We start from the raw sequence: 461,373 nt of genomic DNA on the forward strand, positions 1-461,373 counted from the left end.
ATCTCCTCGCTGTGCAGGCGTTGCATAGCCTCGATAACATGCCTTGATACGCTCTCAATGTGCGCCATTGCCGCTGCTTTACAGTGTTTGTGGTTGCGCGTACTCAATGCTGCAATTATCTCATCATGTTCGCCGGTTACGTCAGGCAGGTGCGCCTGAAAGCCACAACTTTGAACAATGAAAAAGTCTGAAAGCTCGAAATTGGCCATCTGCCGTGTCGACACGATAGGTGACCGTGCCATCGCATGGAGAAGCCGGTGGAAGTCAACGTTCAGGTTTCTATAGCTCTCCGAGGCATCACTGTGGGCTGGGTTGATCCGTGCGATTTGCTCATTCAGCTCTTGAAGCCTTGCGACCTCCATAGGTGTTCCGCGCTCTGCTGCAAGGCTTGCGATCAGGCCTTCGGTGTTGGCGAACATTCGATAGAAATCAGCAACCTCATCTGGGCTTGGTTGCACCACTTGGCAGCCAACCTGCGCAATGATTTGAACAAATCCCCGCTCTTGCAGGCTGTTCAGCGCCGTCATTATGGGCTGACGACTGACTCCCGTCGATTCGCCAATTTCCTTCACGAAAATTTTTTCACCAAAGCGATAACGGCGGGTTAGCAAGCGCTGCAAAATTTCTTGATAGATCGCGACTTTTTTGTTTGGCGTGTGCATAGGTCTTCGGTAGGTGAGGTGCAATCGAGGGGGAATGCTCATTCGCCCACTTTAGTGCGCAAAGTCTTGATCTACAAGGGACGCAGATCCAGAGCGGCTTTCGTGGCGAGCAACGGTCGCCTAACTGAACGTAAATCAGTTGACAGTGATATCTTGCATGCTAGCATGCTAATTAAGAAATATAAAAGCAGATGAACTGCCACGCGGAGTATTCAGGTATGAGAAATGCCTTGCGACTGCCCCATATAGCTGCCCTAGCTACGGCTCAATCGCCGCCCACCTTTGAGCATGAAGCTTACGTAAGGGGGCTTATCAAAATCCAAGATCCCTCAAGGCAGTCCCGAACGCCAAGTTAATTGCGCGCCAGTGTCTCTAAATAATGTGTGTGCACAAAAGCCGGCCTTTTTTGGCAGAGTTTCGTTCGACTTAATAAAAATAAGGAAAGTCCAATGGGTATTCGCTCAGGTAAAGATTTTATAGCTGGTCTTAGAGAGAATCGTCGCGATGTGTGGGTGAACGGGGTTCAAGTAAGTGATGTTACGACCCACCCTGCATTCAGCGGTGCAGTCAAGCAATTAGCCCAGCTTTACGACATTCAGCATGATCCCGAGCTTCAAGAAAAAGTGACTTATGTCGTCCCCTCCACCGGACAACGTGCAGGCATGGCCTTCCATCCTGCGCAAAACGTCGAGGATCTGACTAAGCGTCGTGAAGCATACAGAGTGTGGGCTGAAACGAATTTTGGGCTAATGGGCCGCTCTCCTGATTTTATGAACGTTACTCTCTTGGCGTTCTGGGAGGCACGCGATACTTTCGCTGAGGGTGGGCAGCAGTACGGTGAAAACATCGAGCGTTACTACGAATATATTCGTGACAATGATCTGTTCTTAAGCCATGCACTAATTACGCCTCAAAATGACCGTTCTAAACAGTCTTCGCAAATGGGCAACATGCACCTTAGGGTTGTACGCGAAAGTGCTGAAGGTATCTACGTAAGCGGAGCCCGGATGATCGCGACGCTGGGGCCGGTTTCAGACGAAATGGTCATGTACAACTTGCCATCGTTCAAAGCGGGTGACGAGGATCATGCCTTGGTATTTGCCGTACCGACCCACATTGAAGGCCTTCGACAAATCTGTCGCGACCCTTACTATGTTGAGGGGCGCACGAGCTTCGATCACCCGCTTTCAACGCGCTTTGAAGAAAACGATTCTCTGCTGGTATTCAACAATGTGTTTGTGCCTTGGGAGCGTGTTTTCTGCTACCGAAATGTTGAGCTCTCAAACCGCCTCTACGCCAGTACTGGCGTGCGTAATCACACGGCACATCAAACCAATACCCGTGCATTGGTGAAGATGCAGTTTTCCGTCGGGCTTGCCATGGCCGTAGCGCGCTCCATCAAAGCCGATCAATTCCTTCACGTACAACAGATGTTGGGCGAATGCCTTGGTTATATCGAGCAGGTCAAGAGTGCGTTAGTGCGTGCAGAGGTTGAGGCCCAGCGGACGTCTCGTGGAACGCTACAGCCGAATCTCGCACCGCTACAGGCCATTCGAACCATGTTGCCTACGGCCTACCCGAGGGTGATTGAAGTACTGCAAACGATCGGTGCGGGTGGTTTCATGTTGATGCCGAGCGCTGCGGACTTCCAAGCGCCGGAAATTGCAGATGATCTGCATGCTTACTACCAAGGCGCCGATGGCATGCCGTCCCTGGAGCGCGTGAAGCTCTTTAAATTGGCCTGGGATCTCGCAGGGGAGGCGTTCGGTCAGAGGCTTGTGCAGTACGAGCGTTATTATGCTGGCGATCCTGTACGAAACCTTGCCATGAACTACCTGAGTTCCAAGGATCCGAATCCTATTAGGCTGGTGAACCAAGCGTTGCAATTAGCAGGCAATCCAGAGCCAGCCTCGGATCTGTAATAACACTGTAAGCGGGCGCAGAAGCGTCCGCATCTACTTAATTAAAATCCAAGACTTTATTATTCGAGGTCGGATATGACGCAGCTCAATATTGGCGTGGCGCCTGGAGTTAGTACAACTGAATTCAGAGGGGCTGTGGGCCAATTTGTCACGGGAATAACTGTTGTTTCGGTTCTTGATGAGCATGGGCGGCCATACGGAATGACCGCTAGTTCTTTTTGCTCCCTTTCTCTTAATCCTCCGTTGATCCAATGGAGTGTTACGACCGAGTCTTTTTCATTTTCGAAGTTTCAGCGTTCGAAGTATTTTGCGATAAATATTCTAGCCTCTGATCAAGAGGATGTTTCGAGAGATTTCTGCAAGCCAATAGATCGTTTTGCGACAGTTTCATCCACATCTGGCCTACACGGTTTGCCGCTCATAGATAACTGTCTGGCGTGGCTAGAATGTGAAGTAGAAAAAACGGTTGTCGGCGGAGATCACACAATCTTCATTGGTCGGGTTATCAGAAGTCGCGTCTTCGACAAAACCCCTTTACTGCATTGGAGGGGTAAACACATTCCATTGGAGGCGTAGCCTAATAGTTGAAATCAGTATGGGTGCCAAAATTCTGAAACGATGACTAATATAAAAACAAGATAGGGCGTCAGATGAACGATTATAAAAATGTTATTGGGTGGGCATCATTGCCCATCGCATTTTCTATTTGCGGCATTGCCAGCGCTCAGGGATTTTTTGAAGATAGCAAGGCCACAGTTACGCTGCGCAACTACTATTTTGATCGTGATTACAAAGGAACAACCCCGCAGAGCGCCGCTCGGGAATGGGCGCAGGGAGGGATATTAAAATTTACCTCCGGATTCACACCTGGCGTCGTTGGCTTCGGGCTTGATGCAGTTGGAATGATGGGCATCAAGCTGGACTCGTCGCCTGATCGTTCTGGTACTGGGCTTTTACCTCGAGATGCACGCACACGCAGAGCGCCTGATGAGTATTCAGAGTTGGGCCTTACCGCTAAAGCAAAGGTGTCGAAGACCGAGCTGCAGGTAGGCTCAATCTCAACGTTTCTCCCCATTGCTTTCGCTAGCCCAACGAGACTTCTTCCCCAGACTTTCCGAGGGGCCTACATCCGCTCCACCGACATTGATAAATTTAGTCTGCATGCAGGGTATCTGGATCGCATCAACTATCGGGACTCAACTGACTACCAGAAAATGTCAGTGGCTTCGCCGAACCGCCGCTTCATACCCACCGCCGAGTCAGACAAGTTCATTTTCATGGGGGGGGACTACCAAATCACCCCTGCGCTGAACTTGAAGTATTTCTATGCCGAGCTGGAGGATATCTACCAGAAAAACTACCTAGGGTTTGAGCATTTTTGGCAAGTCGGTGGGGGCAAGCTGAAAACGGATTTTCGGTTTTACCAGACTGATGAAAGCGGCCAGGGGCGCGCAGGTAAGGTCGATAATACGAATACCGGGATCATGTTCACGTATACCTACGGTGCGCAAAGCTTCGGTGCTGGATACATGCAACTTAATGGTGATACCGCGATGCCCTATCTGGCGGGTACTGAGCCGCTGGTTGTAAGTGAGGGGTTTCTTAGCTCTGAGTTCCTCAACCCCAAAGAACGCTCTTGGCAGGCGCTTTACAGCTATGACTTCGCCTCATTCGGCATGCCGGGTCTCAAAGCAACCACTCGATACATCAAGGGCTCCAATATCGATCTGCCCACTCTCGGTGGTCAAGGTCTTACTGAAAGTGAGCGATACCTTGAACTCAGCTACGCGTTTCAAGGCAGCCTAAAAGGCGTAAGTGTGCGTGCAAGGCACTCTCTATACCGAAATGACTTCTCTAGCGCCGCCAGCGTGCGCGATGACAATGAGACGCGAATCAATATCGATTACACGAAGAGCCTTTGGTAGCAGGGTGACCTGTACCAGCCCAATTTAAAAATAATAAGTGGAGAAGGTTATGACCGAGTCAACTGAGCTGCAGCTTGACATAGCGATCAAGCGCAAAACCGCTTACCGCAAAATTTGGTGGCGCATAATACCTTTCTTGTTCATCTGCTACGGCGTGGCCTTCATTGATCGAATCAATCTAGGCTTCACCAAGCTGCAGATGAGTGAGGAGCTTGGCATCAATGCTACGTGGTTCGGGATTGCAGCCGGTGCTTTCTTCATTACCTATGCATTGTGTGAAATGCCAAGTAATGCACTTTTAGCGCGATGGGGCGCCAGACGAACTTTTTTGCGCATCATGTTCTTGTGGGGGCTAGCGACGGTCGCCACTGCATTCGTTACCAGCGTTTCTCACCTCATCACCCTGCGTCTGCTGCTGGGAGCCTTTGAGGCGGGCTTTCTACCCGGCATCATTCTCTATCTGACGTTCTGGTTTCCTTCTTCTATGAGGGCTCGTGTCACGGCAGTTATTTTTGTTGCCAACGCGGTAGCTGGCTCTGTTGCGTCTCCATTGAGCGGTTGGATCATCACTTATATGGATGGGGTGGGAGGGCTATCAGGATGGAAATGGGTGTTCGTCGTCGAAGGTGCGCCAGCTTGCTTGCTGGGTATCCTATGTTTTTTCGTACTGCGTGATCGCCCCGACGACGCGACCTGGTTGACGGATGACGAAAAACGACTGGTGAAGGAAGACCTGGCAAAGGACGAGATTCCTGAGGAGCAGCACTCCATGGGGGTTATGAGGAACATTCTTTGTAACCCGGTCAACTATTTAGTGGCTTACCTGTTTTTTACCGCAGCGTGCAGCAACTACCTGTTGTTTTTTTGGCTTCCCACGATCGTTAAGGACTCCGGTGTGAATTCCCTTGTGGATGTCGGTTTCCTGTCTGCGATTCCCCTGCTTTTCGGATTCGTGGGGGCTATCGCACTAAGCTGGAGTTCAGACGTGTTGAGTGAGCGACGGTGGCACCTCGTGTTGTGCTTTGGTTTGATCAGCTTTGGTTTGGTGGCAGGAACCATCGCTCAAACGCTTCCTTGGATGCTGTTCTTCTTCGCCGTGGCGAGCTTCGGTACGGGGGCAAGCGGACCTTTGATTTGGTCACTACCGCCTGGATATCTGGATCGTAAATCGGCCCCATTGGGGATCGCATTTATCAGCACGCTGGGTAACGTCGCAGGCTTCGTTAGTCCTCCGGTCCTGGGCTACATCAAGACGGCAACGGGGAGCTTGAACCTCGGAATTATCGGCATCGCGATGTTGGGTCTGACCGGCGCAGTGCTCACGCTATTTGCACTGTCCCCCGCAGTAGTAAGGGTCAAGAAATCTATCGACTCACCTTCTGCGGTTTGACGAGTACCCTCGGAATTTATATCTATAAGTTCGATAGATTTATTGACTACATATTCATTTATTAGCACGTACCAAGCATTGACTCGCTAACCGTATAAGCTTAGCTTGCATGCTAGCATTCCAATAAAAAGGTTCGTCTACGCGGACCGCACAAATGCCTTACGGCAATGCACTTAGGAGGTCGATGTGAAGCAATCCCAAGAAACGGTTAAGTCTCAGGCTGCTGCAACAGAATCCAACACCACTGCCGCCCACGTTCTGGCTGCTGCACTGCGCCGTCATGACGTCACTCATGTGTTCGGTCAATCCATTCCAGCCGCTTTTTTTGTTATCGCTCATGAATATGGTATTCGCCAGGTTGGCTACCGTACCGAAAACGCCGGCGGTGCAATGGCTGATGCCTATGCTCGTGTGAGTGGGAAAGTAGGTGTAGTGGCTGCGCAAAACGGCCCAGCAGCGACCCTATTGGTCGCCCCCCTGGCGGAAGCATTGAAAGCGTCAGTTCCAATGGTTGCGATCGTTCAAGATGTGCCTATGGGCATGACTGACCGCAATGCGTTTCAAGAGTTTGACCACCTCTCTCTTTTTCAGTCCTGTGCGAAATGGGTTAGGCGTCTGACAGAGGTTAGCCGACTGGATGATTACATTGACCAAGCCTTCACTGCTGCATCCAGCGGTCGGCCGGGCCCAGCCGTACTTATTCTGCCGATGGATCTGTTGCGCAAACCTGCTACATCCAGCCCGGCGCGCACCTCCAATCTTGGGCATTTCCCACTGGATCGCTTCGCTCCCTCGCAGGAGGCAGTGCAGAAAGTTGCCAGGCTGATCACGGCTGCTAACCGTCCGATTATCGTTGCAGGTGGTGGCGTCCATCTGTCTGGAGCGACGGCTAGCATAAATCGCTTGAGCGAGCTGTGCGGCATCCCTGTTGCCACAACCAATATGGGCAAAGGGGCAGTCGACGAAACCGGCCAGCTATCTCTGGGGGTCTTTGGCAACTGCATGGGGCCTGGCACACCCGGCCATGAGCTTGGCCATCATCTGACTGACGCCGACCTGGTTCTGTTGGTAGGTACTCGTACCAATCAGAATGGGACTGACACTTGGAAAGTTGTTCCAAGCGGTGCAACGATCGTCCATATCGATATCGACCCGATGGAAATCGGGCGCAACTATGATTCCGTGCGCTTACTGGGTGATGCGCGACTCACCGTTGACTCGCTCATCCAGGCATTGGCTTCACATGACTTTAGTCACGGTGCTCAACGTACTGCAGCAGTCAAAGCGGAGATTCAAGCTGCTCGACCGCGTGTGCAAGAAGCTCGCGTTGCAATAGGTAGTGGTCGCAGTGGGGCGCTTCGACCGGAGGCTCTGATGGCCGAGCTGGACAAAATTTTACGTCCAGATGACATCGTGGTGGCAGACGCAAGTTACTCCACCAACTGGGTTACCAGCTTCCTCACGTCACGCCGTGCCGGATCTCGCTTTTTGACTCCGCGAGGGCTGGCAGGCTTGGGCTGGGGTTATCCAATGGCGCTGGGTGCCAAGGTGGCACATCCAAATGCACGAGTGATTGCCCTTGAGGGTGATGGTGGATTCGGTCATTGCTGGTCCGAGCTTGAGACCGCGCGGCGCATGAATATTCCGGTTGTTCTCATTGTTCTTAACAATAGCATTCTGGGCTATGAACTTCATGCTGAGCATGTGCATTACGGTGTGCACAGTGATGCCTGCAGATTCCAAGCGGTAGATCATGCTGGCATTGCCCGGGCTGTCGGCTGCTGGGCGGAAACTGTCAGCGATCCTTCCGAAATGGCAGGTGCGTTGGAACGTGCACTCGCTGCCGGTGTACCTGCTCTGCTGGACGTCATGATTGATCCTCACGCGTTTCCACCGCTTTCACTTTTCTGCGGCGACGTGAATCCGGGAAGCGATGAGTTCCTGGAAGTCGGGGGTGTGTCATGAGTAGCACGAATCGAACTGTTTGCTGGGTAACGGGGGCGTCGAGCGGGATCGGGCTTGCAATAGCGGAAGCACTTGTACAAGACGGACATTTTGTTGTGATTTCTGCCAGGGGTGAAGCTGCACTTGCGCAAGCGCTAGAACGCTTGCACACCCTAAGTCCGAACGCTGCTGCTGTAAGCGTTGATGTGACATCTTTCGATGCGGTTCGTAGTGCTGTAGCCCAAATCGAATCTGACTACGGGCCGGTAGGTATCCTAGTGGCGAATGCTGGGATGAACGTGGCTGCTCGCGCTTGGGGAGAGCTCTCCAGTTCAGATTTCGATCAGGTTACACAGATCAATTTGAACGGCGTCTACTACACGATCGACGCGGTGCTCCCATCGATGCGAGAGCTTAAGAGCGGGTTGGTAATCAACATCGCCTCTTGGGCCGGTCGGTTTGTATCGGCTAAGCCAGGGCCGTCCTATAGCGCGGCCAAGGCAGCGGTGATCGCATTGACTACCAGCCTCAATGCTTCTGAATACCAACACGGTATCCGAGCCTGTGCGCTGTCTCCTGCGGAAGTTGCAACGCCTGCCATGTCACGTCGCAAAGTGCCACCCACCGAGGCGGCTTTGTCGAAGATGCTCAAACCTGAGGATATCGCCGCTGCTGTCAGGTTTGTCGCCAATATGCCCCGCCATGTCTGTGTTAACGAGTTGGTTATTTCACCGGTTTGGAACGGGGCATATGGCGCCCCGCAACTCTAAGTGAACTTGATGGATGGCGTTGCCAGTCGCTTCTGGAGAGGTATGTGATGGTTAGCCTAGTTGGCAGTATCGTCGCGGTTGTGACACCCATGTTCGAGGACGGAGGCGTCGACTATGACTCCTTCGCACAGCTTATCGAATGGCATATTGCCGAGGGGACGAATGGCATTTGCGTCGTAGGTACAACCGGAGAATCAGCCATGCTTTCCGTCGAGGAACACATTGACGTATGTGCCTTTGCGGTTCGCCAGGTGGCTCGCCGCGTGCCTGTTATCGCAGGGGCTGGTGCGAACTCAACTAGTGAAGCTATTGAGTTGACGGAACTCGCTAAGAAAATTGGCGCGGACGCTGCGCTACATGTTGCTCCTTACTACGTTCGTCCTACGCAGGAAGGTATGTTTCAACATTTTCGAGCCGTCGCTCAGGTGGTAGACCTTCCTATCGTGCTCTACAACGTCCCTGCGCGAACCGGCGTAGATATTGGGCTTGAGCTAACCCTGAAGCTTGCATGTGAGCCAGGCATTATTGGTATCAAGGATGCTACCGGCAGTATCGAGAGGGCTTCTGAAATTCTTCGCTATAGACCTAGCGGCTTTAGCTTGTATTCAGGTGATGACCTTACAGCTGCGGCGCTAATGCTGCTTGGAGGGGAGGGGACGATAAGCGTTACTGCGAACGTAGCCCCTCGTCTAATGGCTCAGCTGTGTGAGCGCGCATTGGCAGGAGAGGCTAAAGCAGCGTCGGCGCTGAACTTGCAACTGATGCCTCTTCACAAAGCCTTGTTTATTGAGAGCAGCCCTTCGCCGACGAAATGGGCCCTGGGGGAGCTAGGGCTAATCAAGCCCCACTGCCGACTACCGCTGGTTCCTCTTTCTGAAAAGGCAAGGCCGGTTCTCGCATCTGCGATGCGAGATGCCGGGATCGTGAAAGTTAATCACATCACCTAATTACAATAAGGATCTAACCAATGATTGTAGAAATGCGGACTTACACGCTTCTGCCAGGAAAACTTCGTGAATGGTTGCCGTTTTTTGAGAAAGAGCGCTTCCCGATTCAGAAAAAACATCTAGGCAATCTGGTTGGTTACTACACGACTGACACGGGTGAGCTCAATCAAATTGTTCAACTCTGGGCGTACGAAAATTACGCTGATCGTGAAGCCCGTCGTAAGGCGCTCTGGTCTGATCCTGAGTGGACAGATCCATCCAAATCGACCATTAGCGTGATGCAGAAGCAAGAAAGCAAAATCCTGCTGCCCACTGCATTTTCCCCATCTCATTTCTAAATGAGGCGACTCGCTATAGCGGTGAATACATCGGCGACGACAGAGGAAATGCAGTGATGATGCTTAAAGCTCTGGGTTATTTGGGAGTCGATACTACCGACTCCTCAGGTTGGAAGGATTACGGCTCTCGCTTTCTTGGACTCCAGCTCACCGAAACAATGAGTGATGGTATGTCCTTTAGGATGGATGACCGTAAGCAGCGTTTGACAGTCAACGAGGCGAACCGCAACGGCCTTGGTTTCATGGGATGGGAGGTTGCCGATGCTGCGGCTCTGGACCAATTCGCAATGCGTTTGGAACAGGCACAGGTGCGTGTCAATCGCGGTTCGCGCTCGCTTTGTGAGCAAAGGCAGGTCCGGGACCTGATTGTTTTTTCAGACCCCCTCGGCAATCGCATCGAGGTCTATCACGGATTGGCAGAGGCGGGAACGCCTTTCATTCCAGGACGTACGATGCAAGGTTTCCGGACTGGGGACATGGGCATTGGCCATGTGGTCCTCACCGTACCAAGCGCCAAGGATATCTTGCCGTTTTACCGTGACCTTTTGGGGTTTCGTCTGAGCGACTATTTCGAGCGTCCGTTCAAAGCAATCTTTATGCATCTCAACCAACGTCACCATAGCCTGGCAATTCTGGAAACGGGCAAGGTTGGTATCCACCACCTCATGTTCGAAACCTTAAGTCTTGATGATGTCGGGCAGGCCTACGACTTGGCTCTGGTGGATGAGGGGCGAATTGCAACCACCTTAGGAAGGCATACGAACGATCAGGTGGTTTCGTTCTATGCAAAAAGCCCATCCGGATTTCTGGTCGAGTGTGGTTGGGGAGGACTGGCTATCGATCCTGAAACCTGGGAACCCTACGAGGTCGTCCACGGGCCTAGTTTCTGGGGGCATGATCGAGACTGGCTGCCTCCAGAAGGCCAGAAAGAAGCTAGACGTATCAGGATGGCCGCTGCTCAAGATGGCGCCCGCGCCAACGTAAACGTAATTGAAGGGTTGTATAACGCGACGAGAAGGTGACCCGCGTCAGCGTGCAGCATGAGTAAACAATAACTCCGCAATCAATAACAAAATGGAGAATTCATATGACTAATAAAATGCGTGCCGCTCGTCTTCACGATATCGGCTCTCCGATGAGCGTGGACGAAATCGATATCCCTACTCCTGACAGCGATGAAGTGCTTGTACGAGTAGAATCCTGTGGTGTCGTGCCCAACCTTGGCAACGTGATCAAGAACTATCCAACCTGGTTTCCAGACCTGCCGCTGCCGAAGTTACCTGCCATTTTCGGTTTGGACCCAGCCGGTACCGTTGTCGGGGTCGGGAAGCGCGTTTTCAATTTTAAAGAGGGTGACAGGGTCTACGTAAATCCGGCCCGGTTCTGTGGCACTTGCCGCTGCTGCCGCAAGGGTGATCCACTGAGCTGCGAGCGCTTCGGCTACTCGGGTTATTTCGGTTTCTCGCCGGAAGCGAATGATCTTTTGAAGCATTATCCCTACGGTGGTTTCTCGCAGTTTATGACGGCTCCGCAATATAGTCTTGTGAAGCTGCCGGACAACGTAACGTTCGATCAGGCTGCGCGGTTCGGGTATCTGGGAACGGCATACGCTGCTCTCAAGCGTGGTAAAGCGGGCCCGGGAATGACTGTGTTGGTTAACGGTGCAAGCGGGACTCTTGGTCTTGGCGCTGTGCTATTGGCGCTAGCACTTGGCGTCACTCGTATCTTCGCAGTCGCCAGGGATAAAGAGCTTTTGGAGCAAGTTCGCCAGTTGGCCCCTCAGCGAATCGAAACATTCTCAACGTCTGACGGCAAGTCCTTGTCCGAGTGGGCGTTTTCTAATACCAACGGAGCAGGGGTTGATCTCGTTGTCGATACCTTGGGGCCAGGAGCGCCCGCAAGCGCCGTCACTGATGCGATCGATTGCCTGCATCGTGGTGCCCAGGCTGTGCATGTGGGTGGCGTGTCTGAGTTGGTTCCGATGAATCTGTTCAAGCTCATGGCTGCCCAGGTTCAGTGGCTGGGTTCCAATTGGTTCACAGCTGGCCAGGGACAGGATCTTGCTGACATGGCGGAGCGAGGCGTTCTCGATCTGTCGGTATTCGAGACGACCGGTTTTGGGCTGAGCCGCATCAACGAAGCCCTGGATTCCATCGCCGGGCGACATGGTGGATTCACTAACTTCGTTATAAACCCGCAAGCGTAAGCGCGCTCCCCGCGACCGATTCAGCACCGGCCGCGGGGATTTCGGAACAATCGTGGACGACGAAGTGCAAGTGTTGTGGGTCAACATTATGCTTGCATGCTAGCATGTGAGAGGGCATGATGATTACACCAACAACAAAAGCGTACGCATGACGACGAGCGCTACTCGCCCTTTTTAGGGTATCGATGCAGCCTTCACTGCATTCGACTTGGCCGTCGTTAGTGTGCCGAAAACCTTCGGGTTTTTTAGCGCATGACAAGGTGCATGGCTATGAGCGTTTTCCTCCACTGTCTGTCACATACACCTCTGGTCGGCTTAGTCGACCCTTCTCCCGATGTTCTGGCAGAAATTAATGCCGAGATTAATTCCGCCCGTCAGCAGATCGAAGCCTTCGATCCTGAACTTGTAATTCTGTTTGCCCCCGACCATTACAACGGTTTCTTTTACGACATCATGCCGTCCTTCTGCATCGGCACTGCCGCAGAAGCCATAGGCGATTTTGGATCAGCTGCGGGCATCATCTCAGTGCCAGCTAAGGAAGCTGAGGAACTCGCTTTTGCGGTATTAGCTTCGGGTGTAGATGCTGCAGTTTCTTATCGCATGCAGGTCGATCACGGTTTCGCCCAACCACTCGATTTTCTACTAGGTGGCCTGGATCGATATCCCACGATTCCGATTTTCATCAATTGCCTTGCACGCCCGATGCCGAGTTTTCAGCGGGTTCGAATGTTCGGTGAGGCGGTGGGCGCTTATGCCGCTAAAACCGACAAGCGTGTTCTGTTTCTAGGGTCCGGCGGTTTGTCTCATCAGCCCCCGGTACCCGAGCTGGCAACTGCAAACTCGCATCTACGAGAGCGTTTGTTAGGTGGAGGTAGGAACTTACCGCCAGATGAGCGGGAGGCTCGCACGCAGCGGGTTATCAACGCGGCTTTGCTGTTTATTGATGATCAGGATTCCCTTCATCCGCTAAACCCGACTTGGGATCGCTATTTTCTCGACATCCTTCAGGCCGGCGATTTGCGTGAGCTTGATGGTATCGGTGATGACGAACTCTCAGCCATAGCGGGCAAATCCACTCACGAGGTCAAAGCCTGGGTGGCTGCATTCGCCTCTATGACTGCTTATGGTTCTTATCAAACGAGTAATCGCTACTACCGCCCGATCCCAGAGTGGATTGCGGGCTTCGGTGCTTTGAGCGCTCGTCCAATTGCTGATTGAGCGAGTTTGAATTTTTTCCGCTCCTGCGTGTTATCGCAAGAGCCCATCTCCTAATCATATGAGGAAGAAGAGATGACATCTGCCAAGCAAACCTTCACCAATGAAAACACCAGCAAACTGGTTCGCGTTAAAGAAGGCGAACATGAGTTTCAACTGCACTACAACGATGCTGGTGACGGGGCTGAAACAATCATCATGCTCCACGGCTCGGGCCCTGGTGCGAGTGGTTGGGCAAACTTCAATCGCAACATCGATACGTTTGTAGACGCAGGTTTTCGCGTCATTTTGATGGATTGCCCGGGCTGGAGTAAAAGCGATCCGGTCGTCTGTACTGGCTCACGCTCCCATCTTAATGCTGCCGCGCTCAAAGGCTTCGTTAACGCACTTGGGCTTGACCGTGTCCACCTGGTAGGCAATTCGATGGGGGGCCACACAGCGGTCGCTTTTGCGTTGGATAACCCTGAGCGGGTGGGCAAGTTGGTCTTGATGGGCGGTGGTACTGGTGGAGCGAGCTCCTTCGTGCCAATGCCCACAGAGGGCATCAAGCTGATCCAGAGCGTCTATCGCGAGCCCAATATCGAGAATCTCAAAAAAATGATGAAGGTGTTCGTCTACGACAGCAGTGCGCTGACTGACGAACTATTCCAAGGCCGCTTGGATAATATGCTGAGCCAGCGGGAGCACTTGGATAACTTTGTCAAAAGTATCGATGCAAATCCTAAGCAGTTTCCAGACTTCGGCCATCGCCTTGGCGAAATCAAAGCAGAGACCTTCGTCATTTGGGGGCGCAACGATCGCTTCGTCCCGATGGATACCGGGCTGCGCTTGATTGCTGGTATTTCGAATTCGGAACTGCACGTTTTCAACAACTGCGGGCACTGGGCACAGTGGGAGCATGCTGACAAGTTCAACCGTATGGTTCTGGACTTCCTCACCCATTAATCGCTTACCTGGTGTCGGTGACTATGGCTCCTTCAGTCATGACACCAAATACCCCGATGTCCCACACGCACAGCATCGGGTGATTCGTACAGCATGCAATTACGAGGTGTCTTATGAATGTGACCCAGCAGACTCTAGAGCAATTAGCGGGAGCTTTGCGCCAGGCTGAAAGCAGTGGTGAGGCAATTGAGCCTCTACGTGATCAGATTGGTCTTGATAACCGGGAAGCGGCGTACGCCATTCAGCGATTGAACGTGGCCCACGCCAGTGCAGCTGGTCGGCGGGTCATCGGTCGCAAGATCGGCTTAACCAACAAACAGGTTCAGGCCCAGCTTGGGGTCGATCAACCCGACTTTGGCACGTTGTTCGCCGACATGTGTTATGGCGATAACGAAGTCGTTCCCTACGCAAGCCTACTGCAACCAAAAATTGAAGCTGAGATCGCTCTGGTTTTGGAGTCTGACTTGCCTCGAGTCGATACCACATTCGCGGATGTCCTGGCAGCTACCGGTTGGGTGCTCCCTGCGCTTGAAATCGTGGGTAGTCGTATTGAAGGCTGGAATATCCGTTTTGTCGACACGGTGGCTGACAATGCTTCAAGTGGATGTTTCGTATTGGGCGGCCCAGCACGGCGATTAGACGGTTTGGATTTGCGTGAAGCAGAAATGGAAATGACTCGAAATGGTGAGTCAGTTTCAGTAGGTAGCGGCGCGCAATGTCTCGGACATCCGTTGAATGCTGCGGTATGGCTAGCTCGCACTATGGCTCAACTTGGTGAGCCTTTGAAAGCAGGTGACATCATTCTTACGGGTGCCCTAGGGCCGATGGTGCAAGTGGCTTCCGGTGATCGGTTTCAAGCAACGATTAGCGGCGTCGGAAAAGTCGCGGTGGAATTCAGCGCTGGTTGATTGCGCACCTGAGAGATTGAGAGAGCAAAAATCATGAAAAAGCTCAAAGTAGCCATTGTCGGCTCCGGCAACATCGGCACGGATCTGATGATAAAGATCATGCGTAATGCGAAGTATCTGGAAATGGGCGCTATGGTAGGTATCGATCCTAATTCTGACGGCCTCGCTCGAGCGGCACGACTAGGCGTTGCCGTTACGCATGAGGGTGTAGAGGGGCTGACGAAGCTTCCGATATTTGCCGAGATCGACTTTGTCTTTGATGCGACAAGTGCCGGCGCCCACGTGAAGAACGATGCTTTCCTGCGTAGCATCAAGCCAGGTATCCGTTTGATTGACTTGACGCCTGCCGCCATCGGGCCCTATTGCATTCCCGTGGTGAACCTTGAGCAGAACCTCAGTGCGCTCAACGTCAACATGGTGACATGCGGTGGCCAGGCGACCATCCCGATGGTGGCGGCGGTATCGCGAGTGGCAAAGGTTCATTACGCCGAGATCGTCGCATCGATCTCTAGCAAGTCCGCTGGGCCGGGTACGCGTGCGAACATCGATGAGTTCACTGAAACCACCTCTCAGGCTATCGAGGCGGTCGGTGGGGCCGCTCGCGGTAAGGCCATCATCGTAATGAACCCGGCAGAGCCGCCTTTGATGATGCGAGATACAGTGTTCGTTCTTTCGGAAGCTGCGGATAAGGCCCAGATCGAAGCGTCGGTTGAGGAGATGGTCGCTGCGGTACAAGCATACGTTCCCGGCTATCGCTTGAAGCAGAAGGTTCAGTTCGATGAGATTTCGGAACAGGCGCCGTTGAACATTCCTGGGCTAGGAAAATTTCATGGCCTCAAGGTTTCCATTTTTCTGGAAGTCGAAGGCGCTGCGCATTACCTGCCGTCCTACGCGGGCAACCTCGACATCATGACATCCGCAGCGTTGGCAACTGCAGAGCGCATGGCCCAATCAATGACGAGCGTCTGAGGTATATTCAATGAGCATCGATCTGAATAAAAAACTCTACATATCTGACGTTACTCTGCGTGACGGCAGTCATGCGATTCGTCATCAGTACAGCATCCAGAATGTTCAGGACATTGCCCGGGCGCTGGATAAAGCCAAGGTCGACTCCATCGAGGTGGCGCACGGTGATGGTCTTCAGGGCTCAAGCTTTAACTATGGTTTTGCGGCGCACACCGATCTTGAGTGGATCGAGGCTGCAGCTGACGTCATCACCCACGCGAAGATCGCGACGCTGTTACTGCCAGGCATCGGGACTGTCCATGACCTCAAAGCAGCCTACAACGCTGGCGCTCGTGTCGTTCGCGTGGCGACCCATTGCACCGAAGCGGATGTATCCAAGCAGCATATCGAGTTTGCGCGTGAGCTAGGGATGGATACCGTTGGGTTCCTTATGATGAGCCACATGATCGAGCCGGAAAAATTGGCCGAGCAGGCAAAGCTGATGGAAAGCTACGGTGCGACATGCGTTTACATGGCTGACTCCGGCGGTGCCATGAATATGCAGGACATCCGCGATCGGTTCCGCGCTTTCAAAGCAGTGCTCAAACCTGAGACTCACACCGGGATGCATGCTCACCATAACCTCTCGCTGGGCGTAGCTAACTCCATTACCGCAGTGGAAGAGGGGTGTGACCGAGTCGACGCTAGTCTCGCTGGTATGGGTGCAGGCGCAGGCAACGCGCCGTTAGAGGTGTTTATCGCGGCGGCTGAGCGATTGGGCTGGAACCATGGCACTGATCTGTACACCTTGATGGATGCTGCAGACGATATCGTCCGCCCTCTACAAGACCGACCTGTACGTGTAGACCGTGAGACCTTGGCTCTGGGCTACGCCGGAGTCTATTCCAGCTTCCTGCGACACGCCGAGGTAGCAGCTGCAAAGTATGGTTTGAAGACCATCGACATTCTGGTCGAGCTTGGCAAGCGCCGTATGGTCGGTGGTCAAGAGGACATGATTGTCGATGTCGCTCTGGATCTCTTGAAACGTTAAGAATTGGCCGCTTTCAAAGCGGCCTTTTGCTCAATGACAACAATAACAATTGGGTTACTGATATGAACGCCTGCCAACCATTTCTTGTTGATAAAGACTGTCAATGTGTTTCCTTCCGACCGCATCTCTGCCTCTTAAAAACAGCTGTACTGGAGACGCCACACCGGGGAGCAGGTGATGTCTAATCTACCGAATAACACAGCCCGTGGCGGGCTCGTGATCACCATCGCACTGTGCTTCATGGTGGCTCTGATGGAGGGGTTGGATCTTCAGGCTCCGGGGATTGCAGCCCAGGGAATGATGTCTGCATTCGATATAGACAAACTCCATATGGGCTGGGTTTTCAGTGCGGGTGTGCTGGGAATGCTGCCAGGTGCTTTTCTGGGGGGAAGACTAGCTGATCGTTATGGGCGCAAGTATGTGCTCATGGCCTCTGTTGCCCTATTTGGCGTTTTTTCTCTGGTGACAGCGCAGGCGTGGGACTACAACTCGCTCCTTGCGGCGCGGTTCCTCACCGGTGCGGGTCTAGGGGCTTCTCTGCCCAACCTCATCGCGTTGACCTCAGAGGTCGCGGGCCCCAAGTTTCGTGGCACTGCAGTAAGCATGATGTATTGCGGCGTACCGTTGGGTGCAGCCGGAGCCGCGCTAATTGGTGTTAACGATTTCGGCCTGGGGTGGGAATTAGTCTTCTATGTCGGCGGTATCGTTCCTCTGCTGATCGTGCCCTTGCTAGGCGTTTTCCTTCCCGAATCGAAAGCATTTTCTGGGGCGATGCCGGACACGCTAGCGGTCTCGACGCTGCTGTTTGCAGAAGGCAATGCTAAGCCTACGTTACTGCTGTGGGCGAGCTTCTTCTTTACATTGATGGTGACTTACATCTTGATCAACTGGCTGCCGAGCCTTTTGGTCGCTCAGGGGTTTTCGGGCAAAAATGCGAGTTGGGTTGTCCTCACGATGCAGCTTGGGGCCACAATCGGCACGCTGATGCTCGGGGTGCTGATGGATAGAGTGCCGACCTGGATAATGTCACTCATTATCTACATAGGCATGCTCGTAGCGCTAATGGGTCTGTACGTATCGACTACATTGCTCGGAATGCTTGTTGCTGGTTTCCTTGCGGGTATTTTCACCACTGGGGGCCAAAGTGTGTTGTATGCCCTGGCACCCGTATTTTATCCCGTGCGGGGTAGGGCTACTGGAGTCGGCATTGCCGTGGCAATCGGCAGGCTAGGCGCAATGAGCGGGCCCTTGGTTGCAGGTAAAATGCTTGCTCTTGGTACTGGCACTGCCGGTGTGATGCTCTCCTGCGCACCTGGGATAGTGGTAGCGGCCATATCCCTTTGCTATCTGTCGGTGGCCAAGAACCGTAGGTCATACGTGACGCAGGGCTCGGACGTAGAGGTCGTTCACTCATCAAGAACTCAGGCGTCTGCCTAGTTAAATCAGATTTACGATCGATAATCTTGCATGCTAGCATGCAAGATATCAGGACTCAGATTGATCACTGCCAATCCTGAAGTCGATTCCAGGATTGGCCAGATGCTCTAGTCAGACAATAACTACAAGCCTGTCGTAATGGAGACAACAATAATGAACAATTCCCAGCACTTCGATACTGACGTTTTGGTTGTGGGAACAGGGCCTGCCGGCGCTACCACAGCACTCGCTCTGGCCACCTATGGAGTAAGAGTACGAGTTGTCACAATGTTCAATTACCTGGCCAACTCCCCTCGTGCGCACATTACAAATCAGCGCGCCATGGAGGTCTTCCGTGACCTGGGTGTTGAAGATGTAGTGAAGAAACACGCAACGCCATGGGAGCAAATGGGAGATTCCCTGATCACCACCAGCTTGGCTGGTGAGGAAATCGCTCGGATGAGATCCTGGGGGTCAGGCGATGCACGCAAAGGCGACTACATCAAAGGCAGCCCATGCCCAATGGCTGATATCGTTCAGCCGCTCATGGAGCCTATTCTGGTTCAACACGCTGCTGAGCGTGGTGCGCAATTTTCGTTCAACACTGAGTACCTCAATCACGTCCAGGATGAGGACGGCGTAACGGTCACCCTGAAAGATCTGCTCACAGAGCGCGAGTACACGATGCGTGTTCGCTACCTGGTGGGAGCGGACGGTGCGCGCTCGAAGATAGTCGAGCACATCGGTCTGCCTATCGAAGGGGAGATGGCTAGGGCAGGTACTGCCTATGTCGTTTTTAACGCTGATCTAAGTCGCTACGTTGCCCATCGCCCTAGCGTGCTGCAGTGGATTGCGAATCCTGTTGCTGGCTTTGGTGAGATTGGCATGGGCTTGCTTCGCGCGGTCAAGCCTTGGAATCAGTGGATCGCCGGTTGGGGCTTCGACATGGCGAAGGGCGAACCTGATTTCTCTCCAGAACATGTTTTGCAGCGTATTCGTACTCTTGTGGGCGATCCTGAACTCGAAGTAGAGATAGTCAGGAACAGTACCTGGTACGTTAATCAGGCATACGCCTCTTACTACTCCAACGGTCGAGTGCATTGCGGCGGTGATGCGGTGCATCGTCATCCGCCATCAAGCGGCTTGGGTTCGAATACTTCGGTACAGGACGGTTTCAACCTTGCTTGGAAGCTGGCTTACGTTATCAAGGGCTACGCGAACCAATCCCTGTTGGATTCCTACTCCCTCGAGCGTCAGCCCGTAGGAAAGCAAATCGTTATGCGGGCCAACCAATCACGAGTGGATTACGGACCTTTCAAAGAATGCTTCAAAATGAACCAAGGCGTGGACACAGTCGAAAAGTTGCTGAAGCGTATGCGCGAACCGACTGCAGAAGGCGCGAAAACACGCGAGCTTCTTCAGAAGGCTCTCGAACTCAAGGATTTCGAGTTCAACGCTCAGGGCGTAGAGCTCAATCAGCGCTATGAGTCCAATGCAGTTGTTGTTGACGAGGCCGCGGGCGAGGAAGTTTGGGCTCAAGATAAGCAACTCTTCCTACAGGCGACTACCCGACCTGGTGCGAAGATTCCCCATGCTTGGCTCGTCGACAAAAACGGACTGAGAACTTCAACGCTCGATGTCACAGGTAAAGGCAAATTCTCTCTGGTCACCGGCCTTTCAGGCCAGGCCTGGGTCTGCGCAGTGAAGGAGCTCAATCTTCCCTATCTACGCACAGTCGTGACAGGTGAAAAGGGTACTGCTGACGCCTATTTCGATTGGCAGCGCATACGTGAGATCAACGAGGCTGGAGCGATCCTGGTCCGCCCTGATGGCTACATTGCATGGCGCCAATCGGAGGCAGTTTGGAGCGTTCAGGACGCGATTACCCAACTTCAGGATGCTTTGGCGAAAGTCCTAGGTACAGTCTGATTTTGAAGGGGGTGTGATGCGCCCCCTTTATCGGCTTTTCGCGGACCTAATGCTTAAGAGCTATCGCTAGAGACAGTGAGGGAATCGATTGTATGCAGCATATCCTTGGTAAGAATTTCATCGCAGGAACTCGGAGTGGTAAAGGCCCTGCTTCATTACGCAGTATCGAAGCCGCTACCGGCCAGGAATTGGATTGCGTTTTCTTCCAGGCAACACCTCAAGAGGTGGACGAAGCGGCCCGCGCAGCACAGGATGCCTTTCCGATTTTTCGAAACCTTTTACCATCTCGAAGGGCCGAGTTTTTGGAAGCAATCGCACAAGAGCTCGATTTGCTGGGCGACGACTTCATCTCCCTCGTGAGCCGGGAAACAGCATTGCCAGCAGCACGAATCCAAGGCGAGCGAGCCCGTACGAGCAATCAAATGCGGATGTTCGCGAAGCTTTTAAGTAGAGGCGACTACCTCGGCGCTCGTATCGATCACGCCTTGCCAGAACGTAAGCCCGCCCCTCGAGTTGACCTTCGGCAGTACCGAATTGGGGTCGGGCCCGTTGCGGTATTTGGAGCAAGTAACTTTCCGCTGGCATTTTCAACCGCCGGTGGAGATACGGCCGCGGCGTTAGCAGCAGGTTGCCCGGTAATCGTAAAAGCTCACAGTGGACATATGGCCACCGCCGATCTTGTGGGTTGCGCGATTGACCGTGCTGCAAAGCGCACGGGAATGCCCCTGGGCGTTTTCAACATGATTTTCGGCTCAAGGGTCGGAGAAGCGCTGGTTAAGCACCCGGCTGTTCAAGCAGTGGGATTTACCGGTTCACTGTCAGGTGGTACCGCACTCTGCAAGATTGCCTCTGAACGTGCCCAGCCTATTCCGGTGTTCGCCGAGATGTCGAGCATCAACCCTGTGTTCGTACTTCCTGAGGCACTTAAGGTCCGTGGCGCAGCAATCGCCAATGAGCTTGGTGATTCAGTAACGTTGGGGGCAGGGCAGTTCTGTACTAATCCTGGTTTGGTCATCGGTTTGAAATCGCCAGAGTTCTCGCACTTTACTGAGTATTTGGTCCATCGGCTTAACCAAACTCCCGCCCAGACCATGCTTAACGCGGGAGGATTAAGCAGCTATAGCGCAGGCGTCCATAAGCTGCACGCCCACTCTGGGATCACGCATCTTGCTGGTAGACCTCAAACCGCCGGTCTGGCTGAAGCCCAACTTTTCAAGGCCGATGCGGCCCTGTTGATGGAGGGCGACTCCATACTTCAGGAAGAGGTATTTGGGCCGACCACCATATTGGTTGAAGCCGCAGATACTCATGAGTTGCGATCTGTCTTAAAAGCGATTCGGGGGCAGCTAACAGCCACCCTGATCGCCGAAGGTTCTGACCTGTCAGAGCATGAGTGGTTGGTGCCAATGCTCGAAGAGAAGGTGGGTCGTATCCTTGTTAATGGCTATCCTACGGGAGTCGAGGTGTGTGATGCGATGGTTCATGGGGGACCATTCCCTGCAACCTCGGATGCTCGGGGAACCTCAGTAGGGACTGCAGCCATAGATCGATTCCTGAGACCAGTGTGCTATCAGAATTATCCAGATGCTCTATTGCCCGACGCGCTAAAAAATGCGAATCCCTTGGGCATAAATCGTTTGGTCGATGGCGTGTGGTCATCTGCCACAAGCTAGGATTTTGACTCTATAGGCACGCCTGATTACACCCTTGGCGTGCCGCAATGGGATAAGTGTTTAGCCCAGTCACCTTGCGTGATTTCCCCAGATATCAACTGATATGCGGGCAGTTTGCTCGGTATCGTTTGACTGTCGTCTCCCCTTGTCCCGCCAGGCTAGAGCAGCCGTGCTTGCTTAGCAAATGGCTAGGCAGGAGTAGACTTCCGAACTCCAGTATTAAGGGAGGTTGCGTCCGCCTATTTTTAGCGGACGCGATCATCCTTTTATGCTTTTCTCGTGCCGGGCAGCATGCCTTTGAGCACGTCGTCTCGTTCTATGAAGTGATGCTTAAGTGCGATGAGGACATGTCCCCCCACCAAAGCTCCGCAAAACCAAGCGGTATAGGTGTGGATCGCTTTGGCCAAGTCATAAAGACCTTGGTCGGGAGCAACAAGTGCCGGCAGCGCAAAAAGACTGGCTACCATAATTGGTTTGCCGGCAACTGAGCTCCAGTACCAACCCGACAGTGGTAGGCCTATCAGAGCAATCACGTATAGCAAAACGTGGCCTATGAAGGCGCCACGTTTCATCAGCGGACTCATGGTTTCTGGTAATGCTGGGGTGGGGTTGGCAAAACGCCAACCAAGTCTCACGACAACCAGGATGATAATCGTACTGGCTACTGCTTTATGCAGGAAGGTCAACTCATGATGTGCGTTGAGTTCATCGCGCCATTGGGTTGCGAGAAACCCTACGCACCAAGCAAAAATCCAAATTAGCGCCATGCCCCAATGAAGCCACTTAGCTGTGCTTGTATAGCCTGGAAGTTTTGCCATACCCACTTACCTGATCCTAATATTTGTAGATGAAATTATCTTCATAAGACCCTATCTGGAAAAGCGGAATTTCTTGCTCAAATCGATCTAAAAAGTAGATTTCGATCCCGTGGGTCATTAGCTTAGGGACTGAGCCAGTCTTCGATTATCAGTAAGCGTCTGGCAGTTACACATTGTCAGTAATTGATGGCTGCTTGCCTCAGCTGTCGCCTAGCCGCATGACATGGGTAATGAACACTGATCCCGTGCACCAACTATCTAAAATACTGGACGCATTGGACAGTAATTTGCGCTTTTTTCGATGTGTTGTTGAAAGGATGATGTCTGGCAATTCCCACCTCAACCTGGAGAACAGACATGATCGAGCTGCGCCCATTTGAACAACTTGGCAGCGATCACCACGGTTGGCTGAACGCGAAACATCACTTTTCCTTCGCGAGCTACTACGATCCGGATCGTATGAACTGGGGGCGCCTGCTTGTCTGGAACGACAACATAATTGCTCCCAACTCAGGCTTTCCTCCTCACCCCCACAAAGACATGGAGATCATCACCTACGTTAGCCAAGGGGCCATTACCCATCAGGACAACCTGGGTAACAAAGGGCGAACAGTTGCTGGTGACGTTCAGGTCATGAGCGCCGGCACTGGTATCGCCCATAGCGAATACAACCTTGAGCCGGGCATCACCAAGACCTTCCAGATCTGGATCCAGCCAGACCAAACCGGTATGCCGCCATCCTGGGGTACCCGTCCATTTCCCAGCGGTGCTTCCGAAGGGCGTTTTGTCACCTTGGCCAGCGGAATGGAAGGAGATGAGGGTGCGTTGCCTATCCGCTGTAATGCACGTCTTGTGGCGGCAACACTGCAAGAAGGCCAGAGCACCCATTACGCAATCGAACACCATCGCAAAGCGTATCTGGTCGTAGCCCAAGGCAGCATCAAGTTGAATGGTAAAACCTTGAAGGTGGGTGATGGCGCGGCCGTAAGAGATGAAAATTTGCTGGAGTTCAACGCGCTTGAACTCAGTGAAATCGTGATGGTGGACGTCGCATAGGACGGGCCACCGTCGAAATCAGGTCATACACGATCAGTTCTATGACAGAGGTTCCAGCATGGGTTGGCTCAGCAATTTATTCGCCAAGACTGTTGGCGGCAATTCCCCCGTTCCAAACCAAGAGGAAGTAAAGATGGCAAAGGTACTGGTACTTTATTACTCCATGTACGGTCATATTGAGACCATGGCCCAACAAGTCGCCGAAGGAGCACGAGGAGTGCCGGGCGTGGAGGTCACCATCAAGCGTGTGCCGGAAACCATGGACCCGGAAGCGTTCAAAGCTGCTAACGGGAAAGTCGATCAGCAAGCCCAGGTGGCCAGCCCATCCGAGTTGGGCGACTATGATGCGATCATCTTCGGCACCCCGACTCGTTTTGGCAACATGTCCGGACAGATGCGCACTTTCCTGGATCAGACAGGCGGTCTGTGGGCCAAAGGTGCTCTGGTTGGCAAAATTGCCAGCGTCTTCACCTCCACCGGTACCGGTGGTGGCCAAGAAATGACCATCACGTCCACTTGGACGACTCTGGCTCACCACGGCATGATTATCGTTCCCTTGGGCTACAGCACGCCCGCGTTGTTCGATGTGTCGCAAGTTGGCGGTGGCACTCCTTACGGTGCTTCTACCATTGCCGGCGGCGACGGCTCGCGCCAGCCTGATACACGCGAGCTGGAAATCGCTCGTCATCAAGGCGAATACGTTGCCAAACTTGCTTCGAAACTTATTAACGCTTAAGGGTTCAATCGGAGCCTAGTCGTGCTGAATCAGCATGCGCCTTAACCTCAAGCGTGTTCGTAGGCGCAGGTTGCTAGCTTCAGTCAACTGCAGGTTTTACAAGAGCCATCAGAAGCATCCCGGCAACATATCACAATGCTACGACATACTTTGGTTTCAGAAGAACCGGAGTACTGGGGTTGTATGTTCGCTGAGAATGTCTGGCTGGATGCCTAATGTTCGCATGAGTTGTTTAATAAGCTGCGTAGTCGAGCTGCTTAGGCTCATGGAGTAGAAGGTGCTTCCTGATAGCAGGGGCACCTTCGAGCTTTTCTACTGTTAAATACCGTATTACCTGCTTCTCGGGGCAACAGCGCAATGGCTGCTCGTGGGGCTGTGATTGTTCTGTGCCGCGTGGGCTATTGCGTCGCGGCGATATACGCAAGCGTAAGCTCAGCAGCTTATGGTTCAGTTGCAGGAGCGCGCTTGGCCACGGTCTTTTATACCTAGCCGCCGTGAACGTACGGCTGATTGAGCTTGGTCGTTTTGCTGCGAAAATCGCAGGAAATGAGGGGTACAGATTTAATGTCGACCGGCTTCTCCGAGGGTAACCATCGGTGGAGGCTCGGTAGGGCAATGTAATCTGCCCTTTATGGCTTGACGTCGCGCGATCAAAATAGAGGTGGATGCCTTCGCCCTAATGGCTTGGATCAGATAGCTGAGGAGGACGGACGGCCGCAAATTTTTGTTAATGGCGTGCTTGCATGCTAGCATATTAGTGGTGCATCATCATGGCGTATAAAAATAATAGATCGTATGAGAGATGTGCCGTTTCTGATCCTCTTTAGCTAAAGATTGTCTCACTCGCGAGACAACGGACTCGGTTCAGCACTCCACACAACTCCTGTGAGTGGATCGTCTTTTCATACGTTTCAGAGAGAACCTAGAGCGCTCCAACTGCGCCGTACAAGGTGTCTACAGATGACGTCTCACAACGCTCGCTGCTTACTCACGACATTAGTAAAGTCCTCCACTGTGTATTGTGCTTTATGGAACGCTGAGCCAGCGTTGCATTACCTCAGCACTTCGCACGAAAGGTCGATCGAGCTGCCCCCGCAAGCCCTCGAAAATATTTGCCTAGCCAGGCCTCTGCTTCCTCTCTAGTCCCGTTCACCTAAACCAGAAGATATCTACGCGGTGGTTGCTCACCCAGTCGCATGGTGCGTTCTTATCTTGGTATGGAGATATACGTGAAAATCGGTATTCCTCTCGAAACTCTGACGGGTGAAACGCGGGTGGCTGCCACCCCGGAAACCATCAAGAAGCTGATCGGCCAAGGCCATAAAGTCACTGTTCAAAGCGGTGCCGGCATCAAGGCAAGCGTTGTTGACAGTGCCTATGAAGCTGCAGGTGCGATCATTGGCAGCGCCAATGACGCGTTTGGGGCCGAGCTGATCCTCAAGGTGGTCGCCCCCAGCGACAGCGAACTGGCGTTGATCAAGAGCGGCACCGTTCTGGTGGGCATGCTCAACCCGTTCAACAACGAAACCATCGCCAAGCTGGCCGAACGTGGCATAACCGCTTTCGCCCTTGAGGCCGCGCCCCGCACCTCCCGCGCCCAGAGCCTGGATGTGCTGTCTTCTCAAGCGAACATTGCCGGCTACAAAGCCGTGCTACTCGCCGCTCACTACTATCCACGCTTCATACCGATGCTGATGACCGCTGCGGGTACCGTGAAAGCGGCGCGGGTGCTGATTCTCGGTGCTGGTGTGGCCGGGCTGCAGGCGATTGCCACGGCCAAGCGCCTGGGTGCGGTGATCGAGGCTTCGGACGTGCGTCCGGCAGTGAAGGAACAAATCGAGTCCCTTGGCGCCAAGTTCGTCGACGTGCCTTACGAGACCGATGAAGAGCGCGAGTGCGCCGTCGGTGTCGGCGGATACGCCCGCCCGATGCCAGCCAGTTGGATGCAACGCCAGGCCCAGGCCGTGCACGAGCGCGCCAAACAGGCCGATATCGTCATCACCACCGCATTGATTCCGGGCCGCAAGGCACCGACCTTGCTGAGTGCCGAAACCGTCGCGCAGATGAAACCCGGCTCGGTGGTCATCGACCTTGCGGCAGCCCAGGGCGGTAACTGCCCGCTGACCGTGGCCGATCAGGTGGTGATCGAAAATGGCGTGACCATTTGCGGTCCGACCAACCTGGCCGGTGAAGTCGCGGCCGATGCTTCGGCGCTATACGCGCGCAACCTGCTGGACTTCCTGAAGCTGGTCTTCACCAAGGAAGGTCAGTTCGACGTGAACCTGGAAGACGACATCGTCGCCGCGTGCCTGATGTGCCGCGACGGCCATGTCATCCGCAAAAACGCCTAAGCAGGGATTCAGACAATGGAAGAGCTTATCTCCCCCGGTATCTACAACCTGATCATCTTCGTGCTGGCGATTTATGTCGGCTACCACGTGGTCTGGAACGTTACACCCGCACTGCACACGCCGTTGATGGCGGTGACCAACGCCATTTCGGCGATCGTGATCGTCGGCGCCATGCTCGCCGCCGCGCTGACCGTGACACCGCTGGGCAAGACCATGGGCACCCTCGCTGTGGCTCTGGCCGCGGTGAACGTGTTCGGTGGCTTCCTGGTGACGCGCCGCATGCTTGAGATGTTCAAGAAAAAAGCCCCGAAAGCCGTAAAAGAAGAGGCGCCCAAGTAATGAGCATGAACCTGGTAACGACGCTCTACCTGATCGCGTCGATCTGCTTCATCCAGGCCCTCAAAGGCCTGTCGCACCCCACCACCTCTCGCCGTGGCAACCTGTTCGGCATGCTCGGCATGGCGCTGGCGGTGCTCACCACCGTGGGCCTCATTTATAAGCTCGGTGCTGAGCTGGCGACTGCCGGCATCGGCTACGTCATCGTCGGCCTGCTGATCGGCGGCACCGCCGGCTCGATCATGGCCAAACGCGTCGAAATGACCAAGATGCCGGAGCTGGTGGCGTTCATGCACAGCATGATCGGCCTGGCGGCGGTGTTCATTGCCATCGCGGCGGTCGTCGAGCCGCAATCCTTGGGCATCGTCAAGCAATTGGGCGATGCGATTCCGGTGGGCAACCGCCTGGAGCTGTTCCTCGGCGCCGCCATTGGTGCAATCACCTTCTCCGGTTCGGTGATCGCGTTCGGCAAGCTGTCGGGCAAGTACAAGTTCCGCCTGTTCCAGGGCGCACCGGTACAGTTTGGCGGCCAGCACAAGCTCAACCTGATCCTGGGCCTTGCCACACTGGGCCTGGGCCTGGCCTTCATGTTCACCGGCAACCTCGGCGCGTTCGCCCTGATGCTGGCCCTGGCCTTTGTGTTGGGCGTGCTGATCATCATCCCGATCGGCGGCGCGGACATGCCGGTGGTGGTCTCGATGCTCAACAGTTATTCCGGTTGGGCCGCAGCGGGTATCGGCTTCTCGCTGAACAACTCGATGCTGATCATTGCCGGTTCGCTGGTGGGTTCGAGCGGTGCGATCCTTTCGTACATCATGTGCAAGGCGATGAACCGTTCGTTCTTCAACGTGCTGCTCGGTGGCTTCGGCAATACCGCAGACGCTGCTGGCCCCGCAGGCTCCAAAGAAGCCCGTCCGGTTAAATCCGGCTCGGCTGAAGACGCAACCTTCCTGCTGACCAACGCCGACACCGTGATCATCGTGCCGGGCTACGGCCTGGCGGTGGCACGGGCGCAGCATGCGCTCAAAGAGCTGACCGAGAAGCTGACCCACCACGGCGTGACCGTTAAATACGCGATCCATCCGGTGGCCGGTCGCATGCCCGGGCACATGAACGTATTGCTGGCCGAGGCCGAAGTGCCCTACGACCAGGTGTTCGAGATGGAAGACATCAACTCCGAGTTCGGCCAGGCCGACGTGGTGCTGGTGTTGGGCGCCAACGACGTGGTCAACCCGGCGGCGAAGAACGATCCGAAGTCGCCGATTGCCGGCATGCCGATCCTCGAAGCGTTCAAGGCCAAGACCATCATCGTCAACAAGCGCTCGATGGCCAGCGGCTATGCGGGCCTGGACAACGAGCTGTTCTATCTCGACAAAACCATGATGGTGTTCGGTGACGCCAAGAAGGTCATCGAAGATATGGTTAAGGCAGTCGATTGAAACTAATGGCCAAGGATGGCCATCATCCTAACGCCTGCGCACTGAAGAAGCGCGCGGCGTCAGAAAAAATTAATGTTCAGGTCATGTGCTCTAGTAATTGTGGAAAAAATAATAGCGCCTTTAGATTCGTAAGCAAGAGTGAGAAAATAATGAAAATAAAATCTCTTCAGTTGAGCATTATGTTTTACGCAGGGGCTGCCATTCTCTCCGTAGTGGCGGTATTAGTGCTATATGCGCTGATCTCTGGAGAGAAAACCCAGAACTGGATCGGTGATAAAACCCGAGAGGTTTTGGGGGGGGAGGTTAAAGAGCACTTGGTAGGCCTTTCAAAGTATCAGGTTAGCGAAATTCAGAGGCAGTTGGATCAGCCAATTGCGGTCGCAAAAAATCTTGCAAGAGCCAATGTTTTGGCTGCATCCAAGTCTGATGGTGATCGTGAGGCAGAAGGGAAATTGCTCAGTGATCTTGCTCTTGATGCGCTCGTTCAAAACCCACAACTAGTGACTACCTACATAGCCTGGGAACCAGAAGGTATTTTTAAAGAAAGTGCTAATAGCGGTTTGAGCGAGCAAGAGCGCTTCTTGCCTTTGTGGTTTCGCGCTGAAGGCGGTAAATACACTCTATCAAAGCTATATGCTATGGAAAGTGAGGCGCTGCTACCTACGGGTGTAAGAGAGGGCGAGTTTTATTTGTGTCCAAAGGAAAGTCGCTCTGCCTGTGCAACCGATCCTGTAATTTATACTATTAACGGGAAATCGGTACAGTTGACTGCGTTTACCGCTCCGATTCTCGTAAAGGATAAATTCAAAGGTATTGCTGGTGCATCGCTAGATTTGGAGTTCGTCCAAAAAATCCTCGAAAAAGCAAATCGTGAGTTGTATGGAGGGGTGGGTGACATGGCCCTGGTTTCCGGCAACGGCCGTTTCGTAGCGTACACTGGGGACGCTAGTAAAGTAGGGAAATCTGCTAGCGAAACGTTCGGAGCAGAATTGGTTAGCTCATTTTCAACGCTAAGCACTTCAGATGAGAGTTATAGTCTTGATCAGCGAGGTATGATTCAGCTGGCAATTCGTTTTGCCGTTGCCAATACAGCTACGAAGTGGACACTATTGGTGCGACTTCCAGAAAGTGTAGTTTTCAAGAGCGTTAGCGATCTGAAAAATCTCTTGGAACAACACTACATTTCCGAAGCACGCTCAATGGGATTAGTTGGTTTGCTGGTGAGTGGCTTTGGAATTCTGATTGTCGGATTCGTGGCGCGAGGAATCGTTCGTCCACTTCATAATATGCTGGCGATGATAAAAAATATCGCTAAAGGGGAGGGGGATTTAACTCAGCGACTGAGTAGTTCGCGGGCGGACGAGTTAGGGCTTATTGCTCAAGAGTTTAATGTATTTTTAGAGCAGTTACAGACGTTAATTATTAAGGTAGTAGACTCAACCAAAATGATTGCTGACTCAACGTCCGACGGCGCCGCTATGGCGGCGCAAACCCATAAAGGGATGCAGAGCCAGCAGAGTGACGTTGAGCAGATTGCAACAGCAATTAACGAGATGACTACATCCTCGCAGGATGTCGCAGCAAATGCCATGAATGCTGCAAAAGCAACAGGGCGTGCGGAACAAGCGGTAATTGACGGGAAAGTTGCGATGGAGGACGCCGTCGCCGCTATTCACGCGCTCGCTATTCGCATGGAGAACTCTGTCAAAACGGTGAAAGTACTCGAAGAAAGCAGCAACGATATAGGAGCTGTTGTAACTGCGATCCGTGCCATCGCTGAACAAACCAATTTGCTCGCACTCAATGCTGCTATTGAAGCCGCTCGAGCCGGAGATCATGGTCGGGGTTTCGCTGTTGTGGCTGATGAAGTTAGAAGCTTGGCGCAGAAAACCCAGCTTGCGACTGAAGAAGTTAGACTAATCATCGAGCGTTTGCAGGGGGGCAGTCAGTCGGTGACCCAATCAATGCTTGAAAGTCATACCCATACTCAATCATGTTTACAGCAAGCGCAGATGGCCGCGCATACTTTCTTGGGTATCACGGCTTCCGTAAACATCATCAATGAGATGAATAATCAGATTGCTGCTGCTGCAGAACAGCAAAGCCAGGTGGCTGAAGAAATCAATTTCACAATAACAGGAATGGGACAAATTACGGATCAAGTCGCCACAGCGGCCAAGAAAGCGTTGGAGTCAGGATCAACCCTTAATGCTCTATCGGCTGAGCAATGTAGGCTGGTCTCCCAATTCAAAATCTAATTCGCATTGCCTCGGTGACCAAAGTTTGGACTTTGCGGGTTTGATGCCACTTTCCAGTTGTCATCAGCATAGGTTTTTTTGCACTCGAATTTGAGGTTAGGGTTGGTAATTAGGCACGGGGTCTGGATCGTGAACGCTATAGCCTCTGACGGTGCTTCATCACAGGTGTTCTCGACCTCAGATTGTAGTGGTCTAATGAAACCGGACCCACATTTAGGCGAGAATGCTCGCCAGATAGAGGTGGCTGATGACCAAACAACGCCGTACCTTTTCCGCTGAATTCAAACGTGAATCCGCAGGCTTTGTGCTCGATCAAGGCTATAGCCATATCGAAGCCTGCCGTTCACTCGGGGTTGTCGAGTCTGTGCTGCGTCGCAGCGTCAACCAACTTGATGCTCGGGCCTTGGCTTCGCAATATCTGATAGATATGTTCCGCGTATGTCAGATACTCTTGTTTGCGCACGCGGTGGCTCGGTAGGCGGATGTTCGTAGGGCGAGGACAACAGTTCGCTGAGTCGATCACTTAACAAGTTCCAAGCGTGTTTTTTCTCTTCGGCATAATCATGATGCAGGTAGTGCCGCCTCACCCGTGAGCCAGCCAGTACGTGGTTTTGGCAGCGATCTATAACGTCTAGGCTGACACCTAGGGCCTGCATCATAGTCGCGCCTGTGCGGCGCAAGTCGTGAGGCGTCCAGTCACCGTTCTGGCCGTCGGCAAGCACCAGCGTATCGTCATTGCGACGTCGTGAAAGGGGTTTGCGGTTTTTGAATCGGGCCTGGCGGTCGCCGACTTGCTTACTCACCACTTTCACATCCACATGCCCATCCTTCTGCTTGTTCGGAAAGCACCATTGGCTATGTCCAGTCAAAATTTTCAGTTCCTGAAAGAAGTGCAGGGCAAAGGGTGAGAGGAACACATGATGATCTTGTTTTTTGCGTCGGCTGCCTTTGACGTTCCCGCTCGGGATGAACCAGGTATGGTTCTCCAGATCGACATTTTTCCATTCGGCCTGAAGTAGTTCACCGATTCGGCACAATGTTCCCAAACAGATCCAAAGCGCAAGTTGAGACTCTGGTTTCAGGGGACGAATTCCATGGTACTTCTCTCCGGCAGGTAGCGTTGCGTACTCGGCCGTCATTTTCTGAAAGCGTTGGCGTAATTCTTGAAGTTCGGAGGAGGAGAGGATCCGGGTACGTTCTTCCTGATACTCACTGGGTACAAGCTTGTCGATTTCGACCAAGTCTGCTGGATTTCCGTCGATTAGCAGTGCTCGCCATGGCTGGCGTTTCTGGGCCCATCCAAACATCTGGACGATATCCGAAAAAAGGCTGATTGCCTGACGGGTAGCGCCGCGAGCCATGACAGAGCGCACTAGAGCTCGCAGGTCATGTTCAGTGATTGTACTGATGACTTTTGAGCCCGCGGCAGGGTAAAGATCTTTCGCGAACTTTCTCCGGAGCTCTGCATTACCGTCCTTTCGTGCCACACCATCGCGAAGCCACTCATCTGCCAGGTCTAGCAGCGTCAATTCCATTGATTTCTGTTGATCGACTTCTGCGAGTTTTGCCGCCAGCTCCGCTTTTAGTCTCACCTTTTCTGCACGCTTGTGCTCATTAGGATTGATCCCTTTGGCTACAAGGTCTCGTGCTTCGTTGCGCTCCTTGCGGATTTCGGTTAACGACTTGTTTGGCCAAGTGCCGCACGAGAAGCGTGTGTAAATCCCTTCCCAGCGGAACTGGAAGTAAAAGGGGATGGCGATGCCTTTTTTGCGGAGTGATACTCTGCCCGCGAGGCTACCTTCGTCGCGTATGACTATTCCGGCATGTTGTTTAGTCAGTGCTTCCAGTTCCTTGGCAGTGAGCTTGGCCATAATCAACCTCCTGATAGGTTTACTCCCACATTTACTCCCACTGATTCGTCAGCTAAGGGTAGATCAGGATAGAGGTCATTAGAAGGTTTAGCCGCTGAAAGTCCCTATTTTATTGAGCTTTAGGATTCTATAGGAGATCAAGGTAGACCAAAGATGATTGTTGCACAACTGCATGGGGTGCTAGGGGTCGAGTGTTCGAATCACTCCGTCCCGACCATATAATTCAATGACTTAGCCCAACTTTAACGAGTTGGGCTTTTTCATGCGTAGGGACTTTTGCGGGGGGGGGCATCCCGTTTTTCTTCTCAACATATAATTCAAAGGGTTGCGAGACTTTAACTCGCGACCCTTTTTTATGTTTGGTCGTTTTTACCCTTAAAAAACGACTGGCTTTGGGTGGAATCTTCAGCGGGCACTAAGGTCAGAGTTCGTCCATGTTTCAAGCCGGTAAGGCGTCCGTTTTGTCATGCATGGCTGTCGGCGGTCATCTGGGAATGAGCGGGTAGCAGCTCAATAACGTCGCAGAAGAGTTTCCGCTGCTTCCAGTCATTGCGATCGCCAATCACATACAAACGGCGCTTGGCCCGGGTGGCGGCGACGTTGAGCAGGTTAGGCTTGGAAACTGCCCATTCGCGAGCGCCGCCGTTTTCACTGCTCCCACCCAGGACTAGGATGATCACTGCAGCCTCCTTACCTTGCATGGTGTGAATCGTACCGCGCACGATCTTGGCATCTAATCGATCCTTGAGCTGGTTGCGCACGTCCTGAAAGGGCGTGATTACTGCGATGCTATCAAGCGGAACACCGTAGCTATCAAGCAAGGCCAGCAGGCGTTCGAGCGCCTTGCCTTCATTGTCGACCCAATTGCCAGAGGAGCGGCCACTCGCGTGTACCCAGCCGGTGAGTAGGCGGGCAGGAGTTTCTTTGGCGGGTGAGGGCGCGATGGTGCCATAGACCATGGCTCCGTCATAGGCAATGCGATTAGCCAGGTCGAACATCGGTTTGTCACAGCGACGATGCACCACCAGCGGCAGGCCGACCCAGTGTTTCTTGTCCTTGGGACCCGCCATGCGACCCCAAGTGGTGGCCTGGTCGGCCAAGGTTTGGGCTGATTGGCGATTGGGTAGCCAGTGTGTGTCGACTTGATAGCGGGTACGCATGTGTTCGAGCACGGCATCAGATACGGTGACGATCGGCTCCAATTGCAGCGGATCACCGACCAGTACAGCCCGGCGTGCACGCCATAGGGCACCCACTGCAGCCTGGGGTGTAGCCTGACCGGCTTCGTCCACCAGCAGCCAGCCAATCTCTCCGCAGCCAAGGCTACCGAAGGAGCGGGCGAACGAGGCGAAGGTACTGCTGAGCACCGGCACTACCATGAATAGCGAGGCCCATGCTGAACGTGTCACGGCCTTGGATACCCCCCGATAACGACTGCCGGTGAGCGTGCTGGTGATGAAGTCCAGGTTGGCGCGTAAGCGCGAGGCTTCGATCTGGAAGAAGACGCGGTGTAACTTGAGCGCTTCGATGAATACCTTCGCCCGTGCCTGACGCCAGCCTTCGACTAACCATGGTTCGAGCAGCTCGATCTCGCTGCCTCTGCCGATCTGACCTTGTTCGAGCCAGACCTGCAGGTGCTTGGCCTTGCCAGCCTGGGCAATGCTGCGAGCCTTGTCGATCTGCAGGGCGGCGTGGAGCACGGCTTCATTGATCTCCTGTTCGTCCTTGGCCAATTGTTGATTGAGTTCAGTGAGCCGGCCAACTAGTCGCTGCACTTGGCGTTGGGCACTGTCGAAGGCGTCCTTGGCCAAGGTGCGAGTGCTATCAAGCACTCGTTGCCGAGTTGCCCACGTGCGATGAGTACCCCAGAGGCTCAATAGGTTGGCGAGAAAACCCGGCTTTTTTGCAAGGTGTGCTTCAAAAGCCTGGAGTTCGCGTTGCAGTTGCTCGCGAGCGGGCGTGAGCAGCAGCATTTCCAGCGTAGCTTGTTCGTCATCGAGACTGCTGCGCTGGGTCAGGCGGACTTGGCGCTCCTTTTCCTTTTGATGTACTCGGGCTTTGGCGCTGATCACCGCCTGAATCCGTTCCAGAATGTCGCTGACTTGAGCGTGTATCGCTTGTTCGGCGTTCTTGGCGTCCTGATATTGCTTTACGGCGGCGCGCCAGAAATTGGTTTTTTCGGCGGACGAGAGCAACTTCATTTGTGGGACTTGCTCGGACAACCATTCGCGCATGCCCTTGGGAGCTGGCTTGTCTTCCGCGTTGTCCGCTACGGACGCGTCGGGCGTTGGATTGCCGTTGGGGAGATCCTCGTCCAAGGTGTCGTAGTCGAGGGCATCTGGTTGGGAGAGTGTGGATTCGTCCTCGGTCTTCTTCGGTTTGGGTGGACGCTTGCCATAGAAGAAGCGATCGACGAACTGGGTGCGTTTGGTTTTGCTGCCCAATGCCGCGGAGATCATTGCCCAAGCTGGTTTGCCGCTGGTGAGTTCGCCCAGTTCGCTGAAGTATTCGGCATCGGGCAGCCAGGATGGGTCAACCTTATCCTGCTGGGGCAGCTCGAGAGTTACGTTCTCCACGGCACCATTGTTGGAGGAGGCTACCACCATCTCGAAGCCGAACAGGCGAGGGTTGAGTTGATAGGCAAAGCGCTCGCGTCCGCCATCGTTGGCGGATTCGCGACCATCCTGGATGAAGGCGTCCGAGGCCCTGCTCAACGAGGCCAATACGTCGGCTCGTTGTGTCACCACCGCCGCGATTAGGTCGCGGAGTAGGGTGGTCTTCCCGGTACCTGGCGGACCGTTGACGCCCATTATGCCGGTATTGTTGCTGAGGTTTTGGAGCAGACTGTTGACTGCCAATTGTTGGGAGTGCACCAACCCCAGATGCCTTTCGGCAGGCCAGCAGCCGGTCGCATAACGCGAGGGGGCGAGGCGATCAATCAGAGCCATATCTGCTTCGGGCTTGTCGAGGTGCAGGCGCTGGGTGGTGTCGTGATGACTCAGGTAGCGGGCCAACGGCTCGCTGGTTTCACCACGGGTCAGGGCATCAGCCGTGTCGGCCAAATCGCTTAGCAGGAAGCTGTTGAGTGGATCGTCTTCTTGTTCGGGTTTGTTCGGGTCGATCGGTGCTGAGCGGAAGCGATGTTTGCGCGGCTCGTCTGCGAAAAACTCGTCGAGTCCCAAAGTCTGACGAATATGGTTTGTCAGGTGCGACAGGTCTGCGGCGTTGACCACGCCACTGAGCAGGCTTTTAGCCTCTTCGCGGAGGGAGTCCTGGGTCTCTTCGAAGCCGCGTGTCCAGTCTTTCTTGTTGATGGCACAGCCGACGAACCATGCCTCGCTGGATAGCACCAAGCTATCGACCAGCATTATGCCTTGATCGTTGAACTTGAGCGCATACAAGGCGGCGAGCCTTTGTTGTGGCTCCTTGTAGCCTTGGTCGGCGCCGTAAAGAGTCTCTAGCTGACGAGAAACATTCAGGTTGTTGTAGAGGTGTGCGTAGAGCGTGTGACTCCATAAGCGTTTGTTCGGCAGGCGCTGCTGGCTCAGAGGATTGGCTGGCATCCACGGCAGGATTTGGGCCGAGGTGGGTATGTCTTGGAAAAACGGCTGGTAGTCGCTGTCGCGCTTCTTCAGCTTTGGGACTGCCTGAGGTTGCAGCAGTTCGACGGCATGCCAGTAACGCACGATATTTTGCGAATTCATTTACTACGTCCTTGAAAAGCGCGGGGGCTTGGATTCCTGACAGGGAAGGATATCAGGCATGTTGCTTCGCTTCCTGGCGCCGGGCGCGGTTGTCTTGACTCGGTTTGGCATCGTTCAAGTGCAGGCCAGCCGCATTAGTTTAATATTGATCCTCCCAATGCGGTCATCGCTTGACTTGGCCAGCAAAAGCATGACTTTCTCCACAGGCCTTTATCGGAAGCGCCGATACCTGCTTGCTTGGCTTTTACTGGCGAAAAAGGCGGGAGAAGCGTCATACGAAAAAGCCGATCGAAGAGATCGGCTTTTTTACGCCTGCGAAAACCGCTGAGTCGGCTAAATCGTTCAGGGCTTCTTTTCTTCCATCCTATCCTTTGAGCCGCTGGATGTTTGCGCATCCTTATCTGTCTCATGGGACTCTGCACCGGAGTTCGACCCCGACGCTTCTTCACCCTTTTTGTCGGCCTTGTCTTCCTTGGATTCGGTGCCTCCCTGATTGACCCCGGGAATACCCGTAGGCGGAACGGTGCTTCCCGCCATCGACAGCGGTGCGGTGGCAGATAAAAGACTTCCAAGCATGAGGGCTGCAATGGTTCTGTTCATCGTCGGGCTTCCGCGTCAGGTGGATAGACGTTGGAAGTTCTGACGCGGGGTAAAGTGCCGGTCAACTGACGGGCGGGAACTCATAGCTATTCGTTCACGGACGCCCGCTATAGATGTGGTTCAGCAAGAACAGCTCGATGATCGCCACAAAGACGCACGTTACGACAAATCCGCGGGTGAAGACTCTGCGAGGCTTTTGACCGGACGTCTCGAAGCTGCACAGTGATAGCAGGTCTGAGAAAAATTCCAGTAAGCTCATCCGTGTCTGTCCTTCGCTCGATGTTTGTATTGCGGTGTGGCGCAGTTTATCTCAACGGCGTAGTTGATTGCGGCCGCGCTTCACTGCTCTCGCAACTGGCTCCAGTCAATGCCGAACCGTCCGAGGTACTTCCTCAATCGGTCCGCATCGTTGGGCTGCGCCTTGGCCTGTCGCGACACACCGAACAGTCGCCTGCCGGCATCCGACAAGCTGTCTGCCTGTCTGCAAACCTCGAGCACCGCCTTCAATTGCAGCCGATCGAACAGGTCCAGCGTCTGCGCATCGCCCGGCAGATCATTCGTCATCCCGGCCGGTTGCGCCAGGCCCCACGCATACCGCAGCCGATCAATTTCCTCCTCGACCTGCGCTTCATCGATTCGCCCGCTGTCGGCAAGCGTCGCCATGCGCGTGATCGAGGCCGAAAGCTCGCGGAAATTGCCCAGCCACGCAGCTTCCCGTGAGCTGGCGAAACTCAAGTAGCGCCGTCGAGCTTCAAGGTTGAAGCGCACCAGTTGGCCGTGTTCGCGCGCGTGGCGTTCAAGCTCGAAATCGATGTTGGGTTCGATGTCTTCGCGGCGACCCGCCAGGCCCGGCAGGTCGAACGTCCAGAGGTTGATCCGTGCGTAGAGATCTTCCCTGAACAGACCTTCGGCGACGCGACTGCGCAGGTCGCGGTGGGTGCCGGCGATGATCAGGAAGTCGCTGTCGACTTCCTTGTCCGAGCCCAGCGGGAAGAAGCGCTTCTCTTCGATGGCCTTGAGCAGCATCGCTTGTTCATCTGCCCCCAGTTCGCCGATCTCGTCGAGAAACAACATGCCGCCGTCAGCCGCTCGCAGCAGACCATCGCGGGCGTTTTGCGCGCCGGTAAAGGCGCCTTTGACGTGGCCGAACAGCGCGGACATTGCCCCATCGCCACGCAGGGTAGCGCAGTTCACTTCAACGAAACGCCCCTGCATTTGATGGCGACTGCGTTTGAGCTCGTAGATACGTCGGGCGAGAAAGGACTTGCCGGCGCCGGTCGGGCCGATCAGCAGCATCGGCGCTTTGGAGCGGACGGCCACGCGTTCGATCTGCTCGATGGAACGGTTGAACGCGGTGTTGCGGGTGGCGATGCCGGACTTGAGAAATTCCAGGCCTTCCAGACGTTTGTGAGTGAAGCGTGAGGCAATCCGGTCGTAGCGCGACAGATCCAGGTCGATCAGGGCGTGGGTGCCGGTGGCTGGTTCTTCTTCGCTCTGGCGGCGGGCGGGGGAGGTCTGGATCAGGCGCGCGGGCAGGTAGCGCGCCTCGGTCAGCAAGAACCAGCAGATCTGCGCGACGTGGGTCCCCGTGGTGATGTGCACCAGATAGTCCTCACGCTCGGTATCGAAGGTGTACTCGGAGGTGAAGTCGTGAAGTGCGGCGTAGACCTCCTCGAAATCCCAGGGGTTGCGCAACGCCATCGGGTGCAGGCGCACTTCCGTGCCCGGCGACACCTGACGGATGTCCTCGCGAATGCGTTCGGCCAGGCTCGCGTCCCGTGCATCTGTGCCGTGTATCAGTTCCAGGCGATGGATCAATACGTCCGGTTGCTGACACAGGCTCACGCTAGGTCGCCAATGGTTCCAGCGATTGGCGCCTTTGCCTACGCGATCGAGGGTGGCGCCGATGAAACCGATGGCGACGGTGCGCTTGCTGGACATGGATTATCCTGAAAGATAAATGACGATAGACAATGATAGTCTTCGAGGGCGTTATCTGTCGTGACGAAAATTCAGGAATGCTCGTTCTTAAAATAAAACTCTTTAAAATCAAATAGATAAAAATAATTCACGAACGTTTTCAAAAACTGGCACAGCGGCTGCAATACCTCTCGCAACGAACAGGACAACACAGCGAGACGCCACGATGGCCAACTTCAACCTCTTCAATACGCAATCGAAAACCCTGCCGGCGTGCGACACCTTGAATGCTTCCGGAGCCGCGGCTTATGCCTATACGCCCAAGCATCAACTGGCACAGTTGGCAGTCACCGGTTGCCTGAATTCCACCTTTTACGCATCCGCACAAAGTCAGTTGGATCAGGTGTTGAAGCTGGTGGCGGAACTGGACAGCCGCTTCGTGGCGAATGCGGCTCTCTACGCCCGTCAAAAGGGTCATATGAAAGACATGCCGGCGTTGTTGCTGGCGGCGCTGACGGCTCAGCGTTCGGCTTTGGTGCCAGAGGTGTTCGGGCAGGTCGTGGACAGCGGCAAGATGCTGCGCAACTTCGTGCAGATCCTGCGCAGTGGCGCCACCGGTCGCCGCTCCCTCGGCTCCCAACCCAAGCGTCTGGTGCAGAACTGGCTAAACAGTGCAACCGAGCGACAGTTGTTGCAGGCATCGATCGGCAATCAGCCTTCGCTGGCGGATGTGGTGAAGATGGTTCACCCAAAACCGTCCGAGGCCTGGCGCGAAGCGTTTTTTGCCTGGGTGATCGGTAAACCGGTGGATGCACAGGCGTTGCCCGCACTGACTCGCGATTTGCTGGCCTTTCGCAGCGGTGCGAGTGATCAAGTGCCTGAAGTGCCGTTTCAATTGCTCGGTAACGAAACCTTGAGCAAGGAACAATGGGCGGCTCAGGCGCGGAACATGGGCTGGCAGGGCCTGCGCATCAACCTCAATACGCTGGCGCGCCACGGCGCTTTTGAAGTACCGGGTTGCACCGAATATGTGGCCGCTCGGTTGGCGGATCCCGAAGCCGTTGCGAAGGCGCGGGTGTATCCGTACCAGTTGCTGGCGGCGTATCGGATGGTTGGCGATGACGTGCCGGCGCCGATTCGCGAGGCCTTGCAGGATGCGCTGGAGCTGTCGTTGACCAATGTGCCGAAGCTTCAGGGTGCGGTGGTAATTTGCCCGGATGTTTCCGGCTCGATGGGTAGCCCGCTGACCGGTTACCGTCAGGGCGCGACCACCGCGGTGCGCTGCATCGATGTGGCGGCGTTGATCACGGCGGCGGTGTTGCGTAAACAGCCGACGGCGCGGGTGATGCCGTTCGAATGGAAGGTGGTGGATATCACCCTCAACCCGCGCGACAGTGTGATCAGCAATGCTGAAAAGCTTGCGGGCATTTTCGGCGGCGGAACCTGCTGCTCGGCGCCGTTGAAGAAACTGGCGGACAGCAAGGCCAGGGTCGATACGCTGATCATGGTGTCGGACAACGAATCCTGGATCGATGCGCGACGCCAGGGCGCCAGCGAGACGATGCTGCAATGGGAACGGATAAAGCGGATCAACCCCCAGGCACGCCTGATTTGCATTGACCTGCAACCGGGTTGGGCGACACCAGCGGCGGATCGTGACGACATCCTGAATGTCGGCGGTTTCAGTGACGCGGTGTTCGATGTGATCGAGCAGTTCACTGCCGGCCTGTACGGACCGCAGCACTGGGTCGAAGCGATTGAAAGCATGGGATGAGGCGATGAGCCGCCCAATGAATTGATTTGTCACGGGCACTGAATGCCGGTGGGACTACATCCAAGACGTCTCACCAAACCCTTGTCAGTGCTCGTGACGGCACGAATGCCGATGGCTGTACATCTGAGGCCGGCTAACCCCGGTGCGCGGCAACGCGCAACAGTCATCAACCTTTGTCGTGCCACCTTTTTTGAATCTGCCGGCGAACGCCGGTGGAACTACCTGAAGAATCGAGATGATGAAAGAACACACTTACCAACTGCTGGAAGTCGCCAACGGCAAGCCGATCAAGCTCTGGACCGAAGGCGTCCCGGTGGAAAACGAAGCGCGCGAGCAGTTGATGAACACGGCGAAGATGCCCTTCATCTTCAAACATCTGGCGGTCATGCCGGACGTCCATCTGGGCAAGGGCTCGACCATCGGCAGCGTGATTCCCACGGTCGGCGCGATCATCCCGGCAGCGGTCGGGGTGGACATCGGTTGCGGCATGATTGCCGCGCGAACTTCGCTGACGGCGGCCGATCTGCCGGACAACCTGCACGGGCTGCGCAGTGCCATCGAACAAGCGGTGCCCCATGGCCGCAGTTCGACCCGGTCGCGCCGTGACAAAGGCGCCTGGGACGAGATTCCGCAACAGGCCGATCAGGCCTGGGCGGCGCTGAATCCACGGTTCAAGGCGATCACCGACAAGTACCCGAAACTGGCCAACACCAACAACCGCGGGCACCTCGGAACATTGGGCAGCGGTAACCACTTCATCGAAGTGTGCCTGGATGAGGCCAACCGGGTCTGGTTCATGTTGCACAGCGGCTCGCGCGGTGTCGGCAACGCCATCGGCAACCTATTCATTCAGATGGCCCAGGCGGATATGCGTCAGCACATCGCCAACCTGCCGGATCGTGACCTGGCGTACTTCGAAGAAGGCAGCCGGCATTTTGATGACTACGTGGAAGCCGTGGGCTGGGCCCAGGATTTCGCCAAGCAGAACCGTGCGCTGATGATGCAAGCGGTGATTCAGGCCACGCGGCAGATCATCCGCAAGCCATTCGACGTCGCGCTGGAAGCGGTGAACTGCCACCACAACTACGTGCAGAAAGAGCAGCATTTCGGTGAGGACATTCTGGTCACCCGCAAAGGCGCGGTGTCGGCGAAAAAGGGCGAGTTGGGGATCATTCCCGGTTCGATGGGCGCCAAGAGTTTCATCGTGCGCGGTCTGGGTAACGAGGAATCGTTTTGCTCCTGCAGCCACGGTGCCGGTCGGACCATGAGCCGTACCAAGGCCAAAAACATCTTCACCGTCGAAGACCAGATCCGCGCCACCGCGCACGTCGAATGTCGCAAGGACGCTGCGGTGATCGATGAAATTCCGATGGCCTACAAGGACATCGACAAAGTCATGCACGCCCAGCGTGAGCTGGTTGAAGTGCTGCACACCTTGCGTCAGGTGGTGTGCGTCAAGGGATAACGCGTGCCGCAAGGCACGCCGGAACAAGGATTAAAGGACATGAAATTCGAAGAACGTCACCCGCTGTGCAGCGCCATGCGCGCCCGGGTGCTGGAAGAACTGGCGCGCATAGAACGCGAACGCAATGTCACGGTGCTGTATGCCTGCGAATCGGGCAGCCGGGCCTGGGGTTTTGCCTCGCCGGACAGTGATTACGATGTGCGCTTCGTTTATGTAGAGAAACCAGAGTGGTTCGTCCAGGTCGATACGCCAAGTGATGTGATCGAGCGGCCGCTGGATGACGAGCTGGATGTCAGTGGCTGGGAGCTGCGCAAAACCCTCGGGCTGTTGCGCAAATCCAACCCGACCTTGCTCGAATGGCTCGACTCACCGCTGGTTTATCGCAGCGAGACTGCAGCGGTTTCTCAGCTGCGGGCACTGGCCGAGGCGTTCTACAGCCCGCCAGCCGCGCGCAATCATTACCTGTCGATGGCGAAGAAGACCTTCCGTGGTTATCTGCAAGGCGAAAGCGTGCGGTTCAAGAAGTACTTCTATGTACTGCGGCCCCTGCTGGCGGTGCGCTGGATCGATCAGGGACGGGGTCGGCCGCCGATGACGTTCAGCGATCTGCTGAGCACCGTCGATGACCGGGCCTTGCTCGATGAAGTCGATGAATTGCTCGCGCTCAAGCGCAATGCCGACGAGAGCGCCTACGGTCCTCGTCGTCCGGCGCTGCATGCATTCATCGAGGCGGAACTTGAGCGAGCGGTACCGGCACTGCCCCGAACCCGGGAGGATTCGCGCCAGCTCGATCAATACCTGCGGGAAACCGTTGGTTTGTACGCATAAGGAAAAAAATGAAACAGGACGTGATTGAACTGGACGGCGCCATCGGCGGTGGGCAGGTGTTGCGCAGTGCGTTGAGTCTGTCGATGGTGACGGGTCAGGCGTTTCGCATTGAGCGGATTCGGGCCCGGCGCAGTCGTCCGGGCCTGTTGCGCCAGCACCTGACCGCCGTGATGGCGGCAGCGCAGGTCTGCGGTGCAAAGATCCAGGGGGCTGAACTGGGCTCGCAGACATTGAGCTTCGAGCCGGGGCCGATTCGTGGCGGCGATTATCGCTTTGCCATTGGCACCGCCGGCAGTTGCACCCTGGTGTTGCAGACCTTGCTGCCCGCCTTGTTACTGGCGCCGCAAGCCAGCCGCGTGCGGATCAGCGGCGGCACGCATAATCCGCTGGCACCACCGACCGATTTTCTCAGCCGCAGCTGGTTGCCGTTGCTGCGACGCATGGGCGCGGAGGTGGAACTGACGTTGCTGCGCCACGGGTTCGTACCGGCAGGGGGCGGTGAAATCGACGTCAGGGTGCAACCATCGAAATTGTCAGCACTGCACTTGTGTGAGCGCGGTTTGCCGCTTTCGCAACAGGCGTTTGCGCTGACGGCGGGACTGGCGCCGAGTGTCGGTGTCCGCGAGCTCGAAAGGGTGGCCCAGCGATTGAACATGGTGTCAGCAGAATTGAACACCGTCATCCTTGATCCGGCATGTGGACCGGGCAATGTGCTGCTGCTGGAATATGCGTTTGAACACGTCACCGAGGTTTTCAGCGCTTTCGGTCAAGCCTCACTGCGTTCGGAGAAGGTGGCGGACGCCGCGATCGATCAAGCGACCGATTGGTTGCACAACGGTGCGGCGGTAGCGGAGCATCTGGCTGATCAACTGCTGTTGCCGATGGTGCTCGCCGGAGGTGGATCGTTTACCACGCCCAGGATGACCGAGCATTTGCACAGCAACATTTCGGTGATCAAGCGTTTTGTACCGATCCACATCCAGTGCCAGGAAGAAGGCGCAGACCGGTTAAAGGTTGAAGTTCGCGCTCGGGAGCAATAGGCGGCAAATTGCTGGCCCCCGAAAGCTTTCAGTCCCGGCAAACTCGCCTTTTTTCAAAAGGTTAGGTGGGCTATATGCGGACGATTGTCATCACCGTAGCAACGCTTTCCCTCGCTCTGTTCGCGTTGGAGGCCCAGGCCAGGGAGCTGAGCAAGAGCCATCGTTTTGCGTGTACCTGGGGTTCGGAAATTGCCGCCGGTGCGCAACAATCGAAGCTTTCGGGCATTTCTCTTTATGGTGCGCGCAAGCGCTTGCAGGCGCGCAAGTTCCAGCAACCGTGGATGCGCATGACCGCCATGGGCATTACCGAGCAGACCTACGACAGCGCGTCGCGACTCAAGCCGGCGGCCGTCAAGCAAACCTACTACGAGCAGTGCGTTCGCCATGAACTGGCCCAGCGTTGAATGAAAAAGCCCGACCTGAAGAGGTCGGGCTTTTTCATGTCCGCTGCAATGACAGCGTCACTTGTCAGTTTCGCAATTAACCATCCACGACACGCCAAAGCGATCCACCAGCATGCCAAAACGTGCGGCCCAAAAGGTGGCTTCCAATGGCATGTCGACGCGACCGTCCTTGGCCAAGGCGTTAAACACCCGTTCGGCCTCGGCGATGCTGTCGACATTCAGGGAAATCGAGCAACCGCTCATGCCTTGGGTCGGGCGATCGGGGGTGGTGTCCGAAGCCATGAGCATCTGATCGCCGACTTTCAGGCAGGTGTGGATGATCAGGTTGTGGTGCTCTTGCGGTACATGTGCGGCGGCTGGCGTTTCGCCGAAGGTCATCATCGCTTCGAGCTTGCCTTGCAGGCATTGCTCGTAAAAGGTGAAGGCAGCCCGGCAGTCGCCGTTGAAGATCAGGTACGGGTTGATTTTCATGTTGGTGCTCCCGAATAGGCAGTGGAACGCTGCGCGGCCGGGTGTGCCGAAGCAGCGTCATGGATTGACTCCCTCCAGCAAAGCGTTAGATCGCCGGATTTCCAGCCGATGCTGCAAGAATTTCCTTTCGGGGTGACCGATGGTCTGCGGGGGTGGGACGTCAGGAATCGCGCGGATTCTTTTGCACCGCAGCGCCTGCCACTCGGGCAGCAGGTCGGGTTTGCATCAGCGCATCGATCGCCTTGCGATAGTTCTGTCCGCCCAGCGCCATGCTGTTGTTGTGGGTTGCGCCGGGCACCAGCAGCAGGCGTTTCGGTTGCCGGGCGGCGGCGAACAGTTGCTCGCTGAAGCGTGACGGCACGAATGCGTCGGCCAGTCCGTGCACCACCAGCAACGGCATATGGATTTCGGCAATCTTGTCGATGGAGTCGAATTTCTGCGACAGCAACCAGCGCACCGGAAGAGAGGTGTTGGCCACGGCTGCCGCAACATCCGCCAGGGAGGTGAATGTGGATTCGATGACCAGCCCGCGCACCGGCAGTGGGGTGTGATTTCTGGCGGCATTGCGACCGAGTTCGGCAGCCAGGTCGATGGCGACCGCGCCCCCCAGCGAATGCCCGTAGATCAGGCGTTTGTTCGGATCGGGCTGCAGCAGTTGGAAGCGTTCCCAGGCCACCCGCGCATCTTCGTAAACCGTGCTTTCCGACGGCAGGTCGCCGTGGCTCTGGCCGAAGCCGCGATAGTCGATGGCCAGTACCGAATAACCTGCTGAGCGCAATTGTTCGATACGAAACAGCTGCCCGGTGAGGTTCCAGCGCACGCCGTGCAGATAGAGGATGGCCGGTGCATCGGCACGCTCCGCCGGCCACCACCAGGCGTGAATGTTCTGCCCGGCCTTGAAGCTTTTCGGTTGCAGGTCGAGTTCCTGCACGCTGCCGGGCAATCCGTGATACCAGCCGGCGGTGCCCGGTTCGATGCGAAACAGCAGCTTGCGCTCGGTGTGTTCCAGCACGGCACAACTCGCCGGCACGCCGATGATCAGGGCGGCCATGCAGGCGAACGCCAGACGGCGGCGTCGAAGTCGGGTCATGAAGGCAAGGAACATTAAACGTTTCACCAAGGCGCGGACAAAGAACGCTTTTTACCAGATGCCTTGACCCGCGCGTGACATTTTCGACCACCGCACGCCTGCAACGATTACAAAATGCTGCAACGGCTCAGTCGATCTTCAGCACGATCTTGCCGATGTGGTCGCCCGCTTCCATGTGCGCATGGGCCTTGGCTGCGCCGGCGAGCGGGTAGACCTTGTCGATGATCGGCAGGCAACGCCCGGCAGCCAGCGCCGGCCAGACGTGTTCGCGCAATTGATCGGCGATGGCGGCTTTTTCCGCCGAGGTACGGGCACGCAGGAGGGAACCGGTGACCACCGCACGCTTGCCGAGGATGGCCAGCAGATCGATGTCGTTGGCCCGCGCGCCACCTAGGAAGCCGATCATTACCAACCGCCCATCCATTCCCAAGGCGCTGATGTTCCCGTTGAGGTAAGAGCCGCCCATGATGTCGAGGATCACATTGACGCCCTGGCCGGCGGTTTTCTCGGCGATGACCGCGGCGAACTCCTGTTCCCGGTAGTTGATCGCGTCGCCGCCCAGATTGCGGATTGCTGCACATTTGTCGGCGCTGCCAGCGGTGGCGAAGGCTTCGATGCCAAACTCGCGACACAGCATCAATGCGGTGGTGCCGATGCCGCTGGTGCCGCCGTGGATCAAGGCGCGCTGACCTCGGCTGGCGCCGCCGAGGCCGAACAAGTTGGCCCATACGGTGAAAAAGGTTTCCGGAATGGCCGCTGCCTGGATCCAGTCCAGCCCATCGGGGATCGGCAAGACCTGGCCCCCCGGAACCGTGCAGTATTCGGCATAACCGCCGCCATTGGTCAGCGCACACACCCGGTCACCGACCGCGAATGTGCTGACACCGCCGCCGATCGCCACGACCTCGCCGGCCACTTCAAGGCCCGGAATCGGGTTCATGCCGGGCTTCATCGGGTATTTGCCGGCGCGTTGCAGGGCGTCCGGGCGATTGACGCCGGCGGCGTGCACGCGGATCAGCACTTCGCCTTCTGCGACGACCGGCAGCGGCACGCGTCGGGATTGCAGAACCTCGGGCCCACCCGGTTCGGTGATTTCGATTCGGGTCATTTCAGTGGGCAACGTCATTTTCGATTCCTCTTGAAAAAGTGATCAGTAGATGGGAACGCAGTCAGGGCGCAATGATTCCCGTCATTCGGCGCAGCAGCGTTGTTCGACGGAGGAGGGCAGCAATTTCATGGCGTGCTCAAGTATCAGCGCGATCACGATGGCACCGCCGGCAATCACGAAGAGCGGCGCATGTTGTCCGCCCGTGGCGTTGAACAGCGCCGAATAGGCGAAGCCCGCCAGCGCCTGAAACGTGGCGAACGACACCGTGGCCCGGCTCCACGCCACCTGTTGGCGATGGTGATCCGGCACCAGCTCATGCACCCGGGCCAATGCCAGCGGGACAATGCCCGGCGGAAATGAACCAAGGACCACCGCCAGCAGCGCCAACGCCAGGAACGAATGCGAAACCGCCAGCAAACCCAGGGTGATCGCCTGCACCACCAGCACCAGACGAATGCCGGTCCGCGCGCCAAGGTGATCGGCGAGGAAGCCATAACTCACCGGGCCGAAGATGGCACCCAGACCGTACATGACCCAGATCAGCGCGCCGACGTGCGACCCGGCGCCCAGGCCACGGGCGACGTAATCCACCAGAAAGACCATGGCCGGCACCAGCCCGGCGGCCATGAACGCGTACTGGGCAAACAGCAGATAAACAGCAGGCGGTGTCGGTTCGACCGGTTCCACCTGAGCCGTTGCGGTGGTTGCGTGGGGCAGCTCCGAAGGCCAGCCGAACCAACTCAATGCCGTCAGTGCCAGCGACAAAGCGCCCAATCCCAGCCAGGTCGCCTGCAGACCCAACCCCAACAGCAACGGAACAATCGTTCCCGAGCCGGCGATGCCCAGACCGATGCCGAGGAAAATCGCCCCACTGGCCAGGCCTTTGCGTGCGGCGGGTACATGGGGCAGTACGGTCGCGGCCACCAGCACCATGATCGCGCCGCCGGCGATTCCCGACAGCAGGCGCCAGCCGAAATACCAGCTCACCGACACGGGGTACGCACAGGCAAAAAACGCCACGGTCACCGCCAGCATCATCAGGCGCAGAGCGTTTCTCTGGGTGAGCCGGCGTGCCAGCGGTCGGCCGAGGAGGGCGCCGATCAGGTAACCGACCAGGTTGGCCGCGCCGAGATAGACCACATCATGGGCGGAAAACCATTGCGCCTGAATCAGCGAAGGGATCAGCGGTGTGTAGGCGAAACGCGCCAGACCGATGCTGACCAGGCTGGCGCAGAGGCCGGCGAAGATCGCCAGCCAGACACTTGTGTCCGGACGTTCGGGCGAAGCAGTTGAAGTGTGCATGACGGCAATCCTTTGAAAGGTTTATGGCGCCCAGCATATCGGCTATCGTTGCTGCGTTAATGCAGCGAGTTTGCGTGATAGTGATGCGTTTATGCATCAATGGAGAACGCTATGAACTGGGATGATGCAAGGGTGTTTCTAGCGGTCTGCCGCGAGTCGACATTGCGCGGCGCCGCGCGTGTACTGGGCGTGGATCAGGCGACGGTCGGGCGCCGCATCACGGCACTGGAAAAGTCGCTGGGCGCGACCTTGTTCCTGCGCACCTCCGAGGGCTATGCACTGACGGCCGTCGGCGAAGCGGCGCTCAAGTCGGTGGAAAAAATGGAGTATTCGGCGCTGGAGCTGGAACGGCGTATCCAGGGCCTGGACGATCGTCTGACCGGTAGCGTGCGGGTCAGCACCACCGATTCGCTGGCCATCGATTTTCTGATCCCGGCCATCGCGCAGTTGCACGAGCAGCATCCGGACGTGCGCGTGCAACTGGACGCCTCCACGCAAATCCTCAGCCTGGCCAAACGTGAGGCGGACATCGCTGTGCGCAACACCCGTCCGGACAATCCGGACCTGATCGCCCGGCGCATCGCGCGTTGGCCGGTGGGATTGTTTGCCTCGCAGGCCTATGTCGACAGCCATGGGGTGCCGGCGCCGGGCAGTGCGTTCGAGGGCCATGATCTGGTGGTGTACCAGCCGTATCTGCAGGGCAACAAGGATCTGACCCTCGTGTCGGAGCCCATGACTCGCGGGCGGATCGTCGCCGGTCTGAGTTCCAGCCTGCTGGTACGCCGCTCGATTGCCGCCGGTCTGGGGGTAGGAGAAATCCCGGTCTACATGGGCGAGCGCGATGGTCTGGTCAGGTTGTGGCCGGAGCGCACGCGTCCGTTGCCTTATGAAGTGTGGCTGGTGACCCATGCGGATTTACGCCACACCGCGCGGGTCAGAGCGGTGATCGAACACATTGTCGAAGCGTTTGTGCTGGAAAACGAATAGTTGTTCTGCGAAAAAAAAACGGCCTTCATTGAAGGCCGTTTTCTGTGAGCGTTGAAACCACTGCCTCATGGCATTTCCGGCAGTTCCTGCGGGCGCAGATCAAACACCAGGACTTCGGCATCCTGGCCATTGCTCAAGGTCAGCGCCTGTTCTTCACGAACCCGCACGCCGTCGCCTTCCTTCAACTGCACGCCGTTCAGTTCAACGCTGCCGCGAGCAACGTGCACATAGGCGTAGCGGTTGGCGGGCAGCTTGAGGGTGGCGCTTTCCTGGCCATCGAACAGCCCTGCATACACCCGCGCATCCTGGCGCACTTTCAGCGAGCCGTGGCTGCCTTCGGGCGAAATGATCAGTTGCAGGCGGCCGCGTTTTTTCTGTTCGCTGAAGTGCTCTTGCTGGTAGCGCGGTTTGGCGCCGCTGACGTCCGGCACGATCCAGATCTGCAGGAAGTGAACAGGCTTGCTCGCCGAGTGGTTGAACTCGCTGTGAGCCACGCCGCTGCCGGCGCTCATCAGTTGCACATCGCCTGGGCGGATCACCGAACCGGTGCCGAGGGTGTCCTTGTGTTCCAGAGCGCCTTCGAGCACATAGGAGAAAATCTCCATGTCACGGTGCGGGTGCTGGCCGAAGCCCTTGCCGGCGGCGACGCGGTCATCGTTGATCACCAGCAGGTCGGAGAAACCCTGTTCACGCGGGTCACGGTAGCTGGCGAAGGAAAAGGTGTGGAACGACTTCAACCAGCCATGATTGGCCAGACCACGGTCGGAAGCTTTACGAAGGGTCAGCATGATGAAATCTCCTTTCAGGACGTTGATTCGTCCGAGTGAGGAGAAGGTTACTGGTTACTCAGCGATGCAATAAGTAGATGAAAATTGAAATACTGTCCCGTTATGGTTGACAGTTGTGTGCACTGGATCACGCATTCTTTTCCAACGTTTTCACCGTATCTGGCCATAATGCGCAGACTTATGACTTTGCTTGGATTTTGGTGATGCCCACATGAAGACCGTGGCAATGGTGCTGTTTCCGGATTTTCTGCTGCTCGACATGGCCGGGCCGCTGGAAGTCTTTTCGGTTGCCAACCGCTACCTGAAACCGCAAGACCACTATCACCTGACCACCATGGGCACCGAGCGCGGGCCGTTGCGTGCGTCCAATGGCGTCCTCGTGCACACCGATCGGCATATGGACGAAGCCGATGAGCGATATGACTTGCTGCTGGTGCCGGGCGGCCCCGGCGCCTACAACGAAAAACACCCGCCGTTGCTCGCCTGGCTGCAAGGCGCGGTCACGCGCGCCGGGCAATATGGCTCGATCTGTACCGGCGCCTTCGTGCTGGGCCATGCCGGACTGCTCGACGGCTATCGTGTGACCACCCACTGGAATTACACCGAACGCTTGATCAAGGGCTTTCCGAAGGCAAACGTCGCGACCGATCAGATTTTTATTGAGGATCGCAACCTGATCACCTCCGGAGGTGTCACGGCCGGTATCGATATGGCATTGGCGGTGGTCGCTCGCGATCATGGCAAAAAGATTGCCCAGGACGTGGCCAAGGTGCTGCTGGTGGTCATGAAGCGCCAGGGCGGGCAAGCGCAGTTCAGCCCGTTGATGGCAGCGGTGGCGCCCCAGGAAACGCCGATTACCCGGGTGCAGAATCATGTGCTGGAACACCTGGAGGAAGCTTTCACCGTCGAGCGCATGGCAGGGCTTGCGAACATGAGTGCACGGCATTTTGCCCGGGTGTTCGCTCGCGAGGTCAACATGACGCCCATGGAATTCCTGCAAAGCGCGCGCATCGATTGCGCGCGTAACCTGCTGGAAACCAGCGATCTGCCGCTGAAGACCGTGGCCTACAAAAGCGGTTTCGGCAGCGTGCGGCACATGCGGTTTCTGTTCGGCGAAAAGCTCGGGCTGACCCCCACGCAGTATCGCGAACAGTTCAGCTAGAGCGGTTCTGTCCGTTCCGGGCATCCGGATGTCCGTGCTGGACCCCGCGTGGTGGTTGTACCGTCATCGAGGCCTGCGAAGATAACGGACATGAACAGCCTCGACGAATTGAACTCGGCGTCGGTCCTGCGTTTCGGGCCGTACGCGTTCCATTTGCGCCAGCGGCTGATCCTCGAAGGGGATCGGCAATTGCGCATGGGCGGGCGTGCGCTGGACATTCTGCAAGTGCTGGTCGAGCGCGCCGGCCAAGTGGTCAGCAAAGAGCAATTGATCGCGCTGGTGTGGCCGACCTCGGTGGTCGAGGAGATCAACCTGCGGGTGCACATCGCCGCGCTGCGCCGGGCCCTTGGCGACGGCGAAAAAGGCCAGCGCTACATCGTCAATGTGCCGCAACGCGGGTACAGCTTCGTGGCACCGGTGCAGGGCGACAGCGCCGCCCACGTGGTGTTCAAAAACCTGCAAGCGCCCCAACACAATTTGCCCGCACGACTGTCGCCGGTCACCGGGCGCGATTCACTGGTCGGCGGTCTGGTGCGGCAACTGCCGCTGTCCCGGCTCATGACGGTGACGGGGCCTGCCGGTGTCGGCAAAAGCACCGTGGCACTGCGCGCAGCGGAGCTGTTGCTGCAACATTTTCGCGACGGGGTGTGGCAGGTGGATCTGTCGCTGGTCGGCGATGACATCCCGCTCCTCGATCACCTGCTGAAAACCCTCGGCACTGATTTCCCCACATTGGCGGCGCGCCACGCCTTGCTGGTGCTGGACAATTGCGAACACTTGCATGCAGCCTGCCGGAACCTGTTGCAAACATTGCTCGACGCTGCGCCCCGTCTGTCGATTCTTGCCACCAGCCGAGAACCGTTGAACCTGGGTCTGGAAGTCCTCCAGCCACTGTCGCCCCTGACCCTTCCCAAAGCCTTGGCGCTCAACAGTGTCGATGAAGTCATGGGTTATTCGTCGGTGCAGCTGTTTGTCAGTCGCGCTCGCGCGCGTCAACACGGCTTCAGTCTGCGTGGACAGGATCTGGAAACGCTGCGCGATATCTGTCGGCGGCTCGATGGTCTGCCATTGGCGATCGAACTGGCAGCCGCGCAGATCGATGCCTTGGCGCTGGTCGGCCTTCAGACGCAACTGGATCAAGGCCTGCAAGTCCTGAGTCACGGTCGCCGCACCGCCGTGCCACGCCATCAGTCGATGAACGCCGCGCTGGACTGGAGCTATCAGCGCTTGAGCGAGCAGGAACAACGCGTGCTGCAACGCTTGTCGGTGTTCAAGATGGCATTCACTCTCGACGCCGCCATCGGCGTGATCAGTTGCGCGCGACTGCCACCCTCGACGCTGGTGGCAGTGGTTGAGCAATTGGCGGTCAAATCGTTACTGACATCGGACCGATCCAGCGGAACGCTGCGCTATCGAATGCTCAACACCACGCGCCGCTATGCCCGCGAACAGCTGGAGCAGGGCGGCGAACTGAGTGATGTCGAGCGTCGGCACGCGCGCTACCTGGGCCGCACCCGACCGGCCTCAAGCGGCCGACTGAGCGCGCAGTTCGTCGAGCAGTAGACGTACCTTGCGCAAGTCCGGGGTGGCATAACCTTCGGTAAAGCGCTGATAGATCGGTGTCAGCAATTGGAGCGCCTCGCGATAGCGCGACTGGTGCTGCCACAACCGAGCCAGCGACGTTGCGCTGCGCAATTCCCAGGCCAGCGCGCCTTGTGTCCGCGCAATCTCAAGCGATTGCTGCAAGGCGCTTTCGACCGTGTGATGGCAGGGCGATTCAGCCGCCAGCAATCGCTCGGCCCGGGCCCGTAAAATCTCCGCAGTACTCCAGCCCGCCGCACCACTTTGTGCTCGTTCGAGCAACGCGTCATCAACGAAACCCGGATCCAGCGTGACCATGATTTCCCTGACCAGACCGCTGTCGGCCGGCGGGATGGCAGGGGCCTTGTCGGCGTCGATCACCTGCGCGTAGTGCCGCGCCCAGGTGTAGAACAGCAGCACCGAATGCTTCTGCGCCTGTTCGAGCAGCAGTTGCAGCAACGCGCGTGCGTTCTGAACGTCGCCGTTGTAATGGGCGATCAGACACGAGGCGAGTGCCAGGGTGTAGCAGATCGAGGTGCCGTGGTTGATCTGCACCGCGATGTCCAGTGCCTGCCGCGCCGTGCGCCAGGCCTGCTCGGGAAAACCTTGCAGCCACAGCACTCGGGCGAGGACGGTCAGCGAGGCGACGCTCTGGTCGTATTGCACGCCGAAACCGTGAGTGAAACGGTTGAGGTGGCCACTGTGGGCCATGCGTTGAATGACCTGTTCGGCATGGATTCGCGCCTGATGCTGATCGCCGGCGTAATGCAGCGCGAGCACCCGCAAGCGGTGGGTACTCAGGGACAGCTGCGCCTCGCCGTGCACGCCGAGGCTTTCGAATTGCTCGCTCTGCTCCAGCGCCATCTGGTAATGCCCGCAACTGAGATTGACGGCCATGTGCCCCGACACGGCGCGCAACTGACCGGCCATGTCGTCGTGCTGTTGTGCCAGCAGCCGGGCGCTGACGAAGGCCTCGATGGTTTCCGGCGTGCCGCCCCAGGTGTGGTAACAGGCGCTGCCCAGGGCCAGTTTCAAGGCGATTTCCAGTCGCGGGCAGGGCTCGTCGGATGAAGCCAGCAGCGCCAGTGCCCGGCGCACATGAACGCCGTACTCCTTGAGCAAGGACAGTTCCTGCCACAACGGCGCCGAGGTCGCCGTCAGTCGAACGCCGAGCGCGCGCGAGCCTTCGTCATTCAGCGTCCACTCAAGGGCCGCCCGCAAGTCTTCAAGGCCACGGGCGTAACGCTCGATCCAGACTTCAGTCGCCGTGTTCTCCCAATCGGCCTGGGCCTGATGCATCAGCGCCAGACTGCGTTCGGCATGGCGCTCGCGGGTTTCGCCGAGTTCGGCGGCCTGGTCGAGTTTTTCCAGCGCATAGCGGCGAGTCGTATCGAGCAGGCGATAGAACACCTCTTCATCGCCGACTTCGACGTTGAGCAGCGACTTGGCGACCAGTTGCGTGATCGAGGCAAACACTTCGTTCGACTCGATGTGCTGACCGACGATAACCGCCGCCGCAGACTCCAGCGTGAACGCGCCACGGAATACACCCAGTCGGCGCAGGCCGGTCTGTTCGCAGGCATTGAGCAGATTGAAGCTCCAGTCCAGCGTAGCGCGCAGGGTTTCATGCCGGCCAAGATGAGTCTGATTGCCCACCGGCAAACGCCCCTGGAGCTGACTCAGCAAACCCTCCAGCCCAAGACCCGCGACCTGCGCAGCGGCCAGTTCCAGTGCCAGCGGGATGCCGTCCAGCCGCCGACAGATGTCGATGATCAAGGGCAGGTCGGCGTTGCCCGGCTCAAAGTGTTCGTGGGCCGCCATCGCCCGTTCGACGAACAGTTGCAGCGCAGAAAACCCCATCGCCTGATCGCGGTCGAGCACTGCAATCGGTGGCGGACAATCGAGGGATTCCAGACGTTGCACATACTCGCCTTCGGCACGCAGGCTTTCGCGGCTGGTGGCCAGAATGTGCACTTGCGGCGCACCGCGCAGAATGCTTTCACTGAGCAGCGCGACGGCGTCGATCAAGTGCTCGCAGTTATCGATCACCAGTAGCATCTGCCGCTCGCGCAGGCTGTTGATCAGGCAGGCCATCGGCTCGCTGTCATGCAGCGAAAGATCCAGCAGGGCGGCGAGGTGCGAGCAGATCGAGCGGGGATCGTTGAGCGGTGCCAGATCCAGCAGGCGAATGCCGTCGCGATAGCGGCCGATCAACTGTTCGGCGACACGCAGAGCCACGGTGGTCTTGCCGATGCCGCCGGGCCCGACCAGAGTGATGCAGCGCTGGCGCGGCAGTTGCGTCATCAGGCTGTCGACCACCGACTGGCGCCCGATCATCCGCGTGCGCCGCAATGGCAGGTTATGTCGACCGAGGTGGGCGGCGGGGCGTTGTTCGATGGATTGCAGCACGACCGGCGCGACGAAACTGTAACCACGCTGCGCCACGGTGACGATGTAGCGCTGCCCGGCCTGACCATCGCCGAGGGCCTTGCGCAGCGCGGCCATGTGCACCCGCAGGTTGATGTCCTCCACCACGCTGCCCGGCCAGACCCCGGCAATCAGCTGCTGCTTGCTCACCACCTCGCCGGCGTTGGCCAGCAGGATCAGCAGAATGTCCATCGCACGGCGGCCCAGGCGCAAAGGCTGGTCGCCTTCAAGCACCAGCCGCTGGCCGGGGTGGATCCGATAGGGGCCGAAACCGATGGCCTGATTCGGGGAAAAACTCAACCGCTCACTCCTTCGACGTTTTTTATGATCCTGGTCCGCCTCGGTGAAGAGTCCGTGACGGGCAGGGCGGATGGCGACTTGAGGGGCACGCAAGCCGTCTGATCCGCAGTATCCGGGCATATTCCTCAGGATTTGGCGCCAGCGCAATGTGCACGTTGGGCGCGCGTCCGGGAATCGCTCGGCCTCCAGTGCCGTCACCACTGTATTTAAAGGGTGGAAACCGTGCCCGCTGACCCGACAGCCGGGGAAAATTAACAACGATTAACTCGTCCGTGCGGGCTTCAGAGCCAAAACTGCGGGGCAAAGGAATGCATACGTCCGGAGGACGCTGCGATGAGCAAGGTAGTGGTGGTCTATCACAGTGGCTACGGGCACACCCGCGTCATTGCGCAGGCAGTGGCCCAAGGTGTGGAACGCCATTTGGGCAGCACCTGCCTGTTGCTGGCCGTGGAAGACGTGGAAGCCCACTGGGATGACCTGCACCGCGCCGACGCCATCATTTTCGGCGCGCCGACCTACATGGGCAGCGCGTCGGCTGCATTCAAGCAATTCATGGAGGCCACGGCCTCGTTCTACCTCGCCCGGCCATGGCGCGACAAGCTCGCGGCGGGCTTTACCAATTCCGGCAGCCTTTGCGGCGACAAGCTCAATACTTTGCTGCAAATGGCGGTGTTTGCGGCTCAGCATTCGATGATCTGGGTCGGGCTCGATCTGCTGCCGGCGCGTGCGTGCGAAGGTGTGTTCGACGGCCAACTGAATCGCCTCGGCAGCTCCCTCGGCGCCATGTCCCAATCCTGTGTCGAACAACCGCCCGAGCAGGTCCCCCCGCTGGAAGATCAACAAACCGCCGCGCACCTGGGCGAGCGGGTGGCGCGACTGGCGCAGCGGATGGCTCGCGGATGAAACCGCCTCAGCGGTTTTTCATGACCTGACAACGCCACGCAAACGGATTGATCCCTTCGCTGCGGGTGAAGATATGGCAGAAGTGCGCCTGATCGCAGAAGCCGCATTCCAGGCTGATCTGCGTGAGGCTGTGGTTGGTCTGCTGGATCAACAGCTTGGCACGGGCAATGCGCTGGGTACGGATCCAGTCTTGCGGCGAGTACCCGGTGCTGCACTTGAACGCCCGGGAAAAATGACTGCGTGACAGTGAGCAGGCGCTGGCCAGCTCGGTGACTTCAAGGCTGTCGCCGAGGCGTTCGAGGATCAGTTGTTTCACCAGCCGCTCGCGCTGCGGGCTGAGGCCGCCGGTGCTGGTCTTGCGGGGTTCGCTGGCAGGGGCGCGGGCGACGGTTTGCTGTAAGTGAGCCATGGCCTAGGTCCGTGTCGGGGGGGAACGCACGGTCAGCGCTTTCCCTCAGGTCAAAAAAACAACGCTGCGCAGAGGGATTCATTGTTTGGTGAAGGGCGAGTGCTGACGAGTTAAACGTTGTTAATTCCGCTGTCGGCTGCAACTCAGCACACCGTTGCAAGTCGCCATGACGGGAACCGGGCAGGATGGCGAAGATTGGGGGCGGGCCATAAGGGGCCGCAGAATCGGGCTCGGGCGAGAGGATGCATATGAAAGGTTTGTTCAACGGCGTAATCGGCATGGCGGTGGTCGGTGTGATGTCCAGCGCCATGGCGCAGGCACCGCAGGTCGGCACGCAGGCGCCGGGTTATTTCCGGCTGGCGCTGGGCGATTACGAGGTGACGGCGCTGTTCGACGGCTACAACGATTTGTCGCCGAAGCTGTTGCAGGGCATGAGTCAGAGCCAGATTCGCGCGCTGCTGGCCCGTCGCTCGATTGAAACGCCGGGCGTGCAGACTGCGTTCAATGCGTTCCTGGTCAATACCGGCAAACAACTGATTCTGGTGGATACCGGCGCGGGTCAGTGCATCGGCGCCACTGCCGGCCAGCTCTCGGCGAACATGCAGGCAGCGGGTTACAAGCCTGAGCAGGTCGACGCGATTCTGCTGACGCACCTGCACCTGGATCACGTCTGTGGGCTGGTCGACGGCCAGCAACAACCGATTTTCGCCAATGCCACGGTCTACGCCGCCAAGGCCGAAGCCGATTACTGGCTCGATCCGCAGGCCGAGGCCAAGGCGCCGGCCGGTGCCCGGGAGTTCTTCAAGATCGCCCAGGACTCCACTGCGCCTTACGTGGCGGCCGGGCGCTTCAAGACGTTCGCAGAGGGCCAGTCGCCTTTGCCGGGTGTGGTCGAAGCGACACTGGAAGCCGGGCACACGCCGGGCAGTACCACCTACCGTTTCACCTCACAGAACCAGAGCATCGTGTTCATGGGCGACCTGGTGCACAACCTGGCGGTGCAGTTCGATCATCCTGACGTGTCGATCCGCTTCGACGTCAACGGTCAGCAAGCGATCAAGAGTCGTAACGCCGTGTTCAGTGCAGCGGCGGCCAGCAAGACCTGGGTCACGGCTGCGCACTTGCCGTTCCCGGGCATCGGTCACATCACGGCAGTCGACAAGCACTTCCAGTGGGTACCGGTTGAATACGGTCCCTACAAACGCGCGGCCAAAGTGCCGCTGATCGAGTAAAGTGCGCAGCTCCCACGTCAGGCTCAAACAAGGAAAACGTGCCCCATGAACCGAAACGATCTGCGTCGCGTCGACATGAACCTGCTGGTGATTTTCGAAGCGCTGATGTTCGAAAAGAACCTGACCCGCGTCGCCGAAAAACTGTTCATGGGCCAACCTGCGGTGAGCGCGGCGCTGGGCCGCTTGCGCGATCTGTTCGATGATCCGCTGTTGCTGCGCAATGGCCGGGGCATGGAGCCGACGGCGCGGGCGCTGGCGATTCTCCAGGAACTGCAACCGGCGATGGACGTGATTTCCGGTGCGGTCAGCCGGGCCAAGGAATTCGATCCGGCGACCAGTTGTGACGTGTTTCGCATCGGCTTGTCGGACGATGCCGAATTCGGTCTGTTCCCGCCGCTGCTGCGCCAGTTGCAGGAAGAAGCGCCGGGGATTGTCGTGGTGGTTCGTCGCGCCAATTACCTGCTGATGCCGGGATTGCTGGCATCGGGAGAAATTTCTGTCGGCGTGAGCTACACCACCGATCTGCCGGCCAACGCCAAGCGCAAGAAACTGCGCGACATTCCCTGCAAGGTCTTGCGCGGTGACAACCGCCCGGGCCCGTTGACTCTCGACGAATACTGCGAGCGGCCTCATGCGATGGTGTCGTTCTCCGGAGACCTGAGCGGCAACATCGACATGGACCTGGCCAAGGTCGGTCGCAGCCGCCGGGTGGTGCTCGGTGTGCCGCAGTTCAGCGGCTTGCGCGCGCTGCTGGCCGGCACCGAGATGATCGCCACCGTGCCGGATTACGCGGCGTGTGCATTGGTCGAAGGGTGTGCGTTGCGGGCTGAAGATCCGCCGTTTCCGATTGATGCGGCGCAACTGTCGATGGCGTGGAGCGGGGTGCATGACAACGATCCGGCGGAGAAATGGCTGCGTTCGCGGATCAGTCAGTTCATGTCGGTGACGCTGGATATTCCGGCGGTTTAGCGCGGTGTTGAAAGGCGTTTAAGGTTACTTCCGGTAAGCCACAACGCCTTGCGCCTTTGCCTACGTGTACGCCAGAATCCGCCGGCTTGTGCGCCTCTGGGGCGGGTTCTATTGTTTGCCGGTCGCTGAAAAACAGCGATCGGGTTTAGCAGCCCGGATCTACTCTAGACGCACAATGCCGTTCGTTCGTGATCAGGCTCACGCCTGTCCGTTCACGTTATGGCGGCTTTGCGTGGGGCACTTCGGTGCGCCGGGTTCTAGAGTCCTGGTCTGCTAACCCGCGTACGGCCGCCACCTCTTTCGTTTAGCAGCGAAGCGTGGCGCCTCCACTACTCTAGAGGCTTTATCCATGATCAAACCAACACCAAACCCGCCGGAAGTCGATTCGACTTCCCCCTACGAAACCCTCGATTCCAAGAAATTCCACGAAGCCGCCGAACGCGCCCTCGATCACTACCTCAATCCGCTGCTCCCCCGCAAACCGCTGCTCAAACCCAACACCCGCTACCTCATCGCTCCCGGCATCGACAGCGAAGAACTGCTGGCCGACGCCTGCGAAACCCTGACCTCGGCCAAGGTCATGGCCAATGACTTCGCCGGGCTGGTGGACGGCTCGCATCGGCATGTGCTGCTGGGGATTGCGCAGTTGATCATGCTGGGGGAACTGGCCGTGAACCGGGCGCTGGATAATCTGGAAGTGAAGGCTGAGGCGCCCGCTGTAGCCTGATCGCCTGATCGCCTGCTCACCTGATCATTCCCACGCTCTGCGTGGGAATGCAGCCTGCGCCAACTTGCGGAGGTAGGGGCGGTCTGCCAACACCTATCGATTCCCTGTTTACCGCTCGTCTAAATCCCTCCTGTACCTGTCAGATCTGACAGTAGCCAAATTACCCGTTTGATCGCTCAATCACTCCACCGTCCATATCTTTCGGCAGGAGTTCCCGTCATGCTCGTCCAACCCAAAAAAGACACCGGCACCCTCGCCTTGCTCGACCCAGACATCCCCAGCGCCAAGCAGCTGCCGAGCGGAGAATGGGCCATCAACCGCGCCGCCGCACTGCTCAACTCTCCCACTCTGGGTCTCAAGGTGCAGATCCCGGTCTGGTCGAACAAAGATCTGGCCGACAAGGTCGAGCTGCTGCTCAACAACTTCCCGGTCGACCATCAAACCGTTACCCAGGATGCCGAAAAGACCCAGCGCACCACCCTGTTCGTCGCACCGGGTCGTTTTCAGAGCGGCACGTGGGATCTGGCCTATCGGGTGACGCGCTTCAACCAGGCGCCAGAACTTTTTACGCCACCGCTCAAACTCTTGGTCAAACTGGAAATCCCCGCCGGCCAGGACACCGATCCCGGGCAGGGTCACTCCAACCTGCACATGGAGTTCAGGCCGTCGGAAATTGTCCAGGACGGTGTCGACAAGGACACCGCCGAAAAAGGCGTGGACGTTCTGGTCGTGGCCAAACCCGGCAGCAGCTCGAACCTGCCTTACCCCGAAATCGCCGTGGGTGACGTGAGCTGGGTAAGCTGGGGCGGCAAAAGGGTGCCGTCGGATCCGGTCACCCAGGAGCAGATCGACGACCCGCTGAACAACCCTATCGAGGTCCACATCAGCGAGGACGTCATCCTTGAAGCCAGCGACTCAGGGAGCGAAGGGCTGGCGGTGTCGTTCTTCGTCAGAGACTTTGCAGACAACGACTCCGAGGACTGGTGCAAGGAAACGCGCATCGTCGTCGACACCGGCAACTCGCGGCTGGATGCGCCGATTCTTGAGCAGGCCGACGGGAACGAACTCGACGTCGATCAGTTGGATAAAGAGCCATTGTTGCTCCAGGTCTATGCAGCATCGTCCGTTGACTACAACCAGGGCGACACCATCATCATGCACATGCAGGGCACCACCCTCGACGGCGAAAGCATCCAGGTCGATGCCCGCCAGACCATCAACAAAACACCACCGCTGGTGGTCGAGGTGCTGATGGACAACGACGGTGCCCGGGCATTGGCAAAAACCCAGAGTGTGTTTTTCTTCGACCTGGAACGGGACGGCAGCATTATTCAGCGCTCCAGAGGCCGCTTCATCAATATCATCGGCGAGCCCAAACGCCTGGCAGCGCCCAAAGTCGAAAGTGAGGTGGGAGGAGCGCTGAATCCAGACTTGCCGAACGTGATCGTCCGCATCCCCTACGATCCGCTGATCACCCCGGACAACGCCATTGAAATTCACTGGAGCATTGCCCTTGCGGATGGCACCGTTTTCGAGCCCGAGCTGGACTGGATCTCTCCGACCCAACAGGAGGCCGATGACCCCGAGGGCTTCATCGTCCCCATTTCAGGCCCCAAGTACCTGAAACCCGGCGAAGGCGGCACCCTGGTGGTGTCGTACGACGTGCTCAGCGAAGGCGAGAACGACGAGATCGTTCGCAGGCCTTCCCCGCCAGCCTCGCAATTGAACATCGGCGAGCCGAGGCTTGAGCTGGTTCCGGCCATCCTGCTCGGTGAAAAGGACGGTACGTTTGAACCCGAGGATTTGCCCAACGGCATCAGCAAAGTCACCTGCCCCAACCCCGTGAACAATCCGACCCTGCCCAAGGATGTGGTGCACTGGCAATTGTATGATGCCCAGGACAAGTTGCTGTTCAAGGACGACAAGCCCCTCAACTCACTGAGTGCCGGCAAAGACGTGACATTCCTGCTCGATGCGGCGTTTGTACAGCAGCATTTTGAAGCCCATCGAGGTGAACAGTTGAGGGTCCGCTATCACATCGATCGGAATGCGACGGGCAAGCCCAGTTATTCGAATCCGTTGGAGTTCAGTGTTGGCGTGAAACTCGACCTGAAGCCCCCGAAGATCAAGGAGGCCCCCGATGACACTCGCCTGGACCCGATCGACGCCAAGGACGAGTTGACCGCCGTCGTGGACTACGTCGTCATGGCGCTCGATGATGAAATCATTGTCACCTGGAGCGGAGCTGCGGAGACGCCGCCAGGCGGTTCACACACCGCGCCGAAAAAAACCGTCACCGTGCTCGGTCCGCAGGAGATTCCACTGGCCAACAGCGTGGTGGCCTTCAACCTGAACAAGTCGGTGAACGTGAGCTATACGGTCAAGCGCGGCAGCCAGGACCCGCAACCGTCGGACATCAGGTCTCTGATGGTGCTGGCGCTGACGCTGAATCTGTCGCACACACCGAAAATCCTCCAGGCGGCCAACAACGGCGAAGGGCCGGAGCTGGATCTGAACGCCATCAGCACCAACGCGCGCCTGCACAGCCTGAAATGGCCACTGATTGCCCTAGGGCAGTATGTGTGGCTACGGTTCAAAGGCACCAACGCCAATGGCCCTTATGATCGGGTCGTCTGGACAGCGCCCCACTCCAGGGTTATCGATCCGGCATGGATCAGCAGCCATTACGAAGAGGATGTCCTTGCGCCGGTTCTGGCCGAGCTCAAGAACCTCAAGCATGGTACTCCGCTAACGATTGAGTTCAAGGTTGCGTTCGGCGGCAGCCAGGACGAAAACGAAGCAGTGACCTTCCCGGTGCGCACCTACACCATCAAAGCCATCGAGGACAGCAAACCCGCGATCACCTTGGTCAAGGGCTCACCCAGCGGGGACGAGATTCCGCCGGACGGACTCACCGTGGAAACGGCCGTGACCCTGACGGGCACGGCCAGCAAGGGTCAGAAAGTGCAGATTCTGGATGATGACGACGATAAAGGCGAAGCAACCGCAGACCCGGTCACCGGGGTCTGGAGCAAAACGGTCTCCGGGCTGGACATAACACCGCACAGCTTCACGGCCAAGGCGTTGTATGGTTCGGGGCAGGTCTCGGATCCGCGGACCTTCACCGTGACCGCTGCCACTGCGCCAACCATCACCTCGGCTAAAGGCTCACCCAGCGGGGACGAGATTCCGCCGGACGGATTCACCGTGGAAACGGCGGTCACCCTGTCGGGCGTCGCCGCCAAGGGCCAGAAGGTCGATGTGCTGCTGGGCAGCGTGTCCCAAGGTCAGCCCGTGGCCGATCCGGGCACCGGCATCTGGACCCTGCTGGTGACCGGCCTGTTGCCCGGGCCACACCGTTTTACCGCCAAGGCCCGGTACGGGAACAACCCGGTGTCCGACGAACGGGCCTTATACGTATATGGTTTGGTCGCAAGCATCCCTGTCGGCCCTCTTATGCGAGACTTCGCACTCAGTCCAGACGGCAGCTATGTGTACGCCTGTCATAGCAGTGAGGGTGCGATCTCGATCATCGATGCACTCAATCTGCGTGTCATCAAGAAAATTCAGGAGCCCAGAGCAAGTCCGTGGTCTATTGCTGTCAGCCGTGATGGCGCGCGCGTTGTGACCGTCAATCGAAACCCTACGTCTCTTTCGATAATCGATCCTAGGATTCAAGAGATCACCCGCTACATAACGCTTCAAGGGTTTGAGGGCAATGATATTGACCTCTCCTTGGACGGAAATCGCGCTTATGTAGCGCTTTCCGCGGTTACTTACGAAGGTGGCGTCGCGATCGTGGATCTAGTCAATCAGACAACCAACTACGTCAGACTCACGAGCGGACGGGCTGAAAGACTCGCACTGACTCCCGATGGGGCCCGTGCCTTTATCAATAACGCCGATGGCGGCGGTCATACTGTCTTCAACACCCAAAGCAACACAGTTATCAAAATACTGACACTTGAGCAGGGGGGCGGCAGAGGGAAGGTCGCCGTGACCCCCAACGGCGCTTATGCACTTGTGTGTACATTCGGCGGTGACGTGGCGCTCATTGACACTGTGAGTCTGACCGTGAGGGGAAGCATTCGTGTCGGAAAATTCGGGCTTGACTCGGGACACATCGCTGTTCGTTCGGACAGCACTCGTGCGTTCGTGACGCACGACCAAGCGGTCTCGATCATCGATATATCAGCTCTGAGAGTGCTGCACACTATCTACTTCGACGGCATGACCTCCGCCATTGCGCTCAGCAACGACGGGAATCGTCTTTACGTCGGCAACGACACCAAAAGAACGATCATGGTAGTGGACGTGGGATCGTACTAGTAAAGCAAAAATGGGCCTTTACCGCGCCGATGCATCGACTTCGCGACATGTAGCTATGAGTCCGAAGGCGAAGCCTTGCGTCCGATCATTACTCAAGTGTGCGCTTCGTGCCGATCACCGACCTGACTCATCCGATCCGCCTGTTCGTCGGCCCCGAACTGATCACCCAGCCCGGCGGCGGCCCGCTGGTGGTCCGCTACGAGATCCGCGACACGGTCAACAACTGGTCGCTGTATTCGCTCTCGGCGCAGACCGACCTGGAGGACGCGGACAACGCCTTCCTCGCCCCGCAGGTGCTCGATGCCCTGGGCGACGAAGACCTGGCCGAGAAAAGGGGACGCATTTATTTAACACCCCCCAACCCTGAAAACTCGCGCTTCCATTCAACCGGGAGCGCGGGTTTTGTCATTTCGATTCAAGCCAACGTGCTTGTTGAAGTGTGTTTAAGGTTATGTCCGCAAAGCCACGCAACCTTGCGCCTTTGCCTACGCATCCGCCAGAATCCGCCGGCTTGTGCGCCTTGGGGGCGGGTTCTATTGTTTGCCGGTCGCTGACGAATCAGCGATCGGGTTTCGCAGCCCGGATTAATCAAGGCGCCCATCGCGTCATTTCCGTTCAGCAGTGGTTGCTGGTCGCGTAATGGCGGTTGTGCGCGGGATACCTTCGGGTATGCCGGGTTCCTTGATTCCCGGTCTGCGAACCCGCGTACAGCTGCCACCTCCCTTCGTTTCGCAGCGAACCGTGGCAGCTCCATCAATCAGGGAGTTTTACCATGATCAAACCAACACCCAATCCACCCGAAACCGACCCCACCCGCCCTACGAAACCCTCGATTCCAAGAAATTCCACGAAGCCGCCGAGCGCGCCCTCGATCACTACCTCAATCCGCTGCTCCCCCGAAAACCGCTGCTCAAACCCAACACCCGCTACCTCATCGCCCCCGGTATCGACAGCGAAGAACTGCTGGCCGATGCCTGCGAAACCCTGACCTCGGCCAAGGTCATGGCCAATGACTTCGCCGGGCTGGTGGACGGCCCGCAGCGGCATGTGCTGTTGGGGATTGCGCAGTTGATCATGCTGGGTGAACTGGCGGTGAATCGGGTGCTGGATAATCTGGAGTTGAAGACTGAGGCGCCGCTGTAATCTGCTCAGTTCCACTGATCGTTCCCACGCAGAGCGTGGGAACGATCGACGATGCTCTCAAAAAGAGAGCACACCCATCCAATTTCCCCCCGGTCAATCGTTGCACCATGGCCTGCAATGATTGATCAAGGTGGGCTCATGAACGCTGTACAACGCAATGACCAGGCGCAAGATCTCGGCCTGCTGTTCCTGCGGGTCGCCGGCGGACTGTTTCTGCTGTTCGTCCACGGCTTGCCCAAGCTGCTGGACTTCAGCGCGCAGCTGCAACAAATCGAAGACCCGTTCCACCTCGGTGCCCACCTCACTTTGATTCTGGCGATCTTCGCCGAAGTCCTCTGTCCGCTGCTGATCGTCGCCGGGGTGCTGGCGCGTCTGGCGTGCTTGCCTATTCTCTTTGTGCTGCTGGTGGCGCTGCTGCTTGTGCATCCGCAATGGAGTGTGGCCGAAGGGCAGTTCGGCTGGTTGCTGTTGATCCTCTTCACCACTGTTCTGATCGCCGGGCCCGGACGGCTGGCGCTCAATGTTCGTTTGCCCGGAGTACTCCGTTATGCCTGATGCCCAGACCCTGAAAAAACCGGGACCCGAAGAAACCGTGACGCTGATCGTCAAGCACCGGGTCAAGGCCGGTTTTGAGCAGCCTTACGAAGCCTGGCTGCGCAACATTGTCAGCGTGGCGGGGCGCGAAGAAGGGCACTTGGGCGTGGACGTAATGCGCAGCCAGCAGGGCGGGCTCGCACTGTTCACCTGCGTGCTGCGTTATTGCTCGACCGAGGCGATGCAGCGCTGGCTCGATTCGCCGCAGCGTCAGAAGCTGATCGACGAAGCCGCGCCGATGCTCGCCGACGGCGACCAGACCGAAGTCAATGCGGCCAACGAATTCTGGTTCACGCCGCTGGCCGAGGCCGGCTCACCGCCACCGCGCTGGAAGCAGGCTGTAGTGACGCTGCTGGTGATCCTGCCGCACACCTTGCTGGTGCCGCTGATCTGGGGGCCGCTGCTGCAACTCAATGCCTTTCTCTCCAACTACGTGGTCGCCACGTTCCTGATCACCCTGACCATCGTGGTGTCGGTGGTCTACGTGTTCATGCCGCCGGTGACCCGTCTGTTCGCGCCGTGGCTGGAAGCCGGTCAGTCACACAAACACCTCGAATCCAATGCCAACCCGCTGCGCTGAAGCGCTGGGTCCGGGCTCCGTTTCACTTATCTCGAAGGAACTGCGATGAACGCCGATCTGATTCTGTTCAATGGCCAATTTCATACGGTAGACCGCGAAAAACCCCTCGCCAGTGCCGTGGCGATCAAGGACGGTCGTTTCGTCGCCGTCGGTAACGATGCCGAGGCGATGGCCCTCAAGGGCGCCGGCACTCAAGTGGTCGACCTCAAAGGCCGCTGCGTGATTCCCGGCCTCAACGACTCGCACTTGCACCTGATCCGTGGCGGCTTGAACTACAACCTCGAACTGCGTTGGGAAGGCGTGCCGTCGCTGGCCGATGCGCTGCGCATGCTCAAGGATCAGGCCGACCGCACACCGACCCCGCAATGGGTGCGCGTGGTCGGTGGCTGGAACGAATTCCAGTTCGCCGAAAAACGCATGCCGACCCTCGAAGAAATCAACCAGGCCGCACCGGACACCCCGGTGTTCATCCTGCACCTGTATGACCGTGCGTTGCTCAACCGCGCCGCTTTGCGCGTGGCCGGCTACACCCGCGACACGCCGAACCCGCCGGGTGGCGAGATCGTGCGCGATGCCAACGGCAACCCGACCGGCATGCTGGTGGCGCGGCCGAACGCGATGATCCTGTACTCGACGCTGGCCAAGGGGCCGAAGCTGCCGCTGGAATATCAGGTCAACTCGACCCGCCAGTTCATGCGCGAACTCAATCGCCTCGGCCTGACCAGCGCCATCGATGCCGGCGGCGGTTTCCAGAACTACCCGGACGATTATCAGGTGATCGAACAACTGGCCAAAGACGACCAGCTGACCGTGCGCATCGCCTACAACCTGTTCACCCAGAAGCCGAAAGAAGAGCTGACCGACTTCCAGAACTGGACCGGCAGCGTCAAGTTGCATCAGGGCGATGACTTCCTGCGCCACAACGGCGCCGGCGAGATGCTGGTGTTCTCGGCAGCGGACTTCGAAGACTTCCTCGAGCCGCGCCCGGACCTGCCGCAGACCATGGAACAGGAGCTGGAGCCGGTGGTGCGCCACCTGGTCGAACAGCGCTGGCCGTTCCGTCTGCACGCCACTTACAACGAATCGATCAGCCGCATGCTCGACGTGTTCGAGAAGGTCAACCGCGACATTCCGTTCAACGGTTTGCCGTGGTTCTTCGACCACGCCGAAACCATCACCCCGCAGAACATCGAGCGGGTGAGGGCACTGGGCGGCGGCATCGCGATTCAGGATCGCATGGCGTTCCAGGGCGAATACTTCGTTGACCGCTACGGCAAACAAGCCGCCGAAGCCACCCCACCGATCAAGCGCATGCTCGCCGAAGGCGTACCGGTCGGCGCGGGCACCGATGCCACCCGGGTGTCGAGCTACAACCCGTGGACTTCGCTGTACTGGATGGTCAGCGGTCGCACCGTTGGCGGTCTGGCGCTGTACGAAGAGGGTCTGCCACGCAGCACCGCGCTGGAACTCTTCACTCACGGCAGCGCCTGGTTCTCGTCCGAGCAGGGCAAAAAGGGCCAGATCAAGGTCGGGCAACTGGCGGACCTGGCAGCGCTGAGCGCGGACTTCTTCAGTGTCGAAGAAGAAGCGATCAAGTGGATCGAGTCGGTCATGACAGTGGTTGGCGGCAAGATCGTGTACGCCGCTGGCGACTTCGAAGACCTCGGCCCACGTTCGCTGCCGGTGCTGCCGGACTGGTCGCCGGTGGTGAAAGTCCCGGGCCACTGGCGCCCGAATTCGCCCTTGCAGGCCCAGGTTCACCAGTGCGGCGGCCCGTGCGCGGTGCATACCCACAGCCATGAAAAAGCACGGATGTCGAATGCTCCGGTCAGCGATTTCGCCGGTTTCTGGGGCGCGTTCGGTTGCTCCTGCTTCGCGTTCTGATCCTTTTGAAAAAAGCGTCGCTCTGTGTGAGCGGCGCTCCCCGCAATAACCATCCATCGAGGAGTTTCACATGAGCAACGTTCCTTACAGCCGCCTGAACAAAGACGATGCCGTTGTACTGTTGGTCGACCACCAGACCGGTCTGATCTCGCTGGTACAGGATTTCTCGCCGAACGAGTTCAAGAACAACGTGCTGGCACTGGGCGACATCGCCAAGTTCTTCAACCTGCCGACCATCCTCACCACCAGCTTCGATTCCGGCCCGAACGGCCCGATCGTGCCTGAGCTGAAAGAGCAATTCCCGGACGCGCCGTTCATTGCCCGTCCTGGCCAGATCAACGCCTGGGACAACGAAGATTTCGTCAAGGCCATCAAGGCTACCGGCCGCAAGCAACTGATCATCGCCGGTGTGGTGACTGACGTCTGCGTGGCGTTCCCGACCCTGTCGGCCATTGCCGAAGGCTTTGAAGTGTTTGTGGTGACTGACGCTTCCGGCACCTTCAACACCACCGTGCAACAAGCGGCGTGGGCGCGCATGTCGGCTGCCGGTGCACACCTGCTGAACTGGTTCGCTGTGGCCTGCGAGCTGCAGGGTGACTGGCGCAACGACATGGAAGGCCTGGCGAATCTGCTGTCCCAGCGTCTGCCTAACTATCGCAACCTGATCAACAGCTACACCAAGTTCACTGCCCAGTGATTGGTTAAAAAAAATGCCCGCTGAAGAGCGGGCATTTTTTTTGCGGTGTTGGTGAGTGTGTATTTTCACTTCGAAAACCAGCCCTCACCCCAGCCCTCTCCCGGAGGGAGAGGGGGCCAACCGAGGTGTTCTTTCGAGGTACATCGACCTGAAAAATCGAGTCGAACTCAGGACCTGAACTTCATGGAGATCGGCTCCCTTTCCCCCTTGCCCCCCTGGGGGAGAGGGCTGGGGTGAGGGGGTAGATCTTGAAGGTGGCAACGATTCTGAACCCGCAAACATCACCGCTTCTGCAACCACCCCAAAAACCCACCCTTGCGAACCGGCACAGGCTTGGCCATCAACGCCAGCCGACTGTTTTGCTGCCGCACCGCCTGCAACTTGTTCAACGCCCGACCCACTTCACTGCGCTGCTCCATGCACTGGCGGGTCAGGTTCTTGTCGAGGCGATAAATGATCGAAGAGGTCAGCGCGGTAAACGTCGCTTGCGAAGGCGTGTCGGCCAGAATGCTCTGCTCGCCCATGACCTCGCTCGGCCCCATGCGCCCGGCCTCGGTGAAGCCGTTGCCGTCCGGCACGCTGGCGCTGACCACGCCGGTGGCGATGACGAACAGGCTGTCCGGGACTTCCTCCAGATTGAGCACTACCTGCCCGGCGCTGTACTGCTGCGCGACCATCGATTCGGCGAGGCGATCGCGTTCCTCATGGCTCAGCGAGCGGAAGATTTTCACTTCATCGAGCAACGCGCGAGCGCGGGTCGAAGGTTCGATCACGCCATCCGGATGCCGCGAGATGCCGGCGGCTTCGAGGTGGCGGTGGGCGAGGTCGAACAATTGATTGCGCACGTCGCTTTTCTTGCCCAGTTCGGCGATGAAACCGCTGGCCACGTATTCCGACATTTCTTCGCCGGCCTCTTTCAGTACGGCTTTCGGCGCAGGCGACAGCAACAGGCTGCTGCTGCCTTGCAGCGTGCGGTCGAGGGCGTCGAGCACCCGGCGCGGGCGGATGTGGTTCGGCACCTTGATGCTGATCGACACGCCGTGCAGGTTGTTCGGCCGGCTGAGGTTGACGATCTTGGCCTTGGCCGCCACCGAGTTAGGCACCACGGCCAGAGTGCCGCTGCTGGACAGCAGGTGCGTGGCGCGCCAGTTGATGTCGAGCACCTTGCCCTCGACGCCGTCGATGACCACCAGATCATCCACCTGATATGGCTTGGTGGTGTTGAGCACGATGCCGGAAAACACGTCGGCCAAGGTGCTTTGCAGCGCCAGACCAATGACGATCGCCACCACCCCGGAAGTCGCCAGCAGGCCTTTGACCGGCAGATCCAGCACATAACCGGCCGCTGCGACGATGGCCGCCAGAAACACCAGCGCACCGATCACGTCCTGCAGCAGGCGGCCGCTGTGACCGATGCGGCGCATCAGGATCAGACCGATGACTTCGGTCAGCACCCGCGCGGCGTACAGCCACCAGAGAATGCCCAGTGCCGTCGCTCCGAGTTGCGCCACCGGGTCGTCGGCAAAAAGCGGCGCCTGCAATGGGCTGACGCCGGCGTTGATGGCCAGCGCGTTGAAGGCCAGGAACAGCACCAGTCGCACGGCGACCCGTTGCGCGCGATGCTTGAACGGTGCGAGGTGCCAGAGCAAGGTGTCGAGCACCAGCAGCAGAGCGCTCCAGGACAGCAGGTGGGCAGAAAAAAGGCTCATGAGGTGAACTCCGGCGGACACAAAAGAAAACGCCACACCCGAAGGTGTGGCGAGGGGTTGCACTCAGTTCAGGTGGGTCTTGAGTTCTGCCGCGGCCTGGCGCACGGCGGCTTTCACTTCAGGAATTCCGTTCAGCGGGTTGAGCAAACCGAAGTCGTGAATCATCCCGTTGTAGCGCACCGAGGTCACCGGCACACCGGCCGCGTCGAGGTGGCGGGCGTAGCCTTCGCCTTCGTCACGCAGCACGTCGAACTCGGCGGTCTGTACCAGTGCGGCGGGCAGGCCCTTGAGCTGTTCGGCGCTGGCGTTGAGCGGCGAGGCATGGATCTGCGCACGCTCGGCCGGGTTGGTGGTGTAGTTGTCCCAGAACCATTGCATCATGCCCTTGGTCAGGAAATGGCCCTCGGCGAACTGCTGGTACGAGCCGTTATCGAACCCGGCGTTGGTCACCGGCCACATCAGCAACTGGAAGCGCAGGGCCGGGGTTTTCTGCTCCTTGGCCATCAACGCCACGACCGCTGCCATGTTGCCACCGACGCTGTTACCGGCCACCGCCAGACGCTTGCCGTCGACACCGATGTCCTTGCCGTGCTCGGCCACCCATTTCGTCGCGGCGTAAGCCTGATTGATCGCGGTCGGGTACTGCGCTTCCGGCGACGGCGTGTAATCGACGTACACCGCGACCGCGCCAGAACCCACGACCAGATCACGAATCAAGCGTTGGTGGGTCGGGAAGTCGCCCAGCACCCAGCCGCCACCGTGGAAGAACATAAACACCGGCAGCTCGCCCTTGACCTTGGCCGGACGCACCACTTTCAGGTTGATTGTCTGGCCGTCGACCTTGATCGCCTTGTCGCTGACTTCAACACCGGACAGGTCAACCTTCACCGAAGCCTGGGCGCCGGTCAGCACCGCACGGGCGTCTTTCGGGCTCAGTTGCTCAAGGGGTTTGCCACCGCCAGCGGCGAGGGCGTCGAGGAAAGCCTGAGTGTTGTGTTCGACGCCAGTGCTTTCGGCGGCGAAGGCGTTGCCGATGGACAGGGCGAGGAGGGAAGCGACGAGGGTTTTCTTGATGTTCATGTGCAATTCCTTTTTAAGTCGTTTGAGTTTTTGTATGCCTTGGGATCGGGCTGCTGTGGCGCTGGGCTTCAGGCCTCAGCAACACCGTGAGCACAGATTAATGAGGTGCCGGAAAGTGAAAAAGCGGCTATAAAGCGTTTAACTGTCAACCAGAGAGTGACAATGAACCCGTTCGAAGACATGCGTATTTTTTGCCAGGTCATGGACTCCGGCAGCTTCACGGCGGCGGCCGATCAGTTGGGCCTGTCCAAGCAGTTCGTCAGCCGTCGCCTGATGCAACTGGAAGAGCGCCTCGGCGTACGATTGCTCAACCGTTCGACCCGGCGTCTGGACGTGACGCCGCTGGGTCAGAGCTATTACGAATCGGCGCTGCGCTTGCTCGGCGAAGTGGAATCGGTGGAGCAGGGCATTGCCGGGCAGACTGCCGAGCCGCGCGGGGCGATTCGCGTGAGTGCGCCGCTGTCGTTTGCGCTGGCGCATCTGGGCTGTTTGCTGCCGCCGTTTCTGCAGCGTTATCGCGAGGTCACGGTGGAAGTGGACCTGAGTGACCGGCCGGTGGATCTGCTGGGCGAAGGTTACGACCTGGCGCTGCGCATCGGTGTGCTGGAGGACTCGACCCTGATCGCCCGACGCATCGCGTCAATCGAGCGGGTGTACTGCGCCAGTCCTGGGTATCTGGCCGAGCGCGGTACGCCGGTCAAACCGGAAGATCTGCTTGGCCACGACTGCCTGCCTTACGGTCACGGGCGTTCGGTGCAGTGGCGGTTCAACGCGGGGCAGGGCAAGCCGCTGCTGGTGAATGTCACCGGGCGGATGCGCGTCAACAACGGTGAGTTGCTGCGGGATGCGGCGGTGGCGGGGATGGGGATTACTTATCTGCCGACGTTCATCGTTGGCGCGGCGTTGAAGGATGGGCGGCTGGTGCCGGTGCTGGACGAGTTTCGGCCGGAACCGCTGACTCTGTCGGCGGTGTACCCGCAGCATCGCCAGGCGTCGCGGCCGGTGCAGGCGTTGATCGAGTTTTTGCGCGAGCGGCTGGATCAGACAAAAGGCGTTTTGTAGGCGCTACAAAACATTGTGGGAGATTCTATGTTGCAGGGGAACCCTGCAACCTTAAATTCGGTTGGTATTCGCTCTGGTTTTTCATGAGGGCGAATGCCACCCGGCAAAGCTTGCGGGCGAGGATGACCAAGGCTTGGGTTCTGGCTAGACCTCTTGCCAGATAGGAATCATAGAACGGTTTCCAGACAGGGGACCGACAAGCTGCCATAGCTGCATTGTGTGCAAGACGCCGTAATTCCCCGTCACCTTTTTTGCTCAAGTGGCGAGGACTGTGTTTCTTGCCTGAGTCCTTTGCCTTCAAGTCCATTCCCAGAAAGGCGATGAACGCATCGGCGCTGGCGAACTCACCTCGCATATATGTAGTTGCCAGGCCCGTTGCCGTGAGTTCACCAACTCCTTCAATCGCTTTGCAGCGTCTGATGTTTTCACTAATTCCGGCTTCTTGGCTGACTTTACGAAGCAACTCCTGAATGGCCTGATCCAGCTGTTTGAAATGCTTCAACCCATCGGCCAAAAGATCTTCAAGAAGAGGTTCGGTTGACCAGCTCAGCTTGATACTGACTCGGACCTTCATCAGCTGTGCACGCTTGTTAAGCAGACTTTTCAACACTGTGTAGTGCCGCGGTGGTGGGTTCCAGACCCGCAGCCGATGCTGTTCACTGGTTAGATAACGTGCCAGAAGACGTGCGTCACAAGGGTCGGTTTTTGCACGCTGACCGATGCTTTCGCGGTAATGGCTCACCCGGTAAGGGTCCACGATGTAAACCCGATGCCCCATACCATGGGCCAGTTCGGCCGTGTCCAGGTGGTAGAGATTAGTGGCTTCCAGGGCGATTGAGCTTTGGGTGGGCAGGGTCTTCAGCCAATGACCTACAGATGTGCGGTCGTTGTTGATGGCCTGGATGATTTTCAGATCTTCGCGATAAACGACGATTTCGGCCTTGGCCACATCGACACCAATCACCGTTGGCGAGGTAAGGATTGTCATGACGAATCCTCGGAGCTAGGGTTTAAGAGCTTGTCGGGGTCTACCGTAGCGCTGGCTTGCCTCTATCGTCGGTTTTACCGATGAATTCCTTATCGGCGCTTTAGGTAGAAAGGGCGGGACGAGAAGTCTCCCACGGTCCGTACTGGCTAGAGTCGGAATCGAGCTTTTAGTCCCGCCCACCCCTTCAAGTCTAAACATACAAGCGGGCTTGCTCGCGAAAGCGGTGGGTCAGTCAATACAGGAGTGACGGACCTGACGTTTTCGCGAGCAAGCCCGCTCCCACAGGGGTAGGGCATTTCAAAGTGATTTAGTTGGCGCGCTTGTCATCGCCAGGCTCGCCGCCGACATGCACACCGCGATCATCGCCCGGTTGGCCGGCTGCATGCAGGCCATGGTCATCACCGATTTCACCGGCGCGATGTACGCCATGGTCGTCGCCGATTTCACCAGCGCGGTGTACGCCGTGGTCATCGCCGATTTCACCGGCGCGATGCACACCGTGGTCATCTCCGATCTCTCCGGACCGATGCACACCATGGTCGTCGCCGGGTTCAGAATGCGTGCCGCTGCGACCGGATGACGCCGTGTTGCCGGAATGGCCCGAGCCGTGGTCACTGCCGCTGTGGCCACTGTTGCCACCGCCGCCACTGCCACTGTTGCCGCCACTGCCGCTGCCGCCGTGACCCCCACCATTGCCTCCGTTGCCGCCTCCATTACCGCCACCACCGCCACCGCTGCCGCCGCCTCCTCCATTACCGCCACCACCGCCTCCGCTACCGCCCCCTCCATTACCGCCGCCACCCCCACCGTTTCCACCGCCGCCGCCCCCGCCGCTTCCTCCACCACCACTTCCCCCATCCTTGGCCTGAACACTCGACACCCCGGACAGGCTGTCCGGAATCAATACGGTAGACGCCGACAGGACTGCGCCGATGGCCATTGCGAGCACGAGCTTTTGAATGTGCATATCGTTCTCCGTCTTTGTTGTCTTGGTTGGGAACGTGGATGTGGCTTGTTGCGTGTGATCCGACCCGTTCCCGAGGTCAGTGGATACTCGAAGCCAGTTCGAAGATCGGGATGTACATCAGGATCACGATCACCCCGATCAACAGGCCGATGAAGGTCATGAGCAGTGGTTCAAACAGCCTCACGAACCACTCGATCCAGCGGCTGATTTCCTCGTCGTAGAAATCGGCGCTGCGTTCCATCATTTGCCCCAGGTTGCCGGACTGCTCGCCAGCGCGTAGCAGGCGCAGGGACACGGGCGTCACCAGATGATTGAGCTCCAGCGCAGTGGACAACGACTGCCCCTCGCGCACCCGCTCGCAGGCCTGATCCAGGCGTGCTCGCGAGGCCACGGTGAGCAGGCCGCGCACCATGCCCATGGCCGTCACCAGCGGAATCCCGCCTTGCAGCAGAATCCCCAGCGACCGGTAAAACCGCGCCAGCTCATACATGAAAATCCGCTGGTGCACGGCGGGCAGTTTCTCCACCAGCCGATCCAGCCCACGGCGAAACGCCGGTTGTTTCTGCAGCACGGCGAGGGCGATGACGATTGTCGCCAACAGGCCGAAAAACTCGCCCTGATGGGCGTGTAGAAACATGCCGCTGCTCATCAGGATCTGCGACAGCCACGGCAGGTTCGAGCCCAGCCCTTCGAACACCAGGCTGAAGCGCGGCACCACGTAGCCCATCAGAAACAGCACCACGCCACCGCCGACCACCAGCAACAGCAGCGGGTAGATCGAAGCGCTGACGATCTTCTGCCGCACCTCGTCCATGCGCTGGCGATAGCTCACGTAACGGCCCAGCGCATCGCCGACCGCGCCAGTTTTCTCGCTGGACTGTACCAGCGCCACGTACAAGGGCGGGAACACCGCTGACAACTGGCCCAACGCCTGAGAGAACGATTTGCCTTCGTACAGCAGCCGCACCAGCTCGCTCAAGGTTTTGCGGGCGGCGGGGGCGGTTTCTTTTTCGGCCAGGCTTTCCAGCGCATCGATCAGCGGCAGGCCGGCGTTGAGCAGGGTGGTCAGCTCCTGGCTGAACAGCACCAGGTTGAAGGTCTCACGCTTGCTCAGGCGCAACGAACGCCAGTGGCGCTCGGCGTGCAGGCTGACCACGCGCAAGCCCTGATCCTCGGCGATGCGCCGTGCTTCGCTCTGGCCGGGCGCCTCGACGCTCAGCGACACCACCCCGGCCTTGCCCACTGCTTTGAGTTGAAATCGCATGCCGTGTGCTCCGCTTATTGCCAGTTGGTGACTTCGGCATTTTCGCCTTCGCCGCCGGGCTGGCCGTCCTTGCCCATCGAGAGCAGGTCGTACTCGCTGTTTTCGCCGGGATAGCGGTAGGTGTAGTTACGGCCCCACGGATCCTGCGGCAGTTTTTTCTGCAAGTACGGGCCGGTCCATTTGGCTTCGTCGCTCGGTGCGGTCACCAGCGCCTGCAAGCCCTGTTCGGTGGACGGGTAATGGCCGACCTCCAGCCGGTACAGATCCAGCGCCTTGCTCAGGCCTTCGATCTGCGCCTTGGCGACCTTCACTTCGGAACGCCCCAGCTGGGCGAAATATTTGGGCGCGACGATCCCGGCCAACAGGCCGAGCACCACCAGCACCACGAGCAATTCGAGCAGGGTGAAACCGCGTTGGGCACGCGGACGAAAATGCAGCTTCATGATGACCTCCCGTGAGTGGCAGCCGTGTCGCCACAAGGGCTTATGCAATTGCCATGCTCAGCCACCGATAAATTCGGCGGTCGGGCTGAAGCCCTTGTATTACGGGCTTTTCAAGAGTCGGCACAGTGCTTGCGTACGGCTGGTCAACGACGGGTCAGTGGGGCATTTCCCCCAATTTTTCGGGGCCTGTCAGGGGAGGCCCAATGATCCATTCATTCACTGCAGGACTGCTCGGCTGCGTGCTGTCGGTCGGTGCCGCGCAAGCCGATGTCTTCGTTTCCATGGACGCCAAGGGCAGCTACGTGCTGTCGAACGTCCACCGTCCCGGACGCACTTACGAGCGGGTGATTCGCGAGTCCGATGCGCCACTGGTCAGCCTTGACCGGCAACCGCAATTGATCGCCAACCAGCCCTACGCGGAGCTGGTGTCAGCGGCGGCCAGCGCCAATCACCTGCCCGAAGCCTTGCTGCACGCGGTGATCAAGTCCGAATCCAACTACAACCCCGGCGCCACCTCGCCCAAGGGCGCCGGCGGACTGATGCAATTGATGCCCGACACCGCCCGCGAGCTGGGGGTGAAAGACGTCTACGACCCCAAGGCCAACATCCAGGGCGGGGCCAAATACCTCAAGCGCCTGATGACGATGTTCGACAACGACATCGCCTTGGCCGTGGCCGCTTACAACGCCGGGCCTGACGCGGTGCTCAGCCGCGGCCGGGTGATTCCGCCGTTCGCCGAAACCCAGCGCTATGTTCCGAGCGTTTTGCGTCAGTACCGGCGCTTGCAGGGGCTGGCGGTGGATGCGCCGTTGTAAAGCCTTTTTTTTGTAAATCCAGCCCCGGCTTTCCCCACTATCGGGGCAAACCCAAGGGGCCCGGAAAAGTGGGGAAACGGGTGGGGAATATCCCCCGCATTCTCAAGTGACCTGTGTAACTGATTGAGATGGAAGGCAATTTTTTGTGGCATGCGGATTGCTCTCAGGGCTTTAACGAGAATCGTTCCCTGTGAGCACCCACTACGAGGTTTCCGATCATGGTTGGCATTCACCACGCTCCGCCCCTGTTGAACTGGCTGCTGTTGCTGGTCTCGATGCTCAGCGTCGAACTGGCCAGCGCCGCCGTGCGCTGCGAGCGCAATCTGGTGGCCAATGTGGTCGCCTTCGATCAACCGCTGATGTTCAACCGCCTCGGCGCGCAGAATGCCAACGGCATGATGTACGCCCTGCGCCGCGATGTGGTCGATGAGCATGACGTTTCGCTGGCCTACGGCGGCAGCGCGGTGCCGGGCAAGGTCTCGCTGCGTGCCGACAAGCGTCCACGGCCGCTGGTGCTGCGGGTGGCCGCCGGTGATTGCCTGACGATCAACCTGCAGAACCTGCTCGACTACCAGGCCAACCCGAACAAGCATTTCGAAGGGCCTGAAGGCGAGGAGGGCACCGTGAATCCCGGTGGCGCCGATGCTTTCAAAGTCGACGAGCAGGTCGCCGACCGCCATGTCGGCTTCCAGGTCAACGGCCTGCAAGCGGTGAACAGCATCGACGACATTTCCTCCTACACCGGGCGTAACGCCAACACCCTGGTGCCGCCGGGCGCGAGCCGTTCGTACGTGCTGTACGCCGAGCGCGAAGGGGCGTTTGCCGTCAGCAGCCGTGGCGCGACATTCGGTGGGGAAGGCGCGGCCGGCAACACTGCCAATGGCCTGTTCGGCCAGGTCGTGGTGGTGCCGAAGTCGGGACGCACCTATCGCAACACCCTCACCGAAGAAGAAATGCGTCTGGCCACCACCGGCCGTACACCGGCCGGTCACCCCATCGTCGATTACCAGGCCCGCTACCCGCAGCGCGAACCGTGGTTGCGCGAAGGCAAGGCCGGCACGCCGATCATCAGCATGGTCGACGGCAACGAAATCATCTCCAGCGAAAGCGACGCGATCGTCATGGGCAGCAATGCCGATGGCAGTTTTGCCCCCAGCACCTATCCGCTGGAATCGGTGGGCAAACGCAACCCGGCGATCCCCAACCGCCTCGAGCCGTTTCGCGATTTCGCCTCGCAGTTCCAGGACGAAACCGCCGCCACCCAGGCATTCCCCGCCTACTGGGCCGACCCGGTCATGGCCCATGTGCTGGAGCCGACCCGCGACTCGTTCATGATCAACTACGGTTCTGGCGGTATGGGCGCCGAAGTGGTCGCCAACCGCCTAGGCGTGGGGCCGATGCACGATTGCCTGTCGTGCGCCTACGAAGAATTCTTCCTCAGCTCGCACACCGTCGGTGACGTGGCGATGCTGGTGGACGTGCCGGCCAATACCGGGCTTGAGAACATCGCCCCTGGCCAGACACCGAGCGCCGACCAGGTTGGCGTCAAGGCCACCATGGCCCTGTATCCGTCGGAGCCGTCGAACGTCAACCACAGCTACATCGGTGACTTCGTCAAATTCCGCAACACCCACAATGGTCACGAGCAGCACATTTTCCACCTGCACGGCCATCAGTGGCTGTTCAACCCCAATGACGACAACTCCGATTACGTCGACGCTCAAGGCATCGGTCCGGGCGCCGGCTATACCTACGAAATTGCCAACGGCGGCTCCGGCAACCGCAACCGGGTGGCCGGCGATGCGATCTATCACTGCCACTTCTACCCGCATTTCGCCCAGGGCATGTGGTCGATGTGGCGGGTGCACGATGTGTTCGAAGAAGGCACCCGGCTGGAAGTCTCGCAACAGGGCGCCGATGGTTATCACAGCGAACCTTACGCACTGCGCAGCGGTAAACCGGCCGCCGGTGCCCGCGCCTTGCCGGATGGCGAGATCATCGCCGGCACGCCGATTCCTGCCGTGGTGCCGCTGCCCGGCAAAGCCATGGCCCCGATGCCGGGCAAAGTGGTGGTGGTGCCGAAAATCGGCGAAACCCTGGTCGCCGGCCACGATGACGACGATGAGGAAGAAGAGGGCGATGACGACGGCGAACACCACGGCGGTAACGGTGGTTCGCAAGCCATCGGTTCCCTGGCACTGGTCGATCGCAGCGAAGCCAACCGCAACGCCGACGGCAGCCTGAAAAACCCAGGCTATCCGTTCTGGATCGGCGGCATGGAAAGTTCGGTAGGTCAGCGTCCGCCAACCCCACCGCTGGACATGCTCGACGCCGCCACCGCGCAATCGTTGAAAGCCAGCGGCAAAGCGCTGTGGGCCAACCTCGATCCGAATCAGTCCGGCGGCTGGGACGGCGGCTTGCAGCGTCACACCCTCGACGGGGTGTCGGCCGGAGGCGAGGCGCACACCGTGACCACCTCGCTGGACTTCTCCAAGGAAGTCACCCGCGCCAAACCGATTTACCTGCCCGAAGAGGGCACCGAAGTGGAACAGGCCGCGATGGCGTTCCACGCGAAAAAGGATCACCCAAGCTTTGCCTTGCTGCCCGGCAACCAGATCGTGGCCAAGGCTTTCCGCACCAACGGCGCCTTGCCGATGGCCGGCGCACCGTACTACGAACCGTGCATGGACGACCGGCAAAAACGCCTGACCAGCAGCGCCGGCACCGGTGAATTCGCCAGCGGCGATCGGCTGGACGGCATGTCCTTCGTCGGCGCCTCGACCTTCACCGCCGACCGGCCACGGATCTACAAGGCCGCCAACATTCAGTTCGACGCGGTGTACAACAAGGTCGGCTATCACTTCCCGCAAGCGCGGATTCTGGCGCTGTGGGAAGACGCCTGGCCGGTGATCACCAAGCAGCGTCCGCCAGAGCCGCTGGTGATGCGCATGAACACCTTCGACTGCGTGCAATACCAGCAAACCAACCTGGTGCCCGCCACCTACGAGATGGACGACTATCAGGTGCGCACGCCGACCGACGTGATCGGCCAGCACATTCACTTGCCGAAGTGGGACCTGACGGCTGCCGACGGCTCCTCCAACGGCTGGAACTACGAGGACGGCGTGCTCTCGCCGGGTGCGGTTCAGGAACGCATTCACGCGATCCGCGAATTCAATCAGTGCGAGGGCAGTGACCCGCGCGACGGCACCCAGGCGTGCCCGAAAGCCAAGGCGCATCCGTTCTTCGGCCAGTTCGGGCGCAGTGACTGGATGGGCGCACGCACGGCCATGCAGCGCTGGTTCGTCGACCCGGTGGTCAACGCCAAGGGCGTGGATCGCGGGCTGGGCACCATCTTCACCCACGACCACCTCGGCCCATCGACTCACCAGCAGATCGGGCTGTATGCCACGGTGCTGGCGGAACCGGCCGGTTCCACCTGGTTCCACGCCGAAACCGGCGAGCCTCTGTACAGCGGCGCGCGCCAGGACGGCGGGCCGACCTCGTGGCAGGCGGTGATCAATACCGGCGACCTCGACGGCGACGGCAAGAACGACAGCTTCCGTGAGTTCTTCCTCGAATACAGCGACTTCCAGCACGCCTATGAAGCCGGTGTGTACGTGGGCGCCGGCCCCAACGGCGTGCCTAATCCGCAAGCGTTCCCGGCGACCGCCGACAGCTTCCGCTACGCGATCAACCCGCCGGTGCGCAACAACGCCAGCACCCTGCTCGAAGGCGTGCTGGAAGTGCAGGGCGGTCAGGTGCCGGGTTGCCCGAGCCGGCCTTGCCCGCAAGCGATCTCCGTGGATGATCCGGGCATGTTCGTCGTCAACTATCGCAACGAGCCGCTGGCCCTGCGGGTCTACGATCCGAACAAGGTCGGCCCGGACGGCAAGCGCGGCATGCAGGCCGACGGCCTCGGCGGCGATCTGGCCTATGCCATGCAAAGCCGTACCGACCGGGCGATCCCGGCGATGAATCTGGCGCCGAACCTGGTGACGGCCGCCACCGGCCCGACTGGCGGCACCACCCTGTTCCCGCCGCACATCAACAAGGGCGGCAGCGAGCCGGGCGACCCGTTCACCCCGATGCTGCGTACCTACACCGGCGACAACGTGCGCCTGCGGGTGCATGCCGGAGGCCACGAGGAAGAGCACAACGTCACCCTGCACGGCGTGAAATGGCTGCAGAGCGGTTCCGGTTTCGGCAACAGCTCCAACTCTGGCTGGCGCGCCTCTCAGATGATCGGCATCTCCGAACAGATGGGCTTCATCGCACCTGTGTCGATGCTGTCCAGCTCTGCGGCGACCACCGGTGACTATCTGTACTCGATGGACGCTTCGATCGAAGGCTACTGGAGCGGGATCTGGGGCGTGATGCGCAACTACACGGCCAAACGCAATGACCTGTTCGCCATCCCCAACAACCCGAGTCCGGCGGGCATGCGCAACACCGTGGCGTTCGAAGGCAGCTGCCCACGGATCAGCGCCAACCCCAACGGCATCGGCACCCGGCCGACGGTGCAGCGCAACTATGAAGTGGTGGCGGCGCTGGCCAACGACATCCTCGGCAATTCGCTGGGCTTGAGCATCGGCGATTCGGCCGGGCTCGGTCAGCATGTCGGCGGGCCGCTGAATCCGGCGGGCGGCACCCTGGTGCTGAACTCGCGCACGGTGAGTATCCCGCAGGTCACGGTGACTGATCCGGAGGACGGCGAGACCATCACCATCGGTGGTCAGAGCGGGCCGCTGCATGATCCGACGGCGATCCTGTACGTGCGCAAATCCGACCTCGATCCGGTCAGCGGCAAGCTCAAACCCGGCATTCCGGTCGAACCGCTGGTGCTGCGCGCAGCGGCCGGGGACTGCATCAATATCACCCTGGAGAACCGTCTGCCGAGCGTGATGCCCGACCTGACCCAGACCGCGGTGATGCAGGGCATCGTCAAGCGCGATCGCAACAGCGGCCTGGGCTCGACCACTTTCAGCAACAACCTGATGCGGCCGTCCAGCCATGTGGGTCTGCACGCTCAACTGCTGGCCTATGACATCACCAAATCCGACGGTGCCAACGTCGGCGCCAACCCGGTCCAGACTGTGCCACCACGGGTTGGCAGCAGCGGCGCCTACCCGACCCGGACCTATCAGTACTACGCCGGGCACCTGGAGCGTGAAGGCAAACCAGTCACGCAACTGGGGCGCAGTGTCGACAACATCAACGCCACGGCCGTGGAGTTCGGTGGCCTGAACTTCACCCCGGCGGATGTGATCAAGCAACCGCAAAAAGGTCTGGGTGGGGCGATGAGCATCCTGCCGATCGGCGCGACCTGGGTCGACGATGCGCGCAAGGTCAACGCCACGGTCACCGCACCGGGGCAGACGACTTACCGCGACTTCGCGATGGTCTGGCACAAGGCGCTGAACACTCGCTGGGCCAATGGCCGGCCGGTCGAAGGCATCGCGGCCGAGGGCTTCGGTGTGCCGACCGATCCGCAGGACAACTCGAGCATGGCGATCAACTACAAGACCGAACCGCTGTGGTATCGCTTCGGTCTCGCCCCGGATGCGCCGTTCGGTCATGCCGATGGCGCGGGTTACGGCGACATGACCAACGCACACATGGCCTACAGCAATGCGCTGGTGGGGGGCGATCCGCAGACGCCGGTGCTGTACGCCAAACCGGGTCAGCCGTTGCGTACGCACATTCTGATGCCGAGCGGCGGCAGTCGCGGCACGACGTTCCAGCTCGACGGACACGTCTGGTCGCTCAACCCGTTCCAGGCCGAGAAGAGCGACACCGGCGGCTACCCAATGGGCACGCCGGGCGTGGGTTCGGTGCGCTTCGGTTACAACCCGATGTCGATGTACATCGGCGCTCACGAAAGCATCCTGCCGGCGGCGCACTTCAGCTTCATGATCCCGAGCGCCGGGGGCAGCAACGCGATACCGGGGGACTATCTGTTCCGCGATTACGCCGCCTATGGCAACACCTCGGGGCTGTGGGGATTGCTGCGGGTGACCAATGAGCCGGAGCCGGCGCCGCCTGCTCAGTAGGTGCCAATGCGCGACCTGTGGGAACCGGTGAACCCGCTCCCACAGGTGGGGAAAGGTTTGTAGGGGAGAGATGTATGAACAGGATCATCAACATCATCGGCGTCTGCCTGCTGGCGATGGCCGGCGCGCTGCTCACGCTGAGCGAGATTGCCCTGGCGCAAACCGGCGCCGGGCAGGTGCTGACCCGCGACGGCGTGTCGATCGCCTTCGATCTGAAGCCGCTGGCCAGCGACGGTCAGTTGCGTGAGGGCGAGTTCGCCGACGTGCAGTTTCGCGTCACCGACGGTGCGTCCGGCCAGCCGTTGTCCGGTGTGGCGCCGGGGGCGTGGATCGATCCGCAAGCCGTCGCCGCCGACCAGGCCCAGGGCCGTGACCAGAGCTGCAAGTCGCGGGTCGGTACGTTCCTCAAATCCAACATCGGCGCGCGGCCGCTGCTCGACCTCAACAGCTATTTCCTGCTGGTGATGAACCGCGATGCCAGCGTTTCGGTGGTCGATCCGTCAGTGTCGGTCGGCGGCATTACCAGTACTTTGGCGCGGATCGAACTCAAGCAATCGCCGATGGACTGGGTCACGCCCAAGGACAATAAAAAGGTCTTCGTGTCGATGCCGACGGCGGGGGAAGTGGCGGTGATCGACAGCGAGCAATTCAAGGTGATCGACTCGGTGGCCGCCGGCAGCCAACCGGTGCGGGTCGCCCTGCAACCGGACGAGCGCCTGCTGTGGGTCGGCAACAACGCGAGCAAGGCTGAAGAATCCGGCGTAACGGTGATCGACACCCAAAGCCTCAAACCGCTGAAACACCTGGCGACCGGTCGCGGCCACCACGAAATCACGTTCAGCAAGGACAGCCGTTTCGCCTTCGTCAGCAACCGCGACGACGGCACCCTCAGCGTTATCGACATCGCCAGCCTGAGCCTGGTGCAACAGGTCAAGACCGGCTCCAGCCCGTTGTCGGTGGCCTACTCGCCGCTGTCCGGCGCGGTGTACGTGGCCGATGGCAAGGACGGCACCGTCACGGTGATCGACAGCAACAGCCGCGCCGTCCGCCGGGTGATCAAGCTGCAACAGGGCCTCGGCCCGATGGGCTTCAGCGCCGACGGCCGGTTTGGCGTGGTGCTGAACACGGTGGAAAACCGCGCCACGGTGATCGACGCGGCCAACGATTCGGCGATCCATGATCTGGAAGTCTCGGCCGAACCCTATCAAGTGGTGTTCACTCAGGCCTACGCCTACGTGCGCGGACTGGCCTCGCCGAAAGTCACCATGATCAACCTGTCTTCGCTGGGCGAAGGGCGTCAGCCGATTACCCAGGGTTTCGAGGCCGGGCCGCAGCCGCCACGGCTGGCCGGGGACCTGCCGCTGGCGTCGAGCCTCGCGGTATCGCGCGATGACAACGCGGTGTTCGTGGTCAACCCGGTGGACAACACCACCTATTTCTACGCCGAAGGCATGAATGCGCCGATGTCCGGTTACCCCAATCGGGGGCAGATCGCGCGCGCTGCGCTGGTGATCGACCGCAGCCTGCGCGAAGTCTCGCCGGGGCTCTATAGCGCCCGGGTCAAGCTGCCGGCGGCGGGGCGCTTCGACGTGGCGTTCCTGCTCAATCAGCCGAACATCATTCATTGCTTCAGCGCCCAGGTGGCGTCCGACGGCGCGCCGGAAAAACACCTGGGCGCGGCAAAAGTCGAGTTCCTGCTGGACAAGACCGCCGTGGCCCTCAACGACCCGTACGTGGTGCGCTTTCGCATCGTCCAGGGCAAACAAAAAATCCAGCGCAGCGGCGTGACCGACGTGCAGTTGCGCTACTTCCTCGCCCCGACTTCCCGGCCCCGTGAAGTGGCCGCGCTGGAAGTCGCCGACGGCGTGTACGAAGCGCCGGTGACCCTCGACCGCAGCGGCGCCTGGTACCTGCATGTGCGCGCGGCCTCGCTGGGCGCCGGTTTCGACGACAAGACCTTTGGCAGTGTCCGGGTGCTGCCCGGCCAGACTCAGTGACGAGGAAACGACCATGAACCGATTTGCATCCCGTGGCCTGCTGACCCTGTGCCTGTTGGCCGTCGGTATCCAGCAGGCCAGCGCCCACTCGGCGGACGAGCATGCCGGGCACACGGCACCGGCCGCCAACAGCCAGGAGCACGCCCAGGTCAAATTCGCCGACGTGCCGCTGCTCGACCAGAACGGCAAAACCGTGCACCTGGAGCAGGATCTGGTGCACAACAAGATCGTGGTCATGAGTTTCATCTACACCAGTTGCACGACGGTGTGCCCGGTGGTCTCGTCGATCATGGGCAAGGTACAGAAACAGCTCGGTGCCCGGGTCGGCACCGAAGTGCAACTGGTGTCGATCAGCATCGACCCGCAGCGCGACGACCCGAAACGTCTGCAGGATTACGCCCGCACCTTCCAGAAAGGCCCGGGCTGGAGCTGGCTCACCGGTTCGCCGCAATCGATCACCGCCACCCTCAAGGGCCTCGGCAGTTTCAGCGGCGACTTCAAGAATCATCAGCCGCTGATCCTCGTCGGTGACGGCAACAGCCGCCACTGGACGCGCTATTACGGCTTCACCGACCCGGCATTGCTGGCCAAAGAAGTCGAGAAACTCAGCGGCCTGCGCACCCACGCCAAACACACCGCGATTGCCATGGAGCAACAACCATGAGAACCCTGGACTGGCTCACCCTGACGGTGTGTTTCTGGATTTTCAGCGCTATGGCCCTGGCTCACGAAGGCCACGAACAACCTGCACCGGCAACGACAACGACCAGCGCTGCGCCCGCACCGGCCAAAGGCACCCACGACGCGAAAACCTGGTTCACCGACACGCCGCTGCTGGATCAGAACGGCGACGTCCAGCGTTTCTACAGCGATGCGCTGCACAACCGCGTGGTGCTGCTCAACGTGATCTTCACCAGTTGCAATGACGCCTGCCCGCTGATCACCCGCAAGCTCAAGGAAGTCCGCGAGCTGCTGGGCGACAAGGCCGACGGCATCACCTTCATTTCCCTTACCAGTGATCCGCTGCGCGACACGCCGGCGGTGCTCAAGGCTTACACCTTGAAGCAGGGCGCCGATGACCCTCACTGGCTTTTCCTTACCGGCGACAAGGCGCAGATGGACCTGGTGCTGGGCCGCATCGGCCAGATCGTGCCGACGCCCGAGCAGCACTCGACCCAGTTGATCGTCGGCGATGTGGCCAACAAACGCTGGAGCAAAATCCGTCCCGACGCCCCGGCCGCCGCCATTGCCCAGCGCTTGCAACTGCTGACAATGCCTGTGGCCGGCCGCTGAGTCCGCGCCATGAACCTCGGCCGCGTCCTCGCCCTGATCCTGCTCGCTGGCGTCAGCCTCGGCGCGGCCGCGTTGCCGCTGACCGATGAAGAAAGCGCCGGCAAGCGCCTGTACCGCGAAGGCCTGTCCGCCAGCGGCGAGCCGATCATGGCGCGGGTCGGCGCGGCGGATGTGTTGCTGCCGGCCACCAGCCTGCCGTGTGCCAACTGCCACGGTGCCGACGGCCTCGGCCGGCCCGAGGGAGGGGTGCGTCCGCCGGAACTCAACTGGTCGCGGCTGACCAGCATTCATGGCCAGCAACAGATCAACGGCCGCAACTATCCGGCCTACACCGACAGCAGTCTGGCGCGGGTGATCCAGCAGGGCCGCGATCCCGGCAACAATCGCCTCGACCCGAGCATGCCGCGCTTCCTGCTGTCGATGAAGGATCAGCGCAACCTCACCGCTTACCTCAAGCGTCTGGCCGATGACCGCGATCCGGGGCTCGATGACCAGACCTTGCACCTGGGCACCTTGCTGCCCAGCCACGGGCCGCTGGCCGAGGAGGGCGCCACCATCGCGGCGGTGCTCAACGGCAGTGTGGCGCGGATCAATCAGGCCGGTGGCATTCACGGCCGGCAGTTGCGCCTGACCGTGGCCGATCCCGGCCCGGATCGCGCCAGTGCCGAACAGGCCCTGCAACGGCTGATCGAGGAAGAGCAAGTTTTCGCCCTGATCGCGCCGTTGGCCCCGGCGCTGGACAGCGAACTGGCGCCGCGCCTTGAGCAGTCCGGCGTGCCGCTGATCGGGGCCCTGTCGTTGCTCGGCCCGGTGCAGGCCAGCCCGCAGATTTTCGAACCGCTGCCGGGCCTGCGTGAGCAACTGATCGCACTGGCCGACTACGCCACCGCCAGTCTGCGAGTACTGCAAGGGCCGACGCTGATTGCCTATCCCGACGACCCGGCCCAGATGCTGGCGGCGCAGACCCTCGGTCGCTATCTGCAGGAGCACGGCTGGGAAAAAGTCCATCTGCAGGCCTACGACCCGGCGGCGGACAGCTTGCCGCTGGGCTCACGCTCGGTGTTCTACCTGGGCAACGGCGGTGGTTTCAGCCGGCTGGCGGCCGGGTTGCAGAATGCCGGGCAGGTGCCATACCTGTTTGCCGCATCCAGCCAGGTGGCGGGGGATCTGCTGCAAGTGCCGGAGGGTTTTTCCCGGCGGGTGTTTCTGGCGTATCCGTTCGTGCCCAGCGACTGGACCCAGGCCGGGCGCATGGCCCTGACGCTGTTGCGCGAGCATCAAGGCCTCGGCGCCCAGCACGCGGTGCTGCAAGTCGGCGCCTACGCCTCGATGCTGTTGTTTAGCGAAGGCATGAAGCAGGCCGGCCGCGACGCCAGCCGCGAAAAACTGGTGGCGGCGCTTGAAGGCCTGCACGACTTCGACACCGGCCTGACCCCGCGCCTGAGCTTCGGCCCCGGCCGACGATTGGGCCTGAGCGGGGCGCACGTGGTCACCGTTGACTTGCCCGACCAGCGTTTTTTTCTGGTCGCTCCCTACAAACCGATTATTGCCACGCCCTGACCGGAGGCCCTGATCATGAAGCTCAAAACCCTGTGTTGGCTGCTGACAGGCTGGTTGTCGGTGGGAATGGCGAACAATGAACCGGTGGCCGCCCGGGTCAACGGCGAGGCGATTTCCGAGTTTCGCCTGGAACGTTTTTTCGCCGAGTACCTGGAGGATCACGGCCGCGCCGTGGCGAGCATCCGCAACCCCAAGGCCTATAAACAACTGCGTCAGGCCGCGCTGGACACGCTGATCGACAAGGAATTGCTCTGGCAGGAATCGCGCAAGCGCGGGGTGAAGATCGATGAGCAAACGGTGCGCGATCAGGTCGAACGGACTCGTACCGCCATCGGTGGCACCGACAAATTCCTCCAGCGTTTGCAGGACGCCGGTTTCGACGAGGCTTCGTTCACCAAGTACACCCACCGTGAACTGGCGGCGCAGCGGATGTTTGCCGAGCTGACCAAAGTCCAGGCCCCGGACGAGCAAACGGTGCGGGCGTTTTTTGAGGAACACCGCGCTGAAATGGGCGCGCCGGAGCAGGTGCAGGCCCGGCACATTCTGATCAAGGTTGCCGGTGATGCCGATGCCGCCACGGTTGAAGCGGCGCGACTACGCTTGATGCAGATGCGTGCGGCTATCGCAGGGGGGCAAACCTTTGCTAGCGTCGCGCAATCGGGATCGGAAGATGTCACCGCCAGCCAGGGCGGGGACCTGGGATATTTCGCCCGTGGGCAGATGGTGCCGGCGTTTGAAACGGCGGCGTTTGCCCTCAAGCCTGGCGAACTCAGCGAAGCGGTGCGCACGCCGTTCGGCTGGCATTTGATTTTTGTCGAGAACCACAGGGAGGCGGCCGATGTCCCAGAGGAGCAAGGGCTGGAAACAGTCAGGGCGTACCTCGCCCGACAGCAACAGACCCAGGCTCGTCGTCAGGTGCTCGCGCAGTTACGGGCAAAGAACAGGATCGAACGAATTGACGACGACTGAAGGTTCCCCCCCAATAGTGGGGAATGGCTTCGATGCCCATTCAGGTGCTTCCCCGTTTCTGGGGAACGGGGTACCGGGACGAGCGGGCATTTCCATTCAATTCAAGGACATGAAGACAAAAAATTACCGGCATTCAGCCTGGCATGAAGTGTGCGTTACCTCTTGTGAGGCGCACTCCAGCAGGTTCGGGTCATTGAATTTCAATTGCCGGCACTTGAGGTTTCAGGGAGTCCACCTTGGTTAACAAAGTACTGGTTGTCGAAGACGAACAGCTGCTTGCACAGAACCTTCAGGATTATCTGTCGGCGCAAGGGCTGGAAGTCCGGATTGCACATGACGGCGCAGAGGGAATCGGCTTGGCCGAGACTTTCGCCCCCGACGTGCTGGTGTTCGATTACCGCTTGCCCGATATGGAAGGGTTCGAGGTGCTCGACGCGGTCCGCCAGAACAGGACGTGTCATTTCGTGCTGATAACGGGTCACCCGACCGCTGAAGTCTGTGAGCGGGCGCGGCAACTGGGGGTCAGTCACATCCTGTTCAAACCGTTTCCACTGGCGGAACTGGCCCGAGCTGTCTGCGACCTTCTGGGGATCCAGCGCGAAGCGAAACCCGGTGCGAGCCCATCCGAAGGCTTTGTCGAACGACGCCAGAGCAGGACCGAGAGCTTCCCGTTGCAGTTGTACGATGGCAGTTGGGTGCTGGCGGACCGCCGACGAAACCGGTCGGAGGTCATGGCACCGGACGACGATCAAATGCTCACCGGGGAGTAATGGCGCGATAGACGTTCCGGCACTCGCCGAATTCGCCTCCCGCGCCGTCAGGGCCTCAAGCCCCGGGTGTTGGAGAGCAAGCCATGGATCGTCTGTCCGTTGTCGTCGAACCGCTGTCGGTCAATCCTCCGCTGGAGGCCCAGACCCCGCCACGCTTTTCCAGTGAGCAACTGGCCCAGGCCCGGGCACGGGCCAGCACTTCCGGGGAACGGGTGCTCGATGCGCTGGCCGTGCTCTGTGAGCTGGCGCCGATGCCGTTCATTGCCAGCCTCGGCGCCACCCTGCATTACCCGGTGCTCGACACCGACACGCTGTTTCTGGCGACCCCGGTGTTCGACCGGGTCACCCTCGCGCAATGCCTCAAACGTGAATTCATCCTGCTGCGCCATAACGACGAAGTCATCGGCGTGTTCGCCGACCCCTTCGACACGTCGCGCCTGGCCTGGATCGACGAATGCCTGCACGGCGCGCCGCTGTACCTGGTGCACGCCGACGACCTCAAGGCCTATCTGGCCCGCCACGAAGAAAGCTTCCACGCCGTCGAATCGCTCAACGCCCAGGCCGACGCCGGCAGCGAGACCGACACCCTGCAAAGCCTGTCGCTGACCAGCATCAGCGAAGACTCGAGCGTGGTGGTGAAACTGGTCAACTCGACTCTCTACGACGCGCTGAAAATGCACGCCAGCGACATCCACCTCGGCACCACCGGCCAGGGCCTGGTGATCAAGTACCGGATCGACGGCGTGCTGAACAACATCGGCAAGATCCAGGGCAGCGAATTCGCCGAGCAGGTGATCTCGCGGGTCAAGGTCATGGCCGAACTGGACATCGGCGAAAAACGCGTTCCCCAGGACGGTCGCTTCAAGATCGGCATCAGCGGCCGGCAGATCGACTTCCGGGTGTCGATCATGCCGAGCATCTTCGGCGAAGACGCGGTGCTGCGGGTGCTGGACAAACAGGACCTGGCCGACAAGGTCTGCGGCGTGCAACTGCAAGCGCTGGGCTTTGAAGACGAAACCCTGCGCCAACTGCGTCGCCTCGCCGCCGAACCCTACGGCATGGTGCTGGTGACCGGCCCCACCGGCAGCGGCAAGACCACCACGCTGTACGCGATGATCACCGAGATCAACCACGGCGTGGACAAGATCATCACCATCGAAGACCCGGTGGAATATCAGCTGCCGGGCGTGCTGCAAATCCCGGTCAACGAGAAAAAAGGCCTGACCTTCGCCCGTGGCCTGCGCTCGATCCTGCGTCACGACCCGGACAAGATCATGGTCGGCGAGATCCGCGACCCGGACACCGCGCAGATCGCCGTGCAATCGGCGCTCACCGGTCACCTGGTGTTCACCACCATTCACGCCAACAACGTGTTTGATGTGATCGGCCGTTTTACCCAAATGGAAATCGACCCCTACAGCCTGGTCTCGGCGCTCAACGCGATTCTCGCCCAGCGCCTGATCCGGCTGGTGTGCAGCAGTTGCAGCACGCCGGTCAACCCGAGCGATGAAGAACTGCGCGCTTCGGGCCTCGATCCACAGAAAGTCGATCACTACCACTTCGTCCACGGCAAGGGCTGCGGCCACTGCCGGGGCAGCGGCTATCGCGGCCGCACGGCGATTGCCGAGCTGCTGCACCTGGACGACGAACTGCGGCAGATGATCGTCGAGCGCCAACCCATCACCCAGATCAAAGCCCTGGCCTGCGCCCGTGGTTTGCGCCTGTTGCGCGAATCGGCGCTGGAGCTGGTGGAGCACGGTCGGACCACGCTGGAGGAGATCAATCGTGTCACTTTTATCGCGTGATCAATTTATCGCCGTGCTCGGCGCCAGCGGTGTCGGCCTCGGCCAGCGCCGGGGCAGCGACACCCTGTGGCTGGGCAGCGTCGGCTACATCGACGAAGGCTTCCAGAGCTACGCGGTGGCGCTGGACACCCTCGACTGTCTGCTCGGCGAACACACCCGTGCCGGTGCCGAGCTGAGCGTGGTGATCTCCGGCCACTTCAGCCGCTTCTGCCTGGTGCCGTGGAGCGAGCAGATCAGCAGTCCTGACGAACTGCGCGGCTTCGCCCAACTGTGCTTCGAAGACCTGTTCGGCGCCCCGACCCAACCGTGGAGCCTGGTGCTGTCGGCTGAGCCTGCCGGGCATGACCGCATCGCCAGCGCCTTGCCGCAGGATTTGCTGGAACGCCTGCGCACGCTGGTCACGGGTCGCGGTCTGCGCCTGCGCTCGGTGCAGCCGTACCTGATGACCGCGTTCAACCGCTTCGACAAAAGCCTCGATGGCGGCGACTTCCTGTTCATCGTCGCCGAGCCGCAACGCAGCGTGTTGCTGCTGGCAAGGGAAGGGCGCTGGTCGTCGGTGCGTTCGGTGGGCGGCAGCGACAGCGACGCGGCACTCAGCGCGCTGATCGGTCGCGAACGGCAACTGCAAGCCTCCACCAGCGAACGCGCCTTCAACGTTTATCTGCACGCCCCGGCGCGCCTCGATGCGCAACCGGAGGTGGCGGGGGTGCAGTTGCGCACCCTCGAAGACAACTCGATGACCGTGCGTGACGCCTTGTACGTCATGTCCCGGGCGGTGGCCTGACATGCGCGCCTTGAACCTCGACTTCCAGCCTCGTCCGCGTTCCGGCCCGTTGGGCTGGAGCCTGCTCGGCGGCGGTGTGTTGCTCGCACTGGTGTGCTTCGGTGTGCAGCAGCACCTCGGCGAGCAGGCCGAGCAACAGCAGGGTCACTTGCAGCACACCCAGCGCCAGCTCACCGGCGACAGCGGCAGCAAGACAACGCTGAGCCCGGCGGAAACCCGCGAGCAGGCGCAGAACCTCGCCGAAATGCGCAAGGTCTCGCAGCAACTGCGCCGCCCCTGGGAACGCCTGTTCGCCATGCTCGAAGCCATGCCGCGCGACGACATCGCCTTGCTGACCCTGACCCCGGATGCCCGCAAGGGCCAGGTGCGGATCAGCGCCGAAGCGCGGGATCTGCAAGCGATGCTGGATTTCCACAAACGGCTGGAGGCCAGTGACGAGCTGTCCGACGTGTCGCTGCTGAGCCACGAAATCGTCGTCAAATCGCCGGAGCAACCGGTGCAATTCAACCTGTCGGCGACCTGGGAGATAGGCGATGCGAATCCCTAGACTGATCGTTCACGAATACCTGCAAGGCCTCGGCGTTCCGGGCCTGGCCGGTCTGGCGCTGCTGCTGGTCACGCTGGCCTGGGCACTCGGCGGTTTGCTGCCGAGCTGGCAATCGCTGCAACAGCTCAGCCAGCAAACCCGGGAAGCCACCGAATACCTGGCCAAGGTCGAGGACGGCAGCATCGCGCCGCCGGTGGTGCCGCAACGTCAGCTGGATGATTTTCGTAACAAGCTGCCGGCCCAGCCGCAAGCCACCGTCGCCATCGATCGCATTTACGCCTTGGCCGCGCAGGAGCACATCACCCTGGCGCGCGGCGAATACGCCCTCGGCGTCGATCCCAAGACCCATCTGGCGCGCTACCAGATCCTGTTGCCGGTGCGCGGCAGCTACCCGCAACTGCGCCGCTTCCTGCACGCCTTGCTCGGCCAGTTGCCGGCGGTGGTGGTGGAAGACGTCGAGTTTCAACGCAAGAAGATTGCCGACACCGACCTCAGCGGCCGGATCCGTATGACCCTCTACCTGTCGAGGTCGTGATGGACACCAAACGCATAACCGGCTGGGTGGCGTTCTTCGGCGTGGCGGCGGCGCTGGCCTGGTTGCCGGAATATTTCTCGCCGAGCGACGAAGCGGATTCGACCGAGGTCGCCGTGGCCAGCCCGGCCAAAGCCAGCGCCCGTGGCTCCTTGCCCGCCAGCAGCGCCAAGGCGAATGCGGCGCCGATCAAGGACCTGAGCCCGGCCGGCGACCTGTTTGCGAGCAAATCCTGGAAGGCCGCGCCAACCCTGGCGACGGTCACCGAACGAGCGATCAACCCGACCCCGGTGGTGCAAGCCCCGAGCCTGCCACCGGTGCCGTTTCAGTTCGTCGGCAGGCTGCATGACCGCAGCGACCTGCAGGTGTTCTTGCAGGACGGCGAGAAAATCTACGTCGTGCGCAGCGGGGATGTGATCGACGACACCTGGAAGATTGCGGCGATTTCCGATGTGGAACTGAGCCTGGTCTACCTGCCTTTGCATTTGTCGCAGACCTTGTCTGTGGGGAGTACGCAATGAACAGATCCCGTTTGCTGATGAGCCTCGGCCTGTGTGCCGGGCTGGCCGCGTGCAGTTCCGCGCAGGTCGCCAACCAGGAGGCTTCCGACCTGATCGAGCAGGGCCAGTACGAGGCGGGCCTGGCCCGGATCGAGGAAGGCTTGCGGGAAAATCCGCGCGACACCGAGCTGCACCTGCTGCTCAACAGCGGTCGGGCCAAGGCCATCACCGCGCTGCTGACCTCCGGCGACACCGACCGCGCCCGCCGCGATTTCGCCTCGGCCCGCACCGCCTACAGCCGGGTGCTGACCATCGAGCCGAACAACCGCCGCGCCCAGGATGCCCTGCGCCAGCTCGACTACCTGCGCAGCATGGACGAGAAACTCGAACTGGCCCGTGGCGACCTGCGCCGGGGCGACATCTACGGCGCCGACCGCCAGGTCAAACAGATCCTCGAACTCGACCCGAAAAACGACGGCGCGCTGGAGCTGCAAGGCAACATCCGTCTGGTGCAGAGCCGCAACGTGATCCAGTACCCGCAACTGCGCACCCGGCTCGACCGCCCGGTGACCCTGGAATTTCGCGACGCCAACCTCAAGACCATTTTCGAAGTGCTGTCGCAGGTCGCCGGCCTCAATTTCATCTTCGACAAGGACCTGCGTCCGGACATGAAAGCTACGATCTTCGTGCGTGACGTGCGCATCGAAGACGCCGTGCAACTGCTGCTGCAACAGAACCAGCTGCACCAGAAAGTGGTGAACGAAAACACCTTGCTGATCTTTCCGGACTCGCCGCAGAAGCTGAAGGATTATCAAGAGCTGGTGATGCGCACCTTCTACCTGACCAGCATCGACGCCAACACCGCGCTGAACATGATCAAGACCATGCTCAAGACCCGCGACGTGTTCGTCGACGAACGCCTGAATACCCTGACCATGCGCGACACCGAAGACGCCGTGCGCATGGCCGAAAAACTCCTGCAATCACAAGACCAGTCCAACCCCGAAGTGGTGCTGGAAGTGGAAGTGATGGAAGTCGCCACCCAGCGCATTCTCGACCTGGGCCTGCAATGGCCGAACACTTTCGGTGTGATCAACAGCGACGGCACAGGGGTGTCCGTTCTCGATCAACTCAAGGGCATCAACTCCAGCCGGATTTCGATTTCGCCGTCGCCGCAAGCCAAGATCAATGCGCAGGACAACGACATCAACACCCTGGCCAGCCCGGTGATCCGCGTCAGCAACCGCGAACAGGCGCGCATCCACATCGGTCAACGGGTGCCGATCATCAGCGCCACCTCGGTGCCGTCGACTCAGGGCCCGGTGATCACCGAAAGCGTCACCTACCTCGACGTCGGTCTGAAGCTCGAAGTGCAGCCGACCGTGCACCTGAACAACGAAGTGGCGATCAAGATCGCTCTGGAAGTGAGTAACGCCACACCGCTGGAGCCGACCCGCCAAGGGACGATCCCGGTGCAGGTCGATACCCGCAACGCCCAGACTTCCCTGCGCCTGCATGACGGTGAAACCCAGATCCTCGCCGGCCTGATGCGCAACGACCACGGCGCCACCGGCAACAAGATTCCGGGCCTCGGCGACATTCCGGGTCTGGGCCGGTTGTTCGGCAGCAACAAGGACACCATCGGCAAATCGGAACTGGTGCTCTCGATCACCCCCCGGATCGTGCGCAACCTGCCGTACCAGAGCCCGTCGGACATGGAATTCCCCACCGGCACCGAAACCAGCATGCACATCCAGGCGCCGGATCGCTCGCAAAGCTACTCGATGCCAGCGCCTGCCGCGCAGCCTCGTGCAGTCGGTGAAGCGGCCGTGGCCACCACCCGTGTAACCGTCGAGAAGCCTTGATCATGAACGCCTCCCAACGCGGTTTTACCTTGATCGAAGTCGTGGTGACGCTGGCCCTGATCGGCCTGCTGGCCGGCATGGCCGCGCCGCTGACCGAGACCCTGGTACGGCGTGGCAAGGAGCAGGAACTGCGCACCGCGCTGTATCAGATTCGCGATGGCATCGACGCCTACAAGCGTGCCTTCGATGCCGGCTACATCGAGAAATCCCTGAACAGCAGCGGCTATCCGCCGAACCTGAAAGTGCTGGTCGAAGGCGTGCGCGACGTGCGCAGTGCCAAGGGGGCGAAGTTCTACTTTCTGCGCCGGATACCGCGGGATCCGCTGGTGCCGGCCAAACGTGACGACAACGGCGGTTGGGGCCTGCGGGCCTACAACAGTTCGGCCCAGAACCCGCGCGATGGCGAGGACGTGTTCGACGTCTACTCCCTCGCCCGGGGCCGTGGCCTCAACGGCATCGCTTACCGCGAGTGGTGATTCTCATGCGCCGGGAAAAGGGGTTTACCTTGCTCGAGCTGATGGTGGTGATGGCGATCATCGCGACCCTGATGACCATCGCCTTGCCGCGCTACTTCAACAGCCTCGAGGCCTCGAAAGAGACCACGTTGCACCAGAGCCTGTCGGCCATGCGCGAGGCGCTGGATCACTACTACGGCGACACCGGGCGCTATCCCGATTCCATCGAGCAACTGGTGGAGATGCGTTACCTGCGCAACGCGCCGCTGGACCCGATCACCGAACGCAATGACCAATGGGTGCTGATCGCACCGCCGGACGGTGTGGCGGGCGGCGTCGCCGACATCAAGAGCGGAGCTACCGGGAGGGCGCGTGATGGCAGCCAGTATTCCGAGTGGTAAGCACGTGGAGCAGGGTGGGTTCACCTACCTGGGCGTGCTGTTCCTGATCGTGATCATGGGCATGGGCCTGGCCAGTGCCGGCGAGTTGTGGTCGACCGCGTCGCGCCGCGATCGCGAGAAACAACTGCTGTGGGTCGGCACCCAGTACGCCCAGGCACTGCGCAGCTACTACCGCAGTTCGCCGGGCCTGGCGCAGTACCCGAAAGAGCTGGTCGACCTGCTGCAGGACGAACGTTTTCCGGACGCCCGCCACCACCTGCGTCAGCTCTATCCGGACCCGATCGGCGGCGGCGAATGGGCCCTGCAACGGGGTTTCGACGGGCGTATCACCGGCATCAACAGTGCCTCCACCGAGGTGCCGTTGAAGCAGGCGGACTTTCCGTCGCAGTGGTCGGATTTCGAAGGCATGCAGCGTTATTCGGACTGGCAGTTTGTGGCCGAGAAAGCTTTTCTCGACGGCACCAACGGCCCGGCGAAGGGCCAGTCGGCCCTGCCACAGGCGTTGCAGCCATGAGCCGCCACGTGTGGTGCGCGTTGATCCTCGCGGTCGTGGCGTCTTTCGCCAGCGCCAGCGAAGAAGACGAAATGATGGGCTTCATCGTCGACGACACGATCTCGCACATCGGCCACGACTTTTACTACTCGTTCAGCGAACGCCTGCGCGACACCAGCCGGATGGATTTCAACCTGGTGGTGCGCGAGCGCCCCGACGCACGCTGGGGCAGCCTGGTGACCGTCGAATATCAACAACGCCTGGTGTATCGGCGCTTCCTGCCGCCGAACACCGTGGAACTGAAGGACGAGGCCTACGCGGCCGCCGACTCGGTTCGACTGGAGGTCGTCCGGCGCAAGCTGGAAGCCTTGTTGCAGGACACCACCGACCTTGAGAAGGACGAACTATGAACACGACAACGTTCTCACGGCGCAGCGGATTCTGGATCTCGGGGTTGTTGATCGGGCTTGCCAGCGCCGCTGCCGTCCAGGCCACCGAACTGGTCTACACGCCGGTCAACCCGTCGTTCGGCGGCAACCCGCTCAACGGCACCTGGCTGCTCAACAACGCCCAGGCGCAAAACGACCACGACGATCCGGATCTCAAGAAACGCTCGACGGTGGCCGGCACTTCGGCACTTGAACGCTTCACCAGTCAATTGCAGTCGCGGCTGCTGGGGCAACTGCTGGACAACATCTCCACCGGCAACACGGGGAGCCTGTCCACCGACGCTTTTATCGTCAACGTCGTTGATGACTCGGGGGCACTGACGATTGAAGTGACCGACCGGGCGAGCGGCGAAGTTTCCGAAATTCAGGTGAACGGCCTCAACCCATGACGGGATGACGGTTCCGGGGAGCGATGGACATGAAAAAAATAATTGCGCTAGGGCTGATGTTGGCAGCATTACAAGGGTGCAGTCTGCGCGAGCCGATGCCGGCCGAGCAGGACACCGATACCCCGACCCTGACCCCCAGGGCCTCCACTTATTACGACTTGCTGAAAATGCCGCGACCCAAGGGCCGGCTGATGGCGGTGGTGTACGGCTTCCGTGACCAGACCGGGCAGTACAAACCGACGCCGGCCAGCTCCTTTTCCACCAGCGTCACCCAGGGCGCAGCGTCGATGTTGATGGACGCGATGCAGGCCAGCGGCTGGTTTGTGGTGCTTGAGCGTGAAGGGCTGCAGAACCTGCTGACTGAACGCAAGATCATTCGGGCTTCGCAGAAGAAGCCGAATACGCCGGTGAACATTCAGGGTGAGCTGCCACCGTTGCAGGCGGCGAACATGATGCTCGAGGGCGGGATCATCGCTTACGACACCAACGTGCGCAGCGGTGGGGAAGGGGCGCGGTATCTGGGGATCGATCTGTCCCGTGAGTACCGGGTGGATCAGGTGACGGTGAATTTGCGTGCGGTGGATGTGCGTAGTGGGCAGGTGCTGGCGAATGTGATGACCAGCAAGACGATTTATTCGGTGGCGCGCAGTGCGGGGATTTTCAAGTTTATCGAGTTCAAGAAGTTGCTTGAGGCTGAGGTCGGGTATACGACCAATGAGCCGGCGCAGTTGTGTGTGTTGTCGGCGATTGAGGCGGCGGTGGGGCATATGGTGGCGCAGGGGATTGAGCGGCGGTTGTGGCAGGTGGCGGGGGATGCTTCTACGCCTGGGCAGGATGATGTCTTGAATCGCTATTTGACTCAGAACAAGGTGGATCCGGAGGCTGAGTGAACTTGGCTGTTTTTCAGACGCGGGCGTTATTGCGAATGTACCCGGAACCCTGTGGGAGCTGGCTTGCCAGCGATGGCGTCCGGTCAGTCGATGGGGGGGCTTTCTGGCTGGGTACATATCCATTTCTGCGGTAACGGCTGCTTAGGGTTTCGCCCTGACGGCGAGTCACCTTTTCCAAACGCCGAAAAGGTAACCCAAAAGGCTTTACCCTGACGTACGGCCCTCGCTGTGGCTCGGGTTCCTTCGCTCCGGGATTGATCGGGGGCATCGCCTACGGTTTGCTTCGCTGCACCTCCTCTCGATGCATGCGGCTGCGCCGCACGGTCGCTGCGCTCCCACCCCCGGATCAATCCCTCCACTCAGCCTTCCGACGGGCCTTGCGATCAAAAGCGGTACTCGAGCTAACGCTCATCGTTTGGTTTGTTGAGGGCGCAAGGCTGTGTAGATGGGGTTGGTTTTGATTTTTTTGTTTTGAAAGCTTGAGTTCAGCTCGATGGTTCAGGTCGATGTAACTCGAATGAACAACTCGATCGGCGCCCTCTCCCTCCGGGAGAGGGCTGGGGTGAGGGCCAGCGTCCTAAAGTCTGTTTAAAAACGTGTCTGAATACACCGAACTTTCCCACAGGGTTTTCAGGTTGTCCGTCGGAAGCGCGGGCTCTAGCCTGTTTCGGTCGCTGCCAATTCAGCGATCGGGCCTGGAAACCCGCGGGAAAACAGAAACAAACGGCGGCATTCATGACGTATGCTGCGCACCTTCTCTGGTGTGCTCCTTGTTATGGCGGCTGTACGTGGGGACCTTCGGGTCGTCCGGGTTTCTCTGTTCCCCGGGTTTCCAGCCTGCGTACAGCTGCCACCCCTTCGTCCGGAAACCGAATGGGCCAGCTTCATTACTCAAACAGAGAAAAACATCATGTTCAAACCAACACCCAACCCACCCGAAACCCAAGCCAACCCCGAAACCGACCCAACCTCCCCATACACCTCCGCCCACTCCAGAAAACTCCACGAAGCCGCCGAACGCGCGCTCGATCATTACCTCTGCCCCGGCGCCCACATCATGGGCAGCGTCAACGAACCCGCCCCGATGTACCTCGCCAACCCGGCCTACAACACCGAATCCCTGCTCGCCAACGCCAGCGAATCCCTGGGCTCGGCCAGCGAAATGCTCAACAACTTCGCCGCCACCCTCGACCCCGCCCATCGCAAGACCGCGCTGGGCATCGCGCAGATCCTCATGCTGGGTGAACTGGCCGTGAATCAAGCCTTGGATCACGTCGAGTTGAAAGTCTAATCAGCTCAGTATTCATAAATTGGCTGGTAATATTTTGCCTCCGAAGAAAAATCGCGCCTTCGAAGGAGGGCGCGATCTAAAGTCGGGCAGATTTTTTATTTATACAAGAAAACGCCCTGTTGGCATGGTTTCTCATTTCGAGCCTTTGTTTGTCCGAGTCGGGATTGTTCAGACTTTGCTGGGGCTCAATTCGGGGTTGTCTAATACAATAGCTTGATATTGCTCGGATCCGGGGGCGTAGCGCTGATCATATCGATTTTATCGTATGTAATAACTTCGTTTGCACCGCTTTTGTCTGTTGGCCTTTTAATTGTTGCGGAGTTTTGGTCTACCGAGACTAACTCTTCGTATCGATTAGTAGAGCCTGTAGGGAAGTCAAATTTCCCTGCAAGGTACACCTTGTTCCCCACCCCAATGCCGTTCAGTTTTTTTTGTGCTGAAGTGCTATCCATGGCGTCGATTCCAATCTGGAGGATGAGGACATACGGTAAATTTTTTAATGTTCAATGGAACCTGTCATAAATGACAGTGCATTAGAACTCTTCGAAATAAAGAATTGCTATCTGTTATGGTTTCATCACCTACGGTGACTTCTCTTTGGAAAGCGACGGGATGCCGGGTCTTTGCAAGACTGCTCCCGGCATCGCGCAGATTGTCATATTGGGTGAGTCGGCAGTGAATCAGGCGCTGGATCACATCGAGACTGAAATCTAAGCGTCCTTGCCACAGTTGATTAGGGCTACATAGAAAGAGCCGCGACTCCTTGAAAGGATCGCGGTTTTTTTATGAGACAGACTTGGAGCTATTGATCAGCTTCGTGTTTTCGACGTTTGGTTTGAAGCAGCGCATGTATCTCCGCCATCACCTCTTCATGCGGAACACTCGGCCGTGGATCATCAATTGAAGCTTTTATCTTGGCGCGGAACCAGAGGTCGTAGCGTGCGGCCCCTGGGTTATTTGCAAACTCTGAAGTAGGTGGGTAGTAGTGAAAGTACAAGGGGCCTCCGATTAATCGCCTGATAGCCAAAACGGAAGGCACAATGCGCTCACCGCAGGCTGCGTTAATAGGTCCAAAGCCTAAACGTCACACGTCCGACGGCCAACCTGCAAAAGCAGTCAGACAATTCCGCTATTCTTTGCGAAATTTCGCAACTGTTTCACAACAAACTAAACGCACAAAAAGCCGCGATCCCCTTCTTCAAAGAACCGCGGTTTCTTAACACCCAACCCTTACTGCTGCAAGACCGTCGCCTGGTTAGCCGACCCAAACTGCTGAATGGTCGCGGTCTGTGTCATCCCGCTCTGGTCCACGTTGGCAATGTTCCCCGTCCCGCCCTGGGTCACGTACGCCACGTTCATGGTGTCCGCCTGTTTCACGGTGATCATGTTGTCGCTGCCGTACAGCTGCGCGGTGTAGGCCTGGTTGCCGGTGCCGGATTGATCGAATTCGGCGCTGTTGCCCGAGCCGTTCGACGAGCCTTGAACCAGGTTGGTGGTGCCGCGCTGGTCGGCGATGAGGATGTTGTCGCTGCCGTTCTGATCGAAGTACAGCTCGTTGTAGGAATCAGCCTGGCTGACCGTGGTCTTGTTGCCGGTGCCGGTCTGGTGGGTGGTCATGATCTGGCCGATGCCGTCCTGTTTGAAGCTGGCGATGTTGCCGTTACCCGCCTGGGTGACGGTGGCGCGCTGGCTGCTGCCGAACTGGCCGCCTAGTTGCGGGCCTTTCCAGTTGCTGGCGTAGACCTTGTTGTCGTTGCCTACCGAGGTGGCGTTGAGGGTGTGGCTGTCGCCGTTCTGGTAGGTGAAATGCACGTTGCCGTTGCCGACCTGGTAGAGCGCCAGGGTCGAGTTGACCGATTCGAACTGGTCGGCATAGATGGCGTTGGTGTTGCCGACCTGGGTGACGGCGGCGGTGTTGTTTTCGCCGAAGCTTTGGTCGACCACGGTTTCGTTGCTGTCGCCGTACTGGTTGACGGTGGCCTGGCTTGCCAGTTGCGAGTCTTGCCAGATTTCGGTGCCGTTGAGGTTGCCGAACTGGTTGATGGTGATGTTGCCGCCGGTGCCGTTGCGCTGGTCGCCATAGGCGTAGTTGTTTTCGCCGGCCTGGTTGATGCCGATCTGGCCGCCGTTATGCAGCACCTGTTCGGCGGTGCCGTAGTTGGCGGTGCCGTACTGGGTGATCACCGAGCTGTTGCCGGTGCCTTCGTACAGTTGCTCGATGTTGGCTTCGTTGCTGTCGCCGAACTGGAAGGTCTTGCCTTCGCTGCCGTTCTGCGAGTCCTGATAGACGAACGAGAAATTGCCGGTGCCTTGCTGTTGTTGCAGAGCCTGGTTGCCGGCGCCGAAGCCGAGGGACTGGCTGGCGTGGGCGGTGTTGAAGGCACCGGTCTGTTGTTGGGTGATGGTGCTGTTGTCTTCGAAAAGCTGTTCGGCGTAACCGGCGTTGTAGTCGCCGACCGCGTCCTGGGTGATGACGCTGGTGGCGGTGTCCTGCACGGCGGCGGCGTTGTTGCCCTGGCCCAGTTGGGTCTGGGTCGCGGTGCTGAACGGGGCCTGGGTCTGCTTCACATCAGCGATGTTGGCCGTACCGAACTGGCTCTGGGTGGAAAGGCTGTCGTCGGCCATGGCCTGGGCACTGATCATGACCAGGATGGCGGCGGTGAGGGGCGTCAGTTTGAACATGATGAACTCTCCGATGATTGCAGTGCTTAGCGATATTGCTTGACCGAAACGCTCATGCCGTTGCCCGACTGGGTCACGGCGCTTTGCAGCCCCGTGCCGGCCTGCTCGATGCTGGCGTCGTTGTTGTTGCCGTTTTGCGAAATCTGCGCACGGTTGTGGCTGCCGGTTTGCGTGATGGACGCGGCGTTGCCGGAACCGTTTTGCGTAATCAGGGCCATCAGGTCGCTGCCTTGTTGCAGGATGTACGCCTCCTGATTGCTGCCCGACTGCACGATCCTGCCCAGCAGCGACTGACCGTTCTGCGACAGCAGCGCCAGGTTGACCTGGCCGTTCTGGTCGATCAGTGCTTGCTGGCCCACGGGGGGCGGCAGTTCGCCGAGATCGGCGCTGTTGGGCGCCAGGTCATCGTTTTCCATCAGGTCGTCGGCGCGCACGCCCGCACTGACGCACAGGGCGAGCAGGCAAAGCAGGGCGGCGGTCGGCGTGTTCATGGCAAATATCCTGTGGGGCGTTAACCGTTGAGCGTTGCCCCGCCTGCCCGAAAGCAGGCGGGGCGTTGGTTTACAACGTGTTCACCGAGACGGTGCGAACGGTGCCCTGGGACGAGCGGATGGTGGCGGTCGGGTTGGCTGATGGCACGACCAGCGTGTTGTTCAGCGTCAGCCGCCAGCGTCCGGTTACCGGTACCGTGGTGGTGCCCAGCGTTACCAGCCCGGTCGGAGTGGTGACCTGCACGGTGATGGTGTTGCCGGTGGTCACCGACGAGGTGCCGGCGAAGTCCCAGTTGAAGCGGCCGCCGGAACGGGCCTGCACGGTCGAGGTGGTGATCGTGAAGGTTTCCGCTGCTGGCCGTGGTGACACTTGCACCGTGACCGTTGCCGGCGTCGACTGGGCGTTGAAGCTGTCCCGGGCGATGTAGGTGAAGGTCGTGGTGAAGGCCGTGGTCACGGTGGCCGGTGGGGTGTAGGTGATCACCGTGCCGTCAGTGCTGACCGTGCCGCGTCCTGCCGGCGGTTGGGTCAGGCTGGCGACGCCCAGCGGCGTGTTGCCTTCCGGATCGGTGTCGTTGGCCAGGACGTTGATCGGGATCGCGACACCCAGCGTGGCGACGCTGTCGGCGACGGCGGTCGGTGGCCGGTTAGGCGCGACGGTCACCGTCACGGTCGCCGGGTTGGCCGAGGCCAGACCTTTGCTGTCTTGCGCCTTGTAGGTGAAGGTCGTGGTCAACGGTGTCGCCACCACGGCTGGCGGGGTGTAGACCACCGAGGTGGTGCCGCTCAGCGCGACGGTGCCCTGGCCGGCGGCCGGTTGAGTCAGCGCGGTGATGGTCAGCGGCACGTTGTTGTCCGGGTCGCTGTCGTTGGTCAACAGGCTGAGGGTGATCGGCACGCCGAAGCTGGTGCTGCCGGTGTCGGCGTTGGCCAGCGGTGCCTGGTTTTCACCGGTGTCCGGTGCTGCACCGACCACCACCACCGGTTCGGTGTCGCTGCCGCCGGCGGCGGATTTGACCGTGACGGTGGCTGGAGGCTGAGTCAGGTCGGCCACGGTGATTTTTTGCAGGGTGCCGGTTTTCGACAGGCGTCCGTAACCCTGGGCAACCATGTCCGGCACCGCGACTTCATCGGTCGAAGTGGCTTCGATCAACAGGCTGTGGTTGGCCCAGCTGTAGCGGGCGGTCTGGATTTTCACCACGTCGGTGAGCTTGGCCGAGACGGCAGTCGGACGGGTCGTGCCGGCCGGGTTGGTCGCGGTCACGACCACCACCGACGGCAGGGTGCCGGTACCCAGACGCTGGCCGAAGAACAGTCCGTTGTTGTCACCCAGCAGACTGGTCTGGCAAGGCGTCGGTGGTGGGCCGGGCAGCAACGCCACGGTTTCGCGGAAGCACAGGGTCGAGCTGCTGTCAGCCTTGGCGAACACCTCGGCACGCACACCGGCCGAGGTCCGGCGATAGGTGGCGCGGTCGATGGCGACTTGGGTTTGCTGACGATTGTCGAGGACCTTGCCGGCAACGGTGAACAGGTTGGTCTGAATCGAGCCGGCGCCCGACGGACCATCGATCCGCAGGAAGTTGGTGTTGAACGGGCTGCCGGTGACCGCTTCGGTGAGGTTCGGGTCGCCGACGAAGGTTTCGACGCCGCCGGTGTCCGGGTTCACTTCGGTATACGGCCCGTTGATGCTGCGCAGGAATGGGCCGATGGCGCCGTTGAGCGCTCCGCTGAAGTTGCCCGGCGCGCCGATGCCGATGTCCTTGGTGATGTTGATTGCCCGCCGGCCCGGCGTGGTGACGTTGACGGTTTCAACGCCGTACGGGTGGGTGATGGTGTAGGTGCCGGCCACGGGTACGTTCACCCGGATGCGGATCCGCGCGAAGCTTTGCTGATCGCCATCGACCGGATTTTCCGAGGCGAACGCCGCTTCGATGCCTGCAACGTAGGCGTCCACACCGAAACCGGCACCGTTGTTGGGGATCGCGGTTTCAGCCAGGAACCAGAAAGCTTCCGGTGGCCAGTTGTCGGGGAACACCATCGGCAGGCTGTCATCGAACACGCCCGGTTCCGGCAGCAGGGTGCACATGTACGCCGGCGGGGTGCTGGCCGGCACCCGCGAACTGGCGGCGCGCGACTGGCAAAGCTCCATCGACAGTTGATTGTTGTCCTGGTACCACATCGGGAATTTCCCGGTGGCGAAGGTGTAGGGGCCGGGATCGACGGCGGCCAGTTGCGCGAACGCACTGCCGGTCAGCGAGATTGTCAGCCCGAGCGCGTTGAGCGCGAAGCGTGGCCACTTGTTCATGATGCCTCCTGATGCGGATCTGGGCATGTGAGCGTTCATTGCACGATGACCACTTCTTCGGTATCGCTGCCGCCGTTGGACGACGTCACCCGAACCTTGGCCGGTGGAATCGGCGTGATCCCGGTGGCCAGGGTTTTCACCGCGCCATCACCGCCCAGCGCACCGATGGTGGCGCCGGTACCGGAGGTGGCGGTGAGCACCGGTGGCGAGGTTTCGTCACTGGTCGAGGCCACCACGGTCAATTGCCCGGAAGTGAGGCTGTACTCGGCGCGCTGGATCACCACCAGGTCGGTCAGGTTCATGGGCAGGGTGGTCGGCGAACTGGTGGCGATCGCCAGGTGGTTGTCGGCGGTAACCTGCAGCACGGCCGGCAAGGTCGGGTTGACCGCCGATTGCGCGTACCAGCTGCCGGTGCTGTCGGCTTCTGTCATGTTCACCACGGGCGTGCTGCTGGTGATGGCGGCGGTGCCCGGCGCGGGCGGGGCTTTGACGAACACGTCTTGTTGGGCCACTGGTGCGCTTTCGCCGGGCTTGCGCGAGTACGTGCTGCGCTCGGTGATCAGGGGCGTTGGCCGCACCACTGTCGACAACTTGCCGGACACGGCGAAGGTTGTGCTGCGCAGGTCGATGCCGCCCGGGCCTTCGATGCGTACGTAGTTGGTGTTGAACGGGCTGCCGGTCACGGCTTCGTTGAGGTTCGGATCGCCAACAAACTGTTCGGCCGCGCCGGTCAGCGGATTGGTCTCGGTGTACGGCCCGTTGACGCTGCGCAGGAACGGCCCGATGTCACCCTTGAGCGCGCCGTCGTAGGTTTGCGGGGTACCGATGCCGATGTCGCGGGTCATGTTGATGGCGCGCCGGCCGGGGGTATCGACGGTGAACACATCGACGCCGTACGGGTGAGTGATGACGTAGGTGCCGGCGGTGGGCACGTCGACCCGGATGCGGATCCGCGCGAAGCTGACCTGATCGCCTTCCACCGGTTCTTCGGCGGCGAACGCGGCTTCGATGGCGCTGACGTAAGTCAGGTCGATTCCGCGTGCTGCATCGACGACGGTGGTTTCGCCGGTGAACCAGAACGCTTCATCGGGGAAGTTGGTGGGGAACACGATCGGCTGCGCGTCATCGAACACGCCGGGGGTCGGCAGCAGCGAGCACATGTACGACGGGGCGCCGGGTGTGCTCGGCACGCGGGAGCTGAGTGCTTTGGACAGGCACAGATCCAGGGTGCGACCGTGGCTGTCCTGATACCAGCTGGCGAAACCGCCATTGGCCGGTGTGTAGGGACCCGGATCGACGGCGAACAGAGCGGCCTGGGCAATGCCCTGGGCCAAGGCGCTCACGACCAGGACGGTCGCGGTTTTGGACAGTAAAGGGTGCATGAGTTAATCCCTCTATCGAAGTACCTGCCCCGTGGGGTTGGGTCAGTTGCTGAGGGCTGTACAACTTCCATACCAACGACCGGCCAACCGGCGGCAAACGCCCGTGGCGCAAGGGTTCGAGGCTGGGCGCGAGGGAAAGGACGAAGGTCCGGATAGGGCGACTGTCCCCAGCATTGGGGATTGTGGGGATCAATCCGCCAACCCGGATTGTGGGAGCGAGCCTGCTCGCGATGAGGCCGGCACATTTAACATCACCTGGGCAGACACACCGTCATCGCGAGCAGGCTCGCTCCCACAGGGCTTTGTGGATGTTCGGGGGCGGTTGGGGCCCCCGCATCCGGGCAAACACCCAACCGTGGGCTATAACCCTATAGGGACGTTTCGGGAAGTCGCCGCCATGAACATGCAGTCACAATCGCTACCGGTCGAGGAGGGCAGCCAGCGGCTGAACTCGCGCAAGCAGCCGTTCAACCTGTTGCGCTGGTTTTCATTGATCAGCATGGCGGTGATCGGCACCGTGGCGGTGGCGCTTGGGGCGGTGTCGACACGGTTCGTGATCGAAGAAAGCGTGCAGCGCGATGCCCTGCTGACCGCGCAGTTCATTCAGGCCATCGCGTCGGCGGAAGTGCGCCACGTCTCGATTCCCAATATCCGCACCATGGGCGAGTTGCTCGACCCGCGTCAGGACAACGATTTTCCCGATGTCGACCCGCAGGCCCGAGCCAGCGCCAGAGGTGAGTTTCTTGATCACATCGAGCATTTGCCGGATGTGATCCTCGCCAACATTTATGCGCCGGACCGTACCGTGATCTGGTCGACCAACCCGGCGCTGATCAACACCCGGATTCATGCCGACGAAGACCTCGACCGGGCCTTCGATGAAAAGATCCCGGTCTCGGCCAGCTATCACGACATCGACAAGGCCCGTGAAGAACAAAAGTTCGTGGTACCGCCGGAATACATCTTCATCGAAAACTACATCCCGCTGTTCGACGCCGAGGGCAAGAACGTCACGGCGATGGTTGAAATCTATAAAGAGCCCAAAGACCTGATCGCCCGCATGGAGCGTGGGCTGACGCTGATCTGGCTGGCCACCGCGCTGGGCGGCGGGCTGATTTACCTGGGGCTGTACTGGATCGTGCGGCGGGCGGCGATTCTGCTGGCGGCCCAGCAAAAACAACTGATCGCCAACGAAACCTTTGTCGCGCTGGGCGAGATGTCTTCGGCGGTAGCCCACAGTCTGCGCAATCCGCTGGCGACCATCCGCTCGAGCGCCGAACTGGCGCTGGAGTTCGACGCCGGCCCGGCGCAAAAGAACATCAACGACATCATCGGCCAGGTCGACCGCATGTCGAAGTGGGTGCGCGAACTGCTGCAATCGTTGCGACCGCTCAATGACGACCCGGAACCGGTGAACCTGGTGGCGGCGCTGCACGACAGCCTGACGGCGTTCGAGCAGCAGATCGCCAGGGCCGGCGTGCAGGTGGTGTTTCAACCTCAGCAGACGCCGATGGTGCTGAGCCAGCCGGTACAACTCACGCAAATCCTCAACAGCCTGCTGGCCAATGCGCTGGAGGCGATGGACAAGGGCGGCACGCTGACCATCACCCTCGAACCGAGCGACAGCCGTGGCGTGAGCGTCATGCTCAGCGACACCGGCAAAGGCATGAACGAGGAGCAGCGCAGCATGGCGTTCCGGCCGTTCTTCACCACCAAACAGGGCGGCCTCGGCGTGGGGCTGGTGCTGGTCAAACGGATCATGGAGCGCTTCGGCGGCGGGGTGAGCCTGGACAGCCGCGAAGGCGAGGGCACCACCGTTCGTCTGGCGTTTCAGCTCATTCAGTAAATTGGGGTGAACTTTCCCCCAGCAGTGGGTGTCAGGCCCCGGTCACCGGGGAGTGGGGAATGCAACAGCGCGTCCAAGTCCCTGTTACAACTGGAAATGATTTTTTGGCGAGGTAATTGCAAAACACCATCACCCCTTCCTTAGATGAGGCGGCTGATGATGGACAGAGCAATGCGTGACCCCAAAAAACTCTTCCTGTTGACGCCACTGAGCGTCTTCCTGATGTTGGCCCTCGGCCAGATGACCGGGGTTCGGGCGAGCCCGATCGACGACGAGAATCAGCCGGAAGCGTCCGACCCGTCGGCCTATTACGACGAGCCCGCAGACCGCGCCGGCGCCCTCAACGCCATCCTGACGATGCCCGAGGCTAACGAAGACTCCTTCGATCTGCCCGACGGGGTCAAAGGCACGCGGGACACGACGCGCACGGAAAACATCCTGCCGCCCACCGTCCAGACCAGTTTCAATTACCCCACCAACGGCAAGCCGAGCCCGCTGTACGGTGCCCAGCCATTCACTCAGCAACTGGTGCTGTTCGAAGAGTTCGGTCCGGAAAAGCTCGATCCGACCACGCCTGCCGCGCCGCTGGGATTCCCTCCGGCGGCCATCGGCCCGGCGCCGGCGCAAGACCCGAACAACATCGCCCGCAGCGCGCCTCCCGGCACGGCGCTGGATGCGTTTTTGCGTCAACCGGGGCTCACGCCATTTCCGAGTCAGTTCGCCAACACGGTTGACCGCAACCCGTGGCAGGCGCAGATCGAACTGTTTCTCAACCGTCACATCGGTTCCTCCGCCGAAGGCCGGCCACCGGGAAAAGGCTGGGCTCATCAGCGCTGGAACGAGTTCTACCCGCAAGTCGCCTACAAGACCGTGCAGACCGGTGCGCGGCTGAACGGCGGCCTGCGTGACAGTCGGCAGATGCACGGTTATGCGGTGGGCGAGTTCGGCCCCGGCGGTCTGTACCACAACGTCGCAGGCGTGCCGGCGACGGATGGCACAGCCAAGGGTGTCGACCCACGGTTCCACCCGGCGATGCCGGTGCAGGACCACAACTCGGTGTGGACTTTCGACGGCACGCTGCCGCCGAAACTGTTGATGGTGCGCTACGGCCAACCGGTGCTGATGCGGCACTACAACGGTTTGCCGATTGATCCTTCCGCCAACCGTGGTTTCGGTCTGCACACCATCACCACCCATGAGCACAACGGCCACGCGCCAGCGGAAAGCGACGGTTATGCCAACGCGTTCTTCTTCCCCGGCCAGTTTTACGACTATCGCTGGCCGATCCAGCTCGCCGGTTACGACAGCATCAACACCAAGGCTGAAGATCCACGCGCCGCATTCCCGTGCGCACCGGGGGAAACCCTGTGGGTCAACGACCTGCAGCCTGCGAAAAAGACCTGCGACCACGGCACCATCAAGATTCGTGGCGACTGGCGCGAAACCATGAGCACCCACTGGTTCCACGACCACATGCTCGATTTCACCGCGCAGAACGTCTACAAGGGCAACGCGGCGATGATGAACTACTACAGCGCCCTGGACCGTGGCAACGAATCGGTGAACGACGGCGTCAACCTGCGTTTCCCCAGCGGCAGCGCCTTGCCGTGGGGCAACCGCGACTACGACGTCAACCTGGTGTTCGCCGACAAGGCCTGGGATCAGCAAGGCCAGTTGTGGTTCAACCCGTTCAACACCGATGGCTTCATCGGCGATCAGGTGCTGGTCAACTGGCAGTGGAAACCGACCCTCGACGTGCGGGCGCGCAGTTATCGCTTCCGCCTCCTCAACGGTTCGGTGTCGCGCTACTTCAAGCTCGCGCTGGTGCGTGAAGTCAAAGGCACCAGTGGTGAGTTCCAGGGGCCGAGAAACTCCGGTGTGTCGTACAGCCGCGTGCCGTTCCACATGATCGCCAACGACGGCAACATCATGGAACACAGTGTGCCGTTCGACGGCTCGATGGACCTGGATGCCGACGGCGACAAGCAGAACCACAACGCGATCCTGCCGACCCAGGGCATCGCCGAGCGGTTCGACATCATCGTCAACTTCGCGAAAAACGGCATCAAGCCCGGTGACAAGCTGTTCTTCGTCAACCTGCAAGCCCAGGACGACGGCAAGGGCCCGAAAGAAGTAATCCCGCTGGCCGACGTGCTGTCGGAGAAATACCTGGCGGTCATCAAGCAGACCAGCAAAGGCCCGCAATGGGACCGGGGCGACCCGGTGGTCGGCAAGGTCCTGCAACTCAACGTCAAGGCTTATACCGGCCAGGATCTGTCGATGAACCCGGCCGCTTATGAGCCAGCCAAACCGGGCAAGGCCGAAGGCATGGTGATGATTCCGCTGAAGATCCACCGTGACAACGCTGCCGACAAGGCGCTGCTGGCCAAGGCCCTGCACCGGACCTTCATCTTCGGCCGCGCCGACGGCACCGACGAAGCACCGTGGACGATCAAGACCGATGGCGGTTTTGGCTTCCACATGGACCCGCGCCGCTTGAATGCCTCGACCAAACTGGCCAGCGGCCCGACCGACGCCGGGGTCAGCGGAATCGGCACCCTGGAGGTGTGGAACATCAAGGCCGGCGGCAAGGGCTGGAGTCACCCGGTGCACGTGCACTTCGAGGAGGGGATCATCCTCAGCCGTGGCGGCAAGGCCCCGCCTGAGTGGGAAAAATGGGCGCGCAAGGACGTCTATCGCATCGGCTCGGAAGCCGACGGGCTGGACAGCGTGGAAATGGCGATCAACTTCCGCGAGTTCGCCGGGACCTACATGGAGCACTGTCACAACACCCAGCATGAAGACAACTCGATGCTGCTGCGTTGGGACCTGGAAAAACCCGGGCAACTGCAGTTGATGCCGACACCGCTGCCGAGCTGGGATGGCGTGCGTTACGTCAACTCCGCCGCGCTGCCAACCTTCCGCACCGGCGACGGCTTCGGCCCGCAAGTGATCGTGAAACCATGAGCCGGGAGGGAGCCGACATGACCCAGCCAACGCCGCGCTCCCGCGCCCTGGGCATGCATTTGATGCTGGTGCTGGTCACCTGCCTGCTCGGCAGTCAGGTGCTCATCGCCCATCAGGCACAGCCCGACGGCGCCAGTGAATCCGCCACCCCGTGGGGTGGCGACTATTTCCCCAACACCCAGCTGACCGACCAGGACGGTCGGCAGGTGCGCTTTTTCGATGATCTGATCAAAGACAAGGTGGTGGTGATCAACTTCATCTTCACCTCGTGCAGCGACTCCTGCCCGCTGGAAACCGCGCGTCTGCGCCAGGTGCAGAAACTGCTGGGGGACCGGGTCGGGAAAGACATCTTTTTCTACTCGATCACCATCGACCCGTTGAGCGACACCCCCGAAGTGCTCAAGGCCTATGCGCAACGCTTCAAGGTCGGCCCTGGCTGGAAATTCCTCACCGGCGAGTTCGAAGACGTCACCGAGCTGCGCAAGAAACTCGGGCTGTTTATCGAAGGCGTCGACAACGGCCGGACCAAGGATCACAACCTGAGCCTGATCGTCGGTAACCAGAGCACCGGGCGCTGGATGAAAGCCTCGCCGTTCGAGAACCCTTGGATCCTCGCCGACCAACTCGCCAACACCTTGCAGAACTGGAAGCAGGCCAGCAGCGAAGAAAGCTATGCCGATGCCCCGCAGATTCGTCCGCCGAGCAATGGCGAAGAGCTGTTCCGCACCCGCTGCGCTTCGTGCCACAGCCTCGGCCCGCAGGACGGCGAAGGCATCGGCATGCGCAACATCGGCCCGGACCTGATCGGCGTGACCCGTCAGCGTGACCCGGCCTGGCTCAATCGCTGGATCCGCGAACCGGATCGCGTGCTGGCGGAGAAAGACCCGATCGCGCTGCAACTGTTCGAGCAATACGAGCGCATCCCGATGCCCAATCTGCGCCTGGACGAGGCCTCGGCGCAGTCGATCATCGACTTTCTGAGTGCCGAAACCGAGCGTCAGCATCCGTCGGTGCAGCCCTTGGCCGACGGGGCATTGACGCCAGTAAAACCGGGTTCTGCCAGCGAAACGGTGAGTCGTATGCAGTAGCGGCTAAATAGCATCATTGAACCGTGTGTCACGGTCATTGCCACCTACACTCATTCGAGAGGGCGGCTGTAACCGGCTCGATACCAGAACGCCAGGGCATCCCCATGCAACGACTGGAAGAACAGAAAACATCGGCACCGAACCTCGCGCTGGCGGCCATCAAGAGCTGGGGCGGGCAGTTCAATCTGCTGCGCTGGTTTTCGCTGGCGAGTTTTTTCATCATCGCGGCCGTGGCGCTGGGGCTGGGCTACATCTCCACGCGTTTCGTGGTCACCGAAAGCGTGGAGCGGGACGCGCTGCTCACCGCGCAATTCGTGCAGGCTATCGGCGATGCGGAAATGCGCCACGCCAACATCACGCCGCAGCGGACCATGGGCGAGATGCTCGACCCGCGCCAGGATCACAGCTACCCCGACGTTGATCTGCTGGCTCATGCAATGGCCCGTGCTGAGTTTCTCGATCATGTCGAACACCTGCCCGACGTTTTGCTGGCCACGGTGTATGCCCTGGACCGCACGATCATCTGGTCGACCAATCCTGAGCTGATCAACGTCAGGATCGAAGATGACGACGAACTGGACGAGTCGTTCGAAATGAAAGTCCCGGTGTCTTCCAGCTATCACAAGATCGACGATGAAAAACCCGAGCAGCGGCTGTCCCGCGAACCCAAATACCTGTTCATCGAAAACTACATCCCGATGTTCAACGCTGACAAAAGCAAAGTCATCGCCATGGTCGAGATCTACAAGGAACCGGCGGATCTGGTGGACCGCATCGACCGTGGATTCGCCTCGATCTGGGCCGCGACCATCCTCGGCGGTGCGGTGATTTACCTCGGGTTGTTCTGGATCGTGCGGCGCGCCTCGAGCCTGTTGCAGAGTCAGCAACAGCAACTGATCAGCAACGAGACCTTTGTCGCTTTGGGCGAGATGTCTTCGGCGGTGGCCCACAGCCTGCGCAACCCGCTGGCGACCATTCGCTCCAGCGCCGAACTGGCCCAGGAAATCGCCAGCCCCGGCGCGCAGCGCAATATCGGCGACATCATCAGCCAGGTCGACCGCATGTCGCGCTGGGTGCGCGAGCTGCTGGTGTCATTGCGCCCGATGAGTGATGACGGCGAGGCGGTGGACCTGCTGGCGGCGGTCGAGGACACCCTGGGAGCATTTGACGCGCTGATCCGGCGCAATGGCGTCGAAGTGCGATTCACGCCACAAAGTTGCCCGCCGGTCGTCAGTCAAAAGGTGCTGCTCACGCAAATACTCAATAGCCTGTTTGCCAACGCCCTGGAAGCGATGCCCAGAGGCGGCGTGCTCAGTGTCGAGATTGAAACGACGCAGTCCGGTCAGGTGCGCATGACCCTGAGCGACACCGGCAAAGGCATGAGCGCGCAGCAGCAACAACAGGTGTTCAAACCGTTTTTCACCACCAAACAGGGCGGCCTCGGGGTCGGCCTGGCGCTGGTCAAGCGAATCATGGAGCGGTTTCAGGGTTCGGTCGTGCTGACCAGCCGCGAGCAGGAAGGAACCCGCGTCAGTCTCAACTTTAGAGTGGCATCGGGAGGGGAATATGGAACACAGCATTCTGCTGGTCGAGGATGACGAACTGTTGGCCGAAAATATTCAGACCTACCTGGAGCGCAAAGACTTCGAGGTGACGGTCTGCCACTCGGCCGAGGACGCGCTGGGGCAACTGGAAAGCTTCATGCCGGACATCGTCCTGACCGACAACTCGCTGCCGGGCATGAGCGGTCACGATCTGATCCAGAAGCTGCGCATCAGCGCGCCGGACCTGAAAGTGATCATGATGACCGGCTACGGCAACGTCGAAGACGCGGTGGTCGCAATGAAGGAGGGCGCCTTTCATTACGTCACCAAACCGGTTGCGCTGCCGGAACTCAAACTGCTGCTGGACAAGGCCCTGGCCACCGAACGGATGGAGCGCACGCTGTCGTTCTACCAGGAGCGCGAGGCGCAGAAATCCGGGGTGCAGGCGCTGATCGGCGAGTCAGCGCCGATGCTGCATCTGAAGAACACCATCGCTCAGTTGCTCGACGCCGAGCGGCGCATGGCCAACGGCGATCTGCCGCCGGTGCTGGTGGAGGGCGAAACCGGTACCGGCAAGGAGCTGGTGGCCCGCGCGCTGCATTTCGACGGCGCGCGCAGCAAAGGCCCGTTCATTGAATTCAACTGCGCGTCGATTCCGGCCAACCTGGTGGAATCGGAGCTGTTCGGCCACGAAAAAGGTGCGTTCACCGATGCCAAGGACCGCCGGGTCGGGCTGGTGGAAGCCGCTGATGGCGGCACGCTGTTTCTCGATGAGATCGGTGAAATGGATCTGGTGCTCCAGGCCAAGCTGCTGAAGCTGCTGGAGGATCGCACCATTCGCCGGGTCGGCTCGGTGAAGGAGCGCAAGGTGAACCTGCGGGTGATCAGCGCCACCAATTGCAACCTTGAGCAGATGGTCCAGCAGGGCAAGTTCCGCCGTGATCTGTTTTTCCGGCTGCGGATCATTTCGATCAAGGTCCCGCGCCTGTACGCCCGGGGCGAAGACATCCTGCTGCTGGCCCGGCACTTCCTTGCCAGCCACGGCAAACGCTATGGCAAACCGAACCTGCACTTCAGCGACCAGGCCGAAGAGCTGCTGCTCAGTTACACCTGGCCGGGCAACGTGCGCGAACTGCGCAACATGCTCGAACAGACCGTGCTGCTGGCGCCAAACGACACCATCGCCGCGCATCAACTGAACGTGTGCATGAGCCTGTGCGATGAGCTGCCACCGCAACATCAGCATGAGGTGCAGCACCCGCACTTCGAGCCGCGTCCGGCGAGCAACACCGAATCGATGAACCTGCCGGAAGTCGAGCGCGACATGGTGCGCAAGATGCTCGACAAGACCGACTGGAACGTCACCAAATCGGCGCGCCTGTTGGGCCTGAGCCGCGACATGCTGCGCTACCGCATCGAAAAACTCGGCCTCGCGCGGCCGGACAAGCGTCAGTGGTAAACGGCGGTGCTGCTTGGATTCGGCGGGCTCAGGCATTCGAGCACGCACGTCGGGTCCAGCACTTCGTCGTTGACGTAAATGCCGCGTTCGGCATCGTAGGTGCGGATGAATACCCGCACCGTCGCATCGGCTACGGTCGGCAACTGCGAGTCATGGAACACATGGCGATCCGGGATGACGATGAAATCCTGTGGCGGCGTGTCATCGAACGGCCGGGGCGGCTGGGCCGACAGCGACGGTGGAGCAGGGTGGGCAAAGGGCTGGTCCGCCCCGTAGTAGTTGAAGTTGCTGTCCAGCGCCTGCGCCTGGGTGGCGGCGAGCAGACAGGCGGACAACAGCAGTCGATTGAACATTCCCATGGCAGCACCTGTGGAAGCGGATTTCCCCAAGGCTATTAACTATAGCTGCCCATCGAAGCAGGCGTTGTTGCAGGCGTCGGCGGCTTACAAGTTCGCAACAACCTGTTGCGTGCGGCTGAACTAGACTCGGGCCGCTCAATTGTGAGCATCCCCCGGAGTGCGCCATGGAAGTGCCAAACCATAAAAACGCCGTCGAGAGCAATCGTCAGGCGTGGAATGATTCCGCCCGTCATCATCAGGACTCGCCCGATTGGCAGGCCTTGCTGACCGAGGTTACGCAGGCGGATTTTTCCTGCCTCGACGACACCCTGCGCGGTTTGCTCGAGCAGGTCGGTGTCGATGGCAAAGACGTCGTGCAACCGGGTTGCAACAACGGCCGCGAAAGCCTGTCACTGTTCGCCCTCGGCGCACGGAGCGTGGTCGGTATCGATCAGTCGAGCGCGTTTCTCGAACAGGCCCGCGAACTGAACAAGCGTTCGCCGCACAACGCCGAATTCATCGAAGCCGATATTCATCATTTGCCTGAATCGCTGCGCGGCCGTTTTGACGTTGCGCTGATCACCATCGGCGTCCTCAACTGGATGCCCGACATCGGCGAATTCTTCCGCCACGTCGTCTCGACCCTCAAACCGGGCGGACAACTGGTGATCTACGAAACCCACCCGTTCCTGGAAATGGTCGACCCCGAGGCCGAAGACCCGTTTCGCCTCGCCAGCTCGTATTTCCGCGAAGAACCGTTCGTGCAGGAGGAGCCGATCGTCTACGTCGGCAAGGTCGAACAGCCGGCGGCCAAGTCCTACTGGTTTGTGCACACCCTCGGCGCAATCTTCACCGCCGCCCTCGAGGCCGGCCTGAACATCACGCACTTCAAGGAATACCCGCACTCGAACCGGGAAGAAGTGTATGACCAGTACCAGAACCGCGAGGCGCAGATGCCGATGTGTTTTACGTGGGTGGGGGTGAAGCGCTGAGGCAGCTACAAGAGGGGAAGGCGAGAGGCGCTGTCTCTTTTTCGGTGAGTCGGATACGGGCTTGCGTCACGTATCCGATTGCTCGAAACAACTCTTCGTCGTCACCTTCTGCCAGTACCTGAGAGAGGTACTCACGGATGGCATTCAGATCAACCAGCAGTGCCGTCATTTCAAAATCGGATGTGTTTTGTTCCATCGGTTTGTCTCTGCGTTTCTGCATGAATGTATTCATTCACATGATTGCGAGCAGCCAGATGGAGCCGAAACTGAATGTCGCTGGTTCCTGTACGAGCGTAGGAAGATTCTGCGGCGCCGTCCCGGCCGCCGCAGGTTAAACCCGTCAAGCCTGCGCAGCCGCCGTCACCACCGGCCGTCCCGGCTTGCGCAGCGGATCGAGGCGTGAGCCCTCATAGCGGGTTTCGCGGAAGAACCGCCATTTGCCGAACAGGCAATAGACGTGGGTGACGCGACCCTGTTCGTGGTAGCCCATGCGGATGTGCAGTTTCAGCGCGGGAATGTTGTGGGTTTCGCAGACGTCCACCACCTTGTTGCAACCCTGGGCGGCCATGGCTTCCCAGAGGGCGACCTGCACGTCCACCGACAGGCTGCTGCCGAAGTAGGCGCGAATCATTTCACCGCCGAACTCGAAGAACTCGCCGGGTTTGACCGGGAAGGTGCAGCCGTAATAGTGGCGGTCGTGGTAGTCACGAGTGCTGCCCCAGATAAATCCGACCGCATGGCCGTCGGCGTCCAGGTACATGTGCCCGGTGTGGCCCTCGTTGGCCAGCTCGGCCATGGTCTGCACGCGGTCACCGAAGTGTTTGGCGAACGCGCCGGCATTCTGTGCGGTGATGTCGACCTTGCGCAGGCCGTCGTAGGGGCGCAGCTTGTGCGGCGGTACCGGGCTGACCAGGTCGCGCTCCATCCACAACAGCTCCCAATGGAAGAACACGTAGCGTTTCCACAACGTGCCGAAAGTACGGCCCAGGCCTTTTTGCTTGATACGTTCACGCAGCTTTTCAATGACGCTCATGATGCCCTCCGAGGCCGGAGCCCGGGTGTTGTGGATGACGCTGTTGTGGGTATAGATCAAGCCGGCAAATGCATGTCAAAGCGCCGGCTTTGAAAATATTGCAAGTTGTGTAACGGTTCAGATCGCTTCGGCACCCCGCAAAAAATCCTTGTTCAGATCGGCATAGGAAACCCGTGGAACCCCCGTCAGCCGCTGCTCTAGCAAGCGGCTCAGGGACTCTTCGGGTGGCAGATAGGCGTCGCCGAAATCCGCCCCGAGCTGGTTCGGATGGGCGACGATTTCCAGCACGCCGTCGGTCGGCGCGGGGGCGTTGCGCAGGTCCACCGGGGTGCAGACGTAATCGGCCGTGACCCCGGCCAATCCCTGCAATCGGCGGTTGAGCAACCCCTTGAACAGGCGCTTGGGCAGACTGAGGTTTTGCCCCAGGTTGCGCGCCAGGCGCACGGGCACACCTTGATGGGCGGCGAAGCGCGCGACGATCTCGCCGATCGGCCAGATGTTGTGCACGTGCTGATGCGAATCGAGGTGGCTGGGACGCACGCCGTGATCGACGCAGCGCTGCCACTGCGCCTGCAATTCTTCCTGCACCGCCTCGCGGTCTTCGCGGCTCAGCCACAGGCTGTGGCGAGGCAGGTTGAGGTCGAACACGCCGTGGCTGTCGCAGAAGGTGCGGCGCTCGACAATGGCCCGGCTCAAGGGACGGCCGTAGGTCAGGTTGAAATGCAGGCCGATCCGGCCCTCCAGCAGCGGCAGCCGGGCCATGGCGCAGGCCGCTTCGAACGCCGGCATGTTGGCCATGGCGGTGGCGGAACTGATGACCCCGGCCTGGAACGCACCGAGGATCACCGCGTTTTCGTTCGGGCTCAGGCCGAAATCGTCAGCGTTGACTATGACTTGGCGAGGCATGTTCGCCCTCCTTGGTGGGGTTGATCACAGGTGTCGCAATGACCGCCGCTTTGGCCGCCGCACGCTTCGCCCGCCATTGTTGCAACGCAGGTTTGAGCCGGTGCCAGGCGCGCAGCCCCAGCCCCAGCAACAGACCGCTCGGGCGCCACGAGTAGAAGCTCCAGCGCCAGTGCTCCAGTTGTCCGGTCATGCGTTCGTGCAATTGATGGCTGGAGTTTTCCAGGCTGACCCGCGAGGCATCGATCCAGCGCCAGTTGTCGTCCAGCCCCCAGCGAATCCATTCCTCCAGCAACACCCGGCCGCTGCCCAGATCGGCGTATTGCGGCAGGAAGGCGAGGTTGTAATCGTAGAGCCGGCCTTGTTCGAACAGACCGAGCCGATAGCTGATGCAATGTCCGTCCAGTTCCAGCATCACCACGCGCACCCGATCCGAAGCGGCGAGGGCGGTGAAGGCGTTTTCCATGTAGCGGCGGCTGCGGTCGCTGGCAAAGATTCCGACGCCTTCGTCGCCTTTCCAACTGACCGCTTCGACTTCGCTGATGGCCTGCAACAACGGGCCCATGCTGGTCGCGTCGGGCGTGATCCGTCGGACTTCGGCGCCGCACGCGGCAATCCGCTTGCGCGCCCGGCGCAGTTTGTAGCGCGGATCGCCCGAGACTTCCTGGCGGTCAGCCTCGCTGATCAGGTGCACCGGCACCCGGCAGCTCAAGCGACGTTCGCCGGTGGAGCTGTGGGCCATCCATTCGGTGAGCACGCTTTCGGCGCCGACCGGCTCGGTGATTTCATTGAGTTGCAGCAGGGCGTGGGGCACGCGCTGGCGAATCAGTCGCAGGGCCTGGCGCATGTCTTCGGTGTCCAGCCGTGCTAACAACGCAAGGCGATCGGCCAGTGGATAACCCAGATGATGCACCACCCGAAACGGCACGCCGAACAACCGCTCACGGCTCGCCACCAGCGGCAGGCACAGGCGCAATTCGTCCGCTTCCCAACCCAGCAATACGTGCAGCCGCTCGTGCGTGTCGAGCGCCTGCTCTGCCGCACACAGCCAGTCGAGGCTGTTGAACGGTGTGTGATCCGTCACCCGCAAGCGCAGCGCTTCATAGGCCGCCGCCGGGAAGTCGGGTGCGCACAACGAAGTGCGCCATTCGAATCGCGCCATAGGTTCAGGTCACCGTTGCTGTGACAGGTGGACGGGAAGGTTTGCGCAGTGCCTCCAGGCGCGAGCCGCTGTAGCGGGTTTCGCGGTAGAAGCGCCAGCGGCCGAACAGTTTGTAGATGTTCATGATCCGGCCCTGTTCGGTATAGCCCATGCGCAGGTGCAGCTTGAGCGCCGGGATGTTGTGGAACTCGCAGACGTCGACCACCTTGTCGCAGCCCTGGGCGGCCATGGCTTTCCACAGTTCCAGTTGCAGGTCCACCGACAGTTCGGTGCCCCAATAAGCGCGGGTCAGTTCGCCGCCGAATTCGAAGAACTCGCCGGGTTTCACCGGGAACAGGCAGCCGTAGTAGTGCCGGTCGAAATAGTCTTGAGCGGTGCCCCAGATGAAGGCCACCGCATGGCCCTGATCGTCCAGGTGCATGTGCCCGGTGTGATGTTCCCGGGCCAGTTCGGCCATGGTGCCGACCCGGTCACCGAAGTGGCGGGCGAAGGCGCTGACGTTGCCCGGGGTGATCTTCACCACCCGCAACGGCGGGTAGGGTTTGAGGCTGTGGGGCGGCACTGGACTGACCAGGTCGCGCTCCATCCACAGCAGTTCCTGATGAGAAAAGACGTAGTGCTTCCACACCTTGGCCAAGGTGGCCCGCAGGCCTTTGTGTGTGATGTGATCGCGGATTTTTTGCAGAACATTCATGGTCGTGGCTCCTGATGACGTGTCATCGCGCGGCACAGGCCAGCGCGGCCGGACATCAACGGGGCGGTCATGAGGCGCTCCAGCTCAGGGCAAACAGGGTCTGTCCTGGCAGTTCGAAGCGCACGCGGCCGTCCTGGCAGCGAAATGGTGCGTCGCGGCTGCGGTTGTCGGCGCCGAAGTAGCGCAGCGCGCCGTTGTTCAACGGGCATTTCGCGCCCGCGAGGTCGACATGCTGCAAACGCGTGCCCTTGTTCACGCCGAGCAGCCCGCGCTGATCGTCGCCGGCCATCGCCAGCACATCGACTTCGAACGCATCGTTCTCCAGCCACAGCACGTTGTGCAGCCAGTGCTGCTGGATGAACTGCTGGGCCAGGCCCACCGGTTTCAACTCGAAGCGGTCATCGCCCAGCACCCGCAACATGCCTTTGGGGTATTGCGGCTCATCGGCGGCCTGAAACCAGTTGAGCATGGTCAGCAAACCGTCCTGGGAGGCGTTGATCACCACCGAGGCCCACCACAGCGAGGTGAAATGGGTTTCCTGATCGTAGGGGCTCAGGCTCGAGCCGCTGGACAGGTTGGTCTGATCCAGCAGCAAGGCCTTGCGCGGCTGGCCCTTGGCATCGAAGCCAACCAGATCCGCCGCGCGGCGCACGCTGTCGCGGTACACGCGGGTGGCGAGCAGGTCGCGAATCATCCATTCGTGCCAGGCCAGCGCATCGACCTGATCGGCGGATTCGCTCAGCAGGCGTCGCGCCCAGTCGATGCCACGCTTGTTCGCCGCGTTGTCGGCGAACGGGCCGTTGACCAATCGCGAGCTGGCCGGCATTGCAATGCGCACGCCGGCCTTGGCATTGGCCGGATCGCTGCGCACCTGCCGGGCCATGCTGGTGAAGATCGAACGGTATTGCTCGTAGCTCGAATAATTCAGGTTGGGCTCGTCGGCGAACCCGATGTAGTGCGTGCCTTTGCCGCCCAGCGCCCGGGTGCTGGCGAGCCAGGCGTCGAGGCCGTTGTTGCTTTGCACGTCGGCGCGCAGATCGGCCTGACGCTGACTGCCGGCAAGCAAGGTGATGTCCTGACGAATGCCGAACCGGTCCTGATAGACCTGACGAAACGCATCTTCGAAGTGCGGATTTTTTGCCGTCACGTCGACGAACGTGTAGTAACTGGCGGCCGTCGGTTTCAGTGCATCGAGCACCGGATGACTGGCGGGCGGCGGCATCACGTAGGGCAGGGCGATGCCCAGGTCCGGGGTGCGGCCGAGGACTTTGTCGTGCAGGGTCAGGCGCGTCTGGCCGTCGTCTTCACGCAGCGGTTTGAGCTGTTGCGGATTCTGCGCGAACAGATTGGCCGTGCCGTCGAGCCAGAACGCCGCTTTGCCGCTGCCTTGCAAACGCAGGCGCCAGACCTGCTCGCGCTGACTGACGGGCAGCGCGAGCTGATCGAACTGCCAATAGGCGCGATAGGGTTTGAGCGCCAATGTCAGAGGCTGTCCATCGCCGACCCGCTGCGCTTGCAGGGCGCTGACCCCGCCGTGAAACTTGCCCGCCAATATCGCGTGCTCACCGGCGGCGACCTTGAAATACAGTTCATCGCCATTACGGGTTTCTGCACTGAAATGCACCTTGGCCGGGGCAAACAGCGCCACGGTGGTTTCGTCGTGTTCGACCCGGTAACTGCGGAAGCTGTAGCCGGGGATCTCCAGCTGATAACTCGCGGCGCCCGGCGCCAACGGCCAGCTCTGGCTGCCACGGGTTTCACTGGCCTTGATGAAGCGCTCGCCCTGCAATTGGCCCCGGCCGTCGAGCAGGTAAATGTGCTCTTCGTTGGCCTCCGCCTGCCACGCCGGCGCCCAGCGCACGGTCACCGTGTCGGGGCGATCCGCTTGCAGGTACAGACTGCCGTCGCGAATGTCGCCCCAACGCATAGACGCCGCGAAGGCGTCCAGCGACAGGCCGAGACCGAGCAGCAGGGCCAGGCCTTTCATGCTGCCTTCCGACGCTGCAACATCAGCCACATCGGCGTGAGGTCGCTGGGCAGAATGATCAGGGTTTGCCAGAACGCCACGCCGCTCAGCCGGCAGTACAACACCAGCATCGCCACGGTCACCGCCAGATAGGCAATCGACGAAGCCGCCGCCGCGCCGACGATGCCGTAGGCCGGAATCAGCAGCAGATTCAGCGCAAGGTTGAGCAGCGCGCCAAGCCCCATCATCAACGACACCGTGCCGGGACGGTTCTTGCCGATCAGGTCGAGGCGCAGGATGCTCGCGTAACACAGGCCCAGCAGCCCCGGCAGTAACGCCAGCAGCGCCGGATACGCCGGTTGGTAGGCGACGCCGAACAGGGTGACGATCAGCCATTCGCCGATCACGGCCATGGTCAGGCAGGCGCCGAGCATCACCGTGGCGGTCAGGCGCAGCGCCAGCGGGGTGACCTTGTCCATGCCTTCGTCCTGTTGCAGCAGGCGTTTCATCAGCGGTGTGGTCACCGCTTCCGGAACGATCAGCAGCAATTCGGCGGCGGCGCTGGCCATCGCGTAATGCCCGAGGGCGGTGCTGCCGAGCAGGGCGCCGATGAACAGGTAATCGGAACGCAGGATCACTTGCTGGAACAGCAGGTCCGGGTGGCTGCGGGCACTGAAGCGCAGCAGTTCGTTCTGGCTGGCGCGATCCCATTGCAGTTGCAACGGCTGCGCGCGTTTGAGCCAGACCCAACCGGCCAGCACCACCAGACTGATGCCGGCCAGCCAACTGATCAGCGCCGCTTCCAGGGCCGCTTCTTTCCACATCCAGAACAGCGCGAGAAACAGCAACAGCGGCGCCAGGGATTCCACCAGTCGCAAGGCATTGAACGCGACCACGCCGCCGGACGCATTGTGTAAGGTCAGCAGGCCGCTTTTGAGCACGGTCAACGGCACCGCCAGCAGCAACAGCCACGCCAGCAGACCGAGCTGCATCGTCACGTCCAGTTCACTGCCGAACTCGCGCACCAGTGCCACAACCAACAAGGTCAGCAGACCCGCCAGCAGACAACCGAACACCAGCACCTGCGCGAGTAACAAACCCATCGGCCGTTGCTTGGCCGCCTGATAACCGACCGCCGAATTAAGGCCGCCGCTGGTGGCCGCGCTGATCAGGTCCGGCAGAGTGCTGAGCAGGGCGAACAGGCCCCGTTCGCTGGGGCCGAGAATCCGCGCCAGCAGCACATTCCTCAGCAGGCGCAGGGCGATCATCGCCAGTTTGGTGCCCATGCTCAGCGCCAGGTGTTTGAGGTAGTTGCCTCGGCTCATGGCCGCGCTCCACGGTAGATCCGCCACGACAGCAGTTGCGGATTGCGCGCGGTACGCTGACTGACTCCGAATCGCGGCAGGTTCAGCGGATCGCCGGTGCCGCGATAGATGCCGCTGCCGGTACCGAGGGCGAACGGGTAATCGTGATGGGCGATCTGTTCGCGCACCCGCTCGTCGTTGTCGCCGTTGGGGTAGCAATACACCGGCAGCGGCCGGTTGCAGCCATTGAGCAGGGCATCGCGGCTGCGGCTGATTTCTTCGCTCAGGCGCACATCGTCAAGGCCGGTGAGGATGGCGTGACTGGCGCCGTGGGGGCCGAAACGCACCAGCCCCGACGCTTCCATCGCCCGCACCTGATGCCAGTCCAGCGCTTGTGGCAACGACTCCTGCGGACACTCGTCGGTCAGGCGTTCGAGTCTCTTCGGATCGAGCGCCTTGAGGCTTTGCAGATAATGCAACAGGGTCAGACTGCGGCGATCCACATCAATGTCGTCCAGCAGCACTGGCAACGGCTGGCCGGCGGCACGCAGGCATTCGATCAGGTGCGTGCGGGATTTTTCACCATGACTGCCCCACAGGGTTTCGCCGATGCTTTCCCACCAGAAGCGCTGGCGGCTGCCGATGAAATCGGTGGAGAGAAAAATGCTCGCCGGCACCTGATGTTTCTGCAGCAGCGGGAAGGCGTTGGCGGCGTTGTCGCGCCAGCCGTCGTCGAAGGTCAATGCCACTTGCGGACGCTCGGTGCGCAAGGCATTGGGTTGCAGGATCTCCATCAGCGGCACGCAATCGAAATGCTTGCGCAACCACACCAGCAAGTGTTCGAAGGCCTTGGGCCCGACGCACAGTTCGTTGCGGTGCGGCAGGTCGGCGGCGCGGTCGTTGGACAGCACCCGGTGGAGCATCAGGATCACGCCGGCGCCGTGCAGCTGGTTGCGCCCCACGGACGAGTTGAGATAGAGCCAGCCGCTGGTGCGTTTAATCAGTTGCTTGATCGCCATGGCTCGATCCCTCTCAACGGTTTTGGTCAGGGTTCCACTGGGCATAACGCTGGCCGCGAAGAAACTGCCACAGGCCGATGCTCATGCCCGCCAGTGTCACCAGCAGGAACGCCGCAAGGCGGAACGGCTTGGGCAAGCGGTGTTGCGAATCCAGCAGGCCGGCAATCGCGATGGCATAGCCGACCACTTGCGCGATCAGGCTCAGGCGATAGAAACCGTGCTCTTGCCACAGCCAGAAATTGCTCAGCAGCAGCGGCAGCAACAGGATCGGCGCCAGGCGCCGGATCAACTTGTGGCTGATCAGCGCAATCGAATACAGCCCATGCTTGAACGGATTGAGCAGCTCGCTGCGTTGCGCCAGGCTTTGCAGGCCGCCGACGGTGACCCGCTGGCGCCGGCGGAATTGCTTGTCGGCTTCGTCCACGCCGTGGTCGATCACTTGCGCTTCGGGCACGTAGACGATGCGTTTGAATTTCACTGGCGCACAGGTGCTGATGAAGAAGTCGTCGTTGACCTCGGCCGGCACGTTCTCGAACAGTTCGCGGCGCAGGGCGAGCAGGGCGCCGTCGGCGGAGACCATGCAGCCGGTACGGTTCTCGACCCGACGCAACCAGCCTTCGTAGTGCCGATAAAGGCTGTCGCCGATGCTCAGTCCGCCACCGGTGACCGGAATCACCATGTGCCCGGCGCAGGCGCCGACCTGCGAATCGCTCAGGGGCGCCAGCAGGTAGCCGAGGGTTTCCCGCGACCATTGGTTGTCAGCGTCGGTGAACACCAGAATGTCGCCCGTAGCCAGCGCCGCGCCGGCATTCAGCGTGGCGGCCTTGCCCTGGCGGGGCAGGTCGAGCACGGTGATTCGCGGGTCGACAACCTTGTGCGCACAGGCCACGGTGTCGTCAGTGGAACCGTCGCTGGCCAGAATGATTTGCAGGGTCGCCGGCTGATAATCCTGGGACAGCAGCGAGCGCAGCTTGTGTTCGATGTGCCGCGCCTCGTTGTGGGCGGCGATGACGATGCTGACGTTCAGCGGCGGTGCCGGGCTATGGCGCCACGCCGGAAACAGCGGCGCGAGCAGCGTCAGCAGCAGCGGGTAGCCGACATAGGCGTAGGCCGGCAGCAGCAGGCACATCCAGAAAATGAATTCAGCCACGGGCAGGCCTCCTGGCGTTCCAATGACACAGACTGAGAATGAACGCGGCGCCCGCCAGGTGCAGGCGCAGCCAGTGCAGGCCCCACAGTTGCAGGGTCAGGCAGACGTTGTGGTGCTTGGCGCTCTGGCGCACGCTGAGCACCAGCCCCGGCACCAGCGTCAGCATCACCATGATCACGGCGTGATGGGGAAAGCCGTCGAGCAGCGCGGAGATCGCCAGGAAATCGAGAATCCAGACCAGGATCGACAGCATCGGAAACCGCAACAGGCGCAGGCTGAAACCGTGACTGCGCAGCAGTTGCAGGTGGCTGCCCTGACGCCACAGTTCCTTGCCCATCCACTCGCGCCAGTTCATTTCGTAACCCCAGTGCAGGGCCACGCTTTCATTGATCGAGAGCAGCCGCGCGCCGTGTTCGCGCAGGCGCAGGGTGAATTCCTTGTCTTCGCCGGTGCGCAGGGTTTCGTTGAAACCGCCGACCTTGTCGAACCAGCGCCGGCGCATCAGCAGGTTGGCACTGGGCAGCCAGTCGACGACATGGCTGGTGTGCGTGGTCGGGCGCAAGGTGCGGCGCTGCCATGCAGTGGCGTACCACGGTGCGGCGGCGGGAGTGTGCAGGTCGAGACCGAAGACATCGGCCTGGCCACTGGCTTCGATGTCGAACAATGGGCGTAGCCAGTCTTCCGGCATTTCGATGTCGGCATCGATGAACGCCAGCCATTCCCCGGTGGCGATGGCGGTGCCACGATTGCGCAACGCGCCGATCAGCAGGCCTGGCATCACCAGTACGTGGGCGCCGAACTGCCGGGCGATCTGCGGCCCTTCGTCACTCGATCCGTTGTCGACGACAATCAGTTCACACTCGACATCCGCCGCGTGCGCCGCTTTTTGCGCGGCCAGCAAGGTGCGGCCAATGTGCCGGGCCTCGTTGTACATCGGAATGACGATACTGATCCGGCTCATGTCCTGCTCTCCGTCAGCGGTGCCTGCTCGGCTTTGAGGCGCAAGACGCTGGTCATGGCGAGCATGATCCACACGTATTTCTGATTCGGCGCGCTGAGGAACATCAGGAACAGCGTCAGCGACAGAAAACTCACCCCCAGATGGGTCATCAGATCCGCCTGTTGCCAGTCACGCCGCAACATCCACGCCTTGCGCGCCCGCATCAGGTTGTACAGACCCAGCGCGAGCATGCCGACGAACATCAGGCCGGCAGGAACCCCCAGCTCACTGAAGATTTCCAGGTAGGTGTTATGCGCCCGGCGATACAGGTCGCCGATCTTGCGGTTGGCGGAAAACGCCTTGGCGTAGCCGGTGGTGGCGTAGTGCAGCGGAAAGGTGCCGGGGCCGGAACCGAGCAGCGGGTTCTCGCGGATCATCTGGCCACCGACCACGATGTACGAGGCACGGCGACCGAGGGATTCGTCGTTGTGGCCCTTGGCGCCGGCGCTCAACACGCTGAGGGACTGGATGCGCGCAATGTAACCGGCGGGCATCGCGTAGATCGCCAGCGGAATCACGATCGCCGCGCCGAGCATGGCAAACCCCAGATGACGCGGGCGAATCCGCGCCAGTTGCGCGCGGTAGTGCCAGCAACCGATCACCAGACTCAAGGCCAGCACCACCAGCCCGGAGCGCGATTCGGTCTTGGTCATGCCGCCGAGCAACAGCAGGCAGCAACCGCCCCAGAACAGGCGATGCAACAGGTTCGGGCTGCGGATCACCAGCAGCAGCCCCAGCGGAATGGCGAAGGCGATGAGCAGGGCGAAAGCGTTGGGGTCTTCGAGCAGGCCGGCGGCGCGGCCCTGATCCTGGAATTTGGTGGAGAACATGGCCATGGCGCAGGTCGTGCTGACGGCCAGGGTCACCAGCCGGGCGAACAGGTCGAGGTTCAACTCGCGGCCGATCAGCAGGGTGATGACAAACAGAATCAGGCCAACGCTGATTTCCCGCAGATGACCGAGCGACATGCCCATGTCATCGGTGTTGAGCAGGCTCAGAAAGTACAGAACCATGAAGGCGATCAGGAAGCGCCAGATATTGCTGCGCAGGCGATCCGAGGGAATCTGGTGCATCGCCAGTTGCAGCATCAGGATCACCGCCAGCGAAGCGCCGATCAGCTTGCTGCCCGACAGTGAACTGTCCTTGAAGAAACCCTCGAACGGCACCAGGGCGGCGATACCGAGCAGGCCCCAGGTCGGTTTGCGGTACAGCACTGCGAATCCGACCAGGCCGATGACTGCGCCTGGCGCCAGATAGGGCCAGGGACTGGCCAGCAGAGCGATGCAGGCCAGCCCCAGCAGACTGACGATCGAGAGCGGGAAAATCATGCGCGTGCCTCCCGTGCCGTGCGGATGTACAGCTGCGACCAGCGTTCGGCCAGGGCCTTGAGGTCGTAGCGGTCCTGTTGCGTGCGTTTTGCGTTGTCGCGCAGTTGCCGCGCGAGGCCAGGCTCGGACAGCAACGTGTCGAGCTGGCGGGCGAGGGCGGCGCTGTCGGTGGGGGCCGCAAGCAAACCGTTGTGGCGATGCTCCAGCACGTCGGGAATTCCGCCGACGCCGAACGCCACCACCGGCACCCCGGCTTGCATCGCTTCCAGCAGAATCATCGGCGTGCCTTCGGTGCGCGAGCTGATCACCAGCGCATCCAGTTGCTGCCACCAGGGGCGCATGTCGGTCTGGTAACCCGGCAGGCGGATGCGCTGCTGCAAACCGGCGGCGTCGATCCGCGATTGCAAGTCTTCGCGTTCCGGGCCGTCGCCGAGCATCACCGCGTCGAGTTGCGGGTGCTGGTGACATAGCGGGATCAGCGCGTCGAGAAACAGATCCGGGCCTTTCTCACTGCTCAAACGCCCGACGTAACCGGCGAGCCAGCGTGGTCCTGGGGCATCGCAAGGCAGGGCGGCCGCTGCCGGCAATCCGTTGGGGATCACCTGCAATTTTTCCGGGCGTACGCTGGCCTGACGGTGCAGCACCGCGATGCTTTCGGCGACACACACCACCCGATCCACCGACGCCGTGCGGCACAGTTGCAGGCTCAGCCAGGTGTAGAACTTCTGCTTGCGGCTGCGCGGGGTGAAGCCGTGTTGGGTGATGACCAGCGGCAGGCGCAACAGCGTGGCGCCGACCCAACCGAACAACAGCCCTTTGAAATTGTGCGTGTTGATCAACGGACGTTCGCTCCGGCGCTGACGCAGGTGCCGCAGCAGGGCAGCGAGCCCTGCGCAGCCTTGTGCGTCGACGCCAGCCTCGCGAAAGCGCGCGATCAGTTCCGGCGGCGCATCGAGGAACAGCACCTGGTGCTGCCCCGGTGTCGCCAGGCAATGATCGAGCAACATCCGCTCGGCCCCGTAGAAGCCGCCGCTGCTGAGCAAATGCATGATCGGCAGGGCGGCGTTCTGGGTAGGGGACGTGTTCAATTGCGCACCCAGTGCACAAAGCTCGGCACGGTCCAGTTCTTGTGCGGGTTGCTCGGCTGCGCGTTCTGGTCGTTGATCACCAGCAGCACCGGCAGGCCCAGCTCGTGGCTGATTTGCGCCGGGTGTTTGAAGCGGTGATCGAAGAACTCACGCACGTAGACCAGTGCAATCGCCAGCAACAGACCGGTGAACAGCCCGAACGGAATGATCAGCATCGGCTTGGGGAACGCCGGTTCGGTCGGTTCGAACGGCGGGCTCAACACCCGGGCGTTGGACAGGTCATCGCTCAGCGAACGGGTGGTGCTGCTTTCGGCAAAACGCTGGGCGTAGGTCGAGAACGCGGCGTGCAGGGCATCGATCTCGGTGTCCATCTGCCGCAGCTTGCTCTGGGTTTGCTGCAGCTCGTGGATACGGTTCTTGAACTCGGAGATGCGCGCGGTTTTCTGATCGATCACCTGCTGGACCACCGCCAGATCGTTGGTGCGTTCCTGGATACGGTTGCTCACCACCTTGAGAAACTGCTGGCGGGTGCGGGCAATCTGCTCGCGGGTCAGCAACATCGGTTCGCTGCCCGGCTGGAACACCGCCAGATCGTTCATGTAACGGCTGACCTGGGTGGTCAGTTGCTCGCCCATCTGTTTGATTTCCCGATCCTCGAACGCCACGTTGTCGACCGTGGTGGTGAAGGTGTAGGGGAAGGTGTAGTCGTTGAGTTTGCTGTTACTGGCGGCGGCCAGCGCGGTCTTCAGGTACTCGAGCCAGCGCTGGCTTTGCAGCAGGCGGTCGCGATACAGGTTCAGCGCCTGCTCTTCGGTGTTGATCGCGTTGAGGCGGAAGGTGATTTCCTCCTTCGGATCCGACGCGCCGACACTTTCCAGCAACGCCTGGCGATTGCCTTCCAATCCATCGAGACGCACCTGATACAGGTGTTTCTTGGTTTCGTAGAACGATTGCGGCAGGTCGATCGATTGCAGCGCCTGACGGCTCACCAGATAGTTTTGCAGCAGGGCAGAGACGAAGGTCGTGCCTTGATGCGGATCGGGGAAGCTGTAGATGATCGAGATCACGTTGGAACCAGGCAGGGTCTCGATTTTCAGGCTGTCTATCGCATCCTGGGTCAGCGCATCGAGCGCGGTGTCGCGCACCGGATCGGTCTCAAGCCCCAAGGTGTTGCGCACGGGGTTAATCACGTACTGGCGCAGCGGCGAACTGATGTAGCGCTTGAACGGCTCGCTCACCAGTTTGCTGAACATGCCCGGTGAAGGCGTGTATTCGCCCTTGTCACGCAACTCGCTGATGGTCTGACGGATCAGCGCCGGCGAACGCAGGATGTTGCTCTCGGTTTCCATGTCCGCCAGCGATGGCGGGATGAAGGTGGCGTTGTCCACGGTCAGCGACGTGGTGGCGTCGCCCTGCGACAGTTTTTTCGACTGCACGATCACCTGAGCGGTGATATCGAAGCTCTGTTTGAGCAGCAGCGGCAGCACCAGCGCGATCACTGCGAAGATCAGGAAGACCCGTTTCACCAGTTGCTTGTTGGCGAAGAAGATCCTGAAGAACTCATGCAGGTAGTTTTCCTTTGGGTTCATGTCGGTCACCTGAGCTTCAGTTGCTGTCACTGTCTTTGTTGTCGACGCGGTAGCCGAAGCTGAAGCCCACGCCCTGGAACAGCACCACGTCGGCCAGTTGCCGGGCGAGTTCGCCGGCGCTGGCCAGTTTGGTTTTCGGCACATACAGCATGTCGTCCGGTTGCAGGTAGGCGATTTGCGGCGCCTCGCCCGACAACGCTTTCTCGACGTCGTACCGCACCGCCTGCACCTGATTGCCGTTGCGCCGCATGATCATCACCGAATCGAGCCGCGCCTTGACGTTGGTGCCGCGGGCCAGGGTCAGCGCCTCAAGCACCGACACCGGCCGGCGGATCGGGTAGGAACCCGGCTGGCCGACTTCACCCAGCACATAGATTTCGTTGCCGGCGGTGGACTTGAGCAGCACGTCCACGGTCATGCGGCCCGGCAGTTGCGCGTACTTTTTGTTGAGGAAGGCTTCGAGCTGGTTCACGGTCATGCCTTGCAGCGGCACCGCGCCGATTTCCGGGAAGCTCGCGTAGCCGTCGGTGCCGACGGTGATCTCGCGGCTCATGCCGGTGGCCGGGTGGTTGAGGGCGCTTTTCAGGTTCTGCTCGTTGGTCAGCGGGCTGATGATCTGCACCGTCAACTGATTGCGGTTGGGCTGGAACAACTGTTTGCGTTGATAGGCGCGCTGGATTTCCTGGCGCGCTTCTTCGCTGGTCAGCCCGGCGATTTTCACCGAGGTGTTGGCGCCCGGCAGTTCGATGGTGCCGTCCGGCAGCACCAACTGGTTGCCATTGAGCTGGCTGGCAGCAGTGAAGTTAAGGCCGATCTGGTCCCCCGACTGCACGCGATAAGCGTCCGAGCCGCTGGTGCTGATGTGGAAGATCACGTCCAGCACATCCTGCGGGCGCAGGGTCTGCTCGACCTTCGGCATGTCGGTGGCCTGGGCGTTGGCCGGGGTAGCGGTGAGAATATTCACCGGCATGTTCTGGGTTTCGGAGGTGCTCGAGCAGCCTGCAAGCGGCAGCATCAGCAGCACAAGAATCCTGGCGTTCATGGCGTCATCCTTTGCGGTTGCTTACAGGTTTTTGTAGAGCCATTTAGGCATGTAGTACTTGCGTCGGTTGAACACGCTGCCGACCACTTTCGCCCCGGCCTGGGTCAAGCGCTGCACCGCCGCCTGGGCAACTTCCCAGCGAGTGTCTTCGGCGCGTACCACGAACACCACGCCGTCGACCTGGGTGCTGATGACCAGCGTGTCGGCCGCCGAATACACCGCGTCGCCGTCGATCACTACAAAGCGGTACTGGCTGCCCAGTTGATCGAGCAACGGGCTCAGACGCTCGGCGGTCAGGTGCTCCAGGGTGCGGATCGGCCGGCCGTTGGGCAGCACATGGAATGGCAGGCTCGACACCTGCACCACGCAGTCCTGCAACAGCGGCGGGTTGTCCGGGTTGAACAACAGGTCGCGCAGGCCGCGCTCCTTGCTCAGGTTCAGTTGCTGGGTCAGGTTGCTCGCCGACTGGCTGGCGTCGACGTACAACACCTGGCCGCTGCTCATCTGCGCCAGTTGACTGGCCATGGCCAGGGCGCTGGTGGTGGTGCCGGCGCCGGGGTTGGCGGCGGTCAGGAACAGGATCCGCAGATCCAGGTCCAGCACGGTCGAGGTCAGGTTCGACTCGCTGGGGCTGGCGATGCTCAGGCTTTTGTTGGTTGAACCGTCCATTAGCTTGCTCCGTGGCCGCTGAATACTTTGAAGGGGGTTTTCAACAGAATCTTCAGATCAAGCAGTAGGCTCTGCTCGGCGATATAGCTGAGGTCCAACTCAACGCGCTGGTCGAAGTCGATATTGCTGCGTCCGGAGATCTGCCACAGGCCGGTCATGCCGGGGTAGATCGCCAGACGCGCGAGGTGACTGTCCTTGTAGCGGTAGGTGTTGAACGAGGTCGGGCGAGGGCCGACCAGGCGCATGTCGCCGGTCACTACGTTGATCAGGTTGGGCAGCTCGTCGAGGCTGGTGCGCCGCAGGAAGCCGCCAATCCCGGTGATGCGCGGGTCCTGGTCGATCTTGAAGTCGATGGCGTCGGCACCGTGCTTGTTCAGGTGGCGCAGCGACTCTTTGAGCTCTTCGGCATTGGCGACCATGGTCCGGAACTTGTACATGCCGAACTTGCGGCCGCGATAGCCGGTGCGTTTCTGCACGAACATTACCGGGCCTTTGCTGGTGAACTTGATGGCCAGCGCCAGACCGATCAGCAGCGGCGAAATCATCAGCAGAATCATCAGGGCGCCGAGACAGGCGACCACCCTATTGGTGCGCGATAGTTGCCACGGCCGGCCACCTTCTCGACCGGTCATCCAGCCCTGGCCCTGGCGGTGGATCGCCGCGTCGAGGCGCATTCGCTGTTCCGGATCCATGCGTTTGTCACGCACCAGTTGTTGGATCGGTATACCTTTCTCAAGTCCAGTCATGGAGTCCTCCGCTGATGTTCAGCCGCGAACGGCGCGTGGGCGATAGGCAGTGGGGTAGTAATCGCGGAACCAGGCGACAAACCGCCCCAGTCCCTCATCCAGCTCTATCCGGGGCTGAAACCCGGTGGCCTGGGCCAGGTCGCTGGCCTCGGCGCAGGTATTGAGTACGTCGCCCGGCTGCAGCGGCAGCAGCTCGACCACGGCTTTCTGGCCGAGGTGTTTTTCCAGCAGGGCGAGATAGGTTTTCAGCGCCACCGGGTGCTGGCCGCCGATGTTGAACAAGCGCCACGGGGCCATGCTGCTGGCCGGGTCGGGTTGTTCGCGGTTCCACTCGGGATTGGCCCGGGGTGCCCGCTCGATCAGGCGTGCGATGCTTTCGATGATGTCGTCGATGTAGGTGAAATCGCGCTGATGCTCGCCGTAGTTGAACAGCTTCAGTGGCGAGCCTTCGCTGATGGCCTTGGCGAACTGGATCGGCGACATGTCCGGCCGGCCCCACGGCCCGTAGACCGTGAAAAAGCGCAGCCCGGTGCAAGGGATGCCGAACAGATGGCTGTAGCTGTGGGCCATCAATTCATTGGCTTTCTTGGTCGCGGCGTACAGCGACAGCGGGTGATTGACGCCGTCCTGCACCGAATACGGTGTGCGCTGGTTGGCGCCGTACACCGAACTGGACGAGGCGTAGATAAGGTGCTCGACCGGGTACTGGCGGCAGCACTCCAGGATGTTGAGGAAACCATCGAGGTTGCTGTGCAGATAGGCCCGTGGATTTTCCAGCGAATAGCGCACTCCGGCCTGCGCCGCGAGGTGCACCACCACTTGTGGTCGTTCACTGCTGAACAGTGCTTGCAGCGCCGACGCGTCGGCCAGATCAATCGTGGCAAGTTGGAAATCTCCAGTCTGCTTGCGCACCCAGTCCACCCGATCGTGCTTGAGCTGCGGATCGTAGTAGCCGTTGAAATTGTCCAGGCCGATCACCTGATGCCCGTCGCGCACCAGCCGCAGCACGCAATGAGCACCAATGAACCCGGCCGCACCGGTGACGAGGATTTTCATGGCCGCAATCCGTCGGGCGCGATATGGCGCAGACCGATGCCGCTGTAGTGCAGGCCGGCGGCTGCGACTTGTTCCGGGTTGTAGAGGTTGCGGCCGTCGATGATGACTTTCGAGCGCAGCTTGCTGGCCAGCAGCTCGAAATCCACCACGCGGAAATTCTTCCACTCGGTGCAGATCACCAGTGCGTCGGCATCCTCGAGGGTGTCGTCGCGGGTGGCGCACAGGTGCAGGTCATTGCGGTAACCGTAAAGGCGCCGGCACTCGGACATCGCTTCCGGATCGTAGGCCTGCACGCTGGCGCCTTCGGCCCACAGCGCCTCCATCAGATAACGGCTCGGGGCTTCGCGCATGTCATCGGTGTTCGGCTTGAACGCCAGGCCCCAGATCGCGATCGACTTGCCAGCCAGGCCTTGAGGGAATTGCGCCCTGAGTTTGCTGAACAGAATGTGCCGTTGCGCGTCATTGACGTCGGTGACGCTGCGCAGCAGTTTCAATGGCATGCCGTTGTGTTCGGCGGTGTGCAGCAGGGCGCGCAGGTCCTTGGGAAAGCACGAGCCACCGAAGCCGCAGCCCGGGTAGATGAAGTGATAGCCGATGCGTGGGTCGGAGCCGATACCCTTGCGCACCGCTTCGATGTCGGCGCCGAGCAGTTCGGTGAGGTTGGCCAGCTCGTTCATGAAGCTGATGCGGGTGGCGAGCATCGCGTTGGCCGCGTACTTGGTCAGCTCGGCGCTGCGGTTGTCCATGAACATCAGTTTTTCGTGGTTGCGGCAGAACGGCGCGTACAGCTCGCTCATCTGCTCGCGGGCCTGTTCGTCGCGGGTGCCGACGATGATCCGGTCCGGCCGCATGCAGTCGGCGAGGGCGCTGCCTTCCTTGAGAAATTCCGGGTTGGACACCACCCGCACTGCCAGAGCGCTTTTGCCGCGCCGTTGCAGTTCTTCTTCGGCGGTGTGCAGCACCTGATCGGCCGTGCCGACCGGCACCGTGGATTTGATGATCAACGTGCGATCGTCTTCCATGAAGCTTGCGATCTGCCGCGCCACGTTGAGCACATGGCTGAGGTCGGCGGAGCCGTCTTCGTCGGCCGGCGTACCCACGGCGATGAAGATCAGTTCGGCGTGTTCCACCGCATCGCTGGCCTGGGTGCTGAACAATAAACGCCCGGCCTTGATGTTTTCTTCCAAAGTTGCCGAAAGACCCGGTTCGCTAATAGGCGGTACTGCCTGTTGCAGTTGTTTAATCTTGTTCGGGTCAATATCGACGCACAATACGCGATGTCCGACATCGGCAAGTGCGGCTGCTTGTATCAGGCCAACATAGCCCGTACCAAATACGCTCACGTCCATATTGGCGTGCCTCGTAAGACGGTGATGGAAGATTGAAAATGGAACTGTCAAAAGGGGTATAGCGCAGCGTGGGAAAAGCGTGTCAGCAAAATGACATGTTGCAAGGGTATAACACCCCCATTTTTGGGGGCGAAAGGCCATCAAGTGCTTGCTGTAGCTGGATTTGTCCCGTTCTTGACGTGTTCGAAGAAAACGATAAACGGTCGTAGGCCACGTATTTCAAGGGTTTTAACGACTTGGGTGTGTCAGATTTGAGTCAACGTTTTTTTGACGCTTTTTGATTATGACCGACATTTCTTGCGCTTTAATGGCCCGGTGCTAGTGTCAGATTTTGACCGACAAACCCTTGACAACCTCTCGTCGGACGCACTCCGGAATTGCCATGTTTCGATATCTGAAAGAACTGCTTTTAATTATTTATCTATTGCTTTATTCCGAATATTACCTTGACCGTTTAAATGCGATGGGTATTGGTCTGGCAGTCCTTCTTTTTGGCGCGATGTTTTTGACGCTGACTTTCGCATTAATACTGACAGCCTATATACGTCAGACTTTCATTCGGCATTTGTTCGCATTAACCCTGTTTGTTTCGGCGGTGTTCTTCGACGTTTACACGAGGGTCACCGCCGATTACCTGACCTATAGCAGTTTTGTCTCATTGGTGTACTCCGGCGGCTTCATCCAGGAAGCGGCGTATCAGTACCGGGGGGCGATCATCCACGGGCTGCTCAACGGGTTGCTGCTGTTGTTCGGGATCGGTCTCAAGCCCCGGCACACGATCCCGGTGCCCAACGCCTTGCGGATCGCTGCGCCGTTGTGCGGTGTGTTGCTGCTCAGCGCCGTACTGTTCGTGCGCGCCGGGGAGGGCGCGCGCGGGTTGCCGATCATGTACACGCCGCTGGCCTATCTGAACCTGTTCGGCTACGAAGCGCTGCACAACACCGTCGGTCCGCGTGAGCCGGTGACCCTGGCGCGCAATGGCCCGGCGGTCGGCCACGATATCGTGCTGATCATCGACGAGAGCATTTCCGGCAATTACCTGGACATCAACGCGCCGTTCGGCGTGCACAGCAACCTCAAGCAGGCCCGTCCGGGCGTCGAGATCTTCAATTACGGCTACGCGGCGTCCATCGCCAATTGCAGCGCCGACACCAACATCACCCTGCGCTACGGTGGCACCCGCGCCGACTACATGCGGATCAACAGCACGCTGCCGTCGATCTGGCAGTACGCGAAAAAGGCCGGCCTGCGCACGGTCTACATCGACGCTCAGCGCACCGGCGGCAACCTGCAGAACCTGATGAACGATGCCGAGAAAAAGGACATCGACGAATTCGTGCAATTCGACCAGACCAGCGTGCGCGACCGCGACATGGCTGCCGCCGCCAAGCTGATCGAACTGCTCAACGACGGTAAACCGCAGCTGGTGCTGATCAACAAGGTCGGCGCGCATTTTCCGGTACACGACAAATACCCGGACGCCTTCATGGCCTACCGCCCGACCTTGCCCCGCGGGCAGTTCACGGAAGTCGCCGACACCGGTGAACGCACCGGCTTCAACGGCCAGCCGGATGACTGGGTGCTGTATCGCAATGCCTACAAAAACACGGTGCTGTGGAATGTCGGCGAGTTTTTTTCGCGGGTGTTTGCCCAGGCCAATCTGAACAACGCGCTGCTGATCTACACGTCCGACCACGGGCAGGACTTGCACGAACGCGGCAATCCCGGGCTCAACACTCACTGCGGCGGCGACCCGGTGGAGGAAGAAGGGCTGGTGCCGCTGGTAGTGATTCAGGGCGATCAGTTGCAGACACTCGACTGGTCGGCGCAACTGGCGGCGAACAAGGATCGCTCCAGTCACTACAACATCTTCCCGACCCTGTTGCAGTTGATGGGCTACGACCTGCCGGGAATCGAAGCGGTGTACGGCAAACCGTTGAGCGTGGCGACGGCGGACGAATTCACCTTCAACTACCGCTTCAACGCGCGGCTGGGGGCCAAACCCGAGTGGAAGCACATCGATCTGAACAGCATCGTGACGCCGGGTGAAGCGCCGACGAGTGTGGCGGTGGGTCAGTAACGCGTCGGTATCCGCTATCCTTGGCCGACACGGATCGATCGGATGGCGGCATGCTCCAGGTTCAAAACGTCTTCAAAAGCTACCTCACCCCGCAAGGCCCGTTGCCGGTGCTGCAAGGCATCGACCTGACGCTCAGGCCCGGCAGCAGTCTGGCACTGATGGGCGAGTCGGGCAGCGGCAAGAGCACGCTGCTGCACCTGATCGCCGGGCTCGACAAGGTCGACAGCGGCAGCATCAGCAGCGGTGAACATCGGCTCGACCGGATGAACGAGGCGCAACTGGCCAACTGGCGGCGCACCGAAATCGGTCTGGTGTTCCAGCAGTACAACCTGATCGGCAGCCTGCGGATCGAGGACAACCTGGCGTTTCAGGCGCGGCTCGCCGGGCGGCATGACCCGCGCTGGCAGCATCATCTGGTGCAGCGCCTGGGGCTGGGCGAATTGCTCAAGCGCTATCCCGAACAACTCTCCGGCGGCCAGCAACAGCGGGTCGCGCTCGGCCGGGCGCTGGCCGCGCAACCGAAACTGCTGCTGGCCGACGAGCCCACCGGCAGCCTCGACGAAGCCACCAGCGACGAAGTGCTGCGACTGTTGCTGGAATTGCTCGACGACACACCCACCACCTTGCTGATGGTCACCCACAGTCAGCGCGTGGCGGCGCGGCTGGCGGAGCGCGTGGTGCTGTCCAGCGGTCGGTTGACATGAAGGTTTTCCGCCACGCGCTGATGGCGCTGCTCAGTCACTGGCGGCGCCATCCGGTGCAGTTTTTCAGCGTGCTGACCGGGTTGTGGCTGGCCACCAGCCTGTTGACCGGAGTCGAAGCCCTCAACAGTCAGGCGCGGGACAGTTACGCGCGGGCCAGCCAAATGATCGGCGGCGAACCTCAGGCCAGCCTCAGCACGCCGAACGGCGCGACCTTTCCGCAACAATGGTTCGTCGACCTGCGGCGCCTGGGCTGGCCGGTGTCGCCGGTGCTGCAAGGGCGCCTGATGCTCAAGGGCCACGAAAACCAGCGCCTGCAGTTGATGGGCATCGAACCGGTGTCTTTACCCGGTGACAGCGCGGTGGCCGGGCAGGCGATGCCGATTGAACGCGTCGTCGAATTCTTCACCCCCCCGGGCAGCACCTGGATTTCTCCCGAGACCTTGCGGGCGCTGAACCTCGCCGAGGGCGCGACCCCGGCCAGCGAAACCGGCCAGACGCTGCCGCCGCTGCGGGCGCAAACCGACATGGCCCCCGGCGTGCTGCTGGTGGACATTGGCGCCGCTCAGCGCGTGCTCGAACAACCCGAGCAACTGTCGCGTCTGCTGCTGCCGAAGGATTTTCACGCCGACGTCCCGGCCGCGTTCAAAGGCCAGTTGCAGCTCAAAAGCAGTGGCGAGGAAAACAACCTTGCGCGTCTGACCGAAAGCTTCCACCTCAACCTCAATGCGCTCGGGTTTCTCTCGTTCATTGTCGGTTTGTTCATCGTCCACGCGGCCATCGGTCTGGCGCTTGAACAACGCCGGGGATTGCTGCGCACCTTGAGGGCCTGCGGGGTCAGTGCGCGAATGTTGATCGCTTGCCTGATCGTCGAGCTCGGCGCACTGGCGTTGATCGGCGGGCTGTTCGGCGTGGTCAGCGGTTATTGGCTGGCGAGCGTGCTGTTGCCGGACGTCGCCGCCAGCCTGCGCGGTCTGTACGGCGCGGAAGTGGCGGGGCAGTTGCGTCTGAGTTCGTGGTGGTGGTTCAGCGGCATCGGTTTGAGCCTGCTCGGCGCGTTGCTGGCCGGGGCTAACAGTCTGCTGCGAGCGGCGCGTCTGCCGTTATTGGCGGTGGCGGATCCGCAGGCCTGGCATCAGCAACATGCGCGCTGGTTGCGGCGTCAGGGTTGGGTGGCCGGCGTGTGTGCGTCGATTGCCTTGGCGGCGCTGGTGTGGGGCAACAGTCTCGCCAGCGGTTTTGTGTTGATGGCGGGGCTGTTGCTCGGCGCCGCGCTGGCGTTGCCGGTGTTGCTCAGTGCGCTGCTCAACGGTTTGCTCGGGCGCAGCCGTTCGGTGCTTGGGCAGTGGTTTCTCGCCGACTGCCGCCAGCAATTGCCGGCGCTGAGCCTGGCGTTGATGGCGTTGCTGCTGGCGATGGCGGCGAACATCGGCGCCGGCAGCATGACCGCCGGTTTCCGCCAGACCTTCAACGACTGGCTCGAACAACGGCTCACCGCCGAGCTCTACCTGAACCCGAGCAACCCGGCGCAGGCGCGAGAGCTGTCCACCTGGCTCAAACAGCAACCGAGCGTCACCGCGATCATGCCCAACTGGCAGGTTTCGGTGACGCTGCAAGGCTGGCCGGCGGACGTGTTCGGCATCATTGATCATCCGCACTATCGCCAGCACTGGCCGCTGCTCGAATCTCGGGGTGATGACCCGTGGGCGGCGCTGGCCAAGGACGATGCGGTGATGCTCAGCGAACAACTGGCGCGTCGCTTGAAAGTGACGCCGGGCGATCACCTGACGATCCCCACGCCGGGCGGGTCATGGTCGCCGCGTATCGTCGGGATCTACGCCGATTACGGCAATCCCAAGGGCCATGTGCTGGTCAACAGCAATCACCTGTTGCGCGGTTGGCCGCAGCTGACGCCGAACCGCTTCAACCTGCGCATCGACCCGCCGAAGATCCCGGCGCTGCTCACGGCCTTGCAGGCGCACTTCCAGCTCGATGACAGCCGGATCGTCGATCAGGCGCGACTCAAGGGCTGGTCGGTGCAAGTCTTCGAACGCACCTTTGCCGCGACCGCCGCGCTGAATAGCCTGACGTTGGCCGTCGCCGGCGTGGCGCTGTTCATCAGCCTGCTGACCCAGAGCCAGAGCCGCCTCGGCCAGCTTGCACCGTTGTGGGCGCTGGGTGTGACGCGGCGGCAGCTGATGCTGCTCAATCTCGGGCAAACGTGGCTGTTGGCGCTGCTGACGCTGGTGCTGGCCTTGCCGTTGGGCATCGGTCTGGCGTGGTGTCTGGACGCGGTGATCAACGTGCAGGCCTTTGGCTGGCGTCTGCCGCTGCGGGTGTTTCCATGGCAGTTGCTGCAACTGATGGGGCTGGCGCTGCTGGCGACCTTGCTGGCCTCGGCGTGGCCGCTGTATTCGCTGTACCGCACGCAACCGGCGGACTTGCTGAGGACGTTTGCTCATGAGGACTAGGTTTGCGCTGGTGTTTTTGGCGTTGTTGCTCGGTGGTTGCGACAACCCCACAGCGGAGCAGAAGGGTTTCGCCGGCATGGGCGCTCAGGCGCAGGCGTTTACACCGGTGGTGCCGGGGCGGGTGTTCAGCTTCCCGGCGGATCACGGCGCCCATGACGGCTTTCGCATCGAATGGTGGTACGTGACGGCCAATCTCAAGGATGCGCAGGGCAACGATTTCGGCGTGCAGTGGACGTTATTCCGCAGCGCCCTGAACGCCTCGCCGCAGCAACCGGGCTGGGCCAACCAGACGATCTGGCTCGGGCACGCGGCAGTGACCTCGGCCAGCGTCCACCACGCCGCCGAGCGTTATGCCCGTGGCGGCGTCGGGCAGGCCGGGGTGCGTGCGGCGCCGTTCGAGGCGTGGATCGATGACTGGCGTTTCGTCAGTCAGGCGAGCGATCCGCTGGCCGACCTGCAACTCAGCGCCCGGGACAAGAACTTCAGCTACCAGCTGCGCCTGACCTCCAGCCGCCCGCTGGTGCTGCAGGGCGACAAGGGCTTCAGCCAGAAATCCGAACAGGGCCAGGCGTCGTATTACTACAGCCAGCCGTTTTTCCAGGCCAGCGGCACCCTGCAGATCGACGGTCAGACCTACACCGTCAACGGCCCGGCCTGGCTCGACCGCGAATGGAGCAGCCAGCCGCTGACCGCCAACCAGACAGGGTGGGACTGGTTCTCCCTGCATCTGGACGGTGGCGAACACGTCATGCTGTACCGCATGCGCCAGAAGAAAGGGGCGCCGTACCTGACCGGCACGTGGATTGCCGCCGATGGCCAGACCGAAACCCTGCACGCCGAGCAGATCAAGCTGACCCCGCAAGGCACTGCGAAGGTCGCCGGCCGTTCGATGCCGGTGCGTTGGTCGATCGAGATCCCGACGAGGAATCTGCAGATCACCCTTGATGCAATCAACCCCGACGCCTGGATGAACCTGCGCATTCCGTATTGGGAAGGGCCGGTGCGCCTGAGCGGCAATCGGGGCGGGCAGGGCTATCTGGAAATGACCGGGTACTGATTCCGCGCACCGTGCCTGCGAAGGAATCGATTGGAACTCTGTCCAGGATGCCCCCTCTACCGAGGAACATGGCCGAGGATCCGATCCATGAGCGAGGAACTGAAATCTCCAGACCTGACGACCTGGCAGCAAATGTTTGACGATCAGACGTACTGGCAACAATCCCCGGATGCCCATTACTTCGATCTGCAGCGCATTGCTGACGATTTGCTCGGCCAAGGTGCCATCGATCTTGAACAGTGGCAGATTCTCAGAGCCAAGGCCGATGACCTGCACAAGGACTCGCCCGCCATGAACGTCACGCGGGAACTCGACGACCCCGAAGCCTGAGGAGGCCTGGAATGAACACTGTCCCTGATAACGAGCACCCCGACGAACCTCGTCCGCCGGGTGAAACCGAGCGCGACAACGACGCACTGCGTCCCACCGATCCCAAACAGCGGCAGAGCTCCGGGAAAGGCACCGCCAGTGGCGAGTCCACCGCGCAGGACACCGCGCAACGATCGCGGAACAAACCCTGAAGGGCGTCTATGCTCAGTGGCACATCCGTCGCTGACCACGTTGGCGATGGATGCTGCCATCCATCACAGGGAATGTATCGCTTATGAAGCTCCAAGCACTGACGCACGCCATAGCACTTGCCACCGTCCTTTCTACGGCCAGCCTTTCGGCGATGGCTGCCGATATACCGCTGTCGGCCGCTGTCGAGGCCGACCGGGTCACCACCAAAGTGCTGGCGGTTGACCCGGCCAATCATCAAGTGGTCCTGGAAGGCGCGGAAGGTCGCCAGGTGCACATTCAGCTCAGCGACAAGGCGAAAAACCTCGGTAATTTGAGAGTGGGCGATCTGGTACAGATCGAAGTGACCCGCTCTGTGGCCGCTTATCTGGACACCGACGTGGATAAAGGTCTGCCTGGCTCCACCGAGCGCACCGGTGAACTGCGCAACGCCGTGGGCAGCAGCAACCCCGGTGGCGAGGCTTTCCGCCAGGTTCAGGTCCAGTTGAAAATCACCAAAATTGATTTGGCGACAAACCAGGTCACCCTGGAAAACCCTTCGGGCCAGTCGAAAACCCTCAACGTCGAAAAGCCTGAGATTCAGGCCAAACTGAAAGATTTGAAAGTCGGGCAAAGCGTCGTGGTCACTTACACCGATGTATTGAAAGTGACCAGTCAGCATGAAAGTTGAGTATTGACTCTACAGAATGGCTGTTCTTGTACAAGTAATTGTATGAGAACAGTCATATGAGGTATTCGAGGTGGTGATGTCAGAAAGTTTGTCGGGAAATATCGACGAATATTTTCTTTAACTTTTCAGTACATAAATTTCATGTTGAAGCAGGACGACATATCCGCCAATTTCCATTAAAATCCTTCGCGTTCGCCCAGTGTCAGGGCTCTTTACCGGTGCATGGATTGCCAGGCCATTACACTGGGCGAACACCTCCTCGGAGTGGAGGCCAAAGAATTCAGATGCAAAAAGGGCGACTTTGAAGTCGCCCTTTTTTATTGTCTTACGATTTGGCGGGTCGCATGCCCTGTTGTAACTGAAGGCGCTTGAGCGTTTCCTGATACATGGTGGTGCGGCGGTGCTGTTTGCCGTATCCACCGATAGCGGCCACGGTGCCGGCCTGGATGTGATCCAGGTAGCGGAAGATCGTCCGCGGCGAGAGGCATTTGATGCCGTAGCCAAGGCTGCTTAAACGATCCTGCAGCGTGTATCCCGGGACCCGGTCGTCCATCGAAAAATGCAGCCCGTGAGCCTTGATCAACCGAGCATTCCACAAGGTGCAGAAGCTTTTCAGGTGAGTTTCCCGGTAGGGTTTTGGATCTCGGGACGGCAACCCGAAATGCTGTTTTGCCCGGCGGAAATAGTGTTTGAAATAACGAGAAGACAAACGCCAGGTGTCTCTAAGGACGCCTCGATCCAATTGTTCGACGCAACCGACCGCCGCTGTATCCAAAGATTGCATGCACTCATTCATCATCATCGAAAAGACAGTACTGTCAAAAACGAAAGTATCGGTGTGCAGCAAAAACAGGTAATCGGTTTCAACTTTCGCAAGTGCCAGATCAAGTGCCTTGCCATGAGCAATATGCCCCGCTTCCTTGCCGGGAGAAGGGCGCTCGATCAAGTTGATCCAGTCCAGGGACCGCAAGTAAATCAGGCTTTCATCGGCGGAATCGTTGTCCACCACCCACACCGGAATTTGATGCTCCTTGACGTATTGCTGAAGAAACTCCAGGCACATCCGGGTTATTTCCGGCGTCTTGTAATTGACCAATACAAGACTGAAGGCGGGCAGTTGTTTAGAGGTGGAATCGATCGCACTCATGGTCCGGGCTCACTTCAAGTTGAAGGGTTCTGCTGACGGCAATCAGCACACAGAACCGCTGCTTTGTGGCCCGGGATGGTAGGGACGCAACCTTAGTTGAAGCTTAATTTCCGAGCGCCCGGGCCGGGCGACTTGTTACCGCTTGCGACACCGGCGAGGCGCTTGGCGATCAAGCGCGGTTCCACGGTAAGATGCGCCGCCCTTTCAAGTTCAAGGAAAACAACGGCCCGCGCCGTTCGCCAAGGATGAAACCACTTTCCCTCTACCACCCGGCCCTTTACTGGCTGCGCGTGTGGCAAAAAAGACTGTTCCGCCACATCGCCTGGCACTGCTCGAGCAAACGCTACGCGCGGCCTGCCACGACGTCCGGGCGACTGCCTTACCGCTACCTCAAACACACCTCAAAACTGATCCGCAAACTCGGCGACTCCGACCTCGCGCTGCAACACAACAAAGTCATCAACCTCAAACTCGCCGTCGCCGCCATCGACGGCGTCACCATCGCCCCCGGCGAATATTTCTCCTTCTGCCGCCTCGTCGGCCGACCGACCCGCCAACGCGGCTACGTCGAAGGCATGGAACTCTCATTCGGCGAAGCCCGCACCGGCATCGGCGGCGGCATCTGCCAGCTCAGCAACCTCATCCACTGGATGGCCATTCACTCACCTCTGGTCGTCACCGAACGCGCCAACCACAGCTTCGACCCCTTCCCGGACGACGGCCGCGTCCTGCCATTCGGCTCAGGCGCGGCAATCTTCTACAACTACATCGACCTGGTGCTGCACAACCCGACGGATCGCAGCTTTCAGCTGAAGCTGAAGGTCGGGGAGACGCAGTTGGAGGGGGAATTGTTGTGTGATCGGGAGCGGGCTTATCGGTATCACGTGTTTGAAGTGGGGCATCGGTTTGTGCGGGAGGGGGAGCGGGTGTATCGAGAGAATGAGATTTGGCGGGAGGTGAGGGAGAAGGGGCAGGTGGGGGCGTTGGTGGAGAGGGAGCGGTTGTATGGGAATCGGGTGGTGGTTAAGTATGAGGTGGGGGAGCAAGTCATCGAAATGCAGCAGTAGGTTGTGTTTTTTGCCTTAAGGTTTTGAGCCTGTGACGGAAAAACGCAATTACGGGTTTCGGTAGGGATACGTTTCGCCGCATAGGTGAAACGTATCGTCCAGATAATAAACTGTGGAAATCGAGTTTATTACTAGTTCGAGTTCTCCCTTTGATGGGAATAGCAAATAGAACAGTTCAAAGAATAAGTAGTCCTTGATGAGGATTACCGCTACATCTGGATGGTTTTTTATTAAGGTTGAAAATGGCGGGTAATTGCAGTCTCGTAATGCCGGGATGTCGGTGTAGCCTTGTTTGTTATCGTCTTGTATGCATTCGGCGATGAATGCATTTGTCAGCTCGTGGAATTGCTCGGGCAGTTCGTGAGTTTTTATTGATAAAGTATATTTTTTGGTATTTTTGGAGAGCGGTTCACCGAAGCCAAGGCTGCGGTAGGTTACAGAGGTTGGGTCAATAATTTTGTTTTCTGATTTGAAGATCATGATTTTTTAATCGCGGGAGGGAACGAAGGGGATGCTGTATGTACGCAATCGTGGTCGTCTACATAAGTTAAGAAGCTAAGGGCTGTATTGGTTATCCAGAATGGAAAGCCAGTCGTTTCTGAAAGCAATATTTTCAAATCAGATGATGACTGAAGCGTCCAAGCATGGATTTGGTTGTCGAGGACGATTAATGTTGGTTTTTCAGAAGGGTATAGAAGATCGACTTTTTTCCAGAAGTCTGGGTCGTGTTGTTTTGTTACGGATTTTAGATTGAGGGGGTCAAGGGTATTTGTGTTGGAGTAAAAGAAGCGGGTTTTTACGTCTGAGATTATTTTTTCTAATTCATTGTCTTTGAGTTGCTGGGTTTTTAGATGGTTTTTTTCAAGTGCTGATGTGATTTCTTTTTTTAAGTAACTCATTGAGGTGTTCCTGTTGTTTTTTGGAGCGTGAATAGAAGCGAGCCTATTCCTTTTTGTGGAAGTATTTTAATTATTGATTGTAGATTCGATAGCCAGCGCCAAAGTTGCTAGTGGTGTGAGTGTTGCTATATGTGGGGTCGAATAGGCCAGTGAGAGGTGGTTGAGTAGGTTTTTCTCTTGAATTTAGTTTTTCTAAAGATTTTTGAAGCTCGGGGTAGCTTTCTATGTATGTGCAGTCTGATGAGTTAAATTTAAGTGTTATATTGCTGGGTGAAATGAATGCGAAGTTAATTAAAAGCTCCGGGTTCGAAAAGAGTCTTCCGCTGATGTCGTAGATCTTGTCTCCGGTGTTCAATTTTTGGCCGTAGCGTTCGTGGGTCAAATATCCGTGGTCTTGGTTTAATAGTCGTAGTAATTTTTCGTATCCTTTTATTGAATAAAAGGAAATACTGGCTTGTCTTATTATAAGGAAGCCGTCTTCGGTCATGTTCTCCAAAATGGTTGAATTCTGCCTGTTGATCGAATCGATGACTGGCTCGTCGATTAAGTTAAGTACAAAGTTTGATAGCTTAAGGTGAAATTTTTCCCGAGGGCGTTCGATGGGGGGGATGTTGATATAGCTTATGATCCCGCCTGCGTTATCGGAGTCGATCGCGCCAAAGCACTCTGTGATATCAATTGAGAAAATCATTGCGCTCTCCAGCGAGAACTGAATACACCTATAAGATGTTGGATGTAGATGTTTTTAATCTTCTTCATTCCATTCCGCATGGGTCTCAATGGCTATTTTTAGCCATGCGCTAAAGTCAGGATGTTCTCCGTGAAGCTCCCATCCCTCTGAAGCATATGCATGTATTATTAGCACTTTTGGATTGCCGGATAAATCATCTCCGTCAAAGCAAGCAATATCATCATTCGCATTGAATTTAGCGAAAGGAACTAGCGTGCGGTTTGGGTAAAGGTTTTTTAGCGTGTTGTGCCAGTAATTTATTTTTCCCTCTTGATATATTAGTAACCACCAAGGCTCAATGTCCGGTTCAGGTTCCGTAGTCGCGAATTCTATGAATGCACTAGGGAAGTTGAAGTTTTTCAGGTGTTCAATGTTGAGAAAAATTTTCATTTTGCCTATTTGAAAAGGACTGAAAAGGGGAAGAAATTATTTTCTTCAACGAAAGCAAATTCGAACCCCTCCGATTGCAGTTTGGCACCTAGAGCGGGTATTCACAGCGCCATGGCGTGGTGAACAGTTCTGGGTCTATGTTGAGGTTTTCAAGAAGGGAGTTGATTTCCGCTTCAGAGTTCATGGTTTCTATTTTTGCGATAAAAATGTCTCGGTCGTCCACGCCATCGCTTGTTTCAAGTTTTGGTGGGGATTGTAAATATTACTAATGCATGTTGGAAGTTTTTTGATTGGTGGATGAAGTTGTAATATTGATGTGGGTCATTGGTAAGGGGGTATTTGTAGATGGAATATAATGAAATCCATTTTCTTAGTGAATGGTTTTCGGACTCTAGCTCTTGCGCAATGTTGTTATAGCCTGTTCCGTCGAACCCGTTCCATACACTTCTTGGGATACATTTAAGCGCTGTCATTTTTGCCCCTCGAACGGATTCTGAAAAGGGGTAGATTTATTTTCTTTAACGAATAAGAAATCTGCTCCCTTTGATTTAGTTCTATTTAAATTTGCGCGCTGCTGGCTTTTTTTAGAAGGTTTTCAAGTTCAGGATAGGATTCGAGTTCTTCGTGGTTTAGGGAGTTAATAATAGCTTGTATTTTCTTTGCGTATTTATTCTCGATTGGGACTTCACTCCAATCCAGTTCTGAGGCAGAGACTATTAATACTTCGGTAAATGGAGAGTCCAAAAGTTTCTTTAGAATTTCAATTGCCTGAGCCGAGCGATTCTCTCCAAGTGCCGCAGCACTTCGCTCCTGCCAATACTCTTCCCTTGATAGGATCGTGTCGTTAAGCCGGTTCCAGTCTTCAGCGCTGAAATTTCCTAGAACTCCTTTGGCTACCTGCTCTGTAATGTATTCATTCCAGTTGGAATCCTCGCTTTGTCCCAGCCAGTAGTTGTATTCATCGAAAGCCTTGCTATCCATGATTTGTCTCAATTCAAATAGGGCGCGACATAGGTGAGTCGCCAGCTGGGAAGGAGGATGTGATAACGCCGTCGTCTTTGAGTACTTGCCACTGCACGCCGTCAACTGTTTTTGAAAAGGAGACAGATTTATTTTCTTTAACGAAAAAATAAATCTGTCTCCTTTTGGTTCGGTCCCCTTTTGGGTTTGGTTTATATGTTGGTTAGGTAGAAGCTGAGGTCGTTGGTTGAGAGTTCTATAAAGGTCGGTAGCATTAAGTTTTGATTGTGTCCTTCTAGTGATAAGAATATGACGGAGTTTCCAAGCTTTAGCACACCGCATCCGTCGTCAGTAATGGAGGTTAATTCCGCGGTTATGTAAGTTGCATCGGGTTTCGAGCGGATTGATGGAGTGGTTTCCTCTGAAGTCATTATGTTTTTATTCCAAGAAAATTCATCGCCAATGTCCATTTCGATGTCATAGGACTGGTTTTCTTTTGCCTCCGGAGCTATGAGGTTTGAAAAGCCTTTTCCATAGGGGCTTGAAAATTCAATATATATACTCTCGGTGAGAATTTTAATTATGCGTATTATAGTGATTTTCATCTATTTGGTTCCTAGGGGGACGCGAATTACTGTGTTGTCAACGTTCATGACGTTGTTAACTACGTCAAGAGTCCACGTTTCTTCGTGGTAATGGTGCTTGTTTGGTTTGCTATTCATTTCATGAGCACCATAGCGAATACTTCGTTTGCCATCGGCAGATACAATCCTATCGTTATCAGGCAATCCTGTTCTTGGATGGGTATTTGTATAGGGGCCTTCACCTAGGAAATCCTCCCATCGCTTAACAGCATCCTGCGGTTTAACCGGTTTGTTTCCATAGACCTCATTATGGTAACCCTGACCAGGAGGTGATGCCGGTGCGGGTGGAGAAGTAGGTTCCGCACCATGAACGTTGCTTTTAGAAGCATTATCTGGTTTTTCGCTTGGTGGTGATTTTGACTCTGAGCCTGGGCAATTACTGCTTAATCCCAACGGATCCACCCACCCCGTAGGGTTAGGCACGTACTGGTAGCTATTCAACCCACCCGCAAGCTTGATCGGATCCTGCGTCAAAAAACGCCCAGTCCCCGGATTGTAGTAGCGATGCCGGTTGTAGTGTAGGCCTGTCTCTGCATCGAAATACTGACCTTGGAAGCGCAACGGGTTATCGATTTCACTGACGTCCAGCGCCGCGAGGTTGCCGTAGGCGCGGTACTTGGCGGACCACATGATCTCGCCACTGTAGTCGGTGAGTTCCTGCGGTGTGCCCAGATGATCGAGTTGGTAGTAAAACGGCGTTGCCTTGCGCGGGCCTTCGCCGTCGAACATGGCCAGCGGGCGGAAGCTGCCGGGTTCGTAGATGTAAGTGCGATAACGATTGTCGCCGCTTTCAGCGATCAGGCGTTCGCCTTGCCACAGGAACTCGGTAGTTTGGCCGTCGACGGTTTTTTCGATGCGGCGCCCGAAGGCGTCGTATTTGTAGGATGCGGTGCTGCCACCCGGCAGGCTGGCGCCAATCAAGCGGTGCTGACAGTCGTAGCGGTATTCGGTGACGAGTTTCTGGCCAGCGCCACGGCGTTCGCGAATCAGGTTGCCAAAGGCGTCGTAGTCGTAATGGCGATCACCCTGCATCAGCAGGCGGTTGCCTTTGACGTTTGCGAGATTTGCTGTGCCTTCATTGTTCTGACCGAGCAGGTTGCCGGCCGGATCATGAGCAAAGCTTTCCGGTGTCGCGCCACGTACGCTGGTCAAGCGGTCCAGCGGGTCGTAGTGGAAGCTGCGGTTGCCCTTGCGGCTGTCGTCGATACCGGCGAGGTTGCCGTTGGCGTCGTAGTTATAGCGACGCTGGAACAGGTTTTTTTCACGCTGGCTGACGCTGTGCGCTTGCAGGCGACCTTGTTCGTCGTACTGGTATTGGCTTAGCAACAGGCCTTGCTGGCGCTGCTGTTCGCGACCGGCGCTGAATTGGTGGCTGGTCAGGCGTGAGCCATTGAGGTCAATACTGCTAAGGCGTCCACCGGACAAATGGCGGTAGTCGAGTGTGCTGCCGTCGGGGAGGCGGCAGTGACTCAGTTGCCCGACGCTGTCGTATTCGTAACGTGTGGTGCCCCAACCCTGGTGTTCGGTGATCAGGCGATCCTGCACGTCATATTCGTAGGCAAGCGGCCAGTGACCGTCGTCGACATTCACCAAACGGCCAAGGGCATCGTAGCTGTAGTGAATTTCTTCGCCATCGGCGAGGGTTTTCACCAGCAGCCGCCCGGCAGCATCACGCTGATACTCGGTGATCAGTTCGCTGCCGTCGTCGCCGAATTCGGTCTTCTTCAGCAACTGGCCGTTGAGGTCGTATTCGTACGCGGTGCGGCGGCCGTCGAAACCGGTTTCCTGCTGGATCAGGCCGTTGGCGTAGTAGTCGAGCTTGTAGTGCTCGCCTCGTTCGTTTTCGATTTCAGTGAGCAGTAGGCCCGCGTTGTCGTAGCGATAGCGCAGCTGGCTGCCGTCCGGATTGATGCGGCGGCTGACCAGATGCAGGTTATCGGCGTATTCGTATCGGGTGATGCGGCCGAGCTCATCGCGTTCGGCGGTGACGCGTCCGTACGGGTTGTAGGTGAAGGTACGGCTGGCGCCGCCGGGGAGGGTGACCTGAGTCAGGCGGTCGACGGCGTCCCATTGGTAATGGGTGATGGCGCCGAATTCGTCCTGGCGGGTGATCTGCCGTCCAAGTGCATCGTAGCGATACTTGCGCTGACCACCGTCCGGAAGACGTTCCTCCAGCAATTGACCGAGATTGTTCCAGCCCAGTTGATGGCGACTGCCATCAGGGTGATGAATTTCCAGCAGCCGGCCCTGGCCGTCGTAGTTGTAGCGGGTTTTGTTGCCCTGCGGGTCGATTTGCTGGGTGATGTCGCCTTGTTGATTGCGGTCGTACTGCCAACGGGCCTTGCCACGTTTGACTTCAATCAGTTGCCCATCGAAGTAGTTGTAGAGGGTCGGTTCTTCTTCCGGTGGGATGACAGCCATCAATCGCCCGGCATCGCTGTATTGATACTCGGTGATGGCTCCCATTGGATCTTTTACAGCTACCAGACGTCCCTCATCGTCATAGGCATTTTGCGTTTCAGCACCATCGGCAGCGGTTTCACTGATCAGCCGTGCATTTTCGTCATGCACGTAAACCTGTTCACTGCCATCGGCGTTGTGAACCGTAACCGTGCCTTTGTCATCCCACTCGTAGCGAGCTTCCAGTTGCGAATAGTTGGCCCAATGACGTACGCAACGGGAAAGTTTGCCTTCACGCTCCCATTCCCAGAAAAAACTGGCGCCACCGGCCAGTTGTCGCTCGAGAATGACGTGCTGATCGTTGTAGCGGTAATGCTCGGTTTCCCCTGCGGCATTGGATGCCGAGACCAATTGGTTGCGAGCGTTATAGCGGTAGGTGACAAGGTTCTGAATGGTCAGCCAAGGATCCTGGCGCTCACCGCGCTCGTCATACTCAGAACGCTGCTGTTGCTGATCAACGGCAACGATATGGCGATCGTCGTAGCGCAACAGCAACGCGCGGCCCGCACCGTTATCGATGCGCTGGATCCGCCCCACCAGGTCATAGCTGATATGCACCTGATTTCCGTAGGAGTCACTGACCGTCGTCAGTCGGTTTGCGCGGAAGTGATAAAAGCGTGGTTTTGCTCCTGCTTGGGTGAGGATCAGTTCACCCGGCGCGCTGCCCAAATAAATCGCCGCCTGAGCCAGACTGTTGGTAATGGCTGGACGTTGTTCGGTCGGCATCGGGAAGCGGGTCTGACGGTTTTCGTTATCAGTCCACAACACGCCTTCATCGTTGATTTGCAGGCGATGGGATAGGGAGTGGCTCCAGCCATGGCCGAGACGCCCGTCGATTTCAACCGCGCTGCTGCGATAGAGACGTGTCCATTCAATGGGTAGCAGCCCACCCAATACGCCGTCAGTGAGCGTCAGCAATTCCTCGCCGGTAACCATCGATACCGGTTCACCGTTAGTGCAGGTCTTATCGGCGCACTGAGCAGGTTGATCCGCTGGGTTTTTGGACTGGTTGGGCGCGTTGTCTACATTTTCCTGTTGTTGAGCGCGGGTGCTGTTTTCCTTCTTGCCGCGTGCATGAATCTGCGCATCCGTCTCTACAGCACCTCCGGAAACGGGTGGTTTTTTCTTTGGTGGTGTGGCGGTCTCTGCGGGTTTTGGAGGCGCAATTTCTACGCTCGCCTTTCTCGCTTGGTTCAGTGGCGAATTGCCGTTGAGCATCAACGGTTTCGCCGTATCGGCGTGTGCTGTCGCATTCTTCTTGCTGATCTTCATCAGCATCGACGTGAAGTCTTCAATCAGTGTCATGACCTTGCCGCTGTTCCTTGCAGCATTGAGGCCCTTGGTGCCAATACGGACGGCCAAACCGATCCCGCCCGTCAAAACAATACCGATCAGGATGTTCAGCAGTACTTCCGTAGTCAGTTCTGCCAGCACTTCAGTGCAGGTCTGCGGAGGCAGCATTTTGACCCACGCTACGATAGCTGCGACGTAGATCCACATAAGTGGCTCGTCACTGGCGATCAGCAGGGCTGTTTGAATGGCTTCTTTTGAAGCGTTATAGATCTTCTTTATCTGTTCTTCGGTGAAGAATTTTTTGAGTTTTTCGTAGTTTTCCCGAGGGTGTGCAACCAGGTCGTAGAGACTTTTGATGTCCCCCCACAGCCCCATGATCGCCTTGAGGAACCCCTTCCACGCCGACTCCAATTGCTGCAATGCCCGTCCAGCCATGGATGAATTGGTATGCGCTTGCCAAAGTGGCAGAAAGTCGGTGGTCCACTCTGTTTGCAGCCAGCCGCTAAGGTCCCCGATTACGCCTTGATAGGAGTTGAACAGGCTATCGATCTGAGCCTTGGTGGGATTCGGGAAAAAAGTGATTTCATATTGCTGATGCGGTTTGAGGCCAGTGACCTCCAGAATCCCGCTTGGACCGATTTTGACGTTGATCGGTTGACCGACTTCGTTCTTTCCGTAGAGCTTGCCATTCTCCACCGGCACCAGTCGCACCGGCGTATTGCCGATAGGTACAAAACGCGCAGACTCAAAACTATGTACAAGTTTGAGTTTGCCGTTGGCAGGGCAGTTGGCATAAAGGGTATTTTCCTTTTTGCTGTCCTTGTCCGCCGTGCCGACTTCGTCACCGACCTTGAACTGCTGCTCTGCGTCCAGAATACCGCCGTACCAGGCTTCGGCATGCTCGCGATAATCCTTCAGGCACTTCTTGAAGTCGCTGATGATGGCCTGAGCATCAGGCTGTTTTGCATTGAGATTGACAACAATCTCACCCATCAAAATGCTCATACAGCCACCTCACTTTCCAGATGGGCCTTCAGCAGGCCGGTAAAATTTTCTTCCGTGAGTGGCGTGCGTTTTACGAAACGCGCCACTTTCTTTTGCAGGTTCGATTCCGGGAACGAGAAATACAGGTCGGCATGTTCGTCCAGCAGCCACTGCATCATGTTGCCGATCACGGTCGAGGGGTTTTCGGCCATCAGGCTGTCCAGCAGGTCTTTCGGCACCTCCCACCACGGCCAATCCTTCGCCTTCGGCACCACCCTCGGCCCGACTTCCAGGCTCCGTCCATTAATCAGATACCGCTCAAACACCGGCAACACTTCCCCAGCCGTCTCACCCAACCCTTCAAGAATCGGATAGATATGCCGTCCATCCCAAAACCGGAAAAACACTTCGGTCCCGTCCGGCATTTTCACCTGGGTCAAACTGCGCAGATGTTCGAAAACTTCGTTGGGTTCCGAGCGGGAGACCGCCAGCCAGCCCCAGTCGAGGGCGTCGGTTTCGGTGATCCAGGGCAGGAAGGCCGAGTTGGCCTTGAGTTCGGCGACGTATGGCATCACCGGTTGCCAGGTGGAGTAGGGCGTTCCACCCCAGATGGGAATGGCCTGTATGGACGGTTCGCTCTGATATAAGGCCTTGAGCGCTTCGGCATCGCTCGCGGCGCTTATGACCAGATACAAGCGTTCGTCTTTCTGCAGCGGCTGTTGCGCCAGCCAGTCTTTGGGTGTCAGTCGATTAGATGGCACAGGCACCTGCCTTGCATTTTTCGCACTCTTCGCAGAACGGCGCATTACGTTTGAGGGTGTTGATTTGCGCCGGGGTCAGTACGGCACCAGCCTTGTCGGCATCCGCCTGCTTCAACACGCCCGGCATCAGTGGGGCGGCGCCGGTGCCGCTGCCCGGTCCACCACCGGAGTTGATGTTGATCGCCGGCCCGCTCATGGTCACGCCGCCGCCATCGATCTTGATGAAGCTGCCACCGCCGACCAGCGTCAGTTCGGCCCCGGCTTCCAGCACCACCTTCATCCCGCTGCTGAGGTGAATTTCCTGGCCGGCGTCGATGAATTGCCCGGTGCCGATCTTGATGTGCTGGTTCACGCCCACGGTCAGGTGGTCGTTGGCGCGTGCTTCGACTTTGCGGTCTTCGTAAACCGTGTGGTGTTCTTCGGCCTTGAATTCCGTGTAGCTGTTCTTTTCCACGACGTCGTGGCGTTCGTTGCCGACGCGGATTTTCTGGTCGTGTTCGATGTTTTCGTCCCAGTCGCGCTGGGCATGGAGGAAGATCTGTTCCTGGCCTTTCTTGTCTTCGATGCGCAGTTCGTTGAAGCCGCCGCCACCCATCGAGCTCAGGGTCTTGAAGGTGGTGCGGGTCTTGTTCGCCGGCAGGGCGTAGGGGACGGTGTTTTCCTTGTGGTACAGGCAGCCGCTGATCAGCGGCTGGTCGGGGTCGCCCTCGAGGAATGTCACCAGCACTTCCATGCCGATGCGCGGGATGGCGATGCCGCCGTACTGGGCACCGGCCCAGGCGGAAGACACGCGCAGCCAGCAGCTGGTCTTGTCGTCGGCCTGGCCGTCGCGGTCCCAGTGGAACTGGACTTTCACCCGGCCGTATTCGTCGCAGTGGATTTCTTCCCTTTTCGGCCCGGTGACCACGGCGCTCTGGCTGCCGAGGATGCGCGGTTTCGGGTGGCGTAGGGGCGGGCGGTTCGGCACGTCCCACGGGGTGGCCTGAAAGCGGTTGCGGTAGCCCTGATGGAAATCGTCTTTCAGCGCGGTGGTGTCGCTGGTGACCGACTCTTCCAGCACTTGCGGCTGCTTGCCTTCGTGCAGGACTTCGGTGAGCAGCCACAGGTCATTCCACTTGGCCTTCGGGTGTTCTTTGAGTGCGAGGAAATGGCCGCTGACCAGCAACGGCTGGTCGCTCTTGCCTTCGGCGAGCTGGAAGTCGCTGCGGTGGCGTTCGAGGGCGCGTTTGGCCAGGTGCTTGCCGCGCTCGCGGTCGACGAAACGGCCCGGGTAATCGTAGTCCTCGAGGTCGGGCAGGGCGTCGCCGCGGTTTTCGCTTTCCAGCGTCAGGCGCGGTTTTTCGAAGTCGTAGTCGCGGCGGGTGGTGCGGCTGGTACGGGTTTCCAGGCGCAGGTCGAAGCGTTTGATCACCGGGTTGCTGGCGACCATGCCGGAGTCCTGCTGATAGGCCACCGGCGCCAGTTTCTTGAACACCGTCTGGTCATCGCCGAACACCAGTTTGTGGCCCGTGGCGCTGTGCTGGAAGTGGTAGTGAATGCCTTCTTCTTCGCACAGGCGCTGGATGAAATGCAGGTCCGATTCGTCGTACTGCACGCAGTAGATGCGATCGGGGTAGATCGAACCGGTCTGGAACGCGTAGGCGTTGCCCTGGATGCCGTGTTCTTCGAGGACCTTGCCGATGATTTTCGGCACGCTGAGGTTCTGGAAGATTCGCTGGTTGATCCGGTGCGCGAGGTACGCCAGTTGCGGGCGCAGGGTCACGGAGTAGCGCGTCAGGCGCTTGCCGGAATCGCCTTGCGCGGCGCGGTAGATCAGGCCGTGGATACCGCTGCCGTCGGGCGACAGCTGCAGGAAGGCCGGTTTGTGCAGCAGGGTTTCGAGGTCCAGCGACGGCTGCTCACTGACCAGCTCCACCTCGAACACAAAAGGCTGGCTGATGGCTTCCCGACCGGTGAGGGTAAACACCTGGAAATCGGCGGAAAGACCTTCGATGGTCAGGGCAAAGTGGGTTTCATTGGCCGGCGCGAACATCCCTTGTTCCTCGTGCTGTACAGCGGCGTTCGTCGATTACCGTCAAGCGGTTCAACGCACGCGAAATTCTGGAGGGGCGTAAACAACATCGACCAGCAGAGCTGGCCGATGCTTGTAACGATCAGCCGTAATTAAACGACTGGAGCACGCCAGTCATCGGAACCCGAAGTACCGGATACTTCGTGGGTCCAGGTGATTTTGCGGTAGGTGAACTGCACTTCTTCCAGGTGGGTGAAGTGGGCGTTCGATGGATCCTGGCAGTTGTGCATCTTGTTGTTGATGGCGACGATGATCGCGTCTTCCAGTTTGGTGGTGTAGTAGTGCTCTTGGGTGCCTTGAGCCGAAGTGCGGTACCACTGGATAACGATTTCGCTCATGCGCTCGCCGGAGGTCAGAGCGGCTTGCAGCAGTGGCGAAGCCTTGTCGTAGACCTTGGTGATGATCACTGGCTTGTGAACGCGCTGACCGGTTGGCTGACCGGATTGCGGGTCACGCGGGATGATCACGTCGTGGCTGAAAGCCTGAACCATAACCTGGTCTTCGTGGCCTTCCTGGTAGGTGTTGCCAACGGAGTCGGCGGTGAAGGCGCCGGCAGTGATCAGGCCTTGTTTTTCGCCGGTAACCGACATGTACGCTGGTGTTGCCATGGGAGGTGCTCCTTGCGGATAAAGTTAGGGTGCCCGGGAGGCGAAATCGCCCGGTGGGTGCCTGACTGTTATCAAGGAGCGTGCCAGCTTTTGCCACGCCCCCGGGAGCCGGGGACTTGACCGCTTTGTATCGCGGGTTTGAGCGTTTTTTGATCAGCCAGGTAGCTCGAAGTGCGCAAGAAGTTGCGCAGTACTGCGCAACTTCTTGCGCACTTGCCTGGAGCCCTTGAAACACATGGCCTCCAGCGGATTCGGTGAGCATTTTTACAAAACAAGTGCGCAACTTCTTGCGCAGTATGGCCAATCGCCGCTTTTCACGCGGATCGGGCAATTGCAGTGAGGCATTCCTCAATCGAACGTTGCTGGGTTTCGGCATACAGGCCCAACTCATCAATGGTCGAACGCCCCAGGGCCAACTCGAACGCCTGTCGATTGGAATGCTCGCCATAGTGTGTCTGCGCCGCGTCCCCCAGGTTCGACTGAAAAATCCCTGCCGCACTGACTGGCAGGAAATCTTCGTACACCAGCGGTTCGGCTTTCACATAGCCGTCGCGTAATAACCCTTGCAGCGAAGCATCAGCGGGACGACTCGCCGCCAGCCCTTTGTCTGTCAGGAAATACCGGAAATACGCCAATTCCTGCTCGCGCATGCCCTCGAGGCTGTCAGGGAATTCGCTGAAGTGCCGGGCCATCAGCGCGTTGTAGCGTGAGGCGTTGGCTTCGTTGGGGAAATCGCCCAGTTCATCGCGTGCCGCGTTCAGCAGGCGGTCGTACAACGCACGGCCCTTGGGAGTCAGCGCTGCGCCACGTTGTTCGATTTCGCCGAAGCGGGCGCTGTGGCTGCCGCGGGTTTGCGTCTGGTCGGTGAAGGCGATCGGCTCGTCCAGCGCCTTGAAACTGGTCTGACGCAACAGGATCGGATGCTGCCGACGCGGCGGGCCTTCGATCACCGCTTTGGGCGTGATGCCGTGCAGCGGCATCTGCGCCTGGACGATGTCGATGTCCAGCGTGCGCGGGGTCAGGTGGTTGATGTGCGGGCCCTTGAACGCGACGACATCGGCGATCAAGCGATGCTGGGCGCTGAGGGTCTGGTACTGCGCGGCAGTGACGGTGGCGCTGTGGTGCCAGCGAAAAGTCTCCAGCGCTTGCAGGACAAATTCCCCGGCCTCGGACTCATTCAGGCCGCCAGCAGATTCAGCCTGTTCGATCAGCCTTAGCGCCAATGGCGTAAAGATCGAACGCTTATCCAGCACCGATTGCGCGAAGGCCCGCAGCTCAGGATCTTCAATCAACTCCAGTCGCAGCAACGAAGTGAACACCCGGAACGGACTGACCTGCAGCGCATCTTCATGCACCGCCCGGAACGCCGTGGAATGCACCGGCACCCCGGCAGGGGTCAGGTCGTAATAGCCCACCGGTTGCATGCCCATCACTGCGAACAAACGGGCGAGGGTGGCGAGTTCGGTGGCGGTGCCGACGCGGATGGCGCCGTGGCGCTCCATGTCCAGCCGTTCGATTTCGCCGGTGCTGTGCAGTTGACTGGCGACTTGCGGCTCGCGTGCCAGCACGTCGCGGTTGGTCTGTTCCACCAATTCCATCAACGCGCCGTACAGCGGTACTTCTTGGCGGTACATGTCGGACATCGCTTTGGAGAAGCGTTGGCGGATCAGGTCGGGGCTGACGAAAGGCTGCACGGTCATGAAAAAAATTCCTGGCACGGTCACGTAAAGGATGTCGGAAAAGATCGCAGCCTTCGCCGACGCGGGCAAACGAAGAATCCTACGAACTTCATTCTGCCAACGACTGACCGTTTACCTGTCCTGGCGCGAGTTTTCCCCCAGAAACTCCCGATACAGACGTGCCGTGTTCGACGGCTGTTCGACCATCGGCATATGGCCGACGCCGTCCCAGACATCGACCCGCAAATTGCTGATGCCTTTGCTCCACACCGGTACGCTGCTGACGTCGATCAACCGGTCCTTGCGGCCCCAGAGCAACAGCGCCGGGCATTTGATGTCCGGCAGTTTCGGTTCCATCGGCGGGCTGGCGCGAAAATCCCGGAAGATCTCTTCCAGTTCGTCGCGGCATTGTTCGTAGCGCTGGGCGATCGCGTCGAGCACCAGGCCGGGCACCCACGGTGGCGAGGCCATGGTCATCGCATAGAAGCGTCGGAATTCTTCCCGGGAATTGATCAGAAACGGATTGTGCCCACGGGCGAGGTGGCGCTCCATGTCGCTGGGCTCGGGCGCAGTGACGCCCGCCGGGTCGATCAGCGCCACCGAAGCAATGCGATCCGGGTAGGTCGCTGCCAGCCACGCGGCGATGTAGCCGCCCATGGAGTTGCCGATCACATGGACTTTCTCGACGCCGCAAACGTCGAGCAACTGGATCATGCGCTTGGCCTGCACCGGAATATCGTAGCCACCGCCGGCCTTGAAGCCGGTTTCGCCGTGGCCGGCCAGGTCCGGGATGATTACCCGGTACTGCCCGACAAAATGCCGGGCGAAGCGCAGCCACAGGTTTTTTTCAGCGCTGTAGCCGTGCAGCATCAAAATGCTGCTCGACGCTTCATAAGGCCCGCCTTGCCAGGTCGACACGGTCATTTCGGCAATCGGCACTTCAATCTTGTGCAACCGGTACAGCCTGGCCTCCAGGGCCGCGCTCAGATCGTAGAGCCAGTGGCCGACCGCCGGGTAACTCAACCAGCTCCAGGCCACGAAAACCGCGAGGGCGACAAACAGCAAAAGCATCGTGGGTCTTCCTTGTTCAAGACAGAATGTGGTCGGCCGGTTTCAGCGCCCGGGTCAACCGGTGGTAGCTGAAACTGAAGCCGGGGAACATCGCGATCACATGACCGCTTTTGCTTTGATACCAACTGTGGCAGCCGCCGGTTTTCCAGACCGTGCGCTCCATCTCCCGGTGAATCATCTGAGTGTAGGTACGTTCTGCTTCGGGGCGAACCTCGATGCTGCGCAGACCATTGGCCTGCAAGGTGCGGATGCAGTCGAGGATGTAGTTCATCTGCGATTCGATGATGAACAGCGCCGAGGTGTGGCCGATGCCGGTGTTCGGCCCGGTGACGATAAACAGGTTGGGAAAGTCCGGCAGGCTGGTGCCGAGGTAGGCGCGCGGGTACTGCGCCCAGACATCGCGCAGTTGCACGGCGTTTTTTCCGCTGACCGGGTAGGAAATCACGCCGTCGGTGGCGTCGTAACCGGTCGACCAGACGATCAGATCGACGTCGATGTGCTGGCCGTCCGTGGTGACGATGCCGGTTTCGTCTAGGCTGGCGATGCCTTGCTCGCGGCTGTGCAACGTGACGTTGGGCCGGGTCAGTGCCGGGTAGTAGGTGCTGGAGAGCAGCACCCGTTTGCAGCCGATGGTGAAGTCCGGTGTCAGTTTTTTCCGCAACTCGGGGTCAGTCACCTGGCGCTTGAGAAACTTCAGGGCCTGGCTCTGCACCATGTGAATCGCCGGTTTCGAATATTTGAAGGCGATAACCCGGGTTTCGAACTGCCAGTAGATCATCCAGCGCAGCAGCTTGTAGGCCGGTTTCAGACCCAGCAGCCAGCGCTGGAATCGCCCGAACGTACGATCGGCACGGGGCAGCACCCAATGCGCTGTGCGCTGAAACACATGCAATTGGGCGACCTTCGGTGCAATGGCCGGAATCACCTGAGCCGCACTGGCACCGCTGCCGACAATCGCCACGTGTTTACCGTGATAGTCGTAGCTGTGATCCCAATTGTTTGTATGAAAGGTCTTGCCCTGAAAGCGATCCTGGCCGGGAAAGTGTGGGATAACCGGTTGGCTCAGCGGCCCGGTGGCATTGATCAGGAACTGCGCATAAAAAGTGCCTTTGGTGCCGGTGTGTACGGCCCAGCGTTTTTCTGCGTCGTCCCACTCGACGCGCTCGACGTTGGCCTGCAGTTCCACCCGGTCGCGCAGGCCGAAACGCTCGACCACATGGTCGGTGTAGCGGTGCAGTTCCGCCTGTTCAGCGAACATCTGCGTCCAGCGGTAAGGCGCAAACGATAGGGAATACAGCGGTGACGGCACATCCACCGCCGCGCCGGGGTAGGTGTTCTGGCACCAGGTGCCGCCGAAGAAGTCGCGGCGCTCCAGCAAGCGAAAGTCGTCGATACCGGCCTTGAGCAGGTTGACCGCCGCGCACTGGCCGCCAAAACCGCTGCCGATGATCAACACTTGATAGGTCTGCATGGGCCTCCTTCTTAGAGTCTTTTTTCCATTTTCTTCCTTTCATGTATAGCCAATCATTTGCTCGCCGTGTGGTGCTGATGACGGGGTATTCGGCCCGCTGGCCGGTGATGGCTATTTGACGTTGCCCTGATAGACTCCCAATACATCGGGTCTGCGGTCTGCGCAGTGCCGTCGAGTGGTCGAGGCCCCTATGGGAAGAACGGGAGGAAAGGGACTTTCACTGGCCAGGAGGCTCTATACATCGCGAATCCTCGGGCTGGTTCTGGGGCTTTTGTGCGTGAGCGTCGCGATGTATCCACTCGATCCGCCGGCCTGGGTCTGGGCGGTGATGCTGTTCAACGGCCTGGTCTGGCCGCACCTCGCGTATCAATGGGCGCGCCGGGCGAAGGTTCCGTACCACGCCGAACACCGTAATTTGTTGATCGACGCCTTTCTCGGTGGCTTCTGGGTCGCCGCCATGCACTTCAATCCCTTGCCCAGTGCCACGACCATTTCGATGATGGCGATGAACAACGTCGCCATCGGCGGCCTGCGTTTTCTGCTGGCCGGCGCGGCGGCGCAGTTGCTTGGCGTCGGCGTCGGGCTGGTGGTATTTGCCCCCGCGTTCGTCCCGATGACCACGTCGGCACAGCTCTATGCCTGTCTGCCGCTGTTGATGCTGTATCCGCTGGCGCTGGGCTGGATCTGCTTTCGCCAGGCCTACACTCTCGGCTTGCATAAACGCGAATTGCTGGCACTGAGCCGCACCGACAGCCTCACCGGTCTGCTCAATCACGGCGCCTGGAAGGATCAACTGGAAGTCGAGTTTCAACGCTGCAAACGCCAGCAGAGCGGTGCGGCGATTGCGCTGATCGACATCGACCATTTCAAGGCGATCAACGACACCTACGGCCATGTGGCCGGCGATATCGTCCTGCGCCAGCTGAGCAAGATGCTCAAGCAGAACCTGCGCATGGCCGATGTGGCGGGGCGCTACGGCGGTGACGAATTTTGCGTGATCCTGCCGGACTTGCCGCTGTTCAATGCGGTGCAGGCGATGGAAGCCTTGCGTGAGCGTTTTTCCTTTCTGGTGTACGAACAGAACCCGGCGCTGAAAGTCAGCCTGAGCATCGGTCTGGCGGCACTCGATCCGGCCCAAGGCGACGCGACACGCTGGCTCGATGACGCCGACCAGGCGCTGTACGAAGCCAAGGCCGGCGGGCGTAACCGGGTGATTTGCTGCAGCGACGACAAGCCGCGGCGCGAGGTATTCGATTCGGTTTGAACGGATCGGGTGTCGCATCCGGGATGGAGCCTTGGGGCGATGTCAGGTACGGTTCAGTACCCGACACGAAACAAGGATTGATTCATGACGTTCAAATTCCGTCGTTCTCTGCTGGCTGGCCTGTCCCTCACTTTTGCAGCCTCCGGTGTCTTTGCCGAACCGCACAAACAAGTGCTGGCCGATGCCGAGCAATACAAGCCCGAAGCCCTGAAGTTGCTCGAGCGCCTGGTCAATATCGACTCCGGTTCAGGGTATGAGCCGGGGCTCAAGCAAGTCAGCGACATCGCCATCGACGAGCTGAAAAAGCTCGGCGCCACCATCGAGCTGGTGCCCAATACGCCGGAAAAAACCAACCACGTGCTCGCCACGCTCAAAGGCACCGGCAAGGCGAAAATCCTGCTGATGGCGCACATGGACACGGTGTTCAAGGAAGGCTCCGCCGCCGAGCGACCGTTTCACATCAAGGACGGCCGCGCCTACGGGCCGGGGGTGATGGACGACAAGGGCGGGATCGTCGCCGGCATCTACGCGCTGAAAATTCTGAAGAACCTCGACTTCAAGGACTACGCGCAAATCACCTTCCTGCTCGATGCCAGCGAAGAAACCGGCTCGGACGTCGCCACCGACCTGATCAAGAAAACCGCCAAACTTCACGACGTCACCCTCAATCTCGAGCCGGGCCGTCCGGCCGATGGTCTGGTGGTGTGGCGCAAGGGCAGCGCCACCGCGCTGGTCGAGGTCAAGGGCAAGGCCGCCCACGCCGGCGTCGCGCCGGAACTGGGGCGCAACGCGGCGATGGAGGCGGCGCATCAGATCCTGCAACTGGGCAAGCTGGGCGACGAAGCCAGGAAAACCACCATCAACTTCACCGTGCTCAAGGCCGGCGACCGCACCAACGTAATCCCGGATCAGGCCACGGCCAAGGCTGACGTGCGGGCGGCGGTGCCGGAGGAGTTCGACCGGATCGAGAAGGATCTGGCGCGGGTGTCCCAGGACAAGCTGATCCCCGATACCGAAGTGAAGACCTCGCTGCAACGCGGCTTGCCACCGATGCCGCAGACGGCGGAGTCGGATCGTTTGATGGCGATGGCGCAAGGGATCTACGGCGAAATCGGCCGCAAGTTGACCGAAGAAGGCAGCGGCGGGGCGGCGGATGCGAGCCTGTCGGCCGGGGTAGGGACGCCGACGCTGGACGGGTTCGGGATTGTCGGCGGCAACATTCATACGCCGGAGGAATACGCGGAGGTGGAGAGTGTGGCGCCGCGGATTTATCTGTTGTCGCGGATGATTATGGAATTGGCTAAGGGGCGGTGAGCCGGTCGGTGGAGTAGCGGAGTTGGCGGGGTGTCAGGCAGATTTCTCCCTCACCCCAGCCCTCCCGAAACGTCGGACCGCCCGGAGGGAGAGGGAGCTGACCGAGGTGTCTTGCGCTATACATCGACCTGAAACACCGAGTCGATTATGGATTCAGCGCAAATCTTTCACGTCGGTGTATCTCACCAATATCCCCCAATCGGTCCCCTCTACCTCTGGGAGAGGGCTAGGGTGAGGGCCAGATATCAAGCCGAACACTGCCATCAAAACCAGCCCACATATTTCCAAGACCTTTCCTACAACGTACCCTGTTGCCGCGTTTCGGTGCCGACCCCTATAGTCTGGGCTCGCGGAAAAACTCCGCGAACGACCTTGGCCGGTCGCGCAGACAAAACGCAACAGCGTCATCGTCCAGACATTTTCGTGCCTGGATTCGCTTTATGGCAGCTGTGCGCGGGACACCTTCGGGTGTGCCGGATGTGGTCTGCCCGGTCGGCCAACCCGCACACAGCCGCCACCTTCTTCGTTTGGCCGCGAACGGTGGTTGCTCTATTGGAGTTACACCATGACCGATCAAGTAATCCCCCGTTACCTCCCCATCGACACCTACGACGCCGAATCCCCGGTGCTCTTCATCAATACCCAAAAAGAACTCAGCGACATGGCCGCGTGTGCGATGCACCGTTTTGTGGTCGTGCGCGATCTGGCGGACACCTTTTCCAGTCTCGACCTCAAGGGCATTTCCGATTGTGATCTGACGCGCATTACCAGCGCAGTGCATCTGTTGATGCGAGAGGGATGCGCCATTCTGAACGTGATTCAGACGCGGGCATTACAGCGGGAGGAAGGCTTCAAGGCAGCGGTCTAGCGGTATCGCGGCGGGCGCCATGCGAGTGGACTCGTGATGGCGTCGGGCCGCTCTGCCTCTTTGTAGCGTGGTGCGAGGTTACTCTTTGACGCTCATGTATTCCTTGGCCCAGAGGATGTATTCCTCAGGCTGGGTGTAGGTGTGGGTCAGTTCGGTGGCGCTCAGGTCGGAAGCCTGGGTGAAGATCTGGCGTTGTTCGCGCAGGCTGTCGTAGGTCGCCTTGATCGCTGCGAAGTAGGCACCGTGGCCGTCGATGGTCACGCGCACACCCAGTTCGGCCAGGCGTTTGTCGTCGCGCAGCGCCGGGTTGCCGTAGGTCACCAGCATCAGCGGGACGGTCAGGTGTTCGGCGATTTGCTCGAGCTGATCGAAGTCCTGAATACCCACCATGCAGATACCGTCGGCACCGGCAGCCTGGTACTGCTTGGTGCGGCTGATGATTTCCTGGTTCGGCAGGATGCCGGCGTTGGTCCGGGCGATGATTGCCATTTCCGAGTCGACCCGGGCTTCCAGTGCCGCGCGGATCTTGCCGACGCCTTCGGCGACGGTGATCAGGTCGGTGGATTTGCGGCCGAATTGTGCTGGCAGCAGGGTGTCTTCGATGGTCAGCGCGGCGACGCCGGCGCGTTCCAGTTCAACGATGGTGCGCATCACGTTGAGGGCGTTGCCGTAGCCGTGGTCGGCGTCGGCGATCACCGGTAATTGGGCGACGCGGCCGATGCGGGTGGCCTGTTCAGCGAATTCGCTGAGGGTGATCAGGGCAAAGTCCGGAGCGCCCAGCACCTGCAACGAGGCGACCGAGCCGCCGAGAATCCCTACTTCAAAACCCAGGTCAGCGGCGATGCGGGCGGACATCGGATCGAACACCGAGGCGGTGTGATAGCAGGTGTCGGAAGCCAGCAGCTGACGGAAGTTACGGCGCAAATCTTGATGAGAAAGCCTGGTCATACGAGTTCCACCAATACAAAGGAATGGAAAGGCTTGAGCAAAGGTGTCAACGCCGAAGGTGAAAAGGCTATCACGCCAATGGGTCAAGGATCATGACGAATTAACGAGGAAGTTAACCAGGAAAAACCTGTTCAGGCGCTTTCTCTACAGGAATCTGAGCTCAGGCCGCTACCGCCTGCTGCTGTCGATTGGGCAACGGCACTGCCCGCACCGAGTTGCCCGGCTGCAATTGCAGGCGTTTGGCGGTCAGGCGGTCGATCACCAGACTGCTGCCGACCCGGCGTCCCGCCGCCACGGTGATGCGGCAGTTTTCCAGGCGCCGGTTGTGGATCAGCCACAGGGGCGCCTGATCGTCCGGCGTGCCGATGCTCAGGGTCAGTTCCAGGCTGTCGCGCACCGTGCGGATGCTGCGGATCGGCGCCTCGATGACCGGGCCGCCGTCAAATATGTCGATATAACCTTTATGGGCAAAACCCTCGGCCTGGAGGATTTTCAGCGCCGGCTCGGTGTTGGGGTGGGCCTGGCCGATCACGGCCTGGGCCTGTTCGGTGAGCAGGCAGGTGTACAGCGGCTGGCGCGGCATCAGTTCGGCGATGAAGGCCTTGTTGCCGAGCCCGGACAAGTGGTCGGCGTGGCTGAAGTCCATCTGAAAGAAGTGCCGGCCCAGACTGTCCCAGAACGGCGAACAGCCTTGCTCGTCGGCACTGCCGCGCAGTTCGGCGATCATTTTTTCGCCGAACAGGTGCGGGAATTCGGCAACAAACAGCAAACGCCCCAGCGACAGCAGACGGCCATTGCTGCCGTGGCGCTGGTCGTGGCGCAGGAACAGCGAGCACAGTTCCGATTGGCCGGTCAGTTCGTTGTTGAGGAACAGCGTCGGGATCTGCCGCTGAATACCCAGGTCCGGCGCCGAGCTGACGGTCAGCCCGACCCGATAGTTGTACCACGGCTCGCGCAGGCCGACGGCCCCGGCCAGGGCGCTGACGCCGACCACGCGCTGTTCGTCGTCTTCAAGCACGAACAGGTAATCGGCATCGGCCCGCTCGACCTGCTCGGCGAACGCCCGTTGTGCCCAGCGCACCCGGTGGGCCAGGCGATCTTCGTTGGCGGGCAGGGTGGTGAACCCCGGGCCGGCCTGTTGCACCAGCGTCATCAACGCTGGCAGGTCGCTGACTTGAACCGGACGGACAATCATGCTGCAACTCCTTTTGCGCGCCTGCTCGGGCACTGTCGTTGGGTAGGGGCGCGGTTCACAGGGCGATCAACCGGATCGTGCCGCCAGCGCGGACGTTGAGCGCCGCGCACAGGGCCGGGTCAAGCGCCAAGGGCTGACCGGGCTGGAAATCCAGCTCGGCAACCACTGCCCGAAAGCCATGCAGAGCATCGTTGCTCACCAGATAGCGTCCGCGAGCATCGATCAGGGGTTCTTCCTCAACCGTAACTGTCTGGCTCTGCGCGATCGAACGGATGTTGGCGGTGCGTGCATACAAGGTCGGGCCGGCATCGAACAGGTCGATGTAGCTGTTGGTTTCAAAACCTTCGCGCTCGAGGATGTCGAAGGCTTCCTGGCCGTCCGGGTGAATGCGGCCGATGCAGTCCTGCGCCGCTTGCGGCAGCATTGGCACGTAGATCGGGTATTGCGGCATCAGCTCGGCGAGAAACGTACGGCTCTGCAAGCCGCACAGGCGTTCGGCCTCGACGTAGGGCAGGTCGAAGAAATGTTTGCCCAGCGCATCCCAGAACGGTGAATGCCCTTGCTCGTCGCTGTAACCGACGATTTCGGTGATCACCGCTTCGGCAAAACGTGGCGCGTGGGCGGCGATGAACAGCAGCCGTGCCCGCGACAGCAATTCGGAAAACGGCGTGCGCACCAGTGCCGCGTCGATGTGGAAACCGCGCAGCAGTGTGTGCCCGCTCAGGTCGTGACACAGCGACAGCGCCGGCACGCCGTGCTCGATATTCAGCTCCCGCGAGGCACTGGTGAAGTGGCGGTTGCGCAGGCTGTAGAACGGCTCGTTGAAACCTGCGGTGGCGAGAATTTCCGAACAGCCGACCAGTCGATGGCTGTCGATGTCTTCCAGCACGAAGAAGTAGTTCTCCGGGCCCTGAGCGGCCGCATCGCTGTCGAACGAGGCGCAGGACGCGGCGATTTTTTCGCCCAGGCGTTCGCTGTCGTCCGGCAGGGATGTGACGCCTACCAGGCTGTCGCGCGCCAATTGTTGCAATTGAGGCAGGTCGTTTGGCTCGACTGGACGTAAGACCAGCATGGATGCACTCCTGTATCAAAAGGTTCGGCCCATTCGCCGAACCTGACTATCACTGTCGGTTTCCACGCGTTAAAGCGGCGGTCGCCTGATTTGTTGTCAGACGCCGCTCTTTTTCTTGTCAGCCATTGCTCGGGTCAGGCAGCGCGGTACTGGCGCCGAGCTTGTTCAGGAAGAACAGGTACACCAGACCCAGTGCAATCCAGATCAGGCCGAGTTTCTGGGCATCGACGCCCATGTTGTACATGATGGCCGCGACGATGATGAAGCCGATCACCGGGCAGATCAGGTGACGGATCACCTGTCCGGACTTCTGCCGGCGCCAGTAGTAGTTGATCACGGTCAGGTGCAGCAGCATGAAGCCGCTCAGGGCGCCGAAGTTGACCAGCGAAGTCAGGGTGTCCACCGAATTGATGAACAGGTAGCAGATCACCAGCGACAGCACGGCCACCAGATAAATGCTCAGGTACGGCGTGTTGTGTTTCGGATGCACCTTGGCCAGCACTTTCGGCAGCTTGCCGTCGCGGGCCATGCCGAACAGCAGGCGCGAGACCGCGGCTTGCGAAGTGATTGCCACCGCCACGCCCCAGGCCAGGGCCGTGGCCACGCCGGTCAAGGTCGCGAGCCAGCTGCCAGCGGCGATTTCGGCGATTTCATAGAACGCGGTGTCGGCGGATTTGAAGCCCATGCCCGCTGCCAGATCGGTAGCGATCCAGGTTTGTGCGACGAAAATCACCCCCATCACCAACAGAGTGATCAGCGCCGCTCTGCCGACGCTGCGACCCGGATCGCCCTTGATCTCTTCGGCAAGGGTGGAAATCGCATCGAAACCGAGGAACGACAGCACCGCAATCGACACCGCTTGCATCAGCAGGGCGAAGTTGAAGGTTTCCGGGTGATACAGCGGCGCGAGGGTCAACTGGCCGTTACCGCCACCGTTGTGCAGGGCATTCCAGGCGTAGAACAGGAAAATCCCCAGCACCACCAGTTGCGCGAGCAGGAACAGGATGTTCATGCGAGCGGTGAAGGTGATGCCACGCAGGTTGACGAAGGTTGCGCTGACCAGGAACGCCAGAATGAAACCGACTTTCGGGATGTCCGGGTAGAGGTGGTTGAGCGCCATCGCCGCGTAGACGTAAAGCAGCGGCGGAATCAGCAGGTAATCGAGCAGCATCAGCCAGCCGGCGATGAAACCTACGTGTTGATTCAGGCCCCGTTGCGCGTAGGAATACACCGATCCGGCAATCGGAAAGGCTCGGGCCATGCTGCCGTAGCTGAGCGCGGTGAAGACCATCGCCACCATGCCGATGATGTACGCCAGAGGCACCATCCCCGGTGCCTCGGCGTTGACGTAGCCATACACGCCGAACGGGGCGATGGGGATCATGAATATCATCCCGTACACCACCAGGTCGGTCAGTGTCAGGCTACGTTTCAACTCCTGTTTGTAGCCGAACTCTTCTATTTCCATGAAGCGCAACTCCTTGTCAGCCAATCGGTCGTTTTAGTTGTTATATCGGTCCGTCGTTTACAGCATCAGCAGTGGTTACAACATTTTTTACAGCAGTGGTGCCAGATAATTCGCCCAGCGAGAAACCGCTTCCGGGCTGCGCAGAAGGTCGTTGCGCACTTCGATCAACACCGAATCGAGGCCCCGGGCATCGCCATGCACCGGCACGGTCATGTCGCCCAGCGGGTCGATCCTGTACGGCTGGTTGCCGGCGACTTTCAGCGGATGTCGCTCCAGACCGTCGAGCATCCGTTGGGCATAGGCCCTGGCCTGACCGAACAGCACGCCGACTTCCAGCTCCCGCGGCTGGCCGTAATACACCGGGGTGAAACTGTGAATCCCTACCACCCGCACCGGTCGACCTTCGGCCAGACGTGCATCGATCAGTTGTTGCAGGCGCGTGTGAAACGGCTTGAACAGGCACTGGCGACGGTATTCGCGGGTGGCCTCGTCGAGCTCGCGGTTGCCCGGCACCTGGTAGATCTCGCTCTGCGCCGGGATGCTGTCAGGCGCATGCCGGGGGCGATTGAGGTCGATCAGCAGGCGCGAATAGTTGGCGCTCAACAGCGTGGCCCCCAATTGCTCCGACAGTTGCTCGGCCAGCGCCAGGGCGCCGATGTCCCAGGCAATGTGTTCGCGCGCCGCCGTATCAGCCAGGCCCAGATTGTTCAGGGCCTCGGGGATGTAGCGGCTGGCGTGTTCGCACACCAGAATCAGCGGGTGCGTCGAATCTTCACGGCTCAGGTTGTAGACCGGTCGGGTGTACAACCCAAGCTCAACGGATTCAGTACAGGCGTGCATAGTGCTCACAAAGATCAGCGGGCGAGAGCTGTTCCGTCAGCGCCAGTTCCTCGGTTTTAAGGGCGAAAAAAGTATCGAGCAACGCGCTTGGCAGCGCTTCGACCAGCGCTTCACTGCGACGCAGGCAATCCAGTGCCTGGGCCAGGGAGGCGGGCAGGGCAACGATGCCCCGGGCCTTGCGTTGTTCGTCGTTGAGTGAATCGGGGATTTCATCGGTGATCGCGTTCAGCGCCAGACGCTGCTCAATGCCCAGGCGTCCGGCGATCAGCAGCGCAGCCATTGCCAGATGCGGTGAGGCGGTGGCGTCCATGGCGCGGAATTCCAGGTTGTATTGCTTCGCCACGGGCTTGTTGCCCACGCTCACGGTCGGGCAGATGCGCAGCGCCGCTTCGCGATTCTGCTGGCCGAGGCAGGCGTAGGACGCGCTCCAGTGATGCGGTTGCAAACGCTCATACGACACCGGCGTCGGTGCAGTGAACGCACACAGCGCCGGCAAGTAATGCAGCACGCCCGCCGCCCAGTGCTGGCCGAGGGTCGACAGGCCATTGCTGGTGCCGGCGTCGTAGAGCATCGGCTGACCCGCCAGATCGAGCAGGCTGATGTGCAGGTGCACGCCGTTGCACACCGCGTCGGCAGCGGTTTTTGGCGCAAAGCTCAGATCCAGACCCATCTGCCGGGCGATTTCGCGGGTGATCTCGCGCACGTTGACCGCGCGATCCGCCGCCGCCACGCCAAGGGTCGGGCGGCAGGTGATTTCGTATTGGTGCTTGCCGTATTCGGGCAGGAACATTTCCGGCTCGACGCCACCGGCGCGCAACGCGCTGAGCAGCCAGCCGCCGAATTCGGCGCCCTGGCGCTGGGCTTCGAGCGAGAACGCCAGATGTTCGGCAAACCCGGCGTGCAGATTGAATTCGTGTTCGAACGCAGCGTTGACCTGCAAGCCGAGCTCGTCGCGATAGCGCTCGACCTCGTTGCGCATCAGGGTGCGCGGGCACGCCGCCCATGGCCGGCCATCGGTCTCGCGGATGTCGCCATGAATGAAATCCAGCGCCGGCGCTGCGGCGTCCGGGCCGTTGCCGACGGTGACGCGGCTGGCCAGATCGGGAATCAGCCGCAGATCGCCATAAGCGCCCCACGGGCTGGTCGAAGCGATGATGTCCTGCGGCGTCAACGCGCTGTTGGCCGGCACCCAGCCACAACCGGCGGCCTGATAGTGCTCCAGCTCATCGGTGGGAAACGAGCGGCCACGGGTGACGCCGATCAGGTCGGTGGTGACGATGGTGGTCATCGGCAACGGCGACAGGCGTTCGCTCATGGCTGCATCTCCTGCAACCGGCCGAGCACGGTGTCGGTGTCGGTGATCCAGCAGTAGCCCTTGATCGCGTTCAGGCAGGCGTCGTGGCGTGCTTCGGTCCAGGTTGCGCAGGCGTCCGCCACCAGTGTGACGAGGTAGCCACGGTCGGCGGCATCGCGCACGGCCATGTCCACGCACTGGTCGGTGACGATGCCGGCGATGATCAGGTGACGGGTTTCCAGATTGCGCAGCACGTAGTCGATGTTGGTCGAGTTAAAGACCCCGGACGAAGTCTTCGGCAGCACGATTTCGTTTTCCGCCGGGGTCAGTTCGGCGATGACCTGTGCCTGCGGGCTGCCCTTGGGCAGGTGCATGTCCGACAGTTTGTGATCCAGCGAGCGGTCACGGCCATCGGCGGTGAGGCTTTCGATCAGGGTGTGCAGCACGTTCTGCCGAGCGTCGCGGAACGCCTTGAGCAGGCGGACTTGATTGGGCACCACTTGCGAGCGCGTGCGGTTGAGGAAGTACGCGGCGTCCGGGCCTTCGAGGTGCGGGTCGAACTGCGGCTCGAGCCAGGCACGCTGCATGTCGACCAGCAACAGGGCGGTGTGGTCGGTGACAAACGGCAGGTCCCGTGGCGAGCGATGGGGAAGGCTGAACATCCTTATTTATCCTCCAGCAAGTGGGTGTCGAAGTCGTTGCGCAGGGCATCGATGCCTTCCAGGCGATCGGCCAGGTCCGGGCAGCGCAAGGTCAGGCAAGCGATCAGTGCTTCAACCTGAGCCAGCGCCGGGACCATGGTGTCGAACGGCGAGGCCGACTCTACCGGGGCGCTGATGATCATGTCGGCCAGTTCGCGCAGCGGCGAGGCATAGATGTCGGTGAACAGCACGACGCGAGCATTGTTGTTTTTCGCGGCGCTGGCCACGCGCAAGGCCTGGGTCTGGTAACGGCGATAGTCGAACACCAGCACCACGTCCTGACGTTGCAGGTCGAACAGGCGGTCCGGCAGTTGCGCGTTGTCTTCCAGTGCAAAGCAACCGGGGCGCAGCAAGCGCAAATGATTGAGCAGGTAAGTCGCCATCAGACTGCTGAAGCGTCCGCCGAAGCAGTACACCTGGTGCCGGGTGTCGAGCAGCCAGTCGGCGAGAATGCGCACATCTTCCGGTTGGGTCAGGGCCTGGGTTTCGGCCAGTAAATTGTGGCTGTGAGCCAGATAGTGACTCCAGGCGTCGTCCTTGTTCTGATGCGAGCGCGGCTGCAACAGGGTACGCGGCGAGCGCAGGCGATGGTCCATGTCGCTGAGCAGGGCGTCCTGGAATTCGGCATAACCGCCGAAGCCGAGTTTTTTCACCAGCCGCACGATGGTCGGATCGCTGACGCCGGCATGTTCGGCCAGGCGCGCCATCGGGCCAAGCCCGTTGCGTGGATACTGATCGAGCAAGGCGCGAACGACTTTGCGCTCCGACGGCGTCAGGTCAAGGCCGGGGTCGGTGATCAGGTCTCTTAAAGGGGGCATCCGGGCTCCTGCTGGATGGGGTGTTGAATTCGCTTCACAATCCGTTAAAACAGTATTTATGTAACTGACGCTACATGTCTAGCGAATTTTTCGGCGTTTAAATCAAGCCCCAAAATGGGGCGGGATGCCCGTAACGTAAGGGTTACACGGATGTCGATCAGTCTTGTAGTCCATTGCCCATGGTGGTGTCAGACATTGCCGCTTTCATACGCTCGAGTCGCCCAATCGACTTGCCCGAGGCCTCCCGGTTTACGGCACAATTGCCGCTCTATCCGCGATTGCGCCGATGACCGTCCTGTCTTCCAGCCGAGTGATTCCCCGTGCAGACCACCCGTTTGACATTGATCTGCCATGCCAGAACTGTCGCACAAAAATTGGCGTGTTTTCCTACGAACGAACCTGTTGAAGAAACGGCGCTGGCGTCCTGCTCGCTGGCTTCGCGCTTCGATTCAGCTTCGCGCCTGATTTGCGGCCCGGAACTGCGCACTCGCCAGACGGCGTCGTGGTTTGGTCGTGAAGCGCACATTGATCAGGCCCTGCGTGATTGCGATTGGGGACGCTGGCAAGGTCAGTCGATCAAGAATTTGCAGCGGAACGAACCCGAGGCCTTGCAAGCCTGGCTCGACGATCCGCACGCCGCCCCCCATGGTGGCGAGTCGGTGGCGCAACTGCGCGAGCGAGTGGCCGCGTGGCTGGTTTCACTGCAAGCCACCCCGGGGCACGTGGTGGCGGTTACCCATCCGTTCGTGATTCGTGCTGCATTGATGCAGGTCGTGCAGGGCGAGGCGTTTCACAGCCTCGATGTCGAGCCGCTGGCGGCGGTTGATCTGCGGTTTACCGGGCGCTGGCGGCTACGCTTGTCCGGCATGAATCTGGAAGGAGCAGAGCAATGAAGCGATTGCTGGTGATCGGCATCGGTGCCGGCAACCCGGACTACATCACGATGCAGGCGGTGAAGGCGCTGAATCGGGTGGACGTGTTTTTCCTGATGGACAAGGGCCAGAGCAAGGACAAGCTGATCGACCTGCGGCGAGAAATCTGCGAACGCTACATCACCGATCGTACGTACCGTTTCGCCGAAGCCCACAGCCCGGAACGCGAGCGCGGCGATGTGGACTACAACGTCAGCGTCGATGATCTGAACCGCGCCAAGCAACAAACCTTCGAGCGGCTGATCAATGACGAAATGTCTGACGGGCAGTGCGGCGGTTTTCTGGTGTGGGGCGATCCGGCGTTGTACGACAGCACGATTCGGATCCTGCAGGCGATTCTGGCCTCGGGGCGATGTGCGTTTGAATTCGAGGTCATTCCCGGCATCACCAGCGTTCAGGCCTTGGCGGCGCAACACAAGGTGCCGTTGAACACCATCGGCCGCTCGATTGAGATCACCACCGGTCGACGCCTGGCAGCGGGGCAGGTGAGTGACACCGACAGCCTGGTGGTGATGCTTGATGCTGAAGACTCCTACCACCAAGTGGCAGATCAGGAGACAGAGATTTACTGGGGCGCCTACCTCGGCACGCCGGACGAAATCCTCATCCATGGCAAGCTCAACGACGTTGCCGATGAAATCGAGCGGGTGCGCAAGGCCGCGCGGGCCGAGCATGGCTGGATCATGGACACTTATCTGTTGCGCAAGCCTTGATCTCTCGACCAAAGCGTTCGCGATACACCGACGGCGGCACCCCGACCACGCTGCGAAACGCCACACGAAAGCTTTCCACCGAGCGATAACCGCAGCGCAAGGCGATCTGCTCGGTGTTTTGCGGCGTGCTTTCCAGCAATTCCCGGGCTCGGGCCAGACGTTCGTGTTGCAACCAGGCCTTGGGTGACTGGCCGCTGGCTTCGCTGAATTTGCGCAGGAAGGTGCGTTCGCTCATCGCCGCTTCGCTGGCCAGATCGCGCACCTCCAGCGGTTCGTGCAGGCGCTCGCGGGCCCACTGCATCACACGCGACAGATCGCTGCGCGGGGTCGGGCTGACCGGCGTCGGAATGAATTGCGCCTGACCGCCGGTGCGTTGCGGCGACATCACCAGCCGTCGCGCCACCGAGTTGGCGATCTGGGTGCCGAAGTCTCGCGCCACCAGATGCAGGCAGGCGTCGATCCCCGCTGCACTGCCGGCCGAGGTAATCAATTGGCCGGAATCGACGTAAAGCACGTCCGGGTCGACATCGATGGCCGGGAAGCGCTCGGCCAGTTCTGTGGTGTATCGCCAGTGAGTGGTGGCGCCGTGCCCGTCGAGCAATCCGCTGGCGGCCAGCACAAACACGCCCGAGCAGATCGACAGCAACCGGGCGCCGCGTGAATGGGCATCACGCAATGCGTCGAGCAAGACTTCCGGCACCGGCGCATTTCGGTCGCGCCAGCCGGGAATGATGATGGTGCGCGCATTCTCCAACAGCTCAAGACCGCCATCGGCCAGCACCTGGATCCCGCCCATGGCGCGCATCGGGCCTTGATCGACCGCCGCAATGCAGTGCTCGTACCACGGAAAGTCGAACTCCGGCCGGGCCAGGCCGAAGATCTCCACGGCGATCCCGAACTCGAAGGTGCAGAGGCCGTCGTAGGCCAGGATCGCGACCAATCCAGGTGAATCAGGCATTTGGCGGAAAATTCCCGGTGAGTGTCTTGTGCGCCACTGTAGCGGCCAGCGGCGGCTCGATAAAGTCCGTTCATCCCCACAGACAAAGGAGTGATTCAACATGCCCAGCCTGGTTCGCGAAATTCCTGCAGCGCCTTCGGCCATTGCCCTGATGCATTTCAGCAACCGTCTGACCTTCGAAACCGATTGTTCCGACGTCTTCAGCAGCCAGCAGGCCGGCGAAGTCGACTTTGTGCTGGTGGACGTGCGCGGGCCGCTGGCCTTTGAGCGTGGGCATGTGCCGGGAGCGATCAATATTCCGGGGCGTTTGCTTACAGCGGAAGGGCTGGCGGACTACGCGAAAAACACACTGTTCGTGGTTTATTGCGCCGGCCCTCACTGCAATGGCGCCAACAAGGCCGCGGTGAAGCTGGCGGCGTTGGGTTATCCGGTCAAGGAGATGATCGGTGGAGTGACCGGGTGGCTGGATGAAGGCTTTCAGTTGAGTGTCGCGACACCGCGCGTCACCGCCGCACCGATCGCTTGCGATTGCTGATAGCCGGAGGGTTGCCGCTTCGGCGGCAGCTTTTGTCGGCTTTGTCCTACAACCCTTTGCACCGCTCTGGCGCACACTTTTCCCATGTGATGGCACTCGCCGATTTTCTGTAAGTATTTGTCGCTTAAAAACAATTTGCCCCGTGCGCGCCGCCATAGACTGCCGGCCACGTCGGTTTCTTTGTGCTGCACAGCCCAAGGCCGAACCTGACAATCGAAAGCTGCCAATAAAAGCCTCCGCACACGGGAGTAATAAATGAAAAAGCTGGTTATGTTCGGTGCCCTGGCACTGTCGATGTTGTCCCTGACCGCCGTGGCCGAAGACGCCAAGCCGATCCGTATCGGTATCGAAGCCGGTTACCCGCCATTCTCGATGAAAACCCCTGACGGCAAACTGGCCGGTTTCGACGTGGACATCGGCGATGCGCTGTGTGAGCAGATGAAAGTCAAATGCACCTGGGTCGAGCAAGAGTTCGACGGCCTGATCCCGGCGCTGAAAGTGAAGAAGATCGACGCGATCCTGTCCTCGATGACCATCACTGACGACCGCAAGAAAAACGTCGATTTCACCATCAAGTACTACCACACCCCGGCGCGCTTCGTGATGAAGGCCGGTTCCGGCGTGAAAGACCCGCTGGTCGAGCTCAAAGGCAAGAAAGTCGGCGTGTTGCGTGCCAGTACCCACGACCGCTACGCCACCGAAGTGCTGGTGCCGGCCGGTATCGAGCTGGTGCGTTACGGCTCGCAGCAGGAAGCCAACCTGGACATGGTCTCCGGTCGTATCGACGCAATGCTGGCCGACTCGGTCAACCTGAGCGACGGCTTCCTGAAAACCGACGCCGGCAAAGGCTTCGAATTCGTCGGCCCGACCTACGAAGACGCCAAGTACTTCGGCGGTGGCGCCGGTATTGCGGTGCGTAAAGGCGATACCGAGCTGGCGGAGAAATTCAACGCCGCCATCAACGAAATCCGCGCCAACGGCAAGTACAAGCAAGTGCAGGACAAGTACTTCGACTTTGACGTATACGGCCATTAATACGCAGTAAGAAGAAAGTGGCCCCGTTTGCGCGGTGGCCACTTTTTTTTCGCCCGTGATTTATCCTGTCAGCACATTTTCATTGCGGTCATTGCCCCGGCAGCGACCACAGAATTTCCGGAGTTTCCCATGCAACGCATCGATCATCTTCTGCCCTGGAACCACCTGGGCAGCGAACGTTCCCTGAGCGTGTTCCGTTACGGCGCCGGCCCGCGCAAGGTTTACATCCAGGCCAGCCTGCACGCCGATGAACTACCGGGCATGCGCACCGCATGGGAACTGAAAAAACGCCTGGCCGAGCTGGAGGGCAACGGCCAGTTGCGAGGTGTGATCGAACTGGTGCCGGTGGCCAACCCGATCGGTCTCGATCAGCACCTGCAAGGCAGCCACATGGGGCGTTTCGAGCTGGGCAGCGGCAAGAACTTCAACCGCTCCTTCGTTGAACTCAGCGCGCCGGTGGCCGAGCGGATCGGCGATCAGTTGGGCAGCGATGCCGAAGCCAACATCACGCTGATCCGCCAGACCATGGGTCAGGTACTCGACGAACTGCCGGCCCCGGCATCGCAACTGGAAGCGCTGCACCGACTGTTGCTGCGCCACGCCTGCGACGCCGACATCACCCTCGACCTGCATTGCGATTTCGACGCGGCGATTCATATTTACGCCTTGCCGCAACACTGGCCGCAGTGGCAATCCCTGGCCGCTCGACTGAAAGCTGGCGTGGCGCTGTTGTGTGAAGATTCCGGTGGCAACTCGTTCGATGAGTCCTGCTCCACACCGTGGCTGCGCCTCGCACGTATGTTCCCGGGCGCGGCGATTCCACCGGCCAACCTCGCCACCACCCTGGAACTGGGCAGTATGGGCGACACCCGCGTCGATCAGGCTCAGGCCAATTGCGAGGCGATCCTCGGCTTCTTGGCCGAGCAGGGCTTCATCAGCGGCGAATGGCCGAAAGCGCCGGACGAATGCTGCGAAGGCATGCCGTTCGAAGGAACCGAGTATCTGTTCGCCCCGCACCATGGCGTGGTGAGTTTCCTGCGCAATGCCGGGGAATGGGTCGAGCGCGGCGATGCGCTGTTTGAAGTGGTCGATCCGCTGAACGACCGCGTGACCACCGTGCGCGCCGGCACCAGCGGCTTGTTGTTCGCCATCGATCGCGGGCGCTACACCCAGCCGGGCATCTGGCAGGCGAAAGTGGCGGGGCGCGAGCCGATTCGGGTGGGCAAGCTGAGCAACGACTGATATCCCGTCCTCCCGATCACAGTGTTAGGCTCTGCCCCGAACCCTGCACTGTGTGAAGGAAGGCTTATGTTGAAGGTGTTTGCGCTGTTGACGCTGCTGGCGTCCACGGCCGTCCAGGCTCAGACCTCGCTGCAAAACGATCTGCCGCTCAACTACCTGGCCCAGGTGCACCCGGACGCCGAACAGCGTCCGCTGGTGATTTTCCTGCATGGCTATGGCAGCAACGAAGCAGACTTGATCGGTATGAAATTTCAACTGCCCCAGCAGTACAACTACCTGTCGGTGCAGGCACCGATGGCGTTGGGAGAAGGGCGTTTCCAGTGGTTTCGCAAGAAAGGCGAAGGCGCCTACAACGGCGAGACCGATGATCTGAAGGCCAGCAGCCAGAAACTGCGGGCCTTTATCGCCGCTGCGGCGCAGAAATATCACGCCCAACCGGAGAAGGTGTACCTGATCGGTTTCAGCCAGGGCGCGATGATGACCTATGAGGTCGGGCTGCGGCAGCCAGCGGCGGTGGGTGGTATTGCGGCGTTGAGCGGGCGATTGTTGCCGGTGCTCAAGAGCGAGCTGAAGTCAGAGCAACAGCATCCGCCGCTGGACATCTTCATCGGCCACGGCACGGCGGATGACCGTGTGCCTTACAGCGGTGCCACCGAGGCCGATGCGTTGTTGCAGAAGCTGTCGTACAAACCGCAATTTCATGCCTATCCCGGCGTCGGCCACAGCATCAGTGCGGCCGAGCTTCGGGATTTGAACGACTGGTTGCAGCAACTCAATCCCTGAGAATCACTTTTCCTTGAGGATGGTCTTCACCAGCGCTTCGTGACCGCTCTTGTCGCTGGCCCGGGAAATCACCTGGACCAGCGCCATACGCGTGCCGGAACCGGCCAGCAACGTGGTGTTGAGGGTCTGGCCGCCGCCCTGGGTGGCGGTGCTGTCGACTTGGCGCAGGCCCAAGCCGTTGCCTTTCTGGGTCAGGCTCTTTTCGCTGAGCTTGTTGAAGTCCGGCAGGGCCTTGCGCTGGGCGTCGATGAAGTCGGACACCGTGCCGTCGAGGAACGCACTGTCGTTGTCCTTGACGTTGTTGCCTTCGGGAATCTGGTTTTCGGCGGCGATGACCACGGTCTTTGTCGTCTGGTTGGTGTACATCGTGCCTTTGGCACCGGTCGGGCCGGCGGGCAGAGGGTCGGCGACAAAGCCCTTGGGAAGGACAAAACTGAATTTGCCGTCGAGCATCGAGACCTTCTCGGTGACAGCCTTCTCTTTGGCCTTGGCCGCTTGAGCATTGATGGCGCCGAAACCGGCCACCGCCGCCAACAACAGGACGGCGGCTTTCTTGCAAAGCAATGACATTCGAATCTCCGAGGGATGGGTCGCGCTTGGGCGGCGATCATCCCATGGAGGGTGCCTGGCACTCCAGCGCGGTTTGTCCGGTCGGGTTCAGTTCGGCGATGGCGCCGGCGCCGGTTTGGCCAACAGCTGCCGAGTGACGCCGAGCATCGCCACCGAAACGGCCACCGCCACCACGAAACCGCCGAAGCCCAGGTTCGGAACGGTCAGCGCCAACACCAGACAAAACGCCGAAAACGAATACATCCCCGTCGCCGTCGCGCGTAACAACGCGGCGGTAAACGCTGGGCCACGGGTCTGTTGGGAAAACACCGCCATCACGCTGCCGAGCACCGGAAACACGGCGAGCAAACCGCTCCAGCGTTCGCCGACGGTGCTGGCCAGCATGGTTACCACCAGCGTCAGCGCCGCGCCGGCAATCATCCGCCAGACCAGTTTGTCCGATTTCGGCGCCGGACCCCTGACCACCGGTTGCACCTTGGGAAACAGGTACGGCGCGGAAAGTAGGGCGGTCGCAGCAGCGGCGACCGAGAAGGGTAACGACGCCGGAGTCAGCGACAGAATCAGCGCCAGCACGGCCCAGACCGATAAAGAAACTATCAATGCCAGCGGCCAGTTCGCCCGCTGCGCCACCTGCGCATAAGTGACACAAAACGCGATCATCGCAAACATGGCCGACAGCGCCGCGACCGCCGATTGCGCGGCAAACGCCGGCCCTTGCTCGATGGCGAGGAAAAACAGAATCGGCCCGACCACCACCGGCAATCCCGACAGCCACCCGGCGACGCTGGGGCCCCAGCGCTTGCCCGCGAGGGAAATCAGCAGCAGGAAACCGGGAATCAGCAGCAGTTTGAGGATCAGCACGCAGGTGTCTCCGTCGGGTCAATGAGGGCCACGTTAGCATTGTCATTAGCGGATTGCTGCACATGCATGCAATAAATGTATACAAAATCATGGGTGTGATTGCCGACTATGCTCTGGGTATCAGGGTTTACCGGAGTCGATGCCGCGATGAGCAGTACACCGAAGGTGTTGCGTGGATGCTGCGGGATAGGCTTGTGGGCGTTGTTGCTGACCCCCACCTGGGCCAGTTGGCAAGACGTGGTGCCCGGTGCGCAAATCATTGGCACCGGCGATTTCAGCATTTTCGGTTTCGACGTTTACAACGCCCGGTTGTGGAGCGCCGCGCGTCCATTGGCCGATGGTCAGCCCTTCGCCCTGGAGCTGATCTACCGGCGCAGCGTGTCCCGCGAAGATTTGGTCAAAGCCAGCGTCGACGAGATCAAACGCCTGGCAGGCTCCTCCATCAGTTCTGCGCAACTGGCGGTGTGGCAGGCCCAGATGCAGCAATCGTTCGTCGACGTGCAGGCCGGCACGCGGATCACCGGGGTGTATCTGCCGGGGCAGGGCGCGCGGTTCTTTGTTGGCCAACAGTTGCAGCACGAAATCAACGACCCGTTGTTCGCCCAGGCTTTTTTCAACATCTGGCTGGATCCACGCACACGCAATCCCGAACTGCGCCGGCAATTGCTGGGTACTGCCCAACCCTGAACGCAGCACATCGGCGCTTGGGCCTGCCGACTGAAACGTCTAAGCTGCGCCTTTCGACTTGTTTCTGGATGTGTTTGTGAAGTTCAGCTTGCCCAAAATCGCCACGGCGCCGTTCTGCCCGCCGGAAGTGGCCGGAAGTGTCCCGGTCGATCCCAACGCCTCGTTCTTCAAACGCGTGCTGCGCTTTGCCGGCCCCGGTTTGCTGGTGTCGATCGGCTACATGGATCCGGGCAACTGGGCCACCGCCATCGAGGCCGGTTCGCGTTTCGGTTACAGCTTGCTGTTCGTGGTGTTGCTGGCGAGTCTGGCGGGCATGGTTGTGCAATGCCTGTGCTCGCGGCTGGGCATCGCCACCGGGCGCGATCTGGCGCAGCTTTCCCGCGAACGCTACAGCACTCCGACGGCGCGGCTGCAATGGGTGCTGGCGGAAATCTCGATCATCGCCACTGACCTTGCGGAAGTACTCGGCTGTGCGCTGGCATTTCACCTGTTGCTCGGCTGTTCGCTGACGTTCGGCATCGCCCTGACCGCATTCGATACGTTGCTGGTGTTGGCCCTGCAAAACCGCGGTTTCCGCCGGCTGGAAGCGATCATGCTGGTGCTGGTGGGCACTATCGGCGCGTGTTTCTTCGTTGAATTGCTGTTGATCAAACCGTACTGGCCGGACGTCGCCCAAGGCTTCAAACCCTCACTGTCGGCGATCAGCGATGCCGCGCCGTTGTACTTGGCCATCGGCATCCTTGGCGCCACGGTGATGCCGCACAACCTGTACCTGCACACCTCGATCGTGCAGACACGGCTGATCGGCAAGGATCTGGCCAGCAAGCAGGACGCGGTAAAACTGGCGCGTATCGACACCATCGGTTCGCTGGCGCTGGCGTTGTTGGTCAACGCGGCGATCCTGATTCTCGCGGCGGCCGCCTTTCATCAGTCCGGACACACCGACGTGGTCGACATCCAGGACGCCTATCACTTGCTCGATCCGCTGGTGGGCGGCGCGCTGGCCAGTGTGCTGTTCGGCGTGGCGCTGTTGGCATCGGGACAGAGTTCGACCTTCACCGGCACCATCGCCGGGCAAGTGATCATGGAAGGCTATCTGAACCTGCGGATCCCTTGCTGGCAGCGACGTCTGATCACCCGTGGGCTGGCGCTGATCCCAGCGTTCATTGGCGTGTGGCTGATGGGCGACGGCGCGGTGGGCAAGTTGCTGGTGTTGAGCCAAGTGGTGCTGAGCCTGCAATTGCCGTTTGCGCTGTATCCGCTGATTCGCATGACCAACGACAAACGGCTGATGGGGCCGTTTGTGAATCGGTTGCCAACCAAGGTTCTCGCGTGGGGATTGTTTGTGGTGATCAGCGGCGCGAATGCGTGGCTGATTCTGCAGCTAGCGGCCTAGCGGCCAAACGCTTCGACTACAAAATCAATGAACACCCGGGTCTTGGCCGGCAGCAAGGTACGGCTCGGGTAGTACAGCGAAATCGCGCCGGCATCGCATTGCCAGTCGGGCAACAGCCGCACCAGTTCACCGCGTTCGATCTGCGCGCTGACATCCGGCAGCACCAGCATCGTCACGCCCAAGCCCAGCAGCGCAGCCTTGCGCATGGCCATCGGATCATTCAGCACGATGTTCGGGTTGAGCAGGGCGCTGGCCTGTTCGCCGGCCTCGTTGTGCATCTGCCATTGGCGCAGGCGCCCGGTGCGCAGGCCGCGCATGACGATGCCGTGGTGATCGGCGAGATCGGCCGGATGCCGCGGCAGTGTGCGGCCCGCCAGATACGCCGGCGACGCCACCGCCAGCACTTCGGCGGACGACAATGGCCGGGCGACCACGCCGGGCGTCAGTTCGAAGCCGCCACCAATCGCCACGTCGTAGCCCTCGGCGATCAAGTCCACTTGGCGGTTCTCGAAATGCCATTCCGGGCGAATCAGCGGATAACGCGCCAGAAACTCCGGCAGCAGCGGCAGCATGTGATCGATGCCGAACGTCGGCGGCAGGCTGATCTTGAGCACACCCGCCGGTTCGCCGCGCTCGGTCGCCACCGTCGCGATCGCTGCCTGCAAGGCATCGAGGTTGCCCCCGATACTTGCCAGAAAACCTTCACCGGCCTCAGTCAGCGACAGCTTGCGGGTCGAGCGCTGAAACAGCCGCACGCCGAGGTTGCGCTCAAGGATCGCCACGTTGCGACTGACCGCCGCCGGAGTCAGCGCCAGTAACCGAGCGGCGGCGGAGAAGCTGCCGGTCTCGGCGCTGCGAACGAAGGATTCGAGATTGGCGAGGGTTTCCATGGATTTCGACCTGATAGTGATACTTGAAGATCATTCAAGGCATTACCGGCTAATCAAGTGGGAATGGCAAGCGCAAGATTCGTTTCGAGTCTTACCCCACTTTGAGGAGAACACCATGAGCACTATCGGAATCATCGGCGCTGGCGCCATCGGTTCAGCGTTTGCCAAAGCCTTGTCGCGTCAGGGCATCCCGTTGGTCATCGCCAACAGTCGCGGGCCGGAGACCCTGGCTGAACTGGTCGCAGAACTCGGCCCGACTGCCCGTGCCGTTAGTCGTGAAGAAGCCGCCGCCCAGGACATCGTGCTGGTCGCGGTGAACTGGTCGAAACTGCCGACGGCACTGGCCGGGCTGCCGGACTTCGGCGGGCGGATCGTCATCGACGCCAACAACTCGATTGAAGCGCCATCGTTCAAACCGGTGGATTTGCAGGGGCGGCCGTCCAGCGAAGTGTTCGCCGAATGGGTACCGGGTGCGCGGGTGGTCAAGGCGTTCAACCACTTGCTGGCGCGTTTGCTGGAAGCGGATCCGGCGTCGGAGGGTGGCAAGCGCGTGTTGTTCCTGTCCGGGGATGATGCACAGGCCAAGGCGGAAGTGGGTGCGCTGATCGATCAGCTCGGCTTCTTCGGTATCGATCTGGGTGAGTTGAGCGTGGGTGCACGACTGGCGCAGTTCCCGGGCGGGCCGTTGCCGGTGCTGAATCTGGTGAAGTTCGCCTGACGTCCGGGCAAAAAAATACCCGGTGCGACGTGAGTCGTACCGGGTTTGTTGCCAACGGGCAGTGGATGTCGTGGATCCGCCGCCCGCTGTTGAACCTCTTTTGCGTTTAAGTGCGTTCCAGCGCCAGGGCCACGCCTTGACCGCCGCCGATGCACAGGGTCGCCAGACCCTTTTTCGCATCACGCTTGATCATTTCGTGCAGCAGGGTCACCAGCACACGGCAGCCCGATGCACCGATCGGGTGACCGAGGGCGATGGCGCCGCCATTGACGTTGACCTTGTCCAGATCCCATTGCAGATCCTTGGCCACTGCCAGCGATTGCGCGGCGAAGGCTTCGTTGGCTTCGATCAGGTCGAGCTGGCCAATGCTCCAGCCGGCCTTGTCCAGGCAGCGGCGAGTGGCGGACACCGGGCCGATGCCCATGATCGCCGGGTCAACGCCGGCGTTGGCGTAGGCGGTGATTTTCGCCAGCACCGGCAGGCCCAGGGCCTTGGCTTTTTCGGCGCTCATCAGGATCACGGCAGCCGCGCCGTCGTTCAGCGACGAAGCGTTGCCGGCCGTGACGCTGCCGTCCTTCTTGAAGGCCGGACGCAGTTTGGCCAGGGATTCGGCGGTGGTGTCGCCGCGTGGCTGCTCGTCAATCTTGAACGCCACCGGATCGCCTTTGCGCTGCGGGATCAGGATCGGGGTGATTTCATCGACAAAACGACCGGCCTCGATGGCTGCGGCGGCTTTCTGTTGCGAAGCGGCGGCGAAGGCGTCTTGCTGTTCGCGGCTGATCTCGTATTTCTCGACCAGATTCTCGGCGGTGATGCCCATGTGGTAATCGTTGAACGCATCCCACAGGCCGTCGCTGATCATGGTGTCGACGATTTGCGCGTGACCCATGCGCAGACCGGTGCGCGCGCCCGGCATCACATAATTGGCCAGACTCATGTTTTCCTGGCCTCCGGCGATGATCACGTCCGCGTCGCCGCAACGGATCGCCTGGGCGCCGAGGTGCAGGGCCTTGAGGCCCGAGCCGCAGACCTTGTTCAGGGTCATGGCCGGTACGGCGTGGGGCAGGCCGGCCTTGATCGCCGACTGGCGCGCCGGGTTCTGGCCGGCACCGGCGGTCAGCACCTGGCCCATGATCACTTCATCGACCTGAGCACCGTCCAGGCCGGTCTGCTCAAGCAACCGGCGGATGACCGCTGCGCCCAGATCCACGGCGGAGACAGTGGCCAGCGAACCCTGGAAACTGCCGATCGCGGTACGCGTGGCGGCAACAATGACGACGTCTTGCATTTTCGAATTCCTCACTCGGCAGCGAACTGCATTTCTGGTACGTGATCCGGGACGATCAGCTTACCAGCGGTTTTGGCGACGATTTCCTCGACGCTGACGCCAGGTGCGCGTTCCTTGAGGACAAAAGCGCCATTTTCGATTTCCAGGTAGGCGAGGTCGGTCAGCACGCGCTTGATGCAACCGGCGCCGGTCAGCGGCAGGCTGCACTGGCTCAGCAACTTGGACTCACCGTCCTTGGACGCGTGGGTCATGATAACGATGATGTTGTCGGCGCCGGCCACCAGGTCCATCGCGCCGCCCATGCCCTTGACCAGTTTGCCGGGGATCATCCACGAGGCGATGTTGCCTCGCACGTCCACTTCGAAGGCGCCCAGCACGGTCAGGTCGACGTGGCCGCCGCGGATCATTGCGAAGGATTCGGCCGAGGAAAAGATCGAAGCGCCGATCCGTGCGGTCACGGTCTGTTTGCCGGCGTTGATCATGTCGGCGTCGATGGTGTCTTCAGTCGGGAAAGGGCCCATGCCGAGCAGGCCGTTTTCCGATTGCAGCATGACTTCCATGCCTTCGGGGATGTAGTTGGCGACCAGGGTCGGAATGCCGATGCCGAGGTTGACGTAGTAGCCGTCCTGCATTTCGCGGGCGACGCGTTGAGCCATTTGTTCGCGGGAAAGTGCCATGTTCTTGTTCTCCGTCAGCCTGGATTATTTGCGGATGGTGCGTTGTTCGATGCGTTTTTCGAACGTGCCGCAAATGACCCGGTCGACGTAGATGCCGGGCGTGTGGATGTGTGCCGGATCCAGCTCGCCGGGTTCGACGATTTCTTCGACTTCGACCACGGTGATCTTGCCGGCGGTGGCGGCCAGCGGGTTGAAGTTCTGCGCGGTGTGGCGGTAGATGACGTTGCCGAAGTGGTCGGCTTTCCAGCCTTTGACGATGGCGAAGTCGCCGGTGATGGATTCTTCCATCAGGTACTTGCGACCGTGGAATTCACGCACTTCCTTGCCTTCGGCGACCGGGGTGCCGACGCCAGTGGCGGTGAAGAACGCCGGAATGCCGGCACCGCCTGCGCGCATTTTCTCGGCGAGGGTGCCTTGCGGGGTCAGGACGACTTCGATGTCGCCTTTGAGCAGTTGCTCTTCGAACAGTTTGTTTTCGCCGACGTAGGAGGCGACCACCTTGCTGATCTGGCGGTCGGTCAGCAGCACGCCGAGGCCGAAGCCATCGACGCCGCAGTTGTTGGAGACGACGGTGAGGTCGCGGGTGCCCTTGCGCTTGATCTCGGCGATCAGGTTTTCCGGAATGCCGCACAGGCCGAAGCCGCCGGCGATCACGGTCATGCCGTCTTCAAGACCTGCCATGGCTTCCTCGTAGGAATACACGCGCTTGTCGAAACCTGCCATATGCACCTCTTTTATTGTTTGTCGGGCGGCTGGCTAGCCGAGTGACTGGAGTGTCGCGCTGGAGGATATATTTGTTAAGTTGATTTTTAAGGTTGATTGATTGATAAAGCTCATTAAATGTCCGCCTTGGTCGGCGGACGGATGTTCAGCTTAGTCCGTCGAGTAACACAACCATGACCATCAAGCAGATCCGCGCCTTTCTCGCCGTGGCCCAGAGCCTGAGCTTCGCCGTGGCCTGCGAGCGTCTGCACCTGTCGCAGTCGGCACTGAGCCTGACCATCAAGGCGCTGGAAGAAGGCCTGGGCGGGCGCCTGTTCAGTCGCAACACGCGCAACGTGGCGCTGACCCCGGAAGGCGAATCGCTGCTGCCGCTGGCCCGGCGCCTGATCGCCGATTGGGACAACGCCGAAGACGAAATGCGCCAGCGCTTCAGCCTGCAGCGTGGGCGGGTGACGTTGGCGGCGATGCCGTCGTTTGCCGGCAACCTGCTGCCGCCGATCCTCAAGACCTTCCGCGCGCGTTATCCGAACGTCAATGTCACGGTCAACGACGTGATCAACGAGCAAGTGCTGGAAATGGTCCGTGACCGCCAGGTCGAACTCGGCGTGGCCTTCGAGCCGATGCAGAACACCTCGCTGACGTTCACGCCGCTTTACCGTGATCGTTTCGTCGCCGTGGTGCCGCAGGATTCGCCGCTGGCTGATCGCAGTGACATTGATTGGCAGACCTTGCTGCAGGAGCCGTTCATCACCCTGCAACGACCGTCCACGGTGCGTGTGATGCTGGAAGAACACTTGCAGGCTCGAGGGATGAAACTGCCGGTGGAATTTGAAAGCCATCAACTGGCGACGGTCGGGCGGATGGTGGCGAGCGGGCTGGGCGTCAGTGCGGTGCCGGCCTTGTGTGCCGGGCAGATGCGCGAACTGGGCGCGCATTGCCTGACCTTGCACGAACCGGTGGTGGAGCGTGCGATTGGCGTGCTGACGGATCCGGGGAATGAATTGTCGGCGGCGGCGCAGGCGCTTTTTGACATTCTCAAGGCTGAACACTGACTTTGGGAGGTCGCTAAGTCAGACGTTCTGTCAGTAGCGGCAGCAACTGTTCGCACGACGCTTCAATCTTCAAATCCAGCAACTCATCCGCCCGCGTCTTCCCCAGGTTGATCGCAATCAGCGGCTTGCCCCGATCCGCAATCACCCGGCACAGGCGAAACGCCGAATACGCCATCAGCGACGAACCGACCACCAGCATCCCGGCGGCATTTTCCGCCAGCGCCATGGCCCGCGCCGCCGTCGGCTGTGCCACGTTCTCCCCAAAAAACACCACGTCCGGTTTCATCCGCTCGCCTGCGCAATGCGGGCAATGCGGCACCTGAAAGCGCGCCTCGAAAGCCGGGTCGAGCAGGGTGTCGCCGTCCGGTGCCTGCACGGCATCGACGCCCGCCAGATACGGGTTCTGCGTTTCCATCAATTGCTGAATCGAATCCCGCTCGCTTCGCTGCCCGCAATCCAGGCACAACACCCGGTGCAGGCTGCCGTGCAGTTCGATGACATCGTGGCTGCCGGCCTGATCGTGCAGGGTGTCGACATTCTGGGTAATCAGGCCGCCGATCCGGCCGTGGCTTTGCAGACTGGCCAGCGCCTCATGGGCAGCGTTCGGTCGCGCCTGACGTACACGCGGCCAGCCGAGCATGGCCCGGGCCCAATAGCGCCGACGCGACTCCGGGGCGGCGAGGAATTCCTGGTACATCATTGGCTGCCGGCCACGGCGCACACCGTCGCTGTCGCGGTAATCCGGAATGCCCGACGGCGTACTGATGCCGGCGCCGGTCAGCACAATAAAGTCGCCATCGGCCATGATTTGTTGCAGAGAGTCGAGCGGTTCGGGGAGGGGACGGTCGAGCATGATCAGCGCTCCGCAGGCGGTAAGTGCCTTGCAGGTTAGCACCGACAGACGCCTCTTTTCAGAGGCGTCCGCTGCCCGGCGGTTACTTGCGTGCCTCCAGGATCAGGTTGAACGGCGTCTGCGTCGCCCGTCGGAAGTGTTTGAAGCCCGCTTCGGTAAATACCTTGCGCAGGCGCAACTCGCCGGCCTGCGCACCGAGGCCGAGGCCCACTTCCTGGGACAGCGAATTTGGTGTGCAGATGAACGTTGACGCTGCATAAAACAAGCGCCCGACCGGTGTGATGTTTTCGTCCAGGGTGTCGTTGGCAAACGGCTCGACCAGCAGCACCGTGCCGTCGTCTTTCAGGGATTCAAAGGCGTGTTTGGCAGCGCCGACCGGATCGCCCATGTCGTGCAGGCAGTCGAAATAGCAGATCAGGTCATAGTCATCGCCGGGGTAGCTTTTCGCCGTGCCCTGGAAGAACCGCGCGCGACTGCTGACGCCGCCTTCTTCGGCCCGTTGGGTGGCGACGGTGATCGAAGGCGCGTGATAGTCGTAGCCGACGAATCGCGAGTTGGGATAGGCCTGGGCCATGATTACCGTGGATGCACCGTGACCGCAGCCGATGTCAGCGACCTTGGCGCCTTCTTCGAGTTTGGCCACCACGCCGTCCAGCGCCGGCAGCCACTCGGCGATCAAATGCCCCTTGTAACCGGGACGAAAGAAGCGCTCGGTACCGGTGAACATGCACGGATGGTGATCGCCCCAGGGCAGGGCGCCGTTGCCGCGCATGGCTTTGACCAGTTTGTCCTTGTCATGGAAAAACGACGCCACCACGCCAAGCCCGCCGGCCACGTACACCGGCGAGTCTTCCTTGGCCAGGGCCAGCGCCTGTTCTTCCGGCAGACGGAATTTGCCGTCGAGGTGTTCCATGTAGCCGGACGCCGCATGGGCGCTCAGCCATTCGCGCACCAGTCGCGGGTTGCAGGTGGTTTTTGCAGCGAGGGATTCAGGGCTGATCGGCTGACTGTCGGCCATTGCCCGATAGAGGCCGAGTTCTTCGCCGACAATGACATTGGCCAGCATCGCCGCGCCGCCCATGTCGTTGACCAGTTTGCCCATGAATTCGTTGAGTCTGGCCTCGTCCATTTCATGTGCTCCATTGACAGGATCACAGTCCGGTGGCGTTGGGGGTCGAGGCATTCACCACCGGGCGGTGGTCGTGGAAACGGGCAGGGCGACACTGCTGTCCTGCGTCCCCCTCGACTGGGTACTGATTGAGTCTAGCCGCTGTTGGCACCGGTGGGAGCGGGCTGCGTGGATTTCGAGGCTTGTATCGTTGTGTATCGCGACGGTGCGTGGATACACAGACCGACCATTGCAGCGTTGGCCGGACACAGCGCCGATACAAACCTGCGTTGAACTGAGCCGCCCAGCCTGCCAACGAGGTGATTTCCATGAGCGCTCCCATTCAGCTGTCCGTCGAACGGCTGCACGTCAACCAGTACACCAACGGCCTGATCGGCCCAGGCCAGACGATGCGCGGCCCGCTGGCCGACGGCGGCACGCTGGTCACGGGGACGCCGCCGGGGTGCTGGGGGCCGATGATCACGCCGTCATTCGAGGGCGGCCACGAAGTGACGCAACCGGTGTACATCGAAGGTGCCGAGGTCGGCGATGCGGTGGCGATCAAGATCAAACGCATGCAGGTCACGTCCCACTCCACGTCGTCAGGAGTGATGAGTTTTGTTGAAGGGCGATATCACGGCGATCCGTTCGTCGCCAAATACTGCAGCCAGTGCGGCACCGAACACCCGGCGAGCCATGTGGAGGGGATCGGCGAGGAGGCGATTCGCTGCAACCATTGCGGCGTCGAAGTCAGTGCGTTTCGCTTCAGCCACGGTTACGTGATCGTGTTCGACGCCGAGCATCAGGTCAGCCTGACGGTCAATCAGGAGGTGGCGGATCGACTGGCCGGCAAGGCGTCGCAAATGTCCGCATTGCCGGAAATGGCGGCGCAGCACTCGATTCTGTCCCTGGCCCGCGCCGACATGCCCGGTGTGGCGGCGCACATGCGGCCGTTTCTCGGCAACATCGGCACCACGCCGTCGCGGGATCTGCCGGACTCGCACAACTGCGCCGATTTCGGCCAGTACCTGATCGGCGCCCCGCACCGCTTCGGCATGACCCGCGAAGAACTGCACGCGGCCAAGACCGACGGCCACATGGACACCAACTCGATCCGCGAGGGTTGCGTGCTGATCTGTCCGGTCAAGGTGCCGGGCGCCGGGGTGTACATGGGCGACATGCACGCGCAACAGGGCAACGGCGAAATCGCCGGCCACGCTACCGATTGCTCGGGGGAAACCGAGGTGCAGGTGCACGTGGTCAAGGGCTTGAGCCTGGAAGGGCCGATCCTGCTGCAGAACCTCGACGATCTGCCACCGATGGCCCGGCCCATGAGCGCCGAGCAGTTGCGCCATGTCCGCGAGCTCGGCGCCCGTTGGGGTCAGCACGACATTCAGGCCACCGGGCCGATCACCTTCATCGGCAGCGGTGAAAACCTCAACGTTGCGGTGGAAAACGGCCTGCATCGGGCCGCCGCCGTCACCGGCCTGCCATACGATGAAGTGCTCAACCGCGCGACCATCAACGGTTCGATCGACATCAGCCGTTTGCCTGGCACGGTGCGGGTAACGTTCCTGTGCCCGATGGACGTGCTCGATCGCCTCGGCATTGGCGACCTGGTCCGCGAGAAGTACGACCTCGCGTAACTCGCCGCTCACCAAGACGGCAGCGGGTCTGTATCCCACTGTGTACAGACCCGCCGCCGATACAAAACCCGCCACTTCCCGCGCATTGCCCACACAGCCGCGATACACCCTGCGGTTTAACTGAGCCTGTCAGTCGCCACGCCCGGCGACTCCTCAGCAGAGATCTTGCCCATGCAGATTCCCCACCCCACCTTGCAGGCCAGCGTCGGGCTTGGCCTGCGTCGCGGCTTGATGAAAGACCTGCAAGCCGCGCGCACCGGCGATTTCGACTTTCTCGAAGTGGCGCCGGAAAACTGGATCGGCGTCGGCGGTGCCCATGGCGCCGCGTTGCGCGAGCTGGCCGAGCGCTATCCGTTGTCCTGTCACGGGTTATCGTTGTCGCTCGGTGGTTCGGCGCCGCTGGACGTCGATTTTCTCCGGGAAGTGCGGACCTTTCTCGATCATCACAAAGTGCCGCTGTATAGCGAACACCTGAGCTATTGCAGCGACGACGGTCATCTCTATGACCTGCTGCCGTTGCCGTTCACCGAAGAGGCGGTGCACCACGTCGCCGCACGGATCCGTCAGGCCCAGGACATTCTCGGCCGGCGCCTGGCGGTGGAAAACGTTTCCTACTACGCCGCGCCCCGGCAGGACATGGACGAAGTGACCTTCACCAACGCCGTGCTGCGCGAGGCCGATTGCGACCTGTTGCTGGACGTCAACAACGTCTACGTCAACTCGATCAACCACGGTTTCGACCCGCAGACTTTCCTGGCCGCCATCGAGCCGGGCCGGGTAGTCGGGATGCACGTGGCTGGGCACTTTGACGAGTCCGACACGCTGAAGATCGACACCCATGGCGCCTCGGTCAAACCGGTGGTCTGGTCGTTGCTGGCCGACGCTTATGCCCGATTCGGCGCGCAGCCGACGTTGCTGGAGCGGGATTTCAATTTCCCGGCGTTTTCTGAATTGGTGGCCGAACTGCAAACCATTCGCCGTCTGCAAATCGAAGGAGGCCCGCGTGGATAATCTTTTGCGGCAACAACAGGCGTTGACCCGCTACCTGCGCGATCCAGAGCATGAAGCGCCGCCGGCCGACATGAACGCGGCGCGGGTCAATGTCTATCGCGATCTGGTGTTCAACAACGTCTCGCAACTGCTGGGCAGCACGTTTCCGGTACTGATCCGGATCATCGGCCAGGAACGCTGGCGCACATTGATTCGTGGCTTCCTGCGGGACTACCGCGCGCAGACGCCAAAATTCGGCGAGATCGCCGAGGAGTTTGTCGGTTACCTCGCCTCGGATCCGGCCGTGTTGAGCGAGGGTGACTGGCCGGCGTTCCTGGTGGAGCTGGCGCATTACGAATGGGTGGAAATGGTGTTGCAGCAGTCCGATGCCGAACCCTTGCCGGCGAGTGATCCGGCGCAATTGCTGGAGCGGCCACTGCAGGTTTCGGCGTTGGCCTGGCCGGTGGCGTACACCTGGCCGGTGCAAATCCTCAGCCCTGACCATCAACCGTCTACACCACCGGCCCAGCCAACGTTGTTGCTGGTAAGGCGTGCGGTAGATTTCAGTGTGAAGTTTTCCGAGCTGAGCCCATTGGCCTGGCGGTTGTTGCAGCGCATTGGCGAGTTCCCTGCGCTGAACGGTCGTGAACAACTGGAAGGGCTGGCGATGGAGGCGGGTTTGCCGGTAACGGCATCGTTCATGGACAGTGGTTTGGCGTTGTTGCAGCAACTGTATGAGGACGGGGTAATCGGCATCAACTGATCTCACAAACACGACAAATCACATGTGGGAGCGAGCCTGCTCGCGATGACGGTCTGCCAGCCAATGAAGAAGTTGTCTGGACTGACGCCATCGCGAGCAGGCTCGCTCCCACAGGAATTTATGTTTGCTTTAGGTGTGTAGCGGCAATTTCAGCTCCGCACACAACCCGCCACCGTCACGATTGCTCAGCGTCAGCGAACCGCCCAGCGCCAGCGCCAGTTGCTGGGCGATCGCCAGCCCCAGCCCGGTGCCGCCGGTGCTGCGGTTGCGTGAGTTTTCCACGCGGTAGAAGGGCTCCATCACCTGGGCCAGTTCTTCTTCAGCGATGCCCGGGCCGCGATCCATGACCTTGATCGAGAGGCTGCTCTTGTCGCGTTGAATCAGCAGCTCGGCAGCGCCGGCGAACTTCAGCGCGTTGTCGGTCAGGTTGACCAGCACCCGGCGCAAGGCGTGGGGGCGGGTGTCGATGACCGCCTCACTCTTGCCGCTCAATTGCACTTCCTTGCCCATGTCCTGATAGTCGAACACCAGGCTGTCGAGGAACGAATCCAGATTGGTGCGTCGGCTTTCCTCGGTCGAGCCGTGGATGCTGCGGGCATAGGCCACGCCTTCGCGCACCAGATGTTCCATCTCGCCGAGGTCGTTCCACAGTTTGTCTTTCTCGGCCGAATCGTCCATGAACTCCGCCCGCAGCTTCATGCGGGTGATCGGGGTTTGCAGGTCGTGGGAGATTGCCGCGAGCAGTTGCATGCGCTCTTTCAGGTACGCGGCGATGCGCGCCTGCATCGAGTTGAAGGCGCGGGCGGCGTAGGCCACTTCGTTCGGGCCTTTTTCGTCGAGGTTGATCGGGTGGGCGTTGGGGTCGAGGGTTTCCACGGCGTTGGCGAGGCGGGTGAGGGGGCGGATGGCGATGCGTACCGCCAGCCAGGTGCAGGCAAGCATCAGCGCCAGTTGCCCGAGCAATACCACCGGCAGCCATGGCGACAGCGGCACCATCGACGGGCGCACATCGATGGTCACCGGGCTGCCGTCGCTCAGGCGCAGGTGGCCCTGAAAGTGTTTTTTCGGGCCGGGAATATCGGTGAACGTCAGCGGATAGGCCTCGCCAATTGCATCGGTAATCGAGGTGACGGCAATCGGCACGTCCTGCGGATCCAGCGGTGTGCCCGGTTCGCCTTCGCTCAGCAGATAGCCGTAATTCTTGCGAGCCAGGCGTTTGAGCCACATCGGGCGTTCTTCGGCGGGCAGTCGGTCGAGGATGGCAATCGAGGTCGAAACGTCGGTTTCGAGGTTGCCGAGCATGGTGTTTTTCGCGCTTTCGTAGCGCTCGTAATACTGCGCGCCGAACGACAGCGCCTGAGCGAGGATCAACCCGATCAGGAAAATCAGCGACAAACGGGAGGCGAGGGTGCGCGGCCAGCGCAGGGCGACATTCATGCGGGGGCTCCGAGGACTTCGACCGGCAGCGAGAACACATAGCCTTCGCTGCGCACGGTCTTGATGTAGGCCGGTTCACGGGCGTCATCCAGCAGGCGCTGGCGCAGACGGCTGACCAGCAGATCGATGGATCGGTCGAACAGATCGGCGTCGCGACCCTGGGTCAGGTTGAGCAATTGGTCACGGCTCAGCACCCGTTGCGGATGGTCGAGGAAAACCCGCAACAAACGGTACTCCGCGCCACTGAGCGCGACCATAGTGCCGTCCTTGTCCAGCAGATGCCGGGCGGAGGTGTCGAGCTGCCAGCGACCGAACGCCAGCAGCCGGCCGCTTTCGGTCACCACCAGGTTCGGCGGCAGCATCCGGGTGCGGCGCAGCACGGCGTTGATCCGCGCCAGCAGCTCGCGGGCGGCGAATGGTTTGGTCAGGTAGTCGTCGGCGCCCATTTCCAGGCCGAGGATGCGGTCGGTTTCATCATTGCGCGCGGTGAGCATCAGGATCGGCGTGGCCTTGTGTTTGCCCGAGCGCAATTCGCGGCACAGCAGCAGGCCGTCGTCGCCGGGCATCATGATGTCGAGCACGATCAGGTCGACGGTGTTGGCTTCCAGAAAACTGCGCATCTGCCGGCCATCGGCAACCACCGTAGTGCGCAGGCCGTTTTTCTTCAGGTAATTGCCGACCAGTTCGCGAATCTCGCGGTCGTCGTCGACGATCAGGATGTGATCGACATGTTCCATGGGGCCAAACCTCAATCAAAGGGGATTGCCGGGCAGTCTATCGAGCCTGCGCGAGGCCGCCTGCCTGCCTTTGTATTGCAGTGTATCCAGCGCTGTGACGGATACACGCCGACGCAAAAAGCGGATTTTTACAGGGTTTTGTATCGCTGTGTATCTCGGGCGCGCGCGGATACGTAGCGATTTATACACGGCATTTGCCGACACATGCGCGATACCTCGCGAGCTTTAAATGAGCTCCATCGAGGCACACACAGAACGCCTCGGCCCAATCAACGATTCAACCATTGAAGCCCCGAGGAAAACGCCATGAACACCAAGACCAAATCGATTGCTGCCGCTTGCCTGTTTGCCGCTCTGAACATCTGCACCCTGTCGGCCCGCGCCGAAGCCGATGTCACTCCGCAAACCTACTCCTACGGCAGCCACCTGGACATCCAGAAAGTGGTGTCGCTGAAACAGGACAACTCGATGACCTGCGGCATCGTCGACGCCCGCCTGACCTACCTCGACTCGGCCGGCAAGACCCAGGTACTCGACTACCGCAAATTCGCCGACGGCTGCAACGAAGACAACTGATTACCCACCTCTATAAAAGGAACATCGCCATGAACAACGTATCGCGCTATCTGACCGCTGTTGCCTTCTCCCTCGCCGGTGTCGCGGCCCACGCCAACGCTGCCGTCGAACAGAACAGCTGTGGCAGCAGCACCTGCTTCCAACTGGCTCCGGTGGACAAGCCGGGCAGCGAAGGTTTGATCGCCGCCGACGGCGCCAGCCGCACGCCACAGGGCCAGACACTGGCCGCCGACGGCTCCAGCCGTACGCCGCAAGGCCAGACGCTGGCCGAGAACGGTGCCAGCCGTACGCCGCAAAGCCAATGGCTGGATAACCAGACGGCTTGAGGATTGAAGGGGGGCTGCCCGTAACGGTCAGCCCCCGATCCAGTCGACAGACCACCCCTCATTCAAAAGGTGAACCTCATGTTTCTCATCGCTTTCCTGGGCGGTCTGTTGACTGTCCTCAGTCCGTGCATTCTGCCGGTGGTGCCGTTTCTGTTCGCCGGAGCCGACCGCACCCGTTCTTCGATCCTGCTGACTCTCGGCGGCATGGCCCTGACCTTTGCCCTGATCTCCAGCCTGGCGGTGGTCAGCAGCGAGTGGGTGATCGAGGCCAGCAACACCGGTCGCCACATTGCGCTGGCGGTAATGGTGCTGTTTGCGCTGTCGTTGATTTCCGCGCGCATCGGTGACTGGCTGGCGCGGCCCTTTGTGCTGCTGGGCAATCGCCTCGACCCCGACGCCCGGAAAAAGACCGGGCCCATGGCGTCGATCATGATCGGTGTCGCCACCGGTCTGCTTTGGGCGCCGTGCGCCGGTCCGATCCTCGGCGTGATCCTCACCGGTGCCATGCTGCAAGGCGCCAACGCCCAAACCAGCCTGTTGCTGCTGGCCTACGGCGCGGGCAGCGCGCTGTCGCTGGGAACGCTGATCTTCGCCGGTCGCGGTCTGGTCAACCGACTGAAACCGTCGATTCCTTTCACTGGCTGGTTCCGCCGCGGCGCGGGTGTTGCGGTGCTGGCGACGGCGGCGGTGATCGCCACCGGTGCTGACAACGTGCTGCTGGCCAACACCTCGTCACAAGGCGTGGCATCGGTCGAGAAAAGCGTGCTGGAGAACGTGCCGAAAGTGGTGGACTACTTCGTCAGCAAAGTCCGTGCAGACTCGACTGAAGACGAGGCGAGCAAAGGCGCGATGCCGTCGCTGTCCGGTGCGGTGCAATGGCTGAACTCGCCGGAACTGACAGCCGAGTCCCTGCGCGGCAAAGTGGTGCTGGTGGACTTCTGGACGTATGACTGCATCAACTGCCAGCACACCCTGCCGTACGTCAAAGAGTGGGAGAAGAAGTACGGCAAGGACGGCCTGGTGGTGATCGGTGTGCACACCCCGGAATACGGCTATGAGCGGATCATCGACAACGTCAAGGATCAGGTGAAGAAGCTCGGCATCACCTACCCGGTAGCCATCGACAACAACTACGCGATCTGGCGCAACTTCGATAACCAGTACTGGCCGGCGCATTATCTGGTCGACGCCAAGGGGCAGGTGCGTTACACCCACTTTGGCGAAGGCAGTTACCAGGCGCAGGAGCAGATGATTCAGCAGCTGCTCAAAGAGGCCAAGGCGCCTGCTGCGTAAACCGCGAAACTCAATGGCTCACAGGTCGCGCACCATGAGCCATTGTTCGTTACCCCAGGCGTGAAAACGCTCCAGCACCGTCCAGCCGCGTTTGGCGTAATAGTCCTGTTTGCTCTGGGTGTGCAGATAGAAACGCGGCAGGCCCCGTTTTTTCGCCTCCTCAGCAATTCCCTCGATCAGCCTTTCTGCCAGACCCTGACCGCGTGATTCGGGGCTGACCAGCACACAGGCCAGCCACGGCCCCAGATCCGGTCGAAGGGCCAGATCCGCCCGGGCCAGTGCCGCACCGCCCAGCAGTCGATCCCCGTCCAGCGCAATCAGGCAACGCCAGTCGCCATTGGTCTGGCCCTCGGCAAATTCGCGCTGCCAATCGGCCAGAGGTTGCTCGGCATATTCGTAGTGAAACTGGCGGTGGATCCACGCCGCGTAAGTGTCGCTGTGCTGCAGGTGATCGGCGAGCCATTCGAAGCGCAAGGACATGATCGAATTCCGTTCCGGGAGATGGCCTGCATGAGAGCCGATCAGCCGGTGCGCTGGCAACCCCCCGACAGTGTTTCGGGGCCTTTACAAAATCCCGCCATTCATCGGCCAATGCCCGGTTTTACGGGCTCTCCGGACGATTGGCAGGGACGCCGGACAGCGCCCGCGCGATAGTGGGCGAGCAGGGCCGCCAACGGCTCTGCCATCCATAAAAAGAATGCGAGGTTGCCATGCCGAAGTTCGTGATTGAACGCGAGATTCCAGGAGCCGGAAAGCTATCGGAGCAAGAACTCAAGGCCGTATCGCAAACGTCCTGCAACGTGCTGCGTGAACTCGGGCCAGAGGTGCAGTGGCTGCAGAGTTATGTGACTGCCGACAAGATCTATTGCGTGTACATCGCACCCAACGAGGAACTGGTGCGCGAACACGCAAGGCAAGGGGGATTTCCGGCCAACAGCGTGTCCCGGGTGACGAGCATCATCGACCCGACGACCGCCGAGTGACGCTTGACCCTTCTGCCGTGGAGCACCCATTCATGAGTACCCCCATTGATCTCACTGCCCTGAAGGAACGCCAGAAAGTCGCCTGGGCCAGTGGCGACTACGCCGTGATCGGCACCACGCTGCAAATCGTCGGCGAAACCCTCGCCGAAGCCTGCGACCTGCGCTGCGATGAAGAAGTGCTGGATGTCGCCGCCGGCAACGGCAATGCCACGCTCGCGGCGGCACGCCGTGGTTGTCTGGTGACGTCCACCGACTATGTCGCGGCGTTGCTGGAACGCGGCCAGGACCGGGCGCGCGCCGAGCATCTGGAGGTGACCTTTCAGGTCGCCGATGCCGAAGCGCTGCCGTTTGCCGATTCCAGTTTCGATGTGGTGCTGTCGACCTTCGGCGTGATGTTCGCCCCGGATCAGGCGAAAGCGGCCAAGGAGCTGGCGCGGGTCTGTCGCCGGGGCGGACGGATCGGCCTGGCCAACTGGACGCCGGAAGGCTTCGTCGGCCAGATGTTCAAGACCCTCGGCCGCTACCTACCACCGCCACCCGTTGCGCAACCGCCCTCGAACTGGGGCGCGGAAGCCTGGCTGCATTCGCATTTCGACGATCGCCAGTTTCAGTTGCAGGTGACTCGGCGCCACTTCAACTTCCGCTATCGCTCGGCGGCGCATTTCATTGATGTGTTTCGCCACTGGTACGGCCCGGTACACAAGGCGTTCGCGGCGTTGCCGCCGGAGAGCGGTCAGGCGCTGGAGACGGATCTGACGCTACTGATCGATGGGCTGAATCGGGCGGGGTCGGAATCGATGGTGGTGCCGAGTGAGTATCTGGAGGTGGTCATCACTAAACGCTGAGCGTCATGCAAAACAACTGTGGGAGCGAGCAGGTTCGCTCCCACAGGGATCCCGACAGGGCTTCTATTTCAGATGCGCGCTGTCAAACCACTCCAGCGCGGTGCGCCAGATGCAGATGCCGAGAAAGTACGCCGACGCCAGCAGCCACAGGCCCATCACCAGCGGGTTGATCACCGGGTGGTTCAGCACCAGCGACAGGCTGCACAGCAACCAGATCGCCGTCACCGCAATGTTGATCGGCATGAACCGGCGTACCCGGAACGGGTGCAGGAACTTCATGCGGGTCACGGTCAGCAGCGCCAGGCCAATCACCGTCAGGAAGGTGAGCCACGGCCCCGGATCGATGATGTACAGACACAACGCAACCACGTTCCAGGCGGCGGGGAAACCGACGAAATAGTTGTCCTTGCTCTTCATGTTGACGTTGCAGAAGCAGAACAGCGACGACACCAGAATCAGCGACACGGTCAGCAGCAGGGTGTAGTCGGGCAGGGGAATGTAGCGATAGATGAACAGCGCCGGGATGAACACGTAGGTCAGGTAGTCGATCACCAGATCGAGGATCGATCCGTCGAAACTCGGCAGCACCGACTGCACGTTGACCTTGCGCGCCAGCGCTCCGTCGAGGCCGTCGACGATCAGCGCCACGCCCAGCCACATCAGGCAGTGGATCGGCTGGTTTTCTAACAGGGCAAGGGTGGCCAGGAAGGCGGTGACCACGCCGGTCGCGGTGAAACCATGGGCGCCCCAGGCCTTGAGCCTGGCGATGTGGACGGTCGATATCACGAAGGCGTTCTCCAGAAAGTGCAGCAAGCCGCGTAAACCCTTGGGCAGCAAGGGTGGCGACCAACCGGGTCGGGGTTGCAGCTATCGACCGGTCGGGCCGGGTCAAGGTTCACCCATTCTTGAAGATTAGCTGGCCCTGAAAAAAATACCCCGACAGGGCCGGGGCATTTTTATGTGACATCGGTAACCGTCAGAGCGCGGCTTCCGGGTTGCGGCCGAACACCCGGTTGTATTCAGCCTTGGCGGTCTGCTCGGTGAACTCGCCTGACCACTTCGACATCACCACTGTGGCCACGCTGTTGCCGATGGTGTTGCAGGTGGCGATGGCCATCGACATGAAGCGGTAGACGCCGAACAACAGCGCCAGACCTTCCACCGGCAGGACGCCAATCGCTGTGACGGTCGCGGCAAACACCACGAAGCTGCCACCGGATACCGCCGCCGCGCCTTTGGAGGTCACCAGCATGATCGCGATGGTTCCCAGTTGTTGCTCCCAGCTCATCGGCACACCGTAGGCATTGGCGATGAACAGCACGCACAACGACATGTAAATGGACGTGCCGTCGAGGTTGAAGGCATAACCGGTGGGCAGTACCAGGCCGACGCTCTGTTTCGAGCAGCCGAACTTCTCGAGTTTTTGCAGCAGACGCGGCAGGGCGCTTTCCGATGAAGCGGTGCCGAGTACGATGAAAATCTCATCCTTGATGTACTTGAGGAACCGCCACAGGCTGAACCCGGAAATACGGCAGACCGCACCCAGTACGACAAAGATGAAAAACGCCACGCCGACGTAAAACATCAGCACCAGATTGGCCAGTGACATCAGCACCGCCGAGCCGTTGCTGCCAACCGCGTACGCCACCGAACCGAACGCACCGAGCGGGGCGAACTTCATGATCAGGTTGATGAACTCGAAGAAGCACTCCGAGACCCGGCTCAGGCCATCCTCGATCACGCTGCGGCGTTCCGGTTTCAGCGCCAACAGGGCGAAGCCGAACAGCACCGAAATCACCAGCACTTGCAGCAATTGGCCGCCGGCAAAGGCGCCGACGAAGTTGTCCGGGAAAATCCCGTAGATGAAGTCCATGGTCGACGCCGGGGCATGGCCCTTGGCGACGGCGGCACTGGCGGCTGCGGCAGTGGCGCTGCTCGGGTGAGCGTCGTGCATGCCGGAGCCGATATTCAGCAGGTTGCCCCAGAGCAGGCCGATGGCCAGAGCGATGGTCGATACCACTTCAAAGTAGATCAACGCACGCAAGCCGACTTTGCCCACGCGTTTGATGTCGCCGGCCGAGGCGATGCCGTGGACCACGGTGAAAAACACCAGCGGGGCGACGGCGGTCTTGATCAGCTTGAGGAAGATGTCGCCGAGAATCTTGAAGCTGGCCGCCAGTTCCGGTGCGAGGAAGCCGAAGGCAATCCCCAGCAGCATGGCGGCGATCACCTGAAAGGTCAGGTCTTTGTACAGCGGTTTCTTGTCGGGGGTGGTCATGTCTGCGGTCTCGTTGTTGTTATTGGCGAGCGATGGGCAGAGGGCTCGCGCGCGGCGAGCCCGGTGAGGATCAGCGTTTGACCGAACCCTCACGCGCCAGGGCGATGTCGACCATCTGCGGCGCAAGGCCGATGTAGTTGGCCGGATCGGTCAGGCGCTTGAGTTCCTCGACATCCAGTTGCGCGGTGGCCTCACCCTGGGCCAGCAGCGCGTCGAGCAGGCTGGTGCCCTGATCGTTGGCCATGCGGCAGGCGGCGTAGACCACGTCATGCGCAACCTGACGACCGAGTGCCGGCGCCAGCCCCATCATTACGGCTTCGGCGACGATCAGGCCCTGGGTCATGTCGAGGTTTTTACGCATGCGCTCGGTGCGCACTTCGAGGCCAGCGAGCATGAATTTCGCCTGACCCAGCGAGGCAGCGCTGAGCGCGAAGGCTTCCGGGATGGCGATCCATTCGGCTTGCCATGGGCCGGTGGAGCGCTCGAAGTCCTGAATCATCGCGTCGAGCATCAGACCCGCCTGCTGGCGTACGCCTTTGGCAGCGGCATACATTAGCTCGCAGGAAATCGGATTGCGCTTTTGCGGCATGGTGCTGCTGGCGCCACGGCCCTTGACGAAGGGTTCGTACACTTCGCCCAGTTCGCTGGTCATCATCATCATGACGTCGAGGGCAATCTTGCCCAGCGAGCCGGTGACCAGACCGAGGAAGTTCAGGGTCTCCGCCAGACCATCGCGGGCGACGTGCCAGGTGGCTTGCGGCACGCCCAGACCCAGTTCGGCCATCAGCGCTTCCTGCACTTCCAGGCCTTTGTCGCCAAGGGAGGCGAGGGTGCCCGCCGCACCGGCGAACTGGCCGATTTCCACCCGTGGACGCAGCTCCACCAGACGTTCGGCGTGGCGGTCGAACATGCTCAGCCACACCGCGCACTTGTAGCCGAAGGTGATCGGCAGCGCGTGTTGCAAATGCGTGCGGCCGGCCATCGGCGTGTCGCGATAGCGCTTGGCAAGGTCGGCGAGCAAGCCGCGCACCGCTTGAATGTCGCGCTCGACGATGGCCAGCGCAGCGCGGACTTGCAGGACGACCGCAGTGTCCATGATGTCCTGGGTGGTCGCGCCCCAGTGCACGTAACGGCCGGCTTCACCGCAGGTTTTCGACAGCTGCTCCACCAGCGGCAGGATCGGGTAGCCGACGATTTCGGTCTCGTGCTGCATCAGTGCCAGATCGAGCGAGGCATAGGTTGCCAGCTCGGCAATCTGCTCGGCGGCAGCCGCCGGGATCACGCCGCAGCGCGCTTCGGCCCGGGCCAGGGCGACTTCCACTTCAATGTAGCGTTCGATCAGGGCTTGGTCGGAAAACACGCTGCGCATCTCGGCGGTGCCGAACATGTCGCGGAACAGGGCGGAGTCGAAGACAGTGCTGGACATGAGGGAATCCTGAATATGTTTGTTATTGATCGGACATATATATTATGTCCGTACATAATTCTTGCGCCCTCGCTGATACACTGTCAACTCGCTTAACCATCGGGACTGATGAAAGGTATGAACACGCGCTATGCGGTCGTTGCAAAAGATTTGATGGAGGGCATCTCCAGCGGTCGCTATCCGCTCGGATCGTTGCTGCCGACCGAGTTCGAACTGTGCGAGCTGTACGACGTGAGCCGGCACACTGTGCGGGCGGCCATTACGCAGTTGCAGAATCAGGGGCTGGTCTCGCGGCGCAAGCGGGTCGGCACCCGCGTCGAGTCGATCTCGCCCAAGGGCGGGTACTCGCAGTCGCTGGCTTCGGTGTCCGACCTGGTGCACCTGGCGGAAACCCAGATGCGCAGCATTCAGAACGTCTCCCGTTTTGTCGCCGACATTGCCCAGGCCCGACGCCTGGGCATGGAGCCGGGGGAGCATTATTTTTGCGTGTCGAGCATTCGCGTCGACGAGGAGAACCGGCGGGCGCCGCTGTGCTGGACCGACGTCTACGCGCAGGAAACCTATGCCGAAGTCATCGAGCTGGCTGAACAGCATCCGGACGAACTGATCGCCGCCCTGATCGAGCGCCATTTCGGCCGGCACATCGACGTAGTCGACCAGCAGGTGCGCGCGGTGTTGCTGAGTCCGGAGATCGCCAAAAGCCTCAACGCCGAAGCCGGGTCGCCGGGGCTGAACATCATTCGCCAGTACCGTGACGAGGACGGCGCCCTGATGGTGGTATCGGAAACCACGCACCCCGAAGACCGCTTCACGCTGGTGACACAGATGCGCCGGGAAAAGAGTCCGGGTTGATGCCCGGCGTCAGCCCAACGGTGCTGGCACATCGCATCAGGAGGACTATCGTTGCCTGACGCAGTCATACCCCTTTACCTGAGGACGACGTCATGAACACCAGCGATCTGCTCGAACAACTGCTGCGAGGCCAGGCCTCGGCGGGACAACAAGGTGGCGCGTCGGCCGGCGTGGGAGCGGGTGGGCTGGGCGGGTTGCTCGGCGGTCTGCTGGGCGGCGGCAGTGGCGGCGGTTCTGCTGCCGGAGGGCTGGGTGGCCTGGGCGGGTTGCTTGGCGGTGGCGGGGCGCTGGGTGGCGGCACGCAGCGTCGGTCCGGCGGCACCAATTACGCGGCGCTGGCTTCGCTGGGCATGATGGCTTTCCAGGCGTATCAAGCCTGGCAACGCAGCCAGGCGTCCGCCGCGCCGCAGCAAACGCCGCAAACCGCAGACCTGCTGTCCGGCCCGCAAGTCGAAGAGCACAGCCACGCCGTCCTGCGGGCGTTGATCGCGGCGGCCAAGGCTGACGGGCGGATCGACGAATCGGAAAAACACCTGATCAGCAGCGAAATCGGCAAGCACACCGATGACCTGAACCTGCAGCAATGGCTCGACGACGAGGTCGCCAAACCGCTGGATCCCACCGAAGTGGCGCAGGCGGCACAGAACGATCCGGCCATGGCCGCCGAGATGTACCTGGCCAGCGTGATGCTGGTGGACGATCAGCAGGACGCCGAGCGCAATTATCTGGATGAACTGGCAGCGGCGTTGCAGATCGACCCCGAGTTGCAGGTTCACCTCGAACAGCAGGCCAAGGGCACGGCCTGACCCTCTCCTCTCAAAGCCTTCGACCGTGCCGTTCAAGCAAGGAGCGAGCCGAAGGCTCCGTCCGTCAGGGCAATTTTCAAGCCGATTGAATTTTTGACGCGCCAAGCCTCTCTGCTTCATTAGAGGCGAGTGACTGAGCGTCCTGCCAATCGATCGAGAATATTGCCATGACTGTCCTGACTCACCTGCAAGCTGGCCCCGCCCCATCGCGTCCGCTCGACTCTCTGACTGAGTTGCGGCGTATCCATGAAGCACTTTTATCCGATGAACATCCTCAGCCGCTGGCGCGCGCCTTTCTGGAAGATCACCTGCTGCAAGCCGCGCAGTTGGAGGATGAGCTGCCATCGGACCCCGCGCAGTGGCATGCCTGGGTGGCCGAGCACTGTGCCGATGTCGCCCGGCAATACGCCGACTACCTGCAACAACGCAAGGCTGGAGGCGCGCGGCAGTTCTTCAGTTGCAAGGCTCATGCGCTGTATTTCCTGCAAGCGGTGGCGCCGACCAAACTGGTCGATGGCGCCTGGCTCTACGGCTTGCTCGGACAGTGGCGCGATCCGCGTTTCAGCAGCCTGATCAGCACTTATCTGGAAGAACTGGGCGAGGGCAATCCGGCGCAGAACCACGTCGTGATCTACCGCCAGCTGCTCGCCGAACAGGGCCTCGAGCCGAGCAGTCCACTGCCCGACGAACGCTATCTGCAAGGCGCGCTGCAATTGGCCCTGGGTGCCGGCGGCATGGATTTTTTGCCGGAGGTGATCGGTTACAACCTTGGCTACGAGCAACTGCCCCTGCACCTGTTGATCAGCAGTTACGAGCTCAGTGAACTGGGGATCGATCCGTACTATTTCACCCTGCACGTAACCATCGACAACGCCAGCACCGGCCATGCGCAAAAAGCCGTGCAGGCCGTTCTGGATCTGCTGCCTCTGGAGGCTGATCGCCGCGATTTCCTGCGCCGGGTATCGCTGGGCTATCGGCTCAATGACCTGGGACAGGGCAGCCGCGCAATCATCGAGGGGTTCGAGCTGGAGCGCGAACTGTTGGCGATGCTTGAACGCAAGTGTCCGTTCGCTCAACACATGCACTCCGACTATTGCCGCTTCGAAGGCAAGACCGTCAATCAGTGGCTGGCCGATCCGCAGCAGCTGTCCGGGTTCCTGCAGGCCATGCAGGACAAGGGCTGGATCAAGCGCCACGAAGATCCACAGAACAGCCGCTTCTGGCAATTGATCGATGGCGATGGCGCGGCGATGTTCGGCGTGTTCAGCGCCTATGAAAAACAACTGGTGCACGACTGGATAGCCGGTGACTGGATTTCTGCGGACAAAGCCGTCGCATTCCGCCGCCGCCCCTCAGTCCCTGCGCCGATCGAGGTGCCCGAACAGGACCCCGATGTGCAGCGCCTGAATGCGGCACTGCAAGGGCAGGATGCACACACTAGGTTCGCAACGTTGATCCCCTGGCTCGCGCCGGCCCGGCACGCGCATCCGGCCGGGCTGCTTGCCACTCGCCAATTCATCCAACTCAAATCCGGCCTGCGTTAAGGAAATCATCAATGAATCAGGAAGAACGACTGTCTGCCAACGATCTGGTGCTACTGCAACTGGGGCGGCGCCTGCAGGCCGACGGCTATCGTTTCATCACCCCGACGCCGCTGACCCATCAACGGGTCAACCAGCGCGACGAAGGGCAGGCCGCCGATTGCCTGCGGGATGTGTTCGGATGGTCGCGCCCGTTCGAACCGGGCCTGCTGTCTGCCGATGAACAGCGGCAATTGCAGGACGCCCAGGTGATTGATGCGTTCGACGGGCGCTTGAAGAGCCGGGTGCGCTGGTCGAGCCTGGATGACTTGCTGTTCGTGCATTCGGGGTTTCCCACGGATGCCGCCGATTCGGTGTTTTTCGGCCCGGATACCTATCGCTTTGCCCAACTGATCCACAGCCATTTGCAGCAGAACTTTGCGCCTATTCACCGGGCGGTGGACATCGGTTGTGGCGCCGGAGTCGGCGCGATCCTGATTGGCCGTGCCCGGCGCGAAGCGCAAGTGCTGGCGGTGGATATCAACCCCGCTGCGCTGCGCCTGACCACGATCAACGCGGCGCTGGCCGAAGTGGCCAACGTCGAGGTGCGCGCCAGTGATGTATTGCAAGGCGTGGACGGTGAATTCGACCTGATCGTCGCCAACCCGCCGTACATGGCCGATCCGGCCGGACGAGCTTACCGCCATGGCGGTGGGACGCTGGGGGCGGGGCTGTCGTTGCGCATCGTCGAACAGGCGCTCAATCACCTGACCCCCGGCGGTTCGCTGCTGCTGTACACCGGCGTTGCGATGGTCGACGGCCGCGATCCTTTCCTCGACACGGTATTGCCACGGCTGGATGAAAAACGCTTCGGCTGGACCTACCGTGAACTCGATCCCGATGTGTTCGGCGAAGAGTTGCTCAATCCCGGCTATCAGCGCGTCGACCGGATTGCCGTGGTCGCGCTGACGGTGACTCGAACAGGTTGAAACAAGGCAGGTGCAGGATGAGCAGGAATCTCGACGACTACAACCGGATGCGTGACTTCTCGGCGACATCCGAGCCGGCAGCCGACCACCGTCGGGGCAAGAAGCCCGGCGGTGAGCAGGCTTTGCAATTTTGCATCCAGAAGCATGACGCCTCGCACCTGCATTATGACTTTCGCCTGGAACTCGACGGCGCGCTCAAGAGCTGGGCGGTGCCCAAGGGCCCGTCGCTGGATCCCAAGGTCAAGCGGCTGGCGGTGCATGTCGAGGATCACCCGCTGGACTACGCGACGTTCGAGGGCAGCATTCCCGAAGGGCATTACGGTGCCGGCGATGTGATCGTCTGGGATCGCGGCGTGTGGATTCCGCTGGAAGACCCGGAGAAAGCCTACGCCAAGGGCAAGCTCAAATTCGAACTGCGCGGCGAGAAGCTCGCCGGGGTATGGAACCTGGTGCGCACCCACATGCCGGGCAAGAAAGAGCAGTGGTTTCTGATCAAGCATCAGGACAGCGCCGCACGCCCGCAAAGCGATTACGACGTGCTGGTCGCCGAGCCCGACAGCGTGCTCAGCGAGCGCACGATCGTCGACAAACCCCGGCTGAGTGCGAAGCAGGTCAAGCCACTGAAAGGCCCGGCGAAAGCACCGCGCAAGCCAGCTTCCGGCAAACTCACTGGCGCCCACAAGGCGAGTATCCCGGCGCAGTTGAAACCTCAACTGGCGACTCTGGTGGAGAGCGCGCCGGAAGGGGATTGGCAATACGAAATCAAGTTCGACGGCTATCGAATCATGGCGCGTATCGATCAGGACCAGGTGCAGTTGTTCACCCGCAATGGCCATGACTGGACGCACAAATTGCCGAAACAGGCGCAAGCCCTGGCGGCGCTGGGCCTGGAGTCGGCGTGGCTGGATGGTGAGATGGTGGTCGCCGACGCGGACGGCGTGCCGGACTTTCAGGCCCTGCAAAACGCGTTCGATTCGGGACGCAGCGAAAAAATCGTCTATTACCTGTTTGATCTGCCGTATCTGAACGGTGTCGACCTGCGCGAGGTGCCTGTGGAGGAACGGCGTGCTGCGCTGGCGACGGTGCTGAAAACGCATCGAGACCCGCTGCTGCGTTTTTCCGAAGCGTTCGACGAAACACCGCAGGCCTTGCTCAACAGCGCCTGCCAGATGCGCATGGAAGGCCTGATCGGTAAACGCCTCGGCTCGTCTTACGTGTCGCGCCGCAGTAGCGACTGGATCAAGCTCAAGTGCAAGCATCGCCAGGAATTCGTGATCGTCGGCTATACCGATCCGAAAGGCGCGCGCAGTTCGTTCGGCGCGTTGCTGCTGGGTCTGCATGATCGTGACAGCGGCGAGTTGCGGTACGCCGGCAAGGTCGGCACGGGATTCAATGAAACCACCCTCAAGAGCATCCTCGCGCAGTTGAAACCGTTGCGAGTGAAAAAACCGGCAGTGGCCAACCCGCCCACGGGGTTCGAGGCCAAGGGTGTGCACTGGCTCAAGCCGAGTCTGCTGGCGGAAGTCGCGTTTGCCGAAATGACCCAGGACGGCTCGGTGCGTCACGCCGTTTTTCATGGCTTGCGCGAGGACAAACCGGCCAAGGACATCACCGAGGAGCGCGCCAAACCCATGAAGACTTCAAAGACTGAATCTACCGCGCCGTCGCAATCCGGCCTGGCCGACGGCAAGGTGCGGATCACCCATCCCGACCGAGTGATCGACGCCAGCAGTGGCACCACCAAAATGCAGCTGGCCGAGTATTACGCCAGCGTCGCCGAATGGATTCTGCCGCAGCTCAAGGATCGCCCGGTGGCGCTGGTGCGCGCGCCGGACGGTATCGCCGGTGAGCTGTTCTTCCAGAAGAACGCCGAAAACCTGGCGATCCCCGGCATCCGCACGCTGGACAAGGAACTGACCGGCCAGCCGGTGATGCTGATCAACAACGCCGAAGCCTTGATCGGCGCGGTGCAGATGAGCACGGTCGAACTGCACACCTGGAACGCTACCACCACCGATCTGGACAAGCCCGACCGCTTTGTCCTCGACCTCGACCCGGACCCGGCGCTGCCGTGGAAAAGCATGGTCGAAGCCACAGCACTGACCCTGACCGTGCTGGATGAGCTGGGCCTCAAGGCGTTTCTCAAGACCAGCGGCGGCAAGGGCATTCATCTGGTGGTGCCGCTGACCCGCAAGCATGGCTGGGACGAGGTCAAGGATTTCAGCCACGCCATCGTCACGCACATGGCGAAATTGTTACCGGAGCGTTTTTCTGCGGTGTCCGGGCCGAAAAATCGCGTAGGGCGGATCTTCATCGATTACCTGCGCAACGGCTTGGGCGCCACCACCATTTGCGCCTACGCGGCGCGTACCCGTGAAGGGTTGCCGGTGTCGGTGCCGCTGTTTCGGGAGGAGGTCGGCGAGATCAAAGGTGCCGATCAATGGACCGTGCACAACGTTCACGAACGGCTGGCGGACGTGGGCGATGAACCTTGGGCGGATCTGAAGAAAACCCGGCAGAGCATCACGGCCGAGATGCGCAAGCGGGTGGGCATGAAGAAATGATCAGGTGCCGCGCAGCAAGTCGTGGGCGTTGAGCAGATCGAAGGCAACTTGCGGATTGTTTTCCAGGCCACGGCGGATGGCGGCCGGGATGGTTTTTCGGGTTTTGCGGCAGAGCCCCGGAAGCTCTTCGACCTCGATTTCGATGCCGCCTCGCACAGTCCGCACTTCACCGAACTTCGGCGCGATCAGCACACGAATCCCGAGCTGATCGAACATCCTGCCTTGCAACCGCTCGAGGTCGGCGAGGTCTTTGAGGTTTTCCAGACGCTCGAGCAGACGCTTTTCTTCCTCGCGGGTCAGCAACAGGATGCGCACATCCGCGCCGGGCGTATCCAGCAGCGGATCACGCCCGCAGATGCACAGACCCGGCGGGCAAGGGGAGCGGAGTGAGGCGGAAATCGTCATGGCCTCCATCATAGAGGCCGTTCGACGGTTTTGCCCATGGTCGTTCGCCAGCCGTCCATCGGCAGGGCGTAACGGTGGCAAGTCCGTCAGCCACCATCATCGAACGTGCCGTGGTTACTGCGACAGACCTTCGTACTGAACCAGTATGGCGTTGGCCAGCTCTTCATCGCTGGCGTTCAGGCCAGGATTGTCCTGACGCACCTGCTGCAGTACCGATTCGAGGTACACGCCACGGATCGTTCCGCCGCTGGCGACGAATGCCGACAAGTCGTCACGGGCCGGAATCACCATTTTGTGATCCTTGAACGTGGAATACAGCGAGGCGGAAACGCCGGCCGAAGTGGCGACATCCCCCGCATCCACGCGGGCGAAAGCCGAACCGAAAGGCAGGCACAGCATAAGAGACGAAACCAGTAGTAAACGACGCATGACGGTGTTCCTCCAGCAGCGTAAAGCGAAAAGGAAGTACCACATAATGTGAGAGGTGTCGGCGGGCACGGGAGTTCCGTAAGTCGGCTCAGGCCGTAGGGGGCGGAATGAGAACCGTCGCACAGTGCGGCATTTTTACTGGATGTAACGACACACGCTGAGACGCTCTAACGCAGCGGGTTCATGGAAATAGGCTTAACTGAAGCGTTGAACGGCGCCGCGTGGCGCGACCTGGGAGGAAATCACGGTGTCGATCAAACTGCGTTTGGTGTTGCTGATTGCGACCAGCCTGCTGACGGCGCTGATCGTGAGCCTGGTCAGTTATGTGGGCAACCAGCGGATGGCTTCGGCGGTCAGTGACAACGCGGTCAGCATGAGCGCGCTGCGCAACCACATGGAAGCCGACATGATGCACGACGCCCTGCGCGCGGACGTGTATTCGGCGATGCTGGTGGGGCTGGGCAAAAGCACCAGTTCGGCGGACGAGGTGCGCAGTTCGGTCGAAGAGCATGCGGCGCATTTTCGCGAAGTGCTGGGTGAAAACCTCAAGCTGCCGGTCAATCCGACGATCAAGTCCGCGCTCGAGCAGATCAAGCCAAGCCTCGACACCTACGTCAGCGCCGGCGAGCAGATCGTCGGTCTTGCACTGGAAAATCCGGACAGCGCCCAGCAGCAACTGGGGACCTTCAATACCGCGTTCAGCCAGCTCGAAGAACAGATGGCCGCTCTCAGCGAGCTGATCGAAACCAATACCCGACACACCAGCGAAGGCACCGAAGCGGCGATCCACAATGCCAATATCGCCCTCGGCATTGTCCTGGTCGCCAGTCTGTTGCTGCTGTTGGCCCAGGGCCGGTGGGTGATCCTGAGCATCATGGGTCCGCTGAAATCCGCCAGCCGCATCGCCGAAAGCATTGCTCACGGCAACCTCAGCGAGCCGATCGCCGAACCGTCCGGCAAGGACGAAGCCAGTGCGCTGATCCGCACGCTGGCCACGATGCAGCGCGACCTGCGGGACATGATCGACGTGGTGCGACGCAACGCCCACGGCGTCAGCGGCATGAGTGAGCAACTGAGCCACGGCTGCCATCAGGTGGCCGACAGCAGTCAGCAGCAAAGCACCGCCGCCGGGACCATGGCTGCCGCCGCGAGCCAGATGACCGCCAGCATCGAGGAAATCACCCGTCACGCCGAGCGTGCACTGGACATGGCTAGCCAGGCCGAGTCACTGGCGAAGAACGGCGGACAGGTGATCCATCAAGTGGTCAGCGACATGGACGACATCGCCCGTTCCGCCCAGCAATCGGCGCAGGTGATCCGCACCCTGGATCAGGAGTCCGAAGGCATTTTCAACATCATCCAGGTGATCAAGAGCATCGCCGACCAGACCAACCTGCTGGCGCTCAACGCAGCCATCGAGGCAGCCCGGGCGGGCGAGCAGGGCAGGGGCTTTGCGGTGGTGGCCGATGAGGTGCGCAGTCTGGCTGCGCGCACCAGTGCGTCAACTCAGGAAATCGCCGCGATGGTCGCGCGCATCCAGAACAGCACCCGCGAGGCCGTCAGCAGCATGGAGGCGGGCGTCGCCCAGGTCGACAAAGGCATGGCGGTCACCGCCGACGTCGAGCGCGCCATCCGCGAAATCCTCGACGCCACCCTGAGCACCACGCAACTGGTCAACGACATCACCCGCACCATCGGCGAACAGAGCCAGGCCAGCAACGAAATTGCCCATCAGGTGGAGATGATCGCGGGCATGTCGGAGGGCAACAGCAAGGTCATCGGCCAGACGGCCAATACCACGGACGAACTGTCGAGTCTGGCGGGGCGGCTGGCGCAGTCGGTGGATCGGTTTCGGTTGTGAGAGCAGGCTCTGCCGCCGCATTGGCGGCAGAGCTCATGTATCAGAACTTGTACGCCTGACGCCCCACCAGCAACCACTTGCCAGCCTGCTTCTGCCAGATCTGGAAGTTCTCGATTTCCGTCGGCACGACCTCGGTGCCTTTGAGGGCCTGTGCTGAAAAATGATGGCGCACCAGCGCGGTGTCCCCGGACAGGGTGATGGTCTGGTTTTGCATCTCCAGGGTCTTGAACGCGCTCTTGCCGGTTTCGATATCGGCGATGAAGGCTTTCTTGTCCTGGATCTTGCCGCTGGAGTGGCCGTAGGTGAGGTTGTCGGCGGTCAGGGCGTTCAGTTCGGCGACGTCCTTGTGCAGCATCGCCTGGGTCAGGTGGTCGACGGCCTGGGCGACATCCTGTTCCGCCGGGGCGGCGGCGACGTAGCCGCTGAAAACACAGAAAAGACCGAGCAGCACTTTGCTTTTGTTCATGAGGATTCCTTGTTGTTGTAGGTTTCGGAACGACTGGTTTATTTGTCAGTCGTCGTACAACTTAGCAGGAATTCATCGGCGTTAGAAAGCGCTTGAGGAACCAATCGAAAACTATCCGGTCGCGAACAGACGCGCGGGTTTGCCATGACGTGATATTCTTCGCGCCACTTGTTTTGACCCAATTCAGTCTGGTGCGCTTTTCGGCGGGCCAGGCAGAACCCCTGTCGCTCAAGTAGCTGAAGCCAATAATGATAAGAAGTCAGTTCAGAAGGGACATATAACTGAGGTCGACACTGCCTGTCGGCCTTGTGTGCCCACCCGTCAAAATTGAAGTGTGCCGGAACCCGCGACGCTGGCCTGAGTGTCGCGAAAGAGGGGACCTCATACATACAACAGCGGCGGGCGGAAGGCGTTTTATCATAGGTGCAACGGATGTTTAAAAAAGTGAACACAGCCTTGCTGGGGCTGGCTTTGGCGATGGGGATGTCTTCCGCCAATGCCGAGGAAGCAAAGAAAGTCGACGTCCTGCTGATCGGCGGCGGCATCATGAGCACCACCCTGGGTGTGTGGATCAATGAGCTGGAACCGACCTGGTCGATGGAAATGGTCGAGCGCCTCGATGGCGTCGCCCTGGAAAGCTCCAACGGCTGGAACAACGCCGGTACCGGTCACTCGGCGCTCGCCGAGCTGAACTACACCCCGGAAGACGACAAGGGCAATGTCACCATCCCGAAAGCCGTCGAGATCAACGAAGCGTTCCAGGTCTCCCGTCAGTTCTGGGCCTGGCAGGTTCGTCAAGGCGTCCTGAAGGACCCTCGTTCGTTCATCAACACCACTCCGCACATGAGCTTCGTGTGGGGCGATGACAACATCAAGTTCCTGAAAAAGCGCTATGAAGCCCTGCAAGCGAGCCCGCTGTTCGCCGGCATGCAGTACTCCGAAGACCCGGCTGTGATCAAGAAGTGGGTTCCGCTGATGATGGAAGGGCGTGACCCGAACCAGAAAATCGCGGCCACCTGGAGCCCGCTGGGTACCGACATGAACTTCGGCGAAATCACCCGCCAGTTCGCCGGTTACCTGCAGACCAAGCCCAACTTCAACTTGAAGCTGTCGAGCGAAGTGCAAGACATCACCAAGAATGCAGATGGCACCTGGCGCGTCAGCTACAAGAATCTGAAAGACGGCACCAAGACTGAAACCGACGCCAAGTTCGTGTTCATCGGCGCCGGCGGCGGTGCACTGCACCTGCTGCAGAAATCCGGTATCGAAGAAGCCAAGGAATACGCTGGCTTCCCGGTAGGCGGCTCGTTCCTGGTGACCGATAACCCGGCCATCGCCGAGCAGCACCTGGCCAAGGCCTACGGTAAAGCTTCGGTTGGCGCGCCTCCGATGTCCGTTCCGCACCTGGACACCCGTGTTCTGGACGGCAAGCGCGTCATCCTGTTTGGCCCGTTCGCGACCTTCAGCACCAAGTTCCTGAAGGAAGGTTCGTACCTGGACCTGCTGACCAGCACCACCACCCACAACATCTGGCCTATGACCCGGGTCGGCATCAAGGAATACCCGCTGGTCGAGTACCTGGCCGGTCAACTGATGCTGTCGGATGAAGACCGTCTGAACGCGCTGAAGGAATACTTCCCGAACGCCAAAGCCGAAGACTGGCGCCTGTGGCAAGCCGGCCAGCGCGTGCAAATCATCAAGCGTGATGAAGCCGCTGGCGGCGTGCTGAAACTGGGCACCGAAATCGTTGCTTCCAAAGACGGCTCCATCGCCGGTCTGCTGGGCGCATCCCCGGGCGCATCGACCGCTGCACCGATCATGCTGAGCGTGCTGCAGAAAGTCTTCAAGGACAAAGTCGCCAGCCCTGAGTGGCAAGCCAAGCTGCACCAGATCGTTCCAAGCTACGGCACCCAGCTGAACAACGATCCAGCCAAAGTGGCTGAGGAGTGGGCTTACACCGCCAAGATCCTGCAACTGCCAACCCCTCCGGTGATTGGCCAGGTTGCGGCCCCGGCGGCGGACGCCTCGGCTGAAAAAGCCCCGGCGCCAAAAGAAAGCGCTGCACGTGACATGGCTCTTTAATTAGACGCCTGACACACGAAGCCCACTGAACCGGTGACGGTCAGTGGGCTTTTTTGTGTCCGGATTTCAGGCCTTGGCGGCAGCCAGATAAGCCCCCAACCGCCGGCCCATTTCTTCGCCCAACGCCTGCAACCCGCTCAACGGCCGCACCATCACCTCGAACTCGACGATCTTGCCCTGTTCATCGAAACGGATCATGTCGATGCCCTTGAGCTCTTTTGCGCCGACTTTGGCGCTGAACTCCAGCACCACATTAAGGCCATCGGCTGTCGCCAGTTCACGGTGGTATTTGAAGTCTTCGAACACATTGAACACGGTATTGAGGATCATCGAGACCACCGGCGCACCCGGGTAAGGCGTGTGGGCCATCGGCGAGCGAAATACCGCTTTGGGATCGAGCAGCTCTGGCAGGGCCTCGAGGTTGCCGGTGCGGACCATCTCGTGCCAGCGGATCAGGGATTCGGCGGCGTTGGGGTGCAGGTTCAGTTCGGACATGGTTTCACTCCTGTATTTTTGTTGTTCTTGGCGCGGCGCCCATGACTCTAGATCAAAGCGGCGTAATGGAAACCTTCTGTACCGGTCTGAATGTCGACACATGAGTGGGCCAAATCCATCTGATCCGCTTTTTCCTGTTGAATCTGCATCTGTAACCGTCTCAGCCATAGGCCCAAAATACCCTTGCCGTTCAGCCACACGCGAAGAGCTTCATTCCGAAGCGTCCGGTGCGCCGGACATTCAGTATTCAGGAGGCCTTCATGGCTAAGATGGCGATTTTCCTCGGCGGCTTTCTTGTGTTGACCATCATGATTGGCGTTCTTGCCACGATTTCTCCGGTCTGACTATCCGACGTCGAGTTGCGGCATACAGCGCTTTTCGACGTTTTCGGGTGGAACCTGATCAAGGCGCCCCGAACAGCATCGTCCAATACACCCCTCCATCACTGCGCGCCTCACTGGCAAACCCGGCGCCGACCTGGGTGAACATCGGGTTCATCAGGTTGGCGCAGTGTCCGGGGCTGGCCAGCCAGCCGGCCATGGCCTTGCCCGGTGAGCTTTGTCCGGCGGCGATGTTTTCGCCGATCTGCCGGCCACGGTAGCCGGCCGCACGGGCGCGATCTGCCGGGCCGTCGCCGTCCGGGTCGCGGTGAGCGAAGTAGTTGCCGTAGGCCATGGCCTTGCTGTGCCCCTGGGCGGCGGCGCCGAGCGCCGGATTCCAGCTCAAGGGCCGGGCGGCGGCGAAGCGCTGGCGACCACACATTCGCGGTCGGGCGCGGGCGGCGTTGACCTCGGCCAGCAAGGCCTTGCCGACGCTGCGGTTGTCGCCGACACGACTGTCAAGCACCGGCCGGGCCAGCACCACTTGCCATTCGCTGCGGGCGCGGCTGATGCCGATGTCGGCGTATTGACCGTCCAGTAGTGCGCCGCAGTAATCGCTTTGCAGCAGATCGAACGCCTCTTCGGCGTCCTGCGCGCCGACGATCCGGATGCTGCGCACCGCCACGGCCGCATAACCGGAATCCTTCAATCGTTCGCGCAATCCACCGCCATAGCCATAACCGACCGGCAACGCCAGGTTCGACTTCAGCGTCAGCGGCGCCAGCCGTTGGGCCGGGCGTCGGTCACATCGTTGCGGATGGGCGCGGTAGTCATTGATGGCGGCCACCAGTTGCCGCTCGGCGCCGGCGTGGGCAGAGGGCGAAAGCAGGGGAGAAAGGATCAACAGGCACAGCGAAACGAAGCGAGACGAACGAACGGCGTGGCGCATGGGACGCAAAGCTCTGAACAAAGACAAGGCTGAAGGAAAGTGAACCGCAGAACGCGGCGCGGGTAGGACTGGCCTTTTTGCACTTGGTTCACGAGGCGACGCCGGGTTTCTACGGCTGCCGACGAAGTGCTCAGCGATTCAACGCATCCTCGATCCATTGCAGGTATTGCGGCCGTTCGGAAATCGAATTGTGCGCCGCGTCCGCCACCACTTTGAGCGTGGCCACACCGTCGGGAAAACTGTGCAGCAAGCGTTCGGTGCTGGCCCGTGGAATCACCTCGTCATCGCTCGCCGCCAGCAGCAGCGTCGGCACGCGGATGTGCGCCGCGTACTGGCCCGACCGGAAACGATCCTTGAGCAACCACTGCACCGGCACCCACGGGTATTGACGGGCGGCGATTTCCTCGAGGCTGTTGTAAGGCGTGACCAGAATCAACCGTTCCACCGGTCGCTGGCTGGCCAGCCGCACCGCGACGCCGGAACCGAGGCTGCGCCCCAGCAGCGCAATCTGCGGATGACTCGCATGCACCTGATCAAACAGCGCCAGCGCGTCCTCGGCAATCGCCGCTTCGGAGGGCGAACCGCCGCTGCCGCCAAATCCCCGGTAATGCAGCAAATACAACGAATAGTCAGGAAACGCCTCGGAAAACTCCGGCAGATTGCGCGAAACGTCCTCGGCATTGCCACCGAAATAGATCAGTGCTCTGGGGCCGGCACGCTCGCGCACCGTCACGCGGACGTCGGCGTCGTGCATGGCCAGCGTCAACCGTGACTCCGGCGAATCGAGGCTGGCGGGCTGCGGAAAATAAATCAGCGCCCGCTGAAACACGAACAGCGCCGCGCACAGGATCAGGTACACGGCGAGGATCAATGCGACGAGTGACAACAGGGTTCTGGACATTCGACTAACGTTAACCGGGCGCGCAGGTTGGCTGTCGCAGTGTAGTCCAACGGTTTTGCGGGCTGCATCAAAACACAAGGTGCAACAGATCCACGGGGCAAGGGCGCCAGTATGAACCACACTGAGGGATATTCCCGCCGCCGGTTGCTGACGCTGGCAGCCGGGGTGTCAGCGGTTTTCACCTTTGACCGGGCGCTGGCCGCCATTACGTCGCCGAACGCCACAGGAGCCCAGACCATGCAGACCCGCGCCATCCCTTCGAGCTCCGAGCCACTGCCGCTGGTGGGGTTGGGCACTTATCGTGGTTTCGACGTCGCCCCTGGCGATCCGGTCTACAAGCAATTGCCGGCGGTGCTCGGCGAGCTGTTCAAAAAGGGCGGCACGGTGATCGACAGCTCGCCCATGTATGGCCGCGCCGAGGAAACCACCGGTGAATTACTGTCGATCCACGAACCGCGCTCGCCGGCATTTCTGGCGACCAAGGTCTGGACCCGTGGTCGCGAGGAGGGCATTGCGCAGATGGAGCAGTCGTTCAGCCTGCTGCGCACCGAGCGCATCGACCTGATGCAGATCCACAACCTGCTCGACTGGCAAACCCACCTGCCGACCCTGCGCGACTGGAAAGAGCAGGGCCGCATCCGCTACATCGGCATCACCCACTACACGCCGTCGGCGTATGAGGAGGTGGAAGCGGTGCTCAAGGCCGAGCCGCTGGACTTCCTGCAAATCAACTACGCGCTCGATGATCGCGGGGTCGAGAAGCGCATCCTGCCGCTGTGCCGCGAGCGTGGGGTGGCGGTGATCTGCAACCGGCCATTTGGCGGTGGCGACCTGCTCGCGCGGCTCAAAGGTAAACCGCTGCCGGGTTGGGCAGCTCAGGTGGGGGCGAAGAGCTGGCCGCAACTGGCACTGAAATTCCTGCTGGCGCATCCGGCGGTGACCTGCGTGATTCCCGGCACCAGCAACCCGCTGTACATGGCCGACAACGCCGGCGCCGGGTTCGGGCTGATGCTGACCGATGCGCAGCGTCAGCAGTTGATTGCGCTGGTGGACTAGACGGTTTCAGCCTTGATAGCGCAGCGCCGCCAGCAACAATGCAAAAGCCGGCGCTGTCTGGCGCCGGCTCGGGTAGTAGAGGTGATATCCGGAAAACACCGGGCACCAATCCTCCAGTACTTGTATCAGGCGACCTTCAGCCAGACAGGGGGCGACGATGTTCTCCGGGATGTAACTCAGGCCGAAACCGTCGAGTGCGGCGTCCAGTAATGGATAGACGCCGTTGAGGGTGACCTGTCCGCAGACTCGCACCTTCAGGCGTTCGCCATCCTTCTCGAACTCCCAGGCGTATAGACCGCCGTTGGTAGGCAGGCGCAAGTTATTGCAAGCGTGGTCGGTCAGATCACGCGGGGTTTTCGGTACGGTGCGTCTGGCGAAATAGGCGGGCGAGCCGACCACCGCCATGCGCATGTCCGGGCCGATACGAGTGGCGATCATGCCTTGTGCGACATCCTCGCCCAGCCGTACGCCGGCATCGAAACCCTGACCTGCGATGTCGACGAAACTGTAGTCGCAGCTGACTTCGACGGAGATGTCCGGGTATTGCATAAGAAATTCTTTGAGGACCGGTCGCAACAGCCAGTTCAGCGAGTGATCGGTGGCGCTGAGACGGATCTTGCCGGCGGGCGTTTCCCGCAGGTTGCTGAGGGCGGCCAGTTCCGATTCGATCTCTTCGAAGCGCGGGCCGATGGTTTGCAGCAAGTGCTCACCAGCCTCGGTGGGAGAGACACTACGGGTGGTGCGGATCAGCAGGCGCAGGCCCAGCCGGGTTTCAAGGCTGCGGATCGTATGACTGAGCGCCGACTGCGAAACGCCAAGTTTGGCAGCTGCTTTGGTGAAACTGCGCTCACGCGCCACGGCGAGGAAAGCGAGCAGATCACTGGCATTTTCCCGAAGCATTAATGAGTACCCTGCATAAGTTTTTTTGAATTCTAGTCGATTATCTGCAGAGTCGGGCTGGTTAAAGTGGAGGCTGTCCCTTTTCTGGAGAGCCTCAACATGAATCCGATCGCCGCTTCGGCGCTGACCCTTTCCCTGCTGGCGGGCGAAGTCCAGGCCAGCGAAACATCTCGCGTGACCGTTACCCCCAACGGCTCACAACCGTCGGCCAAAGGCCCGAGCGACTGGTTTACCGGGACGGTACGGGTCGATGCGCCGTTCAAGGGCAGCGATGCGGCGCGGATCAGCGGCGCCACCGTGACCTTTGAGCCGGGAGCGCGTACGGCGTGGCACACCCATCCGTTGGGGCAAACGCTGATTGTTACCGCTGGGTCAGGCTTCGTGCAGGAATGGGGGCAGCCGGTGCGGGTGATTCGGCCAGGCGACACCGTGTGGATCGCGCCCGACGTGAAGCATTGGCACGGTGCGGCGCCGACCACGGCCATGACGCATATCGCCATTGCTGAAATGCTGGATGGCAAAGTGGTGGACTGGATGGAGCAGGTGGGAGAGTCGGAGTATCCCGACGTCCGATAATCAACAAGTCGCCCACGGTGAGACCGAACGTCTTCACCGTGGGGCCAGTCCACAAATCAAATCATCTCCGGCAGTGACGCGAGAATCTTGTCCAAGGTAATCGGGTACTCCCGCACCCGTGCGCCCGTGGCGTTGTAGATCGCATTCGCCACCGCCGCACTCACGCCGCAAATCCCCAGTTCACCCACCCCCTTGGCTTTCATCGGCGATGAAATCGGGTCGGTTTCATCGAGGAAAATCACCTCCTGATGCGGGATGTCGGCGTGCACCGGCACTTCGTAGCCGGCCAGGTCATGGTTGACGAAAAAGCCGTGGCGCTGGTCCACCGCGAGTTCTTCCATTAACGCCGCGCCAACACCCATGGTCATGGCGCCGATTACCTGGCTGCGGGCCGATTTCGGATTGAGAATCCGCCCGGCGGCGCACACCGCGAGCATGCGCCGCACGCGCACTTCGCCGGTGGCGGCATCCACCGCGACTTCGACGAAGTGCGCGCCGAAGGTCGATTGCTGATATTGCTTGGCGAGGTCGGCGAATTCGATGCTGTCCTCGACTTCGATCGGGGCGTGTTGCGCGGCGTCACGTAACGGCACGTTCTGGTTGCTCAGCCGCACGTGGCCGTCGACAAACTGCGCTTCACCCGCGTTCATGCCCAGTTTGGTCGCGACCGCTTCGCGCAGCTTCATGCACGCCGCGTAAACCCCGGCGGTCGAGCAATTGGCGCCGAACTGGCCGCCGGAGCCCGCCGACACCGGGAAATTCGAATCGCCGAGTCGCACCACCACATCGTCCAGGCTGACTCCCATCATTTCCGCTGCAGTCTGACCAATGATCGTATAGCTGCCGGTGCCAATGTCGGTCATGTCGGTTTCAACGGTGATCTTGCCGTCGCGCTCCAGTCGTACCCGTGCGCCGGACTTCACCAGCAGGTTGTTGCGAATCGCCGCCGCAACGCCCATGCCGATCAGCCAGCGACCTTCGCGACGGGTGCCGGGCGCCGCATTGCGCTTATCCCAGCCAAAACGCTCGGCGCCGGTTTGCAGGCATTCGATCAGACGCCGCTGGGAGAACGGCCGCTCGGTTTTCACCGGATCGACCTGCGTGTCGTTGAGGATGCGGAACTGGATCGGATCGAGTTTGAGCTGTTCCGCCATCTCGTCCATGGCGATCTCCAGCGCCATCAGCCCCGGCGTTTCACCCGGTGCACGCATGGCGTTGCCTTCCGGCAGATCCAGCGGCGCCAGGCGCATGGTCACCAGGCGATTTTCTGCAGCGTAGAGCAACTGACTCGGCTGCGCCGCGACTTCGACCTTGCCGTCGGCGAGGTTGCCCGACCAGCCTTCATGGGCGATGGCGGTGAGTTTGCCGTCAGCCGTGGCGCCCATGCGAATCCGCTGAATGGTAGCCGGACGGTGGGTAGTGTTGTTGGCGATCTGCGGGCGGGCGAGGGCGACCTTCACGGGCCGGTTCGCCAGACGGGCGCCGAGGGCGGCGAGGATCGCGTCGGCGCGAATGAACAGCTTGCCGCCGAAACCGCCGCCAATGTACGGCGAGATCAGCCGCACGTTTTCCTTGGGCAGGCCGAGGGTGGTGGCGATGTCGCTGACGCTCCAGGCGATCATCTGGTTGGAGGTCCAGAGCGTCAGTTGATCGCCTTTCCAGGCGGCGAGTGTCGCGTGGGGCTCCATCATCGCGTGGGACTGATCCGGCGTGGTGTAGGTCTGATCGAACTGCACGGGTGCAGCGGCGAAGGCAGTCGCGAAATCGCCGTGCTTGACGTCCGGCAGATCGTCTTTCGGCTCCACGCCCTGATCGCGCACGCTGGCCAGATCAAATTGACCTTTGTCGGCGGCGTACTCGACGTTGACCAACTGCGCGGCAGCCCGCGCCTGTTCGAAGGTTTCGGCGACCACCAGCGCTACTGCCTGGTGATAGTGCTGCACTTGCGGCCCGGCCAGCAGGTGCGCGGCGTTGTATTGGCCTTTGCCGAGCTTGCCGGCATTGGCGGCGGTGACGATGGTCAGCACGCCCGGCGCGGCGCGGGCGGCCTCCAGATCGATGCGGGTGATGCGACCCTTGGCAATGGCCGAACCGACCATCACGCCATAGGCCTGATTCTTGACCGCCTCATGTTGCTCGTAGGCGTAAGGCGCCTGGCCGCTGGTTTTCAGCGGGCCTTCGATGCGGTCGGTGGGTTTGCCGATGACGTTCAACTGATCAATCGGGTTGGTCGTGGCGGGCGTGTCGAATTTCATGCTTCGTCCCTCGCTTGGGCCAGCACCGAGGCAATCGTGCGCTCGACCAATGTCACTTTGAACTGGTTATCAGAAGTAGGCGTGGCGCCGTCGAGCAGGCGCGCACTGACGGCTTTCGCGCCTTGCGGCAGCAGCGCTTCCGCCGCTTCGACTCGCCAGGGTTTCGGCGCGATGCCACCGACGGCGATGCGGCCGCTGCCATCCTTCTGCAGGATCAGGCCGACGGAAACCAGCGCGAAGGCGTACGACGAGCGGTCGCGCACCTTGTGATAGACATGGGTGCCGCCCACTGGCGCGGGCAGGGTGACGGCGGTGATCAGCTCGCCCGGCATCAGACTGGTTTCGACATTCGGTGTGGTGCCGGGCAGCTGGTGGAAGTCCGCGATGGCGATGCGCCGCGTGCTGCCGTCGGCCTTGAGCGTTTCGACCTGGGCATCCAGCGCCCGCATCGCAATCGCCATGTCACTCGGATGGGTCGCAATGCAGGCGTCGCTGACGCCGATAATGCCGAGTTGTCGACTGACCCCGCCAATCGCCGCGCAACCGCTGCCGGGATTGCGTTTATTGCAGGCTTGATTGGTGTCGTAGAAATACGGGCAGCGCGTGCGCTGGAGCAGATTGCCGGCGGTGGTCGCCATGTTGCGCAACTGGCCCGATGCACCGGCGAGCAAGGCGCGGGACAGCAGCGCATAGTCTTTCCGGACGCGGCTGTCGGCGGCCAGATCGGTGTTGCGCACCAGTGCGCCGATGCGCAAGCCGCCGTCTTCGGTGGCTTCTATCTGGTCGAGGCCCAGGTGATTGACGTCAATCAGCTGCTGCGGCGTTTCGATGTCGAGCTTCATCAAGTCCAGCAGGTTGGTGCCGCCGGCGATGAAACGCGCACCTTCGATTTGTGCCGCTTGAGCGGCGGCTGCGGCGGGAGAGTCGGCGCGACTGTAATTGAACGCTCTCATGCTGGCACCTCCGCGACTTCGCTGATGGCTTCGATGATGTTCGAGTAGGCGCCGCATCGACAGATGTTGCCGCTCATGCGTTCCTGCAGTTCGCTGGCGATCAGTTGCGGTGCTTCTGTGAGGCTGGCGCTGGCGTGGCTGGGGATGCCGTCACGGATTTCCTGAAGCACCGCCACCGCCGAACAGATCTGCCCCGGCGTGCAGTAGCCGCACTGGTAACCGTCATGCTTGATAAATGCCGCCTGCATCGGGTGCAGGTGGTCCGGCATGCCGAGGCCTTCGATGGTGGTGACTTTGGCGCCGTCCTGCATTACCGCCAGGGTCAGGCAGGAATTGATTCGCCGGCCATCGACGATCACCGTGCAGGCGCCGCACTGGCCGTGGTCGCAGCCTTTTTTGCTGCCAGTCAGCTGCAGGTGTTCGCGCAGGGCGTCGAGCAGGGTGGTGCGAGTATCAACCTCCAGCGCCTGCGGCTTGCCGTTGACTTCGATGGTTACTTTGGCCATGGCCGGTTGCTCCAGGCTGGCCGCGTAGGCCTTGAGGCTGATGAAAGGGGGCATCGCGAACGCGGTTGCGGTCACGGCACCGAGAATCAGGAAACGGCGTCGGGAGATCGCCATTGGCGGATGGTCGTTCATTGGCTTGGCTTCCTCTATCAGGTCGGCAGGGTGTGAAAGACCCGCACGGGTACGCTGGCGTGGTTGCCAGTCTCGCTCTGTTCTAGGAGTGACCACGCTGGAGAGGAAAAGGTTTTCTTTGATTTGCGCATGGCCTCATGCGCACGCTTCATGAATCGACGGAATGAAGGTGGGTGCCTTGGCTGTGAGTCAGATCGCTCTCACAACCGAGGCACCCGCGATCTCAATGCGCGCCGACCACCATGGACGTAAACGGCGCCACATATGCCTGCAACGTCACCAGGCCGCCGACCAGGATTGCCAGCACGATGGAATGGAAGAACACGTAACGCAGGATTTCCCCTTCATGCCCGTACCAGCGTGTCGCGGTCGAGGCGACCACGATCGACTGCGCGTCGACCATTTTGCCCATCACTCCGCCGGAGCTGTTGGCCGCCGCCATCAGGACCGGGCTGATGCCCAGCTGTTCCGACGTCACCCGTTGCAAGCCGCCAAACAGCACGTTGGACGCGGTATCCGACCCGGTCAGCGCTACGCCAAGCCAACCGAGCAAGGTGCCGAACATCGGATAGAAAATTCCCGTGGCAGCGAATGCCAGCCCCATGGTCGCGTCCAGCCCCGAGTAGCGGGTCAGGAATCCCAGCGCCAGCATCGCGGCAATCGTAATCAGCGAGAAGCGCACCACCCACAGTGTGCGAAGGTACTGTTTGATCAGTTGCGGGATCGAGTAGCCCATCAGCAACCCTCCGACAATCGCCGCGAGCAGGATGCCGCTGCCGGTGGCAGTGAACCAGGTGAACTTGTACACCGCCTCTTCAGCTTTCGGCGCGGCGACGACCGGAGGGACTTTTTCGATCTGCAGATGCAGGGAGCTGAAAGTCACGGCCGGGGCGAACACCGGATTGGCCTCGCGCAGCGGTTTGCCCTGCGGATCAAGCCTGGCCGATTGGCTGACGGGATCAATCGCCGGACGGGTGTCGAACATGTTCTTGAAACCCTGGGTGCCCCACGCAAACACGAACACCGTGAGGATGATCCACGGCATCCACGCGCGCATCACTGCCGGGCGCGCCTGATCGCTGAATGCGGCGCTGGCCGTGACCTTTTCTTCTTCGACCTTCGAGTCGTCATGCCGCCCCGACAGCGCGGCCGAGGTGTGGACGGTTGCCGGTTTCCAGACCTTGAGGAACAACGTCAGGCAGGCCATGGAAATCAGCGCGGCGATCACATCCACCAGCATCGGCCCGTGGTAGTTCGAAACCAGAAACTGCGGGATGGCGAAACTGACGCCCGCCACCAGAATCGCCGGCCATACCTCCAGCATCTTTCGCCACCCGGCGAAGGCCCAGATCAGCCAGAACGGCACCAGCACCGAAAAGAACGGCAGCTGCCGTCCCACCATCATCGAGAGCTCCATTTCATCCAGCCCGGTGACCTTGGCCAGCGTAATGATCGGTGTGCCCAGTGCGCCGAAGGCCACCGGCGCGGTGTTGGCGATCAGCGCCAGACCGGACGCTGCCAGTGGCGAAAAACCAAGACCGATCAGAATGGCGCCGGTGACCGCCACCGGCGTGCCGAATCCGGCGGCACCTTCAAAGAAGGCGCCAAAACAGAAGGCGATCAGCAGCAATTGCAGGCGCCGGTCGTCGGTGATGCGGGCTAGCGAATCCTGCAACACCTTGAACGAGCCGTTCTCGGTGGTCAGGCGATGCAGAAAAATGATGTTGAGCACGATCCAGCCAATCGGCAGCAGCCCGTTGGCCGCCCCGAACAGCGCCGCCGAACCGGCCATGTTGGCGGGCATGCCGAAGGCGAAGATCGAGATCAGCAGTGCCGAGGCCAGCGCCAGCAGTGCGGCCAGATGCGCCTTCACATGAAAGAAGGCCAGCGCCGCCAGCATCACCACCACTGGAACGGCGGCCATGATCGTGGAAATCACCGGATTGCCGAACGGGTCATAGACTTGTTGCCAGACCATGTCGCACCTCTACTTGTTGTTTTTGAGGGGCAGATCCTTTGCGCGTTGCAAGCAGTATAGGTGGCATTTGGCCGCCGCTCGGGCGAGGCGGGCGAGGCGATCAACGGTCATCGGCGGTCGGTGAATCATCGTCGTTTTCCCCGGTCGTATCTGCGGCAGCGCACACCGCGCCTCTTCGGTGCGGGCAGCGCTGCCGTTTCCGTCGTCAAGACCTTGGTTTTAGGGAAATTCTGAATGATGCGTGCAACAAGCCTGCTGCTGACCGTTTCCGCCGCTGTACTGCTGGGCGGCTGTGTGGCGGATTTCGATGATGACCATCGCCATGGCCGGCATTACGACCGCGATCATGGCCGTTATTACGATCACGACCGGCGCTGGGACGACCGCGATGACGACCGCCGCGACGGGCGTCGTTATCACCGCGACCGGGATGATGACTGACTGAAACGAAGAGGGCGTTCCCTTGCGGGAACGCCCTCTGGCATTAAAAATGAGCGCTCGCCCGGACGCTGGATCGCGCAGGCACGGAGGCCTCGATGTCCAGCAAATGGGTGGCGAGAATGTCGCTCAGAAAACGGAACTGATCGTTGAGGCCGACCACTTCATTGCTGAAATGATTGCTGGCGGCGGGCATCAACAGATCTTCGAAGGCTTCGTCGAACACCAGCGCTTGTGTCTTGCGCGACACGGCGTGCTGATCGTAGTAGTTGCTGCCGAAGACCGGGAAACTCACGGCGAGGGTGACGGTATTGATCATGATGTGAACTCCTCGTGCTGTGTGTTTCGGATGGGCTAATCGTGCCTTTGGCGAGCAACATGCGGAAGGCAATCGTCGCGATGGTGAATATCGACGGCATTGATGGTTGGACCGGCGCGGCCCTGACCAGCGGATAAACGGCGCACCGCACGCACCTATACTCATGTCATCTCTCTCCGGATTCTTCAGGTCTTGCGATCGAAGAACAGATAAGGACCGCCACCGTGAACCTGCGTGCGCTGCTCGTCGCCGCACTGGTGTTGCTGGCCGGCTGCGCCACCACGGCGCGGGCCCCGGTGACCGCGCCGGCGGTGGTGGTTTCACCGGCGACCTGGCAGCAGATCGACCGGGAAATCGTCAGCGCCTCGAAACAGGCCACCGAGCAGGTCAAGGTGTTCGCCCGTGGCTCGATGGAACATTGGCGCATTCGGGTCTATGAGCAAACTGAAGAAAATTTCATCCCGTGGTTCAGCAGCTACTGGACCCAGGAATGGCTATCGATGAAGGTCAGCTGGTACACGATCAGTGCCAGCGGCGAGCAGGATGCCTCGGCCAAGCGTCTGGCGGCCTATCTGCTGGAGCAATATCAGGAACGGGTGCTGGCGCCGGTGGCGGTGGAGATCGACCCGGACGCGATCCTCGGCCAGTCCACCGCGTTCTACGCGCAACTGATGGCGCAGCAGATGCCGGTCATCGCCCAGCGCCACGGCGTGCCCGTTGCCCAGCTCAACGGGCGGTTGCAGAAAATCCCTGCCATCGCCCTTGGCCCGCCGCCGGCGAGGGATGCTTCGCTGTATCAGGTTGTCAGCACTGAACCGTTGAACACGCTGCCGGCCTACGCGGCGCTGATCGACAAGATTCACACCGACGGCGGCTCCAAAGGCGTGACCTCGACTGAGTCGGCCATGGCGCCGGTGGCCAAGCGTGCCAGCCAGCGCATGGAGGCGGAAATGGCCCCGCGCGGCGCGGCCAGTGCGGTGGCGGCAGCGGCAGGCAAACTGGCCGGGGCGCTGATTTCGGTCGGCGTGGCGGGCGTGCGCGCAATCATTCAGGCCAACGACCGCCCGGACAGCGAAGCGCTGATCCGCAGCAGCCTGGGCAACACCTTCGACAAGGCCTGGCTGAAACTGGTGCAGAACCCGACCACCGGCGTGATGGCCGGCACGCTGCACATGGCGGCGCAGGTCGAGGGTAATCTGGGCGGGCGGGACGAGCCGTCGGTCGGGTTGGGCGTCAACCGTGTCGAATGGCGGCCGCCCGAGTCGACTACTCAGCAGATCGAACCCACCCTGCAAGGAGAATGATCATGGCTTACATCGATGTGTTCGTGGCGCCCGTGCCGAATGCCAATCGCGAGCAGTACAAGAAACACTGCGAAATCGCCGCGAAGCTGTTCAAGGAATACGGCGCGCTGGAGGTGATTCAGGGCTGGGGCGATGACGTGCCGGACGGCAAGGTCACCTCATTCCCGATGGCCGTAAAACTCAAGGAAGGCGAAGTCGTATCGGCCGGTTGGCTGGTCTGGCCGGACAAGGCCACCCGCGACGCCGGCATGGCGAAAATGATGGAAGACCCGCGCATGCAACCGGACGTCAACCCGATGCCGTTCGATGGGCAGCGGATGATCTTCGGTGGCTTCAAGGACATTCTCGAGCCTTGATGCCGCGCTGCCGGGTCACTCCGCCGACGGGGTGATCCGGCAACCTTTGCGGTTGCGGATCTGCTCATCCGTCGGCCGCTCGCGGACGAATTCGAAACGCGGCTCTCCTTCGCTGTAATGCACCAGCCAGCCCCATTCCAGTTCGCTCTCATCCTGCCCGGGATTCGGCGGTCGGGCCCACCAGGGTTCTTTGCTGAGGATCTCGCGCATGACGTCCTCCGGTTGATGGCAATCGTTGAACTATAAACCCCATGCCGAGAGTCGCCAGAAACGGGCGTGTAGAATCCAGGGATCTCGACGAACGAAGGAGCGGGGCCATGACGGACGAAACGCGCGGGGATCAACCGGTCAAGCGGCTGTTCTTCGCCCTGGACTGCCCGCCGGCACAGCGCAAGGCGATTGCCCAGTGGCGCAGCGAGCTGGGTTTGCGTACCGGCAAACCGGTGCCGGCCGACAACTTTCACCTGACCTTGCTGTTTCTCGGCGCGGTGCCGTTGGCGCAGATTGGCGAAGTCTGCGAGGCGGCGGCGAAGGTGCGAACACCGGGGGAGGCGCTGAGGATTTCGCTGGATCGGTTGCAGGTCTGGCGGCGTGCCGGGGTGTTGTCGCTGGCGCCGGAGCAGGCGCCGCAGGGATTGTTGCGGCTGGTTTACGCGCTGGAGCAGGCGATGTTGCCATTCGGGTTTGAAGAGGCGACGCGGGAGTATCGTCCGCACCTGACGCTGGCCCGCGACTATCGGGCGCCGGAACCGGAATCCGCCACTGCGCCAGAGTTTTTCCTGCGTGCTGAGCGTTTTGCGTTGTTCGAATCCCATAAGGGCCGTTATCGCTCGCTGGCCGACTGGCCACTGATCTGAGCCGACAAAAAAAGGCGCCCGAGGGCGCCTGAATTCACCTGAACCGAGGAAGCCAGGTGAGGCCGTTCAGAGCAGGGGGCAGCGGTGGTAAGGCGCTGCGTGAACGGAAATCGATGTGTGTTTATTTGCCGAGTTTCACGCGGGTCCAGCCCCGGGTCATGATCCGTTGCGTGGCAATCGGTTGATCCGGCACCGCATACAGCGTGGCCATCACCGCTTGCGGCGGGTACGAGCCCGGGTCGTTGCGGATCGCTTCGTCCACCAGCGGCGTCGCGGCTTCGTTGGCGTTGCTGTAACCGATGCTGTTGGTGACTTCGGCGATGATGTCCGGGCGCATCAGGAAGTTCATGAACAGGTAGGCGTTCTCGACGTTGGCGGCATCGCGCGGGATGGCGACCATGTCATAGAAACTGCCGGCGCCTTCCTTCGGAATGCTGTAGTCGATCTCTACCTTGTTGCCCGATTCCACCGCGCGGGCCTTGGCCTGCAGTACGTCACCCGAGTAGCCGACGGCCACGCAGATGTTGCCGTTGGCCAGATCGGAGATGTACTTCGACGAATGGAAATACGCCACTGACGGCCGGATTTTCATGAACAGCGCTTCGGCTTCGGCGATGTGCTTCACGTCCTTGTCGTTCACCGGATAACCCAGGTAGTGCAGGGCGGCCGGGAGCATTTCGGTTGGCGAGTCGAGGAAACTGATGCCGCAGGCCTTCAGCTTCTCGGCGTTCTCCGGTTTGAACAGCAGGTCCCAGGAGTTGGTCGGCGCGTTCTTGCCGAGCACTTCCTTGACCTTGTCCGGGTTGAAGCCGATGCCGATCGAGCCCCACATGTACGGGAACGCGTGGGCGTTGTCCGGATCACTGGCGGAGGCGTTTTTCAGCAGCACGGGGTTGAGGTTTTTCCAGTTTGGCAGCTTCGATTTGTCCAGAGTCTGGTAGACCCCGGCCTTGATCTGCTTGGCCAGGAAACTGTTGGACGGTACCACGATGTCGTAGCCGGATTTACCCGCGAGCAGGCGCGCCTCGAGGGTTTCATTGCTGTCGAACACGTCGTAGGTCACGCGGATGCCGGTCTCGTCCTCGAACTTCTTGACGGTGTCCGGGGCGATGTAATCCGACCAGTTGTAAACGCGCAGCACCTTGTCGTTGGCCTGGGCGCCCGTGGCGATTGCGCCCAATAAGGACAGTGTCAGCAGAGTCCTGCCAAACATTTTCATCGGTGAAACTCCATTCTTTTTATTCAAAAGCTTTTAAGCCAAAGCGCAAAGCCGTAAAACGCGACGGCCCTAGGCCGTCGCTGCCACTCGTTGAGGTTGCGGTTGCTGCCACGATTCGTTGGCGGTCTGATCCATCGCTTCCTGAATCGCCCGCTTGCGGTTGGCTTCTGCCTTGCGGCCGAAGTACCAGACCAGGAAGGTCACCAGCGACACTGCCAGCAGAATCAGGCTGGCCACGGCGTTGATCTCGGGCTTCACACCCAGACGCACGGCCGAGAACACTTCCATCGGCAGGGTCGTCGAACCCGGGCCCGACACGAAGCTCGCCAACACCAGATCGTCCAGCGACAGGGCGAACGACATCATGCCGCCCGCCGCCAGCGACGGCGCGATCATCGGGATGGTGATCAGGAAAAACACCTTGAACGGTTTCGCGCCCAGATCCATCGCCGCTTCTTCGATCGACAGGTCCAGCTCGCGCAAGCGGGCGGAGACTACCACCGCCACATAAGCGGCACAAAACGTGGTGTGGGCGATCCAGATGGTGACGATGCCGCGCTCTTGCGGCCAGCCGATCAGTTGCGCCATCGCGACGAACAGCAGCAACAGCGACAGACCGGTGATCACCTCAGGCATCACCAGCGGCGCGGTGACCAGACCACCGAACAGCGTGCGACCCTTAAAGCGCGTTACACGAGTCAGCACGAAGGCGGCGAGGGTGCCCAGCGCTACGGCGGCAATCGCGGTGTAGCAGGCGATTTCCAGCGAGCGCACCACCGAGCCCATCAGTTGAGTGTTGTCGAGCAGGCCGACATACCACTTCACCGACCAGCCGCCCCAGACCGTCACCAGTTTGGAGGCGTTGAACGAGTAGATCACCAGAATCAGCATCGGCAGATAAATGAACGTCAGGCCGAAGATCAACATGAACTTTGCAAAACCGAAGCGTTTCATCCCCGTGCCTCCATCTCTTTGGCCTGGCTGCGGTTGAACAGCAGAATCGGCACAATCAGGATCAACAGCATCACCACCGCCAGGGCGGACGCCACCGGCCAGTCGCGGTTATTGAAGAACTCTTGCCACAGCACGCGACCGATCATCAGGGTCTCCGGGCCGCCCAGCAGTTCCGGAATCACGAACTCGCCCACCACCGGAATGAACACCAGCATGCAACCGGCGATGATGCCGTTCTTGGCCAGCGGCACGGTGATTTTCCAGAAGTTGTTGAAGTTGCTCGAACCCAGATCCTGCGCGGCTTCCAGCAGGCTGCCGTCGTGCTTCACCAGGTTGGCGTAGAGCGGCAGAACCATGAACGGCAGATACGCATACACGACCCCAATGTAGACGGCGGTGTTGGTGTTGAGGATCTCGATCGGGTGATCGGTGAGCCCGGTCCACATCAGGAACGCGTTGAGCAGACCGTTGTTGCTGAGGATGCCCATCCACGCATACACGCGGATCAGGATCGCGGTCCAGGTCGGCATCATGATCAACAGCAGCAGGACGTTTTGCGTTTCCTTGCCGGTCTTGGTGATCGCGTAGGCCATCGGGAAACCGATCACCAGGCACATCAGCGTACTGAGCAACGCCACCTTCAGCGAACCGAGATACGCCGACAGGTACAGCTCGTCTTCGCCGAGCAGGGTGTAGTTGCCGATGTTCAGCAGCAGCTGGAATTTCTGTTCGGCGTAGGTGTAGATCTCCGAGTACGGCGGGATCGACAGCGCGGCTTCCGAGAAGCTGATCTTCATCACCAGGAAGAACGGCAGCATGAAGAACAGGAACAGCCAGATGAACGGGATGCCGATGACGAACTTTCGCCCGCTGGGCACCAGGCGCAGGAATTGCTGATTGAAGGTTCTCATGAGCGCAGTACCACGCCGCTGTCGTCTTCCCACCAGACGTAGACCTTGTCGTCCCAGGTCGGTCGCGCGCCACGGCGTTCGGCGTTGGCCATGAACGACTGGACGATCTTGCCGCTCGGCAATTCGACGTAGAACACCGAGTGGCCGCCGAGGTAGGCGATGTCATGCACCTTGCCTTCGGACCAGTTGTAGCGGGTCTCGGGCTTGATCGTGCTGACCAGCATTTTTTCCGGACGGATCGCGTAGGTGATCGACTTGTCCTGCACCGAAGTGCTGACGCCATGACCGACGTAGATCTTTTGCTGCAAGTCCGGGCTGTGAATGATCGCGTGACCTTCGAGGTCCTCGACCACGGTGCCGTCAAAGGCGTTCACGTTGCCGATGAATTCGCAGACCATGCGGCTGACCGGCGCTTCATAGATGTCGACCGGGCTGCCGATCTGGGCGATCCAGCCCAGGTGCATGATCGCGATGCGCTCGGCCATGGTCATGGCCTCTTCCTGGTCGTGGGTCACCATCACGCAGGTCACGCCGACGCGCTCGATGATTTCCACCAGTTCCAGCTGCATCTGCGAACGCAGTTTTTTATCCAGTGCGCCCATCGGTTCGTCGAGCAGCAACAGCTTCGGCCGCTTGGCCAGGGAGCGGGCGAGGGCCACGCGCTGACGCTGACCGCCGGACAGTTGATGCGGGCGACGCTTGGCGTATTGGGTCATGTGGACGAGGCGCAGCATTTCTTCGACGCGGGCGTCGATTTCGCTGGCTGGCAAACGGTCCTGCTTGAGGCCGAAGGCGATGTTCTGCGCCACGGTCATGTGCGGGAACAGGGCGTAGGACTGGAACATCATGTTGATCGGCCGCTCGTACGGCGGCATGTCGGTGATGTCGACACCGTCAAGCAGAATGCGTCCTTCAGTCGGCCGTTCGAAACCTGCGAGCATGCGCAGCAGGGTTGATTTGCCGGAGCCGGAGCCGCCGAGCAGGGCGAAGATTTCACCCTGATGGATCTCCAGGGACACATCGTCCACCGCCGTGGTTTCGTCGAACTTCTTGGTGACTCGATCGACTTTCACCAGAACCTTTTTCGGTTGCTGATGACCTTCAAGAGCCTTCCTGTAAGTGCTGGAGGCGTTTGCCATGTGAAACTCCCAACAGGTTTCAGTCGCCGGGCCAACGCGGCCTGGCTTAAGAGTGGATTGCAGACCCGCACCGTGCGGGTTGTTCGGCGCCGCCGTCCTGGCTGCCGGGTGATGCTTTTTGTTTTCGCGGTGTGTTGCTGATCGCGGATGACGGATGCGCAAGCGCGCAGCCGCCGACCCCGCGGGGGCAGTAAATGGTTTTGCAATCGTTGGGTGGCGTCAGCGCTGGTTGCGTCGCGCCGCACGCTGGCGGCAGGCATCGCCGAACGCCTGGAAAATCCGCAGGTAATTCGGGTTGTCCAGCACTTGCCATTCCGGGTGCCATTGCACGCCGAGGGCGAAGGTCGGGCTGTGCTCCACCGAGACCGCCTCGATCAGGCCATCCGGCGCCACGGCTTCGGCGCGCAGGCCGGGCGCGAGGCGGTCGATGCCCTGACTGTGAATCGAGTTGACCTGGAATTCACCCGGCAGCTCCAGCGCTTCGAACACGCCACCCGGCAATGCCTTCACGGCGTGGGCCGGGGCGTATTGCACGGCGACGTCCGGGCTGTCGGCTTCGCGGTGATCGAGCATGCCCGGCAGTTCATGCACCTTCTGGTGCAGGCTGCCGCCGAACGCCACGTTCATTTCCTGAAAGCCGCGGCAAATGCCGAGTACCGGAACGCCCGCCGCGATGGCTGCACGTAATAGAGGAAGGGTAGTGGCATCCCGCGCCGGATCGTGATCCGTGCCGGGAGCGCTGTCCGGGCCCTGATAGTGGAAGGGTTCCACATTGGACGGCGAGCCGGTCAGCAACAGACCGTCGAGCTGACCCAGCAGGTCTTCGATTTCAGTCAGTTTGCCAAGGGAAGGAATGACGACGGGCAACCCCAGCGCCGCAACGCTGACAGCGCGAACGTACTTGTCGCCGCTGATGTGATAGGGGTGCAGGCCAATCTGTTTGACGCACGCAGTAACGCCGATCAATGGCTTGAATGCCATTTTTATTCACCTCGAAGTTTGACACTTGAACGAGCTTTTCCGGAGCTTAGCGTCGTTGATTTTAATTAACAACTCCCATGTAAAAAATTCTAAACGCCGTTCATCAAATCTTCATGATTCACGGGCCTCTGGCGCCGTCATTGGCACGTGAGTGTTAAAAAAAGCCCGAAAAATAAACGCTGAGCGGCCCTGTGTTCGCTATTGACTTCACTTTGCCGTTCGGGTTGACTGGCTCCGCGAAACAGCAGTGAACATAATAATTAACAGCTAAATAGGTGCATCATGTCGGTCCCTCTGCGTGCCGTTCAACTCAACGAAGCAAACGCATTCCTTAAGAAACATCCTGAGGTTTTGTACGTCGACCTTCTGATTGCAGACATGAACGGTGTGGTGCGCGGCAAGCGCATCGAGCGCACCAGTCTTCACAAGGTTTACGAGAAAGGCATCAACCTGCCGGCCTCGCTCTTTGCCCTCGACATCAATGGCTCCACGGTGGAAAGCACCGGCCTGGGCCTGGACATCGGCGACGCCGACCGCATCTGCTACCCGATCCCCGGCACCCTGAGCATCGAGCCCTGGCAGAAGCGTCCGACCGCGCAACTGCTGATGACCATGCACGAACTGGAAGGCGAGCCGTTCTTTGCCGACCCACGTGAAGTGCTGGCCAACGTGGTGCGCAAGTTCGACGCATTGGGCCTGACCATTTGCGCCGCGTTCGAACTCGAGTTCTACCTGATCGACCAGGACAACGTGAACGGCCGTCCGCAATCGCCGCGTTCGCCGGTTTCGGGCAAGCGTCCGGTGTCGACCCAGGTCTACCTGATCGACGACCTCGACGAATACGTCGACTGCCTGCAAGACATCCTCGAAGGCGCGAAAGAGCAGGGCATTCCTGCCGACGCCATCGTCAAGGAAAGCGCCCCGGCGCAATTCGAAGTCAACCTGCATCACGTGTCCGACCCGATCAAGGCGTGCGACTACGCCGTCCTGCTCAAGCGTCTGGTGAAGAACATCGCCTACGACCACGAGATGGACACCACCTTCATGGCCAAGCCGTATCCGGGCCAGGCGGGCAACGGTCTGCACGTGCACATTTCGATCCTGGACAAAGAAGGCAACAACATCTTCGCCAGCGAGGATCCCGAGCAGAACGCCGCGCTACGCCACGCGATCGGCGGTGTGCTGGAGACCCTGCCTGCGCAAATGGCTTTCCTCTGCCCGAACGTCAACTCGTACCGCCGCTTCGGCGCGCAGTTCTACGTGCCGAACTCGCCGAGCTGGGGCATCGACAACCGCACCGTGGCCGTCCGCGTGCCGACCGGTTCGCCGGATGCCGTGCGCATCGAGCACCGTGTCGCCGGTGCCGACGCCAACCCGTACCTGCTGATGGCTTCCGTTTTGGCCGGTATCCACCACGGCCTGACCAACGAAATCGAGCCGGGCGCTCCGGTCGAAGGCAACAGCTACGAGCAGAACGAACAGAGCCTGCCGAACAACTTGCGCGATGCCCTGCGTGAGCTGGACGACAGCGAAGTCATGGCCCGCTACATCGATCCGATGTACATCGACGTGTTCGTCGCGTGCAAGGAAAGCGAGCTGGCCGAGTTCGAGAACTCGATCTCTGACCTTGAGTACAACTGGTATCTGCATACGGTGTGAGGCCTTCAAAAGCCCCTCACCCTAACCCTCTCCCAAGGGGAGAGGGGACTGACCCGGGGATGCTCGAGAAATCCGTCGACCTGAACGATTTTTACCGAATCCATATTCGACTCGGTCGTTCACGTCGGTGCATCTCCCGAGACACTTCGGTCGGTCCCCTCTACCTCTGGGAGAGGGCTAGGGTGAGGGCAGCCATCTCAAGCCGAACACACACCCAGACACCCCCAAATTCCCCCGCGTCGAGCCACCACCATGACAACGACCCGCAACGACTGGGAACAACGCTTCCAGTCCCTGACCCTCGAATCCCGTGCCTTCATCAACGGCGAATACCGCCCGGCCATCAGCGGCGAAACCTTCGAATGCCTGAGCCCCGTCGACGGCCGTTTCCTGGCCTCCGTCGCCAGCACCGATGAAGCCGATGCCAACCTCGCCGTCGAAGCCGCGCGCCAATCCTTCAATTCCGGCGTGTGGGCAAACAAGGCCCCGGCCGAACGCAAGCGCATCCTGATCCGCTTCGCCGACCTGATCCTGCAACACCAGGAAGAACTGGCGCTGCTCGAAACCCTCGACATGGGCAAACCGATCAGCGACTCGATGAGCATCGACATCCCGGCGACCGCCAACGCGATCCGCTGGAGCGCCGAGGCCATCGACAAGATCTACGACGAAGTCGCTGCCACCCCGCACGACCAACTCGGTCTGGTCACCCGCGAGCCGTCCGGCGTGGTTGCGGCCATCGTGCCGTGGAACTTCCCGCTGATCATGGCCAGCTGGAAATTCGCCCCGGCGCTGGCGGCGGGTAACTCGTTCATCCTCAAACCTTCGGAAAAATCCCCGCTGACCGCGATCCGCATCGCGCAACTGGCGCTGGATGCGGGCATTCCGAAAGGCGTGTTCAACGTTCTGCCAGGCTTCGGCCACACCGTCGGCAAGGCGCTGGCGTTGCACATGGACGTCGACGTGCTGGCCTTCACCGGCTCCACCGCGATTGCCAAACAACTGATGATTTATGCAGGCCAAAGCAACATGAAACGCGTCTGGCTCGAAGCAGGGGGCAAGAGCCCGAACGTGGTGTTTGCCGACGCACCGGACTTGCGCGCGGCAGCACAAGCGGCGGCCGGCGCCATTGCGTTCAACCAAGGCGAAGTCTGCACCGCCGGCTCGCGCCTGCTGGTGGAGCGTTCGATCCGCGAGCAATTCATCCCGCTGCTGGTGGAAGCGCTGCAAGCGTGGAAACCAGGCCACGCCCTCGATCCTGCAACCACCGTCGGCGCCGTGGTCGATCAGCGTCAACTGGACAACGTGCTGCGCTACATCAGCATCGGCCGCGAGCAGGGCGCCGAACTGATCGCCGGCGGCCGACGCACCCTCGAGGAAACCGGCGGCACCTACATCGAGCCGACGATTTTTGACGGTGTGACCAACGCCATGACCATCGCCAAGGAAGAAATCTTCGGCCCGGTGCTGTCGCTGATCACCTTCGACACCGTTGAAGAAGCACTGCACATCGCCAACGATAGCATCTTCGGCCTCGCCGCCGGGGTCTGGACCAGCAACCTGAGCAAGGCCCACACCTTCGCCCGTGGCCTGCGCGCCGGCAGCGTGTGGGTCAACCAGTACGACGGCGGCGACATGACCGCACCGTTCGGTGGCTTCAAGCAGTCGGGCAACGGTCGCGACAAATCGCTGCACGCGTTCGACAAGTACACCGAGCTGAAAGCGACCTGGATCAAGCTCTAATTCTATTTACAACGGTGGACGCCGGTTTTTCCGGCGTCCCTCGGAGAACAATAATGAAACAACAACACGTCAACAGTTATTACGCCGCCACCCGCAACGAAGTCATCGACTTCCCGACGCTTGAAGAGTCGGTGGAGTGCGATGTCTGCATCATCGGCGCCGGCTATACCGGGCTGTCCTCGGCGCTGTTCCTGACCGAAGCCGGCTACAAGGTGACGGTGCTGGAAGCGGCGAAAGTCGGCTACGGCGCCAGCGGTCGCAACGGCGGCCAACTGGTCAACTCCTACAGCCGCGACGTCGACGTGATCGAAGAGCGTTATGGCGACAAGACCGCCGAAATCCTCGGTAGCATGATCTTCGAAGGCGCCGACATCATCCGTTCGCGCATCAAGGAATACGACATCAAGTGCGACTACCGCCCGGGCGGTATTTTCGCGGCGATGAACAGCAAGCAGCTCAAGGGCTTGGCCGAGCAAAAACGTAGCTGGGAACGTTACGGCAATAAAAACCTGAAGATGCTCGACGCTGCGGACATCCGCCGCGAAGTCGGTTCCGACGCCTACGTCGGCGGTCTGCTGGACATGCAGGGCGGTCACATCCACCCGCTGAACCTGGCTCTCGGTGAAGCCGCCGCCATCGTGCGTCTGGGCGGCAAGATCTACGAGCAGTCCGCTGCGGTGGAAATCAAGTACGGCGAACCCAACGTGGTGCGCACCGCCAAAGGCCAGGTCCGCGCCAAGTACCTGCTGATCGCCGGCAACGCCTACCTGCCGCAAGGCCTCGACAACCGTGTGACCGCCAAGAGCATGCCGTGCGGCTCGCAGATCTGCGTCACCGAACCGTTGACCGAGAAACAGGCACGCAGCCTGATCACCAACAACTACTGCGTCGAAGACTGCAACTACCTGCTCGACTACTACCGTCTGACCGCCGACAACCGTCTGCTCTACGGCGGCGGCGTGGTCTACGGCGCCCGTGAACCGGACGACATCGAAACCCTGATCCGCCCGAAGATCCTCAAGACCTTCCCGCAGCTCAAGGATGTGAAAATCGACTACCGCTGGACCGGCAACTTCCTGCTGACCATGTCACGCATGCCGCAATTCGGCCGCATCGAGAAAAACGCCTACTACATGCAGGGCTACAGCGGCCACGGCGTCACCTGCTCGCACCTGGCCGGCAAACTGATCTCGGAAATGATCCGCGGCGATGCCGAACGCTTCGACGCCTTTGCTTCCCTGCCACACATGCCGATGCTTGGCGGCCGCACCTTCTCCGCGCCGCTGACCGCTCTCGGCGCCGTGTACTACTCGCTGCGCGACCGTTTCGGCATCTGATTAACCTCGCCGGTGGCGCCCCCAAAAAGGGCGTCGCCGGCTTTTTCATGTGCCGTCCATCGAACCTGCTGAGCAACACCGACAAACGTGATTTAATAGCCGCCTTTCACGGTTCCGGGACACGGGAGCAACGTGATCCGCGCGCCTTGCGCGGCACCCGCCACCCACCCCCATCGCCCTTAAGTCGTTCTCACATAAGGCTGTCATGGATACGGGTTCTCGACTCAAACTAGTACGCGAAAGCTACAAACTCTCCCAGCGCGAGCTGGCCCGGCGTAGCGGCGTGACCAATGCCACCATCTCCCTGATCGAACAGAATCGCGTCAGTCCTTCCGTCAGCTCACTGAAAAAGCTGCTCGAAGGCATCCCGATGTCCCTGGCCGACTTCTTCACCTTCGACCAGCCCCCCCGCGAACACCAATACGTCTTCCGCGCCAACGAACAACCCGACCTCGGCCGCCACGGCTTGCGCCTGCTGCTGATCGGCGCCTCGGTCCCCAGCCGCCAGATGCGCTTGCTGCGCGAGCAATACGCGCCGGGCGCGAGTTCCGGGGAAGAGCCGATTGTTCACGCGGAAGGTGAGGAGTGTGGGTTGGTGACCCGTGGCACCGTGGAGTTGACGGTGGATGGGCAGGTGAGCGTGTTGAGTGCGGGGGATGGGTATTATTTTCCGACGACGTTGCCGCACAAGTTCCGGAACATCGGGGCGGATGAGGCAGAGATTATTAGTGCGAATACGCCGGCGAATTTTTGAGTTCGGATTTTATCAGTCCATAGTGCATCTAATAAGTTCTCAAGAGAAACCGCAAAAGTGCGGTTTCTCTTCTTCTGTCGTTATTTTCGAGGACAATAACCGTCGACTTTGTCCTTTTCTTGGCATTGCTCTGCATAAATCACTTTTTGCTCTTTCACAGACAACTCGGTGCTTGCAGGGCTAGCCAACGCTATGCCTGCGCACCCGATACTACTCATTGCGAAAAATAGTGAGGGAAGGATGATGGATTTTTTATTGATTTTCATGATTTTTCCTTTATTAAAATTATCTTGCATTTTTGCGAAGTAAACTTTTGTTATTCGCCAAGGCAGAGTCAATGAAATTCGCAGGAATGGCACCTGTAGGATCTGACAGGTTTCTAGAATTTTTTATAATTACAAATTAACTTTTAAGATGTTAATTAGACGTTGTGGCATACGTTGTGAGTTGAATATCAATTCCGCCGTCGCTCAATCATCCAAGAACATCCTTCACATCTTGCACAGCGAATCCAGCCCCCATCCCCGCCCCGGAACTTTCCTTAAAGCTGATGCCAATTTGATGGCGTGTCGCGACGCTCATTTCGAACGAGTCACCCAGTGCCAGGCTGTTTCCCGGCAAGCCCAAGGAAGTGTGAGATGAAACTGATTCTTGCGATGTTGTTGCTGTTCAGCGGTTACGTTTCCGCCAGTTGCTCCAGCATCAGTGATCACGACAAACGCAGTTATTGCCAGGCCAGGGAGGAAGGCAGCAGTTGTTCTTCCATCGGCGACCACGATTTGCGTTCGGCCTGCGAAGCGGAGAAAGGCAGTTCGTGCTCAAGCATTGGCGACCATGACCAGCGCGCTTATTGCGAAGCCAAAAAGGGCAGCAGTTGTTCCCCCATCGGCGATCACGACCTGCGCGCGGCCTGTGAAGCGGAAAAAGGCAGTTCATGTTCGAGCATCGGTGATCATGACCAACGTGCGTTTTGTGAAGCGAAGAAGGGCAGTAGTTGTTCGTCAATTGGCGATCATGATCTGCGCAGTCAGTGTGAAGCCATGAAACGCTGAATCCACCCGCCATTTAGAACCAAAAGGGACACCCATCGGTGTCCCTTTTTCATGCGCGCTTGAACGCCGTTATTTCGCCTTCCAATGTCCACCTCCGTTCTCGCAATCAATCCGCGCCTGCGGCAGATGCTCAACGTCGTAGTAAAACGTGGTCACTTGCGCGCTGTCCGGAATGTTCAGGGCCTTGGCGTTTTTGTCCTTGCTGGTGGAGTGCGGGTTGGCCAGGGATTCCTGGGTGAGGGTGGCAATGCACGAGGCCTGATTGCTTAAAAGGTGACAGATTTATTTTATTAATCTGTCATCATCAAGTGCTCTATCCAAAAATATCTAACCCTCGTTGCTCTATCACTCGAGATACATCACTCACGTCCTGAACCAGGATTCTGGCGATAGTGGTGACTGTGTTGATGTCCTGTTCGGCGTGGTCGGGGAGGTGGACGCAGGCCATAAGGTCAAGGTATTTGAGCACTGCGTTCAAGCGTTCGCTGGCGCAGGCATGTAGATCGCGCAGCGGAGCTTCGGCATCAATGAACAGGACGGGCTGCTCAGTGGCGGGGTGGGACATGTTCGCGTATTTGCGGAGCGGTTTATCCATCGGCATAAGTAAAGCTTCCTCGTATCCGTGAGAAGAGCTACTACCGCTCGCTGCGATTCGAAGGGTGGTAGCCATGTGCGGGTTCGCAGACCGAGGATACGAGGAACCCGGCAGACCCGAAGATCTCCCACACACAGCCACCATTGCGCGGTTGTCGGACGCTATTGCGACCGCCACCGTTTTTGGGGGCGTCAGGTTACTACACGTATCGTCAGGGCTGCGAAACCCTATCGCCAAATTCGTTCAGCGACAGACCCACTCTAGGCACCGATCCCCACCGTCGCAATCAGCCTGTAGGACGTGAAATCACCACGCGTGGCCAGCGATTTTGCTCACGGTCAGAGGCGCAACCGGCGTAAATCAAGGGCTGCGGAGTATCAGGGGAAAATGACTCGCCGGGTTTGTAACCACTTCGCAGCCCCGCAAGAACAAGCTCCCTCACCACGCGGAGCGATTTCCTACGGCGTTTTCAGATCAAAAAAACCACACATTCCAGTCCCGGAACTTTTCCCAAAACTGATGTCAATTTGATAGCGTGTCGCGACGCTCATTCATCGGCTCAAGCAGTGCCAGGCTGGTTCCTGGTCAACCAAGGAAGTGTGTGATGAGACTATTACTCGCAATGTTGTTGATGTTCAGCGGCTACAGCTTTGCCAGTTGCGGCAACATTGATGACCACGATCAGCGCGCCTATTGCAATGCAAGGGAGAGCGGCAGCAGTTGCGGCAACATCGATGATCACGATCTGCGGGCGGCGTGTAACGCGGAGCAGGGCGGCGGTTCCTGCGGCAACATTGACGATCATGACCAGCGCGCCTACTGCAACGCCAAACAGAGCGGCAGCAGTTGCGGCAACATCGATGATCATGACCTGCGTGCGCGGTGCAACGCGGAGCAGGGTGGCAGTTCCTGCGGCAACATCGATGACCACGACCAGCGTGCCTACTGCAATGCCACCACGGGCGGCAGCAGTTGCGGAAATATCGACAACCATGATTTGCGTACGCGGTGTGAGGCCATGAAGCGCTGATCTGGTTTTGATTGCTTCACTCAGTGCCAGGCTGTTTCCCGGCATGCTCAAGGAAGTGTGAGATGAAACTGATTCTTGCGATGTTGTTGCTGTTCAGCGGTTACGTTTCCGCCAGTTGCTCCAGCATCAGTGATCACGACAAACGCAGTTATTGCCAGGCCAGGGAGGAAGGCAGCAGCTGTTCTTCCATCGGCGACCACGATTTGCGTTCGGCCTGCGAAGCGGAAAAAGGCAGTTCGTGCTCAAGCATTGGCGACCATGACCAACGCGCTTATTGCGAAGCCAAAAAGGGCAGCAGTTGTTCCTCCATCGGCGATCACGACCTGCGCGCGGCCTGTGAGGCGGAAAAAGGCAGTTCATGTTCGAGCATTGGTGATCATGACCAACGTGCGTTTTGTGAAGCGAAGAAGGGCAGTAGTTGTTCTTCAATCGGCGATCATGATCTGCGCAGTCAGTGTGAAGCCATGAAACGCTGAATCCACCCGCCATCTAGAACCAAAAGGGACACCCATCGGTGTCCCTTTTTCATGCGCGCTTGAACGCTGTTATTTCGCCTTCCAATGCCCACCCCCGTTCTCGCAATCAATCCGCGCCTGCGCCAGATGCTCCACATCGTAGTAATACGTGGTCACTTGCGCACTGTCCGGAATGTTCAGGGCCTTGGCATTTTTGTCCTTGCTGGTGGAGTGCGGGTTGGCCAGGGATTCCTGAGTGAGTGTGGCAATACACGAGGCCTGATAGTGGTCGGCGCAGTGTTCGACTTTGGTTTTGCTGCTGTTGAGCATGTCCTTGCTTTCGTTGCTGCATGACCAGTCGATGGCGTTGACCGGCATGCCTTCGTATTCATAGCAGATGTGCGTCTCGACGGCGGGCACTGAGGGGCTGGAGGAGCGGGTCTTGACTTCGCAGCCCTCGGCCATGACGCAGGTTGGGACAACGCTGAAAGTGGCGATCAGGAGGAACAGTCGGATGTTCATCGTGGAACTCTCCCATGGCCCCGTGTTAGGTCGTGAGCGGGGCGCTTATGGTTTCGAGATGGGGCGGGCGCGGGAGGTTCCATCAGGATTTTGATTTGCGCCTGGCGCACAGAGTGAGAAACAATCGGACACACCTAGCACCCAAGGATTGGAGCAGTGCTCATGATTCACATCGGCAGCCGCAACAACGCCCCCACGCCGCAGCACAAAACCCAGGACATCTACATCTTCAGCATCGACCTGTCTCGCCCGGCGACGCCGTTCTGCTTCGAGCAATCGATTGGCGGCGGGCATATCGAGCAGGGCGGTGCGCGGTGGTTGGCGCTGGATGAGCTGGATGGCTGGCCCGGTGAATGGCGTGAGCATTTGAAGAAGGCCGGATGTGCCTGGGTGGTCGAGTTGCTGGACGCGCGTTCGGGGGAGAGTCAGGCTGATCTGGTCTCGCTGATCCTCCAGCGCTATGCCGAGCCGGCGCAGCCAACCGGGCGTTTGCAGGCGATTGGGCGCTGGTTCAAGCGTCACTTCTATATTGGCGGCCGGTACGGCGTCTGACCCGAGGAAACGCCTATGACTCAGACACTGGAACGCGCCATCGCGATTGCCGCCACGGCCCACGCGGGGCAGGTGGACAAGGGCGGTGCGCCGTACATTTTGCATCCGCTGAAAGTCATGTTGCGCATGAGCAGCCTGGAAGAGCGCATCGTCGCGGTGCTGCACGATGTGGTCGAGGACTGCGGCATCAGCCTTGAGGATTTGCGCAAGGAAGGTTTCAGCGAAGCAGTTTTGTCGGCCATCGAATCGGTGACCAAAGTGCCGGGCGAGTCCTACGAGGACTTCGTCGAGCGCGCGGCGCAGAACCCGATCGGGCGGGTGGTGAAGCTGGCGGATCTGGAAGAAAACAGCGACCTGTCGCGGATCGCCTCGCCGAGTTGGGAGGATCTGGAGCGGATCGAAAAATATCGGCGGGCGATTGGACGGTTGCGCGCGTAACTCAAAATGAATAGCCAGGAAGGCGACCATGAAATCCATTCTGTGTTTGTTGATTGCTGCCGGCTTCGGCGCACTGTTGCAGTTCGAAGGCGTGCCCCACGGGTTGCTGTTGGGTTCGATTCTTGTGACGGCACTGGTCGTCACCAAATTCAAATTCGCGCCAGCGACGCCCTATGGCTTGGGCTACATCCAGGTCACGCTGGGTATCGCCACCGGATTGATGTTCGAAGCGTGGGACAGTACGACGGTATCGACGATGTTGCCGAGCCTCGGCGTGTTGCTGCTGTGCCTGGCAGTGCAAGTGGCGTTGGCCGCTTGGTGGCTGTCACGCGGGGCGGGGTGGAATCGCACGGATGCCTTGTTGGCCGTGTATCCGGGTGCGCTGGCGGCGGTGTTCGATTTGCTGGAATCGCATCAGGCGTCGAGCAAGGTGATCATCGTGCACTTGATGCGCCTGCTGCTGATCACGGTGCTGGTGAGTTTGCTGATTCCGGGAACGGCACCGGTTGCCGTGGCCGAGGTCGATCCGCTGTCGACGGGCATGGCGCTGACCGTGCTGTCGGTGATCGGTTTGAGCGTGGTGGTCGGGCGTTTGCTGCTGGCCGTTGGCGTGCCGGCGCCGTTCATGCTGACAGCAATCATCATCACCGCCGTATTCGTGAAATCGGGATGGCTGCAGGGTTTTCACATGCCGGACTGGAGTTTGAATCTGGCGGCGCTGATTCTCGGAGTACGGATCGGCTCCCGATTCCAGGGATTGGGTCTCGCGGAACTGGGACGTCATGGCCGCACGGCGTTGGTGTCGGTGGGTTTGATGATTCTGGTCGCGGCGATTTTTGCATTGGCAGCGGCACGGTTGCTGGGCAGCGATGCGTTGTCGCTGTGGCTGGCCTACATGCCGGGGGCAATCGAAACCATCGCCATTGTCGCGTTCGCCGGCGGGCTGAATGTGGTGTTTATCCTCACCCACCATCTGGCGCGAATGGTGGTGCTGCACTTTGCGCCGGCGTTGTTGGTACAGGTTCGGCGGGTGCGGGAAGACGCCTGAACACGGGCATTGCGCCCCGTGAACTACACTCCCAGATTACCCCGCCCCACAGGCAACCCCGCCGCGTCGGAGGTCATCATGTTCCGCTTCTCACTCTTCATCGCAGCGTGCCTGTGCGCCACACAGGCCAGCGCTGAATCCGTCGTCCCGCTCAAGGGCCAGACTTCCCAGCAAACCCAGATCGACATCAACGATTGCCATTCCATCGCGTCCACCTCAACCACGTCGACACCCCAGGCCGGTGGTCGGCTGAAGGGCGCTGCCGTGGGTGCGGCGGCCGGCGCTACTGCCGCTGAAGTGCGCGGGCGTCAGCACGACGAGTTCTATGAAGCCGTGGACGATGACCGCAAGCAGGATTACCGCCAGAACCGCGCCAAAGAGACGGCTGCCGCCGGTGCGGTGGTCGGCGGTGCGCGGCAGCGGCAGGATCGGCGTGAGCAGCGGCGAACCGATGCTTCAGCCAGTTCAAGCGCCTACACCGGTTGCTTGCAAGGGCGGGGTTATCAGGTCACGCCCTGACGGCTTTCCCGGTGCGCGACGAGCAGGTGCATCATCACGCCGCTGTAGAGCGTCACCAGAATGAACAACCCCATGCGCACCGCGAAGGCGGTGTAGACGTCTTTGCCCGCTGCACTGTCCTCCACCGACTGGCCGAGCAGAATGATCATGGTGATCAGGGTGTTGAGCCAGAACCCCGGCGTGAGCTGCGTCGGGTGCAGCCGATAGAGTTTGCGCGCCACCAACAGCCCGAACAGCAGCATCCACAGGAAGAACATCCACAGGTGCACGAACAGGCTCAGCGCGCACCAGAACAGCACCGCCAGTAGTCCGCCGAGCAAGGTCGAGCCGAGCAGTTCGCGTCCGGCGTGGTGGGTGCGGGTGGTGGTGCTTTGCTGGCCGAGGCTGACGGCTTTGAGGATGATCGGCAGGTAGCTGGCCGGGTCGATCAGCACCAGCAGGAAGGCCGGCAACACAATCAGCGTTGCGCGCATCGCTACGCGGGGCACGTCTTCGGCGGGCAGGGCGGGAGCGGGTGGTGGCGCGGGGCTGTTGGCCGGTTCCGGGAACAGGACGTGGCTCAGGCCGACGATGACGACGGCCAGCAACAGGCCTTTGACCAGCGCGCCGATCACCGCCATGGCCAGTTCGAATGAGGCGAAACCGGCGGCGGAGATCATGGTCATGCCGATCACCAGAAACGTCATGATCAGCACATTGCCGCCGCGCAAGCCGTAGGTGAACACCAGAAACAGCCCTACACCAATCAGCAGCACGCCGCACGCCGGGTAATAACGCAGCAATGGCACCAGCAATAGCCCGAGACTGGTGGTGAATGCGGCGACCAACGTCAGCATCAGCGCAATTTTCACCGGCAACGGTCGGGGCATGCTGGCCAGCAGCAACACCGCGAGCACCGGCGACAGAAACGACAACGGCAAGGCGAGACCGTAACTGGCGGCGGTGCACAACGCCGTGCCGCAGGCCAGGCGCAAGGCACGTTGCGCCGGGACGCTGCGTTCAATAGGCCGCTCAGTAGGCATAGCTCAGCCAGCTCATCAACCAGACAAACACCCGCCCGAGCGGATTGAGCAGATTGCCTTCGTTGGGAAACGCCATGACTTCCGCCTGCCCGCCGGCGCGAATCGAACGGCTCTCGAACAGACGCTTTTTCGCCTCTTCGCTGAACTCGATGATCACCGGAAAACGCTGGGCCGGACGCAGCCAGTCGCGGCTGTTCTGGATTGTCGGCAGGGTGCCGGGCGGCGGCGTCTGGCCGACGCTGACGCCATAACCGACGCTGCGCACCCGGCCATCGAGCACTTCGCCGGGCAGGGCGTCGAGGATGATCGACACCGGCGTGCCGGGCTTGATCCGGCCGAGGTTGTTCTCGGTGAGGTCGGCGCTGACCCACACGTCCTGGATCGTGATCAGCGTCATCACCGGGCTGCCGGCAGCGGCGAACTGGCCGACATCGGTGCGCAGGTCGGTGATCAGGCCCGCCGAACGCGCACCAATGCGGGTGTTGGCCAGATCCAGTTCGGCCTTGGCCAGCGTGGCGGCGGCGCTGAGCAGTTTGGCGTTGGTATCGGTGTTGCCGCCTTCCTGCTCCTGCGCGCGCAGCACTTCGGCCCGAGCGGCGGCGACCTGGCTGACAGCGGCCTCGTGATTGGCCCGGGACACTTCCAGCAGCCGAACCGAAACCGTGCCCGGATCTTCTTTGTACAAGCCTTCCAGCCGTCGATTGTCCTGGCGCGTTTTGAGTTCATTGGCTTGCGCGGCCCGCAACGACGCCTGTGCCGAAGCGATGCCCGCGGTGCTGGCGCCGACCGTGCGCCGGGTGTTTTCCAGATCGGCGCGGGCCCGGTCGACAGCAATTTGCAGCGGCTGCGGATCGAGCTCGAAGAGGATGTCGCCGGCCTGCACGTCCTGATTGTTGCGCACGTTGACCTTGATCACCCGGCCCGCGACTTCCGCCGCCACCGGGATCACGAACGCGCCGACCCGTGCTTGCTGGGTGTAGGGCGTAAAACGGTCGGCCAGCAGATACCAGACCAGGCTCAGCACAATCACCAGCAGCACCCAGCGGATGCCTTTTTTCGCCGGATCCGGCGGCGCTTCATCACTCATGGCGGTCTACCTGCGAGGGAATCGGATAGGTCGGTTGCGGCGGCGGGGCGCTCAGCAGACCGCCCCAGTCGGTGCGTCGCTGCATCTGCTGCCGGGTCGCTGAATCAATCTGCGGCCCGGCGCTTTGCCAGCCACCGCCGACGGCACGGTACAGGGCGATCAGATTGCTCACGGCGTTACTGCGGCTGACCAGATAGTTGTCCTGTAGCTCCAGCAACGCACGTTGGGCATCGAGCACTCGCTGAAAGTCTGAATAACCTTCGCGATATTGAGTGTTGGCCAGCACCAGCGAACGTCGCGCCGCGCCTTCGGCCTCGCCGAGAATGCGTTCGCGCTCCAGCGCTTTGGTCAGGCCGCTGGCGGCGTCGTCGGCCTCGCGGGCAGCCTGGCGGACCTTGTCGCGATAGGCTTCGATCAGTTGCTGCAAGCGCGCATCCTGTACGCGGATGTTGTTGTGGATGCGACCGTAATCGAACAGGTTCCAGCGTAGGCTCGGGCCGCCGATCAGGTCGAGGCTGCGCGGGGTGCTGCCGAGGGTGTCGCTGGACCAGACGATGCTGCCGAGCAGGGTCAGCGAGGGATACAGTTCTGTTTCAGCCACGCCGACCAGCGCCGATTGCGCGGCCACGTTCAGCTCTGCCGCGCGCACATCGGGACGGCGCAGCAGCAGGTTGGCCGGGACGTCCTGCAACACGGCGCGATCCACCAGCGGAATCAGCCCTGGTTGTTCCGCCAGAAACGCCGCGCCACCGGGCGGCTGGCCGACCAGCACCGCCAGTGCATTGCGGGTGCGCAGCAACTGGTCTTCGAACGCCGGAATGCTGCTCAGGGTGCCGAGGTATTGGGTTCTGGCCTGTTGCAGGTCGAGTTCGGCGGTCTGGCCGCTGCGAAAGAGTTTTTCGGTGATCTCGAAATTGCGTTTTTGCTGGGCGGCATTTTCCCGTGCGACCCGCAGCCGGGCTTCGGTGGTGCGCAGGGCAAAGTAGGTATCGGCCACTTGAGCGCGCAGCAGCACGAGGGCGTCTTCGTAGTTGGCCTGGGCGGCGAAGTAGCTGGCGTCGGCGGATTCGATGGCGCGGCTGAAGCGGCCCCAGAAATCCAGTTCCCAGCCGACATCGAATGCGGCGCTGTGTTGCCAGAAGTGCAAGTCCTGCGGGTTGTTGCCGCCGGACTGACGGCGGTCGATGTACAGGCTGTCGGCGCTGGCCTGTTGCACCTGCGGGTAGCGACCGCTGTCGGCAATGCCCAGTTGCGCGCGGGCTTCGAGCACCCGCAGGCCGGCGATTTTCAGGCTGCTGTTGTGGGCTTCGGCGTCGCTGATCAAACGGTCGAGGATCGGATCGGCAAACACCTGCCACCACTGGCGCAGATCCGGCACGGTGCCGCGTTCGCTGGCCTGCTCGAGCGCCGGACTTTGCCACTGCTTGCTCCAGTCCTGCGCCGGCGGCTGGAAATCCGGGCCCAGCCGCAGGCAGCCGCCAAGGCTCAGCGCACCGAGCAGCAGCAGGTGGCCGGGACGGATCAGCAGGGCTGGCGTTGCAGGCATACCGGGAGGCCCCAGCGGGAAATGTCACTGGAGCATAGACCGCAGATTGCGGGTTGTTCGAAGCAATCAGCTGCTACGCTTTTTCAGGCGAACGCCACCGAACCCCGCCCCGGATAAAAAGGTAGGAAGCCATGGACACTGCTCAAGAACCGCTTGCCCCCACCAGCGCCAGTTGGCGTTTCAAGGTCGGCGTGGCAATCATCTGCCTGATGCTCGGTTCGTGGCTGATGGTGCCGATCGCCGCCGCCCTCGATGTGCCGGGCTCGAAAGTCGCGGCGCTGACCGGGGTGTTGTTCATCAGTAATAAAGTGCTGTTGCTGCTGGTGATCGCGGTCATGGGCAAGGCCGGGTTCGCCGAACTCAAGCGCACGATCGGCCACTACATTTCCGGCGTGATTCCGACCCCGGTGGCCGAAGTCAGCCCGATGCGCCACAAGATCGGCGTGGTGATGTTCTGCCTGCCGCTGCTGTCGTCCTTCCTGGAACCTTATTTCGACAACTTCTTCCCGGGCGTACGGCCCAATCTCTGGCAGTTGCAGGCGCTCGGCGACTTGATGTTCGTCGGCAGCTTTTTCGTGCTGGGCGGCAATTTCTGGGACAAGGTGCATGCGTTGTTCGTGCGCAAGGCGCGGGTGGTGGCGGAATGAAAACAGGGGGCATAAGCCCCCTGTGTCATTTGAGGTGGGCGGCGAAGCCCTCGCTGCCTGGCGCAATGTCGTCCTTTAAGGTCAGCGACGGAATCTCGTAATCACCGCCATTCTGCTGCCGATACGCGATCGGCCGCGTGCTCCACAGTTCATCGAGCCGCGTGCCCAGCGCCTCACAGGTCTGGGCAAACCGGGCTTCATCCATCCGGCTGGTGCGGTACACCACGAAGGGCGGCATCACGTCAAAGCCAGGGTAGTAGAGGATTCCGTGCTGGATGGGGAACAGCACGTCGTCGATCGGGCCGTTGATCCCGCGCGGGCTGTAGTGTGATTCCCAGCCTCCGGTGGTGACCATCAGCATGGCCCGCTTGCCTTTCAGGTGGCCTTCACCGTAGCGGTCGCCCCAGCGAGCATCGGAATGCTCGCCCACGCCGTAGGCAAATCCGTAGGCATACACGCGCTCGACCCAGCCCTTGAGAATCGCCGGCATGGAGAACCACCACAGCGGGAATTGCAGGATCAGTGCGTCGGCCCATTGCAGTTTTTCCTGCTCGCGGGCGATGTCGGCGGCTTGTCGGCCCTGCTCGAAAGCAAGTTTCGAATCGAGGGAGGCATGAAACGGCCGGCTCGTGTCGCGACCGGGACTGTCATCGGCGTCGAGGGTGGTTTTCCAGTTCATCGCATAGAGGTCGGAGACCTGCACGGTATGGCCGGCGGCTTGCAGGCGCTGGACGGTGAAGTCTTTGAGCGAGCCGTTGAGTGAGGTCGCTTCGGGATGGGCATAGACCAGAAGTACATTCATGTTGAAGCTCCGTTGCTGTGTGACAGCAGGATCGACGTTTGCCGGGTATATTGGAAATGAATGCCTGATATGTCTGGTATAGCCATGAATAATTTGAGACGGCTGGATATCAACCTGCTGCTGACCCTCGATGTGTTGCTCGCGGAGCACAACGTCACCCGTGCCGCCCAGCGGCTGAACCTGTCGCAGCCGTCGGTAAGCGTGCATCTGGCCAAGTTGCGGGACATCTTCGGCGATCCGCTGTTGCTGCCCGGCCCCCGAGGCATGCGTCCGACGGCGCGGGCGGATGAGCTGCGCGAGCCGTTGCGGGACGCACTGGAGGCGCTGGAACGAGCGGTGGCGCCGGCCAGGCCGTTCGACCCGGCGCAAGCGACGAATACCTGGAAAATCGCGGCAACGGACTACGGCGGGTCGACCATTGTCCTGCCGGGCCTGAACGGTTTGCGCAGGCAGGCACCGGGCACACGGCTGGCGGTGATCGACCTGATGCCCAGAGAAATGGTCAAGCAGGCGGAGCAGGGGGTGTTCGATCTGGCATTGCACATCACCGAAGACGCGCCACTGGAGTTGTATCAGCGCCGGCTGTTCACCGAGCGTTATGTGTTGGCCGGACGAGTCGGGCATCCGGGCCTGAACGCCAGACCGACTCGCGAACAGTTCTGCGCGCTGGAACACGTCATGGTGTCGCGCGAGGGCGGGGGCTTTTCCGGGGTGACGGACAAGGCGCTGGCCGAAGTGGGCCTGTCGAGAAAAGTCGTGCTGTCGGTGCCGCACTTTCTGTTGGTGATGTCGGTGCTCGCCAGCACTGATCTGGTGGCGATGCTGCCGTCACGCCTGGTGCGTGACAACCCTGCACTGCAAGTGGTCGCTGCGCCGCTGGAGGTGCCGGGCTACGAGATGGCGATGTTCTGGGGCGAACGATCCCATCGTGATCCAGCGCACAGATGGTTGCGCGAACACTTGGCGGCGTCGGTGTGAATCAAGCGTGGCCGAGGGCAATGGCAAACGACACGACGACCATGCAGGCGAAAGCGAAATTGAGGTTCATGGGGGTGTTCATCCTGGTCCTTTTGAAAGTGGGGCCATTCTGCCGGGGGCGGGTCAAAAGAAAAAATTCGGCTTCGTGATTCCAATGATCGAAGCCATTGATACCGGCGTTGTGTTTGCCGGTTTGCTTGGCTAAGCTCGCACAAACCTGCAATTAAAAGCACAAACAGGCAAAACCATGCACGATCATTCCGCTTCCGAGCTTCCCTCCCTGCGCCGGCAGAAAATCCTTCTGATCCTCGAACGTGACGGCAAGGTCATGGCGTCCGAGTTGAGCCAGCATTTTGCGGTGTCTGAAGACACCATCCGTCGCGATCTGGCCGAGCTGGACAACGCCGGACTGGTGCAGCGGGTACACGGCGGCGCGTTACCGAGGCCCAAGGACACCGGCAAGGATTACTTCACCCGACTGGACGAGATCGACGAGGTGAAGATTCGTCTGGCGCAATTGGCGGCGCAGCAGGTGCGGAACGGGCAGACGGTGATGTTCGACTCCGGTTCCACCTCGTTGCAGGTGGCGCGTTCGTTGCCCAGGGACATCAGCCTCATGGCAGTCACTGCCTCACCCATGACGGCGATCGCGTTGTCAGAATATCCGGGCATCAAAGTGATTCTGGCGGGCGGGCAGTTGAACCCCAAAACCATGTCGGCTGGCGGTCACGAGGCGTTGCGTCTGCTGTCGGGGATCAAGGCGGATCTGGCGATCACCGGGGTCTGCGCGATTCATCCGGAGGTGGGCATCACCTCGCTGCATTTCGATGAAGTGCCGGTCAAGCAGGCGCTGCTCGACTGCGCGGCGCGGGTGATTGCCGTGACCACGGCGGACAAGCTCGGGGCGGTGGAGCCGTTTGTGGTCGCGCCGTGCGAGCGCTTGCACACGCTGATCACCGAGCGGCATGTGGCGTCGGGGAATATTGAGGACTACCGGCGGTTGGGGATTGAGGTGGAGCAGTTGCCTGACTGAGGTTTTGCAGTGAGGCCGGTGGCCTCATCGCCAGCAGGCTGGCTCCCACAGTGAATGTGCGTCGTACACAAAATCTGTGGGAGCCAGCCTGCTGGCGATAGGGCCAGACCTATCAGCGCAGTTTTTCCAGCATCTGGTAGTACCACATGCCCGCCGCCAACATCGGATTTCCCAGCAGATCGCCCATCGGCACGCGAATGTGCGAGCACGCGGCAAACGTGTCGAACTGCTGCATCTGCCCGGTGATCGCCCGGCTCATGATTTCGCCCATGATGTGGGTCGTGGCGATGCCGTGGCCGGAGTAGCCCTGGCAATACCAGACGTTGTCCGAAAGCTTGCCCAGTTGCGGAATGCGGTTGATGACGATGCCCATCGCGCAGCTCCACTGGTAGTCGATCTTCACCCCTTTGAGCGCCGGGAAGGTCTGTTCGATGCACGGCCGCAGTTCGCCGGCGATGTCCCGTGAGTCCTTGCCGCTGTAGTTGGCGCCGCCGCCGAACAGCAGGCGCCCGTCGGCGGTGAGGCGGTAGTAGTCGAGCACGAAGCGGCAGTCGTAAACGGCGAGGTCTTCAGGGTTGATCTGTTTGGCCAGATCGCCCAATGGTTCGGTGGTGACAATGCCGCCCATGGCCGGGAAAATCTTGCCCTTGAGCTGGCCCGGTTCGAGTTTGTGGTAAACGTCGCCGGCCAGCAGCACCTGATTGGCGTCGATCCGGCCGTGGGCGGTGCGCACGGCAGGGCTGTCGCCGTGAATGATCTCCAGCACTTCGCTGTTTTCGAAGATCAGCGCGCCGAGGCTTTGCGCCGCTCGCGCCTCGCCGATGCACAGGTTGAGCGGGTGCAGGTGCATGTTGCGGGTGTTCTTGATGGCGCCGTGGTAGAGATCGCTTTGCAGCAGATCACGGACCTGGCTGCGGTCGAGCAGGCTGACCTCATCGCCCATGCCTCGGCGCACGGCTTCGTCGTAGTCGCTGCGCAAACCGGCCATATGGCTTGGCTTGTATGCCGCATGCAAATGGCCGTGCTTGAGGTCGCAATCGATCGCATATTTCTCGACCCGTTGCTTGATGATTTCGTGCCCACGCCAGCGCAGGTGCCAGATGAAATCGTCGACCTCATCGCCCAATGTATTGCGCATCTGTTTGCGCATCGCGCCGTCGCCGGACAGGCTGCCGGTGACCTGTCCACCGTTGCGCCCGGTGGCGCCCCAGCCGATCTTGTGGCTTTCGACGATGGCGACTTTCAGGCCTTTTTCGGCCAGTTCCACGGCCGTGGCAACGCCGGTGAAACCGCCGCCGATGATCACCACATCGACCTGGTGCCGGCCTTGCAGGGTCGGGTAGTCGGTGTCGCGGTTGAGGGTCGCGGTGTAGTAGGAATTGCTGCGTTCAGTCATTTTTAGTTCCACGCAAAATTCGGGAGGCAGAGTGCAATCCTTGTGGGAGCCAGCCTGCTGGCGATGAGGGCCTGTCAGACACATGGATGGTGAAGGACACACCGCTATCGCCAGCAGGCTGGCTCCCACAGGGTTCAGTGGGAGGCGTCAGGCCTCTGTGAGGTACCAGCGCCAGTCCTGCTCGCCCACTTCGGCCATGAACTGCCGGTATTCCGCGCGTTTCACTGCCAGATACACCCCGAGAAATTCCTGCCCCAAGGCATCCCGCGCCCACACCGAATTTTCCAGCGCCGTAAGCGAGGTCAGCCAGTCGGTCGGCAGCAACTCTTTCGCCTGCGCGTAACCGTTGCCTTCCACCGGTTCACCCGGATCGATGTCTTCTTTTATCCCGCGATGAATGCCCGCCAGGATCGCTGCCGCTGCCAGATAGGGGTTGGCATCGGCGCCGCAGATGCGGTGTTCGATGTGCCGGGTGTTGGCCGGGCCGCCCGGCACGCGCAGGCTGACGGTACGGTTGTCGACGCCCCAGGTCGGTGCCAGCGGTGCGTAGCTGTTGGCCTGGAAACGGCGGTAGGAGTTGGCGTTCGGGCAGAACAGCAGCAGCGAATCGAGCAGGGACGCGAGCATCCCGCCAATCGCCGTGCGCAACAGCGGGGTGCCCGCCGGGTCTTCGGAGGCAAACAGATTGCGCCCCTCGGCATCGGCGAGGCTCACGTGCATGTGCATGCCGGTGCCGGCCAGGTGATCGAACGGTTTGGCCATGAACGTCGCCTGCATCCCGTGCTTGTGCGCCACGGCTTTGACCAGCCGTTTGTAGCGCACGGCCTGGTCCATTGCTTCCAGCGCATCGCCGTGTTCGAGGGTGATTTCCACCTGGCCCGGCGCGTATTCCGAGATTGCCGTACGCGCCGGAATGCCGTGCAGTTTGCAGGCGCTGTAGAGGTCGGCAAGGAACGGTTCGATCTGCTCCAGCTCACGCAAACCGTAGACCTGCGTGTGTCGCGGTCGCCCACCGTCGGCATCCAGCGCCGGTTGCGGACGGCCGTTGTGATCGCGTTTGGCGTCGAGCAGATAGAACTCCAGCTCGCAGGCCATCACCGGGTGGTAGCCCTCGGCTTTCAGGCGGTCGATGACCTTGATCAACAGGTGACGCGGGTCGGCAATGCTCGCCGGCATGCCTTGTTCCGGGTGCATGCTGACCTGCACCGCAGCGGTCGGAATCTGCCGCCACGGCAGGCGCACCAGACTGCCTTCCAATGGGTAGGCGCGGCAGTCGATGTCGCCGACGTCCCACACCAGGCCTGAGTTTTCCACGTCTTCGCCATGCACGGTCAGGCCGAGAATGGTGCTCGGCAGCGGGCGGCCGCTTTCGTACACGGCGAGCAGTTCTTCGCGGTGCAACAGCTTGCCGCGCGGCACGCCGTTGGCGTCGAGGATGAACAGCTCGATCATGTCGATGTCGGGGTTCTGCTCGAGAAAGTGACGGGCGTCTTCAATGGCTGCGAACTTCATAATCAATCACTCACGATGGCGCCGCACAGGCGCGCAGATTCGGGCCGGACGCAGCTCGGCAAAAGGCGCGGGCGTCCTGGCAGGGATATCGAAAAAAGAGGGGGAGCTGTCGCGGTTTTTTATCGACGCGATCAGACAGGCAGGCAGATATCCGGCGGGCGTGCGGAGTGACGCAGCTTGGAACGGCTCAGGGCCATGGGGAGATTGACGATGCGATTCATGCGCGGCCCCTGTGAAGGAGGGCGCACAGTGCAGAGACGTTCAACGATTCTGATTGTTGTGGTGACGTGCTCATGACGCGTGTTTCCGTTGGCGGAAAACGTCGGCGGCGGGAGTGTCCCGCCAGGCCGGTGTGGCTGGATAGTAAGGGGGAATCCCCGGATAAGTAAACGCCTGTTTCCGCAGGCGTTGGCGTGCACCCCGGTTCAGCGCAGCAGGTAAAACCCCAGCCCGACGAGGGCGCAAACGATCAACACCTCGATCACCCCGCGCTTGAAAAAGAACAGGGCGATAGCGGCTGCCACGGCCAGCAGGATCGAGAAAACGTCCGGTTGCCCCGCGAATCCATTGGGCCAGAACACATGCCAGGCAAAGAAACACGCCAGATTGAGGATCACCCCGACCACCGCCGCCGTGATCGCGGTCAGCGGCGCGGTGAACTTCAGTTCATTGTGCGTCGACTCCACCAACGGCCCGCCGGCGAGGATGAACAGGAACGAGGGCAGAAAAGTGAACCAGGTCACCAGCGTCGCGGCCAAGGCTCCGGCGGCGAACGCGTGTTCCGGGCCGAACGTCGGTTGCACGTAAGCGCCGACGAACCCGACAAACGCCACGACCATGATCAGCGGCCCCGGCGTGGTTTCGCCCAGGGCCAGGCCGTCGATCATCTGCGTTGGCGTCAGCCAGCCGTAATGCCCGACCGCGCCCTGATACACGTAGGGCAGCACGGCGTAGGCGCCGCCGAACGTCAGCAGCGCCGCTTTGGTGAAGAACCAGCCCATCTGCGTGAAGGTGCCGTCCCAGCCGAACAACGCGGTCAGCAACGCCATGGGCAGACACCATAGCAACGCACCGATCAGCGCCAGACGCAGCAGCCTTGGCAAGTTGAACTGCGCATGTTCGGGCGGCGGTGTGTCGTCATCGATCAGCGCCGGGCCGAAGGATTTTTCGCCGCCGCGATGGCCGCCGTTGCTGAACCGCTGCGGCGCCCAGCGTCCGCCGAAATAACCGATCAATGCCGCGCCGAGCACGATCAGCGGGAACGGCACGTTGAAGGCAAAAATCGCCACGAACGCCGCTCCGGCGATCGCCCAGAGCCAGCTGTTCTTCAAGGCTCGGGAGCCGATGCGATGGGCCGCGTGCAGCACAATCGCGGTCACCGCCGGTTTGATTCCGTAAAACACCCCGGCCACCGTCGGTACGTCGCCGAACGCGATGTACACCCACGACAGGGCGATCAGGATCAGCAACGATGGCATTACAAACAACGCCCCGGCCAGCACGCCGCCACGGGTGCGATGCAGCAGCCAGCCGATGTAAGTCGCCAGTTGCTGGGCCTCCGGGCCGGGCAGCAACATGCAGTAGTTGAGCGCATGCAGGAAACGCCGCTCGGAAATCCAGCGCCGACGCTCCACCAGTTCCTGATGCATGATCGCGATCTGCCCGGCGGGGCCGCCGAAGCCGATGCAGCCGAGTTTGAGCCAGAACGGCCAGGCCTGGCGCAGGGTGATGGGTTGCGGACGGGGCAAGTCCTTTGGCGTTTCGCTCAAGTGCGGCTCCCGAGTTGAGTTGTGGTGGAGCGGCTATCTAATCAGGCTTTTGTTAAGGAGTGGTATCCGGATTGCAACCCTCACCCCAGCCCTCTCCCGGAGGGAGAGGGGGCCGACCGAGGTGTCTTGCGTCATACATCGACCTGAGCGTCCGAGTCGATTATGGATTCGGCACACTGCCTTCAGGCTGGCATCCGGATTCAGTGCTACGCGCTCATACCGGTATCCGGATTCAACGCTATACGTTCAGGTCGGCGTATTTCTGAAATATCCCCCAATCGGTTCCCTCTCCCTCTGGGAGAGGGCTAGGGTGAGGGCTTTTCGATCGTCAGGCATGCGCCAAACTCCAGCGAACCGCCGCATTCTGATCACTCTCCCGCGCCTCGACCCAATGCGAACCCTCCTGCGTGGTCTCACGTTTCCAGAACGGTGCACGCGTCTTCAGCACGTCCATTATGAACGCACAGGCCTCGAACGCCGCATGCCGATGCTTGCTGCTGACGCCAACGAACACGATCGGCTCGCTCACCGACAGGGCGCCGACCCGATGCACAATCTCCACCGCCAGCAACGGCCAGCGCTCGCGAGCTTGTTCGGCGATCTGCTCCAGAGCCTTCTCGGTCATGCCCGGATAGTGCTCCAGAAACAGCTCGTTCACCGACTGCCCGACGTTCAGATCCCGTACATAACCAATGAAATTCACCACCGCGCCCACCCGTGGATTGCGCGCATGCAGGTCGGAAATCAACTGACCGGCATCGAAGCCTTTACGCTGGACTCGAACACCCATGCCTCAACCTCCCGTGACTGGCGGGAAAAACGCGATCTCGTCGAAATCCTCGATCACCTGATCCGGCTGGCACAGCTCCTGATTCACCGCGCACATCAGGTTGCCGGCGCCAAGCACTTCACGCCATACATCGCCACGCTGCATCAGCATTTGCCGCACGTCTTCGACACAAGCGAGGGTGTCGCTGGCCGGAATCTTTTCACCGCCCAGATTGAGCCGGTCACGGTAGCTGGCGAAGTAGTTGATCAGAATCATTGCGGGTTCTCCCATTGAAAGTGGCCGGAGCGGCCGCCCTGTTTGCTCAGCAGGCGGATGTCGCCGATGACCATCGCCCGGTCCACCGCTTTGCACATGTCGTAGATCGTCAGCGCGGCGACGCTGGCGGCGGTCAGGGCCTCGAGTTCGACGCCGGTCTGGCCGGTGAGGCGGCAGGTGCTGGTGATCTGTACGCGGTCCGGTTCGCAGGCCTTGAGCTCGACGTGGATCGAGCTGAGCAGCAGCGCATGACACAGTGGAATCAACTCATGGGTGCGCTTGGCCGCCTGAATCCCGGCGATCCGCGCCACGGCGAACACATCGCCCTTGGGGTGGCCGTTGGACTGGATCATTTGCAGGGTTTCCGGGCGCATCTGCACCCAGGCTTGCGCGGTGGCTTCGCGGCGGGTGGCGGCTTTGTCGCTGACGTCGACCATGTTGGCGCGGCCCTGATCGTCGAGGTGGGTGAGGGTGTTGCTCATGCGGTGGGCTCCTGGATCGGGCTGTAGATTCGCGGGGCGTTGCGGTGCGGGACGTGGATCAGGTTCAAGCGGTGCTTTAGCGCCCAGCGCACGGTCAGCGCAGTCGGGGCGGACAGGCTCACGAGGGTGCCGAGGCGGGCGCGCACGGCTTTGTGGATCAGTTCGAGGCTGCAACGGCTGGTGACTACGACGAAGCCCTGACGCGCATCGAGACCTTCGAATTGCAAGGCGCCGATCAGCTTGTCGAGGGCGTTGTGGCGGCCGATGTCTTCGCGGCACAACAGCGCTTCGCCGTCGGCGTCGAAGTACAGCGCCGCGTGCAGGGCACCGCTGCTGCGGGCCAGTTGCTGGGCCTGCTCGATGCGCTGGCGGATGCCGTTGAAATGCGCGGCGGGTGGCAACGGTGTCGGGGTCAGGATCTCCAGTTGCGGCAGCGCCTGCTCAAGGGCTTCCACGCCGCAGAGGCCGCAACCGCTGGTGCCCGCCATCTGCCGGCGATGATCCTTCAGGGCCCAGAACGCGCGGCTGGAAATCTGCACGTCGGCCTGGCAGGCCTGGTCGAAATGGGTCAGGCGGATGTCGTGGATATCGTCGAGGCGGTCGACGATGGCATTGCTCAGGCTGAAGCCGCGAATGAAGTCTTCGATGTTGCCTGGCGAGACCATCATCACGGCCTGATTCAAACCGTTGTAGCTGATGGCCAAAGCGATTTCGGCCGCCAGCGCCGCGTGTGACACCGGCGCGTCGTCGAGGTATTCGCGGTAGGCCACTTGCGCCGGTTGTGGCGCGGGGGCGTTGGCGTCGCCCGGTTCGATGAGTTGTTCAACTTGGCACAGCATCCTGAAAATCCCCGAAGCGCTGAAGTGGGTTCAGGCTACGGGGCAGGGAAAAGTGCGTCCAATCGCTTGTTCCGATGCAGTGATTGGCTTGGTCGATGACCGCAGGCGAACGTGAAGACCCTGCACCGAAGTGCAGCGTTTCAGGCAACTTGGGGAGGGTTAAACGGCGGGCGCCTCGATCCCGAACATCTTGCGCGCCTCGGCAAAACACTTCTCGGCAATCGCCGAGCGCGGTTCGGTCTTGCGCATCACCAACCCCAGCGGCGCGAGCACGCTGGCATCCGGCAAATTGATGAAGGCCAGGTGCTCGATCGGTTCTTGCAGCCCGCTGTCCAGCGGCATGATCGAGCAGCAGAAGCCCTGGTGAATCGCCTGCAGCAGTTGATAGGTCGAATCGCTTTCCAGGATCGGCTGCGGATTGAGCCCGCGACTGCGGAAACTCAGGTCGATGGATTTTCGGTAGTGCATGCCGGTGGTGATCATCCCCAGCGGCAGTTCGGCGGCGTCTTCCCAGCTCATTTCCGGGCCTTCGAAATGGAAGTGGCGGGTGTCGTAGAGCAGGCCGACACGGGTTTCGCCAATCTCGAAGAACTCGAAATAGTTCGGGTTGACGTGGTCCAGATAACACACGCCTAGGTCCAGCTGATTGTTGCCCAGGCCCTCGATGATCTCGTCCGAACTCAGCGACGACAGGCTGTATTTCAGCTCCGGATAAGTCCCGGACAAACCCTGGATGTAATTGACCGGATTGAAGTTGCTCAGCGGCACCAGCCCCAGGCGCAGGCTACCCACCAGTTGCCCCCGGCAGGCAGCGGCTTCGGCAAACAACCCGTCGTGGGCCGCCAGCAGCGTGCGGGCCCAGGCCAGTACGCGCTCGCCGGCCTGGGTGAAACCTTCGAAGCGCTGGCCGCGATTGACCAGCACCAGATCCAGCTCGTCTTCCAGATTGCGCAGGCGCATCGACAGGGTCGGCTGGGTGATGTGGCAGCGCGCGGCGGCCTGGCCGAAGTGGCGGGTTTCGTCCAGCGCGATCAGGAACTTGAGTTGTTTGATGTCCACGACGGCACCTGCTCGATAAGGAATTTTGATTGAGTATTGACGCAGATGCGTACAGCGCACGGAAAGCGCAGGGAACGACGATCCCACTGATGGTTTTTTTCGTCCAATCGGCAGTGTCTAAGAGCCTATCGAGGGTTTCGATGACCCCCGGTTTTATTAGGCCGGACAGTGGTCGAGGGGCTGAAGAAAATCACCGATAGAGCAGGTCGATAGTGTGGTTGGCCAGAGTGATTAGACAGTCCTTACAGGCGGCACTTAGGCTCGTCATCCATTGAATTGACGACGGCCGGAGAGTGCCATGAGTGTGAAATCGGATGCCTTGTTCGTTCCCCTGAATATTGCCGTGCTGACGGTCAGCGATACCCGCGATTACGCCAGCGACACCTCCGGCCAGTTGCTGGTCAGCCGCCTGCTGGAGGCCGGCCACACCTTGAGCGAACGCAACCTGCTCAAGGACGACCTGTACAAGATCCGCGCCCAGGTCGCGCAGTGGATCGCCGACGACGGCATTCAAGTGGTGCTGATCACCGGCGGCACCGGGTTCACCGGGCGTGACAGCACACCGGAAGCCGTGGCTTGCCTGCTGGACAAGCAGATCGACGGTTTCGGCGAACTGTTCCGCGCCATCTCGATTCTCGATATCGGCACCTCGACCGTGCAAAGCCGCGCGCTGGCGGGGCTGTCCAACGGCACGCTGGTGTGCTGCCTGCCGGGTTCCACCGGCGCTTGCCGCACTGCGTGGGAAGGCATCCTCGCCGAACAACTGGATAACCGTCACCGCCCGTGCAACTTCGTTCCGCACCTCAAGCCGGTGCAAGCCTGCGGGCCGCGCGGATGAGCAAGCCGGGATTGATGCCGGTCGAGGACGCCCTCGACCAACTGCTGGCGATGGCTGATGAGCAACGCCTGCCGGACAGCGAATCGGTGCCGCTCAATGAAGCGCGCGGGCGCGTGCTGGCCAGCGATCTGGTCGCCACCCTCGACCTGCCGCCGTGGCCGAACAGCGCCATGGACGGTTATGCCTTGAACCTCGCCGATCTGCAACGCCAGCCGTTGAGCGTGTCGCAGCGGGTCTACGCCGGGATGGCGCCGGACGCCTTGCTATCAGGCACCTGCGCACGGATTTTCACCGGTGCGCCGTTGCCCATGGGCGCCAATTGCGTGGAGATGCAGGAAAACGTCGAAGTGCTGGAGGACGGTCGCGTACGTTTCCTGCAACCGCTGAAGGTCGGCCAGAACATCCGTTCCCAGGGCCAGGAAAACCGCGTCGGCGACACCTTGCTGCGCGCCGGCAAACGCCTCGGCCCGTTCGAACTGGCCGTTGCCGCAGGGCAGGGCATGACCCATTTGCCAGTGGTGCGTCGTCCGCGCGTGGCGTTGCTGTCGACCGGGGATGAACTGGTGGAACCGGGCCAGCCCTTGCGTCCCGGTAGCATCTACAACAGCAACCGCACCTTGCTCGACCACTGGTTGCGTGAACTGGGTTGCGAAGTGATCGACGCCGGGATTCTGCCCGATCGTCCGGCGCAGACCCGGCTCAAACTCGAGCAACTGCAAGTGGCAGCCGATCTGATTCTGACCACCGGCGGCGTGTCTGCCGGTGACGCCGACTGCCTCGGTCAGGTGCTGCGTGACAACGGCAAACCGCTGCTGTGGAAACTCGCGATCAAACCCGGCAAACCGCTGACGGTCGGCCATTTCGGCACAGTGCCGGTGATCGGTCTGCCCGGCAATCCGACCTCGGCGCTGGTGACCTTCGGTCTGCTGGCGCGCCCGTATCTGCTGCGCATTCAAGGCGTGGAAGAGGTGATGCCGCTGAGCTTCACGGTCAACGCCGGTTTCGACTGGCCGAAACCCGGCAGCCGTCGCGAATACCTGCGGGTGCGTCTGGAGGGCGGGCAGGCGGCGCCGTATCCGAACCAGAGTTCCGGGGTTCTGCTCGGTACGACTTGGGCCGATGGGTTGGTGGAAATCCCCGAGAACAGCACCTTGCAGATGGGTGATCCGCTGAGTTTCATTCCGTTCGGCGAGCTGTTCTGAGCGCGATCAGAAGCTGTAGACCACTTGTCCGGCCAGCGAGGTCTGCAACCGGCGTTCGACAATCGGGCTGTCGGCCGCTTCGTGGCTCAGGTACTGCACCGCCAGCACGGTCGACACGCTCCATTGTTCATCCAGCGGCAACGACCAGGTCAGATCCGCGCCGCGACTGACCAATCCGGCCCGGGCCTTGTACGCGCGGAACTGACTGCGCGAGGCCTGGGCATCGCTGACGCCGTACCAGGTGCGCATGTAATTGCTGTCGCCGAACTGGCTGTTGAGGCCGCCGGTGACTTTGCCGAAACGTCCTTCGTAGAGCGGCGCGCTGATGCTCAGCTTGAGGCGGTTCCACGATGAGCCGGTGTCATGGTCATCGTCATCCTTTTCCAGCGCATGCTCGAAACTCGCGCCGAGGATGATCGGGCCCATGTGATACGTGCCGTCGAGCCCGATCACCGGGCGAGACTTGATCGAACCCATGCCGTTGAGCTCGTCCGAGCCTTTGAATCCGGTCTTGCGATCCTTGCGCACGTCGCTGGCGCCGACGTAGACGCTGAGGCCGAAATCCTCTTCGTCGAAGCCCCAGCCGAGGCCTCGACTGCTGTCGAGAAACACGCCGTAAGGGCTGACGATTTCGACACCCACCAATGGCGCCACCACCCGCTCATCACTGCCGCTGTAACGCGGCGCACTGGCGGCACCGGCGCGCAGGGTGGCGTGCCAGTCTTCGGCGCGTAGCGAGTCGCCCGGCAGCAGCAGGCAGAGGGAGGTCAGGGACAACGAAAATGTGCGTAACGAAACCGGCATGGGGCACCCGAGGGGAGATTGGATGCGCCCATGCTAGTGAGGGGGCGGCCGGCAATCTTTGGCAGCTTTGTCGGGAAACTGTCAAAGACTGTGAAGGCGGTTATCGGGTCAATTTCAGTCGTTCGTGCCATTGGGCGATGGATTCTTCCGGGTAGACCTCGAATTGCTGGTCCCTGGCGCTCGCCTGCACTTCGACCCACGGGGCTTTCGAGCCGAGCATCAGATGAGTGTGTTCCGGCGGCACCGGCAGCGGTGTGTCGATGGCCGAAGCGAACGGGTGGATCAGCTCCGGCCATTCCGGGCTGAACAGCCACAGGCCGCTGCCGCACTGCGAGCAGAAGTGCCGCTCGGCGCTGCTGCGGTGGGCGCGGGCATCGCCTTCGTCTTTCATTTTCGCGTGGTAGATCGTGATGTGTTTACGCCCGCGCACCTTGAAACTGGCCGCATCGCCGCCGAGGTTGATCGCATAGCCGCCACCGCCCTGGGTCTTGCGGCAGATCGAGCAGTAGCAGCGCTGATAAGGGTAGGGGTGGGTGCTGTCGAGGGTGAATGAAACCGCGCCGCAGTGGCAGGAGCCTTCGAGGTGCATGAGTGGCCTCCGGTGTTTTTGGTCGGTGCGGTTCAGCCTAGAAGAGATGGGGGTGAGTGTGCTGCTCGCGATGAGCGATAACGCGTTCTACGGCTTGGCTACCCGCCACAAATACCATGCCGCCACGGTGCGAAACGGACTCCACGCCAATCCGATGTCAATCATCTGCTTGCGCGTCGGCTGCACCTCCAGCCCCTTTAACCGCCGATACCCCTCGCGAACCCCAAAGTCATCCGCCGGCAGAATATCCGGGCGTTCCAGGCTATAAATCAGCAACATCTCGACCGTCCAGCGCCCAACCCCGCGCAGGCTGACCAGACGCTCGATCAGCGCTTCGTCCTCCATCACCAGCGCGGTCGAGTAATCCGGCACCACACCGTCCAGGGTCGCCTGGGCAATCCCCTGAATCGTCGCAATCTTGCCCGCCGAAAACCCGCAACTGCGCAGTCGGTCGAAGTCCGTCGCCAGAATCTGCTCCGGACGCGGAAACGACTGCCCGGGAAACAACCCCACCAGCCGCCCGACAATTGCATCGCCAGCCCTGGCGTGCAGTTGCTGATAGGCAATCGCCCGCACCAGCGACTCATAAGGATCGCGCGCCGGGTGCGGCTGGTGCAGGCAGGGGCCGACCGCAGCGATGTGGCGCTGCCAGTCGGCGTCGAGGCTGGCCAGAAAATCACTGGCCGGTTGGTAGGAATCGGGCATGAGTTACTTCAGCAGACCGTTGACTTCGCCATAGGTGAAGGCCTTGAGGTCATGGGTGTCGAGCTTGCCGCTGGCGAGAAAACTCTTCACCAGTGAGCCCATTGCGCCGTACATGAACTCGGCGATGCCGGAGCCGGCGCTCAAGCGGCGCACGCCGAGGGTTTGCAGTTCTTCGGGAGAGGGCAGGCAAGCGAAGCCCAGGACGTTGACCGGCAGGGTCGTACCTTTGCAGATCGCTTCGATTTCGTAGGAGGACGTCACCCCGGCAGCGAACAACCCATCGGCCCCGGCTGCCTGATAAAGCGCGGAGCGGTGCAGAGTTTCGGCGACGCGATCCTCGGCAGGCACCAGGCTTTTCAGATAAACGTCGGTGCGGGCATTGATAAACAGCTTCACATTGCGCTTGTCGGCCACTTGTCGCGCGACTTCGATCTTGCGCACCAGCAGTTCCGGCGTGCCGCTGCCGTCTTCGATATTGATCCCGACCGCACCCGCAGCGATCACGGCATCGATCACTTCAGCGACCCGGTCGAGGTCATCGGAATAACCGGCCTCGATGTCCACGCTCAACGGCACTTTGATGACTCGCGCAATCGACTCCACGCTGCTGATCAACCGCTCGAGCGGCAGGGTGTTGCCGTCCGGGTATCCGTGGGCCCGGGCGACCGCGGCGCTGCTGGTGGCGACGGCTTTGCCACCCAGTTGCTCGACCAGTCGCGCGCCTGTGGCGTCGGCGACGTTGGTCAGGATCAGCAGGCCATCGTGGTGCAACTGGTGAAACTGAGTGTCGAGCGCGTTCATCGAGATCCCTTCTTGTCGTTTATTCAGAAAGCCAGTGGTTGCGTCAGCTGCACGGCGGCATTTTCCAGCCTGAGCAAAAACGCCTTGCGCGGTTGTCCACCACCATAGCCGGTCAGCGAGCCGTCCGCACCGATCACCCGATGGCATGGCACCACGATCGACAGCCGATTTTGCCCGTTGGCCAGCCCCACCGCGCGACTGGCGCCGGGTTTGCCCAGCCGTGCGGCGATGGTGCCGTAAGTGCTGGTGTGGCCGTAGGGGATTTGCCGCAGTGCAGCCCAGACCTGGCGGGCAAACTCGCTGCCGGGCAGGTGCAGCGGCACGCTGAATTCGCTCAGTTTGCCGGCGAAATACAGCGCCAGTTCGTTTTCGATCTGCTGCAAATGCGCGTTGTGCCCCGGTGCGACCACGTAGCCGTAGCGGTTTTGCAGTTCCTCGACTTCCCGGGTCAGCGCCGGGCGGTCGAGAAACTCCAGCAGCACCAGTCCACGGCGTTCGGCCATGGCGATCATCGGCCCCAGCGGCGTGGTCAGGCGAGTGAACAGCAGCGGCTCGCTGGCTGCCGCGCGTCCCGGCGTGATGTGGAACGATTTCTGAAACGCATCGCGAAAACCGCTGAGGGATTCATAGCCGGAATCGAACGCGGCGTGGTCGATGGACGTGCCTTGCTTGATCCCGCCCAACGCCATGCCGAGCCGGCGGGTGCGCAGCCACGCGTGGAAGGTCATGCCGAAATGCTGCTTGAACCAGCGCCGCAATTTCAGCGGCTCGATGCCCTCGGCGAGCAATTGCGCATCGCTCCAGCGCAGTTCCGGATCGGCGTCGACGGCTTTGAGCAGCCGCTGCACCCAATCCGGAGCGATGGCGGCAGCATCCAGCGGTTTACAGCGCAAGCAGGCGCGGTAACCGGCGGACAGGCATTCGTCAGCGTGGGCGAAGAACTCGACATTTTCCGGTTTCGGCTTGCGCGCGGTGCAACTGGGGCGGCAAAAGATCCCGGTGGTTTTCACGGCCGTGAAGAACACGCCTTCATAGGCGGTGTCGCGTTCGAGCATGGCGCGAACCATTTCGGCGTGAGGGGGCAGGACAGCGGTCTGTATGTTCATGGGCCGAGGATAAAACCAGTTATTCGATGGCTCCACCGAAAAATCGACAGTGAATTTTCGGGCCGCTGCACTACAGTGATCGGGTCGCTACAACTCGGGAAATGAAGGTATGCCACCGTTCACGATTCAACACATCGATCACATCGTGCTGCGCGTTGCGGATCTGCAACGCAGCATTGATTTCTACGACCGGGTTTTCGGTGCCGAAGTGGTCAAGCGCAATGAAAAGTTCGGTCTGGTGCACCTGCGCGCCGGTACGTCGATGATCGATCTGGTCGACCTCGACGGGGAAATCGGCCGCAAGGGCGGCGCCGCTGCCGGCAGCGAACGGCGCAACGTCGATCACTTCTGCCTGCGCATCGAGCCGTTCGATGAAGCGGCGCTGGTCAGTCATTTGCAAGCCTGCGGCCTGACCGTCGAAAAAGCCGCCACCCGTTTTGGCGCCGAGGGCTACGGCCTGTCGCTGTACTGCTTCGATCCGGACGGCAATCAGGTCGAACTCAAAGGCCCTTCCGAAGCTTAGGCGCGCTTGGCCATTAACAATACCGAAGCCGCCGCCGACAGCAGCCCGGCGCAGCAACGGTTGAAGATCCGTTTGCCGCGCGGCTCGGCGAACCAGCGGCGCATGTGCAGGCCCATGTAGGCGTAAGCGCTGATGGCGATCCATTCCAGCAGCAGGAACAGCACGCCCAGCAGCATGAACTGCGGGGTGATGGCGCGGGTCGGGTCGACGAATTGCGGCAGAAAAGCAGTGAATATAAGAATTGCCTTGGGATTGCCTGCCGCCACTAAAAACTCCTGACGCGCCAGGGCCAGAAGCCCGTTTGCCGGCGCAGTAACCGCGTCTTCGGCGGCAGGATTGGCCCGCCACAGCTGCCAAGCCAGATACAGCAGATACCCCGCGCCGACAATCTTGATTCCATAGAACAACAGTTCCGACGTTTGCAGCACCACCGCCAGCCCCGCCGCCGCGAGGGCGATCATCCCGGCGAACGCCAGTAACCGCCCGATCCCGGCCACGCAGGCGCGACGATAGCCGTAGCGGGTGGCATTGCTGACCGACAGCAGGTTGTTCGGCCCCGGCGCCATGTTCAGGGCAAAACAGGCGGGCAGGAACAGGGAGAGGGTGGCAAGATCCATGGTGCGGGCTCCGGTGACGGGAGCGGTATTTTTATCACGCGGGCGTGGGGGCCTGAACCGTACAGTCAGGCGGCAGAGTCGCAGTACAGCGATGGACGGGCGTCAATCCGTTCGAACTTTCTGCGCTCTCGTCAACTCTGAAACCGTCACAGGGTGATGAATCCGCCAGAAAAAAATCATCTGGCGGGTCAGAAAGGCCAATTGCCGTGTAAGCTTTCGCGCCATGCTTCTCCATTCCCCCATGGCCCCAGGCGGCCCACTGTACGAGCGACTACATGCAAGCAAAGGCCCGCGAGGTTCATGTACCACCGGTGTTGCAGGATCTGCGCGCCGGCACGGCCGAACTGCACATTGCTCTGGAAAAACGCCTTCCTTTCTTCTCCGATACCCTTGATCTTCAGGCTTTCGAGCGACTGATGCGCGCCTATTACGGCTTCTATCAGCCACTGGAAAGCGTATTGCAGGACAGCGGCGAGATCCCCGCCGATTTCGATCTGGTTTCGCGCCTCAAGACCCCGACCCTGCAACGCGATCTGCAGGCGCTGGGCGCAAGCGGCGGAGAGTTTTCGCTCTGCCGCCAGTTGCCCGCCATCGACTCCGCCGCCGCCTGCCTTGGCGTGCTGTACGTGCTGGAAGGCGCAACCCTTGGCGGACAGATCCTGCGCCGGGAGATCGCCACGCGGTTGAATCTCGGCGCGGACAACGGCGCAGCGTTTCTGGACATCTACGGCGCTGCCACCGGCCGGCGCTGGCGCGATTTCATCGAATACCTGGGCAGTCGCCCGATGGACGCCGACGAGCGTGAAGTCGTCGTGGCGGCCGCCCACACTACATTCAGCTGTTTCGAGCAGTGGCTCGAAAGCCAGGAGGTTCTGGTATGAACCCGCAAGACAAAGAAGCTTTTGAAGAGTTGCTGGCCAACTGTGCCGACGAGCCGATCCGCTTTCCCGGCGCAATCCAGCCGCACGGTTTGCTGCTGACCCTGAGCGAGCCGGACCTTTCGATCATTCAGATCAGCGCCAACGTCGAGACCCTGCTCGCACGCCCGGCGCAAGAGCTGATCGGCCAGCCCCTGCAAAGCCTGATCGGCGATGCCCATGCCGCACAGGTTCGCCAGGCCTTGCAGCAACCGGCCCTGTCCGATGCGCCGCCGCTGCACTTTCGCCTCAACGGCACCGCGTTCGAAGGCTTGGTGCACCGGCATCAGGATGTGCTGATTCTGGAGCTGGAAATCCACGTCGAAAACTTCCAGCCGCGCAACGTCGCCGGCACCGAAACCCATCTGGGGCGGATGCTCGCGCGCCTGCAAAAGGCCCAGAGCCTGCAGGTGCTGTACGACATCAGCGTCAAGGAAATCCAGGCCATGACCGGTTACGACCGGGTGCTGATCTATCGCTTCGAAGAAGAGGGCCACGGTCAGGTCATCGCCGAAGCGTCCGATCCGTCGATGGAAGTCTTTAACGGTCTGTTTTTCCCGGCCTCCGACATCCCCGAGCAGGCCCGGGAGCTGTACCGCACCAACTGGCTACGGATCATCCCGAATGCCGACTACCAACCGGTGCCGCTGGTGCCCAAGTTGCGCCCGGACACCCAGACCCCGCTGGACCTGAGCTTTGCGACACTGCGCAGCGTGTCGCCGATCCACTGCCAGTACATGAAAAACATGGGTGTGCTGTCCTCGATGAGCATTTCCCTGCTCAAGGGCGACAAGCTCTGGGGCCTGATCAGTTGCGGCAATCGCCAGCCGCTGCATGTACCGCATGAATTGCGTACCGCGTGCCAGACCATCGGCCAGGTGCTGTCGTTGCAGATCAGCGCGATGGAAGCGCTGGAAGTCAGCCGTCAACGGGAAGAAAAAGTCGAAGCGTTGGCGTTGCTTAATCAGGCGATGATCGATTCGCCACAGAACGTATTCGATGGTTTGGCCAACCAGCCACAAGTCCTGATGGCGCTGGCCAATGCCGGCGGCATCGCGATTATCGAAGACAAGCAATTGCACCGTTACGGCAACTGCCCGGAGCCGGAAGAGATTCGCGCCCTGCACAAATGGTTGCAGGAGCGTGGCGAGCCGGTGTTTGCCAGTCATCACCTGGCCAGCGTCTATCCGCCGGCCGCGCACTATCAGCAGGTCGCCAGCGGTGTGCTCGCCATGAGCCTGCCCAAACCGGTGGACAACGGCGTGCTGTGGTTCCGGCCCGAAGTCAAAGAGAACATCAACTGGAGTGGTGATCCGCGCAAGCCGCTGGACCTGGAAAACTCTGACGCCGGCCTTCGTCTGCGGCCGCGTACTTCGTTCGAAATCTGGAAGGTCGAGATGGCCGGGATTTCCACCAAGTGGAGTCACGGCGATCTGTTCGCCGCCAACGACTTGCGTCGCTCGGCGCTGGAAAATGATCTGGCCCGTCAGGTGCGCCGCGAGCAGGAAGCGGTGCGTGCCCGTGATGAGCTGGTGGCGGTGGTGTCCCACGACCTGCGCAACCCGATGACCGTGATCTCGATGCTGTGCGGCATGATGCAGAAGGCTTTCAGCTCCGACGGGCCGCACACCTCGCGGCGCATCTCCACCGCCATCGACACCATGCAACAAGCCGCCGGACGCATGAACACGCTGCTGGAAGACTTGCTCGACACCTCGAAAATCGACGCCGGCCGCTACACCATCGCGCCGCAGAAACTCGATGTCGCGCAGATGTTCGAAGAGGCGCAATCGCTGCTCGCGCCGCTGGCGCTGGACAAGGACATCAGCATCTCGTTCGAGGCCGATCCCGACCTGAGCATCCATGCCGACCCCGAGCGGTTGTTTCAGGTGCTGTCGAATCTGGTCGGCAACGCGATCAAGTTCACTCCGCGCCTGGGCACGGTCGACGTGTATGCCAAATCGGTCGGTGATGACATCGTCTTCACGGTGCGCGACAGCGGCGAAGGCATTCCCAAGGATCACTTGCCGCACGTATTCGACCGTTACTGGACGGTGAAGGAAGGCAATCCGACCGGCACTGGGCTGGGTCTGTACATCACGCAGGGCATCGTCGAGGCCCATGGCGGGCAGATCGTTGCCGAGAGTGAGCCGGGGCAGGGCAGCGAATTCCGCTTCACCGTGCCACGTCTGGACTGAAACGCGGATCAGCGCTCGGGTGGCTGCAACATGGCCACCCACTCGGCGGCGAATCGATGGCAGTCGCCGGGCCAGCGCGCCGTCAGCAGTTGGCCGTCGCGCACCACAAATCCTGATTGCAGTTTCTGTGCACAATCGCGCTTGGCGATCAGCGGCCCGCGTTTGAAGTCGGCTTTGCTGGCCAGCGCGGTTTTCACTTCCGCCTCGACGGTCTGCTTGTAGGTGCGGTAGTAGCGCCCCAGCCAGGCAGCCGTCATCAGCCACGCCGGCAACTCCATGGTTGCCGCGAGCAATGCCGTCACTTTGCGCCCGAACAACACCGACCGCCCGGTATCGGGGTCGAGCGTCCGGGCCAGCAACAGCACGCCGTGGCACACCGCCGCCACGGGTTTTTCGGCCTTGAAAAATTGCAGGGCGATCTGCTGAGCCTGCGTCGATTCCAGCAGCGTGCGCATCCCTTTGGCGTGGCCGCCGGGAATCAGCAGGCCCTCAAATTGGCTCGTATCGACATCGGCATACGCCAGCGGCTGCTTGAACGCTTCGGACTCGATCATCTGCGTGTAACTGTCCAGATCGGCCTTGCGCGTCATCAGCATCGGGCTCAACAGGCCGAAGCCGATATTCACCAACCGTGGATCGGCGTGGGCAGGCAAGCCTTGCGGCGTGGCAAAACGTACTTCGATGCCCGCATTGCGCATCGCCTGCCACGGCACGCTGCTTTCGGTCGGGTCGTAATCGGCAGAGGGCAACAGAATCAGAATCATCGCGGGCAGACTTCCTTGTCAAAGTGGTCGCATAGCCAGAGCGTAGTGGTTCTGCGCGTGCGGGGGTAATTTCCTTCAATACCGCCTGCTGTGCGTCGGCTACCGTGAGCGCCTTGTTCCTCGATTTGAAGCAGGTGTGCGATGAGTCTGATTGTATCGATGGCGGCGTTTGCCCTGGCCGCGTCCATTACTCCGGGGCCGGTGAACATCGTGGCATTGAGTTCGGGGGCGCAATTCGGTTTCCGCGCCAGCCAACGGCATGTGGCCGGGGCGACGCTGGGGTTTGTGTTGCTGCTGGTGTTGATGGGGCTGGGATTGCATGAAGTGCTGGAACTGTGGCCGTCGTTGACCCGCGTGGTGCAACTGGCCGGGGTGGCGTTTCTGCTGTTCATGGCCTGGAAACTGGCCACCGATGACGGCCAGTTGAGTGCAGGCGAATCGAAACGTGCGCCATCAATGCTCTATGGCGCAGTGATGCAATGGCTCAACCCCAAGGCCTGGCTGGCCTGCGTGGCGGGGATGGGCGCGTTTGTCGCTGACGGCGAAGCGCGGCTGGTGTGGCAGTTTGCGGCGGTGTATCTGGTGATCTGTTATCTGTCGGTGGGGTGTTGGGCATATGCCGGGACTTTCTTGCGCGGTTATCTAGGGAATCCGGCGGGGATGCGCTTGTTCAACCGGGTGATGGCATCGCTGCTGGCGGTGAGTGCGATTTACCTGCTGGCGCCTCAAGCCCCGTGGGAATCACTCCCACGGGTATTTGCAGGTTGAATCAGTTCAGTCCGCTCAGGGCGTCTTCAGCCGCTTTACCTAAAGGATGAAAGCGATTTTTGCGCAGCTCCGCAATCGCATACACCGCTCGCGCCGTGCGCCCGTTGCCATCGACAAAGCTGTGATAACCGAGCATCGCTCCCAGCATCTGCCTGGAAAAATGTTCACCCGCAGGATCCAGAGCCTTGGCGTGTTGTTCCAGCAACGCTGCGCCTGAAACATTGGAAGGATAGCGTGCCTCCCCTGTTGGACTGCGCAAGCCGCCGGCATCCTTGGGAGCAATGCGTTTGTGCAGCTCGGCGTATACCGCCGGATCGTTCAGTGGCTTGTTGTTACGGCTGAATTCGAGCAGAAGGTCCTTCACACGATCGACGTCGTTACGAGAACTGGATGCGTGAACAATCCAGGCCGCGGCGCGATCTGTGTTATCGGTCAGTCCAGCGGGATTGAACTTCAGTTCATCCAGTAGGCTGTCGAATGGCGCCTTGCCCAAATCCGTGGTCAGCAGTGTGCGCTGGTGGTTGTGCATGAACTGCAGGTTTTTGTATTCAATGGTCAACGTCGTTTCGAACAACTCGGGCAGTGTCTTGTGATTGCTGAACTGGTGGAGATTAGCCAGCGTATATTTTTTCGCCTGTTGCCTGATCAGACTTTCGACCACTTGTGGATCCAGCACTTTCTTCAACGACTGGGCCGCGTCGGACTGGCGCGCAATGTCGCCCAATGTCTTTTCCAACAGGTGCGCGAGCTCCGACTCGGGAATCTTGCTCAATCGTTTTGCGTCGTTTGCATGCAGTTTCTGCAGAACCTGATGCGCATCCTCTATGAGATCATTTTTGAACAGTGCTCGAGCGTGAGCGACGGTATCCAGCGACGTTCGAAGTTGGGTAGCCGAGCCGGTGTGCTCAATGGCTTTGATCAGGTCGTAGCTGTTGGCACCGGTCAGAAACCTGAGTTGCTGCTTGGCTTGATGTGCCAGTGAGAGCGTATGGCCGCTCAGTTTCGTCAGCCCTCGTCCGATCAGTTTGCCACCCGCCTTGAGCAGTTGCGGCAAACCCGATAACGGATTGAACAGGCTGAGGGCCGTCTTTGCCAGAACCCGCGAAGCGGACAGCAGTTTGCCGGCGATGGCCGCAGCTTTGCTGGCGGCGGCAGCGATCGCCACAGGCGCAGTGAAAACGGTCATCGCCAGTACGGCGGCATCGACAATGCAGTCGAAAATTGCACCATTCTGTTTTTTTGGATCCCCTGAGCTCAGTCCTTCCACGCAGCCCTTGAAGGGAATGATCAGGTTGAGAATCACGTTGAAGATGGCATCGGTCTTTTCAATCGCCTTTTCCCGTACGGTTTGATTGAGACCCAGTTGGTGAATTTCGCTTTCGGTGATGTAAGGGTTCTTTTCGGCGATCAGGCGCGCAAGCGCCACAATGCGTTCAGAGCTGAAAGAGGGAATCGGATCGTAGTCATCGGTGTAGACACTGGCAGCAGCAAGCACACCGATCTTGCGTACGTTGATTCTCCTTTTAAGGCCGACCGAGGGGGCTACGTTCGTTAAGTAGGCCTTCAGATCGACAGGAACTTTTGTCATTTCTCGTTGATCGGCGAATCGGCTGTCGAGATTGAAGAAACCGCCGGAAACCAGCGGTGAAAAGAAACTTGTCAAATCCGGGTTGTAGCGACACTCCATGCGCAATGGAAACAACTCAAAGCATTTGATGGTGTGGTTGTGATGTGCGCACAAAATGACGCCGTAACGCCCAATTTCGCCAGGGGTGTAGGTGGCAGGTCTGACACCACCGCGTCCGTTGGTTCTTGCGGGTATGTAGTTGATTTTCTGAACGCAGTAAACGCCAATTGCAGCTTGTTTGAAAAATTCCGAATCCTGTAGAAACACATTGGAAATGGCGATCTGGGCGTTGCGTCTCAGGCCTTCGACAATGGCATTGAAGCTGCGGGATGTTTCTGTTTCATAAAGTTCGGCGACGGGAAACAGAAAGGGCAGGGACGGAAACGATTTGTAGATACTGGTGCCTTTGATTCGGTCCCAATCTTGAGTGTGAAGCTCATCTCCCATGTAAAGATCCAGCACCGATACTTTCCTGCCGGCACCACCGCCACTGCCGCGATGTTTCACCAGCAGTTCATTGGGGTCGCAATGTCGTTCCTGTGACTTCAATTCTTGCAGAGCCAGTTGTCTACGGTCGGGCAATGGCCTGGAAAATCGTTCGGCAGCTTCCAGCATCATGTCGACGTACTGATCGTATTCGCGTATGGCGTGCTCGATCTCTTTTGCGCTGACGTTGCCTTGCGCATCCCGCTTGATAAGTTCGTTCATCCAGGCCCAGGTCACCACCGGATCCACCGAGCCTTCGGCCTGCAAAGCCGCCAGTGGCGCGAGTGATTTCGTCGACTGGCTGAATCCCATCAGATGCTGATAGGTCAATTGGCGGCTGACACCGGGTGTCAGAGTTTCCACCAGATGCACAGCTTGCGTAGCGATCACCCAGGCCGGAGTTCCCATCTGCAGGCTGGACGGCCAGTCGGTAAAAAGATATTCCGGCGCCATGCCCGCCAGGATCATTTGCGATACCAGCGGGGCGAGCGCAGGCGCGACGTGCAGGTTCTTGATCAGATGCGCTTCCAGTTCCGTTCGAACCTGGGTCGGATGCTGTTTGAAGTAACGTTTGGAATACAGATCGAAACCGGCGAAGTGGGTATTGGTGCTATCGAGCGTCGGGTCGAGGTCGAACAGTATCGCGGCAACCATCAGTTGCTCTGAGAGTTCAGTCGACTGTTTTGTTACGGTCTCTTCAGTATCCCAACCGAGCCTGGAAAGGTACCGCTGGCCATGCCGGGAAGCTGCATTTTCGAGTAATTGTTGCAGGCGATAGTTGCTGCTTGTTGTCGCGCCATTGCCCGGCGTGCTGTCAATCAGCAAGTGTTCGCCCAGGCTATTTACGAGGGTTCCAACATTCAGAGTGTCACTCTGTATCAGATCAAGAATGATTGCCCGGTTGTCTCCTTCAAGCTGGTATGGCGAGTCCTCGGGAGCGTCCAGTAATGTCCAGTAGTTTCCATGTTTCGGAGGGGCGGGTAATGTCGAAAAATTCAACAGATCAAGCAAGTTGCGAGTGTCCTGTTCGTTATCCGGGACTTGCAATCCGTTGTAACGCAACCATTGACCGACGGTAACTTCATCTCCCGTAAGGATCCAGCCACCGCTTGCTGCGGCGACCTTGGCCAGAAGTTTGAGGTTGCCATCGAAGTCCCCCAGACCTGTGACATCAATGGTGATTTCTTTTGGAGAAACAAACGTGGTAGCGGGCCGGTCGTTACCGGAGACCAGGTTTCGGTAACTGAAATAGAGTCGCCCATTCTCATCCAGAAGAAAAATTGCGTTGTCCGGAATGCTGCGTCGAGCGCGGACAAACAGAAAATCGTCGTGGCGCAGAAGTATGGATAACGAAAGTTTTCCGCTGCGATGAGTTTGGTCAAGCGCGCTGTCTTCCACGCAGGGGACAAGAATTTCGTTCCAGGCCCAGGCGAGACGTTCAATAGCGTATTTGTCGTCGATAAAGTTTGTAATTATCCGGCTTACTGTCTTTTTCTGAAGTGTGTTAGTGGAGTCGTAAGCGTAGTTGTCTGTTGGCTTCATGATTTGGAATCCATTCTCTAACGGCGAAATAAATAGAATTATTCGTCGCTTGTTGAGTGTCGTGTTTATGAAGTGGCGAGTTTTTAGAGTAAGTAGTTAAGGGAAAAGTTTGCGTGGATTAATGTTCAAGGTGTTTCTTTACGGTGGCGGGAACGAGGGGAGAGGCTGTTTTTAAAGGTCTGGAGCGCTGTTAGCGATAAATATGTATATCTTTCCGGGTATGTAGATTTATGAGCGTGATTGGATAAAGTCAGTTGGTCGCTTTAAATACATACTTGAAGTGGCCTGAAAAACGGTGGGGGGAGCAATCGGCTGTGGTGCAACACCGGGGTTGCAGGGGGCGGTTTAAAGGTATTTAAGAATGCTTCCGGCAAGCCGCGACACCGCGCGCCATTATTACGCGATCGCCAGAATCCGCCGGCTTGTGCGCCTTGGGGGCGGGTTCTATGTTTGCCGGTCTGCAAACCCGCGTACAGCTGCCATCTCCCTTGGTTTCGCAGCGTTTGCGCGTCGAGCGTCGAACCGTCCGCGTGGGAACGATCCGATAAATGGCCATGCGGGCCGTTTTTGCGTTAACCCCGATACTGCCCCGGCGTAGCCGCCAAATGCTGTTTAAACGCCCGCTGAAAATGCGCTTGATCGGCAAACCCCGCCTCTAGCGCCACATCCGCAATCAACTGCCCGCGCCGCAGACGCTCGCGGGCGAACTGGATGCGCTGGTTGACCAAAAACGCATGGGGCGTCATGCCGAAGTGCTGTTTGAAAGCACGGATCAGGTACGACGGTGACAGTTCGGCAGCCGCGCAAATATCGTCGAGGCTGAGCAGCACGGTGCAGTGCTGGCGGATAAAGTCGGCGGCGCGTTCGAGTTTGAAGTTCGGTTCGCGCAACGGAGTTTCAATCGGGTTCAGGCGCAGTTGCAGGTCGCTGAAAAACTCCACCGCGGCACTCTGTTTACGCAGCACGTCTTGCTGCTCGTCGACCAGCACGCCGTACAACGCATTCAAGTCGTGAAACAGGCGGGCGTCATTCAAATGGGTATCGGCAAACCGCCGAAACTCAAGTTCCGCACTGAACCCCAGCTGATGCTGCAGATCCGTCAGCCACGGCGTTTCCACATACAACATCAAATACGACCACGGCTGGTCATCGATCGGGTTACACGCGTGCACGTCCCCCGGATTCATCAGCACCACGGTGCCGGCCGCCACTTCGAACGAGGATTGCTCATGCACATAGGTGCTGCGCCCGGCGGTGATCGCGCCGATGGAAAAGTGCGCGTGGGAGTGTCGTGAATAGCAGACCTCACGCCCGTCGGCGATCGCCCGCGCTTCGATGAAGGGCAGGGCGTCGTCGCGCCAGAAGCGCGGGGCTTGTTCGGAGTTTTTGGCGGCAGCGTGTTTCATTGTTGGGGTTCTCGGCAGGCCAGTGCCCGAGTGTATTAGCTCTGGCCGGCGAAGGCTCGCTCGAGTTCGGCGATGTCGAGTTTTTTCATCCCGAACATGGCCTGCATCGCCCGTTGGGCCTTGGTCTGGTCGGGGTCGGTCATCATGTGCATGAACGCCACCGGGACGATCTGCCACGACACGCCGAACTGGTCCTTGAGCCAGCCGCATTGCTGCGCTTGCACCGGCCCGCCGGCGCTGAGGTTGCCCCAGAAATGGTCGACTTCCTCCTGGTTCTGGCAATTGACCTGAAACGAAATCGCCTCGTTGAACGTGAACACCGGGCCGCCGTTGAGCCCGGTGAAGGTCTGGCCGTCGAGTTCGAAACTGACGGTCATCACCGAGCCTTCCGGGCGGCCGTGGAATTCCTGGCCGACCTTGCTGTAGTGGGTGAGGGCGGTGATTTTCGAGTGGTCGAAGATCGAGCAGTAGAACTTCGCCGCCGCTTCGGCCTGATCGTCGAACCACAGGCACGGCGTCAGCTTTTGAAAGCGTTGCATGGCAGTCATCCTCGGCAGGTTGGACACGCTGGATTAATAGCGTAGTCAGTCTGTGTTCGGCTGGCAGCGCAACGGGCCGAATGGTCGGTTGCTGCGAATCAAGCCGAGGCTCCAGGGGTTTACCTGCGACGCTCGGCAATCATCAACAACGACTGCGGCACCGGGCTTTGCGGATGCTGCGGCTCGCGCAGGCCGGTCAACTGCAGGCCGGCCATGTCCAGCGCATTGAGCCAGCTGGACAAGGTGCGGAAATACCACGGCATCGGCTGCCAATCGCCCTGGAGTCCGTCGAAGGTTTCTTCCCGCCAGCCGTCCTGATAATCACCGGCAGCCACCGACCACGGATGCAGCGTCTGGATCACCAACGCACCGCCCGGCACGAGCAGTGCATGCATCGCCGCGAGCAGCGGAATGATGTCCTGATGCAGCAGGGAAAAATTGGCGCAGATCAGGTCGTAATCGCGGCCAATGTCGACCTTCGCCTCAACCAAATCTTCGTAGCTGGCGACCTGCGCGGGCGATGATCCTGCCTCGCGCGCGGCCTCGATCAGCGTCGGATCACCGTCCACGCCTAACGCGTCGACCCCGCGCTCGGCCAGCGCCCGCAACAGCCAGCCCTCACCGCATCCCAGATCGAGAACCCGTTCGGGCTGGCGCCCCATCACCGCCAGCAGCATGGCCTGATCGGTCACCTGCCGGCGACTCTCGATGGCGCCGCTGCGCACGGCTTCGGTCCAGGCCCGGGCGTTGTGCTGCCAGCTCTGGAGGAGGGTGGATTCAGGCGAGGACATGACGGACTCCTTGATCGCGGGATGCAGGCAAGGATAGGTCAGGTGTAGTCGGCCAGTTGAATACGGTTGCGACCGCCGCGCTTGGATTCGTAGAGCGCGCTGTCACCCTGTTCGATCAACGCTGCGAGGCTGGCCGGCGGCTGATCGAACACCTTGGCGCCAATACTCAGAGTGACCGCTTGCGGAGTGGTGTAGGTCTGGGAAGTCATCTGCTGAAACTGCTCACGCAGCGCACTGCCCAGATCCATGATCTGGGCGTGGGACGCGTCGCCCAGCAGCATCACGAATTCGTCACCGCCCAACCGCGCCGCCAGTGCGCCTTTGGGCAGTACTGCGCGGATCATTTCGCTGAGGGCGATGAGCAACCGGTCGCCGGCGGTGTGGCCGTACAGATCGTTGATCAGTTTGAAGTTGTCAATGTCGATCAGCAGCAGCGCGCCGGGGCGGGTGCTGGAGACTTCGTCGAGCAGGCGCGGTGCACGGACTTCCAGGGCGCGGCGGTTGTACAGCGCGGTCAGCGGGTCCCGGGCGGCCAGTTCGGCGATCTGTTTTTCTCGCCGGTAGCGCTCGGTGCCGGTCATCGACAGCGCGATCAGCATGATCGCCATCGCGCCCTCGACCAGGGAAATCTGAATGATCTCGCCGCGCAGCGACGCCAGATCGATCAGCGTGCCGGGAATCACCGCGATGATCGCCTTGGTGAAATAGAACGCGCCGTGGATCAGCAACACATAACGCAACTGCACCGCGCCGACGCTCAACGACTTGCCATGCGGGCGCAGCAACAGGCTGGCCCGCAGCATCGATGCGGCCACCAGCAGCGAGTTGGCCATCAGCATGATCTTCGACCACGACGGATCTTCCGGTAACAGCAGCAACGACAGCCAGAGCAGGAACATCAAGTACCAGGCCCGCGACAACCGTCGCTGCGTAAACCGCGCGACCCCGAGCAGAAACAGCCAGTGCGCGACCACCAGCAGACCGTTGGCGAACCAGATGCCGATCAGCGGATAACCATTGGCGCGCAACAGGGCCAGGCTCGAGCCGACGGTGATGGTGGCGAAACCGGCGCTCCAGAACAGCAGGGAAGATTCGCGGATGCTGCGCCATTCGACCGCCAGATACAGGGCGGCCGCCGCGGCCAGGGCGGTGGAAATGGTGAGCATCGTGAGAGGATCGAGCGCCATGAAAGGACAGGTCTGCCTGGATAGTGTTAATGGGCCACGATTGTAAGCGTTCCCCCAATGGGCTGCTATTTTCACTCACCGGATATTCCATTTTCAGGCGGAGGTGTCCCATGGAACGATTGACCGGCGGTTGTCTGTGCGGCGAAGTGCGGATCGAGGCGTCAGGGCGACCCTACAGGGTTGGCGTTTGCCATTGTCTTGACTGCCGCAAACACCAGGGCGCGCTGTTTGCCGCGTCGGCAATCTTTCCCGAGGCGGCGGTGACGATCAGCGGCGAGACCCATGACTACGCGGGGCGACATTTCTGCCCGCGCTGTGGCTCGTCGGTGTTCGGCCGCAGTGGCGATGAAGTCGAGGTCAATCTCGGCGCGCTGGATGCACCGGATCAATTCCAGCCCACGTACGAGCTGTGGACGGTGCGTCGCGAGTCTTGGCTACCGGCCTTTCCATTGGCCAGACACTACGTGCGCGATCGCGAGAGAACGGGGCGAACCGAAGAATAGCCGGGGTCAGGCAGGGCGCCTGACCCCGGCGGGTATGATCAGCCGCGAATGAACGCCAGAAGATCCGCGTTGATCGTCGCAGCCTCGGTGGTCGGCATCCCGTGGGGGAAGCCCGGATAGATCTTCAGCGTGCTGTTTTTCAGCAGTTTCGCCGACAGCACGCCGGCGTTTTCATAGGGCACGATCTGGTCGTCGTCGCCGTGCATCACCAGCACCGGAATCGAGATGCTTTTGAGGTCAGCGGTGAAGTCGGTCTGGGAAAAGGCAACGATGCCGTCGTAGTGCGCCTTGGCGCTGCCGATCATGCCTTGGCGCCACCAGTTCGCAATGATCCCTTCCGATGGCTTGGCGCCGGGGCGGTTGTAGCCGTAGAACGGCCCACTGGGCACGTCGCGATAGAACTGCGCGCGATTGGCTGCCAGTTGCGCCTGAAGATCGTCGAACACCGACTTGGGCAAGCCGCCGGGGCTGCTTTCGGTTTTCACCATCAGCGGCGGCACGGCGCTGATGATCGCGGCTTTCGATACCCGATCCTCGCCATGCCGGGCGATGTAGTGAATCACTTCGCCGCCACCGGTGGAGTGGCCCACATGCACGGCTTTCTGCGTCCCCAGGTGATTGACCACCGCCGCCACATCATCGGCGTAGTGATCCATGTCGTGGCCGTCCCAGACCTGGCTCGAACGTCCGTGGCCCCGTCGATCATGGGCCACGACCCGGAATCCCTTCGCCAGGAAGAACAGCATCTGCGCATCCCAGTCGTCCGCGCTCAGCGGCCAGCCGTGGTGGAAGTGAATGACCGGGGCGTCCTTGGGTCCCCAGTCCTTGTAGAAGATTTCGACGCCGTCTTTCGTTGTGACAAATCCCATGTTCGCGACTCCTGGAAAGTGTGAAAGGGCAGTTCTTGCGGTGACAAGCGGTATCAACTGTAGGAGCAAAAACGACACCCTGATCGATGATTTTCCGAACGGTGCCGGATGACCGGTGGTCGCGGCGGCTGGTCGTCGGGTCAAAATGCGCTTAGCTGAAAGGGATAAGCCGAGGCGCGCACCGCCAACGATGGCCGTAGCAACGCCCTTCAGAACACCGTGAGTCTGAGGAAATCCCCCATGCTGACCTTGAACATCAATGGCAAGGATCAGGAGCTCGATGTCCCTGCGGACATGCCGTTGCTCTGGGTCCTGCGCGATGTTGCGCACCTGACCGGTACCAAATTCGGCTGCGGCATGGCCCAGTGCGGTGCCTGCACCGTGCACGTCGATGGCGCACCGCTGCGCTCGTGTATCACGCCGGCCACGGCTGTCGCCCATGGCCAGAAAATCCTCACCATCGAAGGCCTGTCCAGCGACGGTTCGCACCCGGTGCAGCAGGCCTGGGCCGAACTGGACGTGGTGCAATGCGGCTACTGCCAGTCCGGGCAGATCATGTCCGCCGCCGCATTGCTGGCGAAAATTCCCAAACCCACCGACAGCGATATCGATCAGGCGCTCTCCGGCAACATCTGCCGCTGCGGCACCTATCCAAGAATCCGCGCGGCGGTCAAACGTGCTGCCGACATCGGCTGAACGAAGGGAGGTGGGTGATGAACAGTCCAGTATCCCGTCGCGGATTTCTCAAGGGCAGCGCCGTGCTTGGCGGTGGTCTGGTGGTGGCGTTCGTGGTGCCTGGCGGCAACCGCTTTGCCATGGCGGCCGAGAATGAAGGCAAGGTGTTTGCGCCGAACGCGTTCCTGCGGATTGCGGCGGACAACAGCGTTACCGTGCTGCTTGGCCATTCGGAAATGGGTCAGGGCATCTGGACCGGCCTGACCATGTTGATCGCCGAAGAGCTGGACGCCGACTGGTCGAAGATTCGCGTTGAGCACTCGCCAGCCTCGGCGGCGGATTACGGCATGCCCGGTTTTGGCGGAATGCAGATTACCGGCGGCTCCACTTCAACCTGGATGGAGTTCGACCGCTATCGGCTCGCCGGCGCCACGGCACGGCAGATGCTGATCGAGGCCGCGGCCAAGCGCTTCAACGTGGCGCCGTCGACGATCCGCACCGAAGCCGGCGTGGTGATTGCCGGCGATAACCGCGCCACCTACGGCGAGCTGGCGGACGCCGCCGGTCAACTGCCGGTGCCGGATCCGAAGTCGATTACCTTTAAAGAAGCCAAGGACTGGAAAGTCATCGGCAAACCCACCAAACGCCTCGACACCCCGGAGAAAATCACCGGTCGCGCCAAGTTCGGCATGGACGTGCAGTTCGACGGACTGATGACCGCGATGGTCGCGCGGGCGCCGGCGTTCGGCGCCACGGTGAAATCCTTCGAAGGCGCAGAAGCCTTGGCGATTCCCGGCGTGCACAAAGTGGTGCAGGTGCCGACCGGTGTGGCGGTGGTCGCCGAGCACTACTGGGCGGCGAAACTCGGTCGCGATGCGCTGAAGGTCGATTGGGATCTGGGGCCGAACGCTGATCTGAGCAGTGAAAAGCTGTTGGCGAGTTTCCGCAAACTGGCGGCTACACCGGGCACCTCGGCGGCGCAGGCCGGCGATGCCAAGGGCAATTTCGGCAAGGCAGCGAAGAAAATCGACGTCGAATACAGCGTGCCGTATCTGGCCCACGCGCCGATGGAGCCGCTCAACTGCACGGTGAAGATCAGCGCCGACAAGTGCGAGATCTGGACCGGTACCCAGTTCCAGACGCTGGATCAGATGGTTGCCGGCAAGATCACCGGGCTCAAGCCGGAGCAGGTGGAGATTCACACCGAATTTCTCGGTGGTGGTTTTGGTCGCCGAGCCAACCCGACCTCGGACTTTGTCGCCGAAGCGGTGCAAGTGGCCAAAGCTGCTGCGATGCCGGTGAAAACCGTGTGGTCGCGTGAAGATGATATTCGCGGTGGTTACTACCGCTCGATGTTTCTGCATCAGGCGAAGATCGGCCTCGGCGCCGACGGCCTGCCGCTGGCCTGGCAGCATGTGCTGGTCGGGCAATCGATCATGGCCGGCACCATGCTCGAGAAAACCATGGTCAAGAACGGCGTCGACCAGACGTCGGTCGAGGGCGTTTCCGACAGCCCGTACATCAAGGGCCTGGCCCATCATCAGGTCGATCTGCACTCGCCGACCACCGGGATCAACGTGCTCTGGCTGCGTTCGGTGGGCCATAGCCACACCGCGTTTGTCATGGAATCGCTGATCGATGAAATGGCCACGGCGGCGGGCAAGGACCCGGTGGAGTACCGACGAACGCTGCTCAAGGATCATGCCCGGCATCTCGGCGTGTTGAACCTGGCGGTGGAGAAGGCCAACTGGAAAGCCCCGCTGCCGGACGGCCATGCGCTGGGCGTGGCGGTGCATGAGTCGTTCGGCAGCTATGTGGCGCAGGTGGCGGAAGTGTCCCAGGACAATCTGGCGATCCGCGTGCATCGGGTGGTCTGCGCGGTGGACTGCGGGATTGCGGTCAACCCGCAAAGCATCGCGGCGCAGATGGAGTCGTGCATCACCTTCGGTCTGGGCATGGCGCTGCACAGCAAACTGACCCTCAAGGACGGCCATGTCGTGCAGTCCAACTATCACGACTATCAGGTGTTGCGGCTCAATGAAATGCCGCTGGTCGAGGTGCACATCGTGCCGAGCAGCGAGAAGCCCGGCGGCATCGGCGAGGCGGGTGTGCCGCCCACGGCGCCGGCGGTGGCCAACGCGGTGTTCGCCCTGACCGGGCAGCGCCTGCGGGAACTGCCACTGCAAATGTCGGGGGTGTGAGATGAAACGACATCTGTTGTTGGGCACGGTGATTCTGCTTGGGCTGGGCGGTTACGCCTCGGATCTGTTTGCCGACGATCAGGACGCCTTGAAAGCTTTCGGCACGGTGCAGAAAGTCTTCCAGAGCCCGCGCTGTCAGAACTGCCACATTCCCGGTGATTCGCCGTTGCAGTTCGACGCCGGCATCCCCCACGCGATGAACGTGGTGCGCGGCATGGACGGCAAGGGCGCCGCCGGTTTGCCCTGCGCCACTTGCCACGCCGAAAGCAATCCGCCGGCCAGTTACGGCCCCCATGCGCCACCGGGCGCGCCGCACTGGAGCCTGCCGCCGGCCGCGCACAAAATGGCCTGGATCGGTCTGCCGCCGGATCGTTTGTGCGCAATGATCAAGGACCGCGCCAGCAACGGTGACCGCGATTTCGCCGCGCTGATCAAACACGTCAGCGAGGACAAACTGGTGCTCTGGGGCTGGAATCCCGGGGCAGGGCGCGCGCCGGTGCCGGTGCCGCACGATATCTTCGTGACCCAGTTCAAGCTTTGGGCCGATGCAGGCGGGCCGTGTCCGGTGGCCGGCGGATGAGAGGTTGAGTCATCGCTGATTCGGGCTACGCTCAACTGCATCGAAGACAAAGGAGTGTGTGATGCTGGTACCCGGCAAACCTGCCAATGAAGCTGTCCGAGTTCAAGTGCTGCATGATTTGAAATTGCTCGATTCCGCACCGGAAGAGCGCTTCGACCGGCTGACGCGACTGGCCAAGCGGCTGTTCAACGTGCCGATCGCGCTGGTCACGCTGGTGGACAAGGAGCGGCAATGGTTCAAGTCCTGCGTGGGTCTGGACACGACCGAAACGCCACGCTCTGTTTCATTCTGTGGCCATGCGATTCTCAGGGACGAGCTCATGCTGGTACCTGACGCCCGAGAGGACGAGCGTTTCCACGACAACCCTTTGGTTACCGGGGAGCCGAACATCCGGTTTTACGCCGGTTATCCGCTGACCGTACCCAGCGGCAACAAGATGGGCACCTTGTGCCTGATCGACACCAAACCCCGCGATCTCGACGAAGAGGAGCGCGCCCTGCTGCGCGATCTGGCGGGCATGGCCGAGCAGGAACTGATGGCCGTGCAGATGGCGAGCATGGACGAGCTGACGCTGCTGTCCAACCGTCGCGGCTTCAAGATGCTCGCCCAGCATGCGCTGGATGCCTGCGCACGCCTGGAAAAACCGGCAACGTTGCTGTTTTTCGACCTCAATGACTTCAAGCAGATCAACGACCTCTACGGCCATGCCGAGGGCGACAGCGCGCTCAAGACTTTCGCCGATGTGCTGCGCATCGCCTTTCGCGAGAGCGATGTGGTGGGACGGCTGGGCGGTGATGAGTTCGTGGCGTTGCTGACCGGCTCAAGCCATGTCGAAACGACGGCGATCATGGCACGGCTCAAGGAAATCCTCGAAGAGCGCAATGCCACGTTGCACCGCGGTTACGCGATTCGCTTCAGCGTCGGCCAGATCGAATACAACCCGCAGCGCCATGACACCGTGGATAAGTTGCTGGCGGATGCGGATGCAGCGATGTATGAGCACAAGCAGGCGTTGAAGCGTTGTTAGTCCTGACCTCATCGCGAGCAAGCTCGCTCCCACAGCAGGCGTATTTCAACGGGTGGGACCGAGCTTGCTCGCGAAGGCGTCTGTACAGGCGCTGCTACTTGGCAAACAACTGCCCGATATCCTTGAACGCCTTGAACTCCAGCGCATTGCCACACGGGTCAAACAGGAACATCGTCGCCTGTTCGCCCACCAGTCCCTGAAACCGAATCCCCGGCTCGATCACGAACCGTGTGCCCAGTGACTTTAAACGCTCGGCAAGGGCATGCCATTCCTCCATCCCCAACACCACGCCAAAATGCGGCACCGGCACGTCATGCCCGTCCACGGCGTTCGTGTGAGCGGCTTCCTGCGAGGCGTTCTTCGGTGCCAGATGAATCACCAGTTGATGGCCGAAAAAATTGAAGTCGACCCAGTGATCGCTGGAGCGGCCTTCCTCGAGGCCGAACACTTCACGGTAAAAATGCCGGGCAGCGGCGAGGTCGTACACGGGAATGGCCAAGTGAAAAGGGCTGAGTGACATAGGCGCGGTGTCTAATAACGGTTGGGGTGAACTGAGTCTAGCGCTGTGCTTTTCGATTGAAAGACGATAGTTTTTGCGCCGAGCACAAGTTATTTCGATCAATCGAGGCGGCCATGCTGCGTGAATTGAAAACCTTTCTGGCAGTGGCGCGGCATGGCACGTTTGCCGCGGCGGGCTTGCATATCGGCCTGACGCAATCGGCGGTCAGCGCGCAGATCCGCAATCTGGAGCAGGCCTTGGGCGTGCGTCTGTTCGATCGCACCGGGCGACAGGCAATTCTCAATCCGGCAGGGCTGCGGGCGGTGCCGATGGCGCAGGAAATGCTCGCTACCTTCAGCCGCATCGCGATCAGTGAGGATGTCAGCGAGTTTCGTGGCGAACTGAGAATCGGCGCCGTGGCGACCGCACAGACCGGGTTGTTGCCTCAGGCCTTGCTCCGTTTGCGGCAACAGGCACCGGGCGTGGAGCCGAAACTGGTGCCGGGTGTGTCGCTGAATCTGTTGAGCCAGGTGGATGCCGGGGAAGTCGATCTGGCGATCATGATCAAGCCACCGTTCGAATTGCCCAAGGAGCTGTCGGCGCAGGTGATTCGCCGCGAACCTTTCGTGCTGATCGTGCCGACAACGGTTGAGGGCGATGATCCGCTGCAACTGCTGGCGGAGCATCCTCACGTGCGTTATGACCGCAACTCCTTTGGTGGACGGCTGGTGACGCAGTTTCTGCGTGAGCAGCGGATAGACGTCAACGTAGCGTTGGAGCTGGATGAGCTGGAAGCGATCGTGAAGATGGTCGAATGCGGGCTCGGGGTTTCGTTGTTGCCCTGGGCCGGGCTATGGCTGGAGCATCCGCTGAAGGTGAGGGTGATCGCACTGGGAGAACTGACGTTTTATCGGGAGATGGTGGTTTTGCAGCGCTACAGCCAGCGCTCCCAACCGATTCAACAGTTGTTCGTCCGTTGCCTGGAATCGCAGGCATGAAAAAGCCCGCCTGAATAGGCGGGCTTTTTATCGGCAGCGCGAAGATTACTCTTCGATGTTGCCCATGGCGGTGGTGTTGAAGCCGCCGTCCACGTACATGATTTCACCGCTGATGCCCGACGCCAGGTCGGAGCACAGGAAGGCGCCGGCGTTGCCGACTTCTTCGATGGTGACGTTGCGGCGCAGCGGGGTTTGCGCTTCGTTGGCGGCCAGCATCTTGCGGAAGTTCTTGATGCCGGAAGCCGCCAGGGTGCGGATCGGGCCGGCCGATACGCAGTTGACGCGGGTGCCGTCCGGGCCCAGGGAGCCGGCCAGGTAACGTACGCCGGCTTCCAGCGAAGCCTTGGCCATGCCCATCACGTTGTAGTTCGGCATGGTGCGCTCGGCGCCCAGGTAGGAAAGGGTCAGCAGGCTGCCGTTGCGGCCTTTCATCATTTCGCGACCGGCTTTGGCCAGGGCCACGAAGCTGTAGGCGCTGATGTCGTGAGCGATGCGGAAGCCTTCACGGGTGGTGGCTTCGGTGAAGTCGCCGTCCAGTTGGTCGCCCGGGGCGAAGCCGACGGAGTGCACGATGCAGTCCAGGCCGTCCCACTTCTTGCTCAGTTCTTCGAAGACCTTGGCGATTTCTTCATCGCTGGCCACGTCGCACGGGAAGCACAGCTCAGGGCTCGAGCCCCAGCCCTGTGCGAACTCTTCTACGCGACCTTTCAGTTTGTCGTTCTGATAAGTGAAGGCAAGCTCAGCGCCCTCGCGATGCATGGCGGCAGCGATGCCGGATGCGATGGACAGCTTGCTGGCGACACCGACGATCAGTACGCGCTTACCGGCGAGAAAACCCATGTGTTGCTCCTCTTTCAGGTTATTGCGCAGTGGCTGGTGCCAGGAAAGCGGCCTCCAGCAACTGCTGTGTATACGGATGTTGGGGGGCGGCAAAGATACTTTGCGCGTCTCCCTGTTCGACCACTTGGCCATGCTTGACCACCATCAGCTGGTGGCTCAGCGCTTTCACAACAGCCAGGTCATGGCTGATGAACAAATACGTCAGGTTGTACTTGGCTTGCAGTGAACGCAACAGCTCCACCACTTGCCGCTGCACCGTCCGGTCGAGGGCCGAAGTCGGCTCGTCCAGCAGGATCAGCGCCGGTTTGAGCACCAGGGCCCGGGCAATGGCGATACGCTGCCGCTGCCCACCGGAAAATTCGTGGGGGTAGCGGTGCCGGGTTTCCGGATCCAGACCTACCTCCTTCAATGCCGCAATAATTGCCGCTTCCTGCTCGGCGGCAGTGCCCATCCTGTGGATCCGCAGGCCTTCGCCAACGATGTCATTCACGCACATTCGCGGGCTCAGGCTGCCAAACGGATCCTGAAACACCACCTGCATTTCCCGGCGCAGCGGCCGGACTTCGCTTTGCGTCAGGCAGTCTAGCTGCTTGCCTTCAAAACGGATCCCGCCCTGGCTGCCGATCAACCGCAGGATCGCCAGACCCAGGGTGGATTTGCCGGAACCGCTTTCCCCCACGATCCCCAGAGTCTGACCCTGGGGCAGGCTGAAATTGATGCCGTCCACTGCCTTGACGTGATCCACCGTGCGCTTGAGCAGGCCTTTCTTGATCGGGAACCAGACTTTCAGATCCTCGACTTCAAGCAGCGGCGCCCCGATTTTATTGCTCGCCGGGCCTCCGCTGGGCTCCGCGCCAAGCAGTTCCCGAGTGTACGGATGCTGCGGCGAACGGAACAGCTCTGCGCACGATGCCTGTTCGACGATGCAACCGCGCTGCATGACACATACACGATGCGCAATTCTTCGCACGAGGTTCAAATCGTGACTGATCAGTAACAGCGCCATGCCCAATCGGGCCTGCAATTCTTTGAGCAGGTCGAGGATTTTCAGCTGAACGGTCACGTCCAGCGCGGTGGTCGGCTCGTCGGCAATCAGCAGTTCCGGCTCGTTGGCCAGGGCCATGGCGATCATCACCCGCTGGCGCTGGCCGCCGGACAATTCGTGGGGCAGGGCCTTGAGGCGCTTGTGCGGCTCGGGGATGCCGACCATCTCCAGCAGCTCCAGCGTGCGCTTGGTCGCGACCTTGCCGGTCAGGCCCTTGTGGATGCCCAGCACCTCGTTGATCTGCTTCTCGATCGAGTGCAGCGGGTTGAGCGAGGTCATCGGCTCCTGAAAGATCATCGCGATCCGGTTGCCACGAATGTGACGGATGGTCTTTTCGCCCAGCTCCAGCAGGTTTTGCCCGGAATAGGTGATGCTGCCGGCCGGATGCCGCGCCAGCGGGTAGGGCAGCAGGCGCAGGATCGAGTGCGCCGTCACCGACTTGCCCGAGCCGCTTTCGCCGACCAGCGCCAGGGTTTCGCCGCGCTTGATATCGAAACTCACGCCTTCGACCACCCGTTGCACGCGATCACCGATGCCGAATTCGACGGCCAGGTCGCGGATTTCGATCAGATTGTCCTGATTCATGTCACTTCCTCGGGTCGAAGGCATCGCGAGCGGACTCGCCGATGAACACCAGCAAACTCAACATCAGCGCCAGCACCGCAAACGCGCTCATGCCCAGCCACGGCGCCTGCAGGTTGGATTTGCCCTGGGCCACCAGTTCACCCAGCGACGGACTGCCGGCGGGCAAGCCGAAACCGAGGAAGTCCAGGGCGGTGAGGGTGCCGATGGCGCCGGTCAGGATGAACGGCATGAAGGTCATGGTCGAAACCATCGCGTTGGGCAGGATGTGGCGGAACATGATCGCGCCGTTCTGCATGCCCAGCGCCCGGGCTGCGCGCACGTATTCGAGGTTGCGCCCGCGCAGGAACTCGGCGCGCACCACGTCCACCAGGCTCATCCACGAGAACAACAGCATGATGCCCAGCAGCCACCAGAAGTTCGGCTGGACGAAACTGGCGAGGATGATCAGCAAGTACAACACCGGCAACCCCGACCAGATCTCCAGAAAGCGCTGGCCGGCCAGATCGACCCAGCCGCCATAGAAGCCCTGCAAGGCGCCGGCGATCACGCCGATGATCGAGCTGAGCACGGTCAGGGTCAGGGCGAACAGCACCGACACCCGGAAACCGTAGATCACTCGCGCCAGCACATCGCGGCCCTGATCGTCGGTGCCCAGCAGGTTGTCCGCCGACGGCGGGGCGGGAGCCGGGACTTTCAGGTCGTAGTTGATGCTCTGGTAGCTGAACGGAATCGGTGCCCACAGCACCCACGCGTCCTTGGCCTTGAGCAGTTCGCGGATATACGGGCTCTTGTAGTTGGCTTCCAGCGGGAATTCGCCGCCGAAAGTGGTTTCCGGGTAGCGCTTGATCGCCGGGAAGTACCAGTTGTTGTCGTAGTGCACCACCAGCGGCTTGTCGTTGGCGATCAGCTCGGCACCGAGGCTCAGGCCGAACAGGATCAGAAACAGCCACAGCGACCACCAGCCACGCTTGTTGGCCTTGAACAGTTCGAAGCGCCGGCGGTTGAGAGGGGACAGGTTCATCTCAATGCTCCCGGCTGGCAAAGTCGATGCGCGGATCGACAAGGGTGTAGGTGAGGTCGCCGATCAGTTTCACCACCAGCCCAAGCAGGGTGAAGATGAACAGGGTGCCGAACACCACCGGGTAATCGCGGTTGATCGCCGCTTCAAAGCTCATCAGGCCGAGGCCGTCGAGGGAGAAGATCACTTCGACCAGCAACGAGCCGGTGAAGAAGATGCCGATAAACGCCGACGGGAACCCGGCGATCACCAGCAGCATCGCATTGCGGAACACATGGCCGTAGAGCACGCGGTGGCGCGTCAGGCCCTTGGCCTTGGCGGTGACCACGTACTGCTTGTTGATTTCGTCGAGGAAGCTGTTTTTGGTCAGCAGGGTCATGGTCGCGAAGTTGCCGATCACCAGCGCCGTCACCGGCAGCGCCAGGTGCCAGAAATAATCGAGGATCTTGCCGCCAAGGCTCAGCTCGTCGAAGTTGTTCGAGGTCAGGCCGCGTAAAGGAAACCAGTCCAGATAGCTGCCGCCGGCAAACACCACGATCAGCAAAATCGCAAACAGGAACGCCGGAATCGCATAGCCGACGATGATCGCCGAACTGGTCCAGACGTCGAAATGGCTGCCGTGCCGCGTGGCCTTGGCAATCCCCAGCGGGATCGACACCAGGTACATGATCAGCGTGCTCCACAGCCCGAGGGAGATCGACACCGGCATCTTTTCCTTGATCAGGTCGATGACCTTGGCGTCGCGGAAGAAACTGTCGCCGAAATCCAGCTTCGCGTAGTTCTTGACCATGATCCAAAGACGCTCCGGGGCCGACTTGTCGAACCCGTACATCTTCTCGATTTCCTTGATCAGCGCCGGGTCCAGGCCCTGCGCTCCGCGATAGGAGGAGCCGGCCACCGACACTTCGGCACCGCCGCCGGCGATGCGGCTGGTGGCGCCTTCGAAACCTTCGAGCTTGGCGATCATCTGCTCCACCGGCCCGCCGGGCGCGGCCTGGATGATCACGAAGTTGATCAGCAAAATGCCGAACAGGGTCGGGATGATCAGCAGCAGTCGCCGAAAAATGTAAGCCAGCATCTGATTACTCCGTGCCCACAGGGTCGGCTTGCAGTTGGGTTTCGACTTCTACCGCAGGTTTCGCATCGGGTTTGACCCACCAGGTGTTAATGCCGATGTCGTACTTGGGGGAGACTTTCGGGTGGCCGATGTGGTTCCAGTACGCCACGCGCCAGGTCTTGATGTGCCAGTTGGGGATCACGTAGTAGCCCCATTGCAGCACACGGTCCAGAGCGCGGGCGTGGGCCACCAGGCTTTTGCGCGAATCGGCGTTGATCAGGTTTTCCACCAGATGGTCGACCACCGGGTCCTTGAGGCCCATTGAATTGCGGCTGCTGGACTTGTCGGCGGCGGCGCTCATCCAGAACTCGCGCTGTTCGTTACCCGGCGAGTTGGACTGCGGGAAGCTGCCTACGATCATGTCGAAATCCCGCGAACGCACGCGATTGACGTATTGCGAGACGTCGACGCGGCGGATCACCAGATCGATGCCCAGATCGCTGAGATTGCGCTTGAACGGCAACAACACGCGCTCGAATTCGGTTTGCGCCAGCAGGAATTCGATGGCTACCGGTTTGCCAGTGGCGTCGACCATTTTGTCGTCGACGATTTTCCAGCCGGCCTCTTGCAGCAGCTGATACGCCTCGCGCTGTTGCGTGCGGATCATGCCGCTGGCGTCGGTTTTCGGATTCTCGAAGGCTTCGCTGAACACCTGCGCCGGCAGCTGGCTGCGGAACGGGTCGAGGATTGCCACCTGTTCTGCATCCGGCAGGCCGGTGGCGGCCATTTCCGAGTTTTCGAAATAACTGCGGGTGCGCGCGTAAGCGCCGTTGAACAATTGCTTGTTGGTCCATTCGAAGTCGAACAGCAGGCCGAGGGCCTGGCGTACCCGCACGTCCTGAAACACCGGACGGCGCAGATTGAAGACGAAGCCCTGCATGCCGGTCGGGTTGCTGTTGGCAATCTGTTCCTTGATCAGCCGCCCTTCGGTCACTGCTGGCACGTTGTAGGCATTGGCCCAGTTTTTCGCGGCCATTTCCAGCCAGTAATCGAACTGCCCGGCTTTCAACGCTTCCAGTGCGACGGTGTTGTCGCGGTAATAGTCGGTGGTCATTACGTCGAAGTTGTAGAAACCGCGATTGACCGGCAGGTCCTTGCCCCAGTAGTCCTTGACCCGCTCGTAACGCACCGAACGCCCGGCCTTCACTTGGGTGACCTTGTACGGGCCGCTGCCAAGAGGAATTTCCAGGTTGCCCTTGTTGAAATCACGCTCGGCCCACCAATGTTTGGGCAGCACCGGCAACTGGCCGAGGATCAGCGGCAGTTCGCGGTTGTTGGTGTGCTTGAACTTGAACAGCACCTTGAGCGGATCTTCGGCGATTACCTCCTCAACGTCGGCGTAGTAACCGCGATACATCGGCGCGCCTTCCTTGGTCAGGGTCTGGAAGCTGAACACCACGTCGTCGGCGCGTACCGGGTGGCCGTCGTGAAACTTCGCTTCGGGACGCAGGTAGAAGCGCACCCAGCTGTTGTCCGGGGCCTTTTCGATCTTGCTGGCAATCAGGCCGTATTCGGTGAATGGCTCGTCCAGGCCCTGTTTGGCCAGGGTGTCGTAGATCAGGCCGATATCGTCCGCCGGCACGCCTTTGCTGATGAACGGATTGAGGCTGTCGAAGCCGCCGAAGCCGGCCTGGCGGAAGATTCCGCCCTTGGGTGCGTCGGGGTTCACGTAATCGAAGTGTTTGAAGTCGGCGGGGTATTTCGGCGGCTCGTTGTACAGGGTCACGGCGTGTTGCGGGGCGGCACAAGCCAGCCCGGCGAACAGCAGACCGCTGGCCTGCACAAGCAGGGCGCGGATAGGCTTCATCGATCTTTCTCCGAAGATTTCAGCCACCACGCGCTCAGGCCCAGGGTGTAGGGCGGCGTGGTGACGAAGGCGAACCGATTGCGGTACGCCAGACGGTGATAATTGAGGTACCAGTTGGGAATGCTGTAGTGCTGCCAGAGCAGCACGCGGTCCAGCGCCTTGCCGGCGGCGACTTGTTCGTCGCGGGTTTGCGCGGCGAGCAAGTGTTCAAGCAGATGATCGACCACCGGATTGGCGATGCCCGCGTAATTCTTGCTGCCCTTGACGTTTACCTGGCTGGAGTGGAAGTACTGCCATTGTTCCAGGCCCGGGCTTAAGGTCTGGCCTAGCGTCATCGAGATCATGTCGAAATCAAATTGATCGAGGCGCTGTTTGTACTGCGCGCGATCGACGGTGCGCAGGCGCGCCTCGATGCCGATACTGTTGAGGTTCTCGATGTACGGCTGATAGAGACGCTCCAGGCTGGGATTGACCAGCATTAGCTCGAAGCGCAGCGGCTGGCCGGCGGCGTTCTGCAGGCGCTGGCCGTTGAGCTTCCAGCCGGCGTCAGCCAGCAACGCCAGGGCTTTACGCATGGTTTCCCGGGGGATGCCGCGCCCGTCGGTCTGCGGCAGCGTGAACGGTTCGGTGAACAGGCGCGCCGGCAGTTGATCCTTGTACGGCTTGAGCATCAGCCATTCATGGCCGACCGGCAGGCCGACGGCGCTGAACTCGCTGTTGGGGTAGTAGCTGGTGGTGCGCTTGTAGGCCTCGCTGAACAAGGCGCGGTTGGTCCACTCGAAGTCGAACATCAGGCCCAGCGCTTCACGCACCTTGATATCGGCAAAGGCCGGGCGCCGGGTGTTCATGAACAGGCCCTGGCTCTGGGTCGGGATCTGGTGCGGGATCTGCGCCTTGATCACGTCGCCACGGCGCACGGCCGGGAAGTTGTAGCCATTGGCCCAGTTCTTCGCCTGATGCTCGATATAGATGTCGAACTCGCCGGCCTTGAACGCTTCGAAGGCCACATCGCTGTCGCGGTAGAACTCGACTTCCATGCGATCGAAGTTGTATTTGCCGCGATTGACTGGCAGGTCCTTGCCCCAGTAGTCCTTGACCCGCTCGAAAATCAACTGCCGGCCCGGCGTGACCGAGGTGATGCGGTACGGCCCGCTGCCCAGTGGGGGCTCGAAGGTGGTGGCCTTGAAGTCGCGGCCCTTCCAGTAATGCTGGGGCAGCACCGGCAATTCGCCCAGACGCAGGATCAGCAACGGATTGCCGCTGCGCTTAAGCACAAACCGGATGCGCTGCGGGTTGAGGATGTCGACGCGCAGCACTTCCTGAAGGGCGGTGCGGTACAGGGGATGACCCTCCTTGAGCAGCAAACGGTAGGAGAACGCCACATCGTAAGCGGTGATCGGCGTGCCGTCGTGGAAGCGCGCTTGCGGGCGCAGGTTGAACACCACCCAGCTGCGATCTTCGCTGTACTCCACCGACTGGGCGATCAAACCGTAACTGGACGCCGGTTCGTCACCGGACGGCGCGTATTGCCCGGTGCCGACCATCAGCGGCTCGTTCAACTCGTTGATGCCGTATTGCAGGAAATTCGCCGTGGTGACCGGGCTGGTACCCTTGAACGTGTAGGGGTTGAGCGTATCGAAGGTGCCAAACGCCATCACCCGCAACGTACCGCCCTTGGGCGCTTGCGGGTTGACCCAGTCGAAGTGGGTAAATCTGGCCGGGTACTTGAGCGTGCCGAACTGCGCATAACCGTGGCTTTCGGTGATCGTCGCGCTGACGGGGGAGCTCAAGGCCAGGCTGATCAGGAGCAGGAGGAGGGGACGCTTCAAGTCAGATCCGATCCAGGCGGCTTGGGCTTTGTGGGCCGTACAGTAACAGCTTGTATGGACAGGAAAAAGACAGAGGTTAATGTGGGGTTAATCGGCAAAGGAAAGCGCTCCCTCATCGGAACGCCGCCCGCCTAACCCTCTCCCGGAGGGAGAGGGAACTGACGGCGATGTCTTGCGTGATACATCGACCTGAAAAACCGAGTCGATTATGGATTCAAAGCAAGTCGTTCAAGTCGGCGTAGATCTCCAATATCCCCGGATCGGTCCCCTCTCCCTCCGGGAGAGGGCTAGGGTGAGGGAAGGCTTTTGATCCAAGCGAAAAAAAGCCCCTGAAATTCAGGGGCTCCTGGTCAGTGCGGCTGGTAGACCGTGAGCATCTGCCCAGGCTTGAGCGCCTTGCCGGCGCCCGGATTCCAGCGCTTGAGGTGCTGCATCTCGACGTTGAAACGCTTGGCGACCACGTACAGCGTGTCGCCGCGTTTAACCTTGTACTGGGTCTGTTTACCGTCGTCCTTTTCTCTGGTCTTGCTGCTGGTCTTGCTGTTGGCTGCGATGACCGTGTTGATGCGCCCGCCACTGCTGCGCGCCGGTGTGCGCTTGCTGGTGTCCTGCATGACCAGGGTCTGGCCGACCTTGAGGTTCTTGCCGGTCAGCTTGTTCCAGCGTTGCAGGTCCTTGACCTCGACCTTGTTGGCCTTGGCGATGGAACCGAGGTTGTCGCCACGCTTGACCCGATAGGCACGCTTGGCCTGGGCGATCTCGCTCGGATCGGCGCCTTCGAACACCGGTTTAAGCGAGCGCGGGCTGATCAGTTCGTCAGGGCGCATGGTCTGCAGGCTGGCGGTCAGCAGCTGCGCCTTCGAGGTCGGCACCAGCAGGTGCTGCGGGCCGTCGATGGTGGTGCGCTGCTTGAAGGCGGGGTTGAGCTGGAACAGCTCGTCTTCGTCGATGTTGGCCACCGCCGCGACCTTGGACAGGTCCATGCGCTGATTGATTTCGACGACCTGGAAATACGGTTCGTTGGCGATCGGGTTGAGGTTCACGCCATAGGCTTCAGGCGTCAGGACCACTTGCGAGAGCGCCAGCAGTTTCGGCACGTAGGCTTGGGTTTCCGCTGGCAGCGGCAGGTTCCAGTAGTCGGTCGGCAGGCCGAGCTTTTCGTTGCGCTCGATGGCGCGGCTGACCGTGCCTTCGCCGGCGTTGTACGCGGCCAGTGCCAGCAACCAGTCACCGTTGAACATGTCGTGCAGGCGGGTCAGGTAGTCCATCGCTGCCGTGGTCGAGGCAGTAATGTCGCGACGGCCATCGTAGAAACGGGTCTGACGCAGGTTGAAGTAGCGCCCGGTGGACGGGATGAACTGCCAGAGGCCCACCGCGTCGGCCCGGGAATAGGCCATCGGGTTGTAGGCGCTTTCGATGACCGGCAGCAGCGCCAGTTCCAGCGGCATGTTGCGTTCTTCGAGGCGCTCGACGATGTAATGAATGTAGAGGCTGCCGCGTTCGCCGGCGTTCTCGAGGAAGGAAGGGTTACTGGCGAACCACAGGCGCTGTTGCTCGATGCGCGGGTTCACGCCCAGACCTTCCTGAAGCTGGAAGCCACCGCGCATGCGCTCCCAGATGTCCTGAGGCACCTGCGGGCTGGGCTTTTCCGACAACCAGATGGGCTTCTGCTTGGCTCGCGCAGCAATGTTCGGCGTATGTGTCGCTTCAGTCTGCGGAGCATGGCTGGAACAGCCCGCCAGTGTGGCGGACACAGCCACCGCAATGGCTTGCGCCAGGCGGGTCAATGCATCTGAATTGACGGACTTACGTATGGATGACGACATTGGCTGGAAGTAAGTTCCGGGCAAAAATGTCGGGCGATTCTAGAAAGCGCACCCCCTGCGGTCAACCATTCAGAATTTTTGTACCAGGCAGGGAGCCACTTAGAACGTATCTTTCCATGCCCGCAGAGCCGCAAAAACCTCACTCGGCGCCCGGTTTTGAGGGCCGTTCCGTTCGTCCACTTTTTGTGTAACCAATATTTCACCGGTTCGCAAAAAGGGGTTTGTGAGCTTTTCCAGCGCCAGGGTCGAGGGCAGTGTCATCACGCCATTCGCACGTTGCTGGCTGACTTTTTCCAGACGGGCGGCGATGTCCCGGTTGCCCGGCTCCACGGCAGCGGCGAATTTCAGGTTGCTCAGGGTGTATTCGTGGGTGCAGTAGACCAGGGTGTCTTCCGGCAGCGCCGCCAGACGGCTCAACGACTGGTGCATCTGTTGCGGCGTGCCTTCGAACAAACGGCCGCAGCCGGCAGCGAACAGGGTATCGCCACAGAACAGCAGGCCATGATGGTAGTAGGCGATGTGTCCCAGGGTGTGGCCGGGAACGGCATGGACGTCGAAGTCCCAGCCGAGCACGCGCACTGTGTCGTTGTCCTTGAGGGCCACGTCCCGCCCCGGAATACTTTCGCTGCCCGGTCCGTAGACCGTGGCACCGGTGGCCTTTTTCAGCGTCTCGACGCCGCCGACATGGTCGTGGTGATGGTGAGTGATGAGGATGTCGCCGAGCACCCAGCCCGGATGCGCGTCGAGCCACGCCTGCACGGGGGCGGCATCCCCCGGATCGACCACCGCGCAACGCTGGGTGGCATGATCCTGTAACAACCAGATGTAGTTGTCGGTGAAGGCGGGCAGGGCACTGATCTGTATCATCGTCGAATTCGCCAAGCGGGTAACATTGGCGCATCTTAGAGGTTCCTGGCGTGTTGGAGAATGCAATGATCGATAAAGCGTTCGCTCAGGCCGATCCTGACTGGCTCGCGCTGATCGGTGCAGCCCGTGAATGGCTGTCCGGCCCCCTCGGGCAATTTCTGCTGGACGAAGAACGGCGCATGCTCGAAGACGAGCTGGGCCGGTTCTTCGGCGGCTATCTGGTGCATTACGGCCCGTCCGCCGAAACGCCGCCGTCGGCGCCGCAGGTGCAGCGCAACGTGCGGCTGGGCGCGCCCTTGCCGGGCGTGGAGATCGTCTGCGAAGAACAGGCCTGGCCGTTGAGCGAGCACGCCGCCGATGTGGTGGTGTTGCAGCACGGCCTGGATTTCTGCCTGTCGCCCCACGGTCTTCTTCGCGAGGCGGCCAGCAGCGTGCGCCCCGGCGGGCATCTGTTGATTGTCGGCATCAACCCCTGGAGCACCTGGGGGCTGCGCCACGTGTTCGCCCATGACGCCTTGCATCAGGCGCGCTGTATCTCGCCGTCGCGGGTGGCGGACTGGCTTAACCTGCTGGGCTTTGCGCTGGAGAAACGCCGCTTCGGGTGCTATCGTCCGCCGCTCGCGTCACCCAAGTGGCAGGCCCGTCTGGCCGGCTGGGAACGCAAGGCCGGCGATTGGCAACTGTCGGGCGGCGGCTTCTATTTACTGGTCGCGCGCAAGATCGTGGTCGGCCTGCGTCCGGTGCGTCAGGAACGCCGCGAGCCGATGGGCAAGCTGATTCCGCTGCCGATGGCCAAGGTCAATCGCCGGCGCATCGAACCGTAAACCTTCTTTTATTTATGGCCGGGTATATCCCGGCCTTGGCCATCGTCGATCCGTGATCGGCGAGGCCACGCATTTTTTCTGGATAGACTGGCATGAGCGAAAGCGTCGATAGCGTAGAACTGTTCACTGACGGCGCCTGCAAAGGCAACCCCGGCCCCGGCGGCTGGGGCGCCTTGCTGGTGTGCAAGGGTGTTGAAAAGGAACTGTGGGGCGGCGAAGCCAACACCACCAACAACCGCATGGAGTTGCTCGGCGCGATTCGCGGCCTCGAAGCCCTCAAGCGTCCGTGCGAAGTGCTGCTGGTCACCGACTCCCAATATGTGATGAAAGGCATCAACGAGTGGATGGCCAACTGGAAGAAACGCGGCTGGAAAACCGCTGCCAAGGAGCCAGTCAAAAACGCTGACCTGTGGAAGGAGCTGGATGAGCAGGTCAACCGCCACAAGGTCACCTGGAAATGGGTCCGCGGCCACATCGGCCACCACGGCAACGAACGGGCTGACCAGTTGGCCAACCGTGGGGTGGATGAGGTTCGCGGTTACAAGCAGGATTGATCAAAGCATCAAAATGGCCGTGGCCAGTTGCAGGTCGGTATAGGGCTGACCTGGCAGCAGGCTGCGAATTCGCGTCAGCGCCGCTTCCATCTGTGCGCCGCGAATGTCCCCGTCGCTGGCAACGAACGCCGCGGCGTCATCCTTGGCCGCCAACACGATCTTGTCGTCCTTGAACGAACCGCTGGTGCCTTTGCTGGAGCTGAGCGTAAGGCTCATGGTGATGTCGGTGCTGATGACGAAACTGGTGGCGTGCGCTTCGGCCGCCAGCAGGCAGCCGCCGAGCATTAAAACGTATGCAGTCTTCATGACGCTCTCAATCCGCAGGAAACAAGGCGCGCACGCTAACAAGCCGGTTTGCCGTCGACTTTATGAACATTGCTAATGATTGTTAAAAACTGCATGAGCGCCGGTCACCTGACGGCGCGCGACGCGTACCGCGAGCGTGTTAACATCGCCGCTTTTGCACGATTGACCCCGTTGAGAGCTGAACACTGATGGCCACCAGATCCGTTGTACTCGATACCGAAACCACCGGCATGCCGGTGACCGACGGCCACCGGATTATCGAAATCGGTTGTGTCGAGCTGATCGGTCGACGTCTGACGGGCCGGCACTTTCACGTTTACCTGCAACCGGATCGCGAGAGTGATGAAGGCGCGATCGCCGTTCACGGCATCACCAACGAATTCCTGGTCGGCAAGCCGCGCTTCGCCGAAGTGGCCGACGAATTTTTCGAGTTCATCAACGGCGCGCAGCTGATCATCCATAACGCGGCGTTCGACGTTGGCTTCATCAACAATGAATTCGCCCTGATGGGCCAGCAGGATCGCGCGGACATCACGCAGCACTGCACGATCCTCGACACCCTGATGATGGCCCGGGAACGTCACCCGGGTCAGCGCAACAGCCTCGATGCCCTGTGCAAACGCTACGGCGTCGACAACTCCGGCCGTGAGCTGCACGGCGCATTGCTCGACTCGGAGATTCTCGCCGACGTCTACCTGACCATGACCGGTGGCCAGACCAGCCTGTCGCTGGCCGGCAACGCCTCCGACGGCAATGGCACGGGCGAGGGCGCGGACAACTCGGCCACCGAAATCCGCCGTCTGCCGGCAGATCGCAAACCGGGGCGGATCATTCGCGCTACCGAAGCCGAGCTGGCCGAACACCAGGTGCGCCTGGAAATCATCGCCAAATCGGCCGGTGCCCCGGCGTTGTGGACTCAACTGCTGGAAGCCGAAGCTCAGGCGTAAGGCAAAAAAGGATCGCCCGAACATCCAGGCCGTGTTCAGGCGATCCTTTGTTTTTGGCAGTACTGACAACTGGCCACCCTCGCCACATCCGCTCCGACCCTCTACCCTGAGGACATTGGCAGATCACTCTCCGCCGCCTCAGGACACTGAGCCTCATGTACAAAGATTTGAAGTTCCCGGTGTTGATCGTCCACCGCGACATCAAGGCCGACACGGTTGCCGGTGAACGCATTCGCGGCATCGCCCGAGAGCTGGAGCTGGAAGGTTTCAGTATCGTTTCGGCCACGGACTACACCGAAGGACGGCTGGTGGCGTCGACCCACCATGGTCTGGCGTGCATGCTGATCGCCGCCGAAGACGCCAGCACCAACTCCCACTTGTTGCAGAACATGGCCGAACTGATCGGTCTGGCCCGGGTGCGGGCGCCGGATCTGCCGATCTTTGCCCTCGGCGAGCAAGTCACCCTGGAAAACGCCCCGGCCGATGCCATGGCCGAGCTCAATCAGTTGCGCGGCATTCTCTACCTGTTCGAAGACACGGTGCCGTTTCTCGCCCGGCAAGTGGCGCGGGCGGCACGCAAGTACCTGGACGGCCTGCTGCCGCCATTCTTCAAGGCGCTGGTGCAGCACACCGCCGATTCCAATTATTCCTGGCATACCCCGGGCCATGGCGGCGGGGTGGCTTATCACAAGAGTCCGGTGGGGCAGGCGTTTCACCAGTTCTTCGGGGAAAACACCCTGCGCTCGGATTTGTCGGTGTCGGTGCCGGAGCTGGGTTCCTTGCTCGACCACACCGGGCCACTGGCCGAGGCGGAAGCACGCGCCGCGCGCAATTTCGGCGCCGATCACACGTTTTTCGTGATCAACGGCACCTCGACCGCCAACAAGATCGTCTGGCACTCGATGGTCGGGCGCGATGATCTGGTGCTGGTGGATCGCAACTGCCACAAGTCGGTGTTGCACGCGATCATCATGACCGGCGCGATTCCGCTGTACCTGTGCCCGGAGCGCAACGAGCTGGGCATCATCGGCCCGATTCCGCTCAGTGAATTCAGCCGCGAATCGATCCAGGCCAAGATCGATGCCAGCCCGTTGACCAAGGGCCGCGAACCGAAAGTCAAACTGGCGGTGATCACCAACTCCACCTACGACGGCCTCTGCTACAACGCCGAGCTGATCAAGCAGAGCCTGGGCAACAGTGTCGAAGTCCTGCATTTCGACGAGGCCTGGTACGCCTACGCCGCGTTTCACGAATTTTTCGCCGGTCGTTACGGCATGGCCACCTCGCGCAGCGAGGACAGTCCTCTGGTGTTCACCACCCATTCCACCCACAAACTGCTGGCGGCGTTCAGTCAGGCTTCGATGATTCATGTGCAGGACGGCGGGGCGCGGAAGCTGGATCGCGACCGGTTCAACGAAGCGTTCATGATGCACATCTCGACGTCGCCGCAGTACAGCATCATTGCTTCGCTGGACGTGGCGTCGGCGATGATGGAAGGGCCGGCCGGACGTTCACTGCTACAGGAAACCTTCGACGAAGCCCTGAGCTTTCGCCGGGCGCTGGCCAATCTGCGCCAGCACATTGCCGCCGACGACTGGTGGTTTTCGATCTGGCAGCCGCCGGGTGTCGAAGGCATCGACCGGGTGCAGACCGAGGACTGGCTGCTGAAGCCTGATGCGGACTGGCATGGTTTCGGCGAGGTCAGCGACGATTATGTGCTGCTCGACCCGATCAAGGTCACCCTGGTCATGCCGGGCCTGACCGCCGGCGGCGCTTTGAGCGACAAGGGCATTCCGGCGGCAGTGGTCAGCCGTTTCCTCTGGGAGCGCGGACTGGTGGTGGAGAAAACCGGCCTGTACTCATTTCTGGTGCTGTTCTCCATGGGCATCACCAAGGGCAAGTGGAGCACGCTGCTGACCGAACAGCTGGAGTTCAAGCGCAGCTACGACGCCAACGTCAGTCTCGACACCTGCCTGAAGTGTGTCGCCCAGGAAGATCCTGTGCGTTATCGCGGCATGGGCCTGCGCGATCTGTGCGATCAACTTCACGCCTGCTATCGCAGCAACGCCACCGCCAAACACCTCAAGCGCATGTACACGGTGCTGCCGGAAATCGCGATGAAACCGGCCCACGCCTACGACCAGTTGGTGCGCGGCGAAGTCGAGGCGGTGCCGATCGATGAGCTGGAAGGCCGGGTGGCAGCGGTGATGCTGGTGCCGTACCCGCCGGGCATTCCGCTGATCATGCCTGGCGAACGCTTTACCGAATCCACGCGCTCGATCATCGAATACCTCAGATTTGCCCGCACGTTCGACGCAACTTTTCCGGGGTTCGTGGTCGATGTGCACGGTCTGCAACACGAAGATGAGGGCAATGGACGGCAATACACCGTCGATTGCGTCAAGGAATGAGGGCTTTCCCGAGTATGCAACCGGTCATGAATCCGAAATACCCAGGGTTGTCGGTGCGAGTCGCCGACGACGGTTTTGCCGCTTACATCTGGGGCAGCGATTTCAGCTTCGAGGTGGCCGCCTACGGCACGGCCGAAATCGGCAAACCCGTGGCGCAATGGGCCGTGACGCCCATCGTGCCGTATCGCAAGTGCTACGGCATCGATCCGGAGGAGTTCAGCAGTTTTCGCGATGCCGCTGACAGTGCGATTTTCATGGCGTACCTGGAGGATGAGCCGGTCGGGCATCTGGTGATCAGCACCAACTGGAACGGCTTCGCCCATATCGATGAACTGGCGGTGCACGCCCCGGCGCGGCGCCATGGGGTGGCCAAGGCCCTGCTCGACGTGGCGCAGTTCTGGAGCCGCAAGAAGAAGCTGCCGGGAGTCATGCTGGAAACCCAGAACAACAACCTCGGCGCCTGCCGCCTGTATGAGCGTTGCGGGTATGTGATCGGCGGCATCGACCACTTGCGTTATCGCGGCATCGATCCGAACACCGCCGAAGTGGCGCTGTTCTGGTATCGATTGTTCGATAACCCGCTGGAGCATCCGATCAGTTCGCCAGCATCGCCACGGCTTGTTCCGTGACGATCCCGAGCAGCGTCTGAATCGCCGCTGACGGCGTGGCGTGTTTGAAGGTCAGGGCATAGAGGCTGATCGGCACCGCGGGCGACAACGGGCAGACATCGAGACCGCCCGCCCGCGCGCCAAGGGCAGTGAACGGGTCGACGATCGCCAGGCCTTCGCCGGCCTCGACCATGCTGCGCATCATCTGGTGGGTCTGCACCCGGGTCTGGATGGTCGGCGCCGGGCGCAGGGCCTGGAGCTTGTTTTCCAGGGCCGGGCTCAGCGGGTCCTGGCCCTCGAGGCCGACCATCGCCTGACCGGCCAGATCCTGCAGGGAAATGTATTTCTGCTTCGGTTGCAGCCAGCCGTGGGGCGCAAGCAATTGCAACTTGCCCTGGGCCAGCGGCTGGCAATCAATGTCAGGGTGTTGTGGATCGTGCAGGCTCAGGCCCAGATCGCTGTCGCGCAGCAGCAGGTGGCGGACGATGTCGCGGGTCGGCTCGCTGAGCAGGGTGCAGGGCACGTCGGGCAGGCGCCGGCGCAGGGCGGCGAGGCTTTGCGGCAGCAGTTGCTGGGCCAGCGGCGGGGTGCCGATGATCCGCAGGGGTGGGGCGAGATATTGCTTGAGGCTGCTGGCCAGCCGTTGCACCGGTTCCAGCGCTTCATAGATGTGGCCGATCTCGACTTGCAGCGCCCGGGCCTCCGGGGTTGGCTGAAGTCGTCCGCGTACGCTGGCGAACAGCATGAAACCAAGCTGACTCTCGGCTTCGCGCAAACGCTCCTCGACCTCGGGCGCCGCTAGTTGCAGCCATTCGGCGGCGGTGCCCACGTGACCGGTCTGCAAAAGCGCCTGAATCACTTCGATATGACGTAAACGCATGCGTGAAGTCCATGTCCGGCCGTTGGGGTCAGTGGCTGAATCCTACCCCAACTCGGCGCGGATGACTTCTGCTCATAACGATCGGTTATGAAGCGACCGATGGCTCGGGTTCGCGGATCAGGGTGATGCCCGACTGAACCAGCAGGAACTCGTTGTCGTCGATCTTGTTGACGCGGTCGCCAATCGCCAGCTTGTAGGTGGTAACGGGCTCCGTGCCGGTGAAACCGTCTGCCGACGGGTTGGATTCCTGGAACTCATGCACGGAATAAACGCGGCCTTCCGCATCTCTTGCATGGAACTGACCGACGAGTACTGCTGCCATCTGCTTAGAACCTCTGGAGATAAAACGCTTGATTTGCGGCTTGGTAGACCGTCATCGAGCTTGGTAAGTTTTCCTACATGAAAAAAATATTCCAGACGCGGGAAATAACCTTCGGCGTCTGGTGGAATCGTCATCGGATCATCTATAACTACTGGCTCCTCCCACGGACAGTCGAGAGTCTTCCAATGAGCAATGTCTATAACGTCGCAGTAGTCGTCGGCAGCCTGCGCAAGGCGTCCATCAACCGCAAGGTCGCCCTGGCGCTGGCGGAACTGGCACCGGCCAATCTCAAGCTGAACATTGTCGAAATTGGCGATCTGCCACTCTACAACGAAGACATCGACGGCGATTCACCGCCGGCAGCCTACAGCACTTTCCGGCAAAAAGTGGGCTCATCCGACGCTCTGCTGTTTGTCACCCCGGAATACAACCGCTCGGTGCCGGCGCCTTTGAAGAATGCCATTGACGTCGGTTCGCGGCCCTATGGCAAGAGTGTCTGGAGCGGCAAACCGGGAGCGGTGATCAGCGTTTCGCCGGGTGCCATCGGCGGTTTTGGCGCCAACCAGCATTTGCGTCAGTCCTTCGTTTTCCTCAACGTGCCGTGCATGCAGCAGCCGGAAGCCTACCTGGGCGGCGCGGGCACGGCGTTCGATGAGGCGGGGAAACTGAACGAGTCGGTGAAGCCGTTCCTGCAAAGTTTCATCAATGCTTTTGGCGAGTGGGTGGCGCAGCACAAGAAGTGATTCGCTGATTTTTCTGACAAGATATCGACCCTGTGGGAGTGAGCCTGCTCGCGATCTCGGTGTATCAGCTGGCACATCAGTTGAATGACACACCGCCATCGCGAGCAGGCTCGCTCCCACAGATATTTTGTTGTGGCTCGTTTTCTAACCTGATTGAAGGCTGTCGCGAATGCTCGCTGCGTCACTGATTTTCCTGCTGACCATTACCCTGGTGATCTGGCAACCCAAAGGCCTCGGGGTCGGCTGGAGTGCAACATTCGGCGCCATCGTTGCGCTGATTTTCGGCGTGGTACACCTGAGCGACATCCCGCTGGTATGGCAAATCATCTGGAACGCCACCGGCACGTTCGTAGCGCTGATCATCATCAGCCTGCTGCTCGACGAGGCGGGGTTCTTCGCCTGGGCGGCGTTACACGTAGCGCGGTGGGGACGGGGCAGCGGGCGCAAGCTGTTTGCCTTCATGGTGCTGCTGGGTGCGCTGGTCTCGGCATTGTTCGCCAATGACGGGGCGGCGCTGATCCTCACACCCATCGTGATTTCCATGCTGCTGGCCCTGCGTTTTTCTCCGGCGGCGACCCTGGCGTTCGTCATGGGCGCGGGGTTCATTGCCGACACCGCGAGCCTGCCGCTGGTGGTGTCGAACCTGGTGAATATCGTCTCGGCCGATTTCTTTCACATCGGATTCAACCGTTATGCGGCGGTGATGGTGCCGGTCAACTTCGTCAGCGTCGCTGCCACGCTGGGCATGTTGCTCTGGTTCTTCCGCCGCGACATTCCCAAGGCTTACGACCCGGAACAGCTCGAACATCCGCAAACCGCCATTCACGACAAAGCCACGTTCTACGCCGGTTGGGCGGTGCTGGTGATTCTGCTGATCGGCTGTTTCGCGCTGGAGCCGCTGGGCATTCCGATCAGTGCGATCTCGGCGGTGTGCGCGGCGCTGTTGCTGGCGATTGCCGCGCGCGGGCACAAGATCTCCACGCGCAAGGTGATGAAAGAGGCGCCGTGGCAGATCGTGATTTTCTCGCTGGGCATGTATTTGGTGGTCTACGGGCTGCGCAATGCCGGGCTCACCGATTATCTGGCCGGGTGGCTCAATGTATTCGGCGATTACGGTGTATGGGGCGCGGCGATGGGCACCGGGGTGCTGACGGCCTTGTTGTCGTCGATCATGAACAACCTGCCGACGGTGCTGGTCGGTCTGCTGTCGATCGATGCCAGCCAGGCCAGCGGTGTGGTGAAGGAGGCGATGATCTACGCCAACGTGATCGGCAGCGACCTGGGACCGAAAATCACCCCGATCGGCAGTCTGGCGACCTTGCTCTGGCTGCATGTGCTGGAGCGCAAGAACATCAAGATCGGCTGGGGGTATTACTTCAAGGTCGGGATCGTGCTGACGGTGCCGGTTCTGTTGGTGACCTTGGCGGCACTCGCCGTGAGACTTTCCATTTAGACCGAGTCGGCTCAATCGCTGCGGTGCGACGACTCGACTTGCCAGCGAAGGGGCCGGATCAGACGGCACAGAAATCAGGATTGGCCCGGCACATTCGGCCACAGATCCGACACCAGAAACAGCCGCTCGGCTTCTTCCCACTCGCCCCGGGCATTTTCGGTCAGGCGCACCATCAGTTGCGCCGGGGCCAGCGGTTCGAGTTCATCGAGCCAGGCCTGCAAGTGCCCGTTGCTCCAGGTCTGCTCCGCCGGGTAGTGCGCCGGCGCCAGCCAGGCGTGGCGGGGCAGGGGTTGCCAGCGTCCGGCCGGGCGCTGAGCGACAAACGCCGGCCAGTCTTTCTGATGCAGCCAACTGCCACGCAAATGCTGAGGATGGGCGCCGCTGGGTGGCACCGACTGGCCGGGCCACGGATACAGCAAGTATCCGCCCAGCCACAGTTGCGCACTGAACGACCTGACATCCAGCGCCGCCAGCACTTCGCGGCTTTCCGGGCGCGCGGAGATCGGCAGCTGATGTTCGCTCAAATGCGCCAGTTTGCGATCCAGTCGATCATGACAGCCCGGCCCCAGCCACGACGCCGGATCATGCCCGTCGCCGTTCTGTGGGCCGAGGTAGAGCTTGATCGCCAGTTCCAGGTGATGCACGCCGTCGCGGTCGCGCAGCAGCATGTCCAGCTCGCCGAGGGTGTGACCTTCGCGGCGGATCGGCAGGTTGGCGGCGATCAGTTCGATGCCTGGCGCGTGCTCCACCGCAAATTGCCACAACCGCTCGTAATACAGGCCCAGGCGCCGGGTGCGGGCCTGGGACAGCCAGTGCAGCAGGCCGTAACTGTCGCGGTCGAGCTGGCGCAACCAGTGTTCCAGCCGCTCGGGGTCGCTGACCCAGTCGCTGCCCGCCAGCGGATGGCGCTGCGGCCACGGGGTAGCGGCGAGCATCGGCGGGGCGAGGATCACCCACGCCAGATCACGCACCTCAGGGTGGCGTAACTGGTGGGGCAACTGCAGCAAATCGGGAAATAGGATCATCTTGCGAGCATAGCCTCAAACACCGGTGCAGCCTCGGGGCTGAAAGGATTTTGTCTATCCGGCGCTTTCGCCCATAATCGTGCTTTTCGCCGTCTCAGTCCCCCGCAGGAGTCCCATGGAGCAATTTCGTAATATCGGCATCATCGGTCGCCTGGGCAGCTCCCAGGTGCTGGATACCGTCCGCCGACTGAAACGCTTCCTGCTCGATCGTCACCTGCATGTGATTCTCGAAGACACCATCGCCGAAGTCCTGCCGGGCCATGGCCTGCAAACCTCGTCGCGCAAGATGCTCGGCGAAGTCTGCGACATGGTGATCGTGGTCGGCGGTGACGGCAGCCTGCTCGGCGCGGCGCGGGCACTGGCCAAACACAATATTCCGGTACTCGGGATCAACCGTGGCAGCCTCGGCTTTCTCACCGATATTCGCCCCGACGAGCTGGAAATCAAGGTCGCCGAAGTGCTCGACGGCCATTATCTGGTGGAAAACCGCTTCCTGCTGCAAGCCGAAGTCCGTCGCCACGCCGAAGCCATCGGCCAGGGCGATGCGCTGAACGACGTGGTGCTGCACCCGGGCAAATCGACGCGGATGATCGAGTTTGAGCTGTACATCGACGGCCAGTTCGTCTGCAGCCAGAAGGCCGACGGCCTGATCGTCGCCACTCCGACCGGTTCCACCGCGTACGCACTGTCCGCCGGTGGCCCGATCATGCATCCCAAGCTTGACGCTATTGTGATTGTGCCGATGTACCCCCATACCTTGTCGGGCAGACCGATCGTGGTCGATGGCAACAGTGAGCTGAAAATCGTCGTGTCCAAAGATATGCAGATCTACCCGCAGGTCTCCTGCGACGGGCAGAACCACTTCACCTGCGCGCCGGGTGACACCATCACCGTCAGCAAGAAAGCGCAGAAGCTGCGGCTGATTCATCCGCTCGACCACAACTACTACGAAGTCTGCCGGACCAAGCTCGGCTGGGGCAGCAAGTTGGGTGGTGGAGGCGACTGATGCTCGATCCCGCGCGCAGTTATGACCTGATTGGTGACGTGCACGGATGCGCCCTGACCCTGGAACACCTGCTGGACCGTCTCGGTTATCACAAGCAGGGCGGAGTCTGGAGGCATCCGTCGCGCATGGCCGTGTTTGTCGGCGACATCATCGACCGCGGCCCGCGGATTCGCGAGGCGCTGCACATCGTCCACGATATGGTCGAGGCCGGTCAGGCGTTGTGCATCATGGGCAACCACGAGTTCAACGCACTCGGCTGGAGCACCCCGGCGCCTCCGGGCAGCGGCAAGCAGTTCGTCCGTGAACACACGCCGCGCCATGCCCGCCTGCTGCATGAAACCCTGACCCAGTTCGAAAACCATCCGGGTGACTGGCACGACTTCCAGCAATGGTTCTACCAACTGCCGCTGTTCGTCGACGCCGGACGTTTCCGCGTGGTGCATGCCTGTTGGGATGCCGGCCTGATCGAGCCGCTGCGCGCGCTGTTCCCCGATGGCTGCATCGATGAACACTTCCTCCAGGCCTCGGCGGTGCCGGGCAGTTTCGCCTGCACCGTGTTCGATCGCCTGCTGCGCGGCACCGACATGCGCCTGCCGGATGGCCTGACCATGACCAGCGGCGATGGCCTGGTGCGTTCGTTCTTCCGCACCAAGTTCTGGGAAGACGACCCGCAGACCTACGGCGACATCGTGTTCCAGCCAGATGCCTTGCCGGAGCCGGTGGCGCAGAAGCCGCTGACCTCCAGCGAAAAGAATTCCCTGCTGCGCTACGGCGTCGATGAGCCGTTGCTGTTCGTCGGTCATTACTGGCGCAGCGGCAAACCGGCGCCGATCCGCCCGAACCTCGCGTGCCTGGATTACAGCGCGGTGCTCTACGGCAAATTGGTGGCCTATCGTCTGGATCAGGAAACTCGCCTCGATCCGCATAAATTTGTCTGGGTCGACGTCGAGCGGCCGGAGGTGCTGCGATGAGTGCCATAGCCGTCTTGCGTGTGCCGTTGGCGGCGGACCTGAGTGGCTTCGTCAAACTGCTGCAACGCATGCAAGTGCCCCATCGCGTCAGCGAAGAGGCGGGCGAGCAGGTGTTGTGGGTGCCCTCGGAAATCAGCGACGACGTGCGCTCGCTGTACGAGCGTTTCCCGGCGGGCGACCCGGATCAGCAGCTGGAAATTCCGGCGGCGCCGACGCTCAAGCGCCCGAGCTTTGCCGAGCAACTGAAACACGCCAAGGCCACCGGGTTCATTCTGCTGCTGAGCCTGATCGTCGGCGGGTTGACCTTCCTTGGCGATAACCTCGACACGATGCGTTGGCTGACCTTCCTCGATTTTCGCGTGGTCGGCGACTACATCCACTTCACACCACTGGCCGACAGCCTGGCAGCGGGGCAGTGGTGGCGCCTGTTTACGCCGATGCTGATCCACTTCGGCATCCTGCACCTGGCCATGAACGGCATGTGGTACTGGGAGCTGGGGCGGCGCATCGAGTCGCGCCAGGGCAGCGTCAACCTGATCGGTCTGACGCTGCTGTTCGGCCTGGTTTCCAACTATGCGCAGTTCGCATGGGGCGGCCCGAGCCTGTTCGGCGGCCTGTCCGGCGTACTTTACGGATTGCTCGGTCACTGCTGGATCTTCCAGTTGCTGGCGCCGAACCCGGCCTATCGCCTGCCGCGCGGCGTGCTGGCAATGATGCTGGTGTGGTTGCTGGTGTGCATGTCCGGGCTGATCTCGATGATCGGTTTCGGCGAAATCGCCAACGCTGCCCACGTGAGCGGGTTACTCATCGGATGCTTAACCGGTTTGTTGGGCGGTTTGTACAACCGCCGTAAACTGGCCGCCTGAATTTTTTGAATAAAGAGCACGGAGACCCTGATGTCCTCTTTTAACGATTTGATCAAGAACATCACCCCGGACATCTACCAGAGCCTGAAACTGGCGGTGGAGATCGGCAAATGGTCCGACGGCGGCAAACTCACCGCCGAGCAGCGCGAGCTGTCGTTGCAGGCAATGATCGCCTGGGAAATGCAGAACCTGCCCGAGGAAGAGCGCACCGGTTACATGGGCCCGCAGGAATGCGCCTCGAAGTCGATCGAAGTGCCGAACATTCTGTTCAAGTCGGACGCCCTCCATTGATCGAGATCGGCCGCGGTGCAATCAGCAAAATGTCGGCGCGCCTGGACGGGCCGAACGTGCAGTACGCGTTTCGTCTGGATGACGTCGAGGTGCCGGTCAACCCGTTGATCGGCAGCACGGTGCGTCTGGAATACCTGGGGGCGATTCACTGCACCCATTGCGGGCGCAGGACCAAGACCAGTTTCAGTCAAGGCTACTGCTATCCGTGCATGACCAAACTCGCCCAGTGCGACATTTGCATCATGAGCCCGGAGCGCTGCCACTTCGAGGCCGGCACCTGCCGTGAGCCGGAGTGGGGCGAGAAGTTCTGCATGACCGACCACATCGTCTACCTGGCCAATTCGTCGGGGATCAAGGTCGGCATCACTCGCGCCACCCAGTTGCCGACCCGCTGGCTCGACCAGGGCGCCAGTCAGGCGCTGCCGATCATGCGCGTTTCGACGCGGCAGCAGTCGGGCTTCGTCGAAGACCTGTTCCGCAGCCAGGTGGCGGACAAGACCAACTGGCGCGCCTTGCTCAAGGGCGACGCGGCGGCGGTGGATCTGGCGCAGGTGCGCGATCAACTGTTCGAAAGCTGCGCCCCGGGTCTGCAAGGTTTGCAGGAGCGATTCGGTCTCCAGGCCATTCAGACCATCGCCGATGTCGATCCGCTGGAAATCCGCTACCCGGTCGAGCAGTACCCGGCCAAGATCGTCAGCTTCAACCTGGACAAGAACCCGATTGCCGAAGGCACGCTGCTGGGGATCAAGGGCCAGTACCTGATCTTCGACACCGGCGTGATCAACATTCGTAAATACACGGCCTACCAGCTCGCCGTGCATCAATAAGGACTTCAGCATGCGCACCGAACAACCGAAGATGATTTACCTGAAGGACTATCAGGCGCCCGAGTACCTGATCGACGAAACACACCTGACCTTCGAGTTGTTCGAGGACCACAGTCTGGTCCACGCGCAACTGGTGATGCGCCGCAACCCGGCCCGTGGCCCGGGCCTGCCGCCGCTGGTGCTCGATGGCCAGCAACTGGAGTTGCTCTCGGTGACCCTGGCCGACCAGGAACTGAGCGCCGCCGACTACCTGCTGACGGAAAATCACCTGACCCTGCAACCGGCCAGCGAAACCTTCACGGTCGACACCAGCGTCAGGATCCACCCGGAAACCAACACTGCACTGGAAGGCCTGTACAAGTCCGGCACGATGTTCTGCACCCAGTGCGAGGCCGAAGGCTTCCGCAAGATCACCTATTACCTCGACCGTCCGGACGTGATGAGCAAGTTCACCACCACCGTAGTGGCCGAGCAGCACAGCTATCCGGTGTTGCTGTCCAACGGCAACCCGATCGCCAGCGGCCCTGGCGAAGATGGCCGGCACTGGGCGACCTGGGAAGACCCGTTCATGAAACCGGCGTACCTGTTCGCGCTGGTGGCCGGTGACCTGTGGTGCGTTGAAGACTCCTTCACCACCATGACCAACCGCAATGTGGCGCTGCGCATCTATGTCGAGCCGGAAAACATCGACAAGTGCCAGCACGCCATGAACAGCCTGAAGAAGTCGATGCGCTGGGACGAAGAGGTCTACGGTCGCGAGTACGATCTGGACATCTTCATGATCGTCGCCGTCAACGACTTCAACATGGGCGCCATGGAGAACAAGGGCCTCAACATCTTCAACTCCAGCGCCGTGCTGGCCCGCGCCGAAACCGCCACCGACGCCGCGCACCAGCGGGTAGAAGCGATCGTCGCCCACGAATACTTCCACAACTGGTCGGGCAACCGCGTGACCTGCCGCGACTGGTTCCAGCTGTCGCTGAAGGAAGGCTTCACGGTGTTCCGCGATGCCGGTTTCTCCTCTGACATGAACTCGGCCACGGTCAAGCGCATTCAGGACGTGGCGTACCTGCGTACCCACCAGTTCGCCGAAGATGCAGGTCCCATGGCCCACGCCGTGCGCCCGGACAGCTTCATCGAGATTTCCAACTTCTACACCCTGACCGTGTACGAAAAGGGCTCGGAAGTGGTCGGCATGATCCACACCCTGCTGGGCGCCGAAGGCTTCCGCAAGGGCAGCGATCTGTACTTCGAACGCCACGACGGCCAGGCCGTGACCTGCGATGACTTCATCAAGGCCATGGAAGATGCCAACGGCGTCGACCTGACTCAGTTCAAGCGCTGGTACAGCCAGGCCGGCACACCGCGTCTGGCGGTGAGCGAGTCTTACGACGCCGCCGCGAAAACCTACAGCCTGACCTTCCGCCAGAGCTGCCCGGAAACCCCGGACAAGGTTGAAAAACTGCCGTTCGTGATCCCGGTCGAACTGGGCCTGCTCGACAGCCAAGGCAACGAGATTGCCCTGCGTCTGGCCGGCGAAGCCTCGGCTCAAGGCACCACCCGGGTGATTTCGGTGACCGAAGCCGAGCAGACCTTCACCTTCGTCGACATCGCCGAACAACCGCTGCCGTCCTTGCTGCGTGGCTTCTCGGCGCCGGTGAAACTGAGCTTCCCGTACAACCGCGATCAGCTGATGTTCCTGATGCAGCACGACACCGATGGTTTCAATCGTTGGGATGCCGGCCAGCAACTGTCGGTGCAGGTGCTGCAAGAGTTGATCGGCCAGCAGCAGAAGGGCGAAAGCCTGGTGCTCGACCCGCGTCTGGTTTCCGCGCTGCGCACCGTGCTGTCGGACGAAACACTGGATCAGGCGATGGTCGCGGAAATGCTCTCGCTGCCAAGTGAGGCGTACCTGACCGAAATCAGCGAAATCGCCGACGTCGACGCGATCCACACCGCCCGCGAATTCGCCCGTCAGCAACTGGCGGACAACCTGTTCGAGGCCCTGTGGCTGCGTTATCAGGCCAACCGCGACCTGTCGAAGCAAACCCCGTACGTGGCCGAAGCCGAGCACTTCGCCCGTCGCGCGTTGCAGAACATCGCGCTGTCGTACCTGATGCTCAGCGGCAAGCCGGAAGTGCTGGCAGCAACCCTGGAACAGTTCGACAGCTGCGACAACATGACCGAACGCCTGACCGCGCTGGCGGTGCTGGTCAACTCGCCGTTCGACGAGCAGAAAGCCACCGCACTGGCCAGTTTCGCCGAGCACTTCAAGGACAATCCGCTGGTCATGGATCAGTGGTTCAGCGTGCAGGCCGGCAGCACCTTGCCGGGCGGTCTGGAGCGGGTGAAAGCGCTGATGCAGCACCCGGCGTTCAACATCAAGAACCCGAACAAGGTGCGTGCGCTGGTCGGTGCGTTCGCCGGGCAGAACCTGATCAACTTCCACGCGGCGGACGGCTCTGGTTATCGCTTCCTCGCCGATTTGGTGATTGAGCTGAACGGCTTCAACCCGCAAATCGCTTCGCGTCAACTGGCGCCGCTGACCCGCTGGCGCAAGTATGACGGCGCTCGTCAGGCGCTGATGAAGGCGGAACTGGAGCGGATTTTGGCTTCGGGGCAGCTGTCCAGTGATGTGTATGAGGTGGTGAGCAAGAGTTTGGCTTGAGGCTGGTCGTTTTGGGTTGGTCTTGAGATGGTGTTTCAACTTTAGATCCAGCCCTCACCCTAACCCTCTCCCGGAGGGAGAGGGGACTGATTGCGGGATGCTTCAGATTTACGCCGACCTGATCCTGCTTTACCGAATCCATAATCGACTCGATTCTTCAGGTCGATGTATCGCGCAATACACCTCGGTCGGCTCCCTCTCCCTCGGGGAGAGGGCTGGGGTGAGGGGGTTGGGTTTCAGCTACACCGCATTACTTCCGCAGAACCGGCTATAAAAAACGCCGCTCAATGAGCGGCGTTTTTTGTGGCCAGATGAAAAAGCCCTTATTGCCGCAAATCAAACCGATCCAGATCCATCACCTTCGCCCACGCAGCAACGAAATCGTTGACGAACTTTTCCTTCGCATCGGAGCTGGCATACACCTCGGCCAGCGCCCGCAGTACGGCGTTGGAACCGAATACCAGATCGACCCGGGTCGCCGTCCATTTCACGCTGCCGGTTTTACGGTCGCGGCCTTCGAACTCGGTTTTCGACGTCGGTTTCCATTCCACGCCCATGTCCAGCAGGTTGCGGAAGAAGTCGTTTGTGAGGGAGCCGGGTTTGTCGGTGAACACCCCGTGTTTCGTCTTGCCGACGTTGGTGTCCAGCACCCGCAGACCGCCGATCAGTACGGTCATTTCCGGGGCGGAAAGAGTCAGCAGTTGCGCCTTGTCGATCAGCAGCGCTTCAGCCGGCACGCGGTAGGTGTTGGCGGCGTAGTTGCGGAAGCCGTCGGTGTGCGGTTCGAGGAAGCCGAACGACTCGACGTCGGTTTGCTCCTGAGTCGCGTCGGTGCGCCCCGGATTGAACGGCACAGTCACCGTATGCCCGGCGTTTTGCGCCGCTTGCTCGACACCGGCGTTACCGGCCAGCACGATCAGGTCCGCCAGCGAGACTTGCTTGCCTGTCGCTCCAGTGTTGAACTCGTTTTGAATGCCCTCGAGGACTTTCAGCACCTTGTCCAGTTGCTCAGGCTGGTTGGCCTGCCAGAATTTCTGCGGTGCCAGACGCAGGCGCCCGCCATTGGCGCCGCCGCGTTTGTCCGAGCCCCGGAAGGTCGATGCGGCCGCCCAAGCGGTGGAAACCAGTTCCGAAATGGACAGCCCCGACGCCAGTATTTTGCCTTTCAGCGCCCTGATATCGCTGTCGTCCACCAGTGGATGCCTAGCCTCGGGAATCGGGTCTTGCCACAGCAGTTCTTCCTGGGGCAATTCCGGGCCGAGGTAGCGCGACAGCGGGCCCATGTCACGGTGAATCAGCTTGTACCAGGCGCGGGCGAAGGCATCGGCCAGTTGATCGGGATTGGCCAGGAAGCGCCGCGAAATCTTCTCGTAGGCCGGGTCGAAACGCAGGGCCAGGTCGGAGGTGAGCATGGTCGGGTCGATGCGTTTGTTCGGGTCGTGGGCGTGGGGGATGGTGCCGGCGCCGGCGCCGTTTTTCGGTTTCCACTGATGGGCGCCGGCGGGGCTCTTGGTCAGTTCCCACTCGAAGCCGAACAGGTTTTCCAGGTAGTTGTTGCTCCACTTGGTCGGGGTGGTGGTCCAGGTCACTTCCAGGCCGCTGGTAATGGTGTCGGCGCCCTTGCCGGTGCCGAAGCTGTTCTTCCAGCCCAGGCCTTGTTCTTCGAGGCCGGCGGCTTCCGGTTCCGGTCCGACGTTGTCGGCGGGGCCTGCGCCGTGGGTCTTGCCGAAGGCGTGACCACCGGCGATCAGGGCGACGGTTTCCTCGTCGTTCATGGCCATGCGGCCGAAGGTTTCGCGGATGTCCTTGGCCGAGGCCACCGGGTCGGGATTGCCTTCGGGGCCTTCCGGGTTCACGTAGATCAGGCCCATCTGCACCGCGGCCAGCGGGTTCTCGAGGTTGCGTTCGCCCTGATTGGTGCGGCTCTCTTCATTGCCGTGCTCGGCGGGTTCGGCCACCAGCGTGCCTTCGCCCGGCGGCTGCATGGATTCCGGATCCTTGCCGTAGCGGTTATCGCCGCCCAGCCATTTGTTTTCCGAGCCCCAGTACACGTCTTCGTCCGGTTCCCAGACATCCGCGCGGCCGCCGGAGAAACCGAAGGTCTTGAAGCCCATCGATTCCAGCGCGACGTTGCCGGTGAGCACGATCAGGTCGGCCCAGGAAATGTTGCGGCCATATTTCTGCTTGATCGGCCACAGCAGCCGTCGGGCCTTGTCGAGGCTGACGTTGTCCGGCCAGCTGTTGAGCGGGGCGAAGCGTTGCTGGCCGGAGCCGGCGCCGCCACGGCCGTCAGCGGTGCGATAGGTGCCGGCGCTGTGCCAGGCCATGCGGATGAAGAGCGGGCCGTAGTGGCCGAAGTCCGCTGGCCACCAATCCTGGGAGTCGGTCATCAGCGCCGTCAGATCGCGTTTGAGGGCCTGGAAATCCAGGCTCTTGAAAGCCTTGGCATAGTCGAAGTCCTTGCCCATCGGATCGGATGCGGGCGAGTGCTGACTCAGGATTTTCAGGTTCAGTTGATTCGGCCACCAATCGCGGTTCGTCGTGCCACCGCCGGCGGCGTGATTGAACGGGCATTTCGATTCATTTGCCATGTTCGGGATCCTTATCAGGTCTTCTGCGGCCGGCTCGTGCCGACTTCGGACTAGTAAGGCTAGACCCGACTTGGCAAGTCAGCTAATAGGCCGACTATTGGTGCCTGATAGGCGCAGTCTCTTATGCGAAGTGCAGGGAACCTGCAGGGCAGGGCGCTGAAATGCCCGTGCTTGAGCGCTGGTTTGCATGTGTCTGGGTGAAACGGGATGGTCATTGGAAATGTTATTGTATAACATAAAAATGATTTCATCTGATTGGCGTCGGTAATACACCCTGTGTAGCGCTGGCATCGATCCTTACTTTTCTGCCTGACGGATTCCTGAAATGCCTTCCCGCTTCCACGCCTTCCAACCCCGCCTGACGCTCATGGCCTCGGCGCTGCTGATCGCTTCGCCCGCATTTGCCGCCGACCCGCTGGAACTGCAACCGCAAGTCATCACCGGCAATCCGCTGGGCAGTCAGACCCTGGCCTCGCCCTCGACCGTGTTGAGCGGTGACAGCCTGACGCTGCAACAAAAGGGCAGCCTCGGCGAAACCCTGAACAAGCAGCCGGGCGTGTCGTCGTCCTACTTCGGCCCGGGTGCCAGTCGGCCGATCATTCGCGGGCAGGACGGCGATCGCATTCGCATCCTGCGCAACGGCGTCGGCGCGCTGGACGCCTCGTCGCTGTCCTACGATCACGCAGTGCCGCTGGATCCGGTCAACGTCGAACGCATCGAAATCGTCCGCGGCCCCGCAGCCTTGCTGTATGGCGGCAGCGCCATCGGCGGGGTGGTCAATACCTTCGACAACCGCATCCCGACCGAAGCCATCGACGGCATTCACGGTGCCGGCGAGTTGCGCTATGGCGGCGCCGACACCACCCGCAGCAGCGCCGGCAAGCTTGAAGCCGGTAACGGCCAGTTCGCCTTGCACCTGGACGCCAGCGCCCGCGAGTTCAATGACCTGAAGATTCCGGGCTACGCCAGAACCGGCCGTGAACGGGCGAACGACGATGGCGATTCGAAAAAGCATCGGCTGGCCAACAGCGACGGTCGTCAGGACGGCGGTGCGGTGGGCGGGTCGTACACCTGGGATGACGGTTACGCGGGGCTGTCGTACAGCAATTACGATTCGAACTACGGCTCGCCGGCCGAAGACGATGTGCGCATCCGCATGGAGCAGGAGCACTACGCGTTCGCCTCGGAAATCCGCAACCTCGACGGCCCGTTCAGTTCGTTGAAACTCGACGCTGGCTACACCGATTACCAGCACCGGGAAATCGAAGGCGGCGAAGTCGGCACCACGTTCAAGAACAAGGGCTACGAGGCGCGGGTCGAGGCCCGGCATCAGCCGCTGGGGCCGTTCAATGGGGTGATTGGCGCGCAAGTCAGTCGCAACGAATTCTCGGCGCTGGGCGAAGAAGCCTTCGTGCCGCACACCGATACCGATGCCGGTGCACTGTTCATTCTTGAAGAGCTGCAAGCCACGGATCGTCTGCTGTTCACCCTCGGCGGACGCCTTGAGCACACCACGGTCGATCCGGACGCCAAAGGCAACGAGCGTTTCGCCAATGCCGATCGCTCCAGCAGTTTCACCGCCGGCAGCCTGTCATCCGGTGCGGTGTACACGCTGACGCCGATCTGGTCGGTCGCCGCCACGCTGGGCTACACCGAGCGCGCGCCGACGTTCTATGAGCTTTACGCCAACGGCGCCCACGTCGCCACCGGCACTTATGAAGTCGGGGACGCGGGACTGTCGAAAGAAAAAGCCGTCTCCAGCGACCTCGCCCTGCGTTTCGACAACGGCACCCACAAGGGCAGCGTCGGCGTGTTCTATAGCCATTTCTCCAACTACATTGGTCTGCTCGGGACCGGGCGCACGCTCAACGACGAAGGCGAGGAAGACGCCGATGGCATTCCTGAATACACCTACTCCGGCGTACGGGCGCGCTTCAGCGGTATCGAAGCGCAGGATCGCTGGACCCTTGGCGAAAACGCCTACGGCAAGTTTGCGCTGGAGCTGTCGGGCGACTACACCCGCGCCAAGAACCTCGACAACGGCCAGGACCTGCCGCGCATCGCGCCGCTGCGGTTAAACACTGGGTTGTTGTGGGAGCTGGATCGCTGGCAGGCGCGGATCGATGTGGAACACGCCAGTTCCCAGCACCGGGTGCCGGACAACGAAAGTAGCACCGACGGCTACACCACGCTGGGGGCCAATGTGGGTTATCACTTTGATGTTGGTCAGAGCAAGTGGCTGGCCTTCGTCAATGCCGAGAACCTGACCAACCAGACCGTGCGTTACGCCAGCTCGATCCTGCGGGATATTGCGCCGGCAGAAGGGCGCAGCATTCAGGTCGGACTGCGCACCACGTTCTGATCGGTCACACCGGACAGGCGCCAGCGTCGTTGCGACGCTGGCGTCGACCTCAACTCGATTGAGCGGTGTCTTCCTCCGGGATCTCGTCCAGCAGATCCTGTTGCCCCGGCAGTTCGGTGATCACGCTGAAATCACTGACTTCCACGGCGCCCAGCCCATACCCCAGCAAGTGAAACGAGAACGCCTTGCGCGGTTGCGGGTTGTCGAAGCTGAAATCCATCTCCAGCGGCTGATCCGCCGTGGCGACCATCTCGGTCGGCAGGCCCAGTTGCACGTCCTGTTCGAACTCCTTGGCCTTGAGCTGAATGTACGCTGCCTGCTGCGGATCGACCGAACGTACGGTCAGGCGCACGCGGGTATGGGAGCCCTTGGGCATTTCCAGATACTGCGCGCCGATCAGGTTGTCGGCCCAGTCGTCCTTGATCTGCGCTTGCAGCGGGATGACGTTGGCGCTGCCGAACTGATAACGCTGGTTGAGCGGGGTGCGCAGCAGCGACAGATCCAGGGCCGAGGCGCGGGCGGCGATATCCCGGGCATTCTGGCTGCTGGCGTTGCCCTTGAACGTGGCGCTTTCGGCGATGAAACCTTGGCTTGCGTAATTGCGGCAACGGCGCGGCATGTCGCATTCGGTCAGGAGGCCGCGACCGTCGTGGTAACGCAGCTTGCCGTTGGTGAACGACATGATTTCGCGGCCCGAATCGTAATCGCGAAACAACGAGCGACCGCTGAGGGCGGAGGGCACCGGAAAGTCGAAGTAATCCAGAATCGACGCGCTCAGATCGACGTGACCATAGACCCCGGCGTTCAGGCGCGGCAGTTGCGCCTGTTCCGGCGCGAGGGTCAGGTTGAAGCCCCAGGACGACGCGAGGCGTACGCCGTCGATGCCGTGGGATTCGTCCGAGGTGATCACCACCAGCGTGTCTTTCAGCACGCCCTGGCGTTCGAGGCCGCTGAGAAACTGTTCCAGTGCATCGTCCAGATAACCGACGGCGGCCTGCTTCGGCGTGTCGTAGCGTTGCAGGTAGTCCTCGGGCGCGGAGTAGGGCTGGTGAGTGCCGACGGTCAGCAGCGTGAGCATCCACGGCTGTTTCTGCTTCTTCAGTTCGCCGACGTATTTCAGTGCGCCTTCGAAAAACGCCTTGTCATCCTTGCCCCACGGGAATTCCAGGTAGTTGGCGTTGGTGAACCATTCCAGGCCATGGGTCGCATCGAACCCGATGTGCGGCATGATCTTGTCTTTGGCCATGAACCGCAGCCCTGCGCCTTGCAGGTAGTGCGTGGCAAAACCGTGCTGACGCAACTGGGCCGGCAGGCACGCCTGATTGCGCTCGTGCTGGGTCAGCATTTCCACGCCCTTGGGCGTGCCGTTGTCGAGCTTGTCGTAATCGCCGCAGAGCATGGCGTACAGACCGCGAATGGTCTGGTGGGTGTGCAGCACGTAATCCGGGGTGTTCATGCCGCGCTCGGCCCAGCGGCTGAGGTTGGGCATCAGGTCTTCCTGATAATGGCTGCCGATGGCCTGGCGATTGGCGCCGATGTAAGCGCCGGGAATGCCTTCGAGGGCGACGATCAGCACATTGCGCGCCTGACCCTTGGCCGCCAGCAACGGGTGACCGTTCAGATCGACATCGGTGAGCCCGGCCATCGGTGGAGGCGCGACTTGAGTGTCGCCGTCCAGCCATTCTTCAGCCTGCATCTGCACGTCGGCGACCTGCGCGGCCAGCAGTTGGTGCGGCAGGTTGTACAGGCGCCACGGGTCGGCATCGCTCGGGTCCAGGTGTTGCGCGCCCCAGTACGCGCAGAACAGCAGCACCGGCGTCGCCCAGGTTGCACGGGGCAGAGCGCGAACCGGTGTCGCACGTCGAGTCCAATGACTGAGCAGCCACACGGCCAGGGCCACCAGCAGCGCAACCGCCACGCCGGGATGGGCGAAGCCGCCGCCGGTGGAGTTTTCCACGAACTGCGGGTCGATCAGATAATGCAGATCCGCTACGGTCGGCAGGCGACCTACCGCGCTGACCAGTTCCGCGGTCGCCACCGCCAGCAATCCCCAGAACAGCAATACCGGCAGCACCAGCCACCAGGGACGGCGGTGCAACACCACCACCAGCAGACTGCCGATGGCCAGGTCCGACAGGTAACCGAACAGGCTCGACCAGCCGAGTGCCGCCCGCAGGCACACCGGCACGATCAGTACCAGAAAAAACAGAGAGAGAAGGCGGGCATCCAGGCACCGCAGCCGTTGAAAAAGAGCGCTCACAAAAAAAGACCTTCCAGCCATTAAACCGTCATAAAAGTGTGGGCGATGATACCAAGCGTCGGCAGTCTGATCGCCTTTTTAAACGGCAGGGTGATCTGCTCCCCGGAGGGTGCTGTTAGCCACCCGGATGAGCCGGGGCCTTGATCGGCGACCGTCCTGGCGGTTTTCCGGCCTGAGTGCGGCGGCGGTTTTATTGTTTCAGGCTGTTTAAGCGGCATTCACCTGCGTGTGACATTGGCCTTCCGAAGCGGTCAGCGTAAAGATGTCGCCGAGCAGCTGGCTGCAGCGGTGTCGATGGCTAGGGCGCGGACTTGCGAGCGTTTCTGCAAGTCTGACGTTCAGGTGATATCAATATGCGATAACGGTATTTAAATTTCGTTTTTTATAGCGATAGAGTCCGGCCTCACAGATTTCCCTGTAAATCACTGCGAGGTTGTCATGGCCTTACCGTTAAAACGTTCTGCACTGACGCTGCTGGCGGCCTCGCTGGCCGGCGCGTTGCTCGGCAACACTGCACAAGCCGAAGGCAAGATCAGCATCGCCCAGCAATTCGGCATCGGTTATCTGATTCTGGATGTGGTGCGCGATCAGCACTTGATCGAGAAACACGGCAAGGCCCAGGGGCTGGACATCAAGGTCGACTGGAACAGTATTTCCGGCGCCACCGCCATGAATGAAGCGCTGCTCACCGGATCGCTGGACGTGGTCTCGGCGGGCGTGCCGCCGATGCTTACCGTGTGGGATCGCACCAAGGGCAAGCAGAACGTCAAGGCCATCGCTTCACTGGGCTCGATGCCCAACTACCTGCTGACCAATAACCCGAACGTCAAAACCCTCAAGGACTTCAGCGACAAGGATCGCATCGCCGTGCCGGCATCGGGTGTGGGCTTCCAGTCGCGCACGCTGCAGATCGAAACGGCCAAGGAATTCGGCAATGACCAATACAAGAAATTCGACGACATCTCCGTCAGCCTGCCGCACCCTGATGCGACGGCTGCACTGATCGCTGGCGGCTCGGAAATCAACGCGCATTTCTCCAGCCCACCGTTCCAGTACCAGGCGTTGCAGAATCCCAACGTGCATAAAGTGCTGAGTTCCTACGACGTGCTCGGCGGCCAGGCCACGTTCAACGTGCTCTACACAACGGAAAAATTCCACGACGAAAACCCGAAAACCTACAAGGCGTTCTACGACGCCCTGGCCGAGGCCGAGAAGATCATCAAGGCCGACAAACCTGCGGCGGCTCAGGCCTACATTCGGGTGGAACAGTCAAAGCTGCCGCTGGCACTGGTCGAGAAAATCGTCACCGATCCGGAAATCGATTTCACCGTGGTGCCGCAGCGCACCTTTATCTATGCAGAGAAATTGCAGGAGCTGGGCGTGCTGAAAAACAAGGCGGACAGCTGGAAGGATTATTTCTTTGAAGAGGCGCATGGCGGGGCGGGGAGTTGAACGGCCGTCATTTCTGAACAACCCGCACGTCCGCCGGTCGGGTAAGCGGCAAACTCGCGTCTATAGTGAGAGGGCTGTGTGAAACGGGTGGCGCACCTCAAGGCTGCGACGGGAGGCGCCGAGTGAACAGTCTGCTGTTTTCCATTCAGGAGATCGCCATGAGTCAGATCGAAAAAGTCCTCTACACCGCGAAAACCCACACCACCGGCGGACGTGACGGCGCCTCGCGCAGTTCCGACGGGATCCTCGACGTAAAACTGTCGTCGCCCGGCTCCAGTGGCGGCGGGACCAATCCGGAGCAATTGTTTGCCGCAGGCTGGTCGGCATGTTTCATCGGCGCGATGAAAGCGGTGGCGGGGCAGCAGAAAATCAGCCTGCCAGCGGACCTGGCGGTGGATGCCGAAGTGGACTTGGGTACCAACTCGGGAGGGTATCTGTTGCAGGCGCGATTGAATGTAAGCCTGCCGGGCATGGAGCGCGGCGCGGCGCAGCAACTGGTGGATGCGGCGCATCAGGTGTGCCCGTACTCCAAGGCCACGCGCAACAATATCGAGGTCGAATTGAAACTGGTCTGATATCCAGATGCAAAAGGGGCGGCATGATCATCGATCATGCCGCCCCTGTTGTTTTTTTGAAGCCGTAGATCTGTCAGTCAGCGATCAATGCATCTTGCTGTGATCGTGGCCTTCCATGGTCAGCGCCTTGACCGGCGCTTTCACTTCCACGGTTTCCTTTTCGCCCTTGGCGTTTTCGATAGTCAGGGTCAGCGGCACGCTGTCGCCTTCCTTCAGTTGAGCGGTCAGGCCCATCAGCATCACGTGGTAGCCATTCGGATCGAAGTTGACGGCTTTGCCAGCTGGCAGGTCGACCGATTTCACCGGGCCCATGCTCATCACGTCGTTTTTCATGGTCATCTCATGAATCTGCACGTCCTTGGCCGCCGGCGAAGCAACGCTGAGCAGCTTGCTGTCGCTGTCGGCGGTGACGGTCATGAACGCGCCGCTGGCCGACTGGTTCGGCACGGTCGCGCGCACCCACGCGTCGTCGACCTTGGTCTGCGCCGATACCTGGAACGCCAGGCCCAGCAGGGACAGGCCCAGTGCGGCACGTTTGATGTGGTTCAGAAAGGGGTTCATCAGCAGACCTCCATGACGGTAAGCAAATCTTCCGTGCACTCTTGTGCAGAAAGCGATTGAGACAGGCCCACACGCAACGTGCCCCGGGTGTCGTAGACATAGCTGGTGGCGGTGTGGGAAAGGGTATAGGTGTCGCCGGCCGGGACTTTTTCGTAGAACACGTCGAATTCCTTGGCGGTGGCCTTGGTTTCTTCGAGGGTGCCGTACAGCGCGACGAAGCTTTGATCGAAGGTCTTGACGTAGGCGTCGAGGATTTCCGGGGTGTCGCGTTCCGGGTCGAGGGTGATGAACACCACTTGCAGGATGTCGCCGTCCTTGCCCATCAGCTTCTTGATTTTCGCGGCGCGGGCCAGCGTCGTCGGGCAGATCGCCGGGCACTGGGTGAAGCCGAAGAAGATCATCGGCATCAGGCCGCGAAAGCTCGACAGCGTCACGGTGTTGCCTTCGGTGTCCTTGAGCTTGAAGGTGCGTCCGAGGATCTTGTCGCTCAGATCCTTGCCGTACTTGTACGACAGTTCGCCGCGGGTGTCGCAGCCGGCGAGCAGGCCGAGACCGAGTACGCCCATTCCCGCAAGCACCTTGCGGCGAGTCAACAAAGCCGTCATTTCATACCGCCCTTTGGAGCCCGCCGGTCGGCAGGACAGGCGGGCGGGTTAACCGTAAAAGCGGCGCATGATACCAAAATGATCCAGCAGGTCGGTTTTTGATCACCTGTCAATGTCGGAACAGGCGACAAAAGGTGTAAGAAAACATGACTCAATGTGCTGGCGGTGGCGGCTCGACCGGGCTCCAGCCGCCGCCCAGCGCGGTGTACAGATTCACTTGCGCCACCAGTTGCGCCAACCGGTCGGTAATCAGCCCTTGCTGAGAACTGAACAACGAACGCTGAGCATCGAGGAACGTCAGGCTGCTGTCGACGCCGCTGCGATAGCGATGCTGCGCCATGTCGTAATAATCCTGGGTCGCCTGCACCAGATCGCGCTGGGCCTGGAGCTGTTGTTCGTAGGTCTGGCGCGCCGCGAGGCCGTCGGACACTTCCTGAAATGCCGTCTGAATGGTCTTTTCGTACTCGGCGACGCTGATGTCTTTTTGCAGCTTCGCGTAGTCCAGGCTGGCGCGCAGACTGCCGGCGTTGAAGATCGGCAGGTTGATCTGCGGCTGGAACGTCCAGGCCCCGGAGCCGCCCTTGAACAGCCCGGACAGGTCGCGGCTGGACGTCCCGGCATTGGCGGTCAGGCTGACACTCGGGAAAAACGCCGCCCGCGCCGCGCCGATGTTGGCATTGGCAGCGCGCAGCTTGTATTCGGCCTGGAGAATGTCCGGCCGACGTTGCAGCAGATCGGACGGCAACCCGGCCGGCACGGATGCCACCAGGTCGCTGTCCAGCGGACGCGCCGGAAGGTGCTCGGGCACCGGCGCACCCACCAACAACGTCAGGCTGTTAAAGTCCTGGGCGACCTGACGCTGATAACGAGCGAGGCTTGCGCGGGTGCTGTCGACGCTGGTCTGCGCCTGAATCTGGTCCAGCGCCGAGGATTTGCCGGCCTCGCGGTTGCGGGTGGTCAGGTGCAGGCTTCGTTCGTCGGCGGCCAGCGTTTCCCGGGCCAGCACTAGCAACTCCTGATCGGCGCGCCAGGTCAGGTAAGCGTTGGCGACGTTGGCCACCAGACTCAATTGCGCACTGCGCCGGGCCTCTTCGGTGGACAGCCAGGTCAGCAGCGCCTGCTCGCTGAGGCTGCGTACCCGGCCGAAGAAGTCCAGTTCATAGGCGCTGATGCCCAGATTCACCGAGTAGGTCGAGGTGATCGCCGCTTGGGTTCGGGTCACGCTGGACGGCACCCGCTGACGCAGTTGGTTGGCATTGGCCGAGACCGCCGGCAGTAGATCGGCGCGCTGGATGCGGTACTGCGCCTGGAACGCCTCGACGTTCAGCGCGGCCACCCGCAGATCACGGTTGTTGACCAGCGCGCTTTCAATCAGTTGCTGCAACGCCGGGTCATTGAACAGTGCGCGCCAGTCCTCGGCGCGGGGCGTGACCGGGGATTGCGCGGCATACGCGGGACCTTGCGGATACTGCGCGGCACTCGGCGATGCCGGTCGCTGGTAATCGGGAATCAACGAACAACCGCCCAGCAGCGCAGCGGACAGCAGGGAAATCGGCAACCTGAACATCAAACAGCCTCGTTCACGAATGAGGGCGGACGCCGGGCGCCCGGAATGAGAAAAATGCCGGATCAGGCCCCAGCCATCCATTTCGCCAGACCGTGTCGCCCGCTGACCCCAAGCTTGGCGGCCGCACGTTTGAGGTAGGTCTCGATCGAGCTGTTCTTGACCCGCAGCTTTTCTGCCATCTGCGGCACGGTGCCGCCGGTCAGCAGGCCCAGGCAGACCTCTTTCTCTCGCACCGACAAGGTGATGTCACCCAACGCCAGGCGTTCGTCGAACACCTGTTGCAATGGTGTCTGGGGTTGATCGGCTTGTGGCGCGCGGGGTTGCCTGGCGGTGATTTGGCGACTGATGTGCGCGTGGCGCTCGATCAATGGCAACAAGGTGTCGGACAGGCGCTTGAGGAACGACAGTTCCGGCAGGGAAAACACCCGATGCGTGTGGGGGCGGTAGAACGAGATGACGCAACGGCGGTTGGACGTGCGTGACACCAGATTGCATTGGTGGACGCTGTGGTGCGGGTGTCGATGCTGGAGCGAGGCTTTCAATTGAATCAGTAGCGAGTCGTTCATCTCGATCATCTGTTGCAGCAGCGGGTGGTCGTCCGGGTGCTGCAACGGGGCCGGGGGCGGGAAGGTGTCCGGCAAACCGGCGCTGCCCAACGCCTTGATCTCGACCACGCTGGATTCCCGTTCGTCCAGGGTCCACTCACTGAGATCGACGCGATTGACCGGAACGAGGTTGTCGACCAGCTGGAACATGTTGGTGGCAAAACGCTCGTTGCCGGTGCTGGCGATCAGTTCACCCAGTTGCCAGTAAAAGTGCGGATTTTCCATGTTGCGAAGACTGCCGGTCAGATTCATATCCTTGTCATCCTTGATTTAGAGCCATTGCCGAATCGTCTGCCGTGCATGCACCCGTGAAACGCCCACCCAGTTGTTTCTCCTGAAAATCGATCTGGAACGGGATTTAAGCCTATGCATTTGTCCTACGTCTGTAGGGGAAAACAGGGACACAAAGTGCCACCATTTCCGAAAAAATGGCGTCACGTTTCTGTCAGATCAATGTGTAAGGACTCGTAGGCTTTGACTGTACGATCTAGTACGAACCCCGGATTCCGGGGTTCGGATCGCGGTGCCGCGCCATTGCGGGACACTAACGGGTAGTCGAGTGTGGCAATTGTCCTACAGGATTTTCAGTCATTTCTTTCCGAACTTTTAGGGGATTAGCTGACTTCTCAGGCCCTGTTGGTTCGCACAACTGTACAAAGAGGGGAGTGTTGTCCGGGTTTTACGTGTCACGCGGGTTTCGGGGCCGATGCTTGAATACGCGCCAAATCACGTGAGATGGATCTTATGAACCAATTTGCTGCCGACGCGGCGGACGGTCTGTCCGCGATTTCCGAGGCCTTTCCGCTGACTGCCGCCCAGCGCGACATCTGGCTCGATCAATTGCGTCAGGGAAATTCGCCGATGTACAACATCGGTGGCTATGTCGAACTGACCGGGCCGCTGGATCCGGCCCTGATGCAGGCGGCGCTTGAAGGTCTCGTGGCCCGGCATGACGCGATGCGCACCAGCCTGCTGTCGGGGGCCGGCGAGGATGGGCTGCCGTTGCAACGTTTTGCCCGGTCCATGCCGGTGCCGATGCCGGTGCACGATTTACGCAGCCAACCCGATCCATACGCCGCAGCGCGCCAACTGACGCAGGAAAACATCGAGCAACTGTTTACGCTGGATGGCGGGCCGTTGTTCCGGTTTCGTCTGCTCTGGCTCGATGACAACTGCCATTGGCTGTCACTCCAGGCCCACCACCTGATCGTCGATGGCTGGGGTTTCGGCGAGATGCTCAAATCCCTCGACGAGATCTACAACGCGCTGGCGCTCGGGCAATTGCCGCCCGATTCGGCGCCGTCCTATGTCGATTTCATCCGTGACGATGCGCGGTATTTTCAGTCCGACCGCTACGCCCGCGACCGGGCGTATTGGCTGGACAAATACCAACATCGGCCCGAACCGCTGTTGCTGCCGCGTTATCAGGAACGCTTTGCCGGCGCTGCGGCACCGACGCGGATTTTCTCGCAGGTGTTTCCGGCTCGCTTGCACGAACGCATGAAACAGGTGGCCCGGGAGTACGGCGCATCGGCGTTTCATGTGCTGCTGGCAGCGATCCATGTGTACTTCAGCCGCAGCGCCCAGCGTGACGAATGGGTGGTGGGCGTGCCGCTGCTCAACCGCTCCGGCGCCCGGTTCAAATCGACCCTGGGGCTGTTCACCCAGGTCAGCGCGGTGCGCATGGGTTTTGGCCGCGAGTTGTCATTCAAGACGCTGGTCAAGGCGATTCACGACGAGTTGAAAAAAGACTTTCGCCATCAACGTTTTCCCTTGAGCGAAATGAACCGTACCCTCGGCTTGCTGCGCGAGGATCGCTCGCAGTTGTTCGAAGTGACCGTGTCCTATGAGCGCGATGCGCATGAATACCGCTACGGCGAGGCGCAGGGGCGGGTGGTCAAAGTGTCGAACCACGAAGAGGGCACGCCGTTGTCGGTGCACCTGCTGAGCAGCCGTGGTGACTACGAGGACAGTTTGTACATGGTGTACAACGAGGCCTACTTTGACGCCGATGAAATCGCGGCGCTGAGCGGGCGCTTGCTGTGGGTGCTGGAGCAGGGGCTTGAAGACCCGGCGCTGATGGTGGGTGATTTCAGCCTGAGCCTGCCGGCCGAATCGGCGCTCTTGCAGCAGTGGAACGACACACGCGCGCAATACCCTCAAAACCTGACCATCCACCAGCGCATCGAAGCGCAAGTGGCGACACGCCCGGATGCGGTAGCGGTCGAACTCCAGGGACAGCGGCTGACCTATGCCGAGCTGAACCGACAGGCCAACGCCCTGGCCCATCATTTGATCGGGCTCGGCGTACGACCCGACGCCCGCGTGTCGCTGGTCGCGCGCCGAGGGCTGGACACGCTGGTCGCGCTGCTGGCGATTCTCAAGTCCGGCGCCGGTTATGTGCCGGTCGATCCGGCTCATCCTGCGGAACGGCTGAGCTATTTATTGCGCGACAGTGCTCCGGCCGTGGTCCTGACCCAGCACGATCTGCGCGAACGTTTGCCGGTGTTCGACGTGCCGGTGATTGAAATCGACACGCGCGGCTGGCCGATCAACGATCTCAACCCTGATGTTTCGGGTCTGACCACTGCACATCTGGCCTACGTGATCTACACCTCCGGTTCTACCGGCCAGCCCAAGGGCGTGATGGTCGAGCATCACACGCTATCGAATCTGGTCGACTGGCATTGCACGGCCTTCGACCTGAGCGCCGGTTGCCACACGTCAAGCCTCGCCGGCTTCGGCTTCGACGCCATGGCCTGGGAAGTCTGGCCGGCGCTGTGTGCCGGCGCGACCCTGCACCTGGCGCCGTCCCGTAATGGCGGCGAAGACATCGACGGGCTGCTCGACTGGTGGCGTGCGCAGCCGCTGGACGTGAGTTTCCTGCCGACCCCGATTGCCGAGTACGCCTTCAGCCGCCACCTCGAACACCCGACCCTGCGCACACTGCTGATCGGCGGCGATCGCCTGCGCCAGTTCAATCGCCAGCAGACGTTCGCGGTGATCAACAACTATGGCCCGACCGAAGCGACAGTGGTCGCGACCTCGGGGCGAATCGAACCGGGCCGGACGCTGCACATCGGCAAACCCGTGAGCAATGCCACGGCCTATCTGTTGGATGACCGACAACGCCCGGTGCCGATTGGCGTGGCTGGTGAACTGTACGTCGGAGGCACCGGGGTGGCGCGGGGTTACTTCAACCGGCCGGAGCTGACTGCCGAACGTTTCCTCGACGATCCTTTCAGCCGCCAGCCCAACGCGCGGATGTACCGCACCGGCGACCTCGCACGCTGGCGCCCGGACGGCACCCTCGAGTACCTGGGCCGCAACGACGATCAGGTGAAAATCCGTGGCGTGCGCATCGAACCCGGTGAAATCGAAGCCGCGTTGAGCAGCCATGAATCGGTGCGCGATGCGGTGGTGCAGGTGCGCGACGGGCAATTGCTGGCCTGGTTCACCGAACGCCAACCGCTGGACATCACGCAACTGCATGCTCACCTCAAGACCCGTCTGCCCAGCGCGATGCTGCCATCGGCCTATGTGCGTTTGACGGCGCTGCCGCTGACGGCTAACGGCAAACTGGATCGCCAGGCGTTGCCGGCGCCGGGGCCGGAGGCGTTGATCCGCCGCGAATATGAAGCCCCGCAAGGCGACGTCGAAATTCTCCTGGCGCAGATCTGGGCCGAGGTGCTGCAAGTCGAGCGGGTGGGGCGTCACGATCACTTCTTCGAGCTGGGCGGGCATTCGTTGCTGGCGGTCAACCTGATCGAGCGCATGCGCCAGCTCGGCATGAGCAGCGATGTGCGCGTGCTGTTCGGCCAGCCGACATTGGCGGCACTGGCCGCGTCGGTGGGCAGTGGCCGCGAGGTCGAAGTGCCGGCCAACCGTATTCCGCCAGGTTGCACGCAGATCACCCCGGATCTGTTGCCGTTGGTAGAACTGGATCAGGCCACCCTCGACCGGATCATCGCCACGGTGCCGGGCGGGGCGGCCAACGTGCAGGACATTTATCCGCTGGCGCCGTTGCAGGAAGGCATCCTTTATCACCACATCACCGCTGCCCAGGGTGATCCGTATCTGCTGCAGTCGCAGTTGGCGTTCGACAGCGTCGAGCGGGTCGAGGCCTATGCGGCGGCCTTGCGTCAGGTCATGGCGCGCCACGATATTCTGCGCACCGCGGTGGTCTGGGAAGGTTTGACCACTCCGGTGCAGGTGGTCGGGCGCGAAGCCGAGTTGCCGGTGCAGGAAATCAATCTTGATCCGGCCGAGGGCGATGTCCTCGCGCAACTGCATGAGCGCTTCGATGCCCGGCGTTATCGCATCGACGTCAGTCAGGCGCCGCTAATCCGGCTGATGTATGCGCGCGACCCGGCCCACAGGCGGATCGTGGCGATTCTGTTGTTCCATCACCTGGCGCTGGATCACATCGCGCTGGAAGTCCTGCGCCATGAAATGCGCGCCAACCTGTTGGGGCTGAGTGAGCCGCTGCCTCCAGCGGTGCCGTATCGCAATTACGTGGCCCAGACCCGATTCGGTGTCAGCGAGCAGGAACACGAAGCGTTCTTCCGCGAAATGCTCGCCGATATCGACGAGCCGACTTTGCCGTTCGGCTTGCAGGACGTGCAGGGCGACGGTCGCGGCATCGATGAAGCCGTACGCACGCTTGCGCCGGAACTGGATCGGCGCTTGCGTCTTCAGGCGCGGCAGGCCGGCGTCAGCGTGGCCAGCCTGATTCACCTGGCTTGGGCCCAGGTGCTGGCGGCGACCTCGGGGCAGGAACATGTGGTGTTCGGCAGCGTTTTTATGGGCCGGATGCAAGGCGGCGAGGGCGCGGACCGGGCGCTGGGGGTGTTCATCAACACCTTGCCATTGCGGGTAGATATGGATCGAGGTGCGCGCGATGCGGTGCTGCTCACCCACGCCCGACTGACCGACTTGCTCGGGCACGAACATGCGTCGCTGGCGCTGGCCCAGCGTTGCAGCGGCGTTGCGTCACCGGCGCCGCTGTTCAGTGCGTTGCTCAACTATCGGCACACCGAACTTGAGGCGCAGGAATCGGCGTCGGACCAAGCCTGGCAAGGCATCCAGACCCTGGAGAACAAAGAACGCACCAACTACCCGATGACCCTGAGCGTCGATGATTTGGGCAGCGCTTTGCAGATCACCACGCGGACCCTGATGAGCATCGGTGCTCAGCGTATCGGCGACTACGTGCAAAGCGCGTTGCAGGCACTGGTCGATGCCCTTGAGCAAACCCCGCAACAGCCGCTGAATCGCTTGTCGATCCTGCCGACGGCGGAACTTGAGCAATTGCTGGTCGAGTTCAATGCCAGCGAAGTCGATTGTCCGCTCGATCAGCCGCTTCAGGTGTTGTTCGAGCAACAAGTGCAACGCAAGCCGGACGCAATCGCCTTGCAGGCCGGGGATCAACAGCTGACCTATCGACAACTGAACGAACAGGCCAACCGTCTGGCGCATCATCTACGTGAGCACGGTGTACAGCCCGATTCGCGGGTGGCGATCTGTGTCGAACGCAGCCTGGATCTGGTGATCGGCTTGCTCGGCATTCTCAAAGCGGGCGGTGCGTATGTGCCACTGGACCCGGACTACCCGCTGGAACGCCTGCATTACATGCTGCAGGACAGCGCCCCGGTGGCGGTGCTGGTGCATGACGCCACCCGCAATCTGTTGGGCGATCCGGGTGTGCCGGTCATCAATTTCGACCGCTGCACCTGGCAGGACGCATCGACTGAAAACCTGCAAGTACCGGGTTTGAGCGCTTCAAACCTGGCCTACATGATCTACACCTCGGGCTCCACCGGCACGCCAAAGGGCGTGATGATCGAACATCGGGGGTTATGCAATCTGGTGCATTGGGGGTCGCAGATCAGTCCCCCGAGGACGCATGGTGCGTTGTTGCAGAAAGCACCGTTCAGTTTCGATGGCTCAGTGTGGGAGTTTTTCTGGCCGCTGACAGTCGGTATGCGACTGGTTCTGGCACGTCCCGGCGGCCATCGTGAACCGGCCTATCTGGCGCAAGCGATCGGCGAGCAGCAGATCAGCGTGGTCAAATTCGTCCCGGCGCTGTTACAACAGTTTCTTGAGTTGGACGATGTCAGTCAGTGCACCACTCTCACTGATGTGTTTTGTGGGGGTGGCGAACTCACCGCTGCACTGGCCCAAGCGGTGCGCAAAAAACTGCCATGGGTGCGCTTGCACAATGTCTATGGTCCAACCGAAGCCACGGTCGACAGCTCCGCATGGACGCTGGAACCGTACATGCCTGTACCCGACTCCGTGCTACCGATTGGCAGGGCCATTTGCAACACCCGGCTCTACGTGCTGGACGCCCACGATCAACCGGTGCCATTCGGTGTCAGCGGTCACCTGCACATCGGCGGGGTCGGGGTCGCGCGGGGGTATCTGGGCTTGCCGGAGATGCAGGCCGAACGCTTCATCGACAGCCCGTTCGTGGCCGGTGATCGCCTGTACCGCACCGGCGATCTGGTGCGCTACCGTGCGGACGGCAACCTCGAATTCCTCGGCCGCAACGACTTCCAGATCAAGCTGCGCGGCTTGCGTCTGGAACCGGGGGAAATCGAAGCACGGCTGATCGAGCATCCCGCCGTGCGTGAAGCGGTGGTGCTGGTGCGGGACGAGCGGCTGGTGGCGTATTTCACCGTGCGCGAAGGCTTCGACGCGCCCCCCATCGAAACCTTGCGCGCCCATGTGCTCGAGCGTTTGCCGGAGTACATGGCACCGGGTGCTTACGTAAAACTCGACGCATTGCCCCTGACCCCGAACGGCAAGGTTGACCGCAAAGCCTTGCCGGCACCTGGGGCTGAGGCGGTGCTCAGTCGCCGCTACGAGGCGCCCGAGGGCGAAGTCGAAATCCGGCTGGCGCAGATCTGGGCCGAGGTGCTGCAACTGGAGCAGGTCGGACGCAACGACCAGTTCTTCGAACTCGGCGGGCATTCGTTGCTGGCGGTCAGTCTGGTGGCACGCATGCGTCAGGCCGGGCTACACGTCGATGCGCGAACGCTGTTCAGCCAGCCGACTCTGGCCGCGCTGGCGGCGCAAACCTCGGCGCAGGCAAAACAGGTGGAAGTCCCGCAAACCACCATTCCGACGCTCAACCGCAAACGCCGGCTCTGAGCCGACACCGGCGTCGATTCGCGGTTCCCGCGGATCGACGCCATGACTGGTTGGTCACGGGTCTTGTCCCCGCTTCCCATGTCAGACACCCAGGCCCCGATGTTTTAGCTTTTCTAGGCTGCGCGCGGCCGCACGGAGTCGCCGCTGCGCGCTCCTTTTTCCCGAATTTACAGCAGGTTACCCCCATGCAATTTCGCGAGCTGATGGCTGTTATTTCCACCCATGCGATCCGCCTTCAACAGGACGATGAAGACCTGGTCATTCTGGGCGATGACGACGCACTGGACGATGCGTTGTGGGACAGCCTCGCCAAACACAAGGCGCAGTTGCTGGAACTGGTGGCGAGCCACGGCGGCGACTGGTCGAGCCCGGCGCTGCGCATCACCCCGGACATGCTGCCGCTGGTGCAGCTGGATCAGTCGGCCATCGACCGGATCGTCGCCACCGTGCCGGGTGGCGTGGCGAATGTGCAGGACATCTATCCGCTGGCGCCGCTGCAGGAGGGGCTGCTTTATCACCATCTCTCCGCGCCTGAGGGTGATCCCTATGTGTCGCAGGCGCGGTTCACGTTCGACAGTCGCGAACGGCTGGAGGCATTCACCGAAGCGTTGCGTCGGGTGATCGAGCGCCATGACATTTTGCGCACCTCCATCCTCTGGGAGCATCTGGACGAGCCTGTGCAGGTGGTCTGGCGTGAAGCCCCGCTGGTCTGTGAGGAAGTCGATCTGAATGACCGTGAGGATGTACTCGCGCAATTGCTGGCACGCCACGACCCACAATACTTCCGCCTCGACCTGCAACAGGCCCCGTTGCTGCGGCTGGTGTTCGCCGAGGATCCGGCCAACGACCGGGTAGCTGCCTTGTTGCTGTTCCATCACATCATCATGGATCACCTCGCGCTCGATGTGGTGCGCCGGGAAATTCAGGCTTATCTGTCCGGCCGCGGCGCTGAAGTCGCGAGGGCGGTGCCATATCGTGACCATCTGGCGAGGGCACGCCTGGGGTCGGATGAGCAAGCGCACCAGGCATTTTTCCGCGAGATGCTCGGCGACATCGACGAGCCAACACTGCCCGGCGGCTTGCACGATGTACAAGGTGACGGGCAGGGCATCGAGGAAGTCTCGTGCATGCTCGACAGCGATCTGAGCCAGCGCCTGCGTACCCACGCGCGACAATCGGGGGTGAGCGTGGCGAGCCTGATGCACCTGGCCATGGCGCGGGTGCTGGGTCAGCTGTGCGGGCGCTCGGCGGTGGTGTTCGGCACCGTTTTGTTGGGACGGATGAACGCGGCTGACGGTGTCGAACAGGCCTTGGGGATGTTCATCAATACCTTGCCTTTGCGGGTGGATGTCGGCGCGTCGAGCGTTCATGACGGCGTGCTGACGACGCACCGGCGCCTGACCGCGCTGCTCGCCCATGAGCAGGCGTCCCTGGCACTGGCCCAGCGTTGCAGCGCCGTGGCGGTCCCGACGCCGCTGTTCAGCGCCATGCTCAACTACCGCCACAGCAGCGTGGAGGAAGTTGCCGAGGTGATCGAGCTGTCGCCGGGGGTGCAGGTGCTGGGCGCCCGCGAGCGCACCAATTACCCGCTGACCGTCAACATCGATGACCTCGGTCAGGACCTGCGCATCACGGTGCTGGCCGATGTGACGCTTGGCGCCTCACGCATCGCCGGTTACCTGCGCACGGCACTGGACAGTCTCGTCGATGCGTTGCAGAACAACCCGCAAGCCGCATTGCACAGCCTCAACATCCTGCCGCCCGCCGAGCGTGAGCACTGGCTGTATGGCGTCAATTCACCGAAGACGACGTTTCCCGATACGCCTTTGATCCATCAGCAGTTCGAAGCGCATGCGCACACTCGGCCCGAGGCGGTCGCGTTGCTGTTCGAGGGCCGTACTTACAGCTATGGAGCACTCAACCGACAGGCCAACCAGGTGGCCCATCGTTTGCTCGCCCTCGGCATTCGTCCGGATGACCGGGTAGCGATCTGCGTTGAGCGCGGCCCGCAAATGATCGTCGGCCTGCTCGGCGTGCTCAAGGCGGGTGCCGGATATGTGCCGATCGATCCGGCTTATCCGCTGGAGCGCATCACCTTCACCCTGCAAGACAGTGCGCCGGTGGCGGTGCTGATGCAGGCCGCGACTCTGGATCGGATTGCCGGGCTATCCGTGCCGCGGATCGACCTCGACGACCACGGATTGCACACCGAACCGGCGTTCAACCCGCAGATCCCGGACTTGAATCCGGCGCATCTGGCCTACGTGATCTACACCTCTGGCTCCACCGGGCTGCCCAAAGGCGTGATGGTCGAGCACCGCAACGTGGCACGCCTGTTTGGCGCGACCCACGATTGGTTCCGGTTCAACGGGCAAGACGTCTGGGCGTTGTTCCATTCGTTTGCCTTTGATTTCTCGGTCTGGGAAATCTGGGGTGCGCTGGCGTACGGCGGACAGTTGCTGGTGGTGCCGCAACACATCAGTCGCTCGCCGGACGAGTGTTACGCGTTGCTCTGCCGCTCGGGCGTCACTGTACTCAACCAGACGCCAAGCGCTTTCCGGCAGTTGGTCGCCGCTCAGGGCCGCAGCCCGTTGCAGCATTCGCTGCGCGAGGTGATTTTTGGCGGTGAGGCGCTGGAGCCAGGATCGCTCAAACCCTGGTACGCGCGGATCGGCAACGCTGGCACCCGGCTGGTGAACATGTACGGCATCACCGAAACCACGGTGCATGTGACCTACCGACCGCTGGCAGCGGCAGACGCGCAACTGACCGCCAGCAGCCCGATCGGCGTGCGCATTCCCGACCTGCAGCTATACGTCCTCGATGCCCGGCGGGAACCCGTACCGGCCGGGGTGACCGGTGAGTTGTATGTGGGTGGCGCCGGGGTTGCCCGTGGGTATCTGAATCGTGAGGCGTTGACCGCCGAGCGCTTCATCGCCGACCCGTTCAGTGGGCATGCCCAAGCGCGTTTGTACAAGACCGGCGATCTGGCACGCTGGACGGTGGACGGCGAACTTGAATACCTGGGCCGCAACGACGATCAGGTGAAAATCCGTGGTTTCCGTATCGAGCTTGGCGAGATCCAGGCACGTCTTGCCTCCTGCGACGGCGTGCGCGATGCGCTGGTGATCGCCCGCGAGGACAGCCCCGGCGATACGCGCCTGGTGGCCTACTGGCTGGCCGCCGAAGGTGTCGAACCGAGCGTTGCGCAATTGCGCGATCACCTGCTGGCATCGCTGGCCGAGCATATGGTGCCGGGTGCGTTCGTGCGCCTCGATGCCTTCCCGCTGACGGCCAACGGCAAACTCGATCGCCGGGCGTTGCCGCAGCCGGACAACGAAGCCTTCGCCCGGCGGGAGTTTGAAGCACCGCTTGGCGAAATCGAAACCCGCATCGCTGTGATCTGGCAGACCTTGCTCGGATTGGACCGGGTGGGCAGACATGACAATTTCTTCGAGCTGGGCGGGCATTCGTTGCTGGCGGTGAAGCTGATCGAACGCATGCGTCAGCAGGACATGCAGTGCGACGTCCGTGTGCTGTTCGGCCAGCCGAGCGTGGCGGCACTCGCGGCGACGCTCGGTAGGACCTCCACGTTCAGCGTCCCGGCCAATCGCATCGAACCCGGTTGCACCCGCATCACCCCGGACATGCTGCCGCTGGCCACGCTGGATCAAGCGGCCATCGACCGTATCGTCGAGACCGTCGAGGGCGGTATCGACAACGTGCAGGACATCTACGCCCTGGCACCGTTGCAGTCAGGAATCCTCTATCACCATCTGGCCATTGCCGACGGTGACCCGTACGTGTTGCAAGCGCAGTTCGCCTTCGACGGACTGGCGCAGATCAAGGCGTTCGTTCGCGCGTTGAACAGTGTCATCGCCCGGCACGACATCCTGCGTACCAGTGTGGTCAGGGAAAACCTCGACGAGCCGGTGCAAGTGGTGTGGCGTTCGGCGCCGCTGGCACTGGAGCGGGTGGATGCCGATCCGCAGGACGGTGATGTGTTGCAGCAAATGCAGGCGCGCTTCGATCCGCGACACTATCGCCTGGACTTGCAGCGTGCGCCGTTGATGCGCTTCGCCTACACCGAGGACCCTTTGCAAAACCGCTGGGTCGGGATCCTGCTGTTGCACCATATCGCGCTCGATCACACCGCGCTTGAGGTATTGGTGGCCGAGATGAGCGACGCCCTTGACGGGCAAGTCGGCGTGCTGCCGCCGCCCGTGCAATACCGCAACTATGTCGCTCAGGCCCGTCTCGGTTCGAATGCCGAGGCCCATGAAGCATTCTTTCGCGAGATGCTCGGCGACATCGCTGAACCGACCCTGGCGTTCGGCCTGCGGGACGTACTCGGCGATGGCACAAACATCGTGGACAGCGAGCTGGCACTGGATGAGCGTCTTGCCGCACGCCTGCGCCAACAGGCCCGCACGCTGGGCATCAGTGTTGCGAGTCTGGTGCATCAGGCCTGGGGCCAGGTACTTGCCCAGGTCTGCGGGCGCGAGGAAGTGGTATTCGGCACGGTGTTGCTGGGGCGCATGCAGGGGGGAGAGGGCGCCGATCGTTCGTTGGGCATGTTCATCAACACCTTGCCGCTGCGGGTCCATGTCGGGGCCACGGCGGTGGAGGCGGGTGTCAGGGCGACCCACGAGCGTCTGGCGCAACTGCTGGTGCATGAGCAGGCGCCGCTGATGCTCGCTCAACGTTGCAGTGGCGTGACGGGTTCGCAACCGCTGTTCAATACCTTGCTCAACTATCGCCACAGCGCGCAACAGACGGCGACGCCGGGCTGGGAAGGCATCCGGATTCTCGATTCTCGTGAGCGCAGCAACTATCCGCTGGTGGTCAGCGTCGACGACCTTGGACAGGGCTTTCGGCTTTCTGTGCAGGCATTGCCCGAAGTGGATGGCGCGCGGGTCTGCGATTACCTGCAAACGGCACTGCACAATTTGCTGAGCGCGCTGGAACAGGATCGCCATGCGCCATTGAATCAGGTGTCGATTCTGTCGGCGGCCGAACGCCAGCGCGTGCTGGTCGGTTTCAATGTCACCGGTCGCGACTTTGCCCACGGCCATGTTGTGCACCAATTGTTTGAAGCGCGAGCGGCGAGCCAACCCGACGCTGTGGCAGTGGTGCAGGGCGGGCAAAGCCTGAGCTACGACGGCTTGAACCGCCGCGCCAACCGCCTGGCCCATCACCTGATCGGTCTCGGTGTGCAACCGGACGACCGCGTCGCGCTCTGTGTGCAGCGTGGTGCGCAGATGCTGATCGGGCTGCTGGCGATCCTCAAGGCTGGCGCCGGCTATGTCCCGGTCGATCCGGCACATCCGGCAGAACGGATCGCTTACCTGTTGCAGGACAGCGATCCGGTGGCGGTGCTGGCACAGACGGCCACTCGCGACCTGCTGGGTGCCGTGCCGGTGATCAACCTTGACAGCGACGCCTGGCAGCATCTGCCGGACAGCAATCCACAGTTGCCGGACCTGACCCCCGAGCATCTGGCCTACGTGATCTACACCTCGGGCTCCACCGGCCAGCCGAAAGGCGTGATGGTCGAACACGCGACCCTGGAAAACCTTGTGCACTGGCACGCCGAAGCCTTCGACCTGCACGCCGGCAGCCACACCGCCAGCGTGGCCGGGTTCGGTTTCGATGCGATGGCCTGGGAAGTCTGGCCGGCGTTGTGCGTCGGCGCGACCCTGCACCTGCCGCCGGAAACGGTGAGCAACGAGCACCTGGACGAACTGCTCGACTGGTGGCGCGCGCAGCCGTTGCAGGTCAGCTTCCTGCCGACCCCGGTGGCCGAATATGCCTTCAGCCGCGGGCTGCAACACCCGACCTTGCGCACCTTGCTGATCGGCGGCGACAAGCTGCGGCAGTTCAACCGCGAACAGACCTTCGCGGTGATCAACAACTACGGCCCGACCGAGGCTACGGTGGTCGCGACGTCCGGCCGGGTCGAAATCGGCCAGCCGCTGCACATCGGCCGGCCGATTGCCAACGCCAAGGTCTATCTGCTGGATGAGCAGCAACGCCCCGTGCCAGTAGGTGTGACGGGGGAGTTGTACGTCGCCGGCGCCGGTGTCGCACGGGGTTACCTGAACCGTCCCGATCTGACTGCCGAACGCTTCCTGAATGATCCGTTCAACGAAGGACGCATGTACCGCACCGGCGACCTCGCACGTTGGCTGGCGGACGGCAATATCGAGTACCTGGGCCGCAACGACGATCAGGTGAAACTGCGCGGCGTACGGGTTGAACTGGGGGAAATCGAAGCCGCCCTGAGCAGCCATCCGGCAGTGCAGGACGCAGTAGCGCTGGTGCGCGACGGGCAATTGCTGGTGTGGTTCACCGAGCATGCGCCGACCGATATCGAAGCCCTGCGCAATCATCTGCAAACGCGTCTACCGCAAGCGCTGATCCCGGCGGCTTACGTGCGCCTCGACGCCTTGCCGCTGACCGCCAACGGCAAACTCGACCGCAAGGCCTTGCCGGAGCCGGATCAAAGCGCCTGGCTCAGCCGCGAATACGAAGCCCCGCAAGGCCCGGTGGAAACCGCGCTGGCGCAGATCTGGGCTGACGTGTTGAAACTGGAGCAGGTCGGACGCCACGACAACTTCTTCGAACTGGGTGGCCACTCGTTGCTTGCCGTCAGCCTGATCGAACGCCTGCGCCAGATCGGCCTGAACACCGACGTGCGTGTGCTGTTCAGCCAGCCGACCCTGGCCGCCCTGGCCGCAGCGGTGGGCAGCGGTCGCGAAATCGAAGTGCCGGCCAACCGCATTCCTGCTGATTGCACCCATATCACCCCGGACCTGCTGAGCCTGACCGAACTGGATCAGCCGAGCATCGACCGGATCGTCGCCAGCGTGCCGGGTGGTGCGGCCAACGTGCAGGACATTTATCCGCTGGCGCCGTTGCAGGAAGGCATCCTTTATCACCACTTGAGCGCGGAGCAGGGCGACCCGTACCTGCTGCAATCATGTCTGGCCTTTGCCAGCGTCGAGCGCTTGCACGCTTTTGCCAACGCCTTGCAAAAGGTGATTGCGCGCCACGACATCCTGCGCACCAGTCTGGTGTGGGAAGGATTGCCGAGCCCGCAGCAAGTGGTATGGCGAGAGGCCGAGTTGACGGTGCAATCGGTCGATTTGAGTCCGCTGGACGGCGATATCCTCCATCAGTTGCGTGCACGCTTCGATGCCCGGGATTTTCGTCTCGACCTCGGTCAGGCACCGCTGATCCGTCTGGTATATGCCGAAGATCCGCTGCATGACCGGGTGGCAGGCGTGCTGTTGTTCCATCACGTCGTGCTGGATCACACCGCACTGGAGGTGGTTCGCCGGGAAATGCAGTTGTATCTGCCGGGGCAGGTTGAGTCTTTGCCGCCCGCCGCCCCCTACCGCAACTACGTCCATCAGGCCCGCCAAGGCATCAGCGAGGACGAACACGAAACCTTCTTTCGCGAAATGCTCAGCGACATCGACGAACCGACCCTGCCATTCGGCTTGCAGGACGTACAGGGCGACGGCCGCAACATCGAGGAGCACTCGCTGGCGCTGCCGGTGGAATTGAATCGGCACCTGCGCCGCCAGGCGCGGCAATACGGGGTCAGCGTCGCGAGCCTGTTTCATCTCGCCTGGGCGCGGGTGCTGGCGGCGACCTCCGGACGCCGGGACGTGGTGTTCGGCACCGTGCTGCTGGGGCGCATGCAAGGCGGCGAGGGCGCGGATCGGGCTTTGGGGATGTTCATCAACACCTTGCCGCTGCGCGTGGAGGTTGACGGGCAGAGTGTGAGTGAAGCGGTTCGCACGGTTCATGAGCGGCTGGCGGCTTTACTGGGACACGAACATGCGTCGCTGGCACTGGCTCAGCGTTGCAGCGCCGTGGCCGCGCCTTTGCCGCTGTTCAGCGCGGTACTCAACTATCGACACAGCGGCCACGACGTTGCGCGAGAGCCTGTTGATCCGGTCTGGCAAGGCATCGAATTCCTGGCCCAGGACGGGCGCACGAATTATCCGCTGACCTTGAGCATCAACGACCGGGGCGATGGCTTCAATCTGTCGGTGCTGACCCCGGATCATGTGGGGGCGCAGCGGGTCTGCGAGCTGATGCACACCGCTCTGACGGAGCTGGCGACAGCGTTGGCTGACAACCCCGGACAGGCCTTTGAACGTCTCAACGTCCTGTCAGCGGTGGCGCGCGCGCAGCTGCTTGGCGACTTCAATGCGAGCTCCACCGGTTACCCGTCAGCGCAAGGTGTTCATCATCTGTTCGAAGCGCAGGTTGCGCGCACGCCGGAGGCCGTGGCGGTTCAGGCGGGCACGCAGCGCCTGACGTTCAGGCAATTGAACCAGCGCGCCAATCGCCTGGCCCATCATCTGCGGGGGCTGGGGGTCACTACCGAGACACGAGTGGCGATCTGTCTCAAACGCAGCCCGGACATGCTGGTCGGCTTGCTGGCGATCCTCAAGGCCGGCGCCGCTTATGTACCGGTCGACCCGGCTTATCCGCCCGAGCGAATCGCTTACATGCTGGCCGACAGTGCGCCGAGGGTGGTACTGGTTCGCGACGTAGCTTTGCCGAATCAGGCTGGCATACCGGTGATTGATCTTGCCCATGAGACCTGGCAAGACCTGTCGGTTGCTGATCCGCAGGTTGCCGAGTTTACGCCGGACGACCTGGCCTACGTGATCTACACCTCAGGCTCCACCGGCCAGCCGAAAGGCGTGATGGTCGAACACGCGACCCTGGAAAACCTTGTGCACTGGCACACCGAAGCCTTCGACCTGCACGCCGGCAGCCACACCGCCAGCGTGGCCGGTTTCGGTTTTGATGCGATGGCCTGGGAAGTCTGGCCGGCATTGTGCGTCGGCGCGACCCTGCACCTGCCGCCGGAATCGGTGAGCAACGAGCACCTGGACGAGTTGCTCGACTGGTGGCGCGCGCAGCCGTTGCAGGTCAGCTTCCTGCCGACCCCGGTGGCCGAATATGCCTTCAGCCGCGAGCTGCAACACCCGACCTTGCGTACCTTGCTGATCGGCGGCGACAAGCTGCGTCAGTTCAATCGTGAGCAGAGCTTTGCGGTGATCAACAACTATGGCCCGACCGAAGCCACAGTGGTCGCCACCTCGGGTTCGGTTGAAGTCGGGCAGCCGCTGCACATCGGCCGGCCGATGGCCAACGCCCGAATCTATCTGCTCGACGACCAGCAACGCCCCGTGCCGGTGGGCGTCACGGGCGAGTTGTATGTCGCAGGTGCGGGCGTGGCGCGGGGTTACCTCAACCGTCCCGATCTGACCGCCGAACGCTTCCTGAATGATCCGTTCAACGAAGGACGCATGTACCGCACCGGCGACCTCGCACGCTGGTTGGCAGACGGCAACATCGAATACCTGGGCCGCAATGACGATCAGGTGAAACTGCGCGGCGTGCGGGTTGAACTGGGGGAAATCGAATCGGCGCTGGCCAGCCATCCGGCGGTGCAGGACGCGGTGGCGCTGGTGCGCGACGGGCAATTGCTGGTGTGGTTCACCGAGCGTGCGCCGACCGATATCGAAGCCCTGCGCAATCATCTGCAAACCCGATTGCCGCAAGCGCTGATCCCGGCGGCTTACGTGCGACTCGATACTTTGCCGCTGACCGCCAACGGCAAGCTCGACCGCAAGGCCTTGCCGGAACCGGATCAGAACGCCTGGCTCAGCCGTGAATACGAAGCCCCGGAAGGCCTGGTGGAAACCGCGCTGGCGCAGATCTGGGCCGATGTCCTGAAGCTGGAAAAAGTCGGTCGCCACGACAACTTCTTCGAACTGGGCGGCCACTCGCTGCTGGCCGTGAGCCTGATCGAACGCCTGCGCCAGATCGGCCTGAACACCGACGTGCGTGTGCTGTTCAGCCAGCCGACTCTGGCTGCATTGGCTACGGCAGTAGGCAGCGGTCGCGAAATCGAAGTGCCGGACAATCGCATTCCTGCCGACTGCACCCGCATCACCCCGGAGCTGCTGAGCCTGACCGAACTGGATCAGTCGAGCATCGACCGGATCGTCGCCAGCGTGCCGGGTGGTGCGGCGAACGTGCAGGACATTTATCCGCTGGCGCCGTTGCAGGAGGGCATTCTTTATCACCACTTGAGCGCGGAGCAGGGCGACCCGTACCTGCTCCAATCGCGGCTGGCCTTCGACAGCCTCGAGCGAGTCGACAGCTTTGTCGCGGCGCTGCGCCAGGTCATTGCCCGTCACGACATCCTGCGCACGGCGGTGATCTGGCAGAAGCTGGCCGAGCCGATGCAAGTGGTCTGGCGTCACGCAGACTTGCCGGTGCAGGAAATAGTGCTCGATCCGGCGGATGGCGACATCCTTGACCAGTTGCACGAGCGTTTCGATGCCCGGCACTACCGCCTCGACATCAGCCAGGCGCCGTTGCTGCGTCTGGTGTATGCCCGTGATCCGGCCCACGACCGGGGGGGCGCGATGTTGCTGTTCCACCATCTCGTGCTCGATCACACCGCGCTGGACGTGGTGCAGCAAGAAATGCTCGCCTGCCTGCAAGGGCATGAAGCTTCGTTGGGCGCGGCCGTGCCTTACCGCAACTACGTGGCACAGGCGCGGCTGGGTGTCAGCGAGCAGGAGCACGAGGCGTTCTTCCGCGACATGCTCGGCGACATCGACGAGCCGACCCTGCCGTTCGGCTTGCAGGATGTGCAGGGAGACGGTCGCGACATCGAGGAAACGCAACAGGCCCTGACCGCCGCCACCGGCCAGCGTCTACGCAGCCTCGCGCGGCAACTGGGCATCAGCGTGGCCAGCCTGTTCCACCTCGCCTGGGCGCAGGTGCTGGCGGCGACATCCGGGCAGGAGCGGGTGGTGTTCGGCACGGTGCTGATGGGCCGGATGCAGGGCGGCGAGGGGGCCGACCGGGCGTTGGGGATGTTCATCAACACCTTGCCGCTGCGGGTCGACCTGGGGGCAACCCCGGTGCGTGATGGGGCTCGGGCGACGCATGCGCGGCTCAGTGCGCTGCTCGGTCATGAGCACGCCTCGCTGGCGCTGGCCCAGCGTTGCAGCGGCGTCGCCGCGCCGTCACCGCTGTTCAGTTCGATGCTCAACTACCGGCACAGCGCCGACGCGGCGCAACAGCAAAACCGGCGTCAGGCCTGGCAGGGCATCGAGACCCTGAGCAGCGAAGAGCGCACCAACTATCCGCTGAGTCTGGGCGTCGATGATCTGGGCAGCGGGTTCGTGCTCACCGCCATGACCCCGGCGAGCATCGGCTCGCAGCGGATCTGCGACTACATGCAGACCGCGCTGGAGCAACTGGCGGATGCTCTGGAGCAGGCTCCGGATCAGCCGCTGAACCGCTTGCCGATCCTTGACGGCGCAGAACGTCAGCGGGTGCTTTACGACCTTAACGTCACCGGCACCGCCGACGATCTGGAGCAAACCGTTCACGCTATGTTCGAGGCGCAAGTGCAACGCACGCCGCAAGCCATCGCGTTGCAGGCCGGTGAGCAGCGGCTGACCTACGCCGAACTCAACGCACAGGCCAATCGCCTGGCCCATTACCTGCGTGAGCTGGGCGTGGGGCCGGATTCGCGGGTGGCAATCTGCGTCGAGCGCGGGCTGGAGCTGATCGTCGGACTGCTCGGCATTCTCAAGGCGGGTGGTGCCTATGTGCCGCTGGACCCGGTGTACCCGGCGGAACGTCTGGATTACATGCTCAAGGACAGCGCGCCGGTAGCGGTGCTGGTGCATGGGGCGACTCGCGCCTTGCTCGACGAGAGCACTGCGCGGGTGATCGATCTGGATCAGGCGCAATGGACATCCAACCCGGAGGACAACCCGCAAGTACCGGGCCTGAGCGCTTCGAACCTGGCTTACGTGATCTACACCTCCGGCTCTACCGGGGCGCCGAAAGGCGTGATGGTCGAGCATCGCGGCGTCGGCAATTTGCTGCACTGGAGTTCGCAGCTGTGTCCCGTCGTGACGGACGGCGCCCTGTTGCAGAAGACCCCGTTCAGTTTCGACGCCTCGGTCTGGGAGCTGTTCTGGCCGTTGAGTGCCGGGTTGCGTCTGGTGCTGGCGCGTCCCGACGGACACCGTGAACCGGCGTATCTGGCGCGGGTGATTCGCGAACAGCGGATCAGCGTGATCCAGTTTGTGCCGGTGCTGTTGCAACAGTTCCTCGAGCAGGACGATGTCAGCCAGTGCAGCAGCCTTACCGACGTGTTCTGTGGCGGCGGCGACCTGACACCGGCGCTGGCTCGCCGTGTGCGCGAGCGTTTGCCGCAAGTGCGCTTGCACAACGTTTACGGCCCGACCGAAGCCACGGTCGACAGCACGGCGTGGACGTTGGAACCGTCGATGTCGGTACCGGACAGCGCGTTGCCGATCGGACGGCCGATCAACAACACCCGTCTATATGTCCTCGATGCCGCTCAGCGGCCGGTGCCGATGGGCGTGATCGGTCAGTTGTTCATTGGTGGTGCCGGGGTTGCGCGGGGTTATCTGGGCCTGCCGCAATTGATGGCCGAACGGTTTATCCCGAGCCCGTTTGTGGCCGGCGACCGGTTGTACGCCACGGGCGACCTGGTGCGTTACCGCGCCGATGGCCAGCTCGAATTCATCGGGCGCAACGACTTCCAGGTCAAGCTGCGTGGCCTGCGTCTGGAACCGGGTGAGATCGAAGCGCAACTGCTCAGCCATCCAGCGCTGCGCGAAGCCGTGGTGCTGGTGCGTGAGGAGCGTCTGGTGGCGTACTTCACCCGGCATGCCGACGCCGGGCAACCGGGGATCGAGGCGTTGCGCGAACACTTGCTGGCACGCTTGCCCGATTACATGGTGCCGTCGGCATTCGTCGCGCTCGACAGCCTGCCGCTGAGCCCCAACGGCAAGGTTGATCGCAAGGCGCTGCCCGCACCGGATTCGGCTGCGGTCAGCCGCCGCGAATACGAAGCCCCTGTCGGCGAAATGGAAACCCTCCTCGCGGGACTGTGGTGCGAATTGCTCAAAGTCGAGCGCGTCGGGCGACAAGACCATTTCTTTGAACTGGGTGGGCATTCGTTGCTGGCGGTCAGTCTGATCGGGCGCCTGCAACAGGCAGGTATCGAAGCCGATGTCCGGACGTTGTTCGAGCAACCGACTCTGGCTGGTTACGCGGCTATCACGGAAAGAATGGAGATCGTCCTGTGAGCCTGAATGAACTGTTGGCGACGCTGAAGACAAAAGACATCCAGTTGGCAATCACGGACGGGCAATTACGGGTCAATGGCAACAAGCAGGCCCTGAGTGAACCGGCCTTGCTGGCCGCATTGCGCGAGCACAAACCAGCATTGATCGAGCTGATCGAGGCGGGCGGTTACTCGCCCGCACGGGAAGGGCAGGTTGCAGTGCCGGTCAATGGCATTTCACCGGGCACAACACGGGTCACCCCGGCGATGCTGACAATGGTTGACCTGAGCCAGGACACCCTCGATCAAATTGTCGCGCAGATCCCTGGCGGCGGCGCCAATGTCCAGGACATCTATCCACTGACGCCGTTGCAGGAGGGCATCCTCTACCACCACGCGAGCGCTGCACAGGGTGATCCGTATGTGATGCAGGCGAAATTCGCGTTCAGCGGACCCGAGCGGTTTGAGGCATTCGTTCAGGCTCTGCAGACTGTCATCGAGCGCCACGACATTCTGCGCACCGCCATCGTCTGGGAAGGACTGGACACGCCGGTGCAGGTCGTCCTGCGAAGTGTCGAGTTGCCTTTGGAGAACGTGCAGCTTGATGCGGCTGAGGGCGATGTCCTTGAGCAGTTGCATGCGCGATTCGACGCCCGGCATTTCCGTCTCGACGTGACACGTGCGCCGCTATTGCGCCTGGCTCATGCCTGGGATGCAAAGACCGGGCGTATCGTCGCGATATTGCTGTTTCACCACATGGCGATGGATCACTCGGCGCTCGCGGTGGTCAGCGAGGAAATGCAGGCGTGCCTGTCAGGACAGAGCACCAGACTGGGAGCGCCCGTACCGTTTCGCAATTATGTCGCCCAGGCGCGGCTAGGCATCAGCGAGTCCGAGCACGAGGCGTTTTTCCGCGAGATGCTCGGTGACATCGACGAGCCGACGTTGCCGTTCGGCCTGCAGGGCGTGCATGGCGACGGCAGCGACATCGAAGAGTGCGGTGTGCCACTTGACCCGTTGCTGGGGCAGCGCCTGCGAGCCAGTGCCCGCTCGCTCGGGGTGAGTGTCGCGAGTCTGTTCCATCTCGGCTGGGGGCAGGTCCTGAATGCACTCACCGGCAAGTCCGCCGTTGTGTTCGGTACCGTGCTGATGGGGCGGATGCAAGGGGCGGAGTCGACCGACCGCGCGCTGGGCATTTTCATCAACACCTTGCCGCTCCGGGTCGAGGTCAGCGCGCTGGCAGCGAGTGAGGCGGTGAAGGCCACCCAGGCACGTCTGACGAGCCTGATGCGCCATGAGCACGCCCCGCTGGTGCTGGCCCAGCGCTGCAGCGGGGTGGTCGGGTCATCGCCGCTGTTCAGTTCGCTGCTCAACTACCGGCACAGCACCTCGAGTGCCAATGCCAGTGCCGAAGCGCTCTCGGCCTGGGAGGGGATCAGCGTCCTGCATGCGGAGGAACGCACCAATTACCCGCTGACCTTGAGCATCGATGACTTTGGCGATCACTTCAGCCTGACGCTGCTGGCCACCCGTGAAGTCGAGGCGCAGCGCATCTGCGGCTATATGTTGTGTGCCATGGAAAACCTGTTGCAGGCGCTGGAGCACGCGGCGGATACGCCGCTGAGTCAACTGTCGGTGTTGCCCGCCCCGGAGCGCGAACAGCTGTTGACGGGGTTCAACGCCAGTGATGTCGAATACGTTCGCGGACAGACAATTCATCAACGCTTCGAGGCGCAGGTCGTCGCGCGACCGCAAGCGCTGGCGGCGGTGCATCTGGACAAGCAACTGACGTTCCACGAACTGAACCGCCAGGCCAACCTTCTGGCGCATCGCTTGATCGATCTGGGTGTGCAGCCGGATGACCGGGTAGCCATCGTCGCCCGGCGAGGGCTGGATACCCTGGCCGGATTGCTCGCAGTCCTCAAGGCAGGCGCCGGGTATGTGCCGATCGACCCCGCGCATCCGGCCGAACGCTTGAATTATCTGCTGAGCGATTGCGAGCCAGTGGCGATTCTGACCTCGAGTGACCTGCTCGCACGGCTGCCGGGACAGGAGTTGCCGGTGCTCGATCTTGATCCGCGCACCTGGTGCTCAGGCAATGACGCAAACCCGGTGGTATCAGGTCTGTCCGAGGCGAACCTGGCTTACGTGATCTATACCTCCGGCTCCACCGGTTTGCCCAAGGGCGTGATGGTCGAACACCAGACACTGGCCAATCTGGTCGACTGGCACTGCAACGCGTTTGACCTGTGTGCCGGCCGCCATACGTCGAGTCTGGCCGGGTTCGGCTTCGACGCGATGGCATGGGAAGTCTGGCCAGCTCTGTGCGTCGGCGCGACCCTGCACCTGGCGCCTGCGCAGGACGGCGGCGAAGACGTCGACGGGCTGCTGGCCTGGTGGTGCGCGCAACCGCTGGACGTGAGTTTCCTGCCGACGCCCGTCGCCGAATACGCCTTCAGCCGGCATCTCGAGCACCCGACATTGCGTACCCTGTTGATCGGCGGCGATCGCTTGCGTCAGTTTTCGCGCAATCAGCATTTCGATGTGATCAACAACTATGGCCCGACCGAAGCCACCGTAGTCGCTACGTCTGGACGGATCGAGGCGGGGGAGGCGCTGCACATCGGCAAACCGGTGAGCAATACCTCGGTGTATCTGCTCGACGAGCAACAGCGTCCGGTGCCGATCGGGGTGCCCGGCGAGCTGTATATCGGTGGCCGAGGCGTGGCGCGCGGTTACTTGAACCGCGCGCAGCTGACTGCCGAACGCTTTCTGCCGGACCCCTTCAGTGAACGACCGAATGCGCGTCTGTATCGCACCGGCGACCTTGCCCGCTGGCGCCGGGACGGGACGATCGAATATCTGGGGCGCAACGATGACCAGGTGAAAATCCGCGGCGTGCGTATAGAACTGGGGGAAATCGAAAGCCGTCTGCACCAGCTTCCCGGCATTCAGGAAGCGGTGCTGCTGGCCCGTGAAGACGAGCCCGGACAACCACGGCTGGTCGCCTATTTCACCGAGCAGGCGCAGGTGCAGCCACTGGCTGTGGCGCAACTGCGCGAGCATCTGCTGGGCCAGTTGCCCGAGTACATGGTGCCGGTCGCGTTCGTCAGACTCGACAGCCTGCCGCTGACCGCCAATGGCAAACTGGATCGCAAGGCCTTGCCGTTGCCGGAGCGCACGGCGCTGCTCACTCGTGAATACGAGGCGCCGCAAGGCGAGCTCGAATGCACGCTGGCGCAGATCTGGGCCGAGGTTCTGCAGGTCGAACGGATAGGGCGTCAGGATCATTTCTTTGAGTTGGGCGGCCATTCGTTGCTGGCCATGCGCATGGTCGCGCAAGTGCGTCAGCGGCTGGGCGTGGAGCTAGCGCTCGGCGAGTTGTTCGCCAATGCCGAGCTGGCGTCGGTGGCGCAGTCGCTTGCCCAGGCCGGACGCTCGACGCAGCCGCCGATCCTGCCGGTGCCACGGGAAGGCGCATTGCCGCTGTCGTTTTCCCAGCAGCGCTTCTGGTTTCTGGCGCAGATGGAAGGTGCCAACACCGCTTACAACATTCCGATCGGTCTGCGTCTGCGCGGTGTGCTCGACGCCGATGCGCTACAGCGGGCACTGGCCCGGATTGTCGCCCGCCACGAAAGCCTGCGCAGCCGTTTCACGCCGTACAACGGCGAAGCCCAGGTGCTGATTACTCCGCCCGACAGCGGTGTGCTGCTGCGGGTCGAGGACCTGCGCCAGCACCCGCAGGCCGATGAAGCCTTGCAGGCGCTGATTCAGGGGGAAGCTTCCGGCCCGTTCGACTTGCAGGATGATCCGTTGATTCGCGGACGGCTGGTGCGTATGGCCGACGATCACCATGTGTTGCTGATCACCTTGCATCACATCATCTCCGACGGTTGGTCGATGGAGGTGCTGACCCGCGAGCTGATGGCGTTGTATCAGGCTTTCAGTCAGGGGTTGGCGGACCCTTTGCCGCCGCTGGCGTTGCAATACACAGACTATGCCGTCTGGCAGCGACGCTGGCTGAGCGGGGAGGTTTTGCAGCGCCAGAGCGAATACTGGCAACGTACGCTGGCCGATGCGCCAGCCTTGCTGACGTTGCCTGCCGACCGACCGCGACCACCGCAACAGGATTACGCCGGCAGCAGCGTCGAAGTGTGCCTGGACGAGCGCTTGAGCGCCGGGCTCAAAGCCTTGAGCCAGCGCCATGGCGTGACGCTGTACATGACGATGCTGAGCGCGTGGGCGATGCTGCTCGGTCGTTTGGCCGGGCAATCGGACGTGGTGGTCGGCTCGCCGGTGGCCAACCGTTTCCGGGCCGAAATCGACGGACTGATCGGGTTGTTCGTCAATACCCTGGCGTTACGCATTGATACTTCCGGTGAGTTGAGCACCGAAGCGCTGCTGGCGCGGGTCAAGGCGCTGACCCTGCAAGCCCAGGCCCATCAGGACCTGCCCTTCGAGCAAGTGGTGGAAATCGCCCGACCGGCCCGCAGCCTGGCCCACAGCCCGCTGTTCCAGACCATGTTCAACTGGCGCAACAGCGACGGGCCGGTATTGGCGCTGGGGGATCTGACCCTGGAAGCGGTGGCGGAGCCGAGTCACTTCGCCAAGTTCGACCTGACCCTGACCCTGGGTGAATCGCCCAACGGGATAAATGGCTGGATGGAGTACGCCACAGCGCTCTTCGATGAGGCGACGGCACGGCGTTATGTCGGTTATTTCCAGCGCCTGTTGCAGGCCATGGTCAACAACGACCAGGCAGTGCTGGAGCACGCGCAGATAATCGAGGATCAGGAACGCACGCAGTTGCTCGACGAATTCAACGCCACCGCACGGGATTGTCCGCAAGTGCTTACCGTGCACCGGGTCTTCGAGATGCAGGCCGCCGAGCATCCGCAAGCCGTTGCCGCGGTGCACGGGACGCAGGTGTTGAGTTACGCAGAACTGAACCGCAGCGCCAACGGCCTGGCGCATCATCTCATCGCTCAAGGTGTGCAGCCCGGCGATCATGTGGCGATTCTGTTGCCACGCTCGCTGGAACTGTTGATCGCGCAGTTGGCGATCATCAAGTGTGCGGCGGCCTATGTGCCGCTGGACATCAACGCACCCGCCGAGCGTCAGGCATTCATGGTGCAGGATTGTCAGGCGGTCGCGCTGTTGACCGGCAGCGATCAGGCCATCGAGTACCCGGTGCGACGAATGGATCTGGATACCCTGGCGCTTGCCGGGAGCCCTTCGCACAACCCGGATCTGCCTCAGTCCTCGGAGGCGCTGGCGTACATCATGTACACCTCGGGCTCCACGGGCACGCCGAAGGGGGTCATGGTGCCGCATCGCGGCATTACCCGCCTTGTGATCGATTGCGGCTACGCCGATTTCAACCCGAGGGACCGGGTGGCATTCGCTTCGAACCCGGCGTTCGACGCGAGCACCATGGATATCTGGGGCGCCTTGCTCAACGGTGGCCAGGTGGCCGTGATCGATCATGGGATTTTGCTCGACCCACAGGCATTCGGCCGGGAGCTGAGCCGGTGCGGGGCGACGATCCTCTTCGTCACCACCGCGTTGTTCAATCAGTACGTGCAATTGATTCCCGAAGCGCTCAAAAGGCTGCGCATCCTGCTGTGCGGTGGGGAGCGTGGCGATCCGGCAGCGTTTCGAAAGCTGCTCGCCGAAGCGCCGGACCTGCGCCTGGTGCATTGTTATGGCCCGACCGAAACCACGACGTACGCCACCACCTTCGAAGTGCGTGAGGTGGCGCCGGAAGCGGATAGCGTTTCGATTGGCGGCCCCATCGGCAATACCCGCGTGTATGTGCTGGATAACCGGCAACAACCGGTGCCGTTCGGCGTCACCGGTGAGTTGTACATCGGTGGTCAGGGGGTTGCGCTGGGCTATCTGAATCGGCCTCAACTGAGTGCCGAGAAATTCCTCCGGGATCCGTTCAGCGACAACCCGCAAGCCTTGATGTATCGCACGGGCGACCTGGTGCGCTGGCAGGCGCCGGGGCGACTGGAATGTATCGGCCGCAATGATGACCAGGTGAAGATTCGCGGCTTCCGCATTGAGCTCGGAGAAATCGAAAACCGCCTCTTGAGCTGTCCGGGGGTCAAGGAAGCGGTGGTCCTGGCCCGACGCGACGGACAGGAGCCAACGCGGCTGGTGGCCTATTACACGGCGCACGATCCTGCATTGCAGAGCGCTACTCTGCGCGCACTGCTGCAAGCCAGGTTACCGGAGTACATGGTGCCGAGCGCCTGGGTGGCGATGGCGAGCCTGCCGCTGAACAACAACGGCAAGGTCGATCGCAAAGCCTTGCCGGCGCCGACACACCAAGCGCTGGTCATGCGTGACTATGAAGCGCCGGCCAATCCTCTTGAGGAATCACTGGCCGGGCTCTGGGCGCAAGTGTTGCAAGTCGACCGGCTAGGCCGCCATGACAACTTCTTCGAACTGGGCGGGCATTCGCTGCTGGCGGTGCGGCTCGTCGATCTGATGCAGAAGGCCAACAGGCCGATTTCGTTGGCCGAGCTGTTCCAGCATCCCTCTGTCGAGGGGGCTGCCACGCTGCTGTGCCAGCGCAGTGACGCTGTGCCGCTCCATGACGGCGTGGTCGTGGTGCGGGCAAGCGAGCGGGGCACGCCGTTGTTCCTGGTGCATGAGTTCAGTGGTCGGGACCTGTATTTCCCGGCGCTGGGCCTGCACATCGGCGGCGAGTTCCCGATTTACGGCTTGCCGGGTATCGATCCCGGTATGACGCAACTGCGCACCATGGAGTGCCTGGCGGCCCGGCTGGTCGAAGTGATCCGCGCCACACAACCCCACGGCCCCTATCGGCTTGCCGGCTGGTCGTTCGGTGGTGTGCTGGCTTATGAAATCGCGGCGCAACTGCTCGGGATGGACGAGTCAGTGGCGTTTGTCGGGCTGATCGACTCCTACGTGCCACGTCTGGCCGATCCAGACAAGGCGCTGTGGAACGATACACATGTGCACAAGCGGCAATTGCTTCTGCATTGCACGGCGCATTGGGCTGGACGCGAGACGCAGGGGCAGCAGGCACTGGCGCGTCTGGCCGTGTTGCAGACCGAACTTGAGCAGTGGGCGTTCGCCGATTTGTTCAACCATTGTCACGAACAGCAGTTGCTCAGACCCGAGCTGGCGGCTGTCTCGTCGGCGGATGCCTGGCATTACCTCGACCGGGAAGTGGCCCACGGGCATGCGTTGGCGCATTACCGGATCAACCCGATCGGCCTGCCGTTGCATCTGCTGCGTGCCACGGAGCGTTCGGCGCAAATGTCACGACTCAGCGCCACGCGCGGTTGGGCTGAAGAATTGCCAGGTGCGCAATTGCACTGCATCGACGTACCGGGCGATCACCAGAGCATGATGAAAGCACCGCACGTTCAGGCTCTGGGGCAGGCCCTGACTCAGGCGCTGGAAACGGCAACTGCGCCAGCGCCAGCGGCCTATCAGCCGATCCTGACCATTCAGACCGGTCACACCGGACATGCACCGATTTTCTGCGTGCCGGGTGCCGGCGACAGTGTTACCGGGTTCCTCCACCTGACCGAGGCGCTGGGGCCGGAGTGGCCGATTCATGGGCTGCAACCCCGAGGCCTCGACGGCGCGACGGTGCCGCACAGCCGGGTCGAAAGCGCCGCCACGTTCTACCTGCGGGCGCTTGAGCAGTTGTATCCGCAAGGGCCGGTGCATCTGATCGGGCATTCGTTCGGTGGTTGGGTGGCTTACGCCATGGCGGCGCAGTTGCAGGCGGCGGGGCGTGAAGTGGCATCCCTGACGCTGATCGACAGTGAATCGCCGGGCGGCAACAGTGTGGTGGGCAAGCCTTACACCACGACGGCGGCGCTGTTGCGGCTGATCGAGTCGCTGCAACTGTCCAGCGGCAAGTCCCTGGGCATCGATGCGCTGACCTTCGCCGAAGCCGACGACAGCACGCAAATGCGCCTGCTGCACGAGGGAATGGTGCGCGCGGGTATGCTGTCGGAGCGCGCGTCACTCGATGCGATGCAGGGCCCGGTGCGCACTTTCGCCACCGCACTGCGTACGGTCTATCGGCCGGCGCTGGCCTACACCGGTCCGGTGCGTCTGGCGCTGGTGGACGACCCGACGCTGGACGCCTCGGGCAACCAGCGCGAACAGGCGGCGATGCTCGAAGGCTGGCAGCGTGAGGCCAGGGATCTGGCGGTGTGGTACGGCCCGGGCAACCACTTCACGATCCTCAAGGCGCCCAACGTCTTCAGTCTTGCAGCGTGGTGGCATGACGGGCTGACGGTGGCGGCGGGGCAAGTGTTGTCCTGATTGAAGTTTTTATCCTGGAACCCGGCCGCTGGCCGGGCTCAACCCTGAACGGAATTGTGGTCATTTATGGAACAGTCGAAGGTGCGCAAAGTCGGTCTGGGAATCGCGTTGACGCTGGTGGCCGGGTTGGTGTTCTACACGGTGCAGGCGCCGGCCGAGGCACCGCAATACCTGACCGCCACGGTCGAACGCGCTGACATTGAAAACGCAGTGCTGGCCACCGGTTTGCTGGAGGGCATCAAGCAGGTGGACGTCGGTGCCCAGGTTTCGGGGCAGTTGAAGTCGCTGAAGGTCAAGGTCGGCGACAAGGTCAAGAAGGGCCAGTGGCTGGCGGAAATCGATCCGTTGGTGCTGCAGAACACCCTGCGTCAGGCACAGGTCGATGAGGAGAATCTGCAAGCCCAACGCCGGGCGACCCAGGCTCAACTGCGCCAGACCAAGGCCATCTACGAGCGCTATCAGAACCTGCAGGAGGACGCCTCGATCTCGCGGCAGGATTTCGAAACCGCGCAATCGAACTACGAAGTGCAGCAGGCCAATCTGTTGTCGCTGGACGCGCAGATCAAGAGTGCGCATATCCAGATCGACACGGCCAAGGTCAATCTGGCCTACACACGAATCGTCGCGCCCATCGACGGCGATGTGGTGGGCATCGTGACCCAGGAAGGCCAGACCGTGATCGCCAACCAGCTGGCGCCGATCCTGCTCAAACTGGCGGACCTGGACACCATGACCGTCAAGGCTCAGGTGTCGGAGGCCGATGTCATTCACATCGCACCGGGGCAGGAGGTGTACTTCACCATTCTTGGTGAGGACAAACGTTATTACGGCAAACTGCGCGGCACTGAGCCTACGCCGCAGAACTTCCTCGAAACCCCGCCCGCCGGCACGCCGAAGCAGAACACCGCGGTGTTCTATAACGCGCTGTTCGAGGTGCCGAACCCCGATCACCGTTTGCGTATTTCTATGACCGCTCAGGTGCGGGTGGTGCTCGACACCGCCAAATCGGTGCTGACGATTCCGGTCGCCGCGCTGGGCCCACGCAACAGCGATGGCAGCTTCCCGGTGCGGGTGCTGGACGCCAATGGCCAGGCGCAGTCGCGCAATGTGCAGACCGGGATCAACAACAACGTCAAGGTGCAGGTCAACGAAGGCCTGGCCGAAGGCGACCGGGTGGTGATCGGTGATCCGGTGACGAAAGTGGCAGGGGCATGAGCATGAGCGAACCTCTGCTGCAACTGACCGGCATCAGCCGCAGCTTCACGGCTGGCGATCGCGAATTCCTCGCGCTGAAGAACATCAACCTGACGATCCATGCCGGGGAAATGGTCGCGATCATCGGCGCCTCGGGTTCCGGCAAATCGACCCTGATGAACATCCTCGGCTGCCTCGATTACGCCACAGCCGGCAGCTACAGGATCAACGGCCGGGAAACCCGCGATCTGGACAGTCAGGCGCTGGCCGAACTGCGTCGCGACTATTTCGGCTTCATCTTCCAGCGCTACCACTTGCTGCCGCACTTGAGCGCGATGCACAACGTCGAGATGCCGGCAATCTACGCCGGCACGCCGGAGCCACAACGTCATGCGCGAGCCCGTGAATTGTTGGCGCGCCTTGGGCTGGAAGGGCACCTGACCCATCGCCCGAGCCAGCTGTCGGGCGGTCAGCAGCAGCGGGTCAGTATCGCTCGGGCGCTGATGAACGGCGGCGAAGTGATCCTCGCGGACGAGCCGACCGGCGCCCTCGACACCACCAGTGGCAAGGAGGTGATGCGCATCCTGCTGGAGCTGCACGCGGCCGGGCACACGGTGATTCTGGTGACCCATGACCCCAAGGTCGCGGCCAATGCCGAGCGCATCATTGAGGTCAGTGACGGCGAAATTCTCAGCGACCGCCGCAACGAGCGCGACGCCACAGCATTGAGCAATGAGGACGCGGTCCCCAAATCCACGGGGGCGCGGCGTCTGGTGGCCAGCCTCGGGTTGTTCAAGGAAGCCTTCAACATGGCCTGGGTCGCGCTGATTTCCCATCGGATGCGCACCCTGCTGACCATGCTCGGGATCGTCATCGGCATCACCTCGGTGGTGTCGATTTCGGCCATCGGCGAAGGGGCCAAGCGCTATGTGCTCAAGGACATTCAGGCCATCGGCAGCAACACCATCGATATCTATTCCGGCACCAGTTTCGGCGACAGCCGTTCGGCGGCCATCGAAACCCTGGTGCCGGCGGATGTGACGGCGCTCAACCAGCTGTATTACGTCGACAGCGCCACGCCGGTGGTCGGGCGCAATCTGTTGCTGCGCTATCACAACATCGATCTCGATGCCCAGGTCAACGGCGTCAGCGATCTGTACTTCCAGGTGCGCGGAATCAAGATGGAGTCGGGCATTGCGTTCAGTGAAAACGATGCCCGACGCCAGGCGCAGGTGGTGGTGATCGATTACAACACGCGCCAACGGTTGTTCGGCGAGGGGGTTGATCCGCTGGGACAGGTGATCCTGATCGGCAACCTGCCGTGCACCGTGATCGGTGTGGCGGCAGAAAAGAAGAACATCTTCTCGTCGAGCAAGTCGCTCAATGTCTGGGTGCCTTACGAAACCGCAGCCGGCCGGCTGTTGGGCCAGCGCTACCTGGACAGCATCAGCGTGCGGATCAAGGACGGCCAGCCGAGCAAGGTGGTGGAAGACAACGTCAACAAACTGATGCTGCAGCGCCACGGCACCAAGGATTTCTTCACCAACAACCTCGACAGCGTCATGCAGACGGTGCAGAAAACCAGCCGCTCTCTGGCGCTGTTGCTGTCGCTGATTGCAGTGATTTCGCTGGTGGTCGGCGGCATCGGGGTGATGAACATCATGCTGGTGTCGGTCACCGAACGGACCCGCGAGATCGGTATCCGAATGGCGGTCGGGGCGCGGCAGTCGGACATTCGTCAGCAGTTTCTGGTGGAGGCGGTGATGGTCTGTCTGCTGGGCGGGGCGATTGGAATCTCGTTGAGTTATGCCATCGGCCACCTGTTTTCGCTGTTCATCAAGGAATGGGAAATGGTGTTCTCGTTGAGCTCGGTGTTGACGGCGGTGATCTGCTCGACGCTGATCGGCATCGTGTTCGGCTTTGTGCCCGCGCGCAATGCATCGCGGCTCGACCCGATCGAGGCCTTGGCGCGGGACTGAGGGGCCGGACATGAAAAAAAACCGCCGTCCCTGGCAGGACAGCGGTTTTTTTACAGGCGCGTGATCGATCAGGCCGCGTTGGACGGGTCGCAGGCGGCCGGGCAGTCCTCAGGCGAATACATCCAGCGCATCAGCGAATGGCGGCCGCTGATTCCCAGTTTGATGGCAGCACGTTTGAGGTAGCTCTCGACGGTATTGACCTTCAGTTGTAATTGCTCGGCCAGTTCAGGCGCGGTGCGCCCGGCCAGCAGACCGACGCACACTTCCAGTTCACGGTTGGACAGGCTCAGGCCCAGTTGCTGCACGCGCTCGCAAAAACGCAGGCGCAGGGTTTCAAGGCCTTGAAGCGAAGCTTCGGTCGCTGCGGCCTGCGCCTCGGGATCCGCACTCGCCGGTTGCAGCGCGTGGATGTGCTTTTCCACCATCGGCAGCAACACCGGGGAGATGTCCTGCAACAGACTGCGCTCGCGCGCGGAGAAGCGCTTCGACGGGCCGCAGCGGTACACGGAAATCACATAACGGTAACCGTCCTTGCGCCGGGTCAGGTGCAACTGCGAAGCATCGGTGACCGTGGAGGGTTCGGGGGCGGGCACGTCACTGTTGCCGGGATCGGTGCTCAGTTCGGAATACACCGTCTCGGCCGTCAGTGCCGCCTCTTTGGGGCATTCCTGCTCGGTGCGCGGTTGCGTACGTGCGACCGGCTCCACGCGCATCTGCCGGATATGCGTGGCGTCCACGGCCAGTTGGGTGAGGATCAGGTCGTGCAGCATTCGCGGAAAATGCCGGCTGCCGGTGCTGGCGATCACTTTGCCGATGTGAGGGAACAGGTGTGAGTTCATGTGTTTCATCCATGAGTAGCAATGGGGGAATTGCGCTTTCCCGAGTCTCCGGCGGAAGTCCTTGGCCGGCGACCACAAATCGGGAAATTTGGATCCTATCCTAGTACAACGTTTGAGCGACCGTTTAATGAAGGGGTTATTAGCTCATAACCAACATTCAGTGGCCGCCACCCGGTCGGCTTCCATTCGTCGAATGCGTAGAACGACGCAGAAGCAGCACGGCTCTACCGCGTGTCATCTTAGCGAGACATTCGAAATGTACGATCAGCGCAAGAAAGAGTCACTGTCGGCATGGCGCAAGCTGGCGACACAATCGCAAGAGCCGTTCGATCCGCAGGACCAATATGACGACTTGCTCAAGGGGGCCGACGACATGCTGGAACAGGGGCTCATCAGCAACGCCGAATGGCGTCAGTTGGTGCGCGATGCGGGCAACGTGTTTACCCGCAACGAGGCGGGGGCAAGCGGATGAAGCGCAAACCAGGTGCCGGCCGACGAGTCAAAGACGCCCCGTGGCCTGCAAGAGACGCGCGAACGCCGTCTTGTCGATGGGCCGGCTCATGAAATAACCCTGCACTTCGTTGCATTGATCCTTGCCGAGAATGGCCAGTTGCTCTTCGGTCTCGACGCCTTCGGCCGTGACGTTCAGGCCCATGGCCTTGCCCAGCCCGATGATGGCTTGCACCACCGCACGATCATTGCTGCCGGTGCTGATGGACGCGATGAAGCGCTTGTCGATCTTGATGCCATCGAACGGATAGGCACGCAAGTAGCCCAGCGAGGAGTAGCCGGTGCCGAAATCATCCATGTTCAACCGCACGCCCAGTTCTTTGAGTGCGTTCATGGTCGTCAGCGCACCGTCGGTGTCGTTGAGCATGACGTTTTCGGTGATCTCCAGTTCCAGGCGGCTGGCTGGAAAACGGGTTTCGACCAGCACTTCGCGCACGTCCTGGACGACGTCGCTCAGTGCAAACTGGGCAGGGGAGAGGTTCACCGACAAGAGGATTTCTTCAGGCCATGTCAGGGCGGTCCGGCAGGCTTCGCGCAGTACCCAGCGACCGAGGGGGACGATCAGGTCTGTCTGCTCCGCCAAGGGAATGAACAGATCGGGACCGAGCAGCCCTTTCGTCGGATGCTGCCAGCGCACCAGGGCTTCAACCGAAACGATTTCCTTGCCGTCCACCTTGTAACGCGGCTGATAGTGCAGCACCAGCTCGTTGTCTTTCAGCGCCTTGCGCAAGTCGTCTTCCAGTTGCCGGCGCGTCTGGATCTGGTCGCTCATGTGCGCTTCGAAATAGCACCAGGTGTTCTTGCCTTCCGACTTGGCCTGGTAGAGCGCGATGTCGGCGCAGCGAATCAGCTCTGCGGCTTCGAAGCCGTGGCGCCGGCTCAGGGTGATGCCGATGCTGACACCGATGTGCAACGGATGATGCTCGAACATCACCGGCTCATGCAGACTGCCGATCAGGCGTGTGCAGAACCTGTCGATTTCCTGATGCGAGTCCATGCCACTGAGTACGACGACGAACTCGTCGCCTCCGAGCCGCGCAACAATGTCGTGATCCCGTGTGCATTCGCGCAGGCGTCTGGCGACTTCCTGCAGGACCGCATCACCGGCAGGATGGCCCAGTGAGTCATTGATCGGCTTGAAGTTGTCCAGATCGATCATCAGCAGTGACAGGGGCGCGCCATGCTCCTTGAGTTGCAGGGCTTCTTCCAGGTAGCGCGCCAGCTTGTTGCGGTTGGGCAACCCCGTCAGCGCGTCGTGCATGGACAGGTGCTGGATCTGTGCATGGGCGGCGACTTCATCGGTGATGTCGCTGGCGGTGCCGCGATAACCGACGATGCAATGGTTTTCGACGATCGGCCGGGCGGACAGCCGGCAATAGCGTTGCTGCCCCGTCTCATCGCGGTAGGTACAGCGCAGGTCACTGGCGTTGACCTCTTCGTTCAGTTTCTTGAGCCACAGCTGCAGCGGCGTGGTATCGCAAAACAGTAACTGCATGATGTCCTGTCCCAGCCACTGCTCACGTGAATAGCCGGTCACGGTACTGAAGCGCGCCGAGAGATACGTGAGAGACAGATGCCGGTCGACTTCCCAGATCCAGTCGGAGGCCGCTTCAGCCACGGCGCGAAAACGCTCTTCGCTGGCCTCGAGCGCCTGATTGGCCGCTTGCATTGCCCGGTGTGAGGTCTGCATCGCTTCGAAGCTGTTGTCCACGTACTTCGACGAACGCAAGGCATGCCGGAAAAAGTAACCGGTCAACAGCATGAGGATGAGCAAAATGCTGCCAAGCGTGGGCAGCAATGACCACAACAACCGTTGCCCCGGCCGTTCAAGGTCAGCGACCAGGCTGTAACCGGTACTGTCCAGCGGCACTCTGGGCTGGCCTGCTTCGATGGTTTCATCCAGGGCAAGAGTCAGGTTGTTCAGGCCGAAGCCGCTGCCGATCTTTCGCAGTTTGGCAGGCGTCAGCTTGTCGACGAATACCAGCACAGAGGTATTCCGGGGCTCTTCGGTGGGGCGCTCGTCATTGGGAATGATGGCCGCCGCCGTCACCAGCGCGGGCCAGTCTTCAAACAACGAATAGGTATTGACCGGCCTGGTGAGGTCGCTTTGCAGTTGTACCTGGTCGACCAGCGCAGTGGCGGACGCCTGGAGAAAACTGGAGATATTTGCTTCGACCAACTGGCCGCGCACCACCGCATATTTGGTCTGTTCCCGGTTCAGTACAAATACGCCGTCATAGCCATCGCTGGTGAACAGGGTTTTGCCCAGGTTCTGTTCAACGTAGGCCCAGTTTGTGTCGACCTGACCGCTCAGATGCTCATAGGCCGTCGTCCAGTAGGCGTAACTGGTGATGTAGTTTTTTGATGCGAGGATGCGGTTTTCCAGCGCTCGGGTCGAATAGAACAGGTTGTCGTTCACATCGTCGTCATCAAGCTGCGTCGCAATACTTAACAGGGCGCCGACGGCCGTGATGACACCGGCTATGAACAGCGCGCCTACGGCAAACGCCAGACGCCGGGTGGCGGTACGTTGAGGCGAGGGGAGCGGGGCCGCATGAGTTGAATAGTCCATTCGCTCATCCTTGATCCGTGATTACGGCATCTAGAACACGTGGATCGACGCAATGTTCAGTCTTGTCTGCGCCACCGCTTGAAGGTTAGCAGGCACCTCGGACTTTCATCGGCAATGCGCGTCCACCAGCTCGATCCAGTGCCTGACGGGCGTGCGGCCGGCGCCGTCGAGGTGTATCTGGCAGCCGATGTTGGCGGTGGCGATGATCTCGGGATGACCACTCTCCAGCGCAGCGAGTTTGTTGTCGCGCAGTGACCTGGCCAGCGCCGGTTGGGTGATCGAGTAAGTACCTGCCGAGCCGCAGCACAGATGGGCGTCGGGGACGGCAGTCAGGTCGAAGCCCAGTCGGACCAGCACCGACTCCACCGCACCGCCAAGTTTCTGCGCGTGCTGCAAGGTGCAGGGGCAATGGAAAGCCACACGTTGATTGGCGTGGATGCCTAAGGATTCGAGCGGCTCTTCGCGCAGCACCTCAACCAGATCTTTTGCCAGCGCGCTGACGGCTTTGGCCTTTTCGGCATAGGCCGGGTCGGCGCGAAGCAAATGCCCGTAATCCTTGATGAATGCACCGCAACCGCTGGCGGTCTGTACGATCGCCTCGGCACCCTGTTCGATGGCCGGCCACCACGCATCAATGTTGTGGCGGGCGCGCTCAAGGCCGGTGATCTGGGCGTCAAGGTGATAATCCACCGCGCCGCAGCAGCCAGCCTCGCGAGCAGGAATCACGCTGATGCCCAGACGATCCAGCACCCGCGCCGCTGCGGCATTGGTGTTGGGTGACAAACCTGGCTGCACGCAACCCTCGAGCATCAGCACTTGCCGCGCATGACGGATGGCGGGTCGTGGGGCAGGCAGCGCCACGTTGCGTGGCAGTTTGTCTTGCAGGGTATGGGGCAATAGCGCCCGAAACATCTGGCCGGCGTTGATCAGCCCTTTGAACAACCGTGGATCGGGCACGACGCGTCGAAGTCCTTCACGCAACAGACGCTGCCCGAGCGGCCGCGGGACGGCGGCGTCCACCACCGCCCGGCCGATGTCGAGCAGGTTGTGATAGTCCACGCCGGAAGGGCAGGTGGTTTCACAGTTGCGGCATGACAGGCAGCGATCCAGATGTTGCTGGGTTTTCGCCGTGACTTCGTTGCCCTCAAGCACTTGCTTGATCAAGTAAATGCGTCCGCGCGGGCCGTCCAGTTCATCGCCGAGCAATTGATAAGTCGGACAGGTCGCATTGCAGAATCCGCAATGAACGCACGTGCGCAGGATGCTTTCGGCCTCTTCGGCGCGGGGCAGTTGCCGGGCTTGCGGGCTGAGGGTGGTCTGCATGGCTCAAAGCTCCGCGTACAGACGCCCGGGATTGAAAATGCCCCGGGGGTCGAGTTGTCGTTTGAGTTGGCGGTGATAGTGCAGCAGGGCGGGCGCCAGAGGATGGAACGGCTCGTCGATCAGACCGTGGCTATAACACGTCGCATGCCCGCCGACTTGGTCGACCATTTTGCGAATGACCGCAGCTTCGGCCGTCGATTTGAGCCAGCGTTGCGCGCCGCCCCAGTCGAGCCACTGCTGGCCGGGCAGGTTCAGCGGCGGCGTGTTCAGCGGCACGGACAGGCGCCAGAGCGGTTGGTCTTCGTCGAAGAAGCCCAGGTGTTGTTCGTTGAGATCGGCCCAGAACGAACTGTCGATCAGCTCGCCACCCAGGCGATCATGGGCGGCCGCCACCGAACCTTCGCCACCCTCAAGACGCAAATGCAGTTGCCGGCCATCGTGACACGCGGCGCTGATCGGCAACGGTTGCTGGCCCCATTCGGCCAGACGCAGCAACGCCTGTTCGCTGGGCATTTCCAGACTGAGGCTCAGGCACGCTCGCGGTTTGGGCAGCACCTTGAGCGAGACTTCGGTGATCACCCCGAGCGAGCCGTAACTGCCGGCCATCAGGCGCGACAGATCATAACCGGCGACGTTCTTCATGACTTCGCCGCCGAAGCGCAGGTGTTTGCCATGACCGGTGATGATCCGTGTGCCGAGCACAAAGTCGCGCACCGATCCCGACCAGGGCCGACGCGGCCCGGACAGGCCACTGGCGACCATGCCGCCGACCGTGGCATCGTCGGCGAAGGCCGGTGGTTCGCACGCCAGCATCTGTTGCGAAGCGTCCAGCACGGCCAGCAGTTCCACTAGTGGAGTGCCGCAGCGTGCGGTGATCACCAGTTCGGTCGGGTCGTAGCTGACGATGCCGCGATGGGCGCGAGTGTCGAGAATCTCGCCACCGACGATGCGCCCGAGAAACGCCTTGCTGTTGGCGCCCTGGATGCGCAGCGGGGTAGCGTTTTCCAGTGCCCGATTGACCTGTTCGAGCAGCGCGGCGCTGTCATCGAAATCCATCGCGTCGCGCATCAGAACCGCTCCAGTTCGGGGAAGGGCAACTGCCCGTGATGCACGTGCAGGGCACCGAATTCGGCGCAGCGGTGCAGGGTCGGAATGTTTTTGCCGGGGTTGAGCAGGCCGCCGGGATCGAACGCGGCTTTGACGGCGTGGAACAGGGTCAGCTCATCGCTGTTGAACTGCGCGCACATCTGGTTGATTTTTTCCCGGCCCACGCCGTGTTCACCGGTGATGCTGCCGCCGACCTTGACGCACAGTTCGAGGATCTTGCCGCCCAGCGTTTCAGCACGCTCCAGCTCCCCGGGCTGGTTGGCGTCGAACAGAATCAGTGGATGCATGTTGCCGTCGCCGGCATGGAATACGTTGGCGACTCGCAGGCCGTATTCGGCTGAAAGCTGTGCAATCGCATGCAGTACGCCGGGCAACTCGCGGCGCGGGATGGTGCCATCCATGCAGTAATAGTCCGGCGACAACCGGCCCACGGCGGGGAAGGCGTTTTTGCGTCCGGCCCAGAATCGCACGCGTTCGGCTTCGTCCCGGGCCTGACGCAGTTCGGTGGCGCCGGCGTGCTCGAGCACTTGTCGGACCCGCGCGCAGTCATCGTGAACATCGGCCTCAACGCCATCGAGTTCGCAGAGCAGAATCGCCTCGGCATCCACCGGATAACCGGCGTGGATGAAGTCTTCGGCGGCGCGGATTGCCAGATTGTCCATCATCTCCAGGCCACCGGGAATGATGCCGGCCGCGATGATATCCGCCACGGCGCGGCCAGCCTTTTCCACGGAGTCGTACGCCGCCAGCAGCACTTTGGCCGTCTGCGGTTTGGGCAAGAGTTTGACCGTGACTTCGGTGATGACCCCGAGCAGGCCTTCGGAACCGGTGAACAGCGCCAACAGGTCGAAACCGGGGGAATCCAGTGCGTCCGAACCCAGCGTCAGGCGTTCGCCATCGACGGTGAGGATCTCGACCTTGAGCAGGTTGTGCACGGTCAAGCCGTACTTGAGGCAATGCACACCACCGGCGTTTTCCGCCACGTTGCCGCCGATCGAGCAGGCGATTTGCGAGGAAGGGTCAGGTGCGTAATACAGCCCGAACGGCGCGGCGGCCTGGGAAATCGCCAGGTTGCGCACGCCGGGTTGAACCCGCGCAGTGCGGGCCTTTGGGTCGATCTGCAGGATGTTGTTGAAGCGCGCCATCACCAGCAGCACGCCTTTTTCCAGCGGCAATGCACCGCCGGACAAACCGGTCCCCGCGCCCCGGGCCACCACCGGCACCCGCCGTTCATGGCAGATCTGCAACACGCCCTGAACTTCATCGATATGCCGTGGCAGTACCACCAGCAGCGGCGTGGTGCGGTAGGCCGAGAGGCCATCGCACTCGTACGGTTTCAGTTCCTCGCGCTGATGCAGCACGTCCAGGTCTGGCCATTGGTGCTGCAGGGCTTGCAGAAGCGCGGCTTTGTCGACGTCGGGCAAGGCGCCGTCGACCTGTTCGTCGTAGAGAATGTTCATGATCGGTGGGCGACCCTCCGTTGTCGTTATTCGAGGTCGGTGCCGGTTTCCATCATTGGGCCGCTGACACCGAGAAGTAAAGCGTAGCGTCCGGTAGTTCGTTGTCCCGCGTGCTCCTGTAATATGCCGCCACTTCACCCCAATGAGCATGGAATGGACTCTCACTCGATTCTGGCCTTTACCCAGGTTGCCGCGATTGCCATTGCCAGCCCTGGACCCGAGCCGCTTAGCCTGCGCTGTCCCGTTGGGCCATCCGGGTGGTGAGACCGGTTCATCGGCTTCGGCTGCGATTCTGACGATGCGTCAGCAGGTGCGTTGCTCACAGAGGTACGACTGAAATCATTCAATTATTTCAAGGAAGCATTGCGTGGCACTCAGGGTTTTAGTGGTCGGCGGTTACGGGAATTTCGGCAGCATTGTCAGCCGGCATTTGATTGCGATGCCGGACATCACGCTGGTGATCTCCGGTCGCGACCCTCAGAAACTGATGCGCAAAGTCGACGAGCTGAAAACCCTGTCGGGCGTCGTCTGCGAGAGTTGGTGCGGCAATGCGATGGGGGAAGGGTTTGAAGCGGTTCTGAAAACGATGAACATCCAATTGGTCATCCACACCGGGGGCCCGTTTCAAGGGCAATCCTATGCGGTCGCCGAGCGCTGCATAGACGCGGGTGTGCATTATTGCGACTTGTCCGACTGCCGAACGTTCGTCAACGGCATCGGAGCCCTCGATGCCCGCGCGAAACAGGCTGGCGTGGCAATTCTCAGCGGTTGCAGTTCGGTGCCGACACTTTCATCGGCACTTATCGATGAGCATCAGTATCGCTTCTCTCGTATCGATTCGATCGAACATGGCATTTCCTCGTCGGCGAAAATGCCGGGCCTTTCGACGGTTGAAGGTGTTCTGGCCTACGCAGGCAAGCCGATCAGGCAGCTCAGGAATGGCCAGGTTCATGAGGTGGCAGGCTGGCTCGACCTGACGTGGCGCAAGATGCCTCACCTGGGCGTTCGGGTGCTGGCGAATGTCGACGTGCCGGACATGGACATTTTTGCCAGCCGCTATGGCGCCCGAACCCTGAGTTTCAAGGCGGGTCCGGGCCTCAAGCTGGGTGGAGTGGCGAACGGCCTGTTCGCACTGGCCCGCAGGTTTGGTGCGTTTCGTGATCATGTTCCCTGGGCGGCGCGGCTTCATCGTTGGGGCACCTGGTTCGAGCGATTCGGTGATGGCAAAAGCGCGATGTACATCGACGTGAAGGGGCTCGGCATCGACGGCAATCCGCTGGCCATGACGGTCCAGCTCACCGCCCGCAATGACAAGGGGCCGGAGATCCCGAGCTGCGCAGCCGTTGCCCTGGCAGCGAAAATCGCCCGGAAAAACCAGCCCGAGGCTGGCGCACGTCCCTGCGTGGGCGAGATAACCGTCGACGAATACATGGCGGCCATCAACGATCCGCAGAATCTGAGCCTATCGATGCATTTTTCTGGCGGGCAGAACTGACCGTGCTCTATCTCTGCCTCAAATACATTCACATCATCGCAGCGGTTTTTCTGTTCGGATTCGGCATGGGCTCCTACCTCTACCTGATCGCCGCGAGCCGGACAGCCAACCCTTTGGTGATCATGCACGTGGCGAGAATGGTGGTGCGGTTCGATACCTGGATCACCACGCCGGCGGGCTTTATTCAGATCGCGACGGGTTACGGGTTGACCCTGCTGGCCGGACTGCCCTTGACCACGGAATGGGTGCTGACCTCCTTGATCATTTTCCTGTGCGTCGGGTCGCTCTGGTTACCGGTATTGGTGCTTCAGAAGCGTTTGTACATGATGGCGTCGAGCGCAGTGGAAACGGGGGGCGGGCTTGCCGACGAGTACCGTTGCGTGTACCGAAAATGGTTCTGGATGGGGGTTGCCGGTTTTCTGGGGATGTTCGTGATCGTGCTGCTGATGGTGACGAAGATGACGCCGGGACAGTGGGCTGACTTGTTGGTGTAGCGAACGCAACGCCCGATACAGACTTCGCACCGGACGTTGCGTCGTATCAGGTGAAGTTCAATCGAGATCGCTTGCTTGATGCCGTTCTGGAACCTGGCTCGCTTCATCGCCCCACGTCCGGTTGACGCGCTGGCCGCGAATCACCGCAGGTCGTTCGGCAATCTCTTGCGCCCAGCGCTGCACGTGGGTGTATTCATGGGCGTTCAGAAACTCGGCGGCGGAGTACACATTGTTGCGCACCAGTTGTCCGTACCACGGCCAGACCGCGATGTCGGCGATGGTGTAGTCGTCGCCGGCAAGGTAAGGGCTTTCGCTCAGGCGGCGATCGAGTACATCCAGCTGACGCTTGGCTTCCATGGTGAATCGATTGATCGGGTATTCGAGTTTTTCCGGCGCATACGCATAGAAATGCCCGAAGCCACCGCCCAGATACGGCGCAGCACCCATTTGCCAGAACAGCCAGTTCAGGGTTTCGGTGCGACCCGCCGGATCGGAGGGCAGGAAGGCGCCGAATTTCTCCGCCAGATACAACAGGATCGAGCCGGATTCGAACACGCGGATGGCCGGCTCCACACTGCGGTCCAACAGAGCCGGAATTTTCGAGTTGGGGTTGATCTCGACAAAACCGCTGGTGAACTGGTCTCCTTCGTTGATGCGGATCAGCCAGGCATCGTATTCAGCGTCGGTGCAGCCGAGCGCCAGTAATTCTTCGAGCAGAATGGTCACCTTCACGCCATTGGGCGTGGCCAGCGAGTAGAGCTGCAGCGGGTGCTTGCCGATCGGCAGCGTTTTTTCATGCGTCGGCCCGGCAATCGGGCGATTGATATTGGCGAATTGGCCGCCGGAAGGCGCGCTGTGTTTCCAGACCTTGGGTGGCACGTAAGACGTCTTGCTCATGAAACGGACCTCATCGGTTAATGGCTGGAATGTTGTGAGCCCGTATGGGAACAGCGGGCTCATGACGGACAGGACACCACACAACGGCGTTTGAATGCCACCGGCGGGCGGATGAAAATTCGCGGGAATCGAGCGTGATATCAACCCAAAGAAAAGCCCGGCAGATGCCGGGCTTTCTGGGTTTCGGGAACATCACGCCGCCACGTTGCCGGCCATCATTTCCTTTTTGTAGCTGGCTTTCATCGCTTCCATTTGTTCGCCCAGTTCATCGAGCTTCGCTTTGCCGAGGAGTTTTTTTGCCTGCGGAAACATCTCGGTTTCTTCCTCTTCGATGTGATGCTCCAAAAGCTCCTTGACCACTTTGACCCGACCAGCGAACTCGGGCGTCCCCGGATCAGTCAGTTTGAGGTCTGGCAGCACCAGCGAATCCACGGTGCGGTGCTCTTCCTTGGCTTCGAAGTACATGATGTCCTGTTCCTTGGTGCCGGCTTCCTTGAAGGCCGGATAAAGGATTTCCTCTTCGAGTCGGGTGTGGATCGAGATCTCCATTTCCAGTTTGCCCAGCAGCTCGACACGTTTTTTCAGGGCCCGGTCCGTCGATTCGCTGAGTTGGCTCAGGATCCCTTTGACTTTCTCGTGGTCGGCTTTCAGAAGGTCGATCGCGTTCATGTTGGTTGCCTCTGCTATTCAGGGTTAGAACACAGTCCGATGTCTCTCGGCGCCGTGGATTCCCGAAGAACAACGCATTTGCCATGCCAGTCGCGCGTCTCGGCCAAAGGCGTCTGGATCAGGGGTTGTGCGATAGCAGGGCTGAGGGGGTTCGTGCAGCCTGCATGAACGACGTGCAATCGGCATTGCAGAACACGACCCGAAGGGTTGTGGGCGTGATTTTTCGGATCAGAAGACAGCGATCACGACGGATGTTGTTTACCGGTGCTGGCGCTGTGGCAAGTACTTTTGCGTAATTGTGCCGGACTCACGCCAAGTCGTTGTTTGAAGGCGCTTGCCAGGTGCGCCTGGGAATTTAATCCACAGGCCAGGGCGACCTGCGACAAGGCCGTTTTCCCGTCGCATATCATCGCCCGAGCCCTGGCCAGGCGCCGGTCGATCAAATAGCTATGGGGGCTTTTGCCCGTGGCTTGTTTGAAGGCGCGAGTGAAATAGCCTTCGGACAATTCGAGCAGGTGTGCCATCGACAGTACATCGAGCGGGCCATTGAGACCTGCGTCAATGAACTCATCCAGCCGTCGCATTCGGCTGTCGGTGATCGAGCCGCGGTGCACTGGCACGTCCTGAACTGCGGCGCGCTCAGCCAGCGCAAGCGCCCAGGTTTCCCAGTCATCGTCCCATTTGGGCTGCAACAGCGCGCTGCGCATTCGCTGGGCGAGGAGAATGGCCTGCGGGTCGATGCGGTTGTTGAATGGCCGATCTCCGGCCAACGCACCCCCTTTGGTGCGGATGACCCGCAGGTATTCACCGCCCGCGGGGGACTCGGACAACACATCACAGCCGACCGGGACAAACGCCAGGCCATTGGGCATCGCGTCGAAGGGACGTACCCGGTCAGTACCGATGGCATGCAGGCCGCGTTGGCTGTCGAAGGCAAAGCCAATCGCTGACTGGGTCGCCACGTAGCGTGCCGAGTAGGCTGCGGCGGGCAGCAATTCGATCGTCCACGAACCTGCCTCGATGCGACGGACCGGTTCTGCAATGGTTGGAGTGTTCTGACGGTTTCGATGACTCATGAGCGTCATAGTAGTGAAGGGATGGCATAAAAGTCAGGTTCGTTTTTTGAAAGCCGACGCGACGCCTGCGTGCCTAGACTGGGGCAAAGCCAAGGAGACGCTCATGCATACAATCACGCGCGATGACCTCGAACACGCTGCCCGCCAGGTTTACCAGGTGATGCCGGCTACCGCCCAGTATCGCTGGCCTTTGCTGGCCGAGCGGTTGGGATGCACGGTTTGGGTCAAACACGAAAATCACACACCGACCGGTGCCTTCAAGGTGCGCGGTGGCATTACCTTCATGAACTGGCTGCGCCGTGAGCACCCGAGCGTCAAAGGCATCGTTTCTGCGACGCGTGGCAATCATGGCCAAAGTCTTGCACTGGCAGCCAGTGCCGTGGGGCTGAGGGCATTGATCGTTGTGCCAAAGGGCAACTCAATGGAAAAGAACAACGCCATGCGCGGGTTCGGCGGTGAGGTGGTCGAGTACGGGCGTGACTTCGATGAAGCTCGCGAAGAGGCTGCTCGCCTGGCGCAGGAACATGACTTGTACCTGGTGCCGCCATTTCATGCCGAACTGGTCAAGGGCGTTGCGACGTATGCGCTTGAGCTGTTCAGTGCAGCGCCAGAGCTGGACACCGTCTATGTGCCCATCGGCTGTGGTTCGGGAATCTGCGGTGTGATTGCTGCCCGGGATGTGTTGGGCCTGAGTACCGAGGTAGTAGGGGTGGTGTCGACGGAAGCAATGGCCGCCAAACTGTCTTTCGAAGCGAAAACGATCTGTGAAACCGCGTCGGCCAACACCTTTGCCGACGGCCTTGCTGTGCGCAGGCCTATTGCCGAGGCGTTCGACATCTATAGGAAGGGGGCGGCGCGGATCGTCTCGGTGAACGAAGAGGAAATAGCCGAGGCCATGCGCGTGTATTACACCGATACCCATAACCTTGCTGAAGGGGCGGGCGCGTCCGCGTTGGCGGCCTTGATGCAGGAGCATGAAAGGCGGGAGGGGAAAACGGTCGGTGTCATTCTGTCCGGGGGGAATGTTGATCGAACGATCTATGCGGGGGTGATTGGATGATTGCTTCTTTATATAGTCGGTACGGAGCTTGGTAGTTTTCGCAGGTACGACCTGGCCTGTCGGGTATGGAAAGGAATTTTTACTCGGGGGGTTGACCATCTGTTTTGATCCTGTATTATTCGCCTCCCGCTAGCGAGCAACCTGAGTTGCTCCTAACGCAAGTGATTGAATTTAAATGAAAATAATCACTTGACAGCAAATGAGGCTGCTGTAGAATGCGCGCCTCGGTTGAGACGAAAGATCTTAACCAGCCGCTCTTTAACAACTGAATCAAGCAATTCGTGTGGGTGCTTGTGGAGTCAGACTGATAGTCAACAAGATTATCAGCATCACAAGTTACTCCGCGAGAAATCAAAGATGTAACCAACGATTGCTGAGCCAAGTTTAGGGTTTCTTAAAAACCCAAAGATGTTTGAACTGAAGAGTTTGATCATGGCTCAGATTGAACGCTGGCGGCAGGCCTAACACATGCAAGTCGAGCGGATGAAGGGAGCTTGCTCCTGAATTCAGCGGCGGACGGGTGAGTAATGCCTAGGAATCTGCCTGGTAGTGGGGGACAACGTTTCGAAAGGAACGCTAATACCGCATACGTCCTACGGGAGAAAGCAGGGGACCTTCGGGCCTTGCGCTATCAGATGAGCCTAGGTCGGATTAGCTAGTTGGTGAGGTAATGGCTCACCAAGGCGACGATCCGTAACTGGTCTGAGAGGATGATCAGTCACACTGGAACTGAGACACGGTCCAGACTCCTACGGGAGGCAGCAGTGGGGAATATTGGACAATGGGCGAAAGCCTGATCCAGCCATGCCGCGTGTGTGAAGAAGGTCTTCGGATTGTAAAGCACTTTAAGTTGGGAGGAAGGGTTGTAGATTAATACTCTGCAATTTTGACGTTACCGACAGAATAAGCACCGGCTAACTCTGTGCCAGCAGCCGCGGTAATACAGAGGGTGCAAGCGTTAATCGGAATTACTGGGCGTAAAGCGCGCGTAGGTGGTTCGTTAAGTTGGATGTGAAATCCCCGGGCTCAACCTGGGAACTGCATCCAAAACTGGCGAGCTAGAGTATGGTAGAGGGTGGTGGAATTTCCTGTGTAGCGGTGAAATGCGTAGATATAGGAAGGAACACCAGTGGCGAAGGCGACCACCTGGACTGATACTGACACTGAGGTGCGAAAGCGTGGGGAGCAAACAGGATTAGATACCCTGGTAGTCCACGCCGTAAACGATGTCAACTAGCCGTTGGGAGCCTTGAGCTCTTAGTGGCGCAGCTAACGCATTAAGTTGACCGCCTGGGGAGTACGGCCGCAAGGTTAAAACTCAAATGAATTGACGGGGGCCCGCACAAGCGGTGGAGCATGTGGTTTAATTCGAAGCAACGCGAAGAACCTTACCAGGCCTTGACATCCAATGAACTTTCCAGAGATGGATTGGTGCCTTCGGGAACATTGAGACAGGTGCTGCATGGCTGTCGTCAGCTCGTGTCGTGAGATGTTGGGTTAAGTCCCGTAACGAGCGCAACCCTTGTCCTTAGTTACCAGCACGTTATGGTGGGCACTCTAAGGAGACTGCCGGTGACAAACCGGAGGAAGGTGGGGATGACGTCAAGTCATCATGGCCCTTACGGCCTGGGCTACACACGTGCTACAATGGTCGGTACAAAGGGTTGCCAAGCCGCGAGGTGGAGCTAATCCCATAAAACCGATCGTAGTCCGGATCGCAGTCTGCAACTCGACTGCGTGAAGTCGGAATCGCTAGTAATCGCGAATCAGAATGTCGCGGTGAATACGTTCCCGGGCCTTGTACACACCGCCCGTCACACCATGGGAGTGGGTTGCACCAGAAGTAGCTAGTCTAACCTTCGGGAGGACGGTTACCACGGTGTGATTCATGACTGGGGTGAAGTCGTAACAAGGTAGCCGTAGGGGAACCTGCGGCTGGATCACCTCCTTAATCGACGACATCAGTTGCTCCATAAGTTCCCACACGAATTGCTTGATTCATTGAAGAAGACGATAGAAGCAGCTTTAAGCTCCAAGCTGATAGCTCACAGCTAGCAGTTACAAGCTCGAAATTGGGTCTGTAGCTCAGTTGGTTAGAGCGCACCCCTGATAAGGGTGAGGTCGGCAGTTCGAATCTGCCCAGACCCACCAATTTTGTTATGGGGCCATAGCTCAGCTGGGAGAGCGCCTGCCTTGCACGCAGGAGGTCAGCGGTTCGATCCCGCTTGGCTCCACCATAAACTGCTTCGAAAGTTTGAGAGTTTAGAAATGAATATTCGAGTTGAATATTGATTTCTAGTCTTTTGATTAGATCGTTCTTTAAAAATTTGGGTATGTGATAGAAAGATAGACTGATGGCCACTTTCACTGGTGGTGATCAGGCTAAGGTAAAATTTGTGAGTTCTCTTAGTTGAGAAATTCGAATTTTCGGCGAATGTCGTCTTCACAGTATAACCAGATTGCTTGGGGTTATATGGTCAAGTGAAGAAGCGCATACGGTGGATGCCTTGGCAGTCAGAGGCGATGAAAGACGTGGTAGCCTGCGAAAAGCTTCGGGGAGTCGGCAAACAGACTTTGATCCGGAGATGTCTGAATGGGGGAACCCAGCCATCACAAGATGGTTATCTTGTACTGAATACATAGGTGCAAGAGGCGAACCAGGGGAACTGAAACATCTAAGTACCCTGAGGAAAAGAAATCAACCGAGATTCCCTTAGTAGTGGCGAGCGAACGGGGACTAGCCCTTAAGTGGCTTTGAGATTAGCGGAACGCTCTGGAAAGTGCGGCCATAGTGGGTGATAGCCCTGTACGCGAAAGTCTCTTAGTCATGAAATCGAGTAGGACGGAGCACGAGAAACTTTGTCTGAATATGGGGGGACCATCCTCCAAGGCTAAATACTACTGACTGACCGATAGTGAACTAGTACCGTGAGGGAAAGGCGAAAAGAACCCCGGAGAGGGGAGTGAAATAGATCCTGAAACCGTATGCGTACAAGCAGTGGGAGCAGACTTTGTTCTGTGACTGCGTACCTTTTGTATAATGGGTCAGCGACTTATTTTCAGTGGCGAGCTTAACCGAATAGGGGAGGCGTAGCGAAAGCGAGTCTTAATAGGGCGTCTAGTCGCTGGGAATAGACCCGAAACCGGGCGATCTATCCATGGGCAGGTTGAAGGTTAGGTAACACTGACTGGAGGACCGAACCGACTACCGTTGAAAAGTTAGCGGATGACCTGTGGATCGGAGTGAAAGGCTAATCAAGCTCGGAGATAGCTGGTTCTCCTCGAAAGCTATTTAGGTAGCGCCTCATGTATCACTGTAGGGGGTAGAGCACTGTTTCGGCTAGGGGGTCATCCCGACTTACCAAACCGATGCAAACTCCGAATACCTACAAGTGCCGAGCATGGGAGACACACGGCGGGTGCTAACGTCCGTCGTGAAAAGGGAAACAACCCAGACCGTCAGCTAAGGTCCCAAAGTTATGGTTAAGTGGGAAACGATGTGGGAAGGCTTAGACAGCTAGGAGGTTGGCTTAGAAGCAGCCACCCTTTAAAGAAAGCGTAATAGCTCACTAGTCGAGTCGGCCTGCGCGGAAGATGTAACGGGGCTCAAACCATACACCGAAGCTACGGGTATCACGCAAGTGATGCGGTAGAGGAGCGTTCTGTAAGCCTGTGAAGGTGAGTTGAGAAGCTTGCTGGAGGTATCAGAAGTGCGAATGCTGACATGAGTAACGACAATGGGTGTGAAAAACACCCACGCCGAAAGACCAAGGTTTCCTGCGCAACGTTAATCGACGCAGGGTTAGTCGGTCCCTAAGGCGAGGCTGAAAAGCGTAGTCGATGGAAAACAGGTTAATATTCCTGTACTTCTGGTTATTGCGATGGAGGGACGGAGAAGGCTAGGCCAGCTTGGCGTTGGTTGTCCAAGTTTAAGGTGGTAGGCTGAAATCTTAGGTAAATCCGGGGTTTCAAGGCCGAGAGCTGATGACGAGTTGCCTTTAGGCGACGAAGTGGTTGATGCCATGCTTCCAAGAAAAGCTTCTAAGCTTCAGATAACCAGGAACCGTACCCCAAACCGACACAGGTGGTTGGGTAGAGAATACCAAGGCGCTTGAGAGAACTCGGGTGAAGGAACTAGGCAAAATGGCACCGTAACTTCGGGAGAAGGTGCGCCGGTGAGGGTGAAGCACTTGCTGCGTAAGCCCACGCCGGTCGAAGATACCAGGCCGCTGCGACTGTTTATTAAAAACACAGCACTCTGCAAACACGAAAGTGGACGTATAGGGTGTGACGCCTGCCCGGTGCCGGAAGGTTAATTGATGGGGTTAGCTAACGCGAAGCTCTTGATCGAAGCCCCGGTAAACGGCGGCCGTAACTATAACGGTCCTAAGGTAGCGAAATTCCTTGTCGGGTAAGTTCCGACCTGCACGAATGGCGTAACGATGGCGGCGCTGTCTCCACCCGAGACTCAGTGAAATTGAAATCGCTGTGAAGATGCAGTGTATCCGCGGCTAGACGGAAAGACCCCGTGAACCTTTACTATAGCTTTGCACTGGACTTTGAATTTGCTTGTGTAGGATAGGTGGGAGGCTTTGAAGCGTGGACGCCAGTTCGCGTGGAGCCATCCTTGAAATACCACCCTGGCAACTTTGAGGTTCTAACTCAGGTCCGTTATCCGGATCGAGGACAGTGTATGGTGGGTAGTTTGACTGGGGCGGTCTCCTCCTAAAGAGTAACGGAGGAGTACGAAGGTGCGCTCAGACCGGTCGGAAATCGGTCGTAGAGTATAAAGGCAAAAGCGCGCTTGACTGCGAGACAGACACGTCGAGCAGGTACGAAAGTAGGTCTTAGTGATCCGGTGGTTCTGTATGGAAGGGCCATCGCTCAACGGATAAAAGGTACTCCGGGGATAACAGGCTGATACCGCCCAAGAGTTCATATCGACGGCGGTGTTTGGCACCTCGATGTCGGCTCATCACATCCTGGGGCTGAAGCCGGTCCCAAGGGTATGGCTGTTCGCCATTTAAAGTGGTACGCGAGCTGGGTTTAGAACGTCGTGAGACAGTTCGGTCCCTATCTGCCGTGGACGTTTGAGATTTGAGAGGGGCTGCTCCTAGTACGAGAGGACCGGAGTGGACGAACCTCTGGTGTTCCGGTTGTCACGCCAGTGGCATTGCCGGGTAGCTATGTTCGGGAAAGATAACCGCTGAAAGCATCTAAGCGGGAAACTTGCCTCAAGATGAGATCTCACTGGAACCTTGAGTTCCCTGAAGGGCCGTCGAAGACTACGACGTTGATAGGTTGGGTGTGTAAGCGCTGTGAGGCGTTGAGCTAACCAATACTAATTGCCCGTGAGGCTTGACCATATAACACCCAAGCAATCTGTAGACTCGAAAGAGACCAGATTGCGGTGTGTGAAGACGCAATGAACCGAAAGTTCGATGCTCACAAAACACCTAGCTGTCACATACCCAATTTGCTGAAGCGAGGCCATTTGGTCACGAGTCAGTACCCGAATTTCTTGACGACCATAGAGCGTTGGAACCACCTGATCCCATCCCGAACTCAGAAGTGAAACGATGCATCGCCGATGGTAGTGTGGGGTTTCCCCATGTGAGAGTAGGTCATCGTCAAGATTAAATTCCGAAACCCCAATTGCGAAAGCAGTTGGGGTTTTGTTTTGCCCGCAGGAAAAGGCTCGGCCATTTCTCGATTTAGATTCTTGAGGAAGCGATGCTGCAGGCGTTTATCCAGGAGGCGTTTGCCTGATCACTTTCCTCTTGTGATACGCCATGGCTACCCCGTATAAGAGCGACTTTCACTTCCGATATAAGAAAAAGGATGCACGCATGAGCAATGCCTGGAACGAGGGATATTTCACGGACGAAGGCTATACCTACAGTTATAGCCGGGAAATCAATCCGGTTTTCCAGCGTTATTGTCTGCTGTTGCGCGGTTTCGCCACGCTGGAGAGTAGCGACGGCTACCACTGTGAGCTGGGTTTTGGTCAGGGTGTTTCGATCAACATCCATGCGGCGGGTAATCCGGGCTCTTATGTCGGCACCGACTTTCACCCAGGTCAGGCGTCCCATGCCATTGCTCTGGCCAGCGACTGGGGCAGCGATGCGCGACTGTATGACGACAGCTTCGAGCAGTTGCTGGCCCGTCATGATTTGCCTCAGTTCGACAGTATCAGCCTGCATGGCATCTGGACTTGGGTCAGCCGCGATAACCACAAGTTGATCGTCGAATTCGCCCGTCGTCATCTCAAGCCTGGTGGCCTGCTGTACGTCAGCTACAACTGCTTCCCGGGCTGGTCGCCCCAGGCACCCTTGCGCCAACTGTTCAGCCTGCACGACCGTTTCGCCAGCCAGGCCTCTGCACGTCCTGATCAACGTATCGACGCTGCGCTGCAGTTTTCCGAAGCGCTGCTGGCTGCAAATCCTAAATATGCCAACTCGGCGCCAGGGTTGGACGCCAAGCTGCAGAGCATCAAGGGCCAGGATCGCCAGTACGTCGCCCATGAGTACTTCAACCGCGATTGGAACTGCATGTATTTCACCGACGTGGTGGATGCCCTGGCGCCCGCCAAACTCGACTACGCCACGACAGCCGTGCCGCTGGACTCCGTCGATCCGCTCAACCTGACCGCCGAAGGCATGGACTTTCTGGAAGGCATTGAGCACCCGGTCATGCGTGAGCAGGCGCGCGACTATTTTGTGAACCAGAGTTTCCGCCGGGACCTTTATGTGCGCGGCGCCAACAGACTATCTGCTACCGAGCACCGCGAGCGTATGCTCAGCACGCGCTTCGTCCTGTTGCAGGCAGCCGACAGCGTGCCGGCCAACGTCACCGGTCCGGCAGGCGCAGCGACGCTGCAGGCAGAGATTTATGGCCCGGTACTCGCAGCACTGGCGGATGACGCCTATGTGCCGAAGACCTTGCGGCATTTGCTGGATCTTTTGCCCTCGCTGGCCTATGGCGATGTGGAACAAGCTCTCAACGTATTGATCGGCATGGGGGCCGTGGCGCCGTGTCAGAGCGAAGCAGCCGAAAAACTGGTGCAGGCCCGCTGCAATACCCTCAACCTGCAGCTGTGCAAGCGTTCGTTGTATGGCCACAAGATTCAGACCCTGGCGAGTCCGGTGACCGGAGGTGGGGTGACGGTCAGCCGCTTCCAGCAGTTGTTCCTGATATCGATCAAGCAAGGCAAAAAATACCCGGCTGAATGGGCACAACTGGCATGGGGCATCATCGGCGGCCAGGGCGAAGGTCTCCTCAAGGACGGCAAGGCCCTGACCACCGCGGAAGAAAACCTTGCCGAATTGACCGCGCAGGCTCAAGCGTTTGCCGAGAGTACGCTGGTGATTCTCAAGGCTTTGAAAATCGTCTAGTCGAGACGAGGGACGGCAAGACACCCTCGCGTTGCCTGCCGTCGTCCGGGGCATTTCGGATTCTTGCGCAAAACCAGAGCGACAGCACCGCGGCTGACGTGCTGACAAGGACGCGCGGTCGATGTAATGCCCCGATCAAATAATAGCGGTGACGGAAACCGGACTTTCCATAGGTACTGAAGTGAAGCGTGATACTCACCTTGTAATGCTCTTGCTGTTGGTAATCGGCTGTTCCCTGGCATCGCTGACCATCTGGAAGATACTGGGCTCTCGGGATCGAGCACTGGATGAAGTCAATGTCCACGGGTTGAACCTGACGCAGGCACTTGCGACGTATTCCGAGGGCATTGTCCGGCAGAGCTCGCTGCTTCTGCTCGGACTCGTCGAACGTCTGGAAACCGAAGGCAGTGGCCCAGCGCAAATCGAACGGCTCAAGACTTTGATCAACCGGCAGCGACCGCTGATGCCGCAGCTCAGTGGCATCACTATCTACGACAACAAAGGCCACTGGTTGATGTCATCCAACCGGCCGATTCCTGTCGGTGCCAACAGCAGTGACCGTGCTTACTTCATTCATCACCGTGACGATCCATCTCGCGAACCCTTCATCGGCCCGCCCATCCGCAGTCGTTCGAATCAGGAGTGGGTGATTACCATCAGCCGGCGTTTCAATGACGATCGCGGAGAGTTTGCCGGTGTGGTGTCGGTCACCCTGGGGGTGGAAAACTTTCTGCGTCTGTTCGGCCAGCTCGATATAGGGCAGGAGGGCGCCATTGGCTTGTCCTACACCGATGGCACACTGCTGGTCCGTTACCCTTTCCGTGAACAGGACATGGGGCGCAACTTCTCCAATTCGCCGATCTATGCGAAGTACCTGGTGGACAAATCGGTTGGCACTGCATCCTTCACGTCCAGTCTCGACGGTGTGGAACGGCTCTATGCCTTTCGCAAGAGTGAAACGCTGCCGCTGATCACTACGGTTGCGCTCGGTAAACGCGAAGCCCTGGCGGCGTGGCGATTTGAAGCGCTGTTGTCGATCGGTGTGGTTACCACATTGCTGGGCCTCACCGGTGTTATCGGCTGGTTTTTGATTCTGGATATTCGTCGCCGGACGCAGGTGGAAGGTGAGTTGCGCGATACTCAACAACAGCTGCTCGGCACGAACCGGCAACTTGAGCTGTTGGCAATGAAGGATGCGCTGACAGGCCTGGCCAATCGGCGATGTTTCGATCAGACCCTGGCGATGGAAGCGCGCCGGGCGAAGCGTGACGCAACTTCGTTGGCGTTGCTGATGATTGATCTCGACTATTTCAAACTGTTCAACGACGCCGAAGGGCACATTGCCGGCGATGCCTGTCTGCAGCAGGTGGCCAAGGTGCTTGAGACTTGCGTGCGCAGACCATCGGACCTGGTGGCGCGTTACGGGGGGGAAGAAATGGCGGTGATCATGCCCGATACCGACAGTGACGGCGCAGCGGTCGTGGCACAAATGATCCTGAAACGCTTGGCGCAAGAGCCTATCGCTCACCGGACCAGTCCATTCGGCCGAGTGAGTGTGAGTATCGGCATCGCGGCCGCCACCGGATCGCAACTGGACACGATACAAGGCCTGATCGCTGCGGCAGATCAGGCGCTGTATCAAGCCAAAGGGGCGGGCCGCAATCAGCTCGCCAAAAGTGTCGCCAGCGAGAGCTACTCTCCGTACACCGGGTAATCCACATAGCCTTCGGCATGGCCGCCATACACCGTGGCCGGGTTCAGCGAATTCAGCGGCCAGTCATTGGCGATACGCGCGGGCAGGTCCGGGTTGGCCATGAACGGGCGACCGAAAGCCACGAGGTCCGCCAGTCCGGATTCAAGCAACCGCGCACCGCTTTCGGCGTTGTAGCGACCCGCGTAAATGATCGCGCCGCTGAAGGTGTCGCGTACTGCTCGACGGAAGGTTTCCGGCATCACTGGCGCGTCGTCCCAGTCGGCTTCGGCGATGGACAGGTAGGCGATGCCGACGTCTTGCAGCACCTTGATCGCTTCGATATAGGTGGTGTGAGGGTCTTCCTCGACCATACCCAGATAAGTCCGCGCTTCATCGGTGGTGGTGAACAGCGGCGCGAAGCGCACGCCGACCTTTTCCTTGCCGATGCATTCGGCGACGCCACCCACCACTTCGCGCAGAAAGCGCAGACGGTTATGCAGCGAACCGCCGTATTGATCGGTGCGCAGGTTGCTGTGGGCGGAGATGAACTGGTTCACCAAGTAGCCATTGGCGCAGTGCAACTCGATACCGTCGAAACCGGCATCCATGGCATTGCGCGCTGCCCGGATGTACAGCTGAACCAGTTCCTGGACTTCATCGGTGGTCAGCGCTCGAGGCGCGGACGGCGGAACCAGAGCGCCCACACCGGGCGCGGTTTCGATGAACACACTGACCCGGTCGGTGGCGATGGCGGAGGCCGACACCGGGGCGTCACCATTGGGTTGCAGGGCAGTATGGGAGACGCGACCGACATGCCATAGCTGCGCGAAAATCACGCCGTCACTGGCGTGGACAGCCTCGGTGACCTTGCGCCACCCGGCGATTTGTTCGGGAGTATGAATGCCTGGAGTCCAGGCGTATCCCTGGCCACGGGGTTCGATCTGGGTGCCTTCAGTCACCAGCAAGCCCGCACCGGCTCGCTGCTGGTAATACTCGGCCATCAATTCATTGGCGACATTGCCCGGTTGAGTGCTGCGCTGACGAGTCAGGGGCGGCAGCACAATACGGTTTTTCAGAGTGTGGTGGCCGAGGGTGACCGGGGTGAAAAAACGGCTGTTGTTCATGGATGCATCCTGTCCAAGGGTTTATTAGACCAGTCGACTATTTGGTGGGCGAAAAAAAGAACACCGTGCAACACGCACACGGTGTTCGGATCAAGTTGAAGGTGCGGAGTGACGCCTCAGCTGAGCAGTTTCAACAGTTGTTCGGCGACAGCTGCCGAGCTGGCAGGATTCTGGCCGGTGACCAGTTTTCCATCAGTCACCACATGAACCTGCCAATCCGCAACTTTGGAATAGCGACCGCCAAGACGCTGGAACTCGTCTTCGATCAGGAACGGCACTACGTCCGTCAAACCGACGGCTGCTTCTTCGGAATTGGTGAAACCGGTCACTTCACGCTGCTGGATCAGCGGTTTACCGTCTGCGTCGACGACATGACGCAGCACCCCCGGCGCATGGCAGACGAAGCCATGGGGCTTGTTGCTGCGCGCGAAGGCTTCGATCAGGGCAATCGAATGCTTGTCTTCGGCCAGGTCCCAGAGTGGGCCATGGCCACCTGGATAAAACACCGCATCGAAATCTTCGGCGCGGACGTCGGCCAGGCGGCCGGTGTTCGCCAGTGCCTGCTGCGCGGTGGGGTCCTGGCGGAAACGGTCGGTTTCAGCCGTCTGAGCATCGGGCTCGTCGCTCTTCGGATCCAGCGGTGGCTGACCGCCGGCGGGCGAAACCAGGGTGACGTCGGCGCCGGCGTCCTTGAAGGCGTAGTAGGGGGCGGCGAACTCTTCGAGCCAGAAGCCGGTTTTCTTGCCGGTGTTGCCGAGTTGATCGTGGGAAGTCAAAACCATCAAGATTTTCATAGAGCACCCTGGGTTGGTCTGGCAGCGTTCATGAGCAAGGGATTCGCACAGGATCGACACCGGGAAAAGTTTGTAGGGGCGCAGCATAGTTTCCAATTAGACCAGTCGTCTAGTAATTTTTTCTTCGAAGGTTTTTCATGGACAGGTGTGGCAAACTCGCGTTCCTTTGAGATAAACGACTGGTCTATTGCCTGGTAATTCGTGCCCCATGAAACCGACCTACGACGACACCCGCCAACATTTGCTCGACACCGGCCACCGGATGATGGCCGAGAAAGGCTTCACCAGTGTCGGCCTGAACGAGATCCTGCAGACCGCCGGCGTGCCCAAGGGTTCGTTCTATCACTACTTCAAATCCAAGGAACTGTACGGCCAGGCCTTACTCGAGGATTACTTCGTCGACTATCTGGCGGACATGGAGCGACGCCTGACGCTGCCCGGCCTGAGCGCCCACGAACGGCTGATGGATTACTGGCAGGGCTGGCAGGATCGCTGCACCCTGGAAGGCCATGGCGACGAATGCTTGGTGGTGAAACTCAGTGCCGAGGTGGCTGACCTTTCCGAAACCATGCGCCTGACCTTGCGTGATGGCGCCGAGCGAGTGGTGGCGCGCATCACCGAGTGCATCGAACAGGGCCAGGTCGAAAAAAGCTTGCCTGAGGGCGATGCTCGGCAACTGGCTGAAACCCTGTATCAGCTGTGGCTGGGGGCCAGTCTGCTGAACAAACTGCAACGCACGGGGCAATCGTTGAGTACGTCTATGGCGACCACGAAGCGCCTTCTGAGCGTGTGAGAAAGCAGTAGACGCAAGCGGTCGAGAGTCAGTCGCACAAACGAATGGGAATGCCTATCAATTGCGCGGCGGGTGGTATACCATCCGCCGCGTTTTGCTGGCAGTTATCCCCTTCGTTCTGGCCTATCTGTAAGGTTCTCCCTCCATGCGTCGAACTCTGCTGTCCATCTGTGTGTTGCAAACGTTGTCTCCCTTTGCGTGGGCCGAGCCCTCCGGTTCAACAGCGTCAGCTCTGGAGCTGGAGGCAACCGATGTGGTCGGTACCGCGGATTACGAAAGAGCGGACGGCCCGGTACACGGATATCGCGCGACCCGTTCGGCCAGTGCCACGCGGACCGACACCTCGATCCATGAAACCCCGCAGTCGATCAGTGTCGTCACCAAAGACGCGGTCGAAGACATCGATGCTACCCGGCTGCAGGACGCACTGGATTACGCGGGCGGCGTAGGGCGAGCCAACAATTTCGGCGGCCAGGGACTGACCACGTTCACCGTGCGCGGATTTACCACCGGCGAGTTTTACCGCAATGGTTTCCCGATCAACCGCGGTTATCCGAACATGCCGGATGCCAACACCATCGAGCGTCTTGAGGTCCTGCGCGGGCCGGCGACCATGCTCTACGGCCGTGGTGATCCGGGCGGGACTTTCAATGTCGTTTCCAAACAACCGTTGCCCGAGCGCACGGTCACACTCGGCAGCCAGTTGAATGACCAAGGCATGCGCCGCGGTACCCTGGATGCTTCCGGCCCGCTTGATGAAGAGGGGCGTCTGGCCTATCGCCTGAACGTGGTGGGCGAGGGCGGCGATACCTTCCGCGATCACGTCGAAACCGAACGCTACGGCGTGACCCCGGTGCTGACCTGGCAAGCCAGCGATGACACCCGAGTGATCTTCGAGGGTGACTTCATGCGTAACAATCATCCGCTGGACCGGGGCGCGACGCGTTATCCCCGGCAGATCGGCACTGCCTCCCGTGACACCTTCTTCGGTGAACCGGACGCTGGCAAATTGCACAACGACAACAACATGGCGCAATTGCGCTTCGAGCATGTGCTCAATGAGGACTGGACGCTCGGCGGTGGCTTCCAGTGGCTCGACGGTACCTTGCAGGGCAATGCCATTGAAGCCAACGGCATTGCCGCCGACGGCCGGACCCTGGGACGAAATTTCAACTACCGCAAGCTGGAGTGGACCGACAAGGACACTCAGCTCAACCTGACCGGTCACTTCTCCACCGGCGGCCTGCAGCACACATTGCTCACCGGTATCGAATACGAGGACTACGACTACCAGTCGATCATCCAGCGCTCCAGCGGCGCGGTCAGTGCCTATCCGATCAATATCTTCAATCCGGTGTATGGGCAGCCCCGTCCGGCACTGACGCGCACCCCGACCCACGACAAGGAAAACCTCAAGACCTACGCCGCGTTCGTACAGGACCAGGTGGCCCTGACCGATCGGCTGAAAGTCCTGGCCGGCGCACGTTTCGAGCGCTTTGAGCACGACTATGAAACCTACGTGCCCGGCGGCAAAAACTGGCAGGCCAGCGACAATGCCGTCACGCCCCGCGTCGGTGTGACCTACGACCTGACCGACACCCTCGCGGTCTACGCGGACACCGCGCGTTCCTTCAAGCCCAATACCGGCGCAAGCCGACAGGGCGGCGGCTTCGAACCGGAGAAAGGCAAGTCCTGGGAGATGGGCGTCAAATGGGAAGCGCTGGATCATCAGTTGAGCGTTGACGCGGCGATCTATCAGATTGAAAAGCGCAATGTCCTGACCACTGACCCGGTGGACTCGACTTTCAGCGTGGCTGCCGGGGAAGTGCGCAGCCGAGGGTTTGACCTCAATGTCGCCGGCAACCTGACCCCCGAGTGGCGTGTCATCGGGGGGTACGCCTACGTCGATGCCGAGGTGACCAAGGACAACGTGATCCGCTCCGGCACGCGACTGATGAACATCCCGAAAAACAGCTTCAGCCTGCTCAATGTCTATGAGTTCCAGGACGGTGCCCTCAGTGGTCTGGGTCTGGGAACAGGCCTCAAATATGTCGATGAGCGCGCGGGGCAAACGGCGAACACCGCGTTCTCGATGGGGAGCTACACCGTTGTCGACCTGCTCAGCTACTACAAGGTCAATGACAAGGTGCGCCTCAACCTCGACCTGAAGAACCTGTTTGACCGTGACTACGACGAGGGCGCATTCGGTAACGTCTACGCCTATCCGGGGGCACCGAGAACGGTGCAGGTCGGCATTTCCTACACGTTGTAGTCCGATCGGGTCTGAAATCCATCATCGGGGGCAGCGGCCCCCGATAACTGTGAGGCTCAGCCGGTCACGCACCCTGGCGGAGTTCTTCCGGCAAAACTGTCCACCAGGCTCGCCACGACCATCTCGCCCATGCGGGTGCGGGTCTGCAGGGTCGCGCTGGCGCGGTGTGGTTGCAGCACCACCTGTTCCTGGGCAAACAAGGCTTCAGGCACGTTGGGCTCATCGACGAAAACATCCAGCGCCGCACCTGCGATCTCGCCAGCCGTCAGGGCCGCCACCAGATCGGTTTCGTTGACCAGTTTTCCTCGGGCGACGTTGATCAGGTAGCCGCCCTTGCCCAGAGCCTGCAGCACGGAGGCATCGATGATGGCCTCGGCCTTGTCGGCGGCCGCCGCGAGAATCAGCGCATCACTGTCGCGGGCCAGTTGCTTGAGGTCGGCGATGAAGGTGTGGCTGACATCGCTCATCGGTTGCAGATCGGTGTAGCTGATCGGACAGCCAAACGCGGCCGCCCGGGTGGCGACCGCTCGGCCGACCCGGCCCATGCCCACGATGCCGATCCGCATGCCGGACACCTGCCGCGCCAAAGGCAGCGGGGCCAGTGGCGTCGGGCTCTGCGGCCATTGGCCCGAGCGCACGTAACGGTCACTGGTACACAGCCCACGGCACACAGCGATCAGCAAGCCGATGGCCAGGTCGGCCACGTCTTCGGTCAGAGCCCCGATGGTCGCGGTCACGCGGATCCCGCGATCCCGGGCGTAGGCCAGGTCGACCGCATCGGTGCCGACACCGTTGACCGCCACCACTTCCAGTTTGGGCAGTTGCGCCATCAGCGCCTGGCTGATGCCCGTGTGACCACCGGTGATCACGCCGCGAATGTTGGCGCCGTGTTCCTGCAAATATGCCGCTTTGTCGGCCTGCTCGAAATAACGCCTGATCGTGAACAGTTCGCCGAGACGGGCATTGATTTCCGGAATCAGGATCGGGCTCAACTGCAAGACTTCTGGCTTCATGTAAACCTCACTTACGCAATAAAAAAGCCGGCTCAACCGCGGCCGGCAAACGGCATGGCGGTGGCCATGACGGTCATGTTCAGGACGTTGGCCGACAGGGGCAGACCGGCGATGTAGCGCACGGCGTCGGCGACATGTTTGACGTCGACCATCGGCTCCACGGCGATGCTGCCGTTGGCCTGGCGCACGCCTTTGGTCATGCGCACCGACATTTCGGTCAAGGCATTGCCGATGTCGATCTGGCTGCAGGCGATATTGAATTCCCGACCATCCAGCGCCAGTGACTTGGTCAGCCCCAGCACCGCGTGTTTGCTGGCGGTGTACGCGCTGCTGAAAGGACGCGGGGTGTGCGCCGAAATCGAACCGTTGTTGATAATGCGGCCACCCTGTGGCTCTTGCCGGCGCATGAGCCCGAACGCGCCACGGGCACAGAGGAAAACGCCATTGAGGTTGGTGTCGATCACGTTTCGCCACTGCTCGAACGTCAGCTCATCCAGCGGCACGGCGGGGGCATTGACCCCGGCGTTGTTGAAGACCACGTCCAGGCGTCCGTAGACTTCGGCAATGGTTGCAAACAGCTGATCGACACTGGCGGGGTCGCGTACATCGGTAGGCACCGCCAGGGCTTCGCGGCCTTCGCCGGCCGCCAGATCGACCAACGCCTGCAAGGGTTCGGGCCGGCGCCCGGCCAGCACCAGGGTGTATCCGTCGGCCAGCAGGCCCAGTGCAACCGAACGGCCGATCCCGCTGCCGGCGCCGGTCACCAGGGCAACTTTCAAGGATTGAGTGTCAGACATCTTGTTGTTCTCCTTTTTTCCAATCACTTAAGGACAGACTCAAGGCCGTGGGCCGACGCGCATTTCGAGTTGGCCAATGCCGTCGATCCCGGCGCTGATGACGTCGCCGGGTTGCAAGACATCGACGCCGGCGGGGCTGCCGGTCATGATCAGGTCGCCGGCCTTGAGTGTTACGGATTGCGAGATACGGCTGATGACTTCACTCACCGACCAGATCTGGCTGTCGAGACGATCGCGCTGGCGTTCTTCACCGTTCACGCTCAACCATAATTCCCCTTCGAGCCGACCGGTCCGAGTGACCGGCATAATGGCGGTCATCGGTGCGGCGCCGTCAAACACCTTGGCACCTTCCCATGGCAAACCGTCGCGCTTGGCCAGGCGCTGTACGTCACGACGAGTCAGATCCAGGCCGGCGGCGTAGCCCCAGACATAGGCCAGCGCCTGGCTCTCTGGGATCTGCGCGCCGCCTTCGCCGATGGCCACGACCAGCTCGATTTCATGGGCAAACTCTTCGGTCAGTGACGGGAAGATCACTTCGCCGGCAGCGTCCACCACGCTGCTTGCCGGTTTCATGAAGAACACCGGTGGCTGGCGCGGCTGGCCCAGGGTGTCCGGCCATGGGTAGTTGCGGCCGACGCAGAACACGCGTCCGACGGGAAAGCGTTGCTCGCTGCCGACAATCGGCAAGGTCACTGGCAGATCCGGGGTAAAGACGTATTCGGTCATGTTCATCCTGCTGAAAGTCCTGTGTGAGAGTGCAGCGTACGGCGGCAATCGCTGGCGAAGTTGGACGAAAGCCGCCTCCAATTGGAGAAAACAGTTGTTCTGGCTTCAGCGCGTTTTCAACTCGATGCGGTACAGGCGACCGAGCAGCAATGAGTAGGAGAGAGTGCCGATCAGCGCCACGGCACCGATGAACCAGAACGCCCAGGCGAACGAGCCGGTGGCGTGGACGATGGCGCCAATCACGATCGGGGTGACGATCCCGCCGATGTTGGCGGCCAGGCTGGTGATCCCGCCGGTTAGTCCGATCAGTTCCTTGGGCGCCACCTCCGACACCGCCGCCCACGAAGACGACGCGATTCCCTGAGCGAAAAAGGCAATGGTCAGCACGGCGATGCAGATGACGTTCGAGTCGGTGAAGTTCACCAGCACGATCGACATGCCCAGCATCGACCCGACTACCAGCGGCAGTTTCCGAGCGAAGGACATTGAATAGCCACGACGGATCAACAGGTCGGACACGATGCCGGCGAGCAGGATGCCGACCGTTGCGCCCACGAAAGGCATCACGGCAAAGATCCCGGCCTTGATCGTGGTCAGATGGCGTTCTTCAATCAGATAGGTCGGGAACCAGGTGAGGAAGAAGTACAGCGCCGAGGTGCTGGCGAACTTGCCGATGCAAATGGCCCAGACCTGGCGATAGCTGAACAGCTCGGCGATCTGCCGCCAGTTGAAACGGGTGCGTTCCTGGCTGCTCTTGACCAGGCCGCCGCCGGCCTCGATGTATTTCAACTCTTCCTTGCTGACTTTCTTGCAGTTCAGCGGATCGCGATACAGATACAGCCACAGCACCCCGAAAACGATACCGAGCGCGCCGGTGCTGTAGAAGACATGGCGCCAGTCAAAGGTTGTGGCCAGCCACAGCAGGGCGCCGGTAAACAGTGCCGTTCCCAGGTACTGCCCGCAGACGTAAATACTGCTGGCCAGGCCCCGTTCCCGCGCCGGGAACCACACGGTCACCGCACGGCTGTTGGCCGGAAATGCCGGCGCTTCCATCGCCCCGACGGCCAGACGCAAGCCGAACAGCGAAGCGAATCCCGTGGCGAAGCCTTGAAACACCGTGACGGTCGACCAACTGATCAGTGAAACCCCATAGGTGAAGCGTGAGCCGAAGCGGTCGGCGATAAATCCGGCCGGCACCAGAGCGAGTGCGTAGGTCCAGGCAAAGGCAGAGAAGATCAGCCCCATTTCAATCTTGTCCAGGCCCAGGTCCTTGGCCATGAACGGGGCGGCGATCGAGATGTTCACCCGGTCGATGTAATTGATGATCGTCGCAATCAGCAGCAGCGAGAGCATGAACCAGCGTCGCCGCGTCGGCAGTCGCCGGGATGACACGGCGTCCCTGTCGGCGGCAATCAAGGGGGGCGCGGTGGTTTGAGAGGTGTGCGAATTCGACATGAGTGGACCTCGTTATTGTTAGAAGTGTCGAGTTGTTTGCGGACAGCCGACGCCGTTGCCCGCTGTCCGCAGGCAAGGCAATCGAAAGTTGAAACGAATGGCACAAACGGCCAGGGTCAGACGTTCTGGGACGTCTTCCGGCTGGCATCGTCGGTAAAGGCTGGGGAGGGGCGGCGGGGAGCAATAGCGGATTCATGACGTGCGCACCTTCTGTTGTTTTTGAAAGAGGTTGGGCGTGAGAAATACAGTGGTCGTACAACCTCTCGAAATCAATCAGGGTGTTAGACCATTTTTTCCGGAGAAGGGCGCGTCGGATAAACCTGTCCAAAAAAATCCACACAGTGAATTTTCCGGATGCTCTCTGGTTTGTTTTCTATCCGACTGTTTTTAAACGGAAAAAACAATGACTTTGCGGTCGCGTTTTTTGGACAGTGATCATTGGCAGTGGCGGTGTAGAAAAAACACTGAGTCTGGTGTCATCGTATGACTGCTTGAAGGGGCGGCGACGAACCTTCAAGATGAACCACGCCGATTACTCGGCAACGCCAGGAAAACCTGCCCAAGTACCTGTCGAGGATGCTCAACAAATGACGTCACAATGCCGTGTGCCCACCTACGTCATGCAGCAACGCAGCGAGATGATGGATTTCTACATTCGTGACAAAAAAGGTCGCCGCGCCGAGACTGGCCCGCACCGACACGAATACTTCCAGATCCAGATCAACCTCGGCGGCGACACGGTGCAGCACATTGGCAACGCGGTTCGTCCGTTTCCGCGTAACGCACTGGCATTCATCCTGCCGCACCGTGTGCACGTGATCCCGCATCCGGCGGACAGCAATTTCATGGTGATCAACTTTTCCCAGACCTTTCTGTTGCCGCATTTGCAGTGCGACCCGATGGATCTGGAGGAGGTATCGATTCTCCTGGCGCCCGAACTGTCGCCGTTCCGCTTTCAGGAACATCTGGATTTCATTCTGGGGAATGAGGATTTCAACGAGGTCTGTGGCCTGATCGAACAGATGCGCAGGCTGGACGAGAATCGTCAGTTCGGTACGCGCGAAGTGCTCAAGGGATTGCTGCTGCAACTGGTGGGCAAGGTGTGCGTCCTGTATGCCGAACCGCTCAAGCGCCTGGCGGAAGAAAACGCAGCACAGGCCAGTCGGCGGGATGCACTGAGCCGGATGTTCGAATATTTGCGCAAGAACATTGCCGACCCCGATCTCAATCTGATCAAGGTCGCGGCGGCGACCTATCTGTCACCGACCTATCTCACGCACTGGCTGCGCAAGGAAATCGGCAAGACCTTCACCGAGCTGGTGCTGGAGCGCAGAATGCACGCGGCGCGCAATTACCTGCTCAATGGAACCCGGCCAGTGGGCGAGGTGGCGAGGCTGTGTGGTTTTGCGGATGAAGCTTATTTCTCCCGACGTTTTCGCCAGATCCACGGCCAGCCACCTGGACAGTTCCGCCGTCGGCAACTGGACCCCGACACCCCGCAGTCACCTGTGGAGGCCTGATCGGCTAATGCGACGAAACATAATCCGAGGACGACGTCGGCGCAGGCAACGCGTACGTTGCCTTCATCCACTCAATCTCCGCTTGCGGCGTTCGGCCGAAGAACCGTTTGAACTCGCGACTGAACTGCGAAGCGCTTTCATAGCCGACGCTGAATGCCGCCGCTGAGGCAGTCATGGCATGGCGCAACATCAAAAGTCGCGCCTGATGCAGGCGCGTCGATTTCAGGTATTGCATGGGCGAGGCGTCCGTCACGCTGCGAAAATGCAGGTGAAAACTGGGCACGCTCATGCTCGCTTCGCGGGCCAGTTGCTCGACGTCAAGACGCTCCTGATAGCTGCTGTGGATCTTGCGGATCGCCCGCGTCACCTTGCCGAAGTGCCCTTGCCGATTGAGTGCGGCGCGCATCGAGCCGCCTTGTTCGCCGGTCAGGATGCGGTAGTAGATTTCCCGCAACAGCGACGGCCCCAATATCTGCGCTTCACCCGCAATACTCATGGCTTCGAGAAAGCGCAGTGTCGATGCGCGCAGGCGGTCGTCCATCGGCGAGGCGAACATGCCCTTGGGTGGCGCATCACTCGGGCCGTGAACCTCATCCACTTGCTGCATCAACTCGCTGGCCACCTGGAAATCGAGCTGCATGTAGATCGCGAGCATTGGCTCGTCTTCAGAGGCGTCGGTCTCCATGGTGAAGGGGATCGGAACCGATACCACCAGGTAATGCTGGGCGTCATAGACGTAAACGTCATCGCCCAGATACCCGCGTTTCTGTCCCTGACAGAGAATCACGATGCCGGGGTCGTACAGCACCGGCGAGCGGGTCAGTGGTCGGTTCGAGCGCAGGAAGCGCACGCCCTCCAACGCACTGAGGTTATAGCCCTCGACCGGAGCCAGCGTCTCCATGAGCTGCACCATGCGCGAAGTGCTCGGGTCGACCTGTTTCATCGGGTTCTCTCTGTGGGCCGTTCAATGATCGGTGGAACGGGTCAGCGCTTCCCATTGATCGATCTCGCTGGCGGCGCGTTTCAGCTTGTCGCGCACCAGGTTCAATGCATCGCTGCCCAGCAACAAATGCGCTGGCGGAGCAGGGCTGGCGATGATCTGCAACATTGCCTGCGCCGCTTTGCGCGGATCGCCGAGCTGCTTGCCGCTTTTGTCTTCGCGGGCCTTGCGCACCGGATCGAAACTGGCGTCATAGTCGGCGATGCTGCGCGGTGTGCGCTGCATCGAACGACCGGCCCAGTCGGTTCGAAATGAACCCGGTGCGACGGCGGTCACGAAGATATTGAACGGCGCCAGTTCCTTGCTCAGGGTATCGGAGATGCCTTCGAGCGCAAACTTGCTGCCGCAGTAGTACGCGATACCCGGCATGGTGATTGTGCCGCCCATCGACGTGATATTGAGAATATGGCCGGCCCGCCGCTGGCGAAAGAACGGCACAAACGCCTTGGTCACGGCGACCGCGCCGAACACATTCACGTCGAACTGGCGGCGCATGTCCTCCAGCGGCGACTCCTCGAAAATGCCTTCGTGGCCGTAGCCGGCGTTGTTGACCAGCACATCGACCGGACCGTGGGTCGCTTCGACGGTTGCCACGACGCCTTCGATGCGGTCGAAGTCTGTGACGTCCAACAGCACGCCGTACGCGTTGTCGATGGACAGCGCCTGAAAGGCTTGCAGGTCGGCTTCGTTGCGGACGGTACCGATGACGCGGTGGCCGGCAGCCAGCGCTTCCTTGGCCAGCGCGTGGCCGAAGCCGCTGCTGACGCCGGTGATGAAGAGGGTTTTGGTGGTGGTCATGACGGGCTCCCGTGAATGCGGTTTCAGCTCATGGTATCCATCGAAGGAACACTCACCTATGTCGGTTTGTCTTTGATCATTGCCTATTCCTATCAACGGGGCGACAAACGGCCAATGAGCTTTTTGCGTTGCTCCGGGTATCAAGGCAGCCACAGACCCAATGCGCTGATATTTTTCCATTCTGCGCAACGCCCGAATAAAGAGGACGAAATGAAGAAATCAATGGACTGGCCCGCAGACGATAACGAGTTGGCGCAATTGCGCGCGTTCAACCGCAAGCTTGCCCGGCTGCCGCGCTTTCGTATCCGCAATCGCATCACGCCACGGGCGATTCAGTTGCTGTTGCGACTAAGCCAATTGGGCGGCGCAAGAAAGTTGCTCAAGCACGGGCTCGAGGCCGAACGAAAAGTGGTGGGTGTCGACGGCGCATCAGTGCCGGTGCGGATTATTCGGCCAAAGACAAAGGCCAAAGGCGTGGTGCTGGATTTTCATGGCGGCGGCTGGGTCATCGGCAACGCGCAGATGAACGACCCCCTCAATATCGCCATGGTGAAATCCTGCGACGTAGCAGTGATCTCGGTCGACTATCGGCTTGTGGTCTCGACTCCGATCGAGGGCACCATGCAGGACTGCCTCACGGCGGCCCGCTGGCTGCTGAGCGATGACTGCCGGGAGTTTGCGAACCTGCCCGTCATCGTCGTGGGCGAGTCGGCAGGCGGCCACCTCGCCGCCGCGACCCTGCTGCAACTCAAACAGTGGCCGGACCTGCTCGAACGGGTGAGCGGGGCGCTGCTGTATTACGGCGTCTACGACCTGACCGGAACCCCCAGCGTACGCAACGCCGGGCCCGATACCTTGCTGCTGGACGGGCCGGGGATGGTTGAAGCGCTGCAAATGCTCACTCCGGGATTGAACGATGAAGAACGCCGGCAGGCGCCGTTGTCACCGCTGTACGGTGACTTCACCGGTTTTCCGCCAGCGTTGATGTTCGCTGCGCAACTGGATCCGCTCAGGGATGACACGCTTGAGTTGGCTGAGCGTTGGGGTAGGGCAGCGGAAGTGGAGGTACATCTGTTGCCGGAAACCGCACATGGGGTGATTCATTTTCCGCTGGGGTTGGCGGGGAGGGTGCTTGGGTATAGTCGTGCGTGGGTTGCGGGGCGGCTTGTTGAGGGGTGAGCCATCGACCCTCACTCAGCCGCCACCTTGAATTGCTCGAGAATAAGTTCAGCCAAAGTCCGTACAGGTTCGGTGAAACTTCGCCGAGGCCTGTGCACCAGTCCGATATCACGATGGAAAGTATGCTGGCCCAGATCGAGCGCCCGCACCCCTGACGGCCATTGCTGATGGGTGGCCGTCTGCGGCACGAGCGCGACCCCTACGCCATTCTCCACCAGCCTGATGATGGCCTCCAGCTCATCCAGCTCAGAGACTTCACGCAAAGTGAAATGCATCTGTCGCAGGAAACGATCGACCTGCCTGCCGCCGAATGAAGAGCGGTCATAGCGAATGAACGGCAGGCTTGAGAGCAGTTCGATCCAGTCTTCTCCCGGTACGTCCTTGGGCACGATCAGACGGTAGGGTTCAAGCGCCAGTGTGGTCCAGCGCAGATCGCTTTGAAGCGAGAAGGGCGGCCGAATGATCGCCGCCATGTCGATTTCGCCAGTATCCACCAGGTTCACCAGCTCCATGGAAAGACCGGGCACGACACGCGTTCGGCATTCCGGGCACTGCTGGTGGAACCTGGCGAGTGCGTCCGGGAGAAACGATCGCTGGACTGAGGCGATTGCGCCTACGTTGACCAGAATGCTGGTGGAAAGACCGACGGTGGTCGATCCCAGGTTGTCGTAAAGACGAAGCAGCTCCTGCGCCTGAAGCAGGACTTGCTGGCCCATCCTGTTGAGGTGGGCCGAGCGTCCTTTTCTGTCGAATATTTCAAAGCCGAGCTCGGCTTCCAGACGTTGAATCTGGGCGCTCACTGCTGCCTGGGTGAGGCCGATCCGGTTGCCGGCAGCCGCGAAAGTGCCTTCCCGGGCGACGGCAATGAGGGTCTTGAGTTCTTTTATCATTCACAAATATTAGTTGTGTTTCTGAGAAATATATATTGATTTTTTTGCTGTCAGTGTCGCCCTACGATGTGCTCATCAACCACAAAAAACGTATCGGAGTCCTGATGAGCCTTTCACCCTTTCACCTCGCCATCCCCGTTTACAACCTGGCCGCAGCCCGCACTTTTTACGGTGAAGTCTTCGGCCTGGAAGAGGGGCGTTCCAGCAACCAGTGGGTCGACTTCAACTTTTACGGGCACCAACTGGTGATTCACGAGCACCCGAAAACCGCTTCTCAGGAAAGCGTTCACAGCAACCCGGTCGACGGGCACGACGTTCCTGTTCCTCACTTCGGCATCATCCTGGGATGGGAAGAGTGGGAAGCGCTGGCAGAGCGCCTCAAGTCTTTCGGTACCGAATTTGTGATCAAACCTTACATTCGATTCAAAGGACAGGTTGGCGAGCAAGCCACCATGTTCCTGTTCGACCCTTGCGGCAATGCCCTCGAATTCAAGGCCTTCAAGGATATGAGTCAGCTCTTCGCCAAGTAAGAAACGCAATGGCACAACGGCGTTGTGCCATTTGATCTCAAGTGAGCTGGAAGCTCATGACTCTAGCAACTGCCGATTGATGCAGTCCTTTCATTCCAACAAGAAGGCTAGACATGAAACGTATTCCCCTGGTGTGGCAAATCGTTGCCGGGCTGTTGCTTGGCGTGCTCGTTGGTTGGTACTTCAATACCCATCCGCAGTATCAGTCGTGGGTCAGCACGGAGATCCTGAAACCGCTTGGCGATATCTTCATCAAGATGATGAAGATGGTGGTCGTGCCTATCGTGTTCTGTTGCATGATCCTGGGTATCGCCGGAGGCGGGGATAACAAGTCGTTCGGCCGGATGGGCATCAAGTCGCTGGGCTATTTCTTTGCGATCACCGGTCTGGCCATCGTGATCGGCCTGTGTTTCGCGAACCTTTTCGAACCCGGTACGGGCACCGATATTTCGGGCATCGCACACGGTGCTGCCGCCATCACGATGGAGCCTTCGAAGGGCGCGCTCGTGATTATGCAAAACATCGTTCCGGATAACGTTCTGGTGGCGATGTCCGAGGCGAAGTTGCTTTCTGTGCTGTTCTTCGCGGTGTTGTTCGGTGTCGCGCTCAACGCATTGCCCAGGGAGAAAAGTGCACCTGTGGTTGCGCTGGTCCAAGGCATTTCAGATGCGATGTTCAGGATCGTCTCGATCGTCATGGCCTATGCCCCGATAGGGGTGTTCGGCATGATCGGTGCGACCGTCGCGACCTTCGGTTTTGCCTCATTGTTGCCCCTGCTCAAGTTGATTGGAGTGGTTTATCTGGCGCTCATCGTCTTCGCATTGGTAGTGCTCGGAGGAATCAGTTACCTGATCGGCGAGAACATCTTCAAGTTGATCAGGTATTTCCGCGACGAGTTGATTCTTGCTTTCTCCAGTGCTGCCTCCGCAGCGGTCATGCCGCAGTTGATGAGCAAGCTGGAGAACTATGGCGTGCCACGGCGAATTGTCAGTTTTGTGGTGCCAGTGGGGTACGCGTTCAACCTCGATGGCGCGTCGATCTTCCTCGGCGTGGCGACAATTTTCATCGCCCAGCTTTATGGAATCGATCTGTCGCTTTCTCAGGAAATTCTGCTGGTGGTGACCATGGTGCTGACCTCCAAAGGCGCTGCCGGGGTGCCTGGATTCGCCATCGTCATCCTGTCGGCCACGTTGGCGTCTGCCGGTCTCCCGCTGGAGGGCGTGGCACTGATCGCCGGTATCTTCAGGATTATCGACAGCGGCACCACCACCCTGAATGTTTTGGGCAATGCGATTGCGCCCCTGGTGATCGCCAAGTGGGAGAGGGTGACTCTTGAGTCTTCGCGTACCCGCCCGGACGTACAAAAGGCCTGACGATCACAAGGAGCACTGACGGCGCTGCACGAGTAAACGCCTGCTGATGTACAGGCGATTTTTTTCATCAAGTTACTAGACGACCGGTCTGATATTGAAGGTATGCAACATGATTGATAACAGTCGCAACACGGATCTTTTTTCTCCCATGCAAATGGGCGCCCTGCAATTGGCCAACCGGATTGTCATGGCGCCCGTGACTCGCAGCCGGATGGCTGAAGACGGTGTTCCGAACGAACTGCACGCTACTTACTACGCACAGCGCGCGAGTGCCGGCTTGATCATTGCCGAAGCTACAAACATTTCGGCGCAGGGGCGCGGCTACGCCATGACGCCGGGGATCTGGTCGGACGCGCAGGTGGCGGGCTGGAGAAAAGTCACGGACGCCGTCCATGCCGCAGGTGGCAGGATTGTCAGCCAGTTGTGGCACGTGGGGCGTTTTTCCAGCGTCGAGTTACAGCCCGACGGTGCTGCTCCCGTTGCCCCCTCGGCGATCAAGGCAGAAGGCAGCACCTACACCGAGAACGGCTTTGTCGAAGTGTCGACGCCCCGGGCGCTGGAGACTTCGGAGATTCCCGGCATCATTGAGCAATACAAGCGCGCCGCTGAAAATGCCAGGCGTGCCGGTTTTGATGGCGTGGAGGTTCATTCGGCGAACAGCTATCTGCTCGACCAGTTTCTGCGTGACTCGACCAATCAGCGCACTGACCGGTACGGCGGCACCATTGAGAACCGCGCCCGACTGACCCTTGAAGTCACTGAAGCGGTGATTTCGATCTGGGGCAGCGACCGCGTCGGCATTCGTCTTTCGCCGGTAACGCCCGATGCCGGAAACACGCCTCCCGACAGCAATGTCATGGCGACTTACGGATATCTGATTCAGCAGTTCAACCGACTCAATCTGGCCTATCTGCACTTCGTCGAAGGCGCCACCGCGACCTCGCGTACGGTTCCTGATGGCGTTGATCTGGATGCATTGAGCGCGCAGTTCGAAGGCCCCTTCATAGGCAATAACAACTACGACCTAGAGATGGCACTGAAGCGCCGGGCGCAGGGCCGGATTGACGCGGTGGCGTTCGGGCGCCTGTTCATTTCCAACCCCGACCTCGTGGAGCGCCTGCGTCGGGGCACCGAACTGACCATCGCGCCACGCGAGAGCTACTACGGCGGCGGCGCCAAGGGCTACACCGACTGGCCAACGGCTGACCATTGATTTGTGCGCCCTGAACCGGATCGGCGCAGGGCGGATTGATTGAAAAAAACATTCACAGCAAACAGGAGTTCATCATGAGTCATCCAACTTACGTGCAGGAATACAACGCAATCGTCGAAGTGCTCAGCCAGTACAACGAAGGTGGAGCAAAGGCTGACAGCGCCTTGATGAAGCCCGCGTTCAATGCGCAGGCGACCATGTTCGGGGTTGACGACGGCAAGCTCGTCGGCGGCGCGATCCAGAATCTGTATGACGTCATCGACAGCGCGTTTCGTCCATCCCCCGAAGCCGAAGCCGCCATCGTTCGCATCGACATCGTCGGCACGGCCGCGAGTGCCCGGGTCGATACCGACAACGTGTCGGGGTTCCGTTTCACCGACTTCTTCAACCTGCTGAAGGTAGACGGCAAGTGGACGATCGTCAGCAAGATCTACCACACCCACCCGAGCGCCTGAGCCTTCGTCTTCTGCCCCGGCAGTACCGGGGCAGCACCGTTTACGCCTGATCCATCGCCTCGGCCACGCCCTGATCCTCACCCAGAAACCCGCCACTCTGATGCTGCCAAAGCCGCGCATAGGTGCCGTTCTTGGCCAGCAGTTCGGTGTGGGTGCCTTGCTCGATGATGCGCCCCTCATCCATGACGATCAGTCGATCCATCGCCGCAATCGTCGACAGTCGATGGGCGATGGCGATGACAGTCTTGCCCTGCATCATTTCATCGAGGCTTTCCTGAATGGCGACTTCGACTTCGGAATCCAGGGCGCTTGTCGCTTCGTCCAGTAGAAGGATCGGCGCGTTCTTGAGCATTACCCGGGCGATGGCGATGCGTTGGCGCTGGCCACCGGAAAGCTTGATGCCGCGCTCGCCCACCAGCGTGTCATAGCCGGTGTGGCCCTGACGGTCGCTGAGCTGGTTGATGAAGCCGTCGGCCTGGGCATTGGCCGCCGCGCGCTGGATCTGTTCGTCGGTGGCGTCCGGTCGGCCGTAGGCAATGTTGTCGCGAATGGAGCGGTGCAGCAGGGAGGTGTCCTGAGTGACCATGCCGATCGCGCTGCGCAGACTGTCCTGCGTTACTTGCGCGATGTTCTGGCCGTCGATGCGAATCTCGCCGCGATCCACGTCATAGAAGCGCAGCAGCAGGTTGATCAGTGTGGATTTGCCGGCGCCGGAGCGGCCCACCAGACCGATTTTTTCCCCCGGTCGGATGCTCAGGCTCAAGCCGTCGAGCACCTGGCGTTCGCCGTTGTAGTTGAAGCTCACGTTGTCGAATTCCACGGCACCGCCGGAAGGTACCAGCACCCCGGCGTCCGGCGCATCCTGCACCTTGGGGCCACGGGTCAGGGTGCCCATGCCGTCCTGCACCGTGCCGATGTTTTCGAACAGCGACGTCATCTGCCACATGATCCAGTGCGACATGCCGTTGATGCGCAGCGCCATGGCCGTGATCGCCGCCACGGCCCCGGTGCCGACTTCGCCCTGATGCCACAGCCACAAGGCGTAGCCGCCGGCGCCCATGATCAGCCCGACCACCAGCGCCTGATTGACGATCTCGAACTGGCTGACCAGACGCATCTGGCGGAAACCGGTCTGCTTGAAGTCCTCCATTGCCGCCCGCGCAAAGTGCGCTTCACGTTTGGAGTGGGAGAATAGTTTCACGGTGGTGATGTTGGTGTAGGCGTCCGACACCCGCCCCGTCATTGATGACCGCGCGTGGGCCTGTTCCTGGCCGACCTGGCCCAGACGGGGCACGAAATACAGCATCGCCAGCCCGAACAGCGCGACCCAGGCAATGAACGGCAGCATGAGTTTCAGGGCGAAACCGCCGGCCAGGGCGATGATCGCAATGAAATAGACGCCAATGCCCGGTGCGATCTCGATGACGGTGAACAGCACTTCGCGCACGGCCAGTGCGGTCTGCATCACCTTGGTCGTGACCCGGCCGGAAAACTCGTCGGAAAAGAATGAAAGGCTCTGCCGCAGCATCAGCCGATGAAAATCCCAGCGCAGACGCAACGGCAAATTGATCGCCAAGACCTGATGCTGAACCATGGTGCGCAGCGCCACCAGCCCGACACTGGTCAGCAGCACGAGGCCGATGCCCCACAGCACGCGGCTCTCCTGGCCATTTGCATCACCGCCGGCCTGCCAGGTCGAGAGCAGATCCACGACCTGACCCAGAAAGGAAAACAACCAGGCTTCGTAGATCGACACACCGGCACTGAGCAGCGCCAGCGCGAGGATATAACCGCGAGCGCCGCGGGTGCAGGCCCACAGGAACCGCGCCAGACCGACCGGCGGTGGCGGCGCTTCGTCGGGCGGGAAGGGGTCGAGCCGTTGTTCAAACAGGCGAAGCATTGGGGGTCTCCGAATTCATCAGTTGCGGGATTCTGCCACTTATCGATCACATTGAGGGGCTGCAGGTTCAGTGCATGATCTTTTGAGGGAAAACCCTCATTGTTGTAACGCTGACGCCTTACTAGCATGAACTCCGACGTTGACCCACTCGATGGAGAGCACCATGGCTACCACGCAGACTGACGACAAGCGCCCAACCCCCGATCCGGCCGAGGACAACGCGTTTTTCCCCTCGCCGTACTCCCTCAGCCAGTTCACTTCGCCCAAATCCGATCTCAGTGATGCCGAGTACCCCAACCGTTACGAGGGCGGGCGCTGGAAGGTTCTGATGATCGGTGCGGACGAGCGCTATCTGTTGACCGACAACGGCACCATGTTTTCCACGGGCAATCACCCGGTTGAAACCCTGCTGCCGATGTATCACCTGGACAAGGCCGGTTTCGGCTTCGACGTCGCGACGCTGTCGGGCAATCCGGTCAAGTTCGAATTCTGGGCCATGCCCTCCGAAGACGCCGAAGTGAAGGGCTTCTACGAGCAATACCGCGATCAGTTCAAGCGTCCACTCAAGCTGTCCCACGTGATCGAAGAAGCGCTGGGCGAGGACTCGGACTACATCGGTGTGTTCATTCCCGGCGGCCACGGTGCGCTGATCGGCCTGCCGGAAAGCGAGGACGTGAAAAAGATCCTGCAATGGGCCGTCGCCAAGGACAAATTCGTCATCACTCTGTGCCACGGCCCGGCGGCGCTGCTGGCGGCCGGCCTCGGTGAAACAAAAGAGTCGTGCATCTTCAACGGTTACCGGATCTGCGCCTTTCCCGATGCCCTGGACGCGACAACCCCCGACATCGGTTACATGCCCGGCCACCTGACCTGGAAGTTCGGCGAGCAGTTGCAGGCACTCGGTGTGGAAATCACTAACCAGGACATTTCCGGGGCCACTCTCCAGGATCGCAAACTGCTGACCGGTGACAGTCCGCTGGCGGGCAACGCACTGGGCAAACTGGCGGCGGCCGCGCTCCTCAAAGAGGTGACGTCGGGGTGAGCTCCGGACCTGCCGAGGCACTCTTGCGCGCCGCCCTCGACATCGAGGCGGCGCCCACGCTAGTGGCGATCCAGAAGGCCGTTCGCGGTTTCGCCGGGGCCTATGGTTACGATCGGTTCGTCCTGTTCTCCGCCACCTCGGCGTCGGAGGACGTGGTCGAGCGCATTTACTGGGTGGAAGGCGACTGGTTTGGTGAGGGTACTGGCGTCGACGCCGAGACCTACGTTCAGCGCTGCCCCGTGACTCGCCACCTGTTGGACGCCCGCGAATCCTTCTTCTGGAGCAAGGTGCAGGAGGAGAGCGGCGAACTTTATCGGCTGGTTCGAGTGCCCAGTGGCCCGGGCGTGCATGGCTTGCAGATTCCGGTCTTCGGCCCGCAGGGGCTTGAAGGCGCCATGAGCCTGGGCGGCGAACAGATCGATGCCTCGGCGCGGGTTCGTCTGGCACTGGGCATGCTCGCCTCGGTGGCGTTTTACTCCGCCCGGCGATTGCTTGAGGCGCCGCTGGACGAGGCGTCCGGCAAACTGTCGAACCGTGAGCGCGAAGTGCTGGCGTGGGTCGCCGCCGGTCGGCGGCAGGCCGACATTGCCGCCACGCTCGGCTTGTCCGGCCGTACAGTGGAAAATCACCTGCGTTCGGCCCGTCGGCATCTGGGCGTGGCAACCACCGCCCAGGCCATCAAGATTGCCATTCGCAAAGGGGAAATAAAGGGGTGAGGTTCTCACTCTGCCGGTGCCGTGCTTGAACGACCGTGCAAAACTCCTATGATGCAAAGGGCCTGCGCCGGCTGTTTGTAACCGGCGCCGCCCCCTACGTTTTTTAGAGAGATCGATCCTCGTGGAGTCTTTCCCGGACGCATTGCACGAATCCCTCACGACCCAATTCATTTTCGGTCCGTTCTGTGTCGTTCCAGGTAAACGGCTGCTGACCCGCAACGGGGTGGCGGTCGAGATCGGCGGGCGGGCGCTGGATCTGTTGATCGCCTTGCTCGAGCAACCGGGGCGGGTGCTGTCCAAGTACGACCTGATCGACAAGGTATGGCCCGACAGCGTGGTGGCCGAAGGCAGCCTGCGTTTTCACATGACCGGCCTGCGGCGGATTCTCGGGGATGGCGAGGAACAGGCCCGTTACATCGCGACCCAGGTGGGCGTGGGTTATGCCTTCGTCGCGCCGCTGGAAAGAAAACAGGCCGCTGTGCAACCGGCGCCCATCGCGACCCGAACTGCCGAGGGCGTCTGCAGTCTGCCGCCCCGGGCCAAACTGATCGGCCGCGAGACCGACCTGCAACTGGTCATCGACCATATGCAGCAACCGAGGCTGTTCACCATCGTCGGCCCCGGCGGCGTCGGCAAGACCAGCCTGGCCATCGAAGTGGCGCACCGCATCGCCGCCCAGGGCTATGAGCGCGTCAGCTTCGTCGATTTGGCGCAAGTGGAAGACTGCGCGCTGGTGCCGTCGGCACTGGCCCGATCGCTGGACATACCGGTGCAGGCGGAAGACCCGCTGTTTGTCCTGCTCGCGCATTTGCGCGAGCAGCGGCTGATGCTGGTGATCGACAACTGCGAACACCTGATCGACGCGGTGTCGACCCTGCTGGAACAGATCAGCGACACCGCGCCGGAGGTCGGGGTTCTGGCCACCAGTCGCGAGCCGCTGCGGGTGCGTGGCGAATACGTGCACTGGCTCAATCCGCTGGAGTTTCCCCGTGAGCCGCAACACCTCTGCGTTGAGGAATTGCTGGCATTTCCGGCCATCAAGCTGTTTGTCGAACGTGCATCGTCCAGCAACGCCGCGCTGTTGCTGGAAGCGGGCGGAGGGCAAATGATTGCGGACATTTGCCAGCGGCTGGAGGGCATGGCACTGCCGATCGAACTGGCGGCGATGCGGGTCGCGAGCCACGGATTGAAGGCCACCCACGCGCTGCTCGGCGAGCGCTTCTCCCTGGGCTGGTCGGGGCGCAGGACCGCCGTTCCCCGCCATCAGACTCTGCGCGCCATGCTCGACTGGAGTTATGACCTGCTGTCGCCGCAGGAGCGTCTGGCGCTGGAGCGGTTTTCGGTCTTCGTCGGGCCGTTTTCCCAGGAAGCTGCCGCTCAGGTGGTGGCCGAATCACAACACGAAAGCGCCACGGCGGCTGCGATCCTCGATGATCTGGTGTGCAAAGGGCTGGTCACGGTCGATCACAGCGACTCGACGGATTCGTATCGCTTGCTGGAGATGACGCGTGCCTACGCACGGGAAAAACTGGCGGCGCGGGGAGAGGCCGAGGTCAATGCGCTGGCGTTCCGGCATGCGGCGTTTTACATGGATTTGCTCGGCCATCTGGGGACTGCGCCCGACGAAATTTTCCGTCATTCGGCGCGTCTGGCCAGCCAGTTGGGCAACGTTCGCGGTGCGCTGGAATGGAGCTTCGGGCCCCACGGCGATCCGGGACTGGCGTTGCCGCTGGCGGCCGCGAGTGCGCCGTTGTTCCTGCATTTCTCCTTGCTGGTCGAGTGCCGCACCTGGTGCTCCCGGGCGGTGGAGCTGCTGGAACTGGGGTACTACGGCACGCCCACCGAAATGGAACTGCAAGCCGCGCTCGGTCTGGTGCTGATGTTCACCCGAGGCAACAGTGAAGCCGCGGAAAAAGCCTTGCTCCGGGCGCAGGACATTGCAGTCGCGTTGAACGACTACGGCTCACAATTGCGGCTGCTGGGCCGCTTGCAGATTTTCTACGAACGCATCGGTGATTTCCCGTCGTCGCTGGCCTGGGCGGAGCAGGCCGCGGTGGTCGGCAACATCCTCAACGAGCCCGCCGCCATCGCGATTGCCGCATCGCTGACCGGCATCTCCCATCATCTGCTCGGCAATCAGCGTCTGGCTCGCCAGGAACTGGAAAGTTCGCTGCGCAACAGTTTGCCGTCGCATCCCAGCAACACGATTTACTACGGCTTCGATCACCGCAATCGCACGGGCCTGGCGCTGGCGCGGTCACTCTGGCTGCAGGGCTATCCCGATCAGGCCCGGCGCTTGGCCGAGCAGATCGAGGCCGAAGCCTCGGCGCTGCAGCATCCGGTCACTTACTGCATCGCCATGGTCTGGATCTTGTGCATCTATATCTGGACCGGTGATCTGGCGAAGGCAACTGCCAGTCTCGAACGGTTCAGTGCTGTCGCCGAAACCAACGCACTGGGCCCCTACATTGCCGCTTGCCACGGGTTGCGCGCGGCGATCGCCATCCGCGCCGAGGCGCCGGGGGATGCAGTTGCCATGCTGGAGGAAAGTCTGGCGCGGTTGCGTGGCATGCGTTACGAACTGCTGACGACCTCATTCGAAATCGCACTGGCCGAAGGCCTGATGCTGGTGGGCCAACACCCAAAGGCACTGACCCTGGTCGACGGCACCATCGATCACTGCCGCCGAAGCGGTGATGCCTTTGCGCTGCCGGAGTTGTTGCGCATCAAGGCCGGTATTCTCAAGGTCATCCAGGCCGATGATGTTCAGGCCATGCTGGCGGTTCTTGAGGATTCCATTGCGCTGAGTCGCGAGCAGGGCGCGTGGGCGTGGGAGTTGCGGTCATCGATGGATCTGGCGCGGTTCTGGCTTGAACAGGGTCAACCGGATCAGGCCCAGGCGTTGCTCGGTGCCTGCCGCGAGCGGGCGTCGGAAGGCTTCGACAGTCTTGATCTGCGTCGGCTGGAAAGCTTCTGGCAGAGCCTGCCTGCTACTCCGGCGTAATCAGGGCGGCCATTTTCACCAGGTCCGCCAGCGAGCGGGCCTTCATCTTGCGCATGACCTTGCCGCGATGGGCCTTGACGGTGATTTCGCTGATGTTGAGGTCGGCGGCTATCAGTTTGTTCAGCCGCCCGCTGACCACCGAAGCCATGATCTCCTGCTCGCGCGGCGTCAGGGTCTTGTAGGCCTCGAGCAGTGCGCGCAGATTCTTTTCCCCCTCAAGCGCCACGCGACTGCTTTGCAGCGCATCGGCCATGGCGCTGAGGATCACCTCGTCATTGAACGGCTTGGTCAGAAACTCCACCGCACCGGCCTTCAGGGCCCGCACCGTGCGCGGAATATCGCCGTAGCCGGTGATGAAGATGATCGGCATGTTGTGGCGCTCATCGGCCAGCGCGGTCTGCAGATCCAGGCCGTTCAGGTCGGGCAGGTTGATGTCCAGCACCAGACAACTGGGCACCAGCGCCCGGGGCGCGTCGAGAAAATCCTGCGCGGACTCGAACAGCCGTGGCTGCCATCCGGCGAAGCGGATCATCAGCTCCAGCGACTCGCGCACGGAGATGTCGTCATCGACAACGAATACGACGGGCGTGACATCACTCATCGGTAATGCTCCACGGGAAGGGGCGATTGCGTTGTTCGCGTTCAACATGTCGATTCCTTGTTCTGTTCGGCTTCACGCTCAGTCGAGGGGCAGGGCGGCGCTCAGGGCCTTGAGCAATTGGGCTTCGCTGAACGGTTTGAACAGGCACTCCACGGCGCCACTGTTCAGCAGCTTCGCCTGTTCGCTGGCGTCGCCGTGCGCGGTGATGAAAATCACCGGAATGCGATAGTCACGGCGCAGCAGCTCCCGTTGCAGATCAGGTCCCGACATGCCGGGCATGGCCACGTCGAGAATCAGGCAATGGGTCAGGTCCAGATAGGGCGATGCCAGAAACGCCTGCGCCGAGGCAAACGCCTGGACGGCGAAGCCGAACTCCTTGATCAGGTCAGGCAGTGATTCACGAACCGATTCGTCGTCATCGACCACCGATACGAGCAAATGCGTACCCATCAATCATTCTCCACGGTGCGATCGGCGAGGTCGCGGTTATCGGTTTGCGGCAAGTCCGTCGAATGCGGGATGGCAAAAGTAAACGTCGTACCCGGGCCGTCATTGGCGCTGGCCCACAGCTTCCCATCGTGGCGCTCGATGATCGAGCGACTGATGGACAGACCGACCCCCATGCCCGAACTTTTGGTGGTGTAGAACGCATTGAAAATGCGCTCGATGTCCTGCGGATCGACGCCGTTGCCGCTGTCCTTCACCGCCAGGTAAACGCTCTCGTCCGAGCCCAGACCGGTGCTGACGATCAATTGCCGGGGCCGGCCGTGGATCGCACTCATGGCCTCGGCGGCATTCATGATCAGGTTAAGGATCACCTGTTGAAGCTGAACCCGATCACCTCTGACCAGCGGCAGGGACTCGGCAAATTGCGGATGCAGCACCACGCCGTTGCGTTGCAGCTCGCCCAGCAGCATGGCGATGACTTCCCGTGCCGCGTCATTCAGATTGACGTCTTCAAGGGTGATGCTTTTCTTCGAGAACAACGCCCGCAGTCGATTGATCACATCGGCCGCGCGGTTGCCGTCGCGAATGGTGCGGCGCGCGGTTTCCCTGGCGCCATCGACATTCGGCGGGTCGGCGCCGAGCATGCGCAGGCAGGTGCTGGCGTTGGTGATGATGCCGGCCAGCGGCTGATTGACCTCGTGGGCAATCGACGCCGTGACCGCGCCAAGGCTGGCGACCCTGGCCAGGTGCGTCAGTTCCGAGCGCGCCTTGCTCAAGACCTCTTCGGCGAGCCGGCGCTGGGTGATGTCCTGCAGGGCGGCGATGTATTCGAAGCCGTCCGGCGCATGGGCGATCGAGTGCGCCACCAGCCGCACGTATTTCACCGTGCCGTCGGGCATCAGCAGCCGATGTTCGTGTTCGAAGTCACGCCCCTTGCGGCGTTGGCGCTTGATCATTTCCCGATGGCTGGAGATGTCGTCCGGATGCACGCGGCGATAGATCGCCTCGAAGCCGGGCGGCGTGTCTGGGTCCAGTTCGAGGATGCGGTAGACCTCGTCCGACCAGGTGATCTCGTCGGTGCTCACCCGCCAGGAAAACGTACCGGTGGCGCTCAGGCGTTGGGCCTTGGCCAGAAAGACTTCCGCCCGTTTGCGGTCTTCGATGTCGGTGTTTTCGCCATACCAGCGCACGACGCGCCCCGTGTCATCGCGCTGGGGTACGGCACGGATCAGGAACCAGCGGTAAACGCCATCGAAGCGCTTCAGTCGGGCCTCGTACTCGCCAGCGCTGCCCGATTGCAGAATCCCTTGCCAATAAACCGCCAGGCCCGGCGCGTCGTCGGGGTGGATGGACGCCGTCCAGCCGTCACCGCAAGCTTGTTCGACGGACATGCCGGTGTAGTCGCACCAGCGCTGATTGACGAAGCCGACGTTGCCTTCCGGCGAAGCGCTCCAGACAAAACCGGGGACGGCGTCGATGATCCCGCGCAGACGTTCTTCCGACGCGCTGACTTCAGCCAGGGCACTGGCGATCAAGGCCTTGTCCCGGCGGCGCTCATCGATATCGACCTGCAGCACGCACCAGCGGGTGATGGTGCCTTCGCTGTCTCTGATCGGCAGGCCGCGCACATGGAACCAGCGATAGACACCGTCGGCGCGGCGAATCCGGTGCTCGTTCTCATAGGGCGTGCCGGTACTGACCGAGTGCATCCAGGCAGCGATGACCGAGGGCAGGTCGTCCGGGTGCACGGTCTCGCTGGCCTGCCAGTTTTTCAGTTCATGCAGCGGGGCGCCGATGTACTCCATGATTTGCCGGTTGACCTGTTCCAGCTCACCGGACGGCGTCATGAAAGCGACCATGGCCGGGATGCTGTCGATGATCGAGTCGATCCCCGGCGCCGGCATGACCGCGTCACCCGCGCGGCCTGGACCGTCCTCGATGACGCGCTCCTGCTCGTTCGTCATACCGATTCTCATTGTGTGCAGTCACCGTTGAACAAAGATGCGCCTTCGGATGGCACTCGCCCATCATACTTTGGTGTCACCCGTGGCGAATATCGGCCGACATTGCACACTGCGATGGGCATCACAGTGGCGCTTTTGTAAGCCACTGTATCTACGGCCCCTCAAGCCATACAAGCATGCACAGCGCCGGGTTGGCGAAACCGCCGGGATACATCCGCCGCGCAGCCTTGGCCCTGGTTTCAACGTCCTTCGACGTTGAGTGAAAGCAACGTGACGTCCGCGCTCCTGCCACCCGAAAGGCAGCAGGACCGGTCGTCCCGATGACAGGGCAGAACATTATGAAAGCAGTGGTTATCCAGGCCTTTGGCGGGCCCGAAGTGTTGACGGTGCAGGACATTCAACTGGCAGAACCGGGGCCCGGACAAGTCCTGGTCAAGGTCATGGCGGCGGGTATCAATTTCATGGACACCGGTGCCCGACGCGGGCTCGGCGCTGCCTGGGAGCTACCGCTGACGCTGGGTGCAGAAGGCGCCGGCGTCGTCCTGGCCAGTGGCCCGCAGGTGACGGAGTTCGCTGTCGGTGACCGCGTGGCCTGGCATTACGTGCCGGGCAGCTACGCCGAACAGGTGATCGCCCCGGTCAGCCAGTTGGTGCCGCTGCCGGACGATATCGACTTCGCCACCGCCGCCAGCTTGATGATGCAGGGCCTGACCGCCAGCAATCTGGTGGACAAGGTGCATGCGATCCAGCCGGGCGACGTAGCCTTGGTGCATGCGGCGGCCGGGGGCGTGGGGCTGATGCTGACCCAGTTGATCAAGCTGCTGGGCGGCAAGGTCATAGGCCGGGTTTCTCATGCCGACAAGGTCGAGGCGGTGCTCGCGGCGGGGGCGGACTATGTGGTGATCGGGCGAGCGCAAAACATTGCCGCCCAGGTCATGCGCCTGACCGACGGGCAGCGGGTGAATGTGGTGTACGACGGCACGGGCGCGGAGGGGTTTGCCGACTCGCTGGAGCTGCTGGATTATTTCGGCACCCTGGCCTTGTACGGACCGTTCATGAACCCGACCCCGCCGATCGATATCTTCAGCATGCCGCGCAGCATCAAGCTGACGTATCCCTCGGTCATGCACTACGTGCGCAACCGCGAGGTGCTGCTGGAAAAATCCCGGCAACTGTTCGCGTGGGTCAGTGCCGGCAAACTGAAAGCCGTGATCGGCAAGCGTTATTCACTGGATGATGCGCAACAGGCCCATCGCGATATCGAGTCGCGCAACACGACGGGCAAGCTGATCATCGTCCCTTGACGCCACGCCAGATCAGCAGGGCCGCCAACACCTGGCTACCGGCGAAAAACGTGAACAGGTGTTGTGCGGTCCATCCGGCATCCAGCAGAAACCCGGCGACCACCGGCGAAATGATCGCCCCCAGACGCCCCGTCGCCAGCACCACGCCGACGCCGGTCGTGCGGACCGACGTGCAGAACGCTTGAGGGGCCAGGACATACAGAGCCGCGACTGCACCATTGAGCATCAGCCCCAGCGTGACCGCCACGAGTGTCGCCAGACCGGGGACGCGCGTGGCCGGCAGCATCAGTGGCAGCAGGGCGGCATTGAGCAGCAGAAAGCCCGACAACAAACGTCGGCAGCCGTAACGATTGGCCGCCAGACCCAGAAGCAGGGCGCCGAGCATGCCACCCAGCGCCAACAGCATCCCGATCCGGGCGCCTTGTTGGTCGGTAAAGCCATTGTCGACCAACAGGGCCGGCGTCCAGCTCATCACGAAGTAAAAGCAGAACATCAACAGAAAGAGTGCCAGTGCCAGCGATAGAGTCTGTTGCCATTGACCGGGCGAAAACGGCCGGTTAGCGATGTCCGGCGACAGTGGAGGAGCAGGCGCGCGCTGTTCAAGTGCCAGAAATGACGGCGATTCTCGCAGCCAGAAGACACCGACCAATGCCGCCGCCAGTGTGATGCAACCCCCGGCCAGAAAGACATACCGCCAGCCCATCAAATCATTGAGTACATGCGCCAGCACACCGCCCAGACTGGCGCCCATGGCGAAGGCGAGGGATTGCAGTGCGATCGCCAGATTGCGTCGCTGCGGGCTGGCGTGTTCGAACGTCAGCACGTTCGCCCCCACCAGCACCGCCCCCGTGCCGATACCGGTCAGCAGTCGCAAAAGCATCAACACGTGATGATCCGGGCTCCAGAACGACAGCAACATGCTCAGGCCGCTGAGCAGCAGGCCGGCGAGCAATAAAGGTCTGCGCCCGAAGCGGTCGGCCCTGGGCGCGGCCAGCAGCGAACCGAGCGCCATCCCGACCAGGCTTGCGCTCAACAACAGGCCCAGTTGCGCGCCGCTCAACGCCCATTCGGCCGCAACCCGGCTGGCGGTGAAGGCCATGGCCATCACGTCGAGTCCGTCGATCACGTTGAACAGCATGCACAGCCCGATCACCCACCACGGCGAAGTGGTCGATGGCGTACTGCTCAGGCGTTCGAGCGCTGTTTCCCCACGCATCCGCAATCCTTGATCCGATCTGTCATTCAAATGAGCCGTTTCCCCGCCGCATTCTGCCCGTTAACCGCTGCTGAATTCGAGCGCGATTTTGTGCGCCAGGCCTGCGCGTCATACCAAGGTATCGACCGACACCATCGTGTAATCGCCCCGGTGCCAACGCAGTGGTCTGATCCGATTGGCGATGCCTTTCGAATAATGACTACAAGGAGATCCATCATGGTTGCGCTTTCGTCCGGTCTTACCTGGCGCCATTGCCTGGCGTCATCCATCAGGGGCGGCGTGCTCGGCCTTGCCGTACTCGCGGGCAGCAGCGGCGTCTGGGCCGCGACCCCGGCAGCGGATCCGGCGCAAGCCATTCGCCCGTACACCATTCATGTGGACGAAGCGAAATTGAGCGACCTGCGCAAACGCATCGCCGACACTCGCTGGCCGGACAAGGAAACGGTCGGCGACGTGTCCCAGGGAGTGCAACTGGCGCAGGTCCAGGCGTTGGTGAAGTATTGGGGCGACGGCTATGACTGGCGCAAGGCCGAAGCCAAGCTCAACGCCTTGCCGGAGTTCGTGACCACCATCGACGGCGTCGACATTCAGTTCATCCATGTGCGTTCGCGCAACCCCAATGCGATGCCATTGATCCTCACCCACGGCTGGCCGGGTTCGCAGTTCGAATTCCTCAAGACCATCGGCCCGCTGACCGATCCCGTGGCCTATGGCGGCAAGGTCGAGGACTCGTTCGACGTGGTGATCCCGTCGATTCCCGGCCATGGTTTCTCCGGCAAACCGACCGAGCTCGGCTGGGGCCCTGACCGGGTGGCGAAGGCCTGGGATGTGTTGATGAAACGTCTGGGCTACAGCCATTACGTGTCCCAGGGCGGCGATCACGGCTCGGTGATTTCCGATGCGCTGGGTCGCCTGGCGCCGCCCGGTTTGTTGGGCATCCACCTGAACATGCCGGCCACCGTGCCGCCGGAACTGGTCAAGCCGATCAACAGCGGCGACCCGGCCCCGGCCGGAATGACCGCGCCGGAGGTGACGGCCTTCAACTCGCTCAGCCAGTTCTTCGGTCGCAACGCCGCGTATGGCGCGATGATGGTGACCCGACCGCAGACCATCGGTTATCTGCTGGCCGACTCGCCCGCCGGCACGGCCGCGTGGATGTATGAAAAATTCGCCGCGTGGACCGACAGCGACGGTCAGCCCGAGAAGGTCCTGAGCCGCGATGAAATGCTCGACGACATCAGCCTGTACTGGCTGACCGACAGCGGGGCGTCGTCCTCCCGTTTCTACTGGGAGAACAACAACAATAACTTCAGCGCCGCCGCGCAGAAGACTGCCGACATCAAGGTGCCGGTGGCGATCACCGTGTTCCCCCACGAAATCTACCGGGCGCCGAAAGTCTGGTCGCAGCGCGCCTACCCGTCGCTGGCCTACTTCAGCGAAGTCAGCAAGGGCGGTCACTTCGCGGCATGGGAGCAACCGCAACTGTTCAGCGAAGAACTGCGCGAAGCCTTCCGGCCACTGCGCGCGGCCGCGCAGAAAACCGCTGCGCAGGCAGCCCGCTAACCCTGCAATCCGCAAGCACTTCAACCCTAAGCCCTTGACCACAAAGCCCGGAACCGCCGCCCGGCGGTTCACGAGGGAGACTCGGCATGACTGACTTTAACGCTGTAACCCCATCCCGGCGCGTGCTCGCCGGTTCGATCCTGGCGCTTGCGCTGGGCATCGCTTCGGCATACGCCAGCGCCGCCGAAGTGCCCGCCGGCAAGATTGACGCCATTACCGCCGGCACCCACGTTTCGTTCGGCGCGCTGAAACACGTCAAGGCCGGACTGCTGGACGTGTCCTACGCCGAAGTCGGTCCGGCCGACGGTCCGGTGGTCATCCTGCTGCACGGCTGGCCCTACGATATTCACAGCTACACCGATGTCGCCCCGGCGCTGGCGCAGAAGGGCTATCGGGTGCTGATCCCATACGCGCGCGGCTATGGCGACACGCGTTTCCTGTCTGCCAAAACCGTGCGCAACGGCCAGCCGGCGGCGCTGGCCAAAGATCTGATCGACTTCATGGACGCCCTGAAGATCAAGCAGGCCGTGCTTGGCGGCTATGACTGGGGCGCGCGTACTGCCGACATCGTCGCCGCGCTCTGGCCCGAGCGGGTGAAAGCGCTGGTGGCGGTGAGCGGTTACCTGATCGGCAGCCAGGAGGCGGGCAAGACGCCGCTGCCGCCGGCGGCGGAGTTGCAGTGGTGGTATCAGTTCTACTTCGCGACCGAGCGCGGCCGTCTGGGTTACGAAAAGAACACCCACGACTTCGCCAAACTGATCTGGCAGCTGGCCTCGCCGAAGTGGACCTTCGACGACGCGACTTACGAGCGCAGCGCCGCCGCGTTGCAGAATCCGGATCACGTCGCGGTGTCGATCTTCAACTACCGCTGGCGCCTGGGACTGATCAAAGGGGAAGCGCAATACGATTCGCTGGAGAAAAAACTCGCGGCATTCCCCTCGATCAGCGTGCCGACCATCACCCTGGAGGGCGACGCCAACGGTGCGCCGCACCCACCGGCCGAGGCCTACGCCAAACGCTTTACCGGCAAGTACGAGTACCGGCTGATCAGCGGCGGCATCGGCCACAACCTGCCGCAGGAAGCGCCGCAAGCGTTCGCCCAGGCGGTGATCGATGCCGATCATCTCTGATTGCCGGCCGAAGGGGATCCGACCATGAAATTCAACCATTGGGCCGTGTTGCCAGCGGCCATTGCGCTCGCGGCACTGGCGGCCACCGGTGTCGCGTTGGGCGAGGCCGATGACGGCGATGCCTCGCCGATCTACGGCGTGAAGCTGCCGAAAAACTATCGGCAGTGGGCGCTGATTGCCCCGGCCCAGGAAGCCGCGCCGCTGGATGAACTGCGCGCGGTGTTGGGCAATGACCGGGCGATCAAGGCTTACCAGAACGCGACGCTGCCTTTTCCCGACGGCACGGTGCTGGTGAAGCTGGCGTGGAAACACGTGCAGTCGCCGGAGTTCGAGCCAGCCTCGATTCCGGGAGCGGCCACCACCGTTCAGGTGATGGTCAAGGACTCGCGCAAATACGCCTCGACCGGTGGCTGGGGATTCGGCCGTTTCATTAACGGCAAACCCGCCGACGAAGCCCAGCACCAGACCTGCTTTGCGTGCCATCAGGCGCGGGTGCAGAACCACGATTTTGTCTTCACTCGATACGCTCCCTGAATCCGTCATACGAGGAACATCCAGATGAAAAAAACACTGATTGCACTGAGCATCGCTGCGGGCCTGTGCCTGGGTGCCAATGCCTTCGCCCAAACCGCCAAACCCACGGTGGTGCTGGTGCACGGCGCGTTTGCCGACGCGTCGAGCTGGAACGGCGTGGCGAAGATTCTCGAGAAGGATGGCTACACGGTGATCGCCGCCGCCAATCCGCTGCGCGGCGTCAAGAGCGATGGCGCAGCGGTATCGGCGTTGCTCAGCAGCATCCAGTCGCCAGTGGTGCTGGTCGGTCACTCCTATGGCGGCAACGTCATCAGTGATGCGGCCAACGATCATGCCAATGTCAAAGCGCTGGTCTACGTCAGCGCCTTTGCCCCCGAGGCCGGTGAAACCGTTGCCGGGCTGGCCGGCAAGTTTCCCGGCAGCACCCTCGGACCAACGCTGGCACCACCCGTTGCGCTGGCCGACGGCGGCAAGGACCTGTACATCCAGCAGAGCAAGTTCCACGACCAGTTCGCTGCCGATGTCCCGGCTGCACAAGCGGCGCTGATGGCGGCTACTCAACGTCCGGTCACCGAAGCGGCGCTGAACGAGCAGGCCGGAACGCCGGCCTGGAAGCACATTCCGTCGTGGTACATCTACGGCGACAAGGACAAGAACATCCCGCCCCAGGCGATGGCGTTCATGGCCAAGCGTGCAGATGCCAGGGCGGTTGAGGTGGTCAAGGGCGCGTCGCACGTGGTGATGGTGTCGAATCCGGCACCGGTGGCGCGGCTGATTGAAAAAGCCGCGGCGGCCAACTGAAACCCTGCGACGTGCCGAGGCGCGTCGCAGGTCTGTCACCCCCCGCTCAGGCAACGGACACCTGCGGCGAAGTTGCCGGTGCCAGTCTGAGCAGGGGCGTGATGCCGAGCATCAACAGCAGTACCGCGAACAGCAAGGTGTACGCCGGGCCATAGTGTCCGGCGTATTCGCGCAGGGCACCGAACAGCAGCGGCCCGAGCGCGGCGATCAGGTAACCGATGAACAACATGAACACCGTCCACAATCCGGCCTGTTCGCTGGTGCGGGCGTGATCCAGCGGCAAGGTCATGGCCACGGTGAAGCCCATGCCCAGGCCGATGGCCGCGAGTACCACATACAGCATCGGCCAGTACGCCGGCAGGAACGCCATGCCGCCCACCCCGAGCAGGGCCAGCAACGCCGACAACCCGAGCAAACCGCGCCGGTCGTGGGCCTTGCCCGGAATCAGGCCCGCACCCACGCTGGCCACGGCGAACACTGCAGTAAAAATGCCCAGCAGGACGCCCGGGGAAACACTCGACGTGGCCGCTTCCACCGAGGCGGGCGCCATCCAGGCGAAGAGGGCGTAGACCACGAATTGCCCGGCCCCGAAATTCAACGCGATCAGCCAGGCCTGCGGATTGCGCCAGGGCAGGCGTTTGCTCGGGCTCGATGGCGATTTCACGGTGGGCGCCGGTGTCGCAAAACGGCGTGCCATCCACACCCAACTGGCGATGGCGGTGAGGCACAGCACGCTCCAGACTCCGGCGCTGACTCGCCAGTCTTGCGCCAGCTCGGCAATCGGTGCGCTGAGCACCGCCGCGAGGGTCGCGCCCAGACTCAAGCCGCCGGCATAGATGCCCATGAACAGCGCCGGGCGTTGCGCAAAGTGAGTCTTGATCCACGCGCCGGTCATCGCGCCGGCAACCGCAATGCCGATGCTGGCAAAGAACGTACTGCCGAGCAGGAAGAATGCATTCGGCGAGATCGCCCGCAACAAGGTCGAGGCGCCCAACAACGTCAGGGCGACCACCACACTGCGATCGATCCCGAAGCGCCTGGCCAGGCTCGGAACCACCAGCGCGAACACACCCATGCACACGTCAGGAATCGAGGTCAGCAGCGCGGCCTGGGTGTAGCTCAACTGGAAGTGCTGCTGGATCAGCAACAGAACCGGCCCCACCGAAATGATCGGCGGACGCAGGGCGATGGACAGGATCAGCAGGCCGATCACCGCCGTGACGCTCTGCTGGTGGCCGGAGAGATTGCGGGTGATTGCCATGGGAAAGGCCTCATTGATGAACAATGAGCGCAAGGCTAACAATGGGCCGGCCATGGCAAATGCCAGGGTTTGTCGCCAAAGTGACAATCGCCGCTTTAACACGATCAAGGTCTGTTTTCAGGAGACTCCAGCGATGAAACAGGAGGTGCGCAAGATCATCGCCCAGCGTGATTCCGCGCCGCGCAGCGAACGTTATCCCGATTATCAGGACGTGCCGCGGGTAATGACCGTGCTGGTGCGTGATCAGGCCACCGGCGAATACAACGAACCGCACGTGCATCGGCACGGGCAGTTGCTGTATGCCTCGAACGGCGTGATGCGGGTGGCCACCGAGCGCGGGTTGTGGATCCTGCCGCCGAAACGGGCGCTGTGGATTCCGCCCGGAATGATCCACGACCAGTTGATGCTCAGCGCGGTCAAGATGCGCTCGATCTACATCGAGCCGCAGGTCTGCGCAGGGCTGGGCCATCACTGCAAAGTACTGGAGATCCCCGGACTGCTGCGCGAGTTGATTCTGGCCCTGGCCGAGCAGCCGATCGAATACCCGCAGGAAGGCCGCAACGCGCACATCGTGGCGTTGATACTCAGTGAATTGCAGGCGGCGCGGACGTTGCCGATCGAAGTGCCATGGCCGGTCGACCGGCGACTGGTCACGGTGTGCGAGGCGATTCTGCAGGATCCCGGACAAGACCATTCCATCGGCTATTGGGCAGACCGGGTCGGTGCCAGTTCGCGCACGCTGATACGGCTGTTCGTCAATGAAACCGGCCTGAATTTCCGCCACTGGCTGCAGCAGGTGCGGCTGGCGACCGCCATCGACCGGCTCGACAAGGGGCAATCCGTCGGGGTGATTGCCCGGGATCTGGGCTACGCCAGCCAGAGTGCCTTCAGTGCCATGTTCAGACGGGTGATGGGTGAATCGCCCCGTGAATTTCTCGTTCGCGATTAGCGCGTTTTCGCGATTCCGATACCTTCGTATTCTGTCGTCGAAGGGAGGCGGGTGGTATCAATGACACTGCTGTTGCAGGTGCACTGAACACCCAGCCTCGTTCCGCGAGGAACCTTCGAAGAGTGAGAAATCCTGATGCTTTTATACCTATCGACCTGGTCCGAAATCGCCCAATTCCTCGAACGCAGCCGCACCATCGTCATCCCGATCGGTTCCAACGAACAGCACGGGCCGACCGGCCTGCTGGGCACCGACTGGATGTGCCCGGAAATCATCGCCCATGAAGCGCAGAAAAACGCCGATATCCTGATTGCCCCGACCTTCAACATCGGCATGGCGCAACATCACCTCGGCTTCCCCGGCACCATCTCGCTCAGGCCCTCGACGTTCATCGCCGCCATCGCCGACTGGACCCGTTCGCTGGCCGCCCATGGCTTTGAAAAGATCTTTTTCCTCAATGGCCACGGCGGCAACATCGCGTCAATCGAAGCGGCGTTTTCGGAGCTGTACGCCGAAGCGAGTTTTGCCCGACGCAAAGCCGGGTTCGCCCTGAAGCTGTGCAACTGGTGGGATCTGGAGGGGGTCAACGAGCTGGCGCGCGAGCAGTTCCCGACCGGCCACGGCATTCACGCGACCCCTTCGGAAATCGCCGTGACCCAATGGGCCTACCCCGATTCCATCAAGTCGGCCGACTACTCGCCGCAGATCGCCAACTGGGGGCCGATCCGGGAAGCGGCGGATTTCCGTGCCCGTCACCCGGACGGCCGCATGGGCTCGGACCCGGCCCAGGCTTCGCCGGAAAAAGGCCGGCAACTGGTGGAAATGGCCGCTCGGGGTCTGGTGCAGGAGGTGCAGGCCTTCAGCCGCGAGTCATTACCCGACTGAACCGTCGCCCTGATCAACGCCCGGATGTTCCGGGCGTTGCTGTTTCAACCCTTGGGAAAATCGCCATGTGGACTATCAAGCACAGCTACATCGATGGTGCGTTCGTGCCCGTTCAGGGCCGCGAAACGATCGAATGCATCAACCCGGCGACGGAGTCCGTCATCGGAACGGTCACCCTGGCCAATCGCGAGGATGCCAGGCAAGCCATCGCCGCCGCCCAGCGTGCGCAAGTCACGATGGGCCGCACCTCGAAAGCCGAGCGCATCGACATGCTCAAGCGCCTGCAGGCGGCGGTGCTGGAGAGCACCGAGGAGATACGCGACACCGCCATCGAGGAATACGGCGCACCGTTGGCCCGTGCGCAATGGGTCAGCCAGTACGCCTCGCAATCCTTCGTCAACGCGGCGCAGATTCTCGAAAACTACGAGCTGGTGCGGCCTGTGGGCCGTGCAAGCGTCGTGATGGAACCGGTTGGGGTATCGGCATTGTTCGCGCCCTGGAACAGCACCGCCGGTACGGTGTGCAGCAAACTGGCGGCGGCGATTGCCGGCGGCTGCGCCTCGGTCATCAAGCCGAGCGAACTCAGCCCGTTGCAGACCCAGGTGCTCGCGCTCGCCTTGCACCGTGCGGAACTGCCAAACGGGGTGATCAATATTGTCTCGGGCCGTGGCGGCGAAGTGGGCGACGAGATCAGCACCAGCCCGCACATCGCGAAGATTTCGTTCACCGGTTCCACCGCCACCGGAAAACTCATTGCCCGCGCGGGTATCGAGACCATGAAGCGGGTGAGTCTGTCGCTCACCGGCAAGTCGGCGTCCATCGTGCTCGACGACGCGGATCTCGAAGCGGCCATCCCCATGGCGCTGAATGCCGCCTTCATGAACAACGGTCAGGCCTGCGTTGCCGGCACACGGCTGTTGGTGCCGCGCGCGTTCCTGCCGCAGGTGATCGAGCGGGTAAGAGCCTTGGTCGACGCCCTAGTGGTCGGTAATCCCCATGATCCGGCGACGGCCATCGGCCCGTTGGTCAACCAGGCGCAGTTTGATCGCGTGCAGGGTTTTATCCGGCGCGGGCTGGAGCAGGGCGCGCGATTGATCGTCGGCGGGGAGGGCCGGCCTGCCGGGCTGAGCCAGGGCTATTTCGTCAAGCCCACGGTGTTTGCCGAAGTCAGCAATGACATGGACATTGCCCGGGAAGAGATCTTCGGCCCGGTGCTGTCGATCATCGCCTATGACGATGAAGAACACGCCATCCGCATCGCTAATGCCAGCGTCTACGGATTGCAGGCGTATGTGTTCACCCGCGAGGCGGAACGGGGCCGACGTATCGCTGCGCGCCTGGAGGCCGGTTCGGTGTTGATCAACCGGATCGCGCCGGAGTTGCTGGCACCGTTTGGCGGGGTCAAGCAGTCGGGGATCGGCAGGGAATTCGGGGTGTCGGGGCTGGAAGCGTTTCTTGAAGCGAAAAGCATCGTAGAGGACTGACCACGGCAGCAGGGCAAACAGGATCAATCCTGCTTGTCCTGCTTGCCTTGCTTACGCCATTGCGGATCAGCCCAGCGCTTCGATGGCCTGCGCAACACCCGCACCGTACGCTGGATCGGCCTGGGTGCAGTTATCGATGTGGCGTTGCCGGGTCTGAGCGCTGGCGCCATGGATCGAGCGCGCGGTGTTCTCGAACAAAACCTGTTGCTGGGCGGGCGACATGGCCCGGAATAGCGCGCCTGGTTGCGAGAAGTAGTCGTCGTCCTCGCGGTGGTTCCAGTGCCCGGCGCTGCCTTTCAGGGCCAGCGGCGGTTCGCTGAAATCCGGTTGCTCGGCCCACTGGCCATAGCTGTTGGGCTCGTAGCCGATTGTGCTGCCCGCGTTCGCATCGGTGCGCATCTGGCCGTCACGGTGATAGCTGTTGACCGGGCAGCGCGGCGCGTTCACCGGGATCTGATGATGGTTGACGCCGACGCGATAGCGCTGGGCATCGCCATAGGAGAACAGCCGGGCCTGGAGCATTTTGTCCGGTGAGAAGCTGATGCCGGGCACCACGTTGGCCGGGTTGAAGGCCGCCTGTTCGACGTCGGCGAAGTAGTTGTCCGGGTTGCGGTTGAGCTCGAGCACGCCGACTTCGATCAGCGGGTAATCCGCGTGAGGCCAGACTTTGGTCAGGTCGAATGGATTGATCGGGTAGGTCTCGGCGTCCAGCTCCGGCATCACTTGTACGTAGAGCTTCCATTGCGGGAAGTGGCCTTCTTCGATGGCGTTGTACAGGTCGCGCTGGGCGCTTTCGCGGTCATCGCCGATCAGTGTTGCGGCTTGTTGATCGGTCAGGTTCTCGATGCCTTGTTGGGTTTTCCAGGTGAACTTCACCCAGAAACGTTCGTTCGCCGGGCTGATGAAACTGAAGGTGTGGCTGCCGAAACCGTGCATGTGGCGGTAGGTGCGCGGCAGGCCACGATCGCTCATGACAATCGTGACCTGATGCAGTGCTTCCGGCAGTAACGTCCAGAAATCCCAGTTGTTGCGCGCGCTGCGCATATTGGTGCGCGGGTCGCGTTTGACCGCATGGTTGAGGTCGGGGAATTTCAACGGATCGCGCAGAAAGAACACCGGCGTGTTGTTGCCCACCAGATCCCAGTTGCCTTGCTCGGTGTAGAACTTGATGGCGAATCCACGGATATCGCGCTCGGCATCCGCCGCGCCACGCTCACCGGCCACGGTCGAGAAACGGACGAACACATCGGTGGTCTTGCCCACGCTGGAAAACAGTCTGGCCTTGGTGAAGCGGCTGATGTCGTGGGTGACGGTGAAGGTGCCAAACGCACCGGAACCCTTGGCGTGCATGCGCCGCTCGGGGATGACTTCCCGATCGAAATGCGCCAGTTTTTCCAGCAACCATACGTCCTGCAACAGCATCGGGCCTCTGGGGCCGGCGGTCTGTACGTTGTTGTTATCAACCACGGGCGCGCCCGCGGCAGTCGTCAGCTTGTTCATGCGCAACTCCTGGCTTTTGTCGGTTTCCCGCCATCACATCAAAAGCCCCGGGCGCGATCTATTGCACCATGGTGTCGCCGGATAGTACGAAGGTGTGGTTGGAAGACGGTGCGTTCTGGTGTCGGCGGGGGACAGATCAGGCGAGGGTGATGCTGACCTTGATGTTGTTGCGCGTGGCCTTGGAGTAGGGGCAGTTCTGGTGCGCGGCGTCGATCAGTTGTTGCGCCACTTGCGGCTCGATCTCCGGCAGTGACACCGCCAGTTTCGCTTGCAGGAAGAACCCTTGCTCGCCGTGGACCAGGTCGATTTGAGCATCCACCCCGGCCATGGCCGGAAAAACGATCTTGCGCGCGTTGCAGGCGTGGCGCAGTGAGCCGAGGAAACAGGCCGACCAGCACACGGCGAACAATTGCTCGGGGTTGGTTCCGGAGCCGGGCGCACCCGGGGGCGACAGCTTGAGATCCAGTCGGCCATCGTCACTGCGTCCTGTGCCCTCGCGGCCGCCTGTGGTGCAGGTATGCGCGGAGTAGAGGGTTTTTTCGATATCGATCATGGGCATTCCCTGAAAAGCATTTCACAGCGTGGAGGGCGGTTCATGTGGCCCGCGTGGGTTCATGACATTCGCGTGCAGATGCACCCGCCAGCGCGTCGGCCGTGGCCACGGCATCAGCGCCGCGATGGCCAAGATTGTCGAGCAGGGTCGAGCGGGCGATCTCGATCAGCCAGGCGCGAAACGGAAAGCTCGGGTCATGGGCGGCCTGTTCCTGATAGAGCGCCCTGAAGGCTTGCTGAACGAGGCTGCCGGTGTCTTCGCGACGGATCCGCCCGGCCTGCACCTGACCTTCGTAGAAGGCGATAAGCAACGGTGTCACCGTCGCGAACAGCTGTTGCGCCTCACCCCGGCCATGCCGGACGGCGCCCGCGACCAAGGCATACAATTCGTCGTTGCCGAGCCGGTCTGACTCGCACAGGCAAGTGTGGCGATAACCTTCAGCCATGGTCGAATCCCTCGCAAAACCATCGTTCGACTGAGCGCGGCTGCCGGAAAGATTTGCGGGTGGGCCGGCGTTCAGCGGTGAGGTTCAAGCCTGCCTTCACAGCCGAATGACTGCCAGTTATGCGTTGTTAGCGCTTGTTAGCGCCCGGCTGTCGAGGTAGGTCGCGTGGTGACTTTTTCGCTGGCCACTCAAGACGCTGCAGCGGTTTTCGATGCCCGTGGCCTGCACGAAACGGCGGTACGGTGTACGAGCATTTTTGACATCCCTGTCCCTTTGCCATCGTCACAACCATGTAGGAAACGTCCGATATTTATTTAGCAAATTTCCTACATTTTGTTTGCCTCCCTAACAAAAAACGTGGTTATTATCCGCCGGCGCTTCGGGTCACAAACCCGGCGCCAGAAGATTGCCGTGTGTCTACAGACCCGGCAGTCGCAGCCGATCGGGACCACCCTGGCGCTGTCATCCCCGCGCAGGTTGTTCCTCGTCGTTGACCCTCAAATGGAAGTCGAGGTTTCAATTGGTCACGCGGTTTGCAATCGTCGATGCAATGAACGGGGCGACGTCTGTCGCCAATGATCCGGCCCACTTTTCAGTTGCCTGCGCCGACCGCGCGGCGGCGTTTTTCTCCAGCCTGTCTCCCCCCGAATTTCTCCGTGTGCCCGCGTTCAACGCGAGTCTGCACGCGCGCGCCGCGCCATCCTCCTGAATTCGAATGACCGTGCCGGCATCTGATGCCGGGGCCTGACTGGCGGGGCATTTCTGTCCCGGCCTGATCACAAAAATAAAGTAGTCATGGACGGTAGCCTCCGATGCTCGATAACACTTCCTTGCGTGGGACGAATTCCGCGCAGCCCGACGTTTGCTCCTTGAAACCGTTCGATGCAGACCTGTGCGTGCACGGCCTGTTTGAGGCGCAGGTGCTGCGCAGCCCCGAGGCGATTGCCGCGCGCTGGCAGCAGGAGGCGCTCAGTTATCGTGAACTGAACACCCGCGCCAATCGGTTGGCCCATCAGCTGCGCAAACTCGGGGTCGGGCCAGACGTGCGGGTCGGGCTGTGTCTGGAGCGTTCGCTGGAGATGCTCATCGGCGTACTCGCGGTGCTCAAGGCCGGCGGCGCCTATGTGCCGCTGGACCCGGCATACCCGCAGGCTCGGCTGGCGCACATGCTGGCCGACAGCGCACCGCCGGTGGTGCTGACCCACGGCCAGGCGCGCGGTGTTTTGCGGGCGGCGCTCGAACAGTCGGCGATCACCCCGACGCTGCTGGATCTGGCCGACGCCCGGGATTGGGCTGCGCTCCCGGCTGACAACCCTGACCCTCAGGCGATTGGCCTGACACCCCGTCACCTGGCTTACGTGATCTACACCTCCGGCTCCACCGGCATCCCGAAAGGCGTGATGGTCGAGCATCGCGGGCTGGTCGCCGTGAGCGCTGACTGGGCGCAACTCTATGAGTTGGGCGAGCCGATCAACCACCTGCAAATGGCCGGTTTTTCCTTCGACGTGTTCAGCGCCGACCTGATCCGTGCACTGGGTTTTGGCGGCACGCTGGTGCTCTGCCCACGGGACACCCTGATGGACCCGCCGGCCCTGTATCGCCTGATGCATGACGCGCGCATCGGCTTTGCCGACTTCGTCCCGGCGCTGCTCAATCCACTGTTGGCGTGGGTCGAAGAGACCGGCCACGACCTGTCGTTCCTGCGCACCATGGTCTGCGGCTCCGACATCTGGACCGCCCACAGCGCGCGGCAATTGCGCAGGCTTTGCGGTGATCGCGTGCAGATCGTCCAGGCCTACGGCGTGACCGAAGCGAGCATCGACAGCACCTGTTTCGAGCTCACCGAAAACAGCCAGATCGACCCAGTGCTGCCCATCGGCCGGGCACTGCCCAACACCCGGATTTACCTGCTCGACGTTGACGGCGCACCGGTTGCCGAGGGCGTCCCAGGCGAGTTGTACATCGGCGGCGTCGGCGTGGCGCGCGGTTATTTGAACCTGCCGCAACTGACCGCCGAGCGTTTCATCGACAGCCCGTTCGTGGCGGGCGAGCGTCTGTATCGCACCGGCGATCTGGCGCGTTACCGGGCCGACGGCCAACTGGAATTCCTTGGCCGCAACGATTCCCAGGCCAAGTTGCGCGGCCTGCGTCTGGAACTGGGGGAAATCGAAACCCGGTTGGCGGACATTCCGGGCGTGCGCGAAAGCGTGGTGTTGCTGCGCCAGGACAGTCCTGGTGAACCACGTCTGGTCGCCTACTACTGCGAAAAACCAGACACCACTTTGAGCCCGCGTTTACTGCGCGAACAGCTGCAAATCAGCCTGCCGGACTACATGGTGCCGACCGCTTTCGTGCGTCTCGATGCACTGCCGCTGATCGCCAACGGCAAGGTCGATCGCCCAAATCTGCCGGCGCCGGACGTCGAGGCGTTCGATCAGCAGGAGTACCAGGCACCACAAGGCCCGCTGGAAACAGCGCTCGCCGCGATCTGGTCCGACGTGCTCGGCGTCGAGCGGGTAGGGCGTGAGGATCAGTTCTTCGCCCTCGGCGGTCACTCGCTGCTGGTGATGCGCGTGCTGGCGCAGGTTCGTCATGCGCTGGGGCTGGAAGTGGCGCCCTCGGCGCTGTTTGCCGCACCGGTTCTGGCGGCGTTCGCCGAACGGCTGCAAGCCAGTCAGGCGGCGGCTCGCCCGGCCATCACGGCCCTTGAACGCTCGGGCGCGCAAACGTTGTCGTCTGCTCAGCAGCGCCTGTGGTTTCTGGCACAAATGGAGGGTGGCAACGCTGCCTATCACATGCCGTTGAACCTGCGTTTGCGCGGTTCGCTGGACGTGCCGGCACTGGAACGCAGCTTCAATCAACTGGTGGCGCGTCATGCGGCGCTACGCACGACGTTCATTGCCGTTGAAGGGGAAGGGCGGCAATGGGTTGCGCCGCCTGCGCACAGTGTCCGGCTGACGGTGACTGACGTGCAGGGGCTCGATGCGCAAGGACGCCTGACCCGCTTGATCGACGAGGAGGGCGCACGACCGTTCGACCTGAGCCGGGGCCCGCTGATGCGGGTCAGCCTGCTGCGGCTGGCGGCGGATGACCATGTCTTGCTGCTGACCCAGCATCACATCATCTCTGACGGCTGGTCGATGGGTGTGCTCACCCGCGAGCTCGGTCAGCTGTACGCAGCGGCGTTGCAGGATCGCGACGATCCGCTGCCGCCCTTGCCGGTGCAGTACGTGGATTACGCGTTGTGGCAAAAGCAATGGCTGTCCGGCGACGTGCTGGAGCAGCAAAGCCGCTACTGGCGCGAAACCCTCAGCGGCGCGCCGGTGCTGCTGGAGTTGCCGACCGATCACAAGCGCCCGCCCGTGCAGGATTACCTCGGTGGTTTTGTCCCGCTGGTCTTCGACGCCGCCCTGACCGCACGCCTGAAAGCCCTGGGCATGCAGCAAGGCACCACGTTGTTCATGACTCTGCTGGCCGGTTTTTCACTGCTGCTGTCGCGTCTTTCCGGGCAAAGCGACGTGGTGATCGGCGTGCCATCGGCCAACCGTCCGCAGCAGGAACTGGAAGGGCTGATCGGTTTCTTCGTCAACACCCTCGCGCTGCGCATGACTCAGTCCGGGACGCCGTCGGTGGCGCAATGGCTGCAACAGGCACGGCGAGTGGCGCTGGAGGCTCAGGAACATCAGGACCTGCCGTTCGAGCAAGTGGTGGAATTGCTCAACCCGCCGCGCAGTCTGGCCCACAGTCCTTTGTTCCAGGTGCTGTTTGCCTGGGAGCAGGATCAGGATTCCGACCTGCTGCTGTCCGGGCTCGACGTTACGCCGGTCGAGAGCAGCCACCACGTGGCCAAGTTCGATCTGCAACTGGCGCTCAGTGAGCGCGACGGGCAGATCGTCGGTGGCCTGGAATATGCCTCGGGGCTGTTCGAACGCGGCACCGTCGAGCAGTTCGGCGAGTACCTGCGCCGGGTGCTGACGCAGATGGTCGAGGACAGCGAGCAGTCGCTGGCCGCGATCAAGCTGCTGAACGCCGAGCAGCACCAGCAAATCGTTCATGACTGGAACCGCACCGCGCGGGATACCGCGTCACTGCCCGGTTGCGTGGCGCGTTTTGAAACCCTTGCCCGGCAAACGCCCCACGCCGTGGCGCTGCTCGCCGACCGTGAGCAAATGAGTTACGGCGAACTGAATCGCGCGGCCAACCGCCTAGCGCATTACCTGATCGAACAAGGTGTCGGCCCCGAACATCGCGTCGGCCTGTGCCTGGAACGCTCGCCACAAATGGTCATCGGCCTGCTGGCGATCCTCAAGGCCGGCGCGGCGTACGTGCCGTTCGACCCGGCTTACCCGAGCGAACGTTTGGCGTTCATGTTCAGCGATGCCGCGCCGACCTTGCTGCTGACGCAATCGAGCCTGATGACCGGGCTACCGGCTAACGAGGCGAAAATCTGCTGCCTGGACACTGACGCAGCGCAATGGGCGCAACACCCGACTGATGATCCGCAAATCAATGTGAGCCCGGAAAACCTCGGCTACGTGCTCTACACCTCCGGCTCCACCGGGCGCCCGAAAGGCGTGGCCCACAGCCGTCGCGCGCTGGACAACCTGATTGGCTGGCAACTCGATCAAGCCACGGCACCGCAACGCGTCCTGCAATTCGCCTCGCTGAACTTCGACGTCTCCTTCCAGGAAATCTGCAGCACGCTCTGCCAGGGCGGCAGCCTGCTGCTGATGACCGAAGACAGCCGTAAGGACCTGGCCGCGCTGCGCCCGACTCTGGTGGCCGAAGGCGTGCAGCGGGCGTTCCTGCCGTTCGCCGTGTTGCAGCAACTCGCCGGCCTGACCGAGGCCGATGCCCCGATGCCGTCCGGTGGTTGCGAGATCATCACCGCCGGTGAAGCCCTGCAAATCAATGACGAGCTGCGTGGCTTTGTCCTTGGGCTTGGCGGTGTGCAACTGCACAACCAGTACGGGCCGACCGAAACCCATGTGGTCAGCCAGTTCAGCCTCGATTGCAACGAGGTCGAGTCCTGGCCGGACGCACCGCCCATCGGCCGTCCCATTGCCAATGCGCGGCTGTACGTGCTGGACGAATATCTGAATCCGGTGCCGGTCGGCGTGGCGGGTGAGTTGTACATCGCCGGCGCCTGCCTGGCCCGGGGCTACCTGAACCGCCCGGACCTGACCGCCGAACGCTTCCTGCCGGACCCGTTCAGCGCCGAGCCGGGCGCGCGGATGTACCGCAGCGGCGATCTCGCGACATTCCTGGCCGACGGCAACGTGCAGTACCTGGGACGCATCGACCAACAGGTGAAATTACGCGGCTTCCGCATCGAACTCGGCGAGATCGACAGCCTGTTGCATCAACAACCCGGTGTGCAGGAAGCCGCCGTGTTGCTGCGCGAAGACTTGGCTGGGGACAAGCGTCTGGTGGCCTACGTGGTCGGCACCGCGACCAGCGAATTCCTGCGAGCCGAATTGCAACGCCAGTTGCCCGAACACATGATCCCGAGTGCCTGGGTTCGCCTGTCGCAATTGCCGCTGACCCGCAACGGCAAGCTCGACCGCCAGGCGCTGCCGGCACCGGAACGCAGCGCCGGGGCGACCTACGAGGCGCCGCGCAATGACACCGAACGGCAAATGGCCGAGATCTGGGCCGAAGTGCTCAAGTGCGAACGGGTTGGTATTCACGACAACTTCTTCGACCTCGGCGGCCACTCGCTGCTGGCGACGCGGATGATCTATGCGATCAACCAGCGCATGGGCGCGCAACTGTCCCTGAGCAGTCTGTTCCAGACTCCGGTGTTGCTGGATCTGGCGACGCAGGTGTCGCGTGAAGAGCAAAGCGTTGAACCGGCGTTCATTCAGATCGAACCGGATCGCGCTAATCGACATGAACCATTCCCCCTGACCGATATCCAGCAAGCCTACTGGTTCGGTCGCGAGGCCACGGTCAGCCTCGGCGGCGTCAGCGCTCACGGCTACGAAGAACTGCGCATTCCCGAGTTCGACGCCGAACGTTTCGAACAGGCCTTGAATCGCATGATCCAGCGCCACGACATGCTGCGCGTGGTGTTCCTCAGCGACGGCACGCAACAGGTGCTGACGCAGGTGCCGACCTACCATATGCCGCGCAGCGACCTGCGCGGGTTGCCCGCCGATGTGGCGCAGCGCACGCTGGAAGCGACCCGCGAACGCCAGTCCCATCAGGTGCTGGACGCCAGTCGCTGGCCGCTGTTCGAGTTCAGCCTGTCGCTACTCGATGACGGCATCACTCATCTGCACATCAGCCTCGATGCGCTGATCGTCGACGCCGCGAGCACGCAGATTCTCGCCCGCGAACTGATGGCGTTCTACGTCGATCCGAACCTGGAACTGGCGGAACCCGGCCTGACTTTCCGCGACTATGTGCTGGCTGAACAGCAACTGCGTAATGGCCGCCGCTACGAGCAAGCGCTGGGCTATTGGCGTGAACGGGTGACCACACTGGCCCCGGCGCCGGACCTGCCGCTGGTACGCCAGCCGGAAAGCATCGCCAACCCGCACTTCACCCGCCGCGACCGCGACATGTCGGCGGCGCAGTGGACGCAGCTCAAAGCCGTGGCGAAACAGTTTGCCGTGACGCCATCGGTGATGCTGCTGACCGCGTTCAGCGAAGTGCTGGCGCTGTGGAGCCGCACCCCACGTTTCACCCTGAGCCTGCCGCTGTTCAACCGCATGCCGCTGCACAGCGATGTCGACGAAATCATTGGCGACTTCACCTCGCTGGTGCTGCTGGAAGTCGGTATCGACGGTTCGCAGAGCTTCACCGACAAGGCTCGCGCGGTGCAGGCGCAACTGTGGCGCGACATCGACCATTCGGTGGTCAGCGGTGTGCGGGTACTGCGCGAATTGTCCCAGGCCCGGGGCGTGCAGCAGACGGCGATGCCGATCGTGTTCAACAGCACGCTGTCGGAAGCGGCGCCGGAGCTGGCCGAATTCAACCTGGCCGACGCATTGAATGCCAAGCACATGCACAGCATCACCCAGACCCCGCAGGTATGGCTCGACCACACCTTGCTGGAGCTGGAAGGGCGCCTGCTGTTCAACTGGGACAGCATCGACGAACTGTTCCCGCAAGGCATGATCGAGCAGATGTTCGTCGCCTATAACACCCTGCTCGACAGCCTGTGCGAGCCGGCAGCCTGGGGCGCGAATACGCCACAACTTCTGCCACAGGCGCGGTTGCCAGCGCCGGTCGATAATCAACAAACATTGCCGTTGATGCACGAACTGTTCGAACGTCAGGCCCTCGCTACACCGGATGCCCTGGCGGTGATCGGTACGCGGCAACTGACGTACGCCCAGCTTCGTTTTGAGGCCCGGCAACTCGGCGCCCGACTGCAAGCGCAGGGTGTGCTGCCGAACCGCTTGGTCGCCGTGGTGATGGAGCGCGGTTGGGAACAAGTGGTCGCTACCCTGGCGATCCTGTATGCCGGCGGCGCTTACCTGCCAATCGAACCGACCCAGCCAGCGGAGCGATTGCGGCATATTCTGGAGCGGGCCGAGGCGAGTCTGGCCCTGACCCAACCGTCGCTGCTCGACAAGATCGAATGGCCGGCGCAAGTCACGACCATTGCCGTGACCGATGAAGTTTCAAACGATGGACTCCTGCAACCGGTGCAGGTGAGCGAAAGCGACCTCGCTTACGTGATCTACACCTCGGGCTCCACCGGCCAGCCGAAAGGCGTGGTGATCGACCATCGCGGTGCGGTCAACACTTTGCTCGACATCAATCGGCGCTTTGCCGTAGGCCCGACTGACCGGGTATTGGCGATCTCGTCGCTGAGCTTCGACCTGTCGGTCTATGACTTCTTCGGCACCCTCGCCGTGGGCGCGGCGGTGGTCATCCTCGAACCGCAACTGTCACTCGATCCGGCGCACTGGCTGGCGTTGATCGAACGTCATCGGGTCAGCCTGTGGAACTCGGTGCCGGCGCTGCTCGGCATGCTGGTCGAGTACGTAGAGGGCGGCACGTTGCCCGCCAGCCTGCGGGTGGCGATGCTGTCCGGTGACTGGATTCCATTGACTCTGCCCGAGCGGGCCTGGGCCTTGCAGCCGGATTTGCAACTGATCAGCTTGGGCGGTGCCACCGAAGCGTCGATCTGGTCGATCTGTTACCCGGTACAGCACGTCGACCCGGCGTGGCGCAGCATTCCCTACGGCAAGGCCCTCGATCATCAGCGTTTCTACGTGCTGGATGAAGCGCTGCAAGTGCGCCCGACCTGGGTCGCGGGGCAGCTGTACATCGGCGGTATCGGCCTGGCGAAAGGTTACTGGCGCGATGAAAAACTCAGCGCCGGCAGTTTCTTCGATCATCCACTGACCGGCGAGCGGCTGTATCGCACGGGCGACCTGGGACGCTTGCTGCCGGACGGCAACATCGAATTCCTCGGTCGCGAAGACAATCAGGTCAAGGTCCAGGGCTATCGCATCGAGCTGGGCGAGATCGAAGCCGCGCTCAATCGCCATCCCGGCGTGCAGAGCGCGGTGGTGCGGATTCTGGGCAGCACGCTGGGCGAGAAGCGCCTGGCGGGTTATGTGCTCAAGGCTGATCCGGCGTTGCAGGCCAGCGATTTCAGCGCGTACCTGAGCGACAAACTGCCGGCCTACATGATTCCGCCGTCGTTCACCTTTGTTGAAGCGTGGCCGTTGTCGTCCAACGGCAAGGTCGACAAGAAACGCCTGCCGGAACCGGAGCAGATCGAGGAACAAGGGCCGGCGCTCGAAGTCGAGGGCCCGCAGGAACAGCGGCTGGTGGAGATCGTGCAGGACGTGCTCAAGCGCGAATCCATTGCCGCCAACGCCAACCTGCTGAACCTCGGCGCAACGTCGATCGATATCGTCAGGATCAGCAACGCCTTGTCCGGCGCCTTGCAGTTCCGCCCGCACGTGGCGCAACTGCTGGCTCAGCCAACGTTGCTGCATCTGCTTGGCATGTACCGCCAGAACCGGGCGCGTCAGGATCTGCTCGGCAACGTGCAGCAGGCCCCGGAGCCCGCGCAGGACATCATCGAAGATCCCCAGCAGCGCGCGCAGTTCAAGGCCGAACAACGCGGACGCCGCGACTTCGCTCAGACCCTGCCGGCGCTGGCGCTGGACCTGCCGCAAGACCCGGCCTTCGCCCGACGTTTGAGCGATTACCGCTCGGTGCGTCAATACGATCGGCAACCGATCGCCACCCAGGCCTTCGCGCACGTACTGGCAGCGCTGGCCCAGGGGCAACTCGACGGCGAAGTGAAATACCAGTTCCCGTCGGCGGGCGGGCTGTACCCGATTCAGGCCTACCTCTACATCAAAGCGGATCGCGTGCTCGGCGTGCCCGGCGGCGCGTATTACTACGATCCCCGCCAGCATCGTCTGCTGGCGCTCCAGAGCGGAGCGCTCGACCCGGACACCTACGACTATTTCGTCAACCGTCCGGTGTATGAGAACGCCGCGTTCTCGCTGTTTTTCATCGCCGACATGGCGGCGATTCGTCCGTTGTACGGCGAGCGCAGCCGCGACTTCTGCCACATCGAAAGCGGCGCCATGGCCCAGTTGCTGAGCATGACCGCCGTCGAGCACGGCCTGGGCCTTTGCGGTATCGGCTCGGTCGAGGAGCAGCAACTGACGACGCTGTTCGATCTCGGGCCGAGCCATGAATTGATCTACTCGATGATCGGCGGTCTGCGCACGGCCGATGAACAACACCGCGCGTCGGTCGAGGCATTTGCCATCGAGGCTGTGACCGCCAGCCTGGACGACGAAGACATGGAGGAGTTCGAAGTATGAATGCCGATCAATTGCTGGCGTTGTTCGCTCGCCATGGTGTGGTGCTCGAAGTGGACGGTGACAGGCTGCGCTGCAAGGCGCCGCGCGGGTTTCTCACCGAAGAACTGACCCAGGCGCTCAAACGTCACAAACAGGAACTGATCGCCTTGCTCGGCGGGCACGATGACGCGGCGATTCCACGCCGCGCCGGCGCACACGTGTCCTGGCCGCTGTCGTTCTCGCAGCGGCAATTGTGGTTTCTCGATCAACTGGAACCTGGCAACCCGTTCTACAACGTGCCCACGGCGGTGACGCTCAAGGGCCGGCTGGACGTCGCGCAACTGGAGCGGGCGCTGAACCAACTGATGGCCCGCCACGAAATCCTGCGCACGACGTTTCGCAGCGTCGACGGCGAACCGCGTCAGGTGGTGCACCCGTCGATGCCGCTGTCGTTGTCGGTGACGGATCTGCGCCAATTGCCTGCCGACGAGCGTGAGCAACAGGTGCGATTCGCCGTCGAACAGGATGCCCGGGCGCCGTTCGACCTGGCCAGCGGGCCGCTGCTGCGGGCGTCGTTACTGCGCGTGGCCGACGATGAATACCTGTGGCTTTACAGCGTGCATCACATCATCGCCGACGGCTGGTCGATGGGCGTGATCCTGCATGAGGTCGCCACGCTGTACGGCAATTATCTGCGTGGCGAAACCCCGACGCTTGCGCCGTTGCCGGTGCAATACGCTGACTACGCCTGTTGGCAGCAACAGCGCGTCGGCGGTGCGGCGCTGGACGCTCAGCTCGATTACTGGCGCCGCACCCTGGACGACGCGCCGCTGTTGTCGACTTTGCCCGCCGACCGGCCACGACCGCTGGTGCAGCGTTATGTCGGCGCCACTTTCAGTTCCTCGGTCGATGGCGGCACCTTGCGTGAACTCACGGCGCTGGCCCGGCAGACCCAAGGCACGCTGTTCAACGTGCTGCTGGGCGCATTGGCGGTGCTGCTGTGGCGCCACAGCGGTCAGCAGGATCTGTGCATCGGCACGCCGTTCGCCAACCGCAATCGCCCGGAAGTCGAGCCGCTGATCGGCCATTTCGTCAACACCCTGGTGCTGCGTCAGCGCCTGAATCCACAGCAGACCTTCGCCGAACTGCTGCGCGACGTGCGTGGGCAAATGCTCGACGTCCACGCTCATCAGGATGTGCCGTTCGACCGCGTGGTCGAGGCTGTCAACCCGCCGCGCGATCCCGGTCATTCGCCGTTGTTCCAGGTGATGCTGGTGCTGCAGAACACCCCGGGCAACGCAGTGCAGATGCCTGGCCTGGAACTGGCGCCGTACGGCACCAGCAGTGCCACGGCCAAGTTCGATCTGGCGTTCGAATGGGTCGAGCGGGCAGGGCGGCTGGACTTGCTGGTGGAATACAACACCGACCTCTACGACATCGCAACCATCGAGCGCCTGAGCGGGCACTACCGTCACTTGCTCGAACAGATCGCCGCCGACGCCAAGCAACCGATCAATGCCTTGCCATTGATGAACGAGGCTGAGCGTCAGCAGGTGCTGGTCGATTTCAACCGCGCCACACCACTGACGCAAGCGGCGCCCTGCGTGCATCAACTGGTCGAAGCGCAGGCCGCGAGCAACCCTCAGGCCTGCGCAGTATTGTTTGAGGGCGAATCCCTGAGCTACGCCGAACTCAATGCCCGGGCCAACCGCCTGGCACGGCACTTGCGCACCTTGGGCGTCGGCCCGGACGTGCGCGTGGCGGTGTGCATCGAGCGCTCGCTGGAGTTGCCGGTGGCGCTGCTGGCGGTGCTCAAGGCCGGCGGCGCTTACGTGCCGCTGGATCCGGATTATCCGCTGGGGCGCCTGAGTCATATGCTCGGCGACAGCACGCCGGCGGTGTTGCTGACCCTCGGCCCGGCGCACGGGATTTTGCGCCAAGCCGTGCAAGGCTCGACTTGGGAAGCGCCAATCCTCGACCTCGAACAAGATGCCGCGAGCTGGGCGTCGTTGCCGGCCGACAATCTTGATCCGCGCCATGTCGGCGTCACCCCGGACCATCTCGCCTACGTGATCTACACCTCCGGCACCACCGGGTTGCCCAAGGGCGCGATGGTCGCCCACTGTGGCTTGAGCAACCTGCTGCTGTGGTGTTTGCAGGTCTGCGGCGAAGCAGGGGCGATGCTGCACAAGATCCCGTTCGGTTTCGATGCTTCGGCCTGGGAGACCTTCTGGCCGTTGGCAACCGGCGGGCGATTGGTTATTGCGCGACCCGGCGGGCATTACGAACCGGCCTATCTGGCGCGCGAGGTGCGCGAACGGAAGGTCACGGCGCTGGTGTTCGTGCCGGCGATGTTGCAGTTGTTTCTGGAGGTCGACGAGGTCAGCCAGTGTACGTCGCTGACCGATGTGTTCAGCGGCGGCGGTGAGCTGCCGCCAGCCCTGGCCCGGCGCTTTCAGGAGCGACTGCCCCATGCGCGGCTGCACAACGTCTACGGCCCGACCGAAACCACGGTGATCAACAGCATCTGGACCCTGGAGCCCGGCGCCGAGGTGCCGGCCCGGCAACTGCCGATCGGTCGGCCGATTGCCAACAACCGTTTTTACGTACTCGATGACCGCGACCAGCCGGTGCCGGTGGGCGTGACCGGGCATCTGCACATTGGCGGCGTCGGCGTGGCCCGTGGTTATCTGGGGCTGGCGCAACTGAGTGCCGAGCGCTTTATCGACAACCCCTTTGTCGCAGGCGATCGGCTCTATCGCAGCGGCGATCTGGCGCGTTATCGCCCGGACGGTCAGCTGGAATTTCTGGGTCGCAACGACTTTCAGGTCAAGTTGCGCGGTGTGCGCCTGGAACTGGGCGAGATCGAGGCCCGGCTCGAAGCGTTTCCCGGTATCCGCAGCGCCGTGGTGTTAATGGTCGGCGAAGTAGCGCAGGACCAGCGGCTGGTGGCCTGTTGCGTAGTGGCCGAGACCGTGGACGAAGCCGCAGTGCACGCCCATTTGGCGACGACCCTGCCCAGAGCGGTGATCCCCGGCAGCTATCTGTGGCTCGACGCCTTGCCGCTGACCGCCAACGGCAAAGTCGACCGTGCCGCGCTGACAGCATTGGCGGATGAAGAGATGACCAACCGCCAGGTCAACCTGAGCAGCCCGCGCGACCACATCGAACTGGCGCTGTACCAGATCTGGAAAAGCCTGTTGCTGGCGCCGCAGATCGGCATTCGTGACAACTTCTTCAACGTCGGCGGCACCTCGATCGCCGCGATCAAGATGGCTCATGAAATCAGCCAGCAGTTCGCGGTCGAAGTGCCGGTGCGCGTGGTGCTCAGCTACCCGACCATCGAGGCGCTGGGCGGCTGGCTGCGAGTCGGGGCCAACCCGGCGCTGGCCCAGAGCAACCTGATCGAGTTCCGTCGCGGCAGCGGCCAGCACAACGTGGTGTGCATTCACCCGGCGGGCGGTACGGCGTTCTGTTACCTGTCGCTGGCCAAGGTGCTGCCGGATGAAACCGGCGTGTACGGCGTGCAATCGCCGGGACTCAATCCGGGGGAGAGTACCGAACCGACGGTCGAAGCGATGGCCGAGGCTTACTTGCGCCAGATCGAACCGCTGACACAGCAACCGCTGATCCTTACCGGGTTGTCGTTCGGCGGCCTGGTGGCCTATGAAATGGCGCGGCGGTTGACGGCGGCGGGACATCGTCAGGTAACGGTGGTGCTGCTCGACACCCAAGGCAGTGACGACCCCGGTTTCCGCGAGCAGATCGGCACCGTGGACATGGCCGAGTTCCGCGACAAACTGGTGCGTTTCAACGGCATGTACCCCGGCATCGAAGACGCCCAGGTCGAACGCTACTTCAACATCTACAACCACAACCGCCTGGCCATGGCTGCCTATGAATGCGCGCCGCGCGCCGGTCGCGTGGTGCTGATCCAGGCGCGGGAAGATTTCAGTCGCCATCAACTGCATGAGCTGCGTGGCTTCTGGCGTCGCCGCGCGGGCAGCGGCTATCTGGCGAAACTGGTCAGCGGCGGGCACTGGGACATGCTCGAAAGCGCGGAAATCCACCGGGTCTCGCAAATCATCCGTCGGGAGCTGCAACGCTTCGACGCGCAGGAGGCGAAATGATGAGTGCGTCCACAGACATGCCGTTGCTAGCGCGTTTCGCCGAGCAAGTGCGGCGTAATCCGCAAGCTACGGCGGTGATCGATCAGTCGCTCACGCTGACTTACGCGGAACTGGCGAGCGCCAGCGAACGCATCGCCCGAGGATTGCTGGCGCGCGGCGTCGAGCCCGCCCAGTCGCTGGCGTTGTGCATGCCGCGTTCATGGCAATGGCTGGCGGCGATTATCGGTGCGTTGAAGGTCGGTGCGGTGGTGGTGCCGCTGGATCGGGCGAGCCCGCGCAAACGTCGGGAGTTGATGCTGGCGGATGCGGCGTGTGTCGGCCTGATTACCCTGGGCGAAGAATCGGCGTGGTCGCCTTCACTGTGGCAAACCAGTGTCGAGGCCTTGCTCGATCAGCCGGACGCTCCGCCGCAAACACTGGCCGAAGACTTCGCCGAGGTGATGTTCCTGTTCTACACCTCGGGCACCACCGGCACGCCAAAAGCGGTTGAGGTCGGCGAACGCGGCCTGCTGCGGCTGGCGCACACCGACGGCTATATCGAGATTCGCCCGACGGACCGCTTCGCCTGCCTGTCCAACCCGGCGTTCGATGCGTGCAGTTTCGAACTGTGGGCAGCGCTGCTCAACGGCGGTTGCTGCGTGATGATCGCCGACGAGGACGTGCTGGATGCGCGTCGACTGGCCGAGGTGTTGGAGCGCACCCAGGTCGACAATCTGTTCATGACCGTGTCGCTGTTCAACACGTTGATTGCCGAGTGGCCGTCGTGCTTTTCCAGCATGCGTCAGGTACTGATCGGCGGTGAGCAGATCAGCGCTGCCGCCGTGCGCGGCTGGTATCAGGCCAATCCTGAGAGCCGCTGCCGGATCTTCAACGTCTACGGCCCCACCGAATGCACCACGTTTGCCCTGTGCTGGCCGATCAGCCGCGATTTTGCCGGTGACTCGGCGCCCATTGGCCGACCGTTGCCGGATACCGGCGTGCAGGTGCTGGATGAGCAGCAACGCCCGGTGCCGGCGGGCGAGGTCGGCGAGCTGTATTTGAGTGGCAGCGGTGTCGCCCGTGGCTACCGCAACCGGCGCGAAGAAACCGCTCGCCAGTTCGTCCGTTTGCCCGACCTCGACGGTGGCGCTCAGGTGCATTACCGCACCGGCGATCTGGTGCGGCGCAATGCCGAGGGCTTGATCGAGTACCTGGGGCGGGTCGACCGGCAGGTGAAGATTCGCGGCTTCCGGATCGAACCGGGGGAGGTGGAGCAACGGATCCTGGAGCATCCGGGCGTGGCGCAGGTGTACGTCTGCACCCGGCGTCAGGCGGCTGAAGATCATCAGTTGCTGGCGTTCATCGTGCCGCGCGGGGATCTGGACTATCACGCCTTCGAAAACCATCTGCGGGCACAACTGGCGCCGTATATGCGGCCGCACCAGTTGTTTCTGCTGGAGCGCCTGCCGCTGACGGCCAATGGCAAGATCGATCGTGATGGCTTGCTGGCCCAAGGGTTGAGTCCGTGGCATCCAGTCCTGGCGGCTACGGATAACGAAAACGCTTCACCGGCGCTGGACTGGTTGCTGAGTCAGGCCCGCTCGCTGCTCGGCCAACCGGCCTTGAGCGCGCAGGACGACTGGCTGGGCAGTGGCGGCGATTCGCTCAAGGCCCTGCGCCTGCGTTCGGCAATTCGTGTCCACTGGCAGCGCGAGATCGCCATCGATACGTTGCTCAACGAGCCTTTCTCGTCATTGGCCGCACAACTGAGCGGTGAAACGAACGGCGAGTCGATCTACCCACCCGCGCCTCCGATCAGCAGCGCCAAACGCCTGCCGGCGACCGCCGAACAGCGCCGGCTGTGGCTGTTGCAACAACGCTCGCCGACCTCGACCGCCTACAGCGTGCCGCTGATTCTGCATCTGGCGGCAGGTGTCGAAGTTGCGGCACTGGCCGAGGCTTTGGGGCGTCTGGTGCAGCGTCATCCGGGATTGCGTACGGCATTCGCGGCGGGTGCCGATGGACTGGATCAGGTAATCGCCGAGCAGGGGTCGACCTGTCGCACCTTCGCGGTCGGGCATTTCACCGAGAACAACTGGCAGGCCTTCGCCGAGCTGGTGTTCGCCGCGCCGTTCGACCTGACCACCCCGAATCTGTTTCAAGCCTGGCTGCTGCCGTTCGCCGATGGCAGCTGCCGGCTGTTGCTGAACCTGCATCACATCATCGTCGATGGCTGGTCGGTGAACCTGTTGTTCGATGACCTGACGCAGCTTTACGCTGATGCCCTGCAAGGCCGCGACAGCCTGCAACCGGCCGCCCGATTGACGACGCTGGAGTTTGGCCAGTGGCAGCGTCAGTGGAGCGTCGATCCGCATTATCGCGACCAGCGCCGCGCCCTGGCCGAGTTGCATCGCCGTCAGGAAGAACCGTCGCCTGCATTGATGCCAATGCGCGAAATCAGCCCCGACGCCCGGCTGCACCGCGAACCCTTGGGCACCCTGCGCAGCGCCGCCCTCGAGCGCTTTTGCACCCAACAACGGCTGACCCGTTTCGAAGTGCTGTTCAGCGTCTTCGCCTGGAGCCTGTACGCCCTGACCGGGTGCGAGCGGCCACGGATCGCCAGCCCGGTGGCCAACCGGCCACTGGCGGAGTTCGAAGACACCGTCGGCATGTTTGCCAACACCGTGCTGATCCCGACCGCCGTTGAAAACGCATTGCCCCTGAGCGAGCAGTTGCGCAAACAGACCGCCACCGTGCGCGAGGTGCTGGCGTTGCAGGACGTGGCGCTGGCGGATCTGGTGGAAGACCTGCGGCTGTCGTCGAGCCCCTCGCTGTTCGATTTCATGTTCGTGCTGGAAAACACCGACTACGCCGCACTGGCCGACTCAAACCTGCGCGCCACGCTGGCATTCAACGAGCAGTTACACGCCAAGTGCCCGCTGACCTTGTTGATGGTGGGCAGCGGTTCGCAGCTGGAGTGCTGGTGGGAATATCAGTGCAGCTATTTTGATGCCGAACAGATGCGGGCGGTGAACGCGTTGTTCCGCCGAGGGCTGGACCTGTTGCTGGAAAGCCCGGCGGCCAACCTCGATGATTTGCTCGGTCCGTATCGACGCAGCCTGCCACCCGCCAGCGAAGGTCCGCAGATTGCGCTGCCGTTCAACACACTGGCGGACGGGTTCGAGCATCAAGTGCTTTGCATGCCGGAGGCGGTCGCGCTGGTTCAAGGCCAGCAGCGCCTCAACTACAGCGAGCTGAATGCGCTGGCCGATGCTCTGGCGGCAAACCTGATCGAGCGCCATCCGTTGCCGGCCGGGAACGCGCCGTTGCATGTCGTGCTGTTCCTCGATGCCTCGGTGGAGCACATTGTCGCCTTGCTGGCGCTGGCCAAACTCAACCTGACCGCCGTGCCGCTGGATCCCGCCTATCCGGTGGCGATCCAGCGTCAGGTGCTGGAGCAGGCGCAGCCGCATTGCGTGCTGTTCAGCGACGCGACCAAGGCTGCACTGGATGACCTGAACGCCGGACGATTCGCCACCCATCGGGTTGATCTGCGCGCCGATGCCGGAACATTCGAGCGTCCACGCCACGCTGGCGAACGGCCGTTGTACACGCTGTTCACTTCCGGATCGACGGGCACGCCCAAAGGGGTGCAAGTGTCGGAACGCACCCTGTGCAACCTGCTGCAATGGCAGCGCACCGAAGGGCAGTTGCCGGCGAAAGCGGTAACGCTGCAGTTCTCGATGCTGTCGTTCGATGTGTCGTTTCAGGAGATTTTCAGCACCCTGTGCGGCGGCGGTTGTTATCACCTGATCACGCCGCGCTGGCGTCAGGATGCCGAGGCGTTGCTGGATTACATGGTCGAGGCGCGAATCGAGCGCCTGTTCCTGCCGTACGTGGCCTTGCAGCATCTGGCACAAACCGCCGTGACTCGGGGCATCTACCCGCCGGCGTTGCGTGAGGTGATCACGGCCGGCGAGCAACTGCTTTGCACGGAGGCGCTGCGCAACTGGTTCGGCGGCATGCCGCAGGCCTCGCTGTTTAACCACTACGGCCCGACTGAAACCCACGTGGTCAGCGCCTTGCGCCTGCCGCCCGTGGCGCGGGACTGGCCGTTGCGCGCGCCGATCGGTCATGCCGTCGGCAATGCGCGGTTGCTGCTGGTGGATGAACACGACCGCCCGGTGCCCAACGGCTCTCGCGGCTATCTGCTGGTGGCCGGGCCGATGGTTGCCCGCTGTTATCTGGCCGATCCTGCCCTGAACGCCGCGCGATTTGTCGAGCTGGCAGACGGCTGTTTGTACTACCGCACCGGCGATCTGGCGTGGTCCGATGCCCAGGGCTGCCTGCATTACCTGGGGCGTGACGATCAGCAGATCAAACTCAGCGGCCATCGTCTGGAGCTGGGGCAGATCGAGGCGGCACTGATGCAGATGCCGGAAGTGGTCAACGCGGTGGTCGCGGTGCAGGCCGATCCGCCACGGCTGATCGCCTGGCTGCAACTCGAAGGCGAACCTCCAACGTCGCAAGCGCTGGATCGTCAGGTCGCGCAGCTGCTGCCGGCCCATGTGCGAATCGATGAATACCGGCGGATCGACCTCTGGCCACGCACCCCCAGCGGCAAGATCGACCGCAAGGCTTTGCCGAATCTGGGCGAGGCTTTGGAGCGGCGCAGTGCGCCACAACCGAGTGTTCAATTGAGCGCACTGGAACGGCAACTGAGTGAGTTGTTCCAGGCCGTGATCGGCCGGGATATCGAACCGGAGCAGACCTTCTTCGAGGCCGGCGCCACCAGCCTCGGCCTCATGCGTTTGCATGGCCGTTACGCCGAAGAGCTGCCGCACAAGGTGACAATGGCCGACCTGTTCGAACACGTCACGGTGCGGCGTCTGGCGGCGCACCTGTCGACCGCGCCGGTGGCAGCGGCGCAGCGGACACGGCAAACCGATGCAGGTCACCAGCCGATGGCGATCATCGGCATGGCGATCAATGTGGCCGGGGCACAGAACCTGTCGGAGTTCTGGGCCATGGTGCAACGCAATGGGCTGGGCATCGAGCACTTTGCTGCCGAAGAAGGCCTGGTCGGTGCCCGCAGCCAACTGGCGGGCATGCTCGATTTCGATCCCGAGTACTTCGGCATCAGCCGCCAGGAAGCACGGCTGATGGACCCGCAACAGCGGCATCTGCTGATGGCCTGCGTACAGGCCCTGCAACACGCGGCCATCGTCCCGTCGGCGGACGGTCCGCGCATCGGTCTGATCGCCAGTTGCGGCGAAACCACGTACTTCCAGCAGATGCTGCGCGAAACTGCCGAAGGCGATCTGCCGGACGGTTTTCAACTGGCGCTGCACCACGACAAGGATTTTCTGGCGACCAAAGCCGCGTATCACCTGGACCTCAACGGCCCGGCCCTGAGCGTGCAGGCCGCTTGCGGCAGTTCGCTCATCGCCGTGCACTTGGCCAGTTCGATGCTGCGTCAGGGCGACAGCGACGTGATGCTCGCGGCCGGGGTGCTGATCGACCCGACCCTGACCGAGGGCTATCGGCATCGCTCGCAGCACATCTTTTCCGCCGATGGTCTGTGTCGTCCATTCAGCGATGACGCCAGCGGCACCCTCGGCGCCAGTGGCTACGGCGTGGTGGTGCTCAAGCCGCTGGCCAGGGCGCGGGCCGATGGTGACCGGATCTATGCGTTGGTCGAGGGCTCGGCGTTGAACAACGATGGCCGGGCCAAGATGAGTTACACCGCGCCGTCGGTGGCGGGGCAGAGCGCGGTCATCCGCGATGCCTTGAACCGGGCCGGATTGACCGGTGCCGACATCGGCTACATCGAGGCCCACGGCACCGGCACCTTGCTGGGCGATCCGATCGAAGTCGCGGCGTTGACCAAGGCTTTCGGCGATGCGCCGGCCGGCCAATGCGCGCTGGCTTCGGTAAAAAGCCAGATCGGTCATCTGGGCGCGGCGGCGGGGGTAGTCGGGCTGATTCGCGCCAGCCTCGCGGTGTTCCATGGCGTGCTGCCGCCGAACCTTGGTTTTGGCCGGATCAACCCGCAGATCGATCTGGAACATTCGCCGTTCTATGTGCCGACCACGTCTCGGCCATGGCCGCAAGGGCGGCGGCGACTGGCCGGTGTCAGCAGTTTCGGGATTGGCGGGACCAACGCGCATGTCATCGTTGGTGCTGCGCCCACGGCGCAGGAAGGGGACGAGGAAACGTTGCCGCTGCTGATGATCTCGGCCCATAGCCGGGCGGAGTTGCTGCGCGATATCGCGGCGATTCGCGAATACCTGCACGCGAACCCGGAACAGCAGACTGCGTTGCTGCGGCACTTGCAGTCAGGTCGCCGGCAGTTGCGCTGGCGCTTCGCAATGGTTTGTGGGACGGGTGAGGCCATTCCATTGCAGCCGACAGCGATCAAGGAAGTCACGCTCTCAAGCGCGCAGGTGATCGCCCGTGATCAATCGGCGCAGGAGCTGCTGGACGCCTGGTACGAAGGCGCGAATATCCAGTGGCCGCAGCGCTCGGCACCGCCGCCCTGGGATTTGCCGCCGTCATCGTTCGATCTTCAGCCGTATCGTTTCCAGACTCCCGTGGCTAACCAACCTGCTGCGCCAGCCCTTGAGCGGCAACCGCTGGCGGACTGGTTCCACCAGCGCCAGTGGGTGCGCACCCGGCGATTGAGCGCGACAGCCACGACCCGATCCCGTGAGGTGCTGATCCTGTGTAGCCATGACGCGCCCGAATCGACCTTGCTGGCGAGCCTGAACACTGTCTATCGACGCGTGATTCAAGTGCGCACCGGCAATGGCTTCAAGCGCTTGAGCGCGGACCGTTTCGAACTTGATCCGCTGGACATCGAAGCCCTGAACCGCTTGCTCGCCGAGGTCGCAGAACCTGAACTCGGCGAACTCGACTGGCTGCATGCCTTGCCGCTGGCGGTGTCGGGCGCGGTCAACGAGCAATCGCTGGATCTGGCGCAGTGGGCCTGTCTGGACACGGTCAGTGCGCTGATGCAGGCCTGGGGGCAAACCCCGCGCACGACACGGCTGCGGTTGTGGTTGATGTCATGGCAGGCTTGCCCGGTAGACGGCGAGGTTCAGCGCCCCGAACTGGCAGCGCTGGCCGGCATCACCGAAGTGGTGCCGCAGGAATACCCGGTGCGTTGCCACTGGCTGGACTGGCCTTCGTCACGCCTCGAAACGCAGGCCGGCGAGTTGGCAGCGTTGCTTGCCGATCCGGTTTCATTGCCTCGGCGAATGGCGGTGCGAGATGGTTATCTGTGGCAGCCACGCTTGATGCCTCAGCCATTGATCGGCCCAGCAACGACATCAGGGCTTCTGCCGGAAGACGGTACATTCCTGGTGCTGGGCGGCAGCGGCGGCATCGGCCGGACCTTGTGCGAACACCTGCTGCAGGCGCCTGCACGCCGAGTGGTGCTGCTCTCGCGTCAGGGGCAACTGCCGGCGTCACTGGCGGCTTACGCTTCGCGGATCGACTGCATCAAAGCGGACATCGCCGACCTATCGCGCTGGCCGCAGGTCCTCGATCAACTGGCCGTTCGTTACGGTCGCCTGAGCGGGGTGATTCATGCGGCGGGCGTCGGTGCAGGCAGTCTGATTCGCCACCGTGATGCCCGGCAAATGGCCGAGGCCATGGCCGCCAAGACTCGCGGCATGCTGGCGGTCGAGGCGTTGATCGAGCACCTGACACCGGGTTTTGTCCTGTACTGCTCGTCGATGTCGGCACTGTTCGGCGGCGCGGGGCATCTGGACTACGCGGCGGCCAGCGGGGTGCTCGACGGCTTCACTCACTATCGCCCGAACCCGGCCGACGCTTGCCTGCGTCTGGGGATCAACTGGGACATCTGGCGCGACGTCGGCATGGCCACCACCAGCAACGGTGGGGACGCCGCGCACCTGGAGCATCTGACGGTTGGCCTGTCGGCGGAAGAGGGCTGTCGGGTGTTCGATCTGGCGATGGCGACGCAGTTGCCGCAGCTGCTGATCTCCACCACCGGCATCGACACGGCGCGGCGGTTTTATCCGGTTCGCCATGGTGCCGTGGCCGCAGCGGTCGAAGCGCCGAAGGGCGTGGATCTGTCGGCGCGCCTGCGTGAGTGCCTGTGCAAGTGGCTCGGTGTGGCCGAGCTGGAAGATGACGATTCGCTGTACGACCTGGGCGCGGACTCGCTGACGCTGCTCGACCTGATCGACGAGCTGCAAGCGGCCACGGGTGAGGTATTCCAGCTGTCGCAATTCAGCCACAAGGTCAGCCTGAGCGAGGTGCTGGGGCTGGTCTCGACCGCCACGGTTGAAGAGGCGCCCCCTGCTGCACCGCACGGCTGGCACGACGCGGTGCGGATCGATCAATGGCATGCCGGAGCCGGGCGTGACTGGCTGTACCTGATCCACCCGGTGGGTGGCGATGTTCAGGCCTATCGGGAACTGGTGTCGGCACTGCCGGCGGAACTGGGCGTGTGCGTGATCGCCGACCCGGCGCTGCGTCTGCCGCAGTTGCCGAACATCAGCGTGGAAGAACGTGCACGCTGGTATCTGGCGGCGATCAAGGAGCATCTTCCGCACGGCAGCACTTGGCGCCTTGCAGGGTGGTCCTTCGGAGCATGGGTGGCGCAAGCACTGTGTCATCAGGCCCAGGCTGAGGGCTTCAGGCAACCGTTGTTGTACCTGATCGACCCGCCCGCGCCGGATGCCGGTGCGCAACTGGCCGGCATCGACGAGCAGACCATCGAGCAGGTGTTCCAGCGCGAGTTCGCCCAGCGCTGGCCGGCGGTCGAAGGGCAGGGCATGGCCGAAGAACGTCAGGCGTATCTGCAACGGCTGACCGTGTGCTGCCGCAATAACATGGCCAGCATGGTCGTCTTCCGACCGCCAGAGCTGGCGACCACAGCGGTGCGGTTGTTCATCGCCGGGCACGCCAATCCTTACGGGCTGGGCAATGCCTGGAACCCGGATGACCTGCAACGCAACTGGCAAGCCTTGCTGCCGCAGTTGCGCAGCTGGCAAACCCTGGACACCGATCACTACGGCATCGTGGCGGGCCGCTGGGCGCGGTTGCTGGCCGAGGTGATCGGTACGGATGAGCCGGCGCCATGAATGAACCGATCTCGATGCCGCGATGGCTGCTGAATTTAGTGCAAGTGCTGTGCGAAACCGGACAGGCCGACGACCTGCGCAAGCGGATAGACAATGGCGAGGGTCCCGTGCCGTTGCGGCTGTTTCATCTCTGGCAGGCCGACGTGGTTCTGCCGATGCTCGGCGAAGCCTTGCCGGAACATCGACAGGCGCTGCTCGCGTTGCAAAGCCTGCATCAGCGGGCGGCGCTGGGTGTGATCGGGCGTCAGGGCGAATGGCGGGCCGCGCTCAAACCGGTGTTGCTGGCGCTGTATAGCAAGGCCTACGCCTACGACGCGGCGTACGCCAAGGCCCACGCCAGTGCAATGACCTACGGCCTCGCACCGGCCAACCGCGCCATGATTGCCGAGCACTTCGGCGATGCCGAGGCGTTCGCCGAGTACTACGCGCAACTCAATACCGAGGCCGCCGCCACCGCGTTTGCCCAGGCTCATGCCAGCGCCAACGCCGAGGTGTCGGCCCGGGCTTTCGCGGACGACGATGCAGACACCTGCGCTCAGGTCTGCGGGGCGTCCGTGCGGGTTTACGTCGGGGCCTGCGCTTCGAGCGACGAACAGCGGCAGGCCGCACTCAACCATCTCGCCGCCGGGCTCGACCGGAGTCTGGCCACGCTGCAATCCCGTTCAACAGGAGAACGACATGAATGACGCACACCTGCAATTCGATGTGGTGATCAACGCTCAGGGCCAGTATTCCCTGTGGCCGGCGGGCAAGCCGATGGCCAGCGGCTGGAGCGAGGCGGGGATGCGTGGCGAACGCCAGGTCTGCCTGGATTACATCAACGAGCACTGGATCGACATGCGCCCGCGTTCGCTGCGCGAGCAGTCGTCGGTGTCGTTCCAATAAAAAAGGTGAGGGAACATGGATCAGTTGGCACTCAAGGCAATCGAGCGCATCGCCGCCGAACGGCGTGCGCCGTATCAGCACATCACGGTCGAGCGGATCACGCCGATCATCGGCGCCGAGATCGGTGGCGTCGATCTTTCACAGCCGCTGAGCGACGAGCAGCTCGCGGAAATCCGCCGGGCCTTTCTGGAGAACCACGTGGTGGTGTTCCGCGATCAGCACCTGACGGTGGACGAACACAAGGCGTTTGGCCGGCTGTTCGGTGAGCTGCGGGCGCTGCCGGTGGAGGACATCGACGGCGATGACCCGGAGCTGGTGGTGATCCGCGCCAATGCGCAATCGCGCTACGTGGCCGGCGAAACCTGGCACACCGACGGTACCGCCGACCTGGCGCCGTCCATGGGCTCGATGCTGTACGTCAAGGAAACCCCGGCCATCGGCACCGGCGGCGACACGTTGTTCGCCAACATGCACCTGGCGCTGGAAATGCTGTCGCCGACGATGCAGCAGTTTCTCGGCGAACTGACGGCGATCCACGACGGCGCGATTCCGTGGAAGGGTTATGAGGCACCGGCCAACCTGCCGAAAACCGAACACCCGGTGGTGGTTCGCCACCCGGAAACCGGGCGTAAAACACTGTTCGTCAATTCCGGGTTCACCTCGCACATCGTCCAGTTGTCCGGCGGTGAAAGTCAGGTGCTGTTGAACATGTTGTTCGATCTGGTGGCGCGGGAGCCGGTCCTCAGCTGTCGCGTGCGTTGGGCGCCGAACAGCCTGGTGTTCTGGGATAACCGCTGCACCCAGCACCATGCGGTCTGGGATTATTTCCCGCACTCGCGGTATGGCGAGCGGGTGACGATTCTGGGGACGCAGCCCAAGGCTTGAGTCTAAAAAAACGGTGGGAGCGGGGGCCGTTCCCACCGCTCATTTACAGACCTTGTTTGAGCAACTGCTCGACGATCAACTCGCCAAACGCCAGATTCCCGTGCAGCGGGTCATCCACTTCGCAGTAAGCCGGAAGCTGAAAACCCAGCTCATCATTCGCTGCCGCGCGCACATCGATCAGCTCGATGCCGAGCCCTTGCAGGCGCTCGATCAGCAGCGCCTGCGCGGCCATGAACACCCGCGGATCGGACAACTCTGGCACCCGTTGCGGCGGCAGCACGGCGAACACCTTGAGCTTCATCGCCCGTGCTTGCTCATAGAACGCCAGCGCAGGCCGGGACAAGGTATCGACGATGGATTCGAACAGGGGACCTGCGAGAAAACCTTCGTCGAATTCGCCGTCCAGGGTCTGGTAGCACGTCCAGTTCGGCGCGGTGGCGAGGTAGTGCAGGCTCAGGCCAATGGTACTCACCAGCGGCACGCCGACCTTCGCCAGTTGCGGCACCTCGAACGGCTCAAGTGCCTGGCGATACAGGCGCTCCATCTCGGCTTCCCGAAACACCACGTCATGGCGGGTCAGGCTGAAAAAGTCGACCGCGAAATCCCGGCCGGTGCCCAGCGGGCCGCCGCTGAACGGCAACCCGCGGGCCTGCGCCGCCTTGCCGATGACCCCGGCATGGGAGTCGCCCAGCAGCAGAAACCTAGGCGTAGTAATCGAGCACGGCGTCTTCACAGACAAGCTCCTCGCTGGACACGCAGGTGGAGGGCACGCTGACCGGCGTCTGCACCGGTTGAACCGCGTCGAGCCCGGCAAAAAACTGCTGCATGACGAACGCCACGCCTTCGGGCGTGACCTCGCGCTGGTTGGGCTGGTAGAAGACGCCCTTGAACGGTGTGCCGGTGATGATTTCGTAAGAGGGGAAATAGTCGACGTCGTGCAGGTCTTCGCACAGCTGCCCGGCGACGGCGCGCAGGACCGATTTGGAATAGGTGGTGGCGCTCAGCACATGCTCGCCCGTGGCCGTCGCCGTCAGGGGCACCGGTGACACGGTGAGCAGAACACGCAGTTGTGGGTTGATCGAACGCATCAACTCCAGCGCCCGCACCATGTCGCCATAGGTGTCCATGAAGCCGAAATTGCAGAAACGGTGCAGCTGCGGATCGAAGGTGCCGCGCACGGTGCCGGGGCACACGGGATACACCAGACCGGTCTGACGGTTTTGCCAGGCTTCGGTCAGGCCGAGGGTGAACACGAACACTTTGGCCCGGCGCAGGGCGCTGCGGATGGCGTCGAGGGTGGCTTCGCGCGAGGCGAACAGCGCGTCCTCGCTGGCAAAGCCGTCGGGTTCCACGGCGGGGCGGAACGGGTCGAAGAATCGCCCGTCATGGGCCCAGGTTTCGTCGGGTGGCAGGCTCACGCCCAGCGCCCATTCCAGCCATTGGCACAGCATCGCCGGGGTGTACAGATTGCCGGTGCGGAACGAGAACACCCCATAGTTGTGGGCCTTCCAGTCAGCTTCGGGCAATTCGGCCGGGGCCGGTTCCGCATCCAGCCAGTTCATGCCGCGTTCGTTCAGCGCCCGGCCGATGTGCTGGGCGAAACAGGAGCCAGCGGTGACGATGGCGTCCTTGTTGCCGATCTCGAATTGTGGCGTCCACAGTTGATCGATGTTCAGCGCGGGCTTGTCAGCCACGGCGGTGCGCCAGAAAGCGCGGGGTGGCAGGCATTGATAAGGATTCACGACGAGGGCCTCCTTGGCGGTCGCTGATAAAACGGGGTCAACTGATTTGATAGCGGTAGATCAGGTCGTCAAACCACCGATCTCCAATCTGATAGGCCTGCGGCACGCGGCGCTCGAATACAAAACCGCATTTTTCCAACACCTTGCAGGACGCGATATTACCGTCGGTCACGGTCGACTCCAATGAGTCCAGGCCGATGGCGGCGGCATAGTCGATGATCGCCTGCCGCGACTCGGTGCCAAAGCCTTTGCCCTGATGCTCGGGCAACAGCAGGCAACCCACCTCGGCATGCCCTGGCGACAGGATACGAAAACCGGTCACGCCCAGTTCCTGCCCGCTGGCCCTGTCGGTCACCACCAGACACAACCAGTGATCCGACTGCGGCCCCCAGGCCGGAAGCCGGTGCTCGAAGCCTTTGCGTACCTGTTCTTCGGCAATTTCACCGAACACGTACTGCATGGTTTGCGGCTCGGAATGCAGCCTGAGGAACAGCGGCCAGTCGGATTCGACCATCGTGCGCAGGTCGAGGCGTTGCGTGGCGAGTTCGAGCATCCGCTGCTCCTTGCAAGGGCGGAAAGGGAAGACGGTTTTTTACTGGGTGTGGGGCGAAAGATCAATGCTTTGATCGGGCATGGTTTACAACGCCGACCTTGAACGCGCCCCGTAGCGGTGCTCTCCGGCAGCCGCGCTGCCGGAGGTGGATCGGCGAATGGATCGGTTACGGCTTGACCGGTTTGACCAGGTCGGTCTCGTTGCTGTCGAGCACGAACACTGCCAGCAGACGTGACGGTTCGGTGGTGCTGGCATTGGCGCTCACCGCGTGGAAGTCGCCCGGTTGTTCGACGAAGTTTTCCCCCGCCTTGTAAACCTTCTCCGGCCCGTCGCCGACCTTGCTGCGTACGGCGCCCTCAAGCACCGTGGCGTAGATGAACGCGGACTTCGGATGAAAGTGCGCCGGCGAAGAACCACCGGGTGCGTATTCCACCAGCACGCCCCGCATGGATTTGCCCGGAACGTTGGGCAGGGCGCGGTCGAACACCACGGTGACCTTGCCCCCCTGCGGCTCGGCGGCCGAGACGGATGAGATTGAAAGGGCCGCAAACGTGGCGGCCAACAGAATTCGGCTGAACATGGCGAGACTCCTTCTAAGCGGATGGGGGGGGTTAGCGCTGGATCGATTGCGCCAGCCACTCTTCAAAGCGCGTCGAGCCCAGGCGCGGGTTGCTGCTGCCGGGGGTGAGCGACTGGTCGTCGAGCACGTCGCCGAAGTAGCGGGCGTGGACGTCCGGGATCACTTTGCGGGTATCGTGGGTGGCGCGGAAAAAACGCCGGACCAACTCGTCGAGCGGCATGGCTTCGGGGCCGGCAATTTCCTGTATGCCGTTGATCGGCGCTGCCAGTGCCACATCCGTCAGCGCAGCAGCGACGTCGTCAGAAGCCATGGGCTGGATCAGCGCCGGCGACAGGCGCACTTCCTCGCCGACGGTGGCGGACTGAGCAATGCCGCCGACAAATTCGAAGAACTGCGTGGCCCGTAACAGGCTGTACGGAATGCCGGACGCCTTGATCAGATTCTCCTGCGCGACCTTGGCGCGGAAGTAACCGTTGGCGGGCAGGCGCTCACTGCCGACAATCGACAGCGCCACGTGATGGCGAACTCCGGCGGCGGCTTCGGCGGCGAGCAGGTTGCGGGTGGAGGTCTCGAAGAAGTCGAGTACGGCCTGGTCTTCCCACGACGGCGCGTTGGACACGTCGACCACCACCTGGGCACCGTCCATTGCTTCGGCCAGGCCTTCGCGGGTGATGCTGTTGACGCCGGTGTTAGGCGAGGCGGCGCGGGCATCGTGGCCGCGTTCGCGCAGATTGTTCACAAGTTTCGATCCGATGAGGCCGGTGCCTCCGATAACGACTATCTTCATGACATCTCTCCACTTGCCGACCGCAACCGTTGCTGTCGATGTGGGTTGAGCATGCTTGCGGCGCTCGGGCAAATCCTTGTGGTGACCTTGGATTTGCCTTGGTTTTTTGTCCAGACAGGCCAATCCGTCGGCAGATCCGTAGACCAATGCCCAGACCGGTGCGACGGCCCAGGGTCTGCCGTATCATTGGGCGCACGACAATCGCCCGCTCGGACACGGAGTCGGGCGCGCCAGACCAGAGAACAGCCACCGTGCAATTTGTGTTTGAAGACTACCTGCTCGACCAGCAGCGCCGGGAACTGACCTGGCGCGGGCAAGTCGTGACGGTCGGGCCGCAGGTCTTCGATCTGCTGTTGCTGCTGGTCAGCAACCGCGAGCGGGTGGTGAGCAAGGACGAATTGTTGAGCGCCGTGTGGAGTGGCCGGATCGTTTCCGAGTCGACCATCACCAGTCACATCAACGCCGTGCGCAAGGCCATCGGCGACACCGGTGAGCAGCAGCGCCTGGTGCGTACGGTGCCGCGCAAGGGCTATCGCTTCGTCGGCGAAATCACCTTGAGCGACCGCCCCGTCAATGCGCCCGAAGCGCCTGCGATACCCGAAGTGGCCACCACACTTGTCCTGCCGGAAAAGCCGTCGATCACCGTCCTGCCGTTCCAGAATCTCAGCGGCGACCCCGCGCAGGACTACTTCGCCGACGGCATCGTCGAAGACATCATCACCGCGCTGTCGCGCCTGCGTTGGCTGTTCGTCATCGCCCGCAACTCCAGCTTCACCTACAAGGGCAGGGCGGTCGACGCGCGGGGCGTCGGGCTGGAACTGGGCGTGCGTTACGTGCTGGAAGGCAGCGTGCGCAAGAGCGGCAACAAGATCCGCATCACCGGCCAGTTGATTGATGCGTGCAGCAGCACGCATCTGTGGGCCGAGCGCTTCGAAGGCCTGCTCGACGATATTTTCGAACTCCAGGATCAAGTGGCCGAGAGCGTTGTGGGCGCCATTGCGCCGCAGCTTGAACGAGCGGAAATCGAGCGGGCCAAGCGCAAGCCCACCGACAGCCTCGATGCCTACGATTACTACCTGCGCGGGACGGCCAAGTTGCACATCGGCACCCGTGAGGCGATCGAGCAATCGCTGGCGCTGTTCTACCGGGCAATCGAACTGGATCCGGAATTTGCCTCGGCATACGGCATGGCCGCGTGGTGCCATTTCTGGCGCAAGCTCAACGGCTGGATGACCGACCGGCCCCGGGAAATCGCCGAAGGTGCGCGGCTGGCGCGCATGGGCGTGGAGCTGGGGCGTGACGACGCGGTGGCGCTGACCCGTTGCGGTCATGCCCTGGCCCATCTGACCGGGGATGTCGACTGCGGCATCGCCCTGCTTGATCGAGCTCGATTGCTCAACCCCAATCTGGCGCCGGCCTGGTATCTGGGTGGCATCCTGCGCGCCTTGGGTGGCGAAACCGAAGCCGCCATTGCCAACCTTGAACATGCCGTGCGACTGAGCCCGCTGGATCCGGAAATGTTCCGCATGCAGGTCGGGATGGCGCTGGCGCACTTCTTTGCCGGTCGCTTCGAATGTTCGGTTTCCTGGGCCGAGAAAGCGCAGGGAAATCTGCCCAGTCTGCTGGTAGCGGCGGCCCTGATCGCCGCCAGCCACGCGCTCAATGGACGAGCCGACAAAGCCGGGCAGGCCATGGAACGGGTGCGCCGGCTGGACCCGACATTGCGGGTGTCCAGCCTGCGCGCGTGGCTGCCCATTCAACGGCCTGAAGACGTTGCCCGGTTTGCCGAAGGTTTGCGGTTGGCGGGGTTGCCGGAGTAAGGGCTCAGCCGGCCAATCAATCCATCGAAAAATGCATTTGCATGTTCATCGCGGCATCGTACTGATTGCTGGCTACCCGGCGTTCGATCAGGCGATCAGAGCCGCCTTCGGCAACACGGCGTTCGATCAGGCGATCGGAGCCGCCTTCGGCCACGCGGCGTTCGAGCAGGCGATCAGAGCCGCCTTCGGCCACGCGGCGTTCGAGCAGGCGATCAGAGCCGCCTTCGGCCACGCGGCGTTCGTTCAAGCGATCCGATCCACCCTCGGCAACACGACGCTCCATCAGCCGATCCGAACCCCCTTCGGCAATCTGGGTCGGCGCCTTTCTGGCTCGGTGCTGTTGCACTGATGAAGTTTCTGAATCCGGAGCACTGGTTTCCTGTCTGTTGGCCACCGGCATATCGGGCAGGCAACTTGCGCCGAATGCATGAGTAGCAACTATCCAAGTGGCTGAAACAATGGCGACGGGTAATACCAATCCAATAGTTTTCATCGTGATCATCCTGAGTCGTGGTGGGATTTCGTTAATGAACTTCCGGTTGCAACCAGACAGGTTTGAATTCAATCGAATACTTCTAATGGGAAACTCCATGTTCCTGTGCTGCCAGGCTAATACGGTTGTACGCAATCAAGCGCATGACGTAGCCCAGCTTGATCGCGGTCGGCCCGAGGATCGTCATCCCGTGCGCGCCGACCAGCGTGGGCAAGTTCAAGTGAGCGTCAAACACATAAGCCAGGAAAATCCCCACCATCAACATGCCCAGGCCACCGACCAGCAACACGTGGGACAACTTCAGCACGCGGTACGAGTCTTCAAAAAAGTCATACATGTTGATCAGTCATCCCTGAGTCAATGAGTGGATCGACAAGTGTCGGCGCGTGAGGAAACCGCGAAATCAATAACTTTGCCGGCCGTCGCATTTGATGGAGGGATTTTACTGTTGGCGGTAGGGATCAACCATGTTGCATAAGTTTGGTTTTATCCTGCCAGCGTATGGAGAAGTCATACCAACGTATATAAACAACTCTATGCGCGCCGCATAAGGGCGATACATCTAATGGTTAATGCCCAGACTTTCGGCCATTCGAACCAGATCGGCAAACGACTGCGCGCGCATCTTGCGCATAGCCTGGCTGCGGTGAATCTTCACGGTGATCTCGCTCAGGCCGATGGCACTGGCGATCTGCTTGTTTATCAGACCCGAGACGGCCAGCGCCATCACCGCTTGCTCTCTGACCGTGAGTGTCCCATGGCGTGTGCGCAATTCATTTTGGCGGCGTTCGCACTCGCGGCGTGACCTGTCCCGCGTATGCGCGGCGACCACGGCGTCGATCATGGCCTGCTCGCGAAACGGTTTTTCCAGGAAGTCGACGGCACCGGCTTTCATGGCGCGAACGGTCATGGCGATGTCGCCATAGCCGGTCATGAAAATGATTGGCAAATGGATGTTGGCGTCGGCGAGCGCCTGCTGAAAGACCAGCCCGCTGGTGCCTTGCAATCGCACATCCAGCACCAGGCAACTGGGCAGGTCAGGTCGCTGGTATTGCATGAAGTCGGCGACCGATCCGAACAGCTCGACGCGCAGGCCGATGGAGCGCAGCAGGCTGCCAAGCGACTCGCGCAGAGAGGCGTCATCATCGATGATGAAAACGATGGATTCGGGGTTTCGCTCGGGTGCAGGTTCTACGTCCATACGCTGGATGGCTTCGCGGCGATCGGGTTGCGCAGGATGCTGAACAATCCAATGGAAAGCTTTGCCCGAGCCTCCGGTTTTCATTGGATTTTGCTTGGGTAAGCGTCCAGAGGCCATCGACCGGGAGTTTGATCAATCGATGGCCTCGGTGGGTCAGTTTCCTGCCCGGGCGACTATCGCAAAATTCCCCGGCGCCTTTTCCAGCAGCCCCAGAAACCTCACGAGATCGACCTTGCTGCCATCCACCTTCAGATCATCGGAAGTGAGCGTTTCCTTCAGCCCGGCGGTGCCGCCCAGCAGCTGGACGAACAGGTCCTTGGTGACGGTCAGCGTTGCGTTGGCGTTCGCCGCCGTCGGGCCTTTTCGGTAGTGCAGCACGGCGTTCTCGATCCACAGCACGAACGATTCGTCGGTATCGGTCAGCACCAGATTGAAGGTCCAGTTCTTGCCATTCGCCGCCGGCCCGTCGAGGCTCGCGGCCATGGCTTCGAGGAAACGTTCGGTGGGCGTCTGCTTCATCAGTTCGATCAGGTCGGAGCGTTTGACACCCTTGGCCGGCGGGCCGTTGCGCAGCTCCATGGCAGCGGTCAGGTAGCTGTTGCGCCAGGTTGCCGATTCCGCCTGATAGCCCATCTGTTCGTACGCGCGGACCAGCAGTTCCTTGGCGGCGGTGTCGTCGGGTTTGACGAGCACGGCCTGATCCAGCAGCTCGGCGACCCAGCGGTATTCGCCCTTGTCATAGGCCACGCGCGCGGCCTCGACCACCTTGGCGTTACCTCCCATCAATTCGACGTAGCGCTTTGCCGATTCCTTGGGCACCAGCGGATTCAAGTGGGCGGGGTTGCCGTCGTAGGCGCCCAGGTACAGCTGGTAGATCGCCTTGACGTTGTGGCGCAGGTCGCCGTAATAGCCACGGGTGCCGAAGTACGAGGCCAGCGAGTCCGGCAGCTGGATCTTGTCGGCGATCTCGTTGGGGGTGTAGCCGGCGTTCATCAGGCGCACGGTCTGGTCGTGCAGGTATTTGTAGACGTCGCGGTGTTTGGTGATGAATTCGCGGATCCGCTCGTTGCCCCAGATCGGCCAGTTGTGCTGACCGAAATAGACCTCGGTGTCACCCAGTTCGTCGAGGGCGATTTGCATGTAGTCGGACCAGCGCAGCGCATCGCGGACCTTGGCGCCACGGATCGGCAGCAGGTTGTGCATGGTCTGCGTCAGCAGCTCCGCACCGCCGTATGCCTTGAGCGCGGGGATCGAAAAGGTCAGCTCGGCCGGGGCTTCCGCGCCGGGCATGTTGTGGAATACGAAGCTGACGCCGTCGAGTTCCAGCGGCTGGATCGGCTGGTCGATGATCTGCGTTGGCGGCAGGATGCCCATGCTGCCGTAGGCGACGTTCTTGCCCAGCCCGGTGTCGACAATGCCGGTGGCGCCCGGCGTCAGGTTCTTGCCGAACTGATACATCGACCGCCGTGCCATCGCCGGGCCTGCCAGAATGTTTTCGCTGGTGGCTTCCTCCATGAACCCGGCGGGCGCAACGATGGGAATATTGCGCTGGGCCACTTCGCTGCTCGAGGTAATGCCCAGTACACCGCCGAAATGGTCGGCATGGTCGTGGGTGAAAATGATCGCGGTGACGGGCTTGTTGCCCAGATGCTCGCGGGCAAATGCCAGCGCTGCGGCGGCGGATTCCCGGGAGGTCAGCGGGTCGACCACGATCCAGCCGGTCTGCCCGTCGATCAGCGTCATGTTGGCGATGTCGAAACCGCGCAACTGGTAAATCCCCTCGCGGACCTTGAACAGACCGATCTGCGCGTTGAGCATCGCGTGCCGCCACAGGCTCGGGTTGACGGTGGCCGGCGCCTGGCCTTCGACGAAGCGGTACGCATCGAAATCGATCAGGACATTGCCGTCGGAGCCGAGGATCTTGCCGGTGGGGCGGGCGATGAAACCGCGTTGGGCATCTTCCATGTCGCGGTTGTCGCTGAGGTCCAGGCCCTTGATCGACGCCTGGATCAGCGCTGCCGTGGCGGGCGTGGCGTCGCCGGCTGCGACGCTGGGCTTGTTGTCGCAGCCGCCGAGGGACACCAGCGTCAGGGCGAGGATCGTGTAGAGGGTCGGTTTCATTCTTGTTGTTCTCTGAGGGTCGAATGCGCTCCAGCCTAGGGGCAGGGCGGCGATGTATCCAATGCATTGTTTACATCCGGATAATGCGTCGCTAGCATCGCGGGAATGGACCTCAAACGACTGTCACACCTTCTCGCGCTGGCCGATGAACGCCATTTCGGCCGCGCGGCCGAGCGCGTGCACCTCAGCCAGCCGGCCCTGAGCCGCAGCATTCAGGCGCTGGAGAGCGAAACCGGGCAGCGCCTGTTCGATCGCGACACCGGCGACGTCCGCCCGACGCCGGCGGGGGCGTTTCTGATCGAGCGGGCGCGGCGGTTGCTGTTCGATGCCCGGTCGCTGGAGCGGGACATGGCGCTCTACAGCGATCGCCAACTGGGCAGCCTCGCTTTTGGCGTCGGGCCGTTCCCGGCGGCCATGTTGATGCATCAAGTGGTGCCGCGACTGCGCCTGGATCACCCGGCAGTCACCCTGCGTGTCGAGGTGAACAACTGGCAGATTCTCGAAGCGCGGCTGCGCGCTGAAGCGATCGAATTCTTTGTTGCCGACATCCGCAACTTCACGGCGGAATCCGATCTGCTGATCCGTTCGCTGGGCCAGGTCTCGGCAGGCTTCTTCGTACGACCGGAGCACCCATTGGCCGGGCGTAAAGTGGTGATGGGCGAACTGGAAGGCTACGGCATCGCCACAACGCGCCTGCCGGAAGTGGTGAAACGCGAGACCGCCCGAACCCTCGGCATCTCCACCCGCCAGGCGCTGCCCATCGTGCTGGAGTGTGATGACGTGGCGTTGCTCAAGACCGTGGCCGGCTCAACCGACACCATCCTCGGCGTCATCCATGGCGCCGTGGCTGGAGATATTCGGGTGGGGCGTTTGATCGAGCTTCATGTTGTCGACAGGCCGGGATTTCATTCTGAAATCGGGGTGGTGAGTTTGCAGGGCAGGAGCCTGTCGCCGACGGCTTTGTGTGTGATCGAGGCGGTTGTTGCCGAGATGCAATCCGTTCACGTCGAACAATCCCCACGTCTTTAAAGACGCGTCCTACAGCCACGATTTTCCTGCTTCGTTAACGTCGTGCAGCCCTTTGCGAGGGGTTGTCGATGCATGAACGAAAGGACAATCAGTGGCTGGTCAAAAGGACATTCCGCGGGTTCCCAACCCACCGGCAGGCGACGGGCATCACGTCACCTACCGCTATATGACGGCCACTGAACTGGCCGATCAGCAAGACCGACAAGACAAGTACGACGCCATGCTGGCGAGACAGGACGCCTTCGAGCGCAGCCGTGAGGTGGCGGCGAACAAGCCTGATGCGGTGCGTGCCGGCTGCGTGTTTGCCAAGTCCTGCAGGTTGCCGGACGCGATCATCGATTACTCGAATCCTTCGGGGATGGTGCCGACTGACAGCCTGAAGGATTACGGC

At 60.9% G+C, this 461,373-nt stretch carries 374 protein-coding genes, 2 tRNA genes, 3 rRNA genes and 10 pseudogenes (2 of these 389 cut by a window edge); 206 read left to right on the top strand and 183 right to left on the bottom strand.

The features are described from left to right. On the bottom strand, nucleotides 1-662 hold the 5' portion of the coding sequence (locus PDR5_RS10235; RefSeq protein ID WP_064595028.1) for a GntR family transcriptional regulator. 16 nt of this gene lie to the left of the window's left edge; the window shows 662 of its 678 coding nt (coding positions 1-662); the start codon lies at nucleotides 660-662; the stop codon falls past the left edge of the window. Between the two features lie 449 nt (nucleotides 663-1,111). Between PDR5_RS10235 and PDR5_RS10240 the strand changes: the two genes are divergently transcribed. From PDR5_RS10240 to PDR5_RS10320, 18 genes are all read left to right on the top strand, one after another. After that, nucleotides 1,112-2,584, top strand: a complete 1,473-nt coding sequence (locus PDR5_RS10240) for a 4-hydroxyphenylacetate 3-hydroxylase family protein (RefSeq protein ID WP_064595030.1) — start codon at nucleotides 1,112-1,114, stop codon at nucleotides 2,582-2,584. 75 nt (nucleotides 2,585-2,659) lie between these two features. Then, nucleotides 2,660-3,160 carry a flavin reductase family protein gene (locus tag PDR5_RS30440; RefSeq protein WP_082934383.1) on the top strand — a complete coding sequence of 167 codons (501 nt, stop codon included), beginning with the start codon at nucleotides 2,660-2,662 and terminating at the stop codon, nucleotides 3,158-3,160. Nucleotides 3,161-3,234: 74 nt separating this feature from the next. Further along, entirely contained in the window at nucleotides 3,235-4,509 is a 1,275-nt protein-coding gene (locus tag PDR5_RS10245) for an OprD family porin (RefSeq protein ID WP_064595032.1), read from the top strand. A 49-nt stretch (nucleotides 4,510-4,558) separates the two neighbouring features. Then, nucleotides 4,559-5,899, top strand: coding sequence for an MFS transporter (locus tag PDR5_RS10250; protein ID WP_064595034.1), 1,341 nt, complete (start codon nucleotides 4,559-4,561; stop codon nucleotides 5,897-5,899). A 186-nt stretch (nucleotides 5,900-6,085) separates the two neighbouring features. Then, a complete protein-coding gene (locus tag PDR5_RS10255; RefSeq protein WP_064595036.1) occupies nucleotides 6,086-7,864 on the top strand; it encodes an acetolactate synthase catalytic subunit in 1,779 nt (592 codons plus the stop codon). Further along, a complete protein-coding gene (locus PDR5_RS10260; protein ID WP_064595038.1) occupies nucleotides 7,861-8,613 on the top strand; it encodes an SDR family oxidoreductase in 753 nt (250 codons plus the stop codon). Before PDR5_RS10255 ends, PDR5_RS10260 begins: the two co-directional genes overlap by 4 nt. A 47-nt stretch (nucleotides 8,614-8,660) precedes the next feature. Continuing rightward, nucleotides 8,661-9,560, top strand: coding sequence for a 4-hydroxy-tetrahydrodipicolinate synthase (gene dapA, locus PDR5_RS10265; RefSeq protein WP_064595040.1), 900 nt, complete (start codon nucleotides 8,661-8,663; stop codon nucleotides 9,558-9,560). A 20-nt stretch (nucleotides 9,561-9,580) separates the two neighbouring features. Then, on the top strand, nucleotides 9,581-9,898 hold the full coding sequence (locus PDR5_RS10270; protein ID WP_017138683.1) for an NIPSNAP family protein: 318 nt from the start codon (nucleotides 9,581-9,583) through the stop codon (nucleotides 9,896-9,898). Nucleotides 9,899-9,954: 56 nt separating this feature from the next. Next, nucleotides 9,955-10,920, top strand: coding sequence for a VOC family protein (locus PDR5_RS10275; protein WP_064595043.1), 966 nt, complete (start codon nucleotides 9,955-9,957; stop codon nucleotides 10,918-10,920). 65 nt (nucleotides 10,921-10,985) lie between these two features. Then, complete coding sequence (locus tag PDR5_RS10280; RefSeq protein ID WP_064595045.1) at nucleotides 10,986-12,104, top strand: alcohol dehydrogenase catalytic domain-containing protein; 1,119 nt, start codon at nucleotides 10,986-10,988, stop codon at nucleotides 12,102-12,104. A gap of 270 nt (nucleotides 12,105-12,374) precedes the next feature. Further along, nucleotides 12,375-13,322, top strand: coding sequence for a 3-carboxyethylcatechol 2,3-dioxygenase (locus tag PDR5_RS10285; RefSeq protein WP_064595047.1), 948 nt, complete (start codon nucleotides 12,375-12,377; stop codon nucleotides 13,320-13,322). A 72-nt stretch (nucleotides 13,323-13,394) separates the two neighbouring features. Then, nucleotides 13,395-14,264, top strand: a complete 870-nt coding sequence (locus PDR5_RS10290) for an alpha/beta fold hydrolase (RefSeq protein WP_017138687.1) — start codon at nucleotides 13,395-13,397, stop codon at nucleotides 14,262-14,264. Between the two features lie 113 nt (nucleotides 14,265-14,377). Continuing rightward, entirely contained in the window at nucleotides 14,378-15,172 is a 795-nt protein-coding gene (gene mhpD, locus PDR5_RS10295; protein WP_064595051.1) for a 2-keto-4-pentenoate hydratase, read from the top strand. 33 nt (nucleotides 15,173-15,205) lie between these two features. After that, nucleotides 15,206-16,141: an acetaldehyde dehydrogenase (acetylating) gene (locus PDR5_RS10300; RefSeq protein WP_064595053.1), complete on the top strand. Its 936-nt coding sequence runs from the start codon at nucleotides 15,206-15,208 to the stop codon at nucleotides 16,139-16,141. A 10-nt stretch (nucleotides 16,142-16,151) separates the two neighbouring features. After that, on the top strand, nucleotides 16,152-17,171 hold the full coding sequence (gene dmpG / locus PDR5_RS10305) for a 4-hydroxy-2-oxovalerate aldolase (RefSeq protein WP_064595055.1): 1,020 nt from the start codon (nucleotides 16,152-16,154) through the stop codon (nucleotides 17,169-17,171). Between the two features lie 177 nt (nucleotides 17,172-17,348). Next, nucleotides 17,349-18,608 (top strand): 3-(3-hydroxy-phenyl)propionate transporter MhpT, encoded by a 1,260-nt coding sequence (gene mhpT, locus PDR5_RS10310; protein ID WP_064595057.1) that lies wholly within the window; start codon nucleotides 17,349-17,351, stop codon nucleotides 18,606-18,608. A 153-nt stretch (nucleotides 18,609-18,761) separates the two neighbouring features. Next, nucleotides 18,762-20,516 carry an FAD-dependent monooxygenase gene (locus PDR5_RS10315; RefSeq protein WP_064595059.1) on the top strand — a complete coding sequence of 585 codons (1,755 nt, stop codon included), beginning with the start codon at nucleotides 18,762-18,764 and terminating at the stop codon, nucleotides 20,514-20,516. Nucleotides 20,517-20,608: 92 nt separating this feature from the next. Beyond that, a complete protein-coding gene (locus PDR5_RS10320) occupies nucleotides 20,609-22,189 on the top strand; it encodes an aldehyde dehydrogenase (NADP(+)) (RefSeq protein WP_064595061.1) in 1,581 nt (526 codons plus the stop codon). Between the two features lie 266 nt (nucleotides 22,190-22,455). On the opposite strand, the gene PDR5_RS10325 is transcribed toward PDR5_RS10320, so the two are convergent. Continuing rightward, complete coding sequence (locus PDR5_RS10325) at nucleotides 22,456-23,007, bottom strand: cytochrome b (protein WP_064595063.1); 552 nt, start codon at nucleotides 23,005-23,007, stop codon at nucleotides 22,456-22,458. Nucleotides 23,008-23,364: 357 nt separating this feature from the next. On the opposite strand from PDR5_RS10325, the gene PDR5_RS10330 reads away from it, so the two are divergent. From PDR5_RS10330 to PDR5_RS29220, 8 genes and pseudogenes are all read left to right on the top strand, one after another. After that, nucleotides 23,365-24,063, top strand: coding sequence for a pirin family protein (locus PDR5_RS10330; protein WP_064595065.1), 699 nt, complete (start codon nucleotides 23,365-23,367; stop codon nucleotides 24,061-24,063). Nucleotides 24,064-24,196: 133 nt separating this feature from the next. Further along, entirely contained in the window at nucleotides 24,197-24,799 is a 603-nt protein-coding gene (gene wrbA / locus PDR5_RS10335; protein WP_064595067.1) for an NAD(P)H:quinone oxidoreductase, read from the top strand. A 1,229-nt stretch (nucleotides 24,800-26,028) separates the two neighbouring features. After that, nucleotides 26,029-27,150, top strand: a complete 1,122-nt coding sequence (locus PDR5_RS10340) for a Re/Si-specific NAD(P)(+) transhydrogenase subunit alpha (protein ID WP_064595070.1) — start codon at nucleotides 26,029-26,031, stop codon at nucleotides 27,148-27,150. 15 nt (nucleotides 27,151-27,165) lie between these two features. Further along, nucleotides 27,166-27,489, top strand: a complete 324-nt coding sequence (locus PDR5_RS10345; protein ID WP_003187010.1) for an NAD(P) transhydrogenase subunit alpha — start codon at nucleotides 27,166-27,168, stop codon at nucleotides 27,487-27,489. Beyond that, nucleotides 27,489-28,925, top strand: coding sequence for an NAD(P)(+) transhydrogenase (Re/Si-specific) subunit beta (locus PDR5_RS10350; protein WP_064595072.1), 1,437 nt, complete (start codon nucleotides 27,489-27,491; stop codon nucleotides 28,923-28,925). The genes PDR5_RS10345 and PDR5_RS10350 overlap by 1 nt, the downstream gene beginning before the upstream one ends. A 1,199-nt stretch (nucleotides 28,926-30,124) precedes the next feature. Next, nucleotides 30,125-30,325: pseudogene (locus tag PDR5_RS30445) on the top strand (HAMP domain-containing protein); the annotation flags it as partial. Nucleotides 30,326-30,664: 339 nt separating this feature from the next. After that, a pseudogene (locus tag PDR5_RS30450) lies at nucleotides 30,665-31,183 on the top strand (methyl-accepting chemotaxis protein); the annotation flags it as partial. A 247-nt stretch (nucleotides 31,184-31,430) separates the two neighbouring features. Next, a pseudogene (locus tag PDR5_RS29220) lies at nucleotides 31,431-31,580 on the top strand (transposase); the annotation flags it as partial. Here the strand turns inward: PDR5_RS29220 and PDR5_RS10360 are convergent. Together PDR5_RS10360 and PDR5_RS10365 are read right to left on the bottom strand one after the other, a co-directional pair. Beyond that, complete coding sequence (locus tag PDR5_RS10360; protein ID WP_064595076.1) at nucleotides 31,564-33,054, bottom strand: tyrosine-type recombinase/integrase; 1,491 nt, start codon at nucleotides 33,052-33,054, stop codon at nucleotides 31,564-31,566. The pseudogene PDR5_RS29220 and the gene PDR5_RS10360 overlap by 17 nt on opposite strands. A 464-nt stretch (nucleotides 33,055-33,518) precedes the next feature. Continuing rightward, nucleotides 33,519-36,758: a DEAD/DEAH box helicase gene (locus PDR5_RS10365; protein ID WP_064595078.1), complete on the bottom strand. Its 3,240-nt coding sequence runs from the start codon at nucleotides 36,756-36,758 to the stop codon at nucleotides 33,519-33,521. 58 nt (nucleotides 36,759-36,816) lie between these two features. Between PDR5_RS10365 and PDR5_RS10370 the strand changes: the two genes are divergently transcribed. After that, nucleotides 36,817-37,086 carry a hypothetical protein gene (locus tag PDR5_RS10370; RefSeq protein ID WP_064595080.1) on the top strand — a complete coding sequence of 90 codons (270 nt, stop codon included), beginning with the start codon at nucleotides 36,817-36,819 and terminating at the stop codon, nucleotides 37,084-37,086. A gap of 14 nt (nucleotides 37,087-37,100) precedes the next feature. Here the strand turns inward: PDR5_RS10370 and PDR5_RS10375 are convergent, their stop codons facing one another. Together PDR5_RS10375 and rtcR are read right to left on the bottom strand one after the other, a co-directional pair. After that, on the bottom strand, nucleotides 37,101-37,358 hold the full coding sequence (locus PDR5_RS10375) for a hypothetical protein (protein WP_064595081.1): 258 nt from the start codon (nucleotides 37,356-37,358) through the stop codon (nucleotides 37,101-37,103). 339 nt (nucleotides 37,359-37,697) lie between these two features. Beyond that, nucleotides 37,698-39,299 carry an RNA repair transcriptional activator RtcR gene (gene rtcR / locus PDR5_RS10380; protein WP_064595083.1) on the bottom strand — a complete coding sequence of 534 codons (1,602 nt, stop codon included), beginning with the start codon at nucleotides 39,297-39,299 and terminating at the stop codon, nucleotides 37,698-37,700. Nucleotides 39,300-39,504: 205 nt separating this feature from the next. Here rtcR and PDR5_RS10385 point away from each other — a divergent pair, with 205 nt between their 5' ends. The 5 genes from PDR5_RS10385 (at nucleotide 39,505) to PDR5_RS10405 (ending at nucleotide 44,789) form a co-directional block, all read left to right on the top strand. After that, nucleotides 39,505-41,052, top strand: a complete 1,548-nt coding sequence (locus PDR5_RS10385; RefSeq protein ID WP_064595085.1) for a TROVE domain-containing protein — start codon at nucleotides 39,505-39,507, stop codon at nucleotides 41,050-41,052. Between the two features lie 238 nt (nucleotides 41,053-41,290). After that, complete coding sequence (locus PDR5_RS10390) at nucleotides 41,291-42,517, top strand: RtcB family protein (protein WP_064600748.1); 1,227 nt, start codon at nucleotides 41,291-41,293, stop codon at nucleotides 42,515-42,517. Nucleotides 42,518-42,556: 39 nt separating this feature from the next. Continuing rightward, nucleotides 42,557-43,345: a nucleotidyltransferase domain-containing protein gene (locus PDR5_RS10395; protein WP_064595087.1), complete on the top strand. Its 789-nt coding sequence runs from the start codon at nucleotides 42,557-42,559 to the stop codon at nucleotides 43,343-43,345. 8 nt (nucleotides 43,346-43,353) lie between these two features. Then, the gene (gene rtcA / locus PDR5_RS10400; protein ID WP_064595089.1) at nucleotides 43,354-44,385 is read left to right on the top strand and encodes an RNA 3'-terminal phosphate cyclase; all 1,032 of its coding nucleotides are present in this window, start codon (nucleotides 43,354-43,356) and stop codon (nucleotides 44,383-44,385) included. 74 nt (nucleotides 44,386-44,459) lie between these two features. Next, nucleotides 44,460-44,789: a hypothetical protein gene (locus PDR5_RS10405; protein ID WP_064595090.1), complete on the top strand. Its 330-nt coding sequence runs from the start codon at nucleotides 44,460-44,462 to the stop codon at nucleotides 44,787-44,789. 57 nt (nucleotides 44,790-44,846) lie between these two features. Here PDR5_RS10405 and PDR5_RS10410 read toward each other — a convergent pair whose 3' ends face one another. From PDR5_RS10410 to PDR5_RS10425, 4 genes are all read right to left on the bottom strand, one after another. Then, on the bottom strand, nucleotides 44,847-45,260 hold the full coding sequence (locus tag PDR5_RS10410) for a VOC family protein (RefSeq protein ID WP_064595092.1): 414 nt from the start codon (nucleotides 45,258-45,260) through the stop codon (nucleotides 44,847-44,849). Between the two features lie 160 nt (nucleotides 45,261-45,420). Then, on the bottom strand, nucleotides 45,421-46,365 hold the full coding sequence (locus PDR5_RS10415; RefSeq protein ID WP_064595094.1) for an alpha/beta hydrolase: 945 nt from the start codon (nucleotides 46,363-46,365) through the stop codon (nucleotides 45,421-45,423). Between the two features lie 112 nt (nucleotides 46,366-46,477). After that, nucleotides 46,478-47,476: an NAD(P)H-quinone oxidoreductase gene (locus PDR5_RS10420; protein WP_064595096.1), complete on the bottom strand. Its 999-nt coding sequence runs from the start codon at nucleotides 47,474-47,476 to the stop codon at nucleotides 46,478-46,480. Between the two features lie 63 nt (nucleotides 47,477-47,539). Continuing rightward, nucleotides 47,540-48,760 carry a YbfB/YjiJ family MFS transporter gene (locus PDR5_RS10425; protein ID WP_064595098.1) on the bottom strand — a complete coding sequence of 407 codons (1,221 nt, stop codon included), beginning with the start codon at nucleotides 48,758-48,760 and terminating at the stop codon, nucleotides 47,540-47,542. Nucleotides 48,761-48,871: 111 nt separating this feature from the next. Here PDR5_RS10425 and PDR5_RS10430 point away from each other — a divergent pair, with 111 nt between their 5' ends. Further along, complete coding sequence (locus tag PDR5_RS10430) at nucleotides 48,872-49,747, top strand: LysR family transcriptional regulator (protein WP_064595100.1); 876 nt, start codon at nucleotides 48,872-48,874, stop codon at nucleotides 49,745-49,747. Between the two features lie 65 nt (nucleotides 49,748-49,812). On the opposite strand, the gene PDR5_RS10435 is transcribed toward PDR5_RS10430, so the two are convergent. Then, nucleotides 49,813-50,535 (bottom strand): pirin family protein, encoded by a 723-nt coding sequence (locus PDR5_RS10435; RefSeq protein WP_039771531.1) that lies wholly within the window; start codon nucleotides 50,533-50,535, stop codon nucleotides 49,813-49,815. 211 nt (nucleotides 50,536-50,746) lie between these two features. Between PDR5_RS10435 and PDR5_RS10440 the strand changes: the two genes are divergently transcribed. Together PDR5_RS10440 and PDR5_RS10445 are read left to right on the top strand one after the other, a co-directional pair. Continuing rightward, the gene (locus tag PDR5_RS10440) at nucleotides 50,747-51,697 is read left to right on the top strand and encodes a GlxA family transcriptional regulator (RefSeq protein ID WP_064595102.1); all 951 of its coding nucleotides are present in this window, start codon (nucleotides 50,747-50,749) and stop codon (nucleotides 51,695-51,697) included. A 90-nt stretch (nucleotides 51,698-51,787) separates the two neighbouring features. Continuing rightward, nucleotides 51,788-53,260, top strand: a complete 1,473-nt coding sequence (locus PDR5_RS10445) for an ATP-binding protein (RefSeq protein WP_064595105.1) — start codon at nucleotides 51,788-51,790, stop codon at nucleotides 53,258-53,260. On the opposite strand, the gene PDR5_RS10450 is transcribed toward PDR5_RS10445, so the two are convergent. Further along, nucleotides 53,222-56,005 carry an ATP-binding protein gene (locus PDR5_RS10450; RefSeq protein ID WP_064595107.1) on the bottom strand — a complete coding sequence of 928 codons (2,784 nt, stop codon included), beginning with the start codon at nucleotides 56,003-56,005 and terminating at the stop codon, nucleotides 53,222-53,224. The genes PDR5_RS10445 and PDR5_RS10450 overlap by 39 nt on opposite strands. Before the next feature lie 333 nt (nucleotides 56,006-56,338). Between PDR5_RS10450 and PDR5_RS10455 the strand changes: the two genes are divergently transcribed. Continuing rightward, nucleotides 56,339-56,908: a flavodoxin family protein gene (locus PDR5_RS10455; RefSeq protein ID WP_064595109.1), complete on the top strand. Its 570-nt coding sequence runs from the start codon at nucleotides 56,339-56,341 to the stop codon at nucleotides 56,906-56,908. Nucleotides 56,909-56,915: 7 nt separating this feature from the next. Here the strand turns inward: PDR5_RS10455 and PDR5_RS10460 are convergent, their stop codons facing one another. Then, complete coding sequence (locus PDR5_RS10460) at nucleotides 56,916-57,317, bottom strand: helix-turn-helix domain-containing protein (protein WP_064595111.1); 402 nt, start codon at nucleotides 57,315-57,317, stop codon at nucleotides 56,916-56,918. Nucleotides 57,318-57,565: 248 nt separating this feature from the next. Between PDR5_RS10460 and PDR5_RS10465 the strand changes: the two genes are divergently transcribed. The 10 genes and pseudogenes from PDR5_RS10465 (at nucleotide 57,566) to ycaC (ending at nucleotide 69,472) form a co-directional block, all read left to right on the top strand. Next, on the top strand, nucleotides 57,566-58,549 hold the full coding sequence (locus PDR5_RS10465) for an MBL fold metallo-hydrolase (protein ID WP_064595113.1): 984 nt from the start codon (nucleotides 57,566-57,568) through the stop codon (nucleotides 58,547-58,549). A gap of 45 nt (nucleotides 58,550-58,594) precedes the next feature. Beyond that, nucleotides 58,595-59,518, top strand: coding sequence for a LysR family transcriptional regulator (locus tag PDR5_RS10470; protein WP_011333412.1), 924 nt, complete (start codon nucleotides 58,595-58,597; stop codon nucleotides 59,516-59,518). A 349-nt stretch (nucleotides 59,519-59,867) separates the two neighbouring features. Then, complete coding sequence (locus PDR5_RS10475) at nucleotides 59,868-60,245, top strand: DUF6124 family protein (RefSeq protein ID WP_064595115.1); 378 nt, start codon at nucleotides 59,868-59,870, stop codon at nucleotides 60,243-60,245. Nucleotides 60,246-60,464: 219 nt separating this feature from the next. Beyond that, a complete protein-coding gene (locus tag PDR5_RS29955) occupies nucleotides 60,465-64,574 on the top strand; it encodes a YncE family protein (RefSeq protein WP_064595117.1) in 4,110 nt (1,369 codons plus the stop codon). A 107-nt stretch (nucleotides 64,575-64,681) separates the two neighbouring features. Then, a complete protein-coding gene (locus PDR5_RS10485) occupies nucleotides 64,682-65,128 on the top strand; it encodes a hypothetical protein (protein WP_156669319.1) in 447 nt (148 codons plus the stop codon). Between the two features lie 218 nt (nucleotides 65,129-65,346). Further along, nucleotides 65,347-65,717: pseudogene (locus tag PDR5_RS10490) on the top strand (DUF6124 family protein). A 138-nt stretch (nucleotides 65,718-65,855) separates the two neighbouring features. Then, complete coding sequence (locus PDR5_RS10495) at nucleotides 65,856-66,272, top strand: DoxX family protein (protein ID WP_064595121.1); 417 nt, start codon at nucleotides 65,856-65,858, stop codon at nucleotides 66,270-66,272. Then, nucleotides 66,265-66,891 (top strand): antibiotic biosynthesis monooxygenase, encoded by a 627-nt coding sequence (locus PDR5_RS10500; RefSeq protein WP_064595123.1) that lies wholly within the window; start codon nucleotides 66,265-66,267, stop codon nucleotides 66,889-66,891. Before PDR5_RS10495 ends, PDR5_RS10500 begins: the two co-directional genes overlap by 8 nt. 45 nt (nucleotides 66,892-66,936) lie before the next feature. Further along, complete coding sequence (locus PDR5_RS10505) at nucleotides 66,937-68,775, top strand: amidohydrolase (RefSeq protein ID WP_064595125.1); 1,839 nt, start codon at nucleotides 66,937-66,939, stop codon at nucleotides 68,773-68,775. Between the two features lie 70 nt (nucleotides 68,776-68,845). After that, nucleotides 68,846-69,472 (top strand): isochorismate family cysteine hydrolase YcaC, encoded by a 627-nt coding sequence (gene ycaC / locus PDR5_RS10510; protein ID WP_064595127.1) that lies wholly within the window; start codon nucleotides 68,846-68,848, stop codon nucleotides 69,470-69,472. A gap of 281 nt (nucleotides 69,473-69,753) precedes the next feature. On the opposite strand, the gene PDR5_RS10515 is transcribed toward ycaC, so the two are convergent. Then, on the bottom strand, nucleotides 69,754-71,181 hold the full coding sequence (locus PDR5_RS10515) for a mechanosensitive ion channel family protein (RefSeq protein WP_064595129.1): 1,428 nt from the start codon (nucleotides 71,179-71,181) through the stop codon (nucleotides 69,754-69,756). A 63-nt stretch (nucleotides 71,182-71,244) separates the two neighbouring features. Continuing rightward, nucleotides 71,245-72,261: an alpha/beta hydrolase gene (locus PDR5_RS10520; RefSeq protein ID WP_064595131.1), complete on the bottom strand. Its 1,017-nt coding sequence runs from the start codon at nucleotides 72,259-72,261 to the stop codon at nucleotides 71,245-71,247. 162 nt (nucleotides 72,262-72,423) lie between these two features. Here PDR5_RS10520 and PDR5_RS10525 point away from each other — a divergent pair, with 162 nt between their 5' ends. Further along, nucleotides 72,424-73,323 carry a LysR family transcriptional regulator gene (locus tag PDR5_RS10525; RefSeq protein WP_064595133.1) on the top strand — a complete coding sequence of 300 codons (900 nt, stop codon included), beginning with the start codon at nucleotides 72,424-72,426 and terminating at the stop codon, nucleotides 73,321-73,323. Between the two features lie 25 nt (nucleotides 73,324-73,348). On the opposite strand, the gene PDR5_RS10530 is transcribed toward PDR5_RS10525, so the two are convergent. The 4 genes from PDR5_RS10530 to gspG all read right to left on the bottom strand — a co-directional run bounded on the left by PDR5_RS10530 (nucleotide 73,349) and on the right by gspG (nucleotide 76,985). After that, nucleotides 73,349-74,311 carry an IS110 family transposase gene (locus tag PDR5_RS10530; RefSeq protein ID WP_064595135.1) on the bottom strand — a complete coding sequence of 321 codons (963 nt, stop codon included), beginning with the start codon at nucleotides 74,309-74,311 and terminating at the stop codon, nucleotides 73,349-73,351. A 307-nt stretch (nucleotides 74,312-74,618) separates the two neighbouring features. Next, nucleotides 74,619-75,278, bottom strand: coding sequence for a hypothetical protein (locus tag PDR5_RS30305; RefSeq protein WP_082934385.1), 660 nt, complete (start codon nucleotides 75,276-75,278; stop codon nucleotides 74,619-74,621). A 76-nt stretch (nucleotides 75,279-75,354) separates the two neighbouring features. Further along, nucleotides 75,355-76,542, bottom strand: a complete 1,188-nt coding sequence (locus PDR5_RS10540) for a type II secretion system F family protein (protein WP_064595139.1) — start codon at nucleotides 76,540-76,542, stop codon at nucleotides 75,355-75,357. Nucleotides 76,543-76,556: 14 nt separating this feature from the next. Next, the gene (gene gspG, locus PDR5_RS10545; protein WP_007956107.1) at nucleotides 76,557-76,985 is read right to left on the bottom strand and encodes a type II secretion system major pseudopilin GspG; all 429 of its coding nucleotides are present in this window, start codon (nucleotides 76,983-76,985) and stop codon (nucleotides 76,557-76,559) included. 203 nt (nucleotides 76,986-77,188) lie between these two features. Here gspG and PDR5_RS10550 point away from each other — a divergent pair, with 203 nt between their 5' ends. From PDR5_RS10550 to PDR5_RS10650, 21 genes are all read left to right on the top strand, one after another. Next, complete coding sequence (locus tag PDR5_RS10550; RefSeq protein ID WP_039769024.1) at nucleotides 77,189-77,800, top strand: lytic transglycosylase domain-containing protein; 612 nt, start codon at nucleotides 77,189-77,191, stop codon at nucleotides 77,798-77,800. A 218-nt stretch (nucleotides 77,801-78,018) separates the two neighbouring features. Continuing rightward, nucleotides 78,019-83,853 carry a manganese-oxidizing multicopper oxidase MnxG gene (gene mnxG, locus PDR5_RS10555; RefSeq protein ID WP_064595141.1) on the top strand — a complete coding sequence of 1,945 codons (5,835 nt, stop codon included), beginning with the start codon at nucleotides 78,019-78,021 and terminating at the stop codon, nucleotides 83,851-83,853. A 74-nt stretch (nucleotides 83,854-83,927) separates the two neighbouring features. Then, nucleotides 83,928-85,850 carry a YncE family protein gene (locus PDR5_RS10560; protein WP_064595144.1) on the top strand — a complete coding sequence of 641 codons (1,923 nt, stop codon included), beginning with the start codon at nucleotides 83,928-83,930 and terminating at the stop codon, nucleotides 85,848-85,850. 13 nt (nucleotides 85,851-85,863) lie between these two features. Then, nucleotides 85,864-86,514, top strand: coding sequence for an SCO family protein (locus PDR5_RS10565; RefSeq protein ID WP_064595146.1), 651 nt, complete (start codon nucleotides 85,864-85,866; stop codon nucleotides 86,512-86,514). Continuing rightward, nucleotides 86,511-87,143 (top strand): SCO family protein, encoded by a 633-nt coding sequence (locus tag PDR5_RS10570; RefSeq protein ID WP_064595148.1) that lies wholly within the window; start codon nucleotides 86,511-86,513, stop codon nucleotides 87,141-87,143. Before PDR5_RS10565 ends, PDR5_RS10570 begins: the two co-directional genes overlap by 4 nt. 9 nt (nucleotides 87,144-87,152) lie before the next feature. Continuing rightward, nucleotides 87,153-88,703, top strand: a complete 1,551-nt coding sequence (locus PDR5_RS10575) for an ABC transporter substrate-binding protein (RefSeq protein WP_064595150.1) — start codon at nucleotides 87,153-87,155, stop codon at nucleotides 88,701-88,703. Nucleotides 88,704-88,718: 15 nt separating this feature from the next. After that, nucleotides 88,719-89,672 (top strand): peptidylprolyl isomerase, encoded by a 954-nt coding sequence (locus tag PDR5_RS10580; RefSeq protein WP_064595152.1) that lies wholly within the window; start codon nucleotides 88,719-88,721, stop codon nucleotides 89,670-89,672. 236 nt (nucleotides 89,673-89,908) lie between these two features. Then, on the top strand, nucleotides 89,909-90,442 hold the full coding sequence (locus PDR5_RS10585) for a response regulator (protein WP_039769033.1): 534 nt from the start codon (nucleotides 89,909-89,911) through the stop codon (nucleotides 90,440-90,442). Nucleotides 90,443-90,525: 83 nt separating this feature from the next. After that, nucleotides 90,526-92,247: a GspE/PulE family protein gene (locus PDR5_RS10590; RefSeq protein ID WP_039769035.1), complete on the top strand. Its 1,722-nt coding sequence runs from the start codon at nucleotides 90,526-90,528 to the stop codon at nucleotides 92,245-92,247. After that, nucleotides 92,228-93,031, top strand: a complete 804-nt coding sequence (locus tag PDR5_RS10595) for a hypothetical protein (RefSeq protein ID WP_064595154.1) — start codon at nucleotides 92,228-92,230, stop codon at nucleotides 93,029-93,031. Before PDR5_RS10590 ends, PDR5_RS10595 begins: the two co-directional genes overlap by 20 nt. A gap of 1 nt (nucleotide 93,032) precedes the next feature. Further along, a complete protein-coding gene (locus PDR5_RS10600) occupies nucleotides 93,033-93,578 on the top strand; it encodes a PilN domain-containing protein (RefSeq protein ID WP_064595156.1) in 546 nt (181 codons plus the stop codon). Next, nucleotides 93,565-94,113, top strand: a complete 549-nt coding sequence (locus tag PDR5_RS10605; protein WP_064595158.1) for a GspMb/PilO family protein — start codon at nucleotides 93,565-93,567, stop codon at nucleotides 94,111-94,113. The genes PDR5_RS10600 and PDR5_RS10605 overlap by 14 nt, the downstream gene beginning before the upstream one ends. Further along, the gene (locus PDR5_RS10610; protein WP_064595160.1) at nucleotides 94,113-94,631 is read left to right on the top strand and encodes a hypothetical protein; all 519 of its coding nucleotides are present in this window, start codon (nucleotides 94,113-94,115) and stop codon (nucleotides 94,629-94,631) included. The genes PDR5_RS10605 and PDR5_RS10610 overlap by 1 nt, the downstream gene beginning before the upstream one ends. Next, nucleotides 94,628-96,475 carry a secretin N-terminal domain-containing protein gene (locus PDR5_RS10615; protein ID WP_064595163.1) on the top strand — a complete coding sequence of 616 codons (1,848 nt, stop codon included), beginning with the start codon at nucleotides 94,628-94,630 and terminating at the stop codon, nucleotides 96,473-96,475. The genes PDR5_RS10610 and PDR5_RS10615 overlap by 4 nt, the downstream gene beginning before the upstream one ends. A gap of 2 nt (nucleotides 96,476-96,477) precedes the next feature. Further along, a complete protein-coding gene (locus tag PDR5_RS10620) occupies nucleotides 96,478-96,951 on the top strand; it encodes a type II secretion system protein (protein ID WP_064378909.1) in 474 nt (157 codons plus the stop codon). A 5-nt stretch (nucleotides 96,952-96,956) separates the two neighbouring features. After that, a complete protein-coding gene (locus PDR5_RS10625; protein ID WP_011333435.1) occupies nucleotides 96,957-97,331 on the top strand; it encodes a type II secretion system protein in 375 nt (124 codons plus the stop codon). Then, nucleotides 97,306-97,845: a type II secretion system protein gene (locus tag PDR5_RS10630; protein ID WP_064595165.1), complete on the top strand. Its 540-nt coding sequence runs from the start codon at nucleotides 97,306-97,308 to the stop codon at nucleotides 97,843-97,845. Before PDR5_RS10625 ends, PDR5_RS10630 begins: the two co-directional genes overlap by 26 nt. Further along, nucleotides 97,842-98,234 carry a curli production assembly/transport protein CsgE gene (gene csgE / locus PDR5_RS10635; RefSeq protein WP_064595167.1) on the top strand — a complete coding sequence of 131 codons (393 nt, stop codon included), beginning with the start codon at nucleotides 97,842-97,844 and terminating at the stop codon, nucleotides 98,232-98,234. The genes PDR5_RS10630 and csgE overlap by 4 nt, the downstream gene beginning before the upstream one ends. Next, nucleotides 98,231-98,662, top strand: coding sequence for a curli assembly protein CsgF (locus PDR5_RS10640; RefSeq protein ID WP_007956141.1), 432 nt, complete (start codon nucleotides 98,231-98,233; stop codon nucleotides 98,660-98,662). The genes csgE and PDR5_RS10640 overlap by 4 nt, the downstream gene beginning before the upstream one ends. A gap of 29 nt (nucleotides 98,663-98,691) precedes the next feature. After that, nucleotides 98,692-99,552, top strand: coding sequence for a CsgG/HfaB family protein (locus PDR5_RS10645; protein ID WP_064595169.1), 861 nt, complete (start codon nucleotides 98,692-98,694; stop codon nucleotides 99,550-99,552). A gap of 910 nt (nucleotides 99,553-100,462) precedes the next feature. Beyond that, a complete protein-coding gene (locus tag PDR5_RS10650; protein ID WP_064595171.1) occupies nucleotides 100,463-100,843 on the top strand; it encodes a DUF6124 family protein in 381 nt (126 codons plus the stop codon). A gap of 200 nt (nucleotides 100,844-101,043) precedes the next feature. Here the strand turns inward: PDR5_RS10650 and PDR5_RS10655 are convergent, their stop codons facing one another. Further along, entirely contained in the window at nucleotides 101,044-101,295 is a 252-nt protein-coding gene (locus PDR5_RS10655) for a hypothetical protein (protein WP_064595173.1), read from the bottom strand. Nucleotides 101,296-101,470: 175 nt separating this feature from the next. Between PDR5_RS10655 and PDR5_RS30455 the strand changes: the two are divergent. Next, nucleotides 101,471-101,557, top strand: a pseudogene (locus tag PDR5_RS30455) (DUF6124 family protein); the annotation flags it as partial. 88 nt (nucleotides 101,558-101,645) lie between these two features. Here the strand turns inward: PDR5_RS30455 and relB are convergent. The 5 genes from relB to PDR5_RS10675 form a co-directional block, all read right to left on the bottom strand. Next, nucleotides 101,646-101,840 (bottom strand): type II toxin-antitoxin system RelB family antitoxin, encoded by a 195-nt coding sequence (gene relB / locus PDR5_RS30080; protein WP_082934387.1) that lies wholly within the window; start codon nucleotides 101,838-101,840, stop codon nucleotides 101,646-101,648. Between the two features lie 233 nt (nucleotides 101,841-102,073). Next, a complete protein-coding gene (locus PDR5_RS10660; RefSeq protein WP_064595175.1) occupies nucleotides 102,074-103,525 on the bottom strand; it encodes a curlin in 1,452 nt (483 codons plus the stop codon). Nucleotides 103,526-103,551: 26 nt separating this feature from the next. Next, nucleotides 103,552-104,016 (bottom strand): curlin, encoded by a 465-nt coding sequence (locus tag PDR5_RS10665; protein ID WP_064595177.1) that lies wholly within the window; start codon nucleotides 104,014-104,016, stop codon nucleotides 103,552-103,554. A gap of 70 nt (nucleotides 104,017-104,086) precedes the next feature. Further along, entirely contained in the window at nucleotides 104,087-106,321 is a 2,235-nt protein-coding gene (locus PDR5_RS10670; RefSeq protein ID WP_064595179.1) for an Ig-like domain-containing protein, read from the bottom strand. 35 nt (nucleotides 106,322-106,356) lie between these two features. After that, nucleotides 106,357-107,703, bottom strand: coding sequence for a hypothetical protein (locus tag PDR5_RS10675; protein ID WP_064595181.1), 1,347 nt, complete (start codon nucleotides 107,701-107,703; stop codon nucleotides 106,357-106,359). 397 nt (nucleotides 107,704-108,100) lie between these two features. On the opposite strand from PDR5_RS10675, the gene PDR5_RS10680 reads away from it, so the two are divergent. From PDR5_RS10680 to PDR5_RS10700, 5 genes are all read left to right on the top strand, one after another. Then, nucleotides 108,101-109,549, top strand: a complete 1,449-nt coding sequence (locus PDR5_RS10680; RefSeq protein WP_064595183.1) for a sensor histidine kinase — start codon at nucleotides 108,101-108,103, stop codon at nucleotides 109,547-109,549. Nucleotides 109,550-109,708: 159 nt separating this feature from the next. Next, nucleotides 109,709-112,516: a multicopper oxidase domain-containing protein gene (locus PDR5_RS10685; protein WP_064600750.1), complete on the top strand. Its 2,808-nt coding sequence runs from the start codon at nucleotides 109,709-109,711 to the stop codon at nucleotides 112,514-112,516. 17 nt (nucleotides 112,517-112,533) lie between these two features. Beyond that, nucleotides 112,534-113,604, top strand: a complete 1,071-nt coding sequence (locus PDR5_RS10690; RefSeq protein ID WP_442963853.1) for an SCO family protein — start codon at nucleotides 112,534-112,536, stop codon at nucleotides 113,602-113,604. A 104-nt stretch (nucleotides 113,605-113,708) separates the two neighbouring features. Then, nucleotides 113,709-115,202, top strand: a complete 1,494-nt coding sequence (locus PDR5_RS10695) for a sensor histidine kinase (protein ID WP_064595187.1) — start codon at nucleotides 113,709-113,711, stop codon at nucleotides 115,200-115,202. Continuing rightward, entirely contained in the window at nucleotides 115,171-116,607 is a 1,437-nt protein-coding gene (locus PDR5_RS10700) for a sigma-54-dependent transcriptional regulator (protein ID WP_064595188.1), read from the top strand. The genes PDR5_RS10695 and PDR5_RS10700 overlap by 32 nt, the downstream gene beginning before the upstream one ends. Here PDR5_RS10700 and PDR5_RS10705 read toward each other — a convergent pair. Continuing rightward, the gene (locus PDR5_RS10705) at nucleotides 116,598-116,966 is read right to left on the bottom strand and encodes a hypothetical protein (protein WP_064595189.1); all 369 of its coding nucleotides are present in this window, start codon (nucleotides 116,964-116,966) and stop codon (nucleotides 116,598-116,600) included. The genes PDR5_RS10700 and PDR5_RS10705 overlap by 10 nt on opposite strands. Before the next feature lie 164 nt (nucleotides 116,967-117,130). On the opposite strand from PDR5_RS10705, the gene PDR5_RS10710 reads away from it, so the two are divergent. After that, the gene (locus tag PDR5_RS10710) at nucleotides 117,131-117,937 is read left to right on the top strand and encodes a class I SAM-dependent methyltransferase (protein WP_064595191.1); all 807 of its coding nucleotides are present in this window, start codon (nucleotides 117,131-117,133) and stop codon (nucleotides 117,935-117,937) included. Nucleotides 117,938-117,992: 55 nt separating this feature from the next. Here PDR5_RS10710 and PDR5_RS30460 read toward each other — a convergent pair. The 18 genes and pseudogenes from PDR5_RS30460 to PDR5_RS10800 form a co-directional block, all read right to left on the bottom strand. Further along, nucleotides 117,993-118,133 (bottom strand): annotated as a pseudogene (locus tag PDR5_RS30460) (addiction module antidote protein); the annotation flags it as partial. Nucleotides 118,134-118,277: 144 nt separating this feature from the next. Further along, nucleotides 118,278-118,970, bottom strand: coding sequence for a GNAT family N-acetyltransferase (locus PDR5_RS10720; RefSeq protein ID WP_064595193.1), 693 nt, complete (start codon nucleotides 118,968-118,970; stop codon nucleotides 118,278-118,280). Between the two features lie 117 nt (nucleotides 118,971-119,087). Beyond that, the gene (locus tag PDR5_RS10725; RefSeq protein ID WP_064595195.1) at nucleotides 119,088-119,876 is read right to left on the bottom strand and encodes a ChbG/HpnK family deacetylase; all 789 of its coding nucleotides are present in this window, start codon (nucleotides 119,874-119,876) and stop codon (nucleotides 119,088-119,090) included. Then, entirely contained in the window at nucleotides 119,848-121,035 is a 1,188-nt protein-coding gene (locus PDR5_RS10730) for a GNAT family N-acetyltransferase (RefSeq protein ID WP_064595197.1), read from the bottom strand. The genes PDR5_RS10725 and PDR5_RS10730 overlap by 29 nt, the downstream gene beginning before the upstream one ends. A gap of 4 nt (nucleotides 121,036-121,039) precedes the next feature. Beyond that, nucleotides 121,040-121,729 carry a GNAT family N-acetyltransferase gene (locus PDR5_RS10735; protein ID WP_064595200.1) on the bottom strand — a complete coding sequence of 230 codons (690 nt, stop codon included), beginning with the start codon at nucleotides 121,727-121,729 and terminating at the stop codon, nucleotides 121,040-121,042. A gap of 67 nt (nucleotides 121,730-121,796) precedes the next feature. Further along, nucleotides 121,797-123,716, bottom strand: coding sequence for a hypothetical protein (locus PDR5_RS10740; RefSeq protein ID WP_064595202.1), 1,920 nt, complete (start codon nucleotides 123,714-123,716; stop codon nucleotides 121,797-121,799). After that, nucleotides 123,713-125,020, bottom strand: coding sequence for a lipopolysaccharide biosynthesis protein (locus PDR5_RS10745; protein ID WP_064595205.1), 1,308 nt, complete (start codon nucleotides 125,018-125,020; stop codon nucleotides 123,713-123,715). The genes PDR5_RS10740 and PDR5_RS10745 overlap by 4 nt, the downstream gene beginning before the upstream one ends. Beyond that, entirely contained in the window at nucleotides 125,017-126,018 is a 1,002-nt protein-coding gene (locus PDR5_RS10750) for a polysaccharide deacetylase family protein (protein ID WP_064595208.1), read from the bottom strand. The genes PDR5_RS10745 and PDR5_RS10750 overlap by 4 nt, the downstream gene beginning before the upstream one ends. Before the next feature lie 13 nt (nucleotides 126,019-126,031). Continuing rightward, on the bottom strand, nucleotides 126,032-127,168 hold the full coding sequence (locus PDR5_RS10755) for a glycosyltransferase (RefSeq protein ID WP_064595211.1): 1,137 nt from the start codon (nucleotides 127,166-127,168) through the stop codon (nucleotides 126,032-126,034). Beyond that, entirely contained in the window at nucleotides 127,161-128,129 is a 969-nt protein-coding gene (locus tag PDR5_RS10760) for a glycosyltransferase (RefSeq protein ID WP_064595215.1), read from the bottom strand. Before PDR5_RS10760 ends, PDR5_RS10755 begins: the two co-directional genes overlap by 8 nt. Then, nucleotides 128,126-129,496 (bottom strand): O-antigen ligase family protein, encoded by a 1,371-nt coding sequence (locus tag PDR5_RS10765; protein ID WP_064595218.1) that lies wholly within the window; start codon nucleotides 129,494-129,496, stop codon nucleotides 128,126-128,128. Before PDR5_RS10765 ends, PDR5_RS10760 begins: the two co-directional genes overlap by 4 nt. Further along, nucleotides 129,493-130,545 carry a glycosyltransferase family 4 protein gene (locus PDR5_RS10770; protein WP_172829523.1) on the bottom strand — a complete coding sequence of 351 codons (1,053 nt, stop codon included), beginning with the start codon at nucleotides 130,543-130,545 and terminating at the stop codon, nucleotides 129,493-129,495. Before PDR5_RS10770 ends, PDR5_RS10765 begins: the two co-directional genes overlap by 4 nt. A 35-nt stretch (nucleotides 130,546-130,580) precedes the next feature. Continuing rightward, entirely contained in the window at nucleotides 130,581-132,173 is a 1,593-nt protein-coding gene (locus PDR5_RS10775; RefSeq protein ID WP_064595227.1) for a GumC family protein, read from the bottom strand. 16 nt (nucleotides 132,174-132,189) lie between these two features. Further along, the gene (locus PDR5_RS10780; protein ID WP_039767762.1) at nucleotides 132,190-133,215 is read right to left on the bottom strand and encodes a polysaccharide biosynthesis/export family protein; all 1,026 of its coding nucleotides are present in this window, start codon (nucleotides 133,213-133,215) and stop codon (nucleotides 132,190-132,192) included. Nucleotides 133,216-133,236: 21 nt separating this feature from the next. Continuing rightward, the gene (locus PDR5_RS10785; protein ID WP_039767764.1) at nucleotides 133,237-133,884 is read right to left on the bottom strand and encodes a CpsD/CapB family tyrosine-protein kinase; all 648 of its coding nucleotides are present in this window, start codon (nucleotides 133,882-133,884) and stop codon (nucleotides 133,237-133,239) included. Beyond that, entirely contained in the window at nucleotides 133,884-134,630 is a 747-nt protein-coding gene (locus PDR5_RS10790) for a sugar transferase (RefSeq protein WP_039767766.1), read from the bottom strand. The genes PDR5_RS10785 and PDR5_RS10790 overlap by 1 nt, the downstream gene beginning before the upstream one ends. 18 nt (nucleotides 134,631-134,648) lie before the next feature. Then, nucleotides 134,649-135,686 carry an NAD-dependent epimerase gene (locus tag PDR5_RS10795; protein WP_064595233.1) on the bottom strand — a complete coding sequence of 346 codons (1,038 nt, stop codon included), beginning with the start codon at nucleotides 135,684-135,686 and terminating at the stop codon, nucleotides 134,649-134,651. Then, nucleotides 135,683-137,035 (bottom strand): UDP-glucose dehydrogenase family protein, encoded by a 1,353-nt coding sequence (locus tag PDR5_RS10800; RefSeq protein ID WP_064595235.1) that lies wholly within the window; start codon nucleotides 137,033-137,035, stop codon nucleotides 135,683-135,685. Before PDR5_RS10800 ends, PDR5_RS10795 begins: the two co-directional genes overlap by 4 nt. Before the next feature lie 382 nt (nucleotides 137,036-137,417). Between PDR5_RS10800 and PDR5_RS10805 the strand changes: the two genes are divergently transcribed. The 7 genes from PDR5_RS10805 (at nucleotide 137,418) to PDR5_RS10835 (ending at nucleotide 144,533) form a co-directional block, all read left to right on the top strand. Then, complete coding sequence (locus tag PDR5_RS10805; protein WP_064595237.1) at nucleotides 137,418-139,115, top strand: sulfatase-like hydrolase/transferase; 1,698 nt, start codon at nucleotides 137,418-137,420, stop codon at nucleotides 139,113-139,115. 50 nt (nucleotides 139,116-139,165) lie between these two features. Next, nucleotides 139,166-139,819, top strand: coding sequence for an ABC transporter ATP-binding protein (locus PDR5_RS10810; protein WP_064595239.1), 654 nt, complete (start codon nucleotides 139,166-139,168; stop codon nucleotides 139,817-139,819). Continuing rightward, complete coding sequence (locus PDR5_RS10815; protein WP_064595241.1) at nucleotides 139,816-142,287, top strand: ABC transporter permease; 2,472 nt, start codon at nucleotides 139,816-139,818, stop codon at nucleotides 142,285-142,287. The genes PDR5_RS10810 and PDR5_RS10815 overlap by 4 nt, the downstream gene beginning before the upstream one ends. Then, the gene (locus PDR5_RS10820; RefSeq protein WP_064595246.1) at nucleotides 142,277-143,344 is read left to right on the top strand and encodes a lipocalin-like domain-containing protein; all 1,068 of its coding nucleotides are present in this window, start codon (nucleotides 142,277-142,279) and stop codon (nucleotides 143,342-143,344) included. Before PDR5_RS10815 ends, PDR5_RS10820 begins: the two co-directional genes overlap by 11 nt. Nucleotides 143,345-143,431: 87 nt before the next feature. Next, nucleotides 143,432-143,674 (top strand): hypothetical protein, encoded by a 243-nt coding sequence (locus tag PDR5_RS10825; protein ID WP_064595248.1) that lies wholly within the window; start codon nucleotides 143,432-143,434, stop codon nucleotides 143,672-143,674. 11 nt (nucleotides 143,675-143,685) lie between these two features. Next, a complete protein-coding gene (locus tag PDR5_RS10830) occupies nucleotides 143,686-143,865 on the top strand; it encodes a hypothetical protein (protein ID WP_039767781.1) in 180 nt (59 codons plus the stop codon). Between the two features lie 83 nt (nucleotides 143,866-143,948). Further along, nucleotides 143,949-144,533, top strand: a complete 585-nt coding sequence (locus PDR5_RS10835; protein WP_064595250.1) for a hypothetical protein — start codon at nucleotides 143,949-143,951, stop codon at nucleotides 144,531-144,533. Nucleotides 144,534-144,858: 325 nt separating this feature from the next. On the opposite strand, the gene PDR5_RS10840 is transcribed toward PDR5_RS10835, so the two are convergent. Beyond that, entirely contained in the window at nucleotides 144,859-145,680 is an 822-nt protein-coding gene (locus PDR5_RS10840; RefSeq protein WP_064595252.1) for a glycosyltransferase family 2 protein, read from the bottom strand. 245 nt (nucleotides 145,681-145,925) lie between these two features. Here PDR5_RS10840 and PDR5_RS10845 point away from each other — a divergent pair, with 245 nt between their 5' ends. After that, nucleotides 145,926-146,747, top strand: a complete 822-nt coding sequence (locus PDR5_RS10845; protein ID WP_064595254.1) for a VanW family protein — start codon at nucleotides 145,926-145,928, stop codon at nucleotides 146,745-146,747. A 48-nt stretch (nucleotides 146,748-146,795) separates the two neighbouring features. Here PDR5_RS10845 and PDR5_RS10850 read toward each other — a convergent pair whose 3' ends face one another. From PDR5_RS10850 to PDR5_RS10900, 13 genes are all read right to left on the bottom strand, one after another. After that, entirely contained in the window at nucleotides 146,796-147,227 is a 432-nt protein-coding gene (locus tag PDR5_RS10850) for a hypothetical protein (RefSeq protein WP_064595256.1), read from the bottom strand. Then, the gene (locus PDR5_RS29650) at nucleotides 147,224-147,646 is read right to left on the bottom strand and encodes a hypothetical protein (RefSeq protein WP_156669320.1); all 423 of its coding nucleotides are present in this window, start codon (nucleotides 147,644-147,646) and stop codon (nucleotides 147,224-147,226) included. The genes PDR5_RS10850 and PDR5_RS29650 overlap by 4 nt, the downstream gene beginning before the upstream one ends. Nucleotides 147,647-147,716: 70 nt before the next feature. Beyond that, the gene (locus tag PDR5_RS10855; RefSeq protein ID WP_064595258.1) at nucleotides 147,717-148,337 is read right to left on the bottom strand and encodes a hypothetical protein; all 621 of its coding nucleotides are present in this window, start codon (nucleotides 148,335-148,337) and stop codon (nucleotides 147,717-147,719) included. A 54-nt stretch (nucleotides 148,338-148,391) separates the two neighbouring features. Further along, nucleotides 148,392-148,766, bottom strand: coding sequence for a hypothetical protein (locus tag PDR5_RS29245; RefSeq protein ID WP_082934388.1), 375 nt, complete (start codon nucleotides 148,764-148,766; stop codon nucleotides 148,392-148,394). A gap of 558 nt (nucleotides 148,767-149,324) precedes the next feature. Beyond that, complete coding sequence (locus PDR5_RS10860) at nucleotides 149,325-149,747, bottom strand: hypothetical protein (RefSeq protein WP_064595260.1); 423 nt, start codon at nucleotides 149,745-149,747, stop codon at nucleotides 149,325-149,327. A gap of 191 nt (nucleotides 149,748-149,938) precedes the next feature. Next, nucleotides 149,939-150,331 (bottom strand): hypothetical protein, encoded by a 393-nt coding sequence (locus tag PDR5_RS10865; protein WP_064595262.1) that lies wholly within the window; start codon nucleotides 150,329-150,331, stop codon nucleotides 149,939-149,941. Next, nucleotides 150,332-155,128: an RHS repeat-associated core domain-containing protein gene (locus tag PDR5_RS30465; RefSeq protein ID WP_442963854.1), complete on the bottom strand. Its 4,797-nt coding sequence runs from the start codon at nucleotides 155,126-155,128 to the stop codon at nucleotides 150,332-150,334. Further along, nucleotides 155,125-155,868 carry a DUF4123 domain-containing protein gene (locus PDR5_RS10875; protein ID WP_064595264.1) on the bottom strand — a complete coding sequence of 248 codons (744 nt, stop codon included), beginning with the start codon at nucleotides 155,866-155,868 and terminating at the stop codon, nucleotides 155,125-155,127. The genes PDR5_RS30465 and PDR5_RS10875 overlap by 4 nt, the downstream gene beginning before the upstream one ends. Beyond that, nucleotides 155,858-157,900 carry a type VI secretion system Vgr family protein gene (tssI, locus tag PDR5_RS10880; RefSeq protein ID WP_064595266.1) on the bottom strand — a complete coding sequence of 681 codons (2,043 nt, stop codon included), beginning with the start codon at nucleotides 157,898-157,900 and terminating at the stop codon, nucleotides 155,858-155,860. The genes PDR5_RS10875 and tssI overlap by 11 nt, the downstream gene beginning before the upstream one ends. Before the next feature lie 131 nt (nucleotides 157,901-158,031). After that, on the bottom strand, nucleotides 158,032-158,547 hold the full coding sequence (locus PDR5_RS10885; RefSeq protein WP_039767797.1) for an Hcp family type VI secretion system effector: 516 nt from the start codon (nucleotides 158,545-158,547) through the stop codon (nucleotides 158,032-158,034). A gap of 314 nt (nucleotides 158,548-158,861) precedes the next feature. Next, nucleotides 158,862-160,247, bottom strand: coding sequence for a 2-oxoadipate dioxygenase/decarboxylase HglS (gene hglS / locus PDR5_RS10890; RefSeq protein ID WP_064595268.1), 1,386 nt, complete (start codon nucleotides 160,245-160,247; stop codon nucleotides 158,862-158,864). A gap of 111 nt (nucleotides 160,248-160,358) precedes the next feature. Continuing rightward, nucleotides 160,359-161,297, bottom strand: coding sequence for an alpha/beta fold hydrolase (locus tag PDR5_RS10895; protein ID WP_039767801.1), 939 nt, complete (start codon nucleotides 161,295-161,297; stop codon nucleotides 160,359-160,361). 16 nt (nucleotides 161,298-161,313) lie between these two features. Next, on the bottom strand, nucleotides 161,314-162,768 hold the full coding sequence (locus tag PDR5_RS10900; RefSeq protein ID WP_064595269.1) for a flavin-containing monooxygenase: 1,455 nt from the start codon (nucleotides 162,766-162,768) through the stop codon (nucleotides 161,314-161,316). A 190-nt stretch (nucleotides 162,769-162,958) separates the two neighbouring features. Here PDR5_RS10900 and PDR5_RS10905 point away from each other — a divergent pair, with 190 nt between their 5' ends. From PDR5_RS10905 to PDR5_RS10915, 3 genes are all read left to right on the top strand, one after another. After that, nucleotides 162,959-164,032 carry a diguanylate cyclase gene (locus PDR5_RS10905; RefSeq protein ID WP_064595271.1) on the top strand — a complete coding sequence of 358 codons (1,074 nt, stop codon included), beginning with the start codon at nucleotides 162,959-162,961 and terminating at the stop codon, nucleotides 164,030-164,032. A gap of 84 nt (nucleotides 164,033-164,116) precedes the next feature. After that, nucleotides 164,117-165,346, top strand: a complete 1,230-nt coding sequence (locus tag PDR5_RS10910; protein WP_064595273.1) for a M20/M25/M40 family metallo-hydrolase — start codon at nucleotides 164,117-164,119, stop codon at nucleotides 165,344-165,346. A gap of 565 nt (nucleotides 165,347-165,911) precedes the next feature. Then, nucleotides 165,912-166,214: a hypothetical protein gene (locus PDR5_RS10915; protein WP_064595275.1), complete on the top strand. Its 303-nt coding sequence runs from the start codon at nucleotides 165,912-165,914 to the stop codon at nucleotides 166,212-166,214. Nucleotides 166,215-166,292: 78 nt separating this feature from the next. On the opposite strand, the gene PDR5_RS10920 is transcribed toward PDR5_RS10915, so the two are convergent. The 8 genes from PDR5_RS10920 to PDR5_RS10955 all read right to left on the bottom strand — a co-directional run bounded on the left by PDR5_RS10920 (nucleotide 166,293) and on the right by PDR5_RS10955 (nucleotide 174,550). Beyond that, a complete protein-coding gene (locus tag PDR5_RS10920; protein WP_007956238.1) occupies nucleotides 166,293-167,162 on the bottom strand; it encodes an isocitrate lyase/PEP mutase family protein in 870 nt (289 codons plus the stop codon). A 160-nt stretch (nucleotides 167,163-167,322) separates the two neighbouring features. Further along, the gene (gene astA / locus PDR5_RS10925; RefSeq protein WP_064595277.1) at nucleotides 167,323-168,357 is read right to left on the bottom strand and encodes an arginine N-succinyltransferase; all 1,035 of its coding nucleotides are present in this window, start codon (nucleotides 168,355-168,357) and stop codon (nucleotides 167,323-167,325) included. A 55-nt stretch (nucleotides 168,358-168,412) separates the two neighbouring features. After that, on the bottom strand, nucleotides 168,413-169,429 hold the full coding sequence (locus tag PDR5_RS10930) for an arginine N-succinyltransferase (protein ID WP_064595279.1): 1,017 nt from the start codon (nucleotides 169,427-169,429) through the stop codon (nucleotides 168,413-168,415). Between the two features lie 118 nt (nucleotides 169,430-169,547). Beyond that, nucleotides 169,548-170,897, bottom strand: a complete 1,350-nt coding sequence (locus tag PDR5_RS10935; protein WP_064595281.1) for an APC family permease — start codon at nucleotides 170,895-170,897, stop codon at nucleotides 169,548-169,550. 87 nt (nucleotides 170,898-170,984) lie between these two features. Next, complete coding sequence (locus tag PDR5_RS10940) at nucleotides 170,985-171,737, bottom strand: N-formylglutamate amidohydrolase (protein ID WP_064595283.1); 753 nt, start codon at nucleotides 171,735-171,737, stop codon at nucleotides 170,985-170,987. After that, a complete protein-coding gene (locus PDR5_RS10945; protein WP_064595285.1) occupies nucleotides 171,721-173,052 on the bottom strand; it encodes a glutamine synthetase in 1,332 nt (443 codons plus the stop codon). The genes PDR5_RS10940 and PDR5_RS10945 overlap by 17 nt, the downstream gene beginning before the upstream one ends. Continuing rightward, nucleotides 173,049-173,693 carry an isochorismatase family cysteine hydrolase gene (locus PDR5_RS10950; RefSeq protein ID WP_064595287.1) on the bottom strand — a complete coding sequence of 215 codons (645 nt, stop codon included), beginning with the start codon at nucleotides 173,691-173,693 and terminating at the stop codon, nucleotides 173,049-173,051. The genes PDR5_RS10945 and PDR5_RS10950 overlap by 4 nt, the downstream gene beginning before the upstream one ends. Before the next feature lie 2 nt (nucleotides 173,694-173,695). Further along, nucleotides 173,696-174,550, bottom strand: a complete 855-nt coding sequence (locus tag PDR5_RS10955) for a MurR/RpiR family transcriptional regulator (RefSeq protein ID WP_007956246.1) — start codon at nucleotides 174,548-174,550, stop codon at nucleotides 173,696-173,698. 320 nt (nucleotides 174,551-174,870) lie between these two features. On the opposite strand from PDR5_RS10955, the gene PDR5_RS10960 reads away from it, so the two are divergent. Continuing rightward, a complete protein-coding gene (locus tag PDR5_RS10960) occupies nucleotides 174,871-175,443 on the top strand; it encodes a histidine phosphatase family protein (protein WP_064595289.1) in 573 nt (190 codons plus the stop codon). Beyond that, nucleotides 175,440-176,195, top strand: coding sequence for a precorrin-6A synthase (deacetylating) (gene cobF / locus PDR5_RS10965; protein ID WP_064595292.1), 756 nt, complete (start codon nucleotides 175,440-175,442; stop codon nucleotides 176,193-176,195). The genes PDR5_RS10960 and cobF overlap by 4 nt, the downstream gene beginning before the upstream one ends. Here the strand turns inward: cobF and ftrA are convergent. Then, entirely contained in the window at nucleotides 176,164-177,153 is a 990-nt protein-coding gene (gene ftrA / locus PDR5_RS10970) for a transcriptional regulator FtrA (RefSeq protein WP_064595293.1), read from the bottom strand. The genes cobF and ftrA overlap by 32 nt on opposite strands. Before the next feature lie 100 nt (nucleotides 177,154-177,253). On the opposite strand from ftrA, the gene PDR5_RS10975 reads away from it, so the two are divergent. The 4 genes from PDR5_RS10975 to PDR5_RS10990 all read left to right on the top strand — a co-directional run bounded on the left by PDR5_RS10975 (nucleotide 177,254) and on the right by PDR5_RS10990 (nucleotide 180,748). Next, entirely contained in the window at nucleotides 177,254-177,688 is a 435-nt protein-coding gene (locus PDR5_RS10975; RefSeq protein ID WP_064595299.1) for a rhodanese-like domain-containing protein, read from the top strand. A gap of 255 nt (nucleotides 177,689-177,943) precedes the next feature. Beyond that, entirely contained in the window at nucleotides 177,944-178,723 is a 780-nt protein-coding gene (locus PDR5_RS10980; protein WP_039767817.1) for an ABC transporter substrate-binding protein, read from the top strand. A gap of 129 nt (nucleotides 178,724-178,852) precedes the next feature. Further along, a complete protein-coding gene (locus PDR5_RS10985; RefSeq protein ID WP_064595301.1) occupies nucleotides 178,853-179,965 on the top strand; it encodes a succinylglutamate desuccinylase/aspartoacylase family protein in 1,113 nt (370 codons plus the stop codon). Between the two features lie 66 nt (nucleotides 179,966-180,031). Then, nucleotides 180,032-180,748 carry an alpha/beta hydrolase gene (locus tag PDR5_RS10990; RefSeq protein WP_064595303.1) on the top strand — a complete coding sequence of 239 codons (717 nt, stop codon included), beginning with the start codon at nucleotides 180,032-180,034 and terminating at the stop codon, nucleotides 180,746-180,748. A gap of 3 nt (nucleotides 180,749-180,751) precedes the next feature. On the opposite strand, the gene PDR5_RS10995 is transcribed toward PDR5_RS10990, so the two are convergent. Together PDR5_RS10995 and PDR5_RS11000 are read right to left on the bottom strand one after the other, a co-directional pair. Then, nucleotides 180,752-181,318, bottom strand: a complete 567-nt coding sequence (locus PDR5_RS10995; protein WP_064595309.1) for a hypothetical protein — start codon at nucleotides 181,316-181,318, stop codon at nucleotides 180,752-180,754. Nucleotides 181,319-181,405: 87 nt separating this feature from the next. Then, nucleotides 181,406-182,179 carry a hypothetical protein gene (locus tag PDR5_RS11000; RefSeq protein ID WP_064595311.1) on the bottom strand — a complete coding sequence of 258 codons (774 nt, stop codon included), beginning with the start codon at nucleotides 182,177-182,179 and terminating at the stop codon, nucleotides 181,406-181,408. Nucleotides 182,180-182,326: 147 nt separating this feature from the next. On the opposite strand from PDR5_RS11000, the gene PDR5_RS11005 reads away from it, so the two are divergent. Both PDR5_RS11005 and PDR5_RS11010 read left to right on the top strand, forming a co-directional pair. Then, nucleotides 182,327-182,866, top strand: coding sequence for a chalcone isomerase family protein (locus PDR5_RS11005; RefSeq protein WP_064595315.1), 540 nt, complete (start codon nucleotides 182,327-182,329; stop codon nucleotides 182,864-182,866). 76 nt (nucleotides 182,867-182,942) lie between these two features. Next, on the top strand, nucleotides 182,943-184,262 hold the full coding sequence (locus PDR5_RS11010; RefSeq protein ID WP_064595317.1) for an Nramp family divalent metal transporter: 1,320 nt from the start codon (nucleotides 182,943-182,945) through the stop codon (nucleotides 184,260-184,262). On the opposite strand, the gene PDR5_RS11015 is transcribed toward PDR5_RS11010, so the two are convergent. Beyond that, nucleotides 184,259-185,152 carry a LysR family transcriptional regulator gene (locus PDR5_RS11015; RefSeq protein WP_064595319.1) on the bottom strand — a complete coding sequence of 298 codons (894 nt, stop codon included), beginning with the start codon at nucleotides 185,150-185,152 and terminating at the stop codon, nucleotides 184,259-184,261. The genes PDR5_RS11010 and PDR5_RS11015 overlap by 4 nt on opposite strands. A gap of 115 nt (nucleotides 185,153-185,267) precedes the next feature. Between PDR5_RS11015 and PDR5_RS11020 the strand changes: the two genes are divergently transcribed. Then, nucleotides 185,268-185,870 carry an NADPH-dependent F420 reductase gene (locus PDR5_RS11020; protein ID WP_064595321.1) on the top strand — a complete coding sequence of 201 codons (603 nt, stop codon included), beginning with the start codon at nucleotides 185,268-185,270 and terminating at the stop codon, nucleotides 185,868-185,870. A gap of 106 nt (nucleotides 185,871-185,976) precedes the next feature. Here the strand turns inward: PDR5_RS11020 and PDR5_RS11025 are convergent, their stop codons facing one another. The 3 genes from PDR5_RS11025 to PDR5_RS11035 are packed head-to-tail and all read right to left on the bottom strand — an operon-like array spanning nucleotide 185,977 to nucleotide 188,558. Next, on the bottom strand, nucleotides 185,977-187,158 hold the full coding sequence (locus PDR5_RS11025) for an acetyl-CoA C-acetyltransferase (protein WP_064595323.1): 1,182 nt from the start codon (nucleotides 187,156-187,158) through the stop codon (nucleotides 185,977-185,979). A gap of 11 nt (nucleotides 187,159-187,169) precedes the next feature. After that, complete coding sequence (locus PDR5_RS11030) at nucleotides 187,170-187,835, bottom strand: CoA transferase subunit B (RefSeq protein WP_064595324.1); 666 nt, start codon at nucleotides 187,833-187,835, stop codon at nucleotides 187,170-187,172. 24 nt (nucleotides 187,836-187,859) lie between these two features. Then, nucleotides 187,860-188,558: a CoA transferase subunit A gene (locus tag PDR5_RS11035; protein ID WP_007956274.1), complete on the bottom strand. Its 699-nt coding sequence runs from the start codon at nucleotides 188,556-188,558 to the stop codon at nucleotides 187,860-187,862. A gap of 173 nt (nucleotides 188,559-188,731) precedes the next feature. On the opposite strand from PDR5_RS11035, the gene PDR5_RS11040 reads away from it, so the two are divergent. Beyond that, on the top strand, nucleotides 188,732-189,610 hold the full coding sequence (locus PDR5_RS11040; RefSeq protein ID WP_039767829.1) for a LysR family transcriptional regulator: 879 nt from the start codon (nucleotides 188,732-188,734) through the stop codon (nucleotides 189,608-189,610). Nucleotides 189,611-189,623: 13 nt separating this feature from the next. Here the strand turns inward: PDR5_RS11040 and PDR5_RS11045 are convergent, their stop codons facing one another. Then, nucleotides 189,624-190,463 carry an NAD-dependent protein deacetylase gene (locus PDR5_RS11045; RefSeq protein WP_064595326.1) on the bottom strand — a complete coding sequence of 280 codons (840 nt, stop codon included), beginning with the start codon at nucleotides 190,461-190,463 and terminating at the stop codon, nucleotides 189,624-189,626. An 82-nt stretch (nucleotides 190,464-190,545) separates the two neighbouring features. Then, entirely contained in the window at nucleotides 190,546-191,592 is a 1,047-nt protein-coding gene (locus PDR5_RS11050; protein ID WP_064595328.1) for a class I SAM-dependent methyltransferase, read from the bottom strand. A gap of 308 nt (nucleotides 191,593-191,900) precedes the next feature. On the opposite strand from PDR5_RS11050, the gene PDR5_RS11055 reads away from it, so the two are divergent. The 3 genes from PDR5_RS11055 to PDR5_RS11065 all read left to right on the top strand — a co-directional run bounded on the left by PDR5_RS11055 (nucleotide 191,901) and on the right by PDR5_RS11065 (nucleotide 194,970). Then, the gene (locus PDR5_RS11055) at nucleotides 191,901-193,217 is read left to right on the top strand and encodes an acetamidase/formamidase family protein (RefSeq protein ID WP_156669321.1); all 1,317 of its coding nucleotides are present in this window, start codon (nucleotides 191,901-191,903) and stop codon (nucleotides 193,215-193,217) included. A gap of 171 nt (nucleotides 193,218-193,388) precedes the next feature. Next, the gene (locus PDR5_RS11060) at nucleotides 193,389-194,228 is read left to right on the top strand and encodes an HvfB family MNIO-type RiPP peptide maturase (protein ID WP_064595331.1); all 840 of its coding nucleotides are present in this window, start codon (nucleotides 193,389-193,391) and stop codon (nucleotides 194,226-194,228) included. Beyond that, nucleotides 194,221-194,970 carry an HvfC family RiPP maturation protein gene (locus PDR5_RS11065; RefSeq protein ID WP_064595333.1) on the top strand — a complete coding sequence of 250 codons (750 nt, stop codon included), beginning with the start codon at nucleotides 194,221-194,223 and terminating at the stop codon, nucleotides 194,968-194,970. Before PDR5_RS11060 ends, PDR5_RS11065 begins: the two co-directional genes overlap by 8 nt. Before the next feature lie 129 nt (nucleotides 194,971-195,099). Here the strand turns inward: PDR5_RS11065 and PDR5_RS11070 are convergent, their stop codons facing one another. Both PDR5_RS11070 and PDR5_RS11075 read right to left on the bottom strand, forming a co-directional pair. Beyond that, nucleotides 195,100-196,407, bottom strand: coding sequence for an ATP-binding protein (locus tag PDR5_RS11070; protein ID WP_064595335.1), 1,308 nt, complete (start codon nucleotides 196,405-196,407; stop codon nucleotides 195,100-195,102). Then, entirely contained in the window at nucleotides 196,404-197,144 is a 741-nt protein-coding gene (locus tag PDR5_RS11075; protein WP_011333526.1) for a response regulator, read from the bottom strand. Before PDR5_RS11075 ends, PDR5_RS11070 begins: the two co-directional genes overlap by 4 nt. 306 nt (nucleotides 197,145-197,450) lie before the next feature. Between PDR5_RS11075 and PDR5_RS11080 the strand changes: the two genes are divergently transcribed. The 3 genes from PDR5_RS11080 (at nucleotide 197,451) to PDR5_RS11090 (ending at nucleotide 199,339) form a co-directional block, all read left to right on the top strand. After that, nucleotides 197,451-197,720: a DUF2790 domain-containing protein gene (locus PDR5_RS11080; protein WP_007956290.1), complete on the top strand. Its 270-nt coding sequence runs from the start codon at nucleotides 197,451-197,453 to the stop codon at nucleotides 197,718-197,720. A 29-nt stretch (nucleotides 197,721-197,749) separates the two neighbouring features. Then, entirely contained in the window at nucleotides 197,750-198,046 is a 297-nt protein-coding gene (locus tag PDR5_RS11085) for a hypothetical protein (protein ID WP_064595337.1), read from the top strand. Nucleotides 198,047-198,124: 78 nt separating this feature from the next. Further along, nucleotides 198,125-199,339, top strand: coding sequence for a cytochrome c biogenesis protein DipZ (locus PDR5_RS11090; RefSeq protein WP_064595339.1), 1,215 nt, complete (start codon nucleotides 198,125-198,127; stop codon nucleotides 199,337-199,339). 18 nt (nucleotides 199,340-199,357) lie between these two features. On the opposite strand, the gene PDR5_RS11095 is transcribed toward PDR5_RS11090, so the two are convergent. Then, nucleotides 199,358-199,819 carry a GNAT family N-acetyltransferase gene (locus tag PDR5_RS11095; protein WP_064595341.1) on the bottom strand — a complete coding sequence of 154 codons (462 nt, stop codon included), beginning with the start codon at nucleotides 199,817-199,819 and terminating at the stop codon, nucleotides 199,358-199,360. Between the two features lie 230 nt (nucleotides 199,820-200,049). Between PDR5_RS11095 and PDR5_RS11100 the strand changes: the two genes are divergently transcribed. Both PDR5_RS11100 and PDR5_RS11105 read left to right on the top strand, forming a co-directional pair. Further along, nucleotides 200,050-200,322, top strand: a complete 273-nt coding sequence (locus PDR5_RS11100; protein ID WP_064595343.1) for a DUF4242 domain-containing protein — start codon at nucleotides 200,050-200,052, stop codon at nucleotides 200,320-200,322. Nucleotides 200,323-200,354: 32 nt separating this feature from the next. Further along, entirely contained in the window at nucleotides 200,355-201,167 is an 813-nt protein-coding gene (locus PDR5_RS11105; protein WP_064595345.1) for a class I SAM-dependent methyltransferase, read from the top strand. 63 nt (nucleotides 201,168-201,230) lie between these two features. Here the strand turns inward: PDR5_RS11105 and pcsA are convergent, their stop codons facing one another. The 3 genes from pcsA to PDR5_RS11120 all read right to left on the bottom strand — a co-directional run bounded on the left by pcsA (nucleotide 201,231) and on the right by PDR5_RS11120 (nucleotide 204,871). After that, nucleotides 201,231-201,953: a phosphatidylcholine synthase gene (gene pcsA, locus PDR5_RS11110; protein ID WP_039767868.1), complete on the bottom strand. Its 723-nt coding sequence runs from the start codon at nucleotides 201,951-201,953 to the stop codon at nucleotides 201,231-201,233. 190 nt (nucleotides 201,954-202,143) lie between these two features. Beyond that, entirely contained in the window at nucleotides 202,144-203,445 is a 1,302-nt protein-coding gene (locus tag PDR5_RS11115) for a cation:dicarboxylate symporter family transporter (protein WP_064595347.1), read from the bottom strand. 70 nt (nucleotides 203,446-203,515) lie between these two features. Beyond that, nucleotides 203,516-204,871 carry a class-II fumarase/aspartase family protein gene (locus PDR5_RS11120; protein ID WP_064595349.1) on the bottom strand — a complete coding sequence of 452 codons (1,356 nt, stop codon included), beginning with the start codon at nucleotides 204,869-204,871 and terminating at the stop codon, nucleotides 203,516-203,518. A 117-nt stretch (nucleotides 204,872-204,988) separates the two neighbouring features. Between PDR5_RS11120 and PDR5_RS11125 the strand changes: the two genes are divergently transcribed. The 5 genes from PDR5_RS11125 (at nucleotide 204,989) to ligD (ending at nucleotide 211,602) form a co-directional block, all read left to right on the top strand. Then, entirely contained in the window at nucleotides 204,989-205,723 is a 735-nt protein-coding gene (locus PDR5_RS11125) for a GntR family transcriptional regulator (RefSeq protein WP_064595351.1), read from the top strand. A gap of 92 nt (nucleotides 205,724-205,815) precedes the next feature. Beyond that, nucleotides 205,816-206,529 (top strand): tellurite resistance TerB family protein, encoded by a 714-nt coding sequence (locus PDR5_RS11130; RefSeq protein ID WP_064595353.1) that lies wholly within the window; start codon nucleotides 205,816-205,818, stop codon nucleotides 206,527-206,529. Between the two features lie 167 nt (nucleotides 206,530-206,696). Then, nucleotides 206,697-208,073: an iron-containing redox enzyme family protein gene (locus PDR5_RS11135; RefSeq protein WP_064595355.1), complete on the top strand. Its 1,377-nt coding sequence runs from the start codon at nucleotides 206,697-206,699 to the stop codon at nucleotides 208,071-208,073. Nucleotides 208,074-208,084: 11 nt separating this feature from the next. Continuing rightward, complete coding sequence (locus tag PDR5_RS11140) at nucleotides 208,085-209,038, top strand: methyltransferase (RefSeq protein WP_064595357.1); 954 nt, start codon at nucleotides 208,085-208,087, stop codon at nucleotides 209,036-209,038. Between the two features lie 17 nt (nucleotides 209,039-209,055). After that, nucleotides 209,056-211,602 (top strand): DNA ligase D, encoded by a 2,547-nt coding sequence (ligD, locus tag PDR5_RS11145; RefSeq protein ID WP_064595360.1) that lies wholly within the window; start codon nucleotides 209,056-209,058, stop codon nucleotides 211,600-211,602. Here ligD and PDR5_RS11150 read toward each other — a convergent pair whose 3' ends face one another. Both PDR5_RS11150 and PDR5_RS11155 read right to left on the bottom strand, forming a co-directional pair. Then, nucleotides 211,603-212,007, bottom strand: coding sequence for a hypothetical protein (locus PDR5_RS11150; protein WP_172829477.1), 405 nt, complete (start codon nucleotides 212,005-212,007; stop codon nucleotides 211,603-211,605). A gap of 114 nt (nucleotides 212,008-212,121) precedes the next feature. Continuing rightward, nucleotides 212,122-212,436 (bottom strand): DUF2388 domain-containing protein, encoded by a 315-nt coding sequence (locus PDR5_RS11155; RefSeq protein WP_011333537.1) that lies wholly within the window; start codon nucleotides 212,434-212,436, stop codon nucleotides 212,122-212,124. A gap of 247 nt (nucleotides 212,437-212,683) precedes the next feature. On the opposite strand from PDR5_RS11155, the pseudogene PDR5_RS30470 reads away from it, so the two are divergent. Both PDR5_RS30470 and PDR5_RS30475 read left to right on the top strand, forming a co-directional pair. Beyond that, a pseudogene (locus tag PDR5_RS30470) lies at nucleotides 212,684-213,442 on the top strand (MCP four helix bundle domain-containing protein); the annotation flags it as partial. 129 nt (nucleotides 213,443-213,571) lie between these two features. After that, entirely contained in the window at nucleotides 213,572-214,297 is a 726-nt protein-coding gene (locus PDR5_RS30475; RefSeq protein WP_408980477.1) for a methyl-accepting chemotaxis protein, read from the top strand. Between the two features lie 40 nt (nucleotides 214,298-214,337). Here PDR5_RS30475 and PDR5_RS11165 read toward each other — a convergent pair whose 3' ends face one another. Then, entirely contained in the window at nucleotides 214,338-214,763 is a 426-nt protein-coding gene (locus PDR5_RS11165; protein ID WP_064595366.1) for a nuclear transport factor 2 family protein, read from the bottom strand. A 432-nt stretch (nucleotides 214,764-215,195) separates the two neighbouring features. Here PDR5_RS11165 and mqo point away from each other — a divergent pair, with 432 nt between their 5' ends. Then, on the top strand, nucleotides 215,196-216,845 hold the full coding sequence (gene mqo, locus PDR5_RS11170) for a malate dehydrogenase (quinone) (protein ID WP_064595368.1): 1,650 nt from the start codon (nucleotides 215,196-215,198) through the stop codon (nucleotides 216,843-216,845). Between the two features lie 66 nt (nucleotides 216,846-216,911). Here the strand turns inward: mqo and PDR5_RS11175 are convergent, their stop codons facing one another. The 3 genes from PDR5_RS11175 to PDR5_RS11190 all read right to left on the bottom strand — a co-directional run bounded on the left by PDR5_RS11175 (nucleotide 216,912) and on the right by PDR5_RS11190 (nucleotide 219,510). Continuing rightward, nucleotides 216,912-217,340, bottom strand: coding sequence for a nuclear transport factor 2 family protein (locus PDR5_RS11175; RefSeq protein WP_064595370.1), 429 nt, complete (start codon nucleotides 217,338-217,340; stop codon nucleotides 216,912-216,914). Between the two features lie 402 nt (nucleotides 217,341-217,742). Continuing rightward, nucleotides 217,743-218,609, bottom strand: a complete 867-nt coding sequence (locus PDR5_RS11185; protein WP_064595375.1) for a CAP domain-containing protein — start codon at nucleotides 218,607-218,609, stop codon at nucleotides 217,743-217,745. 130 nt (nucleotides 218,610-218,739) lie between these two features. Next, nucleotides 218,740-219,510: an alpha/beta hydrolase gene (locus PDR5_RS11190; protein ID WP_064595376.1), complete on the bottom strand. Its 771-nt coding sequence runs from the start codon at nucleotides 219,508-219,510 to the stop codon at nucleotides 218,740-218,742. Nucleotides 219,511-219,621: 111 nt separating this feature from the next. On the opposite strand from PDR5_RS11190, the gene PDR5_RS11195 reads away from it, so the two are divergent. Then, a complete protein-coding gene (locus PDR5_RS11195) occupies nucleotides 219,622-220,566 on the top strand; it encodes an aldo/keto reductase (protein ID WP_082934389.1) in 945 nt (314 codons plus the stop codon). Between the two features lie 6 nt (nucleotides 220,567-220,572). On the opposite strand, the gene PDR5_RS11200 is transcribed toward PDR5_RS11195, so the two are convergent. Further along, nucleotides 220,573-221,466 carry a LysR family transcriptional regulator gene (locus tag PDR5_RS11200; RefSeq protein WP_064595380.1) on the bottom strand — a complete coding sequence of 298 codons (894 nt, stop codon included), beginning with the start codon at nucleotides 221,464-221,466 and terminating at the stop codon, nucleotides 220,573-220,575. Nucleotides 221,467-221,565: 99 nt separating this feature from the next. Between PDR5_RS11200 and PDR5_RS11205 the strand changes: the two genes are divergently transcribed. Continuing rightward, nucleotides 221,566-222,042, top strand: coding sequence for a (R)-mandelonitrile lyase (locus tag PDR5_RS11205; RefSeq protein WP_064595382.1), 477 nt, complete (start codon nucleotides 221,566-221,568; stop codon nucleotides 222,040-222,042). Nucleotides 222,043-222,098: 56 nt separating this feature from the next. On the opposite strand, the gene paoC is transcribed toward PDR5_RS11205, so the two are convergent. The 4 genes from paoC to PDR5_RS11225 form a co-directional block, all read right to left on the bottom strand. Continuing rightward, nucleotides 222,099-224,297 (bottom strand): aldehyde oxidoreductase molybdenum-binding subunit PaoC, encoded by a 2,199-nt coding sequence (gene paoC / locus PDR5_RS11210; protein ID WP_064595383.1) that lies wholly within the window; start codon nucleotides 224,295-224,297, stop codon nucleotides 222,099-222,101. Beyond that, complete coding sequence (locus PDR5_RS11215) at nucleotides 224,294-225,250, bottom strand: FAD binding domain-containing protein (protein WP_064595385.1); 957 nt, start codon at nucleotides 225,248-225,250, stop codon at nucleotides 224,294-224,296. Before PDR5_RS11215 ends, paoC begins: the two co-directional genes overlap by 4 nt. After that, nucleotides 225,247-225,870 carry an aldehyde dehydrogenase iron-sulfur subunit PaoA gene (gene paoA / locus PDR5_RS11220; RefSeq protein ID WP_064600752.1) on the bottom strand — a complete coding sequence of 208 codons (624 nt, stop codon included), beginning with the start codon at nucleotides 225,868-225,870 and terminating at the stop codon, nucleotides 225,247-225,249. The genes PDR5_RS11215 and paoA overlap by 4 nt, the downstream gene beginning before the upstream one ends. Nucleotides 225,871-226,111: 241 nt before the next feature. After that, on the bottom strand, nucleotides 226,112-227,866 hold the full coding sequence (locus tag PDR5_RS11225; RefSeq protein WP_064595387.1) for an L-lactate permease: 1,755 nt from the start codon (nucleotides 227,864-227,866) through the stop codon (nucleotides 226,112-226,114). Between the two features lie 234 nt (nucleotides 227,867-228,100). Between PDR5_RS11225 and PDR5_RS11230 the strand changes: the two genes are divergently transcribed. Further along, a complete protein-coding gene (locus PDR5_RS11230) occupies nucleotides 228,101-228,307 on the top strand; it encodes a hypothetical protein (protein ID WP_064382340.1) in 207 nt (68 codons plus the stop codon). Nucleotides 228,308-228,350: 43 nt separating this feature from the next. Here the strand turns inward: PDR5_RS11230 and PDR5_RS11235 are convergent, their stop codons facing one another. Next, the gene (locus tag PDR5_RS11235) at nucleotides 228,351-228,623 is read right to left on the bottom strand and encodes a hypothetical protein (RefSeq protein WP_039770930.1); all 273 of its coding nucleotides are present in this window, start codon (nucleotides 228,621-228,623) and stop codon (nucleotides 228,351-228,353) included. A gap of 224 nt (nucleotides 228,624-228,847) precedes the next feature. Here PDR5_RS11235 and PDR5_RS11240 point away from each other — a divergent pair, with 224 nt between their 5' ends. Both PDR5_RS11240 and PDR5_RS11245 read left to right on the top strand, forming a co-directional pair. Then, nucleotides 228,848-229,927 (top strand): hypothetical protein, encoded by a 1,080-nt coding sequence (locus PDR5_RS11240; protein ID WP_039770928.1) that lies wholly within the window; start codon nucleotides 228,848-228,850, stop codon nucleotides 229,925-229,927. 2 nt (nucleotides 229,928-229,929) lie between these two features. Continuing rightward, on the top strand, nucleotides 229,930-230,283 hold the full coding sequence (locus PDR5_RS11245; protein ID WP_064595389.1) for a DUF1428 domain-containing protein: 354 nt from the start codon (nucleotides 229,930-229,932) through the stop codon (nucleotides 230,281-230,283). A gap of 15 nt (nucleotides 230,284-230,298) precedes the next feature. On the opposite strand, the gene PDR5_RS11250 is transcribed toward PDR5_RS11245, so the two are convergent. Continuing rightward, nucleotides 230,299-230,493 (bottom strand): hypothetical protein, encoded by a 195-nt coding sequence (locus PDR5_RS11250; RefSeq protein WP_007957125.1) that lies wholly within the window; start codon nucleotides 230,491-230,493, stop codon nucleotides 230,299-230,301. A 107-nt stretch (nucleotides 230,494-230,600) separates the two neighbouring features. Between PDR5_RS11250 and thpR the strand changes: the two genes are divergently transcribed. Further along, a complete protein-coding gene (gene thpR / locus PDR5_RS11255; protein WP_064595391.1) occupies nucleotides 230,601-231,140 on the top strand; it encodes an RNA 2',3'-cyclic phosphodiesterase in 540 nt (179 codons plus the stop codon). A gap of 121 nt (nucleotides 231,141-231,261) precedes the next feature. Here the strand turns inward: thpR and PDR5_RS11260 are convergent, their stop codons facing one another. The 5 genes from PDR5_RS11260 to PDR5_RS11280 form a co-directional block, all read right to left on the bottom strand. Then, nucleotides 231,262-232,359, bottom strand: a complete 1,098-nt coding sequence (locus PDR5_RS11260; RefSeq protein ID WP_039770922.1) for a polyamine ABC transporter substrate-binding protein — start codon at nucleotides 232,357-232,359, stop codon at nucleotides 231,262-231,264. Between the two features lie 69 nt (nucleotides 232,360-232,428). Further along, nucleotides 232,429-233,313 carry an ABC transporter permease subunit gene (locus PDR5_RS11265; protein ID WP_007957119.1) on the bottom strand — a complete coding sequence of 295 codons (885 nt, stop codon included), beginning with the start codon at nucleotides 233,311-233,313 and terminating at the stop codon, nucleotides 232,429-232,431. Then, nucleotides 233,310-234,224: an ABC transporter permease subunit gene (locus PDR5_RS11270; RefSeq protein WP_064595393.1), complete on the bottom strand. Its 915-nt coding sequence runs from the start codon at nucleotides 234,222-234,224 to the stop codon at nucleotides 233,310-233,312. The genes PDR5_RS11265 and PDR5_RS11270 overlap by 4 nt, the downstream gene beginning before the upstream one ends. Continuing rightward, entirely contained in the window at nucleotides 234,221-235,363 is a 1,143-nt protein-coding gene (gene potA / locus PDR5_RS11275; protein WP_007957110.1) for a polyamine ABC transporter ATP-binding protein, read from the bottom strand. The genes PDR5_RS11270 and potA overlap by 4 nt, the downstream gene beginning before the upstream one ends. A 219-nt stretch (nucleotides 235,364-235,582) precedes the next feature. Continuing rightward, nucleotides 235,583-236,344 carry a gamma-glutamyl-gamma-aminobutyrate hydrolase family protein gene (locus tag PDR5_RS11280; protein WP_064595395.1) on the bottom strand — a complete coding sequence of 254 codons (762 nt, stop codon included), beginning with the start codon at nucleotides 236,342-236,344 and terminating at the stop codon, nucleotides 235,583-235,585. Nucleotides 236,345-236,626: 282 nt separating this feature from the next. Between PDR5_RS11280 and PDR5_RS11285 the strand changes: the two genes are divergently transcribed. The 4 genes from PDR5_RS11285 to PDR5_RS11300 all read left to right on the top strand — a co-directional run bounded on the left by PDR5_RS11285 (nucleotide 236,627) and on the right by PDR5_RS11300 (nucleotide 241,837). Next, the gene (locus PDR5_RS11285; protein ID WP_011333558.1) at nucleotides 236,627-238,003 is read left to right on the top strand and encodes a glutamine synthetase family protein; all 1,377 of its coding nucleotides are present in this window, start codon (nucleotides 236,627-236,629) and stop codon (nucleotides 238,001-238,003) included. A 252-nt stretch (nucleotides 238,004-238,255) separates the two neighbouring features. Continuing rightward, entirely contained in the window at nucleotides 238,256-239,746 is a 1,491-nt protein-coding gene (locus PDR5_RS11290) for an aldehyde dehydrogenase (RefSeq protein ID WP_064595397.1), read from the top strand. Between the two features lie 53 nt (nucleotides 239,747-239,799). Then, nucleotides 239,800-241,083: an NAD(P)/FAD-dependent oxidoreductase gene (locus tag PDR5_RS11295; RefSeq protein ID WP_064595399.1), complete on the top strand. Its 1,284-nt coding sequence runs from the start codon at nucleotides 239,800-239,802 to the stop codon at nucleotides 241,081-241,083. A 205-nt stretch (nucleotides 241,084-241,288) separates the two neighbouring features. After that, nucleotides 241,289-241,837 (top strand): cupin domain-containing protein, encoded by a 549-nt coding sequence (locus PDR5_RS11300; protein ID WP_011333561.1) that lies wholly within the window; start codon nucleotides 241,289-241,291, stop codon nucleotides 241,835-241,837. An 80-nt stretch (nucleotides 241,838-241,917) separates the two neighbouring features. On the opposite strand, the gene PDR5_RS11305 is transcribed toward PDR5_RS11300, so the two are convergent. Beyond that, nucleotides 241,918-242,103, bottom strand: a complete 186-nt coding sequence (locus tag PDR5_RS11305) for a hypothetical protein (protein WP_064595400.1) — start codon at nucleotides 242,101-242,103, stop codon at nucleotides 241,918-241,920. A gap of 372 nt (nucleotides 242,104-242,475) precedes the next feature. Between PDR5_RS11305 and PDR5_RS30110 the strand changes: the two genes are divergently transcribed. After that, on the top strand, nucleotides 242,476-242,889 hold the full coding sequence (locus PDR5_RS30110) for a hypothetical protein (protein WP_064595402.1): 414 nt from the start codon (nucleotides 242,476-242,478) through the stop codon (nucleotides 242,887-242,889). A 69-nt stretch (nucleotides 242,890-242,958) separates the two neighbouring features. On the opposite strand, the pseudogene PDR5_RS30115 reads toward PDR5_RS30110, so the two are convergent. From PDR5_RS30115 to PDR5_RS30480, 3 genes and pseudogenes are all read right to left on the bottom strand, one after another. After that, nucleotides 242,959-243,150, bottom strand: a pseudogene (locus PDR5_RS30115) (hypothetical protein); the annotation flags it as partial. Nucleotides 243,151-243,202: 52 nt separating this feature from the next. Then, complete coding sequence (locus PDR5_RS30120) at nucleotides 243,203-243,490, bottom strand: hypothetical protein (RefSeq protein WP_064595404.1); 288 nt, start codon at nucleotides 243,488-243,490, stop codon at nucleotides 243,203-243,205. Between the two features lie 9 nt (nucleotides 243,491-243,499). After that, nucleotides 243,500-243,721, bottom strand: a pseudogene (locus tag PDR5_RS30480) (hypothetical protein); the annotation flags it as partial. Between the two features lie 367 nt (nucleotides 243,722-244,088). On the opposite strand from PDR5_RS30480, the gene PDR5_RS11320 reads away from it, so the two are divergent. Together PDR5_RS11320 and PDR5_RS30125 are read left to right on the top strand one after the other, a co-directional pair. Then, the gene (locus PDR5_RS11320) at nucleotides 244,089-244,514 is read left to right on the top strand and encodes a hypothetical protein (protein ID WP_064595406.1); all 426 of its coding nucleotides are present in this window, start codon (nucleotides 244,089-244,091) and stop codon (nucleotides 244,512-244,514) included. Nucleotides 244,515-244,576: 62 nt separating this feature from the next. Further along, the gene (locus PDR5_RS30125) at nucleotides 244,577-244,990 is read left to right on the top strand and encodes a hypothetical protein (protein WP_064595408.1); all 414 of its coding nucleotides are present in this window, start codon (nucleotides 244,577-244,579) and stop codon (nucleotides 244,988-244,990) included. 69 nt (nucleotides 244,991-245,059) lie between these two features. Here the strand turns inward: PDR5_RS30125 and PDR5_RS11330 are convergent, their stop codons facing one another. Next, nucleotides 245,060-245,491 carry a hypothetical protein gene (locus tag PDR5_RS11330; protein ID WP_064595410.1) on the bottom strand — a complete coding sequence of 144 codons (432 nt, stop codon included), beginning with the start codon at nucleotides 245,489-245,491 and terminating at the stop codon, nucleotides 245,060-245,062. A 162-nt stretch (nucleotides 245,492-245,653) separates the two neighbouring features. Between PDR5_RS11330 and PDR5_RS11335 the strand changes: the two genes are divergently transcribed. The 4 genes from PDR5_RS11335 to PDR5_RS11350 all read left to right on the top strand — a co-directional run bounded on the left by PDR5_RS11335 (nucleotide 245,654) and on the right by PDR5_RS11350 (nucleotide 248,048). Further along, nucleotides 245,654-246,043, top strand: coding sequence for a hypothetical protein (locus PDR5_RS11335; RefSeq protein WP_064595412.1), 390 nt, complete (start codon nucleotides 245,654-245,656; stop codon nucleotides 246,041-246,043). Nucleotides 246,044-246,058: 15 nt separating this feature from the next. Further along, entirely contained in the window at nucleotides 246,059-246,481 is a 423-nt protein-coding gene (locus PDR5_RS11340; RefSeq protein ID WP_064382327.1) for an HD domain-containing protein, read from the top strand. A 28-nt stretch (nucleotides 246,482-246,509) separates the two neighbouring features. Further along, the gene (locus tag PDR5_RS11345; protein WP_064595414.1) at nucleotides 246,510-247,529 is read left to right on the top strand and encodes an AbrB family transcriptional regulator; all 1,020 of its coding nucleotides are present in this window, start codon (nucleotides 246,510-246,512) and stop codon (nucleotides 247,527-247,529) included. 78 nt (nucleotides 247,530-247,607) lie between these two features. Next, the gene (locus tag PDR5_RS11350; RefSeq protein WP_064595416.1) at nucleotides 247,608-248,048 is read left to right on the top strand and encodes a YMGG-like glycine zipper-containing protein; all 441 of its coding nucleotides are present in this window, start codon (nucleotides 247,608-247,610) and stop codon (nucleotides 248,046-248,048) included. Here PDR5_RS11350 and PDR5_RS11355 read toward each other — a convergent pair. The 3 genes from PDR5_RS11355 to PDR5_RS11365 are packed head-to-tail and all read right to left on the bottom strand — an operon-like array spanning nucleotide 248,033 to nucleotide 251,703. After that, entirely contained in the window at nucleotides 248,033-249,070 is a 1,038-nt protein-coding gene (locus PDR5_RS11355; protein WP_064595418.1) for a DUF2955 domain-containing protein, read from the bottom strand. The genes PDR5_RS11350 and PDR5_RS11355 overlap by 16 nt on opposite strands. Then, the gene (locus PDR5_RS11360; RefSeq protein WP_064595420.1) at nucleotides 249,060-250,157 is read right to left on the bottom strand and encodes an HlyD family secretion protein; all 1,098 of its coding nucleotides are present in this window, start codon (nucleotides 250,155-250,157) and stop codon (nucleotides 249,060-249,062) included. The genes PDR5_RS11355 and PDR5_RS11360 overlap by 11 nt, the downstream gene beginning before the upstream one ends. Then, complete coding sequence (locus tag PDR5_RS11365; protein ID WP_082934390.1) at nucleotides 250,150-251,703, bottom strand: efflux transporter outer membrane subunit; 1,554 nt, start codon at nucleotides 251,701-251,703, stop codon at nucleotides 250,150-250,152. Before PDR5_RS11365 ends, PDR5_RS11360 begins: the two co-directional genes overlap by 8 nt. A gap of 131 nt (nucleotides 251,704-251,834) precedes the next feature. On the opposite strand from PDR5_RS11365, the gene PDR5_RS11370 reads away from it, so the two are divergent. Continuing rightward, on the top strand, nucleotides 251,835-252,350 hold the full coding sequence (locus PDR5_RS11370) for a transporter suffix domain-containing protein (protein ID WP_064595423.1): 516 nt from the start codon (nucleotides 251,835-251,837) through the stop codon (nucleotides 252,348-252,350). Nucleotides 252,351-252,375: 25 nt separating this feature from the next. Here PDR5_RS11370 and PDR5_RS11375 read toward each other — a convergent pair whose 3' ends face one another. After that, nucleotides 252,376-253,152, bottom strand: coding sequence for an NAD(P)H-dependent oxidoreductase (locus PDR5_RS11375; protein WP_064595425.1), 777 nt, complete (start codon nucleotides 253,150-253,152; stop codon nucleotides 252,376-252,378). Between the two features lie 84 nt (nucleotides 253,153-253,236). Between PDR5_RS11375 and PDR5_RS11380 the strand changes: the two genes are divergently transcribed. Genes PDR5_RS11380 through PDR5_RS11390 form a run of 3 tightly spaced genes read left to right on the top strand, consistent with a single transcriptional unit; the run spans nucleotide 253,237 to nucleotide 255,163 of the window. Beyond that, on the top strand, nucleotides 253,237-254,130 hold the full coding sequence (locus PDR5_RS11380; protein ID WP_172829478.1) for a LysR family transcriptional regulator: 894 nt from the start codon (nucleotides 253,237-253,239) through the stop codon (nucleotides 254,128-254,130). Nucleotides 254,131-254,137: 7 nt separating this feature from the next. Next, nucleotides 254,138-254,335, top strand: a complete 198-nt coding sequence (locus tag PDR5_RS11385; protein WP_064595429.1) for a hypothetical protein — start codon at nucleotides 254,138-254,140, stop codon at nucleotides 254,333-254,335. 42 nt (nucleotides 254,336-254,377) lie between these two features. Continuing rightward, a complete protein-coding gene (locus PDR5_RS11390) occupies nucleotides 254,378-255,163 on the top strand; it encodes a DeoR/GlpR family DNA-binding transcription regulator (protein ID WP_064595431.1) in 786 nt (261 codons plus the stop codon). A 112-nt stretch (nucleotides 255,164-255,275) separates the two neighbouring features. Here the strand turns inward: PDR5_RS11390 and PDR5_RS11395 are convergent, their stop codons facing one another. From PDR5_RS11395 to PDR5_RS11430, 8 genes are all read right to left on the bottom strand, one after another. After that, nucleotides 255,276-256,559: an NAD(P)/FAD-dependent oxidoreductase gene (locus PDR5_RS11395; RefSeq protein WP_064595433.1), complete on the bottom strand. Its 1,284-nt coding sequence runs from the start codon at nucleotides 256,557-256,559 to the stop codon at nucleotides 255,276-255,278. Nucleotides 256,560-256,706: 147 nt separating this feature from the next. Beyond that, nucleotides 256,707-258,071, bottom strand: coding sequence for a glutamine synthetase family protein (locus tag PDR5_RS11400; protein WP_064595435.1), 1,365 nt, complete (start codon nucleotides 258,069-258,071; stop codon nucleotides 256,707-256,709). A gap of 425 nt (nucleotides 258,072-258,496) precedes the next feature. After that, complete coding sequence (chrA, locus tag PDR5_RS11405; RefSeq protein WP_064595436.1) at nucleotides 258,497-259,840, bottom strand: chromate efflux transporter; 1,344 nt, start codon at nucleotides 259,838-259,840, stop codon at nucleotides 258,497-258,499. A gap of 328 nt (nucleotides 259,841-260,168) precedes the next feature. Further along, nucleotides 260,169-260,630: a molybdopterin synthase catalytic subunit MoaE gene (moaE, locus tag PDR5_RS11410; RefSeq protein WP_064595437.1), complete on the bottom strand. Its 462-nt coding sequence runs from the start codon at nucleotides 260,628-260,630 to the stop codon at nucleotides 260,169-260,171. A 3-nt stretch (nucleotides 260,631-260,633) separates the two neighbouring features. Beyond that, nucleotides 260,634-260,885, bottom strand: a complete 252-nt coding sequence (locus tag PDR5_RS11415) for a MoaD/ThiS family protein (RefSeq protein WP_064595439.1) — start codon at nucleotides 260,883-260,885, stop codon at nucleotides 260,634-260,636. Then, nucleotides 260,882-261,367 (bottom strand): cyclic pyranopterin monophosphate synthase MoaC, encoded by a 486-nt coding sequence (gene moaC, locus PDR5_RS11420; RefSeq protein WP_039770876.1) that lies wholly within the window; start codon nucleotides 261,365-261,367, stop codon nucleotides 260,882-260,884. Before moaC ends, PDR5_RS11415 begins: the two co-directional genes overlap by 4 nt. Continuing rightward, nucleotides 261,364-262,206: a formate dehydrogenase accessory sulfurtransferase FdhD gene (gene fdhD, locus PDR5_RS11425; protein ID WP_007957029.1), complete on the bottom strand. Its 843-nt coding sequence runs from the start codon at nucleotides 262,204-262,206 to the stop codon at nucleotides 261,364-261,366. Before fdhD ends, moaC begins: the two co-directional genes overlap by 4 nt. A 159-nt stretch (nucleotides 262,207-262,365) precedes the next feature. Next, nucleotides 262,366-263,265, bottom strand: coding sequence for a LysR family transcriptional regulator (locus PDR5_RS11430; protein ID WP_064595441.1), 900 nt, complete (start codon nucleotides 263,263-263,265; stop codon nucleotides 262,366-262,368). 298 nt (nucleotides 263,266-263,563) lie between these two features. On the opposite strand from PDR5_RS11430, the gene moaB reads away from it, so the two are divergent. After that, nucleotides 263,564-264,103, top strand: a complete 540-nt coding sequence (moaB, locus tag PDR5_RS11435) for a molybdenum cofactor biosynthesis protein B (RefSeq protein ID WP_039770868.1) — start codon at nucleotides 263,564-263,566, stop codon at nucleotides 264,101-264,103. Continuing rightward, on the top strand, nucleotides 264,100-265,305 hold the full coding sequence (locus tag PDR5_RS11440) for a molybdopterin molybdotransferase MoeA (protein ID WP_064595444.1): 1,206 nt from the start codon (nucleotides 264,100-264,102) through the stop codon (nucleotides 265,303-265,305). Before moaB ends, PDR5_RS11440 begins: the two co-directional genes overlap by 4 nt. 6 nt (nucleotides 265,306-265,311) lie before the next feature. Here PDR5_RS11440 and PDR5_RS11445 read toward each other — a convergent pair whose 3' ends face one another. The 5 genes from PDR5_RS11445 to PDR5_RS11465 form a co-directional block, all read right to left on the bottom strand. Then, a complete protein-coding gene (locus tag PDR5_RS11445; RefSeq protein ID WP_082934391.1) occupies nucleotides 265,312-266,109 on the bottom strand; it encodes a MipA/OmpV family protein in 798 nt (265 codons plus the stop codon). Nucleotides 266,110-266,209: 100 nt separating this feature from the next. Next, a complete protein-coding gene (locus tag PDR5_RS11450) occupies nucleotides 266,210-266,698 on the bottom strand; it encodes a GFA family protein (RefSeq protein ID WP_064595448.1) in 489 nt (162 codons plus the stop codon). Between the two features lie 87 nt (nucleotides 266,699-266,785). After that, nucleotides 266,786-267,403 carry a DNA-3-methyladenine glycosylase family protein gene (locus PDR5_RS11455; protein ID WP_064595450.1) on the bottom strand — a complete coding sequence of 206 codons (618 nt, stop codon included), beginning with the start codon at nucleotides 267,401-267,403 and terminating at the stop codon, nucleotides 266,786-266,788. Nucleotides 267,404-267,406: 3 nt separating this feature from the next. Next, nucleotides 267,407-268,204, bottom strand: a complete 798-nt coding sequence (locus PDR5_RS11460; protein ID WP_064595452.1) for an isocitrate lyase/PEP mutase family protein — start codon at nucleotides 268,202-268,204, stop codon at nucleotides 267,407-267,409. Between the two features lie 23 nt (nucleotides 268,205-268,227). Further along, nucleotides 268,228-269,310 (bottom strand): bifunctional transcriptional activator/DNA repair enzyme AdaA, encoded by a 1,083-nt coding sequence (locus PDR5_RS11465; protein ID WP_064595455.1) that lies wholly within the window; start codon nucleotides 269,308-269,310, stop codon nucleotides 268,228-268,230. A 109-nt stretch (nucleotides 269,311-269,419) separates the two neighbouring features. Between PDR5_RS11465 and PDR5_RS11470 the strand changes: the two genes are divergently transcribed. After that, nucleotides 269,420-269,833: a VOC family protein gene (locus PDR5_RS11470; RefSeq protein ID WP_039770856.1), complete on the top strand. Its 414-nt coding sequence runs from the start codon at nucleotides 269,420-269,422 to the stop codon at nucleotides 269,831-269,833. Here PDR5_RS11470 and PDR5_RS11475 read toward each other — a convergent pair. Next, nucleotides 269,830-270,450: a LysE family translocator gene (locus PDR5_RS11475; RefSeq protein WP_064595457.1), complete on the bottom strand. Its 621-nt coding sequence runs from the start codon at nucleotides 270,448-270,450 to the stop codon at nucleotides 269,830-269,832. The two genes, PDR5_RS11470 and PDR5_RS11475, sit on opposite strands and share 4 nt — an antisense overlap. 275 nt (nucleotides 270,451-270,725) lie before the next feature. Here PDR5_RS11475 and PDR5_RS11480 point away from each other — a divergent pair, with 275 nt between their 5' ends. Then, on the top strand, nucleotides 270,726-271,331 hold the full coding sequence (locus tag PDR5_RS11480) for a biliverdin-producing heme oxygenase (RefSeq protein WP_064595459.1): 606 nt from the start codon (nucleotides 270,726-270,728) through the stop codon (nucleotides 271,329-271,331). Next, entirely contained in the window at nucleotides 271,328-273,565 is a 2,238-nt protein-coding gene (locus tag PDR5_RS11485) for an ATP-binding protein (RefSeq protein ID WP_064595460.1), read from the top strand. Before PDR5_RS11480 ends, PDR5_RS11485 begins: the two co-directional genes overlap by 4 nt. Nucleotides 273,566-273,573: 8 nt before the next feature. Here the strand turns inward: PDR5_RS11485 and PDR5_RS11490 are convergent, their stop codons facing one another. Then, a complete protein-coding gene (locus PDR5_RS11490; protein ID WP_064595461.1) occupies nucleotides 273,574-274,329 on the bottom strand; it encodes a type 1 glutamine amidotransferase domain-containing protein in 756 nt (251 codons plus the stop codon). Between the two features lie 141 nt (nucleotides 274,330-274,470). Between PDR5_RS11490 and PDR5_RS11495 the strand changes: the two genes are divergently transcribed. Further along, nucleotides 274,471-275,097, top strand: coding sequence for a LysE family translocator (locus PDR5_RS11495; RefSeq protein WP_064595463.1), 627 nt, complete (start codon nucleotides 274,471-274,473; stop codon nucleotides 275,095-275,097). A gap of 1 nt (nucleotide 275,098) precedes the next feature. Here the strand turns inward: PDR5_RS11495 and PDR5_RS11500 are convergent, their stop codons facing one another. From PDR5_RS11500 to PDR5_RS11520, 5 genes are all read right to left on the bottom strand, one after another. After that, nucleotides 275,099-278,752, bottom strand: coding sequence for a hypothetical protein (locus PDR5_RS11500; protein ID WP_064595467.1), 3,654 nt, complete (start codon nucleotides 278,750-278,752; stop codon nucleotides 275,099-275,101). 572 nt (nucleotides 278,753-279,324) lie between these two features. Beyond that, nucleotides 279,325-280,158: an AraC family transcriptional regulator gene (locus tag PDR5_RS11505; protein ID WP_064595469.1), complete on the bottom strand. Its 834-nt coding sequence runs from the start codon at nucleotides 280,156-280,158 to the stop codon at nucleotides 279,325-279,327. Nucleotides 280,159-280,193: 35 nt separating this feature from the next. Beyond that, nucleotides 280,194-280,697 carry a VOC family protein gene (locus tag PDR5_RS11510; RefSeq protein ID WP_064595471.1) on the bottom strand — a complete coding sequence of 168 codons (504 nt, stop codon included), beginning with the start codon at nucleotides 280,695-280,697 and terminating at the stop codon, nucleotides 280,194-280,196. Nucleotides 280,698-280,816: 119 nt separating this feature from the next. After that, nucleotides 280,817-281,488: a class I SAM-dependent methyltransferase gene (locus PDR5_RS11515; protein ID WP_064595473.1), complete on the bottom strand. Its 672-nt coding sequence runs from the start codon at nucleotides 281,486-281,488 to the stop codon at nucleotides 280,817-280,819. Between the two features lie 38 nt (nucleotides 281,489-281,526). Next, nucleotides 281,527-282,675, bottom strand: coding sequence for a GGDEF domain-containing protein (locus PDR5_RS11520; RefSeq protein WP_064595475.1), 1,149 nt, complete (start codon nucleotides 282,673-282,675; stop codon nucleotides 281,527-281,529). 110 nt (nucleotides 282,676-282,785) lie between these two features. On the opposite strand from PDR5_RS11520, the gene PDR5_RS11525 reads away from it, so the two are divergent. Continuing rightward, the gene (locus PDR5_RS11525; RefSeq protein ID WP_064595479.1) at nucleotides 282,786-283,178 is read left to right on the top strand and encodes a GFA family protein; all 393 of its coding nucleotides are present in this window, start codon (nucleotides 282,786-282,788) and stop codon (nucleotides 283,176-283,178) included. Between the two features lie 38 nt (nucleotides 283,179-283,216). Here PDR5_RS11525 and PDR5_RS11530 read toward each other — a convergent pair whose 3' ends face one another. Continuing rightward, nucleotides 283,217-284,047, bottom strand: a complete 831-nt coding sequence (locus PDR5_RS11530; protein ID WP_064595481.1) for an alpha/beta fold hydrolase — start codon at nucleotides 284,045-284,047, stop codon at nucleotides 283,217-283,219. 240 nt (nucleotides 284,048-284,287) lie between these two features. Here PDR5_RS11530 and PDR5_RS11535 point away from each other — a divergent pair, with 240 nt between their 5' ends. The 4 genes from PDR5_RS11535 (at nucleotide 284,288) to PDR5_RS11550 (ending at nucleotide 288,530) form a co-directional block, all read left to right on the top strand. Next, entirely contained in the window at nucleotides 284,288-284,743 is a 456-nt protein-coding gene (locus PDR5_RS11535; RefSeq protein ID WP_007956954.1) for a (2Fe-2S)-binding protein, read from the top strand. A gap of 17 nt (nucleotides 284,744-284,760) precedes the next feature. Further along, complete coding sequence (locus PDR5_RS11540) at nucleotides 284,761-286,923, top strand: xanthine dehydrogenase family protein molybdopterin-binding subunit (RefSeq protein ID WP_064595483.1); 2,163 nt, start codon at nucleotides 284,761-284,763, stop codon at nucleotides 286,921-286,923. Nucleotide 286,924: 1 nt separating this feature from the next. Then, a complete protein-coding gene (locus tag PDR5_RS11545) occupies nucleotides 286,925-287,503 on the top strand; it encodes a hypothetical protein (RefSeq protein WP_064595487.1) in 579 nt (192 codons plus the stop codon). A gap of 61 nt (nucleotides 287,504-287,564) precedes the next feature. Further along, nucleotides 287,565-288,530 carry a sensor domain-containing diguanylate cyclase gene (locus PDR5_RS11550; RefSeq protein ID WP_064595489.1) on the top strand — a complete coding sequence of 322 codons (966 nt, stop codon included), beginning with the start codon at nucleotides 287,565-287,567 and terminating at the stop codon, nucleotides 288,528-288,530. A gap of 94 nt (nucleotides 288,531-288,624) precedes the next feature. Here PDR5_RS11550 and PDR5_RS11555 read toward each other — a convergent pair whose 3' ends face one another. Next, entirely contained in the window at nucleotides 288,625-289,050 is a 426-nt protein-coding gene (locus PDR5_RS11555) for a VOC family protein (protein ID WP_064595490.1), read from the bottom strand. Nucleotides 289,051-289,163: 113 nt separating this feature from the next. Here PDR5_RS11555 and PDR5_RS11560 point away from each other — a divergent pair, with 113 nt between their 5' ends. After that, entirely contained in the window at nucleotides 289,164-290,027 is an 864-nt protein-coding gene (locus tag PDR5_RS11560; protein ID WP_064595493.1) for a LysR family transcriptional regulator, read from the top strand. 45 nt (nucleotides 290,028-290,072) lie between these two features. On the opposite strand, the gene fabI is transcribed toward PDR5_RS11560, so the two are convergent. The 8 genes from fabI to gloB all read right to left on the bottom strand — a co-directional run bounded on the left by fabI (nucleotide 290,073) and on the right by gloB (nucleotide 300,961). After that, the gene (fabI, locus tag PDR5_RS11565) at nucleotides 290,073-290,867 is read right to left on the bottom strand and encodes an enoyl-ACP reductase FabI (RefSeq protein WP_003202751.1); all 795 of its coding nucleotides are present in this window, start codon (nucleotides 290,865-290,867) and stop codon (nucleotides 290,073-290,075) included. Between the two features lie 19 nt (nucleotides 290,868-290,886). Further along, nucleotides 290,887-292,497 carry an ABC transporter ATP-binding protein gene (locus PDR5_RS11570; protein ID WP_064595495.1) on the bottom strand — a complete coding sequence of 537 codons (1,611 nt, stop codon included), beginning with the start codon at nucleotides 292,495-292,497 and terminating at the stop codon, nucleotides 290,887-290,889. A 1-nt stretch (nucleotide 292,498) separates the two neighbouring features. Next, nucleotides 292,499-293,518 (bottom strand): ABC transporter permease, encoded by a 1,020-nt coding sequence (locus PDR5_RS11575; protein ID WP_007956945.1) that lies wholly within the window; start codon nucleotides 293,516-293,518, stop codon nucleotides 292,499-292,501. A gap of 1 nt (nucleotide 293,519) precedes the next feature. After that, the gene (locus PDR5_RS11580) at nucleotides 293,520-294,593 is read right to left on the bottom strand and encodes a microcin C ABC transporter permease YejB (protein ID WP_064595496.1); all 1,074 of its coding nucleotides are present in this window, start codon (nucleotides 294,591-294,593) and stop codon (nucleotides 293,520-293,522) included. A gap of 4 nt (nucleotides 294,594-294,597) precedes the next feature. Continuing rightward, a complete protein-coding gene (locus PDR5_RS11585; protein WP_064595499.1) occupies nucleotides 294,598-296,439 on the bottom strand; it encodes an extracellular solute-binding protein in 1,842 nt (613 codons plus the stop codon). Next, nucleotides 296,436-298,268 (bottom strand): extracellular solute-binding protein, encoded by a 1,833-nt coding sequence (locus tag PDR5_RS11590; RefSeq protein ID WP_064595501.1) that lies wholly within the window; start codon nucleotides 298,266-298,268, stop codon nucleotides 296,436-296,438. Before PDR5_RS11590 ends, PDR5_RS11585 begins: the two co-directional genes overlap by 4 nt. Before the next feature lie 350 nt (nucleotides 298,269-298,618). Continuing rightward, nucleotides 298,619-300,094 (bottom strand): transglycosylase SLT domain-containing protein, encoded by a 1,476-nt coding sequence (locus PDR5_RS11595; protein ID WP_064595503.1) that lies wholly within the window; start codon nucleotides 300,092-300,094, stop codon nucleotides 298,619-298,621. Between the two features lie 99 nt (nucleotides 300,095-300,193). Next, nucleotides 300,194-300,961, bottom strand: coding sequence for a hydroxyacylglutathione hydrolase (gloB, locus tag PDR5_RS11600; RefSeq protein WP_064600759.1), 768 nt, complete (start codon nucleotides 300,959-300,961; stop codon nucleotides 300,194-300,196). 65 nt (nucleotides 300,962-301,026) lie between these two features. Here gloB and PDR5_RS11605 point away from each other — a divergent pair, with 65 nt between their 5' ends. Both PDR5_RS11605 and rnhA read left to right on the top strand, forming a co-directional pair. Next, complete coding sequence (locus tag PDR5_RS11605; protein WP_011333614.1) at nucleotides 301,027-301,785, top strand: methyltransferase domain-containing protein; 759 nt, start codon at nucleotides 301,027-301,029, stop codon at nucleotides 301,783-301,785. A 92-nt stretch (nucleotides 301,786-301,877) separates the two neighbouring features. Then, nucleotides 301,878-302,339 carry a ribonuclease HI gene (gene rnhA, locus PDR5_RS11610; RefSeq protein WP_039770807.1) on the top strand — a complete coding sequence of 154 codons (462 nt, stop codon included), beginning with the start codon at nucleotides 301,878-301,880 and terminating at the stop codon, nucleotides 302,337-302,339. On the opposite strand, the gene PDR5_RS11615 is transcribed toward rnhA, so the two are convergent. Beyond that, nucleotides 302,340-302,645, bottom strand: coding sequence for a DUF2388 domain-containing protein (locus PDR5_RS11615; RefSeq protein ID WP_064595508.1), 306 nt, complete (start codon nucleotides 302,643-302,645; stop codon nucleotides 302,340-302,342). A 188-nt stretch (nucleotides 302,646-302,833) separates the two neighbouring features. Between PDR5_RS11615 and dnaQ the strand changes: the two genes are divergently transcribed. From dnaQ to PDR5_RS11630, 3 genes are all read left to right on the top strand, one after another. Then, complete coding sequence (gene dnaQ / locus PDR5_RS11620; RefSeq protein WP_039770804.1) at nucleotides 302,834-303,592, top strand: DNA polymerase III subunit epsilon; 759 nt, start codon at nucleotides 302,834-302,836, stop codon at nucleotides 303,590-303,592. Between the two features lie 155 nt (nucleotides 303,593-303,747). Further along, entirely contained in the window at nucleotides 303,748-306,003 is a 2,256-nt protein-coding gene (locus PDR5_RS11625) for an Orn/Lys/Arg decarboxylase N-terminal domain-containing protein (RefSeq protein ID WP_064595510.1), read from the top strand. A gap of 14 nt (nucleotides 306,004-306,017) precedes the next feature. Continuing rightward, nucleotides 306,018-306,632: a GNAT family N-acetyltransferase gene (locus tag PDR5_RS11630; protein WP_064595512.1), complete on the top strand. Its 615-nt coding sequence runs from the start codon at nucleotides 306,018-306,020 to the stop codon at nucleotides 306,630-306,632. On the opposite strand, the gene PDR5_RS11635 is transcribed toward PDR5_RS11630, so the two are convergent. Together PDR5_RS11635 and PDR5_RS11640 are read right to left on the bottom strand one after the other, a co-directional pair. Next, nucleotides 306,598-307,491 carry a LysR family transcriptional regulator gene (locus PDR5_RS11635; RefSeq protein WP_064595514.1) on the bottom strand — a complete coding sequence of 298 codons (894 nt, stop codon included), beginning with the start codon at nucleotides 307,489-307,491 and terminating at the stop codon, nucleotides 306,598-306,600. The two genes, PDR5_RS11630 and PDR5_RS11635, sit on opposite strands and share 35 nt — an antisense overlap. Before the next feature lie 85 nt (nucleotides 307,492-307,576). After that, a complete protein-coding gene (locus PDR5_RS11640) occupies nucleotides 307,577-307,813 on the bottom strand; it encodes a hypothetical protein (RefSeq protein WP_007956926.1) in 237 nt (78 codons plus the stop codon). A 185-nt stretch (nucleotides 307,814-307,998) separates the two neighbouring features. Here PDR5_RS11640 and PDR5_RS11645 point away from each other — a divergent pair, with 185 nt between their 5' ends. Next, nucleotides 307,999-308,556, top strand: coding sequence for an NADPH-dependent FMN reductase (locus PDR5_RS11645; protein WP_007956924.1), 558 nt, complete (start codon nucleotides 307,999-308,001; stop codon nucleotides 308,554-308,556). A 169-nt stretch (nucleotides 308,557-308,725) separates the two neighbouring features. Further along, nucleotides 308,726-310,009: an arsenic transporter gene (locus tag PDR5_RS11650; RefSeq protein WP_064595516.1), complete on the top strand. Its 1,284-nt coding sequence runs from the start codon at nucleotides 308,726-308,728 to the stop codon at nucleotides 310,007-310,009. 74 nt (nucleotides 310,010-310,083) lie between these two features. Here PDR5_RS11650 and PDR5_RS11655 read toward each other — a convergent pair whose 3' ends face one another. Then, nucleotides 310,084-311,034 carry a DUF1853 family protein gene (locus PDR5_RS11655; protein ID WP_064595518.1) on the bottom strand — a complete coding sequence of 317 codons (951 nt, stop codon included), beginning with the start codon at nucleotides 311,032-311,034 and terminating at the stop codon, nucleotides 310,084-310,086. A 115-nt stretch (nucleotides 311,035-311,149) separates the two neighbouring features. Between PDR5_RS11655 and PDR5_RS11660 the strand changes: the two genes are divergently transcribed. From PDR5_RS11660 to pepN, 6 genes are read left to right on the top strand one after another with little or no spacing between them, the layout of a single operon-like run. Further along, nucleotides 311,150-312,040: an NAD(+) kinase gene (locus PDR5_RS11660; RefSeq protein ID WP_011333623.1), complete on the top strand. Its 891-nt coding sequence runs from the start codon at nucleotides 311,150-311,152 to the stop codon at nucleotides 312,038-312,040. Further along, on the top strand, nucleotides 312,037-313,011 hold the full coding sequence (locus PDR5_RS11665) for a metallophosphoesterase (RefSeq protein WP_172829526.1): 975 nt from the start codon (nucleotides 312,037-312,039) through the stop codon (nucleotides 313,009-313,011). The genes PDR5_RS11660 and PDR5_RS11665 overlap by 4 nt, the downstream gene beginning before the upstream one ends. Beyond that, nucleotides 313,008-313,877: a rhomboid family intramembrane serine protease gene (locus PDR5_RS11670; protein ID WP_064595524.1), complete on the top strand. Its 870-nt coding sequence runs from the start codon at nucleotides 313,008-313,010 to the stop codon at nucleotides 313,875-313,877. Before PDR5_RS11665 ends, PDR5_RS11670 begins: the two co-directional genes overlap by 4 nt. 30 nt (nucleotides 313,878-313,907) lie before the next feature. After that, nucleotides 313,908-314,168, top strand: coding sequence for a YeaC family protein (locus PDR5_RS11675; protein WP_011333626.1), 261 nt, complete (start codon nucleotides 313,908-313,910; stop codon nucleotides 314,166-314,168). Continuing rightward, nucleotides 314,165-314,995, top strand: a complete 831-nt coding sequence (locus PDR5_RS11680; RefSeq protein ID WP_064595529.1) for a DUF2797 domain-containing protein — start codon at nucleotides 314,165-314,167, stop codon at nucleotides 314,993-314,995. Before PDR5_RS11675 ends, PDR5_RS11680 begins: the two co-directional genes overlap by 4 nt. 10 nt (nucleotides 314,996-315,005) lie before the next feature. Then, nucleotides 315,006-317,663: an aminopeptidase N gene (gene pepN / locus PDR5_RS11685; RefSeq protein ID WP_064595531.1), complete on the top strand. Its 2,658-nt coding sequence runs from the start codon at nucleotides 315,006-315,008 to the stop codon at nucleotides 317,661-317,663. A gap of 323 nt (nucleotides 317,664-317,986) precedes the next feature. Here pepN and katG read toward each other — a convergent pair whose 3' ends face one another. Then, on the bottom strand, nucleotides 317,987-320,254 hold the full coding sequence (gene katG / locus PDR5_RS11690; protein WP_064595532.1) for a catalase/peroxidase HPI: 2,268 nt from the start codon (nucleotides 320,252-320,254) through the stop codon (nucleotides 317,987-317,989). A 325-nt stretch (nucleotides 320,255-320,579) separates the two neighbouring features. Between katG and PDR5_RS11695 the strand changes: the two genes are divergently transcribed. Beyond that, on the top strand, nucleotides 320,580-322,616 hold the full coding sequence (locus PDR5_RS11695; RefSeq protein WP_064595534.1) for a TonB-dependent receptor: 2,037 nt from the start codon (nucleotides 320,580-320,582) through the stop codon (nucleotides 322,614-322,616). Nucleotides 322,617-322,665: 49 nt separating this feature from the next. On the opposite strand, the gene PDR5_RS11700 is transcribed toward PDR5_RS11695, so the two are convergent. Continuing rightward, complete coding sequence (locus PDR5_RS11700; RefSeq protein WP_064595535.1) at nucleotides 322,666-324,876, bottom strand: LTA synthase family protein; 2,211 nt, start codon at nucleotides 324,874-324,876, stop codon at nucleotides 322,666-322,668. Nucleotides 324,877-325,314: 438 nt separating this feature from the next. Between PDR5_RS11700 and PDR5_RS11705 the strand changes: the two genes are divergently transcribed. Both PDR5_RS11705 and PDR5_RS11710 read left to right on the top strand, forming a co-directional pair. Then, nucleotides 325,315-326,328 carry an ABC transporter substrate-binding protein gene (locus PDR5_RS11705; protein ID WP_064595536.1) on the top strand — a complete coding sequence of 338 codons (1,014 nt, stop codon included), beginning with the start codon at nucleotides 325,315-325,317 and terminating at the stop codon, nucleotides 326,326-326,328. 158 nt (nucleotides 326,329-326,486) lie between these two features. After that, entirely contained in the window at nucleotides 326,487-326,903 is a 417-nt protein-coding gene (locus PDR5_RS11710) for an organic hydroperoxide resistance protein (protein ID WP_007956881.1), read from the top strand. 84 nt (nucleotides 326,904-326,987) lie between these two features. Here the strand turns inward: PDR5_RS11710 and PDR5_RS11715 are convergent, their stop codons facing one another. The 4 genes from PDR5_RS11715 to PDR5_RS11730 form a co-directional block, all read right to left on the bottom strand. After that, nucleotides 326,988-327,464, bottom strand: coding sequence for a copper chaperone PCu(A)C (locus PDR5_RS11715; protein WP_064595537.1), 477 nt, complete (start codon nucleotides 327,462-327,464; stop codon nucleotides 326,988-326,990). Further along, nucleotides 327,464-328,069, bottom strand: a complete 606-nt coding sequence (locus tag PDR5_RS11720; protein WP_064595539.1) for an SCO family protein — start codon at nucleotides 328,067-328,069, stop codon at nucleotides 327,464-327,466. The genes PDR5_RS11715 and PDR5_RS11720 overlap by 1 nt, the downstream gene beginning before the upstream one ends. 151 nt (nucleotides 328,070-328,220) lie before the next feature. Then, on the bottom strand, nucleotides 328,221-329,636 hold the full coding sequence (gene adeC / locus PDR5_RS11725; protein ID WP_064595541.1) for an AdeC/AdeK/OprM family multidrug efflux complex outer membrane factor: 1,416 nt from the start codon (nucleotides 329,634-329,636) through the stop codon (nucleotides 328,221-328,223). A 62-nt stretch (nucleotides 329,637-329,698) separates the two neighbouring features. Further along, entirely contained in the window at nucleotides 329,699-330,493 is a 795-nt protein-coding gene (locus PDR5_RS11730; RefSeq protein WP_064595544.1) for a helix-turn-helix transcriptional regulator, read from the bottom strand. Between the two features lie 492 nt (nucleotides 330,494-330,985). Here PDR5_RS11730 and PDR5_RS11735 point away from each other — a divergent pair, with 492 nt between their 5' ends. The 5 genes from PDR5_RS11735 to PDR5_RS11755 all read left to right on the top strand — a co-directional run bounded on the left by PDR5_RS11735 (nucleotide 330,986) and on the right by PDR5_RS11755 (nucleotide 362,050). Continuing rightward, nucleotides 330,986-337,396 (top strand): non-ribosomal peptide synthetase, encoded by a 6,411-nt coding sequence (locus PDR5_RS11735; RefSeq protein WP_064595545.1) that lies wholly within the window; start codon nucleotides 330,986-330,988, stop codon nucleotides 337,394-337,396. Nucleotides 337,397-337,581: 185 nt separating this feature from the next. Further along, the gene (locus PDR5_RS11740) at nucleotides 337,582-350,580 is read left to right on the top strand and encodes a non-ribosomal peptide synthetase (RefSeq protein ID WP_064595547.1); all 12,999 of its coding nucleotides are present in this window, start codon (nucleotides 337,582-337,584) and stop codon (nucleotides 350,578-350,580) included. Next, nucleotides 350,577-358,877, top strand: a complete 8,301-nt coding sequence (locus tag PDR5_RS11745; RefSeq protein WP_064595549.1) for a non-ribosomal peptide synthetase — start codon at nucleotides 350,577-350,579, stop codon at nucleotides 358,875-358,877. Before PDR5_RS11740 ends, PDR5_RS11745 begins: the two co-directional genes overlap by 4 nt. Nucleotides 358,878-358,943: 66 nt before the next feature. Continuing rightward, a complete protein-coding gene (gene macA / locus PDR5_RS11750; RefSeq protein WP_064595551.1) occupies nucleotides 358,944-360,092 on the top strand; it encodes a macrolide transporter subunit MacA in 1,149 nt (382 codons plus the stop codon). Nucleotides 360,093-360,094: 2 nt separating this feature from the next. Then, the gene (locus PDR5_RS11755) at nucleotides 360,095-362,050 is read left to right on the top strand and encodes a MacB family efflux pump subunit (RefSeq protein WP_064595553.1); all 1,956 of its coding nucleotides are present in this window, start codon (nucleotides 360,095-360,097) and stop codon (nucleotides 362,048-362,050) included. A gap of 68 nt (nucleotides 362,051-362,118) precedes the next feature. On the opposite strand, the gene PDR5_RS11760 is transcribed toward PDR5_RS11755, so the two are convergent. After that, a complete protein-coding gene (locus tag PDR5_RS11760; RefSeq protein ID WP_064595555.1) occupies nucleotides 362,119-362,889 on the bottom strand; it encodes a helix-turn-helix transcriptional regulator in 771 nt (256 codons plus the stop codon). A 256-nt stretch (nucleotides 362,890-363,145) separates the two neighbouring features. On the opposite strand from PDR5_RS11760, the gene PDR5_RS11765 reads away from it, so the two are divergent. Beyond that, nucleotides 363,146-363,361 (top strand): hypothetical protein, encoded by a 216-nt coding sequence (locus tag PDR5_RS11765; RefSeq protein WP_064595557.1) that lies wholly within the window; start codon nucleotides 363,146-363,148, stop codon nucleotides 363,359-363,361. A gap of 27 nt (nucleotides 363,362-363,388) precedes the next feature. Here the strand turns inward: PDR5_RS11765 and PDR5_RS11770 are convergent, their stop codons facing one another. The 4 genes from PDR5_RS11770 to glcD form a co-directional block, all read right to left on the bottom strand. Beyond that, entirely contained in the window at nucleotides 363,389-365,971 is a 2,583-nt protein-coding gene (locus tag PDR5_RS11770) for a bifunctional diguanylate cyclase/phosphodiesterase (RefSeq protein WP_064595559.1), read from the bottom strand. Between the two features lie 105 nt (nucleotides 365,972-366,076). After that, a complete protein-coding gene (gene glcF, locus PDR5_RS11775; protein ID WP_064595563.1) occupies nucleotides 366,077-367,294 on the bottom strand; it encodes a glycolate oxidase subunit GlcF in 1,218 nt (405 codons plus the stop codon). A 3-nt stretch (nucleotides 367,295-367,297) separates the two neighbouring features. Next, the gene (gene glcE / locus PDR5_RS11780; protein ID WP_064595564.1) at nucleotides 367,298-368,362 is read right to left on the bottom strand and encodes a glycolate oxidase subunit GlcE; all 1,065 of its coding nucleotides are present in this window, start codon (nucleotides 368,360-368,362) and stop codon (nucleotides 367,298-367,300) included. Then, complete coding sequence (gene glcD, locus PDR5_RS11785) at nucleotides 368,362-369,861, bottom strand: glycolate oxidase subunit GlcD (RefSeq protein WP_064595567.1); 1,500 nt, start codon at nucleotides 369,859-369,861, stop codon at nucleotides 368,362-368,364. Before glcD ends, glcE begins: the two co-directional genes overlap by 1 nt. A gap of 153 nt (nucleotides 369,862-370,014) precedes the next feature. Here glcD and PDR5_RS30485 point away from each other — a divergent pair. The 3 genes and pseudogenes from PDR5_RS30485 to PDR5_RS11795 form a co-directional block, all read left to right on the top strand. Beyond that, a pseudogene (locus tag PDR5_RS30485) lies at nucleotides 370,015-370,089 on the top strand (LysE family translocator); the annotation flags it as partial. 139 nt (nucleotides 370,090-370,228) lie between these two features. Beyond that, the gene (locus tag PDR5_RS11790; RefSeq protein ID WP_064595569.1) at nucleotides 370,229-371,356 is read left to right on the top strand and encodes a saccharopine dehydrogenase family protein; all 1,128 of its coding nucleotides are present in this window, start codon (nucleotides 370,229-370,231) and stop codon (nucleotides 371,354-371,356) included. Nucleotides 371,357-371,358: 2 nt separating this feature from the next. Next, nucleotides 371,359-371,850 carry a DUF2269 family protein gene (locus PDR5_RS11795; RefSeq protein ID WP_064595573.1) on the top strand — a complete coding sequence of 164 codons (492 nt, stop codon included), beginning with the start codon at nucleotides 371,359-371,361 and terminating at the stop codon, nucleotides 371,848-371,850. A gap of 57 nt (nucleotides 371,851-371,907) precedes the next feature. Here PDR5_RS11795 and yghU read toward each other — a convergent pair whose 3' ends face one another. The 3 genes from yghU to PDR5_RS11810 all read right to left on the bottom strand — a co-directional run bounded on the left by yghU (nucleotide 371,908) and on the right by PDR5_RS11810 (nucleotide 374,501). After that, a complete protein-coding gene (gene yghU / locus PDR5_RS11800) occupies nucleotides 371,908-372,747 on the bottom strand; it encodes a glutathione-dependent disulfide-bond oxidoreductase (RefSeq protein ID WP_064595574.1) in 840 nt (279 codons plus the stop codon). Nucleotides 372,748-372,939: 192 nt separating this feature from the next. Next, on the bottom strand, nucleotides 372,940-373,416 hold the full coding sequence (locus PDR5_RS11805; RefSeq protein ID WP_039770748.1) for a hemerythrin domain-containing protein: 477 nt from the start codon (nucleotides 373,414-373,416) through the stop codon (nucleotides 372,940-372,942). A 242-nt stretch (nucleotides 373,417-373,658) separates the two neighbouring features. After that, nucleotides 373,659-374,501, bottom strand: a complete 843-nt coding sequence (locus PDR5_RS11810) for a helix-turn-helix transcriptional regulator (RefSeq protein WP_064595578.1) — start codon at nucleotides 374,499-374,501, stop codon at nucleotides 373,659-373,661. A 94-nt stretch (nucleotides 374,502-374,595) separates the two neighbouring features. On the opposite strand from PDR5_RS11810, the gene PDR5_RS11815 reads away from it, so the two are divergent. The 8 genes from PDR5_RS11815 to PDR5_RS11850 all read left to right on the top strand — a co-directional run bounded on the left by PDR5_RS11815 (nucleotide 374,596) and on the right by PDR5_RS11850 (nucleotide 384,660). Beyond that, nucleotides 374,596-375,552, top strand: coding sequence for a threonine dehydratase (locus PDR5_RS11815; RefSeq protein ID WP_064600763.1), 957 nt, complete (start codon nucleotides 374,596-374,598; stop codon nucleotides 375,550-375,552). Nucleotides 375,553-375,966: 414 nt separating this feature from the next. Continuing rightward, a 16S ribosomal RNA gene (locus tag PDR5_RS11820) occupies nucleotides 375,967-377,503 on the top strand. 123 nt (nucleotides 377,504-377,626) lie between these two features. After that, nucleotides 377,627-377,703, top strand: a tRNA-Ile gene (locus tag PDR5_RS11825). 10 nt (nucleotides 377,704-377,713) lie between these two features. Then, nucleotides 377,714-377,789: transfer RNA gene (locus PDR5_RS11830), tRNA-Ala, on the top strand. 238 nt (nucleotides 377,790-378,027) lie between these two features. Beyond that, nucleotides 378,028-380,918, top strand: a 23S ribosomal RNA gene (locus tag PDR5_RS11835). A gap of 154 nt (nucleotides 380,919-381,072) precedes the next feature. Next, nucleotides 381,073-381,188, top strand: a 5S ribosomal RNA gene (gene rrf, locus PDR5_RS11840). Together the 16S, 23S and 5S rRNA genes with 2 tRNA genes alongside form the textbook arrangement of a ribosomal RNA operon. Nucleotides 381,189-381,401: 213 nt before the next feature. Further along, nucleotides 381,402-382,946, top strand: a complete 1,545-nt coding sequence (locus PDR5_RS11845; RefSeq protein ID WP_064595579.1) for a class I SAM-dependent methyltransferase — start codon at nucleotides 381,402-381,404, stop codon at nucleotides 382,944-382,946. Nucleotides 382,947-383,127: 181 nt separating this feature from the next. Then, nucleotides 383,128-384,660, top strand: a complete 1,533-nt coding sequence (locus tag PDR5_RS11850) for a sensor domain-containing diguanylate cyclase (RefSeq protein ID WP_064595580.1) — start codon at nucleotides 383,128-383,130, stop codon at nucleotides 384,658-384,660. Here PDR5_RS11850 and PDR5_RS11855 read toward each other — a convergent pair. After that, entirely contained in the window at nucleotides 384,639-385,763 is a 1,125-nt protein-coding gene (locus PDR5_RS11855) for an alkene reductase (protein WP_064595582.1), read from the bottom strand. The two genes, PDR5_RS11850 and PDR5_RS11855, sit on opposite strands and share 22 nt — an antisense overlap. A 116-nt stretch (nucleotides 385,764-385,879) precedes the next feature. After that, a complete protein-coding gene (locus PDR5_RS11860; RefSeq protein WP_064595584.1) occupies nucleotides 385,880-386,557 on the bottom strand; it encodes a type 1 glutamine amidotransferase domain-containing protein in 678 nt (225 codons plus the stop codon). 208 nt (nucleotides 386,558-386,765) lie between these two features. On the opposite strand from PDR5_RS11860, the gene PDR5_RS11865 reads away from it, so the two are divergent. After that, nucleotides 386,766-387,350, top strand: coding sequence for a TetR/AcrR family transcriptional regulator (locus tag PDR5_RS11865; protein WP_064595586.1), 585 nt, complete (start codon nucleotides 386,766-386,768; stop codon nucleotides 387,348-387,350). A 145-nt stretch (nucleotides 387,351-387,495) separates the two neighbouring features. Continuing rightward, complete coding sequence (locus tag PDR5_RS11870; protein ID WP_064595588.1) at nucleotides 387,496-389,622, top strand: TonB-dependent siderophore receptor; 2,127 nt, start codon at nucleotides 387,496-387,498, stop codon at nucleotides 389,620-389,622. 56 nt (nucleotides 389,623-389,678) lie between these two features. Here the strand turns inward: PDR5_RS11870 and PDR5_RS11875 are convergent, their stop codons facing one another. From PDR5_RS11875 to PDR5_RS11890, 4 genes are all read right to left on the bottom strand, one after another. Continuing rightward, entirely contained in the window at nucleotides 389,679-390,635 is a 957-nt protein-coding gene (locus PDR5_RS11875) for a 2-hydroxyacid dehydrogenase (protein ID WP_064595590.1), read from the bottom strand. Between the two features lie 32 nt (nucleotides 390,636-390,667). Then, nucleotides 390,668-391,432 (bottom strand): SDR family oxidoreductase, encoded by a 765-nt coding sequence (locus PDR5_RS11880; RefSeq protein ID WP_064595592.1) that lies wholly within the window; start codon nucleotides 391,430-391,432, stop codon nucleotides 390,668-390,670. Between the two features lie 39 nt (nucleotides 391,433-391,471). Then, a complete protein-coding gene (locus PDR5_RS11885; RefSeq protein WP_064595595.1) occupies nucleotides 391,472-392,164 on the bottom strand; it encodes a fumarylacetoacetate hydrolase family protein in 693 nt (230 codons plus the stop codon). A gap of 99 nt (nucleotides 392,165-392,263) precedes the next feature. Beyond that, nucleotides 392,264-393,613 carry an MFS transporter gene (locus tag PDR5_RS11890; RefSeq protein ID WP_064595597.1) on the bottom strand — a complete coding sequence of 450 codons (1,350 nt, stop codon included), beginning with the start codon at nucleotides 393,611-393,613 and terminating at the stop codon, nucleotides 392,264-392,266. A gap of 587 nt (nucleotides 393,614-394,200) precedes the next feature. Here PDR5_RS11890 and PDR5_RS11895 point away from each other — a divergent pair. After that, a complete protein-coding gene (locus tag PDR5_RS11895) occupies nucleotides 394,201-395,133 on the top strand; it encodes a helix-turn-helix transcriptional regulator (RefSeq protein WP_064595599.1) in 933 nt (310 codons plus the stop codon). A gap of 4 nt (nucleotides 395,134-395,137) precedes the next feature. Here PDR5_RS11895 and PDR5_RS11900 read toward each other — a convergent pair whose 3' ends face one another. Next, nucleotides 395,138-396,076 (bottom strand): AraC family transcriptional regulator, encoded by a 939-nt coding sequence (locus tag PDR5_RS11900; RefSeq protein WP_064595601.1) that lies wholly within the window; start codon nucleotides 396,074-396,076, stop codon nucleotides 395,138-395,140. Nucleotides 396,077-396,097: 21 nt separating this feature from the next. After that, the gene (locus PDR5_RS11905) at nucleotides 396,098-396,931 is read right to left on the bottom strand and encodes an oxidoreductase (protein WP_064595603.1); all 834 of its coding nucleotides are present in this window, start codon (nucleotides 396,929-396,931) and stop codon (nucleotides 396,098-396,100) included. A gap of 210 nt (nucleotides 396,932-397,141) precedes the next feature. Between PDR5_RS11905 and PDR5_RS11910 the strand changes: the two genes are divergently transcribed. Further along, entirely contained in the window at nucleotides 397,142-398,110 is a 969-nt protein-coding gene (locus PDR5_RS11910; protein ID WP_064595605.1) for an alpha/beta hydrolase, read from the top strand. An 11-nt stretch (nucleotides 398,111-398,121) separates the two neighbouring features. Here the strand turns inward: PDR5_RS11910 and PDR5_RS11915 are convergent, their stop codons facing one another. Beyond that, on the bottom strand, nucleotides 398,122-399,000 hold the full coding sequence (locus PDR5_RS11915) for a LysR substrate-binding domain-containing protein (RefSeq protein WP_064595608.1): 879 nt from the start codon (nucleotides 398,998-399,000) through the stop codon (nucleotides 398,122-398,124). Between the two features lie 104 nt (nucleotides 399,001-399,104). Here PDR5_RS11915 and PDR5_RS11920 point away from each other — a divergent pair, with 104 nt between their 5' ends. The 4 genes from PDR5_RS11920 (at nucleotide 399,105) to PDR5_RS11935 (ending at nucleotide 402,571) form a co-directional block, all read left to right on the top strand. Then, a complete protein-coding gene (locus tag PDR5_RS11920) occupies nucleotides 399,105-399,530 on the top strand; it encodes a VOC family protein (RefSeq protein ID WP_039771195.1) in 426 nt (141 codons plus the stop codon). Nucleotides 399,531-399,643: 113 nt separating this feature from the next. Beyond that, nucleotides 399,644-400,903, top strand: a complete 1,260-nt coding sequence (locus PDR5_RS11925) for a cation:dicarboxylate symporter family transporter (RefSeq protein ID WP_064595611.1) — start codon at nucleotides 399,644-399,646, stop codon at nucleotides 400,901-400,903. 109 nt (nucleotides 400,904-401,012) lie between these two features. Next, complete coding sequence (locus PDR5_RS11930; RefSeq protein ID WP_064595612.1) at nucleotides 401,013-402,116, top strand: alkene reductase; 1,104 nt, start codon at nucleotides 401,013-401,015, stop codon at nucleotides 402,114-402,116. Between the two features lie 74 nt (nucleotides 402,117-402,190). After that, nucleotides 402,191-402,571, top strand: coding sequence for a nuclear transport factor 2 family protein (locus PDR5_RS11935; protein WP_039771019.1), 381 nt, complete (start codon nucleotides 402,191-402,193; stop codon nucleotides 402,569-402,571). Between the two features lie 40 nt (nucleotides 402,572-402,611). Here the strand turns inward: PDR5_RS11935 and PDR5_RS11940 are convergent, their stop codons facing one another. Next, entirely contained in the window at nucleotides 402,612-404,471 is a 1,860-nt protein-coding gene (locus PDR5_RS11940) for an ABC transporter ATP-binding protein (RefSeq protein ID WP_064595614.1), read from the bottom strand. Nucleotides 404,472-404,634: 163 nt separating this feature from the next. On the opposite strand from PDR5_RS11940, the gene hchA reads away from it, so the two are divergent. The 3 genes from hchA (at nucleotide 404,635) to PDR5_RS11955 (ending at nucleotide 409,233) form a co-directional block, all read left to right on the top strand. After that, nucleotides 404,635-405,513 (top strand): glyoxalase III HchA, encoded by an 879-nt coding sequence (hchA, locus tag PDR5_RS11945; RefSeq protein WP_064595617.1) that lies wholly within the window; start codon nucleotides 404,635-404,637, stop codon nucleotides 405,511-405,513. After that, nucleotides 405,510-406,229, top strand: coding sequence for a PA1136 family autoinducer-binding transcriptional regulator (locus PDR5_RS11950; RefSeq protein WP_064595619.1), 720 nt, complete (start codon nucleotides 405,510-405,512; stop codon nucleotides 406,227-406,229). Before hchA ends, PDR5_RS11950 begins: the two co-directional genes overlap by 4 nt. A 121-nt stretch (nucleotides 406,230-406,350) precedes the next feature. Continuing rightward, nucleotides 406,351-409,233 carry an ATP-binding protein gene (locus tag PDR5_RS11955; RefSeq protein ID WP_064595621.1) on the top strand — a complete coding sequence of 961 codons (2,883 nt, stop codon included), beginning with the start codon at nucleotides 406,351-406,353 and terminating at the stop codon, nucleotides 409,231-409,233. Here PDR5_RS11955 and PDR5_RS11960 read toward each other — a convergent pair. The 3 genes from PDR5_RS11960 to PDR5_RS11970 form a co-directional block, all read right to left on the bottom strand. Then, nucleotides 409,220-409,834 (bottom strand): response regulator transcription factor, encoded by a 615-nt coding sequence (locus PDR5_RS11960; RefSeq protein WP_064595622.1) that lies wholly within the window; start codon nucleotides 409,832-409,834, stop codon nucleotides 409,220-409,222. The two genes, PDR5_RS11955 and PDR5_RS11960, sit on opposite strands and share 14 nt — an antisense overlap. Before the next feature lie 78 nt (nucleotides 409,835-409,912). Further along, a complete protein-coding gene (locus PDR5_RS11965) occupies nucleotides 409,913-410,284 on the bottom strand; it encodes a response regulator (protein WP_039771030.1) in 372 nt (123 codons plus the stop codon). Beyond that, a complete protein-coding gene (locus tag PDR5_RS11970) occupies nucleotides 410,284-412,245 on the bottom strand; it encodes a PAS domain-containing sensor histidine kinase (RefSeq protein WP_237233827.1) in 1,962 nt (653 codons plus the stop codon). Before PDR5_RS11970 ends, PDR5_RS11965 begins: the two co-directional genes overlap by 1 nt. A gap of 338 nt (nucleotides 412,246-412,583) precedes the next feature. Here PDR5_RS11970 and PDR5_RS11975 point away from each other — a divergent pair, with 338 nt between their 5' ends. Next, nucleotides 412,584-413,549, top strand: a complete 966-nt coding sequence (locus PDR5_RS11975; RefSeq protein WP_064595626.1) for a quinone oxidoreductase family protein — start codon at nucleotides 412,584-412,586, stop codon at nucleotides 413,547-413,549. Here PDR5_RS11975 and PDR5_RS11980 read toward each other — a convergent pair. Then, the gene (locus PDR5_RS11980; RefSeq protein ID WP_064595628.1) at nucleotides 413,536-414,765 is read right to left on the bottom strand and encodes an MFS transporter; all 1,230 of its coding nucleotides are present in this window, start codon (nucleotides 414,763-414,765) and stop codon (nucleotides 413,536-413,538) included. The genes PDR5_RS11975 and PDR5_RS11980 overlap by 14 nt on opposite strands. Before the next feature lie 216 nt (nucleotides 414,766-414,981). Here PDR5_RS11980 and PDR5_RS11985 point away from each other — a divergent pair, with 216 nt between their 5' ends. The 4 genes from PDR5_RS11985 to PDR5_RS12000 all read left to right on the top strand — a co-directional run bounded on the left by PDR5_RS11985 (nucleotide 414,982) and on the right by PDR5_RS12000 (nucleotide 418,793). Continuing rightward, on the top strand, nucleotides 414,982-416,328 hold the full coding sequence (locus tag PDR5_RS11985; RefSeq protein ID WP_064595631.1) for an epoxide hydrolase family protein: 1,347 nt from the start codon (nucleotides 414,982-414,984) through the stop codon (nucleotides 416,326-416,328). 86 nt (nucleotides 416,329-416,414) lie between these two features. Further along, nucleotides 416,415-417,458, top strand: coding sequence for an alpha/beta fold hydrolase (locus PDR5_RS11990; protein WP_064595633.1), 1,044 nt, complete (start codon nucleotides 416,415-416,417; stop codon nucleotides 417,456-417,458). A gap of 24 nt (nucleotides 417,459-417,482) precedes the next feature. After that, a complete protein-coding gene (locus PDR5_RS11995; RefSeq protein WP_064595635.1) occupies nucleotides 417,483-417,992 on the top strand; it encodes a cytochrome P460 family protein in 510 nt (169 codons plus the stop codon). 24 nt (nucleotides 417,993-418,016) lie between these two features. Further along, nucleotides 418,017-418,793, top strand: a complete 777-nt coding sequence (locus PDR5_RS12000) for an alpha/beta fold hydrolase (RefSeq protein WP_064595637.1) — start codon at nucleotides 418,017-418,019, stop codon at nucleotides 418,791-418,793. Nucleotides 418,794-418,839: 46 nt separating this feature from the next. On the opposite strand, the gene PDR5_RS12005 is transcribed toward PDR5_RS12000, so the two are convergent. Beyond that, complete coding sequence (locus tag PDR5_RS12005) at nucleotides 418,840-420,054, bottom strand: MFS transporter (protein WP_064595639.1); 1,215 nt, start codon at nucleotides 420,052-420,054, stop codon at nucleotides 418,840-418,842. Nucleotides 420,055-420,187: 133 nt separating this feature from the next. Here PDR5_RS12005 and PDR5_RS12010 point away from each other — a divergent pair, with 133 nt between their 5' ends. The 3 genes from PDR5_RS12010 to PDR5_RS12020 all read left to right on the top strand — a co-directional run bounded on the left by PDR5_RS12010 (nucleotide 420,188) and on the right by PDR5_RS12020 (nucleotide 423,372). Next, nucleotides 420,188-421,003, top strand: coding sequence for an AraC family transcriptional regulator (locus PDR5_RS12010; RefSeq protein ID WP_064595641.1), 816 nt, complete (start codon nucleotides 420,188-420,190; stop codon nucleotides 421,001-421,003). 135 nt (nucleotides 421,004-421,138) lie between these two features. Then, a complete protein-coding gene (locus PDR5_RS12015) occupies nucleotides 421,139-421,888 on the top strand; it encodes a creatininase family protein (protein ID WP_064595644.1) in 750 nt (249 codons plus the stop codon). Nucleotides 421,889-421,953: 65 nt separating this feature from the next. Further along, the gene (locus PDR5_RS12020; RefSeq protein ID WP_064595646.1) at nucleotides 421,954-423,372 is read left to right on the top strand and encodes an aldehyde dehydrogenase family protein; all 1,419 of its coding nucleotides are present in this window, start codon (nucleotides 421,954-421,956) and stop codon (nucleotides 423,370-423,372) included. 66 nt (nucleotides 423,373-423,438) lie between these two features. Here the strand turns inward: PDR5_RS12020 and PDR5_RS12025 are convergent, their stop codons facing one another. From PDR5_RS12025 to PDR5_RS12035, 3 genes are all read right to left on the bottom strand, one after another. Continuing rightward, nucleotides 423,439-424,872: a catalase gene (locus PDR5_RS12025; RefSeq protein WP_064595648.1), complete on the bottom strand. Its 1,434-nt coding sequence runs from the start codon at nucleotides 424,870-424,872 to the stop codon at nucleotides 423,439-423,441. Between the two features lie 136 nt (nucleotides 424,873-425,008). Continuing rightward, nucleotides 425,009-425,425: an organic hydroperoxide resistance protein gene (locus PDR5_RS12030; protein ID WP_064595651.1), complete on the bottom strand. Its 417-nt coding sequence runs from the start codon at nucleotides 425,423-425,425 to the stop codon at nucleotides 425,009-425,011. A gap of 40 nt (nucleotides 425,426-425,465) precedes the next feature. Further along, complete coding sequence (locus PDR5_RS12035) at nucleotides 425,466-425,870, bottom strand: hypothetical protein (protein WP_064595653.1); 405 nt, start codon at nucleotides 425,868-425,870, stop codon at nucleotides 425,466-425,468. 812 nt (nucleotides 425,871-426,682) lie between these two features. Between PDR5_RS12035 and PDR5_RS12040 the strand changes: the two genes are divergently transcribed. From PDR5_RS12040 to PDR5_RS12065, 6 genes are read left to right on the top strand one after another with little or no spacing between them, the layout of a single operon-like run. Beyond that, nucleotides 426,683-435,682: a non-ribosomal peptide synthetase gene (locus tag PDR5_RS12040; protein ID WP_064595656.1), complete on the top strand. Its 9,000-nt coding sequence runs from the start codon at nucleotides 426,683-426,685 to the stop codon at nucleotides 435,680-435,682. Continuing rightward, nucleotides 435,679-439,791, top strand: a complete 4,113-nt coding sequence (locus tag PDR5_RS12045) for a non-ribosomal peptide synthetase (RefSeq protein WP_064595658.1) — start codon at nucleotides 435,679-435,681, stop codon at nucleotides 439,789-439,791. The genes PDR5_RS12040 and PDR5_RS12045 overlap by 4 nt, the downstream gene beginning before the upstream one ends. Then, nucleotides 439,788-448,886, top strand: coding sequence for a non-ribosomal peptide synthetase (locus tag PDR5_RS12050; protein WP_064595660.1), 9,099 nt, complete (start codon nucleotides 439,788-439,790; stop codon nucleotides 448,884-448,886). The genes PDR5_RS12045 and PDR5_RS12050 overlap by 4 nt, the downstream gene beginning before the upstream one ends. Then, complete coding sequence (locus tag PDR5_RS12055) at nucleotides 448,883-449,572, top strand: hypothetical protein (RefSeq protein ID WP_237233828.1); 690 nt, start codon at nucleotides 448,883-448,885, stop codon at nucleotides 449,570-449,572. Before PDR5_RS12050 ends, PDR5_RS12055 begins: the two co-directional genes overlap by 4 nt. Next, nucleotides 449,565-449,771: an MbtH family protein gene (locus PDR5_RS12060; RefSeq protein WP_064595662.1), complete on the top strand. Its 207-nt coding sequence runs from the start codon at nucleotides 449,565-449,567 to the stop codon at nucleotides 449,769-449,771. Before PDR5_RS12055 ends, PDR5_RS12060 begins: the two co-directional genes overlap by 8 nt. 15 nt (nucleotides 449,772-449,786) lie before the next feature. Next, complete coding sequence (locus PDR5_RS12065; RefSeq protein ID WP_039771066.1) at nucleotides 449,787-450,656, top strand: TauD/TfdA dioxygenase family protein; 870 nt, start codon at nucleotides 449,787-449,789, stop codon at nucleotides 450,654-450,656. Between the two features lie 43 nt (nucleotides 450,657-450,699). On the opposite strand, the gene PDR5_RS12070 is transcribed toward PDR5_RS12065, so the two are convergent. The 5 genes from PDR5_RS12070 to PDR5_RS12090 form a co-directional block, all read right to left on the bottom strand. Next, on the bottom strand, nucleotides 450,700-451,389 hold the full coding sequence (locus tag PDR5_RS12070) for a hypothetical protein (RefSeq protein ID WP_064595664.1): 690 nt from the start codon (nucleotides 451,387-451,389) through the stop codon (nucleotides 450,700-450,702). Further along, on the bottom strand, nucleotides 451,358-452,398 hold the full coding sequence (locus tag PDR5_RS12075; RefSeq protein ID WP_064595667.1) for a GSCFA domain-containing protein: 1,041 nt from the start codon (nucleotides 452,396-452,398) through the stop codon (nucleotides 451,358-451,360). The genes PDR5_RS12070 and PDR5_RS12075 overlap by 32 nt, the downstream gene beginning before the upstream one ends. 37 nt (nucleotides 452,399-452,435) lie before the next feature. Next, nucleotides 452,436-452,951, bottom strand: a complete 516-nt coding sequence (locus tag PDR5_RS12080) for a GNAT family N-acetyltransferase (RefSeq protein WP_039771072.1) — start codon at nucleotides 452,949-452,951, stop codon at nucleotides 452,436-452,438. Between the two features lie 166 nt (nucleotides 452,952-453,117). Then, nucleotides 453,118-453,531 carry a cupin domain-containing protein gene (locus PDR5_RS12085; protein ID WP_064595669.1) on the bottom strand — a complete coding sequence of 138 codons (414 nt, stop codon included), beginning with the start codon at nucleotides 453,529-453,531 and terminating at the stop codon, nucleotides 453,118-453,120. 31 nt (nucleotides 453,532-453,562) lie between these two features. Further along, nucleotides 453,563-454,318, bottom strand: a complete 756-nt coding sequence (locus PDR5_RS12090) for an SDR family oxidoreductase (RefSeq protein WP_064595671.1) — start codon at nucleotides 454,316-454,318, stop codon at nucleotides 453,563-453,565. 251 nt (nucleotides 454,319-454,569) lie between these two features. Here PDR5_RS12090 and PDR5_RS12095 point away from each other — a divergent pair, with 251 nt between their 5' ends. Next, nucleotides 454,570-456,138, top strand: a complete 1,569-nt coding sequence (locus tag PDR5_RS12095) for a winged helix-turn-helix domain-containing tetratricopeptide repeat protein (protein WP_064595674.1) — start codon at nucleotides 454,570-454,572, stop codon at nucleotides 456,136-456,138. 16 nt (nucleotides 456,139-456,154) lie between these two features. Here PDR5_RS12095 and PDR5_RS30130 read toward each other — a convergent pair whose 3' ends face one another. The 4 genes from PDR5_RS30130 to PDR5_RS12115 all read right to left on the bottom strand — a co-directional run bounded on the left by PDR5_RS30130 (nucleotide 456,155) and on the right by PDR5_RS12115 (nucleotide 459,953). After that, nucleotides 456,155-456,631 carry a phage infection protein gene (locus PDR5_RS30130; RefSeq protein WP_237233829.1) on the bottom strand — a complete coding sequence of 159 codons (477 nt, stop codon included), beginning with the start codon at nucleotides 456,629-456,631 and terminating at the stop codon, nucleotides 456,155-456,157. An 82-nt stretch (nucleotides 456,632-456,713) separates the two neighbouring features. Beyond that, entirely contained in the window at nucleotides 456,714-456,968 is a 255-nt protein-coding gene (locus PDR5_RS12105; RefSeq protein ID WP_064595679.1) for a hypothetical protein, read from the bottom strand. 225 nt (nucleotides 456,969-457,193) lie between these two features. Beyond that, a complete protein-coding gene (locus tag PDR5_RS12110; RefSeq protein ID WP_064600767.1) occupies nucleotides 457,194-457,832 on the bottom strand; it encodes a response regulator transcription factor in 639 nt (212 codons plus the stop codon). 153 nt (nucleotides 457,833-457,985) lie between these two features. Next, nucleotides 457,986-459,953 carry an alkyl/aryl-sulfatase gene (locus PDR5_RS12115; RefSeq protein WP_064595680.1) on the bottom strand — a complete coding sequence of 656 codons (1,968 nt, stop codon included), beginning with the start codon at nucleotides 459,951-459,953 and terminating at the stop codon, nucleotides 457,986-457,988. A gap of 105 nt (nucleotides 459,954-460,058) precedes the next feature. Between PDR5_RS12115 and PDR5_RS12120 the strand changes: the two genes are divergently transcribed. Both PDR5_RS12120 and PDR5_RS12125 read left to right on the top strand, forming a co-directional pair. Next, nucleotides 460,059-460,982: a LysR family transcriptional regulator gene (locus tag PDR5_RS12120; RefSeq protein ID WP_064595682.1), complete on the top strand. Its 924-nt coding sequence runs from the start codon at nucleotides 460,059-460,061 to the stop codon at nucleotides 460,980-460,982. Between the two features lie 91 nt (nucleotides 460,983-461,073). Beyond that, nucleotides 461,074-461,373: the 5' portion of a colicin E3/pyocin S6 family cytotoxin gene (locus PDR5_RS12125; protein WP_064595683.1), read on the top strand. It continues 924 nt past the right edge of the window; the window shows 300 of its 1,224 coding nt (coding positions 1-300); the start codon lies at nucleotides 461,074-461,076; the stop codon falls past the right edge of the window.

The organism is Pseudomonas sp. DR 5-09 (genome assembly GCF_001655595.1).
In the GTDB taxonomy this organism is placed as follows: domain Bacteria; phylum Pseudomonadota; class Gammaproteobacteria; order Pseudomonadales; family Pseudomonadaceae; genus Aquipseudomonas; species Aquipseudomonas pharyngis.

Coding starts and splice junctions, on each gene's coding strand:
- PDR5_RS10570 (WP_064595148.1), top strand. CDS start 86,511: ATGAGAACCCTGGACTGGCTCACCCTGACGGTGTGTTTCTGGATTTTC.
- pepN (WP_064595531.1), top strand. CDS start 315,006: ATGCGCACCGAACAACCGAAGATGATTTACCTGAAGGACTATCAGGCG.
- PDR5_RS11740 (WP_064595547.1), top strand. CDS start 337,582: ATGCAATTTCGCGAGCTGATGGCTGTTATTTCCACCCATGCGATCCGC.
- PDR5_RS11580 (WP_064595496.1), bottom strand. CDS start 294,593: ATGCTGGCTTACATTTTTCGGCGACTGCTGCTGATCATCCCGACCCTG.
- PDR5_RS11885 (WP_064595595.1), bottom strand. CDS start 392,164: ATGAACATGACCGAATACGTCTTTACCCCGGATCTGCCAGTGACCTTG.
- PDR5_RS10825 (WP_064595248.1), top strand. CDS start 143,432: ATGAGCGAGGAACTGAAATCTCCAGACCTGACGACCTGGCAGCAAATG.
- PDR5_RS10550 (WP_039769024.1), top strand. CDS start 77,189: ATGATCCATTCATTCACTGCAGGACTGCTCGGCTGCGTGCTGTCGGTC.
- PDR5_RS11585 (WP_064595499.1), bottom strand. CDS start 296,439: ATGAAGCCTATCCGCGCCCTGCTTGTGCAGGCCAGCGGTCTGCTGTTC.
- PDR5_RS10685 (WP_064600750.1), top strand. CDS start 109,709: ATGGACAGAGCAATGCGTGACCCCAAAAAACTCTTCCTGTTGACGCCA.
- PDR5_RS11640 (WP_007956926.1), bottom strand. CDS start 307,813: ATGGCAGCAGTACTCGTCGGTCAGTTCCATGCAAGAGATGCGGAAGGC.
- PDR5_RS10810 (WP_064595239.1), top strand. CDS start 139,166: ATGCTCCAGGTTCAAAACGTCTTCAAAAGCTACCTCACCCCGCAAGGC.
- PDR5_RS10885 (WP_039767797.1), bottom strand. CDS start 158,547: ATGGCAACACCAGCGTACATGTCGGTTACCGGCGAAAAACAAGGCCTG.
- PDR5_RS30120 (WP_064595404.1), bottom strand. CDS start 243,490: ATGCCGATGGATAAACCGCTCCGCAAATACGCGAACATGTCCCACCCC.
- PDR5_RS11900 (WP_064595601.1), bottom strand. CDS start 396,076: ATGAAACAGGTCGACCCGAGCACTTCGCGCATGGTGCAGCTCATGGAG.
- PDR5_RS11340 (WP_064382327.1), top strand. CDS start 246,059: ATGACTCAGACACTGGAACGCGCCATCGCGATTGCCGCCACGGCCCAC.
- PDR5_RS11695 (WP_064595534.1), top strand. CDS start 320,580: ATGCCTTCCCGCTTCCACGCCTTCCAACCCCGCCTGACGCTCATGGCC.
- PDR5_RS10665 (WP_064595177.1), bottom strand. CDS start 104,016: ATGAACACGCCGACCGCCGCCCTGCTTTGCCTGCTCGCCCTGTGCGTC.
- PDR5_RS10765 (WP_064595218.1), bottom strand. CDS start 129,496: ATGATTTTCCCGCTCTCGATCGTCAGTCTGCTGGGGCTGGCCTGCATC.
- PDR5_RS11500 (WP_064595467.1), bottom strand. CDS start 278,752: ATGAAGCCAACAGACAACTACGCTTACGACTCCACTAACACACTTCAG.
- PDR5_RS10785 (WP_039767764.1), bottom strand. CDS start 133,884: ATGGACGGTTCAACCAACAAAAGCCTGAGCATCGCCAGCCCCAGCGAG.
- PDR5_RS11280 (WP_064595395.1), bottom strand. CDS start 236,344: ATGGCATTCAAGCCATTGATCGGCGTTACTGCGTGCGTCAAACAGATT.
- PDR5_RS10660 (WP_064595175.1), bottom strand. CDS start 103,525: ATGTTCAAACTGACGCCCCTCACCGCCGCCATCCTGGTCATGATCAGT.
- PDR5_RS10350 (WP_064595072.1), top strand. CDS start 27,489: ATGAGCATGAACCTGGTAACGACGCTCTACCTGATCGCGTCGATCTGC.
- PDR5_RS11595 (WP_064595503.1), bottom strand. CDS start 300,094: ATGTCGTCATCCATACGTAAGTCCGTCAATTCAGATGCATTGACCCGC.
- PDR5_RS10410 (WP_064595092.1), bottom strand. CDS start 45,260: ATGAAAATCAACCCGTACCTGATCTTCAACGGCGACTGCCGGGCTGCC.
- wrbA (WP_064595067.1), top strand. CDS start 24,197: ATGGCAAAGGTACTGGTACTTTATTACTCCATGTACGGTCATATTGAG.
- rtcR (WP_064595083.1), bottom strand. CDS start 39,299: ATGTCCAGCAAGCGCACCGTCGCCATCGGTTTCATCGGCGCCACCCTC.
- PDR5_RS11270 (WP_064595393.1), bottom strand. CDS start 234,224: ATGAGAACCTTCAATCAGCAATTCCTGCGCCTGGTGCCCAGCGGGCGA.
- PDR5_RS11485 (WP_064595460.1), top strand. CDS start 271,328: ATGAACCCGCAAGACAAAGAAGCTTTTGAAGAGTTGCTGGCCAACTGT.
- PDR5_RS11040 (WP_039767829.1), top strand. CDS start 188,732: ATGACCATCAAGCAGATCCGCGCCTTTCTCGCCGTGGCCCAGAGCCTG.
- PDR5_RS11985 (WP_064595631.1), top strand. CDS start 414,982: ATGGTTGCGCTTTCGTCCGGTCTTACCTGGCGCCATTGCCTGGCGTCA.
- ycaC (WP_064595127.1), top strand. CDS start 68,846: ATGAGCAACGTTCCTTACAGCCGCCTGAACAAAGACGATGCCGTTGTA.
- PDR5_RS10745 (WP_064595205.1), bottom strand. CDS start 125,020: ATGAGCCGAGGCAACTACCTCAAACACCTGGCGCTGAGCATGGGCACC.
- PDR5_RS11755 (WP_064595553.1), top strand. CDS start 360,095: ATGAGCGAACCTCTGCTGCAACTGACCGGCATCAGCCGCAGCTTCACG.
- PDR5_RS11545 (WP_064595487.1), top strand. CDS start 286,925: ATGAAACGACATCTGTTGTTGGGCACGGTGATTCTGCTTGGGCTGGGC.
- PDR5_RS11355 (WP_064595418.1), bottom strand. CDS start 249,070: ATGCCTACTGAGCGGCCTATTGAACGCAGCGTCCCGGCGCAACGTGCC.
- PDR5_RS30440 (WP_082934383.1), top strand. CDS start 2,660: ATGACGCAGCTCAATATTGGCGTGGCGCCTGGAGTTAGTACAACTGAA.
- thpR (WP_064595391.1), top strand. CDS start 230,601: ATGACGGACGAAACGCGCGGGGATCAACCGGTCAAGCGGCTGTTCTTC.
- PDR5_RS11295 (WP_064595399.1), top strand. CDS start 239,800: ATGAAACAACAACACGTCAACAGTTATTACGCCGCCACCCGCAACGAA.
- PDR5_RS11460 (WP_064595452.1), bottom strand. CDS start 268,204: ATGAACGCGCTCGACACTCAGTTTCACCAGTTGCACCACGATGGCCTG.
- PDR5_RS11515 (WP_064595473.1), bottom strand. CDS start 281,488: ATGTCCTCGCCTGAATCCACCCTCCTCCAGAGCTGGCAGCACAACGCC.
- PDR5_RS10290 (WP_017138687.1), top strand. CDS start 13,395: ATGACATCTGCCAAGCAAACCTTCACCAATGAAAACACCAGCAAACTG.
- PDR5_RS11365 (WP_082934390.1), bottom strand. CDS start 251,703: ATGCCTGCAACGCCAGCCCTGCTGATCCGTCCCGGCCACCTGCTGCTG.
- PDR5_RS29650 (WP_156669320.1), bottom strand. CDS start 147,646: ATGAGTTACTTAAAAAAAGAAATCACATCAGCACTTGAAAAAAACCAT.
- PDR5_RS10620 (WP_064378909.1), top strand. CDS start 96,478: ATGAACGCCTCCCAACGCGGTTTTACCTTGATCGAAGTCGTGGTGACG.
- PDR5_RS10245 (WP_064595032.1), top strand. CDS start 3,235: ATGAACGATTATAAAAATGTTATTGGGTGGGCATCATTGCCCATCGCA.
- PDR5_RS10980 (WP_039767817.1), top strand. CDS start 177,944: ATGAAAAAGCTGGTTATGTTCGGTGCCCTGGCACTGTCGATGTTGTCC.
- rnhA (WP_039770807.1), top strand. CDS start 301,878: ATGAGCGAAAGCGTCGATAGCGTAGAACTGTTCACTGACGGCGCCTGC.
- PDR5_RS30130 (WP_237233829.1), bottom strand. CDS start 456,631: ATGAAAACTATTGGATTGGTATTACCCGTCGCCATTGTTTCAGCCACT.
- PDR5_RS11060 (WP_064595331.1), top strand. CDS start 193,389: ATGCAGATTCCCCACCCCACCTTGCAGGCCAGCGTCGGGCTTGGCCTG.
- PDR5_RS10900 (WP_064595269.1), bottom strand. CDS start 162,768: ATGCAGACCTATCAAGTGTTGATCATCGGCAGCGGTTTTGGCGGCCAG.
- PDR5_RS10840 (WP_064595252.1), bottom strand. CDS start 145,680: ATGAGTGCGATCGATTCCACCTCTAAACAACTGCCCGCCTTCAGTCTT.
- PDR5_RS11870 (WP_064595588.1), top strand. CDS start 387,496: ATGCGTCGAACTCTGCTGTCCATCTGTGTGTTGCAAACGTTGTCTCCC.
- PDR5_RS10800 (WP_064595235.1), bottom strand. CDS start 137,035: ATGGACGTGAGCGTATTTGGTACGGGCTATGTTGGCCTGATACAAGCA.
- PDR5_RS10860 (WP_064595260.1), bottom strand. CDS start 149,747: ATGGATAGCAAGGCTTTCGATGAATACAACTACTGGCTGGGACAAAGC.
- hchA (WP_064595617.1), top strand. CDS start 404,635: ATGGCTACCACGCAGACTGACGACAAGCGCCCAACCCCCGATCCGGCC.
- PDR5_RS12090 (WP_064595671.1), bottom strand. CDS start 454,318: ATGAAGATAGTCGTTATCGGAGGCACCGGCCTCATCGGATCGAAACTT.
- PDR5_RS10845 (WP_064595254.1), top strand. CDS start 145,926: ATGAAACCACTTTCCCTCTACCACCCGGCCCTTTACTGGCTGCGCGTG.
- dmpG (WP_064595055.1), top strand. CDS start 16,152: ATGAGCATCGATCTGAATAAAAAACTCTACATATCTGACGTTACTCTG.
- ligD (WP_064595360.1), top strand. CDS start 209,056: ATGAGCAGGAATCTCGACGACTACAACCGGATGCGTGACTTCTCGGCG.
- fdhD (WP_007957029.1), bottom strand. CDS start 262,206: ATGCTGTGCCAAGTTGAACAACTCATCGAACCGGGCGACGCCAACGCC.
- PDR5_RS11930 (WP_064595612.1), top strand. CDS start 401,013: ATGATTGATAACAGTCGCAACACGGATCTTTTTTCTCCCATGCAAATG.
- PDR5_RS11260 (WP_039770922.1), bottom strand. CDS start 232,359: ATGAAAATGTTTGGCAGGACTCTGCTGACACTGTCCTTATTGGGCGCA.
- PDR5_RS10630 (WP_064595165.1), top strand. CDS start 97,306: ATGGCAGCCAGTATTCCGAGTGGTAAGCACGTGGAGCAGGGTGGGTTC.
- PDR5_RS10730 (WP_064595197.1), bottom strand. CDS start 121,035: ATGGCGCGATTCGAATGGCGCACTTCGTTGTGCGCACCCGACTTCCCG.
- PDR5_RS12105 (WP_064595679.1), bottom strand. CDS start 456,968: ATGTATGACTTTTTTGAAGACTCGTACCGCGTGCTGAAGTTGTCCCAC.
- potA (WP_007957110.1), bottom strand. CDS start 235,363: ATGGCAAACGCCTCCAGCACTTACAGGAAGGCTCTTGAAGGTCATCAG.
- PDR5_RS11030 (WP_064595324.1), bottom strand. CDS start 187,835: ATGGCACTTTCCCGCGAACAAATGGCTCAACGCGTCGCCCGCGAAATG.
- PDR5_RS10695 (WP_064595187.1), top strand. CDS start 113,709: ATGCAACGACTGGAAGAACAGAAAACATCGGCACCGAACCTCGCGCTG.
- PDR5_RS10325 (WP_064595063.1), bottom strand. CDS start 23,007: ATGGCAAAACTTCCAGGCTATACAAGCACAGCTAAGTGGCTTCATTGG.
- astA (WP_064595277.1), bottom strand. CDS start 168,357: ATGATTGTCCGTCCGGTTCAAGTCAGCGACCTGCCAGCGTTGATGACG.
- PDR5_RS10590 (WP_039769035.1), top strand. CDS start 90,526: ATGGATCGTCTGTCCGTTGTCGTCGAACCGCTGTCGGTCAATCCTCCG.
- PDR5_RS11320 (WP_064595406.1), top strand. CDS start 244,089: ATGAGACTATTACTCGCAATGTTGTTGATGTTCAGCGGCTACAGCTTT.
- PDR5_RS11490 (WP_064595461.1), bottom strand. CDS start 274,329: ATGATTCTGATTCTGTTGCCCTCTGCCGATTACGACCCGACCGAAAGC.
- PDR5_RS11865 (WP_064595586.1), top strand. CDS start 386,766: ATGAAACCGACCTACGACGACACCCGCCAACATTTGCTCGACACCGGC.
- PDR5_RS11080 (WP_007956290.1), top strand. CDS start 197,451: ATGAACACCAAGACCAAATCGATTGCTGCCGCTTGCCTGTTTGCCGCT.
- PDR5_RS11225 (WP_064595387.1), bottom strand. CDS start 227,866: ATGGTCTGGCAACAAGTCTATGACCCGTTCGGCAATCCGGTGATTTCC.
- PDR5_RS10625 (WP_011333435.1), top strand. CDS start 96,957: ATGCGCCGGGAAAAGGGGTTTACCTTGCTCGAGCTGATGGTGGTGATG.
- PDR5_RS11710 (WP_007956881.1), top strand. CDS start 326,487: ATGAGTCAGATCGAAAAAGTCCTCTACACCGCGAAAACCCACACCACC.
- PDR5_RS11735 (WP_064595545.1), top strand. CDS start 330,986: ATGAACCAATTTGCTGCCGACGCGGCGGACGGTCTGTCCGCGATTTCC.
- PDR5_RS11235 (WP_039770930.1), bottom strand. CDS start 228,623: ATGATCAATACCGTCACCCTCGCCGTGAGTTTCCCGGTCTTCGGCAGC.
- PDR5_RS10945 (WP_064595285.1), bottom strand. CDS start 173,052: ATGAGCGAACGCCTGTCGCCGTTGCCGATGACCACCATCGTCACCACC.
- PDR5_RS11880 (WP_064595592.1), bottom strand. CDS start 391,432: ATGTCTGACACTCAATCCTTGAAAGTTGCCCTGGTGACCGGCGCCGGC.
- PDR5_RS10360 (WP_064595076.1), bottom strand. CDS start 33,054: ATGGCCAAGCTCACTGCCAAGGAACTGGAAGCACTGACTAAACAACAT.
- PDR5_RS11660 (WP_011333623.1), top strand. CDS start 311,150: ATGGAGCAATTTCGTAATATCGGCATCATCGGTCGCCTGGGCAGCTCC.
- gspG (WP_007956107.1), bottom strand. CDS start 76,985: ATGAAGCTGCATTTTCGTCCGCGTGCCCAACGCGGTTTCACCCTGCTC.
- PDR5_RS11390 (WP_064595431.1), top strand. CDS start 254,378: ATGCACGATCATTCCGCTTCCGAGCTTCCCTCCCTGCGCCGGCAGAAA.
- PDR5_RS10420 (WP_064595096.1), bottom strand. CDS start 47,476: ATGACGTTGCCCACTGAAATGACCCGAATCGAAATCACCGAACCGGGT.
- PDR5_RS11890 (WP_064595597.1), bottom strand. CDS start 393,613: ATGTCGAATTCGCACACCTCTCAAACCACCGCGCCCCCCTTGATTGCC.
- PDR5_RS11055 (WP_156669321.1), top strand. CDS start 191,901: ATGAGCGCTCCCATTCAGCTGTCCGTCGAACGGCTGCACGTCAACCAG.
- PDR5_RS11860 (WP_064595584.1), bottom strand. CDS start 386,557: ATGAAAATCTTGATGGTTTTGACTTCCCACGATCAACTCGGCAACACC.
- PDR5_RS11140 (WP_064595357.1), top strand. CDS start 208,085: ATGAATCAGGAAGAACGACTGTCTGCCAACGATCTGGTGCTACTGCAA.
- ftrA (WP_064595293.1), bottom strand. CDS start 177,153: ATGCCTGATTCACCTGGATTGGTCGCGATCCTGGCCTACGACGGCCTC.
- PDR5_RS11445 (WP_082934391.1), bottom strand. CDS start 266,109: ATGCCGGTTTCGTTACGCACATTTTCGTTGTCCCTGACCTCCCTCTGC.
- PDR5_RS11940 (WP_064595614.1), bottom strand. CDS start 404,471: ATGCTTCGCCTGTTTGAACAACGGCTCGACCCCTTCCCGCCCGACGAA.
- PDR5_RS10260 (WP_064595038.1), top strand. CDS start 7,861: ATGAGTAGCACGAATCGAACTGTTTGCTGGGTAACGGGGGCGTCGAGC.
- PDR5_RS11020 (WP_064595321.1), top strand. CDS start 185,268: ATGAGCACTATCGGAATCATCGGCGCTGGCGCCATCGGTTCAGCGTTT.
- PDR5_RS11370 (WP_064595423.1), top strand. CDS start 251,835: ATGGACACTGCTCAAGAACCGCTTGCCCCCACCAGCGCCAGTTGGCGT.
- PDR5_RS12010 (WP_064595641.1), top strand. CDS start 420,188: ATGAAACAGGAGGTGCGCAAGATCATCGCCCAGCGTGATTCCGCGCCG.
- PDR5_RS10540 (WP_064595139.1), bottom strand. CDS start 76,542: ATGCGATTTCAACTCAAAGCAGTGGGCAAGGCCGGGGTGGTGTCGCTG.
- PDR5_RS11175 (WP_064595370.1), bottom strand. CDS start 217,340: ATGTCCGAACTGAACCTGCACCCCAACGCCGCCGAATCCCTGATCCGC.
- PDR5_RS10950 (WP_064595287.1), bottom strand. CDS start 173,693: ATGTTCAGCCTTCCCCATCGCTCGCCACGGGACCTGCCGTTTGTCACC.
- PDR5_RS11070 (WP_064595335.1), bottom strand. CDS start 196,407: ATGAATGTCGCCCTGCGCTGGCCGCGCACCCTCGCCTCCCGTTTGTCG.
- PDR5_RS10505 (WP_064595125.1), top strand. CDS start 66,937: ATGAACGCCGATCTGATTCTGTTCAATGGCCAATTTCATACGGTAGAC.
- PDR5_RS11715 (WP_064595537.1), bottom strand. CDS start 327,464: ATGAACCCCTTTCTGAACCACATCAAACGTGCCGCACTGGGCCTGTCC.
- PDR5_RS10835 (WP_064595250.1), top strand. CDS start 143,949: ATGAAGCTCCAAGCACTGACGCACGCCATAGCACTTGCCACCGTCCTT.
- PDR5_RS11555 (WP_064595490.1), bottom strand. CDS start 289,050: ATGTCACTCAGCCCTTTTCACTTGGCCATTCCCGTGTACGACCTCGCC.
- PDR5_RS10285 (WP_064595047.1), top strand. CDS start 12,375: ATGAGCGTTTTCCTCCACTGTCTGTCACATACACCTCTGGTCGGCTTA.
- dapA (WP_064595040.1), top strand. CDS start 8,661: ATGGTTAGCCTAGTTGGCAGTATCGTCGCGGTTGTGACACCCATGTTC.
- PDR5_RS10920 (WP_007956238.1), bottom strand. CDS start 167,162: ATGACCAGGCTTTCTCATCAAGATTTGCGCCGTAACTTCCGTCAGCTG.
- PDR5_RS10705 (WP_064595189.1), bottom strand. CDS start 116,966: ATGGGAATGTTCAATCGACTGCTGTTGTCCGCCTGTCTGCTCGCCGCC.
- PDR5_RS10930 (WP_064595279.1), bottom strand. CDS start 169,429: ATGCTGGTCTTACGTCCAGTCGAGCCAAACGACCTGCCTCAATTGCAA.
- PDR5_RS10795 (WP_064595233.1), bottom strand. CDS start 135,686: ATGAAAATCCTCGTCACCGGTGCGGCCGGGTTCATTGGTGCTCATTGC.
- PDR5_RS11965 (WP_039771030.1), bottom strand. CDS start 410,284: ATGGGTACGCATTTGCTCGTATCGGTGGTCGATGACGACGAATCGGTT.
- PDR5_RS11845 (WP_064595579.1), top strand. CDS start 381,402: ATGAGCAATGCCTGGAACGAGGGATATTTCACGGACGAAGGCTATACC.
- PDR5_RS11190 (WP_064595376.1), bottom strand. CDS start 219,510: ATGTCCAGAACCCTGTTGTCACTCGTCGCATTGATCCTCGCCGTGTAC.
- PDR5_RS11655 (WP_064595518.1), bottom strand. CDS start 311,034: ATGATCCTATTTCCCGATTTGCTGCAGTTGCCCCACCAGTTACGCCAC.
- PDR5_RS10300 (WP_064595053.1), top strand. CDS start 15,206: ATGAAAAAGCTCAAAGTAGCCATTGTCGGCTCCGGCAACATCGGCACG.
- PDR5_RS10855 (WP_064595258.1), bottom strand. CDS start 148,337: ATGATTTTCTCAATTGATATCACAGAGTGCTTTGGCGCGATCGACTCC.
- PDR5_RS10750 (WP_064595208.1), bottom strand. CDS start 126,018: ATGGCGATCAAGCAACTGATTAAACGCACCAGCGGCTGGCTCTATCTC.
- PDR5_RS11250 (WP_007957125.1), bottom strand. CDS start 230,493: ATGCGCGAGATCCTCAGCAAAGAACCCTGGTGGGCCCGACCGCCGAAT.
- PDR5_RS11015 (WP_064595319.1), bottom strand. CDS start 185,152: ATGGAAACCCTCGCCAATCTCGAATCCTTCGTTCGCAGCGCCGAGACC.
- moaC (WP_039770876.1), bottom strand. CDS start 261,367: ATGAGCAACACCCTCACCCACCTCGACGATCAGGGCCGCGCCAACATG.
- PDR5_RS12080 (WP_039771072.1), bottom strand. CDS start 452,951: ATGCTCGAACTCGCCACGCAACGCCTCGACCTGCGCACGATGGTCGAA.
- PDR5_RS10935 (WP_064595281.1), bottom strand. CDS start 170,897: ATGGAAATAGAAGAGTTCGGCTACAAACAGGAGTTGAAACGTAGCCTG.
- PDR5_RS30305 (WP_082934385.1), bottom strand. CDS start 75,278: ATGCACATTCAAAAGCTCGTGCTCGCAATGGCCATCGGCGCAGTCCTG.
- PDR5_RS10270 (WP_017138683.1), top strand. CDS start 9,581: ATGATTGTAGAAATGCGGACTTACACGCTTCTGCCAGGAAAACTTCGT.
- PDR5_RS10280 (WP_064595045.1), top strand. CDS start 10,986: ATGACTAATAAAATGCGTGCCGCTCGTCTTCACGATATCGGCTCTCCG.
- PDR5_RS10525 (WP_064595133.1), top strand. CDS start 72,424: ATGAACCCGTTCGAAGACATGCGTATTTTTTGCCAGGTCATGGACTCC.
- moaB (WP_039770868.1), top strand. CDS start 263,564: ATGAGTGTGAAATCGGATGCCTTGTTCGTTCCCCTGAATATTGCCGTG.
- paoA (WP_064600752.1), bottom strand. CDS start 225,870: ATGGCGATCTCCCGACGCCGTTTCCTGATTCTCGGTGCCGTGACCGCA.
- PDR5_RS11635 (WP_064595514.1), bottom strand. CDS start 307,491: ATGCGTTTACGTCATATCGAAGTGATTCAGGCGCTTTTGCAGACCGGT.
- PDR5_RS11120 (WP_064595349.1), bottom strand. CDS start 204,871: ATGTCCAGCACTGTCTTCGACTCCGCCCTGTTCCGCGACATGTTCGGC.
- PDR5_RS11130 (WP_064595353.1), top strand. CDS start 205,816: ATGAACACCAGCGATCTGCTCGAACAACTGCTGCGAGGCCAGGCCTCG.
- PDR5_RS11510 (WP_064595471.1), bottom strand. CDS start 280,697: ATGCAACGCTTTCAAAAGCTGACGCCGTGCCTGTGGTTCGACGATCAG.
- PDR5_RS12065 (WP_039771066.1), top strand. CDS start 449,787: ATGGATCAGTTGGCACTCAAGGCAATCGAGCGCATCGCCGCCGAACGG.
- PDR5_RS10365 (WP_064595078.1), bottom strand. CDS start 36,758: ATGAATTCGCAAAATATCGTGCGTTACTGGCATGCCGTCGAACTGCTG.
- PDR5_RS10805 (WP_064595237.1), top strand. CDS start 137,418: ATGTTTCGATATCTGAAAGAACTGCTTTTAATTATTTATCTATTGCTT.
- PDR5_RS10475 (WP_064595115.1), top strand. CDS start 59,868: ATGATCAAACCAACACCAAACCCGCCGGAAGTCGATTCGACTTCCCCC.
- PDR5_RS11990 (WP_064595633.1), top strand. CDS start 416,415: ATGACTGACTTTAACGCTGTAACCCCATCCCGGCGCGTGCTCGCCGGT.
- mhpD (WP_064595051.1), top strand. CDS start 14,378: ATGAATGTGACCCAGCAGACTCTAGAGCAATTAGCGGGAGCTTTGCGC.
- PDR5_RS11935 (WP_039771019.1), top strand. CDS start 402,191: ATGAGTCATCCAACTTACGTGCAGGAATACAACGCAATCGTCGAAGTG.
- PDR5_RS10455 (WP_064595109.1), top strand. CDS start 56,339: ATGAGCAAGGTAGTGGTGGTCTATCACAGTGGCTACGGGCACACCCGC.
- PDR5_RS10690 (WP_442963853.1), top strand. CDS start 112,534: ATGACCCAGCCAACGCCGCGCTCCCGCGCCCTGGGCATGCATTTGATG.
- PDR5_RS11105 (WP_064595345.1), top strand. CDS start 200,355: ATGAGTACCCCCATTGATCTCACTGCCCTGAAGGAACGCCAGAAAGTC.
- PDR5_RS11925 (WP_064595611.1), top strand. CDS start 399,644: ATGAAACGTATTCCCCTGGTGTGGCAAATCGTTGCCGGGCTGTTGCTT.
- PDR5_RS10575 (WP_064595150.1), top strand. CDS start 87,153: ATGAACCTCGGCCGCGTCCTCGCCCTGATCCTGCTCGCTGGCGTCAGC.
- PDR5_RS11560 (WP_064595493.1), top strand. CDS start 289,164: ATGCTGCGTGAATTGAAAACCTTTCTGGCAGTGGCGCGGCATGGCACG.
- PDR5_RS10775 (WP_064595227.1), bottom strand. CDS start 132,173: ATGAACCCAAAGGAAAACTACCTGCATGAGTTCTTCAGGATCTTCTTC.
- PDR5_RS12040 (WP_064595656.1), top strand. CDS start 426,683: ATGCTCGATAACACTTCCTTGCGTGGGACGAATTCCGCGCAGCCCGAC.
- PDR5_RS11605 (WP_011333614.1), top strand. CDS start 301,027: ATGATCGATAAAGCGTTCGCTCAGGCCGATCCTGACTGGCTCGCGCTG.
- PDR5_RS11630 (WP_064595512.1), top strand. CDS start 306,018: ATGCAACCGGTCATGAATCCGAAATACCCAGGGTTGTCGGTGCGAGTC.
- PDR5_RS10345 (WP_003187010.1), top strand. CDS start 27,166: ATGGAAGAGCTTATCTCCCCCGGTATCTACAACCTGATCATCTTCGTG.
- PDR5_RS12115 (WP_064595680.1), bottom strand. CDS start 459,953: ATGAAACCGACCCTCTACACGATCCTCGCCCTGACGCTGGTGTCCCTC.
- PDR5_RS11285 (WP_011333558.1), top strand. CDS start 236,627: ATGTCGGTCCCTCTGCGTGCCGTTCAACTCAACGAAGCAAACGCATTC.
- PDR5_RS11805 (WP_039770748.1), bottom strand. CDS start 373,416: ATGAACGCGATCGACCTTCTGAAAGCCGACCACGAGAAAGTCAAAGGG.
- PDR5_RS11495 (WP_064595463.1), top strand. CDS start 274,471: ATGAGTCTGATTGTATCGATGGCGGCGTTTGCCCTGGCCGCGTCCATT.
- PDR5_RS12060 (WP_064595662.1), top strand. CDS start 449,565: ATGAATGACGCACACCTGCAATTCGATGTGGTGATCAACGCTCAGGGC.
- PDR5_RS11205 (WP_064595382.1), top strand. CDS start 221,566: ATGAATCCGATCGCCGCTTCGGCGCTGACCCTTTCCCTGCTGGCGGGC.
- PDR5_RS11730 (WP_064595544.1), bottom strand. CDS start 330,493: ATGAATCTGACCGGCAGTCTTCGCAACATGGAAAATCCGCACTTTTAC.
- PDR5_RS10655 (WP_064595173.1), bottom strand. CDS start 101,295: ATGGATAGCACTTCAGCACAAAAAAAACTGAACGGCATTGGGGTGGGG.
- PDR5_RS10580 (WP_064595152.1), top strand. CDS start 88,719: ATGAAGCTCAAAACCCTGTGTTGGCTGCTGACAGGCTGGTTGTCGGTG.
- PDR5_RS11895 (WP_064595599.1), top strand. CDS start 394,201: ATGACGTCACAATGCCGTGTGCCCACCTACGTCATGCAGCAACGCAGC.
- PDR5_RS11155 (WP_011333537.1), bottom strand. CDS start 212,436: ATGCGTCGTTTACTACTGGTTTCGTCTCTTATGCTGTGCCTGCCTTTC.
- PDR5_RS11705 (WP_064595536.1), top strand. CDS start 325,315: ATGGCCTTACCGTTAAAACGTTCTGCACTGACGCTGCTGGCGGCCTCG.
- PDR5_RS10725 (WP_064595195.1), bottom strand. CDS start 119,876: ATGCCTCGCCAAGTCATAGTCAACGCTGACGATTTCGGCCTGAGCCCG.
- PDR5_RS11720 (WP_064595539.1), bottom strand. CDS start 328,069: ATGACGGCTTTGTTGACTCGCCGCAAGGTGCTTGCGGGAATGGGCGTA.
- PDR5_RS11615 (WP_064595508.1), bottom strand. CDS start 302,645: ATGAAGACTGCATACGTTTTAATGCTCGGCGGCTGCCTGCTGGCGGCC.
- PDR5_RS11360 (WP_064595420.1), bottom strand. CDS start 250,157: ATGAGTGATGAAGCGCCGCCGGATCCGGCGAAAAAAGGCATCCGCTGG.
- PDR5_RS11400 (WP_064595435.1), bottom strand. CDS start 258,071: ATGAAGTTCGCAGCCATTGAAGACGCCCGTCACTTTCTCGAGCAGAAC.
- PDR5_RS10640 (WP_007956141.1), top strand. CDS start 98,231: ATGAACACGACAACGTTCTCACGGCGCAGCGGATTCTGGATCTCGGGG.
- fabI (WP_003202751.1), bottom strand. CDS start 290,867: ATGGGTTTTCTCGCCGGTAAGCGCGTACTGATCGTCGGTGTCGCCAGC.
- PDR5_RS12045 (WP_064595658.1), top strand. CDS start 435,679: ATGAATGCCGATCAATTGCTGGCGTTGTTCGCTCGCCATGGTGTGGTG.
- PDR5_RS11305 (WP_064595400.1), bottom strand. CDS start 242,103: ATGAAAATCAATAAAAAATCCATCATCCTTCCCTCACTATTTTTCGCA.
- dnaQ (WP_039770804.1), top strand. CDS start 302,834: ATGGCCACCAGATCCGTTGTACTCGATACCGAAACCACCGGCATGCCG.
- PDR5_RS11035 (WP_007956274.1), bottom strand. CDS start 188,558: ATGGCAGGTTTCGACAAGCGCGTGTATTCCTACGAGGAAGCCATGGCA.
- PDR5_RS10815 (WP_064595241.1), top strand. CDS start 139,816: ATGAAGGTTTTCCGCCACGCGCTGATGGCGCTGCTCAGTCACTGGCGG.
- PDR5_RS10395 (WP_064595087.1), top strand. CDS start 42,557: ATGAAATTCGAAGAACGTCACCCGCTGTGCAGCGCCATGCGCGCCCGG.
- PDR5_RS11765 (WP_064595557.1), top strand. CDS start 363,146: ATGTACGATCAGCGCAAGAAAGAGTCACTGTCGGCATGGCGCAAGCTG.
- PDR5_RS10955 (WP_007956246.1), bottom strand. CDS start 174,550: ATGCCCCCTTTAAGAGACCTGATCACCGACCCCGGCCTTGACCTGACG.
- PDR5_RS12110 (WP_064600767.1), bottom strand. CDS start 457,832: ATGGACGTAGAACCTGCACCCGAGCGAAACCCCGAATCCATCGTTTTC.
- hglS (WP_064595268.1), bottom strand. CDS start 160,247: ATGACCGTGCAGCCTTTCGTCAGCCCCGACCTGATCCGCCAACGCTTC.
- PDR5_RS11230 (WP_064382340.1), top strand. CDS start 228,101: ATGATGCGTGCAACAAGCCTGCTGCTGACCGTTTCCGCCGCTGTACTG.
- PDR5_RS11480 (WP_064595459.1), top strand. CDS start 270,726: ATGCAAGCAAAGGCCCGCGAGGTTCATGTACCACCGGTGTTGCAGGAT.
- csgE (WP_064595167.1), top strand. CDS start 97,842: ATGAGCCGCCACGTGTGGTGCGCGTTGATCCTCGCGGTCGTGGCGTCT.
- PDR5_RS11470 (WP_039770856.1), top strand. CDS start 269,420: ATGCCACCGTTCACGATTCAACACATCGATCACATCGTGCTGCGCGTT.
- PDR5_RS12085 (WP_064595669.1), bottom strand. CDS start 453,531: ATGTTCAGCCGAATTCTGTTGGCCGCCACGTTTGCGGCCCTTTCAATC.
- PDR5_RS12015 (WP_064595644.1), top strand. CDS start 421,139: ATGCTTTTATACCTATCGACCTGGTCCGAAATCGCCCAATTCCTCGAA.
- PDR5_RS11550 (WP_064595489.1), top strand. CDS start 287,565: ATGCTGGTACCCGGCAAACCTGCCAATGAAGCTGTCCGAGTTCAAGTG.
- PDR5_RS10385 (WP_064595085.1), top strand. CDS start 39,505: ATGGCCAACTTCAACCTCTTCAATACGCAATCGAAAACCCTGCCGGCG.
- macA (WP_064595551.1), top strand. CDS start 358,944: ATGGAACAGTCGAAGGTGCGCAAAGTCGGTCTGGGAATCGCGTTGACG.
- PDR5_RS10915 (WP_064595275.1), top strand. CDS start 165,912: ATGACCGATCAAGTAATCCCCCGTTACCTCCCCATCGACACCTACGAC.
- PDR5_RS10985 (WP_064595301.1), top strand. CDS start 178,853: ATGCAACGCATCGATCATCTTCTGCCCTGGAACCACCTGGGCAGCGAA.
- PDR5_RS10445 (WP_064595105.1), top strand. CDS start 51,788: ATGAACAGCCTCGACGAATTGAACTCGGCGTCGGTCCTGCGTTTCGGG.
- PDR5_RS11195 (WP_082934389.1), top strand. CDS start 219,622: ATGAACCACACTGAGGGATATTCCCGCCGCCGGTTGCTGACGCTGGCA.
- PDR5_RS10895 (WP_039767801.1), bottom strand. CDS start 161,297: ATGCTTTTGCTGTTTGTCGCCCTCGCGGTTTTCGTGGCCTGGAGCTGG.
- PDR5_RS11245 (WP_064595389.1), top strand. CDS start 229,930: ATGGCTTACATCGATGTGTTCGTGGCGCCCGTGCCGAATGCCAATCGC.
- PDR5_RS11165 (WP_064595366.1), bottom strand. CDS start 214,763: ATGAACAAAAGCAAAGTGCTGCTCGGTCTTTTCTGTGTTTTCAGCGGC.
- PDR5_RS10565 (WP_064595146.1), top strand. CDS start 85,864: ATGAACCGATTTGCATCCCGTGGCCTGCTGACCCTGTGCCTGTTGGCC.
- PDR5_RS10740 (WP_064595202.1), bottom strand. CDS start 123,716: ATGAAAGGCCTGGCCCTGCTGCTCGGTCTCGGCCTGTCGCTGGACGCC.
- PDR5_RS11350 (WP_064595416.1), top strand. CDS start 247,608: ATGTTCCGCTTCTCACTCTTCATCGCAGCGTGCCTGTGCGCCACACAG.
- PDR5_RS30475 (WP_408980477.1), top strand. CDS start 213,572: ATGGCTGCCGCCGCGAGCCAGATGACCGCCAGCATCGAGGAAATCACC.
- PDR5_RS11535 (WP_007956954.1), top strand. CDS start 284,288: ATGCTGACCTTGAACATCAATGGCAAGGATCAGGAGCTCGATGTCCCT.
- PDR5_RS11115 (WP_064595347.1), bottom strand. CDS start 203,445: ATGACCACCCCCGACAAGAAACCGCTGTACAAAGACCTGACCTTTCAG.
- PDR5_RS11450 (WP_064595448.1), bottom strand. CDS start 266,698: ATGCACCTCGAAGGCTCCTGCCACTGCGGCGCGGTTTCATTCACCCTC.
- PDR5_RS11465 (WP_064595455.1), bottom strand. CDS start 269,310: ATGAACATACAGACCGCTGTCCTGCCCCCTCACGCCGAAATGGTTCGC.
- PDR5_RS11645 (WP_007956924.1), top strand. CDS start 307,999: ATGAGCAATGTCTATAACGTCGCAGTAGTCGTCGGCAGCCTGCGCAAG.
- PDR5_RS10240 (WP_064595030.1), top strand. CDS start 1,112: ATGGGTATTCGCTCAGGTAAAGATTTTATAGCTGGTCTTAGAGAGAAT.
- PDR5_RS11095 (WP_064595341.1), bottom strand. CDS start 199,819: ATGTCCTTGCGCTTCGAATGGCTCGCCGATCACCTGCAGCACAGCGAC.
- PDR5_RS11975 (WP_064595626.1), top strand. CDS start 412,584: ATGAAAGCAGTGGTTATCCAGGCCTTTGGCGGGCCCGAAGTGTTGACG.
- PDR5_RS10675 (WP_064595181.1), bottom strand. CDS start 107,703: ATGCACCCTTTACTGTCCAAAACCGCGACCGTCCTGGTCGTGAGCGCC.
- PDR5_RS11670 (WP_064595524.1), top strand. CDS start 313,008: ATGAGTGCCATAGCCGTCTTGCGTGTGCCGTTGGCGGCGGACCTGAGT.
- mnxG (WP_064595141.1), top strand. CDS start 78,019: ATGGTTGGCATTCACCACGCTCCGCCCCTGTTGAACTGGCTGCTGTTG.
- PDR5_RS11905 (WP_064595603.1), bottom strand. CDS start 396,931: ATGACCACCACCAAAACCCTCTTCATCACCGGCGTCAGCAGCGGCTTC.
- PDR5_RS10905 (WP_064595271.1), top strand. CDS start 162,959: ATGGGAAGAACGGGAGGAAAGGGACTTTCACTGGCCAGGAGGCTCTAT.
- PDR5_RS10370 (WP_064595080.1), top strand. CDS start 36,817: ATGTTGCTTCGCTTCCTGGCGCCGGGCGCGGTTGTCTTGACTCGGTTT.
- PDR5_RS11075 (WP_011333526.1), bottom strand. CDS start 197,144: ATGGAACATGTCGATCACATCCTGATCGTCGACGACGACCGCGAGATT.
- PDR5_RS29245 (WP_082934388.1), bottom strand. CDS start 148,766: ATGAAAATTTTTCTCAACATTGAACACCTGAAAAACTTCAACTTCCCT.
- PDR5_RS10975 (WP_064595299.1), top strand. CDS start 177,254: ATGCCCAGCCTGGTTCGCGAAATTCCTGCAGCGCCTTCGGCCATTGCC.
- PDR5_RS12000 (WP_064595637.1), top strand. CDS start 418,017: ATGAAAAAAACACTGATTGCACTGAGCATCGCTGCGGGCCTGTGCCTG.
- PDR5_RS29955 (WP_064595117.1), top strand. CDS start 60,465: ATGCTCGTCCAACCCAAAAAAGACACCGGCACCCTCGCCTTGCTCGAC.
- adeC (WP_064595541.1), bottom strand. CDS start 329,636: ATGTTCAGGTTGCCGATTTCCCTGCTGTCCGCTGCGCTGCTGGGCGGT.
- PDR5_RS11185 (WP_064595375.1), bottom strand. CDS start 218,609: ATGCGCCACGCCGTTCGTTCGTCTCGCTTCGTTTCGCTGTGCCTGTTG.
- PDR5_RS10940 (WP_064595283.1), bottom strand. CDS start 171,737: ATGCACGCCTGTACTGAATCCGTTGAGCTTGGGTTGTACACCCGACCG.
- PDR5_RS11530 (WP_064595481.1), bottom strand. CDS start 284,047: ATGGGATTTGTCACAACGAAAGACGGCGTCGAAATCTTCTACAAGGAC.
- PDR5_RS10850 (WP_064595256.1), bottom strand. CDS start 147,227: ATGATCTTCAAATCAGAAAACAAAATTATTGACCCAACCTCTGTAACC.
- PDR5_RS12050 (WP_064595660.1), top strand. CDS start 439,788: ATGATGAGTGCGTCCACAGACATGCCGTTGCTAGCGCGTTTCGCCGAG.
- PDR5_RS11395 (WP_064595433.1), bottom strand. CDS start 256,559: ATGACTGAACGCAGCAATTCCTACTACACCGCGACCCTCAACCGCGAC.
- PDR5_RS11915 (WP_064595608.1), bottom strand. CDS start 399,000: ATGATAAAAGAACTCAAGACCCTCATTGCCGTCGCCCGGGAAGGCACT.
- PDR5_RS11085 (WP_064595337.1), top strand. CDS start 197,750: ATGAACAACGTATCGCGCTATCTGACCGCTGTTGCCTTCTCCCTCGCC.
- PDR5_RS11380 (WP_172829478.1), top strand. CDS start 253,237: ATGAATAATTTGAGACGGCTGGATATCAACCTGCTGCTGACCCTCGAT.
- PDR5_RS11505 (WP_064595469.1), bottom strand. CDS start 280,158: ATGAAACACGCTGCCGCCAAAAACTCCGAACAAGCCCCGCGCTTCTGG.
- PDR5_RS10995 (WP_064595309.1), bottom strand. CDS start 181,318: ATGTCATTGCTTTGCAAGAAAGCCGCCGTCCTGTTGTTGGCGGCGGTG.
- PDR5_RS10710 (WP_064595191.1), top strand. CDS start 117,131: ATGGAAGTGCCAAACCATAAAAACGCCGTCGAGAGCAATCGTCAGGCG.
- PDR5_RS10700 (WP_064595188.1), top strand. CDS start 115,171: ATGGAACACAGCATTCTGCTGGTCGAGGATGACGAACTGTTGGCCGAA.
- PDR5_RS12120 (WP_064595682.1), top strand. CDS start 460,059: ATGGACCTCAAACGACTGTCACACCTTCTCGCGCTGGCCGATGAACGC.
- PDR5_RS11960 (WP_064595622.1), bottom strand. CDS start 409,834: ATGAGTGATGTCACGCCCGTCGTATTCGTTGTCGATGACGACATCTCC.
- PDR5_RS11290 (WP_064595397.1), top strand. CDS start 238,256: ATGACAACGACCCGCAACGACTGGGAACAACGCTTCCAGTCCCTGACC.
- PDR5_RS11045 (WP_064595326.1), bottom strand. CDS start 190,463: ATGCTCGACCGTCCCCTCCCCGAACCGCTCGACTCTCTGCAACAAATC.
- PDR5_RS11375 (WP_064595425.1), bottom strand. CDS start 253,152: ATGAATGTACTTCTGGTCTATGCCCATCCCGAAGCGACCTCACTCAAC.
- PDR5_RS10910 (WP_064595273.1), top strand. CDS start 164,117: ATGACGTTCAAATTCCGTCGTTCTCTGCTGGCTGGCCTGTCCCTCACT.
- PDR5_RS11540 (WP_064595483.1), top strand. CDS start 284,761: ATGAACAGTCCAGTATCCCGTCGCGGATTTCTCAAGGGCAGCGCCGTG.
- PDR5_RS10720 (WP_064595193.1), bottom strand. CDS start 118,970: ATGAGCGTCATTGAAAAGCTGCGTGAACGTATCAAGCAAAAAGGCCTG.
- PDR5_RS10405 (WP_064595090.1), top strand. CDS start 44,460: ATGCGGACGATTGTCATCACCGTAGCAACGCTTTCCCTCGCTCTGTTC.
- katG (WP_064595532.1), bottom strand. CDS start 320,254: ATGGCAAATGAATCGAAATGCCCGTTCAATCACGCCGCCGGCGGTGGC.
- PDR5_RS10780 (WP_039767762.1), bottom strand. CDS start 133,215: ATGAACGCCAGGATTCTTGTGCTGCTGATGCTGCCGCTTGCAGGCTGC.
- mqo (WP_064595368.1), top strand. CDS start 215,196: ATGTTTAAAAAAGTGAACACAGCCTTGCTGGGGCTGGCTTTGGCGATG.
- PDR5_RS11875 (WP_064595590.1), bottom strand. CDS start 390,635: ATGAAGCCAGAAGTCTTGCAGTTGAGCCCGATCCTGATTCCGGAAATC.
- PDR5_RS11920 (WP_039771195.1), top strand. CDS start 399,105: ATGAGCCTTTCACCCTTTCACCTCGCCATCCCCGTTTACAACCTGGCC.
- gloB (WP_064600759.1), bottom strand. CDS start 300,961: ATGATACAGATCAGTGCCCTGCCCGCCTTCACCGACAACTACATCTGG.
- PDR5_RS10375 (WP_064595081.1), bottom strand. CDS start 37,358: ATGAACAGAACCATTGCAGCCCTCATGCTTGGAAGTCTTTTATCTGCC.
- PDR5_RS11525 (WP_064595479.1), top strand. CDS start 282,786: ATGGAACGATTGACCGGCGGTTGTCTGTGCGGCGAAGTGCGGATCGAG.
- PDR5_RS10605 (WP_064595158.1), top strand. CDS start 93,565: ATGCGAATCCCTAGACTGATCGTTCACGAATACCTGCAAGGCCTCGGC.
- PDR5_RS10645 (WP_064595169.1), top strand. CDS start 98,692: ATGAAAAAAATAATTGCGCTAGGGCTGATGTTGGCAGCATTACAAGGG.
- PDR5_RS10615 (WP_064595163.1), top strand. CDS start 94,628: ATGAACAGATCCCGTTTGCTGATGAGCCTCGGCCTGTGTGCCGGGCTG.
- PDR5_RS11265 (WP_007957119.1), bottom strand. CDS start 233,313: ATGAAACGCTTCGGTTTTGCAAAGTTCATGTTGATCTTCGGCCTGACG.
- PDR5_RS11415 (WP_064595439.1), bottom strand. CDS start 260,885: ATGATTCTGATCAACTACTTCGCCAGCTACCGTGACCGGCTCAATCTG.
- PDR5_RS10530 (WP_064595135.1), bottom strand. CDS start 74,311: ATGACAATCCTTACCTCGCCAACGGTGATTGGTGTCGATGTGGCCAAG.
- PDR5_RS10425 (WP_064595098.1), bottom strand. CDS start 48,760: ATGCACACTTCAACTGCTTCGCCCGAACGTCCGGACACAAGTGTCTGG.
- rtcA (WP_064595089.1), top strand. CDS start 43,354: ATGAAACAGGACGTGATTGAACTGGACGGCGCCATCGGCGGTGGGCAG.
- PDR5_RS10470 (WP_011333412.1), top strand. CDS start 58,595: ATGAACCGAAACGATCTGCGTCGCGTCGACATGAACCTGCTGGTGATT.
- PDR5_RS12035 (WP_064595653.1), bottom strand. CDS start 425,870: ATGGCTGAAGGTTATCGCCACACTTGCCTGTGCGAGTCAGACCGGCTC.
- PDR5_RS11345 (WP_064595414.1), top strand. CDS start 246,510: ATGAAATCCATTCTGTGTTTGTTGATTGCTGCCGGCTTCGGCGCACTG.
- PDR5_RS10770 (WP_172829523.1), bottom strand. CDS start 130,545: ATGCATTTGCTCAGCAGCGGCGGCTTCTACGGGGCCGAGCGGATGTTG.
- PDR5_RS10760 (WP_064595215.1), bottom strand. CDS start 128,129: ATGAGCCGGATCAGTATCGTCATTCCGATGTACAACGAGGCCCGGCAC.
- PDR5_RS11050 (WP_064595328.1), bottom strand. CDS start 191,592: ATGGACGAGGCCAGACTCAACGAATTCATGGGCAAACTGGTCAACGAC.
- PDR5_RS12005 (WP_064595639.1), bottom strand. CDS start 420,054: ATGGCAATCACCCGCAATCTCTCCGGCCACCAGCAGAGCGTCACGGCG.
- yghU (WP_064595574.1), bottom strand. CDS start 372,747: ATGAGCAAGACGTCTTACGTGCCACCCAAGGTCTGGAAACACAGCGCG.
- PDR5_RS10390 (WP_064600748.1), top strand. CDS start 41,291: ATGAAAGAACACACTTACCAACTGCTGGAAGTCGCCAACGGCAAGCCG.
- PDR5_RS11440 (WP_064595444.1), top strand. CDS start 264,100: ATGAGCAAGCCGGGATTGATGCCGGTCGAGGACGCCCTCGACCAACTG.
- PDR5_RS12055 (WP_237233828.1), top strand. CDS start 448,883: ATGAATGAACCGATCTCGATGCCGCGATGGCTGCTGAATTTAGTGCAA.
- PDR5_RS10610 (WP_064595160.1), top strand. CDS start 94,113: ATGGACACCAAACGCATAACCGGCTGGGTGGCGTTCTTCGGCGTGGCG.
- PDR5_RS30125 (WP_064595408.1), top strand. CDS start 244,577: ATGAAACTGATTCTTGCGATGTTGTTGCTGTTCAGCGGTTACGTTTCC.
- glcF (WP_064595563.1), bottom strand. CDS start 367,294: ATGCAGACCACCCTCAGCCCGCAAGCCCGGCAACTGCCCCGCGCCGAA.
- PDR5_RS10865 (WP_064595262.1), bottom strand. CDS start 150,331: ATGAAAATCACTATAATACGCATAATTAAAATTCTCACCGAGAGTATA.
- PDR5_RS11855 (WP_064595582.1), bottom strand. CDS start 385,763: ATGAACAACAGCCGTTTTTTCACCCCGGTCACCCTCGGCCACCACACT.
- PDR5_RS10670 (WP_064595179.1), bottom strand. CDS start 106,321: ATGAACAAGTGGCCACGCTTCGCGCTCAACGCGCTCGGGCTGACAATC.
- PDR5_RS11625 (WP_064595510.1), top strand. CDS start 303,748: ATGTACAAAGATTTGAAGTTCCCGGTGTTGATCGTCCACCGCGACATC.
- PDR5_RS11125 (WP_064595351.1), top strand. CDS start 204,989: ATGAACACGCGCTATGCGGTCGTTGCAAAAGATTTGATGGAGGGCATC.
- PDR5_RS11970 (WP_237233827.1), bottom strand. CDS start 412,245: ATGACGAACGAGCAGGAGCGCGTCATCGAGGACGGTCCAGGCCGCGCG.
- PDR5_RS11760 (WP_064595555.1), bottom strand. CDS start 362,889: ATGAACTCACACCTGTTCCCTCACATCGGCAAAGTGATCGCCAGCACC.
- PDR5_RS11150 (WP_172829477.1), bottom strand. CDS start 212,007: ATGACGATTTCCGCCTCACTCCGCTCCCCTTGCCCGCCGGGTCTGTGC.
- PDR5_RS10560 (WP_064595144.1), top strand. CDS start 83,928: ATGAACAGGATCATCAACATCATCGGCGTCTGCCTGCTGGCGATGGCC.
- PDR5_RS10515 (WP_064595129.1), bottom strand. CDS start 71,181: ATGAGCCTTTTTTCTGCCCACCTGCTGTCCTGGAGCGCTCTGCTGCTG.
- cobF (WP_064595292.1), top strand. CDS start 175,440: ATGAAGCGATTGCTGGTGATCGGCATCGGTGCCGGCAACCCGGACTAC.
- tssI (WP_064595266.1), bottom strand. CDS start 157,900: ATGTTCGCGCCGGCCAATGAAACCCACTTTGCCCTGACCATCGAAGGT.
- PDR5_RS10330 (WP_064595065.1), top strand. CDS start 23,365: ATGATCGAGCTGCGCCCATTTGAACAACTTGGCAGCGATCACCACGGT.
- PDR5_RS10650 (WP_064595171.1), top strand. CDS start 100,463: ATGTTCAAACCAACACCCAACCCACCCGAAACCCAAGCCAACCCCGAA.
- PDR5_RS11100 (WP_064595343.1), top strand. CDS start 200,050: ATGCCGAAGTTCGTGATTGAACGCGAGATTCCAGGAGCCGGAAAGCTA.
- moaE (WP_064595437.1), bottom strand. CDS start 260,630: ATGGGTGTTCGAGTCCAGCGTAAAGGCTTCGATGCCGGTCAGTTGATT.
- PDR5_RS10320 (WP_064595061.1), top strand. CDS start 20,609: ATGCAGCATATCCTTGGTAAGAATTTCATCGCAGGAACTCGGAGTGGT.
- PDR5_RS12025 (WP_064595648.1), bottom strand. CDS start 424,872: ATGAACAAGCTGACGACTGCCGCGGGCGCGCCCGTGGTTGATAACAAC.
- PDR5_RS11815 (WP_064600763.1), top strand. CDS start 374,596: ATGCATACAATCACGCGCGATGACCTCGAACACGCTGCCCGCCAGGTT.
- PDR5_RS11300 (WP_011333561.1), top strand. CDS start 241,289: ATGGATACGGGTTCTCGACTCAAACTAGTACGCGAAAGCTACAAACTC.
- PDR5_RS11910 (WP_064595605.1), top strand. CDS start 397,142: ATGAAGAAATCAATGGACTGGCCCGCAGACGATAACGAGTTGGCGCAA.
- PDR5_RS12030 (WP_064595651.1), bottom strand. CDS start 425,425: ATGATCGATATCGAAAAAACCCTCTACTCCGCGCATACCTGCACCACA.
- PDR5_RS11215 (WP_064595385.1), bottom strand. CDS start 225,250: ATGAGAGCGTTCAATTACAGTCGCGCCGACTCTCCCGCCGCAGCCGCC.
- PDR5_RS11455 (WP_064595450.1), bottom strand. CDS start 267,403: ATGCCCGATTCCTACCAACCGGCCAGTGATTTTCTGGCCAGCCTCGAC.
- PDR5_RS30465 (WP_442963854.1), bottom strand. CDS start 155,128: ATGAGCATTTTGATGGGTGAGATTGTTGTCAATCTCAATGCAAAACAG.
- PDR5_RS11090 (WP_064595339.1), top strand. CDS start 198,125: ATGTTTCTCATCGCTTTCCTGGGCGGTCTGTTGACTGTCCTCAGTCCG.
- PDR5_RS10315 (WP_064595059.1), top strand. CDS start 18,762: ATGAACAATTCCCAGCACTTCGATACTGACGTTTTGGTTGTGGGAACA.
- PDR5_RS11005 (WP_064595315.1), top strand. CDS start 182,327: ATGAGCAGTACACCGAAGGTGTTGCGTGGATGCTGCGGGATAGGCTTG.
- PDR5_RS10735 (WP_064595200.1), bottom strand. CDS start 121,729: ATGAATGTTCTGCAAAAAATCCGCGATCACATCACACACAAAGGCCTG.
- PDR5_RS10430 (WP_064595100.1), top strand. CDS start 48,872: ATGAACTGGGATGATGCAAGGGTGTTTCTAGCGGTCTGCCGCGAGTCG.
- PDR5_RS11475 (WP_064595457.1), bottom strand. CDS start 270,450: ATGGATCTTGCCACCCTCTCCCTGTTCCTGCCCGCCTGTTTTGCCCTG.
- PDR5_RS10600 (WP_064595156.1), top strand. CDS start 93,033: ATGCGCGCCTTGAACCTCGACTTCCAGCCTCGTCCGCGTTCCGGCCCG.
- PDR5_RS11980 (WP_064595628.1), bottom strand. CDS start 414,765: ATGCGTGGGGAAACAGCGCTCGAACGCCTGAGCAGTACGCCATCGACC.
- PDR5_RS10790 (WP_039767766.1), bottom strand. CDS start 134,630: ATGACTGGACTTGAGAAAGGTATACCGATCCAACAACTGGTGCGTGAC.
- PDR5_RS30110 (WP_064595402.1), top strand. CDS start 242,476: ATGAAACTGATTCTTGCGATGTTGTTGCTGTTCAGCGGTTACGTTTCC.
- PDR5_RS10820 (WP_064595246.1), top strand. CDS start 142,277: ATGAGGACTAGGTTTGCGCTGGTGTTTTTGGCGTTGTTGCTCGGTGGT.
- PDR5_RS10520 (WP_064595131.1), bottom strand. CDS start 72,261: ATGAACATCAAGAAAACCCTCGTCGCTTCCCTCCTCGCCCTGTCCATC.
- PDR5_RS10680 (WP_064595183.1), top strand. CDS start 108,101: ATGAACATGCAGTCACAATCGCTACCGGTCGAGGAGGGCAGCCAGCGG.
- PDR5_RS11335 (WP_064595412.1), top strand. CDS start 245,654: ATGATTCACATCGGCAGCCGCAACAACGCCCCCACGCCGCAGCACAAA.
- PDR5_RS11650 (WP_064595516.1), top strand. CDS start 308,726: ATGCTCGCTGCGTCACTGATTTTCCTGCTGACCATTACCCTGGTGATC.
- PDR5_RS11520 (WP_064595475.1), bottom strand. CDS start 282,675: ATGGCGCTCGATCCTCTCACGATGCTCACCATTTCCACCGCCCTGGCC.
- PDR5_RS11770 (WP_064595559.1), bottom strand. CDS start 365,971: ATGGACTATTCAACTCATGCGGCCCCGCTCCCCTCGCCTCAACGTACC.
- PDR5_RS10435 (WP_039771531.1), bottom strand. CDS start 50,535: ATGCTGACCCTTCGTAAAGCTTCCGACCGTGGTCTGGCCAATCATGGC.
- PDR5_RS11570 (WP_064595495.1), bottom strand. CDS start 292,497: ATGAATCAGGACAATCTGATCGAAATCCGCGACCTGGCCGTCGAATTC.
- PDR5_RS10500 (WP_064595123.1), top strand. CDS start 66,265: ATGCCTGATGCCCAGACCCTGAAAAAACCGGGACCCGAAGAAACCGTG.
- PDR5_RS11995 (WP_064595635.1), top strand. CDS start 417,483: ATGAAATTCAACCATTGGGCCGTGTTGCCAGCGGCCATTGCGCTCGCG.
- PDR5_RS12020 (WP_064595646.1), top strand. CDS start 421,954: ATGTGGACTATCAAGCACAGCTACATCGATGGTGCGTTCGTGCCCGTT.
- PDR5_RS11025 (WP_064595323.1), bottom strand. CDS start 187,158: ATGCAAGACGTCGTCATTGTTGCCGCCACGCGTACCGCGATCGGCAGT.
- mhpT (WP_064595057.1), top strand. CDS start 17,349: ATGTCTAATCTACCGAATAACACAGCCCGTGGCGGGCTCGTGATCACC.
- PDR5_RS11575 (WP_007956945.1), bottom strand. CDS start 293,518: ATGAACCTGTCCCCTCTCAACCGCCGGCGCTTCGAACTGTTCAAGGCC.
- PDR5_RS11675 (WP_011333626.1), top strand. CDS start 313,908: ATGTCCTCTTTTAACGATTTGATCAAGAACATCACCCCGGACATCTAC.
- glcE (WP_064595564.1), bottom strand. CDS start 368,362: ATGCGCGACGCGATGGATTTCGATGACAGCGCCGCGCTGCTCGAACAG.
- PDR5_RS11200 (WP_064595380.1), bottom strand. CDS start 221,466: ATGCTTCGGGAAAATGCCAGTGATCTGCTCGCTTTCCTCGCCGTGGCG.
- glcD (WP_064595567.1), bottom strand. CDS start 369,861: ATGAACATTCTCTACGACGAACAGGTCGACGGCGCCTTGCCCGACGTC.
- PDR5_RS11330 (WP_064595410.1), bottom strand. CDS start 245,491: ATGAACATCCGACTGTTCCTCCTGATCGCCACTTTCAGCGTTGTCCCA.
- PDR5_RS10495 (WP_064595121.1), top strand. CDS start 65,856: ATGAACGCTGTACAACGCAATGACCAGGCGCAAGATCTCGGCCTGCTG.
- PDR5_RS10465 (WP_064595113.1), top strand. CDS start 57,566: ATGAAAGGTTTGTTCAACGGCGTAATCGGCATGGCGGTGGTCGGTGTG.
- PDR5_RS10250 (WP_064595034.1), top strand. CDS start 4,559: ATGACCGAGTCAACTGAGCTGCAGCTTGACATAGCGATCAAGCGCAAA.
- PDR5_RS10440 (WP_064595102.1), top strand. CDS start 50,747: ATGAAGACCGTGGCAATGGTGCTGTTTCCGGATTTTCTGCTGCTCGAC.
- PDR5_RS11135 (WP_064595355.1), top strand. CDS start 206,697: ATGACTGTCCTGACTCACCTGCAAGCTGGCCCCGCCCCATCGCGTCCG.
- PDR5_RS10415 (WP_064595094.1), bottom strand. CDS start 46,365: ATGTTCCTTGCCTTCATGACCCGACTTCGACGCCGCCGTCTGGCGTTC.
- PDR5_RS10275 (WP_064595043.1), top strand. CDS start 9,955: ATGATGCTTAAAGCTCTGGGTTATTTGGGAGTCGATACTACCGACTCC.
- PDR5_RS10460 (WP_064595111.1), bottom strand. CDS start 57,317: ATGGCTCACTTACAGCAAACCGTCGCCCGCGCCCCTGCCAGCGAACCC.
- paoC (WP_064595383.1), bottom strand. CDS start 224,297: ATGAAATTCGACACGCCCGCCACGACCAACCCGATTGATCAGTTGAAC.
- PDR5_RS10830 (WP_039767781.1), top strand. CDS start 143,686: ATGAACACTGTCCCTGATAACGAGCACCCCGACGAACCTCGTCCGCCG.
- PDR5_RS10990 (WP_064595303.1), top strand. CDS start 180,032: ATGTTGAAGGTGTTTGCGCTGTTGACGCTGCTGGCGTCCACGGCCGTC.
- PDR5_RS11810 (WP_064595578.1), bottom strand. CDS start 374,501: ATGACGCTCATGAGTCATCGAAACCGTCAGAACACTCCAACCATTGCA.